Annotated in this window: 384 protein-coding genes, 3 tRNA genes, 9 pseudogenes and 1 CRISPR repeat array (2 of these 397 only partly in view); of the genes and pseudogenes, 182 read left to right on the top strand and 214 right to left on the bottom strand. The window is 38.1% G+C overall.

The genetic code is table 11. The features are described from left to right. Together ACLLO5_RS03190 and ACLLO5_RS03185 are read right to left on the bottom strand one after the other, a co-directional pair. Nucleotides 1–139: the start of a DUF4129 domain-containing protein gene (locus ACLLO5_RS03190; RefSeq protein ID WP_413174035.1), read on the bottom strand. The gene continues 470 nt to the left of window position 1, outside the view; the window shows 139 of its 609 coding nt (coding positions 1–139); it begins with the start codon at nucleotides 137–139; the stop codon falls past the left edge of the window. Nucleotides 140–407: 268 nt separating this feature from the next. Next, a complete protein-coding gene (locus tag ACLLO5_RS03185; RefSeq protein WP_413174034.1) occupies nucleotides 408–914 on the bottom strand; it encodes a DUF2243 domain-containing protein in 507 nt (168 codons plus the stop codon). Nucleotides 915–1,176: 262 nt separating this feature from the next. Here ACLLO5_RS03185 and ACLLO5_RS03180 point away from each other — a divergent pair, with 262 nt between their 5' ends. The 5 genes from ACLLO5_RS03180 to ACLLO5_RS03160 all read left to right on the top strand — a co-directional run bounded on the left by ACLLO5_RS03180 (nucleotide 1,177) and on the right by ACLLO5_RS03160 (nucleotide 8,070). Beyond that, nucleotides 1,177–1,632, top strand: a complete 456-nt coding sequence (locus ACLLO5_RS03180; RefSeq protein WP_413174033.1) for an NADAR family protein — start codon at nucleotides 1,177–1,179, stop codon at nucleotides 1,630–1,632. Nucleotides 1,633–2,185: 553 nt separating this feature from the next. After that, on the top strand, nucleotides 2,186–4,912 hold the full coding sequence (locus ACLLO5_RS03175; protein ID WP_413174031.1) for a GAF domain-containing protein: 2,727 nt from the start codon (nucleotides 2,186–2,188) through the stop codon (nucleotides 4,910–4,912). A 708-nt stretch (nucleotides 4,913–5,620) separates the two neighbouring features. Continuing rightward, nucleotides 5,621–6,388 carry a hypothetical protein gene (locus tag ACLLO5_RS03170; protein WP_413174030.1) on the top strand — a complete coding sequence of 256 codons (768 nt, stop codon included), beginning with the start codon at nucleotides 5,621–5,623 and terminating at the stop codon, nucleotides 6,386–6,388. A gap of 191 nt (nucleotides 6,389–6,579) precedes the next feature. Next, entirely contained in the window at nucleotides 6,580–6,828 is a 249-nt protein-coding gene (locus tag ACLLO5_RS03165) for a hypothetical protein (RefSeq protein ID WP_413174029.1), read from the top strand. A gap of 3 nt (nucleotides 6,829–6,831) precedes the next feature. Then, complete coding sequence (locus ACLLO5_RS03160; RefSeq protein WP_413176003.1) at nucleotides 6,832–8,070, top strand: murein transglycosylase A; 1,239 nt, start codon at nucleotides 6,832–6,834, stop codon at nucleotides 8,068–8,070. Between the two features lie 181 nt (nucleotides 8,071–8,251). Here ACLLO5_RS03160 and ACLLO5_RS03155 read toward each other — a convergent pair whose 3' ends face one another. Further along, nucleotides 8,252–9,121: a DUF5895 domain-containing protein gene (locus ACLLO5_RS03155; RefSeq protein WP_413176001.1), complete on the bottom strand. Its 870-nt coding sequence runs from the start codon at nucleotides 9,119–9,121 to the stop codon at nucleotides 8,252–8,254. Between the two features lie 494 nt (nucleotides 9,122–9,615). Here ACLLO5_RS03155 and ACLLO5_RS03150 point away from each other — a divergent pair, with 494 nt between their 5' ends. The 4 genes from ACLLO5_RS03150 to ACLLO5_RS03135 are packed head-to-tail and all read left to right on the top strand — an operon-like array spanning nucleotide 9,616 to nucleotide 15,019. Then, nucleotides 9,616–11,751, top strand: a complete 2,136-nt coding sequence (locus ACLLO5_RS03150; protein WP_413174028.1) for a GNAT family N-acetyltransferase — start codon at nucleotides 9,616–9,618, stop codon at nucleotides 11,749–11,751. 4 nt (nucleotides 11,752–11,755) lie between these two features. Continuing rightward, nucleotides 11,756–12,238 (top strand): ASCH domain-containing protein, encoded by a 483-nt coding sequence (locus ACLLO5_RS03145; protein ID WP_413174027.1) that lies wholly within the window; start codon nucleotides 11,756–11,758, stop codon nucleotides 12,236–12,238. 19 nt (nucleotides 12,239–12,257) lie between these two features. Then, on the top strand, nucleotides 12,258–13,835 hold the full coding sequence (locus ACLLO5_RS03140) for an McrB family protein (protein WP_413174026.1): 1,578 nt from the start codon (nucleotides 12,258–12,260) through the stop codon (nucleotides 13,833–13,835). Further along, on the top strand, nucleotides 13,832–15,019 hold the full coding sequence (locus ACLLO5_RS03135) for an McrC family protein (protein WP_413174025.1): 1,188 nt from the start codon (nucleotides 13,832–13,834) through the stop codon (nucleotides 15,017–15,019). The genes ACLLO5_RS03140 and ACLLO5_RS03135 overlap by 4 nt, the downstream gene beginning before the upstream one ends. 93 nt (nucleotides 15,020–15,112) lie before the next feature. Here the strand turns inward: ACLLO5_RS03135 and ACLLO5_RS03130 are convergent, their stop codons facing one another. The 5 genes from ACLLO5_RS03130 to ACLLO5_RS03110 all read right to left on the bottom strand — a co-directional run bounded on the left by ACLLO5_RS03130 (nucleotide 15,113) and on the right by ACLLO5_RS03110 (nucleotide 20,223). Then, nucleotides 15,113–15,802, bottom strand: a complete 690-nt coding sequence (locus ACLLO5_RS03130) for a PHP domain-containing protein (protein ID WP_413174024.1) — start codon at nucleotides 15,800–15,802, stop codon at nucleotides 15,113–15,115. Between the two features lie 350 nt (nucleotides 15,803–16,152). Beyond that, nucleotides 16,153–17,181, bottom strand: a complete 1,029-nt coding sequence (purM, locus tag ACLLO5_RS03125) for a phosphoribosylformylglycinamidine cyclo-ligase (protein ID WP_413174023.1) — start codon at nucleotides 17,179–17,181, stop codon at nucleotides 16,153–16,155. A 162-nt stretch (nucleotides 17,182–17,343) separates the two neighbouring features. Beyond that, nucleotides 17,344–17,550, bottom strand: coding sequence for a hypothetical protein (locus tag ACLLO5_RS03120; RefSeq protein WP_413174022.1), 207 nt, complete (start codon nucleotides 17,548–17,550; stop codon nucleotides 17,344–17,346). Between the two features lie 160 nt (nucleotides 17,551–17,710). Beyond that, nucleotides 17,711–19,198 carry an adenylate/guanylate cyclase domain-containing protein gene (locus ACLLO5_RS03115; RefSeq protein ID WP_413176000.1) on the bottom strand — a complete coding sequence of 496 codons (1,488 nt, stop codon included), beginning with the start codon at nucleotides 19,196–19,198 and terminating at the stop codon, nucleotides 17,711–17,713. Further along, nucleotides 19,195–20,223, bottom strand: a complete 1,029-nt coding sequence (locus ACLLO5_RS03110; protein WP_413175999.1) for a molybdopterin-dependent oxidoreductase — start codon at nucleotides 20,221–20,223, stop codon at nucleotides 19,195–19,197. The genes ACLLO5_RS03115 and ACLLO5_RS03110 overlap by 4 nt, the downstream gene beginning before the upstream one ends. Before the next feature lie 200 nt (nucleotides 20,224–20,423). On the opposite strand from ACLLO5_RS03110, the gene pruA reads away from it, so the two are divergent. Then, nucleotides 20,424–23,396, top strand: a complete 2,973-nt coding sequence (pruA, locus tag ACLLO5_RS03105; protein ID WP_413174021.1) for an L-glutamate gamma-semialdehyde dehydrogenase — start codon at nucleotides 20,424–20,426, stop codon at nucleotides 23,394–23,396. Nucleotides 23,397–23,705: 309 nt separating this feature from the next. Then, nucleotides 23,706–24,120 (top strand): annotated as a pseudogene (locus tag ACLLO5_RS03100) (hypothetical protein). Nucleotides 24,121–24,129: 9 nt separating this feature from the next. Here ACLLO5_RS03100 and ACLLO5_RS03095 read toward each other — a convergent pair. The 7 genes from ACLLO5_RS03095 to ACLLO5_RS03065 all read right to left on the bottom strand — a co-directional run bounded on the left by ACLLO5_RS03095 (nucleotide 24,130) and on the right by ACLLO5_RS03065 (nucleotide 31,491). Then, nucleotides 24,130–25,806 carry an AAA family ATPase gene (locus ACLLO5_RS03095; RefSeq protein WP_413174020.1) on the bottom strand — a complete coding sequence of 559 codons (1,677 nt, stop codon included), beginning with the start codon at nucleotides 25,804–25,806 and terminating at the stop codon, nucleotides 24,130–24,132. A 69-nt stretch (nucleotides 25,807–25,875) separates the two neighbouring features. Continuing rightward, nucleotides 25,876–28,593, bottom strand: coding sequence for a TnsA endonuclease N-terminal domain-containing protein (locus ACLLO5_RS03090; RefSeq protein WP_413174019.1), 2,718 nt, complete (start codon nucleotides 28,591–28,593; stop codon nucleotides 25,876–25,878). A 376-nt stretch (nucleotides 28,594–28,969) separates the two neighbouring features. Then, nucleotides 28,970–29,401: a hypothetical protein gene (locus tag ACLLO5_RS03085; RefSeq protein ID WP_413174018.1), complete on the bottom strand. Its 432-nt coding sequence runs from the start codon at nucleotides 29,399–29,401 to the stop codon at nucleotides 28,970–28,972. A 41-nt stretch (nucleotides 29,402–29,442) separates the two neighbouring features. Then, complete coding sequence (locus ACLLO5_RS03080) at nucleotides 29,443–29,853, bottom strand: type II toxin-antitoxin system VapC family toxin (RefSeq protein ID WP_413174017.1); 411 nt, start codon at nucleotides 29,851–29,853, stop codon at nucleotides 29,443–29,445. Between the two features lie 17 nt (nucleotides 29,854–29,870). Then, nucleotides 29,871–30,203, bottom strand: a complete 333-nt coding sequence (locus tag ACLLO5_RS03075) for a hypothetical protein (protein ID WP_413174016.1) — start codon at nucleotides 30,201–30,203, stop codon at nucleotides 29,871–29,873. 53 nt (nucleotides 30,204–30,256) lie between these two features. Next, complete coding sequence (locus ACLLO5_RS03070) at nucleotides 30,257–30,700, bottom strand: hypothetical protein (RefSeq protein ID WP_413174015.1); 444 nt, start codon at nucleotides 30,698–30,700, stop codon at nucleotides 30,257–30,259. Nucleotides 30,701–31,188: 488 nt separating this feature from the next. Next, the gene (locus ACLLO5_RS03065) at nucleotides 31,189–31,491 is read right to left on the bottom strand and encodes a hypothetical protein (RefSeq protein WP_413174014.1); all 303 of its coding nucleotides are present in this window, start codon (nucleotides 31,489–31,491) and stop codon (nucleotides 31,189–31,191) included. A 269-nt stretch (nucleotides 31,492–31,760) separates the two neighbouring features. Between ACLLO5_RS03065 and ACLLO5_RS03060 the strand changes: the two genes are divergently transcribed. Beyond that, the gene (locus ACLLO5_RS03060) at nucleotides 31,761–32,720 is read left to right on the top strand and encodes a cobalamin-binding protein (protein ID WP_413174013.1); all 960 of its coding nucleotides are present in this window, start codon (nucleotides 31,761–31,763) and stop codon (nucleotides 32,718–32,720) included. 112 nt (nucleotides 32,721–32,832) lie between these two features. Here the strand turns inward: ACLLO5_RS03060 and ACLLO5_RS03055 are convergent, their stop codons facing one another. The 3 genes from ACLLO5_RS03055 to ACLLO5_RS03045 form a co-directional block, all read right to left on the bottom strand. Next, complete coding sequence (locus ACLLO5_RS03055) at nucleotides 32,833–34,116, bottom strand: ABC transporter ATP-binding protein (RefSeq protein ID WP_413174012.1); 1,284 nt, start codon at nucleotides 34,114–34,116, stop codon at nucleotides 32,833–32,835. Nucleotides 34,117–34,444: 328 nt separating this feature from the next. Continuing rightward, nucleotides 34,445–36,643 carry a calcium-binding protein gene (locus ACLLO5_RS03050; protein ID WP_413174011.1) on the bottom strand — a complete coding sequence of 733 codons (2,199 nt, stop codon included), beginning with the start codon at nucleotides 36,641–36,643 and terminating at the stop codon, nucleotides 34,445–34,447. A gap of 751 nt (nucleotides 36,644–37,394) precedes the next feature. Then, nucleotides 37,395–38,762, bottom strand: a complete 1,368-nt coding sequence (locus ACLLO5_RS03045; protein ID WP_413174010.1) for a response regulator — start codon at nucleotides 38,760–38,762, stop codon at nucleotides 37,395–37,397. A 531-nt stretch (nucleotides 38,763–39,293) separates the two neighbouring features. Here ACLLO5_RS03045 and ACLLO5_RS03040 point away from each other — a divergent pair. The 23 genes from ACLLO5_RS03040 to ACLLO5_RS02930 all read left to right on the top strand — a co-directional run bounded on the left by ACLLO5_RS03040 (nucleotide 39,294) and on the right by ACLLO5_RS02930 (nucleotide 68,828). Continuing rightward, nucleotides 39,294–39,968, top strand: a complete 675-nt coding sequence (locus tag ACLLO5_RS03040) for a vWA domain-containing protein (RefSeq protein ID WP_413174009.1) — start codon at nucleotides 39,294–39,296, stop codon at nucleotides 39,966–39,968. Nucleotides 39,969–40,185: 217 nt separating this feature from the next. After that, a complete protein-coding gene (locus ACLLO5_RS03035) occupies nucleotides 40,186–40,968 on the top strand; it encodes a PP2C family serine/threonine-protein phosphatase (RefSeq protein ID WP_413174008.1) in 783 nt (260 codons plus the stop codon). 134 nt (nucleotides 40,969–41,102) lie between these two features. Further along, nucleotides 41,103–43,298 (top strand): tetratricopeptide repeat protein, encoded by a 2,196-nt coding sequence (locus ACLLO5_RS03030; RefSeq protein WP_413174007.1) that lies wholly within the window; start codon nucleotides 41,103–41,105, stop codon nucleotides 43,296–43,298. Nucleotides 43,299–43,791: 493 nt separating this feature from the next. Further along, a complete protein-coding gene (gene rfbF / locus ACLLO5_RS03025; RefSeq protein ID WP_413174006.1) occupies nucleotides 43,792–44,565 on the top strand; it encodes a glucose-1-phosphate cytidylyltransferase in 774 nt (257 codons plus the stop codon). Between the two features lie 51 nt (nucleotides 44,566–44,616). Then, nucleotides 44,617–45,828, top strand: a complete 1,212-nt coding sequence (gene lhgO, locus ACLLO5_RS03020; protein ID WP_413174005.1) for an L-2-hydroxyglutarate oxidase — start codon at nucleotides 44,617–44,619, stop codon at nucleotides 45,826–45,828. Nucleotides 45,829–45,854: 26 nt separating this feature from the next. Further along, nucleotides 45,855–46,577: an acyltransferase gene (locus ACLLO5_RS03015; RefSeq protein WP_413174004.1), complete on the top strand. Its 723-nt coding sequence runs from the start codon at nucleotides 45,855–45,857 to the stop codon at nucleotides 46,575–46,577. A gap of 96 nt (nucleotides 46,578–46,673) precedes the next feature. After that, on the top strand, nucleotides 46,674–47,702 hold the full coding sequence (locus ACLLO5_RS03010; RefSeq protein ID WP_413174003.1) for an NAD-dependent epimerase/dehydratase family protein: 1,029 nt from the start codon (nucleotides 46,674–46,676) through the stop codon (nucleotides 47,700–47,702). Nucleotides 47,703–48,079: 377 nt separating this feature from the next. Beyond that, nucleotides 48,080–49,012 (top strand): glycosyltransferase family 2 protein, encoded by a 933-nt coding sequence (locus ACLLO5_RS03005; protein ID WP_413174002.1) that lies wholly within the window; start codon nucleotides 48,080–48,082, stop codon nucleotides 49,010–49,012. 63 nt (nucleotides 49,013–49,075) lie between these two features. Next, on the top strand, nucleotides 49,076–50,086 hold the full coding sequence (locus ACLLO5_RS03000) for a glycosyltransferase family 2 protein (RefSeq protein WP_413174001.1): 1,011 nt from the start codon (nucleotides 49,076–49,078) through the stop codon (nucleotides 50,084–50,086). 20 nt (nucleotides 50,087–50,106) lie between these two features. Continuing rightward, complete coding sequence (locus ACLLO5_RS02995) at nucleotides 50,107–50,943, top strand: phytanoyl-CoA dioxygenase (protein ID WP_413174000.1); 837 nt, start codon at nucleotides 50,107–50,109, stop codon at nucleotides 50,941–50,943. A 97-nt stretch (nucleotides 50,944–51,040) separates the two neighbouring features. Continuing rightward, nucleotides 51,041–51,586 carry a dTDP-4-dehydrorhamnose 3,5-epimerase gene (gene rfbC / locus ACLLO5_RS02990; protein WP_413173999.1) on the top strand — a complete coding sequence of 182 codons (546 nt, stop codon included), beginning with the start codon at nucleotides 51,041–51,043 and terminating at the stop codon, nucleotides 51,584–51,586. A gap of 2 nt (nucleotides 51,587–51,588) precedes the next feature. Next, nucleotides 51,589–52,902, top strand: coding sequence for an NAD(P)H-dependent oxidoreductase (locus ACLLO5_RS02985; RefSeq protein WP_413175998.1), 1,314 nt, complete (start codon nucleotides 51,589–51,591; stop codon nucleotides 52,900–52,902). 441 nt (nucleotides 52,903–53,343) lie between these two features. After that, on the top strand, nucleotides 53,344–54,444 hold the full coding sequence (locus tag ACLLO5_RS02980) for a glycosyltransferase (RefSeq protein WP_413173998.1): 1,101 nt from the start codon (nucleotides 53,344–53,346) through the stop codon (nucleotides 54,442–54,444). Between the two features lie 192 nt (nucleotides 54,445–54,636). Then, complete coding sequence (locus ACLLO5_RS02975; RefSeq protein ID WP_413173997.1) at nucleotides 54,637–56,868, top strand: GumC family protein; 2,232 nt, start codon at nucleotides 54,637–54,639, stop codon at nucleotides 56,866–56,868. An 840-nt stretch (nucleotides 56,869–57,708) separates the two neighbouring features. After that, the gene (gene hepC, locus ACLLO5_RS02970) at nucleotides 57,709–58,464 is read left to right on the top strand and encodes a heterocyst development glycosyltransferase HepC (RefSeq protein ID WP_413173996.1); all 756 of its coding nucleotides are present in this window, start codon (nucleotides 57,709–57,711) and stop codon (nucleotides 58,462–58,464) included. Nucleotides 58,465–58,596: 132 nt separating this feature from the next. Continuing rightward, a complete protein-coding gene (locus ACLLO5_RS02965; protein ID WP_413173995.1) occupies nucleotides 58,597–59,541 on the top strand; it encodes a hypothetical protein in 945 nt (314 codons plus the stop codon). Nucleotides 59,542–59,605: 64 nt separating this feature from the next. Further along, a complete protein-coding gene (gene hepA / locus ACLLO5_RS02960) occupies nucleotides 59,606–61,435 on the top strand; it encodes a heterocyst formation ABC transporter subunit HepA (RefSeq protein WP_413173994.1) in 1,830 nt (609 codons plus the stop codon). A 125-nt stretch (nucleotides 61,436–61,560) separates the two neighbouring features. After that, entirely contained in the window at nucleotides 61,561–62,727 is a 1,167-nt protein-coding gene (locus ACLLO5_RS02955; RefSeq protein ID WP_413173993.1) for a glycosyltransferase family 1 protein, read from the top strand. A 305-nt stretch (nucleotides 62,728–63,032) separates the two neighbouring features. Beyond that, the gene (locus ACLLO5_RS02950) at nucleotides 63,033–64,022 is read left to right on the top strand and encodes a glycosyltransferase family 2 protein (RefSeq protein WP_413173992.1); all 990 of its coding nucleotides are present in this window, start codon (nucleotides 63,033–63,035) and stop codon (nucleotides 64,020–64,022) included. A 182-nt stretch (nucleotides 64,023–64,204) separates the two neighbouring features. Beyond that, nucleotides 64,205–65,407, top strand: coding sequence for a glycosyltransferase family 4 protein (locus ACLLO5_RS02945; protein WP_413173991.1), 1,203 nt, complete (start codon nucleotides 64,205–64,207; stop codon nucleotides 65,405–65,407). Then, nucleotides 65,325–66,293 carry a glycosyltransferase gene (locus tag ACLLO5_RS02940; protein ID WP_413173990.1) on the top strand — a complete coding sequence of 323 codons (969 nt, stop codon included), beginning with the start codon at nucleotides 65,325–65,327 and terminating at the stop codon, nucleotides 66,291–66,293. Before ACLLO5_RS02945 ends, ACLLO5_RS02940 begins: the two co-directional genes overlap by 83 nt. Before the next feature lie 102 nt (nucleotides 66,294–66,395). Beyond that, nucleotides 66,396–67,829, top strand: a complete 1,434-nt coding sequence (locus ACLLO5_RS02935) for an O-antigen ligase family protein (RefSeq protein WP_413173989.1) — start codon at nucleotides 66,396–66,398, stop codon at nucleotides 67,827–67,829. Nucleotides 67,830–67,949: 120 nt separating this feature from the next. Further along, nucleotides 67,950–68,828 (top strand): aspartoacylase, encoded by an 879-nt coding sequence (locus ACLLO5_RS02930; protein WP_413173988.1) that lies wholly within the window; start codon nucleotides 67,950–67,952, stop codon nucleotides 68,826–68,828. A 345-nt stretch (nucleotides 68,829–69,173) separates the two neighbouring features. Here ACLLO5_RS02930 and ACLLO5_RS02925 read toward each other — a convergent pair whose 3' ends face one another. From ACLLO5_RS02925 to ACLLO5_RS02915, 3 genes are all read right to left on the bottom strand, one after another. Beyond that, nucleotides 69,174–70,298 carry a glycosyltransferase family 4 protein gene (locus ACLLO5_RS02925; RefSeq protein ID WP_413173987.1) on the bottom strand — a complete coding sequence of 375 codons (1,125 nt, stop codon included), beginning with the start codon at nucleotides 70,296–70,298 and terminating at the stop codon, nucleotides 69,174–69,176. Nucleotides 70,299–70,394: 96 nt separating this feature from the next. Continuing rightward, on the bottom strand, nucleotides 70,395–71,177 hold the full coding sequence (locus ACLLO5_RS02920) for a PIG-L deacetylase family protein (RefSeq protein WP_413173986.1): 783 nt from the start codon (nucleotides 71,175–71,177) through the stop codon (nucleotides 70,395–70,397). Nucleotides 71,178–71,671: 494 nt separating this feature from the next. After that, the gene (locus ACLLO5_RS02915; RefSeq protein ID WP_413173985.1) at nucleotides 71,672–73,894 is read right to left on the bottom strand and encodes a hypothetical protein; all 2,223 of its coding nucleotides are present in this window, start codon (nucleotides 73,892–73,894) and stop codon (nucleotides 71,672–71,674) included. Between the two features lie 842 nt (nucleotides 73,895–74,736). Here ACLLO5_RS02915 and ACLLO5_RS02910 point away from each other — a divergent pair. Both ACLLO5_RS02910 and ACLLO5_RS02905 read left to right on the top strand, forming a co-directional pair. Continuing rightward, on the top strand, nucleotides 74,737–75,915 hold the full coding sequence (locus tag ACLLO5_RS02910) for a glycosyltransferase family 4 protein (protein WP_413173984.1): 1,179 nt from the start codon (nucleotides 74,737–74,739) through the stop codon (nucleotides 75,913–75,915). Nucleotides 75,916–75,964: 49 nt separating this feature from the next. Continuing rightward, on the top strand, nucleotides 75,965–77,116 hold the full coding sequence (locus ACLLO5_RS02905) for a glycosyltransferase family 4 protein (protein WP_413173983.1): 1,152 nt from the start codon (nucleotides 75,965–75,967) through the stop codon (nucleotides 77,114–77,116). Between the two features lie 142 nt (nucleotides 77,117–77,258). Here ACLLO5_RS02905 and ACLLO5_RS02900 read toward each other — a convergent pair whose 3' ends face one another. Next, nucleotides 77,259–77,522 (bottom strand): hypothetical protein, encoded by a 264-nt coding sequence (locus ACLLO5_RS02900; RefSeq protein ID WP_413175997.1) that lies wholly within the window; start codon nucleotides 77,520–77,522, stop codon nucleotides 77,259–77,261. Nucleotides 77,523–78,570: 1,048 nt separating this feature from the next. Between ACLLO5_RS02900 and ACLLO5_RS02895 the strand changes: the two genes are divergently transcribed. Together ACLLO5_RS02895 and ACLLO5_RS02890 are read left to right on the top strand one after the other, a co-directional pair. After that, nucleotides 78,571–79,959 carry a DUF697 domain-containing protein gene (locus tag ACLLO5_RS02895; protein WP_413173982.1) on the top strand — a complete coding sequence of 463 codons (1,389 nt, stop codon included), beginning with the start codon at nucleotides 78,571–78,573 and terminating at the stop codon, nucleotides 79,957–79,959. A gap of 364 nt (nucleotides 79,960–80,323) precedes the next feature. Then, nucleotides 80,324–80,596, top strand: coding sequence for a Calvin cycle protein CP12 (locus ACLLO5_RS02890; RefSeq protein WP_413173981.1), 273 nt, complete (start codon nucleotides 80,324–80,326; stop codon nucleotides 80,594–80,596). A gap of 192 nt (nucleotides 80,597–80,788) precedes the next feature. Here ACLLO5_RS02890 and ACLLO5_RS02885 read toward each other — a convergent pair whose 3' ends face one another. The 5 genes and pseudogenes from ACLLO5_RS02885 to apcB all read right to left on the bottom strand — a co-directional run bounded on the left by ACLLO5_RS02885 (nucleotide 80,789) and on the right by apcB (nucleotide 86,646). After that, a complete protein-coding gene (locus ACLLO5_RS02885) occupies nucleotides 80,789–81,598 on the bottom strand; it encodes a TlyA family RNA methyltransferase (protein WP_413173980.1) in 810 nt (269 codons plus the stop codon). 9 nt (nucleotides 81,599–81,607) lie between these two features. Beyond that, a complete protein-coding gene (locus ACLLO5_RS02880; protein WP_413173979.1) occupies nucleotides 81,608–82,036 on the bottom strand; it encodes a DUF29 family protein in 429 nt (142 codons plus the stop codon). A gap of 141 nt (nucleotides 82,037–82,177) precedes the next feature. Then, a pseudogene (locus ACLLO5_RS02875) lies at nucleotides 82,178–85,402 on the bottom strand (WD40 repeat domain-containing protein); the annotation flags it as partial. Nucleotides 85,403–85,633: 231 nt separating this feature from the next. Beyond that, nucleotides 85,634–85,969, bottom strand: a complete 336-nt coding sequence (locus ACLLO5_RS02870) for a hypothetical protein (RefSeq protein WP_413173978.1) — start codon at nucleotides 85,967–85,969, stop codon at nucleotides 85,634–85,636. 167 nt (nucleotides 85,970–86,136) lie between these two features. Next, nucleotides 86,137–86,646 carry an allophycocyanin subunit beta gene (apcB, locus tag ACLLO5_RS02865; RefSeq protein ID WP_413173977.1) on the bottom strand — a complete coding sequence of 170 codons (510 nt, stop codon included), beginning with the start codon at nucleotides 86,644–86,646 and terminating at the stop codon, nucleotides 86,137–86,139. A gap of 515 nt (nucleotides 86,647–87,161) precedes the next feature. Between apcB and glnA the strand changes: the two genes are divergently transcribed. Continuing rightward, nucleotides 87,162–88,595, top strand: coding sequence for a type I glutamate--ammonia ligase (gene glnA, locus ACLLO5_RS02860; RefSeq protein ID WP_413173976.1), 1,434 nt, complete (start codon nucleotides 87,162–87,164; stop codon nucleotides 88,593–88,595). A gap of 146 nt (nucleotides 88,596–88,741) precedes the next feature. Here glnA and ACLLO5_RS02855 read toward each other — a convergent pair whose 3' ends face one another. Next, entirely contained in the window at nucleotides 88,742–88,942 is a 201-nt protein-coding gene (locus tag ACLLO5_RS02855; RefSeq protein WP_413173975.1) for a hypothetical protein, read from the bottom strand. A gap of 287 nt (nucleotides 88,943–89,229) precedes the next feature. On the opposite strand from ACLLO5_RS02855, the gene ACLLO5_RS02850 reads away from it, so the two are divergent. After that, a complete protein-coding gene (locus ACLLO5_RS02850) occupies nucleotides 89,230–90,288 on the top strand; it encodes a class I SAM-dependent methyltransferase (protein WP_413173974.1) in 1,059 nt (352 codons plus the stop codon). An 843-nt stretch (nucleotides 90,289–91,131) separates the two neighbouring features. On the opposite strand, the gene patX is transcribed toward ACLLO5_RS02850, so the two are convergent. Together patX and ACLLO5_RS02840 are read right to left on the bottom strand one after the other, a co-directional pair. Next, a complete protein-coding gene (gene patX, locus ACLLO5_RS02845) occupies nucleotides 91,132–91,368 on the bottom strand; it encodes a heterocyst-inhibiting protein PatX (RefSeq protein ID WP_413173973.1) in 237 nt (78 codons plus the stop codon). A 101-nt stretch (nucleotides 91,369–91,469) separates the two neighbouring features. After that, nucleotides 91,470–93,218 carry an FAD-dependent oxidoreductase gene (locus ACLLO5_RS02840; protein WP_413173972.1) on the bottom strand — a complete coding sequence of 583 codons (1,749 nt, stop codon included), beginning with the start codon at nucleotides 93,216–93,218 and terminating at the stop codon, nucleotides 91,470–91,472. 121 nt (nucleotides 93,219–93,339) lie between these two features. Here ACLLO5_RS02840 and ACLLO5_RS02835 point away from each other — a divergent pair, with 121 nt between their 5' ends. After that, nucleotides 93,340–93,483: a hypothetical protein gene (locus ACLLO5_RS02835; RefSeq protein WP_413173971.1), complete on the top strand. Its 144-nt coding sequence runs from the start codon at nucleotides 93,340–93,342 to the stop codon at nucleotides 93,481–93,483. Nucleotides 93,484–93,740: 257 nt separating this feature from the next. Here ACLLO5_RS02835 and ACLLO5_RS02830 read toward each other — a convergent pair whose 3' ends face one another. Both ACLLO5_RS02830 and ACLLO5_RS02825 read right to left on the bottom strand, forming a co-directional pair. After that, a complete protein-coding gene (locus ACLLO5_RS02830; protein ID WP_413173970.1) occupies nucleotides 93,741–94,400 on the bottom strand; it encodes a phosphorylase in 660 nt (219 codons plus the stop codon). Next, nucleotides 94,397–94,564, bottom strand: coding sequence for a hypothetical protein (locus ACLLO5_RS02825; protein WP_413173969.1), 168 nt, complete (start codon nucleotides 94,562–94,564; stop codon nucleotides 94,397–94,399). Before ACLLO5_RS02825 ends, ACLLO5_RS02830 begins: the two co-directional genes overlap by 4 nt. A gap of 241 nt (nucleotides 94,565–94,805) precedes the next feature. Here ACLLO5_RS02825 and ACLLO5_RS02820 point away from each other — a divergent pair, with 241 nt between their 5' ends. After that, on the top strand, nucleotides 94,806–96,536 hold the full coding sequence (locus ACLLO5_RS02820) for an asparagine synthase (protein ID WP_413173968.1): 1,731 nt from the start codon (nucleotides 94,806–94,808) through the stop codon (nucleotides 96,534–96,536). A 27-nt stretch (nucleotides 96,537–96,563) separates the two neighbouring features. Further along, a complete protein-coding gene (locus tag ACLLO5_RS02815) occupies nucleotides 96,564–97,025 on the top strand; it encodes a DUF29 domain-containing protein (RefSeq protein WP_413173967.1) in 462 nt (153 codons plus the stop codon). A gap of 4 nt (nucleotides 97,026–97,029) precedes the next feature. On the opposite strand, the gene ACLLO5_RS02810 is transcribed toward ACLLO5_RS02815, so the two are convergent. The 15 genes from ACLLO5_RS02810 to ACLLO5_RS02740 form a co-directional block, all read right to left on the bottom strand. Further along, the gene (locus ACLLO5_RS02810; protein ID WP_413173966.1) at nucleotides 97,030–98,328 is read right to left on the bottom strand and encodes a hypothetical protein; all 1,299 of its coding nucleotides are present in this window, start codon (nucleotides 98,326–98,328) and stop codon (nucleotides 97,030–97,032) included. 58 nt (nucleotides 98,329–98,386) lie between these two features. Further along, a complete protein-coding gene (locus tag ACLLO5_RS02805) occupies nucleotides 98,387–99,703 on the bottom strand; it encodes a hypothetical protein (protein ID WP_413173965.1) in 1,317 nt (438 codons plus the stop codon). 104 nt (nucleotides 99,704–99,807) lie between these two features. Next, nucleotides 99,808–101,022, bottom strand: coding sequence for a diaminopimelate decarboxylase family protein (locus ACLLO5_RS02800; protein WP_413173964.1), 1,215 nt, complete (start codon nucleotides 101,020–101,022; stop codon nucleotides 99,808–99,810). Continuing rightward, nucleotides 100,980–102,692: an asparagine synthetase B family protein gene (locus ACLLO5_RS02795; protein ID WP_413173963.1), complete on the bottom strand. Its 1,713-nt coding sequence runs from the start codon at nucleotides 102,690–102,692 to the stop codon at nucleotides 100,980–100,982. Before ACLLO5_RS02795 ends, ACLLO5_RS02800 begins: the two co-directional genes overlap by 43 nt. A 2-nt stretch (nucleotides 102,693–102,694) precedes the next feature. After that, nucleotides 102,695–103,312 (bottom strand): DUF3859 domain-containing protein, encoded by a 618-nt coding sequence (locus tag ACLLO5_RS02790; protein WP_413173962.1) that lies wholly within the window; start codon nucleotides 103,310–103,312, stop codon nucleotides 102,695–102,697. Nucleotides 103,313–103,488: 176 nt separating this feature from the next. After that, entirely contained in the window at nucleotides 103,489–104,250 is a 762-nt protein-coding gene (locus ACLLO5_RS02785) for a phycobilisome rod-core linker polypeptide (protein ID WP_413173961.1), read from the bottom strand. A 122-nt stretch (nucleotides 104,251–104,372) separates the two neighbouring features. Next, nucleotides 104,373–105,116: a phycobilisome rod-core linker polypeptide gene (locus ACLLO5_RS02780; protein ID WP_413173960.1), complete on the bottom strand. Its 744-nt coding sequence runs from the start codon at nucleotides 105,114–105,116 to the stop codon at nucleotides 104,373–104,375. 74 nt (nucleotides 105,117–105,190) lie between these two features. Beyond that, nucleotides 105,191–106,021: a phycobilisome rod-core linker polypeptide gene (locus tag ACLLO5_RS02775; protein ID WP_413173959.1), complete on the bottom strand. Its 831-nt coding sequence runs from the start codon at nucleotides 106,019–106,021 to the stop codon at nucleotides 105,191–105,193. 138 nt (nucleotides 106,022–106,159) lie between these two features. Further along, nucleotides 106,160–106,771: a HEAT repeat domain-containing protein gene (locus ACLLO5_RS02770; RefSeq protein ID WP_413173958.1), complete on the bottom strand. Its 612-nt coding sequence runs from the start codon at nucleotides 106,769–106,771 to the stop codon at nucleotides 106,160–106,162. 82 nt (nucleotides 106,772–106,853) lie between these two features. Next, entirely contained in the window at nucleotides 106,854–107,684 is an 831-nt protein-coding gene (locus tag ACLLO5_RS02765) for a HEAT repeat domain-containing protein (protein ID WP_413173957.1), read from the bottom strand. Nucleotides 107,685–107,694: 10 nt separating this feature from the next. Beyond that, entirely contained in the window at nucleotides 107,695–107,940 is a 246-nt protein-coding gene (locus ACLLO5_RS02760; RefSeq protein WP_413173956.1) for a phycobilisome linker polypeptide, read from the bottom strand. Nucleotides 107,941–107,990: 50 nt separating this feature from the next. Further along, nucleotides 107,991–108,851, bottom strand: coding sequence for a phycobilisome rod-core linker polypeptide (locus ACLLO5_RS02755; RefSeq protein ID WP_413173955.1), 861 nt, complete (start codon nucleotides 108,849–108,851; stop codon nucleotides 107,991–107,993). Between the two features lie 216 nt (nucleotides 108,852–109,067). Further along, nucleotides 109,068–109,559 carry a phycocyanin subunit alpha gene (cpcA, locus tag ACLLO5_RS02750; RefSeq protein WP_413175996.1) on the bottom strand — a complete coding sequence of 164 codons (492 nt, stop codon included), beginning with the start codon at nucleotides 109,557–109,559 and terminating at the stop codon, nucleotides 109,068–109,070. 86 nt (nucleotides 109,560–109,645) lie between these two features. Further along, entirely contained in the window at nucleotides 109,646–110,167 is a 522-nt protein-coding gene (locus tag ACLLO5_RS02745; RefSeq protein ID WP_413173954.1) for a phycocyanin subunit beta, read from the bottom strand. A 664-nt stretch (nucleotides 110,168–110,831) separates the two neighbouring features. Next, on the bottom strand, nucleotides 110,832–111,761 hold the full coding sequence (locus ACLLO5_RS02740) for an RluA family pseudouridine synthase (RefSeq protein WP_413173953.1): 930 nt from the start codon (nucleotides 111,759–111,761) through the stop codon (nucleotides 110,832–110,834). A 1,102-nt stretch (nucleotides 111,762–112,863) separates the two neighbouring features. Here ACLLO5_RS02740 and ACLLO5_RS02735 point away from each other — a divergent pair. After that, nucleotides 112,864–113,901, top strand: a complete 1,038-nt coding sequence (locus ACLLO5_RS02735; protein ID WP_413173952.1) for a response regulator — start codon at nucleotides 112,864–112,866, stop codon at nucleotides 113,899–113,901. A gap of 17 nt (nucleotides 113,902–113,918) precedes the next feature. On the opposite strand, the gene cobA is transcribed toward ACLLO5_RS02735, so the two are convergent. Both cobA and ACLLO5_RS02725 read right to left on the bottom strand, forming a co-directional pair. Then, complete coding sequence (cobA, locus tag ACLLO5_RS02730) at nucleotides 113,919–114,665, bottom strand: uroporphyrinogen-III C-methyltransferase (RefSeq protein ID WP_413173951.1); 747 nt, start codon at nucleotides 114,663–114,665, stop codon at nucleotides 113,919–113,921. Then, on the bottom strand, nucleotides 114,658–115,389 hold the full coding sequence (locus ACLLO5_RS02725) for a sirohydrochlorin chelatase (RefSeq protein ID WP_413175994.1): 732 nt from the start codon (nucleotides 115,387–115,389) through the stop codon (nucleotides 114,658–114,660). The genes cobA and ACLLO5_RS02725 overlap by 8 nt, the downstream gene beginning before the upstream one ends. 482 nt (nucleotides 115,390–115,871) lie before the next feature. Between ACLLO5_RS02725 and ACLLO5_RS02720 the strand changes: the two genes are divergently transcribed. Next, on the top strand, nucleotides 115,872–116,060 hold the full coding sequence (locus ACLLO5_RS02720; RefSeq protein WP_413173950.1) for a hypothetical protein: 189 nt from the start codon (nucleotides 115,872–115,874) through the stop codon (nucleotides 116,058–116,060). Between the two features lie 24 nt (nucleotides 116,061–116,084). On the opposite strand, the gene ACLLO5_RS02715 is transcribed toward ACLLO5_RS02720, so the two are convergent. Further along, a complete protein-coding gene (locus tag ACLLO5_RS02715; RefSeq protein WP_413173949.1) occupies nucleotides 116,085–117,587 on the bottom strand; it encodes a protein kinase domain-containing protein in 1,503 nt (500 codons plus the stop codon). Between the two features lie 82 nt (nucleotides 117,588–117,669). Next, on the bottom strand, nucleotides 117,670–118,050 hold the full coding sequence (locus ACLLO5_RS02710) for a DUF4359 domain-containing protein (RefSeq protein ID WP_413173948.1): 381 nt from the start codon (nucleotides 118,048–118,050) through the stop codon (nucleotides 117,670–117,672). A gap of 118 nt (nucleotides 118,051–118,168) precedes the next feature. Between ACLLO5_RS02710 and ACLLO5_RS02705 the strand changes: the two genes are divergently transcribed. Continuing rightward, nucleotides 118,169–118,241, top strand: a tRNA-His gene (locus tag ACLLO5_RS02705). 240 nt (nucleotides 118,242–118,481) lie between these two features. On the opposite strand, the gene ACLLO5_RS02700 is transcribed toward ACLLO5_RS02705, so the two are convergent. From ACLLO5_RS02700 to ACLLO5_RS02670, 7 genes and pseudogenes are all read right to left on the bottom strand, one after another. Beyond that, the gene (locus ACLLO5_RS02700; protein WP_413173947.1) at nucleotides 118,482–119,030 is read right to left on the bottom strand and encodes a peptidoglycan-binding domain-containing protein; all 549 of its coding nucleotides are present in this window, start codon (nucleotides 119,028–119,030) and stop codon (nucleotides 118,482–118,484) included. 665 nt (nucleotides 119,031–119,695) lie between these two features. Continuing rightward, nucleotides 119,696–120,766 carry an LOG family protein gene (locus ACLLO5_RS02695; RefSeq protein ID WP_413173946.1) on the bottom strand — a complete coding sequence of 357 codons (1,071 nt, stop codon included), beginning with the start codon at nucleotides 120,764–120,766 and terminating at the stop codon, nucleotides 119,696–119,698. 367 nt (nucleotides 120,767–121,133) lie between these two features. After that, nucleotides 121,134–121,478, bottom strand: a pseudogene (trxA, locus tag ACLLO5_RS02690) (thioredoxin); the annotation flags it as partial. Between the two features lie 319 nt (nucleotides 121,479–121,797). Then, the gene (locus ACLLO5_RS02685) at nucleotides 121,798–122,961 is read right to left on the bottom strand and encodes a GuaB3 family IMP dehydrogenase-related protein (RefSeq protein WP_413173945.1); all 1,164 of its coding nucleotides are present in this window, start codon (nucleotides 122,959–122,961) and stop codon (nucleotides 121,798–121,800) included. A gap of 126 nt (nucleotides 122,962–123,087) precedes the next feature. Beyond that, nucleotides 123,088–123,618, bottom strand: a complete 531-nt coding sequence (locus tag ACLLO5_RS02680) for a YdcF family protein (RefSeq protein WP_413175993.1) — start codon at nucleotides 123,616–123,618, stop codon at nucleotides 123,088–123,090. Nucleotides 123,619–124,059: 441 nt separating this feature from the next. Beyond that, a tRNA-Arg gene (locus ACLLO5_RS02675) sits at nucleotides 124,060–124,133 on the bottom strand. Between the two features lie 33 nt (nucleotides 124,134–124,166). After that, complete coding sequence (locus tag ACLLO5_RS02670) at nucleotides 124,167–125,264, bottom strand: tocopherol cyclase family protein (protein ID WP_413173944.1); 1,098 nt, start codon at nucleotides 125,262–125,264, stop codon at nucleotides 124,167–124,169. Nucleotides 125,265–125,420: 156 nt separating this feature from the next. On the opposite strand from ACLLO5_RS02670, the gene ACLLO5_RS02665 reads away from it, so the two are divergent. Continuing rightward, entirely contained in the window at nucleotides 125,421–126,020 is a 600-nt protein-coding gene (locus ACLLO5_RS02665) for a hypothetical protein (protein ID WP_413173943.1), read from the top strand. A gap of 353 nt (nucleotides 126,021–126,373) precedes the next feature. Here the strand turns inward: ACLLO5_RS02665 and purQ are convergent, their stop codons facing one another. Then, entirely contained in the window at nucleotides 126,374–127,048 is a 675-nt protein-coding gene (gene purQ / locus ACLLO5_RS02660) for a phosphoribosylformylglycinamidine synthase subunit PurQ (RefSeq protein ID WP_413173942.1), read from the bottom strand. Nucleotides 127,049–127,157: 109 nt separating this feature from the next. Next, nucleotides 127,158–127,436: a phosphoribosylformylglycinamidine synthase subunit PurS gene (purS, locus tag ACLLO5_RS02655; protein WP_413175992.1), complete on the bottom strand. Its 279-nt coding sequence runs from the start codon at nucleotides 127,434–127,436 to the stop codon at nucleotides 127,158–127,160. A 166-nt stretch (nucleotides 127,437–127,602) separates the two neighbouring features. Here purS and ACLLO5_RS02650 point away from each other — a divergent pair, with 166 nt between their 5' ends. After that, nucleotides 127,603–127,995 (top strand): Fur family transcriptional regulator, encoded by a 393-nt coding sequence (locus ACLLO5_RS02650; protein ID WP_413173941.1) that lies wholly within the window; start codon nucleotides 127,603–127,605, stop codon nucleotides 127,993–127,995. Between the two features lie 58 nt (nucleotides 127,996–128,053). Here ACLLO5_RS02650 and ACLLO5_RS02645 read toward each other — a convergent pair whose 3' ends face one another. Both ACLLO5_RS02645 and ACLLO5_RS02640 read right to left on the bottom strand, forming a co-directional pair. Beyond that, nucleotides 128,054–129,037, bottom strand: a complete 984-nt coding sequence (locus ACLLO5_RS02645) for an SPFH domain-containing protein (protein ID WP_413173940.1) — start codon at nucleotides 129,035–129,037, stop codon at nucleotides 128,054–128,056. 30 nt (nucleotides 129,038–129,067) lie between these two features. Beyond that, on the bottom strand, nucleotides 129,068–129,508 hold the full coding sequence (locus ACLLO5_RS02640) for an NfeD family protein (protein WP_413173939.1): 441 nt from the start codon (nucleotides 129,506–129,508) through the stop codon (nucleotides 129,068–129,070). A 162-nt stretch (nucleotides 129,509–129,670) separates the two neighbouring features. On the opposite strand from ACLLO5_RS02640, the gene ACLLO5_RS02635 reads away from it, so the two are divergent. Both ACLLO5_RS02635 and ACLLO5_RS02630 read left to right on the top strand, forming a co-directional pair. Then, complete coding sequence (locus ACLLO5_RS02635; RefSeq protein ID WP_413175991.1) at nucleotides 129,671–131,635, top strand: PP2C family protein-serine/threonine phosphatase; 1,965 nt, start codon at nucleotides 129,671–129,673, stop codon at nucleotides 131,633–131,635. 198 nt (nucleotides 131,636–131,833) lie between these two features. Beyond that, a complete protein-coding gene (locus ACLLO5_RS02630) occupies nucleotides 131,834–132,094 on the top strand; it encodes a ferredoxin-thioredoxin reductase variable chain (RefSeq protein ID WP_413173938.1) in 261 nt (86 codons plus the stop codon). Nucleotides 132,095–132,262: 168 nt separating this feature from the next. On the opposite strand, the gene ACLLO5_RS02625 is transcribed toward ACLLO5_RS02630, so the two are convergent. The 6 genes from ACLLO5_RS02625 to ACLLO5_RS02600 form a co-directional block, all read right to left on the bottom strand. Next, the gene (locus ACLLO5_RS02625) at nucleotides 132,263–132,505 is read right to left on the bottom strand and encodes a hypothetical protein (protein WP_413173937.1); all 243 of its coding nucleotides are present in this window, start codon (nucleotides 132,503–132,505) and stop codon (nucleotides 132,263–132,265) included. 24 nt (nucleotides 132,506–132,529) lie between these two features. Further along, entirely contained in the window at nucleotides 132,530–133,321 is a 792-nt protein-coding gene (locus ACLLO5_RS02620; protein ID WP_413173936.1) for a YdcF family protein, read from the bottom strand. A 126-nt stretch (nucleotides 133,322–133,447) separates the two neighbouring features. Beyond that, nucleotides 133,448–133,957: a hypothetical protein gene (locus ACLLO5_RS02615; RefSeq protein WP_413173935.1), complete on the bottom strand. Its 510-nt coding sequence runs from the start codon at nucleotides 133,955–133,957 to the stop codon at nucleotides 133,448–133,450. A gap of 111 nt (nucleotides 133,958–134,068) precedes the next feature. After that, nucleotides 134,069–135,598, bottom strand: a complete 1,530-nt coding sequence (locus ACLLO5_RS02610) for an AAA family ATPase (RefSeq protein ID WP_413173934.1) — start codon at nucleotides 135,596–135,598, stop codon at nucleotides 134,069–134,071. Between the two features lie 127 nt (nucleotides 135,599–135,725). Further along, nucleotides 135,726–136,022, bottom strand: coding sequence for a 50S ribosomal protein L25 (rplY, locus tag ACLLO5_RS02605; RefSeq protein ID WP_013192145.1), 297 nt, complete (start codon nucleotides 136,020–136,022; stop codon nucleotides 135,726–135,728). 140 nt (nucleotides 136,023–136,162) lie between these two features. After that, complete coding sequence (locus tag ACLLO5_RS02600) at nucleotides 136,163–137,497, bottom strand: adenylosuccinate synthase (protein ID WP_413173933.1); 1,335 nt, start codon at nucleotides 137,495–137,497, stop codon at nucleotides 136,163–136,165. A gap of 232 nt (nucleotides 137,498–137,729) precedes the next feature. Between ACLLO5_RS02600 and ACLLO5_RS02595 the strand changes: the two genes are divergently transcribed. From ACLLO5_RS02595 to ACLLO5_RS02555, 9 genes are all read left to right on the top strand, one after another. Beyond that, complete coding sequence (locus tag ACLLO5_RS02595) at nucleotides 137,730–140,132, top strand: MASE1 domain-containing protein (protein WP_413173932.1); 2,403 nt, start codon at nucleotides 137,730–137,732, stop codon at nucleotides 140,130–140,132. A 608-nt stretch (nucleotides 140,133–140,740) separates the two neighbouring features. Then, a complete protein-coding gene (locus ACLLO5_RS02590) occupies nucleotides 140,741–141,718 on the top strand; it encodes an ABC transporter substrate-binding protein (RefSeq protein ID WP_413173931.1) in 978 nt (325 codons plus the stop codon). 8 nt (nucleotides 141,719–141,726) lie between these two features. After that, complete coding sequence (locus ACLLO5_RS02585; protein ID WP_413173930.1) at nucleotides 141,727–143,796, top strand: ATP-binding protein; 2,070 nt, start codon at nucleotides 141,727–141,729, stop codon at nucleotides 143,794–143,796. Nucleotides 143,797–143,836: 40 nt separating this feature from the next. Beyond that, a complete protein-coding gene (locus ACLLO5_RS02580) occupies nucleotides 143,837–146,599 on the top strand; it encodes an ATP-binding protein (protein WP_413173929.1) in 2,763 nt (920 codons plus the stop codon). Nucleotides 146,600–146,797: 198 nt separating this feature from the next. Further along, nucleotides 146,798–148,849 carry a response regulator gene (locus ACLLO5_RS02575; protein ID WP_413173928.1) on the top strand — a complete coding sequence of 684 codons (2,052 nt, stop codon included), beginning with the start codon at nucleotides 146,798–146,800 and terminating at the stop codon, nucleotides 148,847–148,849. Nucleotides 148,850–149,455: 606 nt separating this feature from the next. Next, complete coding sequence (locus ACLLO5_RS02570) at nucleotides 149,456–151,777, top strand: MASE1 domain-containing protein (protein ID WP_413173927.1); 2,322 nt, start codon at nucleotides 149,456–149,458, stop codon at nucleotides 151,775–151,777. Next, nucleotides 151,761–155,858 carry a PAS domain S-box protein gene (locus ACLLO5_RS02565; protein ID WP_413173926.1) on the top strand — a complete coding sequence of 1,366 codons (4,098 nt, stop codon included), beginning with the start codon at nucleotides 151,761–151,763 and terminating at the stop codon, nucleotides 155,856–155,858. The genes ACLLO5_RS02570 and ACLLO5_RS02565 overlap by 17 nt, the downstream gene beginning before the upstream one ends. Nucleotides 155,859–155,901: 43 nt before the next feature. Beyond that, the gene (gene holA / locus ACLLO5_RS02560) at nucleotides 155,902–156,888 is read left to right on the top strand and encodes a DNA polymerase III subunit delta (RefSeq protein WP_413173925.1); all 987 of its coding nucleotides are present in this window, start codon (nucleotides 155,902–155,904) and stop codon (nucleotides 156,886–156,888) included. A gap of 137 nt (nucleotides 156,889–157,025) precedes the next feature. After that, on the top strand, nucleotides 157,026–157,520 hold the full coding sequence (locus ACLLO5_RS02555) for a DUF4168 domain-containing protein (protein WP_413173924.1): 495 nt from the start codon (nucleotides 157,026–157,028) through the stop codon (nucleotides 157,518–157,520). Nucleotides 157,521–157,568: 48 nt separating this feature from the next. On the opposite strand, the gene ACLLO5_RS02550 is transcribed toward ACLLO5_RS02555, so the two are convergent. Then, nucleotides 157,569–159,101: a YifB family Mg chelatase-like AAA ATPase gene (locus ACLLO5_RS02550; protein WP_413173923.1), complete on the bottom strand. Its 1,533-nt coding sequence runs from the start codon at nucleotides 159,099–159,101 to the stop codon at nucleotides 157,569–157,571. Nucleotides 159,102–159,221: 120 nt separating this feature from the next. Here ACLLO5_RS02550 and ACLLO5_RS02545 point away from each other — a divergent pair, with 120 nt between their 5' ends. Both ACLLO5_RS02545 and ACLLO5_RS02540 read left to right on the top strand, forming a co-directional pair. Beyond that, nucleotides 159,222–159,827, top strand: a complete 606-nt coding sequence (locus tag ACLLO5_RS02545) for a Uma2 family endonuclease (RefSeq protein ID WP_413173922.1) — start codon at nucleotides 159,222–159,224, stop codon at nucleotides 159,825–159,827. A gap of 257 nt (nucleotides 159,828–160,084) precedes the next feature. Next, complete coding sequence (locus ACLLO5_RS02540; protein ID WP_413173921.1) at nucleotides 160,085–160,699, top strand: Uma2 family endonuclease; 615 nt, start codon at nucleotides 160,085–160,087, stop codon at nucleotides 160,697–160,699. Nucleotides 160,700–160,764: 65 nt separating this feature from the next. Here the strand turns inward: ACLLO5_RS02540 and ACLLO5_RS02535 are convergent, their stop codons facing one another. Beyond that, nucleotides 160,765–161,631 (bottom strand): Rpn family recombination-promoting nuclease/putative transposase, encoded by an 867-nt coding sequence (locus ACLLO5_RS02535; RefSeq protein WP_413173920.1) that lies wholly within the window; start codon nucleotides 161,629–161,631, stop codon nucleotides 160,765–160,767. Next, a complete protein-coding gene (locus ACLLO5_RS02530) occupies nucleotides 161,595–161,726 on the bottom strand; it encodes a hypothetical protein (RefSeq protein ID WP_413173919.1) in 132 nt (43 codons plus the stop codon). Before ACLLO5_RS02530 ends, ACLLO5_RS02535 begins: the two co-directional genes overlap by 37 nt. A gap of 37 nt (nucleotides 161,727–161,763) precedes the next feature. On the opposite strand from ACLLO5_RS02530, the gene ACLLO5_RS02525 reads away from it, so the two are divergent. Both ACLLO5_RS02525 and psbA read left to right on the top strand, forming a co-directional pair. Beyond that, nucleotides 161,764–162,114, top strand: coding sequence for a histidine triad nucleotide-binding protein (locus ACLLO5_RS02525; protein ID WP_413173918.1), 351 nt, complete (start codon nucleotides 161,764–161,766; stop codon nucleotides 162,112–162,114). 218 nt (nucleotides 162,115–162,332) lie between these two features. Then, complete coding sequence (gene psbA, locus ACLLO5_RS02520; protein ID WP_413173917.1) at nucleotides 162,333–163,415, top strand: photosystem II q(b) protein; 1,083 nt, start codon at nucleotides 162,333–162,335, stop codon at nucleotides 163,413–163,415. A gap of 185 nt (nucleotides 163,416–163,600) precedes the next feature. Here the strand turns inward: psbA and bchB are convergent, their stop codons facing one another. Next, nucleotides 163,601–165,127: a ferredoxin:protochlorophyllide reductase (ATP-dependent) subunit B gene (gene bchB / locus ACLLO5_RS02515; RefSeq protein WP_413173916.1), complete on the bottom strand. Its 1,527-nt coding sequence runs from the start codon at nucleotides 165,125–165,127 to the stop codon at nucleotides 163,601–163,603. 236 nt (nucleotides 165,128–165,363) lie between these two features. On the opposite strand from bchB, the gene ACLLO5_RS02510 reads away from it, so the two are divergent. Continuing rightward, nucleotides 165,364–166,491 carry a hypothetical protein gene (locus ACLLO5_RS02510; protein WP_413173915.1) on the top strand — a complete coding sequence of 376 codons (1,128 nt, stop codon included), beginning with the start codon at nucleotides 165,364–165,366 and terminating at the stop codon, nucleotides 166,489–166,491. Between the two features lie 17 nt (nucleotides 166,492–166,508). Here ACLLO5_RS02510 and ACLLO5_RS02505 read toward each other — a convergent pair whose 3' ends face one another. The 4 genes from ACLLO5_RS02505 to ACLLO5_RS02490 all read right to left on the bottom strand — a co-directional run bounded on the left by ACLLO5_RS02505 (nucleotide 166,509) and on the right by ACLLO5_RS02490 (nucleotide 170,082). Beyond that, nucleotides 166,509–166,703 carry a hypothetical protein gene (locus ACLLO5_RS02505; RefSeq protein ID WP_413173914.1) on the bottom strand — a complete coding sequence of 65 codons (195 nt, stop codon included), beginning with the start codon at nucleotides 166,701–166,703 and terminating at the stop codon, nucleotides 166,509–166,511. A gap of 90 nt (nucleotides 166,704–166,793) precedes the next feature. Beyond that, nucleotides 166,794–167,873, bottom strand: a complete 1,080-nt coding sequence (locus ACLLO5_RS02500; RefSeq protein WP_413173913.1) for a fatty acid desaturase — start codon at nucleotides 167,871–167,873, stop codon at nucleotides 166,794–166,796. Nucleotides 167,874–167,942: 69 nt separating this feature from the next. Continuing rightward, a complete protein-coding gene (locus tag ACLLO5_RS02495) occupies nucleotides 167,943–169,001 on the bottom strand; it encodes a fatty acid desaturase (RefSeq protein WP_413173912.1) in 1,059 nt (352 codons plus the stop codon). A gap of 262 nt (nucleotides 169,002–169,263) precedes the next feature. Next, nucleotides 169,264–170,082 (bottom strand): acyl-CoA desaturase, encoded by an 819-nt coding sequence (locus tag ACLLO5_RS02490; RefSeq protein ID WP_413173911.1) that lies wholly within the window; start codon nucleotides 170,080–170,082, stop codon nucleotides 169,264–169,266. An 86-nt stretch (nucleotides 170,083–170,168) separates the two neighbouring features. Here ACLLO5_RS02490 and ACLLO5_RS02485 point away from each other — a divergent pair, with 86 nt between their 5' ends. The 3 genes from ACLLO5_RS02485 to ACLLO5_RS02475 all read left to right on the top strand — a co-directional run bounded on the left by ACLLO5_RS02485 (nucleotide 170,169) and on the right by ACLLO5_RS02475 (nucleotide 172,276). Beyond that, nucleotides 170,169–171,398, top strand: a complete 1,230-nt coding sequence (locus ACLLO5_RS02485) for an aminotransferase class I/II-fold pyridoxal phosphate-dependent enzyme (RefSeq protein ID WP_413173910.1) — start codon at nucleotides 170,169–170,171, stop codon at nucleotides 171,396–171,398. A gap of 99 nt (nucleotides 171,399–171,497) precedes the next feature. Continuing rightward, on the top strand, nucleotides 171,498–171,782 hold the full coding sequence (locus ACLLO5_RS02480) for a DUF1778 domain-containing protein (RefSeq protein ID WP_413173909.1): 285 nt from the start codon (nucleotides 171,498–171,500) through the stop codon (nucleotides 171,780–171,782). After that, nucleotides 171,782–172,276, top strand: a complete 495-nt coding sequence (locus ACLLO5_RS02475; protein ID WP_413173908.1) for a GNAT family N-acetyltransferase — start codon at nucleotides 171,782–171,784, stop codon at nucleotides 172,274–172,276. Before ACLLO5_RS02480 ends, ACLLO5_RS02475 begins: the two co-directional genes overlap by 1 nt. On the opposite strand, the gene ACLLO5_RS02470 is transcribed toward ACLLO5_RS02475, so the two are convergent. Next, nucleotides 172,256–173,638, bottom strand: coding sequence for an NB-ARC domain-containing protein (locus ACLLO5_RS02470; RefSeq protein ID WP_413173907.1), 1,383 nt, complete (start codon nucleotides 173,636–173,638; stop codon nucleotides 172,256–172,258). The two genes, ACLLO5_RS02475 and ACLLO5_RS02470, sit on opposite strands and share 21 nt — an antisense overlap. A 437-nt stretch (nucleotides 173,639–174,075) precedes the next feature. Between ACLLO5_RS02470 and ACLLO5_RS02465 the strand changes: the two genes are divergently transcribed. From ACLLO5_RS02465 to ACLLO5_RS02450, 4 genes are all read left to right on the top strand, one after another. Then, nucleotides 174,076–174,765 carry a hypothetical protein gene (locus ACLLO5_RS02465; RefSeq protein ID WP_413173906.1) on the top strand — a complete coding sequence of 230 codons (690 nt, stop codon included), beginning with the start codon at nucleotides 174,076–174,078 and terminating at the stop codon, nucleotides 174,763–174,765. 168 nt (nucleotides 174,766–174,933) lie between these two features. Next, a complete protein-coding gene (locus ACLLO5_RS02460; RefSeq protein ID WP_413173905.1) occupies nucleotides 174,934–178,587 on the top strand; it encodes a hypothetical protein in 3,654 nt (1,217 codons plus the stop codon). A gap of 86 nt (nucleotides 178,588–178,673) precedes the next feature. Beyond that, nucleotides 178,674–179,351 (top strand): hypothetical protein, encoded by a 678-nt coding sequence (locus ACLLO5_RS02455; RefSeq protein ID WP_413173904.1) that lies wholly within the window; start codon nucleotides 178,674–178,676, stop codon nucleotides 179,349–179,351. A gap of 210 nt (nucleotides 179,352–179,561) precedes the next feature. After that, nucleotides 179,562–179,870: a hypothetical protein gene (locus ACLLO5_RS02450; protein WP_413173903.1), complete on the top strand. Its 309-nt coding sequence runs from the start codon at nucleotides 179,562–179,564 to the stop codon at nucleotides 179,868–179,870. Nucleotides 179,871–179,915: 45 nt separating this feature from the next. On the opposite strand, the gene ACLLO5_RS02445 is transcribed toward ACLLO5_RS02450, so the two are convergent. Both ACLLO5_RS02445 and ACLLO5_RS02440 read right to left on the bottom strand, forming a co-directional pair. Beyond that, nucleotides 179,916–180,338 (bottom strand): type II toxin-antitoxin system VapC family toxin, encoded by a 423-nt coding sequence (locus tag ACLLO5_RS02445; protein ID WP_413173902.1) that lies wholly within the window; start codon nucleotides 180,336–180,338, stop codon nucleotides 179,916–179,918. Then, nucleotides 180,335–180,775: a type II toxin-antitoxin system Phd/YefM family antitoxin gene (locus ACLLO5_RS02440; RefSeq protein ID WP_413173901.1), complete on the bottom strand. Its 441-nt coding sequence runs from the start codon at nucleotides 180,773–180,775 to the stop codon at nucleotides 180,335–180,337. Before ACLLO5_RS02440 ends, ACLLO5_RS02445 begins: the two co-directional genes overlap by 4 nt. A gap of 525 nt (nucleotides 180,776–181,300) precedes the next feature. Here ACLLO5_RS02440 and ACLLO5_RS02435 point away from each other — a divergent pair. Beyond that, complete coding sequence (locus ACLLO5_RS02435) at nucleotides 181,301–181,525, top strand: addiction module protein (protein WP_413173900.1); 225 nt, start codon at nucleotides 181,301–181,303, stop codon at nucleotides 181,523–181,525. Further along, entirely contained in the window at nucleotides 181,522–181,818 is a 297-nt protein-coding gene (locus ACLLO5_RS02430; RefSeq protein ID WP_413173899.1) for a type II toxin-antitoxin system RelE/ParE family toxin, read from the top strand. The genes ACLLO5_RS02435 and ACLLO5_RS02430 overlap by 4 nt, the downstream gene beginning before the upstream one ends. 115 nt (nucleotides 181,819–181,933) lie before the next feature. On the opposite strand, the gene ACLLO5_RS02425 is transcribed toward ACLLO5_RS02430, so the two are convergent. Both ACLLO5_RS02425 and ACLLO5_RS02420 read right to left on the bottom strand, forming a co-directional pair. Beyond that, entirely contained in the window at nucleotides 181,934–182,077 is a 144-nt protein-coding gene (locus tag ACLLO5_RS02425; protein WP_413173898.1) for a hypothetical protein, read from the bottom strand. A gap of 1 nt (nucleotide 182,078) precedes the next feature. Further along, entirely contained in the window at nucleotides 182,079–183,278 is a 1,200-nt protein-coding gene (locus ACLLO5_RS02420; protein ID WP_413173897.1) for a Coenzyme F420 hydrogenase/dehydrogenase, beta subunit C-terminal domain, read from the bottom strand. 220 nt (nucleotides 183,279–183,498) lie between these two features. Here ACLLO5_RS02420 and ACLLO5_RS02415 point away from each other — a divergent pair, with 220 nt between their 5' ends. Further along, on the top strand, nucleotides 183,499–185,235 hold the full coding sequence (locus ACLLO5_RS02415) for an iron uptake porin (protein WP_413173896.1): 1,737 nt from the start codon (nucleotides 183,499–183,501) through the stop codon (nucleotides 185,233–185,235). 63 nt (nucleotides 185,236–185,298) lie between these two features. Here the strand turns inward: ACLLO5_RS02415 and ACLLO5_RS02410 are convergent, their stop codons facing one another. Next, entirely contained in the window at nucleotides 185,299–186,081 is a 783-nt protein-coding gene (locus ACLLO5_RS02410; protein WP_413173895.1) for a hypothetical protein, read from the bottom strand. Between the two features lie 426 nt (nucleotides 186,082–186,507). Here ACLLO5_RS02410 and ACLLO5_RS02405 point away from each other — a divergent pair, with 426 nt between their 5' ends. After that, entirely contained in the window at nucleotides 186,508–186,882 is a 375-nt protein-coding gene (locus ACLLO5_RS02405; protein ID WP_413173894.1) for a hypothetical protein, read from the top strand. A gap of 156 nt (nucleotides 186,883–187,038) precedes the next feature. Here ACLLO5_RS02405 and ACLLO5_RS02400 read toward each other — a convergent pair whose 3' ends face one another. From ACLLO5_RS02400 to ACLLO5_RS02390, 3 genes are all read right to left on the bottom strand, one after another. Further along, on the bottom strand, nucleotides 187,039–188,961 hold the full coding sequence (locus tag ACLLO5_RS02400) for an ATP-binding cassette domain-containing protein (protein WP_413173893.1): 1,923 nt from the start codon (nucleotides 188,959–188,961) through the stop codon (nucleotides 187,039–187,041). A gap of 52 nt (nucleotides 188,962–189,013) precedes the next feature. Then, on the bottom strand, nucleotides 189,014–189,430 hold the full coding sequence (locus ACLLO5_RS02395) for a DUF1824 family protein (RefSeq protein WP_413173892.1): 417 nt from the start codon (nucleotides 189,428–189,430) through the stop codon (nucleotides 189,014–189,016). A gap of 82 nt (nucleotides 189,431–189,512) precedes the next feature. After that, the gene (locus ACLLO5_RS02390) at nucleotides 189,513–190,361 is read right to left on the bottom strand and encodes a prohibitin family protein (RefSeq protein WP_413173891.1); all 849 of its coding nucleotides are present in this window, start codon (nucleotides 190,359–190,361) and stop codon (nucleotides 189,513–189,515) included. Between the two features lie 127 nt (nucleotides 190,362–190,488). On the opposite strand from ACLLO5_RS02390, the gene ACLLO5_RS02385 reads away from it, so the two are divergent. The 4 genes from ACLLO5_RS02385 to ACLLO5_RS02370 all read left to right on the top strand — a co-directional run bounded on the left by ACLLO5_RS02385 (nucleotide 190,489) and on the right by ACLLO5_RS02370 (nucleotide 194,295). Further along, the gene (locus ACLLO5_RS02385) at nucleotides 190,489–192,297 is read left to right on the top strand and encodes an ABC transporter ATP-binding protein (protein WP_413173890.1); all 1,809 of its coding nucleotides are present in this window, start codon (nucleotides 190,489–190,491) and stop codon (nucleotides 192,295–192,297) included. 73 nt (nucleotides 192,298–192,370) lie between these two features. Beyond that, complete coding sequence (locus ACLLO5_RS02380) at nucleotides 192,371–192,796, top strand: hypothetical protein (protein WP_413173889.1); 426 nt, start codon at nucleotides 192,371–192,373, stop codon at nucleotides 192,794–192,796. Between the two features lie 312 nt (nucleotides 192,797–193,108). Continuing rightward, a complete protein-coding gene (locus tag ACLLO5_RS02375) occupies nucleotides 193,109–193,741 on the top strand; it encodes an AAA family ATPase (protein WP_413173888.1) in 633 nt (210 codons plus the stop codon). Next, nucleotides 193,741–194,295 (top strand): hypothetical protein, encoded by a 555-nt coding sequence (locus ACLLO5_RS02370; protein WP_413173887.1) that lies wholly within the window; start codon nucleotides 193,741–193,743, stop codon nucleotides 194,293–194,295. The genes ACLLO5_RS02375 and ACLLO5_RS02370 overlap by 1 nt, the downstream gene beginning before the upstream one ends. A 3-nt stretch (nucleotides 194,296–194,298) precedes the next feature. On the opposite strand, the gene ACLLO5_RS02365 is transcribed toward ACLLO5_RS02370, so the two are convergent. Continuing rightward, nucleotides 194,299–195,186, bottom strand: a complete 888-nt coding sequence (locus ACLLO5_RS02365; RefSeq protein WP_413173886.1) for an alpha/beta fold hydrolase — start codon at nucleotides 195,184–195,186, stop codon at nucleotides 194,299–194,301. 125 nt (nucleotides 195,187–195,311) lie between these two features. On the opposite strand from ACLLO5_RS02365, the gene ACLLO5_RS02360 reads away from it, so the two are divergent. The 5 genes from ACLLO5_RS02360 to ACLLO5_RS02340 all read left to right on the top strand — a co-directional run bounded on the left by ACLLO5_RS02360 (nucleotide 195,312) and on the right by ACLLO5_RS02340 (nucleotide 200,764). Beyond that, a complete protein-coding gene (locus ACLLO5_RS02360) occupies nucleotides 195,312–195,623 on the top strand; it encodes a carbon dioxide-concentrating mechanism protein CcmK (protein ID WP_200320166.1) in 312 nt (103 codons plus the stop codon). Between the two features lie 82 nt (nucleotides 195,624–195,705). Beyond that, nucleotides 195,706–196,056 carry a carbon dioxide-concentrating mechanism protein CcmK gene (locus tag ACLLO5_RS02355; protein ID WP_413173885.1) on the top strand — a complete coding sequence of 117 codons (351 nt, stop codon included), beginning with the start codon at nucleotides 195,706–195,708 and terminating at the stop codon, nucleotides 196,054–196,056. Nucleotides 196,057–196,776: 720 nt separating this feature from the next. After that, entirely contained in the window at nucleotides 196,777–197,964 is a 1,188-nt protein-coding gene (locus ACLLO5_RS02350) for a HetZ-related protein 2 (RefSeq protein ID WP_413173884.1), read from the top strand. 226 nt (nucleotides 197,965–198,190) lie between these two features. Then, complete coding sequence (locus ACLLO5_RS02345) at nucleotides 198,191–198,874, top strand: Crp/Fnr family transcriptional regulator (RefSeq protein WP_413173883.1); 684 nt, start codon at nucleotides 198,191–198,193, stop codon at nucleotides 198,872–198,874. A gap of 105 nt (nucleotides 198,875–198,979) precedes the next feature. Beyond that, nucleotides 198,980–200,764 (top strand): M61 family metallopeptidase, encoded by a 1,785-nt coding sequence (locus tag ACLLO5_RS02340; protein WP_413173882.1) that lies wholly within the window; start codon nucleotides 198,980–198,982, stop codon nucleotides 200,762–200,764. 82 nt (nucleotides 200,765–200,846) lie between these two features. Here ACLLO5_RS02340 and ACLLO5_RS02335 read toward each other — a convergent pair whose 3' ends face one another. Then, on the bottom strand, nucleotides 200,847–201,587 hold the full coding sequence (locus tag ACLLO5_RS02335; protein WP_413173881.1) for a 2-phosphosulfolactate phosphatase family protein: 741 nt from the start codon (nucleotides 201,585–201,587) through the stop codon (nucleotides 200,847–200,849). Between the two features lie 451 nt (nucleotides 201,588–202,038). Between ACLLO5_RS02335 and ACLLO5_RS02330 the strand changes: the two genes are divergently transcribed. Together ACLLO5_RS02330 and ACLLO5_RS02325 are read left to right on the top strand one after the other, a co-directional pair. Next, entirely contained in the window at nucleotides 202,039–202,458 is a 420-nt protein-coding gene (locus tag ACLLO5_RS02330) for a BlaI/MecI/CopY family transcriptional regulator (protein ID WP_413173880.1), read from the top strand. A 4-nt stretch (nucleotides 202,459–202,462) separates the two neighbouring features. Continuing rightward, nucleotides 202,463–203,302: a M56 family metallopeptidase gene (locus ACLLO5_RS02325; protein ID WP_413173879.1), complete on the top strand. Its 840-nt coding sequence runs from the start codon at nucleotides 202,463–202,465 to the stop codon at nucleotides 203,300–203,302. A gap of 49 nt (nucleotides 203,303–203,351) precedes the next feature. Here the strand turns inward: ACLLO5_RS02325 and ACLLO5_RS02320 are convergent, their stop codons facing one another. Further along, nucleotides 203,352–203,528 (bottom strand): hypothetical protein, encoded by a 177-nt coding sequence (locus ACLLO5_RS02320; RefSeq protein ID WP_413173878.1) that lies wholly within the window; start codon nucleotides 203,526–203,528, stop codon nucleotides 203,352–203,354. A 197-nt stretch (nucleotides 203,529–203,725) separates the two neighbouring features. On the opposite strand from ACLLO5_RS02320, the gene ACLLO5_RS02315 reads away from it, so the two are divergent. Beyond that, nucleotides 203,726–203,923 carry an NblA/ycf18 family protein gene (locus ACLLO5_RS02315; protein ID WP_413173877.1) on the top strand — a complete coding sequence of 66 codons (198 nt, stop codon included), beginning with the start codon at nucleotides 203,726–203,728 and terminating at the stop codon, nucleotides 203,921–203,923. 194 nt (nucleotides 203,924–204,117) lie between these two features. Here ACLLO5_RS02315 and nifH read toward each other — a convergent pair whose 3' ends face one another. From nifH to ACLLO5_RS02290, 5 genes are all read right to left on the bottom strand, one after another. Beyond that, on the bottom strand, nucleotides 204,118–205,017 hold the full coding sequence (gene nifH, locus ACLLO5_RS02310; protein WP_413173876.1) for a nitrogenase iron protein: 900 nt from the start codon (nucleotides 205,015–205,017) through the stop codon (nucleotides 204,118–204,120). A 1,378-nt stretch (nucleotides 205,018–206,395) separates the two neighbouring features. After that, nucleotides 206,396–206,467, bottom strand: a tRNA-Asn gene (locus ACLLO5_RS02305). Nucleotides 206,468–206,647: 180 nt separating this feature from the next. Next, a complete protein-coding gene (locus tag ACLLO5_RS02300) occupies nucleotides 206,648–207,196 on the bottom strand; it encodes an NYN domain-containing protein (RefSeq protein WP_413173875.1) in 549 nt (182 codons plus the stop codon). 351 nt (nucleotides 207,197–207,547) lie between these two features. Next, nucleotides 207,548–208,219 carry an ABC transporter ATP-binding protein gene (locus ACLLO5_RS02295; protein WP_413173874.1) on the bottom strand — a complete coding sequence of 224 codons (672 nt, stop codon included), beginning with the start codon at nucleotides 208,217–208,219 and terminating at the stop codon, nucleotides 207,548–207,550. Between the two features lie 13 nt (nucleotides 208,220–208,232). Continuing rightward, nucleotides 208,233–208,505 carry a hypothetical protein gene (locus ACLLO5_RS02290; RefSeq protein ID WP_347608773.1) on the bottom strand — a complete coding sequence of 91 codons (273 nt, stop codon included), beginning with the start codon at nucleotides 208,503–208,505 and terminating at the stop codon, nucleotides 208,233–208,235. 327 nt (nucleotides 208,506–208,832) lie between these two features. Between ACLLO5_RS02290 and psbD the strand changes: the two genes are divergently transcribed. From psbD to ACLLO5_RS02265, 5 genes are all read left to right on the top strand, one after another. Beyond that, nucleotides 208,833–209,888: a photosystem II D2 protein (photosystem q(a) protein) gene (gene psbD, locus ACLLO5_RS02285; protein ID WP_413171554.1), complete on the top strand. Its 1,056-nt coding sequence runs from the start codon at nucleotides 208,833–208,835 to the stop codon at nucleotides 209,886–209,888. Nucleotides 209,889–210,876: 988 nt separating this feature from the next. Further along, on the top strand, nucleotides 210,877–212,556 hold the full coding sequence (locus ACLLO5_RS02280) for an iron uptake porin (protein ID WP_413173873.1): 1,680 nt from the start codon (nucleotides 210,877–210,879) through the stop codon (nucleotides 212,554–212,556). Nucleotides 212,557–212,722: 166 nt separating this feature from the next. Further along, nucleotides 212,723–213,160: an RrF2 family transcriptional regulator gene (locus ACLLO5_RS02275; RefSeq protein WP_413173872.1), complete on the top strand. Its 438-nt coding sequence runs from the start codon at nucleotides 212,723–212,725 to the stop codon at nucleotides 213,158–213,160. Nucleotides 213,161–213,176: 16 nt separating this feature from the next. Continuing rightward, nucleotides 213,177–214,139, top strand: a complete 963-nt coding sequence (gene cysK / locus ACLLO5_RS02270; protein WP_413173871.1) for a cysteine synthase A — start codon at nucleotides 213,177–213,179, stop codon at nucleotides 214,137–214,139. Nucleotides 214,140–214,467: 328 nt separating this feature from the next. Next, the gene (locus ACLLO5_RS02265) at nucleotides 214,468–215,160 is read left to right on the top strand and encodes a J domain-containing protein (protein ID WP_413173870.1); all 693 of its coding nucleotides are present in this window, start codon (nucleotides 214,468–214,470) and stop codon (nucleotides 215,158–215,160) included. Between the two features lie 55 nt (nucleotides 215,161–215,215). Here the strand turns inward: ACLLO5_RS02265 and ACLLO5_RS02260 are convergent, their stop codons facing one another. Beyond that, complete coding sequence (locus tag ACLLO5_RS02260; RefSeq protein ID WP_413173869.1) at nucleotides 215,216–217,792, bottom strand: M1 family aminopeptidase; 2,577 nt, start codon at nucleotides 217,790–217,792, stop codon at nucleotides 215,216–215,218. Between the two features lie 556 nt (nucleotides 217,793–218,348). Here ACLLO5_RS02260 and ACLLO5_RS02255 point away from each other — a divergent pair. From ACLLO5_RS02255 to ACLLO5_RS02240, 4 genes are all read left to right on the top strand, one after another. Next, nucleotides 218,349–220,019: a DUF3352 domain-containing protein gene (locus ACLLO5_RS02255; protein WP_413173868.1), complete on the top strand. Its 1,671-nt coding sequence runs from the start codon at nucleotides 218,349–218,351 to the stop codon at nucleotides 220,017–220,019. 302 nt (nucleotides 220,020–220,321) lie between these two features. Beyond that, a complete protein-coding gene (locus ACLLO5_RS02250; protein WP_413173867.1) occupies nucleotides 220,322–221,242 on the top strand; it encodes a class I SAM-dependent methyltransferase in 921 nt (306 codons plus the stop codon). Continuing rightward, nucleotides 221,235–222,197 (top strand): PrsW family intramembrane metalloprotease, encoded by a 963-nt coding sequence (locus ACLLO5_RS02245; RefSeq protein WP_413173866.1) that lies wholly within the window; start codon nucleotides 221,235–221,237, stop codon nucleotides 222,195–222,197. Before ACLLO5_RS02250 ends, ACLLO5_RS02245 begins: the two co-directional genes overlap by 8 nt. Nucleotides 222,198–222,206: 9 nt before the next feature. Continuing rightward, nucleotides 222,207–222,764 carry a Uma2 family endonuclease gene (locus ACLLO5_RS02240; protein WP_413173865.1) on the top strand — a complete coding sequence of 186 codons (558 nt, stop codon included), beginning with the start codon at nucleotides 222,207–222,209 and terminating at the stop codon, nucleotides 222,762–222,764. Nucleotides 222,765–223,033: 269 nt separating this feature from the next. Here ACLLO5_RS02240 and ACLLO5_RS02235 read toward each other — a convergent pair. Both ACLLO5_RS02235 and ACLLO5_RS02230 read right to left on the bottom strand, forming a co-directional pair. Then, a pseudogene (locus tag ACLLO5_RS02235) lies at nucleotides 223,034–223,477 on the bottom strand (6-carboxytetrahydropterin synthase); the annotation flags it as partial. Nucleotides 223,478–223,522: 45 nt separating this feature from the next. Then, nucleotides 223,523–224,299, bottom strand: a pseudogene (locus ACLLO5_RS02230) (6-pyruvoyl trahydropterin synthase family protein); the annotation flags it as partial. Between the two features lie 209 nt (nucleotides 224,300–224,508). Here ACLLO5_RS02230 and ACLLO5_RS02225 point away from each other — a divergent pair. Continuing rightward, a complete protein-coding gene (locus ACLLO5_RS02225) occupies nucleotides 224,509–225,684 on the top strand; it encodes a DNA double-strand break repair nuclease NurA (protein ID WP_413173864.1) in 1,176 nt (391 codons plus the stop codon). 135 nt (nucleotides 225,685–225,819) lie between these two features. Continuing rightward, nucleotides 225,820–226,722, top strand: coding sequence for a hypothetical protein (locus ACLLO5_RS02220; RefSeq protein ID WP_413173863.1), 903 nt, complete (start codon nucleotides 225,820–225,822; stop codon nucleotides 226,720–226,722). Between the two features lie 77 nt (nucleotides 226,723–226,799). Here ACLLO5_RS02220 and ychF read toward each other — a convergent pair whose 3' ends face one another. The 5 genes from ychF to ACLLO5_RS02195 all read right to left on the bottom strand — a co-directional run bounded on the left by ychF (nucleotide 226,800) and on the right by ACLLO5_RS02195 (nucleotide 230,448). Further along, nucleotides 226,800–227,891 (bottom strand): redox-regulated ATPase YchF, encoded by a 1,092-nt coding sequence (gene ychF, locus ACLLO5_RS02215; protein WP_413173862.1) that lies wholly within the window; start codon nucleotides 227,889–227,891, stop codon nucleotides 226,800–226,802. A 39-nt stretch (nucleotides 227,892–227,930) separates the two neighbouring features. Beyond that, nucleotides 227,931–228,128, bottom strand: coding sequence for a hypothetical protein (locus tag ACLLO5_RS02210; RefSeq protein ID WP_413173861.1), 198 nt, complete (start codon nucleotides 228,126–228,128; stop codon nucleotides 227,931–227,933). 86 nt (nucleotides 228,129–228,214) lie between these two features. Then, entirely contained in the window at nucleotides 228,215–228,520 is a 306-nt protein-coding gene (locus tag ACLLO5_RS02205) for a hypothetical protein (protein ID WP_413173860.1), read from the bottom strand. 36 nt (nucleotides 228,521–228,556) lie between these two features. After that, the gene (locus ACLLO5_RS02200) at nucleotides 228,557–229,201 is read right to left on the bottom strand and encodes a HEPN domain-containing protein (RefSeq protein WP_413173859.1); all 645 of its coding nucleotides are present in this window, start codon (nucleotides 229,199–229,201) and stop codon (nucleotides 228,557–228,559) included. A 14-nt stretch (nucleotides 229,202–229,215) separates the two neighbouring features. Next, a complete protein-coding gene (locus ACLLO5_RS02195; RefSeq protein WP_413173858.1) occupies nucleotides 229,216–230,448 on the bottom strand; it encodes a DUF262 domain-containing protein in 1,233 nt (410 codons plus the stop codon). 97 nt (nucleotides 230,449–230,545) lie between these two features. Here ACLLO5_RS02195 and ACLLO5_RS02190 point away from each other — a divergent pair, with 97 nt between their 5' ends. Both ACLLO5_RS02190 and ACLLO5_RS02185 read left to right on the top strand, forming a co-directional pair. Then, nucleotides 230,546–232,012 (top strand): aminotransferase class I/II-fold pyridoxal phosphate-dependent enzyme, encoded by a 1,467-nt coding sequence (locus tag ACLLO5_RS02190; protein ID WP_413173857.1) that lies wholly within the window; start codon nucleotides 230,546–230,548, stop codon nucleotides 232,010–232,012. A 233-nt stretch (nucleotides 232,013–232,245) separates the two neighbouring features. Further along, nucleotides 232,246–232,722 carry a DUF2059 domain-containing protein gene (locus ACLLO5_RS02185; protein WP_413173856.1) on the top strand — a complete coding sequence of 159 codons (477 nt, stop codon included), beginning with the start codon at nucleotides 232,246–232,248 and terminating at the stop codon, nucleotides 232,720–232,722. 275 nt (nucleotides 232,723–232,997) lie between these two features. Here the strand turns inward: ACLLO5_RS02185 and trpC are convergent, their stop codons facing one another. Next, nucleotides 232,998–233,873 (bottom strand): indole-3-glycerol phosphate synthase TrpC, encoded by an 876-nt coding sequence (gene trpC, locus ACLLO5_RS02180; RefSeq protein WP_413173855.1) that lies wholly within the window; start codon nucleotides 233,871–233,873, stop codon nucleotides 232,998–233,000. A gap of 550 nt (nucleotides 233,874–234,423) precedes the next feature. After that, nucleotides 234,424–234,702, bottom strand: coding sequence for a HetP family heterocyst commitment protein (locus tag ACLLO5_RS02175; RefSeq protein ID WP_413173854.1), 279 nt, complete (start codon nucleotides 234,700–234,702; stop codon nucleotides 234,424–234,426). Nucleotides 234,703–235,872: 1,170 nt separating this feature from the next. On the opposite strand from ACLLO5_RS02175, the gene ACLLO5_RS02170 reads away from it, so the two are divergent. Beyond that, complete coding sequence (locus ACLLO5_RS02170) at nucleotides 235,873–237,486, top strand: ATP-binding protein (RefSeq protein ID WP_413173853.1); 1,614 nt, start codon at nucleotides 235,873–235,875, stop codon at nucleotides 237,484–237,486. 49 nt (nucleotides 237,487–237,535) lie between these two features. After that, on the top strand, nucleotides 237,536–238,405 hold the full coding sequence (locus ACLLO5_RS02165) for a response regulator (protein ID WP_413173852.1): 870 nt from the start codon (nucleotides 237,536–237,538) through the stop codon (nucleotides 238,403–238,405). A 1-nt stretch (nucleotide 238,406) separates the two neighbouring features. Here the strand turns inward: ACLLO5_RS02165 and ACLLO5_RS02160 are convergent, their stop codons facing one another. The 3 genes from ACLLO5_RS02160 to rsmA form a co-directional block, all read right to left on the bottom strand. Further along, the gene (locus ACLLO5_RS02160; protein ID WP_413173851.1) at nucleotides 238,407–238,730 is read right to left on the bottom strand and encodes a DUF3082 domain-containing protein; all 324 of its coding nucleotides are present in this window, start codon (nucleotides 238,728–238,730) and stop codon (nucleotides 238,407–238,409) included. Between the two features lie 148 nt (nucleotides 238,731–238,878). Continuing rightward, nucleotides 238,879–239,841: a 4-(cytidine 5'-diphospho)-2-C-methyl-D-erythritol kinase gene (gene ispE, locus ACLLO5_RS02155; RefSeq protein WP_413173850.1), complete on the bottom strand. Its 963-nt coding sequence runs from the start codon at nucleotides 239,839–239,841 to the stop codon at nucleotides 238,879–238,881. Nucleotides 239,842–240,003: 162 nt separating this feature from the next. After that, nucleotides 240,004–240,855 (bottom strand): 16S rRNA (adenine(1518)-N(6)/adenine(1519)-N(6))-dimethyltransferase RsmA, encoded by an 852-nt coding sequence (gene rsmA / locus ACLLO5_RS02150; RefSeq protein ID WP_413173849.1) that lies wholly within the window; start codon nucleotides 240,853–240,855, stop codon nucleotides 240,004–240,006. Between the two features lie 143 nt (nucleotides 240,856–240,998). Here rsmA and ACLLO5_RS02145 point away from each other — a divergent pair, with 143 nt between their 5' ends. The 3 genes from ACLLO5_RS02145 (at nucleotide 240,999) to ACLLO5_RS02135 (ending at nucleotide 243,537) form a co-directional block, all read left to right on the top strand. Continuing rightward, the gene (locus tag ACLLO5_RS02145) at nucleotides 240,999–241,571 is read left to right on the top strand and encodes a sporulation/spore germination protein (protein ID WP_413173848.1); all 573 of its coding nucleotides are present in this window, start codon (nucleotides 240,999–241,001) and stop codon (nucleotides 241,569–241,571) included. 107 nt (nucleotides 241,572–241,678) lie between these two features. After that, entirely contained in the window at nucleotides 241,679–241,801 is a 123-nt protein-coding gene (locus tag ACLLO5_RS02140; RefSeq protein WP_267910268.1) for a hypothetical protein, read from the top strand. Between the two features lie 20 nt (nucleotides 241,802–241,821). Beyond that, nucleotides 241,822–243,537: an MBL fold metallo-hydrolase gene (locus ACLLO5_RS02135; RefSeq protein ID WP_413173847.1), complete on the top strand. Its 1,716-nt coding sequence runs from the start codon at nucleotides 241,822–241,824 to the stop codon at nucleotides 243,535–243,537. Between the two features lie 32 nt (nucleotides 243,538–243,569). On the opposite strand, the gene ACLLO5_RS02130 is transcribed toward ACLLO5_RS02135, so the two are convergent. The 5 genes from ACLLO5_RS02130 to ACLLO5_RS02110 all read right to left on the bottom strand — a co-directional run bounded on the left by ACLLO5_RS02130 (nucleotide 243,570) and on the right by ACLLO5_RS02110 (nucleotide 247,427). Beyond that, on the bottom strand, nucleotides 243,570–243,881 hold the full coding sequence (locus tag ACLLO5_RS02130) for a DUF6679 family protein (protein WP_413173846.1): 312 nt from the start codon (nucleotides 243,879–243,881) through the stop codon (nucleotides 243,570–243,572). 223 nt (nucleotides 243,882–244,104) lie between these two features. Beyond that, entirely contained in the window at nucleotides 244,105–244,257 is a 153-nt protein-coding gene (locus tag ACLLO5_RS02125) for a hypothetical protein (protein WP_413176219.1), read from the bottom strand. Nucleotides 244,258–244,668: 411 nt separating this feature from the next. Continuing rightward, the gene (locus tag ACLLO5_RS02120; protein WP_413173845.1) at nucleotides 244,669–244,884 is read right to left on the bottom strand and encodes a hypothetical protein; all 216 of its coding nucleotides are present in this window, start codon (nucleotides 244,882–244,884) and stop codon (nucleotides 244,669–244,671) included. A 301-nt stretch (nucleotides 244,885–245,185) separates the two neighbouring features. After that, nucleotides 245,186–245,977, bottom strand: coding sequence for a Nif3-like dinuclear metal center hexameric protein (locus tag ACLLO5_RS02115; protein ID WP_413173844.1), 792 nt, complete (start codon nucleotides 245,975–245,977; stop codon nucleotides 245,186–245,188). Between the two features lie 91 nt (nucleotides 245,978–246,068). Then, entirely contained in the window at nucleotides 246,069–247,427 is a 1,359-nt protein-coding gene (locus ACLLO5_RS02110; protein ID WP_413173843.1) for a protein kinase domain-containing protein, read from the bottom strand. Between the two features lie 827 nt (nucleotides 247,428–248,254). On the opposite strand from ACLLO5_RS02110, the gene ACLLO5_RS02105 reads away from it, so the two are divergent. Further along, the gene (locus ACLLO5_RS02105) at nucleotides 248,255–248,941 is read left to right on the top strand and encodes an alternative oxidase (RefSeq protein ID WP_413173842.1); all 687 of its coding nucleotides are present in this window, start codon (nucleotides 248,255–248,257) and stop codon (nucleotides 248,939–248,941) included. Between the two features lie 477 nt (nucleotides 248,942–249,418). On the opposite strand, the gene ACLLO5_RS02100 is transcribed toward ACLLO5_RS02105, so the two are convergent. The 11 genes and pseudogenes from ACLLO5_RS02100 to ACLLO5_RS02050 all read right to left on the bottom strand — a co-directional run. Continuing rightward, entirely contained in the window at nucleotides 249,419–250,708 is a 1,290-nt protein-coding gene (locus ACLLO5_RS02100; RefSeq protein WP_413173841.1) for a response regulator, read from the bottom strand. A 32-nt stretch (nucleotides 250,709–250,740) separates the two neighbouring features. Then, nucleotides 250,741–252,564 carry a putative bifunctional diguanylate cyclase/phosphodiesterase gene (locus tag ACLLO5_RS02095; protein WP_413173840.1) on the bottom strand — a complete coding sequence of 608 codons (1,824 nt, stop codon included), beginning with the start codon at nucleotides 252,562–252,564 and terminating at the stop codon, nucleotides 250,741–250,743. A 350-nt stretch (nucleotides 252,565–252,914) separates the two neighbouring features. After that, nucleotides 252,915–256,100, bottom strand: a complete 3,186-nt coding sequence (locus ACLLO5_RS02090; RefSeq protein WP_413173839.1) for a GAF domain-containing protein — start codon at nucleotides 256,098–256,100, stop codon at nucleotides 252,915–252,917. 1,280 nt (nucleotides 256,101–257,380) lie between these two features. Beyond that, complete coding sequence (locus ACLLO5_RS02085; RefSeq protein ID WP_413173838.1) at nucleotides 257,381–258,187, bottom strand: pentapeptide repeat-containing protein; 807 nt, start codon at nucleotides 258,185–258,187, stop codon at nucleotides 257,381–257,383. A 10-nt stretch (nucleotides 258,188–258,197) separates the two neighbouring features. Then, nucleotides 258,198–258,836, bottom strand: a complete 639-nt coding sequence (locus ACLLO5_RS02080; RefSeq protein WP_413173837.1) for a hypothetical protein — start codon at nucleotides 258,834–258,836, stop codon at nucleotides 258,198–258,200. A gap of 147 nt (nucleotides 258,837–258,983) precedes the next feature. Next, nucleotides 258,984–260,612: an RluA family pseudouridine synthase gene (locus tag ACLLO5_RS02075; RefSeq protein WP_413175989.1), complete on the bottom strand. Its 1,629-nt coding sequence runs from the start codon at nucleotides 260,610–260,612 to the stop codon at nucleotides 258,984–258,986. Further along, a complete protein-coding gene (locus ACLLO5_RS02070) occupies nucleotides 260,612–262,381 on the bottom strand; it encodes an ATP-binding protein (RefSeq protein WP_413173836.1) in 1,770 nt (589 codons plus the stop codon). The genes ACLLO5_RS02075 and ACLLO5_RS02070 overlap by 1 nt, the downstream gene beginning before the upstream one ends. Nucleotides 262,382–262,393: 12 nt before the next feature. Beyond that, nucleotides 262,394–263,272, bottom strand: coding sequence for a phosphate/phosphite/phosphonate ABC transporter substrate-binding protein (gene phnD / locus ACLLO5_RS02065; protein ID WP_413173835.1), 879 nt, complete (start codon nucleotides 263,270–263,272; stop codon nucleotides 262,394–262,396). Between the two features lie 318 nt (nucleotides 263,273–263,590). After that, nucleotides 263,591–263,908: pseudogene (locus tag ACLLO5_RS02060) on the bottom strand (zinc ribbon domain-containing protein); the annotation flags it as partial. A gap of 69 nt (nucleotides 263,909–263,977) precedes the next feature. Next, a complete protein-coding gene (locus ACLLO5_RS02055) occupies nucleotides 263,978–266,479 on the bottom strand; it encodes a filamentous hemagglutinin N-terminal domain-containing protein (protein WP_413173834.1) in 2,502 nt (833 codons plus the stop codon). 73 nt (nucleotides 266,480–266,552) lie between these two features. After that, a pseudogene (locus ACLLO5_RS02050) lies at nucleotides 266,553–266,765 on the bottom strand (hypothetical protein); the annotation flags it as partial. A gap of 585 nt (nucleotides 266,766–267,350) precedes the next feature. On the opposite strand from ACLLO5_RS02050, the gene ACLLO5_RS02045 reads away from it, so the two are divergent. Then, nucleotides 267,351–269,081, top strand: a complete 1,731-nt coding sequence (locus ACLLO5_RS02045) for a ShlB/FhaC/HecB family hemolysin secretion/activation protein (protein WP_413173833.1) — start codon at nucleotides 267,351–267,353, stop codon at nucleotides 269,079–269,081. 22 nt (nucleotides 269,082–269,103) lie between these two features. Here the strand turns inward: ACLLO5_RS02045 and ACLLO5_RS02040 are convergent, their stop codons facing one another. From ACLLO5_RS02040 to ruvC, 11 genes and pseudogenes are all read right to left on the bottom strand, one after another. Continuing rightward, a complete protein-coding gene (locus ACLLO5_RS02040) occupies nucleotides 269,104–270,417 on the bottom strand; it encodes a response regulator (RefSeq protein WP_413173832.1) in 1,314 nt (437 codons plus the stop codon). A gap of 5 nt (nucleotides 270,418–270,422) precedes the next feature. Further along, nucleotides 270,423–273,251 carry a CHASE2 domain-containing protein gene (locus ACLLO5_RS02035; protein WP_413173831.1) on the bottom strand — a complete coding sequence of 943 codons (2,829 nt, stop codon included), beginning with the start codon at nucleotides 273,249–273,251 and terminating at the stop codon, nucleotides 270,423–270,425. 791 nt (nucleotides 273,252–274,042) lie between these two features. Continuing rightward, a complete protein-coding gene (locus ACLLO5_RS02030; RefSeq protein WP_413173830.1) occupies nucleotides 274,043–275,035 on the bottom strand; it encodes a DUF928 domain-containing protein in 993 nt (330 codons plus the stop codon). 457 nt (nucleotides 275,036–275,492) lie between these two features. Further along, nucleotides 275,493–278,054, bottom strand: coding sequence for a CHAT domain-containing protein (locus tag ACLLO5_RS02025; RefSeq protein ID WP_413173829.1), 2,562 nt, complete (start codon nucleotides 278,052–278,054; stop codon nucleotides 275,493–275,495). 674 nt (nucleotides 278,055–278,728) lie between these two features. Next, nucleotides 278,729–280,162 (bottom strand): bifunctional orotidine-5'-phosphate decarboxylase/orotate phosphoribosyltransferase, encoded by a 1,434-nt coding sequence (locus ACLLO5_RS02020; protein WP_413173828.1) that lies wholly within the window; start codon nucleotides 280,160–280,162, stop codon nucleotides 278,729–278,731. A gap of 13 nt (nucleotides 280,163–280,175) precedes the next feature. Next, a pseudogene (locus ACLLO5_RS02015) lies at nucleotides 280,176–280,388 on the bottom strand (type II toxin-antitoxin system HicB family antitoxin). Nucleotides 280,389–280,403: 15 nt separating this feature from the next. Continuing rightward, complete coding sequence (locus ACLLO5_RS02010) at nucleotides 280,404–281,144, bottom strand: molybdopterin-dependent oxidoreductase (protein ID WP_413173827.1); 741 nt, start codon at nucleotides 281,142–281,144, stop codon at nucleotides 280,404–280,406. Between the two features lie 214 nt (nucleotides 281,145–281,358). Continuing rightward, nucleotides 281,359–281,952, bottom strand: a complete 594-nt coding sequence (locus tag ACLLO5_RS02005; RefSeq protein ID WP_413173826.1) for a cytochrome b/b6 domain-containing protein — start codon at nucleotides 281,950–281,952, stop codon at nucleotides 281,359–281,361. A gap of 68 nt (nucleotides 281,953–282,020) precedes the next feature. Beyond that, nucleotides 282,021–284,390: a WD40 repeat domain-containing protein gene (locus ACLLO5_RS02000; RefSeq protein ID WP_413173825.1), complete on the bottom strand. Its 2,370-nt coding sequence runs from the start codon at nucleotides 284,388–284,390 to the stop codon at nucleotides 282,021–282,023. A 31-nt stretch (nucleotides 284,391–284,421) separates the two neighbouring features. Further along, complete coding sequence (locus ACLLO5_RS01995; RefSeq protein ID WP_413173824.1) at nucleotides 284,422–284,844, bottom strand: hypothetical protein; 423 nt, start codon at nucleotides 284,842–284,844, stop codon at nucleotides 284,422–284,424. Nucleotides 284,845–284,939: 95 nt separating this feature from the next. Further along, nucleotides 284,940–285,431 (bottom strand): crossover junction endodeoxyribonuclease RuvC, encoded by a 492-nt coding sequence (ruvC, locus tag ACLLO5_RS01990; protein ID WP_413173823.1) that lies wholly within the window; start codon nucleotides 285,429–285,431, stop codon nucleotides 284,940–284,942. 224 nt (nucleotides 285,432–285,655) lie between these two features. Here ruvC and ACLLO5_RS01985 point away from each other — a divergent pair, with 224 nt between their 5' ends. From ACLLO5_RS01985 to tsaE, 3 genes are read left to right on the top strand one after another with little or no spacing between them, the layout of a single operon-like run. Next, nucleotides 285,656–287,029, top strand: coding sequence for a gluconeogenesis factor YvcK family protein (locus ACLLO5_RS01985; protein WP_413173822.1), 1,374 nt, complete (start codon nucleotides 285,656–285,658; stop codon nucleotides 287,027–287,029). Next, nucleotides 286,999–287,256 (top strand): hypothetical protein, encoded by a 258-nt coding sequence (locus tag ACLLO5_RS01980; protein ID WP_413173821.1) that lies wholly within the window; start codon nucleotides 286,999–287,001, stop codon nucleotides 287,254–287,256. The genes ACLLO5_RS01985 and ACLLO5_RS01980 overlap by 31 nt, the downstream gene beginning before the upstream one ends. Next, the gene (tsaE, locus tag ACLLO5_RS01975; RefSeq protein ID WP_413173820.1) at nucleotides 287,256–287,720 is read left to right on the top strand and encodes a tRNA (adenosine(37)-N6)-threonylcarbamoyltransferase complex ATPase subunit type 1 TsaE; all 465 of its coding nucleotides are present in this window, start codon (nucleotides 287,256–287,258) and stop codon (nucleotides 287,718–287,720) included. The genes ACLLO5_RS01980 and tsaE overlap by 1 nt, the downstream gene beginning before the upstream one ends. 45 nt (nucleotides 287,721–287,765) lie before the next feature. Here tsaE and ACLLO5_RS01970 read toward each other — a convergent pair whose 3' ends face one another. The 6 genes from ACLLO5_RS01970 to ACLLO5_RS01945 all read right to left on the bottom strand — a co-directional run bounded on the left by ACLLO5_RS01970 (nucleotide 287,766) and on the right by ACLLO5_RS01945 (nucleotide 303,025). After that, entirely contained in the window at nucleotides 287,766–289,643 is a 1,878-nt protein-coding gene (locus tag ACLLO5_RS01970) for a hypothetical protein (protein WP_413173819.1), read from the bottom strand. Between the two features lie 225 nt (nucleotides 289,644–289,868). Further along, the gene (locus ACLLO5_RS01965) at nucleotides 289,869–290,174 is read right to left on the bottom strand and encodes a phosphopantetheine-binding protein (protein WP_413173818.1); all 306 of its coding nucleotides are present in this window, start codon (nucleotides 290,172–290,174) and stop codon (nucleotides 289,869–289,871) included. Then, entirely contained in the window at nucleotides 290,175–291,503 is a 1,329-nt protein-coding gene (locus tag ACLLO5_RS01960) for a phthiocerol/phthiodiolone dimycocerosyl transferase family protein (protein ID WP_413173817.1), read from the bottom strand. It lies immediately after the preceding gene. 2 nt (nucleotides 291,504–291,505) lie between these two features. After that, nucleotides 291,506–293,152: a PfaD family polyunsaturated fatty acid/polyketide biosynthesis protein gene (locus ACLLO5_RS01955; RefSeq protein ID WP_413173816.1), complete on the bottom strand. Its 1,647-nt coding sequence runs from the start codon at nucleotides 293,150–293,152 to the stop codon at nucleotides 291,506–291,508. Nucleotides 293,153–293,253: 101 nt separating this feature from the next. Then, on the bottom strand, nucleotides 293,254–296,007 hold the full coding sequence (locus ACLLO5_RS01950) for a PfaB family protein (protein ID WP_413173815.1): 2,754 nt from the start codon (nucleotides 296,005–296,007) through the stop codon (nucleotides 293,254–293,256). 211 nt (nucleotides 296,008–296,218) lie between these two features. Further along, complete coding sequence (locus tag ACLLO5_RS01945) at nucleotides 296,219–303,025, bottom strand: SDR family NAD(P)-dependent oxidoreductase (RefSeq protein WP_413175988.1); 6,807 nt, start codon at nucleotides 303,023–303,025, stop codon at nucleotides 296,219–296,221. 1,081 nt (nucleotides 303,026–304,106) lie between these two features. Here ACLLO5_RS01945 and ACLLO5_RS01940 point away from each other — a divergent pair. The 4 genes from ACLLO5_RS01940 (at nucleotide 304,107) to ACLLO5_RS01925 (ending at nucleotide 307,939) form a co-directional block, all read left to right on the top strand. Then, entirely contained in the window at nucleotides 304,107–304,430 is a 324-nt protein-coding gene (locus ACLLO5_RS01940; RefSeq protein ID WP_013192762.1) for a hypothetical protein, read from the top strand. Between the two features lie 268 nt (nucleotides 304,431–304,698). After that, complete coding sequence (locus ACLLO5_RS01935; protein ID WP_413173814.1) at nucleotides 304,699–305,898, top strand: ABC exporter membrane fusion protein; 1,200 nt, start codon at nucleotides 304,699–304,701, stop codon at nucleotides 305,896–305,898. 161 nt (nucleotides 305,899–306,059) lie between these two features. Further along, nucleotides 306,060–307,232 carry an ABC transporter permease DevC gene (devC, locus tag ACLLO5_RS01930; RefSeq protein WP_413173813.1) on the top strand — a complete coding sequence of 391 codons (1,173 nt, stop codon included), beginning with the start codon at nucleotides 306,060–306,062 and terminating at the stop codon, nucleotides 307,230–307,232. An 11-nt stretch (nucleotides 307,233–307,243) separates the two neighbouring features. After that, a complete protein-coding gene (locus tag ACLLO5_RS01925) occupies nucleotides 307,244–307,939 on the top strand; it encodes a DevA family ABC transporter ATP-binding protein (protein WP_413173812.1) in 696 nt (231 codons plus the stop codon). A 523-nt stretch (nucleotides 307,940–308,462) separates the two neighbouring features. On the opposite strand, the gene ACLLO5_RS01920 is transcribed toward ACLLO5_RS01925, so the two are convergent. Next, nucleotides 308,463–309,236 (bottom strand): glucosamine-6-phosphate deaminase, encoded by a 774-nt coding sequence (locus tag ACLLO5_RS01920; RefSeq protein ID WP_413173811.1) that lies wholly within the window; start codon nucleotides 309,234–309,236, stop codon nucleotides 308,463–308,465. Between the two features lie 153 nt (nucleotides 309,237–309,389). Here ACLLO5_RS01920 and ACLLO5_RS01915 point away from each other — a divergent pair, with 153 nt between their 5' ends. Continuing rightward, the gene (locus ACLLO5_RS01915; protein ID WP_413173810.1) at nucleotides 309,390–310,076 is read left to right on the top strand and encodes an HAD family hydrolase; all 687 of its coding nucleotides are present in this window, start codon (nucleotides 309,390–309,392) and stop codon (nucleotides 310,074–310,076) included. A 61-nt stretch (nucleotides 310,077–310,137) separates the two neighbouring features. Here ACLLO5_RS01915 and ACLLO5_RS01910 read toward each other — a convergent pair whose 3' ends face one another. The 3 genes from ACLLO5_RS01910 to ACLLO5_RS01900 form a co-directional block, all read right to left on the bottom strand. Further along, nucleotides 310,138–310,440 carry a hypothetical protein gene (locus ACLLO5_RS01910; RefSeq protein ID WP_413173809.1) on the bottom strand — a complete coding sequence of 101 codons (303 nt, stop codon included), beginning with the start codon at nucleotides 310,438–310,440 and terminating at the stop codon, nucleotides 310,138–310,140. A 257-nt stretch (nucleotides 310,441–310,697) separates the two neighbouring features. Then, nucleotides 310,698–311,135, bottom strand: a complete 438-nt coding sequence (locus tag ACLLO5_RS01905; RefSeq protein ID WP_413173808.1) for an NADAR family protein — start codon at nucleotides 311,133–311,135, stop codon at nucleotides 310,698–310,700. A gap of 28 nt (nucleotides 311,136–311,163) precedes the next feature. Next, on the bottom strand, nucleotides 311,164–312,519 hold the full coding sequence (locus ACLLO5_RS01900) for an OB-fold nucleic acid binding domain-containing protein (protein ID WP_413173807.1): 1,356 nt from the start codon (nucleotides 312,517–312,519) through the stop codon (nucleotides 311,164–311,166). A gap of 245 nt (nucleotides 312,520–312,764) precedes the next feature. Here ACLLO5_RS01900 and ACLLO5_RS01895 point away from each other — a divergent pair, with 245 nt between their 5' ends. From ACLLO5_RS01895 to gatA, 4 genes are all read left to right on the top strand, one after another. Continuing rightward, a complete protein-coding gene (locus ACLLO5_RS01895; RefSeq protein ID WP_413173806.1) occupies nucleotides 312,765–313,406 on the top strand; it encodes a Uma2 family endonuclease in 642 nt (213 codons plus the stop codon). Between the two features lie 58 nt (nucleotides 313,407–313,464). Continuing rightward, nucleotides 313,465–313,674: a hypothetical protein gene (locus tag ACLLO5_RS01890; RefSeq protein ID WP_413173805.1), complete on the top strand. Its 210-nt coding sequence runs from the start codon at nucleotides 313,465–313,467 to the stop codon at nucleotides 313,672–313,674. Beyond that, nucleotides 313,671–314,024, top strand: a complete 354-nt coding sequence (locus ACLLO5_RS01885) for a type II toxin-antitoxin system PemK/MazF family toxin (RefSeq protein WP_413173804.1) — start codon at nucleotides 313,671–313,673, stop codon at nucleotides 314,022–314,024. The genes ACLLO5_RS01890 and ACLLO5_RS01885 overlap by 4 nt, the downstream gene beginning before the upstream one ends. Nucleotides 314,025–314,117: 93 nt before the next feature. Further along, on the top strand, nucleotides 314,118–315,575 hold the full coding sequence (gatA, locus tag ACLLO5_RS01880; RefSeq protein WP_413173803.1) for an Asp-tRNA(Asn)/Glu-tRNA(Gln) amidotransferase subunit GatA: 1,458 nt from the start codon (nucleotides 314,118–314,120) through the stop codon (nucleotides 315,573–315,575). 28 nt (nucleotides 315,576–315,603) lie between these two features. On the opposite strand, the gene ACLLO5_RS01875 is transcribed toward gatA, so the two are convergent. Continuing rightward, nucleotides 315,604–316,374: a helix-turn-helix domain-containing protein gene (locus ACLLO5_RS01875; protein WP_413173802.1), complete on the bottom strand. Its 771-nt coding sequence runs from the start codon at nucleotides 316,372–316,374 to the stop codon at nucleotides 315,604–315,606. Between the two features lie 551 nt (nucleotides 316,375–316,925). Here ACLLO5_RS01875 and ACLLO5_RS01870 point away from each other — a divergent pair. The 3 genes from ACLLO5_RS01870 to ACLLO5_RS01860 all read left to right on the top strand — a co-directional run bounded on the left by ACLLO5_RS01870 (nucleotide 316,926) and on the right by ACLLO5_RS01860 (nucleotide 319,542). Continuing rightward, nucleotides 316,926–318,080, top strand: coding sequence for a helix-turn-helix domain-containing protein (locus ACLLO5_RS01870; RefSeq protein WP_413173801.1), 1,155 nt, complete (start codon nucleotides 316,926–316,928; stop codon nucleotides 318,078–318,080). Nucleotides 318,081–318,337: 257 nt separating this feature from the next. Next, nucleotides 318,338–319,018, top strand: coding sequence for a uracil-DNA glycosylase (locus tag ACLLO5_RS01865; RefSeq protein ID WP_413173800.1), 681 nt, complete (start codon nucleotides 318,338–318,340; stop codon nucleotides 319,016–319,018). A gap of 38 nt (nucleotides 319,019–319,056) precedes the next feature. Beyond that, on the top strand, nucleotides 319,057–319,542 hold the full coding sequence (locus tag ACLLO5_RS01860) for a gluconokinase (RefSeq protein ID WP_413173799.1): 486 nt from the start codon (nucleotides 319,057–319,059) through the stop codon (nucleotides 319,540–319,542). Here the strand turns inward: ACLLO5_RS01860 and ACLLO5_RS01855 are convergent. Next, nucleotides 319,533–320,315 (bottom strand): MOSC domain-containing protein, encoded by a 783-nt coding sequence (locus tag ACLLO5_RS01855; RefSeq protein ID WP_413173798.1) that lies wholly within the window; start codon nucleotides 320,313–320,315, stop codon nucleotides 319,533–319,535. The two genes, ACLLO5_RS01860 and ACLLO5_RS01855, sit on opposite strands and share 10 nt — an antisense overlap. Before the next feature lie 64 nt (nucleotides 320,316–320,379). Continuing rightward, entirely contained in the window at nucleotides 320,380–321,033 is a 654-nt protein-coding gene (lepB, locus tag ACLLO5_RS01850) for a signal peptidase I (RefSeq protein WP_413173797.1), read from the bottom strand. A gap of 196 nt (nucleotides 321,034–321,229) precedes the next feature. Here lepB and ACLLO5_RS01845 point away from each other — a divergent pair, with 196 nt between their 5' ends. From ACLLO5_RS01845 to proC, 5 genes are all read left to right on the top strand, one after another. Further along, nucleotides 321,230–322,552, top strand: coding sequence for a dihydroorotase (locus ACLLO5_RS01845; RefSeq protein WP_413173796.1), 1,323 nt, complete (start codon nucleotides 321,230–321,232; stop codon nucleotides 322,550–322,552). A 567-nt stretch (nucleotides 322,553–323,119) separates the two neighbouring features. Continuing rightward, nucleotides 323,120–323,398, top strand: a complete 279-nt coding sequence (gene pipX / locus ACLLO5_RS01840; protein WP_013192742.1) for a transcriptional coactivator PipX — start codon at nucleotides 323,120–323,122, stop codon at nucleotides 323,396–323,398. Beyond that, the gene (locus ACLLO5_RS01835) at nucleotides 323,395–324,063 is read left to right on the top strand and encodes a YggS family pyridoxal phosphate-dependent enzyme (protein WP_413173795.1); all 669 of its coding nucleotides are present in this window, start codon (nucleotides 323,395–323,397) and stop codon (nucleotides 324,061–324,063) included. Before pipX ends, ACLLO5_RS01835 begins: the two co-directional genes overlap by 4 nt. 353 nt (nucleotides 324,064–324,416) lie before the next feature. After that, nucleotides 324,417–325,016, top strand: coding sequence for a cell division protein SepF (locus ACLLO5_RS01830; protein ID WP_413173794.1), 600 nt, complete (start codon nucleotides 324,417–324,419; stop codon nucleotides 325,014–325,016). A gap of 82 nt (nucleotides 325,017–325,098) precedes the next feature. Beyond that, on the top strand, nucleotides 325,099–325,914 hold the full coding sequence (gene proC, locus ACLLO5_RS01825; RefSeq protein ID WP_413173793.1) for a pyrroline-5-carboxylate reductase: 816 nt from the start codon (nucleotides 325,099–325,101) through the stop codon (nucleotides 325,912–325,914). Nucleotides 325,915–325,930: 16 nt separating this feature from the next. Here the strand turns inward: proC and ACLLO5_RS01820 are convergent, their stop codons facing one another. The 3 genes from ACLLO5_RS01820 to ACLLO5_RS01810 all read right to left on the bottom strand — a co-directional run bounded on the left by ACLLO5_RS01820 (nucleotide 325,931) and on the right by ACLLO5_RS01810 (nucleotide 327,313). Beyond that, nucleotides 325,931–326,590 carry a Shedu immune nuclease family protein gene (locus ACLLO5_RS01820; protein WP_413173792.1) on the bottom strand — a complete coding sequence of 220 codons (660 nt, stop codon included), beginning with the start codon at nucleotides 326,588–326,590 and terminating at the stop codon, nucleotides 325,931–325,933. After that, the gene (locus ACLLO5_RS01815) at nucleotides 326,590–326,838 is read right to left on the bottom strand and encodes a hypothetical protein (protein ID WP_413173791.1); all 249 of its coding nucleotides are present in this window, start codon (nucleotides 326,836–326,838) and stop codon (nucleotides 326,590–326,592) included. Before ACLLO5_RS01815 ends, ACLLO5_RS01820 begins: the two co-directional genes overlap by 1 nt. A gap of 112 nt (nucleotides 326,839–326,950) precedes the next feature. After that, the gene (locus ACLLO5_RS01810) at nucleotides 326,951–327,313 is read right to left on the bottom strand and encodes a hypothetical protein (protein WP_413173790.1); all 363 of its coding nucleotides are present in this window, start codon (nucleotides 327,311–327,313) and stop codon (nucleotides 326,951–326,953) included. Between the two features lie 259 nt (nucleotides 327,314–327,572). On the opposite strand from ACLLO5_RS01810, the gene ACLLO5_RS01805 reads away from it, so the two are divergent. Genes ACLLO5_RS01805 through ACLLO5_RS01795 form a run of 3 tightly spaced genes read left to right on the top strand, consistent with a single transcriptional unit; the run spans nucleotide 327,573 to nucleotide 330,308 of the window. Next, a complete protein-coding gene (locus ACLLO5_RS01805; RefSeq protein WP_413173788.1) occupies nucleotides 327,573–328,157 on the top strand; it encodes a restriction endonuclease subunit S in 585 nt (194 codons plus the stop codon). Then, entirely contained in the window at nucleotides 328,154–329,650 is a 1,497-nt protein-coding gene (locus ACLLO5_RS01800) for an N-6 DNA methylase (protein ID WP_413173787.1), read from the top strand. The genes ACLLO5_RS01805 and ACLLO5_RS01800 overlap by 4 nt, the downstream gene beginning before the upstream one ends. A gap of 37 nt (nucleotides 329,651–329,687) precedes the next feature. Beyond that, nucleotides 329,688–330,308, top strand: a complete 621-nt coding sequence (locus ACLLO5_RS01795; RefSeq protein WP_413173786.1) for a type I restriction endonuclease — start codon at nucleotides 329,688–329,690, stop codon at nucleotides 330,306–330,308. Nucleotides 330,309–330,359: 51 nt separating this feature from the next. Here the strand turns inward: ACLLO5_RS01795 and ACLLO5_RS01790 are convergent, their stop codons facing one another. After that, nucleotides 330,360–330,707, bottom strand: a complete 348-nt coding sequence (locus tag ACLLO5_RS01790; RefSeq protein WP_413173785.1) for a DUF433 domain-containing protein — start codon at nucleotides 330,705–330,707, stop codon at nucleotides 330,360–330,362. A gap of 148 nt (nucleotides 330,708–330,855) precedes the next feature. Here ACLLO5_RS01790 and ACLLO5_RS01785 point away from each other — a divergent pair, with 148 nt between their 5' ends. Beyond that, complete coding sequence (locus tag ACLLO5_RS01785) at nucleotides 330,856–333,528, top strand: DEAD/DEAH box helicase (protein ID WP_413173784.1); 2,673 nt, start codon at nucleotides 330,856–330,858, stop codon at nucleotides 333,526–333,528. Here ACLLO5_RS01785 and ACLLO5_RS01780 read toward each other — a convergent pair. Continuing rightward, nucleotides 333,518–333,622: pseudogene (locus tag ACLLO5_RS01780) on the bottom strand (RNA-guided endonuclease TnpB family protein); the annotation flags it as partial. The gene ACLLO5_RS01785 and the pseudogene ACLLO5_RS01780 sit on opposite strands and share 11 nt — an antisense overlap. 199 nt (nucleotides 333,623–333,821) lie before the next feature. Then, complete coding sequence (locus ACLLO5_RS01775) at nucleotides 333,822–334,925, bottom strand: Rieske 2Fe-2S domain-containing protein (RefSeq protein WP_413173783.1); 1,104 nt, start codon at nucleotides 334,923–334,925, stop codon at nucleotides 333,822–333,824. A gap of 180 nt (nucleotides 334,926–335,105) precedes the next feature. Between ACLLO5_RS01775 and ACLLO5_RS01770 the strand changes: the two genes are divergently transcribed. After that, on the top strand, nucleotides 335,106–335,519 hold the full coding sequence (locus tag ACLLO5_RS01770) for a heavy metal-responsive transcriptional regulator (protein WP_413173782.1): 414 nt from the start codon (nucleotides 335,106–335,108) through the stop codon (nucleotides 335,517–335,519). Nucleotides 335,520–335,628: 109 nt separating this feature from the next. Here ACLLO5_RS01770 and ACLLO5_RS01765 read toward each other — a convergent pair whose 3' ends face one another. The 4 genes from ACLLO5_RS01765 to ACLLO5_RS01750 all read right to left on the bottom strand — a co-directional run bounded on the left by ACLLO5_RS01765 (nucleotide 335,629) and on the right by ACLLO5_RS01750 (nucleotide 339,184). Next, on the bottom strand, nucleotides 335,629–335,886 hold the full coding sequence (locus tag ACLLO5_RS01765) for a hypothetical protein (protein ID WP_413173781.1): 258 nt from the start codon (nucleotides 335,884–335,886) through the stop codon (nucleotides 335,629–335,631). Continuing rightward, nucleotides 335,887–338,130 (bottom strand): heavy metal translocating P-type ATPase, encoded by a 2,244-nt coding sequence (locus ACLLO5_RS01760; protein ID WP_413173780.1) that lies wholly within the window; start codon nucleotides 338,128–338,130, stop codon nucleotides 335,887–335,889. It abuts the gene before it with no gap. A 246-nt stretch (nucleotides 338,131–338,376) separates the two neighbouring features. Then, nucleotides 338,377–338,571 (bottom strand): heavy-metal-associated domain-containing protein, encoded by a 195-nt coding sequence (locus tag ACLLO5_RS01755; RefSeq protein ID WP_413173779.1) that lies wholly within the window; start codon nucleotides 338,569–338,571, stop codon nucleotides 338,377–338,379. A gap of 22 nt (nucleotides 338,572–338,593) precedes the next feature. Further along, nucleotides 338,594–339,184 carry a DUF305 domain-containing protein gene (locus tag ACLLO5_RS01750; RefSeq protein ID WP_413173778.1) on the bottom strand — a complete coding sequence of 197 codons (591 nt, stop codon included), beginning with the start codon at nucleotides 339,182–339,184 and terminating at the stop codon, nucleotides 338,594–338,596. 327 nt (nucleotides 339,185–339,511) lie between these two features. Here ACLLO5_RS01750 and ACLLO5_RS01745 point away from each other — a divergent pair, with 327 nt between their 5' ends. Then, nucleotides 339,512–341,908, top strand: coding sequence for a CHASE2 domain-containing protein (locus tag ACLLO5_RS01745; protein ID WP_413173777.1), 2,397 nt, complete (start codon nucleotides 339,512–339,514; stop codon nucleotides 341,906–341,908). A 16-nt stretch (nucleotides 341,909–341,924) separates the two neighbouring features. Here the strand turns inward: ACLLO5_RS01745 and ACLLO5_RS01740 are convergent, their stop codons facing one another. Both ACLLO5_RS01740 and ACLLO5_RS01735 read right to left on the bottom strand, forming a co-directional pair. Then, complete coding sequence (locus ACLLO5_RS01740) at nucleotides 341,925–343,082, bottom strand: DUF1822 family protein (protein WP_413173776.1); 1,158 nt, start codon at nucleotides 343,080–343,082, stop codon at nucleotides 341,925–341,927. A gap of 2 nt (nucleotides 343,083–343,084) precedes the next feature. Continuing rightward, nucleotides 343,085–344,269, bottom strand: coding sequence for a sigma-70 family RNA polymerase sigma factor (locus ACLLO5_RS01735; RefSeq protein WP_413173775.1), 1,185 nt, complete (start codon nucleotides 344,267–344,269; stop codon nucleotides 343,085–343,087). A 359-nt stretch (nucleotides 344,270–344,628) separates the two neighbouring features. Here ACLLO5_RS01735 and ACLLO5_RS01730 point away from each other — a divergent pair, with 359 nt between their 5' ends. Then, nucleotides 344,629–346,110 (top strand): calcium-binding protein, encoded by a 1,482-nt coding sequence (locus ACLLO5_RS01730; protein ID WP_413173774.1) that lies wholly within the window; start codon nucleotides 344,629–344,631, stop codon nucleotides 346,108–346,110. 555 nt (nucleotides 346,111–346,665) lie between these two features. Beyond that, entirely contained in the window at nucleotides 346,666–346,923 is a 258-nt protein-coding gene (locus ACLLO5_RS01725; protein WP_413173773.1) for a hypothetical protein, read from the top strand. Between the two features lie 271 nt (nucleotides 346,924–347,194). Here the strand turns inward: ACLLO5_RS01725 and mfd are convergent, their stop codons facing one another. After that, complete coding sequence (gene mfd, locus ACLLO5_RS01720; protein ID WP_413173772.1) at nucleotides 347,195–350,695, bottom strand: transcription-repair coupling factor; 3,501 nt, start codon at nucleotides 350,693–350,695, stop codon at nucleotides 347,195–347,197. Nucleotides 350,696–351,066: 371 nt separating this feature from the next. Here mfd and ACLLO5_RS01715 point away from each other — a divergent pair, with 371 nt between their 5' ends. The 3 genes from ACLLO5_RS01715 to ACLLO5_RS01705 are packed head-to-tail and all read left to right on the top strand — an operon-like array spanning nucleotide 351,067 to nucleotide 354,529. Continuing rightward, nucleotides 351,067–352,377 (top strand): hemolysin family protein, encoded by a 1,311-nt coding sequence (locus tag ACLLO5_RS01715; protein WP_413173771.1) that lies wholly within the window; start codon nucleotides 351,067–351,069, stop codon nucleotides 352,375–352,377. 11 nt (nucleotides 352,378–352,388) lie between these two features. Beyond that, nucleotides 352,389–353,864, top strand: a complete 1,476-nt coding sequence (locus ACLLO5_RS01710; RefSeq protein ID WP_413173770.1) for an AAA family ATPase — start codon at nucleotides 352,389–352,391, stop codon at nucleotides 353,862–353,864. A gap of 2 nt (nucleotides 353,865–353,866) precedes the next feature. Then, nucleotides 353,867–354,529, top strand: a complete 663-nt coding sequence (locus ACLLO5_RS01705; protein WP_413173769.1) for a hypothetical protein — start codon at nucleotides 353,867–353,869, stop codon at nucleotides 354,527–354,529. 11 nt (nucleotides 354,530–354,540) lie between these two features. On the opposite strand, the gene ACLLO5_RS01700 is transcribed toward ACLLO5_RS01705, so the two are convergent. Continuing rightward, entirely contained in the window at nucleotides 354,541–355,722 is a 1,182-nt protein-coding gene (locus ACLLO5_RS01700) for an aldo/keto reductase (protein ID WP_413175987.1), read from the bottom strand. A gap of 218 nt (nucleotides 355,723–355,940) precedes the next feature. Continuing rightward, nucleotides 355,941–356,651: a ribose-5-phosphate isomerase RpiA gene (gene rpiA / locus ACLLO5_RS01695; protein ID WP_413173768.1), complete on the bottom strand. Its 711-nt coding sequence runs from the start codon at nucleotides 356,649–356,651 to the stop codon at nucleotides 355,941–355,943. Between the two features lie 395 nt (nucleotides 356,652–357,046). Here rpiA and ACLLO5_RS01690 point away from each other — a divergent pair, with 395 nt between their 5' ends. From ACLLO5_RS01690 to ACLLO5_RS01670, 5 genes are all read left to right on the top strand, one after another. Then, nucleotides 357,047–357,763, top strand: a complete 717-nt coding sequence (locus ACLLO5_RS01690; RefSeq protein ID WP_413173767.1) for an S-layer homology domain-containing protein — start codon at nucleotides 357,047–357,049, stop codon at nucleotides 357,761–357,763. 147 nt (nucleotides 357,764–357,910) lie between these two features. Next, nucleotides 357,911–359,818, top strand: coding sequence for a 1-deoxy-D-xylulose-5-phosphate synthase (gene dxs / locus ACLLO5_RS01685; protein ID WP_413173766.1), 1,908 nt, complete (start codon nucleotides 357,911–357,913; stop codon nucleotides 359,816–359,818). A 129-nt stretch (nucleotides 359,819–359,947) separates the two neighbouring features. Then, nucleotides 359,948–360,688, top strand: a complete 741-nt coding sequence (locus tag ACLLO5_RS01680) for a phytochelatin synthase family protein (protein ID WP_413173765.1) — start codon at nucleotides 359,948–359,950, stop codon at nucleotides 360,686–360,688. A gap of 166 nt (nucleotides 360,689–360,854) precedes the next feature. Beyond that, the gene (locus tag ACLLO5_RS01675) at nucleotides 360,855–361,574 is read left to right on the top strand and encodes an SIR2 family NAD-dependent protein deacylase (RefSeq protein WP_413173764.1); all 720 of its coding nucleotides are present in this window, start codon (nucleotides 360,855–360,857) and stop codon (nucleotides 361,572–361,574) included. Nucleotides 361,575–361,983: 409 nt separating this feature from the next. After that, nucleotides 361,984–363,759, top strand: a complete 1,776-nt coding sequence (locus ACLLO5_RS01670) for a sensor histidine kinase (RefSeq protein WP_413173763.1) — start codon at nucleotides 361,984–361,986, stop codon at nucleotides 363,757–363,759. Nucleotides 363,760–363,967: 208 nt separating this feature from the next. Here ACLLO5_RS01670 and ACLLO5_RS01665 read toward each other — a convergent pair whose 3' ends face one another. Both ACLLO5_RS01665 and ACLLO5_RS01660 read right to left on the bottom strand, forming a co-directional pair. Further along, nucleotides 363,968–364,597 carry a hypothetical protein gene (locus tag ACLLO5_RS01665; protein WP_413173762.1) on the bottom strand — a complete coding sequence of 210 codons (630 nt, stop codon included), beginning with the start codon at nucleotides 364,595–364,597 and terminating at the stop codon, nucleotides 363,968–363,970. A 27-nt stretch (nucleotides 364,598–364,624) separates the two neighbouring features. Beyond that, nucleotides 364,625–365,644 carry a hypothetical protein gene (locus tag ACLLO5_RS01660; protein WP_413173761.1) on the bottom strand — a complete coding sequence of 340 codons (1,020 nt, stop codon included), beginning with the start codon at nucleotides 365,642–365,644 and terminating at the stop codon, nucleotides 364,625–364,627. Nucleotides 365,645–366,159: 515 nt separating this feature from the next. On the opposite strand from ACLLO5_RS01660, the gene ACLLO5_RS01655 reads away from it, so the two are divergent. Next, complete coding sequence (locus ACLLO5_RS01655; RefSeq protein WP_413173760.1) at nucleotides 366,160–366,777, top strand: CBS domain-containing protein; 618 nt, start codon at nucleotides 366,160–366,162, stop codon at nucleotides 366,775–366,777. 62 nt (nucleotides 366,778–366,839) lie between these two features. On the opposite strand, the gene ACLLO5_RS01650 is transcribed toward ACLLO5_RS01655, so the two are convergent. From ACLLO5_RS01650 to ACLLO5_RS01620, 7 genes are all read right to left on the bottom strand, one after another. Next, nucleotides 366,840–367,955: an LptF/LptG family permease gene (locus ACLLO5_RS01650; protein ID WP_413175986.1), complete on the bottom strand. Its 1,116-nt coding sequence runs from the start codon at nucleotides 367,953–367,955 to the stop codon at nucleotides 366,840–366,842. Nucleotides 367,956–368,572: 617 nt separating this feature from the next. After that, on the bottom strand, nucleotides 368,573–369,301 hold the full coding sequence (gene lptB / locus ACLLO5_RS01645) for an LPS export ABC transporter ATP-binding protein (protein ID WP_413173759.1): 729 nt from the start codon (nucleotides 369,299–369,301) through the stop codon (nucleotides 368,573–368,575). A gap of 32 nt (nucleotides 369,302–369,333) precedes the next feature. Further along, the gene (locus tag ACLLO5_RS01640) at nucleotides 369,334–369,825 is read right to left on the bottom strand and encodes an LptA/OstA family protein (protein ID WP_413173758.1); all 492 of its coding nucleotides are present in this window, start codon (nucleotides 369,823–369,825) and stop codon (nucleotides 369,334–369,336) included. 464 nt (nucleotides 369,826–370,289) lie between these two features. Then, a complete protein-coding gene (locus ACLLO5_RS01635; RefSeq protein WP_413173757.1) occupies nucleotides 370,290–370,688 on the bottom strand; it encodes a DUF309 domain-containing protein in 399 nt (132 codons plus the stop codon). Continuing rightward, nucleotides 370,685–371,050, bottom strand: a complete 366-nt coding sequence (locus ACLLO5_RS01630) for a ferredoxin thioredoxin reductase catalytic beta subunit (protein ID WP_413173756.1) — start codon at nucleotides 371,048–371,050, stop codon at nucleotides 370,685–370,687. The genes ACLLO5_RS01635 and ACLLO5_RS01630 overlap by 4 nt, the downstream gene beginning before the upstream one ends. 136 nt (nucleotides 371,051–371,186) lie before the next feature. Next, complete coding sequence (locus ACLLO5_RS01625; RefSeq protein ID WP_413173755.1) at nucleotides 371,187–372,347, bottom strand: DUF58 domain-containing protein; 1,161 nt, start codon at nucleotides 372,345–372,347, stop codon at nucleotides 371,187–371,189. Nucleotides 372,348–372,665: 318 nt separating this feature from the next. Continuing rightward, complete coding sequence (locus tag ACLLO5_RS01620) at nucleotides 372,666–373,682, bottom strand: DMT family transporter (protein WP_413173754.1); 1,017 nt, start codon at nucleotides 373,680–373,682, stop codon at nucleotides 372,666–372,668. 364 nt (nucleotides 373,683–374,046) lie between these two features. Between ACLLO5_RS01620 and ACLLO5_RS01615 the strand changes: the two genes are divergently transcribed. Together ACLLO5_RS01615 and ACLLO5_RS01610 are read left to right on the top strand one after the other, a co-directional pair. Continuing rightward, a complete protein-coding gene (locus tag ACLLO5_RS01615) occupies nucleotides 374,047–374,841 on the top strand; it encodes an endonuclease/exonuclease/phosphatase family protein (RefSeq protein WP_413173753.1) in 795 nt (264 codons plus the stop codon). Nucleotides 374,842–374,879: 38 nt separating this feature from the next. After that, a complete protein-coding gene (locus ACLLO5_RS01610; RefSeq protein WP_413173752.1) occupies nucleotides 374,880–375,335 on the top strand; it encodes a DUF29 domain-containing protein in 456 nt (151 codons plus the stop codon). 169 nt (nucleotides 375,336–375,504) lie between these two features. Here the strand turns inward: ACLLO5_RS01610 and ACLLO5_RS01605 are convergent, their stop codons facing one another. Together ACLLO5_RS01605 and ACLLO5_RS01600 are read right to left on the bottom strand one after the other, a co-directional pair. Next, entirely contained in the window at nucleotides 375,505–376,650 is a 1,146-nt protein-coding gene (locus ACLLO5_RS01605) for an endonuclease NucS domain-containing protein (protein WP_413173751.1), read from the bottom strand. 145 nt (nucleotides 376,651–376,795) lie between these two features. Continuing rightward, complete coding sequence (locus ACLLO5_RS01600) at nucleotides 376,796–377,434, bottom strand: Uma2 family endonuclease (protein WP_413175984.1); 639 nt, start codon at nucleotides 377,432–377,434, stop codon at nucleotides 376,796–376,798. An 813-nt stretch (nucleotides 377,435–378,247) separates the two neighbouring features. On the opposite strand from ACLLO5_RS01600, the gene ACLLO5_RS01595 reads away from it, so the two are divergent. Further along, nucleotides 378,248–379,003: a choice-of-anchor E domain-containing protein gene (locus tag ACLLO5_RS01595; protein WP_413173750.1), complete on the top strand. Its 756-nt coding sequence runs from the start codon at nucleotides 378,248–378,250 to the stop codon at nucleotides 379,001–379,003. A 93-nt stretch (nucleotides 379,004–379,096) separates the two neighbouring features. Here ACLLO5_RS01595 and typA read toward each other — a convergent pair whose 3' ends face one another. The 4 genes from typA to ACLLO5_RS01575 all read right to left on the bottom strand — a co-directional run bounded on the left by typA (nucleotide 379,097) and on the right by ACLLO5_RS01575 (nucleotide 384,290). Further along, a complete protein-coding gene (typA, locus tag ACLLO5_RS01590; RefSeq protein WP_413173749.1) occupies nucleotides 379,097–380,887 on the bottom strand; it encodes a translational GTPase TypA in 1,791 nt (596 codons plus the stop codon). A gap of 296 nt (nucleotides 380,888–381,183) precedes the next feature. Further along, nucleotides 381,184–381,867, bottom strand: a complete 684-nt coding sequence (locus ACLLO5_RS01585; RefSeq protein WP_413173748.1) for a DevA family ABC transporter ATP-binding protein — start codon at nucleotides 381,865–381,867, stop codon at nucleotides 381,184–381,186. Between the two features lie 14 nt (nucleotides 381,868–381,881). After that, a complete protein-coding gene (gene devC / locus ACLLO5_RS01580) occupies nucleotides 381,882–383,042 on the bottom strand; it encodes an ABC transporter permease DevC (RefSeq protein ID WP_413173747.1) in 1,161 nt (386 codons plus the stop codon). A 72-nt stretch (nucleotides 383,043–383,114) separates the two neighbouring features. Further along, complete coding sequence (locus tag ACLLO5_RS01575; RefSeq protein ID WP_413173746.1) at nucleotides 383,115–384,290, bottom strand: ABC exporter membrane fusion protein; 1,176 nt, start codon at nucleotides 384,288–384,290, stop codon at nucleotides 383,115–383,117. 141 nt (nucleotides 384,291–384,431) lie between these two features. Here ACLLO5_RS01575 and ACLLO5_RS01570 point away from each other — a divergent pair, with 141 nt between their 5' ends. Next, the gene (locus ACLLO5_RS01570; protein ID WP_413173745.1) at nucleotides 384,432–384,977 is read left to right on the top strand and encodes a PadR family transcriptional regulator; all 546 of its coding nucleotides are present in this window, start codon (nucleotides 384,432–384,434) and stop codon (nucleotides 384,975–384,977) included. 83 nt (nucleotides 384,978–385,060) lie between these two features. Here the strand turns inward: ACLLO5_RS01570 and ACLLO5_RS01565 are convergent, their stop codons facing one another. The 3 genes from ACLLO5_RS01565 to ACLLO5_RS01555 form a co-directional block, all read right to left on the bottom strand. Next, a complete protein-coding gene (locus ACLLO5_RS01565) occupies nucleotides 385,061–385,879 on the bottom strand; it encodes a hypothetical protein (RefSeq protein ID WP_413173744.1) in 819 nt (272 codons plus the stop codon). A 46-nt stretch (nucleotides 385,880–385,925) separates the two neighbouring features. Beyond that, complete coding sequence (locus ACLLO5_RS01560) at nucleotides 385,926–389,489, bottom strand: CHAT domain-containing protein (protein ID WP_413173743.1); 3,564 nt, start codon at nucleotides 389,487–389,489, stop codon at nucleotides 385,926–385,928. A gap of 174 nt (nucleotides 389,490–389,663) precedes the next feature. Further along, entirely contained in the window at nucleotides 389,664–390,332 is a 669-nt protein-coding gene (locus ACLLO5_RS01555) for a hypothetical protein (protein WP_413173742.1), read from the bottom strand. Nucleotides 390,333–390,594: 262 nt separating this feature from the next. Between ACLLO5_RS01555 and ACLLO5_RS01550 the strand changes: the two genes are divergently transcribed. Next, nucleotides 390,595–392,634, top strand: a complete 2,040-nt coding sequence (locus ACLLO5_RS01550) for a DNA polymerase III subunit gamma/tau (RefSeq protein WP_413173741.1) — start codon at nucleotides 390,595–390,597, stop codon at nucleotides 392,632–392,634. Nucleotides 392,635–392,795: 161 nt separating this feature from the next. Here the strand turns inward: ACLLO5_RS01550 and ACLLO5_RS01545 are convergent, their stop codons facing one another. Further along, the gene (locus tag ACLLO5_RS01545; protein ID WP_413173740.1) at nucleotides 392,796–394,706 is read right to left on the bottom strand and encodes a cyanophycin synthetase; all 1,911 of its coding nucleotides are present in this window, start codon (nucleotides 394,704–394,706) and stop codon (nucleotides 392,796–392,798) included. Nucleotides 394,707–395,004: 298 nt separating this feature from the next. Here ACLLO5_RS01545 and ACLLO5_RS01540 point away from each other — a divergent pair, with 298 nt between their 5' ends. Continuing rightward, nucleotides 395,005–395,844 carry a cyanophycinase gene (locus ACLLO5_RS01540; RefSeq protein ID WP_413173739.1) on the top strand — a complete coding sequence of 280 codons (840 nt, stop codon included), beginning with the start codon at nucleotides 395,005–395,007 and terminating at the stop codon, nucleotides 395,842–395,844. Between the two features lie 44 nt (nucleotides 395,845–395,888). On the opposite strand, the gene ACLLO5_RS01535 is transcribed toward ACLLO5_RS01540, so the two are convergent. The 4 genes from ACLLO5_RS01535 to ACLLO5_RS01520 all read right to left on the bottom strand — a co-directional run bounded on the left by ACLLO5_RS01535 (nucleotide 395,889) and on the right by ACLLO5_RS01520 (nucleotide 399,795). Further along, nucleotides 395,889–397,106: a M20 family metallopeptidase gene (locus tag ACLLO5_RS01535; protein WP_413173738.1), complete on the bottom strand. Its 1,218-nt coding sequence runs from the start codon at nucleotides 397,104–397,106 to the stop codon at nucleotides 395,889–395,891. Then, a complete protein-coding gene (locus tag ACLLO5_RS01530; RefSeq protein WP_413173737.1) occupies nucleotides 397,025–397,288 on the bottom strand; it encodes a hypothetical protein in 264 nt (87 codons plus the stop codon). Before ACLLO5_RS01530 ends, ACLLO5_RS01535 begins: the two co-directional genes overlap by 82 nt. 48 nt (nucleotides 397,289–397,336) lie before the next feature. Continuing rightward, entirely contained in the window at nucleotides 397,337–398,017 is a 681-nt protein-coding gene (bioD, locus tag ACLLO5_RS01525) for a dethiobiotin synthase (RefSeq protein WP_413173736.1), read from the bottom strand. 77 nt (nucleotides 398,018–398,094) lie between these two features. Continuing rightward, nucleotides 398,095–399,795, bottom strand: coding sequence for a protein kinase domain-containing protein (locus ACLLO5_RS01520; RefSeq protein WP_413173735.1), 1,701 nt, complete (start codon nucleotides 399,793–399,795; stop codon nucleotides 398,095–398,097). A gap of 1,070 nt (nucleotides 399,796–400,865) precedes the next feature. Between ACLLO5_RS01520 and ACLLO5_RS01515 the strand changes: the two genes are divergently transcribed. After that, nucleotides 400,866–401,882 (top strand): ribose-phosphate pyrophosphokinase, encoded by a 1,017-nt coding sequence (locus tag ACLLO5_RS01515; protein WP_413173734.1) that lies wholly within the window; start codon nucleotides 400,866–400,868, stop codon nucleotides 401,880–401,882. Between the two features lie 367 nt (nucleotides 401,883–402,249). Here the strand turns inward: ACLLO5_RS01515 and ACLLO5_RS01510 are convergent, their stop codons facing one another. Then, nucleotides 402,250–402,813 (bottom strand): HD domain-containing protein, encoded by a 564-nt coding sequence (locus ACLLO5_RS01510; protein WP_413173733.1) that lies wholly within the window; start codon nucleotides 402,811–402,813, stop codon nucleotides 402,250–402,252. 44 nt (nucleotides 402,814–402,857) lie between these two features. Here ACLLO5_RS01510 and ACLLO5_RS01505 point away from each other — a divergent pair, with 44 nt between their 5' ends. Next, nucleotides 402,858–402,980: a hypothetical protein gene (locus ACLLO5_RS01505; RefSeq protein ID WP_413173732.1), complete on the top strand. Its 123-nt coding sequence runs from the start codon at nucleotides 402,858–402,860 to the stop codon at nucleotides 402,978–402,980. A 33-nt stretch (nucleotides 402,981–403,013) separates the two neighbouring features. Here the strand turns inward: ACLLO5_RS01505 and ACLLO5_RS01500 are convergent, their stop codons facing one another. Further along, nucleotides 403,014–403,508 carry a PIN domain-containing protein gene (locus ACLLO5_RS01500; protein WP_413173731.1) on the bottom strand — a complete coding sequence of 165 codons (495 nt, stop codon included), beginning with the start codon at nucleotides 403,506–403,508 and terminating at the stop codon, nucleotides 403,014–403,016. Between the two features lie 5 nt (nucleotides 403,509–403,513). Further along, on the bottom strand, nucleotides 403,514–403,786 hold the full coding sequence (locus tag ACLLO5_RS01495) for a hypothetical protein (RefSeq protein WP_413173730.1): 273 nt from the start codon (nucleotides 403,784–403,786) through the stop codon (nucleotides 403,514–403,516). 362 nt (nucleotides 403,787–404,148) lie between these two features. On the opposite strand from ACLLO5_RS01495, the gene gatB reads away from it, so the two are divergent. Together gatB and argJ are read left to right on the top strand one after the other, a co-directional pair. Beyond that, nucleotides 404,149–405,624: an Asp-tRNA(Asn)/Glu-tRNA(Gln) amidotransferase subunit GatB gene (gene gatB / locus ACLLO5_RS01490; protein ID WP_413173729.1), complete on the top strand. Its 1,476-nt coding sequence runs from the start codon at nucleotides 404,149–404,151 to the stop codon at nucleotides 405,622–405,624. 681 nt (nucleotides 405,625–406,305) lie between these two features. Continuing rightward, nucleotides 406,306–407,547: a bifunctional ornithine acetyltransferase/N-acetylglutamate synthase gene (argJ, locus tag ACLLO5_RS01485; RefSeq protein ID WP_413173728.1), complete on the top strand. Its 1,242-nt coding sequence runs from the start codon at nucleotides 406,306–406,308 to the stop codon at nucleotides 407,545–407,547. A gap of 83 nt (nucleotides 407,548–407,630) precedes the next feature. Here argJ and ACLLO5_RS01480 read toward each other — a convergent pair whose 3' ends face one another. Beyond that, complete coding sequence (locus ACLLO5_RS01480; RefSeq protein ID WP_413173727.1) at nucleotides 407,631–408,557, bottom strand: LysR family transcriptional regulator; 927 nt, start codon at nucleotides 408,555–408,557, stop codon at nucleotides 407,631–407,633. A 93-nt stretch (nucleotides 408,558–408,650) separates the two neighbouring features. Between ACLLO5_RS01480 and ACLLO5_RS01475 the strand changes: the two genes are divergently transcribed. Further along, entirely contained in the window at nucleotides 408,651–409,394 is a 744-nt protein-coding gene (locus tag ACLLO5_RS01475; protein WP_413173726.1) for an SDR family oxidoreductase, read from the top strand. 130 nt (nucleotides 409,395–409,524) lie between these two features. Here the strand turns inward: ACLLO5_RS01475 and ACLLO5_RS01470 are convergent, their stop codons facing one another. Beyond that, the gene (locus ACLLO5_RS01470; RefSeq protein ID WP_413173725.1) at nucleotides 409,525–410,298 is read right to left on the bottom strand and encodes a sulfite exporter TauE/SafE family protein; all 774 of its coding nucleotides are present in this window, start codon (nucleotides 410,296–410,298) and stop codon (nucleotides 409,525–409,527) included. Nucleotides 410,299–410,550: 252 nt separating this feature from the next. Here ACLLO5_RS01470 and ACLLO5_RS01465 point away from each other — a divergent pair, with 252 nt between their 5' ends. The 6 genes from ACLLO5_RS01465 to ACLLO5_RS01440 all read left to right on the top strand — a co-directional run bounded on the left by ACLLO5_RS01465 (nucleotide 410,551) and on the right by ACLLO5_RS01440 (nucleotide 416,946). Then, nucleotides 410,551–411,222, top strand: a complete 672-nt coding sequence (locus ACLLO5_RS01465; protein WP_413173724.1) for a glutathione S-transferase family protein — start codon at nucleotides 410,551–410,553, stop codon at nucleotides 411,220–411,222. A gap of 92 nt (nucleotides 411,223–411,314) precedes the next feature. After that, nucleotides 411,315–412,274, top strand: a complete 960-nt coding sequence (locus ACLLO5_RS01460; RefSeq protein ID WP_413173723.1) for a sulfurtransferase — start codon at nucleotides 411,315–411,317, stop codon at nucleotides 412,272–412,274. A 70-nt stretch (nucleotides 412,275–412,344) separates the two neighbouring features. Then, nucleotides 412,345–412,521 carry a hypothetical protein gene (locus tag ACLLO5_RS01455; protein ID WP_413173722.1) on the top strand — a complete coding sequence of 59 codons (177 nt, stop codon included), beginning with the start codon at nucleotides 412,345–412,347 and terminating at the stop codon, nucleotides 412,519–412,521. A gap of 11 nt (nucleotides 412,522–412,532) precedes the next feature. Next, on the top strand, nucleotides 412,533–413,522 hold the full coding sequence (locus tag ACLLO5_RS01450) for a formylglycine-generating enzyme family protein (protein WP_413173721.1): 990 nt from the start codon (nucleotides 412,533–412,535) through the stop codon (nucleotides 413,520–413,522). A gap of 114 nt (nucleotides 413,523–413,636) precedes the next feature. Further along, the gene (locus ACLLO5_RS01445; RefSeq protein ID WP_413173720.1) at nucleotides 413,637–415,976 is read left to right on the top strand and encodes an arylsulfatase; all 2,340 of its coding nucleotides are present in this window, start codon (nucleotides 413,637–413,639) and stop codon (nucleotides 415,974–415,976) included. 94 nt (nucleotides 415,977–416,070) lie between these two features. Then, a complete protein-coding gene (locus ACLLO5_RS01440) occupies nucleotides 416,071–416,946 on the top strand; it encodes a bile acid:sodium symporter family protein (RefSeq protein WP_413173719.1) in 876 nt (291 codons plus the stop codon). Between the two features lie 78 nt (nucleotides 416,947–417,024). On the opposite strand, the gene ACLLO5_RS01435 is transcribed toward ACLLO5_RS01440, so the two are convergent. Genes ACLLO5_RS01435 through ACLLO5_RS01405 form a run of 7 tightly spaced genes read right to left on the bottom strand, consistent with a single transcriptional unit; the run spans nucleotide 417,025 to nucleotide 420,936 of the window. Further along, nucleotides 417,025–417,687, bottom strand: coding sequence for a Na(+)/H(+) antiporter subunit B (locus ACLLO5_RS01435; protein ID WP_413173718.1), 663 nt, complete (start codon nucleotides 417,685–417,687; stop codon nucleotides 417,025–417,027). Beyond that, nucleotides 417,684–418,250 (bottom strand): DUF4040 domain-containing protein, encoded by a 567-nt coding sequence (locus ACLLO5_RS01430; RefSeq protein ID WP_413173717.1) that lies wholly within the window; start codon nucleotides 418,248–418,250, stop codon nucleotides 417,684–417,686. The genes ACLLO5_RS01435 and ACLLO5_RS01430 overlap by 4 nt, the downstream gene beginning before the upstream one ends. Further along, nucleotides 418,243–418,521: a monovalent cation/H(+) antiporter subunit G gene (locus ACLLO5_RS01425; RefSeq protein ID WP_413173716.1), complete on the bottom strand. Its 279-nt coding sequence runs from the start codon at nucleotides 418,519–418,521 to the stop codon at nucleotides 418,243–418,245. The genes ACLLO5_RS01430 and ACLLO5_RS01425 overlap by 8 nt, the downstream gene beginning before the upstream one ends. Next, nucleotides 418,518–418,775 carry a hypothetical protein gene (locus ACLLO5_RS01420; protein WP_413173715.1) on the bottom strand — a complete coding sequence of 86 codons (258 nt, stop codon included), beginning with the start codon at nucleotides 418,773–418,775 and terminating at the stop codon, nucleotides 418,518–418,520. The genes ACLLO5_RS01425 and ACLLO5_RS01420 overlap by 4 nt, the downstream gene beginning before the upstream one ends. 2 nt (nucleotides 418,776–418,777) lie before the next feature. Then, complete coding sequence (locus ACLLO5_RS01415; protein ID WP_413173714.1) at nucleotides 418,778–419,161, bottom strand: Na+/H+ antiporter subunit E; 384 nt, start codon at nucleotides 419,159–419,161, stop codon at nucleotides 418,778–418,780. Further along, nucleotides 419,158–420,591: a cation:proton antiporter gene (locus ACLLO5_RS01410; protein WP_413173713.1), complete on the bottom strand. Its 1,434-nt coding sequence runs from the start codon at nucleotides 420,589–420,591 to the stop codon at nucleotides 419,158–419,160. The genes ACLLO5_RS01415 and ACLLO5_RS01410 overlap by 4 nt, the downstream gene beginning before the upstream one ends. Nucleotides 420,592–420,600: 9 nt before the next feature. Continuing rightward, nucleotides 420,601–420,936, bottom strand: a complete 336-nt coding sequence (locus tag ACLLO5_RS01405; protein WP_413173712.1) for a cation:proton antiporter subunit C — start codon at nucleotides 420,934–420,936, stop codon at nucleotides 420,601–420,603. Between the two features lie 183 nt (nucleotides 420,937–421,119). On the opposite strand from ACLLO5_RS01405, the gene ACLLO5_RS01400 reads away from it, so the two are divergent. Both ACLLO5_RS01400 and ACLLO5_RS01395 read left to right on the top strand, forming a co-directional pair. Beyond that, on the top strand, nucleotides 421,120–422,247 hold the full coding sequence (locus ACLLO5_RS01400) for an ATP-binding protein (protein ID WP_413173711.1): 1,128 nt from the start codon (nucleotides 421,120–421,122) through the stop codon (nucleotides 422,245–422,247). Nucleotides 422,248–422,282: 35 nt separating this feature from the next. Further along, on the top strand, nucleotides 422,283–423,224 hold the full coding sequence (locus ACLLO5_RS01395; protein ID WP_413173710.1) for a GNAT family N-acetyltransferase: 942 nt from the start codon (nucleotides 422,283–422,285) through the stop codon (nucleotides 423,222–423,224). Nucleotides 423,225–423,288: 64 nt separating this feature from the next. Here ACLLO5_RS01395 and ACLLO5_RS01390 read toward each other — a convergent pair whose 3' ends face one another. Continuing rightward, nucleotides 423,289–423,678 (bottom strand): 6-pyruvoyl trahydropterin synthase family protein, encoded by a 390-nt coding sequence (locus ACLLO5_RS01390; RefSeq protein WP_413173709.1) that lies wholly within the window; start codon nucleotides 423,676–423,678, stop codon nucleotides 423,289–423,291. Between the two features lie 449 nt (nucleotides 423,679–424,127). On the opposite strand from ACLLO5_RS01390, the gene ACLLO5_RS01385 reads away from it, so the two are divergent. The 8 genes from ACLLO5_RS01385 to ACLLO5_RS01350 all read left to right on the top strand — a co-directional run bounded on the left by ACLLO5_RS01385 (nucleotide 424,128) and on the right by ACLLO5_RS01350 (nucleotide 434,802). Then, on the top strand, nucleotides 424,128–424,622 hold the full coding sequence (locus ACLLO5_RS01385) for a sterol desaturase family protein (RefSeq protein WP_413173708.1): 495 nt from the start codon (nucleotides 424,128–424,130) through the stop codon (nucleotides 424,620–424,622). A 641-nt stretch (nucleotides 424,623–425,263) separates the two neighbouring features. After that, on the top strand, nucleotides 425,264–427,921 hold the full coding sequence (locus tag ACLLO5_RS01380; RefSeq protein WP_413173707.1) for an EAL domain-containing protein: 2,658 nt from the start codon (nucleotides 425,264–425,266) through the stop codon (nucleotides 427,919–427,921). A gap of 57 nt (nucleotides 427,922–427,978) precedes the next feature. Next, on the top strand, nucleotides 427,979–428,131 hold the full coding sequence (locus ACLLO5_RS01375; RefSeq protein WP_413173706.1) for a hypothetical protein: 153 nt from the start codon (nucleotides 427,979–427,981) through the stop codon (nucleotides 428,129–428,131). Between the two features lie 324 nt (nucleotides 428,132–428,455). Beyond that, complete coding sequence (locus ACLLO5_RS01370) at nucleotides 428,456–430,315, top strand: NAD(P)H-quinone oxidoreductase subunit F (RefSeq protein ID WP_413173705.1); 1,860 nt, start codon at nucleotides 428,456–428,458, stop codon at nucleotides 430,313–430,315. 77 nt (nucleotides 430,316–430,392) lie between these two features. Further along, a complete protein-coding gene (locus ACLLO5_RS01365) occupies nucleotides 430,393–431,103 on the top strand; it encodes a carbonic anhydrase (RefSeq protein WP_413173704.1) in 711 nt (236 codons plus the stop codon). An 88-nt stretch (nucleotides 431,104–431,191) separates the two neighbouring features. Beyond that, entirely contained in the window at nucleotides 431,192–432,694 is a 1,503-nt protein-coding gene (locus tag ACLLO5_RS01360) for an NADH-quinone oxidoreductase subunit M (RefSeq protein WP_413173703.1), read from the top strand. A gap of 172 nt (nucleotides 432,695–432,866) precedes the next feature. After that, nucleotides 432,867–433,469 carry a CDP-alcohol phosphatidyltransferase family protein gene (locus tag ACLLO5_RS01355; RefSeq protein WP_413173702.1) on the top strand — a complete coding sequence of 201 codons (603 nt, stop codon included), beginning with the start codon at nucleotides 432,867–432,869 and terminating at the stop codon, nucleotides 433,467–433,469. Between the two features lie 10 nt (nucleotides 433,470–433,479). Next, entirely contained in the window at nucleotides 433,480–434,802 is a 1,323-nt protein-coding gene (locus tag ACLLO5_RS01350; RefSeq protein WP_413173701.1) for a CO2 hydration protein, read from the top strand. A gap of 49 nt (nucleotides 434,803–434,851) precedes the next feature. On the opposite strand, the gene ACLLO5_RS01345 is transcribed toward ACLLO5_RS01350, so the two are convergent. Next, nucleotides 434,852–435,079 carry a hypothetical protein gene (locus ACLLO5_RS01345; protein ID WP_413173700.1) on the bottom strand — a complete coding sequence of 76 codons (228 nt, stop codon included), beginning with the start codon at nucleotides 435,077–435,079 and terminating at the stop codon, nucleotides 434,852–434,854. Between the two features lie 69 nt (nucleotides 435,080–435,148). Continuing rightward, entirely contained in the window at nucleotides 435,149–436,996 is a 1,848-nt protein-coding gene (locus ACLLO5_RS01340) for a S8 family peptidase (RefSeq protein WP_413173699.1), read from the bottom strand. Between the two features lie 139 nt (nucleotides 436,997–437,135). Between ACLLO5_RS01340 and ACLLO5_RS01335 the strand changes: the two genes are divergently transcribed. The 3 genes from ACLLO5_RS01335 (at nucleotide 437,136) to ACLLO5_RS01325 (ending at nucleotide 438,787) form a co-directional block, all read left to right on the top strand. Continuing rightward, a complete protein-coding gene (locus ACLLO5_RS01335) occupies nucleotides 437,136–437,564 on the top strand; it encodes a hypothetical protein (protein WP_413173698.1) in 429 nt (142 codons plus the stop codon). Between the two features lie 76 nt (nucleotides 437,565–437,640). Then, the gene (locus ACLLO5_RS01330; RefSeq protein WP_413173697.1) at nucleotides 437,641–438,390 is read left to right on the top strand and encodes a peptidoglycan-binding domain-containing protein; all 750 of its coding nucleotides are present in this window, start codon (nucleotides 437,641–437,643) and stop codon (nucleotides 438,388–438,390) included. 43 nt (nucleotides 438,391–438,433) lie between these two features. Next, nucleotides 438,434–438,787, top strand: coding sequence for a phage holin family protein (locus tag ACLLO5_RS01325; protein ID WP_413173696.1), 354 nt, complete (start codon nucleotides 438,434–438,436; stop codon nucleotides 438,785–438,787). Here the strand turns inward: ACLLO5_RS01325 and ACLLO5_RS01320 are convergent. Further along, on the bottom strand, nucleotides 438,763–439,227 hold the full coding sequence (locus tag ACLLO5_RS01320; RefSeq protein WP_413173695.1) for a cobalamin biosynthesis protein: 465 nt from the start codon (nucleotides 439,225–439,227) through the stop codon (nucleotides 438,763–438,765). The genes ACLLO5_RS01325 and ACLLO5_RS01320 overlap by 25 nt on opposite strands. Before the next feature lie 358 nt (nucleotides 439,228–439,585). Then, a complete protein-coding gene (locus ACLLO5_RS01315; RefSeq protein WP_413173694.1) occupies nucleotides 439,586–440,869 on the bottom strand; it encodes an ankyrin repeat domain-containing protein in 1,284 nt (427 codons plus the stop codon). A gap of 143 nt (nucleotides 440,870–441,012) precedes the next feature. Between ACLLO5_RS01315 and ACLLO5_RS01310 the strand changes: the two genes are divergently transcribed. After that, nucleotides 441,013–441,483 carry a DUF4079 domain-containing protein gene (locus ACLLO5_RS01310; protein ID WP_413173693.1) on the top strand — a complete coding sequence of 157 codons (471 nt, stop codon included), beginning with the start codon at nucleotides 441,013–441,015 and terminating at the stop codon, nucleotides 441,481–441,483. Nucleotides 441,484–441,635: 152 nt separating this feature from the next. On the opposite strand, the gene ACLLO5_RS01305 is transcribed toward ACLLO5_RS01310, so the two are convergent. Further along, nucleotides 441,636–442,280 carry a DUF1997 domain-containing protein gene (locus ACLLO5_RS01305; protein ID WP_413173692.1) on the bottom strand — a complete coding sequence of 215 codons (645 nt, stop codon included), beginning with the start codon at nucleotides 442,278–442,280 and terminating at the stop codon, nucleotides 441,636–441,638. 178 nt (nucleotides 442,281–442,458) lie between these two features. Between ACLLO5_RS01305 and ACLLO5_RS01300 the strand changes: the two genes are divergently transcribed. Both ACLLO5_RS01300 and ACLLO5_RS01295 read left to right on the top strand, forming a co-directional pair. Beyond that, nucleotides 442,459–443,124 carry an SDR family oxidoreductase gene (locus ACLLO5_RS01300; RefSeq protein ID WP_413173691.1) on the top strand — a complete coding sequence of 222 codons (666 nt, stop codon included), beginning with the start codon at nucleotides 442,459–442,461 and terminating at the stop codon, nucleotides 443,122–443,124. 46 nt (nucleotides 443,125–443,170) lie between these two features. After that, complete coding sequence (locus ACLLO5_RS01295) at nucleotides 443,171–443,833, top strand: glycoside hydrolase (RefSeq protein ID WP_413173690.1); 663 nt, start codon at nucleotides 443,171–443,173, stop codon at nucleotides 443,831–443,833. Nucleotides 443,834–444,045: 212 nt separating this feature from the next. On the opposite strand, the gene menH is transcribed toward ACLLO5_RS01295, so the two are convergent. The 3 genes from menH to ACLLO5_RS01280 all read right to left on the bottom strand — a co-directional run bounded on the left by menH (nucleotide 444,046) and on the right by ACLLO5_RS01280 (nucleotide 446,946). Further along, the gene (gene menH / locus ACLLO5_RS01290) at nucleotides 444,046–444,870 is read right to left on the bottom strand and encodes a 2-succinyl-6-hydroxy-2,4-cyclohexadiene-1-carboxylate synthase (RefSeq protein ID WP_413173689.1); all 825 of its coding nucleotides are present in this window, start codon (nucleotides 444,868–444,870) and stop codon (nucleotides 444,046–444,048) included. 31 nt (nucleotides 444,871–444,901) lie between these two features. Then, nucleotides 444,902–446,455: an ATP-binding protein gene (locus ACLLO5_RS01285; protein WP_413173688.1), complete on the bottom strand. Its 1,554-nt coding sequence runs from the start codon at nucleotides 446,453–446,455 to the stop codon at nucleotides 444,902–444,904. Nucleotides 446,456–446,544: 89 nt separating this feature from the next. Next, nucleotides 446,545–446,946 carry a metal-sensing transcriptional repressor gene (locus ACLLO5_RS01280; protein ID WP_413173687.1) on the bottom strand — a complete coding sequence of 134 codons (402 nt, stop codon included), beginning with the start codon at nucleotides 446,944–446,946 and terminating at the stop codon, nucleotides 446,545–446,547. 255 nt (nucleotides 446,947–447,201) lie between these two features. On the opposite strand from ACLLO5_RS01280, the gene ACLLO5_RS01275 reads away from it, so the two are divergent. After that, nucleotides 447,202–448,392: an HhoA/HhoB/HtrA family serine endopeptidase gene (locus ACLLO5_RS01275; protein WP_413173686.1), complete on the top strand. Its 1,191-nt coding sequence runs from the start codon at nucleotides 447,202–447,204 to the stop codon at nucleotides 448,390–448,392. Nucleotides 448,393–448,512: 120 nt separating this feature from the next. Here the strand turns inward: ACLLO5_RS01275 and ACLLO5_RS01270 are convergent, their stop codons facing one another. The 3 genes from ACLLO5_RS01270 to ACLLO5_RS01260 form a co-directional block, all read right to left on the bottom strand. After that, nucleotides 448,513–449,364 carry a lysophospholipid acyltransferase family protein gene (locus tag ACLLO5_RS01270; RefSeq protein ID WP_413173685.1) on the bottom strand — a complete coding sequence of 284 codons (852 nt, stop codon included), beginning with the start codon at nucleotides 449,362–449,364 and terminating at the stop codon, nucleotides 448,513–448,515. 211 nt (nucleotides 449,365–449,575) lie between these two features. Then, a complete protein-coding gene (locus ACLLO5_RS01265; protein WP_413173684.1) occupies nucleotides 449,576–451,033 on the bottom strand; it encodes a carotenoid oxygenase family protein in 1,458 nt (485 codons plus the stop codon). Nucleotides 451,034–451,152: 119 nt separating this feature from the next. Continuing rightward, entirely contained in the window at nucleotides 451,153–452,505 is a 1,353-nt protein-coding gene (locus tag ACLLO5_RS01260) for an N-acetylmuramoyl-L-alanine amidase (RefSeq protein WP_413173683.1), read from the bottom strand. 165 nt (nucleotides 452,506–452,670) lie between these two features. Between ACLLO5_RS01260 and dnaG the strand changes: the two genes are divergently transcribed. Beyond that, nucleotides 452,671–454,587, top strand: coding sequence for a DNA primase (gene dnaG, locus ACLLO5_RS01255; protein ID WP_413173682.1), 1,917 nt, complete (start codon nucleotides 452,671–452,673; stop codon nucleotides 454,585–454,587). 259 nt (nucleotides 454,588–454,846) lie between these two features. Beyond that, a CRISPR array of direct repeats spans nucleotides 454,847–455,553; the repeat unit is 37 nt; unit sequence GTTTCAATTTACTAACTCCCCGCAAGGGGATTGAAAC. Between the two features lie 79 nt (nucleotides 455,554–455,632). Here the strand turns inward: dnaG and ACLLO5_RS01250 are convergent. The 5 genes from ACLLO5_RS01250 to recR all read right to left on the bottom strand — a co-directional run bounded on the left by ACLLO5_RS01250 (nucleotide 455,633) and on the right by recR (nucleotide 459,185). After that, nucleotides 455,633–456,397, bottom strand: a complete 765-nt coding sequence (locus ACLLO5_RS01250) for a lipase family protein (RefSeq protein ID WP_413173681.1) — start codon at nucleotides 456,395–456,397, stop codon at nucleotides 455,633–455,635. Nucleotides 456,398–456,678: 281 nt separating this feature from the next. Beyond that, nucleotides 456,679–457,275 (bottom strand): urease accessory protein UreG, encoded by a 597-nt coding sequence (gene ureG / locus ACLLO5_RS01245; protein WP_413173680.1) that lies wholly within the window; start codon nucleotides 457,273–457,275, stop codon nucleotides 456,679–456,681. A 134-nt stretch (nucleotides 457,276–457,409) separates the two neighbouring features. After that, complete coding sequence (locus ACLLO5_RS01240; protein ID WP_413173679.1) at nucleotides 457,410–458,099, bottom strand: urease accessory protein UreF; 690 nt, start codon at nucleotides 458,097–458,099, stop codon at nucleotides 457,410–457,412. Then, nucleotides 458,077–458,517, bottom strand: coding sequence for an urease accessory protein UreE (ureE, locus tag ACLLO5_RS01235; RefSeq protein WP_413173678.1), 441 nt, complete (start codon nucleotides 458,515–458,517; stop codon nucleotides 458,077–458,079). Before ureE ends, ACLLO5_RS01240 begins: the two co-directional genes overlap by 23 nt. A gap of 110 nt (nucleotides 458,518–458,627) precedes the next feature. Beyond that, the gene (gene recR / locus ACLLO5_RS01230) at nucleotides 458,628–459,185 is read right to left on the bottom strand and encodes a recombination mediator RecR (protein ID WP_413176212.1); all 558 of its coding nucleotides are present in this window, start codon (nucleotides 459,183–459,185) and stop codon (nucleotides 458,628–458,630) included. 469 nt (nucleotides 459,186–459,654) lie between these two features. Here recR and ACLLO5_RS01225 point away from each other — a divergent pair, with 469 nt between their 5' ends. Both ACLLO5_RS01225 and ACLLO5_RS01220 read left to right on the top strand, forming a co-directional pair. Continuing rightward, nucleotides 459,655–459,879, top strand: a complete 225-nt coding sequence (locus tag ACLLO5_RS01225; protein WP_200323155.1) for a type II toxin-antitoxin system ParD family antitoxin — start codon at nucleotides 459,655–459,657, stop codon at nucleotides 459,877–459,879. Next, the gene (locus ACLLO5_RS01220; RefSeq protein WP_413173677.1) at nucleotides 459,866–460,204 is read left to right on the top strand and encodes a type II toxin-antitoxin system PemK/MazF family toxin; all 339 of its coding nucleotides are present in this window, start codon (nucleotides 459,866–459,868) and stop codon (nucleotides 460,202–460,204) included. The genes ACLLO5_RS01225 and ACLLO5_RS01220 overlap by 14 nt, the downstream gene beginning before the upstream one ends. A 760-nt stretch (nucleotides 460,205–460,964) precedes the next feature. Here the strand turns inward: ACLLO5_RS01220 and ACLLO5_RS01215 are convergent. Continuing rightward, nucleotides 460,965–461,373 carry the end of an HAD-IIB family hydrolase gene (locus ACLLO5_RS01215; RefSeq protein WP_413173676.1) on the bottom strand. It continues 1,793 nt past the right edge of the window, so the window shows 409 of its 2,202 coding nt (coding positions 1,794–2,202); the start codon falls outside the window, past its right edge — the gene reads right to left on this strand; the stop codon is at nucleotides 460,965–460,967.

Here is a 461,373-nt window from a genome sequence, read left to right as displayed (position 1 = left end):
TAATTGACCATCCAGGAGGTAACTGTGGCAGAGTTTGTTGAAAGCGAGACAACTGGTAGTCTAGCCATTCTCCTACTTGTTGCTGCCACAAATAAATCTGCCAACCCGAATTTGTTTTTTCAAAAGCATCTGTAGACATAATTCGTAATTCGTAATTTGTAATAGTTACGCCGGCTTCAGCTAGGGTAATTAATGAGTTCCTGTGTCACCTCCCATGAATAACTAATGATGCCCAATGCCCATTCAATTAATGCCTATAACTCGCGTGACGATGTAGGAGTTATACGGCACGCTAGGCGTTAACGTAGTGTGTCGTAGACATAGTTTCCCTGAAAGAGGCACAGACATCAACAGTTAGGTTTTTCAGGCTAACGGCAAAAATACTTATTTGATAATTAACCAACTTCTCAAATATTCTGACTCCTGACTGCTGACTCCTGAATTCTTACCTTTTGTATCATTATCCAGCCAATAATTACAAGTAATGTACCTAGAGCCAAAAATCCTAAATCCCAAGCTAACTGATTTGTCCCTGGTTTGACATGATGAATACCGAGAATTTGATGATCTATCAATCCTTCCACTACATTAAATAACCCGCTACCCATAAGTATTGACCCGACAAAGATTTGTAACGACCAAGCACCATCGTGCTGCTTGCCAGCTTCCCACAGTAAAATAACTCCTATAACAGTAAAAATCCAGTCTAAAGCATGAAATAAACCATCCCAGACCATGTTTAACTCTATATTTGAGATAGTTGTTGGTGGTTGGATATTACTGATCATGTGATGCCATTGCAGAATTTGATGCAACAAAATGCCATCAATAAACCCTCCCAAACCCAGACCCAGGAAAATTCCCGCAGCAATTAGCAGTGTACTTCTTTTACGTTCCTCATTCTTCACTTTCATATCAACCTCAGAAATAGAGTTGGCTACCAAAATAGAATTGTTTTCCGAGTGATATCTTCTGTCTTGAGGTTAGTAGCAGTGTGCATCAGTCCAAGAGACAGATAAAATTTCATATACAAGCAAAATTAATTGCAAATAGTTATTGAAAACAAAAATCTCTGTACTCCTTACCTGTTCTCTGTTAAGAGTTAAGAGTTAAGAGTTCTGTCTCCTCAATATGAAATTTATTTTGCACGACTACTTATAAAAGAGCAATTTTCAAATGACCATTTACTTTTACAAAGTTTGGCAGCCCTATGGCTGTTTTTCTAACTTTTCTCCCCATCCAATCGAAATCCAGGGTACTTACTGGCCAACTGTTGAGCATTATTATCAAGCACAAAAGTTTGTTGGTAGTGAAGAAGCAATTATTATACCCTCAATTCATGCTGCTGCTACCCCTGAAGAAGCCGCCGCTTTGGGACGTTGTGGTACGAGAAAACTACGTTATGACTGGGAGATGGTCAAAACTGATGTGATGCGTGCAGCTGTACTAAAAAAATTTATTACGCATACGGATATTCAAGAGATTCTTTTAGTAACTGGTGATGAAGTTCTGGTGGAAAACTCACCTACAGATTATTTTTGGGGCTGTGGTGCCGATAAGACTGGTCAAAATCACCTGGGTAAAATCCTGATGAGTGTAAGAGAAGAAATCCGTCAGTTAGTCAGAGGCTAAAAACCCTGAAACCTATAAGGTAGGCATTTGCGTGTACACCGTAGGTAGAGAGACGGGGTATGACGGCGATTTCTGAATAAAACTTGATGAAAGAGGATTATTTTGTTGAATATGATGCTAAAAACTCTCCAAGGAGCAAGTATTCATACTGAAAAACAAGTATTTATACTGAAAAAAAGGAAGATATGCGGATACATAATTTGCTATACTGTTATAATAAGATGAAATTTCATCAATAAAAGATAATAAATCTATACAATACTTTTCATATCAAATGTATACACCTAAATATCTAAAAGGCTTATATAGTTAAGGTTATAGGATTTAATTTTGTACCAAATGACAAAGTGCGGTAAATAAAAGATAATAAATCTATACAACACTTTTCATATCAAATGTACATACCTAAGTATCTAAAATACTTATATAGTCAAAGGTTATAGGGTTTAATTTTGTACCAAATGACAAAGTGCTGTAAATAAAAGATTTAAGTGATAACTTCACGCCAGGGAAATGGGTTAAAAACAGTTTATAGATAAGGTGAAGATTTGTAATGACTTTTACAGATAAGCCAAACCGATTGCAGCAAATAGATCAAGAAACTTTACTGCACCGGATGATCAAACAGATTCGGCGATCGCTTGAACTTCAAGAAATATTAACAAATACTGTTACAGAAGTGCGATCATTCTTGGGAACAGATCGAGTCAAGATATATCGATTTGCATCGGATGGTAGCGGTGAAGTCATTGCGGAATCTATTCATCAACAAAATTTACCATCATTACTGGGGCTTCATTTTCCAGCTAATGACATTCCCGCATCTGCAAAAGAGATGTTTTTGTTAACAAGACAACGCTCCATAGTAGATGTAACTAAGGGAATAATAGGACTATCACCCCTGAAGTCGGCAAAAAATGGCAAATCTTTACTGACAGAGAATATTCACTATCGGCAATTAGACCCCTGCCATATTCAATACTTAAAGGCTATGGGTGTTGAATCTTCCCTAGTAGTGCCAATTCTAGAATATGATCCCAAAGGAGAATCAAAACAGCCAAAACTGTGGGGATTACTAGTATCTCATCATAGTCAGGAACGAACAATCCTGAAAAAAGAACTCAAGGTAGTACAGCAAATAGCAGATCAAGTAGCGATCGCCATTTCTCAAAGTAACCTACTCAGTGAAGCCAGGGAAAAACAACAGCGAGAAGCCATCATTAACCAAGTCGCAACCCTCCTCCATCAACTACCAACCATCCAACTACAAAAAGCACTAGAAATAACGATTACATCCTTTAAAGGCATAGGTGGCAGGATTTACATTGAACAGAATGAAGAACTATACACCTTTGGAGAACAACCACAACTAGCTAATGAACTGGAAAACAATGTATTGGAAAAACATCCCGTTTGGCAAAACTGGATTTCGGAATACCAACCCGATCAAATCTTAGCCATTCCTGACCTTTATAAACAAGCAAAATTAAGAGTTTTAGCCATAGCCTTTCGGTCTACTCAGATTCGGGGAATGATGGTAATTCCCCTGCACTACCGCGAAAAATTCATCGGTGTATTAACTATTTTTCGAGCAGAATTGAATATTGAAATCCTCTGGGCAGGTAGAACAGACTCTAATAGGCATCAAGAATTACCACGCCTTTCTTTTGAAGTTTGGAGAGAAGAAAGAAAAGGACTAGCACCTGCATGGAACCATGAAGAAATATTACTAGCGCAAGCTTTGTCCCATAACTTCTCAATGGCAATTCAGCAGCAGCAAACAAATCAGGAATTACAAACACTCAATGCCAACTTAGAAGTTAGAGTCCAGGAACAAACCGCAGAAATAGAAAAAACATTATTGTTGACAAAAGCACTCAAACAAATCACAGATCAGATTCGCAGCACATTGGACTTGAATACAACCCTACAAACCATTGTGAGGGAAGTCCGTTCTCTGCTTAATTCTGACCGAGTGCTGATTTATAAATTAATGAGTGAATATGATGGCGAAGTAATTGTAGAAGAAAGTAATGGTAGTTGGCCGTCAGTTTTGGGGCTGAAGTTATCATCAGCTTGTTTTCCTCAAGAGTATGTCCAACTTTACTTAGAAGGCAGGGTCAGAGCAATTAATAACGTATCCATAGATACATTGACTCCTTGCCATTTAGACCTGTTGGTAAATATGCAAGTCCAAGCCAATTTGATTGTACCCATTAGAATGGGAAACCAACTGTGGGGTTTACTAGTTGCCCACCAGTGTGAATTTGCTAGAACTTGGCAAGATGCAGAAATTAATTTATTGCAACAATTAGCAGACCAAGCAGCGATCGCCATTCAACAAGCCCAGCTTTACGAACAAAGTTGTGCAGCAGAAGCCTCAGCCACAGCAAAAGCAGCACAATTAGAGCATACTCTCCATCAACTCCAAGAAACCCAAGCCAAATTAATTCAAACGGAAAAAATGTCCGGTTTAGGACAACTAGTAGCGGGTATAGCGCACGAAATCAACAACCCCGTCAACTTTATATATGGCAACCTCTGTCATGCCAGCAACTACACAGAAGACCTACTCAACCTTTTACAACTCTACCAGTCCAAATATCCCAACCCTGACAGTGAAATTCTTGCCACTATGGAGTCCATAGACTTTAATTTTTTGGTACAAGACCTGCCGAAAATCATGTCATCAATGAAAGTAGGTTCAGAGCGAATTCGTTCTATCGTACTATCATTACGCAATTTTTCCCGTCTTGATGAAGCTGAAAACAAATGTGTTGACTTGCATGAAGGCATTGATAACACTTTATTGATTTTACAACATCGACTGAAGCCACACGGGCATTTTTCTGGTATTGAAGTGATCAAAGATTATGGTGATTTGCCAAAAGTAGAATGCTATGCCGGACAAATGAATCAAGTATTCATGAATGTTATTAGCAATGCTATTGATATTTTAACCGATGAAATAGAAGAAAAACAAAACGCTGATGATAGCAAACCCTCACCTACTATTCGTATTTCTACCAGAGTTTCTGCACACAATTCCTATCTCCTCATTAGCATTGCAGATAATGGACCAGGCATGAGTGAAGATGTGAAAAAGCGCATTTTTGACCCGTTTTTTACCACTAAACCTGTAGGTAAAGGTACAGGATTAGGATTAGCAATTAGCTACCAAATTGTAGTAGAAAAACATGGCGGTTTGATGGAGTGCATATCACAACCAGGAAAAGGTACAGAATTCTGGATTGAAATTCCCCTCAAATTTCCCAGATAGGGAGGCAACGCGATTTTTTGCGGGAGGATGGGAACCTGTATTTTTGAGCCAAGTAAGTCAACCTTAAAAAACTACCCAGAATACCCAGATTCCCGACTCCTTTGAGAAGTGGGGGATCTAACCTCTAAGCTGCTGTATGTTTTCAAAACTTAAAATATTTATGAGTAATTACTATTGAATGCCACAAAACTATAAACATTTATCTGTTGAGTGTTTAAGGCTTTAATGAACCTATTTATTAAACTTTTCTTTACGATAAAAGTAAAGTTTAATTGCAAATATACCCACTCCAAATTAGAGATGTTATTCTAATACTTGAAGCTAAAGAAGAAAGCTTCCCTGGCAGATCAAACAGCTAGAGTTAGAAAGAAAAGTAGTAAGAGGTTAAAACCGCTGTTAAATTCCTATCTGTCTCGTCAAATCAGAACAACACCCAACGCGAACGCTTATATTCCCTCAAATTAGAGAGAATCAGGGGGCAATGTGACTGGTTTTCATTCCTTGTTTATCAAGGTGGTGAAAGGTAGTACATCCCTGGTTAGAATAAACAAGGGGAGGGAGAAACCAAGCTAGTAGATGTTGGGTGTTGTTGTTTGTTATGAGGTGACAGGTGACAGGTGAAAAGAAATAGGGTAATCAGCTGATAACTGAGCTAATGCGTAAGTTTGTACTACAATTGAATAGAAAAGACAGTTTAAATAGCCTTTTATGTCAATAATTGCGCTCAGAGCGTGGTATCTACAAGATTATGAACCAATTTCAGAATTGGAAAAACGTCCTCCAGACATTCGTTTGAGTAAAAAAAGCCTGCTCAAAACTGGATTGCGTGTGGATTTTCTGGAAGATAGTGATGAAGTTAAAGCATCTACTTGGTTTAAACGTTATCTGGAAGGTGAAAATACTGAATTTTATATTGAGGGTAGTGGTGGTTATTGTGTAGCTAATATTGACTTAATTAGTCATGAGATTTATTTTACTAAACAGGCGTTGTTAGCGCAGTTAGAACCAACAATTTTTTTCTGCTATCAAACTGAATATGCAATAGCCAGTGATTTAGTCAGAGAAGAATTGCAAGCAAGTTTGAAAACCTTAAATTTGCGATCGCGTCTACCTCTAACATTAATAGAATCATCTCGTCCCAAGAACGCACCACTGCGGCTGAACCGTACCATGATGCGGAAAATCCGTAAAAGTTTATTATTTATTGCTGACACCACACCTATTACAAGCGTGGAAACTAAAGAAACCCATCAATTAATTCCCAGTCCCAATGTCTGCGTAGAAATTGGTTATGCGATGGAAAGTAAGCGGTCTGAGCAAATTTTACTGGTACATCAGCAACGTCCAGAATTAGAGGGGCAATTTCCCTTTGATTTACCCATACCGCAAATTTTACAATTTCAAGATAGTGAAGAACTAAATAAAATCCTCACAGGCGCGATTGAAACCCAGTTAGCACGATTCAAATTATTTTAGGGACTGGGAACTGGGGACGGCTAAAAAGTTGGGAACTATTTCTGGAGAAGCAAGCGTCGTGAGGCGAAAGTAAAAGTTCTAAACTCTCTGTGATTTTGGTACATCTGATACTTTTCCCGTGTGCTTACTCTTTTCATTGGGGGCTGACGTGGTTAACAATGGGTTGGATGTATTAAAAATGATGTGAATTTATGCCTAGAACTCCAAACGAATACGCCGTCTACCTGCTGTTAGAAAGTGGTCATCGGGAAGAAGTACGTTTTCCTACTATTCAAGAGTTTCAGAAGTGGTATAGTGGTGAGCTTGTACCAAAATCTGCTTCTAATGATTTTATCAGCGTACCGATTAAGAATATTCAAGGTGAATATATGGTGGTACGTCCGTCTCGGATTGTCGGAATTCGGGTAGAACCAATTTTTAATTCTAGTATTGAACGATAAATGATGAGAAAAACCCTTGCTTTGCTGTCCTTGAGTCTGGGAATTGCTGTTGTAAATCCACTTTGGCCTGTTGTCGCTCAAGTTATTATTCCCCAGCCAGCACCTGTACCTGTACCTGTACCAGCACCTGTACCTGTTACACCTGAAGTTGTACCACCACTCCAACCCATCAGCCCTGCAACCGCTTGTAACTCCCAAAATTGCTTGGGTTGGGATGAGCAACTCTGGGGGAGAAATGGCGATCGCCAAGCTTTGTTAACTTCTATAGATAACAGTTTGCGTTACCTGGGAACTAATAAAGCGATCGCTGTTTATCAAACTTATTCAATCCCAGAAATTACTCTGGATCGTGTGCGTCGGAGTTTGGTACGCTTCCGCCAACTGGTGTTGAGTTCCAAGTCAGCTGCTGAACTACAAGCCGCTGTCCATAAGGAATTTGTCTTTTACCAGTCCATAGGCAACGATGGCAAGGGTACTGTTAAATTTACTGCTTATTATGAGCCTGAGTATACTGCCAGCCGTGTCAGAACTTCAGTATACAAATATCCCTTGTATAGAGTACCACCAGATTTTAAAGAATGGGCTAAACCCCATCCCAAAAGAGTTGATTTAGAAGGGAAAGATGGTTTATTAGGGAACAAAAGCAAGCTACGTGGGTTAGAAATGCTTTGGTTTCGCGATCGCTTTGATCCCTACATGATTCAAATTCAAGGTTCTGCTCAAATTAAATTAACCAATGGTCAAAGAACCTCTGTTGGGTTTGCAGGAGGAACAGATTATCCTTGGACTAGTATTGGTGGAGAACTAGCAAAAGATGGTAAATTGCCACTCAGCGGTTTAACAATGCCCAAGTTACTCAGTTATTTCCGTCAAAACCCCAGGGAAATGAGTAATTATTTACCTCGTTGGGAAAGATTTGTTTTCTTTCAAGAAACCAACGGAGCGCCAGCTACAGGCAGTATTAGCGTACCTGTAACCGCAGAACGTTCTATAGCTACAGATAAATCTCTCATGCCTCCAGGCGCACTCGCACTGATTAACAATTCATTTCCCTATCCTAATAGTCGTGGCAGACTCGAAGCGCGTAGAGTTAGCCGCTTTGTATTAGATCAGGATACAGGCAGCGCCATTAAAGGCCCAGGAAGAGTAGATTATTTCATGGGTACAGGTAAATTAGCAGGCGATCGCGCCGGCATTACAGGCGGCAATGGTTCACTGTATTATTTGCTACTGAAAGAATAGGAGTCAGGAGGCAGGAGTCAGGAGTCAGGAGTCAGGAGTCAGGAGTTCAGGAGGCAGGAGGCAGAAGGATAAGAAGAAAGAATTAATTTTTACCCTGCTTCCCCTGCTTCCCCTGCTCCCCCTGCTTCCCCTGCTCCCCTGCTCCCCTGCTCCCCTGCTCCCCTGCTCCCCCTACACCCTCTTAATACGGTGGATAAGCAAAATCATCATCATCTGCATAGATATAGGAATTAGTAACACCAGGCATTTCCACTTTAGCAATGTCTGGTTTCATAACTTCCTTACCAAATTCTTTGTATTCTTCAAAAGTCTTACAAATTATTTCCGACTCAGGAGAATCAGAGGCAATCATATAATCAATTAAAGTGGAAACTGTAGGATGTTTGTAATCTACAGTTGAAGCTACCAAAGCAATATTAGGTTCAATCCCTCTTTCTTCACATTCAATGATTGGGCAAAAAATTCCGTGAGCGTGAAATAAAGGACCCTTGGGAGTTAGAGGTTTCTTTTGAAAACCAGCATAAGCTTTTTCTAATTCTCCAGCAAAACCGCCAGTGATTCTACCTTGTTGATATTCAGCGTAACTTTTACCAAAACTTGCTCCCGCTGCACCACTCAAAGTTAATTGTATTGGTGATTGATGCAAAAACTTTTTATCTTCACCTACTAAAAAAATGAGATGGCGAGTAAAAGTTTTAAATTTAACTTTATCTGCTAAAAAAGCATCATAATTATCTTTAAAAGTACCCAATTTCATACCAGTTTCCCGGTCTTTAACAGATAGTGGACCACGACGGACTATTACTAATCGGGGAGTGGTGCTAATAAACACCGTTTCCGTTCCGGAACTAAATTCATGCTCTACTTGTTGCCAATTATCATCAGGCTTAAACCCAACCGCTTGGGCATTATCCTGGCTAATAGCCAAACCATAGCTTTGTAAACCATCCGTACCATAACGAGGATTGATCATCAAACCCCACGGAAGGACTTGAGACGGTGGGGCATTAAATTTTTCGTCTTCAAAATCGAACTTAGCAGATGCTTTCACCATTTTTAGAATATCAGCGTGTTTAATTTTACAAGTTTATCTGTTTTACCATCCATCTGGGATGTCAGGTACCTTCTGAATTACATTTTAACAATTTCGTTTTGGCTGTTGTTGATTTGGGTTTAAGCAGAGGTAATTGGGTATAATTGTTACATGAGTTGGGAGAAGAGGGAATAAACCACGTATCGCTAACGCGAAGCGTCCAGTAGGGATAGGAGCGAAGGACAAGAAAAAAGAAAATCCAAAGCCTCAACCACCTTAGGTTACAAGTATTTTTTTTACTGACATCCAAAAAACTCTAAGTACCACAAATAGCAAACCAAATTACGGCCATTATGGAAGATGCTGGTTTAGAACTGAATAATTTATTTCAGGGTTTGGAAGCAGAAAGAGAAGTAGTCTACCAAGTACAACAGAACTAGAGATAAGGAAGTTATACACCACTTTTGTTTAAATAATTCAGATGCTGTTTACTCTATACTTCAAGTAAAAACATGGATAAAAAATATAAAAATAATAGCATAAAAATAGAATCAATAAATGCTGAATCTTCTTATCTTTCGGATGTCATAGATTTATGGAAGCCTCATAGGTCAACTCTCGGATTATTTCCTAAAGATGCTTTTATAGAACGTGCTGCTAAACGTCAGATTCTTATAGCCATTGACTCTGAAAGTGAATGTATTGGATATTTATTATATCGTAATTCTTATGACAGAATTACTATTGTTCATCTTTGTATATCTCCATCATATAGAAAGCAAGGAATTCCCGACCTATTAGTTAACGAACTCAAAAAAGTTACTGTAGAAAAATATAGGGGTATTGGGTTAAGCTGTCGCCATGATTATGGACTACAATCTATGTGGTCAAGGCTAGGTTTTGTTTATAAATATGATAAACCAGGAAAAAATAAAGCTGGAAAACTTCTGGGATTTTGGTGGTTGGATCATGGACATAATAATTTATTGTCTTCTCTACCTATACAAAAATTAGAGTCTAAACTTTGTGTAATCATAGATAGAAGTATTTATTTGAATTTATATAAAGATGAGTATCAAGAAAATGATCATGCAAAATTGCTTTTGAGTGATTGGCTAGAACCAGAATTAGAATTATGTATAACGGATGAAATTTTTAACTATATCAGTCTAATTAGTGATGATCAAGAAAGAAAATTACAAACAGAACTAGCTCAAAGATTTACTTCTCTACCATGCCTCAATCAAAATTTAGAGACAGTTAAAGAAAATTTACAAAAATTTTTATTAAGTAAAGGAGTATTTATAGAAGATATTGACTTACGACATTTAGCCAGAGCTATAGCATCAGATTCTCATGTATTCATCAGCAAAGAAGATAATTTATTAGGAATTGCAGATGAGGTATATGAAAATTTTAAACTGTCAATTTTAACTCCTCATGAACTAATTAATCAACTAGATGAACTTCGTAACAAACCTGATTATCAGCCTGTACGCTTGGCTGGTTCTTCATTAAAGAAAGTTCGAGTTCAACGAGGACAAGAAAAATTATTAACTCAATATTTTGTTTCTGATTCTCGAACAGAAACTACATCCGCATTTAGGCAATATTTACGTAGATTTATTTCAGATACAGACAAGTTTGAAAGTTACGTTGTATTAAATAAAGAACAGTTACCTATTGCTTTATTTGTTTATGGCAAAACTAAAAATAATGAGTTAGAAATTCCCCTATTGAGAGTTAGCAAAAATCCTCTTGCAGCTACATTAGCACGACATATAATTTTTAAATCTATATTGCTTTCAGCTAATGAAGGTAGGCAATTTACTAGAATTACTGATCCCTATTTAGAAGAAACAGTGATTAATGCTATTCAGGACGATAACTTTATTCGAGTTAATAATGGATGGTTTAAAATAAATTTAGCCGTTGCGGAAACAGCTTCAGATTTATCAAAACACTTGAATAACTTAGGTTATTCTTTAACTCAAGAATATGACTTTTGTTTAAAAATTGCTGAGAGTCTTAATTCAGAATTATTGCTTAATGATGTTAAAGCATCAGCAGATTTTGAGAAATTTCTTTTTCCAGCAAAAATTATTGATTCACAAATCAATAATTTTATTATTCCTATTCAACCTAGATGGGCGCAGGATTTATTTGATGAAGATTTAGCTCAACAAACTTTATTACCATTATTAGAATTAGAACCCAAAAAAATAGGACTTTCATTCAACCGTGAAGCCGTTTACTATAAAACAGTCACACATCGAAAATTACTAAATTCTCCTGGCAGAATTTTGTGGTATGTGAGTCAAGATAAATCATATTGTGGAGTAAGTTCTATCAAAGCTTGTTCATTTATTGATGAAGTCCTCATTGGAAAGCCCAAAGAACTTTATCAACGTTTTCAAAGATTAGGAGTCTACAAATTAGATGATATTATCAATATATCTCCAGACAAAAATGGTGATATAATGGCAATCCGTTTCAGTAATACAGAGTTATTGAAATATCCTATCCCATTACAAAAGGTTCAAGAAGTCTTAGATAATAAGACAACATTACCATCACCGTTTAAAATTCAAAATTCCCACTTTCTGAAATTTTACAATTTAGGTTGCATAAAAAAACTTAAAAATTAAGATAATGATGCCTGAAAATATATTAATTTTATCAATTAAACCGAAATACGCGGAAATGATATTATCCGGCAAGAAAAAAGTAGAACTCCGTCGTGTTCGTACTCGTTTAAAGAATGGTGACTTAGTTTTAGTATATGTTACATCTCCCACAAAAGCTTTAGTTGCTACATTTGAAGTAGATAATATCATTCAAAATGAAATTCAAGCCACGCCAAAAGACATCAATGATTTTTGGAAAATTATTAAAAATATAGCTGGAATTAGTTGTAATGAGTACAATAAATATTACCATACTGCTTCAACAATAGTTGCTATTTTTATTAAAAATGTAAACAAGCTACATCATCCTATAGAACTAGAAACATTGAGAACCAAAATTCCCAGATTTCACCCTCCACAATGTTATCGTTATTTAAAACATAGTGAATTTCAATTATTTGAGTCTTTACTTGTAGAGAAATCTCTTATATCTTCCACTAAAAAATAATGATTAATTACAATTATTTATGCTAATAAATGACAAATCTGAATTTACACAACTTTTTGGTGAATTTATAAATTCCTATCCCTATACACCAAATGGGATAAGTCATATCAAGTCATACACCGAGCAACGTCAACAAGCTTGTCGTAACTTTGAGATAATCAGAACAGCAGCAGATAGAGGTGATAATATAACGGAATTAGTATTGTTAAAACTCTTACCTCATAGTAATACGATTAATAATCGTCAAAGAGGTGCTTGGATTCATATTGCGCCACCTGTTACTAAAGATATTAAAGAATTATTTGAAGGCGCAAACTTGGCTAAAAGTGACGATTGGAATCAAATTGCTAGTGCTATTTTTAACTTTGTGCGTTCGTGTAATGCTAAACCCAAAGAATTACTAAATTATTGTATGCTGTTTGCACAATTACATTGTTCTAAAGGGTTTCAGATGGATATGCTCACTCCTATTCTAAACGCACTACAACCGAATAAATTTTTATTAATAAATAACACATCACAAAAAGTCATTAATTATTTTGCTAATACAAATTATGAAAATAAACTTACAGATTATCCAAAACTTAATGATACAGGACGTAATCTGATTCAAGAATTGGCTCAAGATATGCACCAGGTTGGTGTACCAGCTTTACGAGATGATGATTTATTCGATATGTTCTGTCATTGGCTAATAGCTATCAAAAAATATGACTTTCAATATCGCCATCAGCAAAATATTACTAAAGTGGATACAAATATTAAATACAATCCTAAATATACTTTATTTGATATTAGTAAAGAAATCGGTTTTGAAGAGACAAAATTAGAATTCTGGACACACGCAATTAATCGCAAAAAACAAGCAATATTCTACGGTTCACCAGGAACTGGTAAAAGTTTCATGGCTGAAAAACTAGCACAACACCTGACCAGCGAAGGTGACGGTTTTTATGAATTAGTCCAATTTCATCCAGCATACACTTATGAAGACTTCATTCAAGGTATCCGTCCTCAAAGTGAAGATGGTAAACTAACATATCCACTTGTTCCCGGTAGATTTTTAGAATTTTGTAAAAAAGCAGAAATTTGTCAAGATACTTGTGTTCTTATCATTGATGAAATCAACCGAGCAAATTTACCACAGGTTTTTGGTGAATTAATGTATTTACTAGAATACCGTGATCAAGAAATTCCTCTCGCTGGTGGTAATAGATTTCGTATTCCTGAAAATGTCCGTATTATCGGCACAATGAACACCGCAGATAGGTCTATCGCACAAATAGATCATGCTTTACGTCGTCGTTTTGCATTTATTGAACTACGTCCGAATTATGATGTTCTCATAAAATATCACTTCAATACTGGTTTTGCAGTTATGGATTTAATTGATGTTTTAAAACGATTAAATCACGCAATTGATGATAAAAATTATGAAATTGGTATTTCCTTCTTTTTAACTTCTAACCTAAGAGAAGATATAGAAAATATTTGGAGAATGGAAATTGAACCGTATTTAGAAGAATATTTTTTTAATAACCTAGGAAAAGTAGATGAGTTTCGCTGGGATAACATCAAGGAATATTTAACGATATGACACCAGCAAATTTTCAAATTATCGAAATAACCGAATATGAATCTAAATGTTTTGAACGTGATGAAATTTCACAAGAAGTTGAAATCCTACTACATGAAAAATGCAAAAATCAAGTAGATTTAGATTCTCCTAGTTACAAAACTCGTTATCAATGGAAACTAACTGCTAAGGGTTGGGTAGGTTATATTCCTTTAAATTCTAATTTGGCTTTAAAAATAAATCCCAAAGTCCCAATTAAAAATTTATTTGGGATGTTGGAATATGCTTACAATTTAAAAAGCTTTAATTTTCTACAAGGCTTAATGAATTGTGAATCTGTAGAAGATTTTTACAATCACCTAGCTTATATATTAGCTGAAAAAATAATAGAACGCTGTCGTAAAGGCTTATATCGTAGTTATATACCCAAAACTGAAAAATTAACTTATGTACGGGGTAGGTTAAATGTTCAACAAATAATTAAAAACCCTTGGAGTACAAAATTACAATGTGACTATGAAGAACACACGGCTGATATGATAGATAATCAAATTTTATTTTGGACTCTTTTTCATATTGGCCATAGCGGTTGCTGTTCAGATAGTGTATCACTGATAGTTAGAAAGGCTTATCACGCTATGCAAGGAATGGTATCTTTACAACTTTGTACTTCAAAAGATTGTCTTGAGCGAAATTACAACCGTCTGAATAATGACTATTATACATTACATCAATTTTGCCGATTCTTTCTAGATAATACTAGCCCCAGTCACGAAAAAGGTAAAAATACAAGTTTACCGTTTTTGGTAAATATGGCGCGTCTTTATGAAATGTTCGTTGCGGAATGGTTAAAGGAAAATTTACCAGAAAATTTAACTCCTAAAAGTCAAGAAAGAATCAATATAGGAAAAAATATATATTTTCAAACCGACTTGATTTTATATAACACAACAGATTTTACTCCTAAATACATTCTCGATACTAAATATAAAAATCCAGATAATATCTCTAAGAATGATATAGCCCAGGTAGTAGCTTATGCTGTGTCTAAAAATTGTCCAGAAGCGGTGTTGGTTTATCCGACAGAATTAAATCATTCTTTAGATAAATCTATTGGAGAAATTAGAGTTCGTAGTGTAACCTTTTCTCTTAATAAAAACCTTGAAGATGCAGGTAAAGAATTTTTCAAACAACTCTTTTCTTAAAAAACAATTCTATATATCGCTATTTTAAGAATATAACCTGTATTTATCCCCCTGGCTGTATAAACCAGGAGCATAAACGAGTATAACACAGATTTACAGACGCTGAAGTATATTTAACCCATGTGTATCAGTTCCACAGGTGTTATATAAACCGTATTCTTCAGCCAACAGTTGTACTTCTTCTGTTTCTACAGGACTTGGTTTCCAGGGATTAGGGTTATTATAAGCGTAGAAAGCCTCAACGCCATCAATTCTGTACTCCGCTGCTGCGGGAATTAAATCAAAGTGCGATCGCCTATAACGTGCTGGATGTGCTAACACCGCGAGTCCTCCAGCATCATGAATAGCTGCTATGACATTAGCTGCTTGATAGTCCCTACCTGTAGTTGGTTTTTTTTGCAAGTAAGGCTTCATGCTGGAATTTTCCAACTCAAAACCATAAGCCAAAATATGCACTTCTATATCCAATAAGTTGGCATTTATTTCTACACCAGTCCACAAATGAGGAACACTAGCATCAGGATTATTCCACTTCCAGTCTTCTAACCAAGCGGATGCTGCCTGGTAGCCGCCAATACCATGATGGTCAGTAATTGCCAGTCCTTTTAAACCGATAGCGATCGCTTGCTCCATTAGTATATTTGGCTGCAACCTCCCATCAGAATTAACCGTATGCAGATGAAAGTTGTAGAAACTGGGACAACTTTGGGCATCAATACTTTGAAATACTTGTGTTAAAAGTTCTATAGAAGCAGTATTAGTCCGGGCAAAATTTACAACCATAACCCCCTCTGAGCAACAATATGCGATTCTTAATACACCAACACCCCACATCGAAAAATAATAAATTACTAGCTCCCTACACTAGTGTTAGGCGCTACTTTTTTGAGCTACAGCAATTAATTTTTGAGATTTGTTAAGACTACGTTAGCAAATTTGAACGCTTATGGTCATGAGTATTTTTGATTACTTTTATAAAGACAGGCTAAAATTTTGCTGAAGTTCCTATAAATACTGGTACTCTACCCACGGGAATTTCTAGGAAAAATATTGGCATTAGTAGAGTCGTCACCTCTATCAAACCTAATTCAACCATCTTTAGTTTTAGCTGTTACTTTTGCTTTCACAGCAACCTAAGTAAAAAGACCGACTAATTCTCCAGAACCTGTGACTACTTCACCAATTGTATAAGCGGGAATATTCTGTTCTTGAAAATAAGTAATTGCTTGTTCTACTTGATGGGGTGGTAGCACTAGCACAAATCCGATTCCCATATTAAACGTATTATACATAGCTTCAGCACCTACAGAGCCAGCCTTGGCTAACCACTCAAACACAGCAGGAATATTCCAACTACCAGAGTTAATTTTAATACTTTGACCAGCCCCTAAACATCTAGGCAAATTTTCTGGTAAACCCCCACCAGTAATATGTGCCATACCGTGAACTTCTAAACCAGCTTTTAAAGCTGCTAACACAGGTTTAACATAAATGCGCGTAGGCGTGAGGAAAGTTTCACCGATAGTTTCCCCATTTAATAAATCTGGGGTGTCATACCAAGAAAAACCACCATCGCTAACAATTTTTCTCACCAAACTCAAACCATTACTGTGAACACCAGCACTGGCTAAACCTATGGCCACATCTCCCAATTGTACCTGAGAAGCATCGAGCATTCGGCTTTTTTCCACAATTCCCACACAGAAACCGGCCAAGTCATATTCACCAACTTGGTAAAAACCAGGCATTTCTGCGGTTTCTCCCCCCAATAAAGCAGAACCAGCTAATTTACAACCAGCAGCTATTCCAGCCACTACTTGAGTTAACTGTTCTTTATCTAGCTTACCCGTAGCCACATAATCTAAGAAAAACAAAGGTTCTGCACCTGATGTCAACACATCATTAACACACATCCCCACCAAATCAATGCCAACGGTATCATGGCGGTTGAGAATTTGAGCAATTTTTAGCTTTGTACCGACACCATCTGTCCCAGACACCAAAACCGGTTCTTGATAACCTGTGGGGAGTTGAAAACAACCACCAAAACCACCCAGTCCACCAATTACTTCTGGTCTAAAGGTACTATGAACCAAATTGCGAATTTGGTCTACAAAAGCTCTACCTGCTTCAACATCAACACCTGCATCCCGATAATCCATGCCTAATTACACCGTTATCATTCCGTTATTAACCCAGCTTTCTATCATTACATAATTTAGGTCATTGGTGATTGATGATTGGTAATAGTTGATAGTTGATAGTTGATAGGTGATTAACCTCCCCATCTTCCTCATCCTCCCCATCTCCCAGTTCCCAGTCTCTTAAAAGACTTTATCTTCTATACCGCGCCACCATTCGCCTAAATTCATTAAATCTTGATGAATATCTGCTAGTTCTTGCTCATAAGTTTCCGCTGATATTGTCTCTTGGCGTTCTTGTAGTTTTTTTAGCCGTAATTGTACTAACAACCAAGGCTTAGAAATGCTATCCGTGGCTTCTAAGTATTGTGCTAATTCCCTGCTATCCATAAACCATAAAACATATATTTTTTGTATTTTTAATTATACAGCAGTTTGCGTAGTTAGGAGGAACAACATCTAAATTCAAACCTATACACAAAGTCGGTTTTCCTCCTGAATTCTGACTCCTGACTTCTGACTCCTGACTCCTTAATTCTGCTGTAAATCCCTAATTACTAACTTGTAATTCATAAATAGATATGGCTTCATCTTTGCCTTTAACTTTAACTGATTTATCTATTAATCGCAGAGAAAATAATTCAGGATGTGATAAGCTTTTGACTACTGATTCTGTTATTAAAATTTCACATTCATATTGTTTTGTTAATCCCTCAATGCGGGAAGCAACATTGACTGCATCCCCAATAACGGTAGAATCCATGCGGGAAGTAAAGCCCACTGTACCCATAACTACTGTACCACGATGAATGCCAATACCAACTGAAATAATGGGTAGTCCATTTTTGATTGGATTTTCTCCTTCTCCCTGACATCGCTCATAATTAAATTTATCCAAAGCCTGTTGCATTGAAATTGCTGCTTGTAAGGCTGAGTCTGTGGCTTCATCATCAAATAGTGCCATGATAGCATCACCAATATATTTATCAATAAAGCCACCTGCTTCATCTATGACTTTTCCCATACAAGCTAAATAGTCATTTAAAAATAAAAAAATCTGCATTGGTGTCATTGCTTCTGACATGGAAGTATAACCGCGAATATCACAGAATAAAATTGTCATTTTTCGGGTTGAAGCCATACCCACTTCAATATTTTCTATGCCTTGGGGAGCGATAACGGAAACAAATTTATCTGGGACAAATCTCTCAAAAGAGTCTAAAGTTTTTTGCAATTTACTAAATGATACCTGTAATGCCGCAGACATCTCATTTACTGAAGTTGCTAATGCACCAATTTCATCTGCACGATTATGAATATCGGCACGATGCTGTAAATCTCCGCCGGCGATTTGCGCTACACTTGCCTGTAAACGCCGCACGGGATCACTCAAATGCCGTGCTAAAAGATACGCACATATCCAACCAATGCTAAGACCGACAAAACCGACTCTTAAAGCCTGATTCACAGCATTGTTAACAGCGTGGTTGACTCGTTTTAATGAGATCCCCATCCTTAATTTGCCCAGTTTCCTACCAGATAGTGTGCAAATATCTGAAGCCACTTCTATTATCTGTTCACCTTGCTTGCCCCGCAATTGGTTGGCGTAATATATATTACGGAGGAGAAATGTTTCTTTAATAATAGTCTTTTGCTGAGATTGTATTGCTTGATTTGTCACATCTAAAGGTACAATATCAGGGATATAATTGCTTTGAAATTCGTTGGGAGAAGCTGCAACTATTTGATTGTTGTTGCTTGAATCAGATATCAAGACATAGACAAATTCTTCGTTTTCTCGCATCAATAATTCTATATTTAAACGAATTTGACTCCAATTTTCTTCGGAAAATTCGTTGGAATACGTATAACTGAGGACATTAGAAAGACTGATAGTGTCTTTCAATTTCTCTTGTCGGTAAAGTTTGCTTTCACTTTTTGCCCAAACCGCAACTGTAGCGCCAATCAGAGCGACAATTAAGAGAGTTGTGGAAGCCATGATCTGGGTGCGGATGGAGCTAAAAGCAATAAACTTCATGGTTGTATAGTTAACTCTTCTACAAACGTCACCCATTTGAGTTGCTTGGTTTTCGCTTGACAGTTATCACTGAAAGCTAGAGTTATTGGGCCACCCATTTTGGCTAATATGGGTTGTTTATCATCACCCCATCTAGTCCCTAAGAGAATATCACAATCCTTGATTAATTTAGCGGGTAAATTGATTGCATCAGAAATCTTATGATAAACTGTTGGCTTACCACGGACATAAACTGATGCTGTAGGGGTTAATTCGACACCAGCTAATGATAAAACATCACGGACTCTGACACCGTGTACTTTGACTTTCCCACTAGGCCACCAAGCTCGGTAACCAACATTATTTGTGAGGGTAACTTGGGGTAATTGATCGAGATCATTTAAATTAAATTCACGCTTTCCCACTCGCACTTTTGGTTTTTCTGTGCCTATGATTATATGTGTAACATAAAATGCCCACATTCCCTCATTATATTCTTTTCTAATTTGTGGATGCCGAGTATAGGGAAAGACTAGATAAATAGGTCCACCTTGTTCACGTGCAATTGGTTGACCATCCTTGGCAACTGCTAAGATGATGGGGTAATTTAGTAAATCTTCAATTTTAACTGTGACTTGATAAGCGTCAAAACAGATAAAGGTTATTTCCGTTATTCCTTTGAGATTACCAAACTTTTTTAGTAGTGTAATTACTTGTATTCCTGTAAATTTAAATACTTTACTGGGCGTAGTAATGTTATTTGCATCAACAGTATCAATATTATCTGTGGCTAAATCTTTTATTTGTTGCCAATTCAAGGTTACAGGTTTAGCAGTCGCTGTTTCACCTTCTATAACTAAGTTCCAGGCACTCTGCTGGTTATTTTGGCCTTGTTCTGCCAATATTTGATTGTTGCGATCGCTCGCCTCTTTGCGCCATACTTCCAATTGTTCTTTTGTTGGTCTTTCTGTACAACCTCCTAAGCAGACAATAGCTATCCCCAAAGATACTAAAGCCAGGTTCTTCAAGACATTCAATCCAACCACATTCAAACTACTACTTGAGAAAGTTTACAAAATGGTGCTAACTAAGTTAAAAATAGCACCATAATACAGTTTTACACAATGATTTGATATTACGCCAAGAAGGGTTGATGGGGTGATGGGGAGAAGAATAAATAATTACTTGTTTTCTGTTCCCTGTTCCCTGTTCCCTATTCCCTAACTACTAACTACCAACAAATTTTATGGTATTACAACTACAAAACAGCACTTACGAATCTAAAACACAAGAGATTGCTAAAGAAGTTCTTGCTGCTACTCAGGAAAATCGCTCTTTTTTGGCTTCTTTACGCGATCAAATGCGCTGGGATGATAAATTACTCGCTTGGGCTATGAGTAATCCAGGTTTGCGGGTACAATTATTCCGGTTTATCGACACTTTACCCGCTTTACATAGTAAATCAGAAATTGCGTCCCATTTGCAAGAATATTTGGGTGATGAGTCGGTGGAATTACCCGCAGCTTTGAAGGGGATGTTAAATTTTGCCAATCCTGATTCTATGCCGGGACAGGTAGCAGCAACAACTGTAGAAACTGCGGTGCAAACTTTGGCACATAAATATATTTCTGGAGAAACTATTTCCCAAGTGATCAAAACGGTGGAAAGACTGCGGAAGGAAAAAATGTCTTTCACTATTGATTTACTTGGAGAAGCGGTAATTACGGAAACAGAAGCCCAATCTTATTTAGAAAGATACCTGGATTTAATGCAGCAATTGGTAGCAGCATCCAAAAATTGGGCGAATATTCCCAGTATTGATGAAGCAGAGGGTCAAAAAATCCCGAAAGTCCAGGTTTCTGTGAAATTAACGGCGTTTTATTCTCAATTTGATCCTTTAGATGCTCAAGGTAGTGAAGAAAAAGTTAGCGATCGCATTAGAATTTTATTACGTCGCGCTCAAGAATTAGGTGCAGCAGTCCATTTTGATATGGAACAATACGCCTATAAAGATATTACTTTCAATATTCTCAAAAAACTTTTACTGGAAGAAGAATTTCGTCAACGTACCGATATCGGGATGACGATTCAAGCATATCTGCGCGATAGTGAACAAGATGCTAGAGATATCATTGCTTGGTTAAAACAACGCGGTTATCCTTTGACGGTTCGTTTGGTTAAAGGTGCCTATTGGGATCAGGAAACTATCAAAGCAGCCCAAAAACATTGGAAACAACCAGTTTATAACGATAAAGCGGCGACAGATGCCAATTTTGAAGCAATTACACAAATATTGCTAGAAAATCATCAATATGTCTATTCTGCCATTGGTAGTCACAATGTGCGATCGCAATCTCGCGCCATAGCCATAGCTGAAACTCTCCAAGTTCCTCGTCGTTGCTTGGAATTACAAGTTTTATACGGTATGGGTGATAAAATTGCTAAAGCCTTAGTAGATAAGGGTTATCGCGTCCGGGTTTACTGTCCCTACGGTGACTTATTGCCAGGAATGGCTTATTTAATTCGCAGATTATTGGAAAATACGGCTAATAGTTCCTTTTTACGCCAAAATCTTGAAAATCGTCCAGTTGAAGAATTGTTAGCACCTCCTATTCCTTCTTCCCCCTCGCTTGCGGGAGGGACTGAGGGAGGATTCGTCGGTGTTGCAGATACTGATTTTGCTGAAGAGGAAAAAAGGAATAATTCGAGTTTAGCCTTTGCTAATGTGCGTCAACAGTTGGGTAAAACTTACTTACCTTTGGTTAATGGTGAGTATATTCAGACAACAACATTTATTGATTCTCTTAATCCTTCTAATTTTAGTGAAGTGATTGGGAAAGTTGGATTATTAAGCATTGAACAAGCTGAACAAGCTATGCAAGCTGCTAAAGCTGCCTTTCCCGCTTGGAAGAAAACCCCCGTCAAACAGCGTGCTGATATTTTGCGGAAAGCTGCTGATTTGATGGAAAAACAACGCGCAGAACTTTCTGCATGGATAGTTTTGGAAGTCGGAAAACCAGTTAAGGAAGCTGACGCGGAGGTTTCCGAAGCAATAGATTTCTGTCTTTATTATGCTGATGAGATGGAACGCCTTGAAAAAGGTGTAATCTATGACGTATCTGGAGAAACTAATCGTTATATTTACCAGCCTAAAGGAATTGCGGTAGTCATTTCTCCCTGGAATTTTCCATTAGCGATCGCTTGCGGGATGACAGTTGCTGCTTTGGTTTCCGGGAATTGCACTTTACTCAAACCGGCGGAAACATCTTCTGTAATTACTGCTAAGTTAACAGAAATTTTGATCGCCGCAGGAATACCCAAAGGTGTTTTTCAATACGTTCCTGGTAAGGGTTCTCAAGTTGGTGCCTATTTGGTAAATCATCCTGATACCCATGTCATTGCTTTTACAGGTTCTCAGGAAGTAGGTTGTCGAATTTACGCAGAAGCGGCAATTTTGAAACCTGGTCAAAAGCATCTCAAAAAAGTAATTGCAGAAATGGGTGGTAAAAATGCCCTCATTGTTGATGAAAGTGCTGATTTAGACCAAGCTGTTGTGGGAGTTGTGCAATCTGCTTTTGGTTACAGCGGTCAAAAATGTTCAGCTTGTTCACGGGTAATTGTCCTCGAACCAATTTATGATGCTTTTCTAGAAAGATTGGTAGAAGCGACTAAATCTTTAAACATCGGAGAAGCAGAGTTACCAAGTACCCAAGTTGGTCCTGTGATTGATGGGAATGCACGCGATCGCATTTTGGAATATATTGAAATTGGGAAACAAGAAGCAGCATTAGCTTTGGAACTACCAGCACCCAACCACGGCTATTTTATTGGACCAGTGATATTTTCGGAAGTTCCTGCAAATGGAGTCATTGCACAGCAGGAAATATTTGGGCCTGTATTAGCTGTAATTCGAGTCAAAGATTTTCAAGAAGCTTTAGAAGTTGCCAACGGCACAAATTACGCTTTAACCGGTGGTCTTTATTCCCGTACTCCTTCCCATATCCAGCAAGCACAAACCGAATTTGAAGTAGGCAATTTATACATTAACCGGAATATTACCGGGGCAATTGTGGCACGTCAACCTTTTGGCGGTTTTAAACTTTCTGGTGTCGGTTCAAAAGCCGGAGGCCCAGATTATTTATTACAGTTCCTAGAACCAAGGAGTATTACAGAGAACATCCAACGTCAGGGTTTTGCACCAATAGAAGGCGCTGAATAATTAATTTGTAGGGGTTTAGCATTGCTAAACCCGATAGATTATAAATATCCCTGACTTCTTTAAGAGGTTGGGGATATAAAATTAATATGATGTGAGTTTAATTATAAATTGATCAAAATATCTGCTTATCTCATTAACCAGAATATTATTGTGACTTGAATGAAAAAATGGGCTTTTAGCTCACGTTATGCTTCACAAAGCAGATGTCCATTTTATGCTTCACAAAAATAGTGAAAGTAGAAAATTCATTTTTCCATGTAGTACACGGTAAAAATTGTTAATCTAACGGTGTATTACATGGTAAAGGTTATGTTGAAACGGGATATTCAAGGGAAATTTGCCCTGAAAAACGATGATTATCGTCAAGTCCGCTCTTTGAGTGAGACTAACTGATGACACCTGGAAAGCATTGGGCATAGCTGCTGAATGCTTAGGACTGACAAGAGCAGATTATTTAGAAGAAATGGCGAAAAGCAACAACCTACCAAGTAATACATGGGGAGAAAAAGATCCCTTTCCGTGTAATACACGGAAAGATAAGAATCAAGATCAACAACCTGACATCACTGAAACGCATACACCAACACCGCCCAACATTACAGAACTTGAAGCTTTACGAGACCAAGTGTTACAGGAACTAAAATTAGGTAAACAATCCTCTACGTACAAAACAACCCAAAAGGCTCTGAATCAATTCATCACTCTATTGAGCAAAAGATTGTAAATTTTCTACCTACTCCCCAACCTTATCTCGTTGTGGCTTGCGTTGTCCAACACTTCTACGCCCATTTTTCTTGGGAACTGCTTCAACGGTAGATGTCTCAGTTGTTAAAGACACCACCTCAGCCTCATAACTAGGCGTATCTTGTGGCATTTCCTCTGAGACTACAGCAGATTCCTTCTTCTTGCGCGTTTGTCTCTTCTTGGGTGGGGTTTGCACGAATGCTATCTCCGTCACAGAACTGGGTGTATTTTGTGCCATTTCTTGAGTATCCTGTGTCATTTCCGTTACTACAGCAGCTTCCTTCTTTTTCCGCGTTTGTCTCTTCTGAGGCTGAGTTTGTACCTCTGCTACCTCAGTCATAGAAGTTTGAGAATCCTGCGTTATTTCTTGGATGTTCTTTGTAGCTTCAGTTACTACAGCAGCTTCCTTCTTTTTCCGAGATTGCCTTTTCTTAGGTTCTGGGCTACCAGCTATTGCTTCTGGAGTAGGAGTATCAGCCTGTACCGTCTCCTTCTCAGAACGTTTTTTACGAGTAGATTTAGTAGTAGCAGTAGAAACAGGTGCAACAGTAGACTTTTCCAGAGGTGATAAATCCACAATCCCACCAGGAACAGAAGTCGAAGTCATCCCCATCTGTAACAAATGCCATAAATGTTCGCGGCGACTTTCCATATAACAAAGTTTTTGTTCCCCCTCAGTCGCCTCTATCGCCATCCGCTCACATTGAGCAAGAGAAAGAGTATGTTCATACAACCGTTCTAAAGTCAGCGTATCACAGCCATCATGCAACGCCGCCGCCACAGCCCGAATTAACCAATCCTTCAACACACCCACACAACCAATAGAACGCTCATAAAAATAAAACCAATGCTGCATCAAAGCCGGAATATCAACCTGAAGGGGAACTTGCCTCAACAGAGCCAGTAAAACTCCCTGAAAATCCTGCCTATCTTGTTCATTTTGAAACAAATAACGGGGAAAATGAATATCCAACCCCCGGCGTGATGCCTGTCCACTTAAATTGCGAAAACTCAAAAGTTCATAAGTGCCAATGAGAATGTGCAGTACACCAGTCACATTCGTCATCGACTTAATCCAGTCCAACTGGTCTAAAAGCTTACCACCACTAGCCCCACTACCAATCTTCATTAAATGCTGTGCCTCATCCAAAATCACAGCCTTAACACCACGTTTACTCATAGCTTCTTCCAAAGCCTGACGCAGTTCAGGAGAATCATTAAACTGTGCCGTTTTACTTCTGCCACGCCCTTTTTTCTCCCAAGTCTGCTCGGCATCAATATCCACCATCATCCGCCGCTCATAAAATGGCTCTCCCAACAACTTCAGTGCCGTGCGGTAATAATCAGCACGATTAAACACCCCACCATCAGGAGGTCGTGTTTCGATTGGCAATAGTGGCATTGGGGAAACATTGCCGTTGCGATAACCTCCTTCACGAACACCATTCTGTTCAACAGCAGTCCCATTTAACCGTCTAGTAATTTGGCGAATCATTGTTGTTTTCCCCACACCAGAAGGGCCATACATCAGGACATGAGCAAACCCTGCCGGTTCACGAATCGCACCCATGAGCAACATATCCACTTGTGCCAACTGGGGATGAGATATGGCATATTCTTTAAATTGCTTGAGTTGGGACTGTGCTGATTCGGGAAAGTTCTCCATTACTGATATTCCTCACTCAAAGGTTGATGCTGTCTTGCCAGTAGTTAACGGTATTCGGAAAATTCTCCATTATCTGTATTCCTCAAAGACAGGCAGTTTTGTGACATCCAAAAGTTGGACATTTTCAGCTTGATGAACTCTGGCGACATCTTGGCTATTGGGTGGGAATGCTATTGACTTTGGTATAACTTGTACTTGGGAAACAGATGGTACATCATGTCCACCAGACGTTAAATTTTCCCGTACACTTTTGGCTTCTAAATCCCGTAATCTTTGCAGTAGCAACGTTTCATGTTCTTGCGCTCTGGCGATAAAATCCGCTAATCGTTTAGCGGAGATATTCGTACTCTGAGAATTCCCCTTGTCTTTTTTTCTAATTTCCTCTGCGGCTAACAGCACTTCTTTCTCCGTGCGTCCCACAAAGGTGCTGTAATACTGGGAGATACATTTAACCCAGCGTCCTTCTAGGTAGGCATAAGCTACACCCATATCAAAGGGGTCATAGCGCACGGGGACTTTGGTTTTTTCAACAGATGGATTACGGAAAGCATCATTCCAGTAATAAAGATAATTGACTTTAATTCCCTGTCCGGGCTGGATTACAGCCGTTCCTTTGGGTGTACTGGGGCGTGTGGACATGAGGAAGTCTTCGTTGTAGGCAATGTGTCGGTGTTCTCGTTCTCCGGCTATCAGCAATCCGTCGGTATACACTTGCAATGGTGTTGCTCCCAGGGAATCATGCTCGCTGGTGTCGTACACAGAATATGCCCACTCGGTGAGGTAGGTATACAAATCTGCCAATGTCCACACGGCTTGTTGTTTGGGGTCAACAGCTTTAGTAATTTGTCGTGGCTGTTTGCTGGCTTGGGTGTTACCTAAGAGGTTGTATACAAACTCGGTATTTGTTGTGCCGAATAATCGCTCAATGACTGAACCAAAACGCGGTTTACCACCAGGTCTGGTTTTTTTGATGCAGTGGTAGCGTGCTAGTAGGGTGTCAAAGTAGAGGCTGTGAAATTCTTTGCCTCCATCTACAACTACGGCTTGGGGAAAACGACCAAATCGCTGGACGCAAGACCGTAGTGCCATCATGCAAGACCTGTAACTGGGTGGGTCAAAGGTGATATAAAGGGCGAGGATACGTCGGGAATAGGCATCAATGAGTAATGTCAGCCAAGGTCTTCCTAAGTTCCGTCCTGTGGCGATTGAGCGTAGTTCGATGTCGAGTTGGGTGTGGTCAATGTGGACGATGGCAAAGGGTCTGTCTCCGTGCCGGGGTGTGGTTAGGGTTAGTTCTAAGATTTTTGGTTCTGTTGAGTATGCGGCTTTTGCTCCCTGACGTTTTTTGGTTTGTTCATGGATTGGGCGCTGTTTGAGGCGGTGATAAAAGGTACGAGAACTCAGGGGTTGTATATTTAATTCGTTGCAAGCTCTGACATATAATCTATATACTGAAGCGGCTGGTGCTTGTCTTGGTGTCTCGAAGTGTTCGGTAATAAATTTATCTAGTAGTTCGCTTGATTGGTTTGGTGCTTTGGTTTGACGATTTCCTCTCCGGTTTGTACGTGGTAGTAAACCAACGTAACCACAACCATACTTGGTTTCGGCTTCTCGAAACTGTTTTACCCATCTTTTCAGGGTGCTTGGAGCTATGTCTTTGTAGATATCTGTGTGGCGCTGAATATATGCTTGTACTAGATGATATCGGTGATTTGCTTGGTTGAGGTCGCTGGGAGAGGCGGCATCCATGAGTGCTTGGACTGCATTATTGATGGATGCTTGTTTTTCTGAGTTCTGGATTCTAATGTTGCCGCTTTCCCATAGTTGCAGGAAATATGCTGTTGGTAGTTGGATGGGTTGTCCGATTTCGGGTAGGAGTGTGGTGGTGGTTTGACCAATATTTACTAATGTCCAGGGCTTGGAGTCCCATAGCAGGACTGTGGAAGGTAGGAGTGCTGTGGGTGGGGGTATTGGTTGATGATGCTGTGTTGTTATGGCTAGATGTGTGTAGGCTTGATGGGTTTGTTGGTCTAGATATAGTTGTACTCGCCAGTGTTCTACTAGGGGTGTTGCATACAGGTCTACGTAGAGTTGCTCTGTGGCTATCATGGCGTAGATGTCGTTAGCTCTGATTCCGGGTATTGAGGCAAGTGTGGCGGTTATGGTGATACCAGGGTTGGCTTGGACTGCGGTGAGTATTTGTTCTGTGATGGTGTGGGGGATGTTGGTGTTAAATCTCAGGTAGTCTTCTAGGAAGATGAGGTTTTGGGTGAAGATGGGATGCAGTTCGCTATCGGTGCGGATGTGGTACTTGAGTCCATAGGATTCAGCATGGGCTGTTCCTGGTGGGCTGTGCCATTTACCGTCGGCAGTTTTTTGGTAGCGTCCGGGGTATTTTTCGGCTAGTCGTTTGAGTTCAGTTTCGGTTTTCCATTCTTCCCAGGCTGCACCATCAGTTCTGAGTACGAAGAAGTCTGGGGTATGATAGTGACCTATTTTGCGCCCTGTTTTGTTGTGGTACTGAATTTTGAAGGGGGGTGGCTGGTCGTAGTATTCCAATACGTCTGGGTCGTGTTCCATTTGGTAGATTGCCCACAGTTCTACGGTGTGGCTTTCAAATTGGATGGTTTGACCCATTTTCCGGCTGGGGTAAACTCCACTGACGTTTTTGGCGCGTCCTTGTACACGGCGTGAGGGTGGGGCTGACCTGATTGTGGCAATTAGTAAGAGTGTCTGCGCCGTTAGTTGCTGTTGGGAACACCATTGGTCAAATTCGGAGGAGTTCATTGATGCCACAGGTGATAGGTGTGTGTTTGGGCTTCTTTTTTTCTTGACTCTCCCTAAAACCCTATATCTAAAGGCAGTTTTGGGGTTTCACTACACAAGTCTATATTACTGATTACGGGGTCTATATTACTGATTACGGGCGGAGTGAAGCATATCTTGGTGATTTTGAATTATATTTTTGGACAAAAGTTGAAATTTGTACTGCTAAAAGCTGTTTGTCTGCTTGAGGTTTTGTCCTCTAAGATTTTTTCAACTCATGTTCATATTATGGTGCAGAAAATCAACTCTGGCTCATTATTTGATGCAAAGTTTTATTTCGCTTTTTCCCGTAAGGCTTATTTTTCCGTTACCTATGGCTCGTTTTATCGTTCACAATCTAGCCCAAGTTATGGTTCAAGTCATAATTATAATTCAAATCAGAAAAATCAATATCTTGATTAGCTAGTTGAGTAGTAAGTTTAACAGTTAATTCTTTCGTATGTTGTAGAGCAATAATTAAAGATTGACGTGATATACTAAGAGAGTTACATTCTGTAAAACAATTATTGATATAATTATCATCTAAAGTTACCTTTTCAGCTAAAATTGCCACTGTTATATAGCGTATAATAGTGGCAATATCTCGTTTTACAACAGCAATTTTGTTTTCAGATTCTTGCTGATTTTGTATTTCAATTGATTGAGTAGAAATAGAGTCTAGGATATATTTTAATGAATGATTAATTGGAGTAATGATTTCTATACGTTTTCTGGAAAATTGAAAAAAAATATTATAAAATTCAAGAGAGTTGCAAAAACCATAACTCAAATGACTACGAAAGTAAATAAACAAAAATGAGGTTGGTTTAACTACAGAAAAAAATCTTGCAAAGAATCTGGTAATTTTTGCTGTGAAGATTTAATATATTCAAGTTTTCTAGTAAGAATATAGTCTAATTTAAAAAATTTCGCACAAGCTAATTGTATAGATTGTTCAAAATCTTTAAGGTGATAGGAATAAGCTATTTCTAAAATTTTATCATCAATAATGCAAACTTCTATTACAGAGCGAATTTCAGATATTGCCTCCCAAGCAATCTCAAACCCTCCGTTATCTCTGCCAACATCAAAAATTTTATTGAGGGTTGTAAGTGTTACATAACCCTCTATTTGTTTAGCCTCAATCAATTCCCAAATTTTTGATGAATCTTCTACAAATGGTTCTCGTTCGAGCAAAATATCTAGAAGAATATCATCATCTAATAAAACCTTTTGGATCATTAGTACTGCTCTAATTCCTAACTTCCATGTTTAGCAACTTCTGTATTATTAGAATTATATTGTTTATCTTTTTGTTCTTCAGACTTGAATAGTCCGCGTACCCGTTTTAAGTGTGGTAAATTTTCTGATCTTTCTTCTGTTACCTCTATAACTTCGGGAAGTAAATGTGCAACACCAAATAACTTTCCTGCATAAGATGTTTTCAGAAAAGCTTGTCTTTGAGCATGAGTCATTATCTGTTTTGACCCTGCCATTATTTCCTCACTACTCATATAGCTTGGGTTCTCCCCATCTTGTTTCATGTCGCTGACAAAATTCTGCTGCTGCGGTTCGTGAAAATCTGAAGCCATATAAATCTTCTCCAGGAGTGCTACGTGATAAACCAAGATACTCCATTTGTACCTTATTTATCTCTATAGTATGGCACAGCTTTATCTAAAGCATCTAGTATAATTAGCGGTGCTTCTGGTTTTGGTTCACAAAACTCAAAAGCAACATTGATAGCATACCAAATTAACCATTTACCAATAGGTTCAATTAATCTCTTAGCAGCATCGCCTCGATCAGTAGGATCTGCTTCTAAATTAGTTATTTCTAAATATATAGGAGGCGCAGGTTCAGGATAAAAATATGGATATAGTCCGTATTTAATTAATCCCCATACTTGATGGTTATAAACAATCTTAACTATATTTTCGCAGTAAAAACTTGTTGTCTTCCAAATATTTAACCAGTCACAAGTCCAATTTGTTGGCATATCATCAATAGTTGCTGGAAAAAGAAAAGCAACTTCCTCAGTTTTGGAATCAATTAAAACTTTTACCTGATAAGTTCCAATAGTAGTCAATTTGTTTTACACCCTTCTTACAGTTGCTTTACAATCTCTAAATTATACATTTATATCTTAGCTTTTTACAAGACAATAAGGAGTCATAATAAATCAATCGTTTAATATTCAATAACTAAAGATGGATCTTACAGCGGTTTACATTGAGTACCAAATAGTTGAGTATGAAAATAAATTTCCCAGTTATTACTAACAAATTTACTCATCGTCTAATTGCACACCTTCAATTAGTTGATGGGCAGTTTCAGACATTTCTGTTGTATAATGATATTATGCTACATAACAAGATTAAACAAACAACCTCTTTATGGGATTTTTCAATAAGATTGCTAGTCTTTATTAACAGTATCTAATGTCCAAAGAAAAAAGTCACACTGATAGAGTGAAGATGTCATATTATTCCTAATATATATTTATAGTTTAGCTTAATCTGATATCAATTTTAATAGATACCCAACCTCTTCAAGAAGTCGGGTATTTTAAACTAATTATTTTGGACACTGAGGTAAGCTTTTGAGAGCGTAATAGCAGTCAAAATAATTGAGAGCATCACTACTCGATTTAAAACTACCCTTGGTTAAATAATTGTCTTTTTGCGGATCCTTATCTTTATTCCAAATCTTCAAATAGTATTTTTGACCATCATCAGAAGACCATAACTCATAACGATAGTCACCACCATAACCTTCACTTCGTAAATAGTCAGCTAGTGCAGCATTGGGAGCAGCTATAAGGGTAACTACGGTCAATATAGGCAATATAGCTTCTTTCAATATTTTAACTATCTTCATAGATACACCTATTGTTTATTACAGTTAAATCATAATGTGACTACGTATCAGTGTCTAGATAAAAACCAGTAAAATTTACTCAAACTTTATAAAAATCTATAAAATTGTACGCCTTTGCATTTGGACGCAAAACAAAAATGCTAACATCCTCAAGATAGATACCTTATCTTTCAAAGTATGCAAAAATAAAGATAGAAACAGATGTAAAAAAAATTGACCCCATTTTCTCTTCTCAACTCCTGAACTCCTATTCCCAGGAGGTGAAAATTATGATAGATAAAAATATAAGAATTGTCTCTTTAATTCCTAGTGCGACAGAAATAGTTGCTACTCTGGGTTTACAAGATGCTATTGTGGGGCGATCGCATGAATGTGACTATCCTCCAGAAATAGCTCACCTGCCAGTTTGTACGCAAGCACGTTTGAATGGTAATGCTGATAGCAGTTCTATTCACAACGAAGTTAATAATATATTGCAATCTGCTCTGAGTATCTACAAAATTAAACTTGATGTTCTAGAACAATTGCAACCTACCCACATTCTCACCCAAGACCAGTGTGATGTATGTGCTGTTAGTTTACCAGAAGTAGAAAAAGCTGTTGCCCACCTGACCCACACCACACCTCAAATAATCTCTTTACAACCCAGTACACTGCGGGATGTATGGGGAGATATAGAACGAGTAGGTCAAACATTTGGAATTAACTCAGTAGAAATACTAGAAAATTTAGAAGCTCGTGTAAAAATTTGCAATCGCAAAATCCAAGGACTTTCGATCACAGAAATGCCTACAGTTGCTTGTATAGAATGGACTGATCCTTTGATGGCTGCTGCAAATTGGATTCCTGAACTCATTAATATTGCTGGTGGACAGACATTATTTAGCGGTATCGGTCAACCTTCAGCGCGTTTAAGCTGGGACACATTAATTACGAGTAATCCCGATGTAATCATTTTTATGCCCTGTGGCTTTGATTTACAACGAACTCACCAAGAAGCAAAACTGTTAACTCAGCGTCCAGACTGGGAAAAATTACACGCTGTTAAAGCTGGTAGAGTTTATATCACCGATGGTAACGCTTACTTTAACCGTCCCGGACCACGCCTAGTAGATTCTGTAGAAATATTAGCCGAAATCTTGCACCCAGACATTTTTGAATATGGTTATAAAGGTACTGGGTGGCAAAGTTTATACAACTCACATCTGTCCCGCCCCTTAGAGGTCTGAAATTTTTGACCGAAAACAGGAAAGATAAGCTGTGTGACATTTAACTTGCATCTTTTTTATTTTCGGGTCAAAACCGTTAATTCCTCTCCCCTGCTTCCATACAGGTCTCAATTTAGCTGATTGCTAACTCGGTCTCTGGATCAAAAAAGTGAATTTTTTCAGGAATAAATGATAACCAAAGTTGTTCATCCAAACGAATGAATCTATCGGGAGTAATTCGCACTTGCAAAGATTGACCTTCTGCACTTGATGATTCAGGATCAAAAATTCTGACCGATAAAAAACTATCATTTCCTAAATTTTCTACCAAATCTACTTTGATAGGTAAATTTTTGGTTGCAGGTACACTCAAAGTTAAATGTTCTGGACGAATCCCTAAAATTAAAGTTTTTCCATCGTATTTTTGTAAAGGTTTTCCCCACACTTCTGGAAGAGTGAAACGAAAGTTAGAATGGGTAATTAATAAAGGTGCGTGAAATTCTACCGGGATAAAATTCATTGGTGGTGAACCAATAAATTCGGCTACAAAGCGGTTAGCAGGGTGGTTGTAAAGTTCTAATGGTGCTGCGACTTGCTGGATTTGACCTCCAGACATGATCGCAATGCGATCGCCCATTGTCATCGCTTCAGTTTGATCATGGGTGACGTAAATCGTTGTTGTTCCCAACTGACGCTGCAATTTGACGATTTGGGCGCGAGTTTCAGCCCGTAATTTAGCATCTAAGTTAGATAATGGTTCATCCATTAAAAATACTTGAGGATTCCGAGCGATCGCTCTTCCTAATGCTACCCGTTGTCTTTGTCCTCCAGATAACTGTTTAGGTAAGCGATTTAATAAAGTTTCAATTTGTAATAATTGGGCAACATTCCACACTTGTTGTTCTACAATTCGTTCTTTTGGAGAAAGATAACGCAGTCCTTTGGGTAATTTTCTCGTCATTCCCACCAGTAGATTTTCTCCCCACTGACGTAACAGAGGAGAAGAACCCGTTTCTCTACTTCCAAATCGACGACGCAACCCAAAAGCAATGTTGTCATAAACACTCATCTGGGGATAGAGGGCGTAATTTTGGAACACCATCGCGATATCACGTTCTTTGGGAGGTAAATCATTAATCAAGCGCAGCCCTTGGTCAGCTGTGCGATCGCCCACCCAGATATTACCCCCAGTCATTACCTCTAATCCTGCTATTAACCGCAACAAGGTACTCTTACCACAACCAGAAGGTCCCACCAACACCATAAATTCACCATCCGCAATGGTTAAATTAATTCGCCGTAGGACATTAATACTATCTGCACCTTCCTTTCCTGGTGATGACATTTGTGTAGTCACACCTTCCCCCTTGCGAGGAGGAAAACTTTTATAAACGTTCTCTAATACAACTTGTGCCACAGGTAATTACTTTAATAGTTTTTAATCTATAGAGATTGGATTTTCCTTCCTCTACAGTAGACAGTATAGTATTCCTTGATTAACCCAAGAGTAAAGTTATCAGCTAATATGCTAGAGTTCAAACTTATTGATATTACAGCAGTTTTCACCTAGTTAGACCACAGTAGAGACATTGCATACAACGCCTCTACAAGGGTTTTAAAGATTGTTTTGTGATTCATTTACCTGAAAATCGCCGTAAAATAGCCAGCACCTTAGCCCATCTTGAAAATTAGAGACTAGGCGCTGGCATTGTGGTCAATTAAACAGTGATTTTATACTTGGTTTTCTAAACAACAAGTACGAAATCGGAGGCAGCCACGAAATCTAACACTGCAAACTCACCACCCGTACCAAAACCGACATTAGTACCATTTTGGTTATAGAACAGACTACCGCTGCTGAGGCTATAAACTATTCTCGCAGTGCTGCTTCCTGCTAGGGCATCATCACTAACATAATTAAATTCTGAAGCATTGCTAAATCCCGTCCCCACCGCACTAGTGAGAGCGGTAAATACTTTTTTGCTCAAAACTAACTTGTCAGTTCCTGTAGTGAAATCAGCAATGGTCGCTACTCCATTGGCGGCCGTTGTAAAAGCAGCAGTTCCAGTAAATACGAACTGATCAGCACCAACACCACCAAATAAGTTGTCAGCACCTGCACTAGCAATAAGGGAGTCATCACCCACACCACCTGAGAGAGCATCATTACCCGCACCCCCGTTGAGCGTATCATTACCTACACCACCAATCAGGGTGTCATTACCTAAACCTCCTACTAAGTTGTTATTGAGGCTATTGCCGATTAAGCGGTCATTACCATCACCACCAATTGCATTTTCAATGCTGACATTGGAAGACAATGTGATTTGTGTATTAGCACCTACAGTTTGAGTCGTAGTAATTCCCAGATTCAGGCGAACATTTGCTACTCCAGCAGGAGTTCCTGAAAAGCTAATAGTATCTACACCGGAGGCATCTGTAATGGTGTCACTGCCTAGTCCAGTGCTATTTAAGGTAAATAAATATGTGTCATTACCTACATCACCATTTAAGCTATCTGTTCCTGCACCACCATTGAGGGTATCGTTACCAGCACCACCATTGAGGGTATCGTTACCAGCACCACCATCGAGGTTGTTATTACCCGTGTTACCTGTAATGACGTTATTACCTCCATTACCAGTACCATTGATTGGAGATGTTCCTGTCAGGATGAGATTTTCAATATTGTCCAAGGCCGCAATACTATAGGTAACACTCGATTGAACGGTATCAATACCTTCGTTAGCGGCCTCGGTAATGGTATCTGTAGTGGTATCTACAATGTAGACATCATTACCTACACCACCAATTAAGGTATCTGTTCCTGCACCACCATTGAGAGTATCGTCACCAGCAAGACCATCTATGATATCGTTACTATCAGTACCAACCAAGTTATCATTGCCATTCGTACCAGATATAATAGATGTGATATCGCTATTAATCCAGACCTGAGAGCTAAATTTATCAACATTTTGGAAAATTTGGATTAAATCAGGAGATCCATCATTATCAACATCCGCAGTCAGGTACTGTGTATTCGTTGCATAATTACCCACGTCTGTTGTTTCCACACTTTTAGTGAAGATACCAGCACCATCGTTAATCCAGACAGTAGATTGAAACTTATTGGTAGTTCCATTGCGCCAAATCTCTATTAAATCAATATCTCCATCATTGTCAACATCGGCGCTCAAGTATTGTGTAGTAGCTGCATAATTACCGATCTCAGAAGTTGGTGTACTTACGCTGAATGCACCAGTACCATCATTAATCCAGGCAGTAGATTGAAACTTATTGGTAGTACCATTGCGCCAAATCTCTATTAAATCAATATCTCCATCATTGTCAACATCGCCACTCAGGTATCTTGTGGTAGTTGCATAATTACCGATAGTTGTAGTTGGTACAACTAAGCTGAATACACCAGTACCATCATTAATCCGGGTAGTAGATTGAAATTTGTTGGTAGTACCATTGCGCCAAATCTCTATTAAATCAATCGCTCCATCATTGTTAACATCGGCACTCAGGTATCTTGTTGTAGCTACATAATTACCGATATTAGTAGTTGGTAGTCCTAAGTAAAATGCACCAGTACCATCATTAATCCACGTGGCAGATTGAAACTTATTGGTACTACCATTACGCCAAATCTCTATTAAATCAACTATTCCATCATTGTTAACATCACCACTTACGTATCTTGTGGTAGTTTCGTAGTTACCAATCTCAGTAATTGGTAGTCCTAAGTAAAATGCACCAGTACTATCATTAATCCAGGTAGTAGATTGAAACTTATTAGTAGTACCATTCCACCAAATCTCAATTAAATCAACTACTCCATCATTGTTGAAATCGCCACTCAGGTATCTTGTAGTAGTTGCGTAATTGCCTATGTTAGCAGTTACTGATCCGGAAGTAAAAGAACCCATGCTCATGAGAATACACCTTTGATCTGTCAGAAATAATTAAGTAATGACTGTTTGTGTCGTATCATATTGATGACTTGGTTGCTAAAAAGTATCGCTTGTAACATTTCATCTAAATGTAATAAAACTTATGCTATGCTCTATATATATATGCTAAAAACAAATAATAGCTAGACTTGATATCGGGCAAAAGTCTTTATATATCAATAATCTTGGCGACTTAAACAGTAAAGTCACAACCCATTTTAGTATAATACCTACAATCAATAGCCCCAAAAATTAAGTACGCGATGTTAAAAAAAATTAATGACCACAAATTTTAAGAATTGTGAGCAAGATATTTTTTGTTGTGATGTAATATGTATGTGCGGCTAATTATTTATAGTATGGCTGGGTAGGCTACTAAGTAACTCAACCTTAAAAACATCAAATCAACCTACTTAGGGTTTGCTGAGAAAGTCTTTTTGTAGAGGTAGGTGACAGGTGAAAGGTCAGGGCAAACGCATCTAAGTTCTGTAATCCATGCCCAACAAGGGTTTCAGATTTTAGTCACAAAAATAAACAATGGTTGAAACCTTGATTCTGTAAGTATTCTAAAAATAAGATGCGTTTGCCCTGGGTGAAAGGTGACAGTTTTAATAGTTGGATGGGAAATTGCGACTAAAGGTATGTTAATAACGCAAATTCAAATTTGAAACTTGCTCTGTGACTGGGTTTCAAACACCTGAATCCTTACATAAATTCACATTTCAAAAGTTGACTATGCCAAATGCATAAAAATCATTTTTAGCAACTCAGTACGAGTAAAAGGTTTAGTTAAATAACCAGAGGCTCCCACCATTCTGGCTTTTACTTTATCAACAATTCCCTTGCTTCCGGTAACAAAAATAATGGGAATTTCCTTAAACATTGAATTATTACGGATTATTTTACATAATTCATAACCATCAATACCTGCCATATTGAGATCCAACAAAATCAAATCCGGTTTATGTCTAATAATAGACATAACTGCTTTGATTGGATCATTAATCGTGACTACTGCAACATTTTCACCTTCTAAACAACGGCTGATTTCTTTAAGAATGGTGGGACTATCATCTACAGAAATAATTTTGTAGATTTTCTTAGGACTTATAGTAGCCGTATTTACGGTTTTCTGTTCAGGCTCTATGTTATTGATTATGTTTAATTGCTCATGGTTCTCTGTTGGTAACGCAGAAATTTCAAGTACATGGTCTTCTACAGCAGGATTCTCATCTGCTAACGCTTCTACATCAGATTCTTCTTCATAAATTACTAGTGTGCTATATGTTGAAGATCCAGAAACATCTTCAAAAGTCTTAGGCAATTTATCAAATGGAGGGTCTGGTTCATGGAGAATAATCGAACCCTGAAGTATATAAGGGTATAAAGTTCGAGCCAGTTCCACCTCATCCAGATTCATAATTACAGCCAAATGACGCAGGCTAAAGCCCTTCATCCAAGTTGTGATATTTTGCTGTAATTCTGGTAGTTGTTTGTTATAAAACCTGCTGTTAATCAACAAGTATGGACGCTGATAAGGAGAAGATATTTGCGGAGCGCAGGATTGCCAACTTTGTAACCGCTTTTGACAACGGTCTATAATATTTTCTGTATCCAACTTGCAAATTTTAGGAAGGCTCTGTACTGGTTCTGTTAATACATAAGTTCCTTCTTTAATCAACAGAAATGATTCAATCACTTCTTTGACTAACTCTTGAATGAGTAATGCTGCTTGGTGAGAAGGTAAATGTTTTTGCGTTACTAGCCAGTGAATACCTTGATATTCTGGTGGTTGACCCAGTAACTCATGCTCAGGTTTGCTTAACTGAGTTTGCCAATCAGGTTCAAAAGTCAACCGTAATTGTACACGAACTTCATTAGTCAGTGGAGAAATTTGCTGATTCAGACGACGTATATGTCGTTCTAATCTATCAAAAGGTTCTACTGAATGAGTGGCATAGATGATTTTGCCTTGATCTAAATATATTAACCACAAAACTGAGTTGTAAGAAACTTGTAAACAAGTAGTATCAGAAGAATTAGTTAATTGCCTTAATAGACGTTCAGGAGATAGTTTGCTAAATGTGCCAGTATTATTCATAATTTTACAGTTTTTTCTAAGAACTTAACATAGTCTTGAGAAAGATGAAATTTGGGTTTAAGTATGGTCTTTGTTTTTATATTTTTGGATCAACCAATCATAAATTGGTAAATATTATGTCATGTAAATGCCAAGCCTAGTTTTCATTTTTACATAGTAACAATTAGCAAATCACTAAATTAATTAAGATTACTTAGTGGTCTTGATTCAAGAAAATTTCCACATAAAATCTTTAAAATTTTTCTTTATGTAAATGTATATATTGATTATTGTATTCTTAATTTGTTGAAAATAAATTATGGTAGCTCCACTACAACAAGTAATGTTCATACCTCCTAATCAATTCGCTTCAATTAAACTATATGGTGATTCAAGTTTCCTGAAATAGAGAATTTGGTGAGAATAATTGAATTAATGAAATTTAAGCGATTTATCGCAAAATACCATAATTCTAGTCGTACTAGTCTAGGAAACTATATACTTTGAGAAAAGGAAATTAAAACGTTGGACTATAACATAACACAAAAGGTTATGCTGGATACACTAAAATTAGATGAAGTCGTAGAATTTGCAGAAAACCCAGAACCACGTTGTCCGTGTGTGCTATTGCTAGACACATCTGGCTCAATGCAAGGAGAACGCATCGAGGCTTTAAACCAGGGTCTGCTTACTTTTAAGGATGAACTGGTAAAAAATTCCTTGGCAGCGAGAAGGGTAGAAGTAGCCATTATCACATTTGATAGTCATGTTAATGTGGTGCAAGATTTTGTCACCGCAGACCAATTCAACCCACCTATTCTAACAGCCCAAGGGCTAACAACAATGGGGGCAGGAATTCATAAATCTTTAGAAATAATTCAAGAACGTAAATCCCAGTATCGAGCCAATGGGATTGCTTATTACCGTCCTTGGGTATTTATGATTACAGATGGTGAGCCACAGGGTGAGTTAGATAATGTGATTGAGCAAGCTGTACAGCGGCTACAAGGAGATGAAGCGAATAAACGAGTGGCCTTTTTTACAGTAGGAGTAGAAAATGCGAATATGACCCGTTTAAATCAAATAGCTGTGCGTACTCCTCTCAAACTGCAAGGATTAAACTTTATTGAAATGTTTGTTTGGCTTTCAGCCAGTATGTCAGCCGTTTCACACTCCAAAGTAGATGAGCAAGTAGCACTACCACCAATTGGTTGGGGATCTGTTTAGCAGTTATCAGTTATAGCAGGTGACGGGTGACAGGTGACAGTAGTGAAAGTCTTTCTATGTCTGAGTTTGCTGATAGCTGCGCTGTCTTCCTACGAGGGTTTACGCCCAAGCTTAAGGCTATTGTATGCCCCAGTTATATCACAATTGCTATAGCAATCTTAAATCATTCGCCAAAAATCCTGTTGCCTCAAGCCTTTTGCATTTCTCCTACTAATTTATGAACACACCAAAACAGATTCCTAAATGGCGGATAGTAGCCGCGTCTGTATGTGGTACTAGCCACATCAGAAACCAGCAATTATGTCAGGATGCTCACCATTGGCAAATATTAGCAAATAATGTATTAGTGATAGCAGCAGCAGATGGGGCAGGTTCTGCAACATTGGGAAAAGTGGGAGCGATGATTGCTGTAGAGACAGCCACAGAATATATCTCACACAGTGACATTAGCCATCAAACCTTTGCGGAGGATGCTTTTTTGCGTGATTTGCTAACTGATGCTATGTTAGCGGCCAAAAAAGCAGTAGAAGAGGAGGCGGATTTGTGTCAGCATCAGCCCCACGATTTAGCTACTACCTTAATTATTGCGATCGCCACACCACAAATTGTCGCAGTAGCCCAAATTGGAGATGGTTTAGCCGTAGCCAAGGATAGCACAGGCAACCTCATAGCACTGACTATTCCCGATAGCGGTGAATATATCAATGAAACCACATTTTTGACTTCGCCTGATGCCTTAAATACAGCACAATTCAGAATATTACGGCAAGAAATAGTCAATATTAGTGTTCTTACCGATGGACTACAAATGCTGGCTTTGAATATGCTAGTGGGTGAACCTCACAAACCATTCTTTTTTCCGTTATTCGATTTTGTCGCCAATGCCCAGGATAAGACCATAGCCAAAGAACAATTGGTAAAGTTTTTATGTTCGGAGCGCATTACCCAAAGGACAGATGATGATTTGACCTTGGTTATAGCAGCATTAAGCAAATCATGAAAGTAAAAACAAGGCAGTCACAAGTATTTAACCCCCTCGTTACAAATGGAATAACTACCAAACATTACCTCCTGCCCCCTTTTCCCTTCACGATTGACTAATTTTAATCACCACTCTTAAGCAAATATTCCACCATGCAGGTACTACGTTGTCTTCCCAAGCAAGAAACTCTCAATCTCACTGTTAGTTTGGGGCGTGGCGGTGAAGCTTGTGTCTATACAGTGCCATCAGATGAAAATTTAGTGGCAAAAATTTATCACAAGCCAATTGATACCTATGCTCAAAAACTTCAGGCCATGATAGCTAATCCCCCTGAAAACCCTACAGCTAATTTGGGGCATATTTCCATCGCTTGGCCACAGGAATTATTGCAAGCTGTGGATGGTAGTGGTAGTATCATTGGCTTTTTGATGCCGCGCATTCGGGGGATGCGGCCGATTATGGATTTTTACAATCCGGGAAACCGTCGTCAAAATTTCCCATTATTTAATTATCAATATTTATTGCGTACTGCTCGCAATCTATCGGCCGCTTTTGCAGCTCTGCACGCCAGCCAATACTGCATTGGGGACGTAAATGAATCAAATATTCTAGTGAGTAACACCGCCTTAATAACCTTAGTAGATACAGATTCATTTCAAGTACGTGATCCAGAGAAAGATATTGTCTATCGTTGTTCCGTAGGTAAACCAGAGTATACACCTCCAGAACTACAGAATAAAACTTTTGCTGACTATGATCGGGAAAGTCATCATGATTTATTTGGGTTAGCAGTGCTGATATTTCAATTATTAATGGAAGGTACGCACCCATTTTCGGGAATTTTTCAAGGTTTATTTGATCCACCGGCTTATGAAGCCAGAATAGTTGCTGGTCATTTTACTTACAGTCAAAAGCAAAAAGTACCCTATTTACCTACTCCTATTGCACCTGCTTGGCAGATGCTTCATCCCCGTTTACAGGAACTGTTTGTGCGTTGTTTTGAAGATGGTCACAACAGTCCTCGATCGCGTCCTAATGCTCAAACTTGGTTATCTGCGATCGCAGAGGCGGAAGAGAGTCTGGTCACTTGTGCTGTCAATCCCCAACATCTCTACCATAATCACCTGAATCAATGTCCTTGGTGTGAGCGTGCTTCCCAATTAGGTGGACGTGATCCTTTTCCATCACTAGAGGCGATCGCTTCCGGAGAACATCTCAAACCACGCCGCAAATCCAAAAAGCGCCATCTCCCAACCCCTGGGATACGCAAGCCAGCTATTTCTCCATCTCCTCTACATCATTGGCAACCAATATTTACTCCCAATTTTTCAGCTTATCAACCAGCCAAAAAATCAAACAGATCAAAGTTTTATAGTATAGTTTTTTGCTTATTAGGTTTTGGGTTATTGGGATATTTGGACATAATGATTAAATTTACCCGTCCTTTTGTTTCCCAAAATCCTTATACCCAACAATCCTTAATGTCTCGCTTAGAGAATAATAGTGTTCAGACTGATAATCTCACTTTTATTGATTACTATAACCGGGGTAACGAAGCTTATCAAAAGCGAGACTATGAACAAGCCATCGAAAATTTTACCCAAGGAATTAAAAAAAACTCTACTTTTTCTAAATTGTATATCAATAGAGGTAATGCCCGCTATAATTTGAACGATTACGAAGGAGCATTAGCAGACTATAACCAGGCGCTAAAAATTAATCCCCAGGAAGTGAAAGCATTAGTCAATAGGGGTAACGCTTATTATATGCTGGCTGATTATAGTAGTGATCCTGAACAAGAATATCAAAAAGCCATCAACAATTTCAATACTGCTATTAACATCAATTTGCGTGATACTGAAGCTTATATTAGACGGGGTATTGTGCGTTCTCAAATAGCTAAATATAGCAGTAATTATCAACAAGAATACCAAAAATCTATTGCAGATTTTACTGAAGCCATTGCACTCAATACCTCCAAAGCAGAAGCTTATTTTCAGCGTGGTCTCGCCCGTTATCAATTTGCCCAATATAGCAGTAATTATGCTAAAGAATATCAACAAGCAATTGTAGATTTTACCCAAGCAATAAATATCAATCCACGCATGGCTAAAGTTTATCTCAAACGGGGTATGGTTTATTATGAACTAGCACAATACGGTGAAAATACAGTCCAACAAAACCATGCTCAAGCCATTGAAGATTTAGAAAAATCTGCTCAAATTTACCTCGAAGATGAGGATATGGATAACTACCAGCAAGCTCTCAGTAATATTTGTGTTATTGTCTCCAAAAAGTGTGATACTTTATTCCAAAATTCTACAAGTTTTAACCAAATTCAACCGTGATATAGCAGGTGATAGGTGGCCGATAACAAGCAAACACTTTTTCAGATTCGAGACTATTCTGACTTATTTCTAACTCCTTTTACTGACTTGCGTAGAGACGTTCCGCTGGAACGTCTAACTTCATGGCTAACTCCACACTAAGGTATCACAAAGAAATTTTTACAACAAACCTTAAATACTTACAAAATATCCCTCTCAAGGTAGTTAATATTAGAGAGCATTTACATCACATCTATTAATTTTTAGTTAATGTATAAATCTGAGATACAACTACTGATATTCATAATTTTTTTACATATAAAATATCTTAAATTTACTGATTCTTTATAATTTTTCAGCAGTTTCCAGTTAAATTATTTCTAGATTAGTCATAGAGAGAACTGTATAGAAGTTGATTTTTTATCTAGATCGTTTCTCTATTTGTCGTGCATCCTCCTCATCCCTCAAAACTCAAATAATAACCTAACGACAAATAAATCTTTAAGGTGATTGCATGAAAGCAGTGATTTTGGCTGGCGGACTGGGTACACGCCTCAGTGAAGAAACCAGTATCAGGCCGAAGCCGATGGTTGAGATTGGAGGTAAGCCGATTCTCTGGCATATCATGAAAATATACTCGGCTCATGGTATTAATGAATTTATTATCTGTTGCGGGTATAAAGGTTACATCATCAAGGAGTATTTTGCTAACTACTTTTTGCATATGTCAGATGTAACTTTTGATATGCGGTTTAACCAGATGAGTATACATTCTGGATATGCTGAACCTTGGCGAGTTACCTTAGTTAATACAGGTGATAATACCATGACCGGCGGGCGTTTAAAAAAAGTCAGAGAACATATTGGTAATGACACTTTCTGTTTTACTTATGGAGATGGAGTTAGTGATGTAAATATCACCGAACTCATCAAATTTCATAAAGAACAAAAAACCTTGGCAACATTAAGTGCAGTCCAACCAGCGGGAAGATTTGGTGCAATCTCTCTAGGACAAGAGCAAACTAGAATTACTAGTTTTAGAGAAAAACCAGAAGGTGACGGTGCATGGATTAATGGCGGTTATTTTGTGCTTGAACCTGAAGTAATTAACTTCATTACTGATGAATCTACCGTTTGGGAAAAAGAGCCATTGGAAAAATTAGCTGATATGGAACAACTTTCAGCTTTTAGACATAATGGGTTTTGGCAACCAATGGATACTTTAAGAGACAAACAATACTTAGAAGGGCTATGGCAAAATGATCAAGCACCTTGGAAAGTATGGTAATACAAATTTTGGATGTTGGATGTTGTCTTTTGGATGAGGGAAAAATTACTAATGTATGATTTTGCGATAATTGGTGGGGGAATAGTTGGACTTTCTACAGCGATGGCTTTAGGCGATCGCTATCCCCATGCCAAGATTTTAGTATTAGAAAAAGAAAGTCAATGGGCATTTCACCAAACAGGTAATAATAGCGGCGTAATTCATTCGGGAATTTACTACAAACCAGGCAGTTTCAAAGCTCAATTTTGCCGTGACGGCAGTCGTTCAATGGTTGAATTCTGCCAAAAACATGATATTGAGCATGACATTTGCGGTAAAGTGATTGTGGCCACAGAAGCACAAGAACTACCACGTTTAGAGAACCTCTACAAACGAGGTCTAGATAACGGTATAGCAGTGCGAAGAATTAGTCCTGAAGAAGTTAAAGAAATTGAGCCTCATGTTAGTTGTGTAGGTGGAATTCGCGTATTATCTACAGGCATTGTTAATTACAAACAAGTTTGTTTAAAATACGCTGAAATTATTCAACAACAAGGGGGAGATTTACGCCTCAATACCAAAGTTATCCAAATCATCCAAAAAGGTAAAAACCAAGTAGTTGAGACCAACAAGGGTAACTTTGAAACTAAATTTGTGATCAATTGTGCCGGATTGCATAGCGATCGCATTGCAAAATTAGGTAAAGCTAATCCTGAAGCTAAGATCGTTCCCTTCCGGGGCGAATACTACGAACTCACACCCGCAAAACGCTATCTCGTCAAAACCTTAATTTACCCAGTTCCTAACCCGGACTTTCCCTTTTTGGGTGTTCACTTCACCCGCATGATTGACAATAGCGTTCACGCAGGGCCAAATGCAGTTCTCAGTCTCAAACGCGAAGGTTACAAAAAAACCGATTTTGACCTGCGAGATTTTGCTGAAGTGATCACCTATCCCGGATTCTGGAAACTAGCCGCCAAACACGCTGACGAAGGCATTCAAGAAATTATTCGTTCCTTTAGTAAAGCCGCCTTTGTCAGAAGTTTACAAAAACTCATTCCCGAAGTTCAAGCAGAAGATTTAGTCCCAACTCATGCAGGAGTTCGCGCTCAAGCACTAATGAATAATGGCTCCTTGGTAGACGATTTTTTAATCATCCAAGGAGATAACTCCATTCATGTTTGCAATGCACCCTCTCCCGCAGCTACATCTTCTCTAGAAATTGGCAAAGCGATTGTTAGACAAATACCGCAACCAGCACATTTACAAAGCTTAGTAACCTAATTGCTCCTAATTGTAGCAGGGCAAATATGAATAGTGTAACCAAAAAGTGGAATTGGGAAAACTCCATTGCTACTAGTAAATTAACGCGCCTACAAGAAGTTACACTCACCACCTTATTAGCAAATATGCCAAAGATTTTTTTTGGCACCAGTTTCCGGAGACTACTTTACCCACCAATTTTTTCCCAGTTTGGTAGAGCAATAGATATTGAACCTGATGTTAAATTCTATGGCACTGCCAATATAGAAATTGGCGATAGAGTAAAACTGAATAGCGGTGTAAGACTCAATGCACTGGGCGACAAAAATAATCGAATTTCTATTGGCTCAGGTACAACTTTAGAACGTGGAGTTGATCTGGGTACTCTAGAGAATTCTAGCATTGTAATTGGCGAAAATACTTACATCGGACTATATACCTGTATTACTGGTTACGGTAATATCAAAATCGGCAAAAAATGTCTCATTGCTGCTCATTGTGGCATATACGGTAATGGTCATATTTTTGCAGATTCACAACTAGCAATTGCTGATCAAGAAGTCACAAAAAAAGGCATTACCATCGAGGATGACTGTTGGTTAGGTCATGGAGTAACAGTCATTGACGGTATCACAATTGCTCGCGGTAGTGTTATTGGAGCAGGCGCAGTTGTCACTAGAAACATTCCCCCTTACTCAATAGCAGTTGGTGTACCTGCTAGGGTAATTGCTCAACGTCATACAGCAGGAAACAATAGGGAACAGGGTTAAAAACCTTTGGTATATAACTTTGTTTTTTAATTTTGTACCTCATTCACTTGCAATATTCTGTAATCAATTAACTAATCCATCCCGCAATTTAAAACCATGAAAATATTAGTCACAGGAACAGAAGGATATCTCGGTTCTTTACTACCTCCTTTGTTAATCGCTAGAGGTCATGAAGTTATCGGATTAGACACAGGTTTTTATAAAGTTGGTTGGCTATATAACGGAACTGACATCACAGCTAAAACCCTCAACAAAGATATTCGTAATATTATTCCTGAAGATTTAGAAGGTGTGGACGCAATAGTTCACATGGCGGAACTTTCTAACGATCCCGCTGGACAATTAGCACCCCATATTACCTATGAAATTAATCATTTAGGTTCTGTACGTTTAGCTAACTTAGCCAAAACTATGGGGGTACGTCGCTTTATTTATATGTCTTCTTGCAGTGTTTATGGTGTTGCAAGTGAAGGTGATGTCACCGAAGAATCACCTGTTAATCCCCAAACAGCTTATGCAGAATGCAAAACATTAGTAGAAAGAGATATCAAACCATTAGCTAATGATGATTTCTCTCCTACCTTCATGCGAAATGCGACCGCTTTTGGTGCTTCTCCCAGAATGCGATTTGATATTGTTTTAAACAATTTAGCCGGTTTAGCATGGACTACCAAAGAAATTAAAATGACCAGTGATGGTACACCTTGGCGGCCATTAGTTCATGCTTTGGATATTTGTAAAGCCATCGTTTGCACCTTAGAAGCACCCAGAGATATTGTCCACAATCAAGTTTTTAATGTGGGAGATACTGCTAATAACTATCGCGTTAAAGAAATCGCCGAAATTATTGCTGATACTTTCCCTGGTTGTAAATTAACCTTTGGTAATAACGGTTCAGATAATCGTAGCTATCGAGTCTCTTTCGAGAAAATTAACTCTATCCTTCCCGGATTTAAATGTGACTGGAATGCTCAAACTGGCGCTAAACAATTATTAGATTTATTCAGTAAAATCGACATGACTGAAGATACTTTCTTGTTTAGAGGATTTACAAGATTAAAACAGTTAGAGTACCTAATTCGTACTCAGCAAATCGACAAAAATTTCTTTTGGAACAAACAATAGGTTGAGAATAATTTAGAGGATGTTTTAACAGTTATTGGGGACAAATCACCAATCTTTATATCCTTCTTATTCCCCTTTTTTGAGGGTAATTAGACTATTGAATTCCCCCTTAAAAAGGGGGAATTAGGGGGATCTTGATAAGACTTGATATTTTATAAACTATCCTCAATAAAGTAAATTTTCTCAAATTTAAAATCTTGTTTAAAATCTTGCTAACTACTAATCAATACTTTTCAGTTAAGAGAGAAAGTAGAAAAGGTTCAGATAAAACCTTTCACTTGAACCTAAAGCAACTAATAAATTACAGGTTATTAAGCAAGTAGTATTACTCTACTTACTATATCCATTAACTACAGCAATATCGCGATGCAGAAATTATGAATAAATTACTCACAATTGCTATTCCTACATTCAATCGTGCCACCTTTTTAGACCAACAACTAACTTGGTTAGCAAAAGCAATCAAGGGTTTTGAATCTGAATGTGAAATCATTATTTCTGATAATTGTTCTACAGATAACACTCAAGATATCATTAATAAATGGCAGAAAATCTTTAATAAAACAACATTTAAAAACAATAAAAACACAACTAATATTGGTGTAATGGCTAATATAGCTTATTGCTTCCAATCTGCTATCACCGAATACGTTTGGGTCATTGGTGATGATGACCCGATCCAGGAAAGAACTTTAGGTTATGTGATCAATAACCTGAAAGCTCATCCAGAATTAGCCTTATTAATTCTGAATTTCTCCTGGTTTTATGTAGGCAGTAATGAACTAGCTCATGAACGCTGCTTTACTATTGAAAATGAAAATATTGTATCTAATGGTAAACCTTTAATCGAAAAATGTTTACATGAAAACTTTGGTGGACTAGCTTTTATGACTGCTCAAGTATACAAAACACAAGCAGCAAAACAAGCTTTTCAACTATGGACATCTAGTGTAAATAACAGAGAAGCTCAAGTGTATTGGACTGCTTTTTGTGCTACTCAAGGAAGTGTAAAAATTACCAAAGATGTTTATTTAGAATATGCTTGTGGCATGAATTCTGCACCTGGAGAAAAACTTTGGTTTAGGATGCATTATTTAGACTTACCCATGATTTATGTAAAACTCATGGAAATCGGCTATAGCGAAATATTTTGCCGCAAATTGATTATTAGTCATTTTGCAGAGAACAATTGGAGAGTAATACTAGGTGCATTGAAACGATGGCCTTTGACAACAATAAATATTATCATACCTTACTTAAGTTTAGTAGGGATATGTCGTTGGAAAGTTCTTACTTCTACTGCGAATTAATCAACAGATAGAATTGAGCTTCAAATATTAAATTCCAGATGTTTATAATTCATCTATTTAGCTATGAATAAATTATTGACCATTGCTATTCCTACTTATAATCGGGCGAATTTACTTGATCAGCAATTAGAGTGGCTGTCTAAAGCTATCAAAGGTTATGAATCTGATTGTGAGATATTAGTTTCTGATAATTGTTCGACTGACAACACTCAAGAAATTATCAAAAAATGGCAAGAAAATCTTAATAATGTTACGTTCAAATCTAATCGGAATATAGAAAATTTAGGTGTAATGAGAAATATCATTTATTGCCTAAGTTCAGCAACCACAAAATATGTATGGACAATTGGTGATGATGATCCAATTCAAGAAAGAGCAATCAGTTATGTAATAGATAAAATCAAAAATGTTGAGAATCTATCATTGGTATTTCTCAATTTTTCTGGTAAGAATAAAATAACTGGTGAAGCGGTTCATCCACCTACAATTTGTGGTAATCGCTGGTTTGATGCTGATACTGAAAATGGTGACGGTGATGGTAAAGCAATTTTTGAATATTGTTTTACTAAAAGTGTGGGAGCAGTCATTTTTCTTACTGCTACAATATATCGTACTGACTTAGTTCAACGCGCTCTACAAATTTGGCCAGGTGCAATTAATAATTGGATATCTTTAGCATATTTTGCCGGATATTGTGCTGCTAATGGCAAAGTAATTGTCACTAAAGATACCTATTTAGAATGCATTGTTGGTGTGAGTTATTGGCAAAAAGAACCAAAATCGGCGCTATTAATGCAATATAAACACATCCCAGAAGTAATTTTTAAGCTACAAGAAAATGCAGGATATTCTCAGCGATTTTATGCACAAATGATGGTACATAACTTTCAACAAGTTGACTTGAAAGTTTTCTTAGGTGCTTTGAGAAGATGGCCAATTTCTGCTATTCAAACAGTCGTTCCTTTTTTGGCTATAGTGGGTATTTCTGCTATTGAAGTCATGGCTGCTCCCGAAATGAAAATCGCCGAATCTCATCAACAATCTAGCCAAATTGTCCGTCGAAATAAAGGATAGATAAGGAAGGTTTAAGTCCTATGATTGCAACTCTTAACGATAAGATAAATAGCCTGACTTCTGAACTAGATTATCAAGTATCACTAGCCAAACACAGAAAAAATTTACCTTTATTATCTAATGAGGATCAGTTAATCGCCAAAACTCTAAAACGGGAAGGAGTTTACATTACTTCCATAGAAAATTTAGGATTACCATCAACTGCACAAATGTTAGAAAGTGCTAAAAATTATGCAGCCATGATGAAAAATCCCAGAAATATTCAATCAGGGTATAACTTACCGCAAATTTATACAGTCACAGATTTGCCAGAATTTGTCACCTGGGGAATTGAAGCGCGACTGCAAAATATCATAGAACACTATATCAGATTACCTATTGCTTTTCATGGTGTTCATGTGCGGAAAGACTTTCCCAACGAACAGCAACTACAAACATTACTATGGCATAAAGATTCAGAAGACCGTCGGATGATTAAAGTCATCATCTATTTACATGATGTGGTAGAAAAACATGGCGCTTTTGAATATATATCTCTGCCTAATAGTCCGTTAGAGTTGTTGAATTATTATCGGGTGGATTATGCACTATGGAAATCTAACTTCTTAGGAATTAACGATCAAGAAATGATGAAAATTATTCCTAAAACAGCTTGGAAATACTGTCCAGGAAAAGCAGGGACTGTGATTTTTGTAGATCCCAGAAATGTTTTACATCATGGTACCGTGAGAAGTGAAGAACGCTCAACTATCTTTTTTGTCTACACAGCAAAATCACCAAAGCGTCCAGAACTTTGCAATCAATACAATGATGACACTTTCATCAAACCCAATAAACAATTAATGGCTAATAATTAATTAGTAATTGGTAATTGGTAATTGGTAAATATACATTACTGTCACCTATCACCTGTCACCTGTCACCTGTTACCTATTCCCTATTCCTTGAAAAACTATGATTTTCACAGAAACTAAACTCCCTGGTGCTTTTATTATTGACTTAGAAGAAAAACCCGATCAGCGTGGTTTTTTTGCCCGGACTTTCTGCGCTCAGGAATTTGCTGACCATGGCTTAAAGCCAACGGTTGCTCAATGTAACCTTTCTTTTAATCATATAAAAGGTACATTGAGAGGAATGCATTACCAACTTCTACCAGCAGCAGAAACAAAATTAGTGCGTTGTACTCAAGGAGCTATTTATGACGTAATTGTGGATATGCGTCCTGAATCTCCAACTTATCTGTCGCATATTGGTGTAGAACTAACTGCCCAAAATCGCCGGGCTTTATATGTACCAGAAATGTTTGCTCATGGCTATCAAGCTTTAACAGATGGTGCTGAAGTTGTGTATCAAGTGGGTGAATTTTACACTCCTGGCTATGAGCGTGGTTTGCGTTATGATGATCCACTTTTAGAAATTTCTTGGCCTTTGGCTGCTACTGAAATGTCTGAAAAAGATCGGAATTGGCCTTTACTAGAATCTATTTTAATAGGAGTTTAATGATGATTATTGTAGATAAAGCCTTACAAGCCCGTGCGGCATTAGGTAAACCTGTAAAAGTAGCAATGATTGGTGCTGGTTTTATGGGTCGTGGCATTGCTAATCAAATTATCAATTCTGTTCCTGGGATGGAGTTGGTTGCTATTTCTAACCGTCACATTGATTCAGCCAAACGAGCTTATTCAGAAGCAGGAATTGAGGATGTTAAGGTTGTTTCTAGTGTAGTTGATTTAGAAGATGCACTGATTCAAGGTAAATATGCCATTACTGAAGATGCTATGTTGCTGTGTGAAGCTGATGGTATAGATGCAATTATTGAAGTGACAGGAACAATTGAATATGCTGCTCATTTAGTGATGAGAGCGATCGCACATCAAAAGCATATCATTTTAATGAATGCAGAACTTGATGGTACTATTGGCCCCATCCTCAAACTACACGCTGACCGCGCTGGAGTCATCCTCACAGCTTGCGATGGTGATCAACCAGGGGTAGAAATGAACCTCTACCGCTTCGTTAAAAGCATCGGTTTAACCCCCCTATTGTGCGGCAACATCAAAGGCTTACAAGATCCCTACCGCAACCCCACCACCCAAGCTGGTTTCGCACAACGTTGGGGTCAAAATCCCGCCATGGTGACAAGCTTTGCTGATGGCACAAAAATTTCTTTTGAACAAGCAATTGTCGCTAATGGCACAGGAATGAAGGTAGCAAAAAGGGGAATGTTGGGATACGAATACACAGGTCATGTAGATGAAATGACCAAAATGTATGATATTGACCAACTAAAAGAATTAGGTGGCATCGTTGATTATGTAGTTGGTACCAAACCAGGCCCAGGAGTATTTGTCTTTGCCACCCACGAAGACCCCAAACAACGCCATTACCTTAACCTCTATAAACTCGGTGAAGGACCCCTTTACAGCTTCTACACCCCCTATCACCTCTGCCATTTTGAAGTTCCCCTATCAGTAGCCCGTGCAGTCCTCTTCCATGATGCAGTTCTTGCACCCATAGCAGGCCCCATAGTTGATGTTGTCGCTACTGCTAAAATTGACCTCAAAGCCGGAGAAACTCTTGATGGCATCGGTTATTACATGACCTATGGACAATGTGAAAACTCAGAAATAGTCCAGCAAGAAAATTTACTCCCAATGGGAATAGCAGAAGGATGTACTTTGAAGCGTGATATTTCTAAAGATCAAGTCCTCACCTACGACGATGTAGAATTGCCTGAAGGTAGACTTTGTGACAAACTCCGTGCTGAACAATTAACTTATTTTGTACCTGCAAAAACCTTGGTACTTGCAAAGTAGTTTTCATACCGCAATAGGTTAAGAACCTAGAATTAGTAAGTTAATTTGGGGAAAGGTTTTTTCTGCACCTTTTCCCCTTCACTTAATCCGAATCCTAATTTTGCTCATGTTGAGCAAATACTTAAAACATTTCCTGATATTCTTATTCAACCGTTGATTCTTATTAATAGGTAGTAGAAATTTTTAGTTGATAGTATTTACTTAGGTTTTGTTTCTGTTCAGTAAATTATTATGATTGGTAATTTACTTGACTAAATTCAATTTTCACATAAGTAAATATTCCATTTTTTTATATGTTGCAAGGGCATTATCTCAACTTTCAAATACATACAACCATCTCAGGATGGGTTTAGTGCAGAAGGTAGACTGGTATAAACATATCTGTACATACTTGCTAGTCAAACCAGAATTTAATCAACATTGCAATATAAGGCATCATCCATGAAAATTGCTCTCGTCCATGACTACTTAACCCAACGCGGTGGGGCAGAGCGTGTGTTTGAATTGCTTTGTAAACGCTACCCAGAAGCTGATATTTTCACATCTTTATATGATCAGCAAAAAAGTATTGATTTCGGTGAGCGTATAGTTAACACAACTTTTTTGCAAAAGATTCCCGGTGCAGCAAAGTATTTCCGCTTGATGGCTCCTCTTTACTTTCCTGCCTTTCGGACTTTGAATCTCCAAGACTATGATTTAATTATCAGCAGTAGCACTAGTTTTGCTAAAGCAGTCAGAAAAAAACCACAAGCACACCATATTTGTTTCTGCCATAATGTTACCCGGTTTTTATGGGATACAGAGACGTATTTAAGGGAGTATGGAGACTATCGCTATTTTGCTCCCTTAATTGAAAGAGTCTTTCAATTAATGAGAAATGTAGACCTGAAATATTCCCAAGAACCAGACCTCTACATTGCTAACTCTAGTGTTGTTGGCCGTCGTATTCAAAAAATTTATGGTAAACAAGCAATTGTGATTAACTATCCAATTGATACCAGCAATTTTGTTTTTTCTGATACAAAAGATGAATACTACTTGGCATCTGCCCGGATGATAAGTTATAAACGTCTTGATATAATAGTCGAGGCTTTTAACTGGCTAGGGTGGCATTTATTAATATCAGGTGACGGACCCGAACTAGAACGGTTAAAATCCAAAGCATTAGGTAATATCCAATTCTTAGGTCACGTTAGTGATGGAAAAAGAAAAGACTTATTTTCTAGAGCTAAATCCATTATTGTCGCAGCCTTAGAAGACTATGGATTAGTTCCAGTAGAAGCTAATGCTAGTGGAACTCCAGTAATAGCCTATGGTGCCGGTGGGGTATTAGATACTCAAATACCTGGCAAAACAGGAGTTTTTTTTAAAAGACAAACACCCGATTCTCTACAAACAGCATTATTAGAGGCTCGAGGGATATCTTGGAATTACGAAAATATTCGTAATCATGCCGTAAATAATTTTTCTGAACAAGCATTTTTTAGTAAAGTTGAGCAAATTCTTGTTCAAGTTTCTGGTGTGCATAGCTCATTCATTTAATTTGTCATCAAAAAGTCTTGAAAAAACCAGCATCCCACTATTACTCTGTTAAGAACCTGAATGCTATCAGTTGTTTTGGGAAAATATTAAAGGTTCTTTATTTTCCCTTACCCCTTCAGCTTTTTTAGTGAACAAAAAAGTATTAACAAGCTATCTATAGCATCTCTCACAACAAGGATAAGGATAATCAAAGTGGTTCAAAATAGTCTAAATCCCCATATAAATTCAGTCGCTGACACAGAACCAGGTTATGGACAAATATTTGCTGTATTTGTCAGAAGATTTCCCTGGTTTTTATTAGTATTTTTGAGTTCTACTGCTCTTGCAGGCATCATTACTTTAAGAACAAATCCCAGTTTCAAAAGTACGATGCAACTATTAGTAGAACCTAACTATCAAGGCAAAAAAGAAGGAGTAGATACAGTAGAAAATCAGTTTACAGACTCTAACGTTGTTATAGACACAGCGACACAGCTTAATTTGATGCAAAGTTCTGGACTGATTCAAAAAGCAGTTAATAAACTCAAAGCAGAATATCCAAGTATTACTGTAGAGGAGATAAAGAAATCCTTAGTCTTAACCCAAATCAGGACTAAAGAAGATAATGTTGTCACCAAAATTTTCCAAGTTGACTATAGTGATGGCAATCCAGAAAAAACACAAAAAGTTTTAACTGCTATTCGACAAGTCTATGTAGATTATAACAAACAACAACAGGATTTACGGTTACAAAAAGGTCTGCAAGTTATTAGAGAGCAGTTGCGAAAAGCTAGTGACGAAGTGAATGCTTCTGAAACCAATCTCCAACGATTCCGCAGAAATCAAAATTTAATTGATCCAGAATTACAAGCCAAAGCAATTGAAGAATCTTTAACTACTATTCAGCGAGAAAGACAAACCACTCGTTCTCAATATCAAGAAGCTTTAGCAAAACAAAAGTCTTTGCAACAACAACTGAATCGTTCTCCTCAAAATGCATTGGTTTCTTCTCGTTTGAGTCAGTCTATACGCTATCAAGGCTTACTGAATGAAATTCAGAAAACAGAACTAGCTTTAGCACAGGAACGCTTACGGTTTACCGATGATACTCCCAACGTGCAGAAGCTGACAGAACAACTCCAGAGTCAAAAAGAACTTTTGCAAAAAGAAGTCAGCAGAACTTTAGGTAGACAGTCCACCAGTGTATTCAGTTTTGGAGAAAATCTTCTCGAACAGGGACAGCTTGGGCAAATAGACCTAAATTTGACCGGGGAATTAGTAGAAAATCAGACTAACATAGTTGCGTTAAGTGCGCGTGATCAAACTTTAGCAGCAAAAGAGAATGAACTGCGATCGCAACTCAAACGTTTTCCCTCTCTCTTAGCTTATTACAACCGCATCCTTCCTCAGTTACAATTTAGTCGAGAAAGAATGGAGCAATTGTTGAGAGCAGAACAGCAGTTGCGGCAAGAACTATCTAAAGGTGGATTTAATTGGGAAGTAGTAGAAGAACCACAACTAGGCATAAAACTAGGCCCCAATCTCAAGCAGAATCTCTTATTGGGTGCCGTAGTGGGATTAATGTTAGGTGGTATTGCCGCCTTTATTCGAGAAACATCTGATGACTCTGTACATACTACCGCTGAATTAGAAAAACAAATTACCCTCCCATTGTTGGGAACAACTCCCAAATTACCACCAGCAAAACCCAAAGAATCAATCATCAAATTACCATTTGGTAAACCAGAAGTTCTTGCTCCCTGGACAATTCAAGTCTTACAATCACCACCCCGTTGGGAATCACTAGACCTCATTTACAAAAACATAGAACTTCTCCATAGCGTCACTGATTTAAAATCCTTAATGGTGACATCAGCATTACCAGATGATGGTAAATCAGCTTTGACATTAGGTTTAGCTATGAGTGCAGCCAGATTACATAAAAAGGTACTGCTCATAGATGCCAACCTCCGAGACCCCAGCTTACACAAACAGCTTAACCTTCCTAATGAACAAGGTTTATCTACCCTATTAGCCAGTGATGCTACCCTTCCTAATCAGATTGGGCTTCAATACTCAGGCTCATCTTATATCGACATTTTAACTGCTGGCCCCATACCTTTAGATCCTGCTCATCTTTTGAGTTCTCCACGCATGATGGAATTGATGGCTGCATTTGAAGAAAACTATGATTTAGTCCTCATAGATGCTCCCTCAGTTATCGGTATGGTAGATGCTATGCTCACAGCCTCATCCTGTCGGAGTGTCGTCATGGTAGCAAGCATTGGTAAAGTAACACGCAATCATTTAGCTCAAGCTACAGCAATGTTGAGCAAACTAAATCTCATTGGAGTTGTAGCCAATGGAGTATCTAACTCAGATAGCACTTATGTACCTTATGCCAAACAATCACAACTAGTATTACAACAAGTTGTGGAAAAATAGCTAAATGATTTCCACTGACCATTCTATTGAGCAAAAGATCATTCAGGAGTCAAAATGCAGCATTTTTATGAATGCTTTCAGATTGACTCCCATACTTGTTGGTTAAAAGTAAACAGTGAAACTAAGTTAACAGTTACCAGAAAAACTAGTACACCACGGCGTAAATCAACCACCCATTAAAAATTACTGGAAAGCTTGTTTAAGCTACTTTTTTAATGTTTAATTTTTAATTACGCCCTGCGATACTAGTTTTTTTATAGATTGGGTAGAACGATGGCGAAACCTAACAAAAGCATATAAATTAGGACTTGCGTAAGCCCTATAAATTTTGGGTGATATCTACGGCATACTTCAGTTTTATACAGTGTCCTCTAGGGATACCTTCCCACCAACGTAAGTTAATTTGTAAGTTAATTTTTTTGCACTTAACCGAAAAATATTGATTAGAAAAACATCGAAATTCATCAGATTTTTATATTAGTTTCCAAAAAATATAAATATTTAAAGATTTAATCAAGAATTTACTAGCAGGATAAGTTATTTCTATTCGTTCTTATATTCTAGAGATTAAGGACAAAACTAAATTCTTCAAATTTAGGATTAGTCCTGTTTTGTAATAGATGTTGAACGTAGATTGATGTAGCGGTAATCTGAAGGGATGATTGACCTCTACATATCCCTAACAGAAATACCAAGTTTCCTAACTCTCCATTTATCTTAATTGCTGTTGGCTTAACTTCCATTGTTGCTTTCTGTACATCTTCATACCTACAGAAATCTGCAAATCTAAACTCTTATTTACCGCTTCAGTAATTTTCTACTGTACAAATCTCAAGACCTATGACAACTTCAATAGTTCCCAAATTACAAGCTCAAACTACTATAGCCCAGTCTCACCAAAATTATCACATCCAATACTGTACACTTCAATGGCGTAGAGGTCAGCTACTGGTAAAGCCTCCTAGCGATTTGAAACAACCTTATTTACCTTCACTAGATAACGAACAATTATTAGTGGAGTGTTTAAAACATTCCCCAGTGAATTTAGTAACTATAGATCCCAAACTAGGTAATACCGCATTGCAATTTTGGGCAGATGCTTGTCACAAAGCTAATAAGCCCATATATCTCTCTATGCCTTTTAAAAATCAATTTCCCAAATTGAGCAACCAAGTATTGAGATTAATACAACTGCTAACCAACTGGATTTTAGCATTAACATTACTGCTATTAATTAGTCCTTTAATACTGGGATTAATTATCATCATGCGTGTTCAATCATCAGATGTAATCTTCGCTTATGAGTGGCAGATTGGTGAAAAAGGTAAACTATTTCGAGCTATCAAATTCTGCACAACTAGAAAAAAACATAGTACGCGATTAGAATTATGGATGCGTAAATATGGTCTAGATAAATTACCTAAATTATTCAATGTCCTTCGTGGTGAAATTAGTTTAATTGGATACCATTGTTGGTGTTTAGAAGATGCAGTTCAAATAAGTTTAGAAAAAGAATCAAAACAATCAAATTCATTGGCAGAAGTTAACAAATTATGGCAAATAGAAACTCAGTACAACCCGGTTAAATTTTCATAAATTTAGTCCTAAACAAACTAGGAGAATCATTTATTTTTCATCCTAGTATGTTTTTTATTCCCATAACGATTATTTCCTGTTTTCATATTTCGACCTTAGAATTATGTACGTAATTTAAAACATAAAATCGCAATGGATACAGCAATTTGTACGGTATTTGAAAAAGACTACCACTATGGTGTAGGAGCTTTAGTAAATTCTTTATATCATCACGGGTTTCGAGGCATATTTTGGGCAGGATATCGTGGTAATCTGCCACCTTGGGCTAAGTCTCTGCAAGCAGGGAATGGGTATCAAGAATTATCGATAAATGAAGGTTGTGCAGTCCGGTTTGTCAAACTAGAAACTCGTAAACATTTAGGTTTCTACAAGCCTGATTTTATGTCTCAATTATGGGAAAATTATTGCCCAAATGTTGAGGCATTATTTTATTTTGACCCTGATATCGTCAATAAATGTAGTTGGAACTTCTACGAAAATTGGGTGAGCCGAGGAATTGCCATTTGTGGCGATTCTTGGTATATTGTTCCTGCTAATCATCCCAAACGTTTAGCATGGAAAGAATTTGCAGAAAATAACGGTTTTATTTGTGAACGTGAATTAGATTATCACTACAATAGCGGCTTCATTGGTGTCCCTAAAAAATACAAATCTATCCTCACTCTTTGGCAGAAATTAGAAGAAATAGCTGAAATGTCAGGATATGCAAATTTAGAGGATCTTTATGGGGATAACACTTTTCATCAATATCCCTATCTGTATGGAGATCAGACTTATCTAAACTTAGCATTAATGCTAAATAATTCTCCTTTAAGTACCGTTGGCCCTGATGGGATGGATTTTGTTCCTGGTGGTACTATTATGTCTCACGCCACTGTCCCAAATATTAAACCTTGGCGTAAGCAAATAATTATCAGTGCTTTACAAGGTAGTTCTCCAACTATAACTGATAAATTGTATTGGCAGCATAGCCAAACACCAATTCAATTATATTCATCAGCAAAATTACTATGGCAACAATTTGAAATTCTCTTTGGTTCTGCTGTTGGGCGTTTTATTCGTCGCGCTCCCATGTAAATAGATCAATTATATTTTGACTATTGTTTTGGCGCTGAATTCTGAAAAAATCATTCCCAAATTTATGTATCTAAAATTGCCTACATCAACATTAAAAATTTTGCAAGCCACGAATTTTTGGCAGAATAATTATTTAATATTACGAGAGTTTAAACACTTTCGATTTATAGCATCTTTAGCTATAGTTTTTTCAGCTTTTGCTGCCAGTTTTGAAGGGTTTGGCTTAGGTTTTTTACTGGTGTTTCTGCAAAGCTTAACTACTCCTGGTTCTGAACCTGTGAAAACAGGGATTGAGTGGTTTGATATTTTGATTTTAGGAATTAACGCTTCAGCAAATGAACGATTATATCGCGTTTCAGCGTTAATCATCATTACAACCTGTATGCGTGCATCCTTTAATTATTTAGGACAGATTTGCATCCAGTTTAGTGAAATAAATTTAATAGATAATCTACGTAAAAGAATTTTTGAGCAATTAGCGGCTCAAAGTCTTAGTTATTTTGGTAAAAAAAATTCTGGAGAATTGATTAATACTCTCACCAATGAAATGGAGAGAATTAGACAAATTTTTGGAGGCATGGCTTTTTTAGTTACAAAAAGCTTAACACTAGTTGTTTATTCAATTTCATTATTTGTGTTGTCATGGCAACTTTCCATAGTTTCTGTTTTATTATTTAGTCTTTTAGCAGTAGGACTATCAACACTCAATAAACAAATTAGAGAACGTAGTTTTGCTATTACCAAAGCTAATGATAATTTTACTTCAAGGGCGCTAGAGTTTATCGAAGGTATCCGCACAGTTCATGCTTGTTCTACTCAAGAATTTGAACAACAGCGATATTATCAAGCTAGTGGCAATATAGTTAAGACTTGGAAGAGTGTTTATTGGATTTCTCTGCTAGTTAAGCCTCTAGCTGAAAGCCTATCTACTATGATTCTGATCTCAATGATTATTGTAGCTCTAGTGACAGGCTTAATGAAGATTTCTTCATTATTAACCTTCTTTTTTGTTCTCTTCCGTCTTGTGCCAATGACTCAAGATTTGAATGGAGTAATGGCTTTTTTAAGTACCCAAGCTGGAGCAGTAGAAAATCTCAGGGATCTCTTAAAGACAGAAGATAAAACTTATTTTCAAAATGGTCATATTCAATTTCATGGATTACAGCGAGGTATAGAAATAATAGCTCTAAATTTTGGTTATGAACCTCATAAACTGGTACTCAAAGATATCACTTTGACTATTGAAAAAGGTAAAATGGTCGCCTTAGTGGGTGCATCTGGTGGTGGTAAAAGTACATTAGCAGATTTAATAGCCAGATTTTACGAGCCAATAGATGGAAAAATTCTGATCGATGGACTGAATTTGCGAGAATTAGAAATTGATTCACTGCGTCGCAAAATGGCGATAGTTAGTCAAAAAACATTTATTTTCAATACTTCCATTCGCAACAATATTGCCTATGGAACACCAAACGCAACTGAAGCAGAAATTATAGAAGCCGCACGGTTGGCAAATGCTCTAGAATTTATCACAAAATTACCGCAAGGTTTAGATACTATTGTTGGTGCTGATGGGATTCAGTTATCTGGAGGACAACAACAGCGAATTGCTATTGCTCGTGCTTTGGTAAGAAACCCAGAAATTTTGATTTTAGATGAACCAACAAGTGCTTTAGATTCGATTACAGAACAGGTCATTCAAGAGTTATTAGAAAAATTCACAGTCGGACGTACAGTAATTGTCATTGCCCATAGATTTTCCACAATTGCTAAAGCAGATAAAGTAGTGGTGATTGAACAAGGAAAAATTGTCGAACAGGGAGCATATCAAAGCCTACTAGAACAACATGGTAAATTTTGGAAATATTATCAAGTTCAAAATGAAGTGAGATAGGTCAATAAATCAAGCTTTTAAACCTTTCATTTGTAAATTGAAGTAGGCAAAATAGGAGGATAAATAATAATTTATCCCGTCAGTTAGCAGATAAGTAAAAATTCACTACAAAAAACATAAAAAATATGATTAACAATCTTCCAGATCAATTTAATGGCAAAGTATATTTCTTCTGTGATCCTAGAGAGGAAACTAAGGCAGGAGATAAGTTTCAACATTTATTGATTTGTTTGGCAGAAGGATTTCGGGAACTGGGAATATCTTTCTTTTCCAATGTCAACTACTGGCAGGAATTCACAAAAGAAAATAAATATCTCTTTAATCATCAACCAGATATTACACCTGATGATTGTTCTATTGTGGTATTAACTAATAATTGGTTTCATATTAATTATCCTTTACCAGATAATTTATTTCATCCTCATCGTCCGTATATCACTGTGTATTTAGATGGTGAAGATAGTGATAAGACATACATAAAAAGACCGGAATTTAGACAATTTGATTTTATTCTTCGCAATCATTACAATAATAAACTCAAATATGGTAATAATTTTTATCCCTGGGCTTATGGCTTGAGTAATCGGATTTTGCAGGAAGTACAAGAAGTTCCCAATTTTCATAATAGGAAAAATCAAATTCTGATTAATTTTAGGCATTGGAAAAAAGGTCATCCCGTTAGAAATTTTAGTGCTAATATCTTCATCCCTCACATTAAAAATATTCTACAGGTAGATAATAGTATTGATCATCCAGATAACCATTCAACCGACCCATATCATGAGTTGCAATGGTTACAAACTGGTAAGCGCCATTATCCAAGTTATTATAACCGACTCAAAAATTCCCTGGCTTGTGCTTGTTTTGGAGGCTTTTTTGTTCCTGGTTGGCCTAATGATCCAGGTATGTTAATGAATCGGATTGGCAAGAATCTTCTGAGCAATCTGAGATTGAAATCTAATACAGTTGTACAGTGGGATAGTTGGCGATTTTGGGAGTCCTTAGCAGCTGGCTGTACTACTTTTCATTTGGATTTTGAGAAATATGGGCTTTGTCTTCCTGTCATGCCTGAAAATTGGCGGCATTATATTGGCATAGACTTAGATAATGTACAAGCAACTATTAATAGAATAGCTGATGAACCAAAAATTTTAGAAAAAATTGCTGTAGAAGGAAGGGAGTGGGCAATCGAAAATTATAGTCCAGTGCCGACTGCATTACGTTTTTTAGAAACTATCTACCAACAACCAATAAATAGAAAAACTCAAGTAGAAACATTGATGAATATCTGATTAATTATCTTTTTTGGAGTTGATTGGTTATCAATTAGCTTTTTATTGGTGTTTATCAGTAAGATTCCAATTTTGTTAAAAAATCACGGGACTAATTAAACAAATCTTGGAAAATCTCTCTCATTGTCTACGATTTGTTCCGTGAATGCATTTTTTCGTAGTCCTTGAAGGTTTATTTCAGTCCTTGGATAAGTTGTCAGGTCAGATGAGAAGAAACTTAAACATCTGGGATGGTCTTTATTTATCTGTGTGGCTCTGCGATTAATTCATATTATTTACTTTTGCAAAAATACCGGGTTTGAATAATGACTATTAATTCTAAATTACCAGAACCACTAGTTAGTGTGATTATTCCTACTTATAACAGATCAAAATATCTAGAACAAGCTATTGCTAGTGCTGTTAAACAGACTTATCAAAATATTGAAATTATTGTTTCTGATAATTGTAGTCCTGAGAATCCTCAAAATTTGGTTGCATCTTTTGGTGATTCTCGCATCAAATTTTGGCGGCATAAAGAAAATGTGGGAATGCTAAATAATCAGATGAATGCTTTCAAAATGGCACGGGGTAAATATGTAGCTAGTCTTCATGATGATGATATATGGAATCAAGATTTTTTAGCTAAACTCATACCAGCACTAGAAGCAAATTCTAACTTAATTCTGGCTTTCTGTGACCAATATATTATTGATGCTCAAGGTGAAATTAATGCTGCTGCTACGGAAGGAAATTCACGCAGTTATAAGCGTGATCAAATCGCTTCAGGAATTCATGAGGATTTTCAAAAAATTGGCTTAGTTGATAAAAGTATTCCTACTGCGGCAGCTTGTGTAATTCGTAATGGTTTGATCGATTGGGATAGTATTCCTTCAGAGGTTGGGGGAATGTGGGATTTATATTTAACTTATCTGTGTTATATATCAGGATACGCTGTTTATTATTATCCAGAAAAATTGACCTATTATCGTGAGCATGAGCAAACTGATACTATGCTCAGTGGTAGACGTAATGTACAGGCAAAAATTCGCAAGGCTAAAAGTGAAATGTTCTGTTATCAGATTTTTATGGAAGATGTGCGTTTACAGGAGTTTCATTCACACTTTAAAAGATTATGGTTAGAAGCTAATACAACTTTAGGGATTGGGTTGTTACTAGATAAAGAAGTAAAAGCAGCGCGTTCTTATTTTTGGCAAGCTTTGCATGAGCAAAAATTTAATTTGCGGACTTTAACTGCACTCACTCTCAGTTTTACACCTTCGATCATAACTAATAAGGTACTGGGTGTTTACTAAATAGGGAATTAATTTTTATTAGGACTTACGCAAGTGTCACACCAAACATCTATTTTATGGTGCGTCAGATATCAAATATCTGTTTATTTGCAGGATTTATGAAGTCTGACGCACCCTACTAATATGCCAGTTGCGTAAGTCCTGTTTATCTGTAATTGATTTATAAAATTAAGAGGTGATGAATGAGAATTTGCATTGTTACTCATAAAATCCGAAAAGGCGATGGTCAAGGACGAGTCAATTATGAAGTAGCTATGGAAGCACTCCGTCGTGGTCATGACTTGACATTATTATCGAGTGAAATAGCACCTGAATTAGAACACAATAGTGCAGTAAATTGGGTTTCTATTCCTGTTGATGGATATCCGAGTGAATTTGTTCGCAATTTTGTATTTGCTAAAAAAAGTGGTGATTGGTTACGTCAACATCGAGGTGAAGTTGATTTAATTAAAGCCAATGGTGCGATTACCATGGGCGCTACTGATGTCAATGCGGTGCATTTTGTCCATAGTTCTTGGTGGAAATCACCTGTACATATTTCCCGTGAACATAGAGATTTATATGGTTTATATCAGTGGCTATATACTGCTATTAATGCCTATGGAGAAAAACAAGCTTTCCGCCAAACTAAAGTTGTTGTTGCCGTATCTAGTAAGGTAGCAGATGAATTAGTGAATATTGGTGTCCCCTGTGATAAAATTCGCGTTATTGTCAATGGAGTTGACTTACAAGAATTTTCTCCAGGTGTGACTTCTCGCCAAAAATTGTGTTTACCAGAAAATGTCACCTTGGCATTGTTTGCTGGAGATATTCGCATTTCTCGTAAAAACTTAGATACTGTACTTCATGCCTTAGTAAAAGTTCCTGATTTACATTTAGCAGTTGTTGGCGAAACCAAAGATAGCCCCTATCCAGAAATGGTTGCGGACTTAAAATTAACTGAACGGGTACATTTTTTAGGTTATCGCCGTGATATGCCGCAAATTCAACAGGCATCAGATTTATTCGTTTTTCCTTCCCGTTATGAACCTTTTGGGTTAGTAGTAATTGAAGCAATGGCTTCTGGTTTACCTGTGATTACTGCTAAAACGACTGGTGCGGCTGATTTAGTGACACCAGCTTGTGGAATTGTTTTACCTGATTGTGATGATGTTGATACTTTAGCCGATGCTTTGAAATTATTAAATAGCGATCGCACACTACGTCAACAAATGGGTAAAGTCGCTCGTAGCATTGCTGAACAACATAGCTGGGCAACTATGGCACAAACCTATTTAGATTTATTTGAAGAGTTAATTAAACATGAGGAATACAGTTCTCATCCCCACTTATCGCCGTCCTCAAGACTTGTTACGCTGCCTTTCCGCACTGCAAGTCCAAACTAAACCAGTTGATCAGGCTATTGTCGTAGTTCGAGATACAGATACAGAAACTTGGCAATTCTTGAGCCAATTTTCTCCCTACAACCTACCATTACAAACTGTCACAGTCACACAGCCTGGAGTCGTCGCAGCCCTCAACGCCGGACTAGCAGCAGTAACAGGAGACATCGTTTCCATCACAGATGATGATGCCGCACCCCATCCTGATTGGTTGCAAAAAATTACTGCTCATTTTCAAACCGATGGTTGCATAGGTGGTGTTGGTGGGCGTGATTGGGTACACAGGGGTGAAAATATAGAAGATGGTTCATGTTCAATAGTAGGGCGTTTACAGTGGTTTGGGCGTGTAATTGGCAACCATCATCTGGGAATAGGAGAACCCCGTGAAGTGGATGTTCTCAAAGGTGTAAATATGAGTTTCCGTACACAGGCGATCGGCAAATTGCAATTTGATCAAAGAATGCGAGGAACTGGCGCACAAGTACATTTTGAAATGGCATTTACCTTTGCACTCCAACGCGCAGGTTGGAAAATCATTTACGATCCCAGGGTAGCCGTAGATCACTATCCAGCCCAACGCTTTGATGAAGACCAACGCCAAAACTTTAATGAAATTGCCTGTACTAACTTAGTCCACAATGAAACCGTAGTTTTATTAGAACATCTGTCTCCATTACGCCGAATCGCCTTTTTATTCTGGGCAATATTAGTAGGCACAAAAGACTGTTTTGGCTTGGTTCAATGGCTGAGATTTTTTCCCAGTCAAGGCACCATTGTCAATAAAAAATTGCAAGCATCTTTGCGTGGAAGATGGCAAGGATGGCAAACAAATCAATTCAAAATTCAAAATCAAGCCTCTGGCACGCTCCCCTACCCTCATAAAATCTAAAATTCCAGATCATTACCGTCTTCTGCTCTTTTAATTTTGGGTTGACGATTTTAGATAGTTCAATCCAAAATCCAAAATCCAAAATCTAAAATTCCCAATAGTATGCTTTCTAAACAAATACTTTTTAATAGTTTTTCACAATCTACCTTTTCTCCACAAGATCGATCTGCACAGAGTTGGATAGTTATTCTAGGCTTTTTATTATTAATAGCAACTTGCTACTTTGGCGGTGCAGCCAGCTTATTGCGGCTAGTTTTTCCCGCCACATCTTTATTGGTAGCCATATTTTTATACTTGCGTCATCCCATTCTGTACATCGGCTTTACTTGGTGGATTTGGTTTCTCACACCTTTACTCACTCGTTTAGTTGATTATCGAGTTGGTTGGGACCCGACCCGTCAAATGCTCATAGCCCCATATTTAGTGGTATTTGTTACCATTGCCACTTTATTCAAACATTTACCTAATGCCATTCGTCAAGGCGGTTTACCTTTTATCTTGGGTGCTATTGGTGTATTTTATGGTTTTTTGATAGGCTTGATTTTTAATCAACCAGTTCCAGTGATACGCGGTTTTTTAGACTGGTTAAGCCCCATTATTTTCGCTTTTCATTTATTTATGAATTGGCGAGATTACCCCAGCTATCGCCAACACTTTCAGCGTGTATTTATCTGGTGCGTTTTAATTACAGGAGCTTACGGTGTATATCAATTTGTTGCTGCTCCTGAATGGGATAAATTTTGGTTAATTGAATCAAAAATGTTCACTAGTGCTGGTGATCCTGTAGCATTTGGAATGCGGGTTTGGAGTACATTGCACTCACCAGGTCCATTTGGTACGGTGATGCAAACGGGATTGCTGTTATTATTTACCAGTACAGGCCCGTTAATTTTTCCTGCCTCAGCCGTTGGATATCTATCATTTTTACTTTCACAAGTACGTACTAGTTGGGGTGGGTGGTTATTAGGAATAATCCTCATTTTTGGTTCAGTGAAAACCAAAATTCAACTGCGCTTAATTACGATCATTTTAGTCATGGCTATGTGTGTCGTGCCATTAGTGACTATTGAGCCTATTTCCAAAGTCGTGACTACTCGTTTAGAAAGTTTTTCCAATTTGGAAAAAGATGGTAGCTTTAAAGACAGATCAGAAACTTATGATCGAAATCTCAATTTAGCCCTTACTACTGTTCTCGGTAATGGTTTAGGAAATATTTGGAAGGTCAATGAAAAAACTGGACAAATAGAAGTTATCGTCATTGACAGTGGTATTTTAGATATGTTTTTTACTTTAGGTTGGTTCGGTGCTATACCTTATATTACTGGGTTAGTCTTGATGCTGGTCAGTGTGAGCAGGTATACTGAAGGTCGCTTTGATAGTTTTGTCAGTGCTGCTCGTGCTATTAGTATCAGTTCCTGCGCTCAGTTAATTATCTATAGCGGGATGTTGAGTGTGGCAGGTATGATTATGTGGGGATTTTTGGCTATGGCTATGGCAGCACATAAATACTATCAGCATCAAGGAATGAAGATGTAGCTTATATTGCCATCCTCAATTTTTAGTGAACAACAAGATTCCCGGTTTCTTCAAGAAGTCGGGAATTTGATACTTGCCAATTTCTAATTTTTATCAAAGTTGTGTCTACATGAGGTAATTATGAATCCAATCAATCGGTTGGCAATTGTGGGAGGAATTCATGGTAATGAATTAATCGGAGTTTATTTAGTTAAAAAATTCCAAAAACATCCCCATTTAATTAACAGAAATAGTTTTGAAACTGTAACATTATTAGGCAATCCCAAAGCTATTTTAGCCCGTACAAGATATATTGATATTGATTTGAATCGGTGCTTTATGGGAGATAATTTACCAGCTACTACATCTTCAACTTATGAGGAATTAAGAGCCAAAGAAATTCAAGCAATACTGAAACCACAAAATCAGGAATCTGTAGATGTAATTATTGATTTACACACTACTACAGCCAATATGGGATTATGTATTATTCTTGGAAATATGCATCCATTTTTACTCGGTTTAGCTGCTTATTTAAGTGCAATTAATCCTTTAGTAAAAGTTTATATTCATCAGCAAGCTAGAAACAGTGGCTTTCTCCGTTCCCTGTGTCAATTAGGTTTTTCTATAGAAGTTGGTGCTGTAGCTCAAGGTATTTTAGATGGGGAATTATTTAAACAAACTGAAAATCTTGTTTATGCAGTCTTAGACTATTTTGAAGATTTTAATAAAGGTAAAACTCCTCTAATTCAAAACAGTCTCAATGTTTATAGAGCTAGTGGTGTAGTCGATTATCCCAGAAATGAAGATGGGGATATTGCAGCTATGATTCACCCCCAACTTCAGTTTAGAGATTATCAACCTCTACATTCTGGTGATCCACTGTTTCTAACTTTTGAAAGCAAAGAAATTTTTTATGAAGGAGAATCTACTGTATATCCCATTTTTATTAATGAAGCTGCTTATTATGAAAAAGGAATTGCTATGTATCTCAGCCAAAAAGAAGTAATTTATCTATAGCGGTTTTCACTTGAGTGAGATACGATTAGTAAATCGCTCACCCTGTAGGGACGAGGTTTCTAAGCCCTAGATAGTATTTCATCTGATCGAGAATCGCACCCATACTATATAGCAGTGAATAGGTAATAAAAAAGGTTCTTCAGTACCTAATATGCAAAATCTAGACAAAAAATGTCAGAAAGCAGACAGCATATAAGAAATGAACCATAATTCTGAATATTATGCCAAAATAATTATCTCTTTCCCCTGTTAAGAGTTCCCTCTTATCGACTGATAATTTAGCATAACAAGTACAGAAGAACCATAAAAAAGAGGGGAAGTAAATTTGTAGGCAGTTGGTGATTGCTATTTACCTGTTACTAATTCTCTAGGTTTGATTGTTCTGATGACATTATATTGTCTGGTTAACTCACGGTAAACATTCAATGTTTCTTCATTTACTCGTGTGGCGCTAAATCTTTCTAGGTTTTGTTTAGCGCGAAATTTCCATTTTTGTAATTGTTTGGTATCGCTGAGTAATTGCGCCAATGCATTGGCTAACTTTTGACTATCTTTAGGAGGAACTAAAATACCAGCTTGCCGATGATCTAATGTTTCTGGAATGCCATCTATATCACTGGCGACAATTGCACAACCAGCTTCTCTTGCTTCTGTTAAGACTAAACCAAATGATTCGCAATGTGAAGCTAAAACAAATATATCTGTGGATAACATATAACGTTGAGGTTCTGGTTGAAAACCTTCAAAATGAATACGTTGATGTAATCCTTTATCTCTAAATAGTTTACTGTTAATAATATTCTCAAACATTGCCCGATCTGGCCCATCTCCTACTAGATAAAGATGGGCTTTGGGAAAATCTTTTGCAATTAAATTGAATGCTTCAATTAATTCACCTATTCCTTTGCGGGTATACATTCCAGCTACAGTGGTGATGGCTGGATGATGGAGTGGGAGAGGTTGGTAATCTTGAATTTTTCTATGTCTAGGACTGTTTAATGTTCCGTTAGCAACTACCCGCAATTTTTTAGCTGGGATACCACGATGAATCATGGAATCAGCTACTGCATGACTAACTGCGATGACGCGATCTGCTAATCCCATTAATACGGCACTACGTTGAAATTCATTATGTACAGTAGAAACTAAACTATATTGACCACTATTTTTGAAAATACCTGCTAACACAACTCCTGTCATCATGTGGGCATGAACAATATCTGGTTGAAATTCTTTGATAATTTCTCGATAGCGCCAAGCGGCTTTGATCATGTTTACTGGTGTGCGCGATTGATCTAATTTAAAGTGGGAAATACCATGATTTGCTAATAATGTTTCATATTCTCCACCTGCTGATGCGACAGCAACATCAAGATTTTTTTTTGTTTGTAAACAGGCTAAGTCTACTGCCACATTGACAATTCCGTTACCGATTTTTTGGACATGGTTTGTAATGTGTAAAATTCGCATTTAATTTTTCTCCACAGCAATTATTTTTAACAAATATCATGATGCTTATTACTAGATATTTCACCTTGATTGAATTCTCAAATAAATTTGTAGGAACTAAGGTTCAGATTTAAAGAAGATTTCTGGTGAATTTAAAAATCGGTTGATAAAGCCACTAGGTAGGGTCTGAATTTGGGAAGGATAGGCGGCGATCGCTTGATTTTTTTTCTCTTGTACTGTGGTAATTGATAACCGATAAGCTGCTGTAATATCCTGTAATTTCAAAAGAATAAATAAGGGCGCTCTCCAGAATACCCAAATTGGATACTGTAGGAGTTCTACTGTTATTTTAGCTTGTGCGATCGCTTCCTTAACCAAGTAAAATGTTGCCTCATGATCTTTATGACAATCTTTATGATGAGGAACATAAACTTCCCCTGGTTGATAACGCTTTAGCAATTCAGAAATCTGTTCAATTGTTTGTTCTCTTTCCTCTGCTTTTAAATCTGGTAAAGTACCATCTGGTTTATCTAAAAAGTGAATTTCTGAAGGCTGGACTCCCAAAATACCTAACGCATTTAAGGATTCTTGTTTACGAATCTGAATAATTTGATTTTGAATATTTGTGTCTGAACCGTGAGAACCTCGTCCATCTGTTAAAAAAGTGACAACTACAGATAGTCCTTGCTCCCTTTTTTGGGCAATCATTCCACCACAACCCAAGGTTTCATCATCTTGATGGGGAGAAAAAACCATTGCTGATTTTTGACTAAATTTTAATGGCTGACTTCCCCAACGTAAAATCCATTTGGAGAGTAAATTTGCATGAATATATTGCATTTGGTTTAACAAATCCTTGGGGATGAGTTTTTCTAATTTAATCAGACTAGTTTTATCCATTTGTTTTTTCTATTTAATAAGTTGAAAATACTAATTGAAGCCGTACATTTTTTAAATTCAACTTAAAATTCCCCTAAATAAGCATTTATTCTGACTCATGAAATCATATTTAAACTGCAAAAAGCATTTATTTTTATCATAATTAAATATAGCCTCGCGTATTTATTTTTTGTGTGAATTTGCTCTATTAATATGAAGAATAAATCAGCAGTAACTCAGGAGTTATTTTCTACTTATATAAAAATCTAATTGTATTGATCCAGCAGTGAATATAAAAATTAATATAGCACTAGACAGGGTGATTAGGACATGAATTAATGGTGAAATTCAGACTACAAAATGGTTTTACCTCTGATTTCTGACTCCTGCTATATTATTGATATTTTGCTGATCTTGTGGACATGAACAATGTATAAAAAATCTTAAATAGGGGTTTAACAATGCTAAACCCCTACAGCTTCAAATTTTTTAGTGAATTTTAGGAATTTGTTTCTTCACATTGAAAAACGATAAATGATTACCTTTCCGTTCATATTTTCCTCTGCAAACACTAAGTATTCACCATTAGCACGGCGAAAAGCCCGGATACCGTGGGGGATATCAACCCAGCCACTTTCTCCACCAACTTCTGGCCCAGGACTGAACTTACGTACAAATTTACCTGTAGCAGCTTTATAGACATATACCTCCGCGGTTTTCACTGTCACCGCAAACACATAATCACCAGCTACACTCATGGCCGCAGTCGAAACTTCACGCTTCCCAGTGGAATCATAAGGAACTACAGTCCGCCATTTAGGAGTGCGATTTCCTTTACTCCAATTATCAAACCTGGCAATTTCTGATCCAACAACTCCAGTGTCATCACCAGAAGCTGGATGATCTACAGTAAAACCTGACAAATACATAGTATCTGTTTCAGGAAAATACTCAATTCGCCGCAAATCTTTAAACACACTAGGAGTTTTGTGTTTTTGCATTGAATTATAAGTATAAATGGGGTTTCCTTTACTATCTAATCCCTGTAAAGGATAATGACGAATCCCATCTTCAGTTCGCAAAGTTTTCCAAACATCACCTTTAGTATCTACCCACCAACCACCGATGTAGGGATAATCTTCACTGCTGTCATATTCATTTTGATCAAATGCTCCATTACCATTTTTATCTCGCCAAATCCATTCACCTTTGACTGGTTGATAGGGAGGCCAATTACCAGAAATGGATTTACCTTGATCATTAGTTCCCACAAATAGCCCCGCAGGAACAGCAATATTACCATCTGTAGTTGGTTGAAAACGATAAATTTGCAGTAAGCTACCAAACATATCTGTGAGGAATAAAAAAGGCTTCCCTTGAATACGACGGAAAATAGGCCCATCTGGGGATGTATGTAAACGAGGATCTTGAGGATATTTAAAAGGATTAAGTGTGTAGGCTTTATAAGTCCATTGTTTGCCAGATGGTTTACTATAATCTATCGAGTATTTTTCATGCTTGGTGAATACATCTACACCATCACTTTTGGGGTCAGTATCTGCATTATCTACAAATATTAAACCCAGTAATTGCCATTGTTGTTGTCCCGATGCGGAAAATTTTCTTAAATCTGTACCTGATTTATTAAAACCATTGTTGTTTATATATATATTGTCTTTGCTGTCTGTACCAACTCCTGTAATTCCATAGAATTTTAAACTTTGAACTTCACCAGAAACGCCACTATAAATACCATTTTTAGCTCCCAATGTTCCTACTTGTATAGGCTGATTTTTGATATTGTAAATTAGCACTTGTTGACGGATGCCATTTTCTGCTACTAATAACCTGTCTTGTTTGTAAGTTGCGATCGCTGTTGGATCAACCACATCTACAATTTGTTGCGGTAATTTTTTTCCTGTTTGAGAATAATGAACAATCTTGCCAACTGTATTACCTTTCTTAGTTTGAATAATCCACAAATCTCCTTGTAGATCAATAGCTATTCCTCCAGGATTGGTAACAGTAAATTTGCCTATCTCCAGCATTGTTTCAGTATTGTAAATTCGCACAATGTTGGCATCAGCATTACTAACAAATAATTTATCACCTACAGTTGCTAATCCAGTTACTTCATTCTTTTCACTGGTAATTAACATACTTTTATCCCAACCATTACCTGCCGGAAAAGGTACTGGTTTTCCTGCTAGATTATAACGTCTGACACAATACCAAATTTTACCTTCTGGTGGATAACCGTCTTTTCCATTATTCATTCCACTTTGGGACATAGCAATATAAATATATTTGCTATTGGCTGTTACTGCTTTACCGCCGAGACGATTCCAGCCATGAATATCTTCTAGAAAACCGATAACCTTACCATCTTTATATATTCCTGCTTCTCCTCCAGCTTCATCCCAATAACTATTAGTATAAATTTCACCATTTTTTGTTACATACATTGCCTCCACATTATTTTGGACTCGTAATTTACCTTTGCCGACAGTATTACCAAGCCAAGAAGTTTTATAAGTGAATGCAGGTGCTGTAGTGGTTTTCGTCGTGGCTGAGTCCATTGTCATACCCACGAATGTCACCATTAATCCACAAGTTAGACCGAGTAAAATATTGAAGGCTATTTTTGTGCGCCCATATCTACTCTGAATTAAATTCTTGATGATTTGATTCAGCTTGTCACCGATATTTTTAATTTGGGGAATGAATCTATTTTTCATATAATTGCTCTGATTGCATATTGGCAATTATCATTACTGGTAAACTTATGGTTGTTCTATTTCGATATATTGCACAATTCCCAACTAATTACAGAATGTAGGGTAAGTGGGATTGTTATATGTAATGGAGAATTGGTATATGCATCTGTATCAGACATCAATAACCTAACAAATAAATGTTGTTAATTATATTTTTTCATCAAAACTTTATAAAGAAAATATATTTTTTTAACACAGCTATTATTAATCAAGACCAAAGTTTGATTTGGATGAAAAACTGTAACAAGAAATATTATCTAAGTAAATTCAAATACAATATTTATCAAAAATTACCCCTCTAGGTAGATATAATTATGCAGAAAATTCTGAATCCTAGAAAGTAAATAGAGAATTATAGACGTAAAAAGAAAATCTTCAGCCTCTATCCCAGTGATTCTCCTTTTTTTTAATCAATGATGAAAAGTAACATTTATTATGAGTAAAAAAATAGTAAACTAATTAAATTTGTTATAAATCACACCAACTTATCCAAGTAAATTTACGATATATAAAAATAATTTATTAAAAACTAGACTGATTAATGATTTTTTAACCGGATTTACAGTTTAATCAAGTGATGTTTTTGATCATAAATTGTATCAGGTGATCCGATTTTGGCTTTTGGATTAATTCCACGGATAAATCTGAGGGCTTGTACATCAAGGAATAAGTGATCAAACCAAAATACTAAATAAATACAGTGTTGAGAATTTCAACCTCTCAATAATAGTAATTAAGGACTGAAACTAAAAAAAATGATTTTAGTGTGGAAGCAAACTCAATTCCTTAGAGGAGATAATTAGGTGGAAGGTAACAAAAAAAATTATGAATCAAGTTCTGCATCTATCCTCACCTTGGGAACTGGCTGGTTTCCCAAAACCCCAGGAGGATTGGAAAGGTATATTCATGAACTAACTCATAAATTAGCAGATAATCAAGATCAGGTAGAGTTATGTGGTGTGGGTTTACCCAGTGAAGCCAAAAATATACCTATTAAGCTAACTAATTTAGCTGATCCAGATAGTCCTATTTGGCAAAGATTGTGGTCAATTCGCACCAATTTCCAGAAAAGTAGATTGGAGAAACCAGACGCTATTAATCTACATTTTGCATTATATAGCTTTCCCATTATGGATCTTTTACCTAAAGATGTACCAGTTACTTTTAATTTTCATGGGCCTTGGGCTTCTGAAAGTCAAGAAGAAGTGGTAGACCAGAAACTTAGTATTTGGCTGAAATGGCAGTTGATAGAAAAAAATACTTATAACCGATGCGATCGCTTTATAGTTTTGAGTCAAGCTTTTGGTAATATTTTACATCAAAGATATCAAATTCCTTGGAGTAAAATTAATGTTATACCTGGTGGAGTTGATATTCATCACTTTCAAAATAATTGCTCTCGTGAAGATGCAAGACTAAAACTAAATTGGCCGACTAATCGACCGATATTATTCACATCTCGCCGTTTAGTACATCGCATGGGAATTGATAAATTATTACACGCATTAGCGATTATTAAACCGAGAATTCCTGATATTTGGTTAGCTATAGCTGGTCGTGGTCATCTTCAAGAAATGCTCCAACAACAAGTTCTAGAATTAGGACTAGAAAATAACGTTAAATTCTTAGGATTTTTACCAGATGAAGATTTACCAATAGCTTATCAAGCTGCTAATTTAACTGTAATGCCTAGTCAATCTTTTGAAGGTTTTGGATTAGCAATTCTTGAATCTTTAGCCTGTGGTACTCCAGTTTTATGTACACCAGTAGGAGGAATGCCGGAAATTTTACAAGGATTTTCACCAGATTTAATTACTGATTCCATCACGATTGAAAGTATCGCCGAAAAATTAGAACTAGCAATGTTAGAAAAAATTCCTTTACCTACTAGAGAAGAATGCCGCTATTACACAGTTCAAAATTATGATTGGACTAATATTGCTCAAAAAGTAAGGCAAGTTATTTTAGCTGAAAAAAATTAGAAATTTAGCGCCGATAAATACAGATAAACACAAATTAAAGCATTGGAACATGAAAATTTTGTTTTTGGATCAAAGTGGTAAACCAGGTGGCGCTGAGTTATGTTTAATAGATATTGCTAAACCCTATGCAGATAGTTCTCTTGTAGGGTTATTTGCAGATGGTGATTTTAGAAAATTACTACAGCAGCATCAAATACCTGTAGAAATTTTAGCAACTCAAGCTATTAAAGTTAATAAAGATAGTGGTTTGTTGGCAGCATTAGGGAGTTTAGGTCAACTCATCCCCCTAATTAATCAAGTAGTGCAACGTGCCAAGAAATATGATTTAATTTACGCTAATACTCAAAAAGCCTTGGTTGTGGGTGCTATTGCAAGTTTTTTATCTCGTTGTCCTTTAGTTTATCATTTACACGATATTCTCTCTATAGAACATTTTAGCAAAACTAATTTGCGTGTCGCTATTACGTTAATTAATCAGTTTGCTTCCTTAGTAATTGCTAATTCTCAAGCTAGTAAACAGGCATTTTTAGAAGCTGGAGGAAAATCAAATATTATTGAAGTTGTCTATAATGGTTTTGAATTGCATAATTATCAAATCTCTGTACAAAGTGGTATAAAAATAAAACAAGAATTAAATTTAGAAGATAAATTTATAATTGGGCATTTCAGCCGTTTATCACCTTGGAAAGGTCAGCACATTTTAATTAATGCACTTGTCAATTGTCCAGAAAATGTCACAGCAATTTTAGTGGGCGATGCTTTATTTGGTGAACAAGATTACGTAAAAGATTTACACCAAAAAGTTACTTCTTTGGGATTAGAAGATAGGGTAAAATTTTTAGGATTTCGCGCTGATATTCCCCAATTAATGACAGCTTGTGATTTGGTGGCACATACATCAACAGCCCCTGAACCTTTTGGTAGAGTTATTGTTGAAGCTATGCTTTGTGGTAAACCTGTGGTTGCTGCTAAAGCTGGAGGGGTAATGGAATTAGTGGAACATGAAATAAATGGTTTTTTAGTCACACCAGGAAACCCACAGGAATTAGCAGAGGTGATTAATAGCTGTGTTCAGGATTCTCACAAAACTGAAATTATTGCTCAAAATGCCCGAATTAGTGCCAGCTTGCGTTTTGATGTAACAACTATTAATCAGCAGATTAGTAAATTACTGCATTTATTAGCGAACAATGTACAATGAAAAGAAAAGAGGGAATAGGGAATAGGGAATAGGGAACAGGAAGACAATCTGTGTTATTAATTCTGTCTAAGTGCTTATTGAACAAGGTGTCAACTATTCCATACTTTACACTTTATCCCCTGCTTGTTGATTCATACTAAATTTACGCTGCTTCTCGCCTCGATGAATTAATATTAACTTCTGGAAATGGCAGCGAAAGTTGTTCCACTGGTGGTACTGCTGCTTCCTCTAAGACGGTGACTTCAATCTTTACACTCACCAAATAACTGCCTGTATCTGCACCCACTGCTTCGGCAATTAATTTGGCAATGTCTGGGCGTTTTGCTGTTAGTGGGTCACGTAATATGTATCGGTCCCATTCGTGCTTGGCAGTTGGATTAAGATTGAGAATGTAATGCTTCATCATAGAACTATCCATTGAATCCATCTTCCAGAAGGCTTTTAGAGAGTGGACGCTATAAAGTTATTATAGTATATATGTACTGACTTGGGAAGATCAGAGGCACAGGCTTTTTTAGATTTTTAGCAATACTCCCTCTTAGATAAATACTTAGAGGTGAATTTATGATTTTTCACGGTAATAATGGCAACTAAATTTTTATAAGTATTACTTCGTAAGTGATAAATTGGATGATGTTACTAAGCATAGAATTTAATTATGTCTAACATAGACTTACTACGGCATTTTTAGGAAATTACTTAAAAGTAATGAGTATAAAATATATTTATATTGAATAAGTGCTTAAATGAATTGTATTTTTTATTTTGACTTTCTAGTAAAAATCCTTAATAATAAACCTCATTAGAAAAGAAATCTAATTTCTTTTTCTCAGGGTTAAAAGGGTAAAAAAGGGTAAAAGTATCATCTATGTTCTTACACGATCGCAATAAAGCTGTAAGAAACAGCAAGAAACGCTCATTCAATCAGCGTAGAGAGTTGTTTAACAACGGCTATATGGTCATCTCCGTATTACTGCTTAGTTTACCTATCTGTACTTTTGGTATACTAAGTCTAAAATTGATTGGATTCAATTCCTCTCTAAGCACCAATTATTTAGAAACTTCATACCATCCTACGTCAATTCCTTGGATAGAAAATTCAAGAAAATGCGAAGATTCTGGTAGAATTTGGGAAGCTAATAAATGTTGGGATACTGAACACAGTCCTCTATTCTAAATAGAGATTTTGCAATTTTCTTCACATTCTCCAAACCGTCAGATAAGCAAAGATTTGGATACATAGCAAGTTAAATGCTAGAAAGTCTGTTTGAATCTCAGTTTTATTAATTGACTTTCTGCAAAAGTAATTTTTCCAAGGGAAGGGAAAAAGTTAAAGAGAAAAATTCTACATCTTATCCCTTTCCCAATTTCTGGAAGAATGAACATGAACAGCTGATGTCCTAATCTTCCTGGCAACTGCTATAAATGGATATGTAACCCATTTTTTTTCTGCCTTGTCTCAACCTAACGCAGTCCGTAATCTGCAAGAAACTCATTTAAACCGCGCCCGTGCTAGTCTTAGACAAGCGATATCTTGGTATGGTTATCTCCGCAAGTCAGGACAGTTATCCTCAAAACCAGAATTGGCTGGTTTGGTAAAACCAGAAATAGAAACGTTAACAGCCACACTCAACAAGCTGGATTCTAACGTGGTGAGAATAGCGGCGTTTGGTTTGGTGAGTCGGGGAAAGTCTGCGGTTTTGAATTCTTTATTAGGGGAAAAAATTCTTCAAACTGGACCTCTCAATGGTGTAACTCAATGGCCTCGTTCTGTGCGTTGGAAACCAGGAGGAAAGGTACTTGTAGAATTAATTGATACTCCTGGCTTGGATGAAATTGAGGGTGAAGCACGGGCGCAAATGGCACGAGATGTAGCGCGTCAAGCTGATTTAATTTTGTTTGTGGTGTCTGGAGATATCACCCGAACTGAGTATCAAGGGTTGCTAGAATTACGACAAGCCCAAAAACCCCTAATTTTGGTGTTTAATAAAATTGATTTGTACCCTGAAATAGATAGAAAGGCTATTTACAATAATTTACAACAATTGGGCGCAGGAAATTTGCATAATAAACCGTTATTACCTGATGAGATTGTGATGGTAGCGGCTGAACCTGCACCGATGGAAGTAAGGATAGAATACCCGGATGGGAATGTAAGTTATGAATGGGAAACACCACCACCCCAGGTAGATGAACTCAAGCAAACTATTCTGAATATACTAAATCGAGAAGGGCGATCGCTATTGGCGTTAAATGCACTGATTCAAGCGCGAGACGCAGAAGCCACTATAGCTGAAAAAACCATTGATTTCCGTCAACACGAAGCGGAAGATATCATTTGGAAGTTTACCAAGTATAAAGCCCTGGCTGTCGGGTTAAATCCCATTCCTGTGTTGGATATTATTGGTGGTGCAGTTACCGATTTAGCTTTAATTCGTTCCTTAGCTAAATTGTATAGTTTACCCATGACTAGCTATGAAGCTACTAACTTATTAAAAACGATTCTATTTAGTTCTGGTGGTTTACTACTGGGAGAAATAGGTAGTAGTTTAATGTTGGGTTTAGGTAATACTACAGTGGCGATCGCAAGTGGTGATAACCCCCTCAACATGACTGCTGGCGGTGTGTTAGCGAAACTCACTGGAGGTATTGCTCAAGCTGGTATTGCTGGTTATGGTTCTTACATGGTCGGTAAAGCCGCACAGGTATATTTAGAAAAAGGCTGCACCTGGGGACAATTAGGTGCTAATACCGTTATTCAAGAGATTTTGTCCCAAGTTGATAAAAATACCATTTTGTATCGGTTACGGGAAGAATTAGGGGGTAAATTTGGGAATGTTTGAAAGATAGATAAGTAGGTGGGCGTTAAAAATTGTCGTTGGGGCAAGGGAACAGGGAACAGGGAACAGGGAACAGGGAACAGGAAGAGAGTTTTGAGCGATTTTACTGTTATTCACACACCTTTAATTTTTTCTGTTCACCTACTTACAACAGAATTTAGGAGTCAGGAGTAAAACTGGCTTTGTGTATAGATTTGAATTTAGATGTTGTACCTCCTAACTACGCTGCTGTACATCCACAACACTATTTTTTTCTATAAATGCTATGACAATAGCATCAGAATAAGGTTAATAACTAACATTCTTCTCAACTCCAAAAGTGTAAGCTCCAGATATCTTTATCTCACTTCAAAACGGTAAAAGTATCATGACAATTGTGAACGGAGTTTCTGCTATTAATTTCAACAAAAATAGCTCCAAAACCATTGAAGAAGCAATTCTGGATGCAATTGTTGAAGCTCGTGCTACCTGTGAAGAAAATGGCATGAACTCACCCAATTGTGCAGTAGCTTGGGATATTGTGGAAGAATTACAAGCAGAAAAAGCACATCAAAAACAGGCACAACATCGTCAAACATCTTTAGAAGAATACTGCGAGATGTATCCAGAAGCCTTAGAGTGTTTAATCTACGACCTGTGAAATTTTTGGGGTAATTGGTGATTGGTGATTGGTAATTGGTGATTGGAAAAACTAATTACCAACTCTATAGCAGTATGCACGTGAATGAAATATATCATAGCCCCCTCATCGCTTGCGGGGAGGGGGTTGGGGGTGGGGTTCTTGTATCTCACTCAACCAAAAACCGCTATATCAAATTTCTGGTGATTTTCTCTAACGGAAATCTGCAACTGCTGATTTAGTCATTTCCTCAATGAAATCTAACTCAGGTGATGTTATTTCACCTTCCATATTTAACCATAAAAGATATTCAATATTTCCCGCCGGACCAGTTATCGGCGACCAAGTTAAACCCTTATATTTCCAACCTAAATCTAAAGCTGTTTTTAATACTTGCAAAATCGCCTCAGCATGATCTTTTGGATCACGCACCACACCTTTTTTACCAACTCGGTTTTTTCCCACTTCAAACTGAGGCTTGACTAATAAAACTGCTTCTTTGGGAAATTGAGTCAAACGCCACACCGCAGGTAAAACTTTAGTTAAAGAAATAAACGAAACATCCACCACAGCTAAATCAGGCAGCGTTGCATTTTCAGGATATAATTCCTCTGGTTGTAATTGACGTAAATTAGTGCGTTCTTTTAAAATCACCCGTTCATCAGTTCTGATTTTCCAATCAACTTGTCCGTAACCAACATCAATTCCATAAACTTGAATTGCACCAGCTTGTAATAAACAATCTGTAAAACCACCGGTGGAAATTCCCCCATCTAAACAAATACGTCCAGTTACAGAAATTACAAAAAAGTTTAAAGCCTTAGACAGTTTTTCACCGCCACGAGAAACAAAAGGAGGACGTTCTTTAACTTGAATTTGTGCGGTAATATCAACTTCTGTTCCAGATTTATCAATTACTGTTTGGTTTACCATTACTTCCCCAGCTTGAATTAGGCGTTGTGCTTGTTGACGGGAAGGAGATAAACCCAAATCTACCAATAGAGTATCTAATCTTTGTTTCATTAATTTTTGTTAATTGTCTTGTAGTATTAAATCTAAAGCATGATTGATAATTTCTAATTTATTAACCAGTTTCTCTAATTCCTCTGCTTCATAAAGTCCCTCTTTGACTTCTAGGGAAGCTTCATCAATAGCGTTTAAATAAGCTTCTTCTAAAGTTTCTAAAAGTTCCTCCTTGGTCAGATAATAAACTCCAGATTTACGACGTTTATTTTCTCGTTGAATTTCCCGGACAGAGTTTCTAATTGAAACTTCCCAAGAACGAGTAGAGCGATTTTCGGCTTGTTGTTTAATTAAGTGAATGAGTACAATAACTGCATAACTGCGAATGGTTTTGATAATATCATTGCGACTCATTTCTTCTAATTCTTCAACTATTGTTAATGCACCTTGAAAATCACCTTGTAGGAGTAGGTTTTTGAGAGTTAATATTTCTTCCATAATTTAATACCTAGCAACTGATCAGTGACTCATAGTTTTAGTGTACAGTCACTCCACAGCCCCCAACGCCTTCAAAGTTGATATTTCCGCACGGCTTAACCCCTTCACCCCCTGAATCTTCAACCCTGCATATAACCTATGGTCGAAGGTAGCGATACAGTCACCAGTCTGGACATCCCACAGTTTCACCGTTTGATCATCACTACCACTCGCCAAGGTCAGACCATCTCCACTCCAGGCTACTGACCTAACCGTACTGCTATGACCCTCTAGAGTCCGCACACAGTCACCAGTCTGGACATCCCACAGTTTCACCGTCTTATCAAGACTACCACTAGCCAAGGTCAGACCATCTCCACTCCAGGCTACTGACCAAACCCAACTGCCATGACCCTCTAGAGTCTGCACACAGTCAGCAGTCTGGACATCCCACAGTTTCACCGTTTTATCATCACTACTACTAGCTAAGGTCAGACCATCTCCACTCCAGGCTACTGACAAAACCCAACTGCCATGACCTTCTAGAGTCCGCACACAGTCACCAGTCTGGACATCCCACAGTTTCACCGTTTGATCATCACTACCACTCGCCAAGGTCAGACCATCTCCACTCCAGGCTACTGAGTTAACCATACTGCCATGACCCTCTAGAGTCCGCGCACAGTCACCAGTCTGGACATCCCACAGTTTCACCGTTTGATCATCACTACCACTTGCCAAGGTTAGACCATCTCTACTCCAGGCTATTGAGTTAACCATACTGCTATGACCCTCTAGAGTCCGCACACAGTCACCAGTCTGGACATCCCACAGTTTCACAGTCTTGTCAATACTACCACTAGCCAAGGTCAGACCATCTCCACTCCAAGCTACTGATTTAACCCAACTGCCATGACCTGAAAATTTCAATAGTTCCCGTCCTGTTACAGCATTCCAAATTTGAACTCTACCGTCACTATCTCCTGTAACCAGATATTTTCCATCTGGACTAAAAGCAACAGAATAAACTGATCCTAATGCCTTAGCAAAAAAAGCATCTGTTAAATTTGCTCCCGTCAAGTTGACATTATACAAACTAGCCAAACCAAAATTTACACCAGGTATAACTGTCTCACTCAAATCCTGTTTTTCTAAAGCCAAACGACTACCTTTGAGTATCAACTGTACTGCATTACTACCACAGTAACCTGCGATTGTTTCAATTTTACCTTTGGTGGCTTTAACTACTTCTAATAACCGTTGATTTGCCGTTGTTGATAACATGGGAAACATTAAATCTAACACGGCTTTAGCTAATAGAGTTTTCCCAAAAGTTTGACTTAAATCTATTTTTTCCTGGTCGTAGGGAAGAACTTCCCCAACTTCCTGAAAATCTGCTGCTAAAATCCCTAATTCTCGTCCCAATTTATAAGAAACAAAAAACTCTAATAATGACCGATGAGCAGGATAATAATCACCATCAGCATTTCTAATTAACATGGTTTGCCCCATCATGTCATAATGCCAATGATCTAAATCTTTTTGTTCTTCTACTGCTTTGCCAAAACAACGCCGAATTTTGTCAGGAAATTCTTTATAATTTAAACTCATTTTGTCAGTTGACAGCATTTCCCAAGATAATTCACACAGGAAATATAATTTATCTGCCATTGAGGTAAAAGTGCGGTCAGCTTTAATATCTCGTTCCATTTTGTGCCGCACTGCATAGAGATAAACACGGGAAATATCCACAGGTTTACCAGCTTCAATATCCGGTAATGCTTCCATAATTAAATCAATCATCACCGGACGACGTGCTAAGTCTAATAATTGTTGATTGTTAATTACACTAGCAACGGTTTCTGGTTTAGCTTTAAATTCAAGTACCTGTTGAATTTGTTCATCATTAAGTTTTTCTAATTCTAAAACTTCAAATTGGGGCGTTTCTCCAGTTAAATTTTTAGTAGAAGCTTGTAATTCGGCATTTAAAAGTGTGCGTCCTTCTAATGCTTCGGGGAAATGTTCCGTCCGACAAGTTAAAATTGCTTTCGTTCCTTCTGTTCCTACAACTTTTGCTAACTCCCAGAAATTATTAATCATCGCTTGACGGTCTACTCGTGCGGCCATTTCGTCAAAACCATCAAAAATTAATAATAATTTCCCCATGCGGTTAAGTTGTTCAAAGGCAGAATATCCCGATAAACCAATTTGATGTTTACGGAAAAAGAATTCAGAAAATAGAGATTCAATACTCACCGCTTTGGCATAATCTCTTAAAGGAATCACTAAAGGAATACGCGGTCTTTCAGTACCTTTCTTTTTTGCTTCTAAATATTTCTGTAAAGCCAACCAAGCATAATGGAAAGCAAACCAAGTTTTACCTGTACCAAATTCCCCTAAAACAGATAAATGTTCTTTAACTGGATCATCTAACCATTGATTAATGCAACCTTCAATCCAATCGTCATCTTTACCATAATGATTAATCCCAAGCCGCTGTTTAGTTTGGGGATTAATTTCTTCTTTGGTACAAGCCAAGGGAACATAATATTGATCAATTCCTCTGCTGGTAACTTCATTTTCTAACCATTCAAAATAACCACTAAAATCAGCATCATTTTCGATTAATTCATCAAATGAATAACAAAAAATATGGCTATTTTCAGATTTTTCAACTTCTGTTCTGGCTAATTTACTAACTCGACGCGGTGCAACTATCCAACCTTCATCAGTTTTGTGAGTTTCTACAGCTTGTTTTATTACATTAATATCATTAATTCCCGCTTCTGCTTCGACTCCGTGAATCAAAATCCGGTCATATCCTCGTCGTTGAGGAATATTGATAATCCATTCAAAATATTCTTTTTCTAAGACTTCGTAAATTTCAAATTTATAACCCAGTGTTTGAAACCATTGTTTTAATTGTCTAGCTAATTCAGTTTCTCTGGCAATTTCCCCAGGTGTTAAAAGTTGTTTAATTTCTTCTACACTACTTTGTAATTTATCTATTTTCTTATCTTGTAAAATTTCTGTTACTGATCTAGGACGTTTGGCCATTTCAAGAAATAACTGGTTAAATTTCCTAAATTCTTCCTTTAATTCCTCATGATAATTGATAATCTGCTTTTTAATTTCATCACCAATAGCATAACTTTCAATATAATCATCTAACTTTTGGAGATTAAATTCTCTATCTTGACTCCATGCTTGCTTAAATTCTTCTATAATTTCTTGTTGGCCAAATAACTTTAAAATAGCTTCTGGTTTATCTACATCATACTCAATTAAAGTGTAGGCATAAACACCCTCAAAATTATTAGGTGGGGTATCTGGTTTTAAATTAGATGTTTTTAAAAGTTTTAAAATGTTCTGATTGCGACTTAATTTGTTTACTGCTTTCTCTCCTAATGGTTTAACTAATACCCCAATAAGTGATGTAATAAGAGGATATACCATATAAAACTGCCTATAAAAGTATTTGTGTGCCTTCACTTTTATACTACTAAGTACATTTGTTAGTCAACAAACGGTTATTTACATAAAAAAAAGTATACGCACCTTGTCCAAACAGCCAAAGTGCGATCGCCATCATCTGGAAAATCAAAATCCTGTAAATCCTTAAATCCTGGACATCCTGATTCTGACATTAAAAAAACGCACCTTGCTAAAAACAGCCAAAGTGCGATCGCACTCATCTTGAAAATCAAAATCCTGTAAATCCTCAAATCCAGGACATCCTGATTCTGACATTAAAAAAACGCACCTTGTCCAAACAACCAAAGTGCAATCGCACTCATCTTGAAAATCAAAATCCTGTAAATCCTCAAATCCAGGACATCCTGATTCTGACATTAAAAAAACGCACCTTGTCCAAACAGCCAAAGTGCGATCGCACTCATCTTGAAAATCAAAATCCTGTAAATCCTTAAATCCTGGACATCCTGATTCTGACATTAAAAAAACGCACCTTGTCCAAACAGCCAAAGTGCGATCGCAATAATCTTTTGATATCTAAAATTAATTAGCGCAAAATAGCAGACATCAACAGACAGTGAAAACAAAATGACAAACAAGGCATTCAAGCCTTCTGCCTTCTGCCCCCTGCCTTCTGCCTTTCGCTTTTAAACATCCTGTTCACTCAACTCACGAGTGATATGGTCAAAAGGCTCCTCAACAAAAGCAGTATTAGCAACACCAGCCGCTGCAACTTGCTCCCTAACAATGCCCTTCATAATCTGGATACCTTGAACAGTTGAACCAATAGGGACACCCAAAGAATTATAAGTTTCCCGTAACCCTTGCAACACACGCTCATCCAACACATTCATATTACCAGCCACCAGCGCATAAGTAGCATAGCGCAAGTAATAGTCCATATCACGCAAACAAGCAGCAAACCGACGAGTTGTATAAGCATTGCCACCAGGACGAATCAATTCTGGTAGTTCTTCAAATAACTTCGCACCAGCTTGCTTAACAATAGCCGCCGCATTAGAATTAATCGCCGCCGCCGCTTGTACTCTTGCCGTACCAGTTTCAAAGTAAGACTTGAGGCTATCGATCGCATTCCGGTCAAAATATCTTCCGGTTACGTCATAATTCTTAATTAAAGTTGTAACTGCATCGCGCATTCCTTTTCTCCCAATCGTTGCTATCTATGATTTGATATTAATTTGGTTGCAGTTATGCACCATTGACGTTCTCACAACTTTTAGAGGTGAGATTCTTGGGCTGCTCTAGCCGTGAATCACTCCCGGACTTAAAGAGCATAGCGTGTCCTCACAGACACCTCCTCAAGCTTGAGTTTGGGTGCGCCCCACCCTACCTGACTCAATCAAATTTTGTGCCATCTGCATAAACTGCATAAAATAGATACGGCACAAAACTATCCATACCACTACTTAAAGGATTCTATGCCAAAGTTGACCCCGTTAAGATGAAGTTTCTTGTTTTGTGCAGATTAAAAAAGAAAGGTTAATATAACCTGTAATCCAGACAATCTGTAACAAAAACCACAAACTTGTCTCAAGTCAACTAATTACGATATTCCAGGTGGTGTGTCACAACTTGGGTTAGCGTCACAGGGTGAGGATATTTTGGCAAAGTCTGGTCTTAACTTAGGAAATTGGGTACACAAGGAGTAACAATGACAACCCCACAAGAAGTCTTGAAGATGATTCGGGACCAAAAAATTCAGATGATCGATCTGAAATTCATAGATACACCAGGTACATGGCAGCACTTGACTGTGTACCATGACCAAATTGATGAAAGTTCCTTCTCCAGTGGTGTACCCTTCGACGGTTCCAGTATTCGGGGTTGGAAAGGCATCGAAGAATCTGACATGACAATGGTCTTAGATCCCAACACAGCTTGGATCGACCCATTCATGAAAGAGCCAACTCTAAGTATTATTTGTAGCATTAAAGAACCAAGAACAGGCGAATGGTACAACCGTTGCCCCCGTGTAATTGCCCAAAAAGCAATAGATTATCTAGCTTCCACAGGACTCGGTGACACAGCCTTTTTCGGTCCAGAAGCTGAATTCTTCATCTTTGATGATGTCCGCTACGACCAAACCGCCAACGAAGGCTACTATCATGTAGACTCTGTAGAAGGCCGTTGGAACACCGGTAGAAAGGGTAAAAACGGCGAAGTGGATGGTCCTAACCTGGGTTACAAAACACGCTTCAAAGAAGGTTACTTCCCAGTTCCTCCAACCGATACCTTCCAAGATATTCGGACAGAAATGTTGTTAACAATGGCAGCTTGTGGCGTACCCATTGAAAAACAACACCATGAAGTTGCAACTGGTGGTCAGTGCGAACTCGGTTTCAAATTCGGTAAGTTAATCGAAGCTGCTGACTGGTTGATGACCTACAAATACGTTATCAAGAACGTGGCTAGAAAATACGGCAAAACCGTTACTTTCATGCCCAAACCCATTTTTGGTGATAACGGTTCTGGTATGCACTGTCACCAATCAATTTGGAAGGGTGGTCAACCCCTATTTGCAGGTGACAAATATGCTGGCATGAGCGAAATGGGACTCTACTACATCGGTGGTATCCTCAAACACGCTCCCGCATTATTGGGAATCACAAACCCCACTACAAACTCTTACAAGCGCCTCGTCCCAGGTTATGAAGCACCAGTAAACTTGGCTTACTCCCAAGGAAACCGTTCTGCTTCTGTGCGGATTCCTCTGTCTGGAGACAACCCCAAAGCCAAGCGATTGGAGTTCCGTTGTCCTGATGCCACTTCTAACCCTTACTTAGCCTTCGCAGCCATGCTTTGCGCTGGTATTGACGGTATCAAGAACAAGATTCATCCTGGTGAACCCTTAGATAAGAATATCTATGAACTTTCTCCAGAAGAACTAGCTAAGATTCCTTCTACACCAGGTTCTTTAGAACTAGCTTTGGAAGCACTAGAAAATGACCACGCTTTCTTAACCGAAACTGGCGTATTCTCAGAAGATTTCATTCAAAACTGGATTGACTACAAACTAGCTAACGAAGTGAAGCAGATGCAGTTGCGTCCTCATCCCTACGAATTCTTCTTATATTACGATTGCTAATCGCAATTCAGTAAAAATAGTAAATTTTAAGCCACCCTCAAGGGTGGTTTTTTTCTAACAGTAAAATGCAGGGCATTTGGCATTGGGCAAAAAACAATTATCTTATTCTTCTCTGCCCCTCTGCTCCCCTGCTTCCCTGCCTTTCTCTAGCTCATTGCTGCATTACTGCGACTATAAAGGGTCTGAGTGGTAGGATCTATCTTCCCTTGAATGGGATTCCAATAGTGAGATATTTCTTCGGGAAGACCGAGTTCCTGTGCAGCACGCATCAGCATAGATTGTTGACGGTTTTTAACTTGCTGATGTTGACGAACCATTAATGCACGAGATTTTTCTTGAATAGTCATAGCTTTAGTCCTCTCTATTTTTTAGTAATAGAATTTATTTTCTTTCACATATTTATAATAACTAAAATTCTGTATCATAAGCTACGAAATTGTAATTTCGTCATAAAAAGTTACAATTGAGCGATCGCAGTCTCCAGAATTATGATGAAAAGCCAGAAAATTACCACTGAATATCAAGGCTTTGATATCCCATAGCTAAAAATAGGAATTTTTCTTGTAAAAATTCTTTATTCTTTATTTTTATTCAAATAAAATAATTAAGTGTAATAAAATTTAATTTATTTTTCATGTCTGACATTTTAACAAAGCTAACCTATCAGAGCATTCAACAGGGAAAGAATTATTTCAGTCTTGCTCACAACACCCTAACCTCACAGTTAAGGAAGCTAGTGCATCCCACACTATTACCAGTGAGCCAAGGCATCCCGCAAGAGTTAATACTCAAACTGCAAAACAGATTAAACCAGCTGCTAGAAACAGACTGGCAGGATGCAGAAATAGGAATATATCCCCACAGTTTATTATTTGATCATCCTTGGGAAGACTTTTTCCGCTACTATCCATTAATATGGCTAGATTTGCCCCTAATCTGGGAGCGAAGCACTAGAAATCGCCTGCAAGAGTTTTCACCAGAAATAGATCAAGAAGGCTATCCCAGCTACTATGTGCAGAATTTTCATCACCAAACTAACGGTTATTTAAGCGACCTGTCAGCCAATTTGTATGACTTACAGGTAGAAATTTTGTTTGGTGGTTCAGCTGATGCCATGCGGCGACGTATTCTCGCTCCCCTGAAACGGGGATTAGCAAAATTCCCATCTCTTCCACAAAAACAAATCCGAATTTTAGATATAGCTTGTGGAACTGGTCGGACTCTAAAAATGATTCGAGCCGTTTTACCTCAAGCTTCTTTATTCGGGACTGATTTATCACCAGCTTATTTGCGGAAAGCCAATGAGCTATTATCTCAAAATCCAGTGGAATTGCCACAACTTCTACAAGCCAACGCCGAAGAGTTGCCTTATCTAGATGACTATTTTCATGCAGTAACGTCTGTTTTTCTCTTTCATGAGTTACCAGCGTCTGTGCGTCAAACGGTTATTGAGCAATGCTTCCGAGTAACAAAACCAGGAGGAACTTTTATTATTTGTGACTCGATTCAATTGAGTGATTCACCGGAAATGGAATTAATAATCAACAATTTCCCAAAAACCTTCCATGAACCTTACTACAAGAATTACACTGCTGATGATTTGGTAGAGCGTTTGGAGAAAGCCGGGTTTGAGCATATTAAAACGCAAATATACTTTTTGAGCAAGTATTTTATTGCTCATAAACCAGCTTAATTATAGATGATAGCCGTTGCCAATATCATCCTGATCTGACAAGAGTTGTAAACGGCCGTCCGCTGACTGATATAGCTACCAGCAGTACACCAACATCAAATTTCTTGTCAGTCAAAAAAGGAAAATGGGAATTCCAAAGGATTAAAAATAACGGGGGAAAGGGGAAAACCCTTGCCCTGTAACCATTCTCCGTTTCCTTCACAAGATTTGATATATTTTGGTTTAATCACGCCTAGCTACAGCGATTTTCAGGTAGATTAACCATATATTTTTTCGCGCCTAGACATAATGGCACTTCACGATTTCGTTAGCGTAGCGGATCGTCAAGCCCTGCGTGCGTCTATAGCTCGCTGACTGCATAGCGTACCGTAGACATAGAGAAGAGTAGGCACAAAGAAAAAAATACATCAACAGGAGTGTGGTCTAAATACTGGAAAATGCTGTAACTATCCAACTTGGTATCGCATCAACTTTTCAGATAGGTTAGCACTTATATCTCAGTGATGAGTAACTGGATCACTAATACAAGGCTAGGTTTTTGCAATTACCGGATGTTTTGAAGAAATACTAAACTCCAGTTAGTTGTGTAGTGCATTAACTGTCTTGATCTCTGTCAGAGAAGATGAAACTACAGGACGGTTGTTGAGTTGTGTAGTGCTTAACTGTCTATATCTCTGTCAAAGAAAATAACATTTGGAAAGGTTGTTGAGTTGTGTAGTGCTTTAACTGTCTTTGTTTCTGTCCGACCGATTGTGTCCAGGATGTGGGACACCCGATTATTCCGGTAAATTGATTCTTGTTCTGGCAAGAAATTCTCCTAAAAGCAGTTTGACCCAAGGGGTGTTAAACGGCAGAATTGATGTTTAGGAGAAATTCTATGGACTCCTTACGTCCACTACCGCGATGAGGTGCTGGCTGTTCTGGTTGGTTAGGACCGGGTTTGGAATTGTCTGCAAGCAGCTTTCCTGAACCAGAATTAGCAATCAGCAAATGAGAAAGGCTAGTGAACATTGCGTCGTAGTTAAAAGCTAAGGAGCCGAATACCAGACTCGATACTAAAAGTGAAATGGCAGCACGCATAGTAGATGTCTATTTTAGAACTCTCTACTTCACTGATACTTAGCTTTTATCTAATGATCCGGACAATTTATAAAAAAGTATTGTATTTAACTGCAAGAAAATCAATTTGATACTTCGTCGATATGTTCGACAAGTAGCCAATTACCAGATAAATTTACACGACCCCAGACAGTAAGCTTTTGATTTTGGGTTAGGAGTTGCAGTTGCTCATCAATACATGATCCCAAAGTCACAACTTGCCAAGTTCTCGGTGATAATTCAGTTGAGTTTGTGATAGTAAACCTGTAGTCTTGTTGGTCTAGACGATTAAAAATGCCTATGAAACAATCAAGATTCGAGTAATCACACGGTTCAACCGATAAACAAGGACAATTTCCACTGGTGGGATAGGTTTCTGAGTTATCTAAATAATGAATTTGCCAGTCTAACCACTCTGGATGATTGATTGGTAAATTGAACAAGGGAACAATTGCTGTTGGACATTGCTCATCTGTTAATAAAGCTGTTTGCAGCATCCTCACGGGTAAATCCCTGGGCTGACAGTTTAACTCACAACAGAGAGCAGCAGCCATACCCGCTGCTTGACCAATACCCATCACTACAGGTTGCAGTCTGGTAGCCCCATTAGCAATATGGGACACAGAAATATTTTTCTCACAGACCAGCAAACCATCTGTAGACTTAGGAATTAGACAACGATAGGGAATGGTAAAGGGTGTTCCAGTCCAACGTCCTCCCCAGCGAATAGATTTGGGTTGCAGTGAGAACTTGACACCAGGATAATGATGGTCATTGGCGTAGTTACCAACTGCGATCGCATCTTCAAACTTAGCTGCAACTCTACCACCTGCTAACGGCAGGATATCCTGCTCACAGACAGTAATGAGTCCCTCTAAGCGGCGACTTTCCCGAAAATAGGGATGAAGTGCAAAAGCTGGAGAGAGACTAGGAAAAACTCCTTGTGCTAAACCGTAGCGTCTACCAAGGTGAGTTTGGATAAAATGGGCAAAGTTTTGACTATGCCAGAAACATTCTTGGGTAAACTCACGTCTTGCTATATTTGACTTTATCAAACGCCCGACATCTTGACCGTAGTCGTTGCCACAAATAGGCCAGTTGATCATAAACCGATTTCCTGGCAAACGTCCATAGTTTAAAAATTTTTCTGCCCCATAATCATCCCAAGCGCCCGTAAACAAGGATGGGTCATAATTAGGCGCTATTGGTATTTCTGGGGCGATACTTTCCCCAAAATCTTCCATTACCACTACCCAAGTCGGTGCTTGAATCGGGTATTGTTCGGTAAGCGAGTTAAAACTTTCTGGTGCGCTAGGTTCTCCCCACTCTGACTTTAGTTCCCAACCCCAACGGTAAGGTACTTCTCCTAAAGCTAATAAATCGCCTAATTCTGTACCATCAAGAATAATTTTGGCATTGACGGTGAAATCTGCAAAGCGTACACCTGTAATACAGTCGCCCTGATGCAAGACTTCTAACGGAACTTTTCCTGATATCCATTGTAAATTAGGTAATTCCTTTACCCAGTCTGCAAAAATTTCTGCACCTATACGCGGATCATAACTAAAAAAGCTGACCCAACTATTATCTAGTCCTCCCGGTTGTCGGTGGCGTAATTCTTGGATAAATGCACCCCATAAGCCTGTTTGAAAAGATTTTAATTCATTGCCATCAGGAGCAGATACGCCAGCAGATGTTAACATTCCACCTAACCAGGGAAATTCGCTCACGAGGATAGTTTTAGCGCCTCTGCGTGCTGCTTGGATAGCGGCCGCAGTTCCACCTGTTCCTCCTCCCACAACTAAGACATCAGTTGTATAAATTTCATTCATATTATTCGATATTAATTAAAAGGCAATTTATAATACAACAAAATTGAGATTTTTTTCAAAATTGTAGGTTGAATTAAGCAACAGCGCAATCCAAAAAATAATAAAAACTTTAGCAATAAATATGAATAAAATATTCGCCATTGGTGCTATTATCCGAGACCGTTATCAAATCATAGATATCTTATCTACAAAAACCGGATTTGGTATTACCTATAAAGTTAAAGACCGAAATCATCCCACACAAAGAATTTTAGTTTTAAAATAACTTAAAAACCAACAACTGCAAGTTTCAAGATTGAACATTTACCCGTAGCAGAACAACAAGATAAAATCAATCAAGTTTGGTCTAACTATCTGCGACTTTTTACCAAAGAAACTCAAGCATTAGCTAAATTAGGAGAAACATATCATCAAATTCCTACCATTCATGAATGGTTTACAGAACAGGGTAAGCTCATCTAATTTGTATAGTATGAACTTGACAAAAGAAACAAGATCAGCAGCAGCGAGCAGAGAAAAATTTTACGGACTTGCTAAACAGTAAGCGACTTTTTCTAAAATTTTTAGTCCTTTTAAGGAACCGCGAATCAACCGCGTAGCGGACAGGGGTTGTCGGATTAATGCTAAGGCTAGTGGTAAAGGTTGGAGTGAGCCATCCCTATTAATGGCTGATGTTATGTCAGGTATATCATGGAGAGAATCATCGCTGACGACTCGTAGTATTGCCACTGATGTCTCAAGTTGCTGGAAAAATTCTAGGAATGCAAATCCTTCCATATCGACAACATCAGCACCAGATTGTTCATGTAAATGATTTTTTTCGGCGGCTAAGGAAATTACGCGATCGCTCGTTAATCCCTTGACCAATGATACTTGATCCCCAAGCCGATTATATATATCTGTGGTCAAGGAGCGATCGCATTTTTGCAGATTTTTTTGATCAATACAATCTTGATAGAGGACAATATCACCCACTCTGTAACGCTGATTTAAGCTGCCACATAAACCCATGAGTAGGACTTGCTGATTCAGATATTGGCAATTTAGGGCTAAAAATTGGTGTAATGATTTCCTCCCAATAGGAATTGGGATCACCTTTGGCTGCTGACCAGTGACATGACTTAAACCCCGACAGACGGCTTGATATTCTGCTCCTTGGGGAACTAAAATTGTGTTGATCATTGGTAAATTAAGCACCGATACAATTGTTCAGGAAAGATATTTGCTTCGTGAGCGATCGCAAATAGGCCAAAGGCAAAAAATGAATCTAAACATTCTTCAAAGCCAAAAGTAATAAAAGCTGGCTCAATATGGGGGGGAATTTCCACCGTTGGACGTGGAGACATTTTGATGTCATAACGGTCAATAAGTGTTTTAATTAAACGAGCATGGCGAGATTCTTCTTGACCTTGGAGTGCGATCGCTTTTTTGATGAACTCTCCATAAAGCTACGACAGAATAATTCTTTATGATCAACCGAGCCAAGTTTCATGGGTAGATGTGTCTTTATTTAAAAATTAACTGCTTCTATTTTTAGTATATAATAATACTCTAAGCATTTTAAAATTTACATATTTTTATTTTTGTATGCTATTTAATCTTTTTAAAACTCCTAAATTTACAAATTCCACTCTTGAAATTATTCCTAGTTGGTGTGTAGCTTATGGAAAGTTAGATAATTTAAGAGTAGATTTTATTTGGCAAGATGAAAAATTGGCAGTTATGTCTACACCTGCACAATTTGCACTTAGTCCTACAGAAAGATTTATAGTAGTTGGTGATATATGGTTAAGTAATCGGGCAGAACTACTGCAAAAATTGGCAATTAATATTAATGATAACGTTAATGATCAACAAATAATCGCACAACTTTGGGAAAAATACAACTCAGAATCTTTAACCCTCTTAGTAGGAATGTTTGGGTTAGTAATTTGGGATAGAAAACAGCAATCATTATATTTATTCAGAGATGCCATAGGTAGCCGAACTTTATATTATACTACCACTAATTTAACTTGCTGGATTGCCCCCAAATTAACAACCCTTGCACCTTATCGCACCAATAATTTAGATTTAATAGCATTACGAGATTATCTTTATTGTGCATTTGTTCCCGGAGAAAGAACACTTTGGCAAGATGTGCGAGAAATACGTCCCGGCACATTTATAGAAATGCCATCAAACAAAGTTTATCATTATTGGCAACTAAAAGAACAAATTATAGATAAAAATCAACCTTTAGAATCGTATAGTCAAAGATTACGTTCTTTACTTGAGCAAGTTGTCAAAGAATATTTACCCGCACATCAACCTGTTGGTGTATTTCTTTCTGGTGGTTTAGATTCTAGCAGCATTACAGCATTAGCAGCAAAATTGCATAATGCACCAGTTCATACTTATTCCATACATTTTGGTACAGAAACACCCAATGAATTAGAATTTTCTAGTTTAGTTGCACAACACTGTCAAACTCAACATCACATTTTAGAAATCACCTTTCAGGAAATGTGGGAACTTCTACCAGAAACGATGTTGTATCTAGATGATCCCATCGGTGATCCTTTGACAGTTCCAAACTTATTAATAGGCAAACTAGCAAGAAAAAACGTACAGACTATACTGAACGGAGAAGGTGGAGATCCTTGCTTTGGTGGACCCAAAAACCAACCAATGTTAATTAATAGTTTATATGGTTCTATCAATAATCAAGATTCACTGCAAGCATATTTAATTTCTTTTCAAAAGTGCGCTTTAGATTTACCACAACTTTTAAAACCAGACATTTATCAAAGTTTAAAAAACGAATCATCTGTATTTTCGGCTGATTTAAATTCTGATGCTAATTATTTAAATAGATTAATGTCATTGAATATTAAATTTAAAGGTGCAGATCAGATTTTAACAAAAGTTAATAACTTAACTCAAGCAGCAAATTTACAGGGTTTATCACCCTTATTTGATCAGCGAATAGTTGACTTTAGTATGCAAATCCCCCCAGAATATAAACTTTCTGGAGTCGAAGAAAAAGCAGTTTTAAAAAAAGCCGTCAGTGATATTTTACCAGATACAATTATTCATCGTCCTAAAAGCGGAATGATGGTTCCTGTACAATTAGGATTTAGGAAATATTGGCAAAAAGAAGCGCGAAAATTGTTGTTAAATAGAAACAGTGAGATTTCAGCTTATATTAATCAGGATATATTGCGGAATTGGTTAGATTTTCAAGGTGATATCTGGGGAAGATATGGTGTTAAACTATGGTTATTGGTTAGTTTAGAAATTTGGTTGCAGGTAAATAAATCCGTATTAAAGAAATAAGTAAAAATCACTCCTGGAGCAATAGAAATGATACGAAATATACCAAAACATGATATTTTATATGAATACGATTTTCTTGCTTGGTGCGAAAGAACTGTTGCTCAACTCAAATCAAAAGATGTCGAAAATCTTGATTTTGAACATTTAATAGAGGAAATTGAAAGTTTGGGAAAAAGCGAAAGAAGGGAATTAAGAAATAGATTATTAGTGTTGATAGCGCATATTCTCAAACGGATGTATGTTAACAGTCCTGAAAACTTCAATAGATGGGAAGTAACTATTGTAGAACAAAGAAAACAAATCAAAATTTTATTGAAAGAATCTCCCAGCTTAAAACCTTATCTTGCACAAATATTTACAGAAGTTTATGCTGATGCTTTAGATATAGTTTCTGTAGAATATAAACAAACATATTTTCCTGATACATGGCCATTTGATTTTGGTACAGATTTACTTTTATCTGCAAAATATTGGGAACATAATTTGTAACCATTTAACCAAAACTTTCCACCATATAAATATCATTACCACCATCACCAACCAGCATAAAACTACTATCGTCACTTGCTAAATTCAGACTTCCAGAAATACCACTTCGCAGCACTTTAATCAACATTTGCGGAGAGAAAGATTCCAACTCTACAAAATTACCAGCATCTAACCAAGCTAACTCTTCTTTAGATAAAGTCTGACGAATTTCTAAAGGCAATTCTGTCGATCTTTTGGCTAAAGCAGCTACATTTTGTACAAATATTCCCCGCTTATTAGCCAAAATTTGACGAGGTAATAAACCCACATCAATAATAGTCACATCACTATTTAAAAACCAATTCTCACTAGTGCGGAGACGATGCAGCAAACTCACACCTTTAGGACTACAATCATGGAGAGCAAAAACTTGTAAATTGGGATTCCGTCGCAACATTTCCATAGTTGTCTCGAAAATGCTTTGAGGATAACCGTTAATACTGAGAATTGCACAGTTATTTTCAAAATGAAAATTATTAGCAATTAATAATTGAGCAATGTTAGCACTATCGCAAACAACTAATCTATCAAAACTATAAGCTGTGACATCGGGATTAATAGATGTAGGTGCAATTTTTTCTTGTGGTGCGGGTAAAACTTTATCAATTTTACCATTAATGGATTGCCATGTCTCTAACCAACCATCTATATAAGACTGAGTCACTATAAACTCTTGTGGTAAATTTCCTACTTTTCCTAACTGTCTGGTTCCTAAATATATTGACAGCATTCCTAAAATTACCACAACAGTAAAAACAGGAAAAGAACCTAATGCTAAACTGACCAATATTCCCAAGATTAAAATTACTAATCCCACAACTTGCAAAGTTCTCGCGCTTGCTTTGCGACTAGCATTATTTAACTTACTGGATGTTGTATTTTTAAATAAATAGAAAATTGTACCCGCTTGGTAAACTAAGTTAGCAATCAGAAAAGAATTAGGTAAAAAAGCACTCGTAAATCCTCCGACAAACCCAGTTACCCAAATGTTGAAAAATAAATACAAACCAATAAATCCAACTGTTTGAAATCCTTTTTTGCGGATACGACTATCTAAAAAATACAAAAGCTGTTTAGGAGTAAAATATAAGGTATTTTTAACAGAAATATCCGCTAATATTTTGGCAAACATGGGATCTGTAATTTTTAAATTACCCATTGTTGTTGGTTCAAAAGCAAAAGGATGATTACATTGTTTACATCTTCCCTGATTTGCTGTTCTGTCTTTGAGGTTATTGTCAGTTCCGCAGTTAATACACTTCATAATTTTATGCTTGAATTATTATGCTTGAATTTTAGATTAAATTTAACTCAACAATTAATCAACCAAAATTCTCCACCATATAAATATCACTTCCAGAATCACCAATCACCATAAAATTACTATCATCATTTTCTAAATTCATACTTCCAGAAATCCCACTTCTGAGAATTTTAATTAACATCTGCGGAGTAAAAGATTCTAATTCTACGAAATTACCAGCATCTAACCAAGGTATCTCTTCAGCAGATAAAGTTTGACGAACTTCTCTAAGTAATTCTTGGGATTCTGTAGTTAAAGAAGCTGCATTTTGAACAAAAAATCCCCGCTTATTAGCCAAAATTTGACGAGGTAGTAAACCCACATCAATAATAGTCACATCACTATTTAAAAACCAATTCTCACTACTGCGGAGACGATGCAACAAACTAACACCTTTAGGACTACAATCATGGAGAGCAAAAACTTGTAAATTGGGGTTACGTCGCAACATTTCCATAGTTGTTTCAAAAATGCTTTGAGGATAACCATCAATGCTGAGAATGGCACAGTTATTTTCAAAGTGGAAGTTATTAGCGATTAATAATTGAGCAATGTTAGCACTATCACAAACGACTAATCTATCAAAACTGTAAGCTGTAACATCGGGGTTAATAGATGCAGGTGCGATTTGTTCTTGTGGTGTAGATAAAACTGTCTCTATTTTACCATTGATTTGTTGCCATATTTTTAACCAACCATCTACATAAGATTGAGTAATTAAAAATTCCTGTGGTAAATTTCCTACTTTACCTAACTGTCTAGTTCCTAAAAAGATTGATAAAATTCCTAAAATTAAAATCACGACAATAGAGACAATAGAAAAGAGTGGAAAAGAATTAAATATCAACAAACTTGCTGGTATTCCTACTAAGAAAATTACAACTCCCAGAATTTGTAAAATTCTAGCAATTACTTTGCGACTAGAAGTGATTAACTTACTTGATTTAGTGTTATTAAATAAATACAAGATTGTAGCTGCTTGGTAAACTAAGTTAGCAATCAGAAAAGAATTAGGTAAAAAAGCACTTGTTATTCCTCCGACTAAACCAGTTACCAAAATATTTAAAAATAAATATAAACCGATAAATGGAGCGATTATAAATCTTTTTTTGCGAATACGAGTATCTAAAAAATACAAAAGTTGTTTAGTTGTAAAATATAAAGTGTTATTGGCAGAAATATCGGCAATAACTTTAGCAAACATAGGATCTGTAATTTTTCCAGTTCCAATGCTTGTTGATTCAAAAGTAAAAGGATGATTGCATTGTTTACAACTTCCCTGGTTAGCTGTTCTATCTTTGAGGTTATTGTCAGTTCCGCAATTAATACATTTCATACATCAATCCATTTTGATTTATGATTTATTAGTTTTTGAAGATCCCCAACTTTTTTTGGATTTTGTTATAAACCTAATAATTCATCGTAGAAGTCGGGAATCTGTTAGAAGATTTGATTATTAAGTAAAATGCTGTAATCTTCCCGCTTTCTAATTAAACGATGAGTACCACCTTCTAATAAAATCTCCGCTGGTTTGGGACGATGTAAAAAGTGAGAAGACATTGCGTATCCATAAGCACCAACATCTAAAATGGCAATAATATCACCAAGTTCTAAAACAGGAAGTTGGCAATTTTTACCTAAATAATCCCGTGAATAAGTCGTGTTTCCACAAATATCAGTAAGATAATTTTCCGAAATTGAATTTTTCCAACTTACGATTTCGCGATAACCTCCATGTACAGCAGGAACAGAAATATTAGCAACCGTAGAATCTACACCAATAATTTGTTTTTTACCTTGCCATTTTACAGATACAACCTTAGCTAATAAAGTCGCACAACCAGCTACTACAGCGCGTCCAGGTTCAATAATTAAATCAATATTTTTTCCTAAATTGCTAATTTTTTTAGTTAATTCATCTCCAAATATTTCCCAATTAAAAGAGACACCTTGATGATGATAGGGATAACCAAAACCACCACCAAAATCTAAATATTGCCAATCTGCTAAATGTTGTCCTATGTCTAAAACCCAATCAATTACATCAGTAAAAGCAGTAGTTGCATTAGTTCCCGTACCCCGATAAAAGTGTAAACCCGAAACCTTTAAACCCGCATTCTTAGCAATAGAAACGGACTCATTAAAATCTGCTAAACCCACACCAATGCGACTATCTTGCGAAACATTTAAACGTAAACCAATATTCAATTTTTCCTGTGGGTTATCTAAAAAAACTTCACACAACAAATGTAACTGAGAAATACTATCCAAATTCAGAGTAGTCACACCCCAATTTAAAACCTGTGATATTTCCTCCCGATTCAAATTACTACCGCTATACACAATATTATGCGGTTCAAAACCAGCATTTAAACCCAAATAAATATCCCCTGGAGTATTAGCATGAAGTCCCCAACCAGCATTTTTGAATATTTTTAATAATGCAATGTTGCCATTTGTCACACTAGCGAAATGAAACTTAGTGCGAGGATAACTGAAAGATTTTGTAATGTCAGAAATAGTTTGGCGTAAAATATCGCCATCATAAACATACAGAGGAGAACCGTAAATTTGTAATAACTCTTGAGCAAATTCAAGAGAAAATGGAGTTATTAAATTTGGAATTGCTTGGTAAATTTTTGGTAATATTTCCATAACCAATTAGGTAATAAAAATGGATGATTCCAAGACTTTGAACCTAGTTTGACACCAAAAACATGAGCATACCAAAGTTCCCATATAATCAGTAACCAAAGACTCTCACCTATCCGTCGTCCTTGAATATTTCCTCCTAATTGTCCTGTAACAATTTGTGATGCTATATCAGGGTAAAAAATATTTTCTGCCTTTAGTATACCGGGATTTAGCCAATTACCGATATCATGCCAAAAATCATTTACACACCAAGAGGTTAAGGGAACACCCATACCCCGCTTTTGTCTCCAAACTATTTCTGATGGTAGCAAATTTTCTACGGCGCGTTTCAGGATATATTTTTCACAAGCGCCTTGTAAACAGAGTTCTCCAGATAGCTGAAAAGTCCATTCTGCTAAAAGTAAATCACAAAAAGGCGATCGCACATTTAACCCATGCACAAACCCCAACGCAGTCGCACGCGGATGGATATTTTGCGCCCCTTTTAACATCAAACTAGCACGACGGAGGCGATGCAACAACGAAGGGCAAAAATGACTATCAAGAGCCTCAAACAGCCATTCCTGGGCATTTAAACACCGCATCTGAGCATAAATTTCTGGCTGATACACCTGCGTTTCATAACCCCAGAGACGGTGAAAAGTCCGCAGATATTGCTGAATAAAACCTTCTGCTTGATGAGGATGTTCAGCTTGATAAATACCCGCAGCAATTAAAGGTTTATTAGTCCAACCAGCAAATAATTGATCACCACCCTCACCATTAAAAATTACCTGAGTTTCTTGACTAGCAGCTTGATTAAGTAAATATAAAGGAACAATTACACCATCACCAAAAGGTAAATCTAAAGCCTGAATAGTAGGAATAAGAGTATTTTTAACATTCTTGGGACTAGCATCAACCTTCACCAAAGGAATATCAAGAAACTGCGCTACTTGTTCCGCATAAGGATATTCAGAAATACCAAACTGACCAAAATCTAAAGAATAAGCGTGAACCTTCACCCCTGCTTCCACCAACAAAGCAGCAACAACCGAAGAATCTAAACCACCAGAAAGAAAAACTCCAACAGGTTCATCTTTTAAATCAGCAATTTGCTTTTGAATTGAATTTTTTAGTAAAATTTGTAATTGAGAAACTGCGGTTTTTTCATCTTTAATTTCTTCCTTGGACTCACACCATTGATGAGTATGGCGAAATTGAGGATAACTCACACCATCAAAAATAACCTCAGTTCCCGCAGCCACAGAAAACACCTCATTAACAGGAGTTAAAGGATTAGGAACATAAGAAAAACAACTATAACCATATAAACCAGAAATACTAATTTCCGGTTTTTCAATCATTTCTAAAAGTAATTGTAACTGAGAAGCAAACCAAATTACATTATTTTGTTGAGTCCAAAATAAAGAAACTCTACCAAAAGCTTCCCTACCCAAAATCAACCGATTTGATTCCAACCTCACCCATATATCCGGTTCACAAAATCCTGCCGCAGAAACAGCCACAATGGTATTTGCTGCTATTAATGGTACAGACTCACATCCAACATAAACAACACTCCAAACAAACTTTTCTTCCTCCCCTTCTTGCTTTGCACCTCTGTACTTTTGCCTGAGCTTTTCTTCCTTCTTCTCACCCCAATAACCAATAAAATGATAGGGAGACATAACTATTCAACTGCAAATGTTTTCTCACTAATTTTCCGCCCTTCCAACAACATTTCTGCCTTCCAATTACCCGCTGGTGCAGCAGAATTAAGAGTATAACGACAGTAAGTATCCCAAACAGAAGTTTTAATTTCGCGAGTTTGATAATTATTTTGTTTAACAACTTGACCACTGGGATCAATCCAATTACAAGCAAGAGATAATTTCTTACCTATTGGTGCATCTTTCAAAATCACACGATAAAAAAGTTCAGGATTAGATTGACGAGAAACAGATTGCAGATTACGATTATCAGCTAAAGTAATGTTATCTTGTTGAACAGAAACATTAGCCAGTAGAGAACTTTGTTGTTGATTAAAAAATATAGTTCCTGCAATAGCAATAATAATAGCCCCAACCACACCAAAAGCAATCATTTTATTACGACGTTGTTGCATCTCCAAAGCTTGACGACGACCTAACTGAATCAAAGCTTCATCTAACAACTCAGGTGGTAAATTTAACTCCTGTAAAATTTGCTGAATCTGCTGTTGATCAAATTCCGCTTCTTGACGTAATTGTAATCCTTGGACTTCAGCAATAATCTGATTTAACTGTTCTTGAGTTAGCCGCTGGTTCATATTTAAAAATTAAAAAACTTCTATATTTCTGTCACCTGTCACCTGAATTTTTACACCAAGGGTCCGGTTTTTACTTAACATCATAACTAGCTAACAAAGAACCTGCCAACTCTTTATCATATCAATGTAAAAACCAGACCCAGTAGAAAATTTAGGTAATCAAAAAATTACCAATCTTAGCGTCTACCACGATAAGGAACTGCATTCAAGTAATCAATATCAAGTGCAGATAGCTTTTGGGCATAATTACCCTTAGCAGAGAGGGAAGCAGCCATATCTGCATATTTACCAGGATCTCCTTCTGTCAAACGCTTTGTTTTCGCCTTGATAGTGTAGAAGTTTTCCAAAGTAAAACGCCAGTCGGTTCTGACTGTACCTGCTGTTTCTTGGAAGTCTGCACCGTAGCGAGGAGTCACCAAATTGTAAGGACGACCTTCCAAACGTTTGCGTTGGTAAGGAACAGTATTCTCCCCAAAGTTGGCTGTGTACTCTTCACTGTCTACTAACGCATCAACAAAGCCGCTAAAACCCTTGGTTCCAATCACAATAGACCAAGCAATTTCTTCTTCTTTGTTATAAGCAGAACGACCCAAAAGGCGCTTGAGGGTGATATCTACTAATCGGTAGTTGTTGTTAACGGAAACCACTAAACGATAGAAAGCTTCCGATTTAGCCAAACCACGGATAAAGTCACGTACAGACAAAGAACCATTTTTCAGTTGAGATTCCAAAGTTCCTTGGCGGTTGAACTTCAGGATTTCATGTTCGCTGAAAACTTGGCGATAACTTGCCCAGATGATGCTTTGGATGTCAGTGTAAGAACTAACATCTTCTAAACTGTAGATATAGGGTGTATCTTCATTTCTGTCAGCAACACCAAAGCTGCTAACACGGTGATTTTGACTGCTTGGTTTGTATTGAAGTAATGGCAGTGCCATGCTGCGTCTTTCCTCTTGTTAATAAATTCGACTTTGAAACCGGAACAAGGTTTGATTACTCAATATCCTAATTCACGCTTTAACTATTTTCCCGCATTAGGTTACACACCTATTTCCCAGATTTAGCGAATAGGGAAACTGCCGCTGGGATTAATAGAGAGAGGGATTCCTTCTGGTTTTGTCTCTCTGGTTGTATCGGGAATTTGAATGTTGGCGGTGTTTACTGGCGTATAGGTGACAGTTCTGATGTTGACAGAAGCAGCCATTTTGAAGAAGTCACTGATGCTACCGGGCTTATACCGTGCATCTTCCAACTTGTCACGCCAGTAGTCAGCATAGCGTGGTGTTACTAAATTAAAAGGTCTATCTTTGTAGCGACGGCGTTGATAGGGAACTATATTTTCCCCAAAACAGCTTTGATATTCTTCAGAGTCTAGCAAAGCATCAACAAAACCATCCCAACCATCCGTAGCAATTTTGATTGACCAGGCGATTTCCTCATCTTTGCTGTAAGGAGAACGTCCTAATAACCGCTTCAGTCCTAGTTCGACCAAGCGATAGTTAGAGTTGGTCTGAATTACTAAACTTTGGAAAGCTTCAGATTTAGCTAAACCCCGTATAAAGTCACGCACGGTGATAGCTTTATTTTTCACCTGAGATTCTAAATTACTCTGACGGTAGAATTTCAGAATTACGTGTTCGCTGAACAGTTGGCGATAAGCTGCCCAAATTAATTCTTCAATTTCCCCGCCTTTAGCATAATCTTCGATGCGGTAAATTTTTGGGGTGTCTTCGTTAGGGATTTCGTAGCCAGAAACCCGTTGATTTTGAGAACTGGGTTTATATTCTAGTAAAGGTATTGCCATATTTCAGGATGTTTGTGAGTTGTTTATGATCACTTACCAGTTATCAGTTGCTTCACTGTTCACTGTCACCTAATTTAGTTACTGGGTATGTAACGATAAGGTAGAGCTACTGTAACGGGTTTGATTGTTACTTGTTCTGTAACGACTTCGCGAGATGTATCAGGAATAGCCATAGAGTTTACTTGGGAATTCACTGAAGCAATTGTGCGCTGGTAGTTGCGTTCGGTGGTGATAAGTTTTCCTGCCATTGCAAAGAAGTTAGCAGGAATAACCCGCCGGATATCTTCAGTGGTTAAAGCACCTGTAGTCCGGGCGCTGTAGAAGGAACGACCACCCATGTAACGGATAGACTCTATATCACGCCAGTAGGCATCATAGCGGGGGTTTACTAAGTTAAAGGGGCGTGAGCCAAAGCGGCGACGCTGGAATGGTACGATGTCATCACCAAAGTTTTGCTGATACTCGTCGGAATCTAATAAAGCATCAATAAAGCCATGTAAGCCTTTGGTGGCAATGACAATAGACCAAGCTATTTCTTCGTCTTTGTTGTAAGCAGCCCTTCCCAAAAACCGCTTTAAGGTGATATCAACTAAGCGATAGTTGGAGTTGGTTTCTCCTACTTGGGTGCGATACACATCTGATTTACCCAGACCCCGGATAAAATCGCGGACGTTAATTGCCCGATTTCGTAGTTGAGATTCTAAAAAGCTTTGACGATAGCTTTCTAAAATTAGGTGTTCGCTGAAAATTTGCCGATATCCTGCCCAGATGATGGCATCAATGTCTGCATCTGAGGTGGCAGTATTTAGGCGATAGATAGTTGGGGTGTCTTCGTTGGGAACTTCGTAACCTTCAACACGCTGATTTTGTGAGGAAGGAGAATATTCTAAGAGTGGTATTGACATCTTTACTTTTACCTTGTTTTATGGTATATAAAGCGGTCTATTGGTTGTTATATCAAGTGGGAATAGTGAGGATAATTTGAGATCCTAGAAACAGCTAATTGCTGAAAGCTGTTAATCCCAAAGTTGAAAATCCAAAATCTAAAATCCACAATTGGTATAAGCCAATTGAATGCGGGCGCGGACTGCTTTTTCGATATCATTGGCCAGCATTTCTTTGAGTCTAGTCAAAATAGATTGTTGCACATCGACAATTTTAGCCAAAGCTTGTAAACCGACAACGGCAGCATAACGAATTGACCAGTCTGTGTCTTGGGAAATCAACAGCAGTGTATCTAAAGCCCGGTTGATGGCTGTTTGATTTTCGGGAAAGCTCAACTTATGCCAGTGTAAGTTTCCCAGTCCTTTAGCAGCGGCACGGCGGACACTAGGAGCAAAATCAGTAGCTGCAACTGTGATTAAGACATCTAAAGCACGGGGATCTGCGATCGCCGCCAAAGTGCGAATCGAATAAGCCCGTGCGCCATAGTTATAATCATCTATTTGCTCTAGCAGTTGGGGTACTGCTATTTCTCCCAATTCTGTTAATCCATCTACTGCCACCATTGCAGCAGCTGGGTTGTTATAACCAAAGACAGCAATTAAGGTGGAAATTGCTGCTGGATGTTTAGCTGCTGCTAAATTTTTGACTGCTGTCACCATTTGGGCTGGTGTTTCTGCTAAGGTGACAGCGCGAATCAGTTCCTCAGTCATTGGTCAACTATCAATGATTAATAGTCAGTAGTCATCAGCAGTTAATCATTTCAACTAATGACTAATGACTAATAACTAATGACTATAGGAGTGAATCCATCAGGTTCATTACTTGGACTGCCTCAGCAGAAACAACTAGAGAATCAAGCTGATCTGTTAGTTGATGCTCTAGCAATCCTTTGAGAGCCATGAGTTTGAAGCTATTTTCTGCCTTAGCGTGGGCGATCGCATCTGCTGCTGCCATATAACCTATTGCTCCCAAATCCCCCAAAACAACACGACGCAATTTTAAATCACCTATCTCCAACATTTTCACCAATAACTCACCATATTCGGGGTCTTGTGTGAGTTGATACATGGCTCTAGCTGCGGAACATTGTACTCGTGGGACTGGATGCTTGAGGAAAGGCACAATCAGGGAAATGGCTTCTTTTGCGCCTAAACTTCCCAATGCTTCTAAAACCGCTTCATAGGGTTGGGCGAGATGAGGACGACCTGGTACTTGCACGGCCTGGTCAACACCCCCATCTAATAGTTTGATCAGTGGCTCTACTGCTGTTATGTCGCGCAGCATCTCTAGAGATTGGGCAGCTGCTTCACGCACATAAAAATCAGAGCATTCCAAACACTTAATTAGTCCTGGTACCGCTTTGATATTTCCCAATTTACCGAGCGCCCTAGCGGCATTGCGTCGTAAAGGATAACCGCCAAGTTCTGTTTTGTCGGCTTCGTCTTCTAACGCTGCGATTAGTGCGTCTACAGCCTCTGGCTGACTGACTCGAAACTTACCCAACCACCAAGCGGCATAATAGCGGAGACTTAAATCTGATGATTGCAGATTAGCGATAGCAAGCTCTTTTGTGAGCTGTTGCCCATTTTCGGCAGAGTATTCTTCTGCACTGGGTTCTATCATTGCCAGGGCGTTAGTTTTCCTCTGCTACAGTCAAAGGTGAAATACTGACGATTTTGCCACCTAGACGGCTAATTCGTTGCATTTCTTCGTTCATCCGACTGTAGGGTACGGTAATAAATACGCTCCCACTACTACGAATGTTGAATTGATTCTTGTCGGTTTCTTGATTTTGCCGTAAGCCTATAACTTCATAACGAAATACTCGGCTTGCAGATGAAGAAACGCTACCAGCACCAAGTGTGGTTTGACCGAACATTGCTTCTAAATCTCCTCTTGATGGGTTGTGCTGAAAAACAGCTTTCTACCTTACGTGGATATAACGCTGACAATTTTGCCACCTTGTCGGTGAATTTGCTGCATTTTGTCAAGCAGTCTTTCATAAGGTACAATAAATACTGTGCTGCTTCGGCGCACCTTGGGGTATCCTGGATTGCGAATGCCTGCTACTTCAATTCGGTAAACGCGATCCGATTGCCCTACAGCATTGCCTAAGTTTTGCTTGGGAGCATTGTCCGCAGATGCACGGAAACTCCAATTATTGTTGCTGCCAGATGGACCAACAACTGAGGAAGACTTATTACTAGCCAATTCCCTTGCTAACCGAGATTTAGAACCTTCAACTTGAGATGTATCGCTGTTGGCATAACCACGGTATAAACGGAACATCCGGGTAAACCCGGCTGCACTTTGTCCGGCTTGGAAATCAAAGCCGCGATAATAGGGAACAACATTCTCGCCGAAGCTGTTCTGATACTCCTGAGAATCAATGTAGGAGTCAATTTCAGCATCATAACCTTCGTTGATGTATAAGTCTAAGTGGTATGTCACTTCCGACTCATCATAAGGTGCGCGACCCAACAAATGTTTATAGTTGAGTTCAATCAACCGGGTTTGAAAACTGTTATAGAAAAATTTTGCTTTGTAGAGTTCGGATTTGGCAACGCTCCGCACAAACTCGCGTACTGTTAGGTGGCGATCGCGCAATAGTGATTCTGCACTGATCAGGCGATCTGATGCCAAGATATAATCATTTCCTAAGATTTGTCGATAAACGGCTTTAATCACCGCTTCAACTTCTTCGCGGCTGGCGTTGGGGCGCAGTTCAACTCGACGTATCTCGCTAAAAGGCTCTGTTCCTAGCCTTGATGCTGCTGTTGTAATTGCCATTTTTTTCCCCTATTTATTTACACTGCGGTAACTATCACCGAGTGCTTGCTGTATAAAGCTTGTTATTTATTCCTACCTAAAACTATGCCCGGAGCGAGATCCAACTGCTAGGTGATTCAGTCCGGTCTTGGGAGGTTTATCCCCCATGAGCAACTGATTAACCCCAAAGGGATAATGTCATCCAGCACTTGTACCCCTCTCCGGGCATGAACCAATCTAGCTTAGAGCGTTGATTGCGTAGTCGATGTAGGTGTTAGCTTCGTTAGCAGCTTGGCCACTTAAGCCATGGTTGCCTTTGATGTACTTCAGAGCTTCTACGTACCAGCTGGGAGACAAATCAAATGCACTGTTGATTTCAGCCAAACCAGCGATCAAGAACTCATCCAAAGGACCTGTACCACCAGCAACTAAGCTATAGGTGATGATGCGTAGGTAGTGACCAACGTCACGAGCGCACTTGGACTTACCACGAGCATCCGCAGCGAATTGAGGACCAGGGGTGTTGGTGGTGTATGGGAATTTTTGGTACACAGCATTTGTTGCACCATCAATTAGCTTTTGAGCGTTAGCTGTCAAACCACGAGCAGCTTCCATACTAGCTACGGCACGTACAAAACGACCGTTAACAGCTTGTAATTCGGTGTTGCTCAGGAAACGTCCTTGGGTATCAGCAGATGCGATTGCTTCGGTAATTGGTGTTTTCATGATTTCTTATCTCCTTAATTGTTTTTTAGCTTTTTTGCTTGGAGAAGCTGAAGTTTTTAGGCTCTAGACAATATTGCAAATTGCAACTGTTATGAAACAGCAGCAGCAGCACGGTCAAAATAGCTAGCAACTTCGGAAACTAGAGAGCTGCAATCGCCTTTGGTGATTCCGTTAGGATCATTAACAATGGAGATAGCGGCATCTTTCATTTTGCCAACACCTTTAGCTACAGAAGCACCAGGAGTACCCAAAGCTTGGTAGGTTTCACGCAGACCGTTTAAGCAACGATCATCAAGAACACTAGCATCACCAGCCAATGCAGCGTAGGTAACATAGCGTAAGATGATTTCCATGTCGCGGAGACAAGCAGCCATGCGACGGTTGGTGTAAGCGTTACCACCAGGAGCGATCAAGCCGGGTTCGTCTTCAAACAAAGAGCGAGCAGCGTTGGTAACGATCGCAGAAGCGTTGCTGGTGATGCGGTTTACAACGTCTAAACGCTTGCTGCCTGCGTTAACAACTGCGGTTAAAGCATCTAGTTGTTCGGTGCTGAGGAATTCGCCTCTGGAGTCAGCTTGAGAAACAACCTTGGAGAATACATCTAATGTCATGGATTCTAATCTCCTAATTACTTAGTTGAGAGAGGTTTTGATTAAAACTGCGGATGTTTTATCAATTTGAAAATGGTTAACAGCAAACTATAATTAAACTTCTTCCTTACGTGAGGCCTCACTTTCTTGTCAATCATTCTGAAGGCAGAAATATGAGAATCAACGGTAGGTTTATGAGAAACACGCAAATTTGATGAATCAGTTGCGTTGTTCAACTTTCGTTTGTTGTTCAACCCCTTCAGCTTATGTTTATACAATGGTATAGATCCATTATTTGTTACAAATTATGAATAAATAAGTTATGGCAATAAGAAAAGCCCCAAATCCTTTACATACAAGGAATTTGGCTGAGAAAAGTTACATATTTTTGTTACAAAACTTCATATTTATCTGAATTTAGAGCAGAATATAGGTGTTTAATAATGTTTTAATTTTTTCAAAAATCTATATCAGAACTTAGTTTGACCGGTTTTAGCCGTATTTATGCTTTCAGCGAGTTTTGTTAAACAATGTAAAATTTACATTTCTAAATTTTCTAAATTTTCTAAATTTTCTGGAGATTTTTTGGAATTATTCCTCCCAGGGGGGATGGGGAGAAAAATTAATTCTTACCATAAGTCAGCGAATGCTCCTCCCTCAACAAAGTTGAAAAGTGGGGAGGATGTCAACGCTGGTTTCTACGGCGCAAAACTTCCAGCAAAGTTGTAAATGTCTGGGGAGGTGATGCAGTTACTTCAATCCAATCGCCAGAAATCGGATGCTGTAACTTGAGTTGCCAAGCGTGTAATGCCTGACCGGGTAAATTTACTCCTACTGAACGACCGGCACCGTAAATGGAGTCACCAACAATGGGATGACCGATTTTGGCGCTGTGGACGCGAATTTGATGGGTACGTCCTGTTTCTAGCTGAAAGTGGATCAGGGTGTAGTTACTAAGCCGTTCTCGGATTTGCCAATGAGTAATTGCTGTTCTTCCCCCTTGTTCTGTGGGGACTATTGCCATTTTTTTACGGTCGTGGGGATGGCGACCAATGGGTAAGTTGATGATGCCACTTTCGGTTTTTGGTACACCGTAAACCACGCCTAAATATTCTCGCTTTGCTGTTTTTGCTTGTAGTTGTGCTTGCAGGTGTTGATAGGCGATATCTGTTTTGGCGATCGCGATCGCACCTGTAGTATCTTTGTCTAACCTGTGAACAATTCCTGGGCGTTGAACCCCACCAATTCCCGGTAAATTCGGACAATGTGCCAATAAAGCATTGACTAAAGTTCCATCTGGATGACCTGGTGCAGGATGAACAACTAAACCTGCCTGTTTATTTAAAATCAATAATTGATCATCTTCGTAAAGGATATCTAAGGGAATATCTTCTGCTACCAATTTTAAAGGCTGCACCGAGGGAATTTCCACACAAATGCGATCGCCCACCTTCATATTTATTTTTTTTGATGTGCATACTTGATCATTGAGTAGGACATGACCCTGTTCAATTAACTGTTGAAGACGGGAACGAGATAAATCTTGTAATTCTGACGACAGATAGAGATCCAGTCGCTGACTTTTTTCTGATACTAGGAGATTAATAACAGTCATCCGATTTGGGATTTTGAATTTTTAAGTGACTCCACGGTTAAATCCGGGGACTTGTACCATTTGGTTAAATTTATATTACTCGATATCAGAGATTGTTACTGATTTTAACCAGAGTTGACTACTGAATGTGATTCGCTAAATAGTTACAGGGTAATTACTACATCATAAACATCCTGATAGTTAACCACCAAGGCTGAAGATAATAAAAAACAGACTGTATGAGCAGACAGATAAGCAGAGAAGTATAGGTAATTTTAGATGCCGATTGTTAAAAATAAGTTAAGTCTTATTTCTAGATATTTTTTGTTCACGCTTTTTTGATTCAGAGAAATTGCTGATAAAGTATATTCATCTTCAAGTATTTATTTCTATAGTATTACTCTTTGATTTCTAAAAAAATAGGTATTGTAGAGAGTGTTAAAACAGAGTTCGTGACGCACTCTAGGTATCTTTATGTCTATACCACGCCAGCTATCAAAAATCAAACCAGATTCCTATACTTTGGCTCTTCATTTTTTTATATTAGGTTTAAAATACTTTTTTATTTCTCTGATGAATCTAGAGTAACCTGAAATTAGTAAGTAATTATTGAGCATCTACGGTGTAGCTAAAAATAGCTATTTTTTAATTATTTAGGATTAAAGCTACATGACACACTCAATGTATCTTGTAGGGAGAGTTAGATGCCAAAAAGTTGTTGATTGTTAATCAATCATCAAGTCTGAATCACTCTACTAAGATGCTAGTACCGCAACAAGAGGGTGTAAGGGTGGAAAGAGGAAATTTCTGCTTTTGAACTCTTGCCTTTTGCCTTTTGCTTCCTAAATCCTCAGATCAAGCAGATTAGCAAAAAGCACAGAAAATCGAGTTGACTTTTGAAATACTGTTTTCTGGGATAATTTTAGCTTTTTTGCTTGGGTGAGGGGTCTGTGGGGTGTGGGGTGTTGGGTATTGTGTGATTAGAGTAGAGACTTGCTATACTCACCCCCATATAAACCGTTATCTTGATCTGGCAGTAAGTCGAAAAAGACCGGTGTGAATCCCCTACGGGAGATTCACAAATTCCAATGTCAAATTTTTATTTGAATTTAGAACCGTGGTAATGAAAACGCTTCCTATTAGTAGATACAGATTTTTCCAAAAATTGCAGCCCCTATCCCTCTTAAAAAAAATCACCAGTAAGTCTGTCACTGGTTGTCTACAGGTATTTAGCACCTCCGGGGCTTGGTCAATCTATGTTCAAGAGGGTAAGCTAATTTATGCCTGCTACTCAGAGAAGATGTTTGAGCCGCTATATAGAAACTTACAGCGGTTAGGTCAACACAATTCCACTCTTCCCATAGAGATTAATGAGCAGTTACAGACAATATTTGAACGGGGTGTGGAAAACCAGACTATCCCAAATCCAGATTATTTGGCTATTTGCTGGTTAGTTAATGAGAATTATCTGAGTCCATTACAAGCCGCAATGCTGATTGAGCAATTGTCTTTGGAGTTTCTAGATTCATTTCTGAAAATAGAAGAAGGGAGTTATGAATTTATCCCAGAGAGTTTCCTAGATGATTTACCGAAGTTTTGTCATTTGAACTTGCGCTTGTTAGTGGAAAAGTGCGAAGCGGGTGTACGAATTTCTCCAGAACAGTTTTGGCAATACAATGAGCCAAGAACACGCGCCAAAATTGAAGTACAGTTACCCCCGATTGGAAATAAACTACCCAATGGTGATAAATATAGAGACCAATACAAACGCATTTACTCAAGACCCAAAGACAAAAAGAATTACACAATTTTCTGTGTGGATGATAGTCCTCTGGTTTTAAATACCATCAGAGGTTTTTTAGATGAGCAAATATTTTCTGTAATTGGTGTTACAGATTCGTTAAAAGCTTTAATGGAAATTTTCCATGTTAAACCAGATATGATTTTTCTGGATGTGACGATGCCAAATTTAGATGGCTATGAAGTTTGTTCTTTATTGCGGAAACAGGCATCTTTTAAAAATACACCTGTAATTATGGTGACAGAAAAAGCCAGTTTGATAGATAGAGCTAAAGCCAAGCTGGTGAGAGCTTCTGGTTGCTTGACTAAGCCTCTTAATCAAGGTGATTTACTGAAAACTATATTTCAGCACATGGTTTAAATTCTTCTTGATGAAGATTACAGTGGACGGCATTCAGAGAGAATACTGTGCATTTTCACCACTGAACCAATGACTGCGATCGCCGGGGCAGTAAAACCAGTTTCTTCTACTTGCTCTACAATTGTTCCTAATTTACCAATTAATTCTTCTTGTTCTGGCCGGGTTCCCCACCTCACCAAACCTATTGGAGTCTCTAGACTCAAGCCAGCTAAACTTAACTGTTCCACGATGTAAGGTAGATTGTGGATACCCATATAAATCACTATTGTTTCTGACCCTTGAGCGATCGCTTGCCAGTTTACCGTCGGCTTATACTTCCCCGCTGCTTCGTGACCCGTTACAAATGTCACAGATGAACTATACAGACGATGGGTTAAGGGAATACCAGCATAAGCTGCCGCTGCAATCCCGGCTGTGATCCCCGGCACAACTTCCACAGCTATTCCAGCTTCTACCAATTCTGCCATTTCTTCCCCACCACGCCCAAAGATAAAGGGATCACCACCCTTTAATCTCACTACGACAGCATGATCTTGGGCTTTTTCAATCAGCAGATGGGTGGTTTCTTCCTGTAAGAGTGAATGTCTTCCCATCCGCTTACCTGCGTTGATTTTTTCTGCTTGGGGATTAATCATGGCTAAAATTGCCGGACTCACCAAAGCATCATAGATAACGACATCTGCACATTCCAGCAAACCTTTTCCTTTGAGAGTCATAAGTCCAGGATCACCAGGGCCTGCACCAATCAAATAAACCTTACCCAAAAACTTTTTCCCCTTCTGTTGCTAAATCCCAAATTACATTAGCTAGTTCTGTACTTTCTCCCAGAGGTGGTGCTAATTTAAACGTCACTTCTGGAAATTGTAATTTTAGCTTTTCTACTGATTGTGCGATCGCATCGGTTATCCCACCAGTGAATAAAAAATATGGCAAAATTGCAATTTGCTGATAACCAGCAACTACCAACTCTGTCACCCTTGATTCTAAATTTGGAGATATAGACCAATAAGCCACCGCTACACCCAAATTACTGGCCATAGTTTCTACAGGTTGTTGAGAACCAGAACGACGACTACCATGAGCTAAAAGAATTGATACTTCTGCTTTTATACTAGCTATTGTTGGAGTTAACAATTTTTCTAAATTCCCATAACTTCCTACATAAGGCTTCAGGTCAATGATCATATCTTGACCCAGTGCAGCTTTTACCAGTTCGACTTCAGCGGGAATATCCGTCATGACATGAACTCCCGGTAGCAGAAACAAAGGTAAAATTTTTAGGCGTTTATACCCCAAAACCAAAGCAGTTTGAGCAAAATCGTAAATTTGCTGATGTAAAGGACAAGTATTAACCTCTAAAGTAGCTGTACCTACTAAATTTTCACGATTTGGCAATTTCTGACTCACCAGCTTTGCTAGTTGTTGCACAGCAATATCTGGACGCGGATCACGACTACCGTGAGATACTAAAAGATAGGCAGATGGCATGGGCATAAAATCTAAAAGTTTAGATCAAGAGGTATTTATGTCAGTAACCCAGCCCTAAAGGGACTGGGCTTGCAAGAGTAATCAAGTAAGCCGTACTGACCAGACCACCCTAAGTTTACTCTCACGGTAGCCGTTATTTGAGTCACGACACCCTGTGGATGCGTAGCTAGTCCCCTGCTCTGTCGCTTGTGATTAAACAGTTCTAAGGTCACTGGAACAGTATTGCAAGCCTAACAAGCTCTGATAACTGGTCAAAGCTAACATTACCCCAGAAATGGGAGGCTTTTCGGAGCAATACATTATGCGTACAGAGTTGGAAAATTTGAATCGGTAATTGTCCCGTTGAAAGTACATCACAAAAGTACCCCGAATTTTCCGACTCCAAGGCGGTAATAAAAAAATATTCAAAGCGGTTTTAACCGCTTGAGTCGCTTCCCTCTCAGCACTAAAGTGACTGAGTTTCCCACTTATCGCGAGGTCTTATGAAAGAATTCATGAGTGTTCTAGAAGGGTTAGTGGATCAGCTAACACTAGGTGCAATTCTAGAAATGCTAGAACGAATATGCCATAAAAAAGCTGAACATCTGAGAACTCATTGGAAGGATGAAGAATCTGCCAAGTTATGGGAGAAAGCCGCTAAACAGATAGAAAGTATCAATGTTGATATCTAAAATCATCTATTTGTGATCAAGCTACTATTTTTTCAAAAAAGCTGCACTCAGAGCATCTATGTGTTCCCAAGGCTTAGTTCCTCCTACCCAACGATGTGAAGGCAAACTTCCTTTCTTCGGTACTGAAGGAAAAATAAAGTTTTGGGTGGAAGAACTGGATTTGGTTAGATCCCAGCCAATAGCAGCGCAAAACTTTACATAGTCTCTGCCACAGCTTTCATAAATTTGTATTTGCACACTAAAACCAAAATTTCCTTGGCTATATTTTCTCCACAACTGGTCAATTATCTGTAGATCTTCACTAGGAAAGTTTTCTAAATCACTATGAGATAGATAAACTTTAGATACAACCTGACGCATTACTTCCCAAGTTTCTTGATCTGCTTTTTGCCATTGTTTAGATTTTAGTAATTTTTCTAACTGTCTGTAATCCACTCCTGCGGCTGAATACAGACTATTAACTGTTTGTTTAGCAGGTGTTGTTTGTGCGATCGCCGCTAAAACTTCAGTAGCAGATTGGTAACGTTGGGAGAGGGCATTGTTCAGTAGTTTATTAACAACCGTACATAAATGATCAGAAACAATGTTACCAGTAGGTAGATAATTTTGCCATACCCAGCGATCGCTCGTCACATCAAACAAATCAAAAGGAGAAACACCAGTTAATAAATAAACACAAGTTACACCCAAACTATAAAGATCACTCGCTGGTAAAGCCTTACCCCGCATTTGTTCAGGAGCCATATATTCCGCACTCCCTACTGTAGTCCCAGTATTAACCAAAGCCGTAGCAGTAATCTGTTTAGCAACTCCAAAATCGATCAACACCAAATCTCCAGGTGCAGAGTTACCGCTGAAATTTGCGATTTTTATCTGATTATTTGGTAAACTTTTCGCTTGTTTTGGAAGAGGAGAAACAGCTTCCAGTTTACCAATAGTCATGGTTGAACCTGGATGTAATAATTCAGTGTTGTTGATTGCTGGAGGATATACAATTTCATTCTCTACAATAGATGTATATCTTCGCATGATATTTGCTGGTTTAATATCCCGGTGAATCACTTGTCGAGAATGGATAAATTGCAGCACAGGTAATAAATCTTTGAGCAACTGCCAAATATGCGCCTCACCAAACACCCCTTGGACGCGTAATTCCTGCGCTAAATTTTGTCCAACAATTAATTCCTGCACCAAATACAACTGATTGTCTTGTTCAAAGTGTGCCAGCAATTGAGGTATTTGGGGATGTCTTAACTCATCCAACCGCGCTGCTTCTTGATGAAAGAATTCCACAGCCTTTATAAAGATTTCCCTATTGGCATCTGGAAAATATAATTGCTTAATTACACATCTAGGTTTAGATGGGATGTGTTCATCTATAGCCAGAAAAGTTCTACCAAAACCACCGCTACCAATTGGATAAAGCGGGAAATAACGTTCTTTTAGTAATAGTGGCTTACCACATTTAATACAAAATCGAGCAGAATCTGGATTCTGCGAATATAGACAAGCGGTACAACAACTCATTAGTCATTGGTCATTAGTTCTTGGGCATTAAACATCAGGAAAATTACTTCCTCATCTCCCTCATCCCCCTCATCCCCACACCCTACTGCTGTTCAGCTTTATAAGTATAAAAATTATCAAATGCTCCTATTGTTTCAAATTTATAACCCGGTATTAAATTATCAATTTTTAAATCAGTAGTGTAAACACTAAAAACAACATAATTCTGTCTTTTTGTCGTAGTAGCAATAACATCCCGCATTTGTGGGTTAACTGACTCAATCAACTGATCGCAATTAAATTGTATGAGATTTTGCAAGAAATTAGGTGTTTTTTTGCAAAAATCAGTTTTTAAGAGAATTGTCAGTTTTTTTACTGCATATTCTTCGTATTCAGCCTGTTGCGGATTTGTTTGGGCCATCGTCACTCCCAAAACAGCAATTCCTACTGCTCCTACAGATGCAATCATAGTCCAGGCTTTCATATATTTTTGATTGTGATCTATTCTCTACACTTTACAGACTACAAATAAATCAGCCCAATTTCTGGCAAAAAAAATCTTGCTCATTTTTCTAAGCCGTGCTATATTCAAATAGTGGATGGCGAGCGTAGCCAAGTGGTTAAGGCAGTGGTTTGTGGTACCACCATTCGTGGGTTCGAGTCCCATCGTTCGCCCTGTAATTTTTGAAACAGGCTAAAAAAATTAATATGAAAGCAGATGGTTATAATGGGCTTTCGTAAATTTTTTTATAAAAAGATAGGCTGAAAACCCCAAAATATAACCATGAAATCCCAAAAATATTTTATGTTTTGGTTGAGTCGGGGATGAAAGTTATTAAGGGTTCATTGACTACGCTTTTAAGAATCAGCTTTTGGGCAACTTACACAATCCCCGTCTCTTTAGACTGAGGAGTGTCAAATTGACAACTCCCACCAAGTTTTTTGACCAACTATACCATCTACAAGTAAATTGCGCTGATTTTGAAAAGCTTTGATAGCTGCTTCTGTCAAAGGTCCAAATATACCATCAACTCGAACACCATAGCCATTAGACACCAACAACCTTTGCATAATTCTCACAGACATACCTGCACTACCAAAACGTAGAGTTGGCATAGCTTGTTGACCAGATGCAGGGTATCGCGTTAATAGCTGCTGTTTTGTGGGGACTTTATGTGCATCAGCTAATTTATCAGATATTTGGTACAGGTGCTTTTGTTTGATCTGCGCTAATATTTGATCCCGCTTGATTGCCAGTGCTGAAATATTAGGTTGTTCCCTGCCATCTGTTTTCATGAATTCAGGTGGTGTAATTTGAGAAGTAGAATTTAATAGAGATAACTGACTATTTGTTGACTTCTGCACGCCATTTTTTCTCGAAAATGGTCGATGCTCCGGCAAATGGGGCAAAGTTGGTTGTGTGGTGCTTAACACGCCCGTCATTAGCAGGCCAAGTTCAGTCATTGTAGTTCATCTCATATCTTGCACCTATAAGGATAAACCAGGAGTAGACAAACAAAAACTGTAAAAGTATGACTCTCTTTCAAGAAATTTTTTATGTCTTATAAAGTCATTTATATTACCCTTGACAAGGCAAAAAATTTATTAAATATTGAGTATTGGTTAAAAATAACCAGCAGCAATTATATATAGCAGATAATATGTATTGGTTTTGCTCGGAACAGCATTTATTCTGAAGATATAAATATTTATGACTTTTCATTACACAAGTCAAAAATATTGTGATTGTGGTGCGATTGATAAAAAATCTCTTTCCACTCGTACCCATAAATGTAATTGTGGATGCCAACTTTAACGTGATGTGAACGCAGCAGTAAATATTCTTAATCTTGCCAACAATAGGGGAGTTCGCGTAGCGTATCGTCATACATATTAACGCTACAGGAGTGGAAACCTCTACTCTGCTTGGCACAAGACTGGTTGAGCCAGTTTTGACGATGAATGTAGAATCTGCGTACCTTTAGGCCGCAGAGTGCCAAGGAATAGGGTTTTTGTCTATTCTAAATGGTTGCTTTGTTTACACCGTACTGTACCAGAGATAGATATAACTGATTTGGTAAGGCACGAAAAAAATCACTTGTGAATTGGAACAGCAAAGCTACTAACGCTTACTTCCTTTCTGGATGTGCTGTTTCCTCTGGAGAAGGAATAGCTAATTGGTTAATTAATGCAATCATCTGATACAAACGTCCCATATCTCGTTGGTTAAAGTATAAAATGAGACGTGGTAGACCAGATGTTTCATCTTGACTTTCTTGAGGTAATACTTGGCTTTTTTCAATTTTGCCTTTAACGAGAATGTCACTGAAGTTAACATTTAGCAGTTCCACTTCTGCATCTGATAACTCTTGTTTGAGACGGATCACTAATTGATCGCCTACATAGCGGCTAGAGTGATAACCCTGATAAAAATTGGTAATGGCATTGCAAGCAACTTCCAGGTTATCTGTAACTGTATACAAACTGGGATCATCTGGACTCACAAGACCTTTTGCCACCAATTGCTGATCAATATATTGACTCCAAGAATGCCAGTAATCACCACCAGGAGAATCAATTAAAACCAAAGGAACTGGGCCAAATTTGCCTGTTTGGCTTAATGTCATACATTCAAAAGCTTCATCCTGAGTCCCAAAACCACCGGGAAATAAAGCCACGGCATCACTTTCTTTGAGAAGAAAAAGCTTGCGGGTAAAGAAATATTTAAAGTGAATTAATTTGGGATCACCATCAATGATGGGATTTGCCTCTTGCTCAAATGGCAACTGAATATTTAAACCAAAAGAATTATCTCTACCTGCACCTTCTTGACCCGCGTGCATAATTCCACCACCACCGCCTGTAATCACCATAAATCCTAATTTACAAACGGCACGTGCAAATTGAACTGCCATTCCGTATTCAGGAGTTTCTGAGGCTAAACGAGCAGAACCAAATATAGTGACTTTGCGAATGTGTCGGTAGCCATAAAAAAGCTGGAAACCTCTTTCCATATCTGCTAGAGCAGCGGATAGTATTTTCCAATCAAGACGCTCAACTTCACTATCCGCTAAACGCACTATAGTAGCAAGTGCCTGCTGGATAAATTGCCGATGTTTTAAGGTCGGTAAACGATCTATTAGTTCAGCAATATCAGCTTGGAGAGATTCTAGTATTTCAAACGAAGCTTCAGAGGTCATGTGAACTGCCACAACAATGGCATTATATTTTATCTAAAATTCACTAAATCACAAACTTATCTAATCAGACTGAGTGATTGCTGATTGGGAAAGTTTTACCTGTTTTCTGTAACTTGAATGCAGATAAAATCATAACCCAATAAAAAGCCGTCCTCTACGGACGGGGCTTTAACCCCAGTTTTCCGGTAGAGAAAAAACAGGGATGTACCCCTGGCAAAAGATACATCCTTAAGCTTTGCCACATCTCATTTTTGTGTAAACCGTTTTCAAGAGACGCAAAGGTTACGCCTCTGAAACTAATTTACAATTATTCACCTAAAACTTTAGCCGATGGACAACTTAATGAAATTTTGTGGTCGATTGAGGTTTAAAGATACTTGTCCAAAGTGAGAGCTAATGTGCTTTTGGGAACAGCACCGACAACCATATCCACTTTTTGTCCATCTTTAAAAATCATTAATGTGGGAATGCTGCGTATACCATACTTACCAGCAACTTGAGGATTCTCATCGGTATTGACTTTCACTACCTTGAGTTGACCTTCATACTGGGCAGCGATTTCCTCGACCACAGGAGCTACCATGCGACAAGGGCCGCACCAGGGTGCCCAAAAGTCAACTAAAACCGGTACATCACTTTGGATTACTTCTTGTTCAAACGAAGCATCCGTCACACTTGCAGCTGCTGACATTCCTAAAAACCTTTGACTATTATATTTATCAGTTTGGTGAAAATTCTACCATAGCAAAAACATCCGCTTGGGAGTGAAGGATGTACATTTGCAAAGAAGCCAGGGAATTTATGTCAATCATAAGGAACCGCCCGAACAGTAGTCCGGGCGGAGTGTGGTGTGAGGAGTGAACGGAAACATGCGTCTCCGCTATCTCTATTGTAGGCGACATCTGGAATTTTTCCAGCGATTGTTGAGGGTACTAGAAAAATTTTTTATTTGTCAGGGAATAGGTGATGGGTGACAGAAGGTATTAAGAATCTTACACCCCACACCCACACCCTACACCCTCAACAACTCTTTATTTACCCATACCCAATTGTTGGGCTTTCTGGTAAACCTTACCTTCGGTTAAGAGGGAAGGAGCAATAACAACTTCAACTTGCTGCATTTCTTTGATGTTTTTGGCTCCTAATGTACCCATACTGGTTTTTAATGCGCCAAGAAGATTATGAGTGCCATCATCTAGCCCGGCTGGACCTGTGAGTATTTGTTCTAAAGAACCTGTAGTACCAACGCGAATGCGAGTACCACGGGGCAGTACTGGGCTAGGAGTTGCCATACCCCAATGATAACCCCGTCCTGGGGCTTCGGCGGCTCTAGCAAAGGGAGAACCAATCATTACTCCATCGGCACCACAGGCGATGCATTTACAAATATCTCCACCAGTGATTAAACCGCCATCGGCAATGATAGGGATATAGTTACCAGTGTCACGATAGTAATCATCTCTGGCTGCGGCACAATCTGCGATCGCAGTTGCTTGAGGTACACCAACACCCAATACGCCACGGGAAGTACAAGCAGCACCAGGTCCAATTCCCACCAAGACCGCAGCCGCTCCTGCTTTCAACAAATCCAAAGTTACTTCATAAGTCACACAGTTCCCCAATATGACTGGGATAGGCATAGAACGGCAAAATTCCGCCAAATCCAGAGGTATGATGGAGTCTGGTGAGAGGTGGGCTGTAGAAACCACTGTCGCTTGGATAAAAAATAAATCCGCTCCAGCTTTAGCTACAACTTCACCAAATTTACTAGCACCTACTGGAGTCGCACTCACAGCCGCAATGCCGCCTTGTTGTTTAATTTCCTGAATACGTTTTTCAATTAATTCCGGCTTTATTGGTTCGGCATAGAGTTCTTGCATCAAGGATACAAATTCATCTTTTCCCACAGCAGCAATCCGATCTAGAATCGGTTCTGGATCAGCATAGCGAGTTTGGATACCCTCTAAATTGAGAACTCCTAATGCTCCTAATTGGGATAAACGCACAGCCATCCCTACATCAACAACACCATCCATAGCACTGGCAATAATGGGGATTTCTCGCTCAATATTGCCAATTTGCCACTTAGTATCCGCTAAACTGGGATCGAGTGTTCTTTTACCAGGGACTAAAGCAATTTCATCAATACCATAGGCTCGACGAGCCACTTTTCCCCGCCCAAGTTGAATTTCCACGCTTTCACTTTTCTCAAATCTGTTTAAGCTAGGGTATCAAATTGTGGGGATATTGGGTATCAGTTATCAGTTATCAGTTATCGTCCGTAATGGGCAGGACTATATATATTTTTCTGCAACTTACTCTTAATGGTTATTTTTAGCCTTCTGGGCTCCTGTGTAACCAGTCGCTACCCACAAAATAGCTCTAGCCCCATCACGGATAGATTTTTCAATTGGTTCTGATCCTTGTTCAGAGGGAACTGATATGGCTTTGAACTCAATACCTCGACTCCCTAAAACAATTTCGCCAATCACACAAGCACGGCGCATATGGAAATCAGAAGTAATTAAATAAACGCTTTTAATGCCCCGTGCTTGCAAATCATCTACCAACGTAGTAAAATTAGTAACTGTGTCTACAGCTTCATAATCTAAATGTAATCGTCGGGGATCAACTCCAGCTTTGGTAAATACTTCTTTTGTATATCTAGGTGGACTGCCACCACTAATCCATATCGGTATATTTGGATGCTTATTAGCAAAATCGGCTGTAAATTTCTCCCTTTCTAAACGTCTAGTAGAACCACCCAAAACTAACACGGCTTGTGGATGTACTAATTGGTTTTGTACTTCCTTATATCCCCACCAGACTAATAAGGGTAGGATAAAAGACATCAGTTGCAAAGATTTACCTGTAAACAGTAGCTTATTCAAGGCTCTATATGTGTGTCTGCAAAGACCAGGATTTTGTTTAGAAATTATCTGGAGTAGAAAATTTAGCTAAAGTTCACTCAAATGAGTATTTGGGATATTTTGATTTCGAGACGCATTTGATACAGGACAATCCTGATTGCTCTCTTCAATGGTTCATCCTAACCCAGATTGGACAATCCATGATAGGGGTTTCAAAAGCTGACTGCTAGATATTAATTTCATTATTCATTTAACTCGTATAATTTTGTATGAATTAATACTTGTATACAAAAAAATTTGAGCTATCCAATCAATGAAATATTCATGCCCTAATTATGGTTATCAGGATAGATAGATTTTAATTGTATGCTGATCCTGCACAAAAATTACCTTGGAGGCAAGGTAAAATCTTAATGATTGATACGGGACTGGTGCGACTTGAACGCACGACCTGACGCTTAGGAGGCGTCCGCTCTATCCAACTGAGCTACAACCCCAACTATGAAGCATATATAATTATAGCAGTAGTTTTAGGAAGACTGCCAAATATTCTCCCAGCCATCACCGCCTGTTTCCAAGCCACAGAGATTACTTTGTGTCTTAAGAATAATTTTAGATTTATTCCCAGTTAATTCCCGCAATTCTAAATCTAGTTTTCCTTGCATGGTGTCTTGGCAACAAAATGTTAACCCTTGGTTTGTTGGTGCGCGTAAAGGTGTACCTAACAAGTTGGTGATTCCTGTCAGTTCCACTTCATAATTAGAGTTTTTAGCTTGCATTTGCCATCGTCCCCAAGATTGAATGTCCCAGTTTACTTGAGAATTCCAGGGAACGAATTCATAAAACTTGCCTTGGTAGTGTATCCCAATCATGGCTACAGATTCCATCCACCACAATACTCCACGTTTTCCTCCACCAGCAGTTAAAGCTAAATCGGGTGTGTTGTCAAAATAATTACAATTTAGCCAAAACCACTTTTCGGGAAAAGCACCACCCCAATTTTTTTCTCCGTAGGCTGGGGCGTTCGTAAATTCGTAAATTTTACCATTCCAGTCTATGAAACCGGAAGCTAAACCATGAGCCATCAAAATTTGCCATCCAGGTTCAAATATCTGCAAAAATGACAACCAACCAGCGGTTGATTGCTGAATGCTATTTTGATTACCCCAACCATAAATTGGTTTAATTTCATACTGCCAACGGCAATAATTACCTGTAGCTGGGTCGCTAATTATGCCTTGGTTTAAAGTGTCTGTAGCTTGATAGCCTTGTTGAATATGATGTTCAAATTCGCTAGGAAGGAGATAGAAGGGAGGAATTTGTAAATTGGTTTTACCCCAATGTCCTAATGCCAACTTATCTCGATTTGCCCAAAATTTCTTAACGTCGGGAAAAGTACGACATAGATATTCATCTTCTGGGCCAAGAACTTGGGCTGCACCACCACTGTGAGGTTTACCACCAATGGGATCTTCAATGGAGTACATGAAGGCAAAGGTTTGCCCTATATCGGGTAATGTAACTCTATAATACCAACCTTCAAAAAAACGGCGACTGCTACCATCCCAATGGTAGCCACTATGAGGTGTTTGGGTTGAGTTGAGGAAATTTTCGGAAATACTAAACATAATACTCCGGATAGATTGGTAATAATCAGTATTTTTTATTGAAAGATGTATATCGGCATTTACTTATTTATTCAAAATTGGCGCTCAACCAAATCTTGAACAATTCCTTAAATCCATATATATCAGTCCAATAATGAACTCAAGATTATTAAGAAAATGGAAGAGAGTGTAAAAATATTACAACATATCGAGAACAAATATGTTGATGGCAAAATTTTACCATTATCTCAGAAGCATATTGAAGAAATAGAATTCACCTGGAAGCCTCTACTTAAAAATAATAACTGTTGGGACAAAGATTTAGAATTTAGGAAATATTTAAAAGAAAAACCATTCTTAAATTTCTATGTATTGGAATATAATTTAGTTGCCCAAGGTGTAATTGTTTTATATCCTAATTACGAATCAAGGTTAGCATTAGGTCAAAATATAATTTACGTAAATTTATTAACTGTAGCTCCTTGGAATCGGCTGGATCTTAAACAGACACCTGACTATAAAGGCATAGGAACAACTTTAATTACATTTGCTGTTATACACAGTATGAATTTAGGATTTGAGGGTAGAATAGGTTTGCATTCTGTAAAAGAATCAGAGTATTTTTATGAAAAAATGAATTTTATTAATTTAGGATATGATAAGAATTGCTGTAATCTTAAATATTTAGAGTTACCTACAGATGAGGCTGAGTTATTAGTTTTAAATCATTTATTGCTTTGTAATTTAAATAACCAACTGACAATTTACGGTTATTGAGTTGTTTCTAGTGTAACTAAGAATTGATGATAAAAAATCTATCACGGGGCAATAAGAGTTATGAAAATGCCTACTAAATGAGGCTTTCAATTATTTTGAACGCGATATTTTTTCTAGAAAAATAATTGAATAACCACAATTTTTTGATTAGAAATACAGTAAGTATTCAGCTATTAGTAATCAGCTATTCTCTAGAGAGACTGAGTTAATAATTAATAAACTATAGCGATTCTTAGTGGAGTGAGATACAAGAACCCAACCCCCTCCCCGCAAGCGATGAGGGGACTATAATGTATCTCATTCAAGTGCATACTGCTATAATATCCCGACTTCTTTAAGAAGCCGGGTATTTTTTAAACTAAAGCTGCTACCTTACCCAACAAACTTTGAAATAACTTCAGACCGTCGCTATTTCCTAATACGCTATCTGCTGCTCTTTCTGGGTGTGGCATCATACCTAAAACGTTGCCTTGACGATTACAAATTCCTGCGATGTTATTTGATGAACCGTTGGGGTTTTCACCGTGGTAACGAAATAATACTTGTCCGTTATCTTCAATTTCTGATAAGGTTTTCTGATCAGCGTAATATCGCCCTTCGCCGTGAGCAATGGGTAAAGTGATAATTTCCCCTTCTGCATAACCTTGTGTCCAAGGTAAATTATTACGCTCAACTTTTAAGGGTGTACGATCGCAAATAAAATGCAAATCCTGATTCCTTGCTAATACACCAGGTAGTAATCCGGCTTCAGTTAATACTTGGAATCCATTACAAATACCGATGACAAATTTACCTTGTTGTGAGTGTTCAATTATTTGTTGCATTACAGGAGAAAAGCGTGCGATCGCCCCACAACGCAAATAATCCCCGTAGCTAAAGCCACCAGGAACAATCACTACATCTAAATCACTAATATCAGTCTCTTGATGCCAAACCATGCGTGTTGGTTGTCCTAGCAAGTCTCTAGTAACATAAGCCACATCACGGTCACAGTTAGACCCTGGAAAAACTAAAACACCGAATTTCATTTTTTATAAGGGAATAGGGAATAGGGAATAGGTGACAGGTGACAGGTGACAGGTGACAGGTGACAGGAAAAAAGTTTTTACCAATCACCAATTACCCATTACCCATTACCTAAAAAACACCGGTTTGTGATTCCACTTCAATCAAATCAAAGCGATAATTTTCTATCACTGGATTTGCTAACATTTGCTCACACATTTGGTTCAGGTCTTTACGTGCTTTCGGCTCATCAGGTGAGATGAGAGTGAGTTCCATGTACTTACCTATTCGTACCTGTTCCACGTTCTCGTATCCCATTTGTTTGAGGCCAGATTGTACAGCCACACCAGCAGGGTCTAAGACTGAAGGACGAAGCGTCACGAAAATTTTAGCTAAATATTTTCTTTGCACAGGCTTTTTGCTGAATGCTGCGATCGCTATCCTATAACTTTTATGCTGCAAATGAGTGAAAATCAGATCACAAAACAGTTACAGTTAATCTATCAGTGAACTAATAAAATAGCCAAACTATCCGTATTTTCAATCTAAAACCCCAAATCTAGAATCCCAAATCGGTATGAGAGCTATACGCACCCGCAGTCAAGATCGAATATTGAATCTTTTAAAGAATATTAAACAAGGCATTTCCGCACAGGATCTGTACATAGAACTACGTAATCATAGTCAGAGTATGGGTTTAGCGACAGTTTATCGTTCACTAGAAGCCCTCAAACTTGAAGGTAAAGTACAAGTACGGACTTTGGCTAACGGTGAAGCCCTTTATAGCTTAACCCAGCAGGATAGACATCACCTCACTTGCTTACAATGTGGTCTTTCCATACCCATTCATCAATGTCCAGTCCATGAACTGGAAAACGAGTTAAGATCCAGCCATAAATTTAAAGTTTTTTACCACACCCTAGAATTTTTTGGCTTGTGCAGTCAATGTCAAGAAACAGGTGACAGTTGACAGGTGACAGAAAAGAAGAGGGTGTAGGGGAAGAATTTTCCTCTCATCTTCCCAGTGTCTATTCTTTATTTCCAAATAGAGAACGAGCATCAGTAGGCACATCAGAGACAATAGAGCGTATACCTTCCAAAGTAGCTGGGATAGTGCGTGGGTCCATAAACATTATTTTGCTGCTATCGCTTTTACCAATAGTTGCACCCATATCCAGGTAGCCCAAGGCCAACAGCACTTCTACTGCTTTTTGGACTTCAGGATTAGCTTTCATTTTTTGTGCAAGAATTTCTGCTGATTCGGCGATCGCTTGTGCCTTCAAAACCTGTTGTTGACGTTCAGCTTGCGCTCTGAGAATTATCGCTTTTTGTTCAGCTTCAGCCTGTAAAATCACGGATTTTTGACGGGCTTCTGCATCCAAGAGTTGGGCATCTGCCTTACCTCTAGCACTATTAACGGCAGACTCTCTATCGCCTTCAGAAGTTAAAATTGATGCCCTTTTTCTCCTCTCCGCTGACATTTGCAATTCCATTGATTCTTGGACTGCTTTAGAAGGGATAATATCTCTTAATTCTACCCGTGTAACTTTCACACCCCAAGGGTCAGTAGAAATATCTAATTCTTGTAACAGAAGTTCATTAATTTGGGTGCGGGCAGTAAAAGTTTGATCCAACTCCAATTGTCCCATTTCGGAACGAATTTGTGTCAGTACCAAGTTCACCATTGCCGATTGGAGATTTTCTACTTTGTAATAAGCTTTCTCCAAATCAACAATTCGCCAATAAACCACTGCATCAACTGTAATAGAAACATTGTCACGAGTGATACATTGTTGAGGAGGAATATCTAAAACTTTTTCTCGAATCGTTTGTTTGTAAACAATATTATCGAAAAAAGGATTAATCATATTCAAGCCAGGGCCAAGTTTCTTTTTGTAACTGCCTAAACTTTCTACTAAGGCTTCATCGCCTTGATTAATCACTCTTACGGACTTGAGGACAACACTACCACCACCAAAGGTTAAAGCTAGTAATAACAAAAATTGATACATATTGATAACACTCCTAAGTAACCAGTAAATTTAGAAATCATCATGGATAACATCTTCAGGCATGACAATTAAAGTTGTACCTTCTCTAGCAACTACATAAACTCTTTGCTGAGGTGATAGGCTGAGTTTATAATCATCACATCTTGCTCGCCAAGAATTTCCCTCATATAGTACCCTTCCTGTTTGTCCAGGTAGAATTTCTGTAAGAGTTTCTCCAAATACCGCATCTGTGATTTTTGATTTACGTGCTGGTGGTTGGAAGAACCTACGGGAAAATACCACTAGTAAAGCAGAAAGTAGCAGCCAAATAACAACTTGTATCCATAAACTTTTCAAACCCAAGTAAGATAAGAGAGCCACCCCAAAGGAACTGATTCCCATCATGAAGGCTACAAAAGCCGATGGTAAAAAAAGTTCTGTTAAACAGAGAACTATTCCTGCTAATAGCCAAATTAAGGTAAAAGTTGGCATAACGCCATCCTGGGCAATAAATTTATCTGAATATTAATTTTGTGATTAACTACATCTAGATCATCACTATTTACGGAAAACAAAACTTGGTCTTTTTGTTGGCATCTAAATCTAATAGCACTTTACATAGCACTTAACTTTCTATTAATTTTTACATTTATGATGATTTCTACTCAACAGATCATTAATTGCTTAAATCCCGATTGTGAACAACCTATTAATAATATAGGCGATCGCTTATGTAAAAATTGTCAAACGCCCCTAGTTTACCGCTATCTGTGGGCTACTGGTAAAATGGCAGAACAAATTACACCAGGAACAAAAATAGCCGATAGATATGAAGTAATTACTCAACAGATATGGCTGGATACGCAACCGGGATTAGCACCAAATATCCCTTTAGAATTGCCACCAGAAGCTATTCCTTACCTCAAACTATATCCAGAACAGTTGCACATTCCTCAACCCTACGGATTTACAGATTCCTCCACCGCTGACACAAATGATATTCTGCTGTTAGAAAATGCGCCCATAGATACCGCAGGAAATCTCTACCCAATTATTACCGAAGTCTGGGAAGAAGCAAGAGCAGTTAGACAAGCGTACTGGTTATGGCAGATTCTCCAATTGTGGAAACCTTTATCAGAATTAGGAGTAGCTGCAAGTTTACTATCACCAAATAATTTGCGTGTTCAAGGTTGGTGTGTCCGTCTGTTGGAACTGCACGAAACAACAGAAAATCTTACCTTACAGGATTTGGGTCAATCTTGGCAGTCGTGGGTACTAGTTGCAAAAGCAGAAATAGCCCCAAGCATAGGTAACATTATTCAACAGATGTGCCGGGGTGGAGTAGATTTACAAACAATTGCTAATCAACTCAATCAATTATTACTAGCATCAGCAGCAGAGTTACCCCTAATGCTGACAGTTGCCGGAGTCACAGATACAGGCCCTGTGATGAAACACAATGAGGATGCCTGCTATCCCAGTAACTCCAGTGACTTAGGAGATAAGCATTTAAGCCCACATTTATCAATTGTTTGTGATGGTATAGGTGGACATGAAGGTGGAGAAGTGGCCAGTCAGTTAGCAGTACAGTCTCTAAAACTACAAACCCGTGCTTTGTTAAACAATGTGGCAGAACAAACAGAAATTCTGCCTCCAGACTTGTTACAGCAACAATTAGAAGCCAGCTTGCGAGTAGTCAATAATATGATTTGGTCTCGCAATGATGAACAAAACCGCCAAGGTAGAGAACGCATGGCGACGACTTTAGTCATGGCGATACAATTACCCCAACGAATAGTTACTAATTCAGGGTGGGAGTCAGAAAATACCCATGAACTGTATTTAGCTAATGTTGGTGATAGTCGTGCTTACTGGATAACTGCTAATTATTGCCAGCTATTGACAATAGATGATGATATAGCTACGCGGGAAGTTTGCTGTGGTCAGAGTTTGTATCGCCAAGTAATGCAAAGTGATCATGCTAATGCCCTCACACAGGCGTTAGGTACAAAAGAAGCTGAGTTTCTCAATTTTTCTATTAAACGCTTGATTTTGGAAGAAGACGGAATTTTATTATTGTGTTCCGATGGTTTAAGTGATCATCACTGGATAGAAAAAACTTGGCAAAATTATGCTGTGCCAATTTTAACAGGTAAACTGACTGTGGAAGATGCTGCCCGTCACTGGGTCAAGCTGGCAAATAAAAAAAATGGTGAAGATAATATATCTGTTGTTCTCACTTTATGCCGTGTCTCCCAAGCTTATTTAGTTCCTGTTACACCTGCACCAATGGTAGCAGAACCTACGGAAACGGAGGAACTAGCAATCGCTGCACCGGAGGCAGAAACTTCAGAACTGGAAACATCAAATGTAGAATCATTAGCCCAAAGTTCTCAAGCTTTATTGGATTTAGATTTGACAGACAAACCAGCCCTAAACCCAGTTAAAGAAACTAGTCGGAGTCAATTGGTAGTCTTCTTAGGAGGATTTTTGGCTTTGCTGGTGGGAAGTACAGGTTTAGGTTTATTTGCTTGGTGGCAGCTGCAACCAGAGTCTTTTGGGCGGGTTTGTCGGCAACTTCCCCAACAAATGCAGCAATTCTGCCCAGAACGCGAATAAGCGAAATATTTCGCCAACGTCGAGATATGGTAAAATCAGCCAAGCGTAGAAAAATCAGTAATAGAATCCGCTTGGTGCTGAAGATGACCATCTAACTCTTGATAGCAGCAATAGTCTATCTTGAGAAATAGTTCATTAAAGCAAATTCAGTGACGGATAGCTGTTGAGTAATTACTTGATAGCTAAAAACAATGACAGATGGTTGTGGAACAGCAAAAGTTAAGTGTAAGTAATGTTATGAAAGTTGGCGATCGCGTCCGTGTTAAAGAATCGGTAGTAGTTTATCATCATCCTGAACATCGCGGTCAGGCTTTTGACCTCAAAGGCACAGAAGGCGAAATTTCTGCGATTGTCACCCAATGGCAAGGTAGACCTGTAAGTGCTAATTTGCCGGTGCTAGTTCAGTTTAGTAAAAAATTTAAAGCTCATTTACGTGAGGGTGAATTAGAAATAATTTAAATGGTAAGAATTCAAGAGTCAGGAGTCAGAATTTTTGTTAAACCAGGAATAGAGAAAAGCCATTTTTTATAGCACAATCATCCAATTTAACTCAAAAATTCGTTATTATTCTGACTTCTATCTTCTCTATTTTGAATACTTACTTTAAACATATCCCTAATTCATCTTTTAGCGGCGACGAAACCACCCCATGATATTTGGTTCGCCGCGCATTTTTTCTAAATCTCTACGGTTTTGGGCTGCGGTTGTGTAGTACCATTCACAATATTGTTTAAATTCAGAACGAGTCCGAACTTCGTGGTAAAATTCTACGGTTGTTTGGTGAACTGCAAAGATTTCCTGGGTTTCCGTCTGAGGTGACGGGACAATATAAGGTAGTTCTTTCATTGATAATTGATGATTGATAATCATCAGCAGTTTTTTAATTTTTAATTCTTACAGCCAACCCCGTAAGCTATAAATAAAACTGCCAATATATTCTTTTAAAGCGTTAGTGAATTGGTGCAAATTAGTAGTATCTGGTAATAAATTCAGGATAGCGCCTTTGGGAGTGCTGGTAAGTTCCTGAAGTTCTCCTTGGCTAACTAGGAAGTCTGTGGGTGCAGGAATAACATTAATACCTTGACGCTTAAAGATTTTGAGCGATCGCGGTGTGTGCATGGCTGATGTCACCAATAATACTTTTTTAATTCCCCGATTTTCGAGGATTTTTTTGACATTTACGGCATTTTCATAGGTATTTAAAGAATCAGGTTCTTGAATAATCACATCTGAAGGAATACCAATAGATGTCAAAATGGTAGCCATATCAGCCGATTCTGAAGCACCACTGCCACGCCAATCTATGCGACCACCACTCAAGACAATTATAGGCGCTTTTTTTTGGCGATAGAGTTGAGCCGCATAAATAACGCGATCGCCTGATTCACTTAAATCTACAGTGGGACGAGGCCACACACCTGATTTAGTTGCACCACCTAAAACCACAATAGCTTCAGCTTGGGGTATTTCAGCCAAGGGGATATTTTGCCATTCTAGCGATCGCACCAGATTTTTAGCTACCCAAGCATTGCCACAAACGAGTAATAAAGTTAAAGATAGAGAAATTGCGATCGCCGCAATCTTTGGTCGTTTCCACAAAGTTACTAAAGCAACTATTAAACTAACACAAGCTAAACCTAGAGGATAAAAAAACAGCGGCAATAATTTAGAAAGATATAGAAACATAATTCGTAATTCATAAAGAAGGAAACAGGGAATAGGCAAGGAAGCTTGAAGCAAAAATAATCCTTTATTCTTCCCTGCTCCCCATTTTCTTACACCCTACAACCTCTTCATTCCTAGTTCCCAATATTACTTTTGCCAAAATCGAAAACTGAAACTTCCACTAGGACGACGAAAACGACGAGTAGAAATTCGTTTATTCCTTGAAGTACGTCTCTCATCAGGATATTCAACATCTACTTGTACCAAATCATCTGATAGCTGAGTTTTGGTTGCTTCTTTACTTCTCCACCAAGCAATAATCCAGCCCCCACCGAAAGCAGCAAATCCTCCAAATAAAATACTTATTGGTGCTGAATAACCAATAAACACAAAGCCAAACATAAAAACTAACCAGTATTTAAGTGCTGCATCTATGCCGTCATTAGAAGCTACATCTGGTATCTGGGGTTGATTTTCGTTGACTGATGTAAACCAACCTAAAGCAACACCACCCATAATACCTATAAACAAACTCAGTATTAATGAAGCTCCTGCAAAACTAGAAATAACCGTTAACAGAAACCCAAATACTAGCTGAGAGAAAAAGTTTGGAGAAGAAGATAATATTTCACTAAGGATATTTTTGTTAGATGCCATAATGTTGAGAATTCAAAATTTAAAAATAGGGAGTATTGAATAGGGAATAGGTAACAGGGAACAGGGAATATATATTTTTACTTCTATCACCTGTCACCTGTCACCTGTCACCTACGATAATTGTGGGTCTAGAGGTTGAGTTGTATCCAATATTTTCAGGTATGGTTGTTCCTGATTTGTAAAAGGTTCAGCTTGTTTAATTTGAGATACCAATAAATCCGCAGTTGCATCAGCAATATCACCAGTCCGGTTAATAAGACGCTCTTGTAACACTTCTATTGGTGCAGTGCAGTGGATAATCTGTAAAGGTAATTGATGTTGTTGTGTTTGTGTTATTGCCTCCTGTCGCAAATGTTGACGATCATATTTAGCATCTAAAATTACACACCAACCTTGATTAGCCAGTGCAATTCCTAATGTCAACAACCTGTCATAAGTCTTTTGTGTCATCTCTAGCGTATATATTTCATCACCACCACGTTCTAGTAGGGGAATACCAGCCAAATGTTTTCTGACAGCATCAGAACGGAGATGAACTGCACCTAATTTACGAGCCAAATATTTAGCTGTTGTACTTTTACCAGAACCAGATAACCCTGACATCAAAATCACTTGACCTTGCTTAGGTTTAGTATAATCCCATGCTTGGCAATAATATGCAGATGCTGTTTTTCCTGCTTCTTCCTTCACATTTGCAGGTACATTTGGATCATCTAATAAAAACGAAGTCACCTTAGCCCGGACATAGGCTTGACGACTTAAATACAAAGGTAAAACCTGTAAACCTTCCCAATCACCAGTTTGTTCTGCATAAGCATTTAAAAAGGCATTACCTAAATCTTTTCGGCCTTTTGCTTCTATATCCATGACTGTAAATGCCACATCATACATGACATCAACAAAGCGAAATGGCTCATTGAATTCTATGCAGTCAAACAGCATAATTTTGTCGTGCCATCGAGCAATATTTCTCAGGTGTAAATCCCCATGACATTCACGAATATAGTTATTGATAATTCTACTAGCAAATAATTCTGGACGTTGGTCAAAAAAGTTATCTGTATATGCTTTTGTTTGTGCAAAGCGTTCCTGTGTCTGAGGACCACCAATATACTTTAGGGTTTGTTCGTAATTTTCATCAATAGCCAATCGCACTTGTGACACTTCACCAAAACTGCGAATGTAATCGTTTGTCTGGGCTTGAGCATGATATTCAGCTACCACTCGTCCCAATTCTTCTAAATGTGTCTCATTTAATTTGTTTTGGGAAAAAAGCTCACTAAAGAGTGCTTCTTGGGGAAATTGCCGCATTTTCAGGGCATATTCGACTGCTTTTCCTGTACCTCCTAAATGGTATTTTTCTGCTTCTAAAGTGACAGGTAAAACTTCCAAGTATAGTTCACCGGCTCCTCGTTCATTTAAGCGCAACTCTTGCTGACAAAAATGCTGTCGCTTTTCTAAGGTGGAGTAATCTAAAAAGCCAAAATTTACAGGTTTTTTGAGTTTGTATGCATAATCCCCGGTTAGCAGCACATAAGAAACGTGAGTTTGGATTAATTCAATAGGTTCTGTGACTGGATGAGGATAGAATTCAGACTTTAACATTTGCTGAATTAAATCTGGAAGATTGGTCTCTGTCATGGGATTTTCGTTAACTCAAGTTGCTTATAAAAGTAATAGCTTAACAAAAAACCAGGGTGAATCCCTGGTTTAATGAGCAATTATGACAAATTTTCAGTGCTATAAAAGACTAAGTTTAGATTGTAGTTTAGGCTTTAGTCACAAAAAAACTGAGGTGATAAGGTGTTCCCTTGGCTGGATGAATCTGGACTTCGCGGAGGACGGTTTTACCACTCCACTCAAGTTCAGGAATATTGAGTTCAATTTCGGTCTTATTGGGTGCAGCTTGTTTGAGTAAACGTTCAACGACTTTGGCATCAACTACCAAAGAAATTGATTCTGTGCCTTTGTGACCGTACAAATTAGCGGGTATTAAACCAGAACGGCGTAAAGCTTTGGGTTTGCTGCCTTCTGGACGTTTTTGAGATTCTACTGCGATCGCCATATTAGTTTTGATGTGTTAGTTGTGAGTTGTCAGTGGGAAAAGGCAAAAGGCAAGAGGCAAAAGGCAAAAGTAAAGATCCGATTTTTCCTTTTCTACCCTGCTTTCTGAACTGTCACCTGTCACCTGTTAAGAGTCACCTATTAAACCGAAACGGGTGTACCGTCTGGCTGTAACAGAGCGCGTTTTGGTCCGTGAATAGGATCTTCAACAATGATAGTTTGATCACGACTTGCTCCCAAGGAAACGATCGCAATCGGGACTTCCATCAATTCTGCTAAGAATTTTAGATAGTCTAGTGCTTGTTGTGGCAAGTCTTCCAAGGTACGGCATTCAGTTGTTGGTACTTGCCATCCTGGCATGGATTTATAGATGGGACGACAACGGGCAAACTGACGGGCGCTAGTAGGGAAGTGTTCGCAGCGTTGGCCATCTATTTCATAAGCTACACAAACTTGGATTTCTTCTAGCTCATCTAGTACATCTAGTTTGGTTAGTGCCATACAATCCATGCCGTTAATACGGACTGCATAACGACCAATGACTGCATCAAACCAACCACAACGGCGCTTTCTACCTGTCGTTGTGCCAAATTCTGCACCGCGATCGCCCAATATATCCCCCACTTTTCCATGTAATTCTGTGGGGAACGGTCCTTCACCTACTCTGGTGGTGTACGCTTTGGATACACCAATCACCCGGTCTATCATTGTTGGCCCCAGACCAGTACCAACGCAAGCACCCCCAGCGACAGGATTAGATGAGGTGACATAGGGATAAGTCCCATGATCCAAGTCCAGTAGTGTTCCCTGTGCGCCTTCAAATAAAATGTTACGTCGTTTCTGCACTGCATCATATATTTTCAATGATGTGTCCACTACAAAAGGACGTAACCTTTCTGCATACTCTAAATACTCTGCAATTACTTCTTGGGGATCAAGGGGCGGCAGATTATACAGCTTTTCTAAAATGGTGTTCTTATAGTTTATGGTCCATTCTAACTGTTCACGCAATCCGGTAGGATCCATCAGGTCTAACATCCTAATGCCTATCCGTTCTGATTTATCAGCATAAGTAGGGCCAATTCCTCTGCCAGTCGTACCGATTTTATGATTGCCCCGTTTTTCTTCTGCTGCCTTGTCAATTAGCCGGTGATAGGGCATAGTAACATGAGCAGTCTGAGATATGAGCAGATTGTCCGTAGAAATATTTAGTTGTTCTAGTTGTTCGAGTTCTTTTATCAATACCTGTGGATCTATGACTGTCCCACAGCCGATAATACACTCAGTATCTGGATACAATATACCAGAAGGAATTAAGTGCAGCTTAAATGTCTGACCTTGGACTACTATTGTGTGTCCAGCGTTAACTCCCCCCTGGTAACGTACCACCACGTCTGCGGAGCGGCTGAGTAAGTCAGTTATTTTACCTTTTCCTTCATCGCCCCATTGAGCGCCTATGACAATGACGTTAGCCAAGAGATTATATTAAAGGGTAAAGTTTCCACAAATATCAATTATTAACAGATTTTTTATCTTTTGTCAAGCAATTTAAGTGATTGGCAATGGGTAACTGGTGATGGGTAACTGATAAAATTATTACTTATTTCCTTATATGTATCACCAGGCATCCGATTTTGGATGAACCCCATGGAGAAATCCGGGGGCTTGTACCATCCAGGATTTATCAGTTCCCAATTCACAGTTTCTTATGAAAATTCTGCAACGTCTCGGTATTGAATATCAAAATCCTCGTTGGTGGTTTGATGTATTAATTATTGCTATGAGCTACTATGTTAGTTCTTGGCTGGTATTGAAAAAAATGTCTGTTCCTGCTTTTGGTACTCCTGTTTGGCCAGGTACGGGTTTTGCTATTGGCTTTTTATTATTGTGGGGGCGATCGCGTTGGTTTGGTGTATTTCTAGGAGCAATGTTGGCTAATTATATCGGCATTAAACCTTTAATTTTAGCACTTATTGGAGGTATTGGTACAACTATTGGCTCACTGATAACTGTAACAATAATCGTTAGATCAACTCGAACTAATTACCCTTTTAATCAAGTTAAAGATGTAGTAATTTTTTCTTTTTGTAGTTTATTTACTGGAACTGTTTTTCAATCTATGTTAGGTGTTATTACGGTTTGTTTAGGTGGTTATGAACCGTGGAATCACTATTTAGATGTTTTTTTTGGTTGGTGGGTTGGTGATGCTATCGGAATTTTGGTATTTGCTCCTCCTATTTTAAACTTTTTTCAAAATACAGTTAAATCAGAAGTTAAATCCAGACACAACAAAGAAATGTTGTTGACAGTAATTACTTTATGTATAGTTAGCTATTTTACTTTTATTCGACCACAACCATTAGAGTATTTACTGTTACCGCCCTTACTTTGGTCTGCTTTTCGGTTCGGTGGAAAAATTACTAGTTTTTTGGTAGCAATTATATCTATAATAGCTTCTTTAGCTACGAGTTATCGTTTAGGAGTATTTTATGACGCAGCTTTAAAAAATCATTCAATCATATTATTACAACTGTTTATTGGCGTGATTAGTATAACTGTGATGGTGATGTTAGCGATTATTGCAGAGAATCATCAATACAGGTTAAATCTAAAAATAGTCAATACGGAATTAGAACAACGAGTTTTTGAGCGCACCAGAGATTTGCAAGAGAGCGAAGCTAAAGCACAGGAATTAGCCGCTAAAGCTGAAGCGGCAAACCAGGCCAAGAGCGCATTTATTGCTAATATGAGTCACGAATTGCGATCGCCACTGAATGCTGTGATCGGTTTTTCACAATTGATGTTACGTGCAGATAATCTTCCTTCTGAGCAATATGAAAATGCAGGTATTATTTATCGCAGTGGAGATTATTTGCTAACCCTGATTAATCATATTCTCGATTTATCGAAAATTGAAGCAGGTAAAGCTACTCTGAATGTAAATAACTTTGATCTCTACCGGTTGTTGGATGATTTAGAAGATATGCTGCATTTACGCGCCAGCAATGAGGGATTAAAACTAATATTCCAACGCACTGAAAATGTTCCCCGCTATATTTGTAGTGATGAAGTTAAACTGCGTCAGGTTTTAATTAATTTAATTAGTAATGGCATCAAATTTACCCATAAAGGTGATATTACAGTTAGTGTGAACAAGGGAAAAGAAGAAAGTAAAGATGTTTTTACTCTTCATTTCCAAGTCAGTGATACAGGTGTGGGTATTGCTGCGGCTGAATTACCAAAACTATTTGAAGCTTTTGCTCAAGCACAAGCAGGAAAAGAGACGCAAGAAGGAACGGGTTTAGGTTTAGCTATTAGTCGCAAGTTTGTACAATTAATGGGTGGAGATATTGCAGTTGAAAGTGAAATAGGAAAAGGTACAACTTTTAAATTTTCTATTCAAACAACATTAGGTCAAGTAGTAGTTAATAATTATCCAGAGGAACATCAACGAGTCATAGGACTTGCTCCAGGACAACCTACATATAAAATATTAGCAGTAGATGATAAACCTATTAATCGTCAATTATTATTTAAGCTTTTAGAACCTTTGGGTTTTGAAATGAAAGAAGCTAGCAATGGTCAAGAAGCGATCGCTATTTGGGATGAATGGGAACCGCATTTAATTTGGATGGATATGAGAATGCCCATTATGGATGGCTATGATGCAACCAAACATATTAAGTCTACTACTAAAGGCAATGCTACCGCTGTAATAGCATTAACTGCAAGTGTTCTAGAAGAAGAAAAAGCCATTGTTCTTTCTGCCGGTTGTGATGATTTTCTCCGTAAACCTTTTACAGAGCATACAATTTTTGAAGCCCTTGCTAAACATTTAGGTGTAAAATATCTCTATACAAAAACCACTGCGCTTAATTTAGATAATTCAGAAGCCAGCATTTTAACATCAGAAAGTTTGACCTGTATGTCAGCAGCATGGATTAATAAGTTATACGAAGCTGCATTGGAAGCAAACACTAACTCTGTGATGGAATTGATTAAAGAAATTCCTAAAACAGAAAGTTTTTTAATTCAATCTTTGACAAAATCTGCTAGACAATTTGAATTTGAAAAAATAGTTGATTTAGCTGAAACTTTAATTAGCAATTAATAGGCATAGTGCTGATAGCTTAAAATAAGCTCCTTTGAAATTAATTAGCAATGGACAAAAAACCGAATTATGTAAATAAACATAAAATTGACTAAAAACTTCTAGTTCTTCGGTTATTTTTATGGAAACCCCTGGTTCAATCTCATTGAAATCCTGATTTTGTAGGCATTTTTTTAAAACAAGGGCATAATTGTTTATAAACCTTTCCCAGTCAGGGTTTTATTATAATCAATCCTCAATCACCATAAAAACAATGCCAGAGCTAAATTTGTTTTCATCTAATTTCTGCTTACTTAAATCTGTTTCTATTAGTCGTAAATATGGCAGAACAGGTTTAGGTTTAAAAAATAATGCCAATTTAATTATATTTACAAACCTTTATAATCTGGATAAAAATAATTAATAATTTGTAATTAAGTTTGAGAACAGATATTTATAAATACTTACAAAACTTCCCGCAGTGAGAAATAGGAGTTTTAAAATCCTAGATTTGGTAAAATTTGTTAAAATTTTCATAAAATGTCAATCAAGATGATGGCGATTACATGAATTTAATTAATTTAATCATAAAGTACCAAAACAGACCGTTAAACAAAAGTGCAAGACTTGTGTTTGTTAAATTCCTAAAATATTTAACGTGCAGTATAGCTACGGTAGTTTTAGCGATCGCTCTCGCAAATTGTACCACCGAACCCGTTGCACCATTACGCATCGGTGCTAATCTTTGGACAGGATATGAAACTTTATATCTCGCCCGTGACTTAGGTTATTATGACAACCAGCCGATCAAATTAGTAGATTATCCTTCAGGAACAGAGGAAGTAAGAGCTTATCGCAACAATGAAATTGAAGGTGCAGGGGTATCAATTGACCAAGCGATCTCTTTAGCAACAAGCCAAGAAAATATTAAGATTATTGCCATTATGGATATTTCTCATGGTGGGGATGTGATTTTAGGAAAACCAGGAATTACAGACATGAAAGCCTTAAAAGGCAAGCGAGTGGGGGTAGAAGCAACCTCTTTAGGAGCTTTTTTTATTACTCGTGCGCTGGAAAAAAATGGGATGTCTGTTAAAGATATAAAAATTGTTCCTTTAAAACTTACAGAACATGAACTAGCCTATAAGAAAGGAGATGTAGATGCTGTTGTTACCTTTGGTCCGGCGAGAATTAAATTATTGGCAAGTGGCGCAAAGTTATTATTTGATAGTAGCCGAATTCCTGGAGAAATTGTAGATGTCATCGCTGTTAGTACAGAAGCGATCGCTAATCATTCTGATACTATTCAAGCATTAATAAATGGACGATTTCGCGCCTTAGATTATTTAAACAATAATCCTCAAGATGCAGCTATTCGTATGGCTAAACGAACTCAATTAACTCCAGAACAAATTTTAAATGCCTTTCAAGGATTACATCAACCAAATTTACAAGAAAACAAAGAAATACTTAATCAAAACAACTCTACATTTGTGAATAGCATAAAAAAACTTATACAAATTATGGTGGAGAATAAATTGATATCAAAAGTAATTGATCCGGTAACTCTGCTCGATAATAGATTTATTAAAAATGCCAAATTCTAATAACAATTATGAAAAATTTTCCTCTCCCCCTAAGATATTCAATTCCTCTAATTTTAATATTTTTTGGCGGCTTATTTAGCATAAGCTCTTTTAATCAAGAAATTAATGAAACCTATAAAAGAACAGAAATAAACACTAAAAATTATCTACGCATTTCCGCAGGACAAACATCAACAATACTAGATTATTTGTATCGTAGATCAGATATTGAAGATGCGGAAACTTCGATTGTTAGTCAGTTAGGCAGTGACCCAAATATTAATGTATTAATGGTAATTGATGAGGAAGATATTATTCATGTATCTAACCGTTACGAACTAAAAAATAATCACATTAGTAATACAGTTGTTGCTGCTTATACTTCTAAGTTAAATAATGTGCGAGCTACACTTGCAGGAGAGGTTCTACTTTCTCAAGATAAGCAAAAATTAATTGCAATTTATCCTATTCTTTTACAGGCTTTGCCTGATGAAATAAGCCCTTCTAGGGTAGGTATTTTGTTTTTTGAATATGATCTTACTCGTGCTAAACAACAGGCATTTAGTGATGTTTTAAAACGTTCATTAATGTTTAATATCTTTTTAGCTATATTTTGTTTAGGGTTATGGCTTTTCTTTGATTTAACCTTAACTCGGCGAGTCTCTTTGTTAGTTGCGGCTAGCCATAGTTTAGCTGAAGGAAATTTTAATGTCAGAACTAAATTATCAGGATCAGATGAAATTGTCCAAATTTCTGTAGCATTTGATCACATGGCCAGTAAAATTCAAGAAAATACCCTAATTTTACAGCAGGAGTTAACCAAAAGGGAAATTATAGAAACAAAATTGAAAGAAACTAATGAACAACTGTCTAGTTCTAATATTGAACTTGCTTTGCTGACTAAAGCTAAAAGTGAGTTTCTTTCTAATATGAGCCATGAAATTCGTACTCCTATGAATGGCGTAATTTGTATGGCTGAACTTCTATCTATGAAAAACCTTTCAGAAGAACAGAAAGATATAGTCCAAACAATTCGAGATAGCGGTAATGCTCTTTTAGTAATTATTAATGATATTCTTGATTTCTCGAAAATTGAGTCAGGAAATTTGCAATTAGAAGAACATCAATTTAATCTAGAAGATATTATTAAATCTGTATTTAAACTTTTTTCTACCCAAGCAGCAACTAAAAATATTAACCTGGAATATTCGATTAATTCTGATGTACCGACGAATCTTTTAGCAGATGCTACGCGCCTCCGACAAATTTTATTAAATCTGATTGGTAATGCGATTAAATTTACCGAACAAGGCCATGTTTCTATTAAGGTTTTAGTTATTCAACAACAGGAAGATCAAAAAATAGAATTAATGATATCTATTAAAGATACTGGAATTGGTATTGAGCATGATCGATTAAATCAATTATTTCAACCTTTTACTCAAGCTGATACTTCTATTAGTCGTAAATATGGTGGAACAGGTTTAGGTTTAGCTATTAGTAAGAGTTTAGTGAATTTAATGGGAGGGAAAATTTGGGTAGAAAGTTTAGGTAATATTGGTGGACATCCTCCTGAAAATTGGTTGTTAAATTGGGTAAATAATTATTTACCAGGTTCAATATTTTATTTTACATTCATAGCAAAAGCAGTTTTACCTGATGGTTTAATATCAGAAAAATCTTCCCAGGTATTTCCAGTAACGACAATTACCGAAATCTCGCCTCTGAAAATTTTATTAGCTGAAGATAATAAAGTTAATCAAAAAGTTGTACTACTTACTCTAAAAAAGCTAGGTTACAGTGCGGATATTGCTAACAATGGTTTAGAAGTTTTAAAAAAAATCGAAACCGAGGTTTATGATGTCATTTTAATGGATATGCAAATGCCAGAAATGGATGGAATTGCAGCCACACAGATAATTCGCCAATCTGCAAAAATACAGCCTTATATTATCGCATTAACTGCTAATGCTTTAGATGCTGATCGTCAAATATGTTTAGATGTAGGTATGAATGATTATATTAGTAAACCCATTATTATGGCTGACTTTGAGGAAGCTTTAAAAAATGCAGAAACCATTAAACTCCCAAAATTCTAAGCATTACAGCAAATCAAATAAGCAATGTCTAAAACTGTTTATGCCTAGAAATTTTCCGAATATTTCTTTGAGATGGGTGTTAATTGTTCCCTTTGTTTTACAAATTGTGGGTGCAGTAGGATTAGTGGGTTATCTTTCCTATGGGAGTGGGAAAAAAGCGGTAGAAGATATGGCAAATCAGTTAATGGATCAGGCTACTAATCGGGTACAGGATCACCTTGACATATCTCTACAAGCTCGAGAGCAAGCAATAGCTGTTAATAATCGTGCTGTCCAAGAGGGTCGCATGAACATCAATGATTTTGAGCAACTGCGTCAATACTTTTGGCAACAAATCAACCTATCTTTTTCTTTGTCAATTAGTAATTGTGGGTTCTTCAATGAAAAGGGAGAGGAGATTGGCTATACTGATATTCTCAGTCAAGAAATTCTTGAACAAGCCAAAAAGATCACTGGTAAGAATTTGGAGATTGGTACTATTCTTTTAACGCAATTAAGACCAGAAAAGCCTACCCATAGAAGTTATTATTTGGTTGACAAGCAAGGTAGAGCCAAGAAACTAATTTATGAATCGCCTATTAATAATTCCATGCAGGACACAGATGAAGCAGCAAAAGCTGCAAAAAGACAGATGTGGTCGCCAATTTATGTTTATCGGATGCTACCAACATTGGGTATGTCCCATATAGTTCCTTTCTATGATGCTACAGAAAAGTTGCAAGGTACTTTTAGCTGTGGTTTTACTTTGTCGTATATGAGCAGTTTTTTAAGTAAACTAAGTTTTTCAAGATCGGGACAGACTTTTATTATGGAGCGTTCCGGTGATCTAGTCGCTACATCTACTTTAGAACTTCCTTTTGTGAATCATGGGAACAAACCACCAACTCGTTTACCTGCTACGGAAAGTCGGGATGGATGGACAAGAGCGATCGCTACTGAACTCAAACAGCAGTACAAAGATTTAAGCAAAATTCAAGCTGAACAACGCTTTAAAGTTGTAGTTAAGGGGAATACACTATTTGCTCAGGTTGTACCTTACCAAGACAAATATGGACTGAATTGGTTGCTGGTGACGGCGATTCCACAGTCTGATTTTATGGGACAAATTAATACAAACACTCAGGTCACAATTTTACTTTGTTTATTGACTTTAATCATCGCCACAGGCTTAGGTATTATTACCTCCAATTTCATCACTGCACCAATTCAACAATTGAGTCAAGCCAGTAGAGCGATCGCTAATGGTGAACTTGGTCAAGTTGTTAAGATAAAAGGAGTTTCTGAATTAGAAACCCTTGCGGATGCATTTAATCAGATGGCAGAACAATTACAAACTGCTTTTGAAAATTTAGAAAATAGGGTAGAAGAACGCACAGCAGAATTAGTAATTGCTAAAGAAAAAGCTGAAGTTGCTAATCAAGCTAAAAGTGTGTTTATTGCTAATATGAGTCATGAGTTGCGATCGCCTTTAAATGCAGTTATGGGTTTTTCTCAATTAATGTTACGCGCTAACAATCTACCTACTGACCATTATGAAAATGCAGGCATTATTTATCGTAGTGGGGAATATCTACTAACATTAATTAATAATATTTTGGATTTATCAAAAATAGAAGCCGGAAAAACTAATTTCAATCCTAAAGACTTTGACCTGTATCTCTTACTGGATGATTTAGAAGATATGCTACATTTACGAGCAAGTAATCAAGGCTTAAATTTAATATTTCAAAAGAGCGAAAATGTTCCTCGTTATATTTGCACCGATGAAGTAAAACTGCGTCAAGTATTAATTAATTTAATTAGTAATTCTATTAAATTTACTCAAAAAGGAGAAATTACTTTAATTGTAAATAATAGCAGTACAGAAACGATAGATGTTTTAAGTCTCGACTTTGAAGTTCGTGATACAGGAGTAGGTATTGCTACAGCAGAATTTCCTAAATTATTTAATTCTTTTTCTCAAACACAAGCAGGTAAAGAATCTCAAGAAGGAACTGGTTTAGGTTTAGCAATTAGTCGCAAGTTTGTACAGTTAATGGGAGGAGATATTTCGGTTGAAAGCGAATTAGGGAAAGGGACTAATTTTAAATTTTCTATTTCAGCAAAATTAGGTCAAAAAATTAATACTAATGTAGTTGAAGAACAGCCAGCAATTTTAGGACTTACTCCAGGACAACCCACATACAAAATATTAACAGTAGATGATAAACCTATTAATCGTAAATTATTAATTAAACTTTTAGAACCCTTGGGTTTTGAAATAAAAGAAGCTTGTAATGGTCAAGAAGCCATAAATATCTGGGATGAGTGGGAACCCAATTTAATTTGGATGGATATGAGGATGCCAGTCATGGATGGTTATGAAGCTACAAAACATATTAAATCTACTACTAAAGGTAACGCTACTGCTATAATTGCTTTGACCGCTAGTGTTTTAGAAGAAGAAAAAGCGATTGTACTTTCTGCCGGTTGCGATGATTTTCTCCGTAAGCCTTTTGCGGAGCATACGATTTTTGAAGCACTATCTAAGCATTTGGGAGTGAAATATATTTATGCAGATATGAAACCAAGTGAAAGCATCCATAATTTAGAAAATATACTAACTTTAGAAAATTTAACGGTAATGACAAAAGAATGGATTGTAAGATTATATGAAAGCTCACTAGAGGCTAATGTTAATCTGATCATGGAATTAATCCAGGAAATTCCAGATACAGAGATTCGTCTAATTCAATCTTTAAGCAAACTGGTTAATCAATCTGAATTTGAGCAAATCGCTGATTTAATTGAACCTTTATTATAGCAGAACTTAATAATCCAGAGTCATTCTCTAACAGAATTTTAGATTCACATCACGAATAAATTCTTTGGCTTATACCATCAAGGAATTATTGGACAAAATTCAGAAGTAATTTTTTTAGCAAAACTATTTTTTGGACGGATTTTAATCATTAATTAATATCTTCATTTCTCTGCCTAATGTTATTAATACAAATTAATTATGAACACCAATTTCCCAACTGAAAATAAAGATACAATTCTTCTAGTAGATGATATTCCTGAAAATTTACAATTGCTCAGTGATTTACTGTTGAATACTGGTTATATAGTTCGCAGAGTTACCAGTGGGAGGATGGCACTAAAAACAGTAAAAATAAAACCTCCAGATGTCATTATTTTAGATATCAAGATGCCAGAAATGGATGGTTATGAAGTTTGTCAAGCACTCAAAGCAGATCCAGTTTTGCGGGAAATTCCTGTGATTTTCATGAGTGCTTTAGATGAAGCTTTCGACAAAGTAAAAGCCTTTCAATCAGGTGGAGTAGACTACATTACGAAACCTTTTCAGATTGAAGAAGTAGTCGCACGTCTAGAAAACCAATTAACCATTCAAAGACAAAAACGCTATTTATTAAATGAAATTGCTAAACGTAGAGAAGCTGAAGAAATACTTTATCAATCTAGATCCCTACTTTCTAGTGTTTTAAATAGTGCGCTTGATGGTATTGCTGCTATGCAGGCTGTACGCAATATAATAACAGGTAAAATTGAGGATTTTCGGTGCTTAGTAGTCAATCCAGTTATTTCCAGATCATTAGGATACAAACGTGAAGACTTAATTGGGAAAGTGGTAGTGAAGAAATTTTTAAACCATGTTAATCCCGCACTTTTTGATCGTTTTGTTGCAGTTGTGGAAACTGGGGAATCCTTAGCTGAAGATTTGTATTACTCTGTAGGAAAATCTTGCTGGTATCACTGTGTTGCTGTAAAATTAGGAGATGGTTTAGCAATTACAGTTCGTGATATTACTGAGCGCAAATTAGTAGAAATAGCTTTAGCTCAAGCGAAGGAAACCGCAGAAGCAGCGACTAAAGCCAAAAGTGAATTTCTTGCTAATATGAGTCATGAAATTCGCACACCTATGAATGGGGTATTAGGGATGACAGAATTACTCGCTAATACAAATCTTACAGATACCCAAAAAAACTTTGTGCAAACTATTCGAGATAGCGGTGATGCACTTTTAACTATCATTAATGATATTCTTGATTTTTCTAAAATAGAGTCAGGAATGGTGGAATTAGAAGCAAGAGTTTTCGTTTTAGAAGATATTTTACAATCAGTATGTAATCTTCTAAATAGACAAGCATTAGATAAAAAAATTAATCTGCACTATTCAACTCAACCAGATATTCCTGATGCCATGGTTGCAGATAATTCTCGTTTGCGTCAAATACTTCTCAATCTTGTAGGAAATGCGATTAAATTTACCGAAACAGGGAGTGTCTCTATTTCAGTTGCCACAAATAGGAAACAGGAAGGTCAAAAATTAGAATTATTGTTCTCAATACAAGATACTGGTATTGGCATTAATAGCGATCGCATCATGAAATTATTTCAACCATTTATCCAAGCCGATGCTTCTATTAGTCGTAAATATGGTGGTACAGGTTTAGGTTTAACGATTTGTAAAAGCTTGGTTGAGTTGATGGGAGGTACTATTTGGATAGAGAGTTTTGGTCATATTGGCGGTAATCCTCCACTCGATTGGAAACCCAATTTCACTCATCAAGGCTCAAATTTCTATTTTACTATTTTAGTATCTTTAATCTCAGAAATAGAGCAGAAAAAACAAGTTTCTGTCAAACGATTTGAAATCGATAATACCATTGCTGATAAATTTCCGTTAAATATTTTGTTAGTAGAAGATAACCTGGTTAATCAGAAAGTAGGTAGTCAAATCCTCAAACAACTTGGTTATCAAGTCGATATCGCTAAAAATGGAATAGAAGCTGTAAAAGCAGTCCAAAATCAATCCTATGATATAGTTCTGATGGATATGCAAATGCCAGAGATGGATGGTGTGACGGCGACAAAATTAATTCGCCAAACTCCGATTAATCAACCTCGAATTGTGGCTATGACAGCGAGTGCTTTACTGAACGATCGCCAAACTTGTTTAGATGCCGGGATGGATGATTATATCAGTAAGCCAATTAGTATTCAAGAAATTGTCCGCGCTTTATTAAAATGTTCTATCGAGGAATTGTAAATATCAAAGGGAAAGAAAAAATCTCGATGGATTGGTTAATTCAGCATAAATAGTCATAGTGAGTAATAGCGATCGCATCTTAAATTTTTAATATTTACAAAAAATGTATAAAAAATATAAATCTTCCTAGAAGAATTACTGAAAGAATAAAATTTTGACTGCGGCATAATTACTATAGATAAGTACCCAGGCAAAATTAATTGCACATAGTTATTGAAGAAAAAATCTCTGTAAACCTTACCTGTCCCCTGTTCCCTGTTCCCTGTTACCTCTCCTAACTATGAAATTTATTTTGTACGACTACTTATCAATAATTCTTGATAAACACTGAATAGCGATTGTAATCGCTAAACTCACGGAGGCTTTAAAAAATGCAGCAACCATTAAACTCCCATAATTCTAAGTATTACTCCCAGTCAAAGCAGCAGTGTCTATCAGGGGCTACGCATTTTCCTCATATTTCCCTACAATGGGTGTTAATTGTTCTTTTTTAGTGCAAATTGTGAAATAGGGTTTGTTAGCTATTTGTCCTATCGTAGCGGCAGGATAAATAATTTTATTGCTCAACCCTACAACAATTGTTGAATTGACCGAGGCTTTACAAAAATGCAACCTCCATTAAAACCCATACAAGAGTTCAGGTCACTGAATATCCCTCCCCAACTGGATTTATTTAACTTCCGTCGAGTTGCTTGGTGGAAACAGGTTATAGTTGCTATAGCTTACTATATCACCGCCCAACTTTCCCATAGTTTCACTACCTACCCCGAAACAGGATCAACTCCCATTTGGATTCCTGGAGGCATTGCTGTGGGGCTGCTCGCTATTTGGGGATATCCCTTATGGTTGGGGGTATTAATCGGTATATTGAGCGCGGAATTGGTCATTTATCAAGCATGGGTAAATCTTCCCACACTTATTTTAACCCTCTGTATTGTTTTTGTTTCTACGGTAGGAAAAGTTTTTGCTACCTATTGGATTGAATATTTAAACGGTAGTTACTACTTTTTAAACCGGGCTAAAGATGCAATAAATTTTATGATTTATGGTTGTTTTATCAGCCACTTACCCGTAGCTATTTTTTGTCCATTATTAATTTGTATTTTTGGGAAAGCTCCCTGGAAACTTTATTTAGATATCGCTTTTACTTGGTGGCTAAGTGATGGGTTTGGAATTCTATTTTTTGCGGCTTTAATTATTGCTTGGCATAGAAACTTTAGAACATTTACTAATTTATTACAACATCGCCGTTTAGAGGCAATAATTATTTTATTTTTAACTTTATTGGTCAGTAATATTATTAGTAGTGGTGGTTATCATGCAGAATATCTATTAGTTCCTCTATTGGTATGGGCAGCATTTAGATTTAAAGAACCAGGTGCAACATTTTTAATGGTAATTATTGCCTTAATTGTATCTATTGGTACAGTTCAAGGTAATAGTTTTTTTGTTCACGACTCTATTAGAACTTCTCTATTAGAATTTCAGTCTTTTATTGCCTGTATTGGCATGACTACTTTAATTTTAAACGCTGTTTTACATGAAAATGAACAAGCGAAAACTGATTTACGTTTAGCGAATACTACTCTCATTGATAAACATATTCAATTACAAGAACTAGATCAACAAAAAGATGTTGAACGTCAACAAAGAGAACAGATTCTTGTTGATTACAATTTAGCTTTACAGAAACAGCTTGCTCTTGCTCAAGCCAAAGAAGTAGCAGAAAATGCAACTAAAGCTAAAAGTGAATTTCTCGCCAATATGAGCCACGAAATTCGCACTCCTATGAATGGGGTAATTGGAATGACTGAACTGCTCTCCATGACCCATCTTACAAAGGAACAAAGAGAATTAGTAGATACGATTAGAGATAGTAGTCATGCCCTGTTAACTATTATTAATGATATTCTAGATTTTTCCAAAATTGAATCAGGAAATTTTCAATTAGAAGAACGTCCATTTTTTTTAGCAGATGTAATCAATTCAGTGTGCAATCTTCTCTATATACAAGCAGATAAAAAAAATATCCAACTAGAAAGTTATATAGCTACTCATGTTCCTAATCATCTTTTCGGAGATAGTTCTCGATTACGTCAAATTTTGCTGAATCTTGTAGGAAATGCTATTAAATTTACCAAAGTTGGTGGTGTTTATGTAACAGTGAATAGTAAATTATTTGCTAAAAGTGAAGAATTTGAAGAACATGAGTTAATTATTACCATTAAAGATACAGGAATTGGTATTGATGGCGATCGCCTAAATCAGTTATTTCAACCATTTACCCAAGCTGACGCTTCTATTAGTCGTAAATATGGTGGTACAGGTTTAGGTCTAGTTATTAGTAAGAGTTTAATAAATTTAATGAAAGGGACTATTTGGGTAGAAAGTTTAGGTAATATTGGTGGTCATCCTCCCAATGATTGGATATTAAATAATGAAAATGAATATCAACAAGGCTCAATATTTTATTTTACATTTATTGCGAGGGCAGTTTTAGATTTTGATTTAATATTACAAGATTCTTTAGAGCAGACTCAACTCAGAAAAATCTCTCCTAACTGTCAATTAAAAATCCTCCTTGCCGAAGATAATAAAGTTAATCAAAAAGTTGCGACTTTAAATTTGAAAAAACTTGGTTATATAGCTGATATTGCCAACAATGGTTTAGAAGTATTAGCAATTTTAGAAACCCAAGTTTATGATGTAATTTTAATGGATATGCAAATGCCCGAAATGGATGGTTTAACAACAACAAAGATAATTCGTCAATCTGGTAAACCTCAACCCTATATTATTGCTTTAACTGCTAATGCTTTAGAAGAAAATCGCCAAATGTGTTTAGATGTAGGGATGAATCATTTTATTACTAAACCTATTGCCATCGCTGAATTAATGGAGGCTTTACAAAATGCAATCCCTATTTAACTTCCACAAATATAAGCTAGTGCTTTTCCCAAATATTTCCCTAAGATGGTTATTAATTGTTCCTTTTGTCGTGCAAATTGTGGGAGCAGTAGGACTTGTAGGTTATTTTTCCTATCGCAGTGGACAAGAGTCAGTTAACCAATTAACTACAGAAATTCGCACCCAAACAACAAATAATGTAGTCCAGTATTTAGATCACTATTTATCTATCCCTGTTTTAATTAATCGGATTAACGCTGATGCTTTTCATTTAGGATATTTGAAAATTGATAATACATCTCAATTAGAGAAATATTTTTATAATCAACTACAACAGTTTCCTACTGTTAGTCACATTATGCTAGGAACTGAGCAGGGCATTTTTTTGGTTGCTAATCGTAATCCTTTGCCTAGTCTATTTTTGTCCAATCCTACTCAACCATCCCAAGTTCAGATTTATCAAGTTAATCGAAATGGACAAAAAATTAGATTAATTAAGACTCTTGAAAATTTTAATTTAAAGTCACGTCCTTGGTATTTAACTGCTGTACAGGTAGGTAAACCTGTACGAATACCTATTTTTAGAGTTCAGGATAATTCCGAGCTTTCTCTTAATAGCAGTTATCCTATTTATAATCTTAACAAAGATAAATTATTAGGCGTTTTTTCGGCTGCATCTGATCTCAGTTACTTGCATAAATTTATGGGTAGTCTGCGGATTGGAAAAACAGGTAGAGTATTCGTAATTGAGCGCAATGGATTATTAATTGGTGCGTCAACAAATCAATTACCTTATCGCAAAAAGCAGCATAATGGCAAAATTCACGTAGAACAAATTAAAGCAATTGATAGTCAAGATACATTAATTAAGGCAACTAGCCGCTATTTATTTGATAAATTTGGTAGTTTTAAAAATATTAATAAATCTCTGCAATTAGATTTTTTTAAAAGCAATCATAAAGAGCGCCAGTTTGTTCAAATTGTTCCTTATAAAGATGATTTAGGTTTAGATTGGTTAATTGTTGTGGTTGTTCCTGAATCTGATTTGACGACAACAATTGAAAAAAATAATAAGCACACTATTTTATTATGTGGATTAACATTTTTAACAGCAACAGGAATGGGGATTCTCACGACAAAGTGGATTACTCGTCCTATTTCGCGCATAAGTCAAGCGAGTCAATCAATAGCAAGAGGAGAATTGAATCAGCCTTTATCACAGGATCAAATAATTACGGAAATTAAGATTTTGTCAACATCTTTTAATGCGATGTCTGAGCAAATTCAAAATTCATTTTCTAGAGTAGAAGTTGCTTTACAAGAATCAACAGAGAAATATCAAATCTTATTTAAAACTCTACCCATTGGTATTGCCATTACTGATAAAACAGGAAAAATTATTGAAATCAATCCTGCTTCCAAATCTATATTTGGAATTTCTGATCAATTGCAAATTAGCAATAGCGATATTATTCCCGATTGGCAATTAGTGATTCGTGATGATGGTTCTATTGTCCAATCAAATGAATATACTTTTGTAAAAGCTTTAGAAGAAAACCAATTGATCCATGATGCGAAATTTTGTGTTGTTCACTCTGATAATAGTCTGCAATGGCTGAGTATTAATGCTGCACCTATTCCTTTGACAAATTATGGTGTAGTGATTACCTATATGGATATTACTAAACTCCAAAAAACTAAATTTGCTCTAAGAGATTCTGAAGCACGTTTCCGAAAAATTGCTTTATCTTCACCTGGAGCGATATATATTATTGTCCATAGTGTTGATGGTTCGATTTATTTTGAATATGTGAGTTCGGCAATTGAAGAAATTCATGAAATCAAAATTGAGGATTTACGCCAAAACTATAACCTGATTTTAAATAGCTATCATCCCGATGATTTTGTTCCTTTGATGGAAGAAATTACGCGCTGTCGTAAAACTATGTCACTTTTTCATTATGAGTGGCGTATTATCACTCCCACAGGAAAAATCAAATGGCTACAAGCAAATGATCGTCCTGAACTTAGAGAAAATGGAGATGTTGCTTGGTATGGTATCACCTTAGATGTCACTGCTTACAAACAGGCAGAATTAAAAACTTGGGAGTTTCAAAACTTCCTCACTTCGATTATTGAAAATATCCCCAATATGCTTTTTGTTAAAGATGCTGAAAATCTTAAATTTGTGCGTTTTAACAAAGTGGGTGAAGAATTACTTGGCTATACTAGAGAAGAATTAATCGGTAAAAGTGACTATGATTTTTTTCCACCAGAAGAAGCAGATTTTTTTATTACTAAAGACCGAGAAGTTATAAAAAATGGCACGGTTGTAGATATTCCTGAAGAATTTATTCAAACTAAACATCAGGGTACTCGAATTTTACATACTAAGAAAATCCCTATTTTTGATGAATCTGGGCATCCAAAATATTTGTTAGGTATTTCAGAAGATATTACTGAACATAAACAAACAGAATTAACTATTCAACAAAGTGAGGCTAGATTCCGCCGACTGAGTAAAAATATACCCGGCATGATTTATCAATATGTGGTATATGGTGATGGTAGTGATAAATTTACTTATGTTAGTCCAAAATGCCGTGAGATTTATGAAATTGAACCAAACATTGCCATGCAAAGCTCCAGTAATCTCTGGAAAATTGTCCATTCTGAAGATATTGTAGAGCTAGAAAAGAAGGTAATTGCTTCAGCAAGAGAACTACAGCCTTTTTACTCAGAACATCGGTTGATTATGCCTGATCAGCGATTAAAATGGATTCAAGTTTCTGCCCAACCTGAAAAACAAGATAACGGGGATATTATCTGGGATGGTTTGGTCATTGATATTAGCGATCGCAAACAAGCAGAAATAGCTTTGGAAATTGCCAAAGAAGCAGCAGAAGCGGCTACCAAGGCTAAAAGTCAGTTTCTTGCTAATATGAGTCACGAAATTCGGACTCCTATGAATGGTGTCTTGGGCATGGCTCAGTTACTCTCTAATACGAATCTTTCTCAGGAACAAAAAGATATTGTCCAAATCATTCGAGATAGTGGTGATAGTCTTTTAGTTGTAATTAATGATATTCTTGATTTCTCAAAAATTGAGTCGGGAATGTTGCAATTAGAAGAGCATAATTTTTCTTTAAATACTATAATGAGTTCTATATGTAGTTTACTGAATACACAAGCTCTAATCAAAGATATTATTATTAAATATTCAATTGATTCTGCTGTTCCTATTAATATATTAGGTGATAGTTCTCGGCTACGTCAAATTTTTCTAAATTTGGTCGGCAATGCAATTAAATTTACTAATAAGGGGAATATTGAAATTTCAATTATTAAAAACAAGCAACATAATACGCAATTAGAGTTAATGATTTCGATTAAAGATACAGGTATTGGTATTGATAAAGAACGTCTTGATAAACTATTTCAACCCTTTACTCAAGCTGATGCTTCTATTAGTCGTAAATATGGCGGTACAGGTTTGGGTTTGGCAATTAGTAAGAGTTTAATTGGGTTAATGGGTGGGAGAATTTGGGTAGAAAGTTTTGGTAATATTGGTGGTACACCTCCTGAAAATTGGATTGAAAATTATTCACATCCATCTCCAACTCAAGGCTCAATTTTTTACTTTACTATTATAGTTCAAGAAGTTTCTCAAGCTACTATCAATTTACAAAAGACTTTACTGAAAACTAAACAAGAAGCTCTTACTACTCCTGTTCAGTTAAAAATTCTCCTGGCCGAAGATAATAAAATTAATCAAAAAGTGGTAATTTTGTTACTTAAACAACTTTGCTATGCTGCCGATATTGCTAATAATGGCTTGGAAGCATTAAAAATGTTAGAATATAAAGATTATGATGTAATTTTAATGGATATGCAGATGCCAGTGATGGATGGTGTCACAGCTACAAAAATGATTCGTCGATCTAACAAACCTCAGCCTTGGATTATAGCCTTAACAGCTAATGCTTTGGATGAAGATCGTCAAACTTGCTTTGATGCAGGAATGAATGATTTTATTACTAAACCAATTGCGTTTCCAGAGATGACTCGCGCTCTTTCAGTATATTTGCAAAACCATAGTTAAATATTCCCTATTCCTTGTTCTTGGTTTTTGATTTTGAATTTTTATGCCAATCTATGTTTATTGGGGTGAGGATGATTTTGCTATTGAAAAAGCTGTGGCAGTTTTGCGCGATCGCATTCTCGATCCTTTATGGACAAGTTTTAATTATACTGCTTTCCCCCCAGATCAACCTGATGCTGTGATTCAGGCTTTAAATCAAGCCATGACACCCGCTTTTGGTGGTGGTGGACGTTTAGCATGGTTAATCAATTCCACCCTGTGTCAACAATGTCCAGAAAATGTATTATCAGAGTTACAACGAACTCTACCCGTAATTCCTGAAGACTCGTATTTATTGCTTACGAGTCGTAATAAACCGGATGAGCGTCTCAAAGCCACAAAATTTCTGAAACAATTTGCTCAGTTCCGTGAGTTTTCACTTGTTCCCCCATGGAAAACCGAGTTATTGGTACAAGCTGTAAATCAAGCTGCTCAGACTGTCGGTGTAAAACTAACTGCTGCGACTGCGGAACTGTTGGCAGAGTCTATTGGTAACGATACACGGCTTCTCTACAATGAAATGGAGAAATTACGGCTTTACATAGAAGGTAGTAACCAACCTTTAGATGTAAAGACAGTAACTCAATTAGTCAGAAATACTACTCAAAATACTTTACAATTAGCAGCAGCCATTAGAACTGGAGACACAGCCAAAGCTTTAGGTATTTTAGGGGATCTAATTAATGCTGCTGAACCGGGGTTACGGATTGTTGCCACTTTAATTGGTCAGTTTCGCACGTGGTTATGGGTAAAGATTATGATGGAAGCAGGAGAGCGTAATCCCCAAGCGATCGCTCAAGGTGCAGAAATCAGTAACCCTAAACGCATCTACTTTTTGCAGCAGGAAGTCCAATCTCTAACTGTACAACAGCTAATTTCTTCTTTACCTCTATTACTGGAATTAGAAGTTAGCCTTAAACAAGGAGCTTCAGAAACATCTATACTGCAAACAAAAGTCATCGAACTCTGTCAAGTATATCAGAGAAGGTAAATTCGTGATTCTTTGTTCTTACCAGCCAATGCCCTTGATAAAAATTTCGGTGATTTCAATTTGAGTGGAACTTCTTATTCCTAAAATAATTCAAATCTATTATCATACCTCTACTATTGTTCTGTGTCATCTATCCTATGCGGGAAAATTTCTTTGTCATTTTCCGAAACCGAATTGAGCCAATACTGTCTGGCTCCTTAGCATTTGCAACTCTCACCACTGCGAGTTTAATTTTCACGACTTCGTTAAGTTTCAAAGCTGATGCTCAAGCCGTGACCGTTAATAATACAGAAGTTACTAACTATGCTCAATCTGTCTTAGCAATGGAACCAAAACGGCAGCAAGCTTTTGAGGAAATTAAAAAACAGATTGGTGGGAAAGAAATTCCTAAAATTGTTTGTAATGACCCCAACAGTATGAGTTCACTACCAAATAAAGCTAAGGATATAGCAATTGAATATTGTAACCATTCTCAAAAAATCGTTGAAGACCATGGTTTGAGTATTGAAAGGTTCAATCAAATTACTCTGGAAATCCAAAATAACAATGATTTGAAAAAGCAAGTTTATAATACATTATTAAGAATACAGAATGCACCTAAACCTAAATCTGGTGCGCCTAATACTCGGTAAATACTACAATCCCTGACAAAAGCTGTAGACTCTAGTTCAAATTACGAATTATTGCATTCTATCAATTGTTCGATATTGAATTGCTTCAGCTACATATTGGGGTTTGAGATTTTCCTCTCCTGCTAAATCTGCAATTGTGCGTGATACTTTGAGAATGCGATCGCTCGCTCTTGCAGATAACCCTAATTTTCTAATTGCTGCTTCTAATAAATTCCGACTAGCATCATCTAAATTACACCATTTCTGAAGATGACGACTTTGCATTTGGGCATTGCAACGCAGATTTTTTTCTGATTGAAACCTAGTTGTAGCAATATCCCGCGCTTTCTGCACCCTTTCCCTTACAGATTTAGAAGCTTCTCCCGTTGATGCTTGGGTAATTTCCTCTGGTTTCAAGCGATTTACAGCCACTTGTAAATCAATTCTATCCATCAAAGGTCCTGATAATTTTGCCCAGTATTGCTCCCGTTGTCTAGGTGAACAAGTACATCCTTGAATTGTATCGCCATAATAACCACAAGGACAGGGATTTGTACTGGCTACTAAAGTAAATTGTGCCGGAAAAACCACAGATTGACGAGTACGAGAAATCGTCACATAACCATCTTCCAACGGTTGACGCAAAAACTCCAAAACATCTCTTTTAAACTCTGTGAGTTCATCGAGAAATAATATACCAAAATGTGATAAAGATATCTCTCCAGGACGGGGAAAACTACCACCACCAACCAAAGAAGGACCAGATGCAGAATGGTGAGGACTACGAAAAGGTCTTTCTCTTACTAATGAACCACGATTTTTCAATAAACCAGCTACAGAATGAATGCGAGTTACTTCTAAAGATTCAGAAAATTCCAACGGTGGTAAAATTCCTGGTAAACGTCTTGCTAACATAGTTTTTCCACTGCCAGGAGGTCCGACGAAAATAAGATTATGTCCTCCTGCTGCTGCAATTTCCAAAGCTCGACGCGCATGAGATTGTCCTTTAACATCTTGTAAATCTGCTAAATGTAAAGATACTCCTAATAAACTTTCTGCGGTTTGATTTAATTTGACAGGTTTATATTTTCCAGGATTATTTAATAAATCCACCACATCAGAAATATTATGACAACTATAAACATTTAAGCCTTCAACAACCGCAGCTTCTTGAGCATTATCAGCAGGAACAACTAACCCAGAAATTCCCATTTTTTCAGCAGTTGCAGCAATAGGAAGAACACCAGCAACAGGACGCAAACTACCATCTAAAGAAACTTCACCAAGAAATAAAAAATCTCCTAATAAATCAGGATTTACCTGTTCAGAAGCCGCTAAAATTCCCACACTAATTGGTAAATCAAAAGCGGGTCCCTCTTTCCTTAAATCTGCGGGAGTGAGGTTAATTACAATCTTTCGCATGGGAAAAGCAAAACCCGCGTTTTTCAATGTTGCCTTTACCCGTTCTTTAGATTCTTGAATAGCGGAATCTGGTAAACCTAAAATAATAATTCCCGGTAAACCACCGGAAACATCAACTTCCACCCCAACTTTAACCGCGTCAATACCAACAATAGATGCACTCCAGACTCTAGCCAGCATTTTTCATATATTAATAAACATTAAAGATATCAAAGCAGATCAGGTGGTGCATTAACAATGAGTGAAATCACCCAAGAGGATTGTTAATATAATAATAGCAGCTAAAGATGCAGGTGACTTATGGTTCAAGCATTAACAAAACTATTAACCTTTACAGAGTTCATCACCCAATACGGTAATAACCCCCGCTATGAACTTGCAGATAGAGAACTGATTGATATGGAACCAACTGGACTCCATGAAACCGTTGGGGGTAAAATAGCTACTCAATTGGGTATTGCTATCACAGAGGAAAAACTTCCCTGGTTTATTCCTCGTACTTGTTTAATTCGTCCTTTCCCGGAAACTGCCACAGCACGCCGTCCTGATATTGTAGTATTAGATGAAACAATGCTCCATCATGAACCTTTTTGGGAACATGAACCAGTTATTGCTTTAGGACAATCAATTAAATTAGTAGTGGAAGTTGTTAGCACTAATTGGGAAACAGATTATGCGCGTAAAGTTGAAGAATATGGTTTATTAGGCATTCCTGAATATTGGATTGTTGATTATCGGGGATTGGGTGGCGTTGTTTTTATAGGTAAACCTAAGCAACCGACATTTACAGTTTGTCAATTAATTGGTGAAGATTACAGTCAGCAGAAATATCGTTTAGGTGAGTTTATTAAATCTTCTCTTTTGCCTTCGCTGCAACTACGTTTAGATGATGTGATGCCAAGATAGGTGTTAGTTTGGATAATTAGGAAGCTAAACCTGGATTTTCTTTGTAAATTAGGAATCAAGAGTTAAAATAAAGTGATATATTGAGGGAATACAACTTTTTACTACATGATTTTGATTTATGTCAGATAACGAAAAACTTCTGGATTTAAATATAAAAATGAACCAATTTATACAAGAACTGCTCCTTTTTTTTGCTTAAAATTTATTTTCTAGCAAGAATAATTCATCCATAACAGCAAAGTTAAGGTATATAAATCATGGTTCAAGTCTTACAAAAACTACTAACATTTGCAGAATTTGCTGATTGGAAACCAGACGGAGGACGCTATGAACTGCATAATGGAGTAATTGTTGAAATGTCACAACCATTAGGACCACATGAAGATATCATAGGTTTTATAGCTAGAAAAATAACTGTAGAATTTGATAGATTAAATCTTCCTTACTCCATTCCTAAGCAAGCATTAGTCAAACCACCTAAAAGTGAATCAGGCTATGTACCAGATATTCTATTATTAAACCGGACTAATTTAGTCAATGAACCACTTTGGCAAAAACAATCAACTGTAACTCAAGCTGCTTCTATTCCTTTAATTATTGAAGTTGTTAGTACAAATTGGCGTGATGACTACTTAACTAAATTACGAGATTATGAAGAAATTAGTATTCCTGAATATTGGATTATTGATTATTTAGGTTTAGGTGGTATTCGTTATATAGGTAGTCCCAAACAACCTACTATATCTATTTACTTGTTGATTGATGGCGAGTATCAAGTAACGCAGTTTAGAAATGATGAAAAGATAATATCACCAGCTTTTACAGATTTGAATTTGACTGCTCAACAGATTTTTAAAGCTGGTAATATTTGATAAATATTTATCTCTCTTTACGCATCACTTGATTCTAAATTCACTTTTTTTTTGGTAATTAATGGTTACAAATTTTCCATTGCAAGTCTTAATTCCTCTAAATTTTCAACCGTGAGAATTGAACGTTGAATTGTTTTTAATGTTTCCAAATCCGATATTTCAGAAATTTTTGGCATGATTTTTAATCCTTCATCACCAAATTTCACTTCCAAGCATAACTCAATACTTGAAATTCTGTCTTTTTTTTCTCCTTTTTCTTCACCTTGTTTTTCCCCTTGTTGCAATATTTCCTGATACCAAGGTGATTCACGTAAAACAGCCATATCCCACCTCATGATTTCTTGAACTAAGGCGCTATCTAATACAAACGTAGCAAAAAAAGCCAGAACCGTTTCTAATTGATTGAGTTGTTCATCCGCTTTTAATAAACGCAATGCTTCCCGAATTATAGTTTCATCTTCACCACCTTTGAGAATTGGTACAAAAGGCAGTAAAGAAGGTAAAGGTTGTTCTAAGGCAATTTTAACATCTACTTCCCAAAGATTAATTACTCGGTAATCTTGACGCACCTCCAAACCAGCAATATTTGACTCATATCGAGTTGGTATTTCCTCATTACCTGTTTTAAGAATATTAATGAGTACAGGATAGGTTGGTAATTGATATTTTTCCTCAGCTAATCCTGAGTACGCACGCATCCTTCGTGGCATTTCTGATTTATAGCGCAATTGCAATTCATTCAAAACTAAAAATTTTCCGTATTCTTGACTTTCAACGCGGATAAGTACATCACTTTCTCTACTAATCCACTGAAATTCAGAATTGAGTATTTCCTTAGCAACTACATCCGGGATTTGTGTTACCCATTTTACCCAGTTGTTGGGTGCGAGGCTAATTAAGCGTTTGGTGCTGACATCCGCAGGTTTGGCCATAAAGCTATAGATGCACTGATTACACAACAGCTTAACTTTTTCTCTGCAAAAAAGCGATCGCCTAAAAAACTGCTTTCTGTGCGATCGCTAGGCATAGCTTAAAATCTCTAACAGATGAACAGGTAAATCTGCATGAGTGAAACCAAAGACACCATTTTCAGTAAAATCATTCGTCGGGAAATTCCCGCAAACATAGTTTATGAGGACGACTTGGCTTTAGCATTTACAGATGTTAACCCCCAAGCACCGGTTCACATCCTCGTAATTCCCAAGAAACCCATAGTTAACATAGCCACAGCCGAACCAGAAGATCAAGCATTATTAGGACATCTATTGTTAATCGTTCAAAAAGTCGCAGCAGAAGCAGGACTAGAAAATGGTTATCGCGTAGTCATGAACACTGGTGCTGATGGCGGTCAAACAGTTTATCACCTACATATACACATCTTAGGTGGACGGCATCTATCCTGGCCTCCTGGTTGATTTTCACCTCTCTATAAATCTACATATTCCCTTGTTCCCAGTCTCTGACTGGGAATGCTTCAAACTTCCTGTTAATCTGATTACATTATCAAATAGCATAACTGTTATCAGCTTTACTGATATTAATCATCTTTACAAAACTAAACTTAGCCTCTAATGTTGTATACAGGTAGGGAAAACCACCCACCAACATCATAAAAAAATAAAGCACTTATAAAATGACCACAACCTTACAACAGCGTTCAACCGCTAACGTATGGGATCGCTTCTGCGAGTGGATCACCAGCACCGAAAACCGTATCTACATCGGTTGGTTCGGCGTATTGATGATTCCTACCCTGTTAGCTGCTACCACCTGCTTCATCATCGCCTTCATCGCTGCGCCTCCCGTTGACATCGACGGTATCCGTGAGCCAGTTGCAGGTTCTTTAATCTACGGAAACAACATCATCTCCGGTGCGGTTGTTCCTTCTTCTAACGCTATTGGTTTGCACTTCTACCCAATCTGGGAAGCAGCTTCCTTAGATGAGTGGTTGTACAACGGCGGTCCTTACCAATTGGTAATTTTCCACTTCTTGATCGGTTGCGCTTGCTACTTAGGTCGTCAGTGGGAATTGTCTTACCGCTTAGGTATGCGTCCTTGGATCTGCGTAGCTTACTCTGCACCTTTGGCATCTGCTACAGCAGTATTCTTGATCTACCCAATTGGTCAAGGTTCATTCTCCGATGGTATGCCTTTGGGTATCTCCGGAACATTCAACTTCATGATCGTGTTCCAAGCTGAACACAACATCTTGATGCACCCCTTCCACATGTTGGGTGTAGCTGGTGTATTCGGTGGTTCCTTGTTCTCTGCAATGCACGGTTCTTTGGTAACTTCCTCTTTGGTTCGTGAAACAACCGAAACCGAATCTCAAAACTACGGTTACAAATTCGGTCAAGAAGAAGAAACCTACAACATTGTTGCAGCACACGGTTACTTCGGTCGCTTGATTTTCCAATACGCTTCCTTCAACAACAGCCGTTCACTTCACTTCTTCCTAGCTGCTTGGCCTGTAATCGGTATTTGGTTTACCGCTTTGGGTGTAAGCACAATGGCGTTCAACTTGAACGGTTTCAACTTCAACCAATCCATCATTGATTCTCAAGGTCGTGTCATCGGTACTTGGGCTGATGTAATCAACCGCGCTAACTTGGGTATGGAAGTAATGCACGAGCGTAACGCTCACAACTTCCCCTTAGACTTGGCTGCTGGTGAAGTTGCTCCTGTTGCTTTGACTGCTCCTGCAATCAACGGCTAATTCTGAAAGATTCAGATAGTTAAAAAATACCCTCCAGAAATGGGGGGTATTTTTGTTTTGTTTGCACTTAATTGATCTATTTTCTGGTATTGCTTTCAGTTTAATTCAGCAAGCCCTACTTAGATTTTCGATTCTTCAGTGAAGTAGTGAGGAGTAAATCTTTTCCTTTTGCGGAATCCCCAAACCTACGCCCCTACAGCTTCCTTGGCAGCGTATAACACTTCAGCAGAGATGTCTTTAAACCCACGCTCACGAGCAAACTTTTCGGTATTTCTCTTCACCTTCCCGCGCACAAAACCAGGAATCTTATTCAATTCTGCTTGTCCATCTTTTGTCCAATTCAAACCAGATTCAGCAGAAATTCCTTTGGTAATGACTTCTTTTGTATCGTGACCACCAAAGATTTCTAACAGGTGATCTTCCATTCCCAAAGTGAAGGAATTGTAGATTAAATCTGTGATTTGATTTGTCCCTTCATAACCCATAAATGGTTTGTAACCAATGGGGAAATTCTGAACGTGAATAGGTGCAGCAATTACACCACAAGGAATATCCAAACGTTTACCCACATGGCGTTCCATCTGTGTACCAAATATAGCAGAAGGTTCAACACGAGCGATCGCATCCCCAATAGCCCCATGATCATCTGTAATCAGCACCTCATCGCAATACTCACTCACCTGTTCTCTAAACCAGTCAGCATCATACTTGCAATAAGTACCAGCCCAAACCACATGAATCCCCATTTCCCGCGATAGAATCTTAGTCAGAGCCGCAGCATGGGTATTATCACCAAATACCACCGCTTTTTTACCAGTCAAATTCTGACAGTCAATAGAACGAGAAAACCACGCAGCTTGAGATACGTGCAGGGTTTGTTCATTAATGAACTCTTCATAATCAACCTCCCCACCTTGGGCGTTAATTACCTGCTGAATCTTGCGGATACATCTTGCAGTTTCCACAACACCCATAGGCGTAATATCTACATAAGGTGTCCCGAATTCTTCTTCTAAATATTTAGCTGTAGTTAAACCAAGTTCTCGGTAAGGAGTCAGGTTAAACCAAGCTTGAGGCATATTCTTCAACTCGTGAACAGAAGCACCTTCAGGAATTACAGAATTTACCTCAATTCCCAAATCATTCATTAACCGCTTCAATTCCGTGCAATCGTGGTTATTGTGGAAACCCAGAGTAGAAATACCAATGATGTTAACAGAGGGTTTAGCAGTTTTCGCCGTTGGTAAGTCCCCTTTTTTGCGGGCTTTCTCAATGTAATATTGGACAATCTGTTGTAGAGTCCGGTCTGCGGCTTGTAATTCGTTATAGCGGTAATGGTTCACATCCGCCAACATTACATCCCCTTTCGCTTCCAGTTGCGCCCTTTCTACAAAGTTATGCAAATCTTCTTGCAAAATGCTGGAAGTGCAGGTAGGAGTTAAAACTATTAAATCTGGGTGTTCTTCAGCATCCTTGCGGGTAATGTTGTCTACCACCTTTTCTTGAGAACCACGCGCCAAAACGTTGCGGTCAACGACGCTAGTTGTCACCGGAGTAAAGTTCCTCTCCCGCGATAGCATAGAACGCATGACGTTAAAATAATCATCCCCTAAAGGTGCGTGCATGATGGCGTGAACATTTTTAAAAGAACTAGCTACCCGCAAAGTACCAATGTGGGCTGGGCCTGCATACATCCAGTAAGCCAATTTCATCTGGTCTTCTCCCTTTGCAAATTAAATAACTATAAGTGCTTGATAATTAAATCGTTTCTGATTGTCTCAAAGATATGAGTGAATAAGGAATAGGACTATTTACTGTTTACATTGATTAATAAAGGCTGAAATCTAGTTTGAGCTTGAATTCTAGCTCTTAATTAACTAAAAATATCCGTAATTTAAACAAATAAATCTTAACTATTTGCAAAATATTTTTATCAATTTTTAGAACTATGTTAACCATAGAAATTTTAAATTCTAAGATAAAAATCTTAAATTTATTGGGTTTAAATCACATTAATTATGCTGTACTAAGTAAAAATAATGTTAGTATGAGTATAGTTACTTCAGTGCTATTTATGACTAAACCAAACTCTTCAGGGGTTATTAACCAAACGCCAAAAATATCTACTTGGCCAGTTTGGTTTCCTTATCCTAGTTCTTGGTTAAAAGCTATTATTCTGGCTTTATTTATAGGCATTATTTCATTTGTATTTACAAATACTGAAGAATGGGGATACAAAATTGCCTCTTTTACCAATAGTCTAAAACTGTTGCTTATATTTAGAATTTTGGCGATATTATCGCCCATTGTCGTAATTACTTTTACTCATCACATATTTCATATAATTATCAGCCAGTTTTTCCCCAAAATACAAGCCCCAGAGATAGGAAAACCCAAAGAATTCATACCAGGAATAGTAAGTATTTGGGAAGGTTTATATGGTTGGATGACTATTTGGTTATCAACACTAATATCAATTTTTTTGATAAGTATTGTATTTCCCATACCTAATTTAATTTTATATGATTTGTTTGAATTTTATTCAGAATTTGAAGAGATATTAATAGCGGTAATTGGATGTACTTGGATTATCACAAGTGCATTAATTTACCAAATTGATTTCTTATTTAAAAGACGACTATTATCTGTATCATCAGCAACTTATAAACCAAACACTAATTTACCATCATCGCCAGATGTAACGCATAGTGAAAAAGCTACTAATGCTAATTCTGTAGATGTAGAAATGAATAATTTGCGGGGGAGTATGGGTTTAACTGAAATGAAAAGCGCAAAAAAATCACCTACAACATCCCAATCATCTAATGTCACCTCAACAGATAACTTTCAACAAGCTGTGAACTTAGCTAAAAATGCAGCCCAACTCACTCGTATAGCGAAAACCAAAGCAGAGTGGCATCAAGTAGGTATAGAATGGCAAAAAACCATAGAAATACTGAAAACAGTACCAACATCTAGTTCTAATTATGCCGCAGCACAACAAAAGATTCTTGATTATCAAAAATATTTAAACTACGCTAAAAAAATAGTTAATAGTAAACACATAAACAACTAAAATCACCCTGATTTAATTTACATTAATTTTTCTCTAAGTAAAGGCGTTAAAATCATCAATCCTCTCACAACTTCTTCAGGAGTTGCTGTCCCATTGATTATACGAGGTGTAATTTCCATTACCTCCAACGCTAAATGTTCAGAAATACCCGATATTGTGAGTCTTTTTAACTCTAAAACATCTATTCCTTGTGCCATTTGTTTAATTTCCATCTGCATCATCACTTTTCTAAATCATTGATTATATTAAACAAAAAAAGTCCGCGCTTGCGGACTTTATTCATATCAATAATTTACCGACGACTACTTCTCATTTTTTTGATAAGAAGTGTAATAAACCTTATCACCCGTATCCGGTACAAAACGGCAAACCTTAGCAGAATGCAGTAAAGACTTCCAAATCGGTTCTTCAGACTTGTAGTAATAATCGCCCAAAATTGGTTTAATTGCCTCAGTTGCCTTCAACAAATTGTAGTGAGGCATATTCAAAAAGATGTGATGGGCAACATGAGTACCGATATCATGATGGATATGGTTAAAAATCCCATAATCTCTATCAATGGTAGAAATTGCACCCTTCAAGAAAGTCCAATTATCACCACGATACCAAGGTAACTCTTGTTCAGTGTGATGCAAATAAGTCACCAAATCCAGCCAAATTACAAATACAATGTAAGGAACAGCGTAGTTTTTTAACAACCACATCCAACCCCATTGATAGGTCAGGAAACCTAGCAAACCTACCATGCAAATCCACAGAGTAGTGCTAGTGATAATATCCCATTTTTCTGAAGGCTTAAAAAGCGGACTACTGGGTGAAAAATGTGAACCTTGTTTACCTGGAGTGCGTTGAAATAAATAAATAGGGTAAGCCAGTGGCAAAAAGATATAATAGCGAACTACTTTTTGCAACAACGGTAATTCTTGATATTTAGATTCACTTAGAGGATACCAGCTTTCATCATTCTCCAAACTGCCAGTATTTTTGTGGTGCGTTCTGTGGCTAATTCTCCAACCATGATAAGGTACGAGAATAGGAATATGGGAAAGATGACCTACCAAATCATTTAACCATTTATGCTTAGAAAAAGATTGGTGTCCACAGTCATGACCAACTACAAACAAAGCCCAAAACATTGTTCCTTGCATTACCCAGAAAATTGGCCAGAAATACCAAGAATCTAGATAATTTGCAACTGCATATAGCAAGGCAACTATGGCAACATCACGAAAAAAATAATACAGTGATTTAACTACACTGGGCTGAAAACATTCAGCCGGAATAGCAGCTTTTAAATCTTGAAGAGTAAAGGGAAGTTTTTCTTCACCCTGAGATGATTCAATGCCTGAATTTTGATTGAATTGAACTGTGTCTAATTGCACTGGATTTAATAATCTTGAATGGAAGTATTAGGAAAATATGGACAGGCATTTTGCCTGTCGTACAGGGTGTTATTTTTGAGCGTAATATTTGTCAAAAGTTGTATAACCAATGTCAGTTTGGTATAGTTGACATTCGTTGGTAATTTTTTTCATTAAGTCCCAAGAGAACTTACATTCATCATGAAGATAAGGACCCCAATTTTCCTTGATACTGGCATAAGCTAAACGCAAATTGTAGGAAGGAATAGCGGTAGAGATATGATGGGGAACGTGAACGTTGATATCGTGGCAGAGGATTTCTACCCAACGAGGATAATCACAATGAACTGTTCCAAATAACTGTGCCATAGCCTCGTTCCATTTGTCAGCAGTTTTAAAAGGAACATCTGGCAGAGTATGGTGAACAATGGTGAAGGTACTCATCCAGAAATGGTAAACCATCCAGGGGATAAACCAGAACTTAATAAAGCCCCAAACACCTGTGGTAATAATCAAAGTGGGGAAAACAATAGCTGCAAATATTAAGACTACAGCCACAGATAATTTAACACTAGCTTGGTCTTTTTTCTGGAATTTCCGGGCATCAAAATGCACAACAGCCCAATGTCCAATAGAACCTACCCACCACAGACGCTTCTGCATAAAGAATTGAAATGCAGATTGTCTGGTTTTATCCCAATTTTCAAAAGTTTCTGGTCTGATGGGATGCCATGCGTTATCCTCATCTAATTTATTTGTATGTTTATGGTGATGATTATGTTTAATTCTCCAGCTATGAAAAGGATAAATTAAAAACATCATGAAAAAATGACCAACGAAATCATTTACCCAACGACGATTGGCAAATGAACGATGGCCGCAATCATGACCTATGACAAAAAATCCTGTTAAAGCAGTTCCTGTAAAAATCCATGCTATGGGTAAAAGAAACCAGGGAGAAATTGCTAAAAAATAATAGCCTAATGCAGCCATAGCCAAGCTTAGAACTACAGTAGTCCATGCTTTACGGCTATTTTTCTGGAAGCATTCCTTGGGTAGACTTTTGATAATATGCTTTAGTTTGATTTGGTCTTTGTCAAGGTCTGTGGAGACCAGAATTTCCTGGCTTTTGATGATTGATGTAGTCATGAATACCTGAAAAACAACAAACTGATCTACAAAGTCATTGATAAAATGAGTTTGCAGCAAAGTTTTGTAACATTAATTTCTGAGATTATAGCAATCTAGTAGCAACTTAGGGTAGCAATTAAAAAATTAAAAATTAAAAATTAAAAATTAAAAATTTTCAATTGCTGTAGTTAGCTCAATACTGTACTTGTACGCAAAAAGTCAATAGTTTCGCGCCCAAAATTTGAACATAAAACTATTGACTTTGAAGCTGAATTATGCGTTATGCTTTTTTCTCTGCCAGCTTCACATTTTTAGCTAGACCTAAGAGTTGTAGTAACTGAATAGTCATCCAAGTTATATCAATTTCCCACCATTCCAAACCATGACGGGCTGAGTATTGATAAGCATGGTGGTTATTATGCCAGCCTTCACCAAATACTAGTAAAGCCACCCACCAACAGTTAGTAGATCTGTCACTAGATTCATAACTTTGATAGCCAAATTTGTGAGTAGCACTATTAACCAACCAAGTGCAGTGATAAACCCAGACAATGCGGGCAAAAATACCCCAAACGACGAAAGACCAACCGCCTAACAAAAACAGTACCAATCCCAGGGCAATTTGTAAGAAAATGAAATTTTTCTGTAAAAACTGATAAACTGGGTCATCAATAATGTCTTTTGTGAAGCGAGGAACTTCAGCGTGAGCGGGCGAGTGATAAATCATCCAACCGAGATGACTCCACCAGAAACCTTTATTTGAATCATGGGGGTCATTTTCTGTATCTGAGTGCAAATGATGGATACGGTGTGTACCTACCCACTCAATAGGACCGCCTTCACAGGATAAAGTCCCAAAAATAACTAGGAGATACTCCAACCATTTGGGAGTTTGAAAACTACGGTGGGTGACAAGACGGTGATATCCCAGGGTAATACCTAAACCACCAGTTACCCAGTAGAGGAATAATGCAACACCAACTGCTTTCCAGCTAAAGTTACTGGGAATTAAAGCAAATAAAGCGCCGATGTGCAGACCAAGGAAAAATAGGGTATTTACCCAGTTAATTTGAGGTTTAGTGGAAGTAGCAATTGTCATGCAGTAACCTTTATAGGAATTGTCCAGCCTAATCTGCGTGATTTAGGAATCCGCATATTTAGATTATTTTTTTAAATGAGGAAACAATGAACAGCATAGAGCAGCTGCAAGAAGCAGAACAGGCGCTATTAGAGATTTTTTCTGGAATTGACGCACAGGTCAAGCATAATCTTCAAAGAGTGCTAACAGCATTTCGTAATCATCGAGTAGGGGCGCACCACTTTGCGGGTGTAAGCGGCTATGGACATGATGACTTGGGGAGAGAAACCTTAGATCAAGTTTTTGCCGAAGTAATGGGATCAGAAGCTGCGTTGGTGCGAGTGCAGATTGTATCAGGAACTCATGCGATCGCCTGTGCGCTGTATGGAGTGCTTCGGCCTGGGGATGAAATGTTAGCAGTGGTTGGTTCTCCCTACGATACTTTGGAAGAGGTGATTGGCTTGCGTGGTCAAAACCAAGGATCTCTTATTGATTTTGGCATAAAATACCGCCAACTAGAACTAACTAAGGAAGGAAAAATAGATTGGCAAGCATTAAAGCAGGGAATTAAAGAAAATACCAAACTAGTATTAATTCAACGTTCCTGTGGATATTCATGGCGGCCAAGCCTTTCCATAGAAGAGATTGAAAAAATTATTCACATAGTTAAACAGCAAAACCCCAACACAATTTGTTTTGTAGACAACTGCTATGGAGAATTTATTGACACCAAAGAACCTACCCACTTCGGTGCAGACCTGATAGCCGGGTCATTGATTAAAAACCCAGGTGGTACATTAGTTACCGCAGGGGGATATATAGCCGGACGTGCTGATTTAGTAGAAGCAGCAGCTTGTAGACTTACAGCCCCCGGTATTGGTAGTGCTGGTGGTGCAACCTTCGACCAAAACCGTCTCTTATTCCAAGGATTATTTTTAGCACCGCAGATGGTTGGGGAAGCCATGAAAGGAACTTACCTAACAGGATACGTATTTGACAAACTCGGATATCCTGTTAACCCTGCACCCCTAGCACCGAGAGGGGATGTAATTCAAGCGATTAAACTCGGTTCAGCCAAAAAATTGATCGCCTTCTGTAAAGCCATTCAACAGCATTCACCCATCGGATCTTATCTCGACCCCATCCCCGACGATATGCCGGGGTACGAAAGCCAAGTAGTCATGGCTGGGGGGACATTTATTGAAGGTAGCACCTTGGAATTATCAGCAGATGGTCCATTACGTGAGCCTTATATTGTCTATTGCCAAGGTGGTACGCATTGGACTCATGTATCTATCGCGTTACAGGCAGCTATTGAGGCTGTAGGAGAAGCATGAATGCTGATATATGGATCTTTTCTGGGAATAGCGTAACGTCGTTGTCATTACATGATGCTAAAATAACTTCATCAGTAATAACACCCCAAAAAATAAACCATGACCAATAAAACCACAAAAACTCCACGTAACACCCTAAATTTACGTATTAAACCAGAAGAACGTGATTTGATAGATATGGCAGCCAAAGTGTTAGGTAAAAATAGAACTGATTTTATTTTGGCTGCTGCGCGGAATGCTGCGGAAGAAACTTTGCTGGAAAGGACTATTTTTACAGTAACTCCAGAAGCTTATGCAGAATTTATCGCCTTATTAGATGCACCACCGCAACCCAATGAACGTTTACGCAAAACCATGCAGACAACCCCACCTTGGGAACAGTAATGAATTTAACAGCACCTCAACCTCTATCTAGCCATCATTGCTGTGATGATTTTTGTTGTGGAATTGCTTCTCTTAATGATTGGTTAAAACGTCGAGCTTATAATAATCAAATTAGTGGAGCAACTAGAACTTTTGTTATTTGCGATGATTATAGAGTGGTTGGATATTATGCTCTTGCTTCTGGAGCAATTAGTGTACAATTAGCTTTAGGTAAATTTCGGCGAAATATGCCTGACCCCATTCCGGTGGTAATTTTAGCGCGGTTAGCAATAGATAGTTCTTATCAAGGCCAAGGTTTAGGACGTGCTTTATTTCGTGATGCAGGACTAAGGATTATTCAAGCTGCTGATACAATTGGTATTAGAGGAATTATTGTTCATGCTATTTCTGAGGAAGCCAAGAATTTTTATTTGGCTTTAGGTTTTAATTTATCTCCAGTTGAACCAATGACATTGATGATTACTCTCAATGAGTTACGTGATTCTATTACTTAGGAACTCACGTGGTTTACTAGTGACATATTCCATCACGTCGTTTTGTACTGTGAATCCGTTAGAGTTGCATTGAATTAGCGATCGCCATTTTAGCCTATCTATGCTACCGAACAGCTTCTGAGAAGTGACAGGAGGCATGATAGCGTTAAGTAATTCTGGCATTAATATGGGTTTGCGGTGAATCGCTAAGGAATAGATGACGGTTTGATCTAAATCTGATAAGCGTTGAAATTGTTGATCTAACAAATTGTAAATATCGCCAAATACGGTTATACCTTGGTCTAAAAAAAGATTAATCTTGCCGGAATATAGAAAATGAATCTTGGTGGCTACAATTTTGAGTATGAGGGGATTTCCGGCATAGTGATGATGTAAGGTTTGCCATTCTGCTTGAGTCTCGTTAATTCCTTCTGACTGTAAAATATTGATTCCGTCTTCAGGAAGCAGCCCTTTCAGGATCAGCGATTTAATCGAATTGGCTTTTTTCTCCAGTAAAATAAATGCGATCGGTGGTTCTCGACTAATGATAATTAAACAACTTTTGTGGGTAGACTCGCCAATTCTGCGAATCAGTTGTCCATAGCCTTCAAATCCTTCTCGATAATATCCCCCTTGTTCTCCAGATTGCAGAATAGATTCTAGATTATCCAGAACCAGCAAACAACGAGTTTGATGGAGATATTGGATTAACTTTGAGATTAATTGATCTGGAGATTTGGGTAAATCAACGGCTTGCTGGTGTGAGAGGATGTGAATCAGATCAGTTAAGGTTTCTTCTACTGTTGGCGCATGACGAAGCGATCGCCAAATGACATACTTAAATTCTGATGATGACGAGTCTGTACTGTTGGTAAAACCTGCCATTAACTTGGCTATGAGGCTGGTTTTACCCATACCACCCATACCTAATACCATAATTAATTGACAGCGATTGACCTGAATCCACTGCTTCAACGTTGCCAGTTCTGCGGTGCGTCCATAGAAAACGGGGACATGGGGGGCTAAACTATAATCCCCATAGGGCTGAATTTGAGGCTGTAGAGGTTGGATAGGGAATTGTGTTGACTGTGCTTCTGGTGTGACTAATGGGAGGGGAGGAGGTGATTCATAATCATCAGACTCTAGCACCAGATTAAATGCCTTGAAGCATTGAACTAGAGACTTTTTATCAACCCTGACGTTGCATTGAAAAATTTTACATAAGGTATGAGAGTCTAAGCCAGTCTGTTCATGGAGATTGTCTAGGTTAAATCGCTTGCCGTTATTTTCAGCATATTCCTGTGTTTTTATGGCGTTATTAAGTTTATCTAAACCTTGAACAGTGAGGATTGACCCACGTTTACGTTTTTTTGGTAAATCCATAACTTAGAAATATATAGATTTTTTTAAGCAAAGCCAAATAGGGCAAGAGAATTAGCTCTAAACGCCGGAAAAATCACTGATTTCCGGGAAAACGGTATTAATCTGACAAGAGTATAAAGATACAGCTAAGAGATTGAACAGAGTATAGCGGTTGCTTGATGTGTTTATCAATACAGCATTGTGCAAAAAAGGGAAGTTTTAACAATTTGCAATAATTCCGTGGTTGAATTTGCTTACAGTCTCAACGCTTGAAAGGTTCGTGGTAGCGGGGTGAGAGCGATCGTTTGTCAGGATTTTTACAGCAGTTTGCTTAAGTTGGCAAACTTCCATTGCTAAATGGCGTGTTAGGTAAGATACTGTTGCGGTTGGTCTAATAGAAAACAAAATGAGATGTCAATGAGTGTAGCTATTAGAAATTGGTAAGGAAGTACCCATCCATGAAAGAGCCAGAAAAAACACCCTTAGAAGCTGTTTTAAATATTGTAAATAAGGGAATTGAAAAGATAAGTAATGAGATTTTAATCTTCTTGTTGTGCTACCCAATAGTGCTAATCGTGCTGTGGGTGTATGCAAAAGATTTATTTTTAAAATCTGGTGTTCTTTTCTTCTATATTATTCCTTTTCTGGCTGTTGGTTACTATTTATTGAGTGATAAACAAAAGGGAATACAAACAGACAAGAAATATAAAAACCAACAAAAACACACAGAGGAACTAAAAAAAATGGACGCAGAAAAAGACGTGGCACTTGCCAAAGCAGAAGCTGAAATTAGAAAATTAAAACAGTCTGTGAAGAACATATCAGATTCCTTTGTCAAAGGTGTTGTAGCGGATAGAATGACCGTAGAAGAACTTGCGGCTATAAACGTGGATCAACTTGTAGAGGGAATCACACAAAAGGCTAAAGTCATAGGTTTTGAAATTGGTAAAAGTGAATTATCAAAGGCTATAGAAGAGCTAAACCCAGCAACTATTAGTAATTTGAAGATTTTGATAGAATATCTTCCCACGTTGGATGATCAAGAGAAGAAGATACTGGGTCGTGTGATGAAAAATATAAACGATATACCTAAAGAAAAATTAATTGATTTAGGGAATTTTGTGGATAACTTAACTCGTCTTACCTAAGAGAACTCCATAGAATGATTGATCCTGTTTTAATATCATTCCCCTAAAACTTGTACCAGCAAAAGTAGGGGTAATTCATGAATTACCCCTACGCTATTGGATTATGTTTTTTATGGAGTTCTCTAAAGAAAAATTTTCGTTAAAAACCAACTTAAGACTTTATTTATTATGAATAACTCATTTAATAATACAATTACAACTCACCAAGAAACTATTACATCTCTCTTCAATCCTGTTGATTTTGTGAAAAGAGAATGGCTTTTAGAAAAGATTGAGCGGCATTTTAAAGAAAATCCTGGCAAGCAGCATTTGATTATAGTTGGTGAACCAGGAAGCGGTAAAACTGCTTATCTAGCTCATCTAGCTAATCATTGGAATTGTCCTCGTCACTTTATTCGATTTGATGCTGTCAGTAGTGTAACTGGCATTGATCCTCGGTCATTTCTACTTTCTATTGGTTCACAACTTTACGAAAAATATGGTGAGCAGATTTTTGATGAGGCAGGTTCTTTAGATGTTTCTTTAACAGGTGATTCTATTACCCAAGGAAGTGACGTTAACACGGTTATTATTAAGAACTTATTCCGTTTACCCTGGCAAAAACCTTTAAAAGCTAATGTAAAAATTGAATTAAGAGATGTATCAAATACTAAAGTAACTGGTGTACAGATTCAAAACGTAGTAAATACAGCGTTAGCTCTTGATGAAGAAACATTGCTGCATCTGGCTGTACTCGATCCTATTAAAAAAATTCAAAATCTGCCCCTAAAAGAAGAAGATAAAGAAGTAACTATTTTGATTAATGCTCTGGATGAGTTATCGGAAGGTTCAGGTAAGAGCATTTTAGATGTTATTCCTCGCTATAACGATGATTTTCCAAATAATTTACGTCTAGTAATGACTACTAGACCGATGCCAAAATTAAAAAAAATATTTTATAACCCCCAAGATTTTATTGACTTTGAAAACCATAAAGAAGAAGTTTCTGCTGATATAAAAGAATATATCCAGAAGCACATAAGCGAAGATATTCTGGTTGAATTAGTTAATGTAATAAACGATAAAAAAGATAAAATTATCGCTAAAATTCAAGAGAAAAGTGATAACAATTTTCTGTATCTTTATCACTTTTTTGAGCAGGTAATACAAGATGGTAAGTTAAATATAGATAATATTCCTCAAGGACTTGATGGAATATATGGAGCTTTCGTACTGGAAAAAATTTGCAAAGATATACCTAATATAATTAAATTCGGTGTAAAGTTTACAGATGGAACACCAATTATTCCACGAGGATTAATTACGGCATGGGAGCAAGACAAAGATAACATTGTTGATGTTAAGAGATCTGAATGTGGAACAAAAGTAACTGTAATAGTAAAAAATCCTGACACTATAGATAAATACCTTTCTGATAAAGCTAAAAAATTCAGTGCTGAGATTGAAGAGATAATTTTTATTAATAAAAGAAGGGATGCCTACGATTGGGTAAAAAATTATTTGCCAATTGTGGGCATCCTTGCAGTTGCTAAAGAAGCCCTAACTCACAAGCAAATAGCTAATTTTTCCACTATAGATGAAGGCTATGTTTCTTCTATAATTATTACCATTAAGCAATTTTTAAAAGAAATTGAAGGTGATACAGCATTTAGTTATCGCTTTTATCATAATTCGTTAAAAGAATACTTATTAGACAATAAACGTAATAGGGATTATCCATTAACCGAAAAAGACTACCATAATAAAATTGCATCCTTTTACGAGAAAGAATCTAATTCCTGGAAAAACATAGATTTAATAGACCAGTATGGATTATTGCATTTACCTCAACATTTAGCTGCTGCTGGACGAGAAGAGGAACTTTACACGCTGCTGACTGCTTCCCCAGACTGGATGAACCGGAAACGTGATATTTATAAGAGCGATCGCCCTTACGTTAATGATCTGGAATTAGCGATCGCTAAATTTAATGATCCTGTACCTCCAGACCAATTATTAAACCTCATCAAGCTTTATACAGCACGTTTGGTAGTACAACAACGAGCAAACGCCTATGAAAATACTGATTTAAGCACATTAATCTGGTTAGGACGAGAACCAAATGAAGTTCTCAGTTATGCTCGTTTAAGGACTAATCCTGATGAAAAATTGAAGGATTTATTAATTATATATAATGCGTTACAAGACACAAAGCAATCTAATTCTAATGTTTTATATGAAGCTTCTAGTGTTTTAAAAGAAGCTACAGAAGTCGCACGCAATGAGATTGAAAATAATTCATGGTCAATACAATCTCTACGTAATTTGGTAATCGCTTTAATTGAGGATCAACAATTAACCGAAGCTGAAGAAATATTAGAAAAAATCAGAAATGATAGCTTTAAAAAAGTAGAGGTATTAGGAGAGTTAGCAACAGCTTTAAAGAAAAGCGGAAATAGTGAAAAAGCCAATAATCTATTTAAACAAGCAGAAGATATTACAGACAAAATAAAAGATTCTGACTTTAATAAATTTAAGGTTTTATTATATTTAGCAACAGCTTTAGTGAACACTGGAGACATGGGAAAAGCCAGTGATATGTTGAGCTTGGCTAAAGACGTTCTAAAAAAAGTGGATTGGGGGGAGAAAGATTTCAGGGAAGCACCAACTTTAAAGAAGGTAGAAGGATTACTAGATTTAGCGAAAGCATTTGACCATGCTGGAGAGACAAAAAATGCACGTTTAATATTCAATGAAGTTCATAATTTAGCAAATGCAAATACAGTTCAAGATTGGGAAAAGTCAGAAATTTTGATAAATCTTGCAATTTCGCAAACACAGTCTGGAGAGGAGTTTGCTAATGAAGGTAAAACTATATTTAATACACTAGAAGAAATTGCCGACAAAATCACAGATAACGAATTGAAGGCAGAATCGTTAGCATCTTTGGCAAATGCCTTAGCAAAGGGTGGGAATGAAAAGGATGCGGAAGAACTTTTTGAAAAAGCAATAAACATTCTTAACTTCATTGCAATGGCTTCGACGCGAGTAGAAATATTAAGGGAATTCGCTGAAAGTTTGGTAAAGGGAGGATTAACTGAGAAAGCATTTCGATATTTTTTGCAAGCACAGGAAGCTACAAAAGATATTACTCATGAATTTGTAAGATCAAAACAATTACGAAAATTGGCAATAGCCTTAGTACAGAGTAAGTATACTGATCAAGCCCGTAAAGCCTTTAGTGAAGCTGAGGAACTTGCACCCAAAATAGAGAAAGGTCAGCAAACTGAACCAGTTTTAACTAAATGGGCTGTAATCTTAGTAGAAGCTGGTTTTAAGCTAGAGGCGATAGCTATTTGCCCTAATCTTGAGAATGATAACTTCTATATTGAAGCGAAAAAGAAGATGGATAAAATCAGAGAAGATGCCAAAAGTTACACTGAAAATGAAGCTCGAACCAAAAAACAGGCTGAGTGTTCACAAGCTATAAATCAGGCTGAAAATTCAGCTAAAATGCGAGACATTGACAAGATTGCTATAAAATCCGAATACTTGATTGGTCAAAAATTAGGGGATGACAACTTTAAAAACGATTTCATATTGAAAGACTTGGCAGAAGTTGTTGCTTGGCTTGGTGACTTTAAGGAAGCATTATTTACTATTCGTGGAGTCAAACATGGATTAATTCAATTTTTATATGAGTTAGGAAACTGGATTTGGGCTTCTGATACAATTGACCAAAAGTTATCCCTAGAGATACTGCAAGACACTACACGCATTTTTGGTTGGACATATCCGTATTGGGGAAAAATTTCCAACCAGTTATTTTCCGAAAGTAAATGAAACAGATTTTCCTATTTGGAAAAAACTCGTAACAGATTTCAATAACCAATCAAACGATTCTAATTTATCAAAAGGAGTAAAAACAAATGAAAACTTGCAATGAAAATCATCTAAAAATAGCCAACCAAGACTCTAATATTAATCAGGGTGAAGATAAAATAAATTCATTAAAAATATTTACTAAGTCAAAAGGACTGCCAAAATCTTGTTCTCGGTTTCTATCTTCAATTGTTACACTTTCTATTTTGGGTATAGCTAATAGTTGTTATGCAGGTTTTCCAGCCCATGTAGCTGAAGATAGAAAAGTTCAGCTTGGTAATATGAATGGTTCAGAACCTAAAGACTTTTATAAACAAGGTAGAAAACTTGAGATAGAAGATTGCCAGAAAGATTCTTGCACAGTAGAGGCTGTGTACGAAGAAGCCCCTAATGAAGACCAAGTAAGATGGACTAAACGTCAATTGGGGAATAATCGGGTTGTTGAAAAATCATTCCTTTGTGATAATGGAGATAGTCGTATTCTTAACCTTTGTCTTTTCTCAATAGACAATAATGGGGATGTAACACAACTGCCGAACAGTCAAAAAAAGAAGTTGAGCGTTTGTAATAAACTAGTAGATAGTTTATCTAATTCTTTCAATAGAACTATGAATCAAGTACCTAGTACTTTTCAAAAGCCAGATACAGAAACTTTGACGGAAGTGCAACAACAACTCAATGGTTTTGTTCCCACTCTTTATCCTGATGATTGCAAAACACCCTAAATTTCAATCTGAAATCGTATTTACGAATCAGAATTAAAGCATTTTGCATATAAATCGAACACATTGTAGAGGCGTTTTATCAAACGTTTTTACAGGGTTTCATTAGACAGAGCCAATATTCTAGATGTTGAAGGAATTGAAGGACAACCATCATTATCCAAAGAATTTTATTTAGGATGGTCAGAAGCCTTTTTAAATGCCAGTAGTAAAGTGAAATTGCTTCCTTGTGTTTACCTGAGTGCCAAACAAGATCCAACTTCAAAACAAAATCTCAGTGCTGCCATGAAAGCCGGCGCACAATGTCATGGTTTATGGGTTGCCAATTACGGTAATCAACAAACAAATCTTCGCCCTTGGAATCGAGATCAAATAGAACCTGCAAACCCAGTTCCTTGTAAGGTTTTAATTCATCAATATGCTGGAGATATTGCCAATGGATTATTTGATTTTAACCAAATTAATCCATTTTTAGAGAATCCAGAATTAGTGATCAAGCGACTCATTTTACCACCTGCATAATTATCGCATTTCCCATAATCTGGGAAACAGCAAACCGTCAATATTCTACTGCGGATCATTCAAATTAATAACATTGAAGGATTCAGAATCATTGATAAGATAAAAGAAAAAATCTGCATCCAGAGTCAATATTCTATTTATTCCTAAACGTTCAGCAGCAATTACAAGAGTGCCATCTGCAAGATCCATTGGACGATCTTGATACTTCTTAATTAGTTCAAATAGACGCTCATAATCTGTTGGTTGAATTTCATAAAAAGTTAACATATCATTAGTAACTAGCTTTCCTAACTGATTTTGCATTGCCCATCCTCCACGATGTAAAGCGAGATACATCGCTTCTGTAAAACATGGCCATGTTGTTGTCAAGGGAATTGAGACTTTCGTTACTGCTTCTCTAATAGATGCGTGTTGAGATTGTTTTTTATCAACAAGGGCAAAAAGAGGACCAGCATCACAGAGAATCATACATCTAACCCTTGATTTCTATACTTTTCCAGTAGTGCTGATCCATAATTATCTAGTTGAGAATCAGAAGATAAAATTTTCAAATTATCAACTTCTTCAAACCAAGTATTCCACTTATTATGCAAATCTTTTAGATTGGTTTGTTCCCCATAAACAGCAGCAATCACTTCTTCTGAAGTTTCATCAAAATTATCAGCAACCTTCACCTTTCCTTGCCACAAATCCCCAATTTTTGGATCTAAAACGCCTTCTTTACTCATCTGATCTAAACCTAAACCTGCTTCTTTCACTATAGATTTTTCTGGAGAAATAGGTAAAACTTTTGCCAAAGGAACACCATGACGAGTTAGGGTAATTTCCATATTATTTTGGATATCTGATAATAATTCAACTAAATTATCAGACAAGTAAGTAATATCGAAAGTTTTTTCTGACATTGTTATTTATCTCCTACTCACTACAAATAGTATATACTGAAAAGTTCTCTAATTTGACTTCTAGCAATACGGGATTAAAATCAAATTTAATAAAATCTTTCATGGATTATACTTAAAGTTAGCTATTTGCAGCCGCAAAAATTTCTAACCTATCGTGAGTCATCAAATCTAAAACTTTAATTTCATCGGGATTATCCATATTTAAAATTGCTCTCAAGTTGGGATTGATGAGCAATAAATAGAGTGGTTCATCTATCTTCAGCTTTTTAATGATGTTAGCTGATATTGCTGTTTATATCCCAGAATTAGCTAACTTTATCAAAGTTTGAGATACAGTTTGTTTTTCTTGAGGAGAAAGTGCATCCAAAGCAGATTGAACGCGCTTATGGAGGGTGATCTGAACTGGGCGATCGCTCCCCCCAATTAGGTAAACTGGAATAAAAGAGCGATTTCTACAAAGCGATTCGCGATCGCTTATCCTAGAAAATAAATGTATGCCAGATATTCGGATTGAGGTAACAGAATATGGACATCGCTGTAACTTTAAAGGAAATCAAATCCCTCAGTATTGCAGATAGAATTCATCTTGTGCAAGAGATTTGGGAAAGTATAGCAGCAGAACAAGCTTGTCCAGATTTGACAGTAGCGCAAAAACGAGAGCTTGATCGGCGGATTACTGATTATGAAGCAAATCCAGACGATGTAATGACATGGGAGGAAATTAAAGCTTCAATTAGAGGACAGCAATGAATTATGTCCTAGTATTTCGTCCAGAAGTTCGTGAAGAACTAGATGAAGCTTATAATTGGTATCAAAGTCAACAAACAGGACTTGGTGACGAGTTTTTAGACTGTGTGGATGATCTCCTAAATCGGATCTGCCAGATGCCAGAGTCTTATGCAGTTGTATATCTTGATGTTCATCGGGCGGTAGTGCGACGTTTTCCCTATGCTATATACTATCGAATTGTCTCAAGTCGTGTAATTGTAACAGCAATTTTTCATAGTCGAAGAGATCCCAAATCATGGCAGATGCGAACCTAAAAAATAGATATAAATTACGCTATTTAGGTTTATTTAAATCATAGAGCGATATCTGAGTTCTGGTAAACCCGTGATTAACCCTCCCTGTTTAAGCTTTTATTTTGTAGGTGAAGTTTTAAAGATAACTCCACAGGCGATCGCTCCCCCCAATTAGGTAAACTGGAATGAAAGTGCGATCGCTTACCTTATGTTTTATTAAGTGCGATCGCTCCCCCCAATTAGGTAAACTGGAATGAAAGTGCGATCGCTTACCATACATCTTATTCCGGTAACTTATACTGTCCTACTATCCGCTTCGCAAACTCTGGTACGTGCGCTTCCAGCTTCTTAGGATGATTCCGCTTCACGTATAAATAATTTCTCGCAAAATGCGAATCTATGGAAAATCGCGCATATTCCAAACCTTTTGGTCCAATTTTATCAATCACCACTCCCATTAATTTCGCTGCCCACATCGGTAAGGTCACGGCTTGGTCATAAGCTGGTATACTTTGCTGTACTGCGGATTTTCTGTCTCCTTTAGACATAACTGGCTGGGTTTCTATTTGGTCTTTCACCAGTTCCAGCATTTCTTTTCCGGTATCATTTCTCACAACTATCCATTGCCATTTGAAGGGTGCGCCCATATACCCGACTACTATATCCGCTAGGGAGTTGACGTAATCAAAGCAACTCATACAAGATGGGGCAAAGATATCTTTAAGAACGTTGGTTTTTAAGCCAAAGAAGGGTACTGTTTCTTCTGAACCGTCTTCGTGTTTGAAGTGTACCCGGAAGTCTTGCATAAATTCATAACTAACCACTGTTTCAGGGGAACGGCTGGTAGTTTCTAAGAATTTTTGCAGTCCGGCGCGGGTAACATTATCAACACATGGTGTTCCGAGTACATAAAGTTTTTCCAGACCGAGTTTTTTCTCTACAGCGCGTAATGCTTGGATTTGACAACCTACACCTATGACTAATAACCGCTTCATTCCCGATTGTTCTATCTGTTCTAATACGGATAGGTTGGGGGAAAGAGTCGGTTTATTTACCTTTGCCGCTAGTATTTCTTCGGGGGTTCGCGCTATGATAGGCATAGGTTGAAAGCGGTCTTCTTTGGTGTTCTGCACACAGACGACTCCTTCAACTAAGCCACGGTTGAGCATTTCTATAGCTATGCTGCTAACTATTCCTGTCCATTGTGCGCCTTCTATGGGTTCTAGCTTGCGTGCGGACATCATTTCTTGATGAACACCGAAATATAGCTCATTTTCGTCTTCTAGGTTGCGGGGGCGGTTATGAGTAGTGGTTTCTAGTTCGTCTATTCTTTGGGTGATGAAAGCGCACGCTTCTTTAACATAGTGGATATAGTATGTGTCGCATAGTCCACATTCGCTACAAAGTTCTTTGGCGGGACGCACGCTTCCAGGTTTGAGGGCTTTGGCTTTTTTGTGTTTGCTGGAATCTATGGTGGTCATTTATTTTGTTTATTTTTACTAAATATGGCTTTTATTACCTTACCGTTAGGGGTTGTGATGTGGGCGTTTTAAGTTGGATAAGAGAAAGACGGACGCTTTATTGCGGAAGTAATTGATATTCCCGGTGGTTGGCTTATGGAGATACAAGACAGGAAGCGGTGGCTAAGGTTCAACTTTCCTAATTCAGCTAAATGAAATTCTTAAAACAAAGTTAAAAATCATGAAATTAGCTTATCTACAAGAATTCTGCTTCATAATAGCGATCGCATTCACACTCAATCCCATTCAAGCTAATGCTAATCCCATACCCGAAGCAGAAAATAATGAACTAGTGCAAAATAATTCTGTATCAGAACTACGTGATGTAGAGCCTAAAGACTGGGCTTATGAAGCATTAAAGAATTTATCAGAAAAGTATAACTGCATAGAAGGCAATGCCAACGGATTTTATTTAGGTAATAGAACTATTACTCGTTATGAATTTGCAACAGGTTTAAATACTTGTTTAGAAAAAATTACTCCATTAATTAATTCTGGAGGAGAAATTCAAGCAGATGATTTAGATAAAATCAAACAATTACAAACTCAATTTTCTTCAGAATTAACCGCATTAAGCACAAGATTAGATAGTCTTGAACAGCGTATCCTTCCCTTAGAAGAACAACAATTTTCTACAACCACAAAACTAAACGGTTCAGCTTGGATAAACTTAACTGGAGTATCGACAGGGGATAATATCAAATTTGAAGCCTTACCAAATACCCCTTTGGATGCTCGTTTCGCAGGTGGTAGAGATAGCACCACAGGAGAACCATTAATTAATACTATTCGTGATAGTCAAACTACTTTAAGTAGTTTAGTCTGGTTAACGTTAAATACCTCTTTTACCGGCAAAGATTTATTAACCGTACAATTAGCAGCCGGAAATGGAGCATCACCTATTAATCAATTTGTTTCCGCTGGTTTTCTGAATACATATGGTAATCCTTATACAGATCAAACATCTGGTTTGGTAACTGGTAAACCGGATGTTGTAATTCAAGATTTATCCTACTCATTTCCTCTCACAGATGCAGTTAAATTAACACTAGGACCGAGAGTAAACTGGTTTAATTATTTTGATTTTAACAACTTCACATCTTACTTAAATGGAGCAAGTAGTTATGCTTCTGTTGCCAGCACTCAAAGTAGCGCAACTTTTTGGGGATCTGGTGCAGTTTTAGAATGGAAAATTAGCCCGCAATTAATGTGGAAAGCATCTTATTTAGGAGAAAATATTCCCTATTTCTCCAGTGAATTTGGTTATAATACCTCTAGTAATCCTGATTTTGGACTATTTGGTGGTACAAATTCTACAACTAGCGAATTAACCTATAGTCCCACAGATAAACTGAATTTACGTTTCCGCTACAACTATACCCGTCTTCAGGCTTATGGAGGACAAGTAGGAGGTGGAAATGCCGCACCACTCCCCTATGGTTATCTTGATGCTGGCCCTGGTTTTTCTGTTTATGACCCTGCTACAGGTACAATTTCATCAGGTGGCTTAGATCACGCATACAGCCATACTTTTGCCTTTAATTTCGATTGGTTATTAAATCCAAAATTAGGTATTTTTGGACGTTACAGTTACGGTAATATTAATTTAGAACCCATTAATGAAGCAGTTAATGTGCAGTCTTGGCAAGTAGGAATGGCTTTTCCAGACTTAGGAAAAAAAGGTGCATTAGGAGTATTAACTTTAGTTGTACCCATGGATATTCAAACAGGTCGTCAATATTTCGTAGCCGGAGGTGGTGATGGTGGTAAAATCTACGAATTAGAAGCTTCTTATTATTATCCTGTCAATGATAATATCTCTCTGATTCCAGCATTCTACGCCATTTTTAATCCCAATAATTTTAATAGTAATCCCAATATTTATGTAGGTAATGTGCGGTTGCAATTTAGTTTTTGATTTTGGCTGTAATCTATTAAAAAAATCAATATTTTCAACGCGGTATTTGCACTTGAGATCCCTTTAATTCCTATTACCCTTCATTCCCAAAATACCCAAAGGACATTTATCAGGTTTTCTAAACTCCCATGCAATACTACCATCAACCTCTAATTGTGGTACAGATAAATCCTCAATTACAGGAGATAACCTGATAATAAAATTAATATAATTTTCTTCTATAGCAGCTTGATAATATTCTCCTTTTTTCTGCTCGTCTTCTGTAATTTCATAACCTATCCAAGCTGATATTTCTTCTGGTTGACGAGTTCTGAAAAAATAATCTTTGAGTGATTCTGGTTCAATCCCTGGTTGCGGTTTAAACAATTTAGGATTAGTAATTTGTCCCCAACCTGTAGATAAATCTCCCGGTGCATAACTATAAACTTCTACTTGATATATTGTTGGTGGAACTTCTACATAACATTGCAAAGCATCACCATCTTTTATTTCATTTGCTGATAGTAAATTGTTAAATTCTTCTTCGTCTTCATCTAGTATTCCTGAAACTACCATTGCACCACAGGAAAGGTTTAATTTCCATCTTACTCTTGCTACCCATTCTTCTTGTTCCTTTGGGTTTAATTCCCCCATAACTACCCGCACTCGATAACCATCATCTTGATAAAGATTCATGGCTAAAAATGCTTGATTTTCCAAAATGAATGGTTTTATTTTTTCAAAGTCATTTCCCCAAATTAAATTACAAAATTCCTGGTAAGTAAGTCCGCATAAATCTTTTGCACCCACCCAAATTAAACATCCAGCTTCCCAAAAGCTAAATTCGATTCTATCAGTGTTTTTCATTTGCTGGTTATAGATAAATATTAATTGTTGCGATTATACAATAAAAATATTTTCAACAAAAACTATATACAAATCAGTCTTAAGAACGCTACATCAAGATGAAGTGAGGTATAAAGTGATGGAATTGATCTTTTACACAATATTCCTAGTTTTTACATATAAGCTAAGTCTTTGAATAAACTGGAAGTCATGAAAAAATAGAAACAAAGATACAGGTTGTTATTACCTAAAATAGACATAATTATCATAAAACTTCATATATTTTTGTATCTAACTTACTAAAGAAAATATGTGGAAAATGAGAGAAGCATAAATATAAACTATATAAACATTCATAAGGGAGTGAACGGTTATGACCTGGGACTATCTCAAAAACTGACTTCTCTTACGTCAGTTGCTTGTTCTTGTGAATAAGGACGAAAAACCATGACTAAGCCACACCTATCTCCAGATGATTTACCTTCCTATAAAACTACTCAAATCAGTGAAATATTGCTCAGTCAACTGGAAGAAGTAACTAAAAAACGCTTTTTCCTAGCTTGCGATAGCATGATACGCATTTATTTATCTAATTGTCACTGGTATTTTAAGGTTAATGGCGGTATTTTGATGTTAATTATGATTTGTCATGATATAGAAAGTTATCAAAATATCATGACGACTGTTCCCTACTTATCCGAAACGTTAAAACGGTTTGCTAACAAAGCTAAAATTAGTATTAGTTCACCAGTTAATAACGGTATCCCTTGGGTAATTAGCATAGATAAAGCTTGGAATGGAGATGATTTACCTAATACGTAAATAATTACAGTAGAATTCAGGAGTCAGGAGTCAGGAGTCAGGAGTAAAACTGGCTTTGTGTATAGGTTTGAATTTAGATTTTGTACCTCCTAACTACGCAACCTGCTGTATCAATAAATAATTAGCTGATTTAGCGGTATTGGATAACTGTGATTATTAAGAGTCCATTTCCGCTAATTCTAACCAGCGTTCTGTGGCTACATCAATCGCTTGCTTTAGTGCTTCTACCTGTTCATACAGTTTTTGTACTTGGCTATAATTCCCAGGAGTAGCAGTTACTAATGCTTTTTCAACAGAGGCTTTTTCATCTTCTAATTCAGCAATTTTACCTTCTAGCTGCTCAAATTCTCGTTTTTCCCAATTAGATAATCTCCGTCTTTTTTTAATTTCTGTTTCTGGAGATGTAACTTTTTCTTCAGTTGCAATTTTGGTCTTTTCTTTTGTATTCAGTGTTTCTTGTTGTGCTTCTTCAGCTTTTTTGTAATCTAAATAAACTGAATAATTTCCAGGATATTGTTTAAAATTCCCACCTTCTTCTAAAGCAAAAATTGTATCTATGGTGCGATCTAAAAAGTAGCGATCATGGGATACTACAATTACACATCCAGTGAAATCTTCTAAATATTCTTCTAATACCGCTAATGTTTGTACATCTAAATCATTGGTTGGTTCATCTAATATTAAGACATTAGGCGCACTGATGAGTAGACGTAATAGAAATAAACGCCGTTTTTCTCCCCCTGAAAGTTTATGAATTGGTGCATATTGCTGACTTCCTGGAAATAAAAATCTCTCTAACATTTGGGAAGCAGTAATTTTTGTTCCATCAGCTATTTGTAAAAATTCACCTTCTTCTTTAATGTAGTCAATTACTCGTTGATTTTCATTTAATGCGGTGAGTAAGTCTTCAGAATGTTGATCAAAATAACCAATGTGAATGGTACTACCAATTTCGACATTTCCAGAATCAGGCTGAATTTGTCTGGTGATAATATTCATTAAGGTAGATTTACCTGCACCATTAGCACCAATAATTCCAATGCGGTCTTCTGGACTAAATTCGTAGGTAAAGTTATTAATTAATGTTCTACCATCGTAGGCTTTACTAATGTTATTTAATTCAATAACTTTTTTACCAATGCGACGGCTAACTGTGGAAATATCTACTTTACCCTGTGCTTGTTTAAATTCAGTGTCGCGCATGGCGTGAACACGGTCAATTCTTGCTTTTTGTTTGGTACTTCTAGCTTTTGGTCCCCGTTTGAGCCATTCTAATTCTCTTCTTAAGACACCTTGATGTTTACGTTGACTACTGACCGCTGATTCTTCTGCTAATGCTTTTTTTTCTAAGTAATAGGAATAATTACCTGTATAGGTATAAATGTCACCTCTATCAATTTCGATAATTCTATTAGTAACTTTATCGAGAAAATAGCGGTCGTGGGTGATCAGAAAAAGTGCGCCACGATAACGATTTAAATAACTTTGTAACCATTCTACAGACAACGCATCAAGATGGTTTGTAGGTTCATCCATTAGCAATACATCTGGTTCGGCTAATAAGGCTGTTGCTAGTGCTATGCGTTTGCGATAGCCTCCAGATAATGTCCCGACTTTCACATCAAAGTCAGCAATTCCTAATTTTGTTAAAATGATTTTGGCATTGGTTTCTAGTTCCCATGCACCGGTAGAGTCCATGCGTTGCATTACCGCAGACAGACGAGACATTAACTGACTATCTTCTGGATAATGTGCTAATTTATCAGAAAGTTCTTCATATTCTCGCACCAAAGCCATTTGCTCACCGCTGTCAGCAAATACTTGTTCTAAAACTGTGCGATTTTCATCTACATTTGGCTGTTGGGGTAAGTAGATAATTTTAGAGCCGGAGTTAACTAAAATTTGACCACTATCAATTGTTTCTAACCCGGCGATCATTTTTAGTAATGTTGATTTGCCAGAACCGTTAGTACCAATTAAACCAACTTTATCAGTGATATCAAGGCTAAAGCTGGCATCTTTGAGGATTTCTTTGATACCAAAGTCTTTTTTTACTGATTGTAGTGTAATAATACTCATAAATATTTAGCCAGTGGTCATTTGTAATTTAGTTATTCTCTCCTATTTCTTGTCAAACAAACAAATCAATGGGTAAATGTCCATACATTTCGTTAATTCCTGTTTCGTAATTAGATTGGCACGAAACTAAAACTCCCCGATGATGTCCATAATAAGAGTCGAGATAACACAGTCCATTTTTACCATTTAGTTTGATATAAACTGCTCCTTCAGGGGTTGGTAAATTGTCGGGAGCTTCATAATGAAAAGCACGAGAATAGGTTTTCATGGCGAGAATTCCTTCTTCTGCTGTCTCTGCACAAATTCCCAAAATTTGGTAATCTGAAAGGCTGGCCATCAAAATTAATGCTTGACGAGTTAACACTTTTTCTGATGGTTTGAGAATAGGAGCAATATCCAAACAATTGAATTTGTTGAGGATTTTTTTGGCTTCTTGGACTGTGAGTTTGGGATCTTGAGGAGTAGGCATATATTCGTTTATTATGCTTGTGGTGTGGTTGGCGGTGAGTAAGATGAGACTGGACTCACCTTACTAGTATTTTTAGCTAAAATCAAGACTGGTTTTCCATCTTCCCTAAGTTGAAAATGAAGGGTATGCTGCCTTGGGAACCTTCACCCATAACTAGCACATTTGGCATTTTTGCGCCGCCTGTTTTCCAAGCTTCAATTGCTTCTTTCTGTAAAACCAATTGTCCTCCTTGAGCTTTGAGGGTTTCTGCTAAGAGTCTTTGCGCTTCGGCTTTACCTTTGGCACGATTAATTTCTGCTTGGGCTTCTTGTTCGGCTTCTCTTGCTATATAGACGGCTCTTTGCGCGCGCTGTTCCGCAATCTGTTTTTCTTCAACTGCTCGCGCAAATTCTGGTGAGAAGGTGAGGTCAACTACGCTCGTATCTAATATGATTATCCCATATTTATCTAAGCGATCGCCTAATGCTGTATCAAAGTCTTCTTTTAATTCACTTCGTTTAGTAATTGCTTCTTCTACTGTCCTTTTTGCTGCTGCTATTTTAAATGCTTCCTGGGTCTGGGGCGCGATGATTTTTGATACAATATTGGCTAAAGTACCTTGTTTTCTTCTGATTTCAACTACTTTTATCGGATCTATGCGAAAGTTGATTGCAAATCTCGCAGTTAAATTTTGCAAATCTTTGGTGGAACTTTCTGCTGGAACTTCAAATTTTTGTACTGTCAAATCATACACATCTATTACGGTGATAAATGGTGGTTTTAAGTGAATACCTTCCAGCAATGCACCATCTTTAGCTTTACCTAAAATGCTGATTACTCCAGCTTGTCCAGGGTTGATAATTACAAAAGAATTTATCGCCAATAATACTACTAATGATAAGAAAATACCGAAAATAGTAGTTGACAAATTCCCTATCTGTTTAGTATTCAATTTTTTATCTCCTGATAAATTATCATTGCTGATTTTTGCATCAAATAACACATAACAGACGATCAAGAATTATGATTAATAACCTAAATTATGTGATAATATTATCTTCCAGTCATTGTATACGGTTGTGACTACAGAATTAAAATCTCATCGGTTATTAAGAAGGCGTAGACATTCTGCACATCCCTTGCAACGCCTATTTGACTATGGGTATGAGTATAATCAGCAAATTTGGCTCGCAACTGGTGCTTCTATCCTCAATAAAGTTTTTGATCTAGCACCACCAGCATTAATCGGTATTGCGGTGGATGTGGTTGTCAAACAACAGGATTCTATCATTGCTAAGTTAGGTGTTAAAGATATTACTTGGCAATTTGTAATTTTATCATTACTCACAGTTATTACTTGGATATTAGAATCTTTTTTTGAGTATCGCTATAAGTTGTTATGGCGTAATTTGGGACAGAATGTTCAGCATAATTTACGACTGGATGCATATAAACACCTACAAAATTTGGAATTAGCTTATTTTGAAGAACGCAGTACGGGTGGTTTAATGTCAATCCTCAGTGATGATGTTAACCAATTAGAACGTTTTTTAGATGTGGGTGCTAACGATATTATTCAAGTAGTGACAACTATTGTCATTATTGGCAGTGCATTTTTTATTTTAGCTCCTAGTGTGGCATGGATGGCAATGTTGCCTATGCCTTTTATTCTAGGAGGCTCAATAGCTTTTCAGAAATTACTTGCACCTCGTTATGCTGATGTCCGAGAAAAGGTAGGTTTATTGAATGGCAGATTATCGAATAATCTCAGTGGTATTACTACTATTAAAAGTTTTACGGCTGAAGATTATGAAGCGGCACGAGTAGAAGCTGAAAGTAACGCTTATCGCCAAAGTAATACTAAAGCAATTTCTCTTTCTGCGGCTTTTATTCCTTTAATTCGGATGTTAATTTTGGCTGCTTTTACGGTATTATTAATTTTTGGCGGAATGGAAGCAGTTGCGGGGCGATTAGCTGTAGGTGCTTATAGTTCATTGGTATTTTTAGTTCAACTTTTACTTTGGCCTTTAACTAGATTAGGAGATACTTTTGATTTATATCAAAGGGCAATGGCTTCTACTAATCGAGTGATGGATTTATTAGATACTCCCATTGATATTCATACAGGAAATATTAATCTTCCTGTGGATTTGGTGCGGGGAATTGTTGAATTTCAAAATGTGACTTTTGCTTATAAAGATAGACCACCAGTAATTAAAAGTTTATCTTTGGAAATACCCGCAGGAAATACGATCGCTATTGTTGGGTCTACAGGTTCTGGTAAAAGCACGCTGGTGAAACTTTTGTTACGGTTATATGAAGCACAGCACGGAAAAATAACTGTAGATGGGGTCAACTTACAAAGTTTAAATTTGCGGGATTTACGTCGTGCTATTGGTTTGGTAAGTCAAGATGTGTTTTTGTTTCATGGTACGGTAGCTGAAAATATTGCCTATGGGACTTTTGATGCCAAAAACGACGATATCATCATGGCGGCAAAAGTCGCTGAAGCTGATGATTTTATTATGCGCTTGCCCCAAGGTTATGAGACAATTGTGGGAGAAAGGGGTCAAAAGTTATCTGGTGGACAAAGACAACGAATTGCGATCGCACGTGCTGTATTGAAAAATCCACCCATTTTGATCTTAGATGAAGCTACCTCAGCCGTGGACAATGAAACAGAAGCCGCTATTCAACGTTCTCTAGACAGGATTACCGTGAATCGGACTACAATTGCGATCGCTCACCGTCTTTCTACTATCCGCAACGCTGATTGCATTTATGTCATGGAACACGGACAATTAGTAGAATCAGGAACCCATGAACAACTCCTGGAAAAAGATGGTATTTACGCTAGTCTCTGGCGTGTCCAATCAGGCTTAAAGTAAGTTTCACGCCTAGATAGCGATAAAACACACCCAACACATCCAAAAGCAACTCTTTGAAATTTGAATTTATATTATGTTTAGTGGTATCCAACCGGAAACAGGCGATAACAAATGGAGACGACTTTTAGATAAGTTTGTCAAAGCAAATCAACAAGAATTAGCCGCTTTATTTTGGGGATTATGGTTAGAAAATGGTGATAGTCAGGGAACTATTGGCATTGATTTACAACCCCAGCCTCATTTTGTTTATTGTCCCAAAGAAGCAGTAGAAAAATTAAATGAGCGCGTTGAAAATCGTCTACAAGAACTTTTGGGAATTATTGAGAATAATAAACCAGAAATGGAAGTTCTGATGATTGGTATTGGGAAGGGAGAAATTAAGTTAATTCAGTTTGCACCTGAACCATCACCGCAGGTTTGTTTTGAGCAATTTGGTAAGGATGTGGATAGTTTGTTGGAATCGTTGGAAGAGAGGATGATTGAGCAGATTGTTTTTTAACGCAGAGTCACGCGGAGGGAAGCGCGGAGGTACGCTGAGGATTTATCCGTAATATTACCCGCAAGGTAATTTCTAGCATTGATTTTCCGATCTTAAAAGGCTTACCTATCTGCCAGTTGTCACTTATTTTTTACGTAATTCCCCGGATATATTGACCATACGCCCCCAGTCGCTCACATTTTCTTAATTTTAACTTTGGCAATTTTTTTGGATTGCTAGTCCCCAAAAAGCGGTACATTGATGTAATAGTTAGTAATTTTAATCCAAAATCTAAACATCAAAATTGGTATTAGGTTGGGTCGGAAGTAAACAGTGCCAAAAATTATCGCTATCCTGAATGGTAAAGGAGGAGTCGGTAAAACGACTACCGCAGTCAATTTAGCTGCTAACTTTGCTCCAGAAAAAAAAGTTCTGCTCATTGATGCAGATGTTCAAGGCTCCGCTAGTTGGTGGTTTCGACGAAATCAGCAGGGTATGGGCTTTGATTTGGCTCAAGATACAAATCCACAACTTCTGGGCGAATTACCAAAAATAAAAAGTTACGATTTAGTAGTGGTAGATACTCCTCCAGCACTGCGTTCTGAAGCTTTAGCAGCGGTAGTAGAGATTGCAGATTACTTAGTTTTACCTACACCACCAGCAGCAATGGATTTAACTGTTCTCATTGATACAGTTAAGCAAGCCGTTATTCCCCTGGGTACTCCCCATCGGGTACTGTTAACTAAAGTCGATACGCGCAGTTCAGGAGAAGCATTAGAAGCACAAAAAACTCTTGTACAACTAGGTATTCCAGTTTTTAATACTTTTATTCGTACTTATAAAGCTCATGAAAGAGCCGCCCTTGAGGGTGTCACAATTACTCAATGGCGAGGAAGAAACGCACGGGAAGCAACATCTGATTACCGTCGTGTGGCTGATGAATTAATGCATGATTGGAGGAAATAATGGCTAAAAAAAATCTTTCTGATTTACTACAAGAAGAAGCACAAAAATTTACACCCCAGGTGGGAGAAACAGCAATTGAAGTGACCGCACAAGCAGTTGTAGAAGAACATTTTTCTACTACGGAAGATTCTACACCCACTGCTAATAGGCGCACAAATCCGACTAAAGCAGATTTAGAAGTCACAATTAAAGAATTGACCACGACTCTGGAAAAATCACAGAAAAAAGAAGTTTCTCTCAGGGAGCAAATTAGTGATTTAAAAGCCGATTTGTCTACACAGAATACTTTGGTGGAACGGTTGACTACAGAACTTCATGAAACCAAGAAAACAGCCTTGCAATTAGCTGAGTCTAATTCCCAGTTAATAGCAGAAATTGAAGAGTTGAAAAAACCTCAAGAACCAATTAAGGAAACAGCTAAGGAACAAGTTAAACAAATCTCTAAATCTTTATCCATTAACCCTAAAAAGTCATACAGATCACCAGAAAGACTCCAGGAACTTCCAAATCAAGCCAATGATGATTTTGCCAATAATACTTGGTTGTACGATTAAAATCTAACCGCGAAAATCTAAAATATGTTGGGCTGTGATTTCTGGTTGTTCCAAGTGCGGGATATGACCGGAATCTTTAATCCAAATCAGTTGACTTTGAGGAATTGCTTTTTTAAACTTTTGAGCATCCCTGGTTCCTAAAATTTTATCTGTATCACCCCACAAAATCAGCGTTGGTTGTCGAATTTCTGCAAGCTGGTTAAATTTAAAAGCACTGTAACCACCACTTTTAGTAAAAGCAATCAACGCTTGATTCCAATTAGGCATTTTTAGGTGTAAGTCTCCACAGCATAAAGCATCACTGGAGATCAGACTGGGGTTTTTATACGCAGTACGACAAATGCGATCGCGCACTTTGGGATTTCGCAAAAACTCAGCCGCTAAAGAATACAAGGGCGCAAACATTAATTTGCTCAAAGCTGAACCACCCTTTAAACCAGCACTGTCTATTAAAACCAGCTTATGTACCACTTCTGGGTAAGTTAGGGCGAAATCAATGGCCGCTGCACCCCCCATAGAAGCACCAACCAAAATTACAGGTTGGTTAATCAGGCTTTTCCAAAAATAATATAAATGAGTTTTAATGGCCACTGGGCTGTAAGCAATATCCGGCTGTCTATCTGTAAAGCCAAACCCCAATAAATCTACAGCCCAAGTTTCGTTCTCCCTGGACAACAGCGGTAACAACCGTCTAAATTCCAAAATAGAACTGTCAAAACCGTGAACTAATAAAATTGGTATACCTCCACTACCTTGATTTACATAAGTAGTGGTAATAGGTTCAGGACTTAAAGAAGTCGGAATCGCTTGACTTTGGATACTCTGAGCCAAAGCGATAGAAGTGATTTCACTCAGTTGCCCAACAGCGGCAGGTAAAAAACTTGGAAACATAAACATCAGTTTACCTGACAACTGACCACTGACAATCAAAAAAGAAAATTTTCCCAAACGTCATAATGGGGACCAAAGCCTCGTACAATAAATATCACTTATTGCGGATTCAGGAGAGTCAAGCCATGCCAGTGGCGGTTGGCGTAATTGAAACTTTAGGTTTTCCCTGTGTATTAGCAGCAGCAGATGCAATGGTCAAATCTGCCGCTGTCACAATCGTATATTATGGCATCGCAGAAAGCGGACGCTTACTAGTCGCTGTCCGAGGACAAGTTGCAGAAGTCAAAACAGCAGTTGCAGCTGGAATCGCTTCTGGAGAAGAAGTTTATGGTGGTCAAGTGATCACTCACTACATAGTTCCTAATCCTCCAGAAAATGTGGAAACCATTCTTCCCATCCACTTCACTTCAAAATCCGAACCTTTCCGCATTTTTTAAGTGACTTTACTGGCAACGTTAGGAAGGCAACTTCCCCAAATTAACTTGTAGCACATAATTTTATTCATAAAGGAGATTAATAGTGTCACTACAGGCAGTTGGATCATTAGAAACAAAGGGTTTTCCCGCAGTTCTCGCAGCGGCAGATGCCATGGTAAAAGCTGGACGAGTCACTCTGGTTGGTTATATCAGAGTAGGTAGCGCCCGCTTTACAGTCAATATTCGTGGTGACGTTTCTGAAGTCAAAGCCGCTATGGCTGCTGGTGTAGAAGCCGCAGAAAACGTTTATGGTGGCACCTTAGAATCTTGGGTGATTATTCCCCGTCCCCATGAAAACGTGGAAGCTGTTCTTCCTATCGCCTATACAGATGAGGTACAACAGTATCGAGACTCTGTAGAAAATCCCATCGTTAGATCCTCCAACAGTAGATAGATTAACAGGTGTAGGGGTGTGGGTGAAGAATTACCTTTTGCCCCTTCGGAGTATCGCTAACAAGTCGGGAAACCGAGCCAACGCACTTGCCTATTGCTTCCTGATGAGGAACTTACTGACCTTAGTATCACAAGTGTGGAGTTCATGAAAAATTCATACTTTTATTGCGGAAAACGCCCAAAAGAATTACTTAAACCCAGTGATCTGTGTCACATTACACATACAGCCTATTTATAGTAATATTCTAATACTGAATTCACAAGGATATTTACCCATTTACCAAGGTAAATTCTGAATATTTGTGGAGAAATTTATACTTCAACTCAAAAATCTCAGCCTTTAATTAACTTGAGTTATTAACTTCACTCGTAGAAATTACTTGTAACTGCAAGGGTATCAATACAACAGTCACTTAGATATCTTGAAAAACGTACCAACAGCTTTACTAAATTTTATTGTCTAACAAATACCAAGAAATGTAAAGAAATACCTCAAAAACCGCTAGAAAAACTTGAAACTTACATAGAGAATATACGTCTTTGCTAATAATTAATCATTTTTACCCCAGAAATGGGAAATTAAACTACCTTAATTGAGATATTCATGCATGATGTGAGTAGAGTAAGACGTATTAGAAAATCAGTACACAAATTTCCTGAACAAGTAGATTGAGAATTTATTAGATCAGGGAAAACTAGTAGTTAATAATTATCGGTTGGGATGGGGGTTGTGATGCAAACTTTAAAACAGAGTTTCGAGGAACGCAATCTCACTATGGAAAATGATGCGGCAAAACTGGCGCAATACTGGCAACAGCGACTCGCAGCGGAATGTCCAGAACAAAGTGAGGCGATTAGACAAAGTATCATGCTTTGGCTGTTGGGGGCAGACTTACAACGATTTGATCTACTCAACTCAAAAGAATTGGAAATTGCCAAGCAAGCAATGGAATATCGCTGGCGAATTTTACAGCAGCGATACTTAGGTATGGGACGAGAACGAGCTTATCGTAACCTACTCAGTCGATTGGGTAGTGTGATGACCCTGAGAAATAAAATTCAGACGTGGGTTGCTCTCAGTCGCGATCGCCAGCGCAGTGTCATGGACGTATTACAAGAAGTCCTCCAAGAACTGCTGCAAAGTGACTCATATATGCAGCAGCAAATGTCTACCATTGCGGAGATTGCCACAGATAGAAGATTGCAGGACATTTTACTATTCGCCAGCATAGAAGAATATTGTTTGCGTCCAGTCCGTAACCAACCCCTGTTAGTGTATCGCTTTGTCAATTATCTACGCCGCATTCAGCGTGGTGGATTAACCCAAGTTCCTACCAACGACTTAATCAGACTTGTTTCTGACGAAGTGCTGACAGAAGATACAGACAACCCACTCAACCTAGTAGATAGTCAAGCGATCGCTCAATATCAAGAAGCACAAACACTAGAAGAACAACAATCACTACGTCAAGCTGTATATGAAGAATTTGAGCAATACTTACTGCAAAACTTAGGTCAACAGGCAGTAGACTGGCTGCAATTATATCTCCAAGGCAAAACTCAAGAAGAAATTGCCAAAAAATTGAATAAGCCCATTAAAGAAGTATACCGACTCAGAGAAAAAATCAGCTACCATGCTGTGCGTGTTTTTGCTATTAAAGGCAAGCCAGAACTGGTTGATAACTGGCTCTCCATCTCCTTACCAGAACACAACTTGGGTCTAACACAACATCAATGGCAACAACTAGAGGAAAAATTAACTTCTCTGGGCAAGCAAATCCTCAATCTACTTAAAAAAGGTGACTCAATAGAAGTCATAGCCCAAAATTTACAACTCAAAACCCATCAAGTGTTAGGTGAATGGACAAAAATCTATCTTGCTGCCCAAACCTTAAGAACTCAACAATAACTGAACTTTGGATTGCAAGATTCAAAGCTAAAATTCTATCTGATGGATAGTAGTCCTTGGGCATTGGATTTTTACCCTCTGCTCCCCTACACTTTTACACCCGTAACCCAGTCTCCTTGCACCAGTAACTTATGCCATATTAAGATATTGTAAGTATTAACCGTAAACAAACTAAAATTGACACACTTAGTTTTCCGCTATTGAATTAATTCCTTGTGAATATTTCATGCAAACCGAGGTTTTTAGCGATCTTTTCCCTTTGTTGAGTACAGCCAATCCCCAAACTTTAGAATGGCTACTTAACATAGCCGTTGAACACGAGTACCCCTCTGGACGAGCAGTTTTAATGGAAGATGCTTGGGGTAACGCAGTTTATTTCTTGATTTCTGGTTGGGTGAAAGTCCGGCGTACCAATGGCGATAATTCTGTGACAATAGCAATTTTGGGTCGGGGCGATTTCTTTGGTGAAATGGCTGTTTTAGATGAATCTCCACGTTCAACTGATGTTGTTGCCCTTTCTCCAGTTCAATTGTTGACTGTATCCAGAGAACGTTTTATCCAAATTTTGTTTAAAGATCCACAGTTACATCACCGAATGCTGCAACTGATGGTGCGACGAGTCAGGCAAATAAATATGCGCTTACAAATGCGGTCTTCACCACCAGCGGTTAAACTCGCCCATACTTTAGTTAGCCTCAGTGATAACTATGGTCAGGAGTCAAATCAAGGCAAGGAAATTTATTATATCCCTTTTAAAGATTTGGCAGAAGTAACCGAAATCAGCTTAGATGAAACTACCAAAATTATGGAAAAACTTCATGAAAGAGGATGGATTAAATGTGATCCTACTAGCCAGTCTATTTATGTCGTTAACTTCAAACAACTTGAAAATTTGGCTAATAAATTCTAATCTGTACTGACTGTAGATATAGAATGGGTTAATAGCATATTGACTATTGACTATTATCTATAAAGTGTTGACCATTAACTAATAACTCTAGACTTGGCACACAAGATGATTGAACCAATAGCAATTAGTTTGAAAACTCAAGTTCAGGAAATTGAACCAGCAATTCATTACTGGGTAGCAATGCCCCAACCAGAAAATCATCTGTTTGAGGTGACTTTACATCTTGTAGGCTACCCATTACCAATTCTGGATTTGAAAATGCCAGTATGGACACCAGGGTCTTACTTGGTGCGAGAATACGCCAAGAATTTACAAAATTTTGCTGCCTTTGCTGGATCTCAACCTTTAAATTGGCGAAAAATTAGTAAAAATCACTGGCAAATTGAAAAGGGTGACGTTTCTGAAGTAGTTCTGCGTTACCGCGTTTTTGCCAATGAGTTGTCAGTACGCACAAATCATTTGGATGCTACCCACGGTTATTTTAACGGTGCGGCGCTATTTTTACGAATTCCTGGTTGGGAAGAACAACCAATTCACATCACCGTTGTCCCACCATACCCTGAATGGCAAATAACCACAGGTTTATCATCAATTTCTGAAGAAACTAATACTTTTTTAGCTGCGGATTTTGATACTCTTGTTGATACTCCTTTTGAGATTGGTAAGCATCAATTGTTTCATTTTGAGGTATTGGGAAAACCTCATGAGTTAGCAATCTGGGGACAGGGAAACTGTAAACCCCAAAAGATGTTAGAGGACTTTAAGAGAATTATTGAATACGAAGCACAAATGTTTGGTGAACTGCCATATCAAAGGTATGTGTTTCTCCTGCATTTATTCAACCAAGCTTATGGCGGATTAGAACATAAAAATTCCTGTTCATTACTTTATCATCGGTTTGGATTTCGTTCTCAAGATAAATATGAACGGTTTATTCAATTAGTAGCGCATGAATTTTTTCACTTGTGGAATGTGAAGCGAATTCGCCCCAAAGACTTCGAGGTTTTTAATTATGATCAAGAAAACTATACACAGTCTCTTTGGTTTTGTGAAGGAACTACAAGTTACTATGATTTGATCATTCCTTTCCGAGCAGGAATTTATGATATCAAATCCTATGTTCATCATTTAAATCAAGAAATTACCAAATATCAATTAACACCAGGAAGAAATGTACAACCTCTTGCTGAGTCAAGTTTTGATGCATGGATTAAACTTTACCGTCCAGATGCTAATAGTGGTAATTCCCAAATTTCCTACTATTTGAAGGGCGAAATGGTATCGCTATTGCTAGATTTGTTGATTCGTTCTCGTCATCATAATCGGCTTTCTCTTGATGATGTGATGCTGAAAATGTGGGAACAATTTGGTAAGGCAGAAATCGGTTATACTCCAGAACAATTACAAGAAGTAATTGAATCTGTTGCTGGAATTGATTTATCAGATTTATTTAAACGTTATATTCATGGATTAGATGATTTACCTTTTAATGATTATTTAGAACCTTTTGGGTTGCAATTGGTAGAAGAATGTGAACAAGAACCTTATTTGGGTGTGAAAATAAAAACTGAATATGGACGAGAAATAATTAAGTTTGTGGAAATGGGTTCTCCTGCAAACATTGTGGGAATTGATGCTGGTGATGAGTTATTAGCAATTGATGGAATTAAGTTAGGAACAAGCCAGTTGAATGATCGTTTACACGATTACCAACCTTACGATACTATCCAAATCACTGTTTTCCATCAAGATGAATTGCGTAACTATTCTGTGAGTTTAGGAAAACAACATCCAACTAAATATCAGTTACGTCCAGTAGAAAATCCTAATTCTACTCAGCAAGAAAATTTTTACGGTTGGTTAGGTGTAGCATTATCAGCTATGAAGTAAGGATGATGGGGAGATGGGGAGATGGGGAGAAAAATGAATTCGCTTCCTGCCTCCTACCTCCTACCTCCTGAAAACTTTTTACTTATTTATTTTGACTTTTTAAAACACCTGGTTCATGCTGTATGGGTAGAACATCTAAAATATCGGTTTGGGAACAATATTTTAAATCTTCTAAACATTGCAGGCGTAATAACCGCTGACCATGACTAGCTTGGTGGAATAATCCCAATAAGTCATTTTGCCACTGAGAATAAAGTGCGATCGCACTCGTAACTTCATCATTACCAGCTAATTCTTCTAAGGGAGAATTGGTTTGTTGCCAAATACTGTGAGCGATCGCACCAGCACAAACGGTATCTTCTAAAGAAAAACTCCCTTCCCAGCCAGAACCTACAATCCAGACAGTTTCTGGTTGTTTTTCTAGAAGAAACTCCACTACCGCAGCCCGATTAATTAACGCTGCTGCCAGAACAATGGGGGCATCTTGTATCCGTTGTAAGGCACGAGTACCATTAGTGGTACTAATAAATAAGCGCCTCCCCTCCACCAGTTCTGCGGTGCAATCTAGGGGAGAATTCCCTAATTCAAAGCCAGCTACCTTCCCACCACCTCTTTCTCCAGCCCGTAATCGTTTTTCTGGCGGCCATTTTTCGCTTACTTCCATTAGTAAATCTAAATTACTGAAGACTTGCACCGCCTCGCCTCCAGCCGCTAAAACTGTCGCCATTGTGCTAGTGGCTCGCAAAACATCGACGGCGATCGCGCATTCTGGCGCTTCATCAGTTGGGGTTAATTCTGGAGTATGATATACAAATATCTTCACGGGCTAGATATACCTGCTCTATACTACTGCGGTTATATTCTACCTACTTCATGTCACCAACTAACAGTACAAAACTCTATCTCTTAATTAATACATAAATACTAAAAGATTATAGAAAGCTTACTGAGCAAGGTTTTAAGCTTTCTAACTAGGTATGATTATTTCTAATCGAAAAGATAGAAAAGACCGGAGATGCTTAAACTACATCCAAACTACGTTTAGCAAATAGAGCTACAGCTTTTGTATTGATTGAGATCAATGTTTATTTCTGTGATGAGGAGGAATTTTCTTATAACGTAGCGTGGCGCAAGCCATATTAGGATTTCCAAGATTTTAAGGATGAACAAGATTAAGATAGGTATTTTTAACCAATTACTCGTTTGTAATGTTTCAGTTGACGTTCAACTTGTAATCTAAAAATATAAAGAACATCCCCACTAAAATTATCAACATGGCTCCATTACCCGATTATCGCCCTAAACAATTATCCGTCGGTCCTCTAGAAGCGGAAATCCTCAGCATTGTCTGGGAACTGAGTTCAGCAACAGTTAAAGATGTACACGATCGCATTCTGGCTGATCCTAACCGTGAATTAGCTTATACATCCGTTACCACCGTTCTTCGTCGTCTCACTGAAAAAGGCTGGTTAGCTTGCGACAAACAGGGAAAAGCATTCTATTGGCGGCCATTGCTAACCAAGCAACAAGCAGAAATGATTAAGGCACATGAACAGTTACAGCGATTTTTAGCTGTGGGTAATCCTGATGTTGTTGCCGCCTTTGCTGATAGTTTAGATCAAGCTGCTAGTGACCAAATAGAAGCGATCGCTAAACGCATTCAAGCCGCACGGGAAGCCAGGGGAGAAAAATAAAATTATGCATCTTCTAATGATTCTCACTGCTGTAACCGTAGCCTACAGCCTAAGATACTTCGCTAATATACCCCAGGGTAATTGGAATTTGCGTTGGGAGCGATCGCTATTTTTCTTCCTCTTTCCCCCTCTACTCATCTTCATGACAGCAACAGCAGTAGTCTGCATGGGTACACAAGGGAAAATGGGAGGAATGTATACCGACTCCTCCAGCTATCTACTAGCATTAATCTTCCTATTATTTTTCAACATCTTAGGCATCAAACTTGCCTTCCAGGGCTGGAAATCCATCAAATCCGCCCGTCAATGTCCACAAATAAATCTAGCAGGTAAACAAGTCAGACTCCTACAAACAGGAGCTTTATTTGCCGGTCAAATGGGTTTTTGGCAACCAGAACTAGTAGTTAGTCAAGGATTACTAGCAACTCTCTCACCAGCCCATCTAGAAAGCGTCTTGGCACACGAGCAAGGGCATTTTCAGTATAGGGATACATTCTGGTTCTTTTGGCTAGGTTGGATGCGTTCCTGCACCGCTTGGTTGCCCAATACAGAACCCTTATGGCAAGAATTGTTAATGCTGCGAGAATTAAGGGCTGACAGTTATGCAGCATCCCAAGTAGATCCGTTAGTCTTAGCCGAATCTTTGTTATTAGTCGTAAGTAGCCAAACCCCAACCTCAGAAGTGTGCTGTGCAGCTTTGGGTTCATCTGGAGTCGAACGGTTAGAACAAAGAATAGATGCTTTATTAACACCAAAAGAAACAACACCAGAAACTCAATTACAATCCTGGCATATCTTTCTATTTGCTTTCCTACCCTTATTAACAGTAGTTTTTCACACTTGAAATATTTCTCCTCCACGGAATAGCTAAGAGATTCGGTAGTTTCATGAACCTACTCATCCTCATTCCCTGGAGGTCTTTCACTTAGGCTTTGCTGCGCGTGCCACTCCAAAACAATACGCTCTAACATCTCTGCCTGTGTGCAGTTATTAACAGCCGCATAAAGTTTTATCAACTGTCTCACTTCAGGACTAACATGGTGCATCACTAGTTGGTCGTCTTTTTTCATGTTTATCTGACTCCCATCACGTCAGAATTGTAAATAATTCGTTATACTTGTTAACATAACTTCGTAAAAATCAAATTCATGCGCTACACCCCTCAATAAGGGAAAGCCCTCAAACTCAATGGGTGTATGACTGCTTAAAACTTAGATAGCCAGTATTGACCCTTTATTTTTGCCCCAATTGGGCATAGGAGCCAGCGATGAATCAGCCCATAAAATTATCTTTAGAACAGGAATTTAGCCTCAGAATTTTTGCTGACCAAGTACACCAGATGTCTCGTGAACAAGCTCAGGTATTTCTACTCAAGCTATACGAACAGATGATGATTCAGGAAACAAGTTATCAGCAACTACTCAAGCATGAGTGGAAACTAGATTCAGGCAGCATATCTGGTTAAAACAGGAAAGCAAAAAGGCTTCTAATTCGCATACATGAATAGGATATAACTCTGATGATGCAGTTATTTTTCCTAAATAATGCAAACTAGATGTGAAAAAACAGATTTGAATTTTCACATCTTTTTGACTCTATAAATTGGGGAAAGGGTGGGAGTAACCCTCCCCAAAATCAAGCATTAATTACTTCTTGGTACTATTTCTTTACAGGTGCTTCAGTAGCTGACTTACCAACCAGCTTTTCTGTATTTTCATCACTTTCAAGAATACCGAACTCAATCAACAATTCTTCTAGTTCTTCCATCTCAATAGGTGTAGGAATAGTTAGATTTTTGTTGTTGATGATCTTTTTAGCCAATGTCCGATATTCATTACCCTGATCACTATCAGGTGCATACTCGTTAACAGTCATCCGACGCAATTCTGCGTGTTGAACAATATTGTCACGAGGTACATAGTGAATCATTTGAGTGTTCAAACGTTTTGCCAAGGTTTCGATTAATTCGATTTCTCGGTCAACGTTACGGCTGTTACAAATCAAGCCACCTAAACGCACACCACCACTATGAGCATATTTTAAAACACCACGAGCGATGTTGTTAGCAGCGTACATCGCCATCATTTCACCTGATGTAACAATGTAGATTTCTTGGGCTTTTCCCTCCCGAATGGGCATGGCAAAACCACCACATACAACGTCACCTAATACGTCATAAGATACGAAATCTAAATCTTGGTAAGCACCGTTTTCTTCCAAGAAGTTAATAGCGGTGATAATACCACGACCTGCACAACCTACACCGGGTTCTGGACCACCAGATTCAACGCATTTAACACCACGGAAACCGGTTAACATGACTTCGTGGAGTTCTAAATCTTCCACAGCACCTCTTTCAGCAGCCAAGGAAAGAACGGTGGTTTGAGCCTTAGAGTGAAGCATCAAACGAGTAGAGTCAGCTTTAGGGTCGCAACCTACAATCATGATGCGTTGACCCATTTCTGCCATAGCAGCAAGGGTATTTTGAGAAGTAGTAGATTTACCAATACCACCTTTACCGTAGAAAGCAATTTGTCTAATATTTCCGTCAGTAGCCATGATGAGTTTATTCCTACAATTATTGTGTTGATGAGTCTGAAATTTGGTTTGAGATTTTGTGCGATTAGGAAACAGAATTTGTATAGCGACTTAAGGCATACTCAAGGCATTACCAAATGCACATTCAGATTTTTTAGAAAAACAAGATATGGATACTGAAAATTTATTGAGAAGAAATCCACATCTCCTAAATCAAGAAATATTTAACAGCTTAAATTTGACATTATCGCTTATTGTCACGGCATCCTCAGAGGATGTTTAATCTTGGAGAGTGGTTACAATAGGGATTCACCTTTGTGCAGATTTTCCCCCTGAACCACCCAATCAACCAACATTGCATTTCACTCTCAATGATTGCTACAATTTATGCGATTTTGCTGGTTTTATGGCTGTCAAACACTTCTTATTTCCAGTCCAATAAACTATTTTTCCAATCTCTGGAAAGTTGCTATCTGGATGTTGCTTTTAGATATTTTTTCAGAATCAATAAATCTCACCATGAACGATGATCATGGTTAAAAATACTTTTTCTTACTTATGCTCAGTCGCTAACAGTTCTGATGACTCTATATGTACCAGACAGCCTCAAAGAGTCTTTCTTCCCAAACTCCAAGGTTAATATCATCTGATAGATAATGTTATCTAGTTAGCCAATTATTATTGGCACATACTCAAAGGAATTCTGATTGACTTCAAGTGGTTACGAGGGTAACTCTTCTCATTCATCTGGTTTTATCTAGACCTAAAGAAAAGATAAATATTTTGAAGTGGATTTACCAGAATAAAGAACTTGATTGAGTTTACCTCAATTTCTACTTGAAGTATTGTGAAATTTCTTGTTTTTGATTCCTATCCTCACAATAACATAGAAATCAAGATTTTATAAGCCTCAAAATAAATTATTTTTCTGCGTTATAAAATATTATTCTTATTACCTTTAATGGTTATGACTTAGCGGTCATTATCTACAATTTAGGCAAACATTTTATCAATTAGGGTTTGTGAAATCAGCTACTTTTACAATTAAGTTGATGACCGAAAATAAGGTGTGGGATTTAGGGAAAGATGTTTGTTCAATATCCTAATAGCTACAAGTTCTTCATTTTTTTGATGGAGAAGAAAACAATGTAGTTCGAGACGTACAGCACCAGAAATATAATGTCCTGATTTGAAAACCCTGATTTTAATTATGGATTCGCCATATCCTACACCCTAACTTTAAACTCTGTACTTTAACTAATTGAAATTACATCACAGTCATTAGACTCAGTGAAGGTTTAATCACTAATTTTGACTCATTTCAGTATGCCTAAAAGCAAAAGCATGAAGTTTGAAATTTTTACTTTCTTCCTTCATGCCTTATACTTTATTTTTTTAACTCCCCAGGCCGGATTCGAACCAGCGACCAATCGATTAACAGTCGATCGCTCTACCACTGAGCTACTGAGGAACGCTCACAACGATTACTATAATAAACCGAAAACCAGAAGATGTCAACTACTTTGGGAAAAATTTTTTTATTTAGTTTTTGATTTTCTTTGCTGGCTGCTGAAATATATAATTGTATTTACTTTTTTGCAGCGCAAAGCGACTCTACAAGAGCAATCCAGCCTTTTCTTGATGTTGTGATCTATAATCCCATCCGCAGTTGTGCTAACTTCTGCCTAGACTTAGGATCTATGGCATTAGCTAAAAATCTGCTTTTGGATTGTTTGTGTGGTTGATATCTGTGACGCATCCGACAAACCGTAGAATCTACTTCACCGCATAGTTGCTGCGCTGATAACCATTCAGCACCATACCCCTGAACCATCAACTGCTGCGCTCGGTCTGATGTGGCAACAATTACACGGGAAATTAAACATTGTGCTATTTGGTGACGCAAACCCGCACAAGCCTTTTCGATGTAGGTATCTGCGGTTTGTCCAAAATCTGTGTAATGAACGGTGAGAAAGTCTGTGATAGTTTCTCTGTTGCTGGCGGTGTTTTGATATTGGGCATCAAAAACTATTTGAGTTTCATACCCTTGGAAGGCGCTATAATTGGTTATAGCTTCCACTAGTTCCCCACGTGCTGCCTCTAGTCCGGCATCATCACGAGTTTTTTTCAAGCAAGGCCAAGCACCTATAATGTTGTAGCCATCCACTAATAAAAGGGATGGGATGATTGAACGGGGCATGGTTTTTAATCACAATTATCTAAAGTTAACAAAAATCATTCATAAGACTTATAGTAATTGAAGCATCGCTTGTAACACTATGCTACAGAGAATAAAAAAATCTTTTTTTGGCAAAAATAAACCTTAAGGCAGAAGCCAGAGATGGACAAAAGTACCAAAAATCAGGTTTCTAGGAATTTCCAAGAATTGAATAATTAATTTTTCCAAGTTGTCAAAACTCCATATTAAAGAACCAGATACCTATGCAAGAAGCAGTGTTTTGGTATCTGGTCATTGATTTTTAATGATGAAGTTTAGGAGATAAAGATGTTTGTACTACTGGATGATTGATTTGTGGAAGTTTCTTTAGGATTATTCGCTATGTAATTCCATCAACCGCTGTTTAAGACGCTCCGCTTCACCATAGTCAACTAAAGAACCTTTTTCTAATAAAAAAGCACCATCACAGTAATTTAGCTCATCTAAGCGATGTGTTACCCACAAAGCTGTGATACCCCGACTTTTAACCAGACGACGAACACCAGCCACCAAGTCTAGTTGACTATCGGGATCTAATAAAGCAGTGGGTTCATCCAATAATAAGACTTCACAGTGACGTGCGATCGCACCAGCAATTGCCACACGTTGTTTTTGTCCACCAGAAAGCGCATAAATAGGTCGTCTTTGCAAAGACAATAAATTTACTGCCCCTAAAGCTTCCTCAACCCTAGCTTTTACCATCGCCGGGGGCAATTTTTCTGCCACCAATCCAAAAGCCACATCAGCACCAACAGTAGGCATAACTAATTGATGATCAGGATTTTGGAAGACAAAACCCACAGGAGGTGAAATGCCAATTTCGCCAGATTGGGGAGCCAATAGCCCTGCTATCAGTCTCAGAAGAGTTGATTTACCACTGCCGTTCGTACCCAAAAGCATCCAAAATTCGCCTTTAGGGACTTTGAGAGAGCAAGATTTGATTGCTTGCTCCCCATTCGGCCATAAGAAGTTTAAATCATTAACTTCGATGCCTACTGCCGACATTTGTACACCTTGGTTACTCAGCGGCTAAGGCGAAAAATCCGGGTGGTCTAGCGCCACCAACGGCTGCACCATCTTTCTGGACAATTTGTACTCCCGAAATTTCACTAGCACGGACAGCAATTTTTTTCTCTGTTTTGCCTTCGCACTTGAGTTCCACAATATCAGGATTGCCAGAACGCATTGCTGCCAGAATCAGCTGATAAACAGCTTCAGCATCTTCAGTGGACTTACGTTGTACAGATATCGGGAAAGCAGTATTTTTGATGCTTAAGTCGATGGTAAACATTTAGAATTAATCACATTTCACTGACTGTAGGACTAATTCTAGCGTTACCTGGTTGATTCGGTGTTGATTGTGAAAGGGCGACAAGAATTATGAGATTTCGTTTTATATCGTTGTTTTGTTGCTGTGGAGGGATCACAGATGTCTGACCGATGAAATTCTTTCCATTGTCCCTGGAAAAATTAGAGATTTGCACCTATTATGATTAAAGAGCGTAAAAAATTGTAAACTGGATTAACAACCCGGTTAAATTTCTGCTTATAGGCGGTTATGTCATAGCCATCTATACAGATAAAACCTGTACTTATAAACTTTTGGAGATTCTTTCTAATGACCATCGCAGTTGGACGCGCCCCGTCAAGAGGGTGGTTTGACGTACTAGACGACTGGTTGAAGCGCGATCGCTTCGTATTCGTAGGTTGGTCAGGAATATTACTATTCCCCTGCGCCTTCCTAGCACTAGGCGGCTGGCTAACCGGTACAACCTTCGTCACCTCCTGGTACACCCACGGATTAGCATCCTCCTACCTAGAAGGAGCAAACTTCCTAACAGTAGCAGTATCCACACCAGCAGACAGCATGGGACATTCCCTGTTGTTGCTATGGGGACCAGAAGCACAAGGTAACTTAACTCGTTGGTTTCAACTAGGTGGCTTATGGCCATTTGTGGCATTACACGGAGCATTCGGACTAATCGGCTTCATGTTGCGCCAATTTGAAATTGCCAGACTAGTAGGGATTCGTCCTTACAACGCTCTAGCCTTCTCAGGACCAATCGCCGTATTCGTCAGCGTCTTCTTGATGTATCCTTTGGGACAATCTAGCTGGTTCTTTGCACCCAGCTTTGGAGTAGCGGCAATCTTCCGTTTCCTATTGTTCCTACAAGGTTTCCACAACTGGACACTCAACCCCTTCCACATGATGGGTGTAGCGGGTATTTTAGGTGGAGCATTGCTATCTGCAATACATGGTGCAACCGTAGAAAACACCCTGTTTGAAGATGGCGAAGGCTCAAACACCTTCCCCGGATTTAATCCCACCCAAGCGGAAGAAACCTACTCCATGGTGACAGCAAACCGATTCTGGTCACAGATTTTCGGGATTGCCTTCTCCAACAAACGCTGGTTACACTTCTTCATGTTGTTCGTCCCAGTCACAGGCTTGTGGATGAGCGCAGTAGGAATTGTGGGTTTAGCATTAAACCTACGGGCTTATGACTTCGTTTCCCAAGAATTACGGGCAGCAGAAGACCCAGAGTTTGAAACTTTCTATACCAAAAACATTTTGCTAAACGAGGGTATCCGCGCTTGGATGGCTCCTCAAGATCAACCCCACGAACAATTTGTATTCCCTGAAGAAGTATTACCACGTGGTAACGCTCTTTAATTCCATGATGAATTAATCAAATCCTTTAGTATTCATCGTTTTAAACCTCCCCCGGCTACTGGCCTGGGGTTTTTTGTTTTGGATATTGCCAAACTAATTTTATGTGTTATAGTAATTTCAGGTTACAAACCCAGAGTTTTTCACTCTGCCTTTTTGAAACTAAGACCGATTAGGCAATAAGGAGGTGATGCCCATGATAGAAAGTAGTATAACCATGGGTCATCAGGTTGCAGTTAGCCGGCTGTGTGCCGGGGCTGTTCTCTAAAAGTTAGCCTTAGTGATCCTGAGATACTAAGTTAGCTCAACTAGCTAGGCTAAAAGTCGGAGTTCCTTCCGGCAGTCTGGTTGCAACCTGAAGACCCGCTAGACCGCCCTAAATTAGATCGTCTGATCTAACTTAGGGCGGATAGTTGTTTATGGGCGCTTTTTGATTTCTATATTATATGGAATTTGTCGCCAGCTACAGGCTTCCAAGCTTGAACTTTAACAAAATAAATTACAGTTTTAGCAGATTATATAAACTTCAATTAACGATTAAACAGTTTAATTTTTGCTTGTATGTAAATTTTATCCATATCTATATCTGCCGTAAGGAATACATTGGATGTAATCAGCATCTTAGCGGTTATTATATCAGTTGAAAAGCTAAAAATTTTAATCTTTGGCTTTAGCGGTTAGCATTTAGCTTTTAAAACTCTTGTCTGACAAGGATTCCAGAATTCAAGGTAGTTCTAAATTACCCAAACATTTCTCATCTTGATTATTAAACAAATATATTATATAATATCAAACTATGGTGTAAAAGCTTTTACATAAGTTAATTGCATGATTTTTTAACGATTTGTTAATCAGTTATTAGCTTTGTAAAAACTAAAATTGTAGTAGTGGCAATAATGCCCAGTCCACAGGTTTTAGCAAGAAGTCGCATTTTTGAGAGTAGGTAAAGCTAAAACAGTTATCTATATATGGTGTGAGGAGTAAAGGAAAAATGTCTAATCTCTTGTGGAAATCCCTGGTGGTTAGCCCCGCAGTTTTGGGAGCAACGTTGTTAGTTTCAGGAACAGCGATCGCAGCCCCAAATACCACCACTGAAGTATCAACCTTAGAAACACAAGTGGCAACAGAAGTTGTCCAACAACCTGAAGTATTAGCTCAAGTACCTGCAAATTCTGGGGTTTTAGCCCAAGTTCAACGCTACAGCAACGAAGGTCAGAATTTACAATCTCAAGTAACATCCGTTTCTCAGTTTTCTGATGTTCAACCCACAGACTGGGCTTTTCAAGCGTTACAGTCCTTGGTTGAGCGTTATGGTTGTATTGCTGGTTATCCCAACGGTACATATCGCGGCAACCGGGCGTTAACCCGTTATGAATTTGCGGCTGGATTAAATGCTTGTTTAGATCGTGTTAATGAATTGATCGCTACAGCAACTGCTGATTTGGTGACAAAACAAGATTTAGCTACTTTACAGCGTTTACAAGAAGAATTTTCTGCTGAATTAGCAACCCTGCGCGGTCGTGTAGATGCTTTAGAAGCACGCACAGCTGAGTTAGAAGCTAACCAGTTCTCTACTACCACCAAGTTGCAAGGTGAAGCGATTTTTGCTGTCACAGATGCTTTTAATGGTGATATTGCGGGTAAGACCGTTTTTCAAGACCGAGTGCGTCTGAACCTGCAAAGCAGCTTTACTGGTAGAGATATGTTAAATACCCGTCTAAGTGCGGGTAATGCCACAGGTTTTGGTGCTGGTGGAGAAAGCAAACAAACCTTTGAAGTTGGTGGTGATACTGCTAACGGTGTTGAAATTGACAAATTGACTTATGAAGCTCCTGTCGGACCTGCACAGGTTTACATTGCAGCTACAGGTGGTCAACACAGCCATTATGCAGCCGTTAACAATCCTTACTTCTTCGACAAAACTGATGGTGGTAACGGTGCTTTAAGTACCTTTAGTTCTGAAAATCCCATCTACCGGATTGGTGGTGGATCTGGTATTGCTATCAATGTACCCTTTGGGAAACCAGGTGGTATCCTCAAACCAAGTTCATTAACTCTGGGTTACTTGGCTTCTGAGGCTGAGAGTCCTGCATTTGGTAATGGCTTGTTCGATGGTAACTATGCGGCTTTAGGTCAGTTAAACTTCAATGTTGGTAATCGCATTGCTTTAGCTGCTACCTATGTACATGGTTACTTTGGTTCCGGTAGTACCTTGTTTGACTCAGGACTTGATAATGGTGCTGTTGTCGGTACTTCACAAGCGAACAATCTCAGCTTGGCTAATGCTTCTTCTACCAACTCCTACGGTATTTCCGCAGCTTTCAGACCTAGCGATAAACTATCTATCAGTGGTTTTGTTTCCTACCATGATGTCATAGGCTTCGGTGCAGGTGATGATTATGAAGCATGGAGTTATGGAGTTGGGTTAGCATTACCTGACTTTGGTAAGAGAGGTAACGTATTAGGTATTTTTGGTGGCGCTCAACCCTATTCCTTTAACAATGGTGGTACTGGTCGGGATATTCCCTACCAAGTTGAAGGTTTCTACAAGTATCGCGTTTCCGATAACATTTCTGTCACCCCTGGTGTGATTTGGTTGCCTTCTACTGGACAGAATAATAACAGTGAAGATACCTTTATCGGTACTCTCAGAACAACCTTCAGTTTCTAGACTGAGAACGTTGACAGTTTGTTAACAAAATTGCAACCTATTTTTACCCGCCTCCGGCGGGTTTTTTATTTTGGGTAGAAAAAAAGTACAAACCCCAGTGGAAAACCGGAGTATACTGGAAAGGGTATGAATTATAAATTAATCCTTTATTCTTAAATAGCAGCTTGTGGAACTATCCTGTAAATCTCAATACGCAATTCTGGCATTATTAGAGATGGCAACTCATTACGAAAGCGGTGAACCGATGCAAATTCGACAAATAGCCGCACAACAAGATATACCTGATCGCTATTTAGAACAGCTATTAGCTACTTTGAGGCGTGGGGGTATAGTTAAGAGTCAGCGTGGTTCTAAAGGTGGTTATCTGTTAGCGCGAGAACCTTGGAAAATTAGTGTTTTTGAGATTTTAGAATGTTTAGAAGGGTTGGATATCAAACCGAGTGAAGATGATACCAATTCCAAAAGTGTAGACAGTGCGATTGTAGACGAAATTTGGCAAGAAGCTCGTCAAGCGGCAAATGCGGTCTTGCAAAAACATTCACTTCAGGATCTTTGTGAAAAGCGAGATTCTCGAAGGCAGTTAGATATCATGTATTACATTTAAAGGAATCAAAGGTATTATGCGGATTGCTCGGAATATTACAGAACTGGTTGGCCGCACTCCTCTGGTACAGTTGAACCGTATTCCCCAGGAGGAAGGCTGTGTAGCAGAAATTGTGGTGAAACTAGAAAGTATGAACCCATCTGCATCGGTAAAAGACCGAATTGGTGTGAGTATGATTAATGATGCCGAACAGGCAGGTTTAATTACTCCTGGTAAAACTGTGCTGGTGGAGCCGACATCGGGCAATACGGGGATTGCTTTGGCAATGACAGCCGCAGCTAAGGGGTATCAATTAATTCTGACGATGCCGGAAACCATGAGTGCAGAACGTAGAGCTATGTTGCGGGCTTATGGTGCTGAATTGGAACTGACACCGGGAATTGAAGGCATGAGTGGGGCGATTCGCAGGGCGCAGGAAATAGTGGAAACCACACCTTATGCGTATATGTTGCAACAGTTCCGCAATCCAGCAAATGCCAAAATCCATCGGGAAACTACAGCAGAGGAAATTTGGGAAGATACTGATGGCAAGGTAGATATGATTGTGGCGGGTGTGGGTACAGGTGGTACTATTACTGGTGTGGCAGAGGTGATTAAAGCTAAGAAGCCTAGTTTTAGAGCGATCGCAGTAGAACCTGCTAATAGTCCTATATTATCTGGAGGAAAACCAGGCCCCCACAGAATTCAGGGAATTGGGGCGGGTTTTATTCCCCAGGTGTTGAAGGTAGAATTAATTGATGAAGTGATTACTGTCAGTGATGAAGAAGCGATCGCTTACAGTCGCAGATTAGCCAGAGAAGAAGGGCTATTATCTGGTATTTCCAGTGGTGCGGCTTTGTGTGCTGCTATTCGTGTCGGTCAACGTCCAGAAAATCAGGGACGCTTAATTATCGTGATTCAACCCAGTTTTGGTGAAAGATATTTAAGCACACCATTGTTCCAAGACTTGGACGCAAAGTTAGTAACTGGGATCAGCTAGTACCGCAGGGCGGAAGTCAAAAGTCAAAAGTCAAAAGTCAAAAATAATATAGAGTCAGCTTTTTGGCGATTGAGAATGGCCATTTTATTTACGCCGTGTTGTATTAGTTCAGTACAGATTGAGAAATCAGCAGGGGTTTAGCATTACTAAACCCATGTAAAAGTTACAAGCAAAAATTAATTGGTGTTTAACTTTTAATTTTCAGTTATACTTTCTCCAACTGCAAGCTCTTGTAAGTTAGATTAAATCAGTAAACATTCAACAGTGAAATGTAGTTGGAAATGCGGTTTCTGACTTCTACTTATTAACTGATAGCTGATAACTGATCATGTCTGATTCTAACCATTACGAAACCCTAAAAATTGGTCATCATGCCAGCCAAGCGGAGATTAAACAAGCCTATCGACGCTTGGTAAAAATATTTCATCCTGACAGCAATCAAGAAACCGCAGATCATCAGGAAATCATTCGTATTAATGCTGCTTATGAAGTTTTGGGTGACACACAAAGTCGCCTCAACTATGACGAAAAACTACGTAATCATCAGCCAAAATTTAATAGTTATCGCCAACAGAGAACAGCATCAGATCAAAAAAATTACCAAGCCAAACGGAAAACTGGAAAAGATGCTGATGAGAAAGTTGAAGAATGGTTACGCTTAGTTTATAAACCAGTCAATCGTGTTCTCTGTGTTATTCTTAATTCCCTAGATGAACAGATTGAGGAACTAGCAGCCGATCCTTTTGATGATGAATTAATAGACGAATTTCAAAAATATTTAAAAGTGTGTCGAGAAGATTTGAAACAGGCACAAAATATCTTTCGTTCTTTACCAAATCCCCCTAGTTTAGCCAGGGCTGCGGCTCATCTTTACTATAGCCTCAGTCAAGTTGGAGATGGATTAGAAGAATTGGCTTATTTTCCTTTAAATTATGATGACCGTTATTTACATACAGGTCAAGAAATGTTCCGCATTGCTATGAGCTTACATTGTGAGGCACAGGAATCGGTTAATCAGTAATGAGGGATGATGGGGAAGTAACATCATATTCCCCTTACTCTTCCCTCGTAGAAACTTACTTTGATTTAGCTTCCAAATTTTCCAAGCGGCTTTTTAGTTCTTGATTTTGTTGTTTGAGTTGATTGACTTCTTCACGTAACTGACGCAAAGTTTTTTCTGGGCCAATGTTTTTCTGGACTTTAGAAATCTCTTCTTCAGCATAACGACGTACTCGTCCATCTGTCGTTTGACTGGCTAAAGATTGCAAAATTCCAATTGCTTTGGGGGTTTCCATTTGTCCCAATGCTGTGACTACTGCAACTTGGGTTAAAAAGAATGTTTCTTTAGCTATTTCTGCTAATCGGTCTAAAATTCTTTCTATATTAGTAGGAGTTTGACCAACAGAAATTTTTCCTAAAGCACGAATAGTAGACAGTCGTAGCGGTTGGGACACGCCGATTTTAGTATATTCCAATAGCAAATTTAAAGCGGTTTCTGAAGTTTTAAATTCAGCTAAACCAGAAATCGCCCCACTACGTACTACTTCATTCCAACCTGCTCTTTCTTCTAACACTGATTTGAGCAGCTTGATCACCTTTTCTTCATGGGGCTTTTCTTCTAAATGAGCCGCTGCGATCGCACCAATAGTTCGACAAGCTGCCGCTTCTACATTATAGCTGGCATCTCCATTCTGCACTACAGCTTTGACAGCCTTATAACTAGGGTGAGTTTTGATTTCCGATAAGGAACTCACTACTGCTTTGCGAACAAAGGGGCTAGGGTCATGCAGGCCAATTACTAAACCATCAAAGGCTTGATCTAACTGAATTTCTGATAATTTTTGGGCTACTTCTACACGCACACCCCAGAAAGGATCATTTTTCAGTGCTGTTGATAGAACTTTGGTAACTTCTAAGCCACCTTTTTTCGCTAAAGCTTCGGCTGCATAAATACGAGAAATAGGATTAGGGTCAAATTCTAACTGCGCTTTTAACTCTGGTATGGGGTATTCCAAGGTTACAGTTTTCAGATAATTATTACCGACATCAAAGCTGATAAAATCGGGTTTTTCCGCTAATGGGAAATAGAAACTTTGTTCTTTTTCATTGACCCGCACTGTGAAAGTTATCAGGTTTGATGGTTGTTGGCTGTAACCAAAGCCGATAGGGATTTTTAAATCAAATAAATCCTTGTTATCACCGTTAACTTGGGTTTGGGTAACAGTTACCTTGGTTAATTTAGAATCCCCATCCCAAGAATAAGCAACTTTGAAATCAGGATGACCACCACGATAGACATACTGATCAAATAGGAAGGTGAGATTACGTCCTGTGGCTTTTTCAATTGCCCGCAATAAATCTACTGTTTCTACAGTTTGGTGGGCATGATCTTGAACAAATGTGTGAATAGCTGTCCAAAATAATTCATCGCCTAATTCTGTACGAATCATGTGATAAACACAAGATCCTTTTTCATAAATGTGGCGGTCATAAAGTTCTATTGCTTCGCGGTAAACGTGAGTTACCATTGGCCGACGATAACGACTACTATCTTCATTCAAGTAACTGCGAGCTTCTAATAACCGATAATAGGCGGCATCATCTTGGCCATATTCATGTTCAGTCCACATTACTTCTGAATAGGAAGCCATTCCTTCCTTAATCCAAGCATGAGACCAATGTTTAATGACGATTAAATCACCAAACCATTGATGTGCTAATTCATGGACAACTAAACTTTCAGTGTTGAGGTTATCTAATGATGCTCTTTCATCTAACAAACATCGATCTGTTAATAAGGTAGTGGAAGTGTTTTCCATGCCCCCAAAGATGAAGTCATCTACACAAACTTGGGCATATTTGGGGAATGGATAGGGATAACCGTACTTTTCGCTCAGAAATTCAATCATACGGGGAGTTTTGCCCATGCTGCGTTTAGCATCTGCTTCTCTTCCCTTGTCTACGTAGTACGTAACAGGCTTACCTTGCCACGCATCCCGAATTTCTGCAAAATCACCTACTGCTAGGGTCATTAAGTAGGTGGGATGAACCTGCTGTTGTGACCAATGGTAAATTTGCTGATTGTCATCTTCAAAAGTATCAATTAGTTCACCGTTGGAAATAGCAATTAGGGGTTTGGGAACACGGACACGAATTTCTGATGTAGATAACTGTCCTGGGTAGTCAAAACAGGGGAACCAGAAGCGGGAATCTTCGTCTTCCCCTTGTGTCCAGACTTGGGTGGGCTTGTGGGGGTAGTGTTTGTCTGGTTGAATAAAGTAAATGCCGCGTTGGGGTTTTTCTACAGAGTAGGCGATCGCAATTAACAAACGCTGACCAATTTGTGTAGGCTCAGAAAGAAGAATTGAAAGTTTCTCCCCATCATATTCAAACTTCTGTTCTGCTTCGTCTACCTGCACAGATTGGATATTCAAATTTACAGCATCCAAGGTCAAACGCTCAATATTATTACGGATTGGCAATAACCGAATGCTACAATTACCATAGTAACTTTGGTTGGCGATATCCAAGGTGAGGTCAAGAAAAATATGCTCTACCTGTCCTGGTCTATCAGGGTTGTAGTGAGGTTTAGCCCCTGGTAACTCAAAAGATTTATGTCCGTTATTCTCTGTATCAAAATAAAGATGCGACATTGATTATTACTGACCTTGTAATCCTGAAATTTTCACAAAAATAGCTATAGCTTCGCTCTCTTCGAGATGCTAGGCAAACGCCACCGGTTCAGCAGATGCATATCCCCAATCAAAATAGTTATTTGATCAGGATTTTTCAAGGATGGAATGATTTAACTCAATCTTCTCATTTTGCTCCCAAGTTTCCATGTCTTGATGTAATCTGATATTTTGCGCTTTTGCATGATTAACACAAGAACTTCTTACACCACACTGTGTTCGCGTAGCGTGCCGTTAGGCACAAATACTAGCAATTATTACTCTAGCTTAGAATAACTTGTGGCTGAGAATCCCACTCTTTTTTGGATATCAACTTAAGATACCATTTGCGGATTTACTCTTTGTTCCAGTGAAGTCTTTTTTGGAGTCACTAAAAACTATTAGTGTGTAGAAATACTAATTTTATCAGTAAAAACCGCTGAATGAGGATAAATAGGTGATCAAAATCCAAAAATTTAGCTATTGCAGTTCTAGCTCCCTGATAATAATTTGATCAAAACAAAAAAGGATAATAACAATGCCCGAAAGTAAATCTAAATTTTTAGTCCCTGTTATTAGCACTGCTATAGTCGTTGCAGGTGGGATAGCTGCTTATGTATATTTTAAAGCGCCCTCTGGAGATGTTTCCAGTCCTCTGGGAAGTGCTAAAGTAGTACCTGCTAACGCCTTGATGGCGACTTATATTAACACAGATTCTCAATCTTGGAGTAAGTTACAGCAATTTGGAACTCCACAAGCACAACAACTAGTAACCAAAGGCTTACAGGATATCAACAAACAGCTATTAAGTGATAGCAATATTGTTTATGAAACGGACATAAAACCTTGGATTGGTGGAGTTATGATTGCTGTGCTACCACCAAATCCTCCTCTACCTAATCCATCCACTCCCCCAATTCCAGTACAGCCAGAGCCAAATATTTTGTTGGTAGTAGGTATAAAAGATAAACTCAATGCCTTGAAATTTGCGACTAAATTGAAGGAGCAAAAAAACGTACAAATTCAAGAATCAGAATACAAAGGTGAGAAAATTATTGCTAGTACAAGCAAGAGCAAATCCACTTATGTAGTTGTTTTGAACAACACTCGTATACTGTTAGCACCAGAAAAACAAGCTGTAGAAAAAGCTATTGATACCTATAAAGGTGAGCCATCCTTTGCCAACAAAGAAGGCGCAAGTAGTATTTTAGCTAAAGGTGTGGATGTTAAAAACAGCCTTGCTCAAATTTATGTGCCTGATTACGCCAATATGGCACAACAGTTAACAGCTTTTAATCCCCAGGCTAGACCCTTGCCCCCACAAACATTGGCACAACTCAAGCAAGTAAAATCCATGGTAGCGGCTGTGGGTGTGGATGATGCGGGAGTGAGAATGAAAGCAGTAGTGAACTTAGATCCACAATTGAACAAATTTCAATATCAAAATACTCCGGCTAAGATAGTGGGACAATTTCCCAGTGACACTTTTGCTTTAGTCACCGGACAGAACATCAATCGTAGCTGGCAAACGTTCCTGGAACAGTCAAAAGATTATCCAGAAATTAAGCAAGGTGTAGAACAAGTACGGGGACAACTAAAACAAGCGGTCAATCTGGATTTGGATAAAGAAATTTTTGGTTGGATGGATCAAGAATTTGCCTTGGGTGCGGTGAAATCCAGTCAAGGATGGTTAGCCAATGTTGGTTTTGGGGGAGCGATGGTATTTGACACTAGCGATCGCAAAACAGCGGAAGCCACCTTCACTAAACTAGATGACTTAGCCAAGAAACAATCACTCAACATCACCAAAAGAACCATTGGTGGTAAAAATATCACCGAATGGCAAATTCCCCAACAAGGCGCTTTCATAGCACATGGTTGGCTAGATCAGGATACCGTATTTCTAGCTATTGGTGGACCAGTTGGTGAAGCACTAGCAGACAAAAAAGGTCAACCCCTCGATAATACGGACACATTTAAAGCCGTAACGAGTTCCTTACAAAAACCCAACGGTGGTTATTTCTACTTAGATTTAGAAAACACCTCTTCGTTGATTACTCGTTTAGCCACACAAGGTCAACCTCTTCCCCCGGAAGCTAATGCGGTTCTATCATCCATTCGTGGTTTGGGTGTGACAGTCAATAGCCCCGATCAATCCACCAGTCAGATGGAAATGTTGTTAGCTCTGAAATCAAGTACAGCCAAGTAAAGAAGCAGGGGAGATAGGGAGCAGGGGAGCAGGGCAGCAGAGGAGCAGGGGAGCAGGGGAGCAGGGCAGCAGAGGAGCAGGGGAGCAGGGGAGCAGGGGAGCAGGGGAGCAGGGGAGCAGGGGAAAAATAACTTCTTTCTTATTCCTGATAGCGAAGCGTGGCGTTAGCCATACTCCTGAACTCCTATTCCCTCTTAACTGTCACCTGTCACCTGTCACCTGTCACCTGTCACCTTTCTCTAGACTCAACTCCAGCAAATATGTCATAAGTAAAAAAAGGCTGTTAAACACAACTAACATTTATGACTACTGCTCTCAAAACTACTCCTGACTTTGCTTCCCGAATGGTAAATGGTATTTTGGCCATCAAGCCTTTAGCAAACCTAGCCAAACACCAAGCCAGACAAATGATGATTAAACGCGCTGAGAAAATTGGCGTGTATTGGACAAAAGAAGCAGAAAAACTGCAAGCGCGAGATTGGACAAATGATTTAGCTCAAGTACAAAATCCTCAGCTAACCTACCCAGATTATTACGTTACCTCATTCCATGCCTATGAAACCGGTAATCTGAGTTGGCAAGCAGCATTTGAAGTAGAGTCTGCCGCTCATGCTGTCCACGCTAAAATTTGGCAAGATGCAGAAGCTCAAGGTGATGCCAAACTGCGCCAAAGTTACCATAATATTCTCACCAGTTCTATTTCCCAACCACCAAAAGATATTTTAGATTTGGGGTGTAGTGTGGGTATGAGTACCTTTGCTCTCCAAGAAGTTTACCCCGATGCCAATATTACAGGTTTAGACTTATCTCCATATTTCTTAGCTGTCGCTAATTATCGTTCCCAACAACATCAAGCTAAAATTAATTGGGTTCATGCTGCGGCTGAATCTACAGGTATGCCAGATGCTGCCTTTGATTTAGTTTCTATTTTTTTGATGTGTCATGAATTACCCCAATCAGCAACGCGAAAGATTTTTGCTGAAGCCAGACGAGTTTTACGTCCAGGTGGTCACTTAGCAATTATGGACATGAATCCCAAATCGGAAGTTTACAAAAAAATGCCTAAATATATTTTTACTTTGCTCAAAAGTACAGAACCTTATCTAGATGAATATTTCACTTTAAATATTGAGCAAACCTTAGTTGAGGCAGGTTTTCAAACTCCTGCCATTACTAGCAATAGTCCCCGTCATCGCACTATCATTGCTCAGGTGAGTGACTAATATATTTCTGCTGCTTTGGGCGGTTATTCCACCTCTGTTGTTGCTGCTGTTTTATTACCGCCGCACTCCTGCTGCCCCGTCTTTATTCAATGTATTTGTTTTCTTCATTATTGGCGCTGTATCAGGTTTTGCTGCTCTCGGTTTAGAGTGGGTTGGACATTGGCAAGAGATACAGCGTTCTTTTTTTGGTGCAGCTTTACGGCAAATATTAGTAATAGCTCCTATTGAGGAAGGTTGTAAGTTTATAGGGGTAATTATTCCTCTATTTTTTCTACAACGCAGGTATAAATTTCGCGCTACTACAGTTTTTGTGTTTACCATAGCAGTGGCTTTGGGGTTTACGGCGGAAGAAAATTGGATTTATTTATTTCATGATCAAGCATTACCTTTAGAACGGATTATTGGTACACCAGTTCATGCTATGTTCTCTGCACCTTGGGGGTATGCACTGGGAAGATATTTTGCTTCTACAAGACGGTTGAATAGAGACAGAATTTTGATTTTTACGACTTGGCTAAATGCTGTTTTTTTTCATGCTCTGGTGAATACTTTATCTGCTGCTTGGGGTTTTCCTCGTCCCATACATTTTCTTGGTTATGGTTTATTTCCATTGATGTTGTGGATGTTTTGGCGGTTAGAACAATTATTAAGAAGATTACAGGGTAAACGTTCTCTGGTGTTAATTTCTGGTAACAAACCTCTAGCTCGTTATTGCCAAAGGGGTTTAGTTTTACTGGCTCTTGTATTGGGAGGTAATGCTATTTTGAAGTTGTTGATATTAGTCAGAAAAATTAATCCTTTACGGGTGGAGTATTTGTTGAAGACGGATATTCTTTGGTTTATACTAGGAGAAATATTACTAATTCTTGGTTTGGGATTTTTGGCTTGGTTAATTTATCGCTATTTAAGATATTTAGCCATTCGACGGCATTTTTTTAGGTTAGCTAAATACTAGGAGATGGTTATGCAAGCAACTTCAGTACGTTGGACTACTTCTGATTTAGCGTTATTTGCTGGTGATAACAGAAATCGCTATGAGATTATTGATGGAGAGTTATTTGTGACAAGATCACCTCATTGGAATCATCAGTCTAGCTGTGCTAATATAGCTAGATTTATCGGCAATTGGTCAGATGAAACAGGTTTAGGTAAGGTAGGTGTTGCACCAGGAATTATTTTCTCGGATGCTGATAATGTGATTCCCGATGTAGTCTGGGCTAGTCATGAATCTTTAGAAAGATTATTAGATGAAGCTGGACACTTCACAGGCGCACCAGAATTAGTGGTTGAGGTGTTGTCACCAGGAGAAAAAAACGAACAGCGCGATAGAGAAGCTAAACTAAAACTTTATTCGGTGCAAGGTGTTCAAGAATATTGGATTTGTGATGTAAATGCTAAAAAAGTTGAAGTTTATCGTCGTCAACAAGCTGGATTAAAATTAGTAGCAACTTTATATAGTGAAGATGAATTAACTAGTCCTTTATTACCAGGATTTAAGTGTGTAGTGAGTAAATTTTTTTAATAGTACACAAGCAGAGGAGAGGGGGAGCAGAGGAGCAGAGGAGAGGGGGAGCAGAGGAGCAGAGGAGCAGGGGAGCAGAGGAGCAGAGGAGCAGGGGAGCAGAGGAGAGGGGGAGCAGGGTAAAAATTAATTCGTTCTTCGTTCTTCGTTCTTCTGACTCCTGAACTCCTGATAGCGTTCACGTAGTGTGCCGTAGGCATAGCGTGGCGTTAGCCATACTCCTGAACTCCTGACTCCTGACTCCTGACTCCTGACTCCTCTGTAATCTTCTAAACTGTTGCTAAAACAGGTTGATTTACTTCTGTGGTGACAGATGTTGATTCTAGGTCATCCGAGTAGATTTCGCAGGAGTTGTTGGGGCTTTCCACTAGTTTAACTTTGTAAAGTTCTGCTCCTAGTTCTTGAATAGGCGATCGCAACATATTACTAATATAAAGAGCAATATTTTCTGCTGTTGGTACAACTTCCCCAAAATAGGGAACATCTCTATTTAAGAAACCGTGATCAAGGGGTTCAGTTACATCGGCAATTAACTGATTTAAAGCACCTAAATCAACGATCATACCTGTGCAGGAGTCGATTTCACCCTTCACTGTCACTTCTAATTGATAGTTATGTCCGTGTCCATTCACACGAGCGCATTTACCGTAAATCTCTGTATTTTTTTCTAAACTCAAATCAGGATGAGCTAATCTGTGTGCAGAACTAAATCCACTCTGGACTGTGAAGAAGGCTTCTCTTCCATTACCCTGATATTCTACCCACAGTTGTGGACTTTCAAATAGCTTAACTTTAGATAATTTTGCCCCTAATTTCTCAATGGATGGTTGGAGTAGATTACTAATGTAAAGTACCTGATGTTCAGTCGTCGGGACGATTTCAGCAAAATAAGGAATGTCTTCATTCACGCAGGAATGATCAAAGATTTTGACGACATCATTTTCAACAACTCTATTGAGGGCATCTAAATCAATAATCATCCCTGTTCGTGAGTCCATTTCCCCTTCTACAGTTACTTCTAAATGATAGTTGTGTCCGTGGGTACGGGTACATTTACCATACTTTTCAGAACTGAGGTTAGGTGCTAGACGATGGGCGGCGCTAAAGTGGGTTCTGATGCTCAGAGAAGCTTGTTTTCCTTTGCCCGTATAATCTGTCCACAGTCCAGGATGTTCAACCAATTGGACACGAACTAGAGGCAAATGAGGGGCTAAACGTTGCCAAATTACCCGCGCAATATTTTCATTAGTGGACAGAGTTTCTTGAAATTCTGGCCAGATATTATTAAGGTAAGAAAAGTCTAATTGGTCGGTAACTTCTCGCTTAATTACTTGTTTGACATCAGATAAATTTAGCACCATACCATATTCATCTAATTCCCCAGTCAGAGAGATGAATAGGGTATAATTGTGGCCTTGTCCGGGAAATTTTGAGGAACGACCAAATTTTGCCAAATTCTCGGTTTCGCTTAGTTCTGGTAGCGAATAATGATGACTAGCTAAAAATTGAGCGCGACGATTGACTATACACTGCATGGTTACACTGGAAATAGATTTTAATATTTCTTAATTTTTCACTATTTACAGCATAAACTAATTTGTTGTTATTTGTTAGTGGTCAGTCGTCAGTGGTCAGTGGTTAACAATACCAATTCTCTATGATCAGTATTTCACTAATGCAATGTTAGTGGTCAGTTATTTAAAACACAAATTACCAATTACCAATTACCAATCCCCAATCCTCTATGCTTGATTTGAGAAAATTAGCAGGGCAAATGCAGGGTTTAAGTCAACATTTAAGTTTAGAAGCTGCTGCGAGTCGTCAGCGTTTGGAGTTGGCACAGGAAAATTTAAACAATGCGTTGGAGTGTCAACAAGAGTTAATTGAACGTCAAGAAAAATGGCGCGATCGCATTCTCTTTGCTAATGCTACACCCATTGAACCTCTACAAACTTGTATTGATATTCCTGTTCCCCCTAAAGTTCACACTGTTATCTCTACAGATGGGTCACAAATTGCTCCTAATCATCATGAAATTGCGTATTGTTACTTATTAAATATCGGTAGAGTAGTTTTACATTATGGTCAAAATCGCCACCCCATTCTAGATAGTTTACCGGAAGTTTTTTATCGTCCTGAAGATTTGTATGTGTCGCGTCAGTGGGGGATTAGAACTGAAGAATGGATGGGTTATCGCCGTACTGCTTCAGAAATTACAGTGTTAGCAGAACTAGCTTGCAGTGCCAAAACAGAAGCACCAGCCTTAGCGATGGTAGATGGTTCGTTAATATACTGGTTTTTAGACCAATTACCGATGGATGCACGCGATCGCATTTTACCCCCTATTCTTGAAGCCTGGCAACAAATGCGAACAGCCCAAATACCCATCATGGGTTATCTTAGCGCCTCCCGCAACATCGAAGCCATGAACTTTTTACGGTTTTTAGCCTGTCCTCATCCAGTCCCAGATTGTATCAGTTATTGCCCCAACCAACTAGAATATGTACCCTGTAAAATCTTTGAATCTTTGCGAGATACATCCCTATGGGCAACCCAACTTCAACCCGGACAACGCAGTCCCTTATGGCGCAGTAATGCCCGAATTTTAGAATTATACAGCGACCAAATCATTTATTTTTGTTACGTTCATGTGGGTACGGAAATTGCTCGGATAGAAGTTCCTGCTTGGGTAGCAGAAAATACTGCCATGTTTGACGAAGCACTAGGTTTAATGTTGGCACAAGTACAAAAAGGATACGGCTATCCCGTGGCAATTGCGGAGGCACATAACCAGGCTGTAGTCAAAGGTGGTGATAGAAGCCATTTCTTTGCCCTTTTGGAACGAGAAATGATTAAAGCTGGTATAAAAAATGTCGGAACTTCCTATAAAGAAGCGAGAAAAAGGGGAAGTATTGCGTAGTACGATTTTGGATTGTCAAAAAATTAATATGCAATTACTGTAAATAATTAAACGCAGATGCACGCAGATAAAATTTGTGTATAAAGCTGCTTTTCTGAGTTTGGTATGATGAGGAATCTACTGAATTAAATCAATATGGCGAAATTTTGCAAATTAATAATCAGACTTGTAGTTTTGGGTGGATTATTATTAATATCTCAACAGGTTCTTGCACAAACTTGGATACCTGTGCGTGGTGGAATTCCCTTTGGTATTAGTGGGATAGCTTTGATAAATCAGCAAAACGATAAACTAGATTTTTTAATTGTCCATGACAACAAAAAACCAAATCAAGGCCGTTTAGCAATTATTAGTCTTCAAGGTAAAAATCAACCTGAATATTTACCCTTAAATTGGCCAAGTAAAAAACTACCTACAGATTTAGAAGGATTGACATCTATTCCAGATACCAAAAGCTTAGAGTTTATTGCTGTAAATAGTCAAGGTAAAGCTTATCATCTTCAATTAGACTCTAACAAAAAAAGTCTTTCTATTCTCAAAGAATTTGATTTACCAGCAATTACCAAAGATAGCAACTTTGAATCTTTCTGTTTGCAAAAAATTGATAATCAATTAATTGCAACTTGGGGACATCGTGGAGAAGGAGAAGAACCAGCAAAAATTTATTGGGGAAAGTTAAATTTAACTAAATATCAAATCACTAACATAGATTCAGCTAACTTTAAAGTACCATTTCCTGATGGTAACGTTCGCCATATTTCTGATCTGAAAATAGATAACGCCGGAATTGTTTATATTACCTCAGCAAATGATGCAGGAAATGACGGTCCATTTCAGTCTGCTGTTTATGTTGCAGGTTATTTAAGCTTGAATGGTAACAAAATAGAATGGCGACCAAATCAGCAACTTTTCCCTATTTACAGGGATAAATATCATAAAATTGAAGGTTTAGAAATAATACCTGGTGCAGCAGGAGGAGTAATAGTAGGGACAGATGATGAAAATATGGGTGCTTCTGTTTATATGATAGGTGAATAACCGCAGATGGACGCGGATAAACACAGATAAATCATCTGCGTAAATCTGCATAAATCTGCGTTTAAAACATCATTTACCTAAACATTAAATCGGAATAACATCACATCCCCTTCCTGAACAATGTACTCCTTACCTTCGCTTCTTACCAACCCTTTTTCCTTCGCACCATTCATCGAACCATGAGTTACCAAATCATTATAAGCAACGGTTTCTGCGCGAATAAAACCCCGTTCAAAATCAGAGTGAATGACACCTGCTGCTTGAGGTGCAGACATTCCCGCATGAATAGTCCAAGCGCGAGTTTCTTGGGGACCACAAGTAAAATATGTCCGCAAACCTAAAAGCGCGTAAGTTGCACGAATTAAAGATTTTAAACCACCTTCTTTTACACCCAAAGATTCCAGAAAATCAGCTTTATCTGCTTCTGGTAATTCAACTAATTCCGCTTCTACTTGTGCAGAAACAATCACAACTTGAGCATTTTCAGCAGATGCAACTTGTCGCACTTTTTCAACAAAATCATTACCTGTTGCTAAGTCATCTTCAGAAACATTAGCAGCGTAAATAATTGGTTTATTTGTGAGTAGTCCTAAGCCTTTAATAATTGCGGCTTCTTCTTCATTTAAACTCACTTGACGTACAGATTTACCTTCATTTAAAGCTGCTGCTAATTTTTCCAGCACAGTGATTTCAAATTGTGCATCTTTACTTGTGCGTGCTTGTTTGCGAGTTCTGTCAATGCGTTTTTCAATTTGAGATAAATCTGATAAACCAAGTTCTAAATTAATGATTTCAATATCTCGTGCTGGGTCTACAGAACCGGCGACGTGAATGATATCATCATTTTCAAAACAACGCACAACATGAACTATTGCGTCAACTTCGCGGATATGGGATAAAAATTGATTACCTAGTCCTTCTCCTTGACTTGCACCTTTCACCAAGCCGGCAATATCCACAAACTCAACACGAGCAGGTATAATTTGTTTAGAAGTAGCAATTTTGGCGAGAACGTTTAACCGGTCATCTGGTACTGAGACAATGCCAACATTCGGTTCAATTGTGCAGAATGGGAAGTTAGCTGCTTCGGCTTTAGCGTTAGCGACGACAGCGTTAAATAAGGTTGATTTTCCGACGTTGGGAAGTCCGACTATTCCGGCTCTTAGCATTGTAGATTTTTAGATGTTGATTGCAATTATAAGGATAATTCAAACAGGTTGAGGAATGGTTTGGGGAATTGGCCCTGGTACTGTTTGGGGAATGGGTGCTGGTACTGTTTCTGGTACTGGTTCTGGGAAGGCTGGAGGAATGGTTGGTTCTGGTGGAGGTTCGGGACTAGGTAGGGGGTTAGGTTGAGGAGTTGTTATTTGCGGTTCAGGTATGGAGACAGCACAGGGATAAAGCATGGTAAGTCTAATTGACTCGACTTTCCCAAGCTAGATGATAACTTATACCGTTGACATCTTCCCAAATGGCTATACCTAAATCTTAGTTATTTACGATTTTCCCACAATTCTAATAAACCCACTGTACCAACAAAAAATGTATAGATTCCATATTTGATGGGTTGGTGATTTTGAGAAGGTGCATAAAAAGCTGCAATGATTCCTTCGACAAAATGCGCTGATAGGGCAATATGAGCAAGTATTAATGCGGGAGTTAATATATTTGGTAGTTGGCTGTTAGTTGTTACTGTTTGGATGTTCCATAGTTCTAATCCTATGGCGCTGGTGATGAGGGGTATGGATATAAATTTGATGATGGTGAATAGTTTTGGTTTGATATCTTTTAAGTTCATGTTGTTTGATTTTCTGTAGTAATAATATTTTACATTTTATTGCATCAAATTATTTATTAATTGATCTATTCTTAAAAGTTCCTGAGTAATTTGCTTTACTGTATTTAATTCATTTGCAGGATCTGGTGGTTGAACAGTCATGTACGATGTAGCTGAAGTATGTGCGACAATGCCTCGTTCTTTCCCAAATGTATTCATAGTAGCAAGCCAAGCAGGATCTAAATCATTACTATCTATTCCTATTGGTAATAGTAATGCCAAAATATTAGCTTCTTTGACTCCATGATTATTATCCTTAACCCACCGAAAATTATTGATAGCTGAATCTATTTTCTTACTTATTTTCAGTCGTTTGTCATGTTCATCTTGACTTATCCTACTAGTTTTGTTGAGTGTGTCTGGTGGTTTATCCATAGTTAAAGAAGAGAAACCAAGTAGACATATCAGAGTGCGAGAGGTCTTACCTGTACTATCCCAAGCTCTTTTGGCATTCAAGACTGCTTCCCAAACTCTATCTTCAAGGTATGATTCAATTTCAGCATGAGCTAAAACTCTATATGCGAGAGTTTTCACTAACTGTCTATCAGAATATAAACCTGTAGGACTAATTTTAGGTAAGAATTGCTTTTTTAACCTATTTAACTCCCTGGTTAAAATCCTAAATCTAGCAGATTTTGGCATATTATATAAATACCCTACCTCAACCCGTTAAAAATTATTCGATTATCAACGAGTTCAGGTAGGTTAAACTCTACATCTAAAACTTCTAATAGACTTTCACCCCACAATCTCAAACGATTGTAAGTTTCTCGGATGTTTTTGGTTGTTCCCTCAATAGCTTCTTTAAAGTTACTGTTGGATGAACATAAGCTTTTGAAAGCTTCTTCAACTTTTTCCTTATTTCTTTGAGCAGATTCCCTTATAGTTTCATCTTTAAAGTAAAAAACCATCACATCTAAAATAGCTCGATTAAACTGGCTGCGATATTTATTGCCCAACCACATACGAGAAAAGTTATCTCCAAATATATTAATAGTTGTTTCTACTGCTTCCTCGAATTGATTAACTGCATTTTTAACATCATCATCAATTTTTTCCCAATCTTTATTAAGATTTTCACAAGTCATATCAAGAAATTTTTTAAGATTTCCTCTATATTCAGATAAAAAATAATGAAATCCTACATAACGCAACAGCAACTCGACATCTCTCATCCGAAAATCAGGATTTGGTGATTTTAATATTTTTCGTAAAGCCTTACTTTCAACTGATTTATCATCTAAGAAATTGATAAAACCACCTGGATGTAATGCTTGTCTGAGTTCTTGAGGAGATAATGGAGTGCTTTCTACATTCAAGCGCAGGAACATTTTATATAGCAAATCTTCGCTATGCCAATTCCGAATTAATATAGTCCGAATAGTTTGGTTGTCTAGAGCATTAATATCAGAACTCAAGATTACATCATTCTGAAAATCATCATATTTTTTGCCAATTAAATCACGTCTAAACTCTAAATCTTTTAGAGCAAAAGCATTATTTTTAGTTTTTTCACTCCTACCATAAAATTGCAGGATAGTTAACAATCTTTGCTTCCCGTCAAGAACGATAAATTTACCTTTTTCTTGCCGATTAACAGCTAATACTATTTGGGGGACTGGAAATCCAACTATAAGTGATTCTATGAACCTACTTTTGCGAGTTATACTCCAAGCATCTCGCCTTTGAAATTGGGGATTTAGCTGTATATGATCCCGCACAAGTTGATTAAGGATCGTTTCCGTTGTCCAATCACTACCAGAAACAACTATTTTCGATATTTCTTCTAATACGGGAATTAACTTATTACGAGATTGAGACTCAATTTCTTGCTCTTCTTCTTCCTCAAAAAATATTACTTCTTCTTCTGGCGTAAATGTAATCTGCATAGGATTTAAATCAGGACATAATATAGTTTATGACTTAATTATATGCGATAATTTATCAATTTTTACATAAAGCTCTAACCGCTAAATTGATCCAAAAATGCTCAATCAAAACCAAACCCCCCTCATAGATGCCTTAAAAATCTCCATCTCTCGTCCCCATGCACCATTTTACACTCCTGGACACAAACGCGGTGCGGGAATTTCCCCAATTTTAACTGATTTATTAGGTAAAAATGTTTTTCGCGCTGATTTAACGGAATTGGCCGAATTAGATAATTTATTTACTCCTGAAAATGCAATTCTCGCAGCACAAGAATTAGCTGCTGCTGCTTTTGGTGCTGAAAAAACTTGGTTTTTAGTTAATGGTTCTACCTGTGGAATTGAAGCCGCAATTCTCGCTACTTGCGGTATGGGAGATAAAATCATTTTGCCTAGAAATGTGCATTCTTCAGTTATTTCTGGTTTAATTCTTTCTGGTGCAATGCCTATTTTTATTCATCCCGAATATGATAAAGATTTAGATATTGCCCATAGTATTACACCGGAAGACTTAAAAACAACTTTAGCCAAACATCCTGATGCTAAAGCAGTGCTGGTAGTTTACCCTACTTATGACGGTGTTTGTGGAGATTTGAGTGCGATCGCACAAATTACCCATCAATATCATATTCCCCTCCTTGTCGATGAAGCACATGGCGCACATTTTGCTTTTCATCCTCATTTACCCGCATCAGCATTAACCGTAGGGGCTGATTTAACAGTGCAATCTATTCACAAAACCTTGGGTGCAATGACACAAGCATCAATGCTGCATATCCAAGGAAATAGAATTGATATTGATAGATTAAATAAATCCTTACAATTAGTTCAATCTACAAGTCCCAGTTTTATTCTTTTAGCTTCCCTTGATGCCGCACGTCAACAAATGGCTATCAATGGGGAATGGTTAATGTTTCAAACTTTGCAACTAGCTGAAGCCGCAAGAAATGAAATTAGTCAAATTCCTGGTTTATCAGTTTTGGAGATCCCCCCAACCCCCCTTCTTAAGGGGGGCTTTTTTGATTTAGATCAAACACGGTTAACCGTTAACGTTTCTAAATTAGGTTTAACAGGGTTTGAAGCTGAAGATATTCTCAATGAAATGGGTGTTACACCAGAATTTTCATCACTGCAAAATCTGACTTTTATTATTAGTTTAGGTAATAATTGGGCAGATATAAACGCATTAGTACAAAGCTTGCAAAATTTGGCTCGGATACCACAATTGACAAGTCAGTACAAAATATGTAAATATAGAAACGATGCTATAATTACCCGTAATATGTGCATTTCTCCCCGTGAGGCTTTTTTTGCTAACAGTGAAATATTGCCTTTGGAGATAACGGAAGACAGAATTTGTGCAGAAATTGTTTGCCCCTATCCTCCTGGAATTCCTATATTAATGCCGGGAGAAATTATTACAAAATCGGCTGTAGAATATCTGCTACAAATTCAGTCTTTGGGAGGATTTATTACTGGTTGTATGGATACAAGCCTCCGCAGCTTAAAGGTAATCAAAACCTAAATTATCATTAATTTGTAAGAAGTCAGGAGTCAGAATATTTGATAAACAGGTTAATTATCAAATAGATGTTTTTGGCGTTAGCCTGAAAAAGCTGACGGCTGATGACTAATAGTTGAATGTTTACATTTACATCCTGACATTTTTGTAACTAGCAACTTGGGTTAGATAGGGAAATCACACATTTTTAGAAAGCCAAATTTATGAAGATCAAATTTTTCATTTCAGTAGTATTAATGTCACTTATAGCAGATGTAAGTTTGCCAACTTTGGCTCAAACTCCGGTAGAAGTTCCCACTCATCGCCAGGAACTTGCTGCTAATCCTAAAGACACCGAAAAAATTAATAATATCAAAAAATTATTAGAAATTACAGGCGCAAGGAATCTGACTCAACAGATATTAACGCAAATGTTAAATTCAATGAAATCTGAATACCCTCAAGTACCAGTAAAATTCTGGGATACTTTTGCTGCTGAACTCAACCCAGATGAAATGATAAAGGAGTATATTCCTCTGTATGATAAATATTTTACCAATGAAGAAATAAAAGAAATTATTGCCTTTTATGAAACACCAATAGGAAAAAAAACTTTAACTGTAACTCCTCAAATCACTCAAGATTCCACAGAAATTGGGATTAGATATGGGAGAGCCGCAGCCGAAAGAGCCTTAGAAAAATTGAAATCTGAAGGATATATTCGCAATTTTTAAATCATCAACGAAAACAATCAAGTAAAAGGGTATAAATTTCATTTGGTATATAAATTTGTACCTCATTTACCTGAAATATGCTATGAGTTATGAGATATACACCATCAGCTACTCCTTCACCATGTAAGATTACATATCTTTTTCCTTCTTCCTTCTTCCTTCGCGTCCTAATGCCTACGGCACGCTCCGCGAACGCGTCTTTGCGGTTTATTTAATCCGTATTCTTTTAGTAGGAAAGGAGTAATATTACAGTTTACTGATAACTGAATAACTGTTTAAACTGCTTTTTTCACCAAGTCCTTATAAACAGGAACATTGGATTTCAGGAGACTACGCACAGCTTCCTCTAAATTTTCTTGTTGCAGTAAAGAATCTCCCATTAAAACTGCATTTATACCAGCATCAGCCATGAGAGCTAAATGATCAGAAGTCTCAATTCCTGACTCACTAATAACCAGAATCCCTAAGTTGTGTAAATGCGATCGCCTAGCTGCCATTAATTGCTGAGTTGTGCTAAGATTGACACCAAAATCTTCTAAACTGCGGTTATTAATTGAGATAATGCGAACATCGTCTAACTTGAGTACACGATCTAATTCAGCCAAGTTATGGACTTCCAAAATAGCATTCATTCCCAAGTAATGAATCACCCGTAAAAAATTATTGATCTCCTGATCGGTAAGAATAGCAGCGATTAATAAGACCGCATCTGCACCCGCTGACCTTGCTAAATAAATTTGGCAGGGATCAAGAATAAAATCTTTGCATAACAGAGGTAACGCTATCCGATGGCGGATAGTACGCAAATGGTCAAAACCCCCCTGGAAAAACTTTTGGTCAGTAACAACAGAGATACAAGTTGCTCCACCACGCTCATAAGACTTAGCTATGCTCAATGGATCAAAATCTAGACTAATTATATCTTGATGAGGTAGGGATCTTTTCACCTCTGTAATCAAGCCAGGTTTGTGAAGACTCTGCTGCAAAGCAGTAAAGAAATCTCGTACAGTAGGAGCAGCAGTTAATTGACGTTGTAGAGACGCAAAAGACATTTCCTGCTGCATTTGTGCCACTTCCTGCCTTTTTTGCCATACAATTTCTCTCAGTATGGGTTGCAGCCGATTATTATAAGTAGTACCAGGGTAAATCATGATGAGAAGGGATTAACGACTAAAAATTAATACTGATTGAAAAAAAAGAAATGCACACATAGATAGCACCCCTCCCAAACCTTACCCTTCCCAACAAAAGGATGACAAATAGGGATAGTGGGGTATCATCACCAACTTTTTTTGGAGTGATATAAGTGATATAAACGTTCTCCAAGTTGAAAACTGGAGTTTTTCAAAAGGGAACTCTTAACAGGGAAGAGTATAGAATTTGGGAATAAAAACCGATTAAGAAAAAACTATGGGTTTCAAAGTAGACGCGGTTTAGTAGGGAACAGAGAACTCTTCAGGAGCATCCCAACTTTGCAAAAACATTGCAAATTGTCATTCTGTATCCCTTCAGGTATTCCTGAACGTGAACGTGCCGGAGGCATTGCGTAACCGGGTGAAGCGTATTCCTGTAAACTTATACATTTGGGATACACCCGAAATTTTCACAGGGCTGAAAGTCTTTTGGTGTTTGATCACGCAGTACAACCTTAGTCATGTTTTATGATTACTGTATGTTCTCACATACCTAGCAACTGTTATATCAGAAATGAATCCAACGTGATTTCATATCCAACATTTCTACCTCTTTTTTAGAAGTTTGATTTTGCTGAGAACCACCCAAAAGGCAATTATTTTTGAGCAATCTGATATAAGTACGGTAGGGTATATAGTCAATTGGGTTATGTCCAGAGAAACGCAAAAGTAAAACACAAGCCCAGGAATACTTACCAGCTATAATTGCTTTGACTATTTGTTCTATTTGTTCGGTGTTAATCTTTTTATTGACTTGTCTATTATAATCAGCAATATTTTGGCTCATAGTATGCACTCCTATGTGTAAGTAAGAAACTAGTCAAACAATTTTTTGGGGATTTTGCATTTTCAGCAGCTGGCAAAATTCTCAACACAGACGTAAGTAATGGTAAACAAAACCGATAAAATTACCAGATGACACAAAAATCGATTTAAGAATCATCCAAGATAGATGTTTTTTTATTAAAAGCAGGGGCTGATTTAACCAGGTCATACAACATTTTTATTCACCTGATAGACATTGAACTAAATCCGCCCCCACAGATTAACCGTGTTGCAGAAGCAGCTTCTTTTTTAAGCCTACTCAAAGTTCAACTCTGGATACATGAACTATTTTTTGATCGACTTGTCTATTTTTTCGGTGTTGATTCTTTTTGATGATCCTTATCTCGGAAAAGCTAGATGTTTGACTATCTTCTCTTGAATATTTTCTGCCCCCTCGCTCCCTTAAATCCCACTTAATTGGGGGGATATACTCTGAGATTTCACTCTGATGGCAAGAGAATCTTTTGATGTGGACAATAAAGAAATTCAGGATTAATCCAGGCTTCCTGGTAGTTACAATCCTTTATAGATAACATAGATAACAAACCCAAAGACTTGCAAATTATTTATTTGTGTTTTGCAACACATAGTTTCTTAATGATTTATCTATCTATAGTCAGATATGTGGTCATATTCTGGATATTGCTTAAGAAAAACATATTACCTAAGAAGGATGACCGAGCATCTTTATATATAGTTGAATGCCTTAAATACTAAACTCAAACAATTCAATCAAATCAGGAAAATTTCTCCTCCTTTTATATGAGTATTTCGGTGTAAAAACTTATCTAAAGTTAACAAAGATAGGTGGGTTATGTTTGGGAATATTTTCCTGAACCTATATTTCCACCATCAGTCTAATAATTAGCAGATATTTACCTAACTCTTATCTGTGTTTTTTCCGAGTCAAAATTTTAAAATTTTAATGTTGGTTTTTTATCCGAAAAATCACTTAAAAGCAGAGAGAATTGACTTCTTATATGCAACAAAATGGAAGTTAGGATTTCTTTCTTGCTAAAATCAAAATTATTCAATTTTCTTTCTAAATTTATTGTGTAATTTTGATCTCCAAGGTAATTATCAACTAAATACTGGCTACAAGAAAAACTAATAATAAGGAGTACATAGGGATATGAATTCTGGCGATTACGCGTTGGAACAATCAAATTCTCCATTGACTTACCAGCCAGGAGTAGAGTTGAAATTTGCTGATTTTCTCATTAACCAAGTTATAGATGCTGCATTTTGTTTAGGAGAAAATGCTCAATTTCTTTATGTCAATAAAGCCACCTGCTACCTAACAGAATATTCCCATGAAGAATTGCTTTCCATGAAGCTACATGAATTAGATGTAGATAGTTCATTACATAAATGGTTACAGCTATGGCAAAATTTGAAACATCAGGAACACCATTCTTTTAAGTCCCGCTATCGCACAAAGGGAGGAAGAATATTTTTAGCAGAAGTAAATCTGAGGTATGTAAAATATCAAGAAATTGAGTTTAGTGGTGCGTTTATTCAGGAAAAAGGTGATGAATTAATAGAGTTGAGCGTTCAAAAATGGATTAATGACGGCAGAGAAATCAAAAGAAATTTACAACAAGAATCAACTGTTAGTCAATCTCACAATATTGATACATTACTGAATTTTAGAGAATCTAGATTTCGCTTTTTGATAGAATCTATTAATGCTGGTATTTTTTTAATTCGAGGTACACAAATTTGCTATGTAAATTCTGCCGCAGAGTTACTCACTGGTTATACACAAACAGAATTATTAAGAAATTTTGATTTGAATCAACTAATTAAAAGTAAAAAATCACACGCTTCTCCAGCAAATAACTCTGAATATCAGGAGATAAAAATTCTGACTAAAGATGGTAAAGAAAGATGGTTAGTTGGCGTGGTGACTCGGTTAAATGAGGTGATAGATTTTGATGGTCAAGAACAAGAAGTCGAAATCTTGACAGCTATTGATATTACCAATTACAAATATGTGGAATCTGAATTGTGTCAGACATTAGAAAAAACAAAACTACTTAGCGAACTGAGAGCGCACCTTGTAGCTATAGTTTGTCATCAATTTCGTACACCACTAAATGTTATTTCTTTTTCTAATAGCTTGCTCAAACGACATATAGATAAATGGGAAGAGGAAAAAATTCTACCATTTATTAAACATATTCAAATAGGAGTCGAACAAATCAACCAGATATTAGATGATATTTTGTTCTTAGCTAAGGCTGAATCAGTACAATTTACTTTTCAACCATCAGAAATTGATTTAGTTGAATTCTGCCAAGATTTGATCTCCAAAATACTGATAATTAATAGTGAATATCATATTAATTTTGATAGTCTAGGGGACTGTAAAAAAGTATGGATTGATAAAAAATTGGTAGAGCCAATTTTGAATAATTTACTAGAAAATGCTATTAAATATTCCCCCATTGGCAGTGTAGTAGATTTAATAGTTGATTGTCATGAAGAGGAAGTCATATTTCACGTTAAAGATCAGGGTATTGCGATTCCACAAGGAGATCAGTACCGACTGTTCGAGCCTTTTTATCGGGGTAGCAATATTGATAAAATTCCTGGTACGGGACTGGGTTTATCTATTGTTAAAACCCTGGTTAATTTACATGGAGGTCAAATGACAGTAGTAAGCAAAGTTGGCGTAGGTACTATATTTACTGTGGTACTTCCATCTGTTCCCTATTTGCCTCCTGAAAGTTCTGAATCTTGAAGACAGATTTTGTTAATCATTCCTTGATACAACTTTTATTGGTTACAAAATGATGCGCGAATCGTCAAAAAAAATTCTTGTAATTGAAGATGATGCTACCACCCGTGATCTCTTCATAGACGGTCTTGAGGCTGAAGGTTTTGTTACTATAGGAGCAGAAAATGGTTTAGTTGGTATCCAGAAAGCACAAGATTATTTACCTGATTTGGTAATTTGTGATTTGATGATGCCAGATATAGATGGTTACAGTGTTTTAACTAAGTTGCGTCAAGATTCTCTGACTGCAATTATTCCTGTTATTTTTCTCACAGCTAGCAACACTAAGACATCTATGAGAAAAGCTATGGAGTTGGGAGCAGATGATTATTTGAGTAAACCTTGTACTGTCGATGAGTTGTTAAAGGCGATTACTATCCGACTAGAAAAACAAGCTATCTTTCAAAGATGGTATGCGAATAATTCTCAATCATTATCAGAACTAGCTGCTAAATCAGAAAATTCAGAATCTATTTTTCCTAATCTTCCCCACCTTCAACAAGTTTTTGACTATATTGAGCGTCATTACCATCAAGGGATTACTTTGTCTGATGTGGCGGAAGCTGTTGGTTATTCTTCTCCTTATTTAACAACTCAAGTAGCGAAACAAACGGGAGAAAGTGTGAATGTTTGGATTGTTAAGCGCCGCATGGCAGCAGCGCGGACATTATTGAAAAGTACGAATCAGACGGTTGAAGAAATTGCTACGAAACTAGGCTATCAAAATGCTTGTCATTTTTCTCGTCAGTTTCGTCAACATCACGGTTTATCTCCGACTATTTGGAGAAAAGAACATCAATCACGTCATGTTGCTCAAACTACTAAGCTGCAATTAGTTAAAAATCGCGCTCAATTAGTAAATCCTATTCCTTTAACTAGTTAAGTTAACTATTTTTAGTTTTTGTTAACTGCTGAAACCATAATTGTAGTCCCAAGGCTAATAAACCCAGGGCTACTAGACCAAATATTCCTGTTCCTAATCCCACTACACCTACAACTAGGGTACGAACGGCTGAACTAATTTTCCATACGATTGGATTTTGGGAATGGATGGGTTTGTTAGCAAAATTGGTGGCGATCGCTATCATGAGAGAATATGCTGCAAATGATAGTCCTCCCGAAATTATCGACCCCGTTAAACAGCGTAATGGGTTTGCTTCTACTTGCTTAGATGTATCCGTTGATGGTGTAATATTTGGTTCATTCATAAAAAGATGTGGGATGTAGTGTAGAAATGAGGGAGATGGGGAGATGAGGGAGATGGGGAGGATGAGGGAGATGGGGAGGATGAGGGAGGATGGGGAGAACAATCTTTTACCTATTACCTATTCCCTCTTAACTGTCACCTGTCACCTGTCACCTGTCACCTATTCCCTGTAATATTTGAATGCCGTTGGCAATTGTCTGAGTTACAAATAATTCTAAATCCTCATCAGGAATTGCTGTCCGTATTTGCTGCTTGACTATTTCCGCTTGTGCTTTTGATTCCACAATGGCAAATACTGAAGGGCCAGAACCAGACATCATTGTGCCTAAAACTCCTTCTTGACTAGCAAATAATTCTCGCAGTTGCAAGACTTTTGGATAAGCTGGTAAGACTACTTTTTCTAAATCATTGTGCAGTTTTTGAGAAATTTTTGCTGCATCCTTATCTAAAATGGCTTTGACCATTTCTCCCGAATGTACAGCATTAGCACGGGCGACTAAATCTTCGGTATTTTTAACATAAGAGCTACCAAATTCTTGCCGATAGGTTTTATATGCCCAAGGTGTAGAAACTTCTAGACTGCGATATTTAGCTAATACTAAATGGATGTGATTTAAACTTGGTAAAGGAGAAAGTTGTTCACCTCTACCTGTAGCAATTACTGTTCCGCCTGAAATACAAAATGGCACATCTGAGCCGAGAGTTGCGCCTAATTCTTCTAATTCTGATTTAGTTAATCCCAAGTTCCAAAGTAAATCTATCCCCACTAATACTGCGGCTGCATTTGTCGAACCTCCAGCCAAACCCGCAGCTACAGGAATACGTTTTGTGACTGTAATATCAATGCCGCCAAAATTACTAAAAACATCAGGAAATTGTCTCGCCATCAATTCAGCAGCCCGGTATGCTAAATTACTGTTGTCTGTAGGTACTTGAGGGTGGTTACAGTAAACGCGAATCGCTTCTGTGCTGGCGGCGTGTAAATCAATTTGGTCTGCAAGGTCGATGCTTTGGAGTATCATTGCTAACTCATGATATCCATCAGGGCGATGACCAATGATTTCTAAATATAAGTTGATTTTGGCAGGTGCAATTAAGCTATAAGAACGCATATTATTTAGTCAGGAGTCAGGAGTCAGGAGTCAGGAATCAGGAGTTCAGGAGTATGGCTTACGCCACGCTATGCCTTCGGCACACTACGTGAACGCTATCAGGAGTTCAGGAGTTCAGGAGTCAGGAGTCAGGAGTCAGAAGAACGAAGAACGAATTAATTTTTACTCTGCTCCCCTGCTCCCCTGCTCCCCTGCTCCCCTGTCACCTGTTAACTGATTTACCAGTGTTACCCATTGTGAAACGCTGAGGTCTTCGGCGCGTACTTGGGGATTAATTTCTAATTGTTCCAGTAATTGAGTCAAGCGATCGCGATCAATTACCGATTGCAAATTATTTCTTAACATTTTTCGCTTCGCTCCAAACCCCAATTTAACCAGATTTGCCAACTTTTTGGGGTCATTTACTGGAATTTCTATCTGTCGGGGTAGCAACCGCACCACTGCTGAATCAACTTTTGGTGGTGGGTAAAATGCACCAGCCGGAACAGTACAAATTAACTCACAATCTGCTAAATACTGCACCCGCACCGACAACGCCCCAAAAGTTCTTGACCCTGGTTTAGCATATAATCTTTCTGCTACTTCTTTTTGTACTAGCAGCACGATGGAATCATAAGGTTCTGGGTTAGGATTGGCAATTGTACCCAGTAGCTTCTCAATAATTGGACCCGTAATATTGTAGGGAATATTCGCAACAACTTTATTTTGCTTTTGGAATTTAGGAAAAGCTGTCAGTTGTTCAGGGACATCAAGAGTGAGAAAATCCCCTTGCAAAAGCAAAAAATTTTCCTTCTCACCCAGTTGTTTTGCCAGCAATTTACACAAATCACGGTCAATTTCTACAGCTAGTAGAGAATTAACTAAAGGTAATAAACGCCTAGTTAAGATTCCCGTACCGGGTCCAATTTCCAAAACCCTATCAGTCTCTTGACATTCGGCTGCTTTAACAATTGCGTTAAGAGCCTTTTCACTTTTTAACCAATGTTGAGCAAATTGCTTACGCGGTTGCACCATTTATATTAATTGCTCCATATTTATACAAGTTTATATTTGATATTTTCCTTGACATGAAGTGCATTTTATGATTTATAGAAAACCACTTGCTTTCTGACAAAATAGCAATGGGGCAATTTTATCTTCATCCCTAAAACATTACTATGCAACCAAAAAAATATATTTTATCTCTAATTTTATTAGTGGTTTGCACCAGCATCAGCAGTTGTGGTTCCAGTGATTCTTCTGATAGTACAGTCTCAGTACCAGTACCAAACAGCACGGCTTCACCAAAACCCCGGAGTTCTCAAGTTGAAACTCAACCATTTTCAACCCCACCATCTCCCAGTGACGAACCACCTACTTCTGCTAACAAAGCCATCTCTGGTAAAACTACGACTGTCACCCTATACACAAGTGATACCCAATGTCAAGATTATGTTGCCAAACCATCATCAGTATCAGCCGATGAACCCATAAATGAAGCCGTTGGTAAAGTCTTACAGGAGCGAGAAACAGCAGATTTTAGTTTGGCTGGGTATCGTGTCAATGTTAAGAATGATATTGCTACAATTGATTTACGAATTGCTCCTGATTCAAAGCGACAAATAGCTTCTCTTTCTAGTTGTGAGCAGTTTGCTTTATTTGGTAGTCTCCGCAAAACCTTGACTAGCAATGCTCAATGGAAAATTAAAGAAGTGCGTTTCACTGAGAAGGGTGAAGAAATTTCTCTTTAATTAGCGTGCTGGGGGAGAATCCATAGTAAAGATTTTCTAGCGATTCAGTTCAGATATAGAATCACACTATTAATATAAAAAAGTCTTTAGTTAAGGAATGTAAGCCAATGGATGTCAAGCTGATATTAGTAGGATTAACAGTCATCTTTACCTTTGCTTGTTTATTTTTTGGTACGAAAAACGGATTTTATGATTCAGACAACTATCATGGTAACGGTTCTGCACATTAAGCACAGTTAGAGAGGAGAGCATGAGGGATGATCTTTCCGTATCCTCTCACTCTGATGGTGGGGAAACGAATGGTGAATTAGAATGTCTGCCCTATAGTGTTCAGCATGAAGATGAAGGTGTATGTCTACTAGTGCGGATGGGGCCACATCGCATTCTCTTAGATTGTGGTTTAGCTGATATTTCATCTCTGTATGGGGGAATAATTACTTCGGTAGACAGAGGTAATTTACCACCACCAGCAGATTTGGTATTGATTAGTCATGCTCATCCAGATCATGCTAGGGGTTTGCTGTCGCTAAATCAAGCTTTTCCCCTGTTACCTATCTATGCTAGTGAGGTGACTAGCAAATTATTGCCGTTAAATTGGCCAGAACAAGAGCCTGAAGACATTCCAGCATTTTGTCATGCTTTGCCGTTGCGATCGCCTATAGAAATTCAAGAAAACCTAATTGTAGAATTATTTCCCGCTGGACACCTACCAGGGGCTGTGGCCATTCTCCTCACCTACCACGCCCACAACCGCGATTACAAATTACTTTACACAGGGGATTTTTTCCTCTCCAACTCCCGGCTGGTAGAAGGCTTACGTTTGGAAGAATTACGGGGCTTAAATTTAAATGTGCTGTTAATTGAGGGCAGTTACGGCACATCCCGTCATCCCCACCGCCGCAACCAAGAAAATCAACTAGCAGAAAGAATTAATCGAGCTATTACCACTGGTGCGCCAGAGATGAACGCCGATCATTGTTCTGTGATTTTACCCACACCAGCCTTGGGTTTAGGTCAAGAATTGCTGATGTTATTGCGTTCTCATCATCATTTTACAGGTCGGGATTTAGACATTTGGGTTGATGGTGCCGTTGCTACCGGTTGCGATGCCTATTTAGAACTTTTACCCCATCTTCCCGCATCAGTCCAAAATTTTGCCCGTCATCAACCCCTCTTTTGGGATGAGCGTGTCCGCCCCCGTGTGCGGCGGTTAAAAGCGGAAGATTTAGCTACTTTAGGCAGCACACCCTGTATTGTCCTCACCGACTCCACAGCGGATTTAAGTAAATACTGCCGACCGAACACAGGCCCTTGGCTAATTCTCCTGCCGGAAAAAATTGATATCCAAGTTAATCAAGAATATTTAGCACCCACTACCTTTGAAAGCTATCTTTTAGCTCAACATAGTGATGGCCCAGGTACAACCCAATTAATTCATAATTTACGACCCCAGCACGTCGTTTTTGTCCATGGTTCACCTGCTTATTTAGCTGACCTCACCAGCTTGGAAGAACTACAAAATCGTTACCATATTCATTCTCCAGCGGCGGGAATTTTAGTAGAATTGCCCATTGGCGAAACATTTTTACAGCCTTCAGCCCCGGAAACTAACTATGAAGGCGAGTTAACGGAGCTAGAAAAAGTCATTACCATTTCGCTGCCAGATGCAATTACATCTGATCCGCGTTGGCAGCAATTTGCCGATACAGGTTTAATAGAAGCCCGTTGGCAGGGTGAAGAACTGATATTACGGGGTTTATCTCAACGAGAACTCCTCAACCAAAATAGTGTAGACCTAACCCGCAGCCGATATCCCTATACATGGTCTGATTTGGAATGTTGTGGCACGTGCAGATACCAAAGAGGGCAACGGTGTTGGAATCCCGCTGCCCCGTTGTATAACTTTAAAGTTACTCTAGAAGGTTACTGTCCTGCCTATGAAAACCTGTCAAATCAGGAATCCTGAATCGTAATTTATACCTCAGAATTCAGCACGAATTACTCTGGATTCAAATCAGTAAAACGGTTGCGGATACGCTCCGACTCAGGACAATCTTCGGTTACGAGAGGTTCTATGTTACCCCGTGGTACGGAAGCTAATTTTTGCGTTACAGCGCCAATGCTTTCTAGGCGAACCATCTCTTCCCAGGAACAAACTTCATCTTCTTCATCTGTTTCATACCGTAGAGTCACTAAATCACCCTCTATATCAATGATGCGGGCGCGCTCTATCCAGCGTTGCTGATCCCGCAAAAAAACACATACCTCCCGCCCGTCGCAACACAGTTGATAAATCTTGCGGTGTAGCATGTACTGCTTCTGCCTTTTTAAACAACGTAGTTAAACCTGTCAAAATTTGGGTCTTAACCCATTAAGATACACCCTCCAGAGGTCAATTTCATGCTTTGTAAACTAGTGTGTCTAATAACCCAATCTTACAACGACTCGATTTTAGTAGTCAGAAATAGAGAAATCTTGGGTCACAAACTAATCGTTATTACATGAGTTGAACTCAATCTCTTTTGGGTCGATGCTAGAGAATGTCTACTTCATAGAAGTCAAACATTTCTGGAGTTGTCCTAACCAGGTTAAGATGTGGTGGTGATTCCTTATTACCATTATGTAATAAATAGTACTGCAAAACAAGCGATAATTGCGGTTGTTCGAGTTGCCTACTTGTAGTCATTGGCATTTTTAGGAAGTCTGGGGACTCGGCTATACTTTTAACCCTTAATGTATTTGATCTTAACTCATTCTCGCCCTGACCTTCATGGTTTTACACAACAATACCTGAATAGTTTTAAGTTTTTATTTGTAATCTCTAGTAATACAGTTATATTTTACTCAACAATGACCGCGAATATCAATTGACCAAAAATTGCTTGATGCTACAACCCGCTGGATGTATCTTTGGGGTCAATCAAAAATCATGTTAGATGATGTTGGCTTAAAATTCCAGTTAAATACTAATTTAATAATAGCTAAAATTTCTGGGGCAGGCTTTTCGGCCTACCCCATGAAAAGTTTATTTGATGCAAGTGATAAAAACCAAGGTTCGAGTAATACAGGTCTCATGTTAAGTTTAATTTTACATTTCCTAGTGAAAACTGTTCAGTACAGGCAATTCCATCAGATTTTTGGAGGAAGCTTCTCGTTTAATTGTACCTATGCGGATTGCTTCGTATAGGGCTGTAAGAGCTTTCAAATCATCTGACTGATAGCATCTAGTAGCCAGGACTTGATGGAGTAAACCCTCTGATTCAACACTAAGATATCCAGTTTGGAAGGCAGATGCAATAAGTGTACGAATCATGATAAACAGGGCATAATGAACGATTTATCACCCTTAGTGTGAGACATTTTCTCCCTAAATACATTGATGTAGGACAGTGAATATTAGTGATTGTCATTACTGTAATTTTGTGATCTCCATCACAGAGAAAAAAGACAACTCCTGTGGAATATAGACTATTAGCTAAGTACACAAGAATATTGAGTAGCCAAAAATACTACTGCGATGAGTAGTGGTAAAAATAGCAATGTATCTAATTATACTCAATAAATATTAATAAAAATAAACATTAGTATTTAAAAGCACAAAGTTTTAAATATCTTTAATCAGATGAAAACTGGCGGAAGTCTTCATCTTTTTGACTGAGTTGCACCCAATCTAAATCAAGTGATTGGAATTTTTGCGCCAAGCGATCGCAAGCTGGACGTTCACTGGCATAATGTCCCACATCAATCAGAATCAATCCTTGATCTCTACTTTCTTGGAATTGATGAAATTTACAGTCAGCGGTGAGATAGGCTTGGGCGTTAGTTTTCACAACTGCGGAAATAAAACCTGCACCAGAACCTCCCAAAACAGCAACTCGTGAAATTTCTTGTTGTAAATCAGCCGTGGGTGAAAAAATCAACTTTGGTGGACGAAGTTGAGTTTGGATAGTGGTGAGTAATTCCTGTAATTTTAAAGATGGTTGGAGCATTCCTACTCGCCCATATCCTAAACCTAATTGGGTCGGAACTATGGGAGATACTGCTTGCAGGTGTAACATTTGTGCCAAAACATCCGCTGTGCCATCATTTACCTGATCGAAATTTGTATGGGCGCTGTAGATACCAATATTGTGAGTAAAAGCTAACCGCGCCATTTCTGCCAGTGCTTCCCCAGTGCGAAGAGATTTGAGGGGATTAAAAATTAGGGGATGATGGGCAAAAATTAGATTAGCATGGAGTGCGATCGCTTCTGCCATTACAGACAAAGTCGGAGTTAAACATACTAACACCCGTGCCTCTTGCTCCAATACACCAGGCTCAATTTGCCAACCGCAATTATCCCAGCTTTCACACCAAGCCGGATTAGCCCATTCTTCAAACCAGGTGATTAAATCAGCAATTTTCATTAGATGTTCTAGGTATAATTTTAGGTAATTACACAGTTGCGCGACTATTGAATCATTGTATCCTGAATTCAGTGACGGTGACTCCTGAAATTTAAGCAATGCTTTTGAGCAACTCCTGCTTGAATTCCTCCGCTGTTTGAAAAGTAATTTGCGGTTTTTCCACCAAAGCTACATCTATCACTTGGGCTAATTTTTGAGGTATAGCATTATTCCGTTGGCGAATAGGTACAGGGTCATTTTGCAAGACGGCTAACCAAGGATCACCTGTAAAATTACGAGGGAAATATCCCGTTAACATATTATATAAACAAGCAGCAGTTGCCCAAACATCAACAGATGGTAGCGAATTTTTAAACTCTAGTACCTGCTGACGGGGAATAAATGCAGGTGTACCCATCTGAGTTCCCGTCAAAGACTGTCCGCTTAAACCTGCTAAATCAAAAGCTTTTGCTAAACCATAATCTCCTATTTTTGCCACTGTTTTTCCATTGGCATAGGTAATTAAAATATTGTTGGGGTTTAAATCTTGGTGAACCAAACCTTTGATTTTTTCTTTTTTCCCACTGGCTGATTCAACATCAGAGACTTGCATTTGATGGGCATATATTAAACCATCCAGAACTTGGAGAATGATGTCTACAGCTACATTAATAGGTACACGCCATCCTAACTTTTGCATGAAATCCCAAATATTACCACCTTCACAATACTCCATCACAAAAAAGAAAGTCTCCTCAGCGAACCCATAATTTAACAACTGTGCTATGTGAGGATGTGTTAAAACTTTGGTATTTTCTGTTTCTCTCAGAAACATTTCTACACCTTCTTCTTTGCCAGCAACCGCAGGAATCATTACCTTAATGGCTACATATTTTCTTAACTGACTATGTTCAGCTAAAAATACTTCACCAAATCCACCTTTGCCTAAAGATTTAATTAATTTATAACCTGCTATAGGTTGGAGATTTTGATCACCTTTTAATGACAAGTCTAGTAAGCGTTGGATAATACTTAAACAAGTGGGGGGTATTTTTGGCTTTTTTTCTTCTTCTTTGATAAGATTGGCTGTTTCAATTTGCTCAGGTTCTGCTAATTCCACACCAATATTAAAAATGGTATCACCTAATTTAAGTTCATCTCCATTTTGTAAATCATACTCTGGATGTTCTAATTTAACTGCTTCTTGTGCCGTTTGATTACGTTCCCTTTGCCCAATTTTTTTACCATTAACAAAAGTACCATTTAAACTGCCTAAATCACGTACCCGAATATCTGGGGGATTAATATCTAGTAAACAATGATAGCGGGAAATCGTCATATCAATTTCCTTAGCTAATTGCAAATTACAATCAGCATTTCTGCCGATGACACAAGTGCTACGGGATTCAAATATATATTTCTTACCCGATAATTTTCCTTGTGTAATGGTGAGTATAATTTTAGATGGCATGAGAAAATTTAAAGATTAAGACTAAATAGATGTGAAATCAATACTTGTTGGTTACGCAAAAAAGGGAGTAGAAAATAAAAAAAATTAACCTCAAGTGAGTCACCTTAAGTATTGGATATGATCCAGAAATTAAAGTTTGTGGCGTTACCTGTGAATACAAAACCTGATCATGTCTATTGCTTTTGTATTCTTTATTACTCCCACTCAATCCTACTGACCGAAAAAACCAGCAAACAGTAGTGGTAAGAGTATCAAAGCAGAAGCAATCAAAACTAGAGTTGCTGGATCAATTTTAATATGATTTTTTTGTGGATCGCGCATTTGGTACTGTCCCGAAAAATAGGTACTTTAACTCTGGTGAAATCAGGTATAAACTTTTTTCCCATTTAGTTAAGTTGGAAATGAAAAGTAAATCTAACTTATTTCTTCCAAGGGAGTTTAGTCCCCATTTGAGTCCATGCAGACAAGATGAGATAAACAATGAGTAAACTCACACCGGCAAAAAACGCTAGTAAATCATTATCCATAGTTCTGCTCAACATTACCATACACTAAATTCAGTATATTACCTTAATTAACTCGTTTATCAGAAGTGTTGAATGTTAGGAAAAGGATCAGGGGTAGATTTTTTTCTGCACCCTTCCCTCTAATGCGACAAGTATTGTCCTATTACGATTTGATAAAATTTTATACATTTTTTTACATCACTTTTCCGTAATCCTCACAAAATCCTCACGTTTTGCATCTATAAACATACTTGAAGGTGATAGCAAGAATTAATAAATCTGAGCAATACCTGGAAAATTGATATTTAATGGAGATTGATAATGATTAAGTTACTTGTGGGTATCCTCGTTTTTGTGATTAATACGATTTATCGAGATCGTCCCTACCCTCGCTTTTATGTTTTGGAAACTGTCGCACGAGTCCCTTACTTTTCTTACCTTTCAGTTTTGCATCTTTACGAAACTTTAGGATTTTGGCGGAAAGCGGATTGGTTGAAGGTACATTTTGCTGAATCTTGGAATGAATTACATCATTTATTGATTATGGAATCTTTAGGAGGTTCACAGTTTTGGGGCGATCGCATCCTAGCTAGAACAACGGCGTTACTTTATTATTGGATTATAGTTGCCCTCTATCTCGTCTCTCCTGCTTCTGCCTATCATTTCATGGAATTGGTAGAAAATCACGCCTATAACAGTTATCAAAAATTCTTGACAGAACACGAAACAGAACTGAAATTAGAACCTGCACCAGCAGTAGCACTTAGCTACTATCGTGATGGTGATCTATATATGTTTGATGAGTTTCAAACTTCTCAATTCCCAGAAACACGCCGTCCAAAAGTTGATAATCTTTATGATGTGTTTGTAGCTATTCGTGATGATGAAATGGAACACGTCAAAACGATGGTTGCTTGTCAACAAACCAACTCTCAACTTGCATTTAAGAGTCCTCATACCCTCCCTACCTCTGAGATTAAAGATAGTGAAGTTCTCTCTGCTCACTAGTGACTATATGTTTGACAATACTTTTAATCAGGACTCACACAGGCATATTAGCAGGCTGCATTGCATCAGATGTCAAAAATCGTCATAATTCAGAAGTCAGGAATTCAGAATGTTTGAGAAATTGGTTAATTATCAAATTCACATCTTGCACCAATAAAATTTAGGATTGCTATAGATCCCCCACTTATTAAAGAAGTTGGGGATTTTTGTATGATGTTTTTTTAAATTAAGCTATTTACAGCAGATTTTAACTTTCAGGGGAAAAATCCTTTTGGTACAAAGCTTAGTAATACAAGTGTAGATGCGATCGCACATAATTTACCACAAAACCAAACTTTAATCCCACTCAATTTGCAAACTGGTACTACATGGTCAACAAAACTAGTAGATCGAAACTTTGCAGGTGCAACAACCATTAAATTATGCAGTAGTTTCTCAAAATTAATCCTGTTATGAAGAAAGCAATCGGCTAACCTATTACGAATATTTGCTGATGGGAACTTCAATGATAAATTCTGAACCACCTTCAGGACAGTTATGGTAAATCAAACTACCTTTATGAAGAACGGTAATAATTTGGTAGCTAGTAAATAAACCTAATCCAGCCCCTTGACCAACTAATTTTGTAGTAAAAAATGGCTCAAATATATGAGATTTATTTTCTTCGGTAATGCCTATACCATTATCTTTAATACTGATGAAAATTTTGTTTTTATCAATCGTATTGGTACTAATGCAAATTGTAGGTTTAAATAAATCATCAACTATTGATTCTTGTTTAGCTTCAAGCGCATCAATAGCATTTTGGAGAATATTTACCAACACTTGAGTAAATAAATTGGGATAGCCTATAAATGTTGGCAAATCTGCATATTTTTTTAAAACAGAAATGCTAATTGAGCTTTTTTTTAATATCAGTTGATCATTAATTGTCGTTAGAACATTATCAATAATTTCATGAATCTCAAAATGTGTGATACCGGCTTTATCAAGACGAGAAAAAATATGTAAAGCCTGAATTACTGAACGAATTCGTTCTGCTCCATTTCGCATAGAATCAATAATTTTGATAAAATCTGCACTCAGAAAATCTATTTGGTGTTCTTCAATAAAATTTCTAATTTCTGGAGTACCGTCTGGAAAAGATTGTTGATAAATCTGAATTAATTTAATTAGATTTTGACTATATTCTGAAGCAGGATTAAGGTTGCCCATAATAAAACTGAGAGGATTGTTAATTTCATGGGAAATACCTGCGATAATTCGACTTGCATTGACTAGCTTTTCTTTTTGAATTAGTTCTATTTGAGTATTTTGTAATTTTATGAGCATATTTTGTAGCTGATCATTACGAAATTTTAATTCTTTTTGGAGTTGTTGAATTTTTAACTGAGTTTGAATTCTGACCAAAACTTCTTCTAAATAAAATGGCTTAGTAATGTAGTCAATACCTCCTACTTGAAATGCTTTAACTTTATCAAATACTTCATTACCAGCACTCAAAAAAATAACTGGAATTGAATTTGTGATTGGATTATTTTTTACATTTTCGCATACTTCATATCCTCCCATTATTGGCATATTGATATCTAGCAGTATTAAATCTGGAGGTAGGGTTTGAACCGCTATTAAGGCAGCTTGTCCATTGATAGCTTTACGAACTTGATAATTTTGTTTGGATAAAAAATCAGACAGAAGCCGAATATTTTCCAGTTTATCATCGACAATGAGAACATCAGCTATAAAAGGTTTATTGGGTATATTCATAAATTAATTAGATGTTATGCAAATTAACACTGTTAGGAGTTGAGTTGAAATTCTGAAATATCTAAAATGAATTTAGTTAATTTTTCAGGATTTAGGGGTTCAGAAAATAAATACCCTTGTCCAAATTGACAATTTAATAATTTCAATTGTTCTAATTGATTATTTGTTTCAATGCCTTCAGCAATTATATGCATATTCATTGTTTTGGCAATTTGCACAATTGCGTTTACAAGCCCTAAATTGTCAGATTTTTCGTGTAAATGTTGAATAAATGACCGATCTATTTTCAGGTTATCAACTGGGAATGAATGCAAATAACTCAGTGATGAATAACCAGTACCAAAATCATCTATGCTCAATTGAATACCACGTTGACGTATATTTTCAATCACTTGAGCAGCAGCAGCAAAATTTTCCATAATGGCTGTTTCTGTGATTTCTAATTTTAAACTTTCTGGTGTAATTTGAGTTGCAGTTAAAATTTCATCAATTTGTTCCAGAAGGTTAGATTGAGCAAACTGGTAAGCTGATAAGTTGACGCTGATAGAGAAAGATGGGTCAACAATGTTATTTTTTTGCCATAAATGCAACTGATAGCAAGCCTGTTTGAGTGTCCAGTATCCTAATTTTAATATTAATCCTGTTTCTTCAGCAATGGGAATAAATTTACCTGGATTAATCAATCCGTGGGTAGGATGTTGCCAGCGAATTAAAGCTTCAACACCTATAATTTTGCCTGTAATTAGCTCAATAATTGGTTGATAATAAAGAACAAATTCTTGTTGGATAATAGCTTTTCGCAGATCCGTTTCTATTTGTAAACGTTGGTAAGCATCTTGGTGCATTGCTGGGGCAAAAATTTGATATTGGTCTTTACCCAAAGATTTAGCTTTATACATGGCTATATCGGCATCTCGTAGTAATGCTTCTGGGTCAGAATAAGTTGAGCAATCACGAACTATTCCAATGCTAAAAGAGAGAAAAACTTCTCGTTCTCTGAGATGAAAAGGCTCTGCAAAATGCTGAGAAATTTTTTCGGCAATTTGAATAATTGTGTCAGTATTTGTGAATTTTCTGAGTAAGATGACAAATTCATCGCCTCCTAAACGCGCTAAAAAGATATCATGATTTAGTAAAGAGTTGAGACGTTGAGTAACAGCAACGAGTAGGTCATCTCCTGCTAAATGCCCTAAAGAGTCGTTAACAATTTTAAAGCGATCGCAATCTAGATAAAATACAGCAAATTGATAATCAGGGTTGGCTTTCTGTGCTGCTATTGATTTCCAGAGTTCCTGCATTAATAAGGCTCGATTGGGCAGTTTGGTGAGGGAATCTTGAAATGCCATTTCTGCTAATTGAGAATTAGCAATTTCTAACTGTTGTGTCCGTTCCTTCACTCTTGCTTCTAGCTGTGCATTTAGTTCATGAATTGTTTGTTGAGCCTTAATAATTGTTAATTGATGTTTAACTCGTGCTAACACTTCTTCTATATGAAATGGTTTCGTGATATAATCTGCACCTCCAACTTGAAAAGCTTGCATTTTGTCACTAATATCATCTGCTGCACTTAAGAAAATGATCGGAATTTGGGCAGTTTTTGGGTTTAATTTTAGCTGTTCACAAACCTGATATCCAGTCATGTCAGGCATTCTGATATCTAATAAAATTAAAGTAGGTGGAGATACTTCAACAGTTGTTAAAGCCATTAACCCACTAATTGCTTTGCGTGTTTCATATCCATTGCGCTCTAAAATACTGGATAGCAGCCGAACATTTTCTAGTACATCATCAACGACTAAAATATTAATTTTGGTAGTTGGTAAGGAAATTTTTTCTGCTGCGCTTTGATTATTCATAAATTTATTCTTAGAGGTAATATAGCGATCCTATTTGAGTTGAGAATTTATCGGTAAGGGAAGGGAACAGGGAAAAGAAAGTGTTCGTTCATGAATCATTTAGGATTGCTATAGACAGTAAGCAATTGTTGAAGAATAACTGATAACTTTTAGTGTAAGAATTCAAGAGTCAGAGGTTAGAATGTTTGAGAAATTGGTTAATGATCAAATAGAAGTCCTATAGCTGAATGCTTATGATTAAGTTAGTGTTAAGTATTCAGGATAGAGAATAGTTCAAATCAGGAGAATAAAGGCTTTTTTAGTCAATTTTGATGATTTTGATAAAATCTCACTGCTCTTTATTCTTGATTTCATAAGCATTCTGACTCCTGAATTCTGGCAGTTAGTGTTATCAGTTGGTCAAATTGATAGTTATCAGTTAATTTAGTTAAAGCTTCAATCAGTGAAGTTTGATCATCAGGGATTTGAGAAATCAAGTTGAGACATCTGGTATCATTGCCTTGAGCAGCAGCGCAACCTAATTGATTAATCCAGTCTATTGGCATGATAGCTAAGGCGGCAGGCTCAAGAATAAAGTTAGATGGTTGAGGAAAAGAATTAGTTACGTCCCTGACAGGATTTGATTCGTATATATATTCAACTTGTAAATATTGGGATAAGATTCTGAGAATTTCTTCCCAACGGAATGGTTTGCTGAGAAAATCATCACAGCCAGCTTCTAAAGTTTTTTGACGCTGTTCTATGAAAGCACTTGCGGTCAAAGCAATGATTTTTGTAGGAGTTTGTCTTTGTCCAATAGTTAATTGTTGTTCTTGATGGCGAATTTGTTGAGTAGCTTCATAGCCGTCGAGAACAGGCATTTGCATATCCATAAAAATTAAATGTGGTTGCCATTGTTGCCACAGTGCGATCGCTTCTGTTCCATTTTCAGCTTCCTGGACTTCCAAACCTAATTGCATCAAGATTTGGCTGAGTAGTAACCGATTGGCTGAATTATCTTCCACAATCAGAATTCGATAGTCCTGCCCAGGAGCAATACTAACTGCACCATCAATGGGAATTATGGAATCAGAACTGATAACTTCTTCAGCTAATGCCAGCTGAATATAAAAAGTAAAACAACTGCCTTGACCTAGTGTGCTTTGAACCGTAATTTCACCACCCATCAATTGCACAAACTTCTGACTGATCCGTAAGCCTAAACCTGTTCCTTCCTTTGATTTTTCTCCGGTTCGTGTTTGCTGAAATGCCATAAATAAATCACCAAATTCTTCTGGAGCAATGCCATATCCAGTATCTTCAACTTCAAAACAGAGAGTATGGGAGGGTATAGGAGGAGAGATGATTGTTTCCTCTGTAAGCCTCTGTTCCTTGGCTTCTCTGCCTCCTGTCACGGCTCTTACCCGCATTTTTACACTGCCTTTGTCGGTAAATTTGATGGCATTTCCCAGCAAGTTAATGAGTACCTGACGCAGTTTGTTTTCATCGGCTTTGATGTAATGAGGTACAGTCGAATCACAGTCAAAACTTAGTTTTAAGCCTTTTGATTGTGCTTTGAGTTGGAACATGGCTTCCAGACTACGGAGCAATTTGTGTAAATCAAACTCTATTTCTGAGAGTGTTAACCTTCCAGCTTCGATTTTTGACATTTCCAGAACATCGTTAATCAGTGCTAGTAGGTGTTCACCACTTTGGTTAATGATTTCAATATAACGTTGATGATTAATGCTGAGGGATTTATCCTGCTGCATCAACTGAGTAAAGCCGAGAATAGCGTTGAGTGGGGTACGTAATTCATGACTCATATTGGCGAGAAATTCGCTTTTAGCTCCGTTGGCAGCATCGGCAGTTTCTTTAGCCTGTTTGAGTTCCTGGGCTTGTTGTTGAGTTTGGGCAAATAGTTCTGCTTGTTGTACTGCTACTCCCAACTGATTGCCAATTTGGGAGACAATGCCGATTTCTGCGTCTTGCCACTCTCGAGGTCCGTCATTTTGATAAACTGCTAATAAGCCCCAGAGTTTTTTACCACAGAAGATGGGGGTAATAATATAAGCTCGTGCTTGTAATTGTTGGAGAAGATTAAGATAGCATGGTTCAAAATTTTTTGTGTAGATATCGTTGACGCAACAATAGCTGTTTTTTTGGCGATAAATGCCGCCTTGGGTTTCTTGTAAATATGTATCATTGTTTAGTAGTTCTGAATTGTTGAGTTGAGTGGTGACACAATTGGGTTGATCAACAGCAATTTGTGTAAGTGTGGGATCGTTTGCCCGTGCGGGTAATAAAATATTCCAATTTTCAGCGACTGACTCGGAAACTAATTCCCCACTCCAATCTGGTTTGAAACGGTATATTAAGACGCGATCGCATTTAACTGCTTGTCTTAATTCTGTGGTGGTGACATTAAAAATAGAATCTAGATTTAGGGTTTGACGCATTCGCAGAATCACGCCGTTAATTGCTTTTTCCCGTTCTGCCATTACTCTCATTGTTGCTTCTGCTGTGATCCGTTCCCTAATTTCACTTTCTAGGGCGTTATTCGCTGTCATCAGTGCAGTAGTGCGTTCCTCAACTCGATACTCGAGGTCTTGATAAGCTTGGCGTTTTTCTTCTTCTGCCCATTTGCGTTGTAGTTCAGCTGAAGCCCTGGCTGCAAAAACTTTGAGGAGGTCTTTGTGGCGATCGTTTGCTAGAAAGGGTTTAACATCAATAATACAAAGGTTGCCAATAACATTCTGATTGATATCAACTAAAGGAACGCCCACGTAGCTTTTAGCCGCCAACTTTTCAATTAATGCGTTACCGGGAAAAGTATCCTCTAAGTCGTTGGGATAGACGCACAGCTGATTGTTCTGCACTACATTCTTGCAAGGAGTGTTAATCAATTCATATTCAAAGTTTTCTGCTAAATGATCTATAGACCACACGGTAATACTTCGCAGTTTTTGCAAGGAGTTGTCAATCGTCTCAAATACCATCGCGTAGGAAACGCCCAAGGCCGTGGCTAGATTCTGCACTAATGCTGGAAAAAATGCGTCACCAGTCACAGCAGCAGTACCTGACACAATAGTTTGCAGGGTTTCTTCCGCTTGCTGACGTTCTGCTATTTGCTTTTGTAATTCCTGGTTGATGATTTCTAATCGTTCAGGGGTTTGCAATGCCAAAAATTGTGGTAGGAGTTCTATTAGTTGTAAAGCTGTATAGCAGGAAACTATTGCAGTTAAAGCGCGTTCAATCCCGGAAACCCAGTAGTCTGGATGCCAAAGTGTCCAAATATCAAGGAGATGCCCTGTACCACACAAGATAATAAATGCACCAAATAAGACAAAGACCTTGGAGAAGGGAATGTCATTGCGCTTACTGACAAAATAAATTAGCATTGCGGGAATAGAAAAATAGGCGATCGCAATCAGGGCATCGCTAATTAAATGCAATCCTACTAAGGGCGTTTGCCAGAGATAGCAATGTCCATGGGGTATATAGTAATTGAACGCTAAAATATTGATGTTTGGGGATAATGTCAAAATTGTTTGCATACTTTTACCTTACCATCCTAAACATAGCAACTATAGGCAACAGGATAGTCTACAGAATCTATGTTATGTGAATATTTTCAGTAGTAATAAAGTATATTTTTACTGAATTAAATTAATTTTTGCATCATCAACAAAAAAATACCATCCATCATGCAACTTTAAGGCGGGAACTTAACAATCGGAAAGAGAATTTTACTTAATCAAAACAAATATTGATAAAATCAGCTACTGGAGAATATTGAATTGAACAGAAATGTCCATAATTGCGTGTGATTTCCCCTAAAAATTTGTTTGCACAATCCCCATCTCAAAAACAATGTAGAAGAAGAGTAATTCTCATTCTCAAGGCTGGTAATGGAAAATACTGGTAATATCAAGTCCGGGTAATCACTTGCGATGTCAGTTGTTGGTTAATAATTGCTTTTTCCCCATTACCAATTACCAGTCCCAACAGATATGACAAGTATTCCACCGGACATGATATAAATCAATTTCAAGGCTCTGAACTCATTGTTTCGCTAACATTTCCTGAATTAAATTTAACTGCTGAACAGATTTTTAATAGTGAAAAAATATAAGTAGGGTTTGATGATAGCTAACGCCAAGCGTAAGCCATAAAAGTCTTTCCGTTAGGGCTAGGAGTCAGGAGGAAGAATTAGAAGAAGAGAAGAATAGTCTTGAATCAGATCCAGTGATAGGTTTTTGCTAGTTTCAACGCTTATTCCTTGGATCTGATTCACCTTTTTAACCTTCCAACTCTTGATATATATAAGTTGTAGCTTTATATGGCTTACGCCAAGCTCCGCTATCAGCAAGCCCTAAGTATTCAGGATAGAAAATACAGAAGTCAAGATATTCAAATTTAATGATTTTGATAAAATTTCACTTCTGTGCTATGTAAAACCTAGACAAGCTCTAGATATTTATTTCTTACTTCAACGGGAGTATGGGAGCGGTTATCCCTCAGTAAGCATATACGCAAAGCGAACACTCTTTAGCCAAACGCGATAAATTAATTTCTCTTTAGAAGCAGTCATGATATCCAGTCAATTCCGATTTAGGAGTTTTTGGATATAAACACGCCTTGGATTATTTTCACCCTTATATTACCATAACCAGTCAACAAGTCAAGACCCTAGTAAAATCGTTGGAAATTTGCAAGTAATTATCAATTTTATTGAGAATACAACTGAGATTATTGAGAAAAGGTGGTAAGTCGGTATTTTTCTTCAAAAAGTTATTTAAATAACTTATCTCAGCAAAAAATTACTTTACCCAATCTAATCACATCCTAAATAAACTGGCATAATTGCATCTTGAAAATTTGTACCCTTGAGGTTAGCACCTGTTAAATTTGCACCTCTAAGATTCGCACCTGTTAAATTTGCACCCGCTAAATTTGCATTTTTTAAATTGGCACAAGTTAAATCAGCATTCGTCAAATTAGCTTCACTCAAATTAGCTCTGAATAAGTATGAACTTCCTAAATGTGAGTTCATTAAATTAGCTTTATACAAATTAGCTTGATAAAGGTAAGTTTGCATTAATTCTGCTTCATACAAATTAGCTTCACTCAGGTCTGTGGTAATTAAATTAGCTCCTATGAGGTTAGCAAAACACAGGTTACTACGGATGAGTTTGGCTGCTGCTAAATCGGCATCTTTTAAGTTGGCGTTTCGGAAATCAGTACCGATTAAATTAGCATCTGTGATTACTGCTCCTCTGAGATTTGCCTCACTCAAATCAGCACCAATTAAATTTACCTGATTTAAATCTGCCTGTGTCAGTGTGGCATTACTCAAGTTAGCAATACTCAAATTTGCCTCACTCAAATTAGCTTCTATCAACTTGGCTTGATGAAGGTTAGCACTACTCAAGTTTGCACCATTGAAATTGGTTCGCACCAATAAAGCGTGAGCTAAATTTACTTTGGTTAAATTAACTCCTTGGAGATTTGCACCCCGAAAGTTTTCTCCTTGCAGGTTGGCGGTGCTGAGGTCAATTTCCAGTTGGGAATTTTGTTTTCTCCATTCTGTCCAGGTGACAGCACCTGATTGTAGTAGGGCTAAATGCTCTCGATTTGCCATTTTTGCTCCTTTATTCCTGACGCTGACTTTGAGGTGTGCGACCTGGTACATTTTCGATCGCAGCTAAGGCTCCTGCTGCACCGGCTAAAATATCCCGCTCATTTCCCCCTAAATACAGTCGGCCAAAGCTGCCTACGGCTTGCACCTCTAAAATATTAATTTGGGCTGCTTTTTCGGCTTCGTTCGCTGCTAGGGCAGCATAAGCGGCTGGTTCAACTTCTAAAACGTACAGGGTTTGTCCTGCCAGTAGTAGCTGGCCTCTGCGTGTACGGTTGATGAGTTGGGTTTGGTAAGCGTCAATGTTGCGAATAATCTGGCTAGAAACTACACGGGGTTTGAGACAGTCTTCTTTTTTTACTCCCAGCATGGCTAAAATTGCTTGACCTGCGGCTCGTGTTTCCCCTTGGGAACCAGAATGTACTTCTAATAGTCCATACAGCCTTTCTACTACCTGTACTCCTGGACGGACTGAGGCAGATTTAAGGGCTACGTCTGTAATTTTATTGATTTCAATACCGGGTGAAATTTCAATCCACAGGGATGTGTCCCCTGGTAATGGTAAAAAACCTTGGGCTACTGTTCCCATATATGCGGCGTGTTGCGGTTGCAGATTGTCTAGAAATACGAAACTGCGTAGTTCTATGCCCAAAATTTTACTCTCCAGTCACAAGTATGCAATATTTGAGTTTACCGATAAAGGCTACATCTGAGAAGAAGGAGTTCAGAAGTTACAGGAGTTACAGGAGTTACAGGAGCAAGAATTCATTTTTACCGATACACCTTTACACGCGTGTTATTAAAATGGTGTAACTGTCTGTAGATGTATATTTTCCGCTGACTGGGGATGTTGAAAACTGATTTCTCTGGCGTGTAGATGTAATCGACTAACATCAGCATTGCAACCATATAAGCGATCGCCTAAAATTTTTACTCCCAATCCTCGCACATCAGCAGCATGAACCCTTAACTGGTGGGTGCGTCCTGTGAGGGGAATCAATTCTACACGAGTATACTTTCCTTGTTTCCCCATGACCCGAAACTTTGTCACGCTGGGTTTACCTCGTTCTAAATCAACTTGTTGATAAGGTCGATTTTCTGGATTTCTCCACAATGGTAAATCTAATACACCTTGGTCAGTGTTCAGGGAACCGGCAAGTATGGCTTCATAAATTTTGTGAATTTGTCGTTTTTCAAATTGTTGACTGAGTAGTGAATAGGTGGTGCTATCCCGTGCCAATAATAAAATACCTGAAGTTTCTTGATCTAAACGATGCACTGTCATCACTTCCAGATCATATATATTCCTTAAACGACTGAGAACACTATCTTGGTTGTCCGCATAACGTCCAGGAACAGAAAGCAATCCGGCTGGTTTATTCACAGCAATCAAGCATTCATCTTCATAAATGATGTTTACCTCTTTCTCCTTAGCAAAGTTAGATTTGAATCCTGAGAGCAAAAACCCCATTAATGGTTGACATCTTTCTACACAAGCACCATAAAATTCTCCCTGCACTTTATCCTGTCCCAACGATTCACCCCACCAAAATTCCGCCATTGCGAGGGGTTTTAATTTATGAGTCGCGGCATAATGTAACAACTTAGGAGCGCAACATTCCCCAGTTCCGGTAGGTATTCCTCCTGGTAGTAATTTTTGTAAAGATAGAGATTGTCCATAAAAATTAGTGAGACTATATGCAGCGTGCATTTGTGTCTGTAACAGCCTTGATATTTCTTTCCGCTTTTGTTTCAGTTCCCTAATTCTCGTATCTGAAGTAACTATTATCTGCTCTAATGGCTGCAAAACTTCATTTTGACGACGTTTGAAGTATTTTCGCTCAATTCCCTGTTGACGGCTTTCAGTTTCTAGTTGTGTTAAGGCAATTTCTAGGTTTTCTCCTACGAGGGTTTGGTGGTACTGTTGGCGTTTTTCCTGTCGTTGTTGTTTACTGAGGCTATGTCGCGAGTTGATTAATTCTAACTGCTGTTTAAATTCAGCAGATAATTTTTGGTATTGTTCGCGTTCTGGTAGTTGTTTAAGAGTAATTATTTCTTGTTTAATACTTTCTAATTCAGCTAAAGTACAAGCTTCTGTTAATGCAACTTCGTCACGTCCGGGAATAGGTTCAACCCAACCTTCAACAACACTAAAACCATTCAAAAGACCGGAAAAAGCTTTAATAACTCTTTGTTCACCATTGGGTAATTCAACTAGCAAAATTCCATACATTTTACCTTCACGAGCATAAAATTCATTTTGACTAAGTTGCCGCATTAAACCGTAAGCGATAACTTCTGCTATAGCGGTGCGGGGTAGTCTCAGCATTTCTCCCGTTTGGGGACATCTTCCTTCATAGTAATAGCTAGGAGGTGTGGAGGAAATTCTAGAATTAGGGTTGAGGAAATGTGAAAGCTTATTTAGCATCATGCTAATTTATTTTTTTGCTTAATCGGAAGTTTAATAATAAATTCTGTTCCTTTTCCAGGTACAGTTATACATTGTAAACTACCTCGATGCGTTGCAGTCACAATTTGATAACTAATTGATAAACCCAATCCCGTTCCTTTACCAACGGGTTTTGTTGTAAAAAAGGGATCAAATATGCGATTGCGGATTTCTGCTGGTATTCCTATTCCATTGTCTCCAATATGAATGGTAATAAACTTGTTATTTATCATTTTTGTTTTAATAACAATTTTTTTCTTAACAGAATTTTTTTCTGTTAAATTGTTTGGTTCTTTATAAATATCTATAGCATCAAGTGCATTAGTAAGAATGTTCATAAATACCTGATTTAATTGACCAGGATAACATTCAATAAACGGTAAATCGCTATATTCCTTAATTATTTCAATCTCTGAATGCTGGGGTTTTTCTTTAATTCTATGTTGGAGAATTAATAATGTATTATCAATTCCTTCATGCAGATCGACTTCTTTCATATCAGCTTCGTCAAGTCGAGAGAAATTTCTTAAAGATAAAACAATTTCCCGGATTCTTTTAGTCCCTACTTCTAGAGAAGCAATAACTTGATTTGTATCTTTTAGAATAAAATCAAAATCTATTTCTTTAATATAATTTTCAATCTGATGAACAGGTTGAGGATAATGAGTTTTATATAATTTTATCAAGGTGCTAAAATTGTGTAAATACTCTTTTAGAGGTTCAATATTACCGTGAATAAAGTTAACTGGATTATTAATCTCATGAGCAACTCCAGCTACTAATTGCCCTAAGCTTGACATCTTCTCTGTTTGGATTAATTGAGTTTGAGCTTCTTGAAGTTCTTGGAGGGTTTTTTCAAGTTCTTGAGCTTTTAGTGTTAGTTGTACTTGGGACTTTTTCAGCTGAATCTCTGTTTGTTTTCTATCAGCAATTTCTGTTTCTAAATCCTGATTCATTTGAAATAATTCAGTAGTTCTTTCAGTAACCCTAGATTCTAGAGATTGATAAAAATCAGATAATTTGCTAGTCATCTGATTAAAATTATTTGCTAAATCCTCAATTTCATCATTAGTTTTAATATCTAAATGGTAATTCAAATCTCCTGCACCAATTTCAGCTACTCCAACTTGGAGTTTATGTAGTGAACGAATAACAGGAAGAATAAAAATTAGTTGACATAAAAATATTAAAAATATGCCAATAATAGCCACAAACATAAAAATTTTATTGATTTTTCTGATTCTTATAATATTAGCATTGGCTATATTATACTCTCTTTGAGTATCTTGAGAAATGGCAGATAAATACAAGCTAATATCTTGTACATAAGAGTTAATCGCTTTGATATCTGCTTGGGATTTCACCAAAGTGGTTATATTATTATAATCTAGACCATTGGCTAAATTTGTTAAAAAAGCATGATGACGACGGATAAGTAATACTTCTGTATTTTTGTCCATCAACATTTCTAACTTATCAAGTTCAATCTGAAAATTAGACATCATTCTCTGAAATTCTATCATATCTTGAATGTTGTGATCCAAAATCACAAAATCCTTAAGAACTAGAACTTGATTTTTTAAATATTTTTCTAAATCATTAGTAATTGTGAGTGCCTGTACGGCTTTTTTCTGGCTTTTTTCTGCTAATATTTCAGCTTGATATAAATTAAAAATACTGATACCCATTAGACAGATAAACCCAGCTAATACTGTAGAAGAACCAAGAATTTTTTGCCAAATTTTCATACTATTAATTGTTTAATCTAACTTGCTTTGTAATTTCTTAATTGGTTCATAATTCAGATTATCTACCAGTGTGTATCCGGCTGTTTCCACACCAGAAATTGCTACAATCTCTGCTGGAGCATCAATTAGTGCTTTTTTAATATCATTGATTAATCCAGGATCTAGCTTATTAGAAATAACAATTGGTGCTGTTGGAAATGGAGATGATTCCCAAATTTTTACATACTTTGCTGGATCAAGTTTCTGTTCTTGCTGTGCTTTCACATAAGTTTCTTGTGCAACTGCTACAGCATCAACTTCTCCAGCTATTAAAGCTGCTATAGCTTGCTCACCACTATCTAAAAATTTAATTTCACTAAAAGTTTTCTCAGGTTCAATTCCTGCTGGTTCAAATAGTTCTATAGAAGGGATAATAAAACCTATGGTAGAAGATTTATTGATAAATCCAAATCGTTTTTTTTGCAACTCTTTAACGGTTTTAATTCTCGTGGAATTGGCAATAATCATGCTAGTATGCCAAGGTCTACCAGTGACTTTAGTCATGGGTGCAACCATGGGTTCAATTTGGATATTTTTTTCCTTGGCTTTTACATATATAAATGGATCTAAATAAGCAATTTGTATTTTTTCGGTTACAAGTAAATTTACAATTGTTTCATAGTCTTTTTGAGGCTGAATATCAAATTTATAACCTATACTTTTTTCTAAATACTTGCTCAATGCCTTTAATTGTTGAGTTTGTTTTTGAGAAGATTGATCAGAAATAATGGCGATATGCAATTTTTCTGATCCCGGTTCTGAAGCAGACTTTCGACTGGGTATCAAAGAATTGGAACTGAGAACAGCTTGACTTTGTTCACGGGAACATCCTGCACTCAGTAGCAGCATCATTATTAATAGAGATATCAGTATTGTTACTGGTTGCTGGGAATGGGAGATAGGGGATTTGCACTGGTCATAAGCCATAGGTGAAATATTCTCACTGTGACTGGGTATTAACAAGATAGGAGGAGTCAATATTCAATGACTTCAACATCTATACTTATAATTCCCTATTCTCGCCAAATGTGAACACTATCCGGGAAAATTAAAGCGGATTGTAGATAAATGAAGTACACTATCTCAGTAAAAAGCTTAAGTTGGTTTGACTAATGGCTGGTAATCAATAATACTTTAATGCTATAGAATATTTAACATACTCCGCTGGGGTCAAACAGCAATTGCTGGCGAGAGCCAGTCTAATATCACCTAATCTTTCGGGTTGATGCCCCAACCATTTGAACCTGTCCATTAATTGACTAACAAGATGGACAACGCCACTGTCTTATGGATAAATCTAGATTTTCTAAAATATGCCCACCATGAGAACAAGTTTTACTAGATGGATATCATTGATCTATATCAACAACTTGTTTATTTTTTTTTAGAAACCCGTTCTAATATTTGTAGAAATTCTCCAAATGCTAAGTCTGATATTTTTCTACCCCAAAGACGTTGCATACCTTTGAAGTTTAGGGTTTCAAAACATGAAGAAGAATTCTGAATTTTGAGTTCTTAATGTAAGTCTTGCTCCACATCCGATAGTACATAACAGGATTAATTTTGAGAAACTGCTGTACAATTTAATGGTTGCACCTGCACAGACGATTCATCATCGGTAACTAACTCAATTTTGCCCAAGGCATTGCGATACCAAGATGTAGCTTGAACGAGAGTTTGTGGAGATGCAGGTATTTGTGCTGTCACCTCAGCAGTTTTGCGGTATGGTGAGAGATCACGTAAATCAGACCAAGAGCGATCGCTCCTCAGTTCTTGAGTAGGATTTTGGGGTATACCACCCCGTCCTGTGGCGACAAATCGACTACTGGAAATTGTAGAACAACCACTAGTGATTTGTTGAGACGGGTCAGTGACATCTGTCGATAGTTCCACTAAGCCAGAGTTGGGGACAACGCCAAAGTTATTAATATCGACTGTACCGTTCACGCCAAATTCAGAACTGGCAGTGATGTCATTTTCGCCTGAGAGTTGGTCGCGGAATTGTAGCCCGAAAATGCCTTGGGTTGTGATGTTAATCTTACCGCCATTACCTTGGAAGGCGTTGGCAACAATGTCGCTGTTTTCTAATCCAGCGATGATGGGAGAAGCGATCGTAATGTTACCACCGTTGCCAGTACCATTTGCGGTTGCGGTAATGCTACTGCCTTGACGCATCAAGAGAGCATTGGTAGTGATGAAAATATCCCCACCTTGTCCAGAGTCCGTAGTGGCTAGGAATTTTCCTTGATTGTTGAGACGAATTTGGTTGCCATTAATCTCTATTCTGCCGCCATTCCCATTACCCTGATTTACGACGGAGATTTCAGCCTCATCACTAACTGTTAGTTGTGGGGTATTCAAAGTAATGCTTCCAGAGTTTCCACTAGGAATTGGATTCAGCTGAAATATTTGTTGCAGGAGTTGAGATGGAGGAATTGTACGGGCAGCAATTGTGCTGGGAAAATCGCTAGTAAAAATACCGCTAACGTCAATTGTCCTACCAACAACATCAATTCTCTCAGAGGCATTGACGACGATCTTACCACCACTACCCTGACCAGAGTTTTCAGCCCCAAGATAACCACCATTTTCGAGACGCAATCTTGGAGTATTAACCTCAATGTCTCCAGCCTTTCCAGAAGCGTAGCCATTTGTGATTACAAGAGCCAAGAACTCATTGCCAATCAGTTCTGTTGATTCTGTGGCATTGATAGTGATGCTTCCCCCAGTCCCACTACCAAAGGTTAATCCTAATAATTGACCCCCTGACTGGACACTCACACGAGGAGAGGAAATCGTTAACTTTCCGGCATCACCACTACCAAAGGTGTCAGTTGCAAGCACACTTGTGTTGAAACCTTGCTCCACAATACTACTTTGTAACTGAACTAACTCAGCGGCATTAACTGTGATATCTCCACCTCTACCCTGACCGTAACTGTTGGTGATCAAGTATGCTCCATCGTCCAGCATTAGCCGTCGTGCTGAGATTGTAATATCCCCTCCATCTCCACTTCCTTGGGTATAGTTAATGATGCGGGTCATGCTAAAAGTGTCCAGTATTCCGATCGCCCTAAAGGTATCAGAGGCACGAATATTAATTGTCCCAGACTCTTGAGTTCCTTGATTGTCAATTAAAATTAACGACCCACTACCCATACTAATGTTTTGACCTGTCAATTGAATTGAGCCTGGAGTCTTGCCACTGGTATCCAGAAGCGAATGTTGCCCCAATTCAATCTGCCCTAAGCTTTCAATTCCTTTGTAGTTAAACGTCCAGCCGAAGGAATTGGGAACAAGCTCTACAAATGCCGAGGTATTCTGAGTGCCAATCGCTCCCAGTTCAATTTGTCCGCTTGCACCAGTGAGTACGCCTCCATTCAAGTGAATGTCTCCACCCACTAAAGCTAAGGTGTGACCTGGCTGAACACTGAGGGGAGAACTCCCAACCGTGCCGCTAACCGGAAAGGGAAATCCCCCTGTTAATTGGTGTCCTGTCCCCTGCACAGTAATCCCTCCCGGATTCTGTCCCATCTGTAAACCAATGGGTACACTCATTGTCAACAATGGTGGACTACTCGGATTAACTACACTAAATTCTGACCCATCGGCAAATTTGATACTGTTGGCAGTCGTCCCTACAAAGGAGCCACTAATATTTAGACTGGCATTAGGCCCAAAAATAATCCCGCTAGGATTCATCAAAAATAAATTTACTGGATTATTGCTGTTAAGTGTTTGAATTAATCCATTAATATTGGAAGCATTTCCACCTGTTACTCGACTAAATATATTTGTTATATTGGGTGTATGAGTTAAATCGAATGTGGCTGAACCACTTGTAGGAACTGAAAAATTAGTGAAGCTATGAAATAAATTATTGTCTTTTTCAATACCATTAAGAATATTAAAATTATTGCCACTGGAGTTGACAGTGGTCTGAGTTGTACCATCTGATATCACCTGAGCTAGGAGTATTCCCGGAGTTAATAAACCAGTAGTCAATGCTCCTAAAAGTGTCTGAAACCAGATATTTAATGCTTTGGGAATTGATTTCATAACTATAAACTCAAACTCCTGTAAATTTTTCTAGTTAGGATTCTCTAAATAGCATTGCATATTCATATCAGGATTAATTGTGAAAAACTGCTGCACAGTTTAATGGTTGCACCTGCACAGAAGATTTATCATCGGCAACTAATTCAATTTTGCCCAAGGCATTGCGATACCAAGACGTAGCTTGAACGAGAGTTTGTGGAGATGCAGGTATTTGTGCTGTCATTTCACCAGTTTTGCGGTATGGTGAGAAATCACGTAAATCAGACCAAGAGCGATCGCTCTCTAAAACGATTTTTCCGCCTTCACCACTCGCATTCTCAGCTACTGCAACGGTGATGCCACTAAATATCAATCACTGGGTCGCTGACTTCTACATTTGGTAATCGTGAAATTATTGCCATTCTCAGAGACAGTGGTTTTAAGAGTGCCATCAGAGTTAACTTCAGCATTGACAGAGCCACTCCCCAGAAATATTGTTCCTAATGGCAATAGTATGAGACTTGCCAATATTCGATATTACCAAATTTAAGCAAACAGAGGATATATTCATTACTTAGTTTTTAGTTTATACGGAATATAGTATTCCCCAAGTGCGATCGCTGGCCATGAAGCCATGGGAATTATTAGCAAATTTAAGTATCCAAGCAAAATGAATTGCAAATAACTATCTTTTCCTACACGCTACACCTTGTTTTTACTCATCCACAATACTTGTATTCGGTTATAGTGATGATATCAAAGAAACTGGTAAAATATCTTAGATTAAAAAGTCTCAGTGTCTTTAGACTTGAGAACATTAATCTGTTAATAGCTGGTTGTAAAAAACATAGTTCTTCACTCAGTATCGTCTCAACCAACATTAAATAAGTTGTTGAATTTTATCTTTAAACTAAAACTTCTAGAACTCGGCTTGATTCTAGCAGCAGTATTAGGCAGCTACCATCAAGCAAACGCTCAAACTTCCAATTCTCCGACTTCACCACCAGGACGCTTAGAAGATATTCCTGTTGCTCCCTTACCGTCGGATGTGTTACCTCAACCATCAGATCAGGAGCAATTACTTCCAACTGTGCCACTACCGGAACAGCCAACACCAGGAGAGGATGATGCTAATGCCAAATTCCGAATTGATCGCATTGAAGTTGTCGGTAGTACAGTCTTCACACCAAAACAGTTTGCGGTGATTACAGATCCCTTTGTGGGAAGGGATGTATCATTTGTAGAGATATTGCAAGTTAAAGATGCCATCACCAAGCTATACACCGACAATGGTTATGTCACGACAGGGGCTGTAATTACACCGCAGACATTAGAAGCTGGAGTTCTTAAAGTTCAGGTAGTAGAGGGCAGTTTATCAGAAATTAAAATCGTTGGTAATCGGCGATTGCATAGTCAATACATTCGCGATCGCATTCGACTAGGTGCTTCTAAACCCTTGAATATACCGCGCTTAATTGAAAAGCTGCAACTCCTCCGCCTTGATCCGCGCATTCAAAATCTGTCCGCTGAGTTACAGATGGGTGTGTATCCCGGCAGCAATATATTGCAAGTGGAGGTTCAAGAAGCGGACACACTCTCTGTGACAACAACTTTAGATAATGGGCGATCGCCTAGTGTCGGGAGTTTTCGTCGGGGTGTGGATTTCAAAGAAGCCAATTTACTAGGTTTAGGGGACACGCTCAGTCTGGGATACACTAATACCGATGGCAGTAATACTATCAATCTCAATTACAAACTACCGATTAACCCTCGCAATGGTACTGTCTGGTTTGGTTTTAACCAAGGATGGAATCATGTAATTGAAGAACCATTCAGCATCCTGGATATTCAATCACAAACTAGGTCTTATGAATTCGGCTATCGACAACCACTGATACAAAGACCAACCCAGGAATTGGCAGTGGAACTATCATTTTCACGCCAAGAAAGCCAAACTGAATTAGGTCTTAATGATATTGGTGGGTTTCCTTTATATGCAGGTGCAGATGAGGACGGAAAAACGAAAATTTCTGTCCTGCGTTTTACTCAGGAGTATAACCAACGCAGCAATCAAGAAGTTTTTGCAGTGCGATCGCAATTTAGTTTGGGGGTAGATTGGTTCGGAACCAATATCAACGACGATGCACCAGATAGCCGCTTTTTCGCATGGCGAGGACAGGCACAATGGGTACGACAGTTAGCACCAGACACTCTGTTTTTAGCTAAAGGCGATATACAACTAGCAGCAGATAGTCTCGTGCCTTTAGAGCAATTTGGTCTTGGTGGACAACTAAGTGTGCGGGGCTACCGCCAAGATACATTACTGACTGACAATGGCATATTATTTTCAGCTGAATTTCGGTTGCCAATTTTGCGTACCTCCAATCAGGGAGGATTGCTACAACTGACCCCATTCATCGACGTGGGTCAGGGCTGGAATACTAAAGGCGATAATCCATCACCTAATATGTTAATTGGGACTGGGTTAGGACTATTGTGGAAACAGAGTAATAATTTCTCAACCCGTCTGGATTGGGGTATTCCTCTCACATCAGTAGATAGTGAAAAGCGATCGCTCCAGGAAAATGGATTATACTTCTCGGTACAGTATTCGCCATTTTGATAAATTCTGTTCCTACAGGATTTCAAGATATCGACTTTGGCAGAGTAATAATAAATTTTGTTCCTTTGCCAAAATTTGAAAAGCAGTTGATTTGTCCATTGTGTTTATCGACAACAATTTGGTGGCTGATAGCTAATCCTAGACCAGTTCCTTTACCCACAACCTTAGTTGTAAAAGATGGCTCAAAAATTCTAGCTTGCACATCCGGTGGCATACCACAAGCATTATCTTCAATGCAAATTGAAACATTTTGTTGCTCATGATCAACCGATGTAGTAATCGTGATGGTGTAAGGATCAGCAACATCTGTCTTCTGATCTAAATGGTTTTGATGCAAGTCATCAAATGCATCAATTGCATTGGCAATAATGTTCATAAATACCTGGTTCATCTGTCCAGGATAGCAAGTGATAGAAGGCAAAGTACCATATTGCCTAACAACCTCGATTGTGGGGCGATTACCTTGGTTTTTCAAGCGATGTTTCAATAACATTAAGGTACTATCCATCCCTTCATGAATCTGAAACTCCACTTTCGATGAGATATCTGATCGGGCAAAGGTTCTGAGAGAAAGACTGATGTCCTTAAGACGATCAATTCCCTGGTGCATTGAGACAAGAATTTTTGGTAAATCCTTTATCAGATACTCTAAATCAATTTCTTCCAAGAATTCTTCAAGTTCTGGGTCTGGATGTGGTAATTTTTGCTGCTGGAGATGTACCAAATGCAGGATATCCTTTACATATTCCTCAATGTGATAGCAATTTCCACTAATAAAACCAATGGGGTTATTAATCTCATGACCTATACCTGCAACAAGTTGTCCAAGAGTGGACATTTTCTCACTTTGGATGAGTTGTAGTTGCGTTTGTTTTAACTGTTGTAGAGATTGGGTTAACTCTGCGGTGCGTTCTTCGACTCTTTGTTCTAGGGTACGGGTGAGATTGGATATTTTGAGATGTAACTTTAATCTGGCAATGACTTCTTCGTGTTGGAAGGGTTTGGTAATGTAGTCAACTGCACCAATTTCTAGTCCTTTAACTTTGTCTGTAGAATCGCTTAAGGCAGTCATAAAAATGACCGGGGTATTTTGAGTAAGGGGATTAGCTTTTAATCTACGACAAGTTTCAAATCCATCCATACCCGGCATCATGATATCGAGAAGAATCAAATCAGGATGAGCATATTCTGTTTGTCTGATCGCTGACTCTCCATCCGATGCCATCAGAGGTTTCCAACCACATCGCTGAATTGCTTCTGATAAAACTTTGAGATTATTAGGATTGTCATCTACCAAAAGGATGTATGTTGGTTTCAAAACTGGTTCGGTGATCATAAATGCTACTCCCCGGTGACAAATGATTTCAGGAACTGACAAATTTTTGTAGTTTGGAAGTTGGCAGCAAGTTTGCTCATTTCAGTGGTGAAAGGAGCTAGCTGACTGTCTTGCTGAATTAGCTCTTCTATTATTCTCTCAATCTCCGATATATCTCCCATCATCGCCAAATGATAGAGTTGCTGTAAAACATCCTGTGATGGTATGAGCAATTCATCACTATTTTGATGCTGAGGTTGAAAAGACGACGGCAAATATGGAGATTGGGCATAAATCCACTCGACTTTTAGTAGCGATTGCAGGACATTCAATAGTTCCTCAATTTGCAGGGGTTTGGGTAAAAATGCTTTGGCTCCAGCTTGTAAACTCTGTTGCCGATTTTCCTCGAATACACTAGCAGTAGAGATAATGATCGGAATAGAACTAGTTTGTGGATTTTCTTGCAGGTGAACCATTAGCTCCAAGCCATCCATATTAGGCATAGCTAAATCCAACACAATCACATCTGGGTGAGATTCGTTTGCCGTTTGTAGTCCCTGTTTGCCATCACTGGCTTCTAGAATTTGACAGCCAATGTTTTGTAGCAGACTGTTCAACATAGAACGGTGGTTGTCATCATCATCAATAATCAAAATTTGAGGTGCATTACCCCGAATACCGACGACTTTCTGGTGGGTTGGGGCGTAACCCGATGCCTGCCAGTCATGGGAAACTGGTACGGGTACTGTCAAATCCAGCCAAAATATACTACCTTTTCCCAGGTGACTATGTACTTGAATTGGGCTACCCATCAATTGGGCGATTTTTTGACTAATTGCTAATCCCAAACCAGTACCTTCAGATTTTCGCCCTATTTCACCTACTTGTTCAAAGGCCAAAAATATTTTCTCTAATTGGTCTGATGACATCCCGATACCTGTATCTTCTATCTGGAAGCGAATCTTCTGATATGTTGTTTGTGTAGTTTCATTTGTCATTTGTTGAAACTCTGGCTCGATGAAATCTGCTTTAAATGTGACACTACCATGATCTGTAAATTTGATAGCGTTGCCTAGTAAGTTGATTAAGACTTGGCGTAACCGCTTTTCATCTACTTGAATGACAACTGGTAGGCGATCGCTTATGGAAATCTGAAATCCAATTCCCTTCTGCGCTGCTCGGATACTACAAATCTCGCTCACACCATGCAAAAAGCTGGGCAGATGTACATTATTTGCCACCAATTCTAATTTACGAGCTTCTATTTTTGATAAGTCGAGAATATCGTTAATCAACAATAAGAGATGTGAGCCGCATTGGTAAATAATGTTTACACCTTCTCGATCTTTCCGGGTCAGCGTTGGTGATCCCTCTAGCACCTGAGCAAAACCAAGGATGCCATTCAGCGGTGTACGTAGCTCGTGGCTCATATTTGCTAGAAACTCGCTTTTGGCCTGGTTAGCCGCATCAGCTGCTTGCTTGGCTTCCAGTAGTTCATAAGTTCGCTCTTCAACTTTTAACTCCAGAGTTTTGGAATAATCTAAAAGTTGACCATTGGCAATTTCTAGTTGCTGATTAGTTTCTTCTAGCTTCTGTTGTTTATAGGTATTAGTTGTAGCGATTACACAGATGAGAAAGGTAGTTAAGGAAGGTGTAACTGGAATCAAAAGCCCATGTAAAAATATTCCATAGCCACCCCCCAGCAATCCTGCACTGATGCCTACAGTTGCCCAAAGAATTTTTCCCCCAGGAATCTTTGTTCCCTGACGCGCACTGACTAACCACCAACTACCGCTAGAACCAATTACAGACCACAAAATAATCCAAAGTGAGGCTGCTATACCAGAAACACCAGACAGGTTGCCTTTCCCTGTTTTTGCCCCTCGTACTAGTTGATGGGCAATATTGGCATGGATCACTACTCCAGGTGTTGCTTCCCCCGATGCAGGTTTTTGGATAGAAATAAAGGAAGAACTAAATGGTGTGTCAAAGAAGTCTTTGGCACTGACAGCGGTTGACCCAATAAACACTATGCGATCGCGCATCAGGTCTGGGGAAATTTTTCCTGCTAGCACATCGCGCATGGCAACTTTGCGAAACGCAGTTTCTGAACCATGCCAGTTGAGGAGAATTTGATAGCCTCCTAAATCGTTTTCGGTATAACCTGCTACGGTATTTTCTAATGGCAAGAAGATTTGCTTGCCCAGTTTAAACTTCTGCTGCTTTGGATCAACGGATTCTAAGGTGATGTTTTCGGCTTCCAGGTACTTGATTGCTACAACGGTAGCCAATCCTCCTTTGGTTTGGTCGTTTGCTTGGGCATCATTCGCTGTCAAGAGGGCGCGACGTACATGGCGATCGCCATCCAACAACAAATCGGCTAATCCTACCTGCTCTTTTTTCAGTTCAGGTGGCGGTTTGACACGCTCACCGCTAATTTTTTCCACACCAATCAAGTTAGGAGTCGTGCGGAAAATTTCAACGAGTTGTTCATACCCATTACCTTCTGGTAAATCCCGATAGAGATCCAAGCCGATAACGCGGGGTTGTTGCGATCGGATAATTTTCAGTAATTGTGCTAGTGAGCTATCTGGAACTGGCCATTTACCAACTGCTTGGATATCTTGTTCATCAATTGTGACAATAATAATTTCGTCAGCTAATGTCTTTGGCGAACACCCCAGAAAAGTTCCTGTTTCACACGAACGCATTCGCACCCATTCATCACGCAGTTTCCACTCAGGCAAATTAAAAATTCCCAACAACTGCCCAATAATTACTGTTAAGGCAACACTAGGAGTAATAATCAAAACGCTCCGAGTGCCTTGGATACAAGCTTGGAATTTACGCCACATATTTCCGTTATAGGCTTAAATGAGGGTTTGTGAAAAAAGTTTTTTCGTGATAGCGTAGCGTGGCGTAAGCCATGAAGTAGAAATCAGAAGTTAGGAACACAAGTGAAGAAGTTTTAAAATCATTTAAAAATTTAAACAGTGTTTGAATTCTGATACTATCCAGCCTTATTTTTGGCATTTTCTCTAGCTTGAATAATCCCAAGGTTATTAATATATCAGGATTTTATAGCCTTTCCCACTAAGAGGTTGTTTTAAAAGTCATGATTGCTGTATCAAATATTTTTTTACCCCTCCCGATTTTCTTGTTTCCCCCCTTGATAAGGAGGTAAAAAAGTGCTTAAAATCACGGTATACCACTTTTAAAACATCCTCTAAGGGCGAGATACAAAATTACCCCTCCCCAACCCTCCCTTGGTAAGGTAAGGAGGGGAGAGTGTTCGACAGCGCGGGTAGGGTGTATTTCATGAACTTGAAAATTGCTATATGTTTATTCGGCAAGTAGTTAAGTTAGGACGCATCTAAATTTAATTTAGTGAAGTTAGAAAATAAGCGATCAAACTGTTCCCTGTTCCCTGTTACCTCATCTCAACCACCAATTTAAATGCGTGACAGCTTAATTAATATTGATTAGTATTGGAAATTAGGGATTGGGTATGAGGAAGAAATTTTCCTGTTCCCCACTCCCTAGTACCACGGGGCAAAAGTAAAAAGTAAAAAATCAAAATGAATACGGCGTGAGCTTTTCAAAGATTTGAAATGGGTGGTTTATTTACGCCGTACTGTACTAGTGCCTAATTAGCAGATGATGTTAATAATGGAGCTTTGACAATCTCCTTCAAGCTAACAGAGGAGAGGAGTTCTTCCCACTGTTTGACGATATTTACATTATTGGGTTGGGAGATGTACAGTGTGGCTAGTGTTTCCACACAGTCATACCAAACTCCATATTTACAGAAGGTATTTGCTCGTTTTAAAGCATCCTTTTCCTGCATCGCTGTTGCCATTTCAGCAGTAGGTTGGATACGCTGAATCCAACCATCGACGTAAGGTGTACTAGGACTGAGTTTCCCATTCACTTTCAGCGCCAGAAACCATTGGTAGTTTTTTCCTGCGGCTAAAGCTGGTGCATCTGCGGGTAATTTGATTGCAATCACCCCAGTTTTTTCTGCAACAGGAATGGTCATTTGATAGTATGTATTGCCAGCTTCATTTTTGAGACTGAATACAACTTCTTCTGCATTAGAGGTAGGGAGATATACCAGAATTGTGGGACGTTCAGACACCGTTGTGCCATAGAAGCTTTCGGGTAGGAGGGCGATCAAGGCTGCTGGGCCTACTGCTCCTATAATTGAAGGATTTAAGTAGTAAGTACCAACGCGAGAAGCTCCTCCACTTGCTTGTTTGGGAGCGCCTTGACTACTAGAAGCAGGTGTAAAAAGGTTGCCTCTGGAAGCTCCCCCACTGGCTTGTTTGGGAGCGCCTTGACCAGGAGCAGGTGTAAAAAGGTTGCCTCTGGAAGCTGCCCCACTTACCTGTTTGGGAGCGCCTTGACCAGGAGCAGGTGTAAAAAGGTTGCCTCTGGAAGCTCCCCCACTGGCTTGTTTGGGAGCGCCTTGACCAGGAGCAGGTGTAAAAAGGTTGCCTCTGGAAGCTCCCCCACTACCCTGTCTAGGTGCGCTATTATTGGTTGGTGGGGTAAATGTAACAGCATAGGCACTGTTCCATATACCGCTAGTCAGTAGAGCTATTAAACTCAATATACTAGCTAAATATCGAGGTTTCATGATTCAGACCCCTGTATGAAAAAAGGTAATACCAAGCACATTATTTAGTTTTTTCCTCCTTACCTTATAATAAGATATTTAGCAACGGCTAAAAAATTTATACATAAAATTTATATATGACTCATGATCGGTAATGATATACGTTGAGATTAATTCTCAAATTAATCTGGAAATTTTCTACCGAAATACAGGGATTTTCAGGCTCTAAATAACATAACTTTGTACCTCTACACTTGCTTGGTTAAAAAAATTTAAACTGCTATTGAGAATAGGTTCTAGCTTTATTCAGCAAACTCTGTTTAGTCTAAGTTAGCACAAGAAAAAGTAAAACATCAGAAGTCAGATGAGTCACTAATATCTAAGTTCTAAATACTGAACTATACGCTTTCTAAACATTTCTAGGGAATATATAAAGATGGTGCAAAGGATGATATTTCTTTAAGTAATATCACGTGCCTTAAAGCCAATTACCAACTAGAACGAAGGCAGACCAAAAGAAAGGATTGAGGAAATCAGTTTGGCGAATCAGGTTGATCTGGGCTTGTCGTAGTGCTTCGGCTTTAGTGATTTTGGGTTGCCGCAGATAGTCATAGAAGCGCGTCATGAGGATCTCCGCGGCTTTATCTTTGACAGGCCAGAGAGTGGCGATAGTTGAACGGGCTCCTGATTTGATAGCCAAGCCTGCTAATCCCAGAACGGCACGATCATCTCCGGCGGCGGTATCGCAGGCACTCAGTACCAATAATTCGATCGCTTGTGATGAATCGCCACTACGATTTTTCAGGAGTTCAGACAACTCTTTAACATTCACTTGTCCATTCCAGGTAAGTAAGAAGGTGTCTTCTAGACGGGAACTGAACTGTCCGTGGGTTGCTAGATGAACAATATCGGCACGACCAGATTTGATGCGGTCGGCGAGGGATTGATTCGTAAAGTTCTGGTTTAGTAACATTGAAGATGGTAGTGTCTGGGCAATTTGTTTGACTTCTAATTCAACAGCAGGTAAAGCACTAAAACCATTACGCGATTCACTGATACCAGCAACGATCGCCTTAATTTTAGTTTGCTGGAATGATTTGACAGCCATCAGTTGCAACCCAGGAGAGAGAGCCATAGCATATTTTTCAATCAGATATTGCTGACCATCAAAGAGGGCGGCTATGGGTATGTTTCGCAATTTACCATCTAACACAAACACTAATGTTTTGGTGTTTTTCAACGCTTGTTCTTGTTCAGCGGGACGAATCAGCCAATCATAAATTTGTTGAGACAGGCGAGTTTGTTCTTGGAAATCGGAAACAGGATTGAGAGATATTAAGAAACGATCGAGTGTTTGTTCGATTTCAGTTTGTGATTTGTGTGTCACATAGTAGCGCAGCGGTTGTCCAGCTTGGGAGAGAATCACTGCGAGGCGATCGCTTAAGATGATGGGATAAATAATTGTGGCTGTGGGATCAACATTGTCAATCTGCTGGGCTTTATCTAAACAAGCTTCACGGAAAAAGTTATCCAGTTCGGCAATTTGCAGCGACTCAATCAATTCACGAGCTTGCATTAAAGTAGGTTGTGTTGGGTTTTCATCCAGAAGTAAACTTACCAATTCCCGATACACAGGTTCTACGCTTTCGCGGAAAGAAAATTGAACATCAGGGTTAACGGCGACCATATCTCCTCGCAGAGCCTTTAATGATTTAATGGCTTCTGTATAAGCTTTAATTGCCTCTGGGCGATCGCCTTGTTGCTTATACAATCGTCCTACCTGCCATGCGGATTGAGCAATGATGTCGTCAGCCTGGAGTTGACGGGCAATATTGAGGGATCTCTGGGCTAATTCCTTGGCTTTGGTTAACTGATTTGTACGATGGTAAATTTGTCCCCATTGATGTAGTGCATAGGCTTGAGCGCGAGCATCCTGAATTTGTTGTGCAGATTTAACCGTGACTGACATCAGGTTTGATAGTTCTGGAATTGGTAGAACTTGTTCCACCTTTTCCAATCTATTCAAAGTAGCCACAAAATTAATTGTTGCGTAGAGGGAACTATGACTAGGTGGTAGTGTTAACAACTGTTGTTGTAATTGAGATGCCAGGGAAGTTATATATTCTATTTTGTCGTAATCTACCAATAATTTGAAAGCAGCTAAACGTGCTTGTAAAAGTTCATTTGCGTTCGTAGCTGTTGTTTGTGCGTCTTCAAAGTAGTTTAATGCTGCTTCTGGGTCTTGGGAGTCAGAGGCAACTTTCCCTAAAACCACCAGAATGGAATTTAACTGAGTTTTAGCGTTAATTTTATTGGCTATGGCTAAACTTTGTTCTAAAACTTCCTGGCTTTTGCTATCACCGATCGCATGCAGAGCTAAACCCAGGGATCTCAAACCACTAACTTTAATTTCCGAATCTGGCATTACAGCTAACTTTTGCGTTAGCATCTCCAACTGCTGTTTTGATCGACGGTAAAATCCCAATGTTTGTAAGGCTTGTGCTTGGTTGATCTGACTACCCAAGCTGCCCATATTGTCGCCCGCTTGTTCATAATATTTTTGAGCTTGTTGCCAAATGGCTAGTGCGGTTTCCGCCTTGGATGTACGTAGTTCTAAATTTGCTTGAGTATTCAGTATTTGCGCCCAGACTATAGCATCAAAAGTAGGTTTAGTGGTTTGCAAAATCTTCACACTTTCTTCGATAGATTGTCTGGCCGCTTCCCATTGGTTGAGTTCCTGTTGTGCCAATGACAGATAACTTAAGCTTAGGGCTTCATTGGTGCGATCGCCTTGAGTATGGTAATTTTTTGCAGATTTTTGCCAAGCTATCACGGCCTCTGCATAGCGTCCTGATTGATAGAGATTACGCCCCTGTTCTAATCCGTTAATGGGTTCAGGATTTGATAATGACACCTTGAAGGTAGGAGTCGTCTTTATCTGTATAGATGCTTTTACAGGAGTAATGGTAACTGTTAAACACAAGCTTATAATACTTAAGCAAAGATAAAACCAACGATTGTGTTTGATAGAGAAAATCATAGAAGTATACGGTATCCGAAAAATTTAGCTTCTTTAAGTCTGAGAAGGAAACAATACAAGGAACTTTAATCTCTGTGTTTTCAATTAAAGGTTAAGTTTGTTAACGCTGATGATTTCAAAACGATAGTTCCAAAAGCATAGACATATATCTCACTTTAACCTCAAACCAGTAATCATACTCCAACCTAATTTACATGATTAAGGTAAAACTAACAACTTGAAGTTTCCGTAGTCCAATTCAGCTTTTGAACTCTGTTCGGATAATTGTCTTAATCTCTCCACAAAATCTACACAATTACTTTGTAAAGTAGTTACAACCCTATTAAACCGACTCGGTAACAAAATCCCCCAGAGTTATCATACCAGGGGATTTTTTAATCTCAAATACAGTTTTTCTTAATAAATTTGCCACTCTGTCAGCGTGATAACTTTTCAATTGAATATAAAATCTCTAGATAGTTAACAAAAAGGGAACAATTGTCTAAAATCAGTAATGAATTTAAGCCCCCATTGATAGTTTTGAATTTTTAATTACCCGCAGGATTTTGATCTAGCTTTTCTTATAGCAGTAGCCAAAATTGTTAGGACATTTTTCTATTGTCTGTTCCCTGTTCCCTGTTCCCTTTGAATCAAAATATGATGTCCTAACTGATATGTCCGTTGCTATATGAATACTAATTGTCCTTAAAAGCTAACAACTGTCGATCATTTATTCTTCCTAATTGGTGCAGAGTATTCACAATTTCCGAAATAGTTAAAACCGAGTGACCATGATAACCATTTTCCTGTAACCTGTCTTTTACGCCTTGTTCATGGTCAATAAAAACCACAATATCATTAACCTTTAATCCCGCTGATTTTAACTTTTCAGCACCTTCCATCACACTTTTACCACTGATGAGAATATCATCAACCACCGCCACAATTTCACCAGGATGAAAATTCCCTTCAATTACCCTGCGTGTACCATGTGCTTTTACCTCCTTGCGCGGAAAAATCATCGGACAATGCAGCCGTAAAGATAAACCAGTTGCTGTAGGTAAAGAACCATAGGGAATACCAGCCAATCTATCAAATGTGAGAGTCCTTAAAATTTCCTCATAAGCACTAAGAACCTGATTAAACACTTGAGGATTAGAAATAATTTTCCGCAAATCAACGTAATAAGGAAAAGTTGCACCTGATGCTTGGACAAACTCGCCAAACATAATACAACCAATATCAAAAAGTTGTAAAATTAAATCTTGATGAGGGTGTTTATTTTTAACATCAATATCAGGAAACCAGATATCACAACTAGAAGCATCATGGATAAAATCACTTCTAAATTGATTAATTTCTGTACGTAAATATTGAATATCCTCAGATAAATTCACACTACCTAACATATCTTGAGGAACAGGAATCAACAAACCATCACCATTAGCATTTAAACCTGCTGCTAAAATTTGTTGAAGATTCCCATCTCCAGCCCAAATACTCCGCGCCATAATGATTCTTTCGGGAGCAAGTGAACGGATAGATTTTAAAACCTCAGCATTTGTTGTTCCTACTTCCAAACCTAATTGTTCAGGAGTTCCCCAGTTTTTTGATTCCTGTACAACTTGTAAATAAAGCGGTGAATTATAATTAGGATATTGCTGTAAAATCGCAGCACTTGGATTAGAAGTACAACACAAAATAAACACAGCTTTATCAGGATAAACTAAAAATGGTGCAACATGATCCTGACCAGTATAGGGACTAAGAGTAACAGCATCTACCAGCCATTCTGTAAACACAGTCTGGGCAAAAATGCTGCTAGTATTTAAATCACCATGTTTAGCATCTAAAATAATCGGAATATGTTTAGGAATAGATTTTAATGTTTTGATTAATAATTCTAAACCAGGTACACCTAAAGCTTCATAAAATCCCAAAGTTGGTTTATAAGCACAAACAAAATCACTGGTTTCTGCAATCATGAATTGCAACCAAGTTTCCAAACCTGTCATCATATCAGAAGATTGATAACGGCTAGGAATCATTTCAGGATTGGGATCAAGTCCTACAAATAGTAAGCTTTGATTTTCGGAAATAGTTCTATTTAATTTATCAAAAAAAATCATTTTAAATTTCCTATTAAATTAAAATTTCAACTTCTTGCGCTATACTTGTAGGTTCAGGAATTGGTAAACCTTCCTCGATTAAACCTTATAGATGAAATTCTATAGCTTCAACAATCAGTTGTTGGACTTCTGCTAATGTTTCACCCACTGCTACACACCCCAGTAAGTCAGGAACATAAGCACCATAACTTGTATTTCCTTTTTCAATTACTACTGTATAACGCATTATTCTTCCTCCAATTTACAACCCCGCAAACCATTCATAACCCTGATCTTCCCAATAACCTTTAAAAGCTGATAACTGGCTGGTTAAAGTAATTCGCGTTACCCATTTACTTTGTTTATAACCTAATTTAATAGGGGAAGCTAAACGCAAAGGCGCACCATTTTCAACAGGCAATTTTTCACCATTCTTTTGATATGCTAATAAAGTTTGAGGATGGGTAGCTGATGCTAAGTCCCAACTTTCATAATAACCATCGGCTGATTCAAAAAAAGCATATTTAACATTTGCTTGGGGTTGAGCTAAAGTAATTAAATCACGTAAACGAATACCACCCCATTGGACAATTGCAGCCCATCCTTCAACGCAAACATGACGAATAATCATAGAAGTTAAAGGTAAAGCTTGAATATCTGTCATGCTTAAATTCAGGGGATTATTTACTTCACCATCAATAATTAACCGGAATTTATCAATATCAATAATTGGTGTATTGCGGAAACTGTTAATGATTAAAGCTTCTGGTTGAATTTCACTAACAGCAAATTCTGGTACAAGTTTCTGCGGTTGAAAAATTAATTCTTCAACTTTTTGATTTAGAGGTTCTGAAAGTTTACCTACTAAATCTTCTAATGCTGGTGTACCACAACCACCAAGAAACAAACCTATACTAGAAATACCTGAAATTTGTAAAAACTTGCGACGGTTAAATCGAGGTTTAACTATATGAATTATGTCTTTTTTATGAGTATGTTTCATGATTTAATAATTCCCCTAATTAAAATTTATCACAAAAAGTGTGTATCTATTTGATAATAATCTAGGACTTACGCAGAATTTCTCTAAACGCTCTTTCCTTCGGGCCGCTGCGCGAACTCGGTTCATTTTTCTGTTACTTTTGCGTAAATCCTATAATCAAAAAACTATCTGTGTTCATCTGCGTTTATCTGCGTTCAATTATTAATTCAAAGAACTACCAAAACATAGATCCTGTAAGTTCTTCTCCCCCAGCTTTTTGTCCCAAACGCCAATGAATTATGACAAATATTACCACCAATGGCACAGAGGCAAAATGGACAATTCTTAATGCTTGCCAATCACCAAACATATCAACTATCCAAGGAAATTGAGCAGGTTTATACATTCCGATGCCTGTCAAGATTGCCAACAACAGTATGGGAATAATAGATGTGTAAATAATTCGATGCCAAGCATAATTTAAACGTTTAGGATTTTGCGCTTTTTGTAAAGCTTTAATATCATTACTGCCTACAAATCTATGTCGCCAACGTCGGGTAATGAAAATATAAATACCATATCCTAAAAGATTGAGGGAAAATAGCCACATAGCTGCAAAATGCCAGTGTCTACCACCTGCTAACCAAGCACCTAATGTGAAAATGGGGGGAATATGCAAACCTGCACGACCACCAAAAACGGGATTGGCGTTGTAAATTTGCAATCCACTGGTAATCATTAAAAACAGACTGATGATATTAATAGAGTGGAAGATTTTAGCCGCTATTGCTTGGGTGGGTAATTTGGGGGGTTTGGCAGGAGAATTCATAGAGGTAATATTGAGGCTTGGTCAGAAAAGTAGCAGATGTCTATTGTAATTCTACCCTCACCACTACTTTACTTTTTCCCACCAATACCGTTGCACAAGTGTTTGTCGCTTTCGCTGACATCAGGATTATTCTTTAAAGGATTATTCTCTAAATAATCGCGTACCCAATCACAACTATTCACAAGTAAAATATCTACCGACCAAGGCCACAACCGCACTGTCCCGTCAGATGATGCCGTAGCAATGATTTTACCGTCGGGGCTGAAACTCACACTATTGACTGGACTCTGATGCTTAAATTCCTGAATCAGTTGCCCCTGCAAGTTCCACAACCGCGCTGTTTTGTCAGATGATGCCGTTGCGATCGCTTTTCCGTCCGGGCTGAAACTCACATTTCTGACTAAACCCTGATGCTTAAATTCCTGAATCAGTTGCCCCTGCAAGTTCCACAACCGCGCTGTCCCGTCTTGTGATGCCGTAGCAATTGTTTTACCGTCGGGGCTGAAACTCACACTATTGACTATACCCTGATGCTTAAATTTCTGAATCAGTTGCCCCTGCAAGTTCCACAACTGCGCTGTTGTGTCATAAGATGTCGTTGCAATGGTTTGACCGTCCGGGCTGAAACTCACATTATTGACTATACCCTGATGCCCCTCTAACCGATTGCGTTCTCTGCCCTCAAAAAGAACTTTATAGAAGGCCTTGAAATTTTCTACGTTAGTTGTTTGTTGGCTGTGTAGGATTTTTCCTGCCTTAATTGCTGTGACAAAAGCCTCTAAGTCTTTATGTTCATTAACTAGAGACTGGGAATATCGACTAAGCGATTCGGCTTGATTGAGTTCCGATTGGTTTTTCTGATTCCAAGCCGTCAAACCCAATCCACTGCTAATTACCACCGCCCCCAGGGAACTTACCACAATTCCCCACATAGCTCTCATTCCCTGCTTCTTGATGAGATCGCGATCTTTGATACTCTGTGTGATAAATTCTTTCTCATCAATTAAATCTTCTGGGCGTTCCTTCAGTTTTTCTTCTGCTTCTGCTAATGCTGCACCACGCAACAATGAACCCTTATCTTTATCCGTTGCTTCCCATTGTCCCTTTGCTGCCCGCAGTCGCTCTTGCCAAGCTCTAAAAACGCGGTCTTTATTCATCCATCCTCGCAGTTCTCCCCAATTCCGAATCAGAGCTTCATGGACTACTTCCACCGTATCTTTATCTTCAGAATTGCGGCTTGTCACCACCAACCGAGCATCAGCCAATTGTTTTACCAAAGACCAGCTTTGCTCCTCTAATTCCGCTTTCATCGCTATGCGTCTTGTATCCTCTGCTCCCTCACCCGGACGCACCAATTGAATAAAAATACGTCTAACTTTTTCTTTCTCGTCATCTGTCAAGTTGTGATATTTTTCATCAGCATGACGAGCTAAAGCACCTTCTACTCGACCAATTTCTTCATAGATTTTGTGAGTCAATTGTCTACCCGTTCGCTTGTTCCACAACTGAGTCAAAGCAAACTCTAACAAAGGTAAATTTCCAGGTTGGTTTTCTACATCTTTGAGAATGCGTTCTACCAGTCCTGTTTCAAAAGTCACTCCCAACTTACCCGCTGGTTTTTCAATGACTTGTGTTAGTTCCTCATGCTTCATCGCTCTGATTTTAATATCAGCACTTCGCAATACATCAGCAAATCGGGGATATGAAAGCGCATTCCCCAAGAAATCTGCCCGCATTGTTGTCACCAAAACCGTAGTCGATGAAGAAGGGGAAGCAGGAGTACCTAAACCGTCTAATAAGCAGTCGAGAAACTTACGGCGAATTTCCTCATCGTTACAGAGAGTGTAGATTTCTTCAAATTGGTCAGCAATCAGTAGCAACCGATAATTGGGGTGATTGCGTTGAATAGAGCTAAATATACGAGAAAGTGGCGTTCCGTTTTGAAGAGATTGAGCCAGCTTACCCGCCTGAGTTATTTTATCGGTAGAATCTGTCTCTGACCTGTAAAGTGGAATAAGTGCTTCAGCCAAGGCGTAAAATGGATCTTTGTCTGAACCAGGACGGAAGTGAGTAAACTGCCAATTACCCTCTTTTTGTAATTTAGGAACAAGTCCAGCTAATACCACTGAAGATTTACCACTTCCTGATGCACCTAGCACCGGAATAAAATTTTTGGTTTTAGTGGCACCATAAAGTTCTTCTATAAATATTTCTCGCCCAAAGAACACATCGGCATCATTGGGTCCAAAATGAAATAAACCGCGATAGGGACAAGGGATATCTTTATCAACAGCGTCGGTAGATACAGCAGGTGCTACTCTTGCTTCTTCTCGATAGTAGTAGTTGGTAATGGTGATAGTTGCATTGCCAGTCGCTGAGGTAGCAGCGTATTCAGCCCCTGTAACCCTTTGTTGAATCTCGTCACCTTGATCAGACATGACAGCTACCCTGATTAATTAATTTATAGTCTCAGTCCTCCTTTGATGTGCCTTTTTCAGTGATGCCACTGATGCTTGCATTACCAGAACCAGAGGTAGCGGCATATTTGACATTACTGATATTTTGGTTAATAATCTGCTGTCCACCGGGCTGTTCTTTAACTTGATTGAGTAAATTTTCAGCTAACTTAATAATTTCGTCATTCTTTTCAAGTTTATCAAGCCCCGATTCTATTAACTCATCTTCCAAAAGAGCTTGCGTCTTTTCTGGTTTCTGTTCAAATTTATCTAGAATTGTGGATGAATCCGTTTTTCCTTGCTCTGCAAACTTCTTCTTAATCAACGTTTTCAAACCCAGATAGGCATCTTTAACGGCTGTTCCGGCGGTATCCTTAGCAGCACCAGCAGCACCAGCAGCCAAAGCTGTGATAATCAGAGAAATAGGGTCTATCATTAGGGAAAATACTGAATTTTGATATCTAGATTATCACAGGATATGCAACTGATTCTTTATTCCCTATTTAAAAATTTTAGTTCTTGTATTCAAAATTACAATTGAAACGAAGCAGTTAATGCCACCGCTAAAGCATCCGCTGCATCATCTGGTCTGGGAAGTTCATCTAAATCCAACTCTCGCATCACAGCATCTTGGACTTCTGCCTTATCGGCTTTGCCATAATTTGTCAAAGCTTGTTTAATTTGAGGAGGGGCGAACTCTACATAGGGAAGTTTGCGTTGTCCCAAAACTAGCATCAACACACCCCTAGCTTGTGCAACAACAATAGTATTTGCCATACGATAGAAGAATAATTTTTCAATTGCCACCAAATCCGGTTGCAAATCGTCCATCAGGGTGTGCAAATCGTCAAATAAAGTACACAGTCGCTGACTCATTTCCATGTCGGCTGAAGTGCGAATTACGCCGAAATCCAGCATCTTTACGGTTGTATCTTGTACTTTACCTTGACTTTGACTCCATGCGATCGCCCCAAATCCCACAATTGCCAGTCCTGGGTCTAATCCTAAAATTCGCTTTTCCATAAAATTTCCATAAAATTTATTGATTTTTACTAAATCAGGGTACATAACTCAAGTTACGCTTCGAGTTAGCGACCAGGGGGAATAAAAGAATCAGCACTTCAGGTGTTTTTGCTGGCGTGGCCTGCGGTCGAAAGTATTTAGAATTGATTTTCACCCTTGGACTTGAAACCAGGTGGTGTACAGTTCTGTTAAACAATGTTTGTACCCACTGTTCCCTATTAGGTATGTCAATCGGTTTTCTTAGACAAGCTATCAACGCCCTACAACTCCAGTCTCACAGCCGCACTTCCCATCGGGTCAACCAGTGGTTTAAGTGGTTATCACCTGGATTAGCGGTAAAACGCTGGTTTTTCGTCAGTGTGGGGGGTTTTTTACTGGCAAGTTTGGGGTTGGCTATTTGGATTAAGCTAACCCCAATTTTTTGGATATTAGAGTTTCTCAGAGGTTTGCTAGGTTTCCTCACGGACATCCTTCCCAACTATATCAGCGGACCTTTAGTTTTGCTGGGTGGTATCTTGCTGCTGTTGTGGGGACAATCCCGCACGGTAGGTTCAATTACAGAAGTGCTAAGACCACAGGGAGATGAGGAAGAACTAATAGATGTCCTCCTTGCACATCGCCGTTTATACCGGGGTCCAAAAATTGTCGTCATTGGTGGCGGTACTGGACTTTCTACTTTACTCAGGGGCTTAAAAACCTACAGTGCAAATATTACTGCTATTGTTACCGTGGCTGATGATGGTGGTTCGTCTGGTAGGTTGCGTCAGGAATTTGGCGTTTTACCTCCTGGGGACATTCGCAATTGTTTGGCTGCACTAGCTGATGAAGAAAAGTTATTAACAGAATTGTTTCAATATCGTTTCCGTGCGGGAGATGGGTTGACAGGTCACAGTTTTGGTAACTTGTTTTTAACTGCCATGACTGATATTACTGGAGATTTAGAAAGGGCAGTTGCAGCTAGTTCCAAAGTTTTGGCGGTGAGAGGACAAGTTTTACCCGCAACCCTGAGTGATGTTCGTCTCTGGGCAGAATTAGAAGATGGCCGCCGGATTGAAGGTGAATCTAGCATTCCCAAAGCCGGCGGAAAAATTGTTCAAATTGGCTGTATACCAGAAAACCCTCCCGCCTTACCCGCAGCGATTAAAGCCATTAAAGAAGCTGATTACATTATTATTGGCCCGGGTAGTTTGTATACTAGTTTAATACCTAATTTATTAGTACCAGAAATTGCCGATGCGATCGCCGCCCAAAATATTCCCCGTATCTATATCTGCAATATCATGACCCAACCAGGAGAAACAGAAGGATACACCGTAGGCGAACACATCCAAGCCATTGATAAAGCTTGTGGCGACAGAAGGCTATTTGATGCCGTACTAGTACATAAAAAAACCCCATCAGCCCAAGCCCTCATTCGCTACGCCCAGCAAAATTCCCATCCCGTTTTCCTAGACCGAGAAACCGTCATCAAACTAGGTAGAAGAATAGTTCCCTCTAACATCTTGTATGAAGACGAAACCGGATTTGTTCGCCACGACCCACAAAAACTAGCCAAGGTTTTATTGAAATGGTACAGTGGAGCGCAGCATGGGAAGTAATCGGAGTGGGGGATGAGGGAGCAGGGGAGCAGGGGAGCAGGGGAGATGAGGGAGATGGGGGAACAGGGGAGCAGGGGAGCAGGGGAGCAGGGGAAATAATTTTCTTAATGCCCAATCACCAATTACCAATCACCAATCACCAATCACCAATTACCAATTACCAATCACCAATCACCAATCACCAATCACCAATCACCAATCACCAATCACCAATGATTAATAACTAATGACTAAACTTTTCCTTCCTAATACACAAGCAACACAGCAGTTAGGTATATCCTTGGGGAAAAATCTGACTGTTGGAAGTGTCATATTACTAGAAGGTGATTTAGGTGCCGGCAAAACTACCTTAGTGCAGGGTATTGGTAAAGGCTTGGGTATAAATGAATCCATTGTCAGTCCCACCTTTACCCTGATTAATGAATACACAGAAGGACGAATTCCCCTGTATCATCTGGATTTGTATCGTCTAGAACCCCAAGAAGTAGCAGGATTGAATTTAGAAAGTTACTGGGAAGGGATAGAAGTAACACCGGGAATAGTCGCTATTGAGTGGGCAGAAAGAATGCCATATCTACCTGATAGCTATTTCAGGGTATGCTTAAAATCGGGTGAAGATGGCGATGGCGATCGTCAAGTAGAAATAACATCTGTGAATTGTCAAATCATAGATAATCTCATATCCAGTTAAAGCATTAAAATTTCTCCTTCATCTCCTTCTGAACTCCTTCTATATTTAGATTACACCATCACCTAGATGTGCTTTCAAAGAAGCAAAATGTTGTCCACCTAATTCAATTTGTTCTGCTACACACCCATGTTTTAACCTATCAACTAGATAATCCATATCATGAGCAATAAAATTTGTACCATGATCTGGTTCTATCAAACTAACCAACTTAATATTTTTCGTTTGTTGGCTAGCTAAATTAGAAAGACCCAAAAAATTAAACACACCAGATTCATAAGTTCCACAGGGTACAGAAGGATTATTAACACCAACACAATATTCATTTTCTTGAAACCAATCAAATGCCGGATAACCGTGAAAATGAACAATTGGCGCACCATTTTTGATTAATTCTGGCGTATATAAAGCAGCAGCCAGACTAATAGCCAGCATCACATAGATATCATAAGAAGGTTTGAAATCAGATTTACGTGACAAATTTCCTACAGGTAACTGCAAATGTAAATCATCTTTTAAACCAATACGAATAATATCTTGTTCAAGATTCAAGTCCGTTTTATTAGAACCAGAACGAGAACTCACTAGCCAAATATCAGGAATTTGCTTAAATACATATTCTCCATTAATAATGATTTTTATATAACGTCTACCTTCCTCATTTTTACGAATCTCATTACTACTAAATCCAGCAACAGGTAATAATTTATCCCATTCATAAGTAGATATTTCTGGTTTTCCTACATAGCAGGGAGGTTCAGCATAAGCCACAAAACCGTAAGAAACACCAGTTCTACCATTAACAATGACATTGACAATATCTCTGTGGGATTTTCTTTTAATAACTTCAGCCAGCTTAAATCCAGGTGGAAATAGACCAGTCGAAGCCAATTCTTGACCTAATTGAACCAATTTATGGGTATATTTAGATATATAAGGATCATATTCTCCTATTTTAAATCTACTCATTAATAGAGGAGTTATAGGTACAAAAACTTTAGGAATAAGTGATTTTGAAACAAAAGTATCCATTTCTGATTTAAAAAAAATAGAATCAGAAAGATTCATATTCAGGATAGAAATTTGATCAGGAGATACGCCAATTACAATTTCTGAAAATGTTTTAATTAATGTATTAATACCAATCTTAATTTTTTCCTGATATTTCGTTAAAGGATTGATAAAATCATAATTTATATCACCAAGAATAATCACTTGCGTATTGGTTGGATCTTCAACATATTTAGCAGCATGATCTTCAGCCCAACTACTTAATTTAGCAATTTGGACAACAGACATTTTTTGCTGATTGAGTAACCAAGGATAAGATAACTTATAAAAAGTTTCAGCTATGAATATTCCCAACTTTCTCAGCCATGAATTTGGTCGTTCCACATCTATTACAGCATCAACTTCTGCCCTAACTCCCTTAATTTTAAAAGAGCGATTCCAATTTAATAGAGGAATTTTAATATCATAAAAAACATCTGTTGTCGCTTCCTGCCAAGATAGAACATTAACCCCAAAATTCTTTAATTTTAATGCTAATTCATGCCGGAATTTCATAATAATTTGATTATGATAGCCATCAGGTAAAGGTCTAAATGTAACATTGAGGTTTTGAGCCATTAATTTAGGGTTAATAATTGGTGGCTGATATCCTACAGGTGATTCACCAGCAAAACCACCAATTAATCTACCGATTGTTTGCAAACTTATTCCTTGAGACAAAGGTTCAGAAGCAGATTTTGTAACAATGTTCATCTCCTGTAATAATGCTAAAATATCTCCTTTATATGTAGCTATTTCTGCCTGAATTGTTGGTGTTATTACACCTTTTGGAGAACGGATATTAAGTTTTTTATTTTCTACCCAAAATTGAACACCTTGTTGAGTGAGTTTCGCCAAAATTTCTGATGCGTTCATGAATCAAGCTCCCAGTTTTTAACGAACTATAAAGAATAGAGAAAAGAAGACACTTTGCTGAATGATATTTCCTCCATTCTGGCAAAGTGTCCGTCTTATAGGAGGAAAAACTTTAAATTCTTTAGTGCTGATATTTCAATACGGTGCAGTTAAGCATTTTTGTAGGTTGTATGAAGCGATAACGAAACCTAACAACAAATTGAGCATTAACTGAACTGTATTGGTTTAGATTTGCAAAATTTCTGATTCTGAATTTTCTAATTCTTCAGCTAAACGTTGTGCTAATTCTTCAATAGTAGGGTAATACCATAAATGAATGAGAGATAATTTAAATCCCAAAAATTTCTCAGCTTGATTAGCGATAATCATAGCTTGTGCTGAATCTAAACCATAGCTGTCTAATGGTTCTTTAATATCTATTTCATCTGGTTCAACTCCCAATAAAGTAGAAATATTGGCAACTAACCAAGCTTGAATATCCGCTGAAGTGTAAGCTTGTTTTCCAGGTAAATTATCAAGATGATCGCTCATTTATGCACCTCTCAACTGCAAAGAATCTGATGATATATGCAAAATATTGTCAATAGTTTGGTCTACAAGCTCCTCCATAGTTTCTCTACTAATTGCAGGTTGAGAAAAAACAAAATTTAACAGCATTTTGTCTTGAAAAGTTGCCACATTAAGGATAAACATACCTGCATACAAAGCATGAGAACCTGCAAAACTGATTTCTTCTAGTTCTAATTCACCATAAGTTTTAGGAATGTTTACTTTGCCAATATTAGATAATGAAACTGTAGCGGCTACTTGTTGGGGAAAGAGAAAACAAAAATTGATCAGATGCTTGGCAATCAATACCATATTAAAAATATCACCATGCTTGATGCCAGTTTCTAGCGTTTGTTTTACTTCCCGTGCTAATTCCCAGAAAGATGTATGGGTTTTAATATCGTGAAATCCCATTAAAGACGTAGCTAAAGTAGATAGGTGTTCTTCACTGATTGGAGGTTGAAACCGCCTACGTAAATCAAGATGAGATAGACAATTAACTCGCACAGATTTTTGATTAGGTTGGAATATTTTTCTAGCTACTGTCAACATGAGTGCAGCAGATAAAGCACTGTGAATTGTAGTTTTTTCTTGTTTGCATTTTTGCACAAACATCTCAGTTAATTCAGGATCAAGTTGTCTGTGAATAATTTCACTTTGTCGCCTGTTAATAGAGACATATTTTTCAAAGCCTAATGATTTTGGTTGGTGATAAAGTTTCAAAAGTCCAATTTTTAGCAATAATATAATGCTGCTGATATTTCCTCTCCAACCTTGGGTACTTTTTGGTAGTAGTTTTTCAATAGTTGGTAATGCTTCTAAGGTGGTGACTGGTTGAAGAGTTTCGCCAGATGAAATTTGTTGACAATAATTTAAGATTTCTGAGTGAAGCTGAATGCTTGATAATCCATCACAAATTGCATGGTGAATTGTTGTAATTAAGTAACTAAAATTTGGTTCATCTAGAACATGAACAAGCACTACTCGCAATAAACATTTACTACTATCAATTTCTTGATTCATTTCTTGGTTAACAATTTCTGTCCATTGTTTCTCAGGCAAATCATGAACAATTCTTAAACCGATTCTATTTGTACCTGCTGTTTGAAAATAGAAATTGTTTCTAAAATGTATAATGCAGGAATTGAGCCGAGGATGGCGATATTGAATAATGTCTAAAGCCTGTCGGAGAACTGCTTCTTGGAGGTTGCCTTTAATGCGACTAATGGTAACTAAATTCCATGTCTTAGCTCGTCTATTCAGGATCTCCATTGTTCCTTCTATACTGCTTAATTTTCTGTTATCTGGCATATTTACAATGGTGATGGATGATATTGACTGTATTGATTAGGAATCTGTAATCCTTGAATTTTTAAAGTTTGAATTCTGTGTAAATATGCTGCACCTGTCATAATATGATCAGCAATTTCTACAACATGACGATTTTGGGGTTCTGACAAATATGAATCTTTTACCCAATCATTAAAGCTACCCATTGCAGGCCCACACCAAATTTGATAATCAATTTCTCTACCTTTTTCACCACTATTAGACCAACGAGAGGATAATCCCAGATACCAACGAAAAATTAAAGCCATTTTCAGTTTGGGATTACTTGCTGCTTTAGTTAATTTTTCCGGGTTACGTTGGGATAAATAATTAACTGTTTCTTGCCAAACTTCAGGCACAGTTTTTTTCAAGATTTGCTTTTCTAACTTCTCGCGTTCTGCGGCAGGAATTTCTTCAAGTGAGTTGTAGTTTTTGTATAATTCGTATAGTTTTTGAGCGCGAAGAGGGAAGAGTGTTCCACGTTTGAGAACTTGCAATTTTACACCCATTTCAAACATATCAGCAGCAGGAGCCATCATCACATCAGCCATTTCAGCTTGTGCTAATAATTCTTTGGTATATTGAGAAGTTCCAGCTTCAATACAGGATTGATTAATTGAGCCAGTGACTACATAAGCAGCACCCATCATAAAAGCAGCTAAGGCTGATTGAGGTGTAGATATCCCACCAGCTACACCAATTCTGACAGGGGTTGCATACCTATATTTATTTTGAATTTCATCTCGTAATTCTAATATGGAAGGTAATAAACAAACGAGAGGACGATTATCTGTGTGACCTCCAGAATCCGCTTCTACGGTGATATCATCAGCCATGGGAACTGTTTCTGCAAGAGTGGCTTGCAATTCATTAATTAAACCTTGTTGAACTAATTGTTTGAGAATTTTTCTAGGTGCAGGTTGGAGAAATTTAGTTGCAACTTCACGGCGAGAAACTTTAGCGATGACTTTATTGTTGATGTCAATTTGATTGTCGTAATTCAAACTTAGTCCGGCGGCTCGATAATAAACAATATTTTCAGTTAAATCCAAGAAAGCAGAGGCTTCAATAATTCTAACTTGATATTTGAGATATAAATCAATGCTACATCGTTCAATTGCCGGTTCGCTGGGACTATGGAGTAAATTAAAAGCATAAGGTTTTTGTTGCAAAGCTTGTTGAATTTTGTTAATGGCTGTTTCGACACGGGAAGGAGATAAACCTCCTGCACCAAAAGAACTTAAAATACTTGCTTTTCCTAGTGCAGTAACCATTTCTTCAGAAGCAATTCCCTGAGCCATTGCACCAGTAATGTATGGATATTTAACACCGTAAAATGTTAAAAAATTGTTATCACCTAACTGTTGAAGCGATATAGGTGGAACAGACAGGAGGAGTTCTAATTGGTCTGTTTTACCATTACTTGTGTAAGATATGTTGCCTTCATTAGTAATGCCAATTTGGTTTTCTTTTCTTACTATATAACAGTGTTTCTCTAAATGCCTTAATTTTGATTTAATTGTATCTGTATCAAAAGCAACACTGTTTAAATCGCCATGCCAATGTTGTATTTGATTGTAGAATGTGGAGGAAAATTTGAGACAATTATTCAGTAGATTTTCGGTGTTCATCACTTTATTTAACCTCTAATAAATTTTGGATAGCTTACAGCTATTTTCAAATAAATGAACCACGTTTTTGTATCATCCAGAGGATCTAAAACGAATGTGAATTATTTATTTTTTTGAGTTTCAACTATTTTTTTGTAAGAGTCTATTTGATGTTGAATGAGGAGATTTATTTGCTGTAGTGATTGTTGGCGTGACTTTAATAAAAATGTATGAGATTTGCTTACAAGTGCATGATTATCCATCAATTCTGGATAATAATTATTGGGTGGAAGCGTGGAAATAGATTTTAAGATTTTATCTGGCTGTTGAACAGTGGATTTATCTGGAGAAATTACAGATTTATTTTTGTGCGGTATGTTAATTTCTAATTGGTTTTTTAGCTGAGGATACAAGGGTGATAAATCTAATTCAACTTGATGGCTAAGTAGTTTAGCTAAAGCTCTAAGAATTGAAGTATGATCATCTACTCCTCTTCTATTAATAGATATAGCAATGTGTTCTCGTTCTTTGAGGATTGAACTAATCCATCGGGAACAGTTACTACCAACTCCTACTTCAATAAACACTCTGATGTTGTCTTTATAGACACGGTTAACTAAACGAGGAAAATCAAGTTCTTGACAGAGGGATTTGGCAATGTTATTGCCTATAGTCTGACTTTCTATTGTAATTGGTTCGTAGTTTGCGGCAGAATAAAAAATTGAATTTGGTATATTTTGAATAGGTAAAGTGTTAATCTTTACGAGTTCATTGTACTCGGAGTGCATTGGCTCACAATGAATGACATGATTAATAGATGTAGGAAAAGCATCACAATTGAGTTTTTTAATTACTCTTTGACAAGCTTGTGTTTCTCCAGCAATAACAACCTCTTCAGGTGTATTAATTAAAGGAATATACACGCGGTTTTCATCTTTGATTGCTTCTTTAACTTGAGAGACCGGACAAATAAGAATGTAGTTACTCCAAAATTCCTGATTGTTGTCATCTAAAGGTAGTCCCCAAGCTTGACGAACTGCATTTTTAGGACCAGATAGTTGAGTTCTAAATAGAGGAGATGAGTTTAAGTAATCACTTGTATTTTTAAAGCTAGTCCAGATACCTTGTGCTAACATCATGCTAGTTTCACCCAAACTATAACCAAAAGCACATTGAGAGTGAATTTGGAAATAGTTTTTGAGGATTGCAGTCATAAGTCCAGCAAAACCAACTTCTGATTCCAGCATGGATACTGGATCATCTATTAATTTCTGTTCTATGGTTTCTAATTGTCTTTTTGATAACTTAGTGATACTGCGGGGATAAATGAGTTTTTCGATGTTTGCAACTCGTTCATAAACATTATTTATTACTGGGTCATCATAAATTTTAGGAAATAGTCGAAAAAGATTTCGTCCTATGCCAATATAAGAAGTGAAAGAACCAGGATAAATAAAAGCAACTTTACCCTTTTTTCCCTGTGGGTTGGCTGTAAAATAGCTACCAAGAGGAGTTTGCCAGTCTTTTCCAGTATCAAAGGCAATGTTAACACCTTGAATTGCCCGATCTATTTCTCGTGTTAATTCTTGTTGATTACGTGCCAATATAGCAATGGCGTAATTTGAATGCTGATGTTTTTTAAATTCGCTGAATGTTTTACTGGCAAGTTGAGATAGTGAAGGTGAATTTTGGAGATTATTTTGGAGTTCAGTAATTTGATTTAATAGAGAGACGCGATTATCAGACGCAAGCGCAAATAAATAATAAGGCATTTGTTCTAAATATTTACTGTTGCGTTCTACCTGATTTGCTGCTTCTGATAAAATCAAATGTGCATAACTGCCATCTATTTCCATGCTATTAATAGCAGCTATTCTTCTGTTTGCACCTGATTCTAAAAACCAAGGTTTAGATTCTGTTGCTACATAAAAGGGACTATCATGCCAAATATCTGGGGTTTTTACTCCAGTCCATTGAGGAACTGCGGGAATGTAGCGGTGATATAGACAAAGTGCTGTTTTGATTAAACTAATAATTCCTGATGCAGCACGAGTATTACCGATATTAGCTTTAACACTACCTATAGCACAACTGAGATGTGATTTTCCAGTTCTATAAGCTGTGATTAAACCTTGGATTTCTGCTTCATCTTGTTGGGGAATACCACTACTATCAACTTCCAAATAACCAATATCTTTGGCTTGAATATCTGCAAGATGAAACGCTGTTTCACAAGCTTGAGTGATTGCTGCTAGTTGATTTGATGAATTCTGCACCATACTCAAGGCATCAATTACTGCATATATGCAATGATTATTTTTGGTAGTTTCATAAAGTTGTAATACTATAGCGGCTGCGCCGTCTCCTACTAGAATAGCATCGGCGTTTTGGTCATAACTCAGGGTATGTATATCAGGAACTTGATGTTCCTCTTTGGTAACCTCCATTGCTGCAATTAATACAGCATCTACTTGTTTATTCGTTAATAATTTTTGCGCTAAATTTAAGGCGGAAAAAACAGATTTTTCTTCACCAAAAGCTGGACTGGTTGCATCCCAAATACGAGAAATATAACTTGCTAATTTATTAGGTTTATGATTTTGAAATTCACTCACCATAATCACGGCTATTTTTGTCTCTGGATGTAAGTTGGCATCTTGGAGAGCGTTATTAGCTACCTTTAACATTAATTGTTGTTGAGGTAGTAATTGTTGAATTTCTGATGTCGGAATTGGTAATAATCCTATGTTGGTATGGGAAAGAGGGAGAAAATTCTGTTTTCCTTCGTAAATACTGCGTTCAAATGTATCTAATTCTGGATAACCATTGGTCATGCAATCTAGCCCTAGAATGGCCATTTTGGCAAATTTATTCATGATTATTCTCCATTTTTGAATTAAGAGGCAAGCTGTCACGCAGAGGAACAGAAAGGGAAGGAGTCAGGATGTTTGAAAAATTGCTTAATTATCGAACAGGTATTTTTGGCGTTAGCCTGAAAAAGCTGAATGCTTATGCAGGCAAAATGAAGAGATGTAGGTTGTTAATATTTGAGAATTTTTCCAATCTCTACATATTTGCGTGAAATATCTATCCTATTTGTTTGGTTAAAATAGTTCCCTTAGCGCCAATCATGCGATTATAAATTTGTCCTTGGCGATTGTGGGTAATGAGATCAGCAACTACATTTGATTCGGTTTTGGATTTGACTGCACAAGTAACATAAAATGTTTCGTCAAATGGTACAGGTGCAAATTGTTCAAAGGTTTGAATTTCTGAGGGTAAACAACCGACTTGATGAAAGTGTTGTGTCCAAAGCCAGAGGGAGTGAATCTGTACGTCTGCTATATAGGGATTGAATGTTTGAACTGGAAATTGTCCCTGTTTTTGTGATGTAGGTTTTGGTAATTTACATTCGATGGAGAGTTTACCAGGACTGGCATTTAGTACAGATTTTACACCTTGAAATGTGTTGCCATGAAATAAGCTACTTCCGCCATGCTGATAAAGTAATTGATTTGTGGTGAGGAATTGCTCATCTTGGTTTAAGTTTAGCAATTTGTAGTTTGGTGCGGTGTCAATTTGGCGCTTTAGTGTCAAGTTTGTACTAAAGTGATATCTGATTTTTCCTTCTGGATTAATGCTGCTAATTTTAGCTGCTAACTCTATTTCTTTGTTTTCAATTTTAGCAATTTCTTGGATTTCTAGAGTGTATTCACTTGCTAAATTTTCATCAAAAACTATTCCTTTCAAGACTTTAAAGTTGTTGCAACTAAAGGCTTTGAATCCGGGATGGATTTGTTCGCAAGCGTTAGCCATCCATAATAGTCCACAAGTGGCGGGAAGGACGGGACGACTTGCTATTACATGGTCGTGTAAAAATGGGTTGGATTCTAATGTTAATTGGCGTTTGAGGCGATAGGTTTTTAAGTCGCCAGATAGGGTGGGGGGAATATATACTAATGGGCTACCAATTAGGATTTGTGGATTTTCTTGATAGGTGTTTGTTAGTTCTTGGACTAACATTTGTGTGCCGATTGCTACAGGTATGGTTTCAATTCCTCGTTCTGCAAAGGCTTTTTTTAATTCTGGTGATACCATCCCACTTTCCCAAGGACCCCAGTTAATGGCGACTACATGACAATAGGGATGATTGCGTTTGATAAGATGGGCTGATTTATTGAGGATTTCGTTAGCGATCGCATAATCCGATTGTCCTATATTACCATAAAAACCAACCACGGAAGAAAACAGAATTAAATATTTTAGTTGGCTGGGCGGTACACAATTTAGCAGATTTTCTAAACCCTTAACTTTGGCTGCATAAACTGTTTCAAAATCCTGAATTGTTTTTTTCTCAATCCGTTTGTCAGCCAAGTTACCAGCACCGTGGATAATACCAGTTATTGCCCCTAAATTTTCAACTACAGGTGCAATTTTTTCTGCTAACACAATGCTTTCAGTGACATCCACACTCACATATTCTGCTTTTCCTCCTGCGGCTGCAATGGCTTTGAGGGTATTTTGGATTTCGCGCTGAGAGGAAATATCATGATACTTTTTCTGTATCATTATTGGTGTTGGTTTTTCCCCTTGTGCTTGAAAATCCTCCATAATTCGCTTTTTTAATTCGGCTTCATTTTCACAATTCTCAGCCCAAACTGGCTCAGGTTCTGTACTAGAACGACCTAAAAGAATGAATTTACATTGATACTGTTGGGCTAATTTAATCACACATTGGGCTGTTATTCCTTTTGCACCTCCACTGACAAGAAATACTTGAGATTGGGGATTGATTAATGGGGATTGGATACTGAGAGAAGAAGGTTCTGCAACTAAAGTAAATCTACCTTTGCTGCTATATCCTACTTCTGTAACTAACAAATTGGGGTCATGAATTTCTGCAAGTATGTGTTTTACAGATGTTTTTGGATCTAAATCAGGACTTAAATCTAGAGAACGACAAAATACACTTTCCCATTCTTGATTTAAACTCTTAGTTAATCCAAATAGTCCTGCACTAATAGGACTAAAATTAGTTGTGTCTCCTAGTCCAAATTCACCATCTAGACGTGCAACACAAAGAAAACAACTACGTGATTTTGTTGCTGCTTCATTAAGTGATATTTTGAGATGTTTAGCGATTAAAAAGACATGACGGAGAATGGATTTCTCTATTTCATTACTACTGCTGAATACAGGGTTTAGATGAATGAAAGTAGCTACAGCACCAAAATTATCAGCAATCGCTTTTAACTGTTGTTGTAAACTTTCTTCACTCCAATCAGTTAATGTTACTCGATTAATTTCCGCAGGTAAGTTTGATTGAATGTTAGGGAAGCTTAAAACTACAGTTTTCGCACCTGTTTCTATCAAAGACGTAGCTAATTCTCTAGTAGTGGAATAGCCGTCATCTGTAATTAGAATGATATGGGTTTCAGGAATTCTAAAATCTAACGCATCTGGTTGGGAAAGCGATTTTAATTTTGCCGGACTGCGAAGAATTTGAGGATGTAATTTTGTCGATTTAAGTTCTTCTTTTTCGTTAGTTATTAACTTGATTACACCCTCGGTCTGATGTTGCATATACTCAACAATTTGTCCCAATGTCCTTAATTCTGCTAATTCTTCAGGGTTAGGTCTGGGTAAATCTGGATAAAGTTCTAACAATCCTCCTAAAATTTCCACCCGTTTGATAGAATCAATTCCTAAATCTGCCTCAATATCCATTGACAGTTCTAACATTTCTGCTGGATAACCAGTTTTATCACTAACAATGTTGAGGAGAACGTTACTCAAATCTGGGGGTATGATGATTGCTGGTGCTTCTTCTACTATCTGTAGTATTTCATCTCCAGCAGATTTTTTTACATCATTTTCACTAGAGGAAATAAAACTTTCTGTATCAGTGATATTGGGGTGAGATTCTAAAAGTTGTAGTTCACTCTCAACATCTTGTTGAGGAACTTCCACTAACATTTGTGCTGGAAAAGTTGTTGATTCTGAAACTTCTACTTTCTGATTTAATAACTCTGGGACTAGAGTTTTAATGTACTCCGCAATTTGTCCCAGTGTCCGCAATTGACCTAATTCTTCTGGGTTCGGCTTGGGTAAATCTGGGTAAAGTTCTAATAATCCTCCTAATATTTCCACCCGTTTGATAGAATCAATTCCCAAATCTGCCTCAATATCCATTGACAGGTCTAACATTTCTACTGGATAACCTGTTTTATCACTGACAATGCTAAGTAGAGTTTGTCCAAGAGTGGAGGTATCAATATTAATGGGAATTGTGGGTATGACTGTGATAGTGTTTGAGTTTTCTTCTAACTGTTCCTCTTGTTTAGGAGGAGGAATTAACTTCTCTCCTAATCCCTCTCCTGCAAAGGAAGGGGAAATATTAGCCCCACTTATATTAACAGAGGTTTTTCCATTTGTTTCTTCTACTAAATGACGCTGAGGAAGAGGAATATCATCAGTAACCAACAAAAAGTTATAATGTTTATGCAGTAATAGAAAGTAATTGTTGGCATAATCTTGCTGATAGTTTAAATATTTTTCATGAATGCGGAGAGTGTCAGCTTGATGGTCATGAAGCCGCATCATGTTACGTTCGGAACTAGAGATGGCTAGTTGTTGTGTTTGTGCTTGACATTCATTTATTTCTCCATTTCCTAACAATGAATACTGTTGTTGCATCAATTCATAAAAAGTCTTTGTGTATTCTGTTTGATTTTGCAAAGATTGTTCATGAACGTGCATGACATCACGTTGTTGACGAGTAAATTCTGCCAAAGAATGTTCTAGGCTGTCAATAACTCGGTCATAATTTGGAAGTTGAATTGCTACTTTTTCCAAATTTCTGTTTTCCTCATAACTTACATCATCATTTACAGATGTAACAGGACTATACTCTTCTTTTAAATCTTCTCTAATGGTGGGTAAGGTAATAGTTGTTTCAGCAACAGCGGGTTGTGGTTCTGGTTGGGGAGAATTTGCACTAATTTGATGACCATTTTCTAATGCTTGTGCAAATGCTTTTTGTGCTTTATCGTTGATATTAGTGCTGTTTAGTCGCACATTCAAAACTTTCTTTTGATTAAGTTGGGGAATTTTGGTTTCCATTTGATAGGGGTCGAGATTTTGCAAAGCTACACCAGCAACTCGCAATTGTATTACTGCTTCTCTTAAGCCTAAGTCGCTATTTTTAGTTGAATTCCCATTCAAAGCTACAGCAATATGGGGTTTATCACCTAAAATCTCTTTCACTAAGTTTGTGAGAACGTTTTTGGGACCAAACTCCACAAAGCAATAACCACCAGCTTTATAGATATTCTCAATTTCTTGTTGAAACAAGACCTGATTTAACAAATGTTCTTTGAGAGTTTTCTGAATTGCTGATGCTTCATTTGGGTAAAATCCACCAGTGAGATTTGTATAAACTGGAATTTTAGCAGAATTAAAAGTTACTTTTTCAATTGCTTGAGCAAAAGGTTTTTGGGCATGGGATACTAGTGGTGTATGAAAAGCTGCGGAAACTCCTAATAAAAATGTAGAAAATCCCTTCTCTTTCAGAACGTTCTGCACTTTGGTAATTTCTGCTTTTTTTCCAGCTAAAACAACTTGATGCTGAGAATTCCAATTAGCAATAGCAACTTGGGGAAAATCTTTAATTATTTCCTTTACCTGACTAATATTACCTTTTACCGCCAACATTCCCCCCGCGTCAAATTCTGTGGGTGTAGCCATTGCTTTCCCCCTTTCTTTGACTAAGAAGAAATAATCTTCTTCACTTAAAACACCACCAGCCCACAAAGCTGTCAACTCTCCAAAGCTATGACCGGCGACAAAATCAGCTTTAAAACCAGCTTGTTGTAATATTTTGTATAAACCTGCACTAAAAACACCAATTCCTGGCTGTGCATATTCTGTTTTTTGCAGCGTTTCTAGCTGATTTTGCTTTTGTGATTGATCAAAAACTGGCTGTGGAAATACAACTTCGGAAAGGGGTTTTAAACCATCTTCACACAGCAGCTTATCCATGTAAATATAGGTTTCACGTAAGCAGGGAAAGTTAACTGCTAGTTCCTGCCCCATTTCCAAATATTGAGAACCTTGTCCAGAAAATAAAGCTACTATTTTACCTGTAGTTTCTATCCCTTTTTGGCGGTAATAAATTCCTTTGGGATGTTCCCATGATTCGGCTTCTGGTTTGTTGCGTAACTGATTAATACTAATTTGTAAAAATTCCTCAACTTGGTTTAAAGAATCAGCAACAAATCCAATTCTCACGCAATTGACAGGAATTTCTAGAGATTGAGATTCTTTAATTAGTTGTTGATAATGTCTTTGTTTTTCTGGTGCTGTTAATTTTTGTTGAATGTCTTCACAGCGAGATAACAATTCTTGGGTTGTGGATGCAAATAATAAAATTGATTTTGCAGTATTATGTAAACGATATGATTGATGATGTTCATTTGCATATTCCTCCAAAACAACGTGATAATTTGTCCCTCCAAAACCAAATGCACTGACACCAGCGCGTCTAGGTTGTTGACTAATCCAAGGTCTAGTTTCTGTATTTAAATAAAATGGTGAGTTCTCAATATTTAATTTTGGATGTGGTTTAGTAATGTTAATTGTGGGTGGTAATACTTTGTGATGCAATGCCAAAGCTGTTTTAATTAAACTTGCTGCACCTGCTGCGGCTTTGGTATGTCCAATTTGTGATTTAACTGTACCTAAAGCAATATGTTGGGTTTGGGAATTGTTTTCACCAAATACTTGTTTAATAGAGGTAAATTCTGTGGGATCTCCCACCATTGTTCCTGTACCATGTGCTTCAATTAAACCCACAGTTTCGGGTGAAAATCCGGCATTTTCATAGGCACGACGTAAGGCTTTAATTTGCCCTTCAGAATGGGGTGCATAGATGCTTTTATACTTACCGTCGCTAGAACTGCCAATACCTTTAATAACAGCATAGATGCGATCGCCATCTCGCACAGCATCTTCTAACCGCTTAAGTACCACCATTCCTACACCTTCACCCAACATCATCCCATCAGAATCTACATCAAATGGTTTGACTTTATCACCAGGAGAAACCGCTGGAGTTTTACTAAAACACATATAGGCAAAAATCGAATTATCGGTGTCAACTCCCCCAGTGATCATCATATCAGCGCGATGTTCAACTAATTCGCTAATTGCCATTTTTAACGCACCTAAAGAACTGGCGCAAGCTGCATCCACTACACAGTTCATTCCTCCCAAATCCAGGCGGTTGGCGATACGTCCAGAAATCACATTAGCTAACATTCCAGGGAAGGCATTTTCTTCCCACTGCACATAAGCACTTTTGACTTTATCAATCACTTTCTGGGTATCTACATCTGATAAACCACTGTTTTTCAGAACTTTTTCCCAGATTGGATATTGCAACCTTGCCCCCAAAGGTACTGCTAACTGTCTACCAATAGCTACACCTAATATTACCCCAGTTCGTTCACGATTAAACTGTCGAGATTCGCTGTAACCAGCATCTTCCATTGCCTCTTTTGCTACTACCAAACCTAGTAATTGAGAAATATCTGTCACCTCTAAAATATTCGGAGGTAAACCAAATTCCATCGGATTAAAATCAATATCTGGGATAAATCCACCACGCTTACAGTAAGTTTTATCCGGTGCTTTGGGGTCAGGATCATAGTAATCTTCTATACTCCAGCGGGAAGGGGGAACATCAGTAATACAATCCACTTTTTGAATAATATTTTCCCAATATTCCTGTAAATTCTTGGATTTGGGGAATATTGAAGCCATCCCAATAATTGCTACATTAGTTTGTTGCAATTGTTTATTAATTTGATTACTTACCTTTGTGGTTTCTGACATATTAATTCTCTCATTAATCATCTTGTACAGAGCTTTTTCACAATTGCTAACTTCAATTTGCAATTGTGATAATGCAGCTTCTAATTTGGAAGCAGCCATGACTGTTTTTCACTATTTTTTAGTGGAATGTAGAGATGACAATAAATTTGTTTGTTCTCTAAATTAAACAAATAGAGATGACAAATTTCCCTATCAAACAAATTATTAAGGTTCTTCAATTTGGTAAAATGCTTCGCTTGGCGGCTCAAGCTAGAATAGTTTTTAGAGAAAATCTAATTCTCTACCCTGTACTTTGAGTTCAACTACCGCTTGGACTTATTTTAGATTGGTGACAAAACTTTTGCAACTCAAATGCAACTCAATAAAATTAGGAAAAATTTAAAGTTGCTTGAGGCATATCGGTGAATTATTTACTTATCCAATTAATATCAATAATTAGCTGATATTGCCAAGTTAATATCTAAAGTTGCACATAAATTGCACGAAAGCATAGAAAATGTGTAAAGTCAAGCAAAATAGAGATGGGGTAAGCAGTCAAATAAAATTGGACAATATTTTTACATCTATCTCAGAGAAGATTTTCCATTAATAGTCTGGGTCTGATTTATAAGATGCTTAATTAGCAGATAAATATTTCTTCAAATTATTAATGAATGAACTGGTAAATTTGGTTACTAGTTATTATATCTAAAGTATGAAATAATTAAGATTCCAAGAAATGTATAGACTGTTTTTCGGTAAATAAGTAACAAATGAAAACAAGTTTTATAAACGAGTAATTAATTTGCAATCTCTTAATAATTTAATTTAGACATATTTGTTGCATAAGGGTTGAAATTGTGTATTAATCAGTTTATTGTTTGTGGTTGAATGATGTAAATGTAAATCCATACTGTTTGTTTAGGTCAGTGGGTGGACATAGAATTAGGTAGATTAAATATATAAAAAATTCACCTGATTAATTCATTAGTCTATTCAGGCTTAAACTGATAGTATCGCAGTACAAATTTGCAATTCAACCAGATTGCGTTTACGGTTCTGCAAAATTGGAATTACAAGAAACTATTAAGGGCTTGCTGGCATGAGACTATCTGAGCTAGATCCACTCATACCGCTAAATGAGTTGAGAGAAGAACTTCTCAAGTTACCAAAAGGCTACTCTTTTTATGAAGACGAATTGGTAGATTTCCTATCACGACGCAGATGGCCTGAGAGCGATCGCCGAATTGATAGAACAACTTTCTGGCGGTGGCGCAACGACAACGGAATTGAACATCAAAAAGTATTTAGCCGCTTGGATATCCTGAAACTCTGTCAAATTTGTGATCATTATCGAGTGGATGGAACTCGCAATGAATACTTAGCCATTATGAAAAAGAAAAAAGAAGTGATGCTCAACAAATAACTCTATTAACTACCGATATAGCTAATACCAATTTTGGATTTTAGATTATGAATTAACACTCATTGCTAACTATCCCCATTTGGTATCAAAGATGGATGGATATTTCTATAATCTGTCCATCTTCCTAGCTTTATCTTTGCCAAGTATTTAGAACCAACGTTATCAGGGAATGCTATCAAGTGTACTTATCTGTTCCTAAAGAACAGAAATAATGTCAATTCGAGAAAACGAAGTGACAACCTAATTGCTAATCTAAAAGACAAAAATTATGGTACACAAAGAAAAGCAGTCATTGACAAACCCTGTAAGTTGGTTGTCCATAACTTTGGCAATTACTACAGCTATAACTACTGCTACAGTATCTCTCTACAGCTTATCAAAATTTCATTTTAAATCTAAGCCTAATACTCCAGTTCCTATCAGTAATTCTACGCCTACAGTGACTGCTGTTGCAGCTTTAGGACGTTTAGAACCCGAAGGAGAAATTATTCGTTTGTCTGCTCCTAATTCTCAAGGGGGAGGAGTAAGAGTAGCTAAACTTTTAGTAAACAAAGGTGATAAAGTCCGTCAAGGACAAGTAGTAGCAATTCTTGATAGTTATGCTCCTAATATTGCAGCTTTAGAAAAAGCTAAGCAACAAGTGCAAGTTGCTCAGGCTAGTCTAAAACGAGTAGAAGCTGGTGCAAAACAAGGTGATATTTATGCTCAAAAAGCTACAATTGCTCGCCTAGATGCTGAATTACGTGGAGAAACTTTTGCTCAAAAAGCTACAATTGCTAGATTGCAAGCCGAATTAAATAATGCAGAGACAGAGCATCAGCGATACCAAAAATTATATCAAGATGGTGCTATTTCTGCTTCTGATGGAGATACCAAACGATTGCGAAGAGATACAGTACAACAGCAACTAAATGAAGCTAAAGCTTCCTTAAACCGAACCGTAGAAACGCTGCAAAAACAGTTAAATGAAGCCCAAGCTAGACTTAATAGTATTGTTGAAATTCGCCCTACTGATATAAAAGCCGCTCAGGCTGATGTTGATAGTGCAGAAGCTTCTGTTAAACAAGCTCAAGCAGAACTAGATTTAAGTTCTATCCGTTCTCCTATAGATGGTCAAGTGCTAAAAATTAATGCTTGGCCAGGAGAAATAATTGGTAATAATGGCATAGCTGAATTAGGTCGCACTCAACAGATGTATGTAGTAGCAGAAGTCTACGAAACTGATATTAAAAAAGTGCGTTTAGGTCAATCAGTTGTCATTACTAGTGATGCTTTTACAGGCAAAATACAAGGAACAGTTACAGATATTGGTTTGCAAGTTGGTAAACAAAATATCTTCAATACTAATCCCGGTGCAGATACAGATAATAAAATAGTCGATGTTAAAATTCGCATTGATAAACCAACAGATAACCAAAGAGTTGCGGCTTTGACTAATTTACAGGTGCAGGTACTCATCAAAGTATAATCTATTTTGAATTGTAGATTTGAGATTTGAGATTTGGATTACGTTAATAGTCTCCACGAAACATGGAAATATACATAGAGTGGGAATTACCCACTCTACCTTATTAAGATTGTACAGATAATTGAGGATTCCTAGAATCTATACTCCCAGAGGTTTTAAATATGATTTTGAATATACCTCTAGCTTGGCTACAACTAGCTAAACAAAAAGTGCGCTTTTTTGTAGCTTTAGCAGGAATTGCTTTTGTTGCTGTTTTGATGTTTATGCAAATTGGCTTTCAAGATGCTCTTTATGCAAGTGCTACACAGCTGCATAAAAATCTTAAAGGAGATTTGTTTTTAATTAGCGCCCAATATAAATCTTTGACTTCTAATCAAAGTTTTTCTCGCAGTCGTTTATACCAAACATTAGGTTTTTCAGATGTTGAATCTATCGATCCTTTATATGTGCAGTTTGCTAAGTTAAAAAATCCTATTAATGGACGCAAGTATCCTATCTATATACTGGGATTTGATCCAGTAAAACCCATCTTTAAACTACCAGAACTTCAGGAAAATTTTAAGTTACTGCAAATACCTGACCAAGTTTTTTTTGACCGTGCTTCTCGTCCAGAATTTGGACCAATTGCTGAATATTATCAGCAAAATAAACCTATGAGTTTAGAAATATTTAGTTATCTGGGTTTAGTAGGTTACAAGATAAAAATCTGCGGCTTATTTAGTCTTGGTCCTTCCTTTGGCGTTGATGGTAATTTAATTGTTAGTTCTTCTACTTTCATGCGGATATTTCAAGAACGTGATGCTGACAAAATAGATATAGGCTTAATTCATCTCAAACCTGGTGTTGACACCAAAAAAGTGTTGGCAAATTTATCAGCCAAATTACCCAAAGATGTTGTTGTGATGACTCGCCAAGAATTTATTGATTTTGAAAAAAGCTATTGGACTTTAAGAACCCCGATTGGATTTGTTTTTAATCTGATGGTAATTATGGGTTTTGTGGTGGGAGTAATTGTTGTTTACCAGATTCTTTATAGCAATATATCCACACATTTTGTTGAGTTTGCTACTCTTAAAGCCATGGGATTTAGAAATAAATATCTCTTGGTTGTGGTTTTTCAACAAGCTTTAATTTTAGCGGCTTTGGGCTATATTCCTGGTTTTGCTATATCTTTAGGACTTTATGATCTGGCTAAAAATGCGACTAAGTTACCAATTACTATGGATATAGAGAAAGCACTGATAGTATTAATTTCGGCAATTTTAATGTGTTTAACTTCGGGATTTTTCTCTACCAATAAATTACGCAAGGTAGACCCAGCAGATATTTTTTAACCTTCTGTAATATGATGCAATCAAACTTTATTTTGGAAATCACTAATCTGAATCATTACTTTGGTAAAACTAAGTTACGAGACCAGATCTTATTTGATGTTAATTTGACAATCCAATCTGGTGAAATTGTGATCATGACTGGTCCATCTGGTTCGGGAAAAACGACTTTATTAACTTTAATTGGGGCTTTACGTTCAGTTCAAGAGGGGAGTTTAAAATTTATTGGACAGGAATTATTTGGAGTTAGTAATGAAAAATTAGTACAAGTACGTCGTCAGATTGGTTATATTTTTCAGGCACATAATTTACTAGATTTCTTAACAGCCAGACAAAATGTACAAATGTCTTTGGAATTACAAACTAATATTTCACAATGGGAAGCTAAAATACAGTCAGAAGCAATACTCAATGCGGTGAAATTAGGTAATCGCATTAATTATTATCCATCGGATCTTTCAGGAGGACAAAAGCAAAGAGTTGCTATTGCTCGCGCTTTAGTGAGTCATCCTAAATTAGTCTTGGCTGATGAACCTACAGCAGCTTTAGATAGTAAATCAGGACGAGATGTTGTCAATTTGATGCAAGAATTAGCAAAAGAGCAGAATTGTGCTATTTTAATTGTCACTCATGATCACAGAATTTTAGATATTGCCGACCGAATAATTCAAATGGAAGATGGCAGATTAATAAAACAAGCTGCATATTGAATTATATCTTATGAGGGAAAAACATATCTGCTTTAGGGATGAAGTGAAAAATTTTCTATTTATGTAAAGTGTAAGGATTGTAGATGCCAGAGTTTTTCAAGAAGTTGGTGAGCTATTTTTTATAAAACTGGATAGGGTAGTTACAATATAATAAATGGTAAGAATTCAGGAGTCAAAATATTTGAGAAACTTTACATTTTGAATTGATATTATGGTGCAAGATTTGATTGTTTGCTTACAAGAAATAACTTTATACTTTATATTTAAAAAATCATGGATTTCCAAACATCCTGATGAATGTTTTGTGAATCTTCCGTGCCAATGTCAGCATCCTGGTCAAGAAATACAATGTGAAGATTGTACGTATTTGGAGGAATGTTTGTCTAGTTGGAAGCTGAATAGAAAGTAAGAATTCAGGAGTCAGGAGTCAGAATATTTGAGAAATTGGTTAATTATCAAAAAATTAAATAGGTATTTTTGGCGTTAGCCTTAAAATGCTAAATGCTGACTATAAAAACAAAAGCTAAGTTAGTAAACTCGCGGAATTTACATCTAAAAATAATGTGGCTTGTGGTTGTTTACGTAATACAGATGCTGGACAATTTGTGGTAATATCTCCCTGTAGTATCTCTTTAATTATTTTAGATTTGCGTGTATCTGGGGCGAGACAGATAATTTTTTTTGCTGTACAAATCATGGGAATAGTGACAGTAAAAGCATATTGAGGAACTGCTTCTAAATTGGCAAAATATCCTGTTTTTACTTGTTGCTGACGGTTGACTTGATCTAGTTTTACGAGTTTGATTTTAGCGGTGTCTTGAAAATTTGCTACTGCTGGGTCATTAAAGGCTAAATGTCCATTGTCTCCAATACCAAGAAGACATAAGTCAATGGGTTGAGCTTGTAATAATTTAGTATAGCGATCGCACTCAACAATTGGTTCTAAGGCATCCCCTGCTATATAATTGAATCTCTGTGGAAAAACCCGTTTTTCTACCCTTTCCCGCAGATAATACCGAAAACTTGCAGGATGATCAGCATTAATGCCTAAATATTCATCAAGATGAAATAAAGTTATCTTTGACCAATCTATTCCACCTAAAGCGATTAAAGCATCCAGAAATTTAAGTTGAGAATTGCCAGTAGCTAACAACACTGCTACTGTATTCTGTTGTTCAAGAAGATGCTGTAAATACTCATGTACAATTTCGGCAACATCCTGCGCCATTTCGGCTTCTGAGTTGTAAATCTGCACTAAAAGATCATCGACACGAAAAGATTTTGTAGCGGCTGGCATTTTCTTAAGCTATTGGTAATTGATAATTCGTAATTCTTGGTTAGGAAAAACGCTGAATCTATTCTCTATTCCCTATTACTTGTTCTCTAACTGCCAATTTACGTTAAACTAGGTAAATTAACTTAACACTTGTTTACATTTTACCAAAAAACCATGCTAACGGCAATTCTCTTTGACCTAGATGGAACTATTGTCAACACTGACCCAATACACTACCAAGCTTGGAGAGAAATGCTGTTAAATTACAGCATAGAAATTGATGAAATTTTCTACAAATCTCGAATTAGTGGGCGACTAAACCCAGAAATTGTTAAAGATATTCTACCGCAATTATCGGTAAAAGAAGGTGAAAAATTTGCTGATGATAAAGAAACTCTTTTCCGGGAACGTTCGTCCCATTTGCAACCAATGGCGGGATTTTCAGAGTTGTTAGCATGGACACATACACATCAAATAAAACGTGCATTAGTAACTAATGCTCCCAGATTAAATGCTGAATTTATGCTAGAAGTTTTGGGTATTAAAGAAGTTTTCCATACCATTGTTTTAGCAGATGATTGTATTGCCGGGAAACCAGATCCAGAACCATACAAAGTTGCTCTCCACAAGTTGGGAATTACACCAGAACAAGCTATTGCTTTAGAAGATTCTCCTTCCGGTATTCGTGCTGCTGTTGCTGCTAATATATCCACAATTGGCATTGCTTCTACCCATGACCCTCAACAATTGCATGAAGAGGGTACATTGATGGCAATTCCTGATTTTACAGATTTACGCTTGTGGACTTTCCTTAATTCCTTGATAGAACCCGATCTAGCAGTAATTGCATCTAATCTGTGAGCGATCGCTTATAGATGACAAATAACATAACACATAATTTCTGGTGATTATCCATCCCCCATCATTTATTAATGGGGGTTTTACTGTGCCATACTTGTTCAAATTCTGCCTCGGAAATTTCAAATTCTTCAATATTCTTATCATCTAATTTTTTATCGCATAACATCCCGTAATCATCGGCTGAATGGCTTTTATCATAGAATAATACGTTGCCATTTTCATACACTTCTATTTGTCTGCGAGCATATAAATTGCAATCAATTTCCATAAAGTAGGTACTAGTACCCCACTCATCATATTTGCCACCAAGAGATACATCCCATGACCATTTATAATATTTCTTTACTTTCTGTAATGTAGACATAATAATTTAACTCCTAACGCTGAATTACCAATTTAAATTTTACAACTTTCTCACTCACCTCGTATCTACCCCATTTTAAGCATTAACTATTGACCGTAATTATTCTATACTGAAAATCACTCCACAGGCAACTTTATACACCTGTTATAGAGTGAAGTAAAATGCTATCATATTTTGTGATCTTTTTTCTTCATGTTTTCTGCTGACTCGAAAAATATTACTTGATTCAGAGTTATCAATGTTTCTAACCTGAATATTTACTGAACTCGTAATATTTCCCGTACTTCCATTAAAATGATGCCTAGCATATTTTTACCACTACCATCACCACCGCAACCCCAATAATAGTCTATGGGTGAATTTTCAACTATTTCTTCATCACCTGTAGAAATTAACATTTCTCTAATATCTGCATGGGTAGAAAACTTACATAATACTGCTTTTCGCATGATATCATCTTTTACTTGTTCCCAATCTGAACGCAGGGGACGAGTTCTTTGTCTACCCATTTTTGCTGCATCTTTTGGGGTTTTAACAAGACGAATTTGTTCTAAATGAGATGTACCAATAAATTTTTGGGCTTGAAAATAATGTTCGCTAGTAGGCCAATACAAATCATCTAACATAAATCCATGAGGTGAGAAATTAGAAAAACAAGCGTATGAATCACGAGAATGATAAAAATAGATTGTCATGATCAGGAGTTCAGATTTATAAACAATACTAATTCTCTGTCAATTTTTTAACATGAGCAGGGAATTTAGCATTTTTGAGAGACTGCACAGTTGAAGAAGAATCTTGTACCCAAAATTGTTGTCCAAAACGTACTAATTCACGATAATTTTCTGATTTAATAATACCAATTACAGGTACTTTTGCTTTATCTTTATCTCCTGATTGTTCCTTCAAAATTGATCTGAGTCGATGTTGAACTTCAATAGTTCCAGCTTCTTGGGGATTCAATTCCACCATTACCATCTGGACTTTCTCAACTGGTTCTGCGTCTTCAACTATAAATTGATTTTGCTCATCTCTTCGGTCTACTTTACCCCAAATTATTAATCTGGCATCCACTTGTAAGAGTGAACTAACTCGTTCATAATTTTTAGGAAAGACAATGGCTTCTGATGATGCAGTTAGATCTTCGATTTGTAAAATTGCCATCGGATCACCTTTTTTTGTTACCACTTTTTTAACATTATTCAGCATGACGACTGCACAAAGCATTGTATTATCTTTCTGTTCTCCTAACTGTGAAAGATTAATTGGTGCGAGCAGTGATGATGATTGTTTAATATCTTTGAGTGGGTGAGCCGATACATAAAAACCTAATAGTTCTTTTTCCAACCGCAATTTTTCTTGGGGAGGAAAATCTAGTGTTGCTTCAGCTTTAGGAGCAGATTCAAAGGCATTATTTGATTTTTGTGGATTACTATTATTTGCAAAACTACCACCCATTAAATCAAATAAATTTCCCTGTCCACTAGCTCTATCTTTAGCACGGGATTGCGCCCAATCATATACTAATTCTAAGTCTCGAATTAATTGTTGGCGGTTGGATTCAATTTTGTCAAAGGCTCCACACTGAATCAGTGATTCTAAAGTACGACGGTTGACAGCACGTAAATCAATGCGATCGCAAAAATCTCCAAGGGATTTAAACTCTCCTCCCTCTGCTCTTGCTTCCAAGATACAAGCGATCGCATTTTGTCCTACATTCCGCACCGCCGAAAATCCAAATAGAATCTTCTTCTCTGCTGGTGTAAAATCTAACCCAGAACGGTTAATATCCGGCGGATCTATTTCAATTCCCATACTTGTGCAGTTGTTAAGATATTTCTGCACTTTGTCCGTATCCCCACTGTTAGCGGTTAACAGCGCCGCCATATATTCTAAGGGATAATTGGCTTTTAAATATGCCGTTTGATAGGTGACATAACCGTAAGCTGTGGAATGGGATTTATTGAAACAATTTGCAGCAATTAAACCATTTTTAATCGCAAAATTATGATCCTGTGCAACACCAATATCATAAACATTGGCTTGACCTACGTATTGACGTGAAATTATTTTAACCATATTATTTAGCTTTTTTAAGTTATCTCTAGATATTTGCTTAAAGTTCAATTATACTTTACCGATCAGTTTGTCATCCTCTCTGGAACTACCGCTTTCAGTTTACCATCTGCAATATCAGACTGTGAGTGTTGATTTGTTATCTTTATACTAAGTGATTGCTTAACAAATTCTTGCGATTTGGCGATCGCTCTCCATTGTCTATGCGAAAATATTCTAAGTCATAGGTTGAGATATTTTTAAATACAATGACTATTGCTAAGTCTTCCTCAACTTTACCACTTCTTGAAAATGGCGATCGCTTGCATCGTGCAGAATTTGAACGTCGTTATGCGGCTACACCCCATGTCAAAAAAGCTGAATTAATTGAAGGTATTGTATACGTGGCTTCTCCTTTACGCTTTACACCCCATGCTAAACCACATGGTGACTTGATAGGTTGGTTGTGGACTTACAAAACTGCGGTTGGTGCGATCGAGTTGGGTGTTGAACCCACTGTGCGACTTGATAATGACAACGAACCGCAACCCGATGTAGTGTTATTTAGAGTAGATGGGAATGCCAAAATAGATGATGATGGTTATATTACGGGTGCGCCGGAACTGGTGGTAGAAATTTCCGCAAGTACCGCTTCCTACGATTTATATGATAAGAAACGAGTTTATCAACGGAATGGTGTCAAAGAGTATATAGTTTGGCGGACTTTTGATGGCGAAATTGATTGGTTTGTCTTGGAAGATGGCAAATATATAGAAATGAAACCGGATGCAGAGGGAATTATCCGTAGTGTTGAATTTGCAGGTTTATGGTTAAACGTCAAGGCACTATTAGCGGGAGATATGCAGCAGGTTCTTAAAAGTTTGAATGAGGGGATGAAATCACAATTATAGGATTAAACTCATCTTCAAAAGCATCGGATAAAATGGAATTTTAAATAGGGAGAAAACAATGATGAACACAAAATTGGTGGAAACACTAATTCAAGTTATTCATACACTGTCATCCGCAGAAAGGAATTTACTTGAAGAAAAGCTATTCCGAGAAACATCAGAACCATCCGCCCAAGAAATTATAAATCTGGCAGTTATTGGTGGTTCATTTGAATTTCTTGAAGATGAACCAGATATCTATACTCTTGAAGATGGAGAACCAGTATGACTCCTCTGCAAAAAGGTGATATCGTCCTTGTCCAGTTCCCTTTTACCGATTTGAGTCAAACTAAATTACGCCCAACAGTTGTGATTTGGTCAAGTGATACAGGCCAAGATATTACCCTTTGCTTTATCTCATCTCAAGCCACTTCTAATATTTATCCAGATGAATTTTTGTTAGATCCTCACGATCCTGAGTTTGCAAGTACAGGTTTAAAGATCGTTTCTAAAGTTCGAGTAACTCGTGTTATTACTCTTGATCGCAAGCTGATTGTCAGGAAGTTGGGTAAACTTGGCGACGATCAGACAAAACTGTTAAATACTAAAATAATTGAAGCTTTTCAGTTGACTACATAAAATAAACTTTCCAGTATAGGAAGCCAATCTTACGTCTCCCAGTCCTGTAAATGCTAAAATCAATGACTTGAATGATAAAGAGAAAAATTATTTATGGCATCCATTCGCGAGTTGCACGAACAGCTAGTAAAAAAAGAACGTTCTGCCGTTGAAATTACCCAAGAAGCCCTAGATCGCATTCAAGCATTAGAACCAAAACTACACAGTTTCTTAACTGTCACGGCACAACAGGCTTTAGAACAGGCTCGTGCTGTGGATGCAAAAATCGCTGCTGGGGAAGAAATCGGTATCTTAGCAGGGATTCCCATTGGTGTAAAAGATAATATGTGTACCAAGGGAATTCGTACTACCTGCGCTTCTAAAATTCTAGAAAACTTTATTCCACCTTATGAGTCAACCGTAACCCAAAAATTAGCCCAAGCTGGAGCAGTAACGGTTGGTAAAACCAACTTGGACGAGTTTGCTATGGGTAGTTCCACAGAAAACTCCGCTTATCAAACTACCGCTAATCCTTGGGATATTTCACGGGTTCCCGGTGGTTCTTCTGGTGGTTCTGCGGCAGCTGTAGCGGCTGAAGAATGCGTTGTATCGCTAGGTTCTGATACGGGGGGTTCGATTCGTCAACCGGCTTCTTTTTGCGGTGTTGTAGGGATGAAACCGACTTATGGGTTAGTTTCCCGTTATGGTTTGGTGGCTTATGCGTCGTCTTTGGATCAAATTGGTCCCTTTGGTCGGAGTGTGGAAGATGCGGCGATTTTATTAAATGCGATCGCAGGTTATGACCCCCAAGACTCCACCAGCTTAAAAGTTGAAATTCCTGATTACACTGCTAATTTAACACCAGACTTAAAAGGTAAAAAACTCAAAGTAGGTGTCATTAAAGAAACCTTTGGTGAAGGGTTAGATCCAGAAGTAGACGCAGCGGTAAAGAATGCGATCGCTCAACTAGAAACTTTAGGTGCAGAAATTCATTACATTTCCTGTCCCCGCTTCCGTTATGGCGTACCCAGCTACTATATTATCGCCCCATCGGAAGCATCAGCCAACCTCGCCCGTTACGATGGCGTTAAATATGGCTTGCGCTCCCCTGACGCAGACAACCTCCTTTCCATGTACACCAGTACCCGCGCTGCTGGCTTTGGAACAGAAGTCAAACGCCGGATTATGATTGGTACTTATGCCCTCAGTGCCGGTTATTATGATGCCTATTACTTGAAAGCACAAAAAGTCCGCACCTTAATTAAAGAAGACTTTGAAACAGCTTTTCAACAAGTAGATATTTTAGTCTCTCCCACTGCACCCACCACAGCATTTCAAGCCGGCGAAAAAATCACCGATCCCTTGAGTATGTATTTAAATGACTTGATGACCATTCCCGTCAACCTTGCCGGTTTACCCGGAATTAGCATACCTTGTGGTTTTGACAGCAAAGGTTTACCAATTGGATTACAACTAATCGGCAAAGTCTTAAGAGAAGACCAACTTTTACAAGTAGCATACTCTTATGAACAATCAACTAATTGGCATCTTCAAAAAGCGAAAATAGCCTAATTTGCCAGTGGTCATTGGTCAGTTTTTTTTATTGGTTTTTGTAAGTAAAATCCTTGACTTGACCATTTTTTCCTAATAGTTTTGGTTCTTCTTCATTAACAGAAATTAAAACTACACCCGCATTACCAGAACGGACAGTCAAAGACTTTTTGGCTGTCCAATTTTTTCTTTCTCCCTTAGTTAAAATCCCCTCAAACTCAGTTTTACCATCAGCTTTTATTTGTACCCAAGAGTCACCTTTAAGCTCTAAAGTAACAGCAACATCTGAAACAGGTGTACTAATGGGAGAAGGTGTTGCTGCGGAAACAGGAGCAGTATTTGGAGATGGTAATATTTCTGAATTTAAAGGAGATTTTAGCGTTTTTTGCTCAACACTCAATATAGGATTTTGTTTATTAGCTAATGACTTATCTCTAAAATCTATTTTGAGTAAATAGAAAAGTCCCACAGCAGCAGCTATTAATAAAAAAATGTAAGGAACAAACAGCGGTATATAAATACTTGGTTTTCTATTTGAAGGATTAGATTCTAAAGGAGCAAAATTAATTTCCAAGCTGTTAGCTATAGCAGTCCCATCTAGTTCTAACCTATCTGCATAACGACGAATAAAACCTTTTACAAAAACAGGCTCAGGTAAATCCTCAAATCGCCATTCTTCCAAAGCTTGTAAAAAACTTAGTCGAATATGTGTTTGAATAGAAATTGCTTCTAGACTAATATTTTTCTCCTCTCTGACCTGTCGTAAATTGGCAGTTATTTCTTTGAGTTGTTCTTGTTGAGCATCATTTAAAACAGTCACCTTTATCTCCTCTAGAATCAATACATATAATCTTATATAGCGTTTTCCAGTCTAATGAAGTACACACCAATTTATTTCCTGTTCCCTGTTCCCTGTTAAGAGTTCCCTAAAACTAAAAAACTTTGTACCTCACGAGCATGGGAACTGCTATATAAATTAAAAAAAAGTATTAAATTATAGCGGTTATCAATTGGATGATAATAGACGTTGATGCGCTATCAGTTACAGAAGGACTTTGAACCCTGTTAAGATTTCCTTGCTTTATGGTGTATCCAGAACGGCAACCCTTGATTACCATATTTTACTGTTTATTTGCACTCATTTATTGTATTTATCCATACTTACTCACTTATAAAGCTGGATATACATTCTATGGTCATAAATCACTTATCACCTCTGCTGGAAGAATTATTTAGCTAGTGCTTTTAGTAGTAATAATTACAATATTCTGTTGATACGTAATCAGTCTTTTTTGTTCCCAGAGATAATGATATTAGTAATAATTATGAGTTTTAGCTAAAAATTGTCGAAAATGATACCTGAAAATCCGGATGTCGCAATTCACAATAGAAGAAATGACACAGGTAAAATCACTTTTTCCTCTAGCACCCGGAGATACTAAGATCATGACCATGGCATCTGCATATTTTTTCAACATTCCCGGCAATTCTACTGTACAAATTAGTAAAGATGAATTGCGATCGCTACTGAGAGAAATAGAATCTGAACTACACCAGAGTAAAGTTTATCGCCTAGCAGTAGCTAACTTACAAAAATTACTAGGTTCAACCGATGAACAAGCCAAGACTTTATTTAAAGCCGTGGGTAGAGAAGCCATCACTTTAGCATTTAAGCAATTTGCACAAAAACAGCAGACAGAAACAAATATCAATCTTAAGGAAGATGACACCGAGTTACCAAATCCAAAATTAGAACAATCTAGCAATCCCACACCAACCTTCAACACTATTACATCCACCCCAGAACCGGCATTAATAGAGACTAAACAAAGTCATTTACCACCAACATCTAAAACAACTTTAGTAGCAAATCAAACCATAAAAGATGAAGCAAAAACAACAACACCAAGCAACAGGCTTCCTAAACGGCACAAACTATCTAAAAGTCAACTAGCAGCACAACTAGCCGCTGAACAAAGGTTAGAACGTCTGCGTCAAATAGGAGAACAACTCAGACAAGCAAGAGAATCTCAAGGTTTGACTCTGCAAAACTTGAATATTTACACTCATATATCAACTCACCAGATGGAAGCGATTGAGAATGCTAATTTTGAAATACTGCCAGAAGACATCTTAATTCGTGGTTTTATCCGCGTTATGGCAAATTCTTTGGGATTAAATGGCACACTTTTAGCTAACTCCTTACCCATAGCCAACCAGACAAAATCAGTTTTACCATCTTGGTATCATGCCAAAAACTTTTCTGGAAGATTAGAGATAGAAATCCGACCAATACATTTATATGTAGGTTATACAGCCCTTGTTGCTGGTGCGCTAGGAGGATTATCTTTCCTGTCTAACCAAACCAATAAGGACACCGTACAAAATTCCCAACTGATTGTTCCCACATCTTCATCACTATGCCATTCCACCCAAAAGATAGAAGCCAACATTAAACCAGGCATCAAATCTACTTCCACTGGTATCTGTGTTGGAGCGGATATTTCCCCACCAGAGGCATTGTAATTTTAATGACCCGCTAAATTACTGTTCGTAAACTTTTTCCTGTTCCCGGCTTAAACAGATAAGACAAGTTATGAACCAAACACGATATGAGCAAACTTCCACAGCCATTACTTGATAGAATAAATATCTTGCATCAATCAAATCATCAACGTTTATCTGCATTTACCTGCGGTTAATTATGGTTATTTTGGGACTTTTGCAAGAATTTCCATGAAATTCCAATTTAGAGAAATTGCCCAGCCAAAATCCCCATTGTCATGAGTAGCGACACCCAACTCAGTCTCTTTGACGAATCAAGCTTCAACCAAAAAGATTTGATTCCTACAGACGCGAAAATTCCTATTCCGTCCGGCACTTATGCAAATCTGGCAGAATTAGCACAACACTGTAATAACTGCCGTCGTTGTGGGTTGGGTGAAAATCGCACTCATGCCGTAGTAGGACGTGGTAATCTCCAAGCCAAAATCATGATTATTGGGGAAGCACCAGGGCAAAGCGAAGACGAAACCGGCTTACCATTTGTGGGTAAATCTGGGCAATTATTGGAGAAGATTTTGGCATCTGTAGAATTGAGTACAGAGCATGATGTCTATATTGGTAATATAAATAAATGCCGTCCACCAGAAAACCGAGTTCCCACACCGGAAGAAATGGAAGCTTGTAAACCCTATTTATTAGAACAAATACGTTTAGTTGACCCAAAAATCATTTTATTAACTGGTGCAACTGCGGTCAAAGGTATTATAGGCAGCAAGCAAGGTATTACGAAAATTCGCGGACAATGGCTAGAGTGGGAAGGGCGTTTATGTATGCCAATTTTCCACCCTTCCTATTTATTGCGGAATCCTGCGCGGGAAAAAGGTTCACCTAAATGGTGGATGTGGCAGGATATTCAGGCTGTAAAAGCTAAGTATGATGAGATACGGGGCAAGGATTGAAAAATAGGCAGGGGGCAGGAAGCAGGGGTTGAAAAGGTGTGATTGTAATTATTATGGGAGTTGCGGGATCAGGGAAAACCTCTGTTGGTCAAGCACTTGCAGCCGCAACGGGATGGGAGTTTCATGATGCAGACTCGTTTCACTCAGCCGCAGCCAAGGACAAAATGGGCCGGGGAGAACCACTGACTGATACCGATCGCACACCTTGGTTACAAACTATGGAAGAAGCGATCGCCCAATGGCTACAAGCAGAAAAAAATACCATTCTTGCTTGTTCCGCACTCAAAGCCAGCTATCGTCAGATTCTCTACTGTGATGATCCACGGGTAAGGTTAGTTTATCTCCAAGGTAGTTATGAGTTGATTGATCAGAGATTGAGCGATCGCATCAGTCATTTCATGAAACCCAATCTCTTACAAAGCCAGTTTGATACTCTGGAAGAACCAACCCCCGCAGAAGCTATATATATTGATATTTCACAGGATTTAAAGGCGATCGTTCAGGAAATCCAAAATTACCTGTAGCTGTTGATATTATTCCCAACCTCTATAGTTTTTCCCACTTCCGATGCAGCAACTCTTGTATTCACACTCAATCTAAAAAAATGATTAAATCTTGACGCATCAACCCAACTAGGCATAGTTGCTTGACGTTTCTGCACAAATATTTTTTGAAAGTTGGGGTAAGCTTCACCTAAATAGGAATCCCGCGTAGGAACAACACAACGTTGACAGGGGTTAACTCCCAAAAACTGTACATCTCCTATTGAAAAAGATACAGTTTCTCCACTTGCTGTAAACAACCTATCTTCCCAAAATGCTGGTACACCATCAATTTCAATATTGGCACGCATCCGACGACGCATTTCATCCACACTCATACCAGGAAACCAAGAAGCTACTTCTGTCAAAGTTGCGGTGCTAATCACTGTCGGACCTGGTGAGTCTGTATCATCAGGAAAACCCAAATTGGTGTTTTGTGCTAATTTGACAGCAAACCCGAAATAATCACTTAAAGTTGCTTCTAGAGATTTGAGTTCTTCATCCAGATGAAAAACTTGTGATGATTTGCTCCCAGGAAGTTGAAGGTACAAAACTCTCTCATTTAAAGAAAATTTTGAGCGCAATAAATGAATTTTGGCATGGCGTTTACCATTAACAAATCTGCCCTGTGCATCCAGAATTGCAAATTCTCGGTCATAGAGAAGTGCGCCACCAGGTAGAATTGTTGCCTTTTCTACTTCCACACCATCCAATGACTTAATCGGATATAGAAATATTTTAGCTAGATTGGACATTGAAATAATTCGTAATGCTTTACCGCTATATTTTGGAATTTTGAAATCTATAGCGGTAGCCTGTTTAAGGATTTACGGATGGATATAACGGAGACTTATCTATCGCTCCAACATTATTAAGAGGCCAGAAACGAACTATGGCACGACCAATAATATTTTTCTGAGGTACTAAACCCCAGCAACGACCATCATAACTGCTACCACGATTATCACCTAAAACTAGATATGAATTGGGTGGTATGGTTTCCGGTTGAGCCAAAAAAGGTGGTTGTTGCCCGGATGTACATACATCAACAACTGTACGCACAGAGGGGGATAAATATTTATCTTCTTCTAGAACTTTGTTATTAATATAGACTTGGCCTTCCCGCAGTTCTACTTTTTCTCCAGGCAACCCGATGATTCGTTTAATGAACGCATCATGGTATTGTTCTTTTTGTAATTCTTCCGTTGGTGAAAATACTACTATATCTCCCCGTTCTGGCTTAGTAAATTTATACTTCACCTTATCAACAATAATCTTATCCGCTTCCCATTGGTTTGGTGTACCATGCAGCGTCGGTTCCATTGATCCAGAAGGAATCCAACGTGCTTCAGCAACAAACGTACGAATTCCCAAGGCCAGAAAGACGCTCAAGATAATTGTTTTGCCTAGCTCTAAGATCCAGGAATTATCAGGTTGGGGGCTAGAATTTTTATCAGACACTTGATTTTGCATGAAATTACTTAAATTTTAGGGTAAGAAGCAAGCACTGAACTTATCGGGGGAGACTTTATTTATTATCTTAACTAGAGAAGCGTGTTTTCCTGAGCTAGATGGGGTTTAGAGAACCTCTTTAATTAGCATAAATTATTTTATTTAACACACACCATAAGATAAAACAGATAACTGATAACTGATAACTGATAAATTTATGTCATCTCCAACCAGTTTACTAATTCGTCAAGCACGCCTCATGTTACCCAATGGTGAGTTGATAATTGGCGATGTGCTAACGGATGGACGGCAAATAGTCGAGGTAGCGTCAGAAATTGCTAATGCCTCACCAACTCAAGAAATTGACGCACAGGGGTTAACTTTGTTGCCTGGTGTGATTGATCCGCAAGTACATTTCCGAGAACCAGGTCTGGAACATAAGGAAGACTTGTTTACCGCTAGTTGTGCTTGCGCTAAAGGAGGAGTCACCTCTTTTTTGGAAATGCCCAATACAAGACCTTTGACAATTAACCAGTCAGCGTTAGATGACAAGCTAGAACGGGCTGCCAATAAGTGCTTAGTTAATTATGGCTTTTTTATTGGGGCGACAACAGAAAACTTATCAGAATTGCTTGCAGCGCAGCCGACACCAGGAATTAAGATTTTTATGGGTTCGATGCATGGTCAGTTGCTGGTTAGCCAAGAAGAGGCGCTAGAAGCGATTTTTGCCCAAGGAACTCGGTTAATTGCTGTTCATGCGGAAGATCAAGAGAGAATTAACCAACGCCGACAGGAATTTGCTGGGATTGATGATCCTGCCATTCATTCCCAAATTCAAGATAATCAAGCTGCACTGTTAGCAACACAATTGGCATTAAAACTTTCTAAAAAATATCAACGCAGGTTACATATTCTGCATCTGTCAACGGCTGATGAGGCTGAATTACTGCGTCAGGATAAACCCAGTTGGGTGACAGCGGAGGTAACTCCACAGCATTTGTTGTTAAATACCAGTGCATATCAAACCATTGGTACGTTGGCGCAGATGAATCCACCATTGCGATCGCCCCATGATAACGAAGTTCTTTGGCAAGCGTTACGAGATGGAGTCATTGATTTCATTGCCACCGACCATGCACCCCACACCTTGGAAGAAAAATCCCAAACTTACCCCAACACACCTTCAGGAATGCCTGGTGTGGAAACTTCCCTACCTTTAATGTTAACTTCCGCAATGGAGGGAAAATGCACAATTGCCCAAGTTGCTAACTGGATGTCTAAGGCTGTCGCTACCGCTTATAAAATTCCTAACAAGGGAGAAATTACCCCTGGTTATGATGCTGATTTAGTATTAGTAGATTTAAATACCTATCGCCCCGTTAAGCGAGAAGAACAGTTAACCAAATGTGGTTGGAGTTCCTTTGAAGGCTGGAATTTAACAGGTTGGCCTGTAACAACAATTGTTGGCGGTGAAATCGTCTACGACAAAGGCCAAGTAAACACCCAAGTCAGGGGACAAGCCTTAAAATTTTTAGCTTAAGGAGTTCAGGAGTTCAGGAGTTCAGGAGTTCAGGAGTTCAGGAGTTCAGGAGTTCAGGAGTCAGGAGTCAGGAGTCAGGAGTTCAGGAGTTCAGGAGTCAGGAGTCAGAAGTCAGAAGTCAGGAGTTCAGGAGTCAGGAGTCAGGAGTCAGGAGTCAGGAGTCAGGAGTCAGGAGTTCAGAAAAATAAGAAGAATCAGAAGAAATTTTCCCTCTGCTCCTCTGCTCCTCTGCTCCTCTGCTCCTCTGCTCCTCTGCTCCTCTGCCCCTCTGCTCCCCTTCTCCCCATCCTCCCTAAGCAAGTGGTTAAATTGACTACATTTGCGCCATAAAGCCAGAGTTATGGCAGGATGGAAAGAGGCTGGTGCAACAAGAAGCCGGAAATTGGTGCTGCTGCTTTCACTAGCAATGAGAAACTAGATCAAGGTCTTTATGAAAGCCATGACCTGGCAAAATGTCCTTAGTTTCGCATTGTTTACAAAAAATCTTGGCGAAAGAATATCTATTATCGTCGGAACGCTTGTATTTGACTGCGAAAAAGAATATGTACTCCAAACCTTGACTATTCAATGAATCCAGACTACTCAGAAACTTACATCAATCATCCAACGTGGGGTTTACTATATAGGATCTGTATGGTTGATGATAACCAGGATCTTTTCACTACACTTTATGCCCAACGCTTATTTTTTTTGGTAACTAGCGACGTTAAAGGCATTAAATTTCAGTCTATTGGTAGGACTGAAGCCCGGATGATGCTGGAAAATCGTTTACGTACTTTGCGTCGCAGTGGTAAGTCCCAGGAGTACGATCAACTTCAGAGTGTTTTCCAACGCACCTTCCAATGAGTAGTTCGATTAGTCAATGCATTGCTACCATTCGCGCTTCACTTCCTGCCTCTGTTCGGTTGATTGCTGTTAGTAAGCAAGTTCCAACTGAACTGATGCGGGAAGCATACACCGCAGGAATTCGTGATTTTGCTGAAAGTCGTATCCAAGAAGCTGCCAGTAAACAAGCCGAGTTACAGGATTTGCCGGACATTACTTGGCACTTTATTGGACATTTACAAAGTAACAAAGCTAAAAAAGCTTTGGAATTATTTGATTGGATTCACTCTGTTGACAATCTCCACATAGCCCAGCGTTTAGATACCCTAGCGTCACAACTAGGGGTTACTCCCTTGGTTTGCCTACAAGTCAAAATTCTCCCCGATCCTCATAAGTCTGGTTGGACGATACCGGAATTATTAGCTGACTTGGAGGCACTAAACCAATGCAAAAATTTACAAATTCAAGGTTTAATGACAATTCCACCCTTTGGGTTGGATGATGACGAAATTTCAAGCGTGTTCAATAATACTCAGAAATTAGCTAAGGAAATTGAATCACAAAAATGGTTAAATATTAAAATGCTGCATCTATCAATGGGTATGTCTGGTGATTATCAATTAGCAGTTCCAGCGGGTGCAACGATGGTAAGATTGGGAACAATTTTGTTTGGAAATCGCTCCTAATGTTTTAGTGTTTATTTGGATACAAGGATATAGAAATAACCATAGTATAATTTCCCAACAACTTCAGTGCCTGTTGCCAAAGAATGTGTTTAAAGATATAGTGTTGAGAAATGTAAGCACTAAGACAAAATTAGATGAAGAGGACTTTTCGTTACTCATACATTAGGATATAATCTTGACTCATTGTTATGTCCATATCAGGTATAGTCTTTTCTAGAGCAAAAATTCTTGATGACAACCTGTACTAGAGGCTACAAATAACAATAAAATTGCTCAAGGCAGCAGCTACTAATACTGGCTAATAAAGTTTACAGCCGGATCAATTAAGGTAATTTCCACTGGGAGTGTACAAAATGAACAATATATTTTCCAAGCTTAGGGATTTTGTGGGGTTGAACGAGCAAGTAGAATACGAATATTACGAAGAAGAAGCAGATACTGATAGTTACCAAAATCTGTATCAGCAAGAAAATCCTCAACCAGCTCCACAAGAAACCCCTGCTCCCAATCGACGTTGGCGCGAAGGTGCCTCTACAATGGGAGATGAAGTAGCAGCAGCAGCAGGATCAAAGCCCATGAGTAATGTGATTGGTATGCCAGGCGCAATTAACGGAATTTCTGAAGTTTTAGTTCTCGAACCACGTACTTTTGAAGAAATGCCCCAGGCAATTCAAGCATTACGTGAGCGCAAATCGGTAGTTCTAAATTTGACAATTATGGACCCTGATCAGGCTCAACGTGCTGTAGATTTTGTGGCTGGTGGTACTTATGCTCTAGATGGACATCAAGAGCGTATTGGTGAAAGTATCTTTTTGTTTACACCAAGCTGTGTACAAGTCAGCACCCAGGGCGGTTTTTTACACGAAGTTCCCCAACCACCAGTACGTCCAACCCGTCCCGCAACCACAACTACTCCAGCTTGGGGCAATGAAGTTAATCGGATGGCACAATAATGAAGTTGAATTAGTCATTTGTCCGTTGTCTTTATGCTCATGACAAATGACAAATGACCAATGACTAATGAATATTAACTAAATGACTATTAAATTTGGTTTAATTGGTGGCGGGGTAATGGGAGAGGCTCTATTATCTCGCCTTATTGCGCGTGGAATTTATCAAGGCGCAGAAGTGATTGTCAGTGAACCCCAAGCGGCTCGCCGGAGTTTTTTGCAGCAGCAATATGGGGTAGCTGTAACGAGTGATAATTGCTTGGTTTTGGCTGAAGCTCAAGAAGCTGTGATGTTGGCGGTGAAGCCCCAAATATTCAGTGCGATCGCTCAAGAATTAGCAGATATATTACCTATAGAACATTCACCCTTAATTATTTCTATTTTGGCAGGTGTGCCTTTAAAACCAATAGAAGCTGCATTTCCCCAAATGCCAGTAATTCGCGCTATGCCCAATACACCTGCTACAGTGGGCGCAGGAATGACAGCTATTTGTTTAGGTGCGTACACTCAGCCTAGACATCAAGAAACCGCACAGCAAATTTTTTCCGCCGTTGGGGAAGTGGTGGAAGTTCCAGAAACGCTTATGGATGCGGTGACAGGGTTATCTGGTAGTGGACCTGCTTATGTGGCGTTGATGATAGAAGCTTTATCTGATGGGGGTGTTGCAGCGGGTTTACCCAGAGAGATAGCTAAAAAATTAGCTTTGCATACGGTATTGGGAACGGCAAAACTGATAGAAGAAACAAAAATCCATCCAGCAGAATTGAAGGATAGAGTCACCAGTCCAGGGGGGACGACAATTGCGGGAGTGAGTGAGTTAGAGAAAGCAGGATTTCGTTCCGCTTTAATTCAAGCTGTGAAAGCTGCTGCTCATCGTTCTCAGGAGTTGGGGAAAGGGTGATGGGAGCAATGGGATTTTATTCTAGCTGGTCACTTGCTTTCAGTGTAGACAGCTTTTCTATTGACTCCTGAAGCAATTGATCAAAAGTAATGCAATGAAGAGGCTTACTATTGATGATAGTTTTGCTTGATCTCCAGCGAAATCTTTGCATTAAGCCGTATTGCTGGAGAAATTTATCCCTCCCAATCACCAGCAACCCAGTATAATTAACTTCACGATGACCAAAATACTCTTCAAATTTATAGGTTCTCTCATAATCATCCATTCGGTAATACCAGTCTATGACTTGACTAACCCCATGTTCATACCTGGATGACCACTCATAGCTAGTATTTGCTGAATCAGAATTTTTTGATTTAATCTTGAAAATGCTATTTTCTGTTGCGTCCTCAAATTCAACAAAAACAAACTTCTTTTTCTGTCTATCAGCAACAACAAAATCTGCTCTAAACTCGTTACTAAATAAACTGACTTCGGGCTTATAAAAAGCTGGTTCTAAACCAAAATGCCAATATCCAAGTAAAAGAATTAGGTGAGGTCTATCTGAGAAAAACTTTTGTAGTCCATTTTCACCACTTTCTGGAATTTCTGGAGTAGCGGTTAAGAAAGAGTGCAGGTCTTGAATTTGTTTATCACACTCGTAGATGTCAAACCTATAAGGAAAAAGCGTGATCACTAATAGTCTTCCTTTTTGCGGTCAATAATATCAATTATTAAAAAACCTTGCTCTGTTTGTTTAAAAAGTAGTCTGACATTACTATCTATTTTCATGACCCATGTATCTGTGTTTTCAAGTCTGTCAGAATTTAAGTGTTGTAAATTTTTGACATCTAGCTGCTGTATTATTTCAGAAACTTTATGTTTTTGATTCAATGGCATGGTTTCATAAGCCATTAAAGCCTTTTCTCTAAATTGTACGGTCATATTCATATCTCCATTTATAGCTGATGAGATTGGTAAACCAGAAATGGCTAAGGAATACCAGGCTCTATTAAGTTTAGAGGTTTTGGTATTTCTTAGTCACACTTAGAAGCTCTTATATTTTGTCCTTTAGCTCCGGCCAAAATTTTTCAATATACTCACAAAGTTCGTCATAGCTTTTGCTTTTGAGGTAAGGCAAGTCATAAGGGTTAATTCCCTGACTCTTAGCATATTCTATAATAATGGCAATAAGACGTTTACAAGCCTTTGTTTCAACTTCAAACTGTGCTATACGTCGAGATTCGGCTTCTGCTTCTTCCTTTTCTTTTTGTATTTGGCGACTAAGTTGAATTGTCTCCTTAAACTTAGTAAGGAATGAAATTGGATCTTCCATTTCCAGGAGATTAGACAACCATCGTAGGATATCTAGTTGTAACTGATGTTCATTTGAGTTATGATCGTTGAAGCTAGTAGTCATAATCATTTTTCCTTTTTTTTGATTGACGGTCTAAAGTCAGCCAGACCGTTAACGGCTAACCAAGCTACAAAATTCTGAAAATTACAAGAAGACGCTATCTGGAGTACCAGTCCAGGTGGCGTTTTTTTCGTCGTTTTGTATGTTAGCTATATCCTAACAACACTTCCCAAAATTGTCAAGATATCTGAATACTTTTCTTTAGTATTGACATACTTCTAATGCAGAAGTATATTAATACTGCATACAAAGCTTATAATTTATGCCCAATCCTATTTTTCGACTGAAAGAATTAGTACAAATATACCAAGGTGTTACTCTCAAACGCTATGAAAACGAACTTGGTTCACAAGAACAAATTATTAACTCCCGAAATCTTGAGCAAATATATATAAGTGGTGAATTAAGCATTTCTCAACTTGATTCTTCCAATCTCTCTAAGTATAGATTGCAGACTGATGATGTAGTTATTACAATTCGAGGAACTCCCCTGAAAGCATCATTGGTGACAGATGAAGTAAAAGGTAGCTTGCCACATCAAAACTTGGCAGTTTTACGGGTAAAGGAAAAAAATCTTAATTCAGTATATTTAGCTGTGTTGATGCGCTCACAATGGTTAGAAAAAGAACTTAGCACCTTATATAGTCAATCTATCGGAACTCAGTTGTTAAAAATTTCACAGTTGCGAGAGTTGGAAATACCCTTACCTAATTTGAATACACAAAATAAATTAGCCGAACTTTTTTTATCTGCTGAACGTTATACCCAAATTACTTTAGAGACACTAGAAAAACGGAATAGTTTGACTCAATTAACTTTTTCTCAAATCTTAGAAGGAGAGCAATGATAACTTTACAGGAATTGGAGCGAGGACTTTGGATTGCTGCTGATATTCTACGCAGTCATTTTAGTGTCACTGATTATAACAAATATTTATTAAGGCTCTTATTTCTCAAGCATTTATCTGATGTATTTGAGGAAAGTTCTAAAGCAATTGAACAGGAAATAGATGATCAAAATTTAGCATGGAATAGATTAAATAACTTTGGTGTATTTGTGCCTGAGTGTTCTCGTTGGAGCTACTTGCTGCGTTTTGATAATAATATTGGTCATGCACTTAATATAGCATCTCAAGAGATTGAAGATAACAACCCACATCTGAAGAGAATTTTTACTAGTATTGATTTTGAAAATAAACATAATAATTTTGATTATGGACAGCATGACAAGATACTGCGTCAATTAATTGAGCATTTTTCATATCTCAATCTCCGATATAGTAACCTTGTTGAACCAGATATTTTAGGAAAAGCTTGTGAATTTTTAATTGAAAAATTTGCAGGTGATTCAGGAAAAAGGAGTGGAGAGTTCTATACCGCAAATAAAATAGCAGAATTGTTAATTAATCTATTGGGAGTAGAAAAGGGAATGAAAATTTGTGATCCTGTCTGTGGAGTTGGTGGGTTTCTGGTTGCATCTGTTAATTATATAAAACAGGTGGGATTAAATATAGAAGATGTATCTTTCTATGGGCAGGAAAAAGGCTTAGAAACTTGGGTTATCGCCAAAATAAATTTGCTATTACACGGCATCTTTGATTGTGATATCCGTCTAGGAGACACTATCCGCGACCCTCAACTATTAAAGGATAGAGAATTAATGCTTTTTGATAGGGTAATTGCTAACCCGCCGTTTAGTCTTAATAACTGGGGTGATCAGAGAGATGGGTTTGATCCTTATTATCGGTTTCGATATGGAGTACCACCCAATAATAATGGTGATTTTGCATTTATTCAGCACATATTAGCTACATTAGAAAAAACTGGCAAAGCGGCAATAATAGTAGCAAATGGTGTATTATTTCGCGGAGGTAAAGAAGGTTTAATTCGGAAAAGAATTATTGAAGAAGACTTAATTGAAGCAGTTATTAGTCTTCCACCCAATTTATTATATGGTACTAGCATTCTTACTAATATCTTAATTTTTAATCGAAATAAACCAGAACAACATAACAAGAAAGTGTTATTCATTGATGCTAGTAGCAAATATCAAAAGATTGGGAAGCAAAATTATTTACAGACAGAAGATATTAATTCTATCGTCAAGAGTTATCAAGCTTTCATAGATGAAGAAGGGTATACCAAAGTCGCAACTCTTAAAGAGATAGCAGACAATGACTATATCCTTAACATTAACCGCTATGTGCTACCTCCCAAAACCGAAAATGAAAAAATTGATATTAAGACAGAAATTATTAAGCTGCGAGAATTAGAGGTTGAACGTGCTAAAGCAGAAAATGATATGAATAGATACCTGCGTGAACTGGGGGTAAATTTATGAGCCAAAATAAATACAACTACTAAAACAGAAAGCTACCATGCAAACACTAGCCGTTACTGAAACCATCACCACCATCGCAGAAGCAGAAAAAAGATTTGGTTTAACTCGCAGTGAATCTCAGGATTTCTTTACAGAATGGCATGATCAATTACCTGAAATTAATTCTAATGACCGCACCAACTTGGAAATTTTATGGAATCGTTATATTTATCATCGTTCCAGTGGGCATTTATTAGAAAGTACGGTGATGCTATTACTTGTCTCTCCATTGCTGACTGTTGCTGGTTTATACGATCCACCTTTTCGCATCAAAGCTGAAGAATCTGTACAAATAACAGTAGCCGATAGCGAAGAAACTCTACAGGGTCGCATAGATGTTTTAGTTTTGAAAGATCGCCTGTGGATAATTGTTTTAGAGTCCAAAAAAACCATGTTATCAGTTTGGTCAGCATTGCCCCAAACTCTCGCTTACTTGATGGCCAGTCCCAATACTGATTTGCCTACTTTTGGAATGTTCACCAATGGCGATGATATTGTGTTTGTCAAGCTAGACAATCAACAATATGCCATGTCAAGAGTATTTGCACCTCTAACTACTCAAAGTGAATTAGAGTCTGCGTGTAGCGTCCTACGCAGAATTGCAGAAACATTAATTTGAATTCAATTCCCACAGAATGCGATCGCGTCAGCGGTGCGTAGCACTATCGCTCTACACTAGAATGGAAACTAGAACTTCAGCTTTACGCGCAAGTAATCTATCACGCAACCCTTGTGGATCAAACCTGGACTCGTTCATCTTCCGCACTTCTTGGGCTTGTTGCTGACGTTGCTGTAAATATGCTTCAACATCTTGCTGATGGTTAAGATAGAAGGCAATAGTAGCGTACACATCAGCAAGCTTGAGGGATGGATAACGGTAAACAATTTCTTCTGCGGTTGATCCTTGTTTGAAGACAGAAACTACCGTATCAAGAGTTACACGGGTTTTCCCTACCCGAACGACACTATCAGCAGAAATTTTTAGTGGTGCTGGTTCAGCGACAATTACGAATGTCATTATGCAAGACTAATAACATATTTGCTTTCATAGTAACGTAAGTTGCTAGTTACGAAACCCACCAATTACCAATCACCGATTACCATTACCCTAGCAAATCCCTAATCAGGTTATGATGGTAGATAGTCTGGATGCAAAAGATGATTGAGTGAACTATCCTGCCCCGTCTTCAGAAATTAATTTAGGGTCAATCTTTCCCTTTGAGTTGGATCAATTCCAGCTAGATGCGATCGCCTCCCTCAATGCTGGCCGTTCAGTAGTTGTCTGTGCGCCCACAGGTTCAGGGAAAACATTAATTGGGGAATACGCCATTTATCGCGCCCTATTGCGAGGGAAACGAGTGTTTTACACCACCCCTCTCAAAGCATTATCGAATCAAAAATTACGTGATTTTCGAGAAAAATTCGGGTTTGATCAGGTTGGACTCTTAACCGGGGATGCCTCCATTAACAGGGATGCACCGATTTTGGTCATGACCACTGAAATTTTCCGCAATATGCTTTATGGCACACCCATAGGTCAAATTGGCATCTCTTTGGTAGATGTGGAGGCTGTTGTCCTCGATGAGTGCCACTACATGAACGATCGCCAACGGGGTACAGTTTGGGAAGAATCAATCATCTATTGTCCCCGTGAAGTGCAGCTTGTCGCCCTTTCCGCTACTGTTGCTAACAGCGATCAACTCACCGACTGGTTAAATCGTGTTCATGGTCCAACAGACCTGATTTATTCCGATTTTCGCCCAGTTCCCTTAGAATTTAACTTTTGCAATCCCAAAGGACTCTTTCCCCTCCTCAATGAAAGTAAAACCAAAATCAACCCCAGGCTGATTAAACGGGGTAAAAAAGGGCCAGGGGAAAAAGGCAAAGGCGGTAGACCAGAAGCACCCGGTATCATTTATACCATCAGTCAATTAGAGCAGCGGGATATGCTGCCAGCCATTTTCTTTATTTTCAGCCGCCGGGGATGTGATAAAGCCGTGGCAGAAGTAGGGGATTTATGGTTAGTGAATAATGACGAATCCCAAATATTACGTAGGCAGATTGATAATTTTTTAGCACGTAACCCGGAAGCAGGACGTTCTGGACAAATTGCCCCATTGTACCGAGGAGTTGCAGCCCACCATGCCGGCATTTTACCAGCCTGGAAAGTGTTGGTAGAGGAATTATTTCAACAGGGACTAATTAAAGTCGTCTTTGCTACAGAAACCCTGGCAGCAGGAATTAATATGCCAGCGCGGACAACGGTGATTTCTACCCTTTCCAAACGCACCGATAATGGACATCGGTTGTTGAAGGCTTCGGAATTTCTGCAAATGTCAGGACGGGCAGGTCGTCGGGGTATGGATTTACAAGGCTATGTGGTGACATTACAAACTCCCTTTGAGGGGGCAAAAGAAGCTGCGTATTTAGCCACATCTCCAGCAGATCCCCTAGTTAGTCAGTTTACCCCCAGTTATGGGATGGTGCTGAACTTGCTGCAAACCCATACTTTAGAACAAGCTAGGGAACTGATAGAACGCAGTTTTGGACAGTATATGGCAACGTTGTATTTAAAGCCAGAATACGACGAAATGGGGGAAATAAAAGCAGAATTAGCAAAAATTCAAGCAGAATTAGCCGCAGTTGATGAAAATGAATTGGCGTTGTATGAAAAATTGCGACAACGGCTGAAAGTAGAACGTCATATTCTCAAAACTCTACAAGAACAAGCACAGGCAGATAGACAAGAACAATTGTCTATGATGCTAGATTTTGCTGTATCTGGGACGCTTTTGAGTCTCAAAGATAAAAGCATGATCGCTACTTTGCCAATGACAGCAGTTTTGGTTGCTAAAGCCCCTGATGTTGGTCAAGCTTCTTATTTTGTTTGTTTGGGTCAAGATAACCGTTGGTATGTGGCAACAGTTGCAGATGTGGTAGATTTGTATGCTGAATTGCCCAGAGTGGAAGTGTCGCCTGATATATTACCACCGCCAGAATTGGCATTAAAAAGGGGTCAGTGTGTGCGTGGTAATCAAGAAACCGCTGCGATCGCTCAGAGTATACCCGACCCAGGGGAATTTATGTATATGCCACCGGAAGTTGTAGAACAACTCGCTCGGTTTAATGCTGTGCAAGCACAATTAGAAAATCACCCCTTACATCAATCAGGAAACATAGCCAAAATATTTAAAGACAGAGCGCGTTGTGTAGAATTAGAAGCCGAACTGGAAGAATTACAAGAACAGGTAGAACAACAGTCTCAAAGACATTGGGAAGAATTTCAGAATTTAATTCAAATCTTGCAGCAGTTTGGCGGTTTGGATAACTTAGTACCCACAACATTGGGACAAATGGCCGCTGCGATTCGGGGTGAAAATGAATTATGGTTAGGTTTAGCGATCGCTAGTAGTGAACTAGATAGTTTAGATCCTCACCATTTAGCAGCAGCAGCAGCAGCTTTGGTGACAGAAACTCCACGACCAGATAGTAAAGTACGCTTTGACCTCAGTAATGAAGTAGCCGATGCTTTAGCGAAGTTGCGGGGAATTCGTCGCCAATTGTTTCAAATACAAAGACGCTATAATGTGGCGCTACCTATTTGGTTAGAATTTGAATTAATCGCCATTGTCGAACAGTGGGCTTTGGGTATGGATTGGGTACAACTATGTGCAAATACCACTTTGGATGAAGGTGATGTAGTCAGACTTTTACGCCGGACTTTAGATTTATTATCCCAGATTCCTCATGTTCCATTAGTCCCGGACTCTTTGCGGAAAAATGCTCAAAGGGCTATGCAGTTAATTGATAGATTCCCTGTAAATGAGGTTATGGATTGACATTAATTTGGGGATACCCTCCCCTATTTTTAGCACGGTTGAGAATATTTATTGCTGCATTTGTGTCTCTTTGAAGTTCGCAACCACAACTACATAGTAACCGTAGGTGGTGACTAGAGTTACATCAAATTTTGTATAGCAATAAAAGAAGTGACATCAAGAATAATTTTAAATTTTGTCCTATTTTATACATTTTTAAATATTGCTAGTCGTTATACTCATTGCTAAGGTTCTACCTGGGAATTGATGAAGTGGCAAAACCACTTCATTTTTATTGTCTAAAGCCGGAATTTTCAATCATTAACCAACTCATCACGCCATTTTTCGCGATTTTCTCGTTTTTCTATCTCTCGCACCTCACCATCACGCACTCTCTCTAAATTCCAACTTCCCCATTTCAAAGCTTTCTGTCCTTCTAAATGGTTAATGAATTGTACTATGGGCTGATCAAGCTCAATGGGAGATTTTAAATTAAACTGAATAGTCTGGAAAATCTTACGATCATTATTGATAAAGTATTGAGCTAGAAATTTACTCAGCCACAGGATAAAGCGATTATAAAGCCGTCCGAAAATACCACGGCGTTTTTTAGCAATAAAAATGTTGAGACCTTCTGTTTTTCCACCTTCTATTAGACGCAAAGCAAACATAATGTGGAAATGTAAGAATTCTGTACCAACTGTCACTATTCCCGTAGTACCATACCAATAGCAAAGACTATAAAATACAGGTTTTTTGTAGACAGGACGTATAAGTTTAATAAACCAAGAATCAGGGCTATCTTGTGTAGTATTGCTGAAGGTGATAGCATTTTCATTCAGTTCCTGTTTTTCAAAATTAAATTCTGATAATAGATTATGAACCGTATGAAAATGTTGCGCGTCTATAGCATTAACCATGACAACATTCGGGTGACAATTTGTGATAAATCGTGAACCAAAAGCACTATCACATTCCTCAAGTTCCAACTCAGGAATAAATGGTAACGGTTGTTGTGGTGTTTCTCCAGTCCAAACCCAAACCAACCCATATTTTTCTGCGGTAGGCCAAGTTTTGGCTTTGACATTAATGGGTTCATCTAAACAAGGAACTTCAACACAAAAACCTTCTGTATCATATTTCCAATGATGAAAAAAACAGCGTAATTCATTACCCTCAACCTTGCCTTCCGCAAGATGAGCGCCCATGTGTGGGCAGTAAGCATCAAAAATTACTGCTTGTCTATCTTTACCACGATAAATTACTAAATCTCTACCCAAAATTGTCACAGGTTTGACTTCACCAACTCGCAATTTTATTGAGGGTATTACCCAATACCAACCCTCAATAAAACGTTCTGGTTGATTGAAAATTTTAGGTTTCCTTGCGTAGTTCACATTTTCAGCGTTGACGTTCATTTTTAGGGTTTAACTAGCAGTCAAGCGGTTAATTTAGAAATATCATGGCAAGGTGAGAAAAACAGTTATTTTCGGTACTTCATGAATAGGGAATTAGTAATTCATAATTAAGAAAAAATATTACCTGTGATCTGTCTCTTGTTGTATGTCATAATAAGAACAAGAGTTGGGAATTCTATTGTGTTAATTCAAGATAAACAACTACTTTTAATTGGTCAGGTAACAGAAAAAAGTGGCGTTCCTATTAGGACAATTCGCTATTATGAAAGTCTAGGGTTAATTCAATCATCAGCACGTACAGAAGGGGGTTATCGTCAATTTACAGCGGATGTATTAACCAGATTAGCCTTTATTAAAAGAGCGCAACATTTGGGTTTAAGTTTAGAAGAAATTCGAGATATATTGAAAGTCTATGATCATGGACAACCTCCTTGTTGTGACATTCAGGAAAAGTTGCAAGAAAAGTTATTACAAATTGATCATCAAATTGAGCAATTATTATCTTTACGTTCAGAAATTAAGCAATTACTTTCAGGTTGGCAGAATATAAAAACCAAACCAGAAGATAGTATTTGTCCAATAATTCAGAAATAAATTAGGTGATTAGTAAGTATTCAGCAGTCAGTAAATGGCTACGCCACACTACGTGAACAGCTATGATCTAGAATTTATAAGCATTTTGAGTGAGGAATTGATTTTGGTATCAGTTCCCTGTTCCCTGTTCCCTGTTCTCTGTTCCCTTTTTTGTAATTGCTTTACTGAAAATAAACCACCATAATTCCAATCCAATTAATCCTAAACCACCAGTAGTTACAGCAACTTTTACACCTAAAGGTTGCTCAATGATTTGCAATTGTTTATTGTGTTGTGAATGGGAATTTGGCATTTCTGCTGATGCGGGGCTTGATGTCAATAGCAGTAAACAAGCAAGAATCATCCAGAAAGTTTTTTGATTCCACATTTAATTGACTCCTGCTTGAAAGTTACGCAATCTTAAAGCATTGGTGACTACAGAAACGGAAGAAAATGCCATTGCTGCACCAGCAATAATTGGGTTGAGTAACCAACCAAAAATAGGGTAGAGAATACCAGCGGCAATGGGAATACCAATGATATTGTAAATAAAAGCAAAGAAGAGATTTTGCTTAATATTATTAATGGTAGCGCGACTGAGTTGAATAGCGGTGACAATTGCTTGCAAGTCTCCAGAAATTAGGGTAATATCACTGGCGGCGATCGCCACATCTGTACCTGTGCCAATAGCTATGCCCACATCTGCTTGTGCTAATGCGGGTGCATCATTAATTCCATCTCCCACCATAGCAACTATTTTGGATTGCAATGATTTAATAATAGCTGCTTTTTGGTCTGGACGAACTTGGGCAAAAACTTGGGTAATACCAACTTGATGTGCGATCGCATCCGCTGTAGGGCGATTATCTCCTGTTAACATCACCACTTCTAAACCCAACCTTTGCAGTGCTTTCACCGCTGTAGCTGAGGAAGGTTTGAGAGCATCAGCAATACCCATTATCCCTTCCAATTGCCCATCAAGAGCAATTAAAATTACCGTTTTTCCTCCCACTTCCCAAGCAGCTTGATATGCTTGCAAAGCATCTGTATTAATGCCTAATTCTGTTAACCAGCATTCTGTACCTATTTGCACCAAATGATCATTAACAATTCCTTGTACACCACTACCAGCAATAGCTAAAAAATCCTTAACTTCTGATAAATTCACCTCTTGAGATTCGGCATATTTTACCACAGATTCCGCTAAAGGATGCTCAGAATTTCTTTCTACAGATGCAGCTAACTTTAATAATTCCAGTTCATTTTGATTTGCTGTACCTTGAACAGTGGCAAAATCTGTAACAGTCGGTTTACCCTGAGTTAAAGTTCCGGTTTTATCAAGAACAATAATTTGAATTTTGTGTGCTAACTCCAAACTTTGAGCATCTTTAATTAAAATGCCATTTTCTGCTCCTTTACCAGTTCCAACCATCACAGAAGTAGGAGTAGCTAAACCCAAAGCACAGGGACAGGCGATAATCAAAACACCCACCATTGTGATCATGGAGAGAGTAAAATTACCTGTGAGATTAAACCAGATGAGAAAAGTGGCGATCGCGATCGCAATTACAGCAGGTACAAACCACCCCGTCACCTGATCCGCTAACCGTTGAATAGGTGCTTTTGAACCTTGTGCCTCTTGTACTAATTTGACAATTTGCGCCAAAAATGTATCCTTCCCTACCCTAGTTGCCCTAAACTTGAAACTACCACTTTTATTAATTGTTGCCCCAATTACTTCATCTCCCAATTGCTTCTTCACAGGTAAACTTTCACCTGTCACCATTGCTTCATCCACAGTGGAAGTCCCATCAATAACTTCCCCATCAACCGGAATTTTTTCTCCAGGACGCACCAAAATCACATCATTAATTGTGACATCCTGAATAGGAACATCTATTTCCACCCCATCACGCATCACCCTAGCCGTTTTCGCTTGCATTCCCATCAATTTGCGAATAGCTTCCGAAGTTTGTCCCCTAGCACGATGTTCCAAAAACCGTCCTAACAGAATTAATGTCACCACCATGGCTGCAACTTCATAATAAACATGAGTTTGCAAACCCTGGATAACAAAAAAACTAGGAAAAAGTGTAACCACTAAAGAATATAAATAAGCCGCACCTGTACCCAGTGCAATTAAAGTATCCATAGTTGCTGTATGGTGTTTTAAAGACTTCCATCCATTACGAAAAAAAGACCAGCCACACCAAAATTCCACTGGTGTTGTTAACACCAATTGCAACCAAGGATGATGTAAAAAATTAGGAATGAAAGATAACTTCAATCCCGTCATCATCGGTAAAGAACCGAAAAATAACAGACTACTAATTACACCACCTGTCCATAATTTACGTTTTAATTCTTGTTGTTCTGCCAACCGAATCACCTGTTCAGAATCATCTTCATCTTGTGCTTCTGGTAGCGAAAAAGAAGAATAACCAGCATCCTCAATAGCAGCTTGAATTTTTGCTAAATTGGTCTGCTTGGAATCATAATTAATAGTTGCTTGTTCTGCACCAAAATTAACATTGCAATCAATCACACCAGGAACTGCAAGTATTGCCTGTTCAACGTTATTAGCGCAGGAAGCGCAACTCATACCCCGAAGTTTGAGAGTGAGATTATCCATATAGGGAATAGGTGACAGGTGACAGGTGACAGGTGATAGGTGACAGGTGATAGGTGACAGGTGACAGGTGACAGTAAGAAGGGAATAGGGAATAGGGAATAGGTAACAGGTGACAGGTGACAGGTGACAGTAAGAAGGGAATAGGGAATAGGGAATAGGGAATAGATAAATAATTTATTCTCCTCTGCTCCTCTGCTCCCCTGCTCCTCTGCTCCCCTGCTCCCCTGCTCCCCCTCTCCCCAACTATTAAGCTGGAGGATAACCAGCAGCAACTAACGCTTCTTTAATTGCAGTTTCTGAAGCTTGAGTATCTACATTAACTAGCTTGGTTTTAGGGTCAGCTTCAACATTAGCGTTAGCATCTACAGCTTTGACCGCATTGGTAATATTATTGGCACAAGCAGAACAAGCCATTCCTGGAACTGTAAGTTGGATTGTCATAACTTTAAATGAGTGAAAAAAATTAAGATTCAGATGGAGACAACTGTTGCAACTTTTGAATTTGAGCAGTTTGCGTTTTGATGATAGCTTGAGCGAAGTCACGAATTTGTGGCACAGTAGCAGTTTCGGAAGCTTTCTTGGCCATATTCACAGACATTTGCTGATGTTGAATCATTGTCCGCAGAAATTCCTGGTCAAAGTTAGGGGAATTTTGCAAAGATTCTAAACTCATCATTTTTCCCATTCCCTGACCTTGACCCATTCCCATACAGTTCATGGCATTAGCAGGAACTTCTGTGCCATATAACTGTTTGTACAAAGCTTGCAATTGCTCAATTTCTTTGGTTTGGTCGGTTTTTATCTGGGTTGCCAATGCTTTGATTTGGGGATTATTCGCTTTCTGTAACGCCAAATCTGCCATTTTTATCGTTTTTTGGTCGTGGTGAACCATCATGTTCAGGAAATGCTGATCTCCCTGCTGCTGTGGCATAGTGTTAGTCTCACTAGCAGGGGTAGATGGTGAATGTTGGTGTTGTTGCGCTTGGACGCTGTGGTTTAAGGATAAAGCGGCAAGTAAACCTAAAAGACCAAAATTGACTGATTTGTTAATCATTGCGATCGCTCCTTTCACTTCCGAAGGAAGGTTGAGGGCATTTCCGCTAAAAATTAGTAAATTGTCGTTGGTATTTACTAATGTTCAGCTGAGAGTCCTGTTACATTCAGTTTAAACCCTCCAGTTAGCTAGAGAGTCTAGAGAAGCTTGACAAATCTTAAAGGAGGCAGGAGGCTTTCTTAAAAAGGGATTTAAACCCATCTCTCATCGTAGACCGCCCTTGTGGGTAATGCCTCCGGCACGCTACGCGGTAAGCGCAGCTATACCCGCATGGCTTTCGGTAGCTTATGGTAATAAAGTAAGTTCAATATTTCTGGAGTGCTGTCGTTGGATAAGTTAGTAGTTTTAAAGTTAGGCACAGGAAGTTTTGAGGTGGGATTTCCTGTAACATTGCAAATTGGTGATGAAAATGCCCGACCAATTGTAGAAATTACTGCCGAATTGCCACCAGATCCAGGAATTCCCCTTTGTTACCATCAATGGCAATCTATTTACTGTCATCTCAAATTTCCTGGTCGCCCTATTGGTATTCCTAAACAATTAACACAAATTCCTAATTTGGAAGATTGTGAAAAAGCTGCTGTTAATTTAAAACTTCGCTTCAATACTTGGCTGACAGCGGAGTCGTTTCGCCCCATTCGTGAAAAATGTCTAGAAAAGCTGCTACCAGAAGATCATATCCGTGTATTACTACAAACTAATGATTTGAGACTGCAAAAACTTCCTTGGCATTTGTGGGATTTATTAGAACGCTATCCTAAAGCTGAAATTGCTCTGAGTGCGCCTAGTTATGAACAAGTTAAGCGCAATTTACAACCTCAATCCCAGGTAAAAGTTTTGGCAATTTTGGGTAATAGTCAGGGAATTGATATTCAAACAGACAGTCAAATATTAGCAGAATTACCTCATGCAAATACTACTCTTTTGGTTGAACCATCAAGTAAAGATCTAACTGACCAGCTATGGGATCAAGATTGGCAGATTTTGTTTTTCGCTGGACATAGTGCTACTTATGGCAGTGGTAACGAAGGAAAAATTTATATTAATCAAACGGAAACTTTAACAATTAGTCAATTAAAGTATGCTTTGCGGAAAGCTGTAGAACGAGGTTTACATCTGGCGATTTTTAATTCTTGTGATGGTTTGGGTTTGGCGCGAGAGTTTGCGGATTTACAGATACCTCAAATTATTGTGATGCGGGAATCTGTTCCTGATAGGGTGGCACAGGAATTTTTGAAGTATTTTTTAGAGGCTTTTGCTAGTGGTGAATCTTTATACAGCGCAGTTAGGGAAGCGCGGGAACGTTTGCAAGGACTAGAAACTCAATTTCCCTGTGCTACTTGGTTGCCTGTAATTTATCAAAATCCAGCCACGATGCCGCTGCTATGGAGGGAATTACACTGCAAGCAGAATCAGGAGCAAATAACGACTGTACCCAAAATTCCTGCTAGGGAAGGTATCAAGTTACGACAAGTGTTATCTGCGGCGATGTTTACCAGTATGGTGATCACTTTATTGTTAATGGGAGTGCGGTATTTTGGTTTGCTGCAATCATGGGAGTTAATGGCGTTTGATCACTTGCTGCGTCTGCGTCCCCAGGAAAAACCAGATTCTCGGATCTTGGTAATTACGGTGACTGAGGAAGATGTACAAGCTCAATCTTCTAATAGGCGTGGGTCTTTATCTGATGAGGCTTTGGATAAGTTGTTAGCAAAGTTGGAGGCATATCAACCACGGGCGATTGGTTTGGATATATACCGAGATTATGCTGTACAACCAGCTTATCCAAGGTTGGCTGAACGAATGAAAAAAAGCGATCGCTTTGTGGCAATATGTCAAGTTAGCAATCCTCAGAATAGCAAACCAGGTATCAAACCACCGCCAGAGGTTTCTCCTGACTCTCTCGGCTTTAGTGACACTGTTATTGATGATGATTATGTGGTACGCCGTCATCTTTTGGCGTTAACTCCACCTCCCTCTTCTCCCTGTACTGCTTCTTATTCTTTAAATGTACGGTTGGTATTACATTATTTATATGCTGAAGGAATTAATTTACAATTTACCTCTGATCATAAGTGGCAACTAGGAAAGCTCAAATTTCAGCCGATAGAAGCTCATACCGGAGGCTACCAAGGTATTGACGCTTCAGGACACCAAATCTTACTTAATTATCGCTCTTTTCCTAACTTAGAAGCGATCGCACCCCGTATTACTCTACAACAAGCACTGGCTGACCAACTACCAGCCTACGCAGTTAAAGACCGGATAATTTTAATTGGCACCACAGCCGAAAGTTTTCGAGACTATTCATTGACTCCCTATGCTTCCCCTGAAGGTAAGTCACAGGAAATGGCAGGAGTCTTTTTACAAGCACAGATGATTAGTCAGTTGTTGAGTGCCGCTTTAGATGGACGGCCTCTTTTATGGACTTGGAATGTCTGGGGTGAGGTGATTTGGATTTGGAGTTGGGCAATAACAGGAGGTTTACTTGCTGCTTATTTACGACAACCCACTTATTTAGGCTTGGCAGTTGGGGCAGCATTGCTGAGTTTATACGGTATCTGCCTGATAGTATTAATACTATACAGTTGTTGGATTCCCTTTATCCCTGCGGCGATCGCTTTAGGAAGCAGTGCTTTCATCTCCATAGCTGCCATTAAGCCTATCAAGCAATACGGTTCAGTTAGTGAAATTCCCACCTTAACGGAATTTTTACCGAAATAAAAATGTGGGTTATAAATTAAAAACGCAAAATTTCGCGTTCATATTCTTCTGGAAACGGCATCACTTCCCAAACCAAGCCTTCACCCGGTTCTAACATCACCGCCACAGACAATTCTTCTACGGGTGTTGTTGCTATATCTTCATTGTTAGGAAATGGTTGTAAATCTTCCGTCAGCAATCTGAGTTGAAACCCAACAGGAATCATCATTTCTGGATTAGCACTGCGTAATTCAAAACGCCAGATTTGTTCTTCCAGATTGCCTTGAGGTAAAATTTTTAACTCATAAGTATTAGCTGCTACTATAATTTGCCGGGATAAGCCTCGAATAGATGCTTGGCTTTTTTGACTTCTCATCCCCGAAGGCAAAGCTGTAAATTGTCGTAGTTCCCAGCCCAATTGTTGAGCAAAATTGGATACACCTTCTTGAAGCCATCTCCCTATAGATACTGACTGTGTAATTCCTTGGCGCAACTCATACAAGCGTTGTCTCCAACCGCCATGAGCTATTAATGCTCCCCACAGGGAAAAAGGAATATCTAAACGGGGAAACACGATATCTTGATTACCTAATCTTGCGAGTAAATTGGCTGCTTGGGTTTGGGGTAAAGCTGGTAGGGGAGTAACCGGCGCACGTCTGATTTCTTCAGGATACAGTTGGTGAGTTATCCACAGAACATTTAGATCTTGAATGAGATGATCAGATTCTAAACTGTAAGTGCGATCGCCAGCATCATAAACCCCCACAGTTTTTAATTGTTGATGAGTCGTGTAACCGAAAACTCGCATCCAGCCTTCATCAGAATTTAATTGTATAGCCAGATAATAATCAGCCACCCATTCAGGAATATCCACCCATTCTTGCGGAACACGCAACTCATCCCCATCCATTGCTAAAGTAGGAATTAATACCAAACGTAAATTATCAAAATTAATAGCTGTACCATTAATAAATTCCCAAAAACTCGGTAGTGCCGCCTGATTGGGATATACTCCCACATTGGCTATATTTTCTGCTTTTAACCAAATTAAAAATGTATTTACACAAAATTGATTAATCCAACCGCGTTGACGACCACCATCTGTAGAATAAGTATGTTCTAGAGTTGGCACTGTCGGGATAATTTCTAGAACCAAGCCATTATCAATCACCAAAGAGGGAGAAACATCAAACATAATCAGGATGGCTCCATTTCAAACGCATTAGTATGGCTGTAATAATTGTTGAGCCATTCCTCTAAATTTTTGCTTATAGCATCCAATACGACAGGTGTTGGCGAGATATGCAAACTCACAATACTCCTCTGTGCCAGAGTAGTCAGTAATGAGCGTTTGATGCTGGCAAGACGACGAGAAACCTGATATTGCTTAAGGTCTAGTTGTTCCGCGATTTGTTGTTGAGTCAGCTTTTGCTGATAATAAGCTTGGAGTAATTTTTGAGACGGAATATCCAAAGCTGCTAAACTATCCATCAAAACTTGCTTTAATTGCGCTTTTTGTTTTTGTCTGGTGGCAATTTCTTCTTGGGTAATAATTTCTGTCAGTAGAGATGATACTAAATCTGCTGGTAACTTATCCAATAAATTATCTGATTCTTGTCCATCAATAGGAGCATCCACAGAAATAAACTTGGGATACAAAAAAACACGCACAGCTTGAGCGCCATTACTCAGCCATTCTTCTATCTTTTCTGGAGTCAGTTGGCTCAAACTTTGTCGATTATAAAGTTCAGTAATTGCTTGCCACATCGTCAGATTCGGTTTTCCTAACTGACGGATGGTTGTGCTGTTACTAGTGTAGAGTTCTTTAAAACATTCCCAAGCCAACACATAATTATTGATTATTTGACTGCTAAAACCAGCATTTTCCAAAGCATTAATAAATCGCTTACGACTGATTTTATGGAGCAAAGCCCAGTCTGTACAGATATCTGCTTCCTTTGTCTGACGGAGTGAATCTATGAGACAACGCTCAAAAGCATATCTCGCATAGCTTTTTAAATTCGTGCCGTAATCGGGATTAAAATTTTTGAGAATTTTGTCAATACAGGAAATAGCAATCTGAAAACAATCAGCAACAGAAAATTGACTGATAAAACTTTCAGCTATTTTTTGGGACACCCAGTAGCATACCTCTTGTAAATAAGCAGAAATATGTCCCACAGATAGGGAACTGGATTCAACCTGACCAATTTTGTACCAGTAAAGCACCCAAAAATTTTCAGATTTTTGTTGGGGATATTGTTCTAAGCATTTTTTTATACTTCGTTGTAATTTACTATCAGTTGCCCAAACGCTGAACCTGTCTGCATCAAACTGCACAAAGGTAGAGAAAATTTCAATAATGCCCTGTCTGGGTTGCATGAAAATTACGTGACTATAGAAAATTGAGAGTTTAAGAATTTCTACTTAATTGTAACATATAGCCTTTTAGGCATTTTCTACATATTTTTCCAAAATTTTTCTACCCAGGTGCATAACCACAAAAAGCTATCGTAATCATCCTTAGAAGGAAGATTCACCGCAAAAACACCAGCAACTAGGTGTCAATTAAGTGAAATAAAAATATCTTTCATCAGTGCCGATTTTTTTTAGACATAGGCAGACAAATTGAGAAATTTCGTTTGCATCAGGGTTTGAGATAACTTCTAGTTTTTTAAAACCTTGCCTCCGTATTTATTTAGTTTACACCTTAAAATTACACCTTCCAAGGAGAAATCTACATGGCTATCATTACTGGAACTCAATACGACGACAACAATTCTTTTAGATTCGTTAATGGCTTACTTGTTTTTGTGAAGTCCCTAGTAGGTACTGACTTTGATGATACTATCTCTGGATTAGCAGGGAACGATATTTTGATTGGTAATGGTGGTAATGATGTTCTCAACGGTGGTACTGGTGCAGACCAGATGACTGGTGGTACAGGCAATGATCTTTACTATGTTGATAACATTGGCGACGTAGTAACCGAGAATTTGAATGCAGGCACAGATACAGTTTATTCTTCTATTAGTTATGCCCTGACCGCAAATGTAGAAAACCTGAATCTGACAGGAATAACTAATATCAATGGATTTGGTAACAGTTTAAATAACGTCATTACAGGCAATAGTGGTAACAATGTCCTTTATAGCTATGGTGGTAATGATATTCTCAACGGTGGCGTTGGTGCGGACTCAATGTATGGTGGCTTAGGTAATGATATTTACTATGTTGATAACATTGGCGACGTAGTTAACGAGAATTTGAATGAAGGAACAGACACGGTTTATTCTTCTTTATTCTCTTACAGCCTGACCGCAAATGTAGAAAACCTCACCCTGACAGGGATTGCTAATATCAATGGATATGGCAACAGTTTAAATAATGTCATTGTAGGCAATAATGGCAATAATATCCTTTACGGTTATGCTGGCAATGACACCATTTATGGTCTGGGTGGTAACGATACTATAATTGGTGGTAGCGGTAAAGATACAATTTACGGTGGTACAGGAGATGACGAACTGGATGGTGGCGATTTTGATAATGCCATAGATAGTTTATATGGTGGACTTGGCAATGATATTCATGTAGTCAGCACTGTACAGTATTTTGTTGATCCCGGAAACTTGTTTGCTACTGCCCATTTTGATCTAGTGGTCGAGAACGTAGGAGAGGGAATAGATACAGTACGAGCTTCAGCGGATAAATATATCCTCACTGCAAATGTAGAAAACTTGGAATTGGTGGGGGCTGCTGTTATCGGCACAGGTAACGCACTTAGTAATAATATTTCCGGTAACACACTGAATAATAGCTTATATGGTGGTAAGGGCTATGACACCCTTAATGGTAAAGAAGGAAACGATTATCTTGATGGTTATGGCGGTGGTACAACCAACGAAGTAGATACCCTAATTGGTGGTAGTGGTGTTGATACGTTTGTTGTAGGTGACAGCATAGGTGGTGTCTACTACTTTGGTGGTGGTAATAATGACTATGCGAAGATTGTTGACTACCAAGTGGGTGTAGATAAAGTTCAACTGCTCAAAGGCAACTATACCTTGACAGAAGGCAACTTTGGATTAGGTATTGGTACTACCGCAGATACAGGTATTTACTACAACAATGATTTAATTGCTGTTCTCCAAGATATCGGCAAGAATCAGATCAATACAGCGCAAGATTTCATCTACCAAGAACCTTTGATTATTACCTAATTTTGGTAAGGTAAGCTTGACCTGAAATACTGATGATGATTGGAAGTTTGACACTGTTAAACTTCCAATTTTGATTTGAATAGCCCTTAGTGCGATCGCTAATGCAATTTTTCAGTAAATTTACAGTATAAGAGTAATCTGGGCGATAATTTTTTACGGCTTACTCTATCATCAAAAATTTTTTCAGCAAACCCTAATTAACAGATATTCATTGGCTTATATATCTGAATAGAAAAACTAATAGCTTAATTTGCAGTTATTTTCCAAAATCGTAGTTATAGCTACATACAATTATAGAAAGCATAGATAACATTAAAAAAATATTGTACTGGAAGAAAGCATTTTGAGAACAACCTTTTGTGTTCTGTGTTTATCTTCTTACCTTGCGGAAAACCGCATATAGGAGTCTATCTTCTTCAGAAATTTACCTGAGTTTAATAATTTAAAATTCCCCTGGCCTGATCTTTTAGGCTATAAGTTACCCCACAAGATTGAGGCAGGTATTAACGAAAACCTGTCATTATTCAATATAGGCTAAATGCAAAGGAGTTTACCATGCATCGACAAATGTGCTGGTTATCTAAGTCTAGCGGCGATGGAGAGAAAATATTACATTTGCAAATTGCACCCGGTCAACCTTGGCGGCCTTACACGGCGTTTCCTCAATTTTCAGTCCCAGATTATCAAATACCAGGTGGTTCTAAAGGCTGGGCAACTTATCAAAAACTCTTGAAAGCAGGCTGGAGTTTAGTCCCTAGCGCACGGGCAAATGAGTTTAGCAGTAATTTGGCAGAGTCAACGGTGCAGAATTAATAACTTCTGGCATAGCTATTATTACGGGGATCTACTGCTCCTTCTAAATTACCATTTTCTGTAACAGCGATTCCCATTATATTACCCCAAGGTTGTAGTGTCTTGGATTTTATATCCTCAACGGCATAAGTCTTGCAAGCTTAACGCATCTAAACCCCATGCTTCTGCGTGCAACTCATTGGGCAGCCACTGGTGATGTATGCGTTGTTTTAAGATGGGCAATGCCCATCCTAAGAAAGCGTTTTTGGACTGAGATCAATAAATCCATTCATCAAACTAAGACGGTTTCTGGAATAGCACCTTGCATTTTTCCGAAAGCATCTATTAACGTTTGCAATTGTTGTTCAGCTTTAAATACACCTAAACCTCTTGCTGTCACCTTGCCAGGGGAATAAACAAAGCGATTTCGCATAGTTTCAGTCAAATTTTCTGCTAACAAATTCCAAGCTGGTTCTTCCATTGGTGTTTCCAAGACAATGTGCTGTTTGTTCTCTGGTTTAATGCGGCTAAATCCGATATTTTTTGCTAATTGTTTTAATTCCATTACTTTCAAAAGTTGATTAGCGGGAACAGGTACTGCACCGTATCTATCAGTCCATTCTGCGGCAATGGATTTTAAGTCTTCTTTGGATTTTGCAGTTGCTACTGCACGATAAGCACTCATTTTCTGGTCAATATCGGTAATGTACGTGGAAGGAATAAATGCGGTGAGATTAAGGTCAATTTGGGTATCATCAACTTTGGGTATTTCTTGACCTCTAATTTCTCTAATTGCTTCCTCTAACATTTCCATGTACAAATCAAATCCGATAGCATCCATTTGACCAGATTGTTCTGCACCTAATAAGTTACCCACACCACGAATTTCCATATCTCGCATTGCTAATTGATATCCAGAACCGAGTTGGGTAAATTCTTGAATTGCTCTTAATCTTTGTCTGGCTGCGTCGGATAATTCCCGCTGTTTAGGATAAAATAACCATGCGTGAGCTTGTATTCCTGCACGTCCCACACGACCACGTAATTGATATAGTTGAGCTAAACCAAAACGGTGAGCATCTTCAATTAAAATGGTGTTAACTCGCGGAATATCTAAACCAGATTCAATGATTGTTGTGCAAACTAGGATATCAGCTTCATTATTTCCGAAGGTGAGCATGGTTGATTCTAACTCGCTTTCGTCCATTTGACCGTGTGCGATCGCAAATCTTCCCCCCGGTATCATTTCTCGCAAATTTGCAGTGGTCTCTTCAATTCCCTCCACTCGCGGAACTACATAAAAGACCTGCCCTCCTCTATCTAGTTCTTGTCGAATTGCACTTCTGACAATTTCCGGGTTTAAAGGTGCCAGATGGGTTTGAATTGGTCTTCTGGTGGGAGGTGGTGTGGTAATTAAGCTCATTTCCCGAATCCCAGATAAAGACATATACAAGGTTCTGGGAATGGGAGTAGCAGAAAGAGTTAAAACATCAACTTGAGTTTTCAGGCTTTTGATTTTTTCCTTTTGATTCACACCAAATCTTTGTTCTTCATCAATTACCAACAGTCCCAAATCTCGAAATTGTACACCTTTACCTAATAATTGATGTGTCCCCACAACAATATCTAATTCTCCAGTAGCCAGACGCTTTTGAATATTGCGCTTTTCTTCTGCACTACGAAAACGATTGAGTAAACCCACATTTACAGGATAAGGTGCAAAACGTTCTTTGATGGTGTGATAATGTTGTTGGGTTAAAATAGTTGTTGGTGCTAAAAGTGCGACTTGTTTACCTGCGGTGACAGCTTTGAATATAGCCCGAATTGCAACTTCAGTTTTACCAAAACCCACATCACCACAAACTAATCGATCCATGGGTCTTTCACTTTCCATATCCCGTTTCACATCTTGCACCGCTTTTAGCTGGTCTGTGGTCGGTTGGTATGGAAAAGAATCTTCCATTTCTTCTTGCCAAGGCATATCTGTGGGATAAGCATATCCTTGTTGTTGCGATCGCGCAGCATACAATTTTAATAAATCTACTGCTAATTTCTTAATCGCCTTACGGACTTTACTCTTGGTATTGTCCCAGGCTTTACCCGTCATTTTATGTAGTGCGGGTGCTTGATCTCCAGTGGTTCTAAACCGAGATAGAGAACCAACTTTATCAGCAACAACTTTCAATAACCCGTCAGCATATTGAATAACTAAATAATCACGGGTTTCATTATTAATTGTTAAACTTTCTAATTGGAGAAATTTACCAATGCCGTGACTACGATGAACAACAAAATCTCCTGGTCGTAATTTATTGGGGTCAACTTGTTTAGATATAGCTTTGCGACGTTTGCGGACATAACCAAAATTCGCTAAGGAATGTTGTCCGTAAAATTCGCGGTCTGTCACAATAACCAGACGGAAAGAAGGTAAAATGAAACCTTCTAATTCGGCTAAACCAGAATATTTGAGTGCGATAGGTGTATGGTTTATGCGTAGTTTATCTATCGCTTGATAATCACGGGGATTAGGGATAAACTGGGCAGGACAATCATGTTCTTGGAGTAGAGAAACAGAACGGGAAGGTTGAGCAGAAATTAGCCAAACTGCAAACTTGCGATCGCGTTCCTGTCTAATTGTCTCAGCTAACTTGGCAAACTGGTGAGGTGTTACAGGTAAAGGTCTACTGGCTAAATTAGTACCGCTATTTTCTTCTGCTAATTCTGATAAATATAACTTTTGAAAATTCCCCACTTCCATTAAACATTCATCAAAAGTCCGATGAATTTTGGGAACTTGCTGAGATTCTTCCCCAGTCCCCAGTCTCCACTGACTATCCGCATTTTCCACCCAGCGATCGCTATGGGCATGACATTGTTCTACCTCATCAATGGCAACCAGGGTATTTGCTGGTAAATAATCTAACAGTGAAGCGGGTTTGGCAAAGGCTAACCCTAAAAAACGCCTACTTCCCTCCAGTCCTGAATTTTCCAGGTCATCGACATCAGAATTTAACTTAGCACTCAACACACGAAACTCAGAACTCTGTTTCAGTGCTGCCAAAACCATCGGTGAAAAACTTGTCGGGGTCAGAAATATTTGTTCCACTTTATCTAAAGCAGAACGTTGAGTAGCCGGATCAAATTCCCGAATTTGTTCGATTTCATCCCCAAACCATTCCAACCGCACTGGTAACTCCGAGGAAACGGGAAACACATCCACAATATCCCCCCGTCTACTCCATTGTCCTTCCGTTTCTACCAACGGCACCCGTTCATAGCCCAAAGTGGTGATTTTTTCACTGAACTCATTTAAATCGTATTCCAGACCCTTTTTTAAAGACAGACAAAAAGATTTAAATGCTTCTGGGGGTGGTAAATGTGGTTGTAATGCCCCTACAGTAGCAATAATGGCCGTATTCCTATTAGGCAACTGACTACTAACTACTGAGGACTGACCATTGGCCAAATCGGCTAAAACTTGCATTTGTCCCCAACTTAACTCAGTTTCCGGGTCAAAAGGTTCATAGGGAGAGGCTTCTGAGGCAGGGTAAAAATGTACAGTTTTCCATCCCATCGCTTCCATTTGGGCATAAACCCGTCCGGCTTCTTCCAAAGTGGCACAGATCACGCACAAATCCCTACCCTCATTGTTGGCTAAAGCTGAAGCTACAAGACCCTTGGGTAAACGGGAAATGCCATTTAATCGCAGTTCTTGGTACTTTTTGAGTTTGGTAATTAATTCTGCGGTGAGAGGCGATCGCGCCAAAGCACGCACAATAGAAGAAAAGGCCATAAGTTAATACTAGAATTAGAAGTCTTCAGAAATGAGAAAATTTTAGATGTAGTTATATAACCATTTTAGAAGCCAGATGGGGGAGATGGGGGAGATGAGGGAGATGGGGGAGCAGGGGAGCAGGGGAGCAGGGGAGCAGAGGGGCAGGGGGGAAAGATTAATTCCTTCTTTTTCCTTCTTTCTTCTTCCTCCTGAACTCCTGATAGCGTTCACGTAGTGTGCCGAAGGCATAGCGTGGCGTTAGCCATACTCCTGACTCCTGCCTCCTGACTCCTGACTCCTGAATCTTGACTTCTACTTATTCTCTGTTCCCTTTACATTAGATACTAAGAATCAAGCTACCTTCGCTTTTTATAGCGGTAATTTTAAAAATGTCTTCCATCAGTGTTGAAATTCTCATTATTTTGGTGCTAATCTTTGCCAACGGTGTATTTTCTATGTCCGAGATGGCGATAGTCTCGGCACGGAAGGTCAGATTACAGCAATTAGCTAATCAAGGCAACCTCAATGCCAGGGCTGCATTAGAACTAGCTGAATCTCCCAATCATTTTTTGTCTATTGTCCAGGTTGGAATTACACTGATCAATATTCTCAATGGTGTATTTGGTGGTGCTACCATTGCCCAAAGGCTAGAGGGGTATGTGAAGCTAGTTCCATTATTAGCTGGTTATAGCCAACCCATAGCTTTTAGTTTAGTTGTATTATTAATCACCTATTTTTCCCTAATTATCGGTGAACTCGTACCCAAACGGTTAGCGTTAAATAACCCCGAACGAATTGCTGCAACTGTCGCTATTCCCATGCGGGCTTTGGCTGCTTTAGCTTCCCCAGTGGTGTTTTTATTAAGTGCTTCGACAGAAACAGTGTTGCGAATTTTGGGAATTACACCTTCTGATGAACCGCAGGTTACGGAAGAAGAAATAAAAATTTTAATAGAACAAGGGACGGAAGCGGGAACTTTTGAGGAAGCAGAACAGGATATGGTGGAAAGGGTATTTCGGTTAGGCGATCGCCCTGTAACTGCTTTCATGACACCCAGACCGGATATAGTTTGGTTAGACTTGGAAGATCCAGCCGAAGAAAACCGCCTCAAAATGGCTGAAAGTGCCTATTCTCGATATCCAGTTTGTCAAGAAGGACTAGATAACGTGCTGGGAATCATTCCTGTGACGGACTTATTAGCCAGAAGTTTACGCAATGAACCTTTAGACCTAACCCTAGAATTACGTCAGCCTGTATTTGTACCCGAAAGCACTCGTGGTTTAAAAGTTTTGGAGTTATTCAAACAAACCGTAACTCACATGGCCTTAGTAGTCGATGAATACGGCGTAATTCAAGGCTTAGTAACTTTAAATGACATCATGAGTGAAATCGTCGGTGATGTTCCCGCAGGCCCCGGACAGGAAGAACCACAAGCTGTACAACGGGAAGATGGTTCTTGGTTAGTAGATGGAATGTTACCTGTAGAAGAATTTTTGGAACTTTTTGATCTTGAAGAACTGGAAAATGAAGAAAGAGGAAATTATCAAACATTAGGCGGTTTTATTATCACCCATTTAGGACGTATTCCCGCAGCCGCTGATCATTTTGAATGGGATGGGATGCGTTTTGAAGTTATGGATATGGATGGAAATCGGGTAGATAAGGTACTAATTGTGCCAAGAGTGACTAATAATAGGTAATTGGTGATTTTATGCTGACCAGGTTAAAAGTATCTGGTTTTAAAAACCTTGTCGATGTAGATGTTCGATTTGGTTCATTTACCTGTGTAGCAGGTGCTAATGGAGTCGGCAAATCTAACTTATTTGATGCTATTAGATTTTTGAGTGCGATCGCAGATCGTCCTCTAATTGATGCTGCTTTATCTGTGCGCGATGAAAAAGGTAAAACGGCAGATGTTCGCAGTTTATTTCATCGAGTTGGTGATGAATATGCCAATGAAATGTCCTTTGAAGCCGAAATGATTATACCAGCAGAAGGTGTAGATGATTTAGGTCAACAGGCAAAAGCTAGTATTACCTTTCTGCGTTACTCCCTAACTCTTGCTTACCGTGAAGATGATAAATTACGGTCTTTAGGTTCACTAGAAATTATCAAAGAAGAATTAGTTCACATTAAGTTAGGTGATGCTAAGAAAAATCTATTATTTCCTCACAGGATTGATTGGTTCAAATCGGCAGTGAAAGGACGGAGAACATCACCATTTATTTCCACTGAATTTGATAAAGAAAAAACAATCATTAAACTACATCAAGATGGTGTTAAAGGAAATGCTATATCTCGACTAGCGGAACATCTTCCCCGAACTGTACTTTCTGTAGCCAATGCTGCTGAGAGTCCTACAGTTTTACTAGCAAGACGAGAAATGCAATCTTGGCGTTTATTACAATTAGAACCTTCCGCATTACGCCAACCAGATGAATTTACATCCCCTACAAAAGTAGACATGGATGGTTCTCATTTAGCTGCTACACTTTATCATCTAGCAAAATTAAATCAAAATTATTCCACTAATGAAACTGAAAATGATCAAATAGAAGCACAAGTTTATAGTCAACTTGCTAATCGTTTAGCAGAACTAATTGATGATGTAGGTGAAGTCAGCATTGACCGAGATGAAAAAAGGCAACTTTTAACATTAATGGTTACTGCTAGAGATGGTACATCACATCCAGCAAGGGCATTATCAGATGGAACTTTGCGTTTTTTAGCCTTAGCAGTTTTAGAATTAGACTCACAAACACAAGGTATTTTGTGTTTAGAAGAACCAGAAAATGGTATTCATCCAGCAAGTATTTCTAAAATACTCCAATTGCTGCAAGAAATTGCCACAGATGTTGATTATCCCATTGATATAGATAACCCATTACGTCAAGTAATTATCAACACTCATTCACCTGCTGTAGTGATGCAAATACCTGATCATAGTTTATTGGTTGCTGAATTAAAAGAAAAAATAAGTTCAGGAAAAAGATTTAAACGATTATCCTTTGCTTGTTTACCAAATACTTGGCGAGAAAAAGCACCTGAAGGAGTAAATGTTGTTTCTAAAGGTAAACTGCTTGATTATTTAAATCCAGTCATAATAGACGAATCAGAAACTAATCAAAAGCGCGTTGTAGATAGACAAGATTTACAAATTCTTATTCCTGGTTCTTTTGCTGAATAGCCATGAAAGAACTTTCCTACACTTTACTATCAGATAGCAGTTCAGATAAAGCTTTGATGCCTATTCTCACCTGGTTATTAAGAGAAAACCAAGTTAATTGTTCTATTCAACCACAATGGGCAGATTTACGACGTTTACGCGAAGTTCCCAAAACTTTAGCACAAAAAATTATCAAAAGCCTAGAACTCTATCCTTGTGACCTATTATTTATCCATAGAGATGCAGAAAAAGAACCACGAGAAAATCGCGTAATTGAAATTTGCAAAGCATTAGAAGAAGTTCAAAAATCTGTGATAGTCCCACCAGTTTATATTTGTGTGATACCAGTGCGGATGCTAGAAGCATGGCTTTTATTTAATGAATCATCCATCAGGAACGCCGCCGGAAATCCCCGTGGAAAAGAACAATTACAAATACCAGATATTCGTAAATTACAACAATTACCTGATCCAAAAAATGTTCTTCATCAATTGCTTTTAATAGCTAGTGGTTTAACTGGCCGGAGATTGAAGCAATTTAATGTACATGAAAGTATTCATCGTTTAGCAGATTTAATAGATGATTTTTCTCCACTACGGACTTTATCTGCTTTCCAAGAATTAGAAGTGGAAATTCAACAAGTTGTAGAAATACAAGGTTGGAATGTATTTTTAGAAAATCTCTAATACAATACAATTCAACTCTGAGACAATCGCTTCACCTCTGCACCCCCTAATATTTCCTGGGCTGTTGCTAACATCTGCGGTATTTTTTCAGCGTGGGGACTATTAACAAGACATTCTCGTAAATCTAATTCTTCTAAGTTATTAACCCTGTTACCAGGAAACCAAGAACCACCACTACCTAAGAGGTTATAACGCATTTTTCCATACTCAATCATGTCATAAGCTAAGGCTAAATTTAACAACCATAAAATCACTCGGATATTTACTTCTCCTGGTGTTTGTTCCCAAGATGGTAAATTAGTTTCCCAGGTTTTTACCCAATCTTCTCCGAAAGTTTCTATGGCTGCATTTTCTAAACGTTTGAGAATGGGAGATAAAATTTCTTCGGCTTTATCTAATAATTCCAATGTTTTTAAATGTTCATCAAAATCACTTGGTTTTGCTGCACCTATACTTAAAGTATGCACTTGGGGATGACTTAAACAAAATAAATCATTAAACACCATTGGACTCAATGGACTACACAAATTAACTAATTTTTCTGATGGTTGATATAATAATCCACCTTTATTAGATGGACTAATAATAAATACGCCCATATCTAATTTGTTGGCGGCTTCAATAGCAGACCAATTCCATTGATTAATGTAGTACCAGTGTAAATTTACATAATCGAATTGATTGGTATTAATTGCCTGTATAATTAAATCTGTAGGAGCATGAGTAGAAAAACCAATAAATCTGATCTTTCCTTCTGCTTGTAACTGTTTTGCTACTTCTAAACAACCACCTACACGAATACTATGATCCCAAATTTCAGCATTATTAATTCCATGTAAACCAAATAAATCGACATAATCTAACTGGAGATAGGCCAAAGATTTTTCAAAAGTCTGGCGGAATTCTTGAGGATCGGCAACAGGAGAAACTTTAGTTTGGACAATTAACTTTTCACGAGGAAATTGAGGGAGTATTTTTCCTAACTGCATTTCTGAAGTTCCATAACCTCTTGCAGTTTCAATATGAGTAATTCCTATTTCTAATGCACGACGAATTACTGCTTCTAGGTTTTGTTGATTATCTTGAGGAATTTCCTCTGGTGTCACATCTTGCCATTTAAATTGATATCGCATTCCCCCGCAAGAAAATACTGGCATTTGTAATTCTGTGCGTCCAAATCTTCTATACAACATCATATTTAAGATTCTAATTTTTCATTTTTCAGGTGGGCATTGCCCACCCTACTAATTTTAAAGTCCTTCGGGCGAGGCAGAAGGCAGAGGGCAGGAGGCAGAAGGCAAAAGGGAAAATTTTTCATGAAGAATAAAGCCTTTTTGCCTCGAACATTTGGGTTTGAATCCCCCTCTAATTGGCCTCCTGCCTCCTGCCTTTCAACTCCTGCCTCCTTCAACTACATTCTCCGCACAACAGGTTTACCGTCAATCACTTCACCAATTAAAACCACATCAGCACAGTTGACGAAGATGCCATTTTCTAAAACACCAGGAATATTGTTCAGGGTTTTTTCCAAATTTACAGGGTCACTTATGTTATCAAATCTGACATCTATGACCATGTTGCCTTGGTCAGTAATCACAGGCCCTGCTTTTTTGACACCCATTCGTAATTCTGGTATCCCACCTAGTTCTTTAATCGCATTGGTGACAGGGGTAAGTGCCATTGGGATCACTTCCACAGGTACAGCAAAACTAGAACCTAATTTTTCAACTAGTTTGCTACTATCAACTACAACAATAAATTGGGCTGCGAGATAATCTACCACTTTTTCGCGGGTATGTGCTGCACCACCGCCTTTAATCAAGTTTTTGTGGGGGTCAACTTCGTCAGCGCCATCTATGGCAATATCAATATGGTCGATAGCGTCTAAAGTGGTGAGAGGAACGCCGTACTGTTTGGCTAAAACTTCTGACTGAAATGATGTGGGGACACCGACAATATCTTTAAGTTCACCAGATTTGAGGCGATCGCCCAAATACTGAATAGTGTAAGCTGTAGTTGACCCCGTACCCAATCCAACGATAGAACCTGATTTTACCATTTCAGCGGCGGCTTTGCCAACTTCTTGCTTCATCAACTTGACGGGATCTGCTGCTACGGACATTCCTAAACTCCTGAAAATTGAACAAAATTGAATACTCTCTTACAGCCGAATATACTACAAAATTGGTAATAGATAATGGGTAATCGGTAATTGCTAGTTGATAATTGATAATTAAGCAGATATTAAATCTATAAAAGTAAGAATTCAGGAGTCAGGAGTCAGAATACTTATGAAATGAAGAATAGTCCAGAAGTGAGATTTGATCACAATCATCAGAGTTGAATAAAAACCCCTTTATTTTCCTGACTTGGAGTATTCTCTATCCTGAATACTTACCTAAGAAATTATCCATTATATATAATAATTATCTAATAATTCATGAATTAAAAAATCAGAAACTTTAATACTTAAACTAACGTCATCACCACCAATGCAGTGTGCAAATTTTCATAACCATGAAAAATAACTATTCAATAAAGAAAATCTCAAAAACTTCTCTCTGCCTTCTGGTACTGGGTACATGGACTTTATTAACCTGTGTGCAAACCAGCCCCTTAATTATCCAGGCACAAGCTACAGAACCACATTCTATTAGTAATTACGATTATATTCAAAAAGTTCTAGAAGCAAAATTGATGGATAACTTACCCGATGGTCAATTTTATCCAGAAAAATTAATTAGTCGGGCAGAATTAGCATCAATTTTAGTTAAAGCCTTTTATTTAGATAAACGAGAAATAGCCAAACAAAAAAAAGCCATAATTGTCCCAGATGTGCCTAAATATCATTGGGCATATCAAGATATTCAGACAGTGCTAAAAACCGATATTATGAAAGGCTATCGGGGGAATATGTTTTTCCCAAATCAAAAAGTAACTAGGGCTGAAGGGTTAGCAATTTTTGCCCAAGCTTACGGAGTATTTCAATTTCCTGATCAAACCATCAACGAAATTTTGAGACCCTACCCAGATGCAGCAATTATACCTAATTGGGCTAGAAAAGCGATCGCCACAGTCATCACAGAAGAATTCATTAATACCGATGCCCAAGGCAATATTCAGCCATTAAACCCCATGACCCGTGGTGATATGGCTTATCTATTAAGTAAATATTTGCAACGACAAAAACCACAAGCAGAAACACCAGTAGTTCCCACCAGCCTGCAATTTTGATGAATACAAGGATAAACATAGCTACTGACCACTAACCAAAGTTATACTGCTACAACAACATTAATGACAGTCAGATACTTGTAGCCACCTGAGCGTGTGAAAATTAAATAATGCCAAAAGTAGAGTTAGAGAGGAAAACCCTATAGTATGCATCTGAGTGAAATAACCCATCCTAACCAGTTACATGGTTTGTCTATTCGGCAATTGCAACAAATTGCCCGTCAAATCCGAGATAAGCACCTACAAACCGTAGCAGCAACTGGAGGGCATTTGGGGCCAGGTTTGGGAGTTGTAGAATTAACTCTAGGGCTTTACCAGACATTAGACTTAGATCGGGACAAAGTTATTTGGGATGTGGGACATCAAGCTTATCCCCACAAATTAATCACCGGACGTTACAGCAACTTCCACACTCTCAGACAAAAAGACGGAGTAGCCGGTTATCTCAAACGCTGCGAAAACAAATTTGACCACTTTGGTGCAGGACACGCTTCAACCAGTATCTCAGCCGCTTTAGGCATGGCTTTAGCCCGTGACTTAAAAGGGGAAAAATTTAAATCCGTCGCAGTCATTGGAGATGGCGCTTTAACTGGTGGTATGGCGCTAGAAGCTATCAACCATGCAGGACACTTACCCAAAACTAACCTGCTAGTGGTTCTCAATGACAACGAAATGTCAATTTCTCCCAACGTGGGAGCGATTCCTCGTTATCTTAATAAAATGCGTCTGAGTCCACCAGTGCAGTTTCTCTCAGATGGCATTGAAGAACAGCTAAAACATATTCCTTTCGTTGGTGAATCTATTTCCCCAGAACTGGAACGCATTAAAGAAGGAATGAAGCGGTTAGCAGTTCCCAAAGTCGGTGCAGTTTTTGAAGAACTGGGCTTTACCTACATGGGACCAGTAGATGGGCATAATTTAGAGGAGTTGATTGCTACATTCCAACAGGCACATAAAATTACTGGCCCTGTTTTAGTTCACGTAGTTACAACTAAAGGTAAAGGTTATGAACTAGCTGAAAAAGATCAAGTAGGCTACCATGCCCAAAACCCATTTAATTTAGCCACTGGTAAAGCTATACCTTCCAGCAAACCCAAACCACCTGCTTACGCAAAAGTCTTTTCTCACACCTTAGTCAAACTAGCCGAACAAAACCCCAAAATTGTCGGTATTACGGCAGCAATGGCCACAGGTACAGGTTTAGATAAACTACAAGCCAAACTTCCAAATCAATATATTGATGTGGGTATTGCAGAACAACACGCTGTTACTCTCGCTGCGGGACTAGCCGCTGAAGGTATGCGTCCCGTTGCTGCTATTTATTCCACCTTCTTACAACGTGCCTACGACCAAATCATTCATGATGTCTGCATCCAAAACCTGCCTGTGTTCTTCTGTTTAGACAGGGCTGGTATAGTAGGCGCTGATGGGCCAACTCACCAAGGTATGTATGACATTGCTTATATGCGATGTATTCCTAACATGGTAGTAATGGCTCCCAAGGATGAAGCCGAACTACAACGCATGGTAGTGACAGGTATTAACCATACCACTAGCCCAATTTCTATGCGCTTCCCCCGTGGTAATGGTCACGGTGTACCTTTGATGGAAGAAGGTTGGGAACCTTTGGAAATTGGTAAAGGAGAAATTCTCCGTCAAGGTGATGATGTGTTAATTCTCGGCTACGGCACAATGGTTTATCCAAGTATGCAAGCTGCGGAAATTCTCAGCGAACATGGCATTGAAGCAACAGTCATTAATGCCCGTTTCGTGAAGCCTTTAGACACAGAGTTGATCTTACCTTTGGCTAAACAAATCGGCCGGGTCGTTACTTTAGAAGAAGGCTGTTTAATGGGTGGCTTTGGTTCTGCGGTAGCTGAAGCTTTACTTGATGCTGATGTTTTAGTTCCAGTAAAGCGGATTGGTGTACCAGATATTTTGGTAGATCATGCTACTCCTGATGAATCTTTTGCCGCGTTAGGTTTGAGTAGTCGTCAAATAGCAGAAACTGTTTTGCAGGCTTTCTTCAAGAAAGAATTAGCTGTTGTGAAATAATTCTTATTTGTGGAGACGTTCTTTGGAATGTCTCTACAACCATCTACAGATCCTGGGCTTCTTCAAAAAATCGTAAATTTAGTTGATCAGCACAGACAAAACTGGCCATTTCAGTAAACCCAAATAAATATGAAAAATCACAAATATTTAACCGTTAAAACTTATGTGATTTCTTTGATAATAGCATTATGTTTTTCTGGAGAAAATACTGTAGCACAAATCTTAGTTAGTCCAAAAAACTTAATTGCTTTTGATTCACTAGAAGGTGAAAACTTATTATTTGAAAGTAAATATCGGTCTGACTTTTTCCCTTTAAGTATGCAATTTGTAACTCAAGATAATCTTGCTTATTGTGGTGTTGCAAGCATGGTCATGGTGCTAAATAGTTTAAAAATATCTGCTCCGGAAACACCAGAGTATAGAGAATTTAAAATATTTACCCAAAACAACTTTTTTAATAATCAAAAAACTCGACAAGTTATAACACAAGAAAAAGTTGCCCGTAGTGGAATGTCTTTACAACAATTAGGAGGATTATTAGCAAGTTATGATGGTGTAAAAGTAAAAATTTATTATGCAGGTGATAGCAATTTACAAAATTTTCGCAAATTAGCAGCAGAGAATTTAAAGCAACCAGGAAATTTTGTTTTAGTTAACTATTTACGCAAAGAAATAGGACAGGAAACAGGCGGTCATATTTCACCTTTGGCAGCATATAATGAAGTAGCAGATAGATTTTTGATTATGGATGTTTCTCGTTATAAATATCCACCAGTTTGGGTAAAAGCGGCTGATTTATATAAAGCAATGAATACAGTTGATTCAGCTTCTGGAAAGACACGGGGTTTTGTATTTGTGAGTAAGGAATAAAAAATTAATCATCACATCATATAAATATAGCGATCCTATTTGAGTTGAGAACTTATCGGTTAGGGAAGGGAAGGGAACAGGGAATAGGGAAGAGAAAGTAAAGTGTTCATGAATCATTTAGGATTGCTATATCAGTTAAAAAATAAATCAATAAATCTGTAAATTTATGATTGTTGTTTTTAGTGGTGCAGGGCTTTCCGCAGAAAGTGGAATTCCTACCTTCAGAGGTGCTGGGGGACTGTGGGAAGGATACAAAATAGAAGAAGTTGCAACACCATTGGGTTGGATGCAAAATCAAAAATTAGTCCTAGATTTTTATGCCCAAAGATTTGTACAAATGCAAGAATGTCAACCTAATGCAGCACATTTTGCTATTGCTGAATTAGCAAATCATTTTGATGTGGTTTGTATTACTCAAAATATTGATACTCTTTTAGAAAAAGCTGGAGTCAAAGATGTATGGCATATTCATGGACGCATTGATTATCAAAAATGTGAATGGCATTTTGGTATCCCCCCCATGTATGCAGAATGGCAATGTGATTATCAAGCCCAAATTAATAAACCTGTGCAATGGGGTGATTTGTGTCCAAAATGCGGTAAAAAATTACGTCCAGATGTGGTTTGGTTTGGGGAAGCAGTAGATATGCAAGTTGATAATTTATATAAAATTCAATCTCAGGTAAATATATTTATTGTTGTGGGTACTTCTGCACAAGTTTACCCGGCTGCTAATTTATTGAAGTTTTTTCAAGATGTACCAGAAAAATATTTTATAGATCCTCATCCTAATACTGAAGTACTAGCAGGTTTTACAGTGATGACAGGTACTGCTACAAAACATTTACCAGCTTTAGTAGAAGCTATCAAATTAAAGTTGATTTAATGCAATTTTTATCTAATTTAAAGATTTGACAATCCCCAGGCTAAAGCCGTTCGCGCAAGCGTCTCGCCAGAGATGGGGCAATGACTTGCCGTTAACTGAGGGCTAAAGCCCTTAATAGGCTTTCATTCCTGCTATCAAGAACGGTTAAGTTTTAGAGCTTGGTGTAAAAACTTTACCTCAAAAGTTTTCAGACTAACTCCTTATTACCATAAATCTTACACAACTTTTACACATTTTCTCTCTATATTTTTGAATATGCTACTCAACCAAGCAAGGGTAAACTGTGGCTATTTCAAAATTCCTCTCTGAAACTTCCCCTCCTAGATATTTTTAACCATTTAAGTAAGTAAATATAAGGAGGTGTATTCTTAGTCTATAAAACAGGAAATTTTTATAGGAGATATGTATTATGTATGACTTAAAAAATTTTACTTTGAAAGATATGTCAGAATGCGGTTTAGCTCTGCGTCATTTAGGCAAAGAAGCTAACAGTATGGAAGATGCCAGTAATTATATTATCCAATATCTTTATGATAATTTAATTGATAAGCAGTCTGGGGAAAGATCCTGTGCGCTTATCCGTTTTTTTAAAACTAATTCTTACGAAAAACTCACACCAGAACTACAAGCATATACAGATAGTTTATTAGGCCAATATGTACCAGAAAATAATCTCAAATGCTTAACATTATTGGCAACCATTGGGCAAGTTCCAGAATGGAACTCACGACATAAATCTGAAGGACACAAGGTAATTCCTCTCTTCAGCGAAGAGACACTTCATAGCACACCTATGATTTTCCAACTGATCCAACAACTAGGGCTAAATCTTGGCACTGTCATACGACCAGAGCCAGATTTATTAACGGATTTAGAACAGCGAATGTATAATGTCTTTTATATTCCTGATGCCTTGGATAGTCCTTATATTCCTGCACAAAGATCATTTGTAATTCCGTATAATATCAAGTCTGTAATTGGCTTTGGAGGATTATTACCTTCAGGTAACATATTTGTAATTCTCATGTTCTTGAAAGTGAAAATTCCTCAGATCAATGTCGATTTATTGCGTCCATTAGCGTTAAATGTCAAGATGGCAATACTACCGTTTGATAATGGCAGAGTTTTCAACAGTGATGAAAAATCTCTTGTCAATGATCAACTTGGAACAACAACACAAAATGAAACTGTTCAATATCTCAAATCACAAATAGCAACCTTAACTCAGTTATTAGATGTATCTGAGAGGTCTATGATCAGTCAATCCGCTCGTTTAGAAAAAACAAACGCCCACCTTGAAGAGACCTTAAAACAGCTTCAATCTACTCAAATACAAATAATCCATAACGAAAAAATGTCTAGTTTGGGTCAGCTTGTGGCAGGTATTGCGCATGAAATTAATAACCCTGTTAACTTTGTTAATGGTAATTTAAAATATGCTGTAGAATATACCAATTTAATATTACAACTAATCCAAAAATATCAAGAGCATTATCCAGATCCTCCCCAGGAAATTCAACAATTAAGTGAAGATATTGAATTAGAATTCCTAACTCAAGACTTAACTAGAATTTTAAGCTCCATGATGCTGGGAACTAAACGAATTACTGAAATTGTTAAATCGTTGCGAAACTTCTCTCGTTTGGATGAGGCAGAAATTAAGCAAGTTCATCTTCATGAAGGCATAGATAGCACTTTAATGCTTTTAGAACATCGCTTGCAAGCTAAAGATAAATATCCCAAAATTCAAGTTATTAAAGAATATCATCAATTACCTTTAATAGAATGTTATCCTGGTCAGATAAATCAAGTTTTTCTAAATATCCTTACTAATGCTATTGATGCCTTACAAGATGGTAATAAATCATGGTTTATAGGTAATAATCAATTAGAAAAACCCCATTACTTATTACCAACGATTCGCATTCGCACTGACTTAATTGATCAAGAATGGGCAGAAATAAGCATTGCTGATAATGGTTCTGGAATAGATGAAAAAGCACGTACAAAATTATTTGAGCCTTTTTTCACTACTAAACCAGTGGGTACAGGCACAGGTTTAGGTCTAGCGATCAGTTATCAGATTATAGTCGAAAAACATGGTGGACAAATTAGCTGTGTTTCTCTTCCTGGGAAGGGGTCAGAATTTGTGATTAAGATTCCTGTGAAGGCTCAATATCTGTAAATTCAGCATTCCAATTTTGATTTTAACAAACCAGAAAATCTGTGTTTTTTGTATGGAAATTAAGCATAGATATTCAATTTCAGATAAAATTATTGTATAATTATTCAGCTTTTTCAGGCTTATGCCAAAAATATTTATTTGATAATTAACCTATTTCTCAAATATTCTGATTCCTGTACGGGTGTATCCCTTACGGGAGATGGAAGTATCAGCTAGGGAATAACTCTTGTTTGATATTCAACCGGGCTAATTCTTCAGCAGATTCTAACATTAAAGGTGTAAAGTAGATACATTGACGCTGTAAAAATCGCTCTAATACTTGTCTCCTACCTGTAATATATTCAGCATCGGAAACCCAAGCATATTCTTGACGAATGGCTTTAGCATATTTTTGATACTCAACCGATTCAGCAGCTAAGATTGCTAAATCTGCATCAAGTAATACTTGACTATCTATATCCTGTGCTTGGTGATTTTTAGTAGCCATAATTAGATTTTTAACTTTAGTAGTAGTGCTGGTTGGAATTGCTAAAGTGTTCAGCATTTCAACAGCATAGTCAGCACTTCTCTCTTCGTTATCTTGAAGATGAGTATCATATATGACATCATGAAACCAGGCAGCCAGTTGTACAGAAGCTAAATCTTGGACATAGTTTTGCAATACATCTATTTTACTAAGGACATAGTGAATATGTTGTAGAGTATGATAATGGCGACTGGGGCTAGAATAAATTGCCACTAGTTGAGGAAATAATTGATTTGCTATTATTGGGTCAACACCAAAGGGTTGCAATGTGTGTTGCCAGTGAGCTAATAATATAGCTGTCAGATTAATCAATAGTTATCACCTTGGATATATTTAATACTATCTCTGATTACCATTGTTTACTTGTTGCATTTGTCCAGGATAAGATAAATTAGGCTGCTGTATAGTATTATTGCTATAATTTCCAGATCCTATGGGAGTTGTTGAGTTAACAACACCTGAATTTGGAGGTTGAAGAAGATAAGGATTATTCGGTACAGGATTGATTACATTTGTGGTTATATCTTTATTTGGTGTTGCTTGAAGGTTATTAAAATTAGTGTAAGAGTTTTGTGGCTGATTTGTGACAGTGGGTTGAATGTAACCCATATTATAACTAGCTGGTAAAGCCTGATTAGGTAAGCTGTTATTAGGTGAAATTTGCCTTATTCCTATATTGATATCCAGAGGATTAGTTTGATTGGTATTAAGTGATTGTTGAATGGTTGTTCCCAAAGTATTACCCACAACATTATGCTGATTATTTTTATTAATTAGATCAATCGCTAAATTATCAGCAGTTGTTGGGGATGTTTTACTTGGTAATGTAGTTATATTATTAATACCTAAAAACTCATTCTCTACATAATTTCTATCAAATTTTAATAAATGTTGTGTTTGTACCACGAAAGGATTTTTTGCGCTTGGTGAAGAAACATTGCTAACGGTTATTAATCTAGAGTTAGATTTGACTTCATTTGCAGCAACATTTTGTTGATTAATTTCATCTTCCACAAATATGGGACTGTTATTTTTCTCAGTCTTCTTTTCAACATTGATCGTGGTTGTAGATAAAGTTGCTTGGGCGAAATCACTGAACAATGTAGGCATATTATCAATATCTGCTGCGATCGCTTTATCTTCCTCAGAAATATCAGTAGCCTCTTTCTTAACAGTTTCTTTATTGGGTTCTTGATTTGGCTGTACAGTAAAAATGCCTGGATTCGACCAATATGCCCTCACCACCAGTGCTACGGCTACTAAAAAAAATCCAGTCCCCCAAAAACTAGGTCGCAGGAAATTGGATAATCTAGCTTTAAGGTAGCGGAAGTAAGCAGGGGGATAATTGCGTTCTGGCATAATTTTGTCCAATTGAATGGGTGATAAATTGGCAAAACCTAATGGCAGGAGATAGGAGGGGAAAAGGCAATCTGTTACATCAGTTTTTAAACTGTTTTTACTGGATAAGTATTTTCACCGTGTTGTACTAGTGCTAGCCTGACTGTACCTTTATCCATACCATAAGTATACTAATATAATTTTAGCCTCTAAACAATCATTATTCATTAAACATACGGTTAAATTAGTCAAAAATTTATGTTTATACAGGTTTTATGAGGCTGAAGTAATCCAGAAGCTGAAATATCAAGTATTCTTACTGAGAAATGTAAAGTAAGGATGAAATTTTGGTGTTTTTAACAAAAGTTTTCACAATTTTTCGACAATTTATGGTTTGGGTTTAACTATTGGTCACTTTGGATATCATCTGGAGTTGAAAGCTGGATTAATTTTATTGGTATAGCTGGAGAATAGTTCAACTTTTTGCTCTTTAGTTACTACTAAACTCTGCACCACCGTACCATTTAGGAGAAGTAATGATGAAAGCCGAAGATATCATGACTAAGGACGTAGTTACTATTCGTGGTTCGGCAACTGTAGCAGAAGCAGTCAGACTAATGAAAGAAAAAGGATTGCGTGCGCTGGTTGTGAATCGTCGTTATGACAATGATGCCTATGGCATTGTCACAGAGACAGATATTGTTTATAAGGTAGCAGCTTACGGCAAAGACCCCAAACAATTACGGGTTTATGAAATTATGAGTAAGCCTTGTATTATTGTTGATCCTGATTTAAGCGTGGAATATGTAGCGCGATTATTTGCTAATGCTGGTATCCGCAGAGCGCCTGTGATTCAAGGTAAACTGTTGGGAATCATCTCCATTACTGATATTCTCACTAAGAGTGATTTTGTGGAAGCACCAAAAACGCTGGTGTTAGAAGAGAGAATTGAAAAAGCAATTGCAGAAGCTCGTGCTATTTGTACTGAGCAAGGTGCTTATTCTAAAGCCTGTGCTTCCGCTTGGGATGAAGTGGAAGAGCTGCAAGCAGAAGCTGCTCATCAAAAATCAGAAACTATGGTATCAGCTAAAATTTCTTTTGAAGAATATTGTCGAGAAAATCCAGCTGCACCAGAATGTAGAAATCCTCAATAAAGAATAATAAAGCAGGAGTCAGTAGTCAGAAGAAAAAATTTCCCTCTGCATTCTTTCACCTGTCACCTTTGTGCAACTCGCATTAAGAGAAATAGACCTGTTACTAAACCGAATAAATTAGGCAACCAAGCACCTATTAAGGGAGAGAGAATATCAGCCTGTGCCAAAGCTCCAGAAACTGATAATAATAAGTAGTAACTAAAAATAACTATGACACTAATTCCAAAACTAGTTCCTCTGCCAGTACGTTGAGGTATTGTCCCCATTGCCGAACCAACTAATCCAAAAATGATACAAACAAAGGGAAAGGCGATTTTTTGTTGAATTCGCACTTCTAATTTTCTAATTTTTTGGGGATTTCCAGCTAGACGTTCTACTTCTAGTTGTTGCAAGGCTTGAGAGATATTCATTTCCCCATAATCTCGGCTATTTTCTGCTAAATTTAAAGGTGTGCGTGGTAGTTGCAATTGTTGATGTTCAAACCGTAAAATGTTACGATATGAACGGTCAGGAGCGACTAAATAAATTGTACCGTTGTAAAAGTCCCAAACTTTTTGGGAAGCATTCCACTGGGCAGATTCTGAAACTAAAATCTGATTTAGTCCTTCTCTAGAACGATCAATGATTGTTAAACCTTGCATTTGCTTACCATCAAATTGGTCGGCATAAAATAAGCGTGAAAGTATTTTTGTTGTGCTACCATCTTTTTCTTTAATTTCTCGATATTCAGGATAATAAATATTTTGTTGTTTAAATGATGGTTTGTCTGATTTAAGTGCCTGTTCTAGAGTCCGAGTTGCTTCATAATTGGCTGCTGGGGCAATTTGTTCATTAAATATATAAGTCATGCCTGTGACTAAACTACTTAATAAGACAGCAGTTAGTACCATGCGATAAACACTTACTCCACATCCCCGTAAAGCAATTAGTTCACTTTCACTAGACAACTTGCTGTAAGTCATCAAAGTAGCTAGTAAGGTGGACATAGGGAAGGAATAAACCATTACATAGGGTAATTTTAAGACAAAAACTTTTAATGCAATATTTATTGGTAGTCCAGATTCTACTACTTTTCGTAATAATTCAAATAAGCTATCAATGGCTAATACTACAGAAGTAAATGCCCCAACTCCGAATAAGAAAAGTGGGAGTAACTGCATAGCCAAATAACGATCCATGATGGAAAAAGGCAGCAGTGAACCGAGTGTGTAGAAGGATTTAATCTGCTTATATGTCATAATAAAAATTCAAAATGCCAAATTCAAAATACGCCTAATTTTTCTGTCAGGGATACACATTTAAAAATATGCGGATTAAAACTGGGTGTCCAGGTTTCAATCTATCGCATTTTTTTAAAACTGGTATTACTTTAAAAGTAAGATATGGTGGTTCTGCCGTATTTGTTATGCTAAATCACCAGTTTATTAAGAGGGAATAGGGAACAGGGAACTTTTAACAGGGGAAGGAGGCAATATTGAACAATAATGTTCAAAATTATGCATCATTTCTTATACATAGTCGGCTTTATGAGATTTTTTCGCCTAGATTTTGCATATTAGGTACTGAAGAACCGATATCGTCAACTTTGATGCAATGGATGTTGATAAATGTATTTATGATTTATGATCCTAACTGAAGTTGCTAATGACGAAAATTTAAACATATTTATATTTATTGATACTTGAAAAAGAAATAAGCAATTAAAGAAGATGTTATTAACAATGCTAATAATATAGCAGTGTTAAATGATTTGTAAAAAATTTTCTGTGGCTTTTTTCTTATTCTCTGAGTTGATTTAAGCGTTAAAGTTATCGCCTAAATAATATTGTCGCACAAGGGGGTTATTATAAAGTTCTTCAGCAATGCCAAAAGCGAGTATTTGCCCTTCGCGCATGATGTAGGCACGATCTGTAATGGCTAGGGTTTCGCGGACATTATGATCTGTGATTAAAATGCCCATACCGCGATCGCTCAATTTTCCCACAATATCTTGAATTTCCGCAACTGCTATGGGATCAACTCCCGCAAATGGTTCATCCAAAAATAGAAATTTTGGCCCTTCTCTTCCTGCTGCTAATGCCCTGGCTAATTCTGTCCGTCGTCTTTCACCTCCAGAAAGTTGAATACCTTTGCTATTGGCAACTTTTTCTAAGCGAAACTCTTTTATTAAATCATGTAACCGTCTCGACCACTCTCTGCGTGGCACATTAGTTTGTTCCAGTACCAAGAGAATATTATCTATAACTGAGAGTTGACGAAAAACACTTGCTTCCTGTGCTAGATAGCCAATACCCAGTCTAGCTCTTCTGTGCATTGGCATTCCTGTAATTTCTAAATTATCCAACCACACCCTACCCTGATTGGGTTTTTCTAAGCCTGTGGCAATATAAAATGTGGTGGTTTTACCAGCCCCATTAGGACCGAGTAATCCGACAATCTCACCTTGAGCTACAGAAAGGTTAACGCGATTGACTATTACTCGCTTACCATAAGATTTGTGAATATTTTCTAAAACAATTTTCACTATTCGCGTTTTTGTGGTATGGAATGCTAATTTTATCGCTTAAGGGCTGGTGTTTTGGGGGCAGGTTTAGCCGTTTGTCCATTGACATTGGAGTCATCCACCATATAGACAGATTCTACCTGACGATTGGACTGGGGTAAGGCTATAAATCGACCTTCATCAATCAAATAAGTGACTTTTTCTGCCCTAATACTATTATTACCTTGTTGCAAAATATAAACGTTGCCACTGAAATCAATCCGTCTTTCTTTGCTAAAGTATTGTGCTTGGGCTGCGGTTGCTTGTAATTGACGAGCAGGATACAACATCTGCACGTTACCGCGAGCGGTGATTACTTGAGTTTTAGCATCATATTCTTGCACATCAGAGCGAATAGTTAGCGGGCGATTTCCCCCGGCTGATTGGGCTGTGGCAGTGGGTTCTTGGCTGGGAAGGGAAACCACACCCAGGAGTGCTACAGGCAGCATTAACGCTAATCCTAGACGGTGCATTTGTAATTTTGGCAAATGATAAAAAGGTATCATAGAATTTTGGTGATAGAAGATTTCAGGTTATATAGCAGGAGGCAGAAGGCAGAAGGCAGGAGGCAGAAGGCAGGAGGCAGGAGGCAGAAGGCAGGAGGCAGGAGGCAGAAGGCAGGAGGCAGGAGGCAGAAGGCAGGAGGCAGGAGTCAGGAGTAAAACACTTTTGTAGTCTGAGTTTCACCTTTGATTGATGTCCTAATCAATCTGTTTAGTGTTATGTCAGGTGACGGAGTTAAAAGCCTGTTTGTGTCTAAGTTTGATCATTTGTATAGTGTCTTAACCACCTTGGCAGTTGCTTTGGATTCTGATTGGGAGGCTTGACGGTTTCTTGCACCTGAAGGTTTCGTGATATCAAGTCCGGTGGAACAATGATCATATATGTTTGGGTTGTTGATTGTTAATTGACCTCCCATACCCAATGCCCTATCCCTACACATAATGACAATCATTAACCGGACGTAATCTTACTTCGATTCTTGAATAATGGAAATTCTGGGTAAAGGCAAAGCTGCGGTTTGATGCCAATCACCACTGACAATTTTTTCTGGGTCTGTTTGTTGGAGTGCTTTTAAAAATTTCACACTCTCCAGTAGTAATTCTTCTACGTTGATGCCGCAATCATTGTCTGGGTAACGACGCAGACGATTACTACCTTCTCCCAATAAAATCATTGCTCCTCGTAGGTTGCGATTACTCAGATGATATAAGGCCACAGCAATTTGCAGAATGCCTTGATACAAACTTTTTTCTGGTTCAGTTGCTTCAATCCACAGAGCTTCTAGGGTGTCATGACAAGCATAGAACTGTCCAGTGTTGAACTGTTCTACTCCTTGCCAAAACTCTTGGGGTAGGTTTTCACTCATCCCATGCTGTCCCGCACTTCTTTGATGGTTTCAAGAGAAATATCTTGTTTTTCGCCAGCAAATTCGTTGTCACTGGTGAGAAATAGCATACAGTGACATTCTTTGCGTTCTCGCATGGGTACGCAAGGACAGTTCCAATAGGCTGCGCTGACTTCTGCTTCTTTATCTTCATAGTGACGGCAGGGACATAAGGGCGCACCAAGGTCATCTTTATGTTTGGCTAAACCTTCAATTACAACTGCTGTGACGGAAGGTTCAGAACAGAAGTATGTTCCAGTCCGTTTGGCGTATTGTTCGGAAAAATGCCGCATTGCCTCTAGGCTTTTATCACTGGATTTTGTGTTAACTTCTGAATTGATCATGGGATCGGTGTTGATAATTTAAATATTTCTTTGCATTGTACAACAGGCGGGAGGCAGGGGAGCAGGGGAGCAGGGGAGCAGGGGAGCAGGGGAGAAATATTATCTTTCTTTTGTATGCTGACTCCTCAATGTTCTTTTAGACTGAAGTTAATGGTTTTTGTAGTTGGAGTTGTAATTCTTGTTCACTTTGCAGAATGATACCGGGGTAATCTCGGTTGATTATGACTTGTTCTGAGGATAGATTTGTATTCTCCCATAAAACCCAACGACTTCCCAGTGGTAAGCCAGATAAGGTGATGGGGTTTTGGGTGAGCCAAATTAAAGGATAGTTTTCTGCTGGTGTATTGGCTTCTTCCAGGGGATTTGTTGCTGCTAATGTTTCGAGAATGGTAATGTCACCTTTGACTAAACCTGTGGCTGCTGTCCAGAGTTGAACTTGTAGTTGTTGTTTTTGTGCGTAAAAATACAATGATGCTGCTGCGGTGACGGCTTGTTCAAATTGTTCTTCTTCCCATTTGGCAGCACTATCAAGGGCAATGATTACTTCTTGTCCTCCTGTAATAATTTCTAATTCGCGGACTCGTAATTCTCCGTATCTGGCGCTTGTACGCCAATGAATGAGACGGGTGGGATCACCGATGCGATAGGGACGAAGCGATCGCACTAATCCTGATGTTGCTAATTGTAAGGGTTTTCCTCGCGGATCGTTTCTTTGACTGTCGTCTTGGCCGATTTCATCTACTAATGGGCAGTTGGTGAGGGGTAAGACTGTGGGATAGACTATGGCGATCGCTTTACATTCTCGTTGACGACGACACCAAAATAATCCCCAAGGCGCACCTGTAGCTAATTCTACCGTTTGCCATCTGTATACTCCCCGACGTTGGGTATGGTGGTAGTATTGCCAGCGGTAACTATTTTTTGCTTCGATGGTATCAATAGGATTTTGAATTGGTTTGCCTAAAATAAAAGGCAAGATATCGGCAACTTGCAATAAATTTACAGGTTTTGGGGTGGGATTAGAGATTTCTATTTCAATGCTGAGTTCGTCTCCAACGGTAACTGGTGGGATGGGAGAACGTTTGACGACTAGATTTTTGAGCGATCGCGGTGCTAAAAAAACCGATACACCCAAAAGAGCAAGACAAACCCCACTAATTACATATAACCAGCCCGCCATCGTATTGATAGCAGCACCTAAATAACAAAGAGCCACACCAGTTAATACCCAACCGCCATAGGTAGGAGATGAAATGTGAGTTTCTAGCCAATTAGTAATGTTTTTGGTGATTTTCATAAATTTCAGGAGACAGAAGGCAGAAGGGAAGAAAGCCAGTTTTATTAGTTTCTTCAGCTTTTTTCACTGGATAGCTATTTTCGTCTTGCGGACATAGTTTCTTTTTTAACCTACAAATAGTTAAAATGTACAGGTATTGGGAGGTTAGCATTGAGAATTTTATAATTCTGGATGATTAAATTAAGGAATATAAGTAGAAGATAAAAATATGACAGTTATTTATATTACTATTTATATTACAAACATCAAAAATCAACCGAATTCAGATAGTAGAAAATTAAGGGTGAGTTACTCATTACCCACCCTAAAAAATAGGAATTAGGATGAACTTAGATCATCCAACAATCCCAACCTAGTTAATTTTTTATGGTTTTCCTCAGAGATAACCAAAACAGGTAATGTTGCTTTACTGATATCAACTACTGTATTCGCTTTGGAATTTTTGGATTTTTGTTGACTGAGAACTATTGCAGATAATACAAAAGCTGCGCCAATAAACCCATTTAGCCCCAACTGTTCACCAAGTAACCAATATGAAAATATGGCTGTAAATATTGGTTCTAGTGTGTAAAGTAAAGCTGCTTCTTCAGATCCTATCCAGCATTGAGCTATTGTTTGCAGCCAGATCACAAGAGCAGTTGCAACTAGCCCTAAATAAAGAATCACGCCCCAATTTTCATTAATGATCTTCCATTCTTCAACTAATTGCGTATTACTCCAGATTAATCCCATCACCGCAATTACAAATAATTGAACACTGGTGAGAGCTAACGATGGGTGGCGGGATGCTACTTTTTCTAGAATCAGAGTATAAACTGCATAAAGAAAGGCATCACCTAGCATTAACAAATGGCCAATTGTTAATATTCCCTCTCCCCAAAACATCACACCAATACCAACAACAGCTAGTCCAGCCGCAATGAAAGTTTTCAACGGTAAGTAACGACCCAAAAGCCAACCTATTAGAGGTACTATAATTGCACTCAGACTAATAATAAATGATGCTTGGTTAGCATGGATACTTTCAAGAGCAATTGTTTCAGTGGCTAAATAGGCGAAAAATAAGATTCCTAAGATGATACCATCGCGTAATAAAAGGGCATTTAGCCGCCGCAAGTTGAAACTAAAAAATAATGCTGCTACTACAAATCTAGTGGCAATTAAAACACTAGGTGAAAGACTAATTACTGTTTTTTCAATCAGTGGAAAAGTTGTACCCCAAATGATGTTAATAATAACGAACAGAATAATTCCCAGAAGGTGCAAATTATTTTGTGTAAGTTGACGGGTGGAAGTACGAAGTCTGATACTAGCCACCACCCAGCATCTGAACATATTACTCAAAAACAATATCATACGGATTTTCCAGCTATCCCTTCCATAATTAGGAACAGAGTGGCTAATATTGTTATCACCATTCTTTTTTTAAACCAAGATAATTTTTCTGCGCTTCATAAATACTATCTTATATGATTAAAATATGGAACGAAAATTCAAGATTCCTCTCATTAGTATATATTTTATCCAGACATGGCTGATTATTTTTATGAGCAAGACGAGATTAAGGAACTAATAGCAGAATCAGGATAAGTCTTTTGAAGGAGGAAGTTGAGAGAGTTACCAATTAATGGTAGATTGTCATAGTAGTTTAACTTAATTGTTCGCATAAATAACAAACAACGCTTTTGTAAATAAACTCATGAAAATCATCACAATCAATATTCTCTTTAAACTGGATTATTGGTCACAACGCCGAGAATTATTAATAGCCGGAATCAAAGCCGAAAATCCTGATATTGTTGCTTTACAAGAAGTCAGTTTATCAGAAGATACAGCCGCTTGGATTGCAGAACAATTAAATATTCCTCATATTTATAAAGCTGTACCTAAAGAAGTATGTAATAGCGATTTACCATTTGGTTTAGCTATTCTTAGTCGTTATCCTATCGAAAAAACAGCCGCACTCAATTTAGAACATCAGGGAAGAATTGCTCAATATGTACAAGTTAAGTTAGATGATAATAAATCAATAGTTATTTGCAACGGTCATTATTATTGGTATCCCGGTTCTCACAAAAAACGCAATAAACAAATACAAATGATGTTAAATTGGTTATCAGAATTTTCTGATACAATGCCGATTATATCAGTGGGAGATTTTAATGGTACTCCTGAAACATCAGGAATTAAATTAATGAAGGAGAAATATCAATCAGCATATCAAGTATTTCATGGAACTGAACCAGAATATACTTGTCCGACAATGTTAGATCAAATTAGTTGGAAAAAACGATTTAGACAATTTTGGAGAACTTTAATTTTTAATAAGACTTGGAAGCGGTGGAAGGGAACTTTAGATTATATTTTTATTAATCAACATTTACAGGTCAAAAACTGTCGAGTAATTTTTAATCAACCAGCAGAGAATAACCGTTATCTTTATCCTTCAGATCATTTTGGGATTGTGGCTGATTTGGAGATTGTTGATAATTAGATAAAGTGTCAACTTAATTGAAATGAAAAGGTAGAAATATGACAATTACTACAAACTTAAAGCAACTCTATGAGAGTGATGAAAATTTATGGTTAGAAGAAACTATAGAATTGTTAAAACACAAACAGTTCAACCAACTAGATATAGAAAATTTAATAGAGGAATTAATTAGTTTGGGAAAAAGAGATTTAGCGAAAGTTAAAAGTCTGTTGAGACAAATCATCATTCATTTGTTATTACTGCAATTTTGGCAGGTAGAATATGAAATAAACCATCGTCATTGGATAGGGGAGATTAAGACTTTTCGGTATGATGTAAATAATCATCTGACTACGAATTTAAGGAATAAGTTAGAGGATGATTTAGAGAATATCTATCAAAGTGCGGTTGATTTTGTGGAGAATAAAACCAGCCTAACTATTTTACCGGAAAAATGCCCTTATAGTTTGGGACAGTTGTTAGATGATGATTATTTACCTCAAGTTTATTCATAAGGTAAAGTTTCAATTTCTTTCTTTGCGCGAAATTAAATACAGAATGAACCGCAAAGGACACGAAAGTAAGGAGAGTTTTAGAGAAATTTTTCGTAAGTGTTGGAAATATTAAAGTTAGGTTTTTTGTTGGTTTTTTGAACAAACCTATGCAGATGCAGCAATACTTGTTTTATATTCTTTTTAACCATTTTTCTAAAGCTAAATTAACTAATTGTTCTAAGGATTCATAGTTTCCAAAGTTATATACACGAAGTTTGCTACCACCAACCATAATAATAAACTTATTTGCATCAATTTCTAGCAACTTTGTTTCTTCATAAGTTAAAGGTTCAGAATTATCGAATTTCCTACTTATTCTGTTTCTATCTTTACAAAATTGACTTGTATGTTTATGAAAGTTGCTGTAATTTAGGCTTTTATCTCTATCTGACAATTTATTCATAATTTCTACTCTTCTACCCATAGTCTTTTTATATAAAGTTAATTTAGAACCTATTCCACTATTTACATAACCCTCTAATAAAGCCTTTTCATACCAATCTGTCCAAATTCTTGCTCTCCCAATTCGTTCACTAGTATTATTTTTTAATCCCAGCCATAAGAATAAAAAAGGAATCCCTTTACTATCAAAATAAATTTCAGCACAAAATTTACTATTTTTGCTATTACCGTTTCCATATTTGACACCAACAGTAGAAGATATTTCTTGCATCCGCTTATCAAAACTGAGAATCTTTTTGCGAATACTCAATATACCTGCTTTTTGTTCAGAAGAACAGTTTTCTAGTCTATTAATTAATGCTCTTGGTGGTTGGGGTACATTTTCATTACTATTTTGCTGCTGATAGGGAATCTTAATTTTAAAAAACTGGTGATTATCTAAATCTTTCAAATCTAAAAAATAGCTAATACCATCGGCTAAAACAGAAAATTCAAAAAATCTAATAGCGAGATGATTATAAATTCTATCTGTAAAATTATCCCGATTAAAATTAGGTGTAATTGCTATCAATTCGATTGGTTTTTGATAGTCAACCTCATCTGCAAAAGGTTTTTCTTCCTGTAGCGCGTGATAGTATCGAGTTAGCTGTTGAACAATATATCTATCTTCCACATTTTTCAATTCTAGCACTACTAACTGCTGATTTTCCCGCAATGCTAAAATATCACAATATTGCCCATTAACAAAATACTGGCGTTTGAGGGGGGTTAGTCCTAAAAGTTGCTTTAAATTAGCCCAAACAAAATCTTCTAAATCAGCTTCAGTTACAAATTCCCAACCTGTACCTGTTTGTTTTAAATTCACCAAATCCATTTTTTAAATCTGACTTTACTAACTGCATAATTTCAGTATTCCCAAAGTCAGATGCTTATTTATCATCCTAGTATATTTTTGTCTAAAAATTTCTCTTTCTTCTCTTTGCGCCTCTGCGTCTTTGCGTGAGAAAATTATTCTGAAATTATAACTGTTCTCTTACCCAATTTCTAAAACTCTTAATAGTTGCATTTCTCCCAGCAGTTCTACTCCTTTCCAAAAATTGAAGAATCACATCAATTAAAGGTAAACTGGGAAAATTCAAACTTGACTGAGACACCACATAATTACCATCTACTAAAACATTAATTTGCAACTTTCCATTTTCAAACCTCCACAACTCAGGAACTTGCAAAGCTTGATAAATATTTGGATGAGTGCGGGAAGTAATATCAATTTCTAAAGCTAAATCTGGAGGAGGATCAATAGTTAAATCTAACTGTTTCTTACCACGAATAACAGCCTCATTTTGAATATAAAAACATTGATCAGGTTCTATCCCTTTTTCCATGAATTGATTTTTAAATGTCGTAGAACCAAGACATATAAACTCAATATCCAATTCTTCTAATAATGCCTTTACTAAATCGCTAATAATTTCCTTATCGTCTTCATGTTCTGATAAAGGAGACATAATTTCTAAAATTCCCCGATCATAAGCAATTCGTGCTGCACGATGTTCTCCCAATTCTTCAAGAATTGCTTCTAATTCTGTCCAGGTGACATTTTCCAATAAAACCTTTTGTCCTGGTGGTACATGAATGCGCTTTAATTCCAACAACATCATTTCCACTCCTTACAGTTTCAATGTCAATTTATTCTAACTCATAAATCATATCTTTCTTTGCGCCTTTGCATTAAATCAATATGAATCTTTCCTTTGCAATAAGCAAAAACTTCCTCAACAGTGATAGTAAAATTAAAATTTTTCAACACAGGTAAAACATCTTTTACTGTTAATAAATTTGGTAAAAAATTAGGCTGACAAATTAAAATATCTCGCTGGTTAGGAACATGAATTGTTTCTCCATGAATATGTTCCTAAGAAGGTGATTCTTCAATATAAGGAAATCTGAAAAACTGCTCTAATGTGATACTTGCTCAAGCAGTAGTTTTGCTCTCTGTTAACCCAATATTTTTGATCATCAGGTTTTTCTTTTAGGTATGTTTTGTAAATGTTAAATTTTTCTTACTTTGCATCTCTGCATGAAAGAAGACATAAAAACTATATATCAATCCCTTGGGATTTTAATCAAAAATACCAAAAAGTCAGAACAATGTCAATATCAATGGCTGAAAAAGCCAAACTTCGTTAAATAATTGAGAATAGTGTCAATAATATTGAGAATAGAGGCTACTTATTGCAAAACTTGCCAAGTCCAGAAATTTTCTAAAAATCGAGATAAGCAAAATTGATTAACCACAGGTAGAACCCAATTTCTTACTTCGTAGGATGTTCATTATTAAAAATTGAGTATTGTATTGTATTTATTAAAGTTTTAGTAAAGTTGCGTGGTGATTGAAGACAATTTTAAAATAACCAGTAATAGTTAAATATAATACCATTTTTGAATTGAACTCTCTACCGTAAAAAAAGATGAATCTCAGGTGTAAAGTAAATAAATTAGCTTACATAGCTGGAATAGCAGCTTCAGTATCTCTGACTTCTGGGATTATATCCCCTACCAAAGCCCAAGCATTAACTCCCCTATTTAGTACCAATGACTCGTTTAGTAATGCAATAACCGAGCTTGATGGCTCTCCGCTATTAACGCTCAGTAGATATAACCCGCAAACAGGAGAAACAGTCACTGAGGTGCGTGTTACTCTCAATGCCAGCCTCGCGAGTTCAGGGACTGTCACCAATATTGCCGCCCAAGCTCAAACTTTTACAGTAAGAACCATAGTAGATCTATATGATATGGAGGTTGCGAGTGGTCCGGCTGCTTTAGGTACTACAATATCTGCTATTGATTCAAATACAATCATCGGCTCTCAGCGTTACACAGCAGCAGCACCCAATAACCCACTCAACTTTGGACCTTTTAGTATCTCCAATAGCACAGCATTCACGTTTACTAATTCTACAGATATCCAAGGATTTTTAGGGACAGGTACTTTCAGCCTTTCACCTTACACCTCCATTATTACCTTGATTGCTGGTGGGGGTGGTAATGTGAGAACCAATATTTCTACACTTGCGAGTGCAGATATTACAGTAGAGTATTTTGGTGAAGCAACTGCTGTTCCCTTTGACTTTTCCTCTAATTTAGGTATCGCTGTTTTTGCTGGAACTTTCTTGGGTTTTTCTTGGTGGAAACGCAACCGTCATTTAAATATTTCAAAAGTTTAATTAAACGGAAATGTAGAGACTCTGCCAGGAGAGCCTCTACAGATTATAATTCATCCCTACCCAATACATTGAGGTGGGGAATTTGGCGTATGGTTAACGTTTCGCTAATTTCTTCGCCATTTTGCGGAGACGAATTGATTGTGGTGTAACTTCCACTAATTCATCTTGAGCGATGTACTCTAATGCACGTTCCAAACTCATATCTATTGGTGTTTGTAACTGTACAAGTTCATCACCACCAGCCGCACGGTGATTGGTTAGCTGTTTGGTTTTACAAACGTTCAGTTCCAAATCTTGGGGACGATTATGTTCACCAATAATCATGCCTCTGTAAACTTTGGTTCCTGGGCTGATAAAGAATGCACCTCTATCTTCTGCGTTTTTCATGGCGTAGAAAGTAGAAACACCTTCTTCAAAGGAGATTAAAACGCCTTTGTTACGGGCTTCAATATCACCAGAAAGCTGACGATAGTCGAGGAAACTGTGGTTCATGATGCCTTCACCACGGGTCATCCGCATGAATTCACCTCGGAACCCGATTAAACCACGAGCAGGAACGATAAACTCTAGTTGAGTGCGATCGCCACCACCAGGCTGCATATCTTGCATTTCCGCTTTCCGTTGTCCCAACCGTTCAATACAACTACCAACTGCATCACCGGGAACGTCTAATGCTAGAAGTTCATAAGGTTCGCATGGTTGACCATTAACTGTGCGGTAAATTACTTGAGGTTGGGAAACTTGGAACTCGAAACCTTCACGACGCATGGTTTCAATTAAGATACCCAGGTGTAATTCACCCCGACCGGAAACCAGGAATTTATCAGGAGAATCGGTTTCTTCAACGCGCAAAGCTACGTTGGTTTCTAATTCACGGAACAAGCGATCGCGAATTTGTCGTGATGTTACCAATTTACCTTCTTGACCAGCAAAAGGTGAATCATTCACCCAGAAGGTCATTTGTAAAGTTGGTTCATCTACCTTAATTAAAGGTAAAGCTAGTGGTTCATTAGGATCTGTAATGGTTTCTCCAATATAAGCATCAGCAAAACCAGCTACAGCCACAATATAACCTGCGGTAGCTTCTTCCATGTCTACCCGCTTCAAGCCTTCAAATCCCATCAGCTTGGTAATTTTACCCTTAACAATGCTGCCATCTTCTACTACCAAAGCAGCTTGTTGTCCGGTACGGATAGTTCCATTGTGGATTTTACCAATGATAATCCGTCCTAAATATTCAGAATAATCTAGGGTGGTTACTTGCAATTGCAGAGGTTTGTTAGGATCTCCTACTGGTGCAGGGACATGGCGGAGAATGGCATCAAACAGGGGCTGCATATCTACCCCTTCTTCTTCCAAAGTTTCTTTAGCGAAACCAGCCATACCGGAAGCAAACAGATATTTAAAGTCGCACTGGTCTTCATCTGCTCCTAATTCCAAGAACAGATCCAAGACCTTATCAACAGCAACGTGGGGGTCAGCTTGGCCGCGATCGATTTTGTTAATAACTACAATAGGACGCAGACCTTTTTCCAAAGCTTTTTTGAGTACAAAGCGGGTTTGAGGCATCGGTCCTTCATTGGCATCAACAATCAGCAGACAACCGTCCACCATGCCGAGTACCCGTTCTACTTCTCCACCAAAGTCAGCGTGTCCAGGTGTATCAACAATATTAATCAGGGTTTCTTTGTAGCGAACCGCTGTATTTTTAGAAAGAATAGTAATTCCTCGTTCCCTCTCCAAAGCGTTGGAGTCCATGACACAATCCGGAACGTCTTCGCCTTCGCGGAAAATGCCGGACTGTTTGAGAAGAGCATCAACCAAGGTGGTTTTGCCGTGGTCAACGTGAGCGATAATGGCGACGTTACGAATTGGGAGCGTCATAGAGAGTTTAGGTGAACTTTAGTGTTTTTAGATTAAGAAGCTAAATGTTTGGCTGTTGTAACAGATTTGGGGATGTTTTGCCAATTCTGTAACGAACCTTTAATAATTCTAGCGCAATTGTCACAAATATTGTTGTTTTGACAAGAACTAGCAAGAGTGAAAAATTCCTGACTGATTTTAAATGGCAGAGGAGCATGGGAGCATGGGAGCAGGGGAGCAGGGGAGCAGGGGAGTAGGGGAGTAGGGGAGTAGGGGAGCAGAGGAGCAGGGGGATTGAATCTATTTAATTACTTACTTTAATTACTTACTAAATAACCATCTTCCATTTTTACAATTCGATCTGCAATATCTAAAATCCGATGATCATGAGTAACCAACAAAATAGTACAACCTTGTTCCTTTGCTAATTGCTGCATTAAATTCACCACATCTCTACCAGACTTACTATCTAAAGCTGCTGTTGGTTCATCTGCTAAAACTAACTTAGGATGATGTACTAAAGCACGTGCGATCGCAACTCGTTGTTTTTGTCCCCCAGAAAGTCCATCGGGATAATAATTCAACCTTTCCCCTAAGCCTACAGTTGTTAACATTGCTGCGGCTTTTGCTTGTGCTTCTCGAAAGGAAATAGTATGATCATACTCAAAAGGCATTTGTACATTTTGTTGAACATTGAGAAAACCCAATAGATTATGTGCTTGAAAAATATAACCTATATTTCTTCGCACTTGTACCATTGCATCTTTACTAGCACCATAAATTTCCTTACCCAATATTTTTAGACTTCCTGATTGTAAAGAACGTAAACTACCAATGAGAGTAAGTAAGGTAGTTTTACCAGAACCAGAAGGACCAGTCATGATGACAATTTCTCCTGGTTGTATTTTCAGATTAATATCAAAAAGAATCTGTTTCTTTAATGAACCTTCACCATAATAGTGATTAAGATCAGAAATAGAAATTGCAGGTAAAGTATTCATGTTCCTTTATTTCTCTAAAAAACATCAGCAGGATCAGCAGATTGTAATTTTTGCATTGCTATTAAAGCTGAAATTGAACACATCAAAGTAGTAAGAATGAAAATAAATATAGCTCTATCTACAGTCATAATTATTGGTAACAAGGTTGCTTGACGAGTCATCAAATATAAACCTTGAGAAATTGCAAAACCAGGAATAAAACCGATAGCTGCTAAAATCAAAGCTTCTTGAAATACAACAACAAGTAAATAGCGGTTTTTAAACCCAATAGCTTTTAAGGTCGCATATTCTGGTAAGTGATCAGAAACATCACTATAAAGAATTTGATAAACAATCACCGCACCAACAACAAAACCAATTATTGCACCTAATGTAAAAGTAAATCCTACAGGTGTACTTGTATTCCAAAAGCTTTTTTCTTTAGCCATGAATTCCTGTTTAGACAAAACCTGCACATCTTTCGGTAAATTAGCTTTTAAATTTGCGATTACCCAATTTAAATCTGCACCAGATTCTAGTTTGATTAAACCAAAATCAATTAATCCTGCTTCTCGTCGTTTTCCTAACAAACGCAAAAAATTGACATCACTAGTTATAATATTACCATTCACACCAAAGGAAGTTCCTAATCTGAATAATCCAGCTACATTAATACGCCGATTATTTAATTCTGTGGTAATTTTTTTGTTGTTTTCAAATTGAGAAACAATCGTTCCAAATTCTTTACGCGCACCTCTATCAAATAAAACTGTATCTGGTTCTGTTAAGTAGTTCAAATTTTCTTTTACACCTGGTAAATTAACTACTTTTTCTTCTGGATTAAAACCGATAGCAAAAATTCTCCAAGTCTGTTGGTTATCAGGATTTTTCCAGGGAATAGAATCTAAATAAATTGGACTAACGGATTGCACTCCTGTAAAACCTAAAGCTTGATATAATCTTCTTTGAGAAAATTGATCAAGAGAAATTAAGGCTTTGTATCGAGAACTAACTAAAACAATTTCACCTTCTAAGCTGTTATGTAACTGCACAGCACCATCAAACAAAGCTTCACGAATTCCTAATTGTAAAAACATTAACACATCAGCGAAAGCAATTCCCGCAATAGCTACAGCCATTCGAGCTTTTTCTCTTGATAGCTGTAACCAAGCTAAAGGTATTTTTCTTTTCCACATGATTTTAAGAGTAATAAACCGCGAAGGCGCAAAGGACGCGAAGGAAAGAGAGACAAAGAAAAGAAGTTTGTTTTAATTTATGTTGATTGCTATTTTTACTTTTGAATTAGTCAAACCAGTAACTCGTTTACTAGATTCAGCATCAAGTTTAATTTTTACTTCTACTACTCGCGCATCAATATCAGCGGCTGGATCAGTATTTAATACATCTTTTTTAGCAATTAATAACCCAATATGATTAACTGTTCCTTTTAGTTCTCCTGGTAAATTGAGTTGGGTAATGGTTGCATTTTGTCCTAGTTTCACCCGATTAATATCATTTTCATATACTTCTGCAATTACATACATTTGATTGGTTTCACCAATTTCTATAATGCCTTTATCGCTAACTATTTCTCCTGACCATGTATGAATCTTGAGAATTTGTCCATCTTTGGGAGAACGCACATAAGCTAAATCTAAATCAGCCTCTGCTGCTTGGACGGATGCTTTGGTATTTTCGATTTCTGCTGTTGCTGCTTGCACATCTGTAGGACGAACTTCGGCAATTTTGCTTAACGTTGCTTTCGCTTGTCTGAGTTTTTCTCTTAAGGTTTCTGATGTTTGGAACTGGTTAGCGATCGCTTCTCCCAAATTTGCTTGTGCTGTTTCTAAAGTTAACCTTTTAGTATCACGAATAGATGTGGAAACTGCGCCTTCTATTTGCAAAGATTCATAACGTTTATATTCAAGTTCTGCATTTTTTACTTCGGCTTTTAAGCGTTTTACAGTTGCAGTTCTCGCTGCACTTTCTTGACGTAATAATGCTTCTAATTCGGAAATTATCGCTTTTTGTGCGTCAATTTCTCCCTGTTTTGCACCGGCTTTTATCTGTGCTAAATGAGATTCTGCAACTTTTACCTGTTGTTTAGCTTGGTTAAGTGCTGCTAAACGGCGATCGCTACTATCCAAAATTGCTATTACTTGTCCTTTTTTAAGGCGATCGCCTTCCTTGACCAAAAGTTGCGCTACCCGGTTACTCCCAGCCATCTGCGATACTGAAACTTGAATTACTTCTCCTTGGGGTTCAATGCGTCCCAACGCAGTCACAGCTTTGATTACAGGACGATTATCAGCTGCTAAGGTGGCTTTTTCAGGAGGCTTGTTACCTGACAAGATGTATAACGAACCACCAAGACTGATTAAACCTAAAGCGATCGCACCTATAATCAGTCGGTTTGGATATCTGACAGGATCAAGATTCTGCATAGATGTAACCACTTGAGTTTTAGCAATTAAACTTGCTGTATACAATTAGTAAGTTATAATAGTTTTATTCAACTTGTTGTATACAAAATCTAGTGTAACCTTAAATAGATATCTGTCAAGTAGCCAAGTATTTTTTCATTTATGAGTTTGTCACACGCCATATTGACTTGTTTAATCGAAGCACCTCACAGCGGTTATGACCTTTCTAAAGTTTTTAGTGAATCAGTTGGTTATTTCTGGCACGCTTCCCAACAGCAAATTTACAGAGAATTGGGAAAACTAGAAACACAAGGTTTTATTGTTTCGGAGATTATTCCCCGTGAAGGTCGTTTAGATAAAAAAATCTACTCCATCACAGAACTAGGAAAACAGCATCTAGTGGAGTGGATGAAAAAACCCAGTGAACCAGATGTGATTAGAGAAGACATATTAGTTAAAATATTTTCTGGTAGTTTAGTACCAATTAACGTACTGATAGAAGATGTTGAAAGTCGTCATAGAACACATCAAAATAAATTATCAAAATATCGAGAAATTGAAAAAGAACATTTTGCAAATAAAGCAGAATTAAGTCAACGAGAAAAATTAAAGTATTTAGTTTTAAAGGCTGGTATTCGTTGCGAATTAGAATGGATAGATTGGTGTAAGGAAGCGTTAGAAATGCTCAAAGATTCAAAGCCAGAGTAAAAAAGCTTTAGTAAAAAAACTTTGAGACAGTCACACATGAGCAATAAAAAAATTAAATTGTAGAGATATTAAATACAACTTCTCTACATCTTAATCTGTCGATGCGTAACTGTAAGCTTTAGAAAAGCAGCTAAAGTTTCCACCATTTCTAATTCATTTTTCCAATATTTACTATTATTATATAAATCTAAAGATATACGTTCACCTCCAGACATCAATAACATATAATTAGTTGTATTGTCTTTATTTTTGTCTATTTTTTCCTCCTTTGTCACCTCAATTACTTCACTAAGTTTGTGTTCAATCACCTTATTTTTCAGCAAACTTATTTGCTGAATTATAATTTGATTAGTAGATTTATCAAGAGTCATCCTTCTGTAATAAGGAATGAAAATTATAAGTATCAAAAATACCATACCGAGACTGGAAAACAATAACCCAAGTAATAGTTGTCCTATTTGGAGTTGTGTAGAAAATTCAATTTGGAAACTAGTTTGTTTTTTATTGTTAATAAACTTATTAATATCAGATGCTATATTCTGAGCTTGATATTCTGAATCATAGCCAACAATACTAAAGTTATCATCAGGCGTTTTCAATTGAACAAAATATTTATCATCATTATTATCTCCAGATAGGGTAGCTACAATTGCTGCATTTATTTCTTCTAAAAAAGTCTCTTGTTTTATTCCTAGCCATAATTCCTTTTCCCTAAATTCACAACTAGGATTATTTTCAGCCATTCTGTTACAATAAAATTCAAAATTTCTCGGTAAAGTTGAATAGGTAACAGCAAGTCCAGCAACTGCTAGTCCTATAGTGAGTAAACCAGATAAAAATAATTCACTCAAGGGATTATTTTTCAACACTAACTTATTGGAAAAATTTTGATTACCTTTCATCTTGGTTATGAGTTAGAGTGATTTTTAGTTGTCAATCTTTATCAGTTCAATCACATCCTGTAATGATAAATGCTGCCCAATAGTAAGGATGATTGTAAGGCTGTGTGTGAGGTGAGAATTTAGTATTTCTGTCAATTTGCATCATTACATAATTCTTCAAATTAAATTCCTCTGGATGCAGATTAGAAAGTAAATCTTCATACCATGTAATTAGTTCACTAACTGTTATATCTCTCAACCAAGTTGTGGCTTCAGCTAAAGCAATTACTGGTGATTGATAGGCAAGTAATCTACGGTAAAATTCTATAATTACTAAAGCTGTAGTAGATGATTCAACAGTCCACATTGTACTAACTACATAGGGAACACCACCACTGAGTAAACCAGTTGCTAAACCCACATATTCACCGCTGATATTCTGATTGTTATTACTAACTATTTCAGAATTTGGGAGAGTAAACAGATTGTAAGTATGAAAAGTATGTTGACTAATTTCTCCTAGAGTAAGTTTTTCTTCATCTGCTAAGACTAAAGCTGATTTTTGAACTTCACTCAAATTGCTGATAGCATGACCAGTAAAGTGAAAGATGCTGTAACCTGTGGCTAAGGCATTTTCGATATTATTTTGTGTAACTTGTGAACCTTGAATGTGTTGAGAATTATCAAACATTTTTCTGATAATTGCCGATGCAAAGTCAGCACATTTTATCTGACTATTATCTGTGTGTTCTATGTTTTCAACACTGAGGAATTGTTGCTGTTGCCAATTTGATAATGAATATGTTTTTACGTCTAGTCCTATTTGGATACTAGGTAAATAATTAATGGTGTAATTGAGTGAATTTTCCTGATTGAGTGGAAAAAGTGCGTGGATAGGTAATTTATGTAAATCACGATGGGGAATAACAATCAGTTTGGTGATACCTTCAAGTTCTTGAATAATTGTAGAAATATTGAGGATGTTTTGCAGTTGTAACAATTTCTTTTCTATATCTACCCACCAAGAATGTTTGCTCTGATTTTCTATATCTTGGATTTGACGATATTCTTGGTATTGTTTTTGCCAATCTTCTAGCCAGTTTTCAAATTCAACTAGACGTTGTACAGCTTCTGGTATGGCTTCTATATCTTGTATGGGTGTTAATAAAAGTATGGGTGAAGGAGCTTCATGTTTAATAATGAAGGTGTGTAAGGCTGCTGGGCTAAGATGCCAGTAAATGATGGCTGTTGTGGAATTTAGTAATGGTTGAATGTCTTCATAGTGGGGAGAGTATATTTCATCATGCCAATCAGAAAGCAGTAATTTTAAACAGGTATTTTTACAATGTTCGGCAATTTCCCAAGATTCTACTAAATCACCTATATTGACTGCTAAGTCAACTCCCATTTGTCTTAAACCTGCAAATTTTAAAGCTAGTTGTTTTTTACTTTGTTCAGAACGGGTTGTTTGATTAAGTAGTTGTTGTAATAAGCTTAGTCCATTGTGCTGTAATTCTTGGGCTGTTACGGTTTGTCCTAAACTGATCAGCACTTTGGTGAGAGATTGTAAACCATCAAGATGTAATTCGGGGAAATCTTCGGCTGTGAGGGTTAAGAGTGCCTGTTGGTATTCAGATACGGCTTTTTGCCAAAAATAGCGGGGTGTGGATTGTTTTTTGCCGTGTTCGTAATGTGTATTACCGGCGGCTAGATGCAATCTTCCCCAACCTTCGGGGTGAGTATCTGGACGGAGATATTTAAAGCCTTCTTGATATGTGGCTAATTTGCCTTCATAGCCGCGCTGATTTAGATTGGGATTGGATGTGGCTATGCTACTGTATAAACTTATGGAGAATTTGTCATTGACTAAGTTACCAACGGCTCCACCACGACCTAACCAAGCTTCCCAATAATCTAGTTTGATTTCTAAGGCGCTGTCATAGCAAGAAATGGCTTCTGCAAATCTATTTAAATAAAATAAGGCTACGGCTTGGTTGTACCATGCGGGGTGAAAGTCGGGTTTAATGGCGATCGCTTGTTGATAGGAATTAATGGCTTCTTCTCGTCTGGCTAGGTTCTCTAAAGCGATGCCGCGGTTATACCAAGCTAAGTAAAAGTCTGGTTGAATAGAGAGGGCTTGATCCCAAGATTCAATGGCTTCTGACCAACGGTTGAGGTTAAATAAGACTACTCCTCGGTCAATCCAAACTTCGTGATAGTCTGGTTGAATTTCTATAGCTTGGTCATAAGAGGCGATCGCTTCTTCATATTGCTCTCCTACAGCCAGAGCTACCCCTCGATAATACCAAGTTTCCTGGTCTTGGCGTTGTAACTTCAAGGCTTGGTCATAACTGGAAATTGCTTCCCAAATCAGTCCTAATTTCAGTAGTGCCAAACCCCGACTAGACCAAGCTTCTTGATAGTTGGGTTGAAATTCTATCGCCTTATCAAAAGAAGCGATCGCTGCGTCAAAGTCCCCAAATTCGCCCAGAATTCCCCCCCGATTGTACCAGGCTTTAAAGAAATCTGGTTTGAGTGCGATCGCCTGATCATAGGCTGCGATCGCCTCTTCAAAACGTTTTAAATGGAATAATGTTAAACCTTGATTAAACCAATACTCCGCCGATTCTGGTTCTAATTTAGTAGCTTGATTATAAAAAGCCAGCGCCCCCAACAAATCCCCAGATTTAGCTTGCTGTAAACCTTGATAAAACCATGCTTGAGCTTGGTTAGTTACAGTTAGTTGAAAACTAGGACGCTGAATTAATGCTTGACGTTCATCGCGGATAGCCAATTCAGAAGCCAATTGCTGGACTAAATTGGTGCTTTGCTCCAACCTTACCACCAACTCATCCAGAGTATGTGCCACCTTCGGCTCTAAACTTACCAGCGACTGATCCCAATTCTCTGCCAAAGCAGAATCACTAACATATTCTACTTCCTCAATCACAGCAGGATTATCTTCCTGGACATACTCAAAAATGACAGCCTCAGATGTATGTTGTTCTAGATGCTGATGACTCCACTGTTGTGAGTTATCCGTCCAAGCTTCCTCCAAGCTTAAGGATCTTGGTGTGATGTTGTTTACAAGTTCTTCCTGATCATGTTCCCATAACTCTTCCCCAAAATCCCGCAGTAATTGTTGTCCAGGAGTATCTACCACTACTGCTGCTGCGGCTTCCACCTCTACTGCTTGTGGACTCTCCACATATCTTTGGGCTAAAAACTCACGACTCAATAGTTGGACACCAATTTCTGATGCAAGTTCACCAACTTTCCCAACATTGAGTTCACCCAATTTAACCATTCGCGTTGCTATCTGACTATTTGGCGCAGGTGAAGATAACATTCTTTCACCAAAAATCAGCAGCCAATCTATCCAACGTTCAACAGTAATTCGGGGTTCCATGCGCTGCAAATACTTCAGCGCCCATTGTTGTCCCCGCGCTTGATGCACACCCTCAAGCAGCTCGTTAAACAATACTTCTAGATCAGCATTGGTTAATTCAGGTAGAGACTCTACCACCTCATGATCCTTTTTAGCGTGGGCATCATGAGTCCGACGACTGTTAAAAGGATACTTCATAAACCTGTTAAGCCACTGCAATAGCCACCTGAGCATTTGCCACATTCTTGCATTTTCTCTCTCCTAGATTGTAGCCATCGTTGTGTCAAAAAAAATCATGAATTACCTAACAGACTGGTGAATTATATCAACAGACAAGGACATTAGGACATCGAGTGATGATGAAACTCCTTATACATCAAGGTTTTACTTCTGTAATTCTGACTTGTGCTAATCATCTCAATTTTGCTGTGGAGACGATTCATCAAATTCCTGTGATTGATTTATCAGCATCTGAATAATCATCTGTGGATCATCAGTTTCAATTCCCAAATCTTGAGCAATTTGCTGACGCAGGTTCTCATTCTCCTGCAACATCACCAATAATTCATCCCAAGTTACACTTTGGTATTCTTCCTCTGCAAAATCCTCATCTTCCGGTGCTACGTAAGTTATAGGTGCTGTAGTAATTTGGCTGACAACATCGGGACCCCCATATTCCCAAATTGGTTCACCTTGATTGCGCGTCAACAATTGCATACCAATACTATAGGACAGGTCGCCAATCTCACCTATATCTAACTCACCTAGCTGTACTAATCGCGCCGCTAATTCGTTGTTAGCTTTCTTTGATGCTAATAATCTTTCACCAAATTTATTTAACCATTCTACCCAACGCTGCGTAGTGACACGATGTTCTATTTTATGTAACCAGTTTTGCGCCCAAGTCTGGCCTCTGGATTGGTGAACTCCTGTTAAAAGTTCTGTAAACAAAAATTCTAGATCCGTATCGGTAAGAGGTGGCGCTACTGTTGTGTCCGCATCCTGCCTGGTGGAAATGGCAGTTTTTTTGCTACCAAATAAACCTCGCAATAATTTTTTGAGCCACTGAATTAGCCGCTTGAGCATCTGCTGCACCATTGAATGTTGCTGATCAAATTCTAGCGATGTCGGTGCGCTATTCAGTGATCAGTTATTAGCCTTCACTGTTTTTTATTTTATTTTAAAGTATAAAATCAAAGCAATGCCATTTATTTTTAAGTAAATATAATGAGATAAATTTTCCCCTTAAGGAAACTGCCATCAGTTGTTAAAATAGTGAAACCCCAAACTCTCATGGGTGGTGATACTCCATAGCTGTTAACTGTTCACTGTTAACCGATTAGTTTCCATGTCTTACGAACCCCTGCACCACAAGTATCGCCCCAAGAGTTTTGCTGAACTAGTGGGACAAGAGGCGATCGCAACTACCCTGACTAATGCCATTAGTTCGGCAAAAATTGCCCCTGCCTATTTGTTTACTGGCCCCAGAGGCACGGGTAAAACCTCTAGCGCCAGGATTTTAGCTAAATCATTAAATTGTCTTAAAAGTGACAAGCCTACCCCCTCACCTTGTGGCGTTTGTGATATTTGTCAAGGTATTACTAAAGGTTATTCTTTGGATGTAATTGAAATCGACGCGGCTAGTAATACCGGTGTCGATAACATCCGCGAATTAATTGAAAAGGCACAGTTTGCTCCTGTGCAGTGTCGGTATAAGGTTTATGTGATTGATGAATGTCATATGCTTAGTACCGCTGCATTTAATGCGTTACTAAAGACATTAGAAGAACCACCAAAGCACGTCGTTTTTGTTCTAGCAACAACAGATCCACAGCGGGTATTACCAACAATTATTTCTCGCTGTCAAAGATTTGATTTTAGACGCATTCAATTAGAGGCGATGGTAAAACATTTAGGTGCGATCGCCTCAAAAGAAAACATTAATATTTCCCTTGATGCCGTCACCTTAGTAGCACAAATGTCTCAAGGAGGTTTGCGAGATGCAGAAAGTTTACTGGATCAACTAGCTTTGTTCCCTGGGGAAGTCATACCAGATCAAGTTTGGGATTTAGTGGGTTCAGTCAGTGAAAAAGATTTGTTAGCTTTATTAGATGCGATCGCTCAAGATAACGCTGAAATCGTATTAGATTCTACCCGACAAATCCTTGATCGAGGACGAGAACCCCTCACCATTCTCCAAAATTTTGCCGCCTTTTACCGAGATTTACTCATTGCCAAAACAGCCCCCAATCGTCAAGACTTAGTTGCTTGTACTCAACCAACCTGGACAACACTAATTAACTTTGCCCACAAGTTAGACATAACTACAATTTTGCGCGGACAGCAACATTTAAGAACAGCAGAAGTCCAACTTAAAAACACCACCCAACCCCGGTTGTGGTTAGAAGTCACATTACTCGGCCTATTACCAAGTGCAAATATTCAGCCACAAGCGCCCAGTGTCCCGCAACCTGTAAATACACCTTCTTACCCAGCAGCATTTTCACCAGCACCAGCTTATACCCAACAAAACCATAATTCAGCGCCTAATCCTGCATCCTCATCGGCACCAGCTTATACCCAACAAAACCATAATTCAGCACCTAATCCAGCATCTTCACCAGCACCAGCTTATACCCAACAAAACCATAATTCAGCGTCTAATCCTGCATCTACACCTACACCAGAACCTGTATACACTCCACCCGCACCTGTAACAACTCCCACAGCACCTGCACAGGAAGTTGCGGCAGGATCACAGTATGACTTAACTCAGATTTGGCAACAGGTACTAGCTAACCTCCAACCACCCTCAAGACGAGAAATGTTACGTCAAATGAGTAATCTGTTGGACTTTGATGGCGCTTTAGCTCGTATTGCTATTAAACAAGCATGGTATGAAAAAGGTAAATCGGATTTGCCTATCATTACAACTGCTTTTCAGCAGACTTTTCAGCGTGACATCCAAGTCAATCTGGAAAAAGCAACTTCATCAACTGCTACTTCAGTCGCAAGAAATCCTCCTCCACAAGATTCTACTCGTGTTCAAAAACCACCAACAATACCCAGCTATAACCAGCCACAACCAGCCCCACAACCAACACCAGCACCAGTACCACAACCTATCCAACCACCACCAACCAGAAATGAGCCTGTAGTCACAAACACAACCCCAGCACAAACCCTTCCACCTCCACCAACCCAACCACCCATATCACAAGCACCTATGTCAACTTGGGATCATGATGAAGTGGCAAAAGCGGCTAAAAGCCTGGCTAATTTTTTCTCTGGGGAAATCATCCGTCTCACAGATGATGCTATGGATTTCTCTGATGCCACAGTTTCACCAGATGTAGAAATATATGAATCAGACTATGATTACGATTAAACTAAAAAATAAATTTATCTCCTTATCTCGTTCCCAGTCTCTGACTGGGAATGCTGTTACAGAGGCTCTGCCTCTACTATCATTGAAAGCAGAGTCTTACTTTTATACAGAATATAGAAACAAGAAGAATCCGGGGATTTGTACCATCAAGAAATTATTGGTCACAAAATCGAGCTAATCTCTTTCAAATAAACCCTTGTAAAAGGTTCATCAGCGCCCAAAGAGTAATCTTCAATCAATCCTTGACGGCGAATAGAAACATCCTGTTCTTTCTTAATCACCACAATTGAATCATCAAAAATATCCCTGACTAACATCATCTCTATTTCACTGGGATTATCCAAAACAACAAGATTACTTCCGTGGTAAAACATCCCATCTTCTTCCAGGATATCTTCTGGGTATTCAGCAATGAGTAAATCAAGTTTAGGATTACGCAACAAAATTTGGATATTGCTGTTATAGTCCCTTCTCAATTGCTTTTGTGAACGATTAACAAAAATTCCCTCGCGACAAACAGCACCAATTGTCCATTCAGGATGTTGTGACAGAATATGATCAATAGTTGCTTGCAATTCGCTGACAGAAATGTGATTAAAAGTGAGAATGGGAATTCTGGAATCTTTACCAGATTCAAAAAAGGTTGATAAAATCTGAGCAGGAACATCAACACTTTCACCAATTGCCGGGTTAAGATGCATTAAAATTCCTGGTGCAGAATTAATTTCTAAGATAGCAAAATTACCAGCCTTCCAAGATTCAGAAATATCTTCAGTAATGATATCAATCCCCAAACAAGTGAGGCGAAAATATTGGGCTATATCCTGCGCCAAGATGATATTATCATGGTGAATTATTTTTGTAGCATCAATACTCATGCCACCCGCTGATAGATTAGCTACTTTACGCAAATAGACAGTGCGATCGCTCTCAACAATACTATCCAATCTCAAACCCTGTTCATCTATATACCTTTCTAGCGCCTCATCAATCTCAATCCTACTCATAGGTGAAGTAGGTGTATCCCAACGTTCCGGTTTCCGATTTTCCCTTCTGATTAATTCTTTAATAGTTGACTTACCATCACCAATAACTGATGCAGGGCGACGTTCTGTAGCAGCAATAAATTTACCATTAACACACAGTAAGCGGAAATCTTTTCCCCGGATACTTTTCTCTATAATAATTCGTGTTGGTTGTTCTTCAGGAATCGCCATCAACGCTCTATTATAAGCCGATGCTAACTCTCTGGCATTATGCACATCAGGAGTCACACCAATTCCTTTATGACCAACCACAGGCTTAACAGCAACTGGGTAGCCAATATCTCTCGCTACCTCTAAAGCTTCTTGTTCAGAAACAACAATTTCGCCTTCTGGAATAGGGAAACTCAAATTGTATAAAAATCCTTTACAGTCATCTTTGCGAGTGGTGAATTCTGAATCAATATGACTATCACCATCAAAAGTAGTCGCTACTCCCCGCACCAATTTTCTACCAAAACCATATTGCATTAATCCCTCTTCCCATAAATAGAAAGCGGGGATACCTTGGTTATAAGCCGTTCGTAATAAAGCGTAAACTGTAGGTCCACCGTAAGCAGATAAACGAAATCTATTTTGCAGTTTTATCAACCCTTCTTCAAACAGGAAATCCTCACCTTTAGCTATAGTTTCCCACCAATCCCAAACAAAATAAACTACTGCTCTACTTGTGAGTTCATGTAGTGCTTGAATGCTGATTCTTACATAATCCTGCTCAGGCTTGATACTCCAGTGATTGAGGTGCAAACCCATGTCTAATTTTCCCACTTCAGAAACAACACGAGCAAACAAATCAGCATAGGAATTATATGTTTGCTTGTCTAAGTGAGAATATTGTTTACTAATGTGATCAAGATAGTCCTCAATCTTTAATGGTTCTGCATATCCAGTCAAAGCAAAATCAAAAATTAAAGCACCTCTATCTAAATAAGGATTTGGACCAATGTAATATTTTAAGTTAAAAATATCGAAGACATCAGTTTTCCTTGCATTGATGCGGATGACATCATTGCTCTGTTCTTGAATCATTGATACTAAATCCTTCTCTAAACACCCTGAAACTTGGATTTTGATTTTTTCTGTATTTTATTTATTGGCTCAATTTTAGTGATACACAATCATAATTTCAGCTATCTCAGGGCATAATTTCTAAAACATCAAAACAGAATTCAGGATTTTAGAGTATGGCGTATACCAAGCGGCGCTATTAGAAATAGAATAATTTATTTTTCCCTATTCCCTGTTCCCTGTTATCTACCAAACGAAAGATTCTATTGTTTTCCTCTCATGTTGTATTAAAACTATATAACTTAAACTAAGAGGCATTATGTCTGAGAATCAAACCAAAGGACAATTAGTAATTATTGGTGGTGCTGAAGAAAAAAACGGAGATGCACCAATTTTAAGAGAATTTGTTCGTCGTGCTGGAGGTGTACAAGCACATATTGTGATTATGACAGCCGCAACCGAATTACCAAGAGAAGCCGGGGAAAAATATATTGAGGTATTTAGACGTTTAGGCGCTTCTGAAGTTCGTATAATTGATACAGAAACCCGTGAAGACGCATCCTCATCTACAGCATTAGAAGCAGTTAATAAAGCAACAGGTATCTTTTTTACTGGGGGAGATCAAGCACGAATTACTAGCACTATCAAAGACACGGAGTTGGATGCAGCTATTCATAAAAGATATTCTGAAGGTGCAGTTGTAGCTGGAACTAGTGCGGGTGCTGCTGTTATGCCAGATAAAATGATTGTGGAAGGTGACTCCCAAACCAACCCCCGATTAGAAATTGTGGAAATGGGGCCTGGTCTTGGTTTTCTCCCTGGTGTCGTCATCGATCAGCATTTTTCTGAAAGGGGACGTTTAGGGCGTTTAATTTCTGCTTTGGTACAAGAACCTGTAGTTTTAGGTTTTGGTATTGATGAAAATACAGCTATGGTGGTTTCCCAGGGACAGATAGAAGTCATTGGCGAAGGTTCAGTTACTATTGTCGATGAATCAGAAGGTACTTATAACAATCTGAATCAAATCTTGAGAGATGAACCCTTAGCAGTTTGTGGTGTGAAACTGCATATTTTGCCCCATGGTCACAAATTTGACTTGAAAACTCGCCAACCTATCCTAGATAATAAAACTTCTATTTCTGGAAGGAGTGTGACCTAAGCCATACTCCTAAACTTCTGTAATTTTCTTGTTCAAGTTCTTGTTCAAGAAAAAAACTTTTCTACACATCTGACAAACATCTCTACTCCCATAACTAAGGCAGTTTCATCAAAGTCAAATCGGGGATGATGATGAGGATAATTTAACTTTTTCGCTGCATTGGCTGAACCTAAAAAGAAGTAACAACCCGGAACTTCTTGCAGAAAAAAAGACATATCTTCACTACCCATAATTTGGCATTCTGGGACGATATTTACAGGGGTTTCTACTACTGATTCTGCTACAGTTCGTACTAATTCAGCCATTCCAGGATTATTAATGACTGGAGGATAAAGATTAATGTATTCTAAGTCATAATTTGCACCATGACTTTGGCAAACTCCGGTGATAATTTGCTCAATTCTTTGTTTAAAAAAACCTGCTAAATCAGTATTAAAATATCTGACTGAGCCGCTCATTCTCGCGGTATCAGCAATGACATTCATTCTAGTACCGGCGTGGAGTTCTCCTATTGTCACCACAGCGGAATCTAAGGGGTTGACGTTACGGGCGACAATTGTTTGCAAGGCGTTGACAATTTGGGCTGCGACTACAACTGAATCAACGGTTTGATGGGGTAATGCGCCATGTCCACCTTTTCCTAAAATTGTACAGTTAAAGAAGTCTACAGCTGCTAACAAAGCCCCTGGACGCACTCCGACTGTCCCCACAGGTAAATCATTCCACAGATGTAAGCCGATCATGGCATCAACATCTGGGTTTTTCAAGACTCCTGCTTCGATCATTGGTTTTGCACCACCGGGGCCTTCTTCTGCGGGTTGGAAGATGATTTTTACAGTGCCGGCAAAGTCTTGACGATGCTGTTGAAGGTAGTATGCTGTACCGAGAGCGATCGCAGTATGTCCATCATGTCCACAGGCGTGCATGACTCCATCATGCTGGGAACAATAACTCACTTCGTTCTCTTCTTGTACTGGCAAAGCATCCATATCAGCACGAATCCCTAGCACTTTTCCATGCTGGAATTTTTCACCTTTGATAATAGCAACAATCCCAGTTTCAGCTATACCTGTTTGATGTTCAATTCCCCATGCTTGTAACTTTTGGGAAATAAATTCAGCCGTTAATTTTTCCTGAAAACCTAACTCTGGTTTTTGATGTATGCGCCGTCTCCATTCTATTAATTGTGGTTGTAAAGAGCGAATTTGCAACCGTACATTAGCAAGATTTTCAGTAGATGAACTGGGAAATGTAGAAACCATAATGGGTGATTGGTGATTGGTGATTGGTAATTGGTGATTGGTAATTGGTAATTGGTAATTGGTAATTGGTAATTGGTAATTGGTAATTGGTAATTGGTAATTGGTAATTGGTAATTGGTAATTGGTAATTGGTAATTGGTAATTGGTAATTGGTAATTGGTAATTGGGTTATTAACTTCCACTACCTCCTGCCTCCTGCCCTCTGCCTCCTGCCCCCTGCCTCCTGCCTCCTAAAAAGATAATATTTCCCAATCTAAATTAGATCCAACTTGGGCTAGTTGTTCTAAATTAGTGGGTGTTTCTAAATAGGGTAAACAACCTAAAACGGGTATGTGTGTAAATGATTGAATTAACTCCGGTGGTGTTAAATCAGCTATTTCTTCTTCGGTGCGGGGTTGGGTACAGTTGAGAATAATCCCACGCAAATCAATTTTAGTCTGTCTAGCTAAGGCTACATTAGCTACGGCTTGTGCGATCGCACCTAATCTTACAGTTACAACTAAAACCGTTGGTAATCGCCATTCACCAGCTAAATCTGCTACCGTCAATTCATTAGTAATCGGTGAACCCAAACCTCCTAAAGATTCGACTAATAGGAAATCACACCGTTTTTGCAATTTTAATAAAGTCTGCCAAACCAAAGCTAAATCTATGGTACGGTTTTCCTTCGCTGCTGCAATGGGTGGGGCTAGAGGTGCTTGAAAATACAAAGGTGTAGTTTCTTCTGGCAACTGATCTAGAGCAAAAAGATTTTGGTAAAGTTCTCTGTCGCCTACCCCAGATTGAATGGGTTTCATCATCCCCAAGCTGTTTTGAGGATAATATTTTTGCCGATAGGCTGCTATAGCTGTGGTAACAACAGTTTTACCAGCCTCCGTATCAGTTCCTGTAATTAGTAGTGTATTAGACAAGTGATTTGCGGGTAATTACTGTGAAAATAGAAATTCACCCCAGCAGTTTTCTCGCTGGGGCTATTCATAATTTAGCGTTAATTTCTACCTGTGAATCCTGGTGTTGGTGTTGTTTCAGGCTGTTGATTATTTTCTTGTGGAACAGCAGTAGGTGTTTCCGTTGGTGTGGGCGTTTCTGTGGGTGTGGGCGTTTCTGTGGGTGTGGGTGTTTCTGTGGGTGTGGGTGTTTCTGTGGGTGTGGGCGTTTCTGTGGGTGTGGGTGTAGATCGAACTGGATTTTCTAAAGCTACACTCAAACTATAATCACTTTCTGCGACTCCCTCAGACAGACTTAATTGAATTGTGTATTGACCACCATCCAACAATAAACCCTGATAGGAAGTAACTTGACTGGAGTCAGAACCAATCGGTTGACCATTGGAATTTAACACCGTGAGCAAAACTCCACTACCTTGGTTAACCGCTACAGTTAAATTTTGTCCAATTTCACCCGCAAAACTGTATTGAATGATGTCATTGGCTTTAAGAGTCCCATCTACCTTAGCTGTATTAGATGTACCTAATCTTAGACGTTTTTTATAAACAACAGGTTCTGTGTTAGTCGGTGTGGGTGTGGGTGTAAGTGTAAATTCAGGTGTTGGTGTGGATGTTAAACCACCAGGAATAACTGGAGAAGGGAAACTTTGGGGTGTGCTTGTGTCTTGCGGTGATTTTTTGGAGTGGTTGCGAATAGAATTTACCACTGCCCAAGAACCGAATCCTGCTAAAATTACTACTGCACTACCAATAGCGCCAATGGCCAATGGGCTATCTAAGATGGAGCTACTTGGTTGAGAAGGAATTCCCGAATTAGGTCTGTTGGGTCTTGGTGGTAAAGGGTCGGGACGACGACCAACAGCAACGGTTGGCTGATAGGAGACATTTGGCTGAGGAACACTGGGTTGGTCGAGAGATTGTAATGCTGATAGCACTTCCTTGGCACTTTGATAGCGATCGCCTGGTACATAACTTAACATCCGATTCAAGACTTCAGCAAAGCGGGGACTGACTGTTACCCACTTCTGCCAATTCCAACTCAGCGCGGTTTCATCAAATAAATACGCTGGTTCTTTCGCCGTTAACAAAACTATTGCCGTTACTGCTAGTGCATACAAGTCACTATTAGGATAAGCCCGACCAGATTGCATTTGCTCACTGGGAGAATAACCTAATTTACCCACCGTAGTTACTTGCTTTTGATTTGGGGCAGATAACCGCGTTGCTAGTTCTTTTACGACCCCAAAATCAATTAATACAGGTTGTTTGTCCACATCCCGTAAAATCAAATTATCTGGCGAAATATCTCGGTGAATAATTCCGCATTTATGAATATGCTCTAAAACCGGCAATAAAGAGCGCAACAACTGTAATACTTCCGACTCTGTGAAAGCTTTTCCCGCCGCTTGGTATTCAGCCAGCAGAGTGTGGTAGGTTTTACCCGCTACATAATCTTGTACCAAAAATAAGCGATCGTCTTGTGCAAACTTTTCCCGAAATTTTGGTATTTGCGGATGCTCAATTTGATATAAAGTAGCTGCTTCTCGCTCAAACAACTCTTGAGCTTTTTTGCCACCATAGGCTTCCGTTGTTGCGAGTATCAACTCCTTAATCGCGCAAAGTTCGTTAAAGCGTCTCTGGTCTTCTGCGAGATAGGTTCTACCAAATCCCCCCTGCCCAAGAACGTGAATGATATGGTAACGATTTTGTAAGATAGTACCAACTTTAATGGGTGGTTGCATGATTAATTGATTAAGTGTAACAGCAACTGAGTTAGAAGTTAGAGCAGGTGACAGGATTAAAAGTTGTATCTCAGTTTTATCATCAGTTGATGTCTTAACTGCCAAGACGGTTGCTATAAAGCATGAAGTATACGCCAAGTTAGTCTTGAAAGACCTGCCTCACTCCATTTTTACATCATGATTGTCGAAAAAATGTCTGCATTCTTAATCATGCTATGATTGATAATGACTTGACAAAAACAATTTAATTAATAAATTTTATAATTAATTTTAAAGCATAATGTGGTGAAAACTCAAGAAAATGGAACTTTTGAGCGATCGCATCCCCAGCAGCCATAATTGACTACCTAAATATTTAATATAAAATTAACTAGTCGATTAATTTGACGCTAGTATCATAGGATAACCTAGCTACATCCTGGGTGCTGATATCCATGTCTGGTTTAAGACTTATTATTAAGTCCGCAGGGGTGCAGAGTGCAAAATAGGGGGGAGAAAGTTTGCAGGTTTTTGCACAGATGCAGGAATCACAACTAATCAACCAGACTTGATATTAATCATACGGCAGGAGTCAGAAGTCAGAAGTCAGGAGTCAGGAGTAAATTTCTATTTAGATTCTCTACCTGATTAATCTGCAATCTGCTGTATGTGTTCTACTAGTTCTGATACAAAAAATTCCTATTTTCTGGCACATCTACCAACTTACAACCGTAATTTTTAGGTTGAAAGACCACTAGCACCTGAGAGACAATTTAATTAGCACCCTATGTGTGAATAATTTGATCTCAGTGAGAAAATAACCATGTAGAATAGGTAATCTACCATAAGAAATTCTCAGATATTTGGGCAATTTACCCCAAACAAACAACTATGCGCTCTCAACTTATTTGAGAAATTATAGATGTCAGTAGAATCTTCAATGGTTTTTTTCCCAGAAGAACTAGAAAATAAACAAATGTAATTCTATGGAGAAATATTGCGAATTTGTATAAAAGCTTGAACAAAACTTACAGATGTTGTGATTAGTCTATTTTGGTTAAATCTGCTAAATCTCTGATGATAATATTGCCATGAATGCACATCGAGGATCTGCTGTGCTAAGTTCTGCAACTTTAACAGTACAACCAACAGCTACAGGAGTGAATGAAAATCATCGCCTGCGGCTGTTTTCTGGTTCCGCCAATTTACAACTATCCCAAGAAGTCGCTCGTTACCTGGGCATGGACTTGGGTCCAATGATTCGTAAAAGATTTGCGGATGGAGAAATTTATGTTCAAATCCAAGAATCTATTCGGGGTTGTGATGTCTACTTAATCCAGCCAAGTTGTCAACCCGTCAACGACCATTTAATGGAATTGCTGATTATGATTGATGCCTGTCGTCGCGCTTCCGCACGACAGATCACAGCAGTTCTTCCATATTATGGTTATGCTCGTGCCGATCGCAAAACCGCCGGTAGAGAATCCATCACCGCCAAACTGGTTGCTAACTTGATCACTCAAGCAGGTGCTAACCGTGTTCTAGCAATGGATTTGCACGCAGCCCAAATTCAGGGGTATTTCGATATACCCTTTGATCACGTTTACGGTTCACCAGTGTTACTGGATTATTTAACGAGTAAAGCACTACACGATATTGTAGTTGTTTCTCCTGATGTCGGCGGTGTCGCACGAGCCAGAGCATTTGCGAAAAAACTCAATGATGCACCACTGGCAATTATTGACAAACGTCGTCAGGCTCACAATGTCGCCGAAGTTTTAAATGTCATCGGTGATGTTAAAGGCAAAACCGCAGTTTTAGTAGATGACATGATTGATACTGGCGGAACAATTACCGAAGGTGCTAAATTACTGCGTGAAGAAGGTGCAAGTCAGGTATATGCCTGTGCTACCCATGCAGTATTTTCGCCACCTGCTATTCAACGGTTATCAAGTGGCTTGTTTGAGGAAGTTATAGTTACTAACACTATTCCCATTCCTGAAGGCGATCATTTTCCCCAATTAGTAACGCTTTCAGTTGCTAATTTACTGGGAGAAGCGATTTGGCGTATACACGAAGATACCTCACTCAGCAGTTTATTTCGTTAATCAAGTTAAAAACATCATCTAAAAGGATGATCTATGAAGTATGAAAGATGGATCTTTTCATCTTCATCCTTCATTTTTTATTTTAGGTAATTGGTAATTGGTATACTGCAAACGGTTCATAGTTTAACTAAATATGGAACCCCTCTCCAAACCTCTCCCCGTTCACGGGGAGAGGCTTTGAACTTGTTATTTAGTATTATCAAAAAATCAAATTTCTAGCCGTTTTGAGTATAATTGGTGATTGGTGATTGGTAATTGGTAATTGGTAATTGGTAATTGGTAATTGGTAATTGGTAATTGGTAATTAGAAACTTCTTACTATCAACTATCAACTATCAACTATCAACTATCAACTATCAACTATCAACTATTTTGCTAAACTTTCTAATTCTGTAACTACTCTTTCTAATTCTGTGACTAAGGGTGTAACTTCCTTTGTTTGGAAAGCATCTGCTAATGCGCGATAATACCAAAGAGTTCCTTCTTTACCACCTTGAAAACGTTCCCAAACTCCTTCACCAATCATGCGGTAGTCTTTGAGAATTGATCTAGCATTATAAAGTTTATCCGACGCAGAAACTAGAAACACTGAGGCGGAAGCAGTATGAATATGGGCAATATACGCCTGTTTACGCTGTTTCCAAGGGGGTTTAGGTGTGGTATCTGCATCTGTACATCCCTCAACTATGGCGGTGACATTATCCCCAAACCGACGACGAATTTCTTCTCTGGTGGCTGCTCCTCCTTGGTCTTCTATGGCATCATGTAATAAGGCTGCGATCGCTTCATCTTCGTTTGCTCCATATTCTAATGCTATGCTGACTACTCCTAATAAATGGCTAATGTAGGGAACACCTGAACCTTTCCTGATCTGGGTTGCGTGGAGTTGATGCGCGTAGGTTAATGCTTGGGTAAATCTTTCTGTTAGCATTTTTTAAATGGGTATTTTCGGTTTGGTGTTGAGGTTGGTAAGGAATGAACCGCGAAGGCGCGAAGAACGCGAAGGAAGAAGAGGAAGAAGAGAGTTTTATTTTTCATCTTTTTACGGGATATAGTTTTGCTGAATTAAAAGATGAAATGATTTTCGCACAAAGGTGATGTAACACAGTTTTGGGAAGACACTGTGTATAACTAGTTGAAATCACGAAGATTGTTAAAATTAATCACATCAATACCCAAACTCAGCAGGTAATTAGCTAGTTTAAAGTCGTCGGTGAGTATGAGGTAACTATCTCTAGCTAAAGTTAAAATACCGCAGTCAGTTAGTCCAAATTTAATAAATTTCTCAGCATTAACAGCATCGACACTCTTGATATAAGATTCATTTAATAGAGTTACATCTTGAACAAATTGAGCGAATAGTGCAAAGCACTCAGAACGTTCAGGTTCACCAAGTTGATTTGCAAGGCTGTTAACTTCTGTGAGAATATTAGGAGTTGTGACAATATTGGTAAATTTACTAATGATTCTTAGTAGAAGCTGATAATCCTCTGGTGTAAATTGCTGAGTCCGTTTAAATTGAACTATTCGTTTTTGATTAACACTTCCAACTAATAATAGAAGCAGAATATTTGTATCAATTATAATTCCCTTTTGGTGATAAAGACGAATTAGAGAGTCAGTCATGTCTTTCATACTTCTCTAATTTTCATCGCTTCAACTTGACCTGTGTTTGAGTTAACTTTAAATAGTTTGTAAATTCGCTCACTTCTGCGAACATAATTTAAAATTCCACTTTGGTTTTTTTCAGTTGCATCAAACCCTAATGTAATCAACCAGAATTTATCATCATCTGATAATTCGACTTCTTCAAGCCTCAAATCTGGTAATGGAGAATCTATTACATCTTGCAATGATTTGATATAGTTATAAGCAGCAGTTACGGCAGTTCTTACATCTATCATAAAATGATTGTTTGTGTTATTTAATAACTTTTCAGATCAATCATAATATAATTTATTTTTTAGAAAAAAACTATGAATTCATAATAGTTCATATTGTCAACCCTTCTGTAAATGAATATATTAATTAAGTCGGTTGGCGTTAAAAATTGTCGTTATGAAAAGAGAATAGGGAACTCCTAACAAGGAATAGGAAGGAAGTTTTGGGCGATTTTACTTTTCTTCACACATTTTATTTAGTTATCTCACGTCCACCTACTTAGTAAATTCCAGGAAACCGTAAACCTAAATCAAAAGATACCACCCTAGATAAAGAACAAAACAGCTAAAATAGTACCCTAAAGAAAAATCGTCAACATGGTAATATGACCACAGCCACAGCCGTAAAAACAGAATACGAAGCAATTATCGGTTTAGAAACCCATTGTCAACTCAGCACCAACACCAAAATATTCTCCAGTAGTTCCACCGCGTTTGGTGCTGACCCCAACACCAATATCGACCCGGTGTGTATGGGTTTACCGGGAGTTTTACCCGTACTCAACGCCAAAGTTCTAGAATATGCAGTTAAAACTGGTTTAGCATTAAATTGTCAAATCGCTAGATATAGCAAATTTGACCGTAAACAGTATTTTTATCCTGATTTACCCAAAAATTATCAAATTTCTCAATATGACTTACCTATTGCTGAACATGGTTGGTTAGAAATAGAATTGGTTGATGATGCTGGTAATCCTATCCGCAAACGCATTGGTATCACCCGTCTGCACATGGAAGAGGATGCAGGAAAACTCGTACACGCAGGAAGTGAAAGACTTTCTGGTTCTAGCTATTCTCTGGTAGACTATAACCGCGCCGGTGTACCTTTGGTGGAAATTGTCTCTGAACCTGATTTACGTTCTGGACAAGAAGCTGCGGAATATGCCTCAGAATTACGCCGGATTGTACGGTATCTTGGCGTTAGTGATGGGAATATGCAAGAAGGTTCTCTGCGTTGTGATGTGAATATTTCTGTTCGTCCTGTGGGAAGAAAGGAATTTGGGACGAAGGTAGAAATCAAAAATATGAACTCCTTTAGTGCTATCCAAAAAGCGATAGACTATGAAATTGAACGTCAAATTGCCGCAATTGAGGCAGGGGAAAGGATAGTTCAAGAAACTCGTCTTTGGGAAGAAGGTTCACAACGTACCAGCAGTATGCGCGTTAAGGAAGGTTCTAGCGATTATCGTTATTTTCCAGAACCCGATTTAGCGCCTATCGAAGTTACTGATGTGGAGTTGGAAACTTGGAACAGTGAATTACCGGAATTACCCGCGCAAAAACGCCATCGTTATGAAGATGAGTTGGGACTTTCTCCTTATGATACGCGAGTCTTGACAGAAGATCGCTCAGTAACTGATTATTTTGAAAGTGCGATCGCATCTGGTGCAAATCCCAAAGCTGCGGCTAACTGGATTACTCAAGATATCGCTGCTTACCTGAATAAGCAAAAACTAACCATTTCAGAAATTGGACTGACTCCCACTAATCTTGCTGATGTGATCACTCGCATTGAAACTGGTAAAATTAGCAATGCTCAAGCTAAGGAAAAACTCGCAGATTTATTAAGTGGTGTTTCTCCTGAAACAGCTTTTGCAGGTCAGGAGTTAATTAGTGATCCTACGGTACTAGAACCCATTGTTGATGAAATCATAGCCGCGAATCCTCAACAAGTAGAAAAATACCGTGGTGGTAACACTAATCTCAAAGGTTTCTTTGTGGGACAAGTATTGAAAAAGACAAACAAACGTGCTGACCCCAAACTTACTAATGAGTTGGTGGAAAAGAAATTGAATGCATAGAACTCAGAAAAGTCGAGAATAGATGGTTTAACAGTTATAAAGAAATGGGTGATACCCCTCACCCCTTCAGTGCTATACTTTGCTAGTTAGATGCACCCTGATGATCTGGAGAGCTACCCAAGTGGCTCTCTTTCTTGCCAAGAATTTACTGTTTCTTCAATAGACTAATGAAAATTAGGAAATGAAGAATTAAAGTAGTAATTGTATTGATTTTATGAACTAGTCAATATCAGGTTGACAAACTATTGCTTTAACGAGTATTGCCAGCATCCCCAAATAACAAGAATTTTCGCAATTTTTTTTATAAAAAATCTCAAAAAGGGGCTTCACCCCCCGCACTAAAAATGTTATAGTATGATAAGTAGATGCACCCTGATGATTTGGAGAGCTATTCAATTGGCTCTCTTTTTTAGTTTTTATTTTTAACTAAGTGCAACAAAAAAATTAAGGAAATACCTGATACAGGGTATATTTATGGCTATGTGGTAATAACTATACTAGTCGATCGCAAATTTTCCCAATTCAATATTAATACGGTTAAGACTCATAACATCAATTACTTGATGCAAAATTGCCATCAACCGATAAACTCACAATAAGGATATCTACGGGATAGCTGACCTGATTCGAGGAAAGCAATCCACCAACCTACGCAATATATATATTTGTTGGGGAAAAATTATGGGAGACTGGCAGGAAATCAGTGGTGGTGTGACAGCAGCTAGAGGCTATAAAGCAGCGGGAATTACAGCTGGCCTCAAACCTTCAGGATTGCCGGATTTAGCGTTAATATTATCAGATGTGGATGCGATCGCCGCTGGTGTTTTTACTACTAGCCACGTCAAAGCCGCTTGTGTAGATTATTGTCGGCAACGTTTGCAAGCCAAGCACAGCGCCAGAGCTATACTTTGTAACGCTGGACAAGCCAACGCAGCTACAGGTAGCCAAGGTGTCAAAGATGCGCTGGAGAGTGCAGACTTATTAGCCAAAGAATTGGGTATTTCCCCAAAAGCCATTTTACTGGCTTCTACTGGTGTGATTGGTCAAAGAATTAAAATGGATGCTTTGCGGGGTGGTATACCCAAGCTAGTAGCCGCACTTGCTGAAGATGGCTCAGATGCAGCCGCAGGAGCAATTATTACCACAGATTTGGTGACAAAATCTATTGCTCTAGAAACAACTATAAATGACCGACCAGTGCGAATTGGTGGAATCGCCAAAGGTTCAGGGATGATACATCCTAACATGGCTACCATGCTGGCATTTGTGACTTGTGATGCAGCAGTGTCATCAACACTTTGGCAACAAATGTTAACAAGAGCAGCGGATAGAAGTTTCAATTCTATTACCGTTGATGGTGATACCAGCACCAATGATAGCTTAATTGCCTTAGCTAACGGAGAATCTCGCACCCCAGCCATTACTGAAATGGGTGCAGAAGCCGAGAAATTAGAAGCCATGCTAACAGCAGTATGTCAGCATTTAGCCAGAGCGATCGCACGTGACGGTGAAGGTGCAACTTGCTTAGTAGAAGTACAAGTCACCGGCGCACCCGATGAAACAGCAGCAAGACAAATTGCCAAAACCATTGCTGGATCTTCCTTGGTTAAATCTGCAATCTTTGGACGTGACCCCAACTGGGGACGAATCGCCGGCGCTGCTGGCCGTGCTGGAGTACCTTTTGAACAAGAAAACCTACAAATTAAATTAGGTCATTTCTTGCTGTTTGAAAATGGTCAACCTTTACCTTTTGATAAAGCTTCTGTCAGTGCATATTTGAAACAAGCAGCCGCAGGTGCCTACATGAAAGAGGATACGGTATTAATTTCCGTTAGCGTCGGTAATGGTCATGGCACCGGTAAAGCTTGGGGTTGTGACTTGAGTTACGACTACGTGAAAATTAACGCCGAATATACAACTTAAAATCAGCCTCAAATATAATTTAGATCCTCTAATTTTTTAAGAATTCGGGGGTCTAGATGGCTAATGATAGTGTGGAAAGGAACTCAGTTTGCTTCCATCTTTTGGGAAATCGTTTTGATTGAATTACGTAACCAACGATTTGCTTCATCTTGATCGCTCAATGCACTCCACAACATCGAAATCATCCACGGTTCTGTGGCAATTGGTAGTTCAAAGATAGTCAAATTGCAGATCATTGCAAAGCGGAGAGCGATGCGGTAAGGAAGTGCTGCTACCAAGTCAGTAGATGCGATCGCAAAAGGCAAGACCAACATATGCGGCGTAGTTAGTGCAATGCGACGTTCTAAATTCTGCTCATTTAACGCTTTATCAATTTCGCCAATGGTATCTCGCCGCAAGGTGGTGAGAGCATGGGAAAAGGCTATGAATGTTTCTAAACTCATCTTTCCATTCCTGATCCCTGGATGTCCTTGACGGCCAATTCCCACAAATCTTTCTTCAAAAATGGGTTCCCATTGGGTTTGCCGAGGTGGCTTCGGGAAAACGCCTAGTGCAATGTCAATCACTCCCTGTTCAAACAAATCTCCAACACTGTCTTTTTCAAATCCAATCATTTGAAAGTTGAGGAACGGGGCGTTTTGATAGCTAAATTCCATTAGCGGTGGCATCAACACAAAGCTAGTGTAATCTGAACTACCAATGGCAAATGTGCGATCGCTGGAGGTTGGCTCAAATGTCTGATGGGATGTAATGGTTTGACGAATCTGTTGCAATGCTACCAATATTCCTGGTGCAAGTGCCTGAGCTTTGAGAGTTGGCTGCATTTGCCGTCCTAACCGCACAAATAACTCATCTTCAAACAAGACGCGCAAACGGTTGAGTGATGCACTCATAGCAGGTTGCCCAATCTGAAGTTGTTCAGCTGCTTTAGTCACACTGCGTTGCTCCAGTAAGGCTGCAAACGCAACCAACAGATTTAGGTCAATTGCTGCTAAATTTATTGATTTCATTAATAGTATTTATCTTAAATATCATCTTGTTTACTAGTTTAAGGCTTGCTACGGTGACGGTATCACAAATTTAATCCGTATTTCTTGAAAAATATGATGCAGAAAATTGCAGTAATTACTGGCAGTCACAAAGGATTAGGGTATGCGATCGCCCGTAAGTTAGCACAGAAAGAGGATATTCAAGTTGTGCTGACAAGTCGTAAAGAACAAGATGGTCTTGCTGCTCAACAACAACTCTTGAATGAAAATATTCAAGTGGATTATCATTCCTTGGATGTGACAAGTGATTTAAGCGTGCAGCAGTTTACCGCCTGGTTGCAACAAACCTATGGCAGAGCCGATATTTTGGTCAACAATGCGGGTGTCAATCCCACCATGCAGCCAGAAGAATCTAGCCTGCTCACAGTGCAAATGGAAACAATGCTATCAACATTTACAACAAATGTTCTAGCGGTCGCTCGCATCACCCAATCACTATTGCCATTGATGCAAGCGCAAAACTACGGACGGATTGTCAATGTTTCTACCGAGATGGCTTCTCTCTCTGTGATGGGTAGCGATTACTATCCATTAGCTCCTTCGTACCGTCTTTCCAAGATAGGGCTAAATGGATTGACCGCAATCTTGGCAAAAGAACTTCAGGGTACAAATATTTTAATCAATGCTTACTCTCCTGGCTGGATGCAAACCGACATGGGGGGTGCCAATGCACCATTCACAGCGGATGAAGGAGCAGAAACCGCCGTGTATCTAGCAACATTGCCAGAGGGCGGCGCACAGGGCAAATTTTTTGCTGAACTGCGGAAGTTTGGGGGGGCGATCGCACTGCCTTGGTAAACGGTTAAATCTTTAAGTTGCACATTGAGACACATAGGGGAGAAAGATTAACACTTTTTCTCCAAAATCAAAAATATGCAGCTTAATATAATAAGTTAGAACGGTTGTTTATTGACTATGCTTATCTGTTCTAACCACGAATAAAAAAGTAAGTAGTCATGCTAAAACCAACAACAATCACAAATATCCGCACAAAGCGAGGGTCTAATCTCCGAGCATAATGAGCGCAAAAATAACCACCAAGAGAACCACCTACAGCCATTAAAATAGCTTGATGCCAAGCAATTAAACCAGCGAACATAAAAGGAAAAATAGCAATACCGTTGATACAACTACCAAGAAAGGATTTAAACGCATTCATCGTGTGAATATTTTTAATACCTAAAAAACTTAAAGTTGCTAACATTAAAATTCCTAAACCTGCACCAAAGAAACCACCATAGATAGATATTGATAATTGAGCAATAACTAGAATAAAAAAAGGTGGAGATTCTGATGATTTCTGGCTTTGAAATTGTAACCACTTTTTGAGAGGTTCGCTAAATGTAAATACCAATGTCGCAGAAAGCAACAGGTAAGGAAGTAGCTTTTTGAACACATCCGCTGATGTATATAACAAAATAACCGAACCAATTCCCCCACCAATTAAACTGGTAACGCATAGTATCAATAGCTCACGCTTTGGGATATCTAAATCCCGACGATATGCTCCTGCACTGGCCATAGCTGCAATCCATAAAGCAGTATTATTTGTGGCATTAGCTGTAATTGGTGATATACCAGTAAATATCAAAGTGGGAAATGTAATAAAACTACCACCTCCAGCTACAGCATTAAGTGATCCAGCAATGAACGCTGTACTGAACAGAAGCAAGCTATGGACAAGTGTTAAATTGTTGGGCATTTTGGCTCTACATTTTGAGAAGAATGTTTGCGAAAAGACTTGTTTTTTAGTAAAAACTATGGAATACTCCTAATATAATACGTTAAACCGACCGATAAACCGTAGTTAGTTTTTGACCCTGATAGCTTGCCAGTCAAATAATTTAATTCGTAGGAGTGAAATTAATTCACTTCTGTCTTTGACTGTCATTAAATCGGCGATTTTTGCAATTTACCAAAAATTTAGACAAATCCCAATCAACTAGAGGACTAAATGAGTAGCTTACAACTTTATTTCGCTAAAGCTTCTACTTTCTCCCAAAGAACCCGTGTGGTATTGCTGGAAAAAGGAATTGATTTTACAGCGATTGAAATTGACTTCCAGAATAAACCTGAAGCTTTTACCCAAGTTTCTCGTTACGGCAAAGTTCCTGCCATCAAACATGGGGATGTAGAAATATATGAATCTGCGGTTATCAATGAGTATTTAGAGGAAGTATTCCCCCAACCAGCTTTATTACCTCATGATCCAGGTGCAAAAGCAGTTGCGAGAATTTGGATTGACTACGCTAATACTCGTTTCGTCCCAGCTTTTAGTAAACTCCTGCGTGGTAAAGATACCCAGGAACAGGAACAAGGACGCAGAGAGTTTTTAGAGTCTCTTTTGTATATTGAAGAAGAAGGCTTAGGTAAGCTATCTGGTAATGGTGCTTACTGGTTAGGAGAGAATTTGAGTTTAGTGGATATTAGTTTCTATCCTTGGTTTGAAAGATTACCAGTTTTAGAGAAATTCCGTGATTTTACTTTGCCATCCGAAACACCACGCTTGCAGCAATGGTGGGAAAATTTACGTCAACGTGACTCTATTCAACAAGTTGCTAATCCTACAGAATTCTATGTAGAGAGATTTGCCAAGATTCTCGGTTTAACAGTTCCAACGGCATAAAATGCAGTTTTTGAAATTACTTTAATATTACTGCTAATTAAAGTGATTTCACTAATAATGAATAGTTTGATTAAATAAAAATAAGGGTGAAAATGACGTTTAAAAGTTTCTCTTTCAAAAATTTGAAAAAACCTAAGTTATTTGCTTTGGTGACAGTGTTTTTTGCCTTTGTAGTAAGTATTCCCTTATTATCTTTGCCAGTATTATCAGCTAATTCTCACGCTAACATTCAGTTTGTTTCGCCAAATTGGGTAGCTGAAAACGCCAAAGATCCCAACCTCAGAATTTTAGATGTACGTAATTTTCCTCTCGACTATATAGAAGGACATCTTCCTAATGCTGTAAACATTGCTGATACGGCTTTTAGAGGTCCAAAAGAAGGATTACCAGTACAATATTGGGACAATCAAAAACTAGGCGAAATATTTGCCAATTCCGGAGTAACAAATAATAGTCGTGTACTCGTATATTCAGATGGTAGAGATGTTTTAGGTGCAACAATGGTTGCTTATTTACTAGAACGTTCTGGATTGAAAGATATTGCCGTATTAGATGGTGGTTATACTGGTTACAAAACTGATCAAGATGTCACAAAAGAATTTCCTAAATACTCAGTCGGTAAATTCACAGTTCGAGATAACCCTTCAGTGCGTGTGAGTTTAAATGATGTGAGAAAATTTATTGGTAAACCAGGAGTTACTTTTATTGATCCTAGACCAGAAAAATTGTTCCGGGGTGAAGAAAATATTTGGATACGCAATGGACATATTCCTGGTGCGCGGAATATTCCTTGGGTAACATTTACGGATGCTAAAAATCCTCACAAATTAAAGTCATTAGATGAGATTAAGAAAATTCTGGCAGATAAAAAGATTACTCCTGGAAACGACATTATTGTTTCTTGTAGTACAGGACGAGAAGCTACATTACAATATGTGGTTTTAAAGCATCTGCTTAATTATCCCAAAGTCAGAATTTATGAAGGTTCTTGGACAGAATATAGCACTCAAAAAGATTTACCAGTGGCTACAGGAGAGGAAAAACTAACTTAGAAAAACACAAGTTAAAAGTCTTTTTCAGTATGGTACGCGAACAAATTTTTGAAAAATAAATCCATGAGATATGCAACTAATTTTGCTAATCACTGCTTCAATTTTCATCTTTAGTCCATTATATGTATTTGCTGCTAATAATCTCGATCAAGATAACTTGGTCAGTTGTAGAAGTAGTAAAGATGAACCTCCCAGTGATTCTACAGGCGATAGCTACGCTCGCCGAAGGCATCGCTCAGGAGCTTAATACAACGTAAAATGCGGTTTTTAATATTGCTACTAATTGAAGTAGTTGCACTGATATCACTATTCACCAATTCATCAGCATTAGCCACTACCGTTAATCCCTGTCCTCAAGAAATGGTAATGATTTCTGGAGGCACATTCAAAATGGGAGCAGATGATTCTGGTTTTGTGGAAGAGCAAGCAGGAGAAAACGTCACAATTACATCCTTCTGCATAGATAAATATGAGGTAACAAACGCCCAATTTACTGAGTTTGTCAAAGCCACAAACTATGTAACAGTTGCAGAATGCCCGTTATCAAAAGAGCAGTTTCCTGACTTACCAGATGGACAAAGATTACCAGGTTCACTGGTATTTCAAATGCCAAAACAAGGCGTGAAGCAAGTTCAACTTCTCAGTTGGTGGCATTGGACACCCGGTGCAAACTGGCAGCATCCCTTTGGGAATGATAGCAACATTGTAGGTAAAGAAAACTATCCAGTTGTGCATATTGCTTACGAAGATGCTCAAGCTTACGCCCAATGGGCAGAAAAATCATTACCAACAGAAGCACAGTGGGAATATGCTGCTCGTGGTGGATTGGATGGGGCAACTTATACCTGGGGTAATCAGTATTCTGATAAAAAAGCCAATACTTGGCAGGGAATCTTCCCCTTTTTCAATACCAAAGCTGATGGTTATGTAGGAACAGCAAAAGTAGGCTCTTTCCCAGCTAATGGTTATGGACTTTACGACATGACCGGCAACGTTTGGGAATGGACTTCCGACTGGTTCAGCTTAGGACATGAAAACAAAGCCCACAGTGTGAATCCCACAGGAGCAAGTAAAAGTTTTGACCCTAAAAAACCGGCAGAAACTGCCCTTCATGTCATCAAAGGAGGCTCTTACCTCTGTGCGCCAAACTATTGTAGTCGCTATCGTCCAGCCGCAAGGGAATCAGAATCTCCTGATACCGGAACAACCCATATCGGATTTCGCTTGGTGAAAAACTTACAACACTAACGCAAAATATCTTTCAAACTCTCTTTCCTTCGTGTCCTTCGCGTCTTCGCGGTTCGTTAAAAGATAAATTTCGCAAAGGCGCAAAGTTGCAGATTTTTTATACAAGGTTATTGTATGTCACGTTCAATTCTACGGGTGCTGTCTCTATCTTTAGTCATCACATTCCTGATGGTCACAAGCCCCGCCCTAGCGGCTACATCAAAGGTCTTACCAATTAAACCACCGTCTTTTGAAGGTGAAATTGGCATCACTTACAAAGAGTCAATACCAGATTTTCCCGCACCCATTAAAGCCCCTGAAAAAGCCCCAAATGTATTATTAGTATTATTAGATGATGTGGGTTTTGGGCAAGCGAGTACATTTGGTGGTGCTATAGAAACCCCTAATCTGACTCGTTTAGCTGAAAAAGGATTACGTTACAACCAATTCCATACCACAGCCCTTTGTTCACCCACCAGAGCAGCTTTATTAACTGGACGCAATCATCATTCAGTGGGTACAGGTGTAGTTGCAGAGTTAGCATCAGGTTTTCCTGGTTACACAACAATTTTACCTAAGAGTGCGGCTACTGTAGCGGAAGTATTACGGCAAAACGGCTATAACACCGCAGCTTTCGGTAAATGGCACAATACACCAGATTATGAAACCAGTGCGGCTGGACCCTTTGACCGCTGGCCGACAGGGTTAGGATTTGAGTATTTTTACGGTTTTTTGGGTGGTGATACTAACCAATGGAGTCCGGCTTTGGTAGAAAATACCCAGCGGATTGCACCACCAACCAATGATCCTGATTACCATTTGACTCCAGATTTAGTAGATCATGCCATTAGCTGGATTCATTCTCAACAGTCTATAGCCCCCGATAAGCCATTCTTTACCTATTTGGCTACCGGTGCTACCCATGCACCTCATCACGCCCCCAAAGCCTGGATAGACAAGTATCAAGGCAAGTTTGATCAAGGCTGGGATAAATTACGAGAAGAAACATTTGCCCGTCAAAAACAACTGGGTGTAATTCCTGCTAATGCCCAACTTACTCCCCGTCCCAAAGAATTACCAGCGTGGGATTCATTATCTCCAGATGATCAAAAAATCTATGCCCATGAAATGGAAGTATTTGCGGGATTTTTAGCATATACAGACCATGAAGTGGGAAGATTAATTAATGCCATTGACCAAATTGGTGAATTAGATAATACCTTAGTTTTCTACATCGTTGGTGATAACGGTGCTAGTGCAGAAGGCGGTTTAGCAGGTAGCGTTAATGAATTAAAAGTTTTCAATAAAGTACCCGAAAGCCGAGAACAACTTTTAGCTTCTTTGAATGATTTAGGTAGTCCTAAAACCTTTAATCATTATCATGCAGCTTGGGCTTGGGCAGGTACAACTCCCTTCCAATGGACAAAACAAATAGCGTCTCACTTTGGTGGAACTCGTAACCCTTTGATTATTGCATGGGGCGATCGCATCAAAGACCAAGGCGGACTCCGCAGCCAATTCCATCATGTAATTGATATTACACCAACTATTCTCGAAGCAGCGGGAATTACTACACCTACCCAAGTTAACGGGGTGAAACAACAGAAACTTGAAGGTACTAGCCTAGTTTACACATTTGATGATCCTGAAGCTGCTTCTAAACATAAAACACAGTATTTTGAGATGTTCGGAAACCGGGCTATTTATGATGATGGATGGATAGCTGCGGCGCGTCATCCTCGATTACCTTGGCAGGGTACAATTAATGCTGACTTCGAGAAAGATCCTTGGGAACTATACAACATTGAGGAAGATTTTAGCGAAGCCAATAACCTAGCGGCTGAAAATCCAGAAAAACTGAAAAAACTGCAAAAGTTGTTTTTATCAGAAGCACGTAAACACAAAGTTCTACCATTAGATGATCGCCTTTCTGAAAGATTTGATGTCAAAAGTCGTCCTTCTCCGGCCGCAGGACGCACAACTTTTACTTACTATTCTGATACGGTTAGTATTCCCGAAGGTAGCGCCCCAAGTTTAAAAAATAGATCCTTTAGTATTACTGCTGATGTAGAAATTCCAGAAAGTAGTGCAGAAGGTGTTTTATTAACTCAAGGTGGACGTTTTGCGGGTTGGGGATTTTTCCTAGAAGATAGTAAACCAACCTACGTCTACAACTTTGCTAATTCCGAACGCTACATTATTCAATCTCCTGAAAAATTAACGCCAGGTAAATCAAAAATCAAATTTAATTTTGATTATGACGGTGGTGGAGTTGGTGCTGGTGGAATTGGGAAGTTATTCATTAATGATCAACAGGTAGCTGAGGGTAGAATTGAAAAAACTTTACCCTACCGTTTGGCTTTAAATGAAACTTTTGATGTTGGTCGAGATACAGGTACTCCGATTGTGGAAACCTATCAAGTACCGTTTACGTTCACAGGTAATTTACAGAAAGTTACTTTGAATTTGAAGTAACACAACAAAGTCATTAATTTAGATGTAGAGACGTTCCCTGGAACGTCTCTACAATATCATTTTATCTTTGCAACTTTGCGTGAAATAAAAAAATATGCACCAAATTATCCCCATACTTGACAAAATAGCTTTCCTATCGTTTGTTGTTGCTACTATGTTTGGTACAGGATTAAAGTTAACTGTACAGCAGATTTGGCAACCTCTTCGTGATATTCGTTTGGTTGTTTTATCACTACTGACAAATTTTATATTAGTACCACTTTTTGTATATTTACTGCTGCAAGTAGTACCTCTCACTGAACCAGTTAAAGATGGTTTAATCATCATGGCATTAGCATCAGGTCCCCCAGCTTTACCTAAACTTGCCCAAATAGTGAAGGGGAATTTAGCTTTTTCTACAGGGTTGATGATGATGTTAATGTTCGGCACTGTTTTTTATATGCCGATTGTATTACCATTGGTTTTACAAGGTGTAGAAGTCAATTCTTGGGATATTGCTAAACCTTTAATAGTAATGATGTTAACACCGTTAGGAATTGGGTTATTAATTAAGGCAAAATATGAGGATGTCGCTTTAAATCTCCAAACAATTACTTTCAAAATATCTAATTTTGGATTGCTTTTAGGTTTAGGAGTGAGGCTGATAGTTCACTTCAGTGAAATTATTGTTTTATTGAAAACTGGTGTAATCTTTGTTTGTGCTATTTTTATTATCTTTTCTTTTACCGTGGGTTATTTACTGGGTGGTCCTGGTATTGATACTCAAAGAGTGTTAGGAGTAGGAACTGCACAACGTAATTTTGCCGCAGCATTGTTAATAGGTACGAGCAATTTTGATGATCCCAATGTGATCAGTGTGATTATGGTGACGAGTTTATTAATGATGGTTTCAGTTCTAATTTTAGGGAAAAACTTACCAGAATTAGATCAAGGACAGAGTGCGGAAATAGAGCAAGTAGAGGTTTCGTGATTAAATTTGTGATTAAAGTTAGATCCAACAAAATTGCAGAAATGTTGGAATTCTTGGCGCGAAACCTCTGAACATGAACTACAACAAACCCCGATAACGAATAAAAATCAAAACCACCGCCCAAGAACCTAACGCCACCTTAACAGCAACGATAATATTTAATATCGGTAATATTCCACCACTAAAAAGAGTTCCTAACTCCCCGTGTGGTAACTCTAATCCCGACAAAGTTATCACTGATAAAACAATAAAAACCAACACCGAAACCTTCTCCCAAATAGCTGCATGATAACGTTGGTAAATATCCTGCATCCATTGATATGAAGAAGTAATTGCTATTAATCCTATCGCTGTTCCACCCGCTACACCAGCAGCAAAACCACCCCCAGGACTTAAATGTCCTCTAATTGCTAATTCAATCCCTACTAAAGCTGCAATTGTCGCCCCCAAACGAGCTAAAATAATAGATGGTTGATCCTTGAATTGATAGATAGTACAGGAAGGATTTTCATTAGCGAGTAAAAAATTAGAACCAAGAATGGCGATCGTAAATACAATCACTTCAAAGATAGTATCATATAAACGATTGCGGAAAATAATACCTGATACGGCATTGACAACACCACTTTCTTTAACTACCGTTTCCGTAATAGAAATATCTGCTAAGTTAGGTGCTGAATCAGGCATAATCACCATTTTTACAAACAAAGCTATTCCCGCTAAAATATAAACCCATTTCATGAATGCTTCTCCCCTGAATCTAAAACATTGACATAGTTCAAACTTGTGTTTGATGATGAAAGTTCGCTTTCTATAATGTTATAGATACGCTGTACTCGAATCGCAGTTTGATAGGTTTCTTGTTCTTGTTCAGTTTCTGCTAATGGCGAACAAGTAGCATGAACTTCTTTTTCTATTAACGCCTGGTGCAAAGTTTTGTTGTTCGCATAAGGTACGATTTCTAGACGCATATAATGTTTACTAAAAATGCTGCGAAAGTCGTTAATAAGTTCTTGAAAATTGCTATCTTGATTTTTTTGGATTAATTGATTTTCCATCACACCCAGACGAAAAACCAAGGATGAACGAACTGCGATCGCATACAGAGCAATAGATAACATTGTTCCCATTAATGCTTCTGTTAAAGCTACATCTGCTGCCCCTAAAACTGCATCTACCATCGCCGCTACTGCACCCAATACCCCACGCAGAATTAAGGCGTGATAAGGGTTAACTTGAGTTACTAACAACCCCGCAGTTAAGGGTAACAAAGCAATAATTAGATACAGATAAGAATCATTCATTTTTTGCCTCTTCAGTTGAACAATATGCTATTACATAACCAAGCATGGTATTCCAAATTGCTAAGGAAATAAGTCCCAAAATCAGTAATGGCCATTCGCTGGGTATTTTCATTAAAAGTCCAACGATAATCAGCATTGAACCCAGAGTATCTGTAACCGAAAGACCATGTAATTTGAATAATACTGATCTGTTGCTAACTAAATGAGAAGTACCCCAAAACCAGAAAAATAATCCTATACCTATCAAGGTATAACTAATAATATTAATCATGCTTCATTTAACCTTCTTAAAATATGTGCTAATAACATGAAGCCGGCATTGCCAACACTCAACATAATTGCGGCTACTACACCAATCATCCAATCATCACGCAAAACAGAAATGACTAAAATCATGATGGCTGATTTGCTAGAAGCACTTCCAAAAGCTAACATTTTTTGCCAAGTATCATCAGTTTTCCAAGCTACATAAATGGGGATAAGTAAAGCTGCAATCATGGCAATTAAGACTATTTCTAAATTCATGATTATTTACCTCTGGGTTTAATGTAGTGGACTTCATAAGAGCCTTCTTCTTCGTGGTGTTTAACAACTATGGTTTTAGGCGTAAAGGTAATGAGAAATATATCCATGAAAACCAACAGGGGAGAACGTTTAAGTTTCACTGCTTCCATGATAATTTCTTCTTGCTTATGGGGGCGCAAGATAATTTCAAATGCCTCCTTATAAGCTACTAGAATGGCAACCAAGATTTGACCGCCAACCTTGATCCATTCTGTTAATGTTTCTCGTGATGTGTAACCACGTGGTAAGAGAATGGCAATAGCTATGCCGATGATAATATTTATTAAACTCACATCTGAGGTGAGTAAAAACCAAATTGTTAGTCTTAATATCAAATGTCCGATCATGCTAATGCCATCCAAAATAGCAGGATTAAAGTTAGACTCATCACACCAACTAAATGCTCAAATTCTTCAAATACACGGGGTAGATATATTGCTAATCGTTTGAAGATGAAATGATATGCTAACCAGCCTACGGCGATAGTTGCGATCGCTTTGATTATATCGGCAATATTATAAGCTTTCAGGTAGACAACATTCGCCACAAACAAACCAGTCAGCAAGAATATCACTGCTGTCCAAAAACCAGGGTTTACTTTCTGTTCTTCGTCTTTTTTATGGGGTAAAAAGATGAATTTAGCAAAGGATATAGCTGTACCTACTGCTGCCACATTCATGGCTATAAATTGCCAAGATTCTAAATTTTTCATGGTTAACACCTTGGCTGCAAAACCTGACAATAGAGGAAAACCAGAAATTGATAAACTGGCGATAACTAAAGGTATCCAAATTGTTGTATTAATTGGCTTATATTGCAGTTCTTTAAAATTGCGACTGGGTAAAGAACCCGCAATCAAAAATAAAGATGATTTTACTAATCCATGGGTGAGTGTATAGAAACCTCCCACCGCTGGTGCAGCTAGAATAAAGCCTAATTGGGATATGGTATGAAAAGCCAACATCCGTTTTGTATCTTTTTCTAAAACAGCATAGGATACACCCATCAAAGCTGTTCCCACACCAAAAATATTGACTATGGTATTAATTTCATCAGAAATGCCAGCGCAACGCAAAAGGGGTAAAACACTGGCTTTAACGACAATTCCTGACATCAGGGCAGAAACTGGTGTTTCTGATTCTGAATGTGTTAAAGGTAGCCATAATCCCGAAACAAAAATCCCGGCTTTGATTAATAGTCCCAGAAAAATTAATGCTAATGCTTCTGGTGGTGAACCCTTTAAACTTGCAAAACTAAAAGAATGATTTGTTTGATAAGCCAGCACTGCACCAACCAAATAAAATAACATGGATGTGTTGCTGACAAAGAGATAGCGTAAGCCTACCCAAATTGAGCGATCGCTACGAGGATATGCAATCAACAAAAAAGCCGCAATACCGCTGACTTCTAAGGCTACATATAAACTGATAAAATCCGCACAAACAAAAGCAGCATTCAAGCTACCATGCACAAGCAAAGTTTGGGCATAGAAAAAAGCGTTTTTATCACTATTCCAACAGTAGATAACGACAGCAGCAGTTACCAAAGCATTAGTTAAAATAAAATAGCCGCTTAACTGGTCAGCTACTAAAGTCACCCCGAAACTATCCAGTAAATTCAGTTTTACAGGTGATGCTTCTAGAAATAGTTGGACTGCATAAACTGCTGATGCGATCGCACCCCAAAGTGTCAAATGTCGATTCAATTTGGGGACTAGAAAAATAATGAACCCTAAAAAAAATGGTATTGCAACCCAAGTAATAGTAATCGTATTCATGGCATATTTTTATGGCGTGTTGTTCTTCTCAATCTCACTGCTTTCCAACGTCGGATTATCCCGTGCCAATTTCATCACACCAACCAGCATCAAAGCCTGAATCGAAAAACCAATGACTATCGCTGTTAAAATCACCGCTTGGGGAACAGGATCAGCATAAGCAGCTTTTTTAACCTCGGAAATAATGGGAGTAAATAAACCCTCACGTGATGCAATGAATACATAAAAGGCAATCACCCCCGTACTCATCACATCCATTGAAACAATCTTCATCACCAAGTTTTTTTTCAGAATGATGCCGAAAAATCCGCACAGTATTGTTGCCAGTACGCACGCTTCTAACACGGGAATTACCTATTTAATAAGGGATAAGAAATGTATCCCCACTTACATAAGTTGGGGATCTGGATATTAAGTTGTTCTTCAGTTTTCTAAAGTGTTAAATTATTAATAGCACGAATTATTAGTGCTATTTTCATGAAAACACGAAATTATTCCAATGATAATCATAATTACACTTAATGATTTATGATTGCTCTAACAGCGCGAACCACAACCAGAGACGAGATACCCGTGAACTTGGATTTGTCTACTTCTTTACAATTAATTGGACGTTCCCTCGAATTTCAGCGCATTGTAGAGATACTTGCCCAAGACGGTGATTTGCTGATTACTGGAGTACCTGGAAGTGGAAGACGGACGTTAGTGAGAGTTGCAGCGCAGGAAGTCGGTGCCGTAGTTTTGGATATAGATTGTATCCGCGCTACAGATGGGGAGAGATTTTTGCACTTACTAGCAGAAGCAATTAGCCAAAACTGGGAAGCAAAAAAAATTGAAACTTGGGTTAATCAAAATGCAAATGGGTTTTTTATAGTTAATGCAGAAAGTAAACTTAAATTATTACATTCTCTAGATCAAAAACAGCTGTGGCAAGCATTTATAATTTTGCTTGAACTGTTACAAATTATGGCTAGTGATTTAGAACAGCGAATAGTTTTAATTTTGCAGAGTTTCCCCCATATTCGTTCTTGGGATCGTCATAGTTTATGGGAATCTACTTTTAGACGAGAAGTTAAAGCCAATCCTCATGTTAGTTACGTTTTGCTGGCGACAATTGCTGAGACATGCAACAATCAGGATGAGAATAACTATCCCATAGAAACCATTCAACTAGCTCCTTTAGCTAAAGATGTTTTAGCATTGTGGGCAAGAGAGATTTTGCATATAGAAAAACTCAAATTTGATCCTCATTCTAGAGCATTGCAAATTTTCTTAGATGCTGTTCAGGGAAACATTGGTGATGCTATGGCATTAATTCGTCGTTTATTAACTTTAACCCATCATCAAGGGTTAATAACCGAGCAGGAAATACAGCAGGTAATAGAAGGAATGCTGAAAGATTTATCTATAACTTATGAATCTTTATTGATGTTACTCCCATCTAGCCAAATACATCTTTTAGAAAGTTTAGCAGTTGACCCTACAGATAAACCGCAAAGTAAAGAATATATTCAAAAACATGGACTTTCAAGAGGTGGAAGTTTGCAAGGTGCTTTAACTGGGTTACAAAATAAAGGTTTAATTTACAGTGCTGAACAGGATTATCGGTTAGCTTTGCCTTTATTGGCTTTGTGGTTAAGACAGCGGTTGAGTTAATATTTGAATCAGGATTTGTAGGAAAATTCAAAAACATGAATATTTCAATACAGTTATTACAAGAAAACGAATTAGCGACCGCTGATCACATATTTCGATTAGCCTTTGGTACTTTTAATGGACTACCTAAACCTACAGATTTTGCTGGAGATTGTGATTACATTCGTCATCGTTGGAAAACAAATCCTCAAGCAGCTTTTTCGGCTGAAGTTGATGGTAAATTAATTGGTTCTAACTTGGTGACTAAGTGGGGAAGTTTTGCTTCTTTTGGTCCGTTAAGTGTTCATCCTGATTTTTGGAATCAAGGAATAGCACAACGTCTCATTAAACCTGCTATTTCTTGTTTTGAACAATGGAACACTCAATTAGCAGGAATACATACTTTTGCACAAAGTCCTAAACATCATGGACTATATCAAAAATTTGGTTTTCGGTTACGGTTTTTGACAACAATTTTAGGTAAATCAGTCGAACAAGCTGCACCATTACCTGAAAATAGTCGATACTCCCAAATGAGTGAAACCGAACAAATAGAAAGTCTCAAAGCTAGTATTCAACTTGCTGATTCTATCTATCCTGGTTTGGATTTATCCCAGCAAATTCAAACAGTTAATTCCCAAAATTTAGGTGATACAGTTTTTTTATGGGATGATTCTGGTTTGGTAGGATTTGCAGTTTGTCATATTGGTGCAGGTACAGAAGCAGGTAGTAATAATTGCTTTGTCAAATTTGGTACTGTGCGTTTAGGAAATAATGCAGAAAAACGGTTTGATTGTTTGTTGGACTTATGTGAAAGTTTAACTTTAGCTGAAGGAATGTTGCGTTTAGTTGCAGGGGTAAATACCAGTAGAGAATCTGCTTATTTGCAAATGCTGTCTCGTGGTTTTCGCAGTCAAATTATTGGTGTGGCTATGCACAGACCTAACGAACCAGGATACAATCGAACTGATGTTTTTGCTGTCGAAGATTGGCGTTAGTAAAAGCTGAGGAAATTTAAATGTGGGACATACTCTACTGAAATCCAAAATCCAAAATCTAAAATTAATCATCCTCATATTCTGCCCAAGAATTAGGAGTTTCTGATACTGCTACTTTGAGTTTTATATCTTGTGGTAATCGCTTTTTAGTTTCATCATAAATATATTTAGCAATCATCTCCGCAGTAGTTTCATATTCAGGTGGTAAAACTTCATTGAGAACACAGTGGTCTAGACCGCCTTGAGTAACATCTTTTTTAGCCCAACGTAAGCTTCTAAAATCAGCAACCATCACAGGATGAGGACAGTATTCTGAAGAATGTAACTGTGAAGATTTTGCTTCAATTTTAACCCTATAAGTGTGACCGTGCATCCTCCCACAAGGACCGTTATAGTCTTTGATGTAGTGGGCGCTATCAAAAGTGAATTCTGTTAATAATTTCCATTTTGGCATTTGAATATTACCTCAAATATAGGAATTCGGTTTGATTTGTGGACTAACTTGTAAAAACGGATAAATCTTCACATTCAAAGGGAAAGTTTAACCTAAATTTGTACTGATGTTAACTCAATCTTTGCTTATGCCGTATGTCTTAGTAAGAAGATTGTGAGCATCAAAAACAAATTCAGTATATCTATTGAGTAATAGATGTATAATCAACCGCACTTTAACAGCAGTAACCAACTAATTATCAATCCACAGTTGGTGTTAACTGCTATTCAGAAATTCAAATTTACAAAACTACAACTGCTCTATATACAGGATATTGCAGGTAAATCAAGCACAAAATAGGCGTGAAAACACCATTCATGAATGGGATTTTACTGGTGACTGCTGACTGCTGCTGCAAGGTTTGAGTTCTTTTCTTTGGGCAATTTTTTCATCAAATTTGAGGAGTACAAATGCTTGAGGTTATTGTTGTTGCTTGGTTGTTACTGTTTTTAGGCGATTTCCTTTCAACTTTCTTTTATCATGTACCTCAGCACGTTTTTGGTAGCCTTCATCTGACAACACACCACTCTTGGAAAAAGGACTTTCGCCACTATGCTATTTTAACATTCAATTATCAGGTGCTATTAGATGGTATTTTAGGCGCGCTACCATACTTACTGGTAGCTTTATTGTTGTGGAGTTTGTCTCCTATCGGTGTAATTTCTGGTTTGTTGTTGGGTCAATTTCATGTGTGGTGGAGACATATCAATGCTTTGGGTTGGCAAACACCTAAATTCATAACTTGGTGTTGTCAGATGTTATTTATTACTACTCCTGAACAACATTGGCTACACCATCAGAAAACAAATTTGGGTTTTGGCGATATTTTTACATTTTTTGATCAACCTGCTAAAATCTGGATGCGCTGGTTGCGCTTATTCAGACTTTATAAGAAAGTAGGCTAAAAACAAAGTAAAGGCAATATTGGGTTTAAACCTTGATGGAGTTAATAGAGGTGTTTTGACTACACCTTTAAGAGTTCACTTTTGGGCTGCTTAAGAATCCCCACACCTTTGGGTGGGGGAGAAGTCAAAAAAATCTCAATCCTGAAATATTATTAAAGTAAATTACTAAGTATAAATGCTTTAGTTAAGATAAAAATGTAACTATATGTGAATTAATGATTCTGCCTTTTTAACTACGGAGTGCGGCATCAGCTATATTACTTGGCTATGATTAATTCAAGTTCTTGCTAGACACAAGACGATTTTGTAGATACTCTGGAATCATACCTAAGTATAATATATGGTGACTTAGATGTAATATTTTTGTGTGTAAATATAATTTGTTTTGACTCAAATAATATAAATTAGAAAGAATTAGATTATATTCTTATTTACCATTAACAATTTACACAGAACATACAACCAAAGGTCTGCTCATTCTAGAAGGTCAATTTCTGGAAGAGTATACAGGTTAATACACACTTATGACCAAAAAATTCATGGAATACCTTTTGGAAATGGCACAATCAGAAAATTCGGACTCCTAGTAGCCATATTGTTGCAGAACAGAATCACAGATATGAGAATTTCAAGGACAAGGTATGGCAGAAAATGAACGGGACAAAATACGCCACCTATTGGTTGTCCGAGATACAGAAGGACAGCGAACTATCCCCCTGTTAGAGGCTACGTACTCTTTAGGGAGAGATACTAGAAACGCTATTGTTCTCCGTTCTCGGTCTGTATCAAGACAGCACGCAATTTTACTGCGTGTTACTGTTCCTAACACTGATAAATATGGGTTTCGGATTATTGATGGTGACTTCAAAGGAAAAAGAAGTACCAATGGCATATTTATTAATGGCACTAAACAGTTTTCTCATAACCTCCAGCATGGTGACACGGTTGCTTTTGGCAATCCCCAAGCACAAGCTAAATACTATGCTATTTCCAACTTGTCAGAGGAGGCATTTGGGGCTTCTTGTTCATCTGGAGACTTGTCTGGGTTTCTTTTAGAGCAAGGAAATCCTGCTAATCCTTTTGATACTCTCATTATTCATGATACTGGCATTGAAGGGTCTGGTGATGCTGTTTTAACTCGATTGGCCTCTTTTCCAGAACTGATACCCAATCCAATTATCGAGATGGATTCTGAAGGAAATGTTACCTATTTGAATCCAGCAGCGGGTCGTAAGTTTCCCAGACTCAGGGAAATGGGTAAAGAACACCCAATTTTGGCAGAACTGCTGAATGCTGTTGCCAATCAAAAGGATAAATCTTTTGTGCGAGAGGTAGAAGTAAAGGGAGAAATTTTTGAACAAGCTGTTCATTATTTACCAGAGAGTGATTTAATTAGAACTTTTATAATTAGAGAAATTACTGAGCAAAAGAAAGCAGAAGCAGAATTACGACAGCGCGATCGCTTGCTGCAAGGAGTGGCTGAAGCTGCCAATTATTTACTGGCAGAAATGAACTATGAAATAGCAATAGAAAAAGCACTTGCTACCTTTGGCGCAGCGGCGAATAGCGATCGCATCTATCTTTTTCAAAACCATCCCCATCACCTCACAGGGGACATGGCAATGAGCCTACAGTTTGAATGGACAAAAACTGGCATCCCATCATGCCAACACCATTGGCAAAATCTGTCTTATCAAACTGCTGGGCTAGAGCGTTGGTACAATCATCTATCAATTGGACAGCCCATTAGCGGACTCCTCCAAGAGTTTCCCACCACAGAAAAACAACTCCTGAGTCGAGACAAAATTCAGTCCATCCTGTTTGTACCCCTGCGATTAGACGATGATTTTTGGGGCTACCTGGGTTTAGCTGACTGTACCTCTCAGCGTCATTGGTCAACCCATGAAAAATCCAGTTTATTGACCATGGCCGCTATTATCAGTGGCGCTCGTCAGCGTCAGCAGGTAGAAGAAAAAATTCGTTACCAAGCCCTACATGACCTACTTACTGGGTTGCCCAATCGCTTGCAGTTTAACGATCTACTTACCAAAGCAATAGATCAAGCACTGGTAAATCAAGAGCAAAACGGTCTAGCTGTCATGTTCCTCGATTTAGATCGTTTCAAAATTATCAATGACACCTTGGGACACACACTAGGAGACGAATTACTACAAAACGTTGCTCAAAGAATCCGACACTCCGTGAAATTAGGAGACGTTATTGCTCGTTGGGGAGGTGATGAATTTACCCTCTTACTCCCTCAAATCTCTAATAGCGAAGAAGTCATCCAGGCATCTACGAGAATTTTAGCAGCCTTGGAAAATCCCTTTTATTTGCACGGACACGAACTGTATATAAGTGCCAGTCTGGGCATAGCTATGCTCAATGAACAAAGTCCTAATGCTGAAACCCTCATTCAGCACGCAGATGCCGCGTTATACTACGCCAAAGACGAAGGCAGAAATAACTACCAGTTTTATAGAAAATCCCTGAGTACAAAAACTCCTGAACTCTTGAGTTTAGATAAAAGCTTACGTCATGCTCTAGAGCGAGACGAATTTCTCCTGTATTATCAGCCACGGGTTAACATCATTACAGAAGAAATTACTGGTATGGAAGCTCTATTGCGCTGGTATCACCCAGAAATGGGAATAGTTGCTCCTAGCGTGTTTATTCCTTTAGCAGAAGCTAGTGGATTAATTATCCCCATTGGTGAATGGGTACTCAAACAAGCCTGCGTTCAGAATAAAGTTTGGCAAAACGCAGGTTTCCCACCCATGACAGTGGCAGTCAACCTTTCTCCCAAGCAGTTTCGCCAACCTAAACTGGTAGAAACAGTAGCAGGAATTTTAGAGGCAACGGATCTTGATCCGCAATATTTGGAGTTAGAAATTACAGAAACAACTGCCATTCAGGATATAGAATTTACCACAAGTGTACTGAAAGATTTAGAGGCAATGGGTGTACTGATTTCCATAGATGATTTTGGTACAGGTCATTCTTCTCTCCACCGTCTACAGGTTTTACCACTCCACAATCTAAAAATCGACAAGTCTTTTGTTAGTGAACTGACCACAGATGATAAAGTAGCTCATATCATCAAGGCTATAGTTGACTTAGGCAGGAGTTTAGGTTTAAGGCTGATTGCTGAGGGAGTAGAAAAGCCTGAAGAACTAAATTTCTTGAGGTCGATACATTGTGATGACGTGCAAGGATATCTGTTCTATAAACCGCTGTCTGTCCAACAAGCAACCGAACTGATGGCTAGTAAAATTAATGGTAAAATAAGCGACTTGTAGGGGTGTAGGGGAAAGAAGAACTGAAAAAATCTCATTACTGATGTCAGAGAAAATACTATGGAACGTTCAAAAATAGTTGCAATTATTACAGGTGCGATTTCTGTTCTTTTGGCGATCGCCTATCTCATTATTGTCCAAATCCTTGATTATCGCGATATGCAACCCGCCCCTATTATGCAAATAATTTTAGATTTGGGTATTAGGCATTAGGTATTGGGCATTGAAAATTACTTTTTATCCTCCTATAACTCCTGACTCCCTTTCTATAACCATAGAGTTTAATCAATATTAATTGTTAGATAATCCAATCCATAGAACTATAAGAATAAATTAGAGGAAATATCGTGTATTTATCTAATCAACCAATTCCCTTTTGGTGCAAATAACGGTAAGCTATAGCTAACAATATTAAGCAAAGATAAATTTGCCGTATTTTCATCACTAGAATCTACTTTTCATAACTAGAATCTACAGGGATCAACAAAAAACAGATTCTCTGTCAGTAATTTCTCATACCAATATAGAGGTAAATTCATGTTTGAATACTTGCTAGAGACCGTTTGGTTGGTCCCTTGCTATGCTTTATTAGGTGGTATTTTAGCCTTGCCTTGGTCGCCAGGAGTGATTCGGCGCACAGGACCAAGACCAGCGGGTTATGTCAATTTAATTATGACATTATTATCTTTTTTGCATTCCGTTTTGGCGTTCACCGCCATTTGGAATAAGCCAGCAAAAGAAGTATTAATACCATGGCTATCCACCGCTGGTTTAAATCTGACTATTAATATAGAAATATCTGCCATTACGGTAGGTGCATTAATTGTGATCACAGGTTTAAATTTCCTAGCCCAAGTATATGCTGTGGGCTATATGGAAATGGATTGGGGGTGGGGACGCTTCTATTCTTTATTAGGATTATTTGAAGCTGGTCTATGTGCCTTAGCTTTATGTAACAACCTGTTCTTCAGTTATGTAATCTTGGAAATTCTCACCCTGGGAACTTACCTATTAGTAGGTTTATGGTTTAGTCAACCCCTGGTTGTGAGTGGTGCGCGAGATGCGTTTTTAACCAAGCGGGTTGGTGACTTGTTTTTGCTAATGGGAGTTCTGGGACTTTGGACTTTAGCAGGAACTTGGGACTATCAAGATTTAGCAATATGGGCGCAAACTGCGAAAGTAGACCCCACAATTATTACCTTAGTTTGTTTAGCGTTAATTGCCGGGCCAATGGGTAAATGCGCCCAGTTCCCCTTACATCTATGGTTAGATGAAGCCATGGAAGGGCCTGTTCCCAGTACGATTTTGCGGAACTCAGTGGTAGTAGCCAGTGGTGCATGGGTGCTGATTAAATTACAACCTGTGTTTAGTTTGTCCCCCATAGCCTCTTCTACAATGGTGGCCATTGGTGCAGTCACAGCTATTGGTGGTTCATTAATTGCGATCGCACAAATTGACATTAAACGCTGTTTATCCTATTCTGTCAGTGCTTACATGGGATTGGTGTTTATTGCCGTAGGTACACAACAAGATGACGCAGCCTTATTATTAGTCCTCACTCATGCCATCTCCGCTGCACTTTTAGTCATGAGTACAGGTGGTATTATTTGGAATAGCATCACCCAAGATGTTACCCAACTTGGTGGTTTATGGTCACGTCGTCCCATTTCCGGTTTAGCATTTATTGTCGGAACATTAGGTTTAATTGGATTCCCCCCTCTAGGTAGTTTTTGGGCATTAATGGAATTAGCTGATGGATTATGGGGAAAACATCCTTGGTTAGTAGGAATTGTTATTGGTGTTAACGCTTTAACTGCCTTTAGTTTAACCAGAGAATTCGGTTTAATTTTTGCTGGTAAGCCTAAACAAATGAGTGAACGTTCACCAGAAGCCATTTGGTTGATGGTTGTACCAATGATGTTATTATTCGGCTTCGTTTTACATCTACCATTGTTGTTGCAGAGTTTATCTTTATTACCAAATTGGGCAATCTTAAATAAAGATGTAGCACTGCTTTTAATTTGGTCTAGTATCTTTGGTTGCAGTATTGGTGGCGTAATTTATATAGGCAATATTGCTAAACCAGTCCGCTTGCCTTGGCAGGGTTTACAAGACTTACTTGCTTATGATTTTTACACACCTAAACTTTACAAAATTACCATCATTTTTGGAGTAGCTCAACTTGCAAAGTTAGCGGATATAGTGGATAGATTCGTTGTAGATGGCATAGTTAACTTTGTCGGTTTATTCTCCCTATTAGGTGGTGAAGGTTTAAAATACAGCACCAATGGACAAACCCAATTTTACGCCTTTACAGTTTTATTAGGTGTAGGAGTTTTAGGTGCTTGGGTAACATGGCCTTTCTGGGGTTTGCAGTTCATAGATTTAGTTTTTTAAACATCTATGACATCTATGATTTACATTGGTAATCCCAATCTACAATGAGAACTGACGTTTTAATTGTAAAAAATCTAGTGAACACCAAACAGCGCAACAAAAATCTCTCCAGAAGAAACTTACTACAATTAGGTACAGGTTTAATTGGCGCAGGAGTAGCTATAGGAGTTGGTTCAAACTTAGTTAAACCTGAAGTTGCCACCGCACAAAATATTACCGACCCTGATGAGGCACTAAAGGCATTACTGGATGGTAACGAAAGATTTGCCAGCCGAAAACGCCGTTATGGACACCAAAGTTATTCACGATTACAGGAAGTTGCCAAAGGTCAAAAACCCTTTGCTTCTATTCTCGGTTGTGCAGATTCTAGAGTACCTGCCGAAATAGTTTTTGACCAGGGACTAGGTGATTTATTTGTCTGTCGTGTGGCTGGCAATATTGCTGCTCCCGAAGAGATCGGTAGTTTAGAATATGGCAGTTTAGTATTAGGAGCAAAAGTGATTCTTGTACTAGGTCATGAAAGATGTGGTGCTGTAAGTGCCACTCTTAAAGGCGAAGAAGTACCAGGAAAAATTGGTAGCTTATTAGAGGCAATTAAGCCCGGAGTAGAGAAATCTAAAGATCAACCAGGAGATAAATTAGAAAACGCCTGTAAAGCTAACATTTTGGTGCAAATTGAAAACTTGAAATCATCACCAGTGCTAGCAGAATTAATCAAGTCTAACAAACTCAAAATAGTAGGCGGTTATTACGATTTAGATAGTGGTAAAGTCAACTTAGTAAGTTAATTCATTTAACTAAATGGGTAAAAGGTAAATTTTAAGAAAAATAATCACCAATTACCCATTAATAATCACCAATCACCAATCACCAATTATGCTCAGTGTTTTAATTTGGTTGCCAATAATTGGCGCTGCTATTATCGGACTATTGCCAGATACGATCATTCCTAAAAATAGAATTAGATTAGTATCCTTAACTCTGTCATTTTTAGTTCTGTTGTGGAACGGTTTCATTCTTTTCAAATTTGATCTCAAAACTCCAGGAATGCAATTTCAGGAGTATTTACCTTGGAATGAAACCTTGGGTTTAAGTTATCAACTAGGAGTTGATGGGCTATCAATATTAATGTTGGTATTAAACAGCCTTTTAACTTGGATAGCTATTTATAGCAGTAGTCAAAATACCGAACGCCCTCGGTTATTTTATTCCATGATTTTATTAGTTAGTGGTGGCGTTGCTGGTGCTTTCTTGGCAGAAAACTTACTTCTTTTCTTCCTGTTTTACGAATTGGAATTAATTCCCTTTTACTTATTAATTTCCATTTGGGGAGGAGAAAAAAAAGCCTATGCCGGCATGAAATTTTTGATTTATACGGCTGTTTCTGGCGCGTTAATTTTAGCTACATTCCTGGGCATAGTTTTGTTAAGTGGTTCTCATAGTTTTGCCCTAGATACAGTTTCTACCCAAAACATTTCCGCAGGAATGCAACTGTTATTATTAACAGGAATAATTGTAGGTTTTGGTATCAAGATTCCCTTAATACCTTTTCATACTTGGCTACCTGATGCTTATGTTGAAGCCTCTGCACCCATCGCCATTTTACTGGGTGGAGTATTAGCAAAATTAGGAACCTATGGACTATTGCGGTTTGGGTTGGGATTATTTCCCGATACATGGAGTATTGTTGCACCAACATTAGCGATATGGGGTGCTATCACTGCAATTTATGGATCAGTAATAGCGATCGCCCAAAAAGACATCAAACGCATGGTAGCATATAGTTCCATTGGACACATGGGCTATATTCTCCTAGCCGCAGCCTCCAGTACCAATCTCGCCTTGGTTGGTGCAGTCGCGCAAATGTTCAGTCACGGTATTATCTTGGCCATCTTGTTCCACCTCGTAGGAATTGTAGAAGCAAAAGTTGGAACCAGAGAACTGGACAAACTCAGTGGCTTAATGAGTCCTATCCGCGGCTTACCCATCGTTAGTGCCTTACTTGTTCTTGGTGGCATGGCCAGCGCCGGTATTCCAGGTTTAACAGGTTTTATTGCTGAATTTATCGTTTTCCAAGGTAGTTTTAGCACCTTCCCCATACCCACATTATTGTGTGTAGCCTCTTCCGGTTTAACAGCCGTTTACTTTGTCATCCTCCTCAATCGTACCTGTTTCGGCAGACTCAATAACGACTTAGCCTATTATCCTAGAGTCATCTGGGCTGAAAAAATACCAGCCTTAATTTTGGCATCCCTCATTATTTTCTTAGGAGTACAACCCACCTGGTTAGTACGTTGGAGTGAAACCACAACCACAGCAATGGTAGCGGCTATTCCTACTCCTGAAAAAACCGTAATCTCACAAGTGGCATTGAAGTAATGGAAGAAGGAGTTCAAAATACATGAGTTGCAGGAGTTCAGGATGAAAGACAACGAATAAGCAAAGAAAAAAACTTTTCACATAGGATTTTGGCTTGCTTATTAATGTTCTGGCAATTCCCTTGATTCTGACAACTCACTCCTTATTTCAGAGATTAAAACCAGGAGGAAGAATGAACTTTAAATACATACCCGCACTGTTAGTTATCTATCGGTTTGCAGTTGCCCCATTTCTCCTGTGGGATGCCCTTGACGGAAAAACAACAATTTGGTTTTTAATTGGTTTTATAACTGCCTTTATTGGTGATATTTTTGATGGCATCATTGCCAGAAAGCTAGGAGTAAGTACAGCCGAATTAAGGCAAGCCGATAGTTGGGCAGATGTTTGTTTATTTAGTTGTGTATTTATCAGTGCTTGGTTAGTACATCCAGAAGTATTAAAGGCATATCATCTACCCTTACTCACCGTTGTTGTTACCCAATTAATTTGGTGGATAGTTAACCTAATTAAATATAGAAAACCCGCCAGCTATCACACCTATTCAGCAAAATTTTGGGGCATTACTTTATTTATCGCTATCGTTTCCTTATTTGGTTTTAACTATGCCGGAATTACATTATGGCTAACTTGTATTGCTGGTTTCTTACACACAATTGAAGAAATAGCAATGACTTTCATTTTACCAGTGTGGACTCATGACGTTTTAAGCATTTTTCACGCCTTAAAAATTCGCCAAGATTTACAACAAAATTTACAAAATAGCCCTACTTCCTAACTTAATCAAAATGGTACAAACATCAGATAAACCAACAACCAAGCTACCACCGTCCAACCACGAATTTGCAGAAATAATTCATCGTCTAGAAGCTGGTGGTTCAATGCTGCCAGATACACCGGAAAACTTAATGCAAATCATCGGCATTTATAAAGCTTATGCTGTACCGATGGATTTCTACTGGCGCGACTTACTTTATATTGCCGAAAGAGTATTTTTAAATCCCCTTCCCGCCTTTAAATACTTCTTACCCCAAGAATATTTAGACCTGCATAACCATTACGCAGGTGATGATGCAGATTTAAGAATTTGGCGTGGTGTCGCTACAGCACATCCTGAACTTTTGGCATTTATAGAAAAAGGTGAAACCACCAAAATGCCAAAAATATTACATCATTTATTCCATGACAGAATTAACATGGAATTTGCCGAAGCTTGTATGCAAGCAATGTTATGGCATCGCAAAATGTACGCACCAGTTAATCAATTCGATGCCTATTTAGATTCAGAAGAATATAAAGCTAATGCTGATAAAGCAATTAAAGCTTACTTCAAAAAAAATCCGGCCATGTTGGGACTTTATAAACTGTTTCCTGATATGTTTTTGGAACAGTGCCGAATGATGTCCTATTACTCCAACTTAGGACTTTTTTGGGAAGTGATGGCACCGGTATTTTTTGAAATGTCGGATATTTACGATGAAGGCGGTTTTAAAGGTGTTCCTGATGCCATGAACTTCTTAATTAATGGTATCTTTGCCATTGCCGGTCGTCCTATTTATCATCATCTTTATGTTGATGGTGAATGTTATGAAATCATCCCCAAATCAAAAGGTTTTACTTGGTTATATGAAGCTGCTTTACCTTATGTAGAAGCTGTGTTTTACCGCACCGCACCATTTAGAGGTACAAAATCATATAATGCCCAAGCAAAACAAGTACCAGATGACCAAAAAGACTTTCACTATGGCATTCTTTACGCTGACGTTTTCCCTGTAGGAACTGCGGGTATTCCTCCCACATTATTAATGCAGGATATGTTGCATTTTCTTCCTCAATATCTTGTTGATTATTACAAACAATATTGTCGGGGTGAAGATGATATGTTGATTCAGTTGGGTGTGACTTTCCAACGTTCAATGTATAATGTTACATCTGCGGTAATTCAAGCTTTAAGAACTGCACTTTTGTATCCGTTAGATGATCCAAATCCTAAGCATCTACAGGCAAATCGGGAGTTTTTTGAAATGCAGCTAAATCGCTTCACTCGTGCTGATTATGGTATGCGTGATGCGGCGAAGTTGCGGAGTATTCAAAGACAGGATTATAGATGATCCCCCCAACCCCCCTTAACAAGGGGGGCTTTGAAACTTATGTATTAACTTAGTCAAGCACCTCAAAAGAATGAACTTCTAAAACAGAACCTATCATTGCTGTTGTCATTACATCTTCACGCACTTTTCCTGTGATTTTGGCTGTTTGTCCTGATTTAAGTAAGTTTTTATCAGTGCTTTTGAGAATTTCATAAGTAATACCTTCATCTGTAACAAATGCCCAAGCGCCAAGTCCAATATTACGGCGTTCAATTTTTCCTGTTACTGTAATAGTCATAATTAGGAATTTGTAATAGGTTGACTGGTAATAGGTAATAGGAAAAAATCTTTCCCATTACCTAATTATTTAAGCTGTTTGTTGTTCGTCTTTTAATGCTAAACGCACGAGTCCGTAACAAAGCAATGCATTAACTATTAGGAAAATACGGGCTAAGTTACCGTCTCCTAATCCCCAAACTGCGGGGTCATAAATGGCACTGACTGTTAAACAGGCTGCGACACCAAGGGTAGAACCAACTGCAAACCATTTCCAATTAGGATGTCCTAGCAGCAATACTATCAACGCAATGGGAATTAGGACACTGGCAAAAAGAGGATTTAAAGCCCCTGTTCCCTGTAAACTATTGCCTAGTTCGGGTAGAGAACTGCCCAAAACTCGGAAAGGCCACTGGGGAAGGTCAAAGATATAAAATCCTTTGAGGAAGAATAAGCCAGAACTACCAAATATTAAGCCACTGGATAAAGACCAACTCCATGCGAAGGGGAAGTAAACCCGTAGAAACCAAGCGAGGAGATAGGAACCTACTACCATTAATATTTTAGGTAATAGGGCGATCGCACCGCCATCAATCCAAAAACCAGGGTTAATATAGCCGTTATCCCGTAACCACCGGAAAAAGTCGGGAAAACTAATTTGTCCTTCGCTGGCGAGTTTGACGGCTGCTTCGGCGTTAAGTTGTCCAGCACCGTAATAATTTAAACCATCGTCTTGAATAACTCTGGCTGACTGTTGCAGGACTTTTAAAATTTGATCAGGTTCTGTAACTCCAGATGCTTTAATTAATGCTGCTACCCCGGCAACGTGGGGAGAGGCCATACTTGTGCCTTGGAGTCCCAAAAATACGCCTTGGCCGTTTTCGTCAATGGTTTCCTGGAGAATTGTTCCTGTTTCACTTCCACCGGGGGCGGAGATATCTACACCAGCACCAAAGTTGGAGTAGGATGCTTTTTCTCCGTCTGGACCAAATGCAGAAACGCCAATGACATGAGGATAACGGGCTGGATAACTTGCCCCATCTGTACTTTCATTTCCGGCTGCGGCAATAATAACTACACCTTTTTTGTAGGCGTACTCAATGGCATCTTGCATGAGTTGACTTTCACCACCACCACCTAAACTCATGTTAATCACATCTGCGCCTTTATCGGCGGCAAATTTGATGGCTTCGGCGATATCGGCGACTGTACCGGCACCATCAGCACTTAACACTTTTAAGGGCATGAGACTGGCTTCGTAGGCGACTCCAGCAACACCATATTGATTATTGGTGGTTTGGGCAACTGTACCAGCTACATGGGTGCCATGTCCGTTGTCGTCTTTGGCTGATTCTGTGTCGTTGACGAAGTCGTAGCCTTTAACAAATTTGGTGTCAGCTAAGTCGCGCACCTGAGTGATACCTGTGTCAATGACTGCAACTGTAATACCGCTACCTTTGGTGCGAGTCCATGCGCCTTCTATGCCAATTTTGTGGAGATTCCACTGTTTGCTGTAATATTGGTCGTTGGGGCCAACTAATGAAGGTTGGGGATTTTGATTGTTTTGGAGTGGGAACTGTTCTCCCAGTTCTGTAGTCTTCCCTTGGGGAACTTTCCTGTAAATGTAATTTGGTTCGATGAATTCTGTGGCTTTAGCAAAGGGAGATTTTCTTAAATCTTGCAGCCGTTGGCGATCGCCTTTGATAATATACACATGATCAGCCGCTGAGAATTGGTTATCCAGTCCGGGTGTAACATGATATTGTTGAGCGATCGCTTGCAAATCCTGATTAATCACCGATGCTGGAATATCTTCCCGAAAATCTAGCAAAATTGTCTCAAATTCACCTTTGGTTGCCAATCCCTGGACGTTCAGGAAACCGAACACGGCAGCAACCAATCCGATGACAAACAAGCACAATAATATAAGTCTTCTCATATCAACTCATCAAAGCTTTTTGTCAGTTTGCACACTACCATAACTCAAAATTAAAAGTTAAAAATTAAAAATTAAAAAATTCTATTCCCCAGTCCCCAGTCCCCATTACCCAGCCTTGAATTAAGAATTATTAATTATTATGGAACGTGGTCTTTTATGGTTGCCCTTATTAGTGGCATTCTTCTGGTTAGCTTGGCAAGGTTCTCAGGAATATCAAAAACTTGAGGCTTATCGTCTTTGGGCGGAACAATTTGAACGAGCCAAGTATGATATCTATGCTGTATTAGGTCAAAAAGGTAATGATGTTACCTGGGGCAAACCCACCCCCAAAGGACCGATTAAACTAGAAACTTTTTCTTTACTCGATGTTAAGGAAATGAAGTTTTTGGTAGATGAAAAACAAGTATCCTTTGAAAATCCACCCCAAAAAGGGCGTTTAATTGAGTTAGAATTTTTGTTTTCTGAACCAGCTAAATCAATTCGTGTACCTTTTACAGAAACTTCTTTAGCCTCAGAATGGGGTAAATATTTTCAGGGAGTTTTACAAAACCTTGATTCACAAAAATAATTAATTATCATTAAATCTGTTTTAGTGCTTGAGTTTGTAACTAAATTTTGTACTTTGTTTACCAGCGAGACTTTTTATGTATTACTTCCTGTTGTATACCGCGACATCTATATTGATTGGAACTTCTGCTATAGTAGCGATCGCCGCACCAGCAAAAATTGCCCAAGTTAGCACAGTAGGAAAGATTAACCGTCCTACCCTCAAAGTTGGTAGTCAAGGTGAGCGAGTTTCTGAACTCCAAGCAGCATTGAAACTTTTGGGTTTTTACACAGGTGCTGTAGATGGTGTTTATCAAGAAGGTACAGCCAGGGCTGTTTCCCAATTTAAACAAGCAGCCGGCTTAAATCCTGATGGTGTTGTAGATACTATCACATGGCAAAAACTTTTTCCTGATGTATCAACAGTGGCGACCAATATCTCTTCATCTCCTGTGCCACCCATCTCAACTGGTAGTTTGACCGTTCCTACCAGAATTAATAATACATCTGCACCCAAACCGATTACTCCAAAACCAAATCTAACTTCCCGTAATCCAAACAACTCCGCCTTTCAACCGACTCCACTTAAACAGCAAAATCCTAATATTCAATATACAAAAGAAGGATGGCCGATTTTGCGTTTAGGTAATCGTGGTTCAGAAGTCGTGAAGTTGCAAAAACTACTACAAAATTTAGGTTTTCTGAAAGGTAGTATAGATGGAGACTTTGGTATCACCACTGAAGCCGCAGTTAAAGCTGCTCAAATACGTTATGGCTTACAACCTGATGGCATCGCTGGTGGCGGTACTTGGGAGGCTTTTGTGAGACGACTACCCCAGGCACGTTGAAAAAAATTCCCAATTCAAAATTTAAACTTCAAAATCCGATGATATGAAACACTTTTTATTAACTTGGCTTGGTACTGCGATCGCATTACTAATTACTGCTAAAATCGTACCAGGATTTATTATCAAAACTTTTGTAGCTGCTCTCATTGCTGCTATTGTCATCGGTTTGGTAAATGCCTTTATCCGTCCAATTTTAAAGATATTAGCATTTCCCATCACTCTCATTACTTTTGGTTTATTCACATTTGTCATCAACGCCTTAACTCTTTGGTTGGCAAGTGCTATTACTCCAGGTTCTGAGTTTCAAATTAGAGGTTTTATACCTGCTTTTCTCGGTTCTATTGTGCTGTCGATAGTTTCTAGCGTCATTAACTATTTTTTCAGAATAGTTGATTGAAGGTCATTGGGTATTGTGCTAGTAACTGCAATAGCTACTGTGACTACTCCTGCTTCTTCTGGCAAACGGAAAATTTGCTTAGGAACTAATAACCTCGCTTGTGAACTAATTTCCATAGCTGCCAAAATAGCAGATGCTTCAGCTACACTCGGTGTTCCTACTATTTGGGCAATGATTTTTGCAGGGTTGGGAACATTGACACCAGCGAGAATTTCCGCTGTGAAAGTTTTGAGGGGGAAATTGTGTACCTGGCAAAATTCCCTTAAACCCATTTCTGAAGCTTTAGATGCGATGGTGGCAATACCGGCTATAGCAGAATAGGTAAATTGAGTATCTCGCAAAATTTTCTCAATTGCTACACTGACTAACTTGCCTGAAGTTCCCTTTTGACACCCAATCCCCACCCATAAAACTTGCGAATTTAGTAAGTCTACTTGCATATTCAAATCATTCAGTGTTAATATGGAGAAAACTTAATATTTTATATAGAATTGCCTAAAAGCCTTATCAGTAGCCTAAAAATCAGTCTTAAGAATGATTTATTTTTGAGGATTGTGTTTTTGGATACACACAAAATGATAACTTTAATACTTTCTGAAAAACAAAAACCGATATATTTAGTACATCTAGCACAGTAGGAAACATTGAGGGAGAAACAAAGCAAAGGTAAAAGGTAAATTACGTCTTCATATTTACTTTATTTCTACCCTTGTAGCGCGAGCATTTCATCTTGATGTTTCAATTTCTTTTCTCTCCGTCGTAACAAATGCACAACAGTTACGGCGGGGTTTTGCTCTATTACTCCTGCGCTCCAGCTTGTCGTAACATCTGGGCAATTGTGCGGTAGTTATTAAATTCAGCAATCATTAAAGCTGTATAACCACCCTGGTTTTTTAAATTTACATCTGCCCCGGATGCAACTAAAATTTGCACAGCTTGACCATAACCTTCAGCAGCAGCCCACATTAACGCTGTTGCGCCTGCTGAATCTTGAAAGTTTACATCTGCCCCTTTTTTTAGCAGCAGTTTGAATACTTCTGGATGGTTGCTGGCTATGGCTTTGACTAAAGCAGTTTTTCCATCATCTGCTAAGGCATTGATATTAGCACCGTGGTCAAGTAATATTTTAACGGTCTGGGTATGTCCTTGGGATACTGCCAATGTGAGGGCAACTTCACCAAAGTTTTTCTTGTTCATGTCTGCTTTAGCTTGCAGTAAAGCTGCAACTATTTCGCTGTATCCCTGGAATGCGGCTACAAGTAGGGGTGTATCACCAAGATGATTTCTAATTTGTACATCTGCACCCCGCTGAATTAAAATTTGTACTACATCAAGGTAGTCTTCAACAACGGCACAATGGAGGGCGGTTTCACCTTGTTTATCTTGGTGATTAATTTTCGCACCTGCATCTAATAAAGCCGCAACGATATTACCATGTCCTGCGGCTGCGGCTGCTAATAGTGCAGTGTTACCATCGGGATTTTGTAAATTAGTATCAGCCCCTGCTGACAACAATGTTTGTACTACATCTAAATATCCCAAGTCTGCGGCTATCATTAAAGGTGTCTCACCTTCTGCATCTGGAATATTGACAATTTGACTATTTTGTAGTATGGCTTTAACAACTGCTGAGTAGCCTTGCTTAATGGCTAGTTTTAAAGCGGTGTCATCATCTTTATCCGCAATGTTGGCATCAGCACCGGCAGCTAAAAGGACTTGGACTGCATCAAGATGTCCCTTCTGGGCTGCGGCCATTAAAGCTGTGCTGCCATCTTCATTAATGGCATTTATTTCTGCACCTTTAGATATTAAAAGCTTGATAATATCAATTTGATTGCTACTAGCTGCCAGCATTAACGCTGTTAAACGATAGGTTTTTCTGGGTAGATTGATGTTAGCGCCAAAATCTAAGAGCGATCGCACAATTTCTGTATAACCTAGATTAGCAGCAAACATTAATGCTGTCGTACCATGGCGATCGCACTCATCCACATTAGCACCACTGGCTAGTAGCTCATACAGCCTTTTGATATCGCCACTTTTTGCAGCCTTCAGCAATAAATTATCCTTGTTTTCAGTCATAAAACTAATCCCGCTGAGGCGGTTTTTATTTAGATACACTTAAGATTTAGTCTGAGATTGTTTAACCACTTTGGCAAGAGTGCTGATTGCAAAACTAAGGTATGCTAAGTTTTATTAAGATTTAATAATTGGATGAACACACGATGAGCCTTGAACTTTCTCCAGCGGTGAAATACGGGTTGAACTTCTTTCACCCAGCAATCATGTGGATATTATTAGCACTATCCTTGTATGCAGCTTACTTAGGCTTGCAAATACAGCGTACCAGAAATGCTCAAGGTGAAGAAAAGAAAGAACTGATTAAAGGTAAATATACAATTAAACACCACCAAATTGGGTCGATTCTCTTGGCTTTGATGGTAGCGGGTTCGATTGGAGGTATGGCTGTTACTTACATCAATAACGGTAAATTATTTGTAGGACCCCACCTGTTAGCAGGGTTAGGAATGACAGGTTTGATAGCATTTTCTGCGTCCTTATCGCCCTTTATGCAAAAAGGAGCAAACTGGGCGCGTGCGACTCATATTCTCTTAAATTTCGGAATTTTAGGGCTGTTTATTTGGCAAGCCTTCTCTGGTGTAGAAATTGTGATTAAAATTCTTACCAAAGCATAGACAGGAGGCAGGGGAGCAGAGGAGCAGGGTAAAAATTAATTCGTTCTTCGTTCTTTGTTCTTCTGACTCCTGACTCCTGACTCCTGACTCCTGACTCCTGACTCCTGACTCCTGCCTTTTGCCTTTTGCCTTCTGTTCCCTGTTTCCTATGACTAACAACGCTTTTTCTTAGAATTAACAGGAAAGGGAATACCCAGAGACTGATGAAAATCTTCTTGGACTTTGCGGGTTAAGCGACGGGAGACTTGACGGACAATTTGATGAAGTAAGCGATCGCCTGTAGATTGAATTAAAGAATGTGGTAAACGCTTAATAAATTTAGGAAAATGAAGCTCAACCATCAAATCTAATTCCCATTCTACCCGTGTCATCTCAGGCGAACTTTCTATCAATTCCATGCACGCATTATAGTCCACATCATAACCAGGAGCTTGATAATCTGGGATGGGAATTGTACGGATACGGTATTTACCTTCCTCCGGGTCTAACAATTCCAAACCAATTTTTGGTTCAACTTCATAACCAAAAGAACCAAACCGACCAATTACCAAAGCATAGCCATTATCACCCAACGGTTGTACAGTCATCGGTTCAGCACACCGTGCAAACCATGAAGAGTGACTATTCAGATAATCAGCCACCTTTTCAATAGGGGCATACATTTCCATGCAGTCTTGATGATGACTATAAAATTTACTTGGCCCTGAATGAGTTTCATCTACTGCAACACTTGAATCCACTATTAAAACTGATTCTTTTCTTGCCAAGGATTGAAATTCCCAGTTATTTGATACCATAATGCGTTTTTTGTATAGTTGGCAGTTTGTCTATATTTATAATTCCCAATTAGGGAGAAATTTTTCACACAAAAATGCAAATTTTACACAAACATCAATAAACTGTCATCAACTCCATAGAATCACTACAATTAAGAACGAAATCAGTACACATTAGTTTTCCAGGATAGCGTCAATCATGAAAATATTTGTAGCAGGTGCAACAGGTGAAACAGGTCGTCGCATAGTACAAGAGTTAGTAGCCAGAAATATCAAAGTCCGTGCTTTAGTGAGGGATTCAGAAACAGCCAAAGCTATTCTGTCTCCTGAAGTTGAGTTAGTTATAGGCGATGTATTACAACCAGAAAGCCTGACTGCGGCTTTAGGTGATAGTACGGTGGTAATATGCGCCACTGGTGCAAAACCCAGTTTCGACCCCACCGCCCCCTATAAAGTAGATTTTGAAGGTACAAAAAATTTAGTAGAAGCAGCTAAAAGCAAGCAAATTGACCATTTTATCTTAGTTTCTTCCTTATGTGTTTCTCAGTTTTTTCATCCCCTCAACCTGTTTTGGTTAATTTTAGTGTGGAAAAAGCAAGCTGAGGAATACATCCAAAAAAGTGGCCTCACCTATACAATTGTGCGACCTGGAGGGCTGAAAAATGAAGATAACTCTGATGCCATAGTAATGCAGGGCGCTGATACTTTGTTTGATGGTAGCATCCCCCGGCAAAAAGTAGCTCAGGTTTGTGTAGAGTCTCTGTTTGAACCTGCTGCACGCAATAAAATTGTGGAAATTGTCGCTAAACCTGAAGCTACCCCCAAAAGCTTCCAGGAATTGTTTCAGGAAGTAGGTAACAGGTGACAGGTGACAGGTGATAGCGAAAAGATTAACAACTGATAACTGACTAATGACTTTTAAACTCAAAGGTGTAGAAAAACTGATAGCCCCGATAGCCGCGCTTTTGGGGTTTGTATATTTATTACAGTGGTATATTGGTGGCGATTTGCGTTTATCTTCTGACCCTGTGTTTGAGCAAAAACAACCTCCTTTAGTGATGACGGAAGGTGATCCTTATATTCGAGCCTTGATGCGGACTATTTCGTTTAGTGAAGCTAATAGTAAACGTCCTTATTCTCTGTTATATGGTGGTCAACAAATAAATGACCTGAGTCGTCATCCTCAGATATGTGTGACTATTGTCGTTGGACCAAATACAGGTAATTGTTCTACGGCTGCGGGTAGATATCAAATTATTAACACTACCTGGGCTGAGATTGCACCCCGCTATCATCCAAATCCCTCTCAGGTAATGTTTTGGTCTAGTTACAGTTTTGAACCGGAGTATCAAGATATAGTTGTTTATCGTTGGTTAAATGATTCAAAAGTTTGGGGAACCGATATTTCTAAACTGTTGCGTCAGAAGCAGTTAAATGAAGTTTTACGCCGACTTTCCCCTACTTGGACAAGTTTAGGATATGGCATAGAAACTAATTCTAATACCCAATTTTTACCTAAAATTTATCAGAAAGTATTGGCTGAAGAATTAAAAGCTGCTAGTCAACCTAAATAACAGGAGTTCAGGAGTCAGGAGTCAGGAGTCAGGAGTCAGGAGTCAGGAGTCAGGAGTTCAGGAGTTCAGGAGTCAGGGGTTCAGGGGTTCAGGAGTATGGCTTACGCCACGCTTCGCTATCAGGAGTTCAGGAGTATGGCTTACGCCACGCTTCGCTATCAGGAGTTCAGGAGGATAAGAAGAAAATATTTCCCCCATCCTCCCCATCTCCCTCACACTCCACACCCTACACTAATAAATTGATGCAGATTCTGGACAAATGACAATGTATTTTCGATGTGTGTATTATGTCCAACTTGACTAATGATTTTTAGTTGGGCAATTTTACATCTGTAGGACATTAATGTATTAATTTTGATAAATTTTTCGTCATTTTCTCCAACCAATAAAAGCAAAGGTATTTTACTTTCTTTCATATTTTCCCACAAGGAAGGCTGGTATCCTGTACCCATAAATTGTAATGATTTTGCTAATTCTAGAGGTTTGTTTTCTAACCTACTTTCTATCATTTTTTGATATTTGGGATGATTTTGGATATTACTAAAAATAGGTTGATTATACCAATTATCTAAGAAAATATGAAACTCACTTTGTTCGCTAATTCTTGTTAATTTCTTGGCAATTTGACTATCACTTTTAATTCTGGCTAATCTTTCTAAATTTGTTTCTAAACCTGGAGAAGCTGATTCTAAAACTACTTTGATAAATTTTTCAGGGAAATGTAGGGTTAAATATAAAGCTAATCTTCCTCCCATTGAATAACCAACTAAAAAGCATTTTTCTATTTTTAATTCTTCTAATAAGTTGATTAGTCCTTTAGCAATATATTCCATTTGATGATATTCATCATTTCCTAATACTTGGGTTTTACCGTGTCCGGGTAGATCAAGAGTAAGATAGGAAAAATTGTCACCTAATAATTTTATGGCTTCATCAAATTCTTCAATGTTACCCATGAAGCCGTGTAGAAACAAAATTAAGGGTTTTTGAAGATTACCTGCTAAGGAATAGTTAAATCTATATGTTTCTAAATTCATTTTTTGAAAGTGTAGTCAGAATGGATTACCTTTAAGCAATAACCTTCACAGGAATCTCAATTTGAAATTCTGTACCTTGTTCAGGAGTAGAAAAACAGCTTATTTTACCTTTGTGTTCTTCAACAACAATTTGGTAAGTAATAGATAATCCTAAACCAGTTCCCTTACCTACAGGTTTGGTGGTGAAGAAGGGATCAAATATTCGTTGTCGATGTTCTGTGGAAATCCCAATTCCATTATCAGCAATTGAAATTAAAACACTATCTGTTTTTAGTAATTTGGTAGTAATAGAAATTTGGGGACTTGTTCGTGATTTTTTAAAGTCCAAAGCATCAATAGCATCAATAGCATTTGTTAATATATGCAAAAAAACTTGGTTAAGTTTTGCTGCATAACACTCTACTGGGGGTAAATGATCATATTCTTTAATGATTTCAATCGGTGAGGAATTTAATTGATTGTTAATTCTACATTCTAGTATCAGTAGAATACTGTCTATATCCCTATGAATATCAATTGTTTTGATTTCTGTTTCACCCCAGTGTGAGAATGTTTTTAAAGCCTGTACAATATCACGAGTACGGGTTGTACCTACCTCCATTGATTTGATGAGTTGTGGTAAATCTGATTTGATGAAATTTAGATCAATTAGTTTGGTGAAAATCTTTATTTCTATTTCTGTGTCAACGTTGAGATGATATTTTTCATAAAGGTCTATTAATTTTAATAAATCTGTCATATAGCGTTGAGCATGGGGAAGATTAGGATGGATAAAATTGATAGCATTATTAAGTTCGTGAGCTATTCCGGCAACAAGTTTACCCAAGCTAAACATTTTTTCTTTTTGAATAAGTTGAATTTGGGTTTTTTCTACTTCATTTAAGGCGGCTTGAATTTTATTATCGCTAATTGTTAGGTTTTTTAATGTATGAAAAAGCAAAATAAAAAAATTCATTAATGCTAAACATAACCCAGTTATTTGAATAGTTTGTAATATATAAGTTCTGTTATTAGATATCTTCTGTTGTTCTGTTGTGACTTTATTCATCAAGTCTAGTAACTGGATGTTATTTTTATTTGAATAGATTATCGCTGATTGTAATGATTGTGCAGAAATTTGATTTTTAGATAAAATAATAGGCTCAATTTTGCTTTTATATGGATACCAAATTGCTTCGGCTTGAATGAGGAGATTTTTGATCTTATTACTTGTCGTAGCTGGAATAAATACTGGTTTTCCATCACTACCAGTAACAATTTTACCTGATTTTAAGCCCGCTAAAGTTTCATCAAATTGCTGATAAGCTTGTGCTAATTCATTCTGGATTAAAATAATGTTTGTGGCACTCTTTTCTGCTACTTCTAATTGCAAGATGTTTTTAGAAATTTTTTGTGATAGCATTCGCTGTCTGCCAGCTAAATTAATAATTATCGCATCTTCTTTTAATTTGGAAGATATGAAAAAATTAGGAATAAGTACACCTAAGTCAAAACAGAGAAATAGAGCAGCAGATACGAAAATTATCCTGTATTTTCCTTGTAAAAATAAATATTTAGGACAGATTTGTTTGAATTTTGCTATCATGATTTGAGAATTGGCAAGGGAAGAATATGTATCCTCAATAGATTTTGATTTTCGCAGTTGATAATGGCAACTGATTTTTTATGAGTTTGTTAAGGTAAAAATCTATCTAAAGCAGCTTTGAGTTGGGCTATTTCTACATCTATATTACCCTCTTGTGCTGCTCTACCTATACATTCGGTTAAATGTTCATCTAAAACTATCCGTGCTACTTTATCTAATGCACCTCTAACAGCGGCAATTTGTAATAAAACATCAGGACAAGGGGTATTGTGTTGTACCATTGTTTTGATACCGCGAATATGTCCTTCTATTCGTGAAAGTCGGTTAACTATACGCCGTAAAGATTCTTCACTATGTACATGAGGATGAACGGATTCGCCTTCTGTCGGAGTATGATCTGTATGTTCGTGGTTGTGATCGTGATGGTGTGTGTGTTCTGCTTTCTGGGATGAAGATGAGGATTCTTCTGTTAATCGGTTTGATCCATTCATGAGTGATTACAGTTTTGGTATTATTTCAGATCCTAACCTAGAGAGCCTAGAGAGATTTGAGATTTTGGGTTTTGAATTTTGAATTTGAGGTTGGTGGAAAAACCGAACCTAGTATTGGCAAATTTCCATAATAGCCTGGTTGCTAAATGTTCCAGTAACTTGATTAAAGGTGGTCAATAAATCAAAACATCTTTTTTGTAATCTGTTATTCTTTTTTTCTAAACTCTACACCCTGTCTTTGGTTAGGTTGTGACTATGCAAATTTTCAAATTACCCCGGTCTATACGCCAAGTTAGTACCCACGTTTTCGCAATTTTTCTAGGAGTGTTGCTAACGGTTTCTTCTTTGGAAGTTTTACCATCTCAAGCTGAACCTGCTCCTGCTGTGGTTGCTCAAAAATCATCTCCTGCGGCTGCGGCTATTGGTAATAGTAGTTTTGTGACGGCTGCGGTGAATCGTGTGGGACCGGCTGTGGTCAGAATTGATACTGAACGGACAATTACTCGTCGTACTGATCCTTTGATGGAAGACCCGTTTTTACGGAGGTTTTTTGGTGATGGGTTTCCTCAACAGTCACCGACTGAACAATTACGCGGTTTGGGTTCTGGGTTTATTTTGGATAAAAGCGGGATAGTTCTGACTAATGCTCATGTAGTTGACCAGGCTGATAAGGTGACAGTCCGCCTCAAAGATGGCCGCACTTTTGAAGGTAAAGTTAAAGGCATTGATGAGGTGACTGATTTGGCGGTGGTGAAGATTAATGCTGGTAATGATTTACCTGTTGCTTCTTTGGGTTCTTCTCAGAATGTCCAGGTGGGAGACTGGGCGATCGCAGTGGGAAATCCTTTAGGATTTGATAATACTGTAACTTTAGGTATTGTTAGTACCTTAAAACGTTCTAGCGCCCAAGTGGGAATTAGTGATAAACGTTTAGATTTCATTCAAACTGATGCTGCTATTAACCCAGGTAACTCCGGTGGTCCGTTATTAAATGCTCAAGGAGAAGTGATTGGGATCAATACAGCGATTCGTGCCGATGCTATGGGGATTGGGTTTGCAATTCCTATTGATAAAGCTAAGGCGATCGCAACTCAATTGCAAAGAGATGGTAAAGTTGTTCACCCCTACTTAGGTGTACAAATGGTGACATTGACACCCCAGTTAGCGCAACAAAATAATATCGATCCCAATTCCGTGTTTGAGATTCCCGAAGTGAACGGTGTTTTAGTCATGCGAGTTGTTCCTGATTCTCCTGCGGCTACTGCGGGTATCCGTCGAGGAGATGTCATTGTGCAGATTGATGATCAAGCAATTACAAGCGCCGATCAATTGCAAAGGGTGGTAGAAGATAGTCGTCTAGGTCAAACTTTGCAGCTAAAAGTGCAACGAGGTAATCGGACACAAATACTGTCAGTCCGCACCGCTGAGTTGAAAGATATTCAGTAGGAGTTAGGTGACAGGTGACAGGTGACAGGTGATAGGTGACAGGTGATAGGTGACAGGTGACAGGTAAAAAATTATTCTCCCCTGCTCCCCTGCTCCCCTGCCCCCCTGCTCCCCTGCTCCCTACTCCCTTTCTTCACTGGCTAATTTGATTAAATTATTCAATTCTTGCTGCATCTGGTTTTTGACTAATTCATAGCATTCGTTAACATAAGTGCGATCGCTTGCCGCTTCTTTTCCATAGCGTTCAAAAACAATAGGTGGACAAACCCTGGTATACATCCGCACAGGCAAAGGAATATTAGGCAGAGGTCCAACAGCTAAACCCCAAGGTAATCCCAAATAAACAGGAAATACTAAGGGATCTACATCAAAAAGCCAAGGCATACCCCATTTATGAAATTGCTGCATAATTTTATACAAATCAGTCAACACAATCAGGGTGTCATGGGCTCCCCAAGAAATTGCTGGAACAATCGGTACATTTTCTCGCAGTGCTAGTTTGATAAAACCCTGACGGTCAGCGAAATAAATCTTGTCTCGCATTTGATGAGGTCGAAATACATCCTCTGCTCCACCAGGATAAACTAATACACTAGCTCCAGAATGCAAAGCAGCATAAGCCATTTTGGGATGAGCCATAATAGCACCGCCTTTCATAGCCATTTCTGCCGCTGGGGGAAAAACTTCCCAGACTTTTGGATGCATCAAACCGTAAATTGGTCTTTGTGTACCAAACCGACGCAACCAGTCGTACAGCATCATTGATGTATCCGGTGATGCCAGTCCCCCATTATGAGAACCGACAAACAGGACTTTTCCTTCTGGGATATTTTCCCAGCCACTGGTTTGAACTCGAAAATAGTAGTTATACAAAAAGCCCAATATAGGCATGAGATTTTCAATGAACTTTGGATCTCGCTCGTCCAAAGACCGCCCTGGTTTTGTCTTCTGGGTATGTTTTAGTTGTAACATCGAGAGTTTTTATTAAGATATATTAAGAATCTTAAATCATTTCTGAAAAATCTTCATTTGGGTGGGCATTAGCCACCAAAAACTTTTAACCTGTAACCACTCCCCAGCACAGCACGGCGTAAATAAACTAACCATTCTAAATCTCCGAGCATCCTATGCTGTCTTCATTATTGACTTTTGACTTTTGACTTCCGCGAAGCTTTACTAGTCCCTATTCCCCAGGTTTCCAAGTACCGTGGAAGCTATGAGGAATAACCCTGGGTAATCCTATTTTACAAACTGGTTCTTCATCCAATCGTTGGCTACCCCCACCAAAAGTATCACTATTAAATACCCAAACTTCGCTACTATCGGTATTACCATCATAAACCACAGTTAACACCCAACCTTGGTGGGAATTTTGATGATCAGGAGCATAAATAGGTTCAGAAGGATAAAGATTTTCACCTACATTAGCTTCTGTCAGAGTGGCAGTTTGATGATCAAAACTAGCAATGCTATTTAATATTTCTCCTTGTGTATCTGTTCCTTCTCGAAAAATAGACAAATAGCTATAACGTGAGAACTTACCCACATTTTCGGCAGGAACATGAGGAAATTCACAAGTTCTATTTAACAAAGTTTCAATTCCAGTTACTTTGCCAGTTTGGGGATTAAGTTGTACCCGTGTCAAAGTAGTTTTAGCAACTGTTTGAGTTTCTCCAGTCGCTACTTGGCGCAAATATTCATTAGTTTGAAAATCTGCATATTTCGCAAAATCAACAATTACTGTACCGCTATCATCAACATAACCATTACCAAAATGCCACTGAAACCAAGGATCAGTTACACCACGACTGACTACAGACAAAGTTTCTCTATCAATCACTATAATCTTAGTTCCCTGATCCGGTTGCCAGGTTAAGGAATCACTATAGCTACTAGTTCCCAAGAGAACAGGCCAAATATTTAAACGCACCGCAGGAGCAAAAAATACTAAATATTGTCCTGCTAACACAAAATCATGTATTAGGGGAAAACCTTCTAAGGTCAACTTTGCTTTTTTGAGAATCTTACCAGTGAAGTCACTTTTATAAATATGCAGTATGGCATTAAGACCCGGACTCATACCAAAATTAAAAATTTCTCCTGTTTCATAGTCAACTTTAGGATGAGCAGAATAGGGTTGTCCTTTAGCCAAACCACCTAAATTATTTAAACCTTTGGTCTCTAAAGTTTCTAAATCTAGTGCATAGGGATTATCTCCTTCCCATAATGCTAAAAGTTGATCAGGTAATGCCAAAACCGAAGTATTTGCTGCGTGTTTAACTGGTTTTCGCCATTGATTCCAAATAGCCCCCGGTGCAGTCATACCATAATTACCATATAGCCATTTACCCGCAGCAGTTTCTTCTTGATAACCAGCAGTCTGCACATAGCGATAAACTCCGGTAGCACCTGCATCGCTAAAATGGATAGCTAAAATAGCCCCATCTCCATCAAACCAGTGTCCTACTGATACACCACCTCGTTCTAATCTGGCTGCACCGTTGCGATACAGTGTACCCCGTAGACCATCAGGTATTTTACCCGCGAGAATGGATAGTTTTGTAGGAGGAAATTCAGTTGCTGGTTGAGATATAGCTTTTGCCCAATTTTTTTTATTTGACTTTTTCTCAATTGTTTGCATGGTAATTTGGCTGCTATGGAGTTTTGCTAATTACGAGTTTTTTGAGATTACTGATATGAATTTTGACCCCCGTTTATACGAGGGCAAGTTTTTGTAATTGATAACTGATAACTACCTGATTAAATCAATTTTGCTGATTCATAAAGTCTTTTAAACATGGCTTTTATTTTAGTACCATAATCTAAGTCTGCTGACCATCTTCCTGATAATTGATCAACAGAAGGAGCTACTCCTCTAGTTACAAATCTAAACCGAGGATCTACCTCTTGTTGTACCAAAGGTTCTAAACTGGCGTAGGCTTTTAAATGTTGGATATGCGCTCTCACTCCAATTCTGGCACTAGAAAAAGAAGCTGCTTCTGTTCCACCACCTATTGCACCTAAACCAGCAAAATTATTTTGTTGAGGTTTAATATCACTACCAAATCGTAAAAAGCCAGTTTCCAAACACATTTGACAAAAGGCAATATCATGATTTACTCCCTCCATTGCCGCTTCTTCTCGATAGAGTTTGGGAATATCAGGAAACTGGACGAGGGCATTTTCATGGTTATTCCGCAAAAATAATTGTAGCTGTACTTCTGTGGTATTACCATTAGAAATAATTTGGTTAATTTGTCCTGGACAAACTGATAAAATTGAACGTAAATTCAGAGTTTTGGTGGCACTATCCCAGCTAATAGAAACATTAAAATCTCGAAGTTCAATGGCTTTAATGTAAACTATTCGCTGATAGGTAACGCGAACAACATTAGGTGCTTTGGATAAATCAATTCTTAAGCGATCTACTAAATCAATGGGGATATAAGAGTTACCATTAATTAATACACCTTGCTCTGCATAATTTTGACCATTAATGTTAATATTAATTGGTGAATAAGTTGCTTCTGGGGGCGTTCCCGGATTAGGGTCAACGGCCTTACTCCAAGCCACTAATCCATCTACTATTCCTAAAGCAAAATCACGGCGACGAGTTTGTAACAAACTGCGATCGTCTGGACTGCTAATAAAACCTACTTGCATTAATAAAGCAGGGACATTTGTCTGACGACAGAATTGTAAACTACCTAAACCGCTATCTGTATCTGGTTTAACTCCACGATTAGGCAATTGCGGGACACGACGTAATAATCCCATTAGTACCATTTCGGCGTTTTGCTTGCGTTGATTGTTGTTAGCAATATAAAAAACTCCAGCCCCCCTCACCGTAGGACTACCAGCAGCATCGGTGTGGATTTCTACGGCAACATCACCAGTTCGACCGCGAGAATTAATCCAGGTAATAGTTTGAGCAGCACTTAAATCATCAGGAACAGCTAAAACTTCCACAGTACGCGATCTGAGTTCTGTAACAATTAAATCTCGTAACAGAATCATTTCTTTTGCTTCAGTTGTACCTCCTGCGATCGCACCGGAATCAATTCCACCCGCTTCCCTGCCGCCATGAGCCGCTGAAATGAAAATACGTCCCATTTTTGATTATTCCTGTTGTTAAGCACCAGCATGAAGCAATTTTAGCGATTATTCTGGGCTGAAAACAAGAATTATAATTAACTCAGGAGTCAGTGGAAGAAGGCAAAAGCTATTTTCCCCATCTTCTTCTCTGTCACCTGTCACCTGTCACCTGTCACCTAAAAAATGCAAATCCCCCGCTTACATCCAGAAACAATAGAAGAAGTACAACACCGGGCTGATATTGTCGATGTGGTTTCGGAGTACGTAGTTTTGCGGAAGCGGGGTAAAGATTTTGTGGGTTTATGCCCCTTCCATAATGAAAAAAGCCCCAGTTTTACAGTTAGCCCAACCAAGCAAATCTACTACTGCTTCGGCTGTCAAGCTAAGGGTAATGCCATTAAGTTTGTCATGGATTTGGATAAACGGCATTTTGCCGAGGTGGTGTTAGATTTAGCACGGCGTTATCAAGTACCTGTAAAAACCTTAGAACCAGAACAAAGACAAGAATTACAGCGTCAGTTGTCTTTGCGTGAGCAGTTATATGAGGTTTTAGCTTCCACAGCCCAATTTTATCAACACGCCCTCAGACAAAGCTTAGGACAAACAGCGATGCTGTATTTAAAAGAGCATCGTCAATTAAACACTGAAACTATTCAACAATTTGGTTTAGGTTATGCACCCGCAGGTTGGGAAACCTTATATCGGTATTTGGTGGAAGATAAACATTATCCAGTCCAGTTGGTGGAAAAAGCGGGTTTGATTAAACCCAGGAAAGAAGGTGGTGGTTATTATGATGTATTTCGCGATCGCTTAATGATTCCCATCCGTGATATCCAAGGACGAGTGATTGCTTTTGGTGGGAGAACTTTAACAGAAGAACAACCAAAATATTTAAACTCACCGGAAACAGAACTGTTTAGTAAAGGTAAAACCTTATTTGCATTAGATCACGCCAAAGATGGCATTTCCAAACAAGATCAAGCAGTAGTAGTAGAGGGATATTTTGATGCGATCGCTCTCCATGCAGCAGGAATTAACAACGCCGTCGCTTCCCTGGGTACAGCCTTAAGCATAGAACAAGTGCGGCTGCTATTGCGCTACACCGATTCCAAACAATTAGTCCTCAACTTTGATGCAGATAAAGCGGGAACTATAGCCGCAGAAAGAGCGATCGGTGAAATCGCCACCTTAGCTTACAAAGGCGAAGTACAATTAAAAATTCTCAACATCCCCGATGGTAAAGACGCAGATGAATACCTGCATAGTCATACAGCTGAAGAATATCAACAACTATTAGCAAACGCCCCACTTTGGTTAAATTGGCAAATTACGGAAATAGTTAAAGACAGAGATTTAAGACAAGCTACTGATTTTCAAAAAGTTACAAAACAAATCGTAAAACTCTTGCAAAATATAGTTAATAGTGATACTCTTAATTACTACATTTCCTACTGTGCAGAAATACTCAGCTTAGGGGACGCTAGATTAATACCCCTCAGAGTTGAGAATTTGCTAACCCAAATTGCACCCGCTAGTGTGCAAGCTCCTCCACCGCGCTCCACTTTATCGCGCAAACAGGAGTATAAAACGCCGAAGCTATCTCTAGTAACCACTGAACGCAGTTTATTAGAACAAGCAGAGGCGTTATTATTACAAATATACTTACATTGTCCAGAACAGCGGCAAGTAATAATTGACGAACTAGAAGAGCGAAATTTAGAATTTAGCCTTTCTCACCATCGTTTTTTGTGGCTACAGATTTCAGAATTAACAGCCGAAACAGATTTAATTTCCAATTTGCAAAACAGGTATTTAGAATTATCAGAAGAACTGGGATTAATTTCTCATTTATTTCATTTGAACGAAAAAACTAACAAAGAAATATTGCGTACTCCCCAAGTCGTGCAAGCAACGCTGGCTTGTATAGAAAAAGTTTTGAGAGAAAAACGTCATCGTCATTTTATGGAATTGTGGGAGAAAATAGATCCACAACTAGAACCAGAGAAAGATAAATCCTATTATGCCAGTGCGATGGCTGAAAAAATGCGGATACAAGAATTAGATAGACAGCGGCAATTTTCGATAGCAGAATTATTTTAGGGCTTTGGGCCTTGAGTTTGTTTACGTTTCACATAGGATTGCTGTATAATTGATACATCAGCTTGATTTTTTTGGCAGGGCAAAGCGGGGTCGAAAACCTGGGGGTGCTGCCAAATCGCCAGAACCTTGATAATTGAATACTTCTAGCGTTTCATTAGTTTCATTTGGCTGTTGACCCAAAGCCTGAAATGAGGTTTTTTTTGAGGTCTGCCAAAATCGTCTCTAGATTCCCTCCCTAGACTATGTTTCAGAGGGCAGGGTTTCAATTTACTAACTCCCCGCAAGGGGATTGAAACTATTTAATGGCGTTAAAACTGTTGATAATTCGGAGTTTCAATTTACTAACTCCCCGCAAGGGGATTGAAACTCCTTATACTTTACCCTTGACAAGGACAAAGTGTAAGTTTCAATTTACTAACTCCCCGCAAGGGGATTGAAACTTTGAATTGTAGGATGAAAATAGATTCTTTTTGGCTGTTTCAATTTACTAACTCCCCGCAAGGGGATTGAAACCCAAGACTGAATTAATTTACCTGCCTCTGAAGTCATATCAGTTTCAATTTACTAACTCCCCGCAAGGGGATTGAAACTTTATTGCCTTATTTAATCTTTCAATAATGTAGTTAGCCTGTTTCAATTTACTAACTCCCCGCAAGGGGATTGAAACAAATCTTCTTTGTTTAAGGGGAAGCAATATAAAGCACCGTGTTTCAATTTACTAACTCCCCGCAAGGGGATTGAAACTTGCCCACTATAATTACTTGCCCATTGGGAGTTTTGAAGTTTCAACTTACTAACTCCCCGCAAGGGGATTGAAACATATTTCCATCTTTATCAGGAGCAGAACAAGATTTGAAGTTTCAACTTACTAACTCCCCGCAAGGGGATTGAAACCACGCGCAGCCTGTAAATAGTGGGTTTATGCCTGAGTTTCAATTTACTAACTCCCCGCAAGGGGATTAAAACAGTCTTAAATAACACAAAATCCCCAATTACCAATCACCAATTCCCAATTACCAATCACCAATTACCAATCACCAATTCTCTACTTTTTAATTGATAATTCTTTTAGTAGACTAAGATAACCATCAAGACCATGATCTTTAAATCGTGCAGAAATAAAGTTTAAACTAAATCTTGAACCTATCCGCAATTCTTTGTCCACATGATCATATCCTTGCCACCATCTTGGTAATTCCGGTACTATATCCATACCATAAACAAATCTATAACTTTTAGGAACTCGTTCATTATAAGACTTAGAAAATCCCTTATTTCCGACTTTTGGCGCTCCAAAAGTATAAGCCTCTATGGAAGTTAATTGTTTAACAAAATTGTATTGAATATCTACTGCACATAATGTTGCTAATGCACCTCCTAAACTGTGACCAGTGACAGTGACATTAGTAATGTTATTATTTTTGATATATTCGTGAATCTGACTTCTGACAGAACAGTAAGCTTTAGAGAAGCCACGATGCATTAACGAACCAGAAGTATTTTCTGTTTGATAGGGATAAGTTTTATCTTTTTGAGCCACAATTTGTCCGCGAATTACTTCTTTATCAAATGATTTCTGTTCTTGACTGGTATCAAAATTCGTTTGCCAGTCAAAGGAGGAACTACTACCTTGAAAAACTATCGTAATTCCTGATGAATCTGATAAAATAGCCAGTTGGGTATCAGTTTTTGTTTCATTAATTAAAATTGGTTTTTCTTTCCAATTGGAAAAGATAATCCTTGAAAAATCTTGATAAACTTCTTTGCTGCAAACTGCCATTTTGAAAGCTTTGGAGTAATCAACTGTCATAAACTTATCCTTTGATTAAAAAAATGATTTTGAAATAATATCAACTTTGTGATTGAACTTTTGATATGGAGTCAACCTGTTATTAACTGCGGCATTGTACAAATCTTTGTACAACTTTTGTTAATACCGCAATTTCAACTCAGTTGTCTTGCTTTTCCCATGATTCCTTGATCCAGCAGCAAAAAATTGCCACTTGAATTTTACCTGTCTAGTTTAAACTCTAAGTAGGTGATGTAGCAAATATATTTTTTAAAATTAAGAAGTTTTAAATTTTTTTAAATTTAGCAAATTTGTGTAATTACAAATTGAATTACATCGTTTAAACCGGCTTGGGTTTTTAAGTTGGTAAAAATGAAGGGTTTATCACCACGCATTTTTTTTGCGTCTCTTTCCATCACGCTTAAGTCAGCACCAACATAGGGTGCAAGGTCAGTTTTATTAATGACTAATAAATCAGATTTAGTTATACCTGGGCCACCTTTGCGGGGAATTTTATCACCGGCAGCAACGTCAATTACATATATTGTTAAATCTACTAATTCGGGACTAAAGGTAGCGGCTAAGTTATCACCACCGCTTTCTAAAAAGACTAAATCTAAGTCTGTAAATTTTTCTTCCAGTTGTTCAATTGCGGCTAAATTCATGGAAGCATCTTCACGGATAGCTGTGTGGGGACAACCTCCTGTTTCTACTCCCAAAATGCGATCGCTCTCCAAAGCCTGAGAACGTACCAAAAACTGGGCATCTTCTTGAGTATATATGTCATTTGTCACCACTGCCAAGTTATATTTTTCCCGCAGTGCTTTACACAAAGCATCTACTAAAGCCGTTTTTCCCGAACCTACAGGGCCAGCGACCCCAACTCGAAATGCATTCATAAGTGATTGGTAATTGGTGATTGGTAATTGGTGAAATTATCACATATTCTCTGTTCTCTGTTCCCTGTCACCTGTCACCTGTCACCTGTCACCTGTCACCTGTTCCCTGTTCCCTGTTCCCTGTTCCCTGTTTCCTAACTCCTAAATAACCTTGTGTATTGGGTTTCATGCTGCATACTGGCTAAGGATAAACCCCAACTACAATAAGCGAGGTCATCATCTTCCAAAGCGAGAATTTCCAACATGGTATCACTTAATAAAGCTTGTGATTCTAATAACAATTCTTGTCCAGCAGTTTGACCGAGGGGAATGAGTTTAATTCCCGCAGTAATTAAATTATTGACCCAACTATGCAGATATGCTAATAATGCGGCTTGGTGGTTAATTTGCCAGTGAGAGGAAGCAATACCAAATGCGATCGCATAATTGCAAGGATAACCCACCGCAGAAGCCAGTGGTACAGTGGATGGTGCGAGTTTAGTTAACAATTGTAAGAGCGATCGCCCCATTTGCCAACTAGAAGCCCGTAACTCCTCCGTATCCCTCACCGCAGACAACCACAAATTCCAGCGTTTTAAACCTTCCCAATCTCCCAAATTAGCAGCTTGTAAACCTCTGATCATCACCGCTGCATCCATGCGAATTGACCCATATTTCAACTCAGCTTCTAACCAATCTTTTAAATTATTACTATTATTAATAGTGCCATTTTCCACCAACATTTCCAAACCTTCCGAATAGCTATAAGCCCCCACAGGTAAAGCTGGACTAGCCAATTGCAAAATAGATAGAAAATGAAAATTAGTGAGCGTGATGAGTTCCATAAGCTCCTAATTCCGGTTGAAAAGGTAAAATTTCTTCCTTAACTTCCAAACCCAATTTTATCAACATCGCCTGTAAAATCGGGTCAGGAGACAAACGTAAATAATTCACCGTAATTTCCACAGGAACATGACGATTTCCCAAATGATAAGCAGCCCTTAATAACAAATTTGTATCTGCAACCGCAGTTAAAACTGGTTCAGATTTAGCAACAACTTTCAGAAAATTACTTTCATTTTCATCAGTCAAAATATCACCATCATGTAAAACCGTACCTCTTGGTAAACGCAAAAACACCTCATTACCATCAGCTAAACTAAATCGGTGACGGCTGCGGGTGCGTTCTTCTGCGGTAAGTTCCAGAGTCAAATTAACCACAAAATCAGCATCAGGTGGTTTATGTTGCGTCAGAGTCAGCATAAATAGGATTGGCTGAAAAAGTTTTTTCGTGAGGACAGGTGACAGGTGACAGGTAACAGTAAGAAGGGAATAGGTAATAGAGATACAAAAGAGACATTAATGATTACCAATTAATCTAATTCCCGTCGTCCTTCCAAAGCCCTAGCCAGAGTCACCTCATCAGCATACTCCAAATCACCACCCACAGGTAAACCAAAAGCAATCCGTGTCACTTTAGTAAACGGTTTTAATAACTGACCTATATATAAAGTAGTCGTTTCCCCTTCCACACTAGGACTAATAGCCATAATTACTTCCTTTGGCTGTTGTTGACTAACTCTCCGCACCAAAGCTTGGACGGTCAACTGTTCGGGTCCAATACCATCCATAGGAGAAATTACCCCACCCAAAACGTGATATTTACCTTTATACTCGCGGGTTTTTTCCAGTGCAATCACATCACGGGAATCTGCAACCACACAGATAGTAGTATTATCCCGGTTGATGTTGCGGCAGATATCACATACAGGTTCAGATGAAAGGTGATAGCAGACTTGACACAAGCCTACCTGTTTTTTAGCATCAATTATTGCCTGTGCTAAAGCTTCAACTTCTGCTTCTGGACGCTTTAAAATGTGCAACGCTAAACGCTGGGCAGATTTGGGACCCACTCCGGGGAGGCGTTGCAGTTGTTCAATTAACCGGGCTAAAGGGCGTGCGTAAACCGTGGCTTTATCTCCAGTGTGTTTTTACCTTTACTATGATGACATTTTTGGGGAGATTTGGAGAATCTCAGGACTTACGCAATTGGCATATTAGTAGGGTGCGTCAGACTTTATAAATCCTGCAAATAAACAGATATTTGATATCTGACGCACCATAAAATAGATATTTGGTGTGACACTTGGGTAAGTCCTAAATCTGTCAGAATCAGGATGTCCAGGATTAAAGGATTAACAGGATGAAAAAAGCGATTTGATTAGTAAATAGGGTATTGGGTTTTCATCCCCTTTTGGGGAAGCGGGTTTATAAAGAAAAAGGAATGTATTAGCAGTTTAATATCAATCAATTTCCTTGGTGGCTTGATGTTAGATGTATTACTCCCACTATTTATGTTACTCTAAAGTAGGAAAAATATAATTACCTTTTGGTAATACTATGCAAGCTGAAAAACTTTCCATTTCCTTACCATCCTCTTTGGTGCAGTTTATTGAGGATTATAAATTGACTAAAGGCTGTAAATCTCGTTCTCAAGTAATTGAGTTAGCCATAGAATTACTGCGTTATCAGGAGTTAGAACAAGCTTACCGGGAAGCAGCGGCGGAATTTAACCCAGAATGGGATTTAACTGTAGGGGATGGGCTGACAGATGAAACGTGGTGAAATATACTTTGCAAATCTCAGTCCCGCAGTGGGGTCAGAAATGAATAAACGCCGTCCTGTACTCATTGTTAGTAATGATGCTAATAATAATGCCTCTACTACGGTGACGATTTTACCAATTACATCTAATATGAGTCGTGTCTATCCTTTTGAAGTTTTATTAAATCCAGAAGATTCGGGTTTGTCTAAAACTTCTAAGGTACAAGCGCAACAAATACGGACAATTTCTAAACAGCGCATTTTAGGAGATGTGATAGGGTGTTTAAGTCAAGAGTTGATCCATTTGGTCAATGATGCTATCAAGCTACATTTAGGTTTGGACTAGCAGATATTAAAACTATTCCATGTGGAGATTTTAACCCACCTTCAGAATATTTCTCATCTAAGAAAATTAATTGTCCTCATTGTAATTGTCGTAATCATCGAAATGGTAGGACTTGGTGTTTCCATCCCCTTTCGGGGAAGTGGGTTTGTAAAGTCTGAATCTGGGATTGTAAACATAATCACTATTGAGTTTCCATCCCCTTTCGGGGAAGTGGGTTTGTAAAGGTAGAACTTTTGGATACAGAATCAAAAGGTATTGTTGAAGTTTCCATCCCCTTTCGGGGAAGTGGATTTGTAAAGTTTTCGCACGCAGAGGCGGCTCTAGAAGCATTGCTAAATAGTTTCCATCCCCTTTCGGGGAAGTGGGTTTGTAAAGCCTCCACTGCCACGCCTCAGGTCATTTTGTACTCGTTTCCATCCCCTTTCGGGGGAGCGGGTTTGTAAAGATGTACCCTGAACAAACAGGTACCAGACTTGAAGGGTTTCCATCCCCTTTCGGGGGAGCGGGTTTGTAAAGAGTTCACTTCTGGAAACCTTACAGAGCAAGGGTTTCAGATACCCTAATCGACACACCTCTGGAAAATGGAAAAAAATTTCTAGAAATGGTCAAAATCGCAGCCTGAAAGCCTTATGGTGCAAGCTATCGACACACCTTAACGAAGTTATGCGGTTTTCAAGGTTCGGGCGGGGTGTGTCGATAAATCTGAACACATCACATTAAAATAGATGATTTTACTGAAATTGTCAAGCCGAGAAAGTGACTAAGCTATCATCATTTCCGGCTGTTTTTGCGACAAACCACCGAAAAAGTCATAATAATCCAACGCTTCTAAAATGCCCCAAGCATAATGACCTTGAGCAAAATAAATCTGTGGAAGACCCCGCAGTTTTTCAATTTCCTGGCTGTAATTACCAACCACAACACCTAAAGTCTGACCACCAAGCATGGTTTCATCATTACCTGATGCCCCTGCCACTAAGAAGCGGTTCACAGGTAAACCCCATTTTAAAGCTACATAACGAATTGCATCTCCTTTAGAAGCCCGAATAGGCAATAAATCCAGATACATATTGTGGCTATAAATTCCTTTCACCAGCAATTGATGACGACGCAAATGGCGAATAATTTCTCGGTAGTTTGGTGCTTTGGCTTCATCAACAAAATAGCTG

Source organism: Anabaena azotica SJ-1 (genome assembly GCF_047275885.1).
Classification (GTDB): domain Bacteria; phylum Cyanobacteriota; class Cyanobacteriia; order Cyanobacteriales; family Nostocaceae; genus Trichormus_B; species Trichormus_B azotica_A.
The sequence above is the reverse complement of the archived record's forward strand: the minus strand, read 5'-3'. Positions and strand labels throughout refer to the sequence as shown.

Coding starts and splice junctions, on each gene's coding strand:
- ACLLO5_RS03185 (WP_413174034.1), bottom strand. CDS start 914: ATGAAAGTGAAGAATGAGGAACGTAAAAGAAGTACACTGCTAATTGCT.
- ACLLO5_RS03180 (WP_413174033.1), top strand. CDS start 1,177: ATGACCATTTACTTTTACAAAGTTTGGCAGCCCTATGGCTGTTTTTCT.
- ACLLO5_RS03175 (WP_413174031.1), top strand. CDS start 2,186: ATGACTTTTACAGATAAGCCAAACCGATTGCAGCAAATAGATCAAGAA.
- ACLLO5_RS03170 (WP_413174030.1), top strand. CDS start 5,621: ATGTCAATAATTGCGCTCAGAGCGTGGTATCTACAAGATTATGAACCA.
- ACLLO5_RS03165 (WP_413174029.1), top strand. CDS start 6,580: ATGCCTAGAACTCCAAACGAATACGCCGTCTACCTGCTGTTAGAAAGT.
- ACLLO5_RS03160 (WP_413176003.1), top strand. CDS start 6,832: ATGAGAAAAACCCTTGCTTTGCTGTCCTTGAGTCTGGGAATTGCTGTT.
- ACLLO5_RS03150 (WP_413174028.1), top strand. CDS start 9,616: ATGGATAAAAAATATAAAAATAATAGCATAAAAATAGAATCAATAAAT.
- ACLLO5_RS03145 (WP_413174027.1), top strand. CDS start 11,756: ATGATGCCTGAAAATATATTAATTTTATCAATTAAACCGAAATACGCG.
- ACLLO5_RS03140 (WP_413174026.1), top strand. CDS start 12,258: ATGCTAATAAATGACAAATCTGAATTTACACAACTTTTTGGTGAATTT.
- ACLLO5_RS03135 (WP_413174025.1), top strand. CDS start 13,832: ATGACACCAGCAAATTTTCAAATTATCGAAATAACCGAATATGAATCT.
- ACLLO5_RS03130 (WP_413174024.1), bottom strand. CDS start 15,802: ATGGTTGTAAATTTTGCCCGGACTAATACTGCTTCTATAGAACTTTTA.
- purM (WP_413174023.1), bottom strand. CDS start 17,181: ATGGATTATCGGGATGCAGGTGTTGATGTTGAAGCAGGTAGAGCTTTT.
- ACLLO5_RS03120 (WP_413174022.1), bottom strand. CDS start 17,550: ATGGATAGCAGGGAATTAGCACAATACTTAGAAGCCACGGATAGCATT.
- ACLLO5_RS03115 (WP_413176000.1), bottom strand. CDS start 19,198: ATGAAGTTTATTGCTTTTAGCTCCATCCGCACCCAGATCATGGCTTCC.
- pruA (WP_413174021.1), top strand. CDS start 20,424: ATGGTATTACAACTACAAAACAGCACTTACGAATCTAAAACACAAGAG.
- ACLLO5_RS03095 (WP_413174020.1), bottom strand. CDS start 25,806: ATGGAGAACTTTCCCGAATCAGCACAGTCCCAACTCAAGCAATTTAAA.
- ACLLO5_RS03090 (WP_413174019.1), bottom strand. CDS start 28,593: ATGAACTCCTCCGAATTTGACCAATGGTGTTCCCAACAGCAACTAACG.
- ACLLO5_RS03080 (WP_413174017.1), bottom strand. CDS start 29,853: ATGATCCAAAAGGTTTTATTAGATGATGATATTCTTCTAGATATTTTG.
- ACLLO5_RS03075 (WP_413174016.1), bottom strand. CDS start 30,203: ATGGCTTCAGATTTTCACGAACCGCAGCAGCAGAATTTTGTCAGCGAC.
- ACLLO5_RS03065 (WP_413174014.1), bottom strand. CDS start 31,491: ATGAAGATAGTTAAAATATTGAAAGAAGCTATATTGCCTATATTGACC.
- ACLLO5_RS03060 (WP_413174013.1), top strand. CDS start 31,761: ATGATAGATAAAAATATAAGAATTGTCTCTTTAATTCCTAGTGCGACA.
- ACLLO5_RS03050 (WP_413174011.1), bottom strand. CDS start 36,643: ATGAGCATGGGTTCTTTTACTTCCGGATCAGTAACTGCTAACATAGGC.
- ACLLO5_RS03045 (WP_413174010.1), bottom strand. CDS start 38,762: ATGAATAATACTGGCACATTTAGCAAACTATCTCCTGAACGTCTATTA.
- ACLLO5_RS03040 (WP_413174009.1), top strand. CDS start 39,294: ATGCTGGATACACTAAAATTAGATGAAGTCGTAGAATTTGCAGAAAAC.
- ACLLO5_RS03035 (WP_413174008.1), top strand. CDS start 40,186: ATGAACACACCAAAACAGATTCCTAAATGGCGGATAGTAGCCGCGTCT.
- ACLLO5_RS03030 (WP_413174007.1), top strand. CDS start 41,103: ATGCAGGTACTACGTTGTCTTCCCAAGCAAGAAACTCTCAATCTCACT.
- rfbF (WP_413174006.1), top strand. CDS start 43,792: ATGAAAGCAGTGATTTTGGCTGGCGGACTGGGTACACGCCTCAGTGAA.
- lhgO (WP_413174005.1), top strand. CDS start 44,617: ATGTATGATTTTGCGATAATTGGTGGGGGAATAGTTGGACTTTCTACA.
- ACLLO5_RS03015 (WP_413174004.1), top strand. CDS start 45,855: ATGAATAGTGTAACCAAAAAGTGGAATTGGGAAAACTCCATTGCTACT.
- ACLLO5_RS03010 (WP_413174003.1), top strand. CDS start 46,674: ATGAAAATATTAGTCACAGGAACAGAAGGATATCTCGGTTCTTTACTA.
- ACLLO5_RS03005 (WP_413174002.1), top strand. CDS start 48,080: ATGAATAAATTACTCACAATTGCTATTCCTACATTCAATCGTGCCACC.
- ACLLO5_RS03000 (WP_413174001.1), top strand. CDS start 49,076: ATGAATAAATTATTGACCATTGCTATTCCTACTTATAATCGGGCGAAT.
- ACLLO5_RS02995 (WP_413174000.1), top strand. CDS start 50,107: ATGATTGCAACTCTTAACGATAAGATAAATAGCCTGACTTCTGAACTA.
- rfbC (WP_413173999.1), top strand. CDS start 51,041: ATGATTTTCACAGAAACTAAACTCCCTGGTGCTTTTATTATTGACTTA.
- ACLLO5_RS02985 (WP_413175998.1), top strand. CDS start 51,589: ATGATTATTGTAGATAAAGCCTTACAAGCCCGTGCGGCATTAGGTAAA.
- ACLLO5_RS02980 (WP_413173998.1), top strand. CDS start 53,344: ATGAAAATTGCTCTCGTCCATGACTACTTAACCCAACGCGGTGGGGCA.
- hepC (WP_413173996.1), top strand. CDS start 57,709: ATGACAACTTCAATAGTTCCCAAATTACAAGCTCAAACTACTATAGCC.
- ACLLO5_RS02965 (WP_413173995.1), top strand. CDS start 58,597: ATGGATACAGCAATTTGTACGGTATTTGAAAAAGACTACCACTATGGT.
- hepA (WP_413173994.1), top strand. CDS start 59,606: ATGTATCTAAAATTGCCTACATCAACATTAAAAATTTTGCAAGCCACG.
- ACLLO5_RS02955 (WP_413173993.1), top strand. CDS start 61,561: ATGATTAACAATCTTCCAGATCAATTTAATGGCAAAGTATATTTCTTC.
- ACLLO5_RS02950 (WP_413173992.1), top strand. CDS start 63,033: ATGACTATTAATTCTAAATTACCAGAACCACTAGTTAGTGTGATTATT.
- ACLLO5_RS02945 (WP_413173991.1), top strand. CDS start 64,205: ATGAGAATTTGCATTGTTACTCATAAAATCCGAAAAGGCGATGGTCAA.
- ACLLO5_RS02940 (WP_413173990.1), top strand. CDS start 65,325: ATGAGGAATACAGTTCTCATCCCCACTTATCGCCGTCCTCAAGACTTG.
- ACLLO5_RS02935 (WP_413173989.1), top strand. CDS start 66,396: ATGCTTTCTAAACAAATACTTTTTAATAGTTTTTCACAATCTACCTTT.
- ACLLO5_RS02930 (WP_413173988.1), top strand. CDS start 67,950: ATGAATCCAATCAATCGGTTGGCAATTGTGGGAGGAATTCATGGTAAT.
- ACLLO5_RS02925 (WP_413173987.1), bottom strand. CDS start 70,298: ATGCGAATTTTACACATTACAAACCATGTCCAAAAAATCGGTAACGGA.
- ACLLO5_RS02920 (WP_413173986.1), bottom strand. CDS start 71,177: ATGGATAAAACTAGTCTGATTAAATTAGAAAAACTCATCCCCAAGGAT.
- ACLLO5_RS02915 (WP_413173985.1), bottom strand. CDS start 73,894: ATGAAAAATAGATTCATTCCCCAAATTAAAAATATCGGTGACAAGCTG.
- ACLLO5_RS02905 (WP_413173983.1), top strand. CDS start 75,965: ATGAAAATTTTGTTTTTGGATCAAAGTGGTAAACCAGGTGGCGCTGAG.
- ACLLO5_RS02900 (WP_413175997.1), bottom strand. CDS start 77,522: ATGATGAAGCATTACATTCTCAATCTTAATCCAACTGCCAAGCACGAA.
- ACLLO5_RS02890 (WP_413173981.1), top strand. CDS start 80,324: ATGACAATTGTGAACGGAGTTTCTGCTATTAATTTCAACAAAAATAGC.
- ACLLO5_RS02885 (WP_413173980.1), bottom strand. CDS start 81,598: ATGAAACAAAGATTAGATACTCTATTGGTAGATTTGGGTTTATCTCCT.
- ACLLO5_RS02880 (WP_413173979.1), bottom strand. CDS start 82,036: ATGGAAGAAATATTAACTCTCAAAAACCTACTCCTACAAGGTGATTTT.
- ACLLO5_RS02870 (WP_413173978.1), bottom strand. CDS start 85,969: ATGTCAGAATCAGGATGTCCAGGATTTAAGGATTTACAGGATTTTGAT.
- apcB (WP_413173977.1), bottom strand. CDS start 86,646: ATGCGCGATGCAGTTACAACTTTAATTAAGAATTATGACGTAACCGGA.
- glnA (WP_413173976.1), top strand. CDS start 87,162: ATGACAACCCCACAAGAAGTCTTGAAGATGATTCGGGACCAAAAAATT.
- ACLLO5_RS02855 (WP_413173975.1), bottom strand. CDS start 88,942: ATGACTATTCAAGAAAAATCTCGTGCATTAATGGTTCGTCAACATCAG.
- ACLLO5_RS02850 (WP_413173974.1), top strand. CDS start 89,230: ATGTCTGACATTTTAACAAAGCTAACCTATCAGAGCATTCAACAGGGA.
- patX (WP_413173973.1), bottom strand. CDS start 91,368: ATGCGTGCTGCCATTTCACTTTTAGTATCGAGTCTGGTATTCGGCTCC.
- ACLLO5_RS02840 (WP_413173972.1), bottom strand. CDS start 93,218: ATGAATGAAATTTATACAACTGATGTCTTAGTTGTGGGAGGAGGAACA.
- ACLLO5_RS02835 (WP_413173971.1), top strand. CDS start 93,340: ATGAATAAAATATTCGCCATTGGTGCTATTATCCGAGACCGTTATCAA.
- ACLLO5_RS02830 (WP_413173970.1), bottom strand. CDS start 94,400: ATGATCAACACAATTTTAGTTCCCCAAGGAGCAGAATATCAAGCCGTC.
- ACLLO5_RS02825 (WP_413173969.1), bottom strand. CDS start 94,564: ATGTCTCCACGTCCAACGGTGGAAATTCCCCCCCATATTGAGCCAGCT.
- ACLLO5_RS02820 (WP_413173968.1), top strand. CDS start 94,806: ATGCTATTTAATCTTTTTAAAACTCCTAAATTTACAAATTCCACTCTT.
- ACLLO5_RS02815 (WP_413173967.1), top strand. CDS start 96,564: ATGATACGAAATATACCAAAACATGATATTTTATATGAATACGATTTT.
- ACLLO5_RS02810 (WP_413173966.1), bottom strand. CDS start 98,328: ATGAAGTGTATTAACTGCGGAACTGACAATAACCTCAAAGACAGAACA.
- ACLLO5_RS02805 (WP_413173965.1), bottom strand. CDS start 99,703: ATGAAATGTATTAATTGCGGAACTGACAATAACCTCAAAGATAGAACA.
- ACLLO5_RS02800 (WP_413173964.1), bottom strand. CDS start 101,022: ATGGAAATATTACCAAAAATTTACCAAGCAATTCCAAATTTAATAACT.
- ACLLO5_RS02795 (WP_413173963.1), bottom strand. CDS start 102,692: ATGTCTCCCTATCATTTTATTGGTTATTGGGGTGAGAAGAAGGAAGAA.
- ACLLO5_RS02790 (WP_413173962.1), bottom strand. CDS start 103,312: ATGAACCAGCGGCTAACTCAAGAACAGTTAAATCAGATTATTGCTGAA.
- ACLLO5_RS02785 (WP_413173961.1), bottom strand. CDS start 104,250: ATGGCACTGCCATTACTTCAATACAAACCAAGCAGTCAAAATCACCGT.
- ACLLO5_RS02780 (WP_413173960.1), bottom strand. CDS start 105,116: ATGGCAATACCTTTACTAGAATATAAACCCAGTTCTCAAAATCAACGG.
- ACLLO5_RS02775 (WP_413173959.1), bottom strand. CDS start 106,021: ATGTCAATACCACTCTTAGAATATTCTCCTTCCTCACAAAATCAGCGT.
- ACLLO5_RS02770 (WP_413173958.1), bottom strand. CDS start 106,771: ATGACTGAGGAACTGATTCGCGCTGTCACCTTAGCAGAAACACCAGCC.
- ACLLO5_RS02765 (WP_413173957.1), bottom strand. CDS start 107,684: ATGATAGAACCCAGTGCAGAAGAATACTCTGCCGAAAATGGGCAACAG.
- ACLLO5_RS02760 (WP_413173956.1), bottom strand. CDS start 107,940: ATGTTCGGTCAAACCACACTTGGTGCTGGTAGCGTTTCTTCATCTGCA.
- ACLLO5_RS02755 (WP_413173955.1), bottom strand. CDS start 108,851: ATGGCAATTACAACAGCAGCATCAAGGCTAGGAACAGAGCCTTTTAGC.
- ACLLO5_RS02745 (WP_413173954.1), bottom strand. CDS start 110,167: ATGACATTAGATGTATTCTCCAAGGTTGTTTCTCAAGCTGACTCCAGA.
- ACLLO5_RS02740 (WP_413173953.1), bottom strand. CDS start 111,761: ATGACTGTTATTAATCTCCTAGTATCAGAAAAAAGTCAGCGACTGGAT.
- ACLLO5_RS02735 (WP_413173952.1), top strand. CDS start 112,864: ATGAAAACGCTTCCTATTAGTAGATACAGATTTTTCCAAAAATTGCAG.
- ACLLO5_RS02725 (WP_413175994.1), bottom strand. CDS start 115,389: ATGCCATCTGCCTATCTTTTAGTATCTCACGGTAGTCGTGATCCGCGT.
- ACLLO5_RS02720 (WP_413173950.1), top strand. CDS start 115,872: ATGAAAGAATTCATGAGTGTTCTAGAAGGGTTAGTGGATCAGCTAACA.
- ACLLO5_RS02715 (WP_413173949.1), bottom strand. CDS start 117,587: ATGAGTTGTTGTACCGCTTGTCTATATTCGCAGAATCCAGATTCTGCT.
- ACLLO5_RS02710 (WP_413173948.1), bottom strand. CDS start 118,050: ATGAAAGCCTGGACTATGATTGCATCTGTAGGAGCAGTAGGAATTGCT.
- ACLLO5_RS02700 (WP_413173947.1), bottom strand. CDS start 119,030: ATGACTGAACTTGGCCTGCTAATGACGGGCGTGTTAAGCACCACACAA.
- ACLLO5_RS02695 (WP_413173946.1), bottom strand. CDS start 120,766: ATGACCTCTGAAGCTTCGTTTGAAATACTAGAATCTCTCCAAGCTGAT.
- ACLLO5_RS02680 (WP_413175993.1), bottom strand. CDS start 123,618: ATGTCTTTTATCCTACCCTTATTAGTCTGGTGGGGATATAAGGAAGTA.
- ACLLO5_RS02670 (WP_413173944.1), bottom strand. CDS start 125,264: ATGTTTAGTATTTCCGAAAATTTCCTCAACTCAACCCAAACACCTCAT.
- ACLLO5_RS02665 (WP_413173943.1), top strand. CDS start 125,421: ATGGAAGAGAGTGTAAAAATATTACAACATATCGAGAACAAATATGTT.
- purQ (WP_413173942.1), bottom strand. CDS start 127,048: ATGAAATTCGGTGTTTTAGTTTTTCCAGGGTCTAACTGTGACCGTGAT.
- ACLLO5_RS02650 (WP_413173941.1), top strand. CDS start 127,603: ATGAGAGCTATACGCACCCGCAGTCAAGATCGAATATTGAATCTTTTA.
- ACLLO5_RS02645 (WP_413173940.1), bottom strand. CDS start 129,037: ATGTATCAATTTTTGTTATTACTAGCTTTAACCTTTGGTGGTGGTAGT.
- ACLLO5_RS02640 (WP_413173939.1), bottom strand. CDS start 129,508: ATGCCAACTTTTACCTTAATTTGGCTATTAGCAGGAATAGTTCTCTGT.
- ACLLO5_RS02635 (WP_413175991.1), top strand. CDS start 129,671: ATGATTTCTACTCAACAGATCATTAATTGCTTAAATCCCGATTGTGAA.
- ACLLO5_RS02630 (WP_413173938.1), top strand. CDS start 131,834: ATGGTTGTGGAACAGCAAAAGTTAAGTGTAAGTAATGTTATGAAAGTT.
- ACLLO5_RS02625 (WP_413173937.1), bottom strand. CDS start 132,505: ATGATTATCAATCATCAATTATCAATGAAAGAACTACCTTATATTGTC.
- ACLLO5_RS02620 (WP_413173936.1), bottom strand. CDS start 133,321: ATGTTTCTATATCTTTCTAAATTATTGCCGCTGTTTTTTTATCCTCTA.
- ACLLO5_RS02615 (WP_413173935.1), bottom strand. CDS start 133,957: ATGGCATCTAACAAAAATATCCTTAGTGAAATATTATCTTCTTCTCCA.
- ACLLO5_RS02610 (WP_413173934.1), bottom strand. CDS start 135,598: ATGACAGAGACCAATCTTCCAGATTTAATTCAGCAAATGTTAAAGTCT.
- rplY (WP_013192145.1), bottom strand. CDS start 136,022: ATGGCGATCGCAGTAGAATCTCAAAAACGTCCAGAAGGCAGCAAACCC.
- ACLLO5_RS02595 (WP_413173932.1), top strand. CDS start 137,730: ATGAAAATTCTGCAACGTCTCGGTATTGAATATCAAAATCCTCGTTGG.
- ACLLO5_RS02585 (WP_413173930.1), top strand. CDS start 141,727: ATGAAAAATTTTCCTCTCCCCCTAAGATATTCAATTCCTCTAATTTTA.
- ACLLO5_RS02580 (WP_413173929.1), top strand. CDS start 143,837: ATGCCTAGAAATTTTCCGAATATTTCTTTGAGATGGGTGTTAATTGTT.
- ACLLO5_RS02575 (WP_413173928.1), top strand. CDS start 146,798: ATGAACACCAATTTCCCAACTGAAAATAAAGATACAATTCTTCTAGTA.
- ACLLO5_RS02570 (WP_413173927.1), top strand. CDS start 149,456: ATGCAACCTCCATTAAAACCCATACAAGAGTTCAGGTCACTGAATATC.
- ACLLO5_RS02565 (WP_413173926.1), top strand. CDS start 151,761: ATGCAATCCCTATTTAACTTCCACAAATATAAGCTAGTGCTTTTCCCA.
- holA (WP_413173925.1), top strand. CDS start 155,902: ATGCCAATCTATGTTTATTGGGGTGAGGATGATTTTGCTATTGAAAAA.
- ACLLO5_RS02555 (WP_413173924.1), top strand. CDS start 157,026: ATGCGGGAAAATTTCTTTGTCATTTTCCGAAACCGAATTGAGCCAATA.
- ACLLO5_RS02550 (WP_413173923.1), bottom strand. CDS start 159,101: ATGCTGGCTAGAGTCTGGAGTGCATCTATTGTTGGTATTGACGCGGTT.
- ACLLO5_RS02545 (WP_413173922.1), top strand. CDS start 159,222: ATGGTTCAAGCATTAACAAAACTATTAACCTTTACAGAGTTCATCACC.
- ACLLO5_RS02540 (WP_413173921.1), top strand. CDS start 160,085: ATGGTTCAAGTCTTACAAAAACTACTAACATTTGCAGAATTTGCTGAT.
- ACLLO5_RS02535 (WP_413173920.1), bottom strand. CDS start 161,631: ATGGCCAAACCTGCGGATGTCAGCACCAAACGCTTAATTAGCCTCGCA.
- ACLLO5_RS02530 (WP_413173919.1), bottom strand. CDS start 161,726: ATGCCTAGCGATCGCACAGAAAGCAGTTTTTTAGGCGATCGCTTTTTT.
- ACLLO5_RS02525 (WP_413173918.1), top strand. CDS start 161,764: ATGAGTGAAACCAAAGACACCATTTTCAGTAAAATCATTCGTCGGGAA.
- psbA (WP_413173917.1), top strand. CDS start 162,333: ATGACCACAACCTTACAACAGCGTTCAACCGCTAACGTATGGGATCGC.
- bchB (WP_413173916.1), bottom strand. CDS start 165,127: ATGAAATTGGCTTACTGGATGTATGCAGGCCCAGCCCACATTGGTACT.
- ACLLO5_RS02510 (WP_413173915.1), top strand. CDS start 165,364: ATGTTAACCATAGAAATTTTAAATTCTAAGATAAAAATCTTAAATTTA.
- ACLLO5_RS02505 (WP_413173914.1), bottom strand. CDS start 166,703: ATGGAAATTAAACAAATGGCACAAGGAATAGATGTTTTAGAGTTAAAA.
- ACLLO5_RS02495 (WP_413173912.1), bottom strand. CDS start 169,001: ATGACTACATCAATCATCAAAAGCCAGGAAATTCTGGTCTCCACAGAC.
- ACLLO5_RS02490 (WP_413173911.1), bottom strand. CDS start 170,082: ATGACAATTGCTACTTCCACTAAACCTCAAATTAACTGGGTAAATACC.
- ACLLO5_RS02485 (WP_413173910.1), top strand. CDS start 170,169: ATGAACAGCATAGAGCAGCTGCAAGAAGCAGAACAGGCGCTATTAGAG.
- ACLLO5_RS02480 (WP_413173909.1), top strand. CDS start 171,498: ATGACCAATAAAACCACAAAAACTCCACGTAACACCCTAAATTTACGT.
- ACLLO5_RS02475 (WP_413173908.1), top strand. CDS start 171,782: ATGAATTTAACAGCACCTCAACCTCTATCTAGCCATCATTGCTGTGAT.
- ACLLO5_RS02470 (WP_413173907.1), bottom strand. CDS start 173,638: ATGGATTTACCAAAAAAACGTAAACGTGGGTCAATCCTCACTGTTCAA.
- ACLLO5_RS02465 (WP_413173906.1), top strand. CDS start 174,076: ATGAAAGAGCCAGAAAAAACACCCTTAGAAGCTGTTTTAAATATTGTA.
- ACLLO5_RS02460 (WP_413173905.1), top strand. CDS start 174,934: ATGAATAACTCATTTAATAATACAATTACAACTCACCAAGAAACTATT.
- ACLLO5_RS02455 (WP_413173904.1), top strand. CDS start 178,674: ATGAAAACTTGCAATGAAAATCATCTAAAAATAGCCAACCAAGACTCT.
- ACLLO5_RS02445 (WP_413173902.1), bottom strand. CDS start 180,338: ATGATTCTCTGTGATGCTGGTCCTCTTTTTGCCCTTGTTGATAAAAAA.
- ACLLO5_RS02440 (WP_413173901.1), bottom strand. CDS start 180,775: ATGTCAGAAAAAACTTTCGATATTACTTACTTGTCTGATAATTTAGTT.
- ACLLO5_RS02435 (WP_413173900.1), top strand. CDS start 181,301: ATGGACATCGCTGTAACTTTAAAGGAAATCAAATCCCTCAGTATTGCA.
- ACLLO5_RS02430 (WP_413173899.1), top strand. CDS start 181,522: ATGAATTATGTCCTAGTATTTCGTCCAGAAGTTCGTGAAGAACTAGAT.
- ACLLO5_RS02425 (WP_413173898.1), bottom strand. CDS start 182,077: ATGTATGGTAAGCGATCGCACTTTCATTCCAGTTTACCTAATTGGGGG.
- ACLLO5_RS02420 (WP_413173897.1), bottom strand. CDS start 183,278: ATGACCACCATAGATTCCAGCAAACACAAAAAAGCCAAAGCCCTCAAA.
- ACLLO5_RS02415 (WP_413173896.1), top strand. CDS start 183,499: ATGAAATTAGCTTATCTACAAGAATTCTGCTTCATAATAGCGATCGCA.
- ACLLO5_RS02410 (WP_413173895.1), bottom strand. CDS start 186,081: ATGAAAAACACTGATAGAATCGAATTTAGCTTTTGGGAAGCTGGATGT.
- ACLLO5_RS02405 (WP_413173894.1), top strand. CDS start 186,508: ATGACTAAGCCACACCTATCTCCAGATGATTTACCTTCCTATAAAACT.
- ACLLO5_RS02400 (WP_413173893.1), bottom strand. CDS start 188,961: ATGAGTATTATTACACTACAATCAGTAAAAAAAGACTTTGGTATCAAA.
- ACLLO5_RS02395 (WP_413173892.1), bottom strand. CDS start 189,430: ATGCCTACTCCTCAAGATCCCAAACTCACAGTCCAAGAAGCCAAAAAA.
- ACLLO5_RS02380 (WP_413173889.1), top strand. CDS start 192,371: ATGTTTAGTGGTATCCAACCGGAAACAGGCGATAACAAATGGAGACGA.
- ACLLO5_RS02370 (WP_413173887.1), top strand. CDS start 193,741: ATGGCTAAAAAAAATCTTTCTGATTTACTACAAGAAGAAGCACAAAAA.
- ACLLO5_RS02365 (WP_413173886.1), bottom strand. CDS start 195,186: ATGTTTCCAAGTTTTTTACCTGCCGCTGTTGGGCAACTGAGTGAAATC.
- ACLLO5_RS02360 (WP_200320166.1), top strand. CDS start 195,312: ATGCCAGTGGCGGTTGGCGTAATTGAAACTTTAGGTTTTCCCTGTGTA.
- ACLLO5_RS02350 (WP_413173884.1), top strand. CDS start 196,777: ATGGGGGTTGTGATGCAAACTTTAAAACAGAGTTTCGAGGAACGCAAT.
- ACLLO5_RS02345 (WP_413173883.1), top strand. CDS start 198,191: ATGCAAACCGAGGTTTTTAGCGATCTTTTCCCTTTGTTGAGTACAGCC.
- ACLLO5_RS02340 (WP_413173882.1), top strand. CDS start 198,980: ATGATTGAACCAATAGCAATTAGTTTGAAAACTCAAGTTCAGGAAATT.
- ACLLO5_RS02330 (WP_413173880.1), top strand. CDS start 202,039: ATGGCTCCATTACCCGATTATCGCCCTAAACAATTATCCGTCGGTCCT.
- ACLLO5_RS02325 (WP_413173879.1), top strand. CDS start 202,463: ATGCATCTTCTAATGATTCTCACTGCTGTAACCGTAGCCTACAGCCTA.
- ACLLO5_RS02320 (WP_413173878.1), bottom strand. CDS start 203,528: ATGAAAAAAGACGACCAACTAGTGATGCACCATGTTAGTCCTGAAGTG.
- ACLLO5_RS02315 (WP_413173877.1), top strand. CDS start 203,726: ATGAATCAGCCCATAAAATTATCTTTAGAACAGGAATTTAGCCTCAGA.
- nifH (WP_413173876.1), bottom strand. CDS start 205,017: ATGGCTACTGACGGAAATATTAGACAAATTGCTTTCTACGGTAAAGGT.
- ACLLO5_RS02300 (WP_413173875.1), bottom strand. CDS start 207,196: ATGCCCCGTTCAATCATCCCATCCCTTTTATTAGTGGATGGCTACAAC.
- ACLLO5_RS02295 (WP_413173874.1), bottom strand. CDS start 208,219: ATGTCGGCAGTAGGCATCGAAGTTAATGATTTAAACTTCTTATGGCCG.
- ACLLO5_RS02290 (WP_347608773.1), bottom strand. CDS start 208,505: ATGTTTACCATCGACTTAAGCATCAAAAATACTGCTTTCCCGATATCT.
- psbD (WP_413171554.1), top strand. CDS start 208,833: ATGACCATCGCAGTTGGACGCGCCCCGTCAAGAGGGTGGTTTGACGTA.
- ACLLO5_RS02280 (WP_413173873.1), top strand. CDS start 210,877: ATGTCTAATCTCTTGTGGAAATCCCTGGTGGTTAGCCCCGCAGTTTTG.
- cysK (WP_413173871.1), top strand. CDS start 213,177: ATGCGGATTGCTCGGAATATTACAGAACTGGTTGGCCGCACTCCTCTG.
- ACLLO5_RS02265 (WP_413173870.1), top strand. CDS start 214,468: ATGTCTGATTCTAACCATTACGAAACCCTAAAAATTGGTCATCATGCC.
- ACLLO5_RS02260 (WP_413173869.1), bottom strand. CDS start 217,792: ATGTCGCATCTTTATTTTGATACAGAGAATAACGGACATAAATCTTTT.
- ACLLO5_RS02255 (WP_413173868.1), top strand. CDS start 218,349: ATGCCCGAAAGTAAATCTAAATTTTTAGTCCCTGTTATTAGCACTGCT.
- ACLLO5_RS02250 (WP_413173867.1), top strand. CDS start 220,322: ATGACTACTGCTCTCAAAACTACTCCTGACTTTGCTTCCCGAATGGTA.
- ACLLO5_RS02240 (WP_413173865.1), top strand. CDS start 222,207: ATGCAAGCAACTTCAGTACGTTGGACTACTTCTGATTTAGCGTTATTT.
- ACLLO5_RS02225 (WP_413173864.1), top strand. CDS start 224,509: ATGCTTGATTTGAGAAAATTAGCAGGGCAAATGCAGGGTTTAAGTCAA.
- ACLLO5_RS02220 (WP_413173863.1), top strand. CDS start 225,820: ATGGCGAAATTTTGCAAATTAATAATCAGACTTGTAGTTTTGGGTGGA.
- ychF (WP_413173862.1), bottom strand. CDS start 227,891: ATGCTAAGAGCCGGAATAGTCGGACTTCCCAACGTCGGAAAATCAACC.
- ACLLO5_RS02210 (WP_413173861.1), bottom strand. CDS start 228,128: ATGCTTTATCCCTGTGCTGTCTCCATACCTGAACCGCAAATAACAACT.
- ACLLO5_RS02205 (WP_413173860.1), bottom strand. CDS start 228,520: ATGAACTTAAAAGATATCAAACCAAAACTATTCACCATCATCAAATTT.
- ACLLO5_RS02200 (WP_413173859.1), bottom strand. CDS start 229,201: ATGCCAAAATCTGCTAGATTTAGGATTTTAACCAGGGAGTTAAATAGG.
- ACLLO5_RS02195 (WP_413173858.1), bottom strand. CDS start 230,448: ATGCAGATTACATTTACGCCAGAAGAAGAAGTAATATTTTTTGAGGAA.
- ACLLO5_RS02190 (WP_413173857.1), top strand. CDS start 230,546: ATGCTCAATCAAAACCAAACCCCCCTCATAGATGCCTTAAAAATCTCC.
- ACLLO5_RS02185 (WP_413173856.1), top strand. CDS start 232,246: ATGTCACTTATAGCAGATGTAAGTTTGCCAACTTTGGCTCAAACTCCG.
- trpC (WP_413173855.1), bottom strand. CDS start 233,873: ATGATTTACCCTGGTACTACTTATAATAATCGGCTGCAACCCATACTG.
- ACLLO5_RS02175 (WP_413173854.1), bottom strand. CDS start 234,702: ATGAGCCAAAATATTGCTGATTATAATAGACAAGTCAATAAAAAGATT.
- ACLLO5_RS02170 (WP_413173853.1), top strand. CDS start 235,873: ATGAATTCTGGCGATTACGCGTTGGAACAATCAAATTCTCCATTGACT.
- ACLLO5_RS02165 (WP_413173852.1), top strand. CDS start 237,536: ATGATGCGCGAATCGTCAAAAAAAATTCTTGTAATTGAAGATGATGCT.
- ACLLO5_RS02160 (WP_413173851.1), bottom strand. CDS start 238,730: ATGAATGAACCAAATATTACACCATCAACGGATACATCTAAGCAAGTA.
- ispE (WP_413173850.1), bottom strand. CDS start 239,841: ATGCGTTCTTATAGCTTAATTGCACCTGCCAAAATCAACTTATATTTA.
- rsmA (WP_413173849.1), bottom strand. CDS start 240,855: ATGGTGCAACCGCGTAAGCAATTTGCTCAACATTGGTTAAAAAGTGAA.
- ACLLO5_RS02145 (WP_413173848.1), top strand. CDS start 240,999: ATGCAACCAAAAAAATATATTTTATCTCTAATTTTATTAGTGGTTTGC.
- ACLLO5_RS02140 (WP_267910268.1), top strand. CDS start 241,679: ATGGATGTCAAGCTGATATTAGTAGGATTAACAGTCATCTTTACCTTT.
- ACLLO5_RS02135 (WP_413173847.1), top strand. CDS start 241,822: ATGAGGGATGATCTTTCCGTATCCTCTCACTCTGATGGTGGGGAAACG.
- ACLLO5_RS02130 (WP_413173846.1), bottom strand. CDS start 243,881: ATGCTACACCGCAAGATTTATCAACTGTGTTGCGACGGGCGGGAGGTA.
- ACLLO5_RS02125 (WP_413176219.1), bottom strand. CDS start 244,257: ATGACTACAAGTAGGCAACTCGAACAACCGCAATTATCGCTTGTTTTG.
- ACLLO5_RS02120 (WP_413173845.1), bottom strand. CDS start 244,884: ATGATTCGTACACTTATTGCATCTGCCTTCCAAACTGGATATCTTAGT.
- ACLLO5_RS02115 (WP_413173844.1), bottom strand. CDS start 245,977: ATGAAAATTGCTGATTTAATCACCTGGTTTGAAGAATGGGCTAATCCG.
- ACLLO5_RS02110 (WP_413173843.1), bottom strand. CDS start 247,427: ATGCCATCTAAAATTATACTCACCATTACACAAGGAAAATTATCGGGT.
- ACLLO5_RS02105 (WP_413173842.1), top strand. CDS start 248,255: ATGATTAAGTTACTTGTGGGTATCCTCGTTTTTGTGATTAATACGATT.
- ACLLO5_RS02100 (WP_413173841.1), bottom strand. CDS start 250,708: ATGAATATACCCAATAAACCTTTTATAGCTGATGTTCTCATTGTCGAT.
- ACLLO5_RS02095 (WP_413173840.1), bottom strand. CDS start 252,564: ATGAATAATCAAAGCGCAGCAGAAAAAATTTCCTTACCAACTACCAAA.
- ACLLO5_RS02090 (WP_413173839.1), bottom strand. CDS start 256,100: ATGCAAACAATTTTGACATTATCCCCAAACATCAATATTTTAGCGTTC.
- ACLLO5_RS02085 (WP_413173838.1), bottom strand. CDS start 258,187: ATGGCAAATCGAGAGCATTTAGCCCTACTACAATCAGGTGCTGTCACC.
- ACLLO5_RS02075 (WP_413175989.1), bottom strand. CDS start 260,612: ATGCTAAATAAGCTTTCACATTTCCTCAACCCTAATTCTAGAATTTCC.
- ACLLO5_RS02070 (WP_413173836.1), bottom strand. CDS start 262,381: ATGAAAATTTGGCAAAAAATTCTTGGTTCTTCTACAGTATTAGCTGGG.
- phnD (WP_413173835.1), bottom strand. CDS start 263,272: ATGATGCTGCTACTGAGTGCAGGATGTTCCCGTGAACAAAGTCAAGCT.
- ACLLO5_RS02055 (WP_413173834.1), bottom strand. CDS start 266,479: ATGAAATCAATTCCCAAAGCATTAAATATCTGGTTTCAGACACTTTTA.
- ACLLO5_RS02040 (WP_413173832.1), bottom strand. CDS start 270,417: ATGATCACCGAACCAGTTTTGAAACCAACATACATCCTTTTGGTAGAT.
- ACLLO5_RS02035 (WP_413173831.1), bottom strand. CDS start 273,251: ATGTGGCGTAAATTCCAAGCTTGTATCCAAGGCACTCGGAGCGTTTTG.
- ACLLO5_RS02030 (WP_413173830.1), bottom strand. CDS start 275,035: ATGAAACCTCGATATTTAGCTAGTATATTGAGTTTAATAGCTCTACTG.
- ACLLO5_RS02025 (WP_413173829.1), bottom strand. CDS start 278,054: ATGATTTTCTCTATCAAACACAATCGTTGGTTTTATCTTTGCTTAAGT.
- ACLLO5_RS02020 (WP_413173828.1), bottom strand. CDS start 280,162: ATGATTTTTTTTGATAAATTAAATAGAACTATTTCCGAAAATCAAAGC.
- ACLLO5_RS02010 (WP_413173827.1), bottom strand. CDS start 281,144: ATGAAACATACTCATAAAAAAGACATAATTCATATAGTTAAACCTCGA.
- ACLLO5_RS02005 (WP_413173826.1), bottom strand. CDS start 281,952: ATGAATTCTCCTGCCAAACCCCCCAAATTACCCACCCAAGCAATAGCG.
- ACLLO5_RS02000 (WP_413173825.1), bottom strand. CDS start 284,390: ATGTCTGATCAAGGTGACGAGATTCAACAAAGGGTTACAGGGGCTGAA.
- ACLLO5_RS01995 (WP_413173824.1), bottom strand. CDS start 284,844: ATGATAGACCCTATTTCTCTGATTATCACAGCTTTGGCTGCTGGTGCT.
- ruvC (WP_413173823.1), bottom strand. CDS start 285,431: ATGGAAAAGCGAATTTTAGGATTAGACCCAGGACTGGCAATTGTGGGA.
- ACLLO5_RS01985 (WP_413173822.1), top strand. CDS start 285,656: ATGTCAATCGGTTTTCTTAGACAAGCTATCAACGCCCTACAACTCCAG.
- ACLLO5_RS01980 (WP_413173821.1), top strand. CDS start 286,999: ATGGTACAGTGGAGCGCAGCATGGGAAGTAATCGGAGTGGGGGATGAG.
- tsaE (WP_413173820.1), top strand. CDS start 287,256: ATGACTAAACTTTTCCTTCCTAATACACAAGCAACACAGCAGTTAGGT.
- ACLLO5_RS01970 (WP_413173819.1), bottom strand. CDS start 289,643: ATGAACGCATCAGAAATTTTGGCGAAACTCACTCAACAAGGTGTTCAA.
- ACLLO5_RS01965 (WP_413173818.1), bottom strand. CDS start 290,174: ATGAGCGATCATCTTGATAATTTACCTGGAAAACAAGCTTACACTTCA.
- ACLLO5_RS01960 (WP_413173817.1), bottom strand. CDS start 291,503: ATGCCAGATAACAGAAAATTAAGCAGTATAGAAGGAACAATGGAGATC.
- ACLLO5_RS01955 (WP_413173816.1), bottom strand. CDS start 293,152: ATGAACACCGAAAATCTACTGAATAATTGTCTCAAATTTTCCTCCACA.
- ACLLO5_RS01950 (WP_413173815.1), bottom strand. CDS start 296,007: ATGAATAAATTTGCCAAAATGGCCATTCTAGGGCTAGATTGCATGACC.
- ACLLO5_RS01945 (WP_413175988.1), bottom strand. CDS start 303,025: ATGTCAGAAACCACAAAGGTAAGTAATCAAATTAATAAACAATTGCAA.
- ACLLO5_RS01940 (WP_013192762.1), top strand. CDS start 304,107: ATGAGACTATCTGAGCTAGATCCACTCATACCGCTAAATGAGTTGAGA.
- ACLLO5_RS01935 (WP_413173814.1), top strand. CDS start 304,699: ATGGTACACAAAGAAAAGCAGTCATTGACAAACCCTGTAAGTTGGTTG.
- devC (WP_413173813.1), top strand. CDS start 306,060: ATGATTTTGAATATACCTCTAGCTTGGCTACAACTAGCTAAACAAAAA.
- ACLLO5_RS01925 (WP_413173812.1), top strand. CDS start 307,244: ATGATGCAATCAAACTTTATTTTGGAAATCACTAATCTGAATCATTAC.
- ACLLO5_RS01920 (WP_413173811.1), bottom strand. CDS start 309,236: ATGCCAGCCGCTACAAAATCTTTTCGTGTCGATGATCTTTTAGTGCAG.
- ACLLO5_RS01915 (WP_413173810.1), top strand. CDS start 309,390: ATGCTAACGGCAATTCTCTTTGACCTAGATGGAACTATTGTCAACACT.
- ACLLO5_RS01910 (WP_413173809.1), bottom strand. CDS start 310,440: ATGTCTACATTACAGAAAGTAAAGAAATATTATAAATGGTCATGGGAT.
- ACLLO5_RS01905 (WP_413173808.1), bottom strand. CDS start 311,135: ATGACAATCTATTTTTATCATTCTCGTGATTCATACGCTTGTTTTTCT.
- ACLLO5_RS01900 (WP_413173807.1), bottom strand. CDS start 312,519: ATGGTTAAAATAATTTCACGTCAATACGTAGGTCAAGCCAATGTTTAT.
- ACLLO5_RS01895 (WP_413173806.1), top strand. CDS start 312,765: ATGACTATTGCTAAGTCTTCCTCAACTTTACCACTTCTTGAAAATGGC.
- ACLLO5_RS01890 (WP_413173805.1), top strand. CDS start 313,465: ATGATGAACACAAAATTGGTGGAAACACTAATTCAAGTTATTCATACA.
- ACLLO5_RS01885 (WP_413173804.1), top strand. CDS start 313,671: ATGACTCCTCTGCAAAAAGGTGATATCGTCCTTGTCCAGTTCCCTTTT.
- gatA (WP_413173803.1), top strand. CDS start 314,118: ATGGCATCCATTCGCGAGTTGCACGAACAGCTAGTAAAAAAAGAACGT.
- ACLLO5_RS01870 (WP_413173801.1), top strand. CDS start 316,926: ATGTCGCAATTCACAATAGAAGAAATGACACAGGTAAAATCACTTTTT.
- ACLLO5_RS01865 (WP_413173800.1), top strand. CDS start 318,338: ATGAGTAGCGACACCCAACTCAGTCTCTTTGACGAATCAAGCTTCAAC.
- ACLLO5_RS01855 (WP_413173798.1), bottom strand. CDS start 320,315: ATGTCCAATCTAGCTAAAATATTTCTATATCCGATTAAGTCATTGGAT.
- lepB (WP_413173797.1), bottom strand. CDS start 321,033: ATGCAAAATCAAGTGTCTGATAAAAATTCTAGCCCCCAACCTGATAAT.
- ACLLO5_RS01845 (WP_413173796.1), top strand. CDS start 321,230: ATGTCATCTCCAACCAGTTTACTAATTCGTCAAGCACGCCTCATGTTA.
- pipX (WP_013192742.1), top strand. CDS start 323,120: ATGAATCCAGACTACTCAGAAACTTACATCAATCATCCAACGTGGGGT.
- ACLLO5_RS01835 (WP_413173795.1), top strand. CDS start 323,395: ATGAGTAGTTCGATTAGTCAATGCATTGCTACCATTCGCGCTTCACTT.
- ACLLO5_RS01830 (WP_413173794.1), top strand. CDS start 324,417: ATGAACAATATATTTTCCAAGCTTAGGGATTTTGTGGGGTTGAACGAG.
- proC (WP_413173793.1), top strand. CDS start 325,099: ATGACTATTAAATTTGGTTTAATTGGTGGCGGGGTAATGGGAGAGGCT.
- ACLLO5_RS01815 (WP_413173791.1), bottom strand. CDS start 326,838: ATGACCGTACAATTTAGAGAAAAGGCTTTAATGGCTTATGAAACCATG.
- ACLLO5_RS01810 (WP_413173790.1), bottom strand. CDS start 327,313: ATGACTACTAGCTTCAACGATCATAACTCAAATGAACATCAGTTACAA.
- ACLLO5_RS01805 (WP_413173788.1), top strand. CDS start 327,573: ATGCCCAATCCTATTTTTCGACTGAAAGAATTAGTACAAATATACCAA.
- ACLLO5_RS01800 (WP_413173787.1), top strand. CDS start 328,154: ATGATAACTTTACAGGAATTGGAGCGAGGACTTTGGATTGCTGCTGAT.
- ACLLO5_RS01795 (WP_413173786.1), top strand. CDS start 329,688: ATGCAAACACTAGCCGTTACTGAAACCATCACCACCATCGCAGAAGCA.
- ACLLO5_RS01790 (WP_413173785.1), bottom strand. CDS start 330,707: ATGACATTCGTAATTGTCGCTGAACCAGCACCACTAAAAATTTCTGCT.
- ACLLO5_RS01775 (WP_413173783.1), bottom strand. CDS start 334,925: ATGAACGTCAACGCTGAAAATGTGAACTACGCAAGGAAACCTAAAATT.
- ACLLO5_RS01765 (WP_413173781.1), bottom strand. CDS start 335,886: ATGTGGAATCAAAAAACTTTCTGGATGATTCTTGCTTGTTTACTGCTA.
- ACLLO5_RS01760 (WP_413173780.1), bottom strand. CDS start 338,130: ATGGATAATCTCACTCTCAAACTTCGGGGTATGAGTTGCGCTTCCTGC.
- ACLLO5_RS01755 (WP_413173779.1), bottom strand. CDS start 338,571: ATGACAATCCAACTTACAGTTCCAGGAATGGCTTGTTCTGCTTGTGCC.
- ACLLO5_RS01750 (WP_413173778.1), bottom strand. CDS start 339,184: ATGATTAACAAATCAGTCAATTTTGGTCTTTTAGGTTTACTTGCCGCT.
- ACLLO5_RS01740 (WP_413173776.1), bottom strand. CDS start 343,082: ATGTTTGATGTTTCTCCCTCTTTGGTGATTGATAATGGCTTGGTTCTA.
- ACLLO5_RS01735 (WP_413173775.1), bottom strand. CDS start 344,269: ATGCAACCCAGACAGGGCATTATTGAAATTTTCTCTACCTTTGTGCAG.
- ACLLO5_RS01730 (WP_413173774.1), top strand. CDS start 344,629: ATGGCTATCATTACTGGAACTCAATACGACGACAACAATTCTTTTAGA.
- ACLLO5_RS01725 (WP_413173773.1), top strand. CDS start 346,666: ATGCATCGACAAATGTGCTGGTTATCTAAGTCTAGCGGCGATGGAGAG.
- mfd (WP_413173772.1), bottom strand. CDS start 350,695: ATGGCCTTTTCTTCTATTGTGCGTGCTTTGGCGCGATCGCCTCTCACC.
- ACLLO5_RS01715 (WP_413173771.1), top strand. CDS start 351,067: ATGTCTTCCATCAGTGTTGAAATTCTCATTATTTTGGTGCTAATCTTT.
- ACLLO5_RS01710 (WP_413173770.1), top strand. CDS start 352,389: ATGCTGACCAGGTTAAAAGTATCTGGTTTTAAAAACCTTGTCGATGTA.
- ACLLO5_RS01705 (WP_413173769.1), top strand. CDS start 353,867: ATGAAAGAACTTTCCTACACTTTACTATCAGATAGCAGTTCAGATAAA.
- ACLLO5_RS01700 (WP_413175987.1), bottom strand. CDS start 355,722: ATGTTGTATAGAAGATTTGGACGCACAGAATTACAAATGCCAGTATTT.
- rpiA (WP_413173768.1), bottom strand. CDS start 356,651: ATGTCCGTAGCAGCAGATCCCGTCAAGTTGATGAAGCAAGAAGTTGGC.
- ACLLO5_RS01690 (WP_413173767.1), top strand. CDS start 357,047: ATGAAAAATAACTATTCAATAAAGAAAATCTCAAAAACTTCTCTCTGC.
- dxs (WP_413173766.1), top strand. CDS start 357,911: ATGCATCTGAGTGAAATAACCCATCCTAACCAGTTACATGGTTTGTCT.
- ACLLO5_RS01680 (WP_413173765.1), top strand. CDS start 359,948: ATGAAAAATCACAAATATTTAACCGTTAAAACTTATGTGATTTCTTTG.
- ACLLO5_RS01675 (WP_413173764.1), top strand. CDS start 360,855: ATGATTGTTGTTTTTAGTGGTGCAGGGCTTTCCGCAGAAAGTGGAATT.
- ACLLO5_RS01670 (WP_413173763.1), top strand. CDS start 361,984: ATGTATGACTTAAAAAATTTTACTTTGAAAGATATGTCAGAATGCGGT.
- ACLLO5_RS01660 (WP_413173761.1), bottom strand. CDS start 365,644: ATGCCAGAACGCAATTATCCCCCTGCTTACTTCCGCTACCTTAAAGCT.
- ACLLO5_RS01655 (WP_413173760.1), top strand. CDS start 366,160: ATGATGAAAGCCGAAGATATCATGACTAAGGACGTAGTTACTATTCGT.
- ACLLO5_RS01650 (WP_413175986.1), bottom strand. CDS start 367,955: ATGGATCGTTATTTGGCTATGCAGTTACTCCCACTTTTCTTATTCGGA.
- ACLLO5_RS01640 (WP_413173758.1), bottom strand. CDS start 369,825: ATGATACCTTTTTATCATTTGCCAAAATTACAAATGCACCGTCTAGGA.
- ACLLO5_RS01635 (WP_413173757.1), bottom strand. CDS start 370,688: ATGAGTGAAAACCTACCCCAAGAGTTTTGGCAAGGAGTAGAACAGTTC.
- ACLLO5_RS01630 (WP_413173756.1), bottom strand. CDS start 371,050: ATGATCAATTCAGAAGTTAACACAAAATCCAGTGATAAAAGCCTAGAG.
- ACLLO5_RS01625 (WP_413173755.1), bottom strand. CDS start 372,347: ATGAAAATCACCAAAAACATTACTAATTGGCTAGAAACTCACATTTCA.
- ACLLO5_RS01620 (WP_413173754.1), bottom strand. CDS start 373,682: ATGTTCAGATGCTGGGTGGTGGCTAGTATCAGACTTCGTACTTCCACC.
- ACLLO5_RS01615 (WP_413173753.1), top strand. CDS start 374,047: ATGAAAATCATCACAATCAATATTCTCTTTAAACTGGATTATTGGTCA.
- ACLLO5_RS01610 (WP_413173752.1), top strand. CDS start 374,880: ATGACAATTACTACAAACTTAAAGCAACTCTATGAGAGTGATGAAAAT.
- ACLLO5_RS01605 (WP_413173751.1), bottom strand. CDS start 376,650: ATGGATTTGGTGAATTTAAAACAAACAGGTACAGGTTGGGAATTTGTA.
- ACLLO5_RS01600 (WP_413175984.1), bottom strand. CDS start 377,434: ATGTTGTTGGAATTAAAGCGCATTCATGTACCACCAGGACAAAAGGTT.
- ACLLO5_RS01595 (WP_413173750.1), top strand. CDS start 378,248: ATGAATCTCAGGTGTAAAGTAAATAAATTAGCTTACATAGCTGGAATA.
- typA (WP_413173749.1), bottom strand. CDS start 380,887: ATGACGCTCCCAATTCGTAACGTCGCCATTATCGCTCACGTTGACCAC.
- ACLLO5_RS01585 (WP_413173748.1), bottom strand. CDS start 381,867: ATGAATACTTTACCTGCAATTTCTATTTCTGATCTTAATCACTATTAT.
- devC (WP_413173747.1), bottom strand. CDS start 383,042: ATGTGGAAAAGAAAAATACCTTTAGCTTGGTTACAGCTATCAAGAGAA.
- ACLLO5_RS01575 (WP_413173746.1), bottom strand. CDS start 384,290: ATGCAGAATCTTGATCCTGTCAGATATCCAAACCGACTGATTATAGGT.
- ACLLO5_RS01570 (WP_413173745.1), top strand. CDS start 384,432: ATGAGTTTGTCACACGCCATATTGACTTGTTTAATCGAAGCACCTCAC.
- ACLLO5_RS01565 (WP_413173744.1), bottom strand. CDS start 385,879: ATGAAAGGTAATCAAAATTTTTCCAATAAGTTAGTGTTGAAAAATAAT.
- ACLLO5_RS01560 (WP_413173743.1), bottom strand. CDS start 389,489: ATGTGGCAAATGCTCAGGTGGCTATTGCAGTGGCTTAACAGGTTTATG.
- ACLLO5_RS01555 (WP_413173742.1), bottom strand. CDS start 390,332: ATGCTCAAGCGGCTAATTCAGTGGCTCAAAAAATTATTGCGAGGTTTA.
- ACLLO5_RS01550 (WP_413173741.1), top strand. CDS start 390,595: ATGTCTTACGAACCCCTGCACCACAAGTATCGCCCCAAGAGTTTTGCT.
- ACLLO5_RS01545 (WP_413173740.1), bottom strand. CDS start 394,706: ATGATTCAAGAACAGAGCAATGATGTCATCCGCATCAATGCAAGGAAA.
- ACLLO5_RS01540 (WP_413173739.1), top strand. CDS start 395,005: ATGTCTGAGAATCAAACCAAAGGACAATTAGTAATTATTGGTGGTGCT.
- ACLLO5_RS01535 (WP_413173738.1), bottom strand. CDS start 397,106: ATGGTTTCTACATTTCCCAGTTCATCTACTGAAAATCTTGCTAATGTA.
- ACLLO5_RS01520 (WP_413173735.1), bottom strand. CDS start 399,795: ATGCAACCACCCATTAAAGTTGGTACTATCTTACAAAATCGTTACCAT.
- ACLLO5_RS01515 (WP_413173734.1), top strand. CDS start 400,866: ATGAATGCACATCGAGGATCTGCTGTGCTAAGTTCTGCAACTTTAACA.
- ACLLO5_RS01510 (WP_413173733.1), bottom strand. CDS start 402,813: ATGCTAACAGAAAGATTTACCCAAGCATTAACCTACGCGCATCAACTC.
- ACLLO5_RS01505 (WP_413173732.1), top strand. CDS start 402,858: ATGAACCGCGAAGGCGCGAAGAACGCGAAGGAAGAAGAGGAAGAAGAG.
- ACLLO5_RS01500 (WP_413173731.1), bottom strand. CDS start 403,508: ATGACTGACTCTCTAATTCGTCTTTATCACCAAAAGGGAATTATAATT.
- ACLLO5_RS01495 (WP_413173730.1), bottom strand. CDS start 403,786: ATGATAGATGTAAGAACTGCCGTAACTGCTGCTTATAACTATATCAAA.
- gatB (WP_413173729.1), top strand. CDS start 404,149: ATGACCACAGCCACAGCCGTAAAAACAGAATACGAAGCAATTATCGGT.
- argJ (WP_413173728.1), top strand. CDS start 406,306: ATGGGAGACTGGCAGGAAATCAGTGGTGGTGTGACAGCAGCTAGAGGC.
- ACLLO5_RS01480 (WP_413173727.1), bottom strand. CDS start 408,557: ATGAAATCAATAAATTTAGCAGCAATTGACCTAAATCTGTTGGTTGCG.
- ACLLO5_RS01475 (WP_413173726.1), top strand. CDS start 408,651: ATGATGCAGAAAATTGCAGTAATTACTGGCAGTCACAAAGGATTAGGG.
- ACLLO5_RS01470 (WP_413173725.1), bottom strand. CDS start 410,298: ATGCCCAACAATTTAACACTTGTCCATAGCTTGCTTCTGTTCAGTACA.
- ACLLO5_RS01465 (WP_413173724.1), top strand. CDS start 410,551: ATGAGTAGCTTACAACTTTATTTCGCTAAAGCTTCTACTTTCTCCCAA.
- ACLLO5_RS01460 (WP_413173723.1), top strand. CDS start 411,315: ATGACGTTTAAAAGTTTCTCTTTCAAAAATTTGAAAAAACCTAAGTTA.
- ACLLO5_RS01455 (WP_413173722.1), top strand. CDS start 412,345: ATGCAACTAATTTTGCTAATCACTGCTTCAATTTTCATCTTTAGTCCA.
- ACLLO5_RS01450 (WP_413173721.1), top strand. CDS start 412,533: ATGCGGTTTTTAATATTGCTACTAATTGAAGTAGTTGCACTGATATCA.
- ACLLO5_RS01445 (WP_413173720.1), top strand. CDS start 413,637: ATGTCACGTTCAATTCTACGGGTGCTGTCTCTATCTTTAGTCATCACA.
- ACLLO5_RS01440 (WP_413173719.1), top strand. CDS start 416,071: ATGCACCAAATTATCCCCATACTTGACAAAATAGCTTTCCTATCGTTT.
- ACLLO5_RS01435 (WP_413173718.1), bottom strand. CDS start 417,687: ATGAAATGGGTTTATATTTTAGCGGGAATAGCTTTGTTTGTAAAAATG.
- ACLLO5_RS01430 (WP_413173717.1), bottom strand. CDS start 418,250: ATGAATGATTCTTATCTGTATCTAATTATTGCTTTGTTACCCTTAACT.
- ACLLO5_RS01425 (WP_413173716.1), bottom strand. CDS start 418,521: ATGATTAATATTATTAGTTATACCTTGATAGGTATAGGATTATTTTTC.
- ACLLO5_RS01420 (WP_413173715.1), bottom strand. CDS start 418,775: ATGAATTTAGAAATAGTCTTAATTGCCATGATTGCAGCTTTACTTATC.
- ACLLO5_RS01415 (WP_413173714.1), bottom strand. CDS start 419,161: ATGATCGGACATTTGATATTAAGACTAACAATTTGGTTTTTACTCACC.
- ACLLO5_RS01410 (WP_413173713.1), bottom strand. CDS start 420,591: ATGAATACGATTACTATTACTTGGGTTGCAATACCATTTTTTTTAGGG.
- ACLLO5_RS01400 (WP_413173711.1), top strand. CDS start 421,120: ATGATTGCTCTAACAGCGCGAACCACAACCAGAGACGAGATACCCGTG.
- ACLLO5_RS01395 (WP_413173710.1), top strand. CDS start 422,283: ATGAATATTTCAATACAGTTATTACAAGAAAACGAATTAGCGACCGCT.
- ACLLO5_RS01390 (WP_413173709.1), bottom strand. CDS start 423,678: ATGCCAAAATGGAAATTATTAACAGAATTCACTTTTGATAGCGCCCAC.
- ACLLO5_RS01385 (WP_413173708.1), top strand. CDS start 424,128: ATGCTTGAGGTTATTGTTGTTGCTTGGTTGTTACTGTTTTTAGGCGAT.
- ACLLO5_RS01380 (WP_413173707.1), top strand. CDS start 425,264: ATGGCAGAAAATGAACGGGACAAAATACGCCACCTATTGGTTGTCCGA.
- ACLLO5_RS01375 (WP_413173706.1), top strand. CDS start 427,979: ATGGAACGTTCAAAAATAGTTGCAATTATTACAGGTGCGATTTCTGTT.
- ACLLO5_RS01370 (WP_413173705.1), top strand. CDS start 428,456: ATGTTTGAATACTTGCTAGAGACCGTTTGGTTGGTCCCTTGCTATGCT.
- ACLLO5_RS01360 (WP_413173703.1), top strand. CDS start 431,192: ATGCTCAGTGTTTTAATTTGGTTGCCAATAATTGGCGCTGCTATTATC.
- ACLLO5_RS01355 (WP_413173702.1), top strand. CDS start 432,867: ATGAACTTTAAATACATACCCGCACTGTTAGTTATCTATCGGTTTGCA.
- ACLLO5_RS01350 (WP_413173701.1), top strand. CDS start 433,480: ATGGTACAAACATCAGATAAACCAACAACCAAGCTACCACCGTCCAAC.
- ACLLO5_RS01345 (WP_413173700.1), bottom strand. CDS start 435,079: ATGACTATTACAGTAACAGGAAAAATTGAACGCCGTAATATTGGACTT.
- ACLLO5_RS01340 (WP_413173699.1), bottom strand. CDS start 436,996: ATGAGAAGACTTATATTATTGTGCTTGTTTGTCATCGGATTGGTTGCT.
- ACLLO5_RS01335 (WP_413173698.1), top strand. CDS start 437,136: ATGGAACGTGGTCTTTTATGGTTGCCCTTATTAGTGGCATTCTTCTGG.
- ACLLO5_RS01330 (WP_413173697.1), top strand. CDS start 437,641: ATGTATTACTTCCTGTTGTATACCGCGACATCTATATTGATTGGAACT.
- ACLLO5_RS01325 (WP_413173696.1), top strand. CDS start 438,434: ATGAAACACTTTTTATTAACTTGGCTTGGTACTGCGATCGCATTACTA.
- ACLLO5_RS01320 (WP_413173695.1), bottom strand. CDS start 439,227: ATGCAAGTAGACTTACTAAATTCGCAAGTTTTATGGGTGGGGATTGGG.
- ACLLO5_RS01315 (WP_413173694.1), bottom strand. CDS start 440,869: ATGACTGAAAACAAGGATAATTTATTGCTGAAGGCTGCAAAAAGTGGC.
- ACLLO5_RS01310 (WP_413173693.1), top strand. CDS start 441,013: ATGAGCCTTGAACTTTCTCCAGCGGTGAAATACGGGTTGAACTTCTTT.
- ACLLO5_RS01305 (WP_413173692.1), bottom strand. CDS start 442,280: ATGGTATCAAATAACTGGGAATTTCAATCCTTGGCAAGAAAAGAATCA.
- ACLLO5_RS01300 (WP_413173691.1), top strand. CDS start 442,459: ATGAAAATATTTGTAGCAGGTGCAACAGGTGAAACAGGTCGTCGCATA.
- ACLLO5_RS01295 (WP_413173690.1), top strand. CDS start 443,171: ATGACTTTTAAACTCAAAGGTGTAGAAAAACTGATAGCCCCGATAGCC.
- menH (WP_413173689.1), bottom strand. CDS start 444,870: ATGAATTTAGAAACATATAGATTTAACTATTCCTTAGCAGGTAATCTT.
- ACLLO5_RS01285 (WP_413173688.1), bottom strand. CDS start 446,455: ATGATAGCAAAATTCAAACAAATCTGTCCTAAATATTTATTTTTACAA.
- ACLLO5_RS01280 (WP_413173687.1), bottom strand. CDS start 446,946: ATGAATGGATCAAACCGATTAACAGAAGAATCCTCATCTTCATCCCAG.
- ACLLO5_RS01275 (WP_413173686.1), top strand. CDS start 447,202: ATGCAAATTTTCAAATTACCCCGGTCTATACGCCAAGTTAGTACCCAC.
- ACLLO5_RS01270 (WP_413173685.1), bottom strand. CDS start 449,364: ATGTTACAACTAAAACATACCCAGAAGACAAAACCAGGGCGGTCTTTG.
- ACLLO5_RS01265 (WP_413173684.1), bottom strand. CDS start 451,033: ATGCAAACAATTGAGAAAAAGTCAAATAAAAAAAATTGGGCAAAAGCT.
- ACLLO5_RS01260 (WP_413173683.1), bottom strand. CDS start 452,505: ATGGGACGTATTTTCATTTCAGCGGCTCATGGCGGCAGGGAAGCGGGT.
- dnaG (WP_413173682.1), top strand. CDS start 452,671: ATGCAAATCCCCCGCTTACATCCAGAAACAATAGAAGAAGTACAACAC.
- ACLLO5_RS01250 (WP_413173681.1), bottom strand. CDS start 456,397: ATGACAGTTGATTACTCCAAAGCTTTCAAAATGGCAGTTTGCAGCAAA.
- ureG (WP_413173680.1), bottom strand. CDS start 457,275: ATGAATGCATTTCGAGTTGGGGTCGCTGGCCCTGTAGGTTCGGGAAAA.
- ACLLO5_RS01240 (WP_413173679.1), bottom strand. CDS start 458,099: ATGGAACTCATCACGCTCACTAATTTTCATTTTCTATCTATTTTGCAA.
- ureE (WP_413173678.1), bottom strand. CDS start 458,517: ATGCTGACTCTGACGCAACATAAACCACCTGATGCTGATTTTGTGGTT.
- ACLLO5_RS01225 (WP_200323155.1), top strand. CDS start 459,655: ATGCAAGCTGAAAAACTTTCCATTTCCTTACCATCCTCTTTGGTGCAG.
- ACLLO5_RS01220 (WP_413173677.1), top strand. CDS start 459,866: ATGAAACGTGGTGAAATATACTTTGCAAATCTCAGTCCCGCAGTGGGG.